This is a genomic window from Cupriavidus taiwanensis LMG 19424 (assembly GCF_000069785.1).
GTDB lineage: Bacteria > Pseudomonadota > Gammaproteobacteria > Burkholderiales > Burkholderiaceae > Cupriavidus > Cupriavidus taiwanensis.
In genome coordinates this window covers 2,154,493-2,604,682 of sequence record NC_010528.1, presented here as the reverse complement: position 1 = coordinate 2,604,682, position 450,190 = coordinate 2,154,493, and the positions used below count along the sequence as shown (strand labels likewise).

Below are 450,190 nucleotides of genomic sequence, written 5' to 3'. Positions count from 1 at the left end.
GATGGCCGAAACGCTGGGCATTTCGCGCACGCCGTTGCGCGAGGCGCTCAAGGTGCTTGCCGCCGAAGGCCTGGTGCGGCTGGAGCCGCGCCGCGGCTGCTTCGTCAATGAACTGTCCGAGCAGGACCTGGACGAAATCTTTCCGCTGATGGCGTTGCTGGAAGGACGTTGCGCGTATGAAGCAGCCCGCAACGCCACGCGCGCCGATCTCGACGCGCTCGACGGCTTGCACGCCGACCTGGCCCGTTATGCGCAGGCCGGCGATATCGATGCCTACTACGAGACCAACGCCCAGATCCACGAAGCGATCCAGCGGCTGGCGGGCAATCGCTGGCTGACCGGGCTGATCAGCGACCTGCGCAAGGTGCTGCGGTTGTCGCGCCACAAGAGCCTGAAGCTGCCGGGGCGGATCCAGGAGTCCTGCACCGAGCACCTGAGCGTGTTCGCCGCGCTCAAGGCCCGCGATCCCGAGGGCGCCGAAGCCATGATGAAGACCCACTTGCTGCGCCAGCGCGCGGCGCTGCAGGCCCTCGATGCCGGCAGCGCCGCGGCGCCGCCGGCGCTGGCCGTGCGCTCCCCGCCGGCCTTGCGCGTGGCGAGCGGCGAAGAGTAGCGCCCGGGCCCGCACCACGCCGGACCGGAGTTTTCCCCCACGTTCAGATCGACGCACCAAGGCAGGTACCGCATGAACTCCTTCGATACGGGTGACCAGAAGATCAGCGCGCCACTGGGCGAGAGCGAGCCGTCGGGCTCCAATATCCTGTCGCGGCTGGGCCGCTGGTGGGGGCGCAAGGGTGAGGCCGACGCCAGGGCCAATGGCGATGCCAGGGCCGCCACGCCTGCCGATGGCGAGACGCCGCTGCCGGCGCGCGTGGTGCGCCGCCAGCGCGAACAGCTGCGCCTGTGCTTCGATGCGCGCCTGACCGACGGCGCCGCCAACGCCGCCGCGCAGGCCTGGCAGGCCGAATACGAGGCCGCCGGCGAGGCCACGCGGCGCGGCATGCTGGCCGTGCTGGCCGAGGTGGCGAGCAGCGGCAGCGAAGAGGCCGCTGCCGACGGCGACAAGTCCGCGCGCGCGAGCCGTGCGCAGGCCAGCCAATCGAACCTGGGCCAGGCGCTGTCCAACGCGCGCATCCGCTTCTTCAAGCGGCTGGCCGCACTGCATGGCCAGCGCGGCAACAGCGCCTGCGGCCTGCACTTCCTGATCCAGCTGCGCGCCGACATGCTGCGCTGGCAGCGCCGCATGCCAGGGCTGCGCCCGCTCGACGAAGACCTGGAGGCCTTGTTCTCCAACTGGTTCGACGTCGGCCTGCTCGAGCTTCAGCCGATTACCTGGGACTCGCCCGCGTCGTTGCTGGAAAAGCTGATTCGCTACGAAGCGGTGCACGAGATTGCCTCGTGGACCGACCTGCGCAACCGGCTCGATTCCGACCGCCGCTGCTACGCCTTCTTCCACCCGCGCATTCCGCGCGAGCCGCTGATCTTCGTCGAGGTAGCCTTTGCCCCCGAGATGGCAGCCGACGTCCATACCCTGCTGGACGAAGCCGCGCCGCTGGAAGACCTGCGCCGCGTCAAGTGGGCGATCTTCTATTCGATCAGCAATACGCAGGCGGGGCTGCGCGGCGTCAGCTTCGGCAACTTCCTGCTCAAGCGCGTGATCGAGGAAGTGCAGCGCGAATTCCCGAAAGTGAAGCAGTTCGCCACCCTGTCGCCGATTCCCGGCTTTGCCGACTGGCTGCGCAAGCAGGACGGCGAGACCGTGGCGCGCGTGCTGGGCGACAAGCGGCTGGCGCGCTGGAACGAGCGGCACGGCAGCGCACCAGCCGACGGCGCGGCCTGGCTGGAGGCGCTGGCGCCGGATGCCGCCGATGCCGTGGTGCGCGACACCGCGCTGACCCTGGCCGCGCACTTCCTGGTGCGCGAACGCAACCAGGCTATGCCGGCCGACCCGGTGGCGCGCTTCCACCTTGGCAACGGTGCCTGCGTGGAGCGGCTCAACTGGGGCGCCGACCTGTCGCGCAAGGGCCGCAGCCAGAGCTGCGGCATGATGGTCAATTACCTTTACGTGCCCGAGGCGCTGGATGACAATCTGGCACGCCTGGGCGCAGGCAACCCGCGCATCAGCCGCAGCGTCGGGAAGCTGCTGTGATCCTGGTCCGGTCACGGGAATCGCCCTCGCACCCGCGGCGCCTGGCGCGCCGCGCCGTTTTGTCGGGAGCCCTGTCGTAGCAGCAACACCGCCGCGCGGCGCCCATGCCGGCGCGCGCGGCCATCAGATTGACTTTCCAGAAGAGAGAGGAGACAAAGATGAATCGTCGTCAGTTCAGCCTGGCCGCCTGCGCGCGCGCCGTCGGCTTGGCCCTGGGCGTTGCCGGCGTCGGTGCCGGCGCCATGCTCGCCGCCCCGGCCGCGCATGCCGATACCTGGCCGTCCAAGCCGGTTACCGTAATCGTGCCGTTCCCCGCAGGCGGCGGCACCGATGCCTTCGCGCGCCCGCTGACAGCGCAGCTGTCCAAGCAGCTCGGCAAGCAGTTCGTGATCGACAACCGCGGCGGCGCCGGCGGCACGGTCGGCGCCAGCCTCGCGTCCAAGGCCGCGCCGGACGGCTACACCGTGTTTATCGGCGGCGCCCACCACGCCATCGCGCCGTCGTTCTACAAGAAGCTGGACTACGACATCGAGAAGGACTTCATTCCCGTCACGGTGATCGCGCAGCCGCCGCAGGTGGTGGTGGTCAATCCCAGCCGCGTCAAGGCCAACACGCTGCAGGAGCTGATTGCCTACGCCCGCGCCAACCCCGGCAAGCTCAACTACGGCTCGGCCGGCAACGGCTCGTCGCACCACCTGGCGGGCGAGCTGTTCAAGATCCAGACCAAGACCTTCATCACCCATATCCCGTACAAGGGCGCGGGCCCGGCACTGTCGGACCTGATCGCGGGCCAGGTCGACCTGATGTTCGACGGGCTGGGCTCGTCGGCGCAGCATATCCGAGCGGGCCGCATCAAGGCGCTGGCGGTGGCGTCGAGCAAGCGCTCGCCGGCCTTCCCCAATGTGCCGACCGCGGCCGAGGCCGGCGTGCCCAACTACGAGGTGTCGACGTGGTATGCGATGTGGGTGCCCAAGGGCACGCCCAAGGACATTGTCGACCGCCTCTATGCCGAAACCGAGAAGGCGCTGAACACGCCGGAGCTGAAGCAGGTCTGGCTGAACAACGGCTCGGAAACGCCGGCGTTCACGCCGGAGCAGTTCGGCCAGTTCCAGCACGCCGAGATTCGCCGCTGGGCCCAGGTGGTGCAGCAGTCCGGCGCCAAGATGGACTGAGACAGCACATGCCAATGCCGATCCGAAGCCAAGGGATGCGCCCATGAGCGGCACCGTGCGTTTTGCCGTGCAGGGCACCACCGCGACCGTGACGCTGGCGCACGCGGGCAAGCTCAACGCCATTTCCGCGCAGATGTGGCGCGAGCTGGCGGCCGGCTTTGCGCGGCTGTCGGCCGATACCTCGCTGCGCTGCGTGGTGGTGCGCGGCGCCGACGGCAACTTTGCCGCCGGCGCCGATATCGCCGAGTTTCCCGCCGAACGCGGCGACGAGGCCGCGGTGCGCCACTACCACATGGCCACGATCGCACCCGCGCTGGCGGCGGTGGCGCAATGCACGCATCCCACCGTGGCGATGATCGAAGGGGTGTGCGTGGGCGGCGGGCTGGAAATCGCCTGCCATTGCGACCTGCGAATCGCCGCCTCGGACAGCCGCTTCGGCGTGCCGATCAACCGGCTGGGCTTCCCGATGGCGCCCGGCGAGCTGCAAGGGCTGCTGGCGCTGGCGGGCCGCGCCGCGACGCTGGAGATCCTGCTCGAGGGCCGCGTCTTCGATGCCGCCGAGGCGCGTGACAAGGGCCTGCTGACCCGCGTGGTCGAGCCCGCCGCGCTGGCCGCCGAGGTCGACGCCACGGTGCGCCGCATCGCTGCCGGAGCGCCCGCCGCAGCGCGCATCAACAAGGCCACCATCCGCCGGCTGGCGCCATCCCCGGCGCCGCTGTCGGCGGCCGAGCTGGACGCGCATTTCGCCTATGCCGAAGGCGCGGACCACGCGGAAGGCGTCGCCGCGTTCCTAGCGCGCCGGCCACCGCAGTTCCACGGGAACTAGGGTGCGCCGCCGGCACTGCTTCCCGCCATCGTATGCTTCGCTTTCCTAGCCTTTCGTTCGCTCCTTACCATGAACGCCAACCTGTTCGCCCTGTTCGCATCCCGCTTCCCCGCTGACCGTACCGCCTGCTGCATCGAGACGCACGACGGCCTGTACTACAGCTGGGACGACCTTGACCGCGCCACCGCCAAGCTGGCCAACCTGCTGGCCTCGCTGCACCTGCCCGAAGGCGCGCGCGTGGCGGTGCAGGTGGAAAAATCGCCCGAAGCGCTGTTCCTGTACCTGGCCACGCTGCGCGCCGGCTACGTCTACCTGCCGCTGAACACCGCCTACCAGGAGGCCGAGATCGATTACTTCGTCGGCAACGCCGAGCCGTCGGTGGTGATCTGCAGCAGCAAGAACTTCGGCTGGGTATCCAAGGTGGCGTTCCGCCACGGCGTGAACCATGTCTTTACGCTCGATGACGACCGCAGCGGCTCGCTGCTGGCTCGCGCGGCGGGCAAGGCCGATAGCTTCGAGACGGTGGCACGCGCCGACGATGACCTCGCCGCCATCCTCTATACCTCCGGCACCACCGGCCGCAGCAAGGGCGCGATGCTGACCCACCGCAACCTGGCCTCCAATGCGCAGACGCTGCACGAATTCTGGGGCTGGCGCAGCGACGACGTGCTGCTGCACATGCTGCCGATCTTCCATGTGCACGGCCTGTTCGTCGCCTCGCATGGCGCGCTGCTGGCCGGCGCCAAGATGATCTGGGCGCCGAAGCTGGACATGGCGCAAGTGCTGAAATTCCTGCCGCGCTGCACGGTGATGATGGGCGTGCCGACCTACTACGTGCGCATGCTGCAGGAGCCGCGCTTCGACGACGACACCTGCCGCCGCATGCGCCTGTTCGTGTCGGGCTCGGCGCCGCTGCTGCTGGAGACCTTCGACGCTTTCCGCGAGCGCACCGGCCATACCATCCTGGAACGCTACGGCATGAGCGAGACCGTGATGCTGGTGTCCAACCCGTATGACCCGGCGCTGGGCGAACGCATCGGCGGCACCGTGGGCATGCCGCTGCCGGGCGTGTCGGTGCGCGTGGTCGACGGCGAAGGCAAGCGCTGCGCGCCGGGCGAGATCGGCAATGTCGAAGTGCGGGGCCCGAACGTCTTCAAGGGCTACTGGCGCATGCCGGAAAAGACCCGCGAAGAGTTCACCGACGATGGCTGGTTCAAGACCGGCGACGTCGGCCGCTTCGGCGGCGCCATCGTCAGCCAGGCCGGCGAGCGCGCCGTGCCGGACCACTACCTGACCATCGTCGGGCGCAGCAAGGACCTGATCATCTCGGGCGGCTACAACGTCTACCCGAAGGAAATCGAGAGCTTTATCGACGAGATGCCGGGCGTGGCCGAGAGCGCCGTGATCGGCGTGCCGCACGCCGATTTCGGCGAGGCGGTGGTGGCGGTGGTGGTGCGCAAGCCCGGTGCGGACATCGACGAAGGCGCGCTGATCGGCACGCTCAAGGGCCGCATCGCCAATTTCAAGGTGCCCAAGCGCGTGCACGTGGTCGACGAGCTGCCGCGCAATACCATGGGCAAGGTGCAGAAGAACGTGCTGCGGGAGAAGTTTGCGGGGCTGTGAGCGACCGCGGAAGGCTGGGGTTTGCTCCCCTCTCCCGCAAGCGGGAGAGGGAGCGCGCCGCCTGGCGGTCAAGCTCCCTTCTTACTTCAGCATCTGCACCGACCCGTTCACCGAGACCGTGACTTGGGTCTTGCCGCCTTCGACCGGCACCGGCACCGCGGCGTCGGCCATCATGGCCTTGGCGGCGCCGTACATGCGCGGCACCGGCGGCACCATGCCGGTCTCATTCACGTTGACTTCACGGATGGTGTAGCTGTTGTAGCCGAACAGCCTGGTGGTGGCCTGCGCCTTGCTGCGGAACGAGGCGATGGCCTGCTCGGCGAGCTTGGTCTCGGCGGCCTCGCGCGCTTCGCGCGACAGCGAGAAGGCGATGTTCTGCACCTGCATCTGGCTGGCCAGCTCGCCCGCGAGTTTCGATACCGCCCCGAAGTCGCGCGACTTCAGGATGACCTCCGAGCGTCCGCGCCAGGTGCTGATGCGCCCGTTGCGGTCGGTGCTGGGGTGGATGGTGAAGCCGCCGGATTCGGCGGTCACGCCCTGCACGCGGCGCGCCTGCGTGATGACGGTCTGGGTCCGGGTCGACAGGGCCGAGGAAATTGCCGACGGTTCCGCGCCTTCCTGTTCCGCTGCCAGCGTCAGGTGCACGATATCGGTCGGCACCTCGGTGACGGCCTGCGCGGTCAGCGACAGCACGCCCGACGGCGTTTCAGTGGGTCCGCCGTGCGCCGAGGCGACGACGGCGGTGGTGCCCAGCAGGGTGGCGGCGAGCCATTGTTTCATGCGGTTCTCCCAATCAAACGTGATGGCTGTCAGACGCGGCCCGGGAGGCAATCGTTCCGCGACATTGCAAACGATTGTTGCGAGGATGCCGGCGTGGGTGTCTCTTCGCCCGTGCGGGTGAGAAGGCGTTCAGAATGCCTGCCAGGCCTTCCACAGCATATAGGTCGCGAGGCACAGCAGCAGCACCGCGAAGACCTTGCGCAGCTGGCCCACATCCATGCGGTGCGCGGTGCGCGCGCCCAGCGGCGCGGTCAGCACGCTGGCCGCGGCGATCACCAGCAGCGCGGGCAGGTAGAGATAGCCGAGCGAGCCCGCCGGCAATCCGGGCGCGTGCCAGCCGCTCCAGATATAGCCCGCCACGCTGGCCGCGGCAATCGGGAAGCCGAGCGCGGCCGAGGTCGCCACCGCATTGTGGATCGGCACATTGCACCAGGTCATGAACGGCACCGAGACAAAGGCGCCGCCCGCGCCCACCAGGCTCGACAGGAAGCCGATCACGCCGCCCGCGCCGGCCATGCCGGCGAAGCCCGGCAACTGGCGCCCGGGCCTGGGCCGCCGGTTGCGCAGCATCTGCAGCGCCGAGAAGCCGACGAAGCCGGCGAACGCCAGCGACAGCCAGCTGGTCTTCAGCGCCGCGAAGACCTTGCCGCCGCCGACCATGCCGCCGATCACGATGCCGGGCGCGAGCGCCAGCACGATGGGCCAGCGCACCGCGCCGCGCTTGTGGTGCGCGCGCACGGACGACAGCGAGGTGAACAGGATGGTGCCCATCGAGGTGGCTATCGCCATATGGACGATGGCTTCGCCGGCAAAGCCCAGGCTGGTGAACAGCAGCGTCAGGAACGGCACCATCATCATGCCGCCGCCCACGCCGAGCAGGCCGGCACAGAAGCCGGTGAAAGCGCCCAGCGCAAGCAGGGCGGGAATCAGCACCGGCAGGTTGTCGAACGGCATCGTGTCTGGAAGGTTGTTGTTATTGTGATGGCCTTGCCGCGCAAGGCCAGGTCCTGCGCACCAGCGCTCAGCCCATCAGCTTGCCGGTGATATAGCGCCATTCGGCCGGCGTCACCGGCGTGATCGAGAGCCGGTTGCCGCGCCGGAGCACCACCATGTCGGCCAGCGCTTCATGTTCGCGCAGCTCGGCCAGCGGGATCAGCCGGCTCTTGCGGTCGAAGCGCACGTCGACCAGCAGCCAGCGCGGCGCCTCCGGCTTCGAGGCGGCGTCGAAGTAGGGGCTCTTGCGATCGAACTGCGTGGGGTCGGGGTAGGGCACGGAGCAGACCTCGGCCAGGCCGGCGATGCCGGGCTCCGGGCACGACGAGTGATAGAACAGCACGCCGTCGCCGATCTGCATGGCGTCGCGCATGAAGTTGCGCGCCTGATAGTTGCGCACGCCGGTCCACGGCAGCGTATGTTCCCGGGCCAGGTCATCGATGCTGGCTTCGTCCGGTTCCGATTTCATCAGCCAGTACTGGCGGGCGCGTTGGTTCTGGTTAGGGCTCACGGCGCTGCTCAGGAAAGGAGGGCCCGCGCGGGAAAACACGGGCAAGCATGCGGGCAACCATGCAGGCAAAAGAAAAGGCGATGGTTCAGAAAACCACCGCCTTTTTCAGGGGGTCCCCGCCTCGGCCGCTGGGTCGGCATCCTGAACCCAAGTGAGGTTCAGAGTGGCTGCGGAAGTCGCATTTCGGGTACATCATCCACTCAGGGAGTCCAGGCCAGGCCCGGACTATGAATGCGACGACGCGCTCGCCCACGCGACATAATCCCGCACCATGCAATGCATATCGGTTCAAGGAGTTTATGACCCTCACGAACCAGGCAGGGAAACTGTCAAACGTCTGACTGTCCACAATGCGGGATGTCAGACGTTTGCCGTTTCTAACTAGGATGGGATGAAAACGGCGGCCAGGCGCGGTAACCTGACCTGTCAGCTGCACTTCTGTGGTGCCTCGTGCAGTCTGGCTACACTATACACCGCGTTGCAGGCCATACCAAGTGCGCTCGCGCGTGTCGTTACATTTTGCGCGGCAGCGCGGCATCCGCAGCACATCCCATCCGGTGCTGCTCAGCCGCGCGTACCGGTGCCCACGTGGGCATACTGTCGCAGGGCCTCGTCGGCGCGGTCGTTCAGTTCGCGGATGCGCGCGCGGATGGCGTCGACCGGGATCGCGCCTTCTTCCTGTTGCTTGCGCTGCAGCGACAGCAGGTCCGAGGCGATGCTGATGGCGGCCATCACCGCCACGCGCTCCACACCCTTGGCCGCGCTGCCGTTGCGCAGCTTGTTCATCTGCGTGTCGACCAGGGCCACCGCCTCGAGCAGCGCGGCCTCGTTCTCGGGCGCGATGGCAAAGCGGTAGGCCTGGCCGGCGATATTGACTTCGACTTGCTTGTTGCTCATGCGTGTTCTCCGGGGGCCTTGTGCGCTTCGGCGCCCTGCGCCACGGCCTCTTCGCCGAGCAGGTCGAGCTGGCGCGTGTCGCTGGCGGTCGGGAGCTTGTCAAGGATGGACTGGATGCGCAGCTGCGCTTCCTCGATCTTGATATTGAGCAGTTCGCGGTCGGCGGCCATGGCCTCGCGCTCGCCGCGCAACTGCGCGGCTTCGCCCTCCAGCCGCGCGATCTCGTCGCGCAGCCGCTGGTTCTCCGCCGCCAGGGTGTCCGCATGATGCAGCACGCGCCCGATCTTGGCGGCCAGTTGTTCGAGTTCGGTGAGCATAGGGCCTGTCATGATGGGAGTAGTGTCAGGTATCGCGATTCTAGCCGATGCGCCGGCGCGCACAATGCGGAGGAAAGGTTTGTGACCGGCCGCCCGCATGGAAGTTGCAGGCTTCTGCACACAAGAGGCCGCGAGAATGTGACAAAACGCTACCGGGCAGGGCCTTCACGCGTTAGGGTCGTCGCGTTGACGCGGGGGGCGAAACGCCCTAGACTCGCGCACGTTCCAGGTGCTCGCCCTTTTCGTCCCTGGCGAAAGGGCAGTTCAACGGGAAACAGGGAGCCGGGCCGGCTGCGCGCCGGACAGGCCAACCTGTGCTGCCCCCGCAACGGTAAGCGACCGCGGTGCGCATGCGCCAGCCACGCCGCTGGCAAGGCCCGATCCGTCATCGGATGCGCGGCCACATGCCCGCAGGACCGGCCACACGCCACTGAACCGCAGGTTCGGGAAGGCGCCGGTTCCGTGTCGCCAGCCCGGATACCGGCCTGAACGCGGGCTGCCGCCCGTGCGCGGCACGCCTCATCGCCATATGGCCCGCGGGGGAACGGGCCTGGCCGTTCCTATCCAGTCCTGCATCATGCGTTCATCGCTTCACAGGTCGACCCGCCCGGCAAGCCCGGCGGTGCGTCCGTTCGTGCCCGCCATCCTGGCGGCCATGGCCTCGTTCACCCTCGTTCCCGGTACGGCATCCGCGCAGGCAGCGGACAGCAATGCCGCGCAGCTCGCGCCGGTGGTGGTCACTTCCACGCGCACCGCGCAAGCCATTACGGAGGCGCTGCCGCATACCACGGTGGTCACGCAGCAGGACATTGCCAATGCGCAGGCACCCGACCTGCGCACGCTGCTGCGCAGCCAGGCGGGCGTGGAGTTCGCGACCAACGGCGGCATGGGCAGCAATACCTCGCTGTTCATGCGCGGCGCCAACTCGAACCAGGCGCTGATCCTGATCGACGGCGTCCGGGTGTCGTCGGCCAGCAGCGGCACCGCGCAGCTGGCCAATATCCTGCCCGACCAGATCGACCGCATCGAGGTGGTGCGCGGCAACGTCTCGGCGCTGTACGGCTCGGACGCGATCGGCGGCGTGGTGCAGATCTTCACCAAGAGCGGCGCGGGGCAGCCGCCTGCGGCCAACGCGGCGGTGGAGTATGGCAGCAACAACACGCGCCAGGGCACGGTCGGCTATGGCGGCCAGGTCGGCGATACCTCGTTCAACCTGACCGGCTCGGCGTTCAAGACCGACGGCTTCTCGTCGATCAATACGAAGCAGGCGCCGCGCGCCAATCCCAACGACAACCCGTACGAGAACCAGAGCGTGTCGGGTCAGGTAAAGCACCGCTTCACACCCAACTGGGATGCGGGCATCACCGGTTATTACTCGAAGAGCAAGCTGTCGTTCGACAGCGCCTTCGGCCGGCCCACCGACGAGAACCGCACCAACAGCGAGCTGTACACGCTGTCGGCCTTCGTCAACGGCAAGCTGGGCGCGGACTGGACCACGCATTTCAAGCTGGCGCAGAGCGAGGACCGCAGCGATACCTTCCTCAACGGCCGGCCCAACGGCACCTTCAATACCCGCAACCGGCAGTTCAACTGGCAGAACGAGTACGCGCTGGCCCCCAGCCATACGCTGCTGTTCGGCACCGACTACCTGCAGCAGGAGCTGGACTCCAGCGCCTACGGCGCACCCACGCGCAATGTGTTCTCGGTGTTTGGCGGCTATGACGGACGCTTCGGCAAGCACCAGCTGCAGCTCAACGCGCGCAACGACCACTATTCCGACTTCGGCAACCAGGGCAGCTTCTTCGCCGGCTATGGCTACAACCTGACCGACGCGTTCAAGCTGATCGCCAACGTCAGCAACGCCTTCCGCGCACCCACCTTCAACGAGCTGTACTACCCCAACTTCGGCCAGCCCAACCTGCAGCCCGAGCGCGCCAGGTCACTCGAGGCCGGCGTGCAGTACACCACCGCCAGCGCCGGCCTGCTGCGCGTGACTGCCTTCGAGACCCGCTACCGCGACCTGATCGTGTCGGCACAGCAGCCCAACGGCATGTTCCTGGCGCAGAATGTCAACGACGCCAAGGTGCAAGGCATCGAGGCGTCGTGGCGAGCACGGGTCTACGGCACCGACATCGGCGCCAGCGTGACCTTCCAGAATCCGGTCGACGAGCAGACCAACACCCAGCTGCTGCGCCGCGCGCGCCGCCATGCCGCGCTGGACGTGGGCCGCGATATCGGCAACTGGCGCTTCGGCGGCGAATGGCTGCTGTCGTCGTCGCGCATGGACGCCGGCTCGCGCCGGCTGGGCGGATACGGTATCGTCAACCTCAACGCCCGCTACAACATCGACAAGCAATGGTTCATCGCCGCCCGCGTCGAAAACCTGTTCGACAAGGACTACCAGCTCGCCTACCCCTACAACACGCAGGGGCGCGCGGGCTTCATCACGCTGGGCTGGCGCCAGCGATGAGCGCGCGGGCGCGCCCTGAGTTCCATGCCTGAGTTCCGGCGCGCGCTGGCGATCTGGCTGGTGCTGGCGCTCGCGGCGCTGCTCGCGTTCGCCTTGTCCTTGGTGCTGGGCAGCGTCGCGCTCGATGCGCGCGAGCTGTGGCGGGCGCTGAGCGGGGCCGACGACGGCACCGCCGGCGCCATCGTGCATGAGCTGCGCCTGCCGCGCGCGGCCGCGGCCTTTGCCTGCGGCGGGCTGCTGGCCCTGTCCGGTGCGCTGATGCAGGTGCTGCTGCGCAACCCGCTGGCCGAGCCCTACGTGCTGGGCGTATCGGGCGGCGCCTCCACCGCCGCGCTGCTGGCGATGCTGGCGCTGGCGCCGTGGTGGGGCGTGCAGGCGGCAGCGGCGATCGGCGCCCTGCTGGCGATGGTGCTGGTGGCATCGCTGGCGCGGCGCGACCTGCTGCACCCGCAGGTGCAGGGCGGGCACCGCGAAGCCGGCGCGCGGCTGCTTCTCACCGGCGTGATCCTCGCCGCCGGCTGGGGCGCGGTGATTACGCTGATCCTCTCCGTCGCGCCGGAGTCGCGCCTGCGCGGCATGCTGTTCTGGCTCACCGGCGACCTGGGCGGCACCGCCAGCTACGGCGGCGCGCTGGCCACGCTGGTCGCGGCGCTGCTGCTGGCCATGCCGCTGGCGCGCGCGCTCAATGTGATGCTGCTGGGCGAGACCGTGGCGCAGTCGCTGGGCGTGCGCGTGGGCCGGGTGCGGCTGGTGACGTTCATGCTGGCGTCGCTGTGCATTGCCGCGGCCATCACCACCGCCGGCTCGATCGGCTTTGTCGGGCTGGTGGTGCCGCACCTGGTGCGGCTGGCCTGGGGCAACGACCAGCGCCTGCTGCTGCCGGCCGCGACGCTGCTGGGCGGGGCGCTGCTGATGGCGGCCGACCTGATCGCGCGCACCGTGGTGGCGCCGGCGCAGTTGCCGGTGGGCGTCATCACCGGGCTGCTGGGCGTGCCGACTTTCCTCTACCTGCTGTTGCGGAGGCCGCGATGAGCGCCGCCGCGCACTGGTCCCTGCCGCTCGCGGCCTGCCCGCGGCTGACGCTGCGCGACCTGCGCTTGCGCACCAGCCAGCGCGTGCTGGTGGACCGGCTGAGCCTGGCCATCGGCGCCGGCGAGCTGTGGTGCATCGCCGGTCCAAACGGTGCCGGCAAGTCCACGCTGATGACGGTGCTGGCCGGATTGCGCCACGCCGACGGTGGCAGCGTGGAGATCGACGGCACGGCGCCGGCCCTGGTCGACCCCGCGGTGCTGGCGCGCCAGCGCGCCTACCTGCCGCAAGCCGTGCACGACACCTTTCCGATGCCGGTGCTCGACGCCGTGCGCGTGGGGCGCCATCCGCACCTGTCGGGCTGGGGCTGGACCGGGCGCGAGGATGACCGCATCGTGCACGACGTGATCCGCGCCATGGATATCGAGCCGCTCGTTGCGCGCGATGTGCTGACGCTCTCCGGCGGCGAGCGGCAGCGCGTCTCGCTGGCCGCGGCGCTGGCGCAGCAGGCGCCGCTGCTGTTGCTCGACGAGCCGGTCTCGCACCTGGACCTGCGCCACCAGATCCTGGTGCTGGAGCAGCTGGCCGCGCTGGCCAGGGCGGGGCGCCATGCCATCGTGGTGATCCTGCACGACCTGACGCTGGCGCTGCGCTACGCCACCCATGCCCTGCTGATGGCCGAAGACGGCACCGCGCTGCACGGCCCCGCCGCGCAGGTGCTGACCCCCGAACACTGCTCGCGCGCGCTGCGTACCGCCATCGTCAGCGTCAGCGACGGCGCGCATACCGCGCTGATTCCCGATGGCGCGCGCCCGACCTTACCCAACTCACACCATGACTGAACACCAGAACCCCGCCGCGCAGGACCCCGACCGCGATGCCCGCCACAAGGCGCGCATGGTGCGCAAGAAGGAAGTCGTCGACGCGAAGATTGCCGCCGCGCAGGACGAGCGCGGCGTGATCGTCATCACCACCGGCAACGGCAAGGGCAAGTCCAGCTCCGGCTTCGGCATGGTGGTGCGCGCGCTCGGCCATGGCATGCGCACGGGCGTAGTCCAGTTCATCAAGGGCGCGCAGCCTACCGGCGAAGAGATGTTCCTGCGCCGCTTTCCAGCCGAATGCGCCTTCCACGTGATGGGCGAGGGCTATACCTGGGAAACCCAGGACCGCGCCCGTGACGTGGCCAAGGCGCAGGCCGCCTGGGAGGTGGCGCGCGGCATGCTGCGCGACCCCGGCATCGGCCTGGTGCTGCTCGACGAACTCAACATCGCGCTCAAGCTGCACTATCTTGATGTGGAACAGGTCATCGCCGACCTGCGCGCGCGCCCGCCGATGCAGCACGTGGTCATCACCGGCCGCGGCGCGCCGCCGGCGCTGGTGGAGGCGGCCGACACCGTTACCGACATGACCCCGGTCAAGCACGCGTTCCAGCAGGGCATCAAGGCCCAGCGCGGCGTGGAAATGTAGCCCTTTTTTCTGAGTACCCGATCCAGGCATCATGCAGTTTCCCGAAATTCCTCCGCTCGACGATGCCCTGCGCCCCGTGCTGCAGGCCGCCATCGACGACAAGACCAAGCCCCTCGGCGCGCTCGGCCGGCTTGAAGCCCTGGCCTTGCAACTGGGCCTGATCCAGGGCACCGCGCGGCCGGTGCTGCGCCGGCCCACGGTGATCGTGTTCGCCGCCGACCATGGCGTGGCCGATGCCGGTGTCAGCGCCTATCCGGCCGAGGTCACGGCGCAGATGGTGCAAAACTTCCTGGCCGGCGGCGCGGCGATCAACGTGTTCTCGCGCCAGCACGGCATTGCGCTGGAGATCGTCGATGCGGGCGTGCGCGTGCCGCTGCCGGCGGCGCCGGGGCTGGTCAACTGCCGCATCGCCGACGGCACCCGCAACTTCGCCAACGAGCCGGCGATGACGCCGGAACAGGCCGCCGCGGCGATGACCGCAGGCATGGCGCGCGTGCTGCGCCATGCGCAGCAGGGCTGCAACGTGATCGGCTTCGGCGAGATGGGCATCGCCAACACTTCGGCCGCGGCCTGCCTGATGCAGCGTCTGACCGGCCTGCCGCTCGAAGACTGCATCGGGCGCGGCACCGGCCTGGACGACGCCGGCCTGGCGCGCAAGCGCGAGGTGCTGGCCGGCGCGCTGGCGCGGCATGCCGATGCGCAGGCGCCGCTGGACGTGCTGGCCACCTTCGGCGGCTTCGAGATCGCGATGATGGCCGGCGCTTTCCTCGCCGCCGCGGCCAGCCGCATGGTGATCCTGGTCGACGGCTTTATCGCCACGGCCGCGCTGCTGGTGGCGCAGCGGCTGGATCCCAACGTGCTGCAGTACTGCGTGTTCACGCACTGCTCGCACGAGCGCGGCCACCGTGCGCTGCTGGCGCAGTTCGACGCCGCGCCGCTGCTGGCGCTGGACCTGCGCCTGGGCGAAGGCACCGGCTGCGCGCTGGCGTGGCCGCTGCTGGCCTCGGCCGCAGCGTTCCTGAACGAGATGGCCACCTTCAGCGGCGCCGGCGTCAGCACCGCATCGCCATGAGCGCGCCGACCGACCCGGTGCCCATTCACGAACCGGCCGGACCACGCAGCCCCGCTGGCGTGGCCGGCGAACTGCGCTATTTCCTGACGGCGCTGGGCTACTTCACGCGCGTGCCGTTGCCCGGCTGGCTGGCGCGCTGGGTCGGATTCGAGCCGCACTACCTGCACGCCGCCGCGCGCTATTTTCCGCTGGTCGGGCTGTTGGTGGGCGGCGTGGGCGCGCTGGCCACCTGGGGCGCGGCGCTGTGGTGGCCGCCCGGCGTGGCCGTGCTGCTGGGCATGGCCGCGACGCTGCTGCTGACCGGCGCCTTCCATGAAGACGGGCTGGCCGATTGCGTCGACGCCTTCGGCGGCGCATGGCGGCGCGAGGACGTGCTGCGCATCATGCACGATTCGCGCATCGGCGCGTTCGGCGCCATCGCGCTGGTGGTGGCGCTGCTGCTGAAGTGGCAACTGCTGGTGGCGATCGCCGGGCGCGGCGGCATGGCGGTGCTGCTAGCCGTGCTGGTTGCCGCCCATGCCGCCAGCCGCGCGATGGCGGTCAGCTATCTCGCCACGCTGACTTACGTGCGCCCCGAGGGCAAGGCCAAGCCGGTGGCGCAGAAGCTGGCCGGCGCTGGGCTGGTGTTCGCGCTGCTGTGCGGGCTGGTGCCGCTGTGGCTGGTGTCGCCAGGGTTCTGCGCGGCGGCGGTGGGGACGCTGCTGGTGCTGCGCCTGCTACTCGGCCGCTACTTCGTGCGCCGCATCGGCGGCTATACCGGCGATTGCCTCGGCATGGCCCAGCAATGCGCCGAGATCGGACTCTACCTGGTGGCCGCCGCATGGACGTGGTCCTGATCCGCCATGCGCAGCCGCAGGTGCCGGCGGGTACCTGCTATGGCTGCCTCGACCTGCCGCTGCTGGCGCCGCTGACGCCGCCCGCGGCACGGATCGTTGCCGGCCTGCCGGCACCCGATCGCATCGTTGCCAGCCCGCTGGCGCGCGCGCTGGGCACGGCGCAGGCACTGGCCCAGGCATGGCCGGGCGGCGTGCCGGCGATCGACACCGAACCCGGCCTGCGCGAAATCGACTTCGGCAGCTGGGAGGGCGTGGCCTGGGATGCGATCGACCGCGGCGCGCTCGATCAATGGGCGGCCGACCTGCTGCATGCGCGTCCGCATGGCGGCGAATCGCCGGCACAGGCGATGGCACGGGTCGTCGGCTGGGCCGCGACGCTGGCCGCGGACCGTACCCGCTGCCTCTGGGTGGTGGGCCACGCCGGGCCGATGCGCATGCTGGCGGCGCACTGGCTGGGCGTGCCGCTGGCGGCCACGGTGGACTGGGAGCTGGGCTTCGGCGCCAGCTGCGGGTTCCGGCTGGGGCAGGGCGCGGCGCGGCTAAGCTGGTGGAACCGCGCCGGCTGATCAGCGCGCGGGCCGCCGGCTGCGCGCGGTGTCGAGGTCCTTGCAGATCTGTGCGGCACCCTGGACCGCGCGCGGGCCGGCACGGTTGATCAGGTCGCCGTCGATCACGAACAGGTTGTTGCGCGCCACTGCCGTGACCTGCTTCCAGCGCCGCCACATCTCGAAATCGGGCAGCGGCTGGTCCGAGCGCGTGGCACCGATCCCCGCCGTCACCATTGCTTCCGGATTGCCCGCGATCACCGCTTCGACCGACACGGTCGGCACCAGCGGCGCCTCGGCGGCGAACAGGTTGCGTCCGCCGCACAGCGTCAGCATGTCGCTGACCAGGTGCTGGCCGTTGAGCGTCATCAGCGGTTGCTGCCAGACCTGGTAGAACACGGTGACCGGCGGGCGCGCCGCATAGGTCTTGCGCAGCGTTTCCACCTGCTGGCGGAAGCCGTCGGCGGCGCGCCGCGCGGTGGCCTCGGTGCCCAGCAGCGTGCCGAGCTTCTCGATGGTGTCGGGGATTGCCGCCAGCCGGCGCGGCTCGCTGTAGAACACCGGGATGCCGAGCGCGCGCAGCCGGTCGGTCTGCTTCTGCGCATTGCCGTGGCGCCACACCACGATCAGGTCCGGCTTGAGCGCGGCAATGCGCTCCAGGTCCAGCGCCTTGTTGTCGCCCACGCGCGCGATCTCGCGCGCCTGCGGTGGGTAGTCGCTGTAGCTGACGGTGCCGGCGATGCGGTCGCCCCCGCCCGCGGCGAACAGCATCTCGGTGACGTGCGGCGCCAGCGAAATCACGCGGCGCGCCGGCTGTGCGAGGGTCACGGTCTGGCCGGTGTCGTCGATGGCGGAGACCGTGGCAGCGGCGGGCAGCGCTGGCAGCAGCAGGGCGGAGGCAATCAGCGGGATCAGGCGGTTCGGCATGGCTTGCGTCAGAGAGTCAGGCAGCGGCCGCCAGCGCCGCGTCCAGCCGCTGCCAGGCGAGAGGCTGGTCCGGCGGCAGGCCAAGGCGCAGGCTCGGGGCGCAGCCGCCGGCGGCATCGAAATAGCGGGTCCAGACCCCGTGCTGCGCCAGGCCGTGGTGCAGCCGCGCGGCGTCGCGATGCGGGACCCAGCAGAACAGCGGGTGCGTCACCGGCGGCAGGCAGTGGCGGTCCAGCATGCTGGCCAGGCGCGCGCCGCAGGCCTGCAGCCGGACCCGGGTGGCCTGCTGCCACGCCGCGTCAGCCAGCGCGCGGCGCGCCACCTCGCGCGCCGGGCCGGCGACGGTCCAGTGGCCCAGGCGCGCGCGCAGCGCGTCCAGCAGTGCCGGCTGCGCCAGCACGAAGCCGCAGCGGATGCCGGCCAGGCCGTAGAACTTGCCGATCGAGCGCAGCACCACCAGCCCGGGGCTTTCACTGTGCGCGGCGACGGAAGCGCCCGGCAGGCAATCGATAAAAGCTTCGTCGACCAGCAGCGTGCCGCCGCGCGCGGCCAGCGCGGCATGCCAGCGCAGCAGCGTCGCGGCGGGCAGCACGCGCGCGGTCGGGTTGTTCGGGTTGACGACGACCAGATGATCGAGCGTGTCGGTCAGCTCGGGCCGCGTGAAGTCCGCTTCGTCCAGCAGCGCCACGGTATGCCCCGCGGCAGCGAACGCCGGCGCGTATTCGCTGTACCCCAGCGCGGCGATGCCGACGCGGCCCGGTCGCAGCAGCGCCGGCAGCGTGCGGATCGCGGCCTGCGAGCCGGCCACCGGCAGCGCATGGGGCGCGCCGCATGCCGCCGCGGCCAGTTCGGCCAGGCCGTCATCGTCCTGCGGCAGCCGCTGCCACGCGTGCGCCGGCAGCGCCGGCACCGGATAGCCATCGGGGTTGATGCCGGTGGAGAGGTCGAGCCAGTCGTCGGCGGGGCGGCCGTAGCGGCGCACCGCGGCCAGCAGGTCGCCGCCATGGCGGATCGGGGGCAGGGTGGTGTTCATGCCGGTGCGGATACCATCAGTGCGGCGAGCGCGCTGGCGCCTGCCAGTGCCAGCCACAGCCACAGCGTGCGTTCGACCAGCCGCAGGCAGGCCATCACATGCGCTGCCTGCGGCGCGGAGCCGGCGCCCAGCGGCGGGCGTGGCTCGATTTCACCGTGATAGCGCGCCGGGCCGCCAAGCCGCACGCCAATGGCGCCGGCACCCGCGGCCATCACCGGGCCGGCATTGGGGCTCGACCATGCCGGGGCCTGCGTGCGCCAGCAGCGCAGTGCCTGCGCGGTGGCGCCGAGCAGCGCATACGACAGCGCGGTCAGCCGTGCCGGCACCAGGTTGAGCGCATCGTCGAGGCGCGCCGCGGCCCAGCCGAAATACACCAGCCGAGGCGTGCGGTAGCCCCACATCGCATCGAGCGTATTGGCCAGCCGGAACACGATCACGGCCGGCGCGCCGCCGACCAGGAACCAGAACAGCGCGCCGAACACTGCGTCGTTGCCGTTTTCCAGCGCCGATTCGCAGGCGGCGCGGGCCAGTGCTTCGGTGTCGGCATCGGCGGTGTCGCGCGAGACGATGCGCGCGGTCAGCGCGCGCGCCGCGGGCAGGTCGGCTACGGCCAGCGCGCCGGCGATCGGGGCGATATGCTGGTGCAGGCTGCGCGCGCCCAGCGCCGCGTACAGCGCCAGCGCATGCAGCGCCAGTGCGGCGCGCGGATGCCAGCTCGCCGCCGCGGCGACCAGCCACCATGCCAGCGCCGCCGGCGCCAGCACCAGCACGCACCAGCCGGCAAGTCCGGCGAGGCGCTGGCGCCATGGCGCGCTACGTTGCGGGGGTGGGTTGAGGCGGCGTTCCAGTGCGGCGGCGATGCGGCCGAAGCCGACCAGCGGATGCCAGCGCCGCGGCTCGCCGAGCCAGCGGTCCAGCAGTGTCCCGATCCATGCCGCTGCCACGCATGCCGGCCAGGCCAGCATCAGCATGCGGGATCGGGGCCCTTTACCGCCACCGGGATGCCCGCCACCAGCAGCCGCACGCAGTCTGCCGCGGCGGCCAGCTTCTGGTTCAGGCGGCCCAGTTCATCGACATAGAAGCGGGTGATGGCACCCATCGGGATCACGCCGAAGCCGATCTCGTTGGAAACCAGGATGACGTGGCCGGGCAGCGTCGGCAGCGCGTTGAGCAGCGCCTCGATTTCTTCGGTGAACGCCGCCGGCGGCGTAATCACGCCGTGCTCGGGGTAGCTGCGGCCATCGGGAAAGAGCAGGTTGTTGATCCACAGCGTCATGCAATCCACCAGGATGCAGCCGTCGTGGCGCGCGTTGGCATAGAGCGCGTCGGCCAGGTGCACCGGCTCTTCCACCAGGCGCCAGTCGGCGGGGCGGCGCGCGCGGTGCAGGGCGATGCGGACTTCCAGTTCCTGGTCGGCATGGGCCGGGTCCTGGCGCGCGGTGGCGATATAGGTGACCGGCCCGCCGGTGATGGTGGCGTGGTCGGTGGCGAGTTGTTCGGCAAAGTGGCTCTTGCCGGAACGGGCGCCGCCCAGCACCAGCGTCAGCTGGCGGCCGCCAGTGCCCCTGGCGGCTGCGCGCGGCTGCGCGGCGGGGGCGGTGCCGGACGCGGTGGCGGGTGCGATGGCCGGGGTTTCCATCCGCGTATTGTAGCCGCCGCATCCGGGCATGGCACGGCCCGCGTGCAGGGCGGTGCGATAATCCGGCGATGCAACCAGACGCTACGCAATTCCAGCCGCCGCGTGCCCTGCGCGGCACGTTGATGGTCCAGGGCACCACCTCCGATGCCGGCAAGAGCACCATCGTCGCCGGCCTGTGCCGGGTGCTGGCCCGTGCCGGCACGCGCGTGGTGCCGTTCAAGCCTCAGAACATGGCGCTGAACAGCGCCGTCACCGCCGACGGCGGCGAGATCGGCCGGGCCCAGGCGCTGCAGGCCCAGGCCGCGCGGCTGGCGCCGCATACCGACATGAACCCGGTGCTGCTCAAGCCCAGCAGCGACACCGGCGCGCAAGTCATCATCCACGGCCGGGCGCGGCTGGACCTGGACGCGCGCGCCTACCACGCCTACAAGCCCGAGGCGATGAAGGCCGTGCTGGCCTCGCACACACGCCTGGCGCAGGCCTATCAGGTAGTGCTGGTGGAGGGCGCCGGCAGCCCGGCGGAAGTGAACCTGCGCGAACGCGACATCGCCAACATGGGGTTTGCCGAGCAGGTCGACTGCCCGGTGGTGCTGGTCGCGGACATCGACCGCGGCGGCGTGTTCGCGCACCTGGTGGGCACGCTCGACTGCCTGTCCGACAGCGAGCGCGCGCGCGTGACCGGCTTCATCATCAACCGCTTCCGCGGCGATATCGGGCTGCTGGAGCCGGGACTGGACTGGCTGGTGGCGCGTACCGGCAAGCCGGTGTTCGGCGTGCTGCCCTACCTGCACGGCCTGCACCTCGATGCCGAGGATGCCATCATCGGCGCGCAGGCCGATGGTGGCCAGGGCGCGCAGCGCCTGCGCGTGATTGTGCCGGTGCTGCCCCGCATCGCCAACCATACCGACTTCGACGCGCTGCGCGCGCATCCGCAGGTGGACCTGCAGTTTGTCGGCCCGGGCCGGCCGATCCCGCCCGCCGACCTGGTGGTGCTGCCCGGCAGCAAGAACGTGCGCGGCGACCTGGAGTTCCTGCGCACCCACGGCTGGGACGTCGCGTTGGCGCGGCACCTGCGCTATGGTGGCAAGCTGGTCGGCATCTGCGGCGGCATGCAGATGCTGGGGCGTCAGGTGCACGACCCCGACGGCCGCGAAGGCCCTGCCGGCAGCAGCGCGGGGCTGGGCTGGCTCGATTACGAAACCACGCTGGCCGCCGACAAGCAGCTGCGCCAGGTGCGCGGCCGGCTGGCGCTGGAAACGGCCGAGGCCGGCGCGCCGGTGCGCGGCTACGAGATCCACCTCGGCGTCACCAGCGGCAAGGGCCTGGAGCAGCCGGCGCTGTGGCTGGACCGCGGCGACGGCACCCTGCGGCCGGACGGGGCACGCTCGGGCGACGGCCAGGTGCTGGCCACCTATGTCCACGGCCTGTTCGACGATCCCGGCGGGTGCCAGGCGCTGCTGCGCTGGGCCGGACTGGACCAGGCCCAGGCCGTCGATCTCGACGCGCTGCGCGAAGCGTCGATCGAGCGCCTGGCCGACACCATGGCGGCGCACCTCGACCTTGCGGCACTGTTGGCGCCATTGCGTCACTAAGGCGGCACTAAGGCGGCACTAAGGCGGCACTAAGGCGGCACTAAGGCGGCACTAAGGCGGCCGCGATGCGTATAGCGGCGTGAAAAGTCCCTGCTAGAATCGCGAATCCTTCGCATTCGCATCATGGCGCTGAGATGGCTTTTCCGCCATATTCCGCGCCTTGCAGCGTCCGCTCAACGTACTCTACCCCGTCATGGTTACCGGCCGCCTGCGCGTCGTCCTCGTCAAGCTCCATCGCTATATCGGCCTCAGTCTTGGCCTGCTGTTCGTCCTGATGGGGCTGACCGGCATGACCATCGCCTGGCGCGATGAACTCGATGCCTGGCTCAATCCCGACCTGCTGGTGGCTTCCGCGCCGATGGCGGCGCCGGTGACTCCGGACACCGTCCAGGCGGTGACCGAGCGGCTGGCGGCGCCGCCCTACGGCAAACCCAACCTGCTGATGCTGCCGACCCATGCCGACGGCGTCTTTATCGCCTGGTATCCGGTCAAGGGGCCCGACGGCGCGGTGCCGGGGCGCTCGCGCCAGGTCATGGTCGACCCGGTCACACTGGCGGTGAAGGGCGAGCGTGTCTGGGGCGAGGCGGGGCTGTCGCGCCGGCTGCTGCTGCCCACGCTGTTCCATCTGCACCGCTACCTGCTGGCGGGCGATACCGGCAAGACCATCACCGGCGTGGCCGGCATGCTGCTGTTGCTGACCACGCTGGTGGGCGTCGCCGCCTGGTGGCCCAAGATGAAGCTGCGCTCGGTGGTGCAGGCGTTTCGCATCACGCATGGCGGCTCATGGTCGCGCTTCAATTACTCGCTGCACCGTGCGGGGGGGATCCTGGCCGCGCCGGTGCTGGCCATCATCGCGTTTTCCGGCTGGTACCTGAACCTGCCGAAGTGGGTGACGCCCATCGTGGCGGGGGTGATGACGGTGACGCCGCCCGTCAAGCACGCCTCGGCACCTGCGCCGGCGGGCGCGAGGCCGCTCGAAGCGGGCGAGATCATGGCCGCGGCGCACGCGCAGTTCCCGCACGCGCAGGTCACCCGCATCGGCTTCCCGCGCAAGCCCGGCGACGCCTTCGAGATCCGGCTGTGCCAGCCCGGCGAAGTGCGCCAGCACACCGGCGCCACGCGGCTCTGGCTCGATGCCTGGACCGGTGCGCCGCTTGGCGTGCGCGACCCGCAGCAGGCGCCCGCCGGCGACACGCTGCTGAACTGGCAGTTTCCGCTGCATACCGGCGAAGCATTCGGCCTGCCGGGGCGGCTCTTCATCACGCTGTTCGGGCTGGCGCCGCTGGCCTTCGCCGTGACCGGCGTGCTGATCTGGTGGAAGCGGCGGCGCGGCCACCAGCGGCATGTCGTGAAGGCGGCGCAGCGCGCCGGCATGCGCCAGGCATGAAAAAGGCAGGCCGCCGGGCCTGCCTTTTTGTTTGGCGGACGCGGATGCGCCGCTCAGATTTCCAGGTTGTCGATCAACCGGGTCGCGCCCAGCTTGGCCGCGGTCAGGATCACCAGCGGCTCGCCGGCGAGGAATTCCTCGCGCGTCGGCGCCTGCAGGTCGACACGCTTGCGGATCGCCACATAATCCGGCTTCCAGCCACGCTGTTCCAGCGCAGCGCGGGCCCTGGCCTCCACCGCCAGCAGGTCGGCCGAGGCGCGGTCGCCGCCCAGCACGGTGTCGCGCACATCGTGCAGGGTGCGGTAGAGCACCGGCGCCTCGGCGCGTTCATCCGGGCTCAGGTAGCGGTTGCGCGACGACAGCGCCAGCCCGTCTTCCGCGCGCACGGTTTCGGCGGGAACGATGTCGATCGGCAGCGCGAACTGCTGCACCATGCGGCGCACGATCATCAGCTGCTGGTAGTCCTTCTTGCCGAACACGGCCACGCGCGGCTGCGCGCACGAGAACAGCTTCATCACCACGGTGCACACGCCCTTGAAGAAGCCGGGGCGGAATTCCCCCTCGAGGATGTCGCCGAGGTCGTGCGGCGGCTCGACGCGGTATTCCTGGGGCTCGGGGTACATGTCGCGTTCGGACGGCGCAAACAGCACGTAGACGCCTTCGCTCTGCAGTTTTTCGATGTCTTCCTGCAGCGTGCGCGGGTACTTGTCGAAATCCTCGTTCGGGCCGAACTGCAGGCGGTTCACGAAGATGGATGCCACCACCGGGTCGCCATGCTGGCGCGCCAGGCGCATCAGCGACAGGTGGCCTTCGTGCAGGTTGCCCATGGTGGGGACGAACGCCGCGCGGTTCTGGCCGCGCAACTGGTCCCGCAGCTCTTGGATGGAGGAAATGACTTTCATCTGCCTTGGTGTGCTGGTCGTGTAGGGGTGACCCGGGCGCCGGTCCGCGGCGCGCGGCGGCTGCCGTGCCGGTCTGGGCCGGCTGTCGGCGGATTGTAGATCAAGTGGGGCGGGGCTGGCCTCGGCGGTTCGGACGGGTCAGCTGGGGCTGTACGCCAATCGCACATAAATCGGCGCGAACGGCTCGGCCTGGGTGATCTCCACCAGGGATTCGCGCGACAGCTCCAGCATGGCGATAAAGTTCACCACCACCACCGGCACGCCCTTGCCGGAGCGCACCGCGTCCTCGAACAGCTCCGAGAACTCCATGAAGCGCGCATGCTGCAGCCGGCGCAGGATCTGGCTCATATGCTCGCGCACCGACAGCTCCTCGCGCGAGATCTTGTGATGCTGGTTGAGCTTGGCGCGCTTGAGCACGTCGGCCCAGGCCGCCTGCAGGTCGACGGTTTCCACGTCGGGAAAGCGCGGCGCCAGGCTCTGCTCGATATAGACCTGCGAGCGCAGGAAATCGCGGCCCAGCTGCGGCACCGTGTCCAGGCGCTGCGCGGCCAGCTTCATCTGCTCATACTCCAGCAGGCGGCGCACCAGCTCGGCGCGCGGGTCCTCGGCTTCCTCGTCGCTGTCGGCCTTCTTGACCGGCAGCAGCATGCGCGACTTGATCTCGATCAGCATCGCCGCCATCAGCAGGTATTCCGCCGCCAGCTCCAGGTTGGTCTTGCGGATCTGCTCGATATACGACAGGTACTGCCGGGTGACCTGCGACATCGGGATGTCGAGGACGTTGAAGTTCTGCTTGCGGATCAGGTACAGCAGCAGGTCCAGCGGGCCCTCGAAGGCTTCGAGGAAGATCTCGAGCGCGTCCGGCGGGATGTACAGGTCCTGCGGCAGCTTGAACAGCGGCTCGCCGTACAGGCGCGCGAACGCCATCCCGTCGACCATGTCGGCGGGGCCGGCCGTGCCCGGGGCGGCGGGCGCCACGGCGGGCAGTTCCACGGGCAGCGGCAGCTTGTCCTGGTCGCCTGCGCTCATGGTGCGGTCGGCTCGGGTTCGGGCTCGGGGGCGGCGGGGATCAGTTGTCCTGCGAGTAGACGTAGGGCTTCTGCGCCACGCGCGAAGCCTGGGCGCGGGCGCGCTCTTCGAGGTCGATCGGTGCCTTGTCCCACAGCAGGGCGCGGCCGTCGCGCTGCTCGGCCTCCAGCGTCGGGCGCTCTTGCTTGAGCTGCTTCAGGAACTGGGTGATATCGGATTCGTAGAGGGCCATGTTCAACCGGGATGCACCCGTGCGGGCGCCAGATAGGTACAGTGGGCCATGATTTTACAGTATCGGCCCCCCGGGATGCACGCCGGACCGCAGGCGGGGGGCTGCAACGGGCGGGAAAGTTCCGGGCACGCGGCCGGGTGTGGTCAAATACCGACTTTGTATGTGTGGACAATCGGGCGATGCCGCAAGACACCGCTATCACCGCTGATTCGGCTGGCCATGCCGCCAGGCGCCTGGCCGCGCGCGCCGCGGGCGTGCTCAGGATCTTGGGCACGGTGCTGGCACTGGCGGCGGGCGGCGCCCAGGCGGCCTACAAGGTCGAGGTCGAAGCGCCCAAGCCGATCCGCGAGATGCTGGAGGAGCACCTCGACCTGGCCCGCTACAAGGACCGCACCGACCTGTCGCAGGACCAGTTCGACTACATGGTCGAGACCGTCGGCGAGCAGGTGCGGGCCTTCACCTCCACCGAAGGCTATTTCGATCCCACCACCACCACCCGCGTCGAGGGCGAGGGCGACAAGCGCGTGGTCCATGTGATGGTGGACCCCGGCGCGCGCACGCTGATCCGCAACGTCGACCTGCAGGTGACCGGTCCGGCCGCGACCCAGTCGCCCGAACAGGTGGCGGAAATGAAGGCCAAGTGGGGCCTGCCCGCGGGCCAGCCGTTCCGCCAGGACGACTGGGACAAGGCCAAGGAAGACGCGCTGGTGACGCTGCAGAGCCACACCTACTACGGCGCGCGGCTGGCCGCGTCGCAGGCGCGGGTCGAGCCGGACGAGCTGCGCGCGGACCTGTCGGCGCACTACGCCAGCGGCCCGGCCTACCGCCTGGGTCCGCTCAAGGTCACCGGCACGCGCCGCTACCCGGAACAGATCATCGTCAACGTCAACCCGCTCAACGAGGGCGAGCCGTACCGGGTCGAGCGGCTGCTGGAGCTGCAGCGCGCGATCCAGAACCAGCCGTATTTCTCCAACGTGCAGGTCGACCTGGAGCCGCCGCCGGATGCCGAGCAGGCGCCGGACGGCGTGGTCACCGCGCCGGTGTCGGTGCGCGTGCGCGAATACCCGGTGCACCGGCTCAACAGCGGCGTCGGCTTTACCACCGATACCGGCGCGCAGGTCGAAGGGCGCTATTCCTACTACAACCTGTTCAACCGCGCCTGGACCTTCGATTCGCAGGCGCGCATCGAACAGAAGCGCTCCTACCTGTTCGCCGAGGCGGCGATGCCGCCGTCGCGCGGCGCCTACCGCAACAGCGTGTACAGCAGCTACGAGCGCACCATCGATCTCGAGAACACCGATACCACCAGCCTGCGCGCGGGCCTGAAGCGCTCGCGCTCGCGCGAGAAGTACGACGTCACCACGTCGCTCGACTTCTACTATGACAAGCTGCTGCCCGAGGGCCAGGCCGCCCAGATCAGCAAGGCCCTGGTGCCGGCCTTCGCCTGGACCCGGCGCGACGTCGACAACCCGGTGTTCCCGCGCCGCGGCAATGTGATCAGCACCCAGGTCGGCGTGGCCGCGCGGGGTTTGCTCAGCGATGCCACCTTCCTGCGCCTGTATGGCCGTATCCGCCAGTACATCCCGGTGGGCAAGCGCGACCTGGTGGTGGCGCGGCTGGAACTGGGCGCCGACCTGACCGGTGACAGTTCGAGCCAGATCCCGGCAACGCTGCGCTTCCGCGCCGGCGGCACCGATTCGATCCGCGGCTACACCTACCAGTCGATCGGCACCCCCAGCGGCTCCAGCATCCTGCCGGCCAAGTACCTCGGCACCGGCAGCCTGGAGTACCAGTACTGGTTCAAGCCGGACTGGGGCGTGGCGGTGTTCTGGGACCTGGGCACGGCCGCCGACAACCTGCGCGGCGTGACGATCTACAACGGCGTGGGCGTGGGCGTGCGCTGGCGCACGCCGGTGGGCCCGCTGCAGCTTGACGTGGGCTACGGCATCCAGGAGCAGCAGTTCCGGCCGCATATCTCGCTGGGGGTGGCGTTCTGATGAACGTGCACGACCTGCCTTCCGTGCCCGGCGGCGGCGACGCCGCACCGCCGCCCTCCGGTCCGGCACCGCGCCAGCGCCGGCGGCTGTGGCGCGCGCTGGGCTGGCTGGCCGGCATCGTGCTGTTGCTGGTGGTGGTGCTGGCGGCCACCGGCGTGGCGGCGCTGCGCACCGAAACCGGCACGCGGCACCTGTGGACGCTGGCCACGCGGCTGTCGGCCGGCATGCTCAGCGGCCAGCTCGAAGGCGGCACCGTGGCGCACGGCCTGCGCCTGCGCGACGTGGTGTTCGCCAGCGGCCAGACGCGCGTCACGGTGGACCGCGTCGACGGCAGCTGGAACCTGAGCTGGCAGCCGCGGCGGCTGCACGTGCAATGGCTGCGCATCGGCAAGGCCGAAGTGCGGCTCGGCCCGTCCGAGCCCAGCACCGAACCGATGCGCAAGCCCGCGTCGCTCGAACTGCCGCTCGCCATCGATGTCGACGCGCTGACGCTCGAGCGCCTGGCGCTGCTGCAGGGCCCGGCGCCCACGGCCGAGCCGATGGTGTTCGCCAACCTCGCCGGCGCGCTGCACAGCGACGGCCAGCGCCATCGCGTCAGCGTGGACAAGCTGGAAACGCCTTACGGCAAGCTGGCCGCCAACGCGCAGCTGGGCGCCGCCGCGCCGTTCGCGCTCAGCGCCGAAGCCTTGCTGGAAAGCAGCTGGCAGGACGAGGCCTTCGCCGTCAATGCCACCGCCAACGGCAATCTCGACGCCTTGCGCGCCGAGGTGCAGGCCAGCGGCGACCGCATCCACCTGCGCGCGGGCGCGGACCTGACGCCCTTCGGCAAGGTCCCGTTCACGCACCTGCTGGTCGATGGCGACCGCATCAACCCGCGCCTGTTCAGTCCGTCGGCGCCGCAGGCCAACCTGACCGTGCATGCCGAGCTGCGGCCGGTGGACGGCGCGGCGGCGGTCCCTGCGCCGTCCGCCACCGCGCCGTCCGCGGCCTCGGCCCCCGCATCCGCGCCGGCCCCCGCATCCGCACCGGCCGCGGTGCCCGCGCCGGCGCAGGCGCCGCTGGCGGTCGCCGGCGAGATCGAGATCCGCAACCTGGAGGCCGGCCCGCTCGACCGGCAGCGGCTGCCGGTGCAGTCGGTGCGCGCCCGGGTCGAGCTGAGCGAGGCCGCGCAGGCGGTGTCGGACCTGCGCGTGGCGCTGCCGGGCAAGGCCGAGATCGCCGGCAGCGGCTCGCTGCGCGGCGGCCGCGGCGGCTTCGACCTGGATGTGCGCAGGCTGGACCCGGCGGCGCTGCATGGCTCGCTGACCAGCGCCAGCCTGTCGGGCCCGGTGGTGGTCCGCATCGAGCCGGGCCGCCAGAGCGTGGCGCTGGACCTGTCCGGCGGCCAGTTCAAGATATTTGCCGACGCCAGCATGGACACCGAGACCGTGACCCTGGCCGCGCTGCGCGCCGTGGTCGGCACTGGCCTGCTGACCGCCGAAGGCAAGCTGGGGCTGAAGGACAAGCAGCCGTACAGCTTCAAGGGCAAGCTGTCGGCGTTCGATCCGTCGCGCGTGGCCAAGGTGGCCGCGGGCCGGATCAACGCCGATTTCACCGCGACCGGCGAACTCGCGCCGCAACTGGGCGTGGCGCTGGACTTCGCCGTGCACGAAAGCGAATACGCGGGCCTGCCGATGACCGGCGGCGGCAAGCTGCGCCTGGCCGGCGAGCGGCTGCTGCCGAGCGAGGCCGCGCTCAGCATGGCCGGCAACCAGGCCAGCCTGCGCGGCAGCTTCGGCGCGCGCGGCGATGCGCTGAAACTGGCGGTCGATGCGCCGCAGCTGGAGCGCCTGAAGTTCGGCGTGGCCGGCAAGCTCAAGCTCGATGCCACCATCACCGGCACGCTGAAGAAGCCCGAAGTCGTGGCCGACTACAACGCGCAGACGCTGGAAGTGGGCCCGCACAAGGTGGCCAGCGCCAGCGGCCGCGCCGAGATCCGCGGCGGTCTGGACGGCCCGCTGTCGGTGCAGCTGGCGGCGCGCGGCTACCGCGGCCCGCAAGCCAGCCTTGCCACGCTCGACGCCACCCTCAACGGCACCCAGGCCAACCACAGCTTCGACGTCAAGGCGGCCGGCAGCCTGAACCAGCGGCCCCTGCAGCTGGCGCTGGCGGGGCAGGGCGCATGGCGCGGCAAGGACGGCTGGAACGGCACCATCCGCACGCTCGAAGAGCGCGGCACCGTCAACCTGCGCCTGGCCGCGCCGGCGCAACTGCTGGTGGCCGACCAGCGCGTGCGCCTGGGCGCCACGCGCCTGCTGCTGGACCGCGCCACGCTGGCGATCGACAGCCTGGACTGGGACCACGGCCGCATCCGCAGCGCGGGCAGCCTCGACGGCCTGCAAGTGGCGCGCGTGCTGGAGCTGATGGAAACCATCACCGGCGAGCGCCCGCCGGTGCGCTCCGACCTGGTCATCGACGGCCGCTGGAACCTGGCGCTGGCCGAGACCGCCACCGGCTTTGCGGAAGTGCGCCGGCGCAGCGGCGACCTGTCGGTCAACGCGGGCCGGGGCTTCACCACGCTGGGCCTGGGCGAGACCAGCCTGCGCGCCGACGCTGGCGGCAACCGCATTGCGCTGCGCGGCGGCATGGTGTCGGGCCGCATCGGCAAGGTGTTGGTCGATGCCTCGGCCGGCCTGGTGCAGGAGCAGGGGCTGCAGACGGTGGGCCCGGCCTCGACGCTGGGCGGTACCGTCACCGTCGACGTGCCGCGGCTGAAGTCGCTGGAGGCGCTGACCGGCCCGCAGTACGCCTTCGACGGCCGGCTGGCCGCGGCGATGCGGCTGGCGGGCACGGTGGCGGCGCCGCTGCTGACCGGCACCATCAATGGCGACAACCTCGCGGTCACGCTGTACGACCAGGGGCTGCGCCTGACCGACGGCACCGTGCGCGTGGTGCTGGACCAGAACACGGTCGAGCTGCGCCAGGTGGAATTCCATGGCGGCGACGGCAAGCTCACCGCCACCGGCAATATCAAGCTGGGCGAGGCCGATCCCAACCTGACCGGCCGCATCGTCGCCGACAAGCTGCAGCTGTTTGCCAGCCCGGAACGCACCCTGGTGGTGTCGGGCGATGCCAGCATCGCCAACGAGAACAAGCAGGTGGTGATCCGTGGCAAGTTCCGCGTCGACCGCGGCCTGTTCGACCTGCCCAAGGCCGGCGCGCCGGTGCTGGGCGACGATGTCGTGGTGATCCGGCGCAAGGACCAGCGCGCGGTCAAGACCGCGGCCACGCCGGTGCCGGAAAGCAAGCCCGCCAGCCGCTTCAGCCCCGTGATCGACCTGACCGTCGACCTGGGCAACAACTTCCGCTTCCGCGGCGCCGGCGCCGACCTGCTGCTGGCCGGGCAGATGGGCGTGAAGAGCGAGCCGCTGGCACCGATGAAGGCCACCGGCACGGTGCGCGTCACCGACGGCACCTACGAGGCCTTCGGGCGCAAGCTGGACATCGAGCGCGGCATCATCAATTTCAACGGCCCGATCGACAATCCGAACATGAACATCCGCGCCATGCGCCGCAACCAGGAGGTCGAGGCCGGCGTGGAGGTCACCGGCACGGTGCGGCTGCCGCGCGTGCGGCTGGTGTCGGAGCCCAACGTGCCCGACGAAGACAAGCTGTCGTGGCTGATGTTCGGCTACGGCGCCGAAAGCGCGGGCGCCGGCCAGCAGCGCCAGCTGAGCGGCTCGGCGCTGGGCGGCGCCGCGCTGGGGCTGATCGGCGGCAAGGCCGGCAAGGGCATCGTCTCGCATTTCGGCATCGACGAATTCTCGATCGGGCCCAGCACCGCGGGCCTGAACGACCAGCAGGTGGTCAGCATGGGCAAGGCCATCACCGACCGCATGTCGGTGGGCTACGAGCAGAGCCTGACCTCGGCCTCGAACGTGGTGAAGCTGACGTGGCAGTTCTCGCGGCGCTGGTCGCTGATTGCCAAGGGCGGCTCCATCAACGGTTTGTCGGTCTTGTTCAACCGCCGCTTCGATACCTGGGCCAACCTGTTCAGCGGGGCCCCGAATCGCGGCACCAGGAGGAGCCAGCAGGATGAAAGCCAGCCACTCGACCCCGACAGCGCAGCGCAGGCAGCCTCGGCCGCCATCGCCGAGCCGGTGCGCCGCTGAATACCCTTCGACCTTTGCCGCGTCGCCGCGACGCCTTGCCGCCATGGGACTGATTGCCTCGATGCTTGCGCTGTTCGGCTGCGACCAGCAGAAGGTCGATGAAGCCATGAAGAAGGCGGGCGAGACCGCCCGCAACACCTGGAATGCGATCAAGCCCGACAGCGAGCTGTTCAAGGGCATCGTGCCGGGCCAGTCGACCGAGGAAGACCTGCGCCGCCAGGCCGGCAAGCCCGAGATCGTGTGGGAAGAGGCCGACGGCGGGCGCCGGCTGGAATACCCGCGCGGCCCCGAGGGCACTACCACGTGGATGGTTACCATCGGCCCCGACGGCAAGGTGGCGAAGATCGAGCAGGTGCTGTCGGCCGAGAACTTCGCGCGCGTGCGCGCCGGCATGAGCAAGGACGACATCCGCCGCCTGCTGGGCAAGCCCACCAAGGTGGAGGCGTTCGCGCTGAAGAAGGAAGAGGTGTGGGGCTACCGCTGGATGGAAACCTCGACCGACAAGGCCTTCTTCAACGTGCATTTCAACAGCGACGGCACCGTCACCACCACCTCGCGCAGCGACGATCCGTCGCGGATGCAGGGCGGTTGACGCATCTGCATAGAGCCGGGGACAGCGAGGGGATTTGCCGCTGTCTTCTGCATTGCAGAATTCAGCCAGCTGTGGCGGGAGAGATGTCGCGCCTGGGAACGGAGCGGCGATTCGCCGCCGAGGGAAACCGCGTCACGGGCGTGCCGCGGGATGGCGCCCTCTCCCGCGCCGCGGAAGAGGGGACCAGGGATAAACAGCGATCAGCCGATGCGCATGCCCGGCACCGCGCCACTGTGCGGCTCGAGGATGTACAGGCCGGGCGCGGTCTTTTCATCCGCGGCCGAGGCCGCCAGCACCATGCCTTCGGAGACGCCGAACTTCATCTTGCGGGGCGCCAGGTTCGCCACCACCACGGTCAGCTTGCCCACCAGCTGCTCGGGCGTGTAGGCCGACTGGATGCCGGAGAACACATTGCGGGTGCGGCCTTCGCCCAGGTCCAGCGTCAGTTGCAGCAGCTTGTTCGAGCCTTCCACCTTCTGGCATTCGACGATCTTCGCCACGCGCAGGTCGATCTTGGCGAAGTCATCGATGGTGATGGTGTCGGCGATCGGCTCGATCGCCGCAGCGGCATCGGCAGCCGCCGGCGCCGCGGTCGCCTGCAGCGACTCGCGGTTGGCGGCCAGCAGCGCATCGACCTGCTTGGCATCGACGCGCGTCATCAGGTGCTGGTAGGGCTGCACCGGGCTGGCGGCCGACAGTTGCTGGTCGATCGCGCGCCAGTCCAGCGGCGCGACGTTGAGGAAGCGCTCGACGCCGGCGGCCACGTTGGGCACCACCGGTTTCAGGTAGATGGTCAGCAGGCGGAACGCCTCCAGCGAGACCGAGCACGCCGCATGCAGCGCGGCGCGCTTGCCGTCGTCCTTGGCCAGCTCCCACGGTTTCTCGGTGTCGACGAAGGCGTTGACGGCATCGGTCAGCTCCATCACCAGGCGCAGCGCCTTGCTGTACTCGCGGCTTTCATAGAGGTGCGCCACCTGTGGCGCGGCCTCGCGCAGCTGCTCCAGCAGCGGATGGGCCAGCGCGGCCTCGTCGACCTTGCCGTCGAAGCGCTTGACCAGGAAGCCGGCGGCGCGGCTGGCGATGTTGACGTACTTGCCGATCAGGTCGCTGTTCACGCGCGCGATGAAGTCATCGAGGTTCAGGTCGAGGTCTTCCATGCTGGCGTTGAGCTTGGCGGCGAAGTAGTAGCGCAGCCACTCCGGGTTCATGCCGGTGTCGATATAGCTCTGCGCGGTGATGAAGGTGCCGCGCGACTTGCTCATCTTGGCGCCGTCCACGGTCAGGAAGCCATGGGCGAACACATTGGTCGGGGTGCGGTAGCCCGAGAAGCGCAGCATCGCAGGCCAGAACAGCGTGTGGAAGTACAGGATGTCCTTGCCGATGAAGTGGTACTGCTCGGCGGTCGAGTGCGGGCCGACCCAGGCGTCGAAGTCGATGCCGCGCTGCTGCGCCAGGTTCTTGAAGCTGGCGTAGTAGCCGATCGGGGCGTCCAGCCACACGTAGAAGTACTTGCCCGGCGCGCCGGGGATCTCGAAGCCGAAGTAGGGCGCATCGCGCGAGATGTCCCAGTCGGACAGGGTCGAGGCCTCGCCCTCGGCGCCCAGCCATTCCTGCATCTTGTTGGCGGCTTCGGGCTGCGCCAGGTCGGCCACCCACTCGCGCAGGAAGCTCTCGCAGCGCGGATCGGACAGCTTGAAGAAGTAATGGGCCGACGACTTGCGCACCGGCGTGGCGCCCGACACCACCGAGTAGGGGTTCTTCAGGTCGGTCGGCACGTAGGTGGTGCCGCATACCTCGCAGGAATCGCCGTACTGGTCCTTGGCGCCGCACTTCGGGCACTCGCCCTTGATGAAGCGGTCGGGCAGGAACATGTTCTTGACCGGGTCGTAGAACTGCTCGACCTCGCGCTCGGCGATCAGGTCCTCGGCCTTCAGGGCCAGGTAGATCTTTTCGCACAGCTCGCGGTTTTCTTCGGCGTCGGTGCTGTAGTAGTTGTCGAACGACACCAGGAAGCTGTCGAAATCGCGCTTGTGCTCGGTCCAGACGCGGTCGATCAGCGCCTTGGGCGTGATGCCTTCCTTCTCGGCGCGCAGCATGACCGGGGTGCCGTGGGTGTCGTCGGCGCCGACGTAATACACCTCGTTGCCCATCATGCGCTGGAACCGCACCCAGATATCGGTCTGGATGTACTCCACCAGGTGGCCGATATGGATCTGGCCGTTGGCATAAGGCAGGGCGGATGTGACGAGGATGCGACGTGCGGTCATAGACGAAGAGCCGGTCAGGAGCGGGGAATATCGGTGGCGACGGGCTGCGCCGGGGGCGGGCGCGTGCCGGGGAGGGGCTATTTTAGCAACCTCGTGCCCCCGGTGCGCCGGTTCCGCATGGCGGAATCGTCTGAAATCGACGGGCCTGTCGCGGCAAGCGGCCAAAAAAAAGCGCCGGTCAGTGCCGGCGCAGCTTTCCACAACGGAAAAGGAGGAGAAATCAGGTACCGCCCGGGAGGTCAGCCACCCATCGCGAGCCAGCAACGGTGGCAAGCGGCACCTGTTTCTATGACAGGGTCACCCTTGAATTGGTTTCAAAAAAATTTCGACGCGGCGATTTTGTGCCCGTCCTGCCTCGGTGCCGTTGTCCGCGACCGGCTGGCTCTGGCCGCGGCCTTCGGCGCTCAGGCGGTTGCGTGCGACGCCGCGATCACCCAGATAGCCCGCCACGCTCTGGGCGCGGCGCTGCGACAACTGCATGTTGTAGTTGGGGTTGCCGGTGCTGTCGGTATGACCCACCACGTTGGCGCTCACGTCCTGGTGCTGGCTCAGCGTCTGCGCGACCTGGTCGAGCACCGAGCGGAACGACGGCTTGATGGTCGCGCTGTCGGTATCGAAGGTGACCTGGCTGGGGATATTGACCTTCAGCGAGCCGTCCGGCTGCTCGGTGATCTGGGTGCCCGTGCCCGCGGTGTCCTTGTTCAGCTTGCCGCGGATTGCGTTCCAGTTGTAGCCGGTCGCGCCGCCGATGGCGCCACCGACGGCCGCGCCCACCAGCGTGCCGGTGGTGTTGCCGCCGATCAGGTTGCCAAGCCCTGCGCCGACCGCGGCACCAACGCCGGTACCGACCGCCGTGTGGGTTTGCTGTTCGGTGGCGCAGCCAGCGGCCAGCAGCGTGGCGGCGGCGAGCGAAACGGTAACGAGCTTGATCTTCATGCGTTCTCCTTCTGATGTTCCCGTAAATGTTCTTGGTACCGCATCGCGATGGTAGCGCCAAGGCAAGCGGCAGGTAACCCATTGTGCGCGTCGGCCAGGCCGGGCGCGGCACCGCGCGCGGTGCCGGCATGCCGGGCCGTCCAACCGCACTACAATATGGATATGGCGGCGCGCGCACAAGTGCAAGCTTGTGAGATTTGTAATTGTCTGTAATCCCCCACCCCACAGAGGGGATTGGGCGCGGATTTCCGGCGTTCATGGCCGGTGCTGCATACTTTGATACATTAGGCGCAGGCCATCATGCGCCCGGTCCCCACATACCAAGCGGAGTTTGTCTTGAGCCTCAGCACTGAGCAGGTTACCGAAGCCCTGCGCACCGTCATCGATCCCAATACGGGCAAGGACCTCGTGTCCACCCGCTCGGCCAGGAACATTCGCGTCGATGGCGGCGAGGTGTCGCTGGAAGTGGAACTCGGCTACCCGGCGAAGAGCCAGTTCGACCCGATCCGCAAGATGGTGGTGGCCGCGGTCCGGCAAGTGCCGGGCGTGACCAATGTCAGCGTGGCCGTGAACATGAAGATCGTCGCCCACGCGGTGCAGCGCGGCGTCAAGCTGCTGCCGGGCGTGAAGAACGTGATCGCGGTGGCGTCGGGCAAGGGCGGGGTGGGCAAGTCGACCACGGCCGTGAACCTGGCCCTGGCGCTGGCCGCCGAAGGCGCGCGCGTGGGCATGCTCGACGCGGACATCTACGGCCCCAGCCTGCCGATGATGCTGGGCATCGACGGTCGCCCCGAGTCGGCCGACGGCCAAACCATGGAGCCGCTGGAAGGCCACGGCCTGCAGGCCAACTCGATCGGCTTCCTGATCGAGCAGGACAACCCCATGGTGTGGCGCGGCCCGATGGTCACCTCCGCGCTGGAGCAGCTGCTGCGCCAGACCAACTGGCACGACCTGGATTACCTGATCGTCGACATGCCGCCGGGCACCGGCGACGTGCAGCTGACGCTGTCGCAGAAGGTGCCGGTCACCGGCGCGGTGATCGTGACCACGCCGCAGGACATCGCGCTGCTGGACGCGAAGAAGGGCCTGAAGATGTTCGAGAAGGTGGGCATCCCCATCCTCGGCATCGTCGAGAACATGGCGGTCTATTGCTGCCCGAACTGCGGCCATGTCGAACATATCTTCGGCCACGGCGGCGGCGAGAAAATGTGCGCCGACTACGGCGTGGACCTGCTCGGCAGCCTGCCGCTGAACCTGAGCATCCGCGAGCAGGCCGATTCCGGCCGCCCGACCGTGGTCGCCGAGCCCGACAGCCCGGTGGCCGAGATGTACCGTGCCATCGCGCGCAAGGTGGCGATCAAGGTCGCCGACAAGGCGCGCGACATGACCAGCAAGTTCCCCAGCATCGTCGTGCAGAACACCTGAGCGCCCGCCTGCCGCCATGGACAGCCAGCCCACCGCCAACCTGCCGCCGCCCGGCGCCCGCCCGGCCGTCACCATGGCCGTGGTGATGCGCAAGGTGGCGCTGGCGAATCGCTGGCAGCCCTGGAAATGGCAACTGGACGCGGTGCTGCCCGACCTGGGCGAGTTCGGCACGCACCCGGTGTGCCTGGAGCACGATGACCATGGCGCGCGCTGGCTGTACCCTGGCTACGAGGTGGCACTGTTCCGCGACCAGGGCGAAGGCTACTACCTGAACCTGACCTCGGCCACGCCATGCTGGTTCGTGCTGTGGCGCATGCCCGAGGACGATGGCGCGGGCGACGCCGAAGCGGCGCATCCGGTGCCGGTGACCGTGACGCTGTCGTACAACGAGGCCGGCCGCTGGCTCGATGCCGGCGAGACTGTCGAGAACGTGCCGCTGGCGCCCGAGCAGCGCGACTGGCTGCACGCCTACGTCAGCGAGTATTACCGGCCCGAGCCCAAGCAGCGGCGCCGGCCCGAATCCTTCAAGGCGCCGGACGAACGCGCCCGTTACTGATTACGGACACCACCGCGAAACGGCCCTGCCCATGAGCGAAACGTCTTTCCTGTCGCGTTGGTCGCGCCGCAAGGCCGCGGTGCGCGAGGGCGTGGCCGTGCCTGCCGAGCCGCCGCAGCCGACGGTGCCCGCCGAGGCGCTGCCCGCGGCTGTCGAAGCCGCTTCCCAGGCTCCGCAGGAGCCGCCGCCGACGCTGGCCGACGTGGCCGCGCTGCGGCCCGGTGACGAGATCGCCCGCTTCGTCGCGCGCGGCGTGGACGAATCGGTCAAACGCGCCGCGCTGAAGACCTTGTTTGCCGATCCGCACTTCAATGTGATGGACGGGCTCGATATCTATATCGACGATTACAGCAAGCCGGACCCGATTCCGCCCGAGATCCTGCGCCAGTTGCGCCAGGCCGAGACACTGGGCCTGTTCGAGCCGACCGACGAGGAGCGCGCCGCGGCCGAAGCCGCGGCCCGGGTGTCGGCGCCGGAACAGGTACCGCCGGCAGCGCAAACGGCCGCGGAGCGGGAACCGCAGGAGGCGGGCGCAACACCAGGTGCCGACGCCGAAACGCCGGCGCTGCACGCCGGTCAAAGCGAACAACAGGGCCGGCAGGACGCGACGCCAGACCCGCCGCCAGACCAGCATAAACGCGCGTAGCCCCCACAGGCAGCGCAGCCTACAATAGGCATCCCCACAATCCGCCGGCCCGCAGACCCCCATCAAGAAGGGACGTCCGGACCGGTCAGCCGCACTCGCCATGCCGACGCTGATCTGCAATTGCAACGACACCATGCCGCTGGACGGGGCGGCATTGTCAGACGCAACCCGCGACGCCAGCCAGGGGCCGCTCAAGGTCCATCGACTGCTGTGCCGGCGCGAAATCGGTGACTTCACCGCCGCGCTGGACGGCACCGAGGACGTGATCGTCGCCTGCACCCAGGAACGCCAGCTCTTTACCGAGGTGGCGGCGCAAGCCGCGCAGGGCCGCGATGGCCGCCCGGTGGTGACCGCGCCGGTGCGTTTCGTCAATATCCGCGAAACCGGCGGCTGGTCGCAGGGCGCCCGGCGCGACCCCGGGACCGCCAACGCCAAGATCGCCGCGCTGCTGGCAGTGGCCGCGCTGCCCGAACCCGAGCCGGTGCCGGTGGTGGACTACCGCAGCGACGGCGCGGTGCTGGTGCTGGGCCCGGCCGCGCGCGCGCTGCCATGGGCCGAGCGGCTGGCCGCGATGCAGCTCGAAGTCACGGTGCTGCTGACGGGCGGCGACCCGCGCGACGGCACCGCCGCGCAGCCGGCGGCGCGCACCTATCCGGTCCACAGCGGCCGGCTGGCCGCGCTGACGGGCTGGCTCGGTGCCTTCGAGGCCAGCTGGGAGACCGGCGCCGGCCGCAGCAACCCGATCGACCTGGACCTGTGCACCCGCTGCAATGCCTGCATCGATGCCTGTCCGGAAGGCGCGATCGACTTCAGCTACCAGATCGACCTGTCGCGCTGCCGCGCGCACCGCGAGTGCGTGCGCGCCTGCGGCGCAGCCGCGGCGATCGACTTCGACCGCCCGCAGGGCACCGCCGAGGGCCGCTTCGACCTGGTCTTCGACTTGTGCGACACGCCCGCCTTCACCATGCACCAGCCGCCGCAGGGCTACCTGCATGCCGGCGCGGATCCGGCCCGCCAGCAGGCCCAGGCGCTGGCGCTGGCCGGGCTGGTGGGCGAGTTCGAGAAGCCCAGGTTCTTCCGCTACAAGGAAAGCCTGTGCGCGCACGGCCGCAACCAGACCACCGGCTGCACCGCCTGCATCGATATCTGCTCGACCGAAGCCATCGCCTCGCGCTGGCATGACGGCAAGGGCCGCATCGAGGTCGCGCCCAACCTGTGCATGGGCTGCGGTGCCTGCACCACGGTCTGCCCGAGCGGCGCCATCAGCTACGCTTACCCCGGCCCCGAGACGACCGGCGCGCGCCTGCGCACGCTCCTGTCCGCCTACCGCCAGGCCGGCGCGCGCGATCCGGTGGTGCTGCTGCACGGCGAGGAATCCGGCACGCCCGCGCTGCTGGCGCTGGGCCGTGCCGCCCGCGGCGGCAAGGCGCACGGCGTGCCCGTGCAGGTCATGCCGCTGTCGCTGTTCCATCCGGCCTCGGTGGGGCTGGAACTGTGGCTGGCCGCGCTGTGCTGGGGCGCCAGCCGCGTCGCCGTGCTGCTGACCGGCGACGAGGCGCCGCAGTACCGCACCGCGCTGCTGGAGCAGATGGCGGTCGGGCGCGCGCTGCTGTTGGGCCTGGGCTACGACGGCGAGGTGCTGTCGCTGGTCGAGGCTGCCGACACGGCCGCGCTGGATGCCGGGCTGGCGGCGCTGCGCCCGGCGCGCAACGCGTTGCCGCCCGCGGCCTTCGGTCCGGTGGCTGCCAAGCGCGAGCTGCTCGACTTTGCGCTCGACCACCTGGTGCGCCATGCGCCGACGCCGGCGCAGAGCGTGCCGCTGCCGGCCGGCGCGCCCATCGGCGCCATTGCCGTCGATACCGGCAAGTGCACCTTGTGCCTGGCCTGTGTGGGCGCGTGCCCGTCGCAGGCGCTGCGCGACAACCCCGAGCGCCCGGTGCTCAGTTTTATCGAGCGCAACTGCGTGCAGTGCGGGCTGTGCCAGAAGACCTGTCCGGAGGACGCCGTGACGCTGGTGCCGCGCCTGCTGGCCGGCGACGCGGCACGGCGCCCGGTGACCCTCAACGAGGCCCAGCCGTTCCATTGCGTGCGCTGCGCCAAGCCGTTTGGCACGGCGCAGATGGTCGAGTCGATGCTGGTGCGCCTGGCCGGCCATCCCGCCTTTGCCGGCGCCGCCGCCGAACGCCTCAGGATGTGCCCCGACTGCCGCGTGGTAGACATGATGGAGCACGACCCCGGTGCGGTCACCGGCGCCACCCTGCGCTGAGGCCCGATCCGGGCTCCGAGGAAAAAATCATCACGACATGACAGATTTTCAGCCGATCCAGCTTACCGCCGCGCCGCCCGCCGACTCCGCCGCGGACAGCGAAGACACCGCCCGCGCCGACCTGTACGGCCTGCTCGCGACGCTGTTCTACCGCGCGCCCGACGCTGCCCTGCTGCATCACATCGCGGCTAACCGCGCCGTGGGCGAAGATGCGCAGACCGTGCTGGGCAAGGCATGGAACGCCTTGTGCGACGCAGCATCCGAGACCACCGCGGCCGAGGCGGAGGAGGAGTACCGGCAACTGTTCGTCGGCGTGGGCCGCCAGGACGTGTTCCTCTATGGCTCGTTCTATATGACGGGCTTCCTCAACGAGCGCCCGCTGGTGGCGCTGCGCGAAGACCTGGCCCGCTACGGCCTGGAGCGCCACGAAGGCGTCAGCGAGACCGAGGACCACATCGCCACGCTGTGCGAGGTGATGCGCTTCCTGGTGGCGGGCGACGACCTGTCGGTGTCCAACCTGGGCGAGCAGCAACGCTTCTATGCCAGGCACCTGCAGCCGTGGATCGAGCCCTTGTGCGAAGCGGTGTCGGCGCACCCGCAGGCCCGCTTCTATCGCAGCGTGGCAGGACTGCTGGGCACCTTCGCCGGGGTCGAGGCGGTGGCGCTCGAGATGACCTGAGCGCAACGAGGCGCAATGGGGCGCACTGGGCGGACCAGGCGGACGGTGAGGGACCTGAGCGCGGGACCGATGCGGCGCAAGGCCGGATGCCTGGCGCACAAGGGAGCGGAAGGTAAGGAAAAACCCGCGCTTGTCATGGTCTTTCCTTTCAGTTGATTCTAGAATATGCATAACAACGCATAACGGCACAACCATCGGGCTTTGACAACCGAGGAGCCCCCACATGAGAGAAAAGCCAACCAGGGTCGCGCGCCGCACGTTTCTCGCGGGCGCCGGAGTTGTGGCCGCCGCCACGGGTGCGGCAGCGCTGAGCGCGCGCGCCCCCGCCATGCCGGGCCAGGCTGCAGCCCTGCCGGAATCCACCGACGCGCCGTCGGACAGCAAGGGTTACCGGGTCTCCGACCACATCCGCAAGTATTACCGGACCACGCTGGTGTAACTGCCAAGGCGGCGTGGTCTTGGCGCGCCGCCTGCAACCGGACGCAATCCAGTCGTCCGTTTCTGAGGTGAGACATGATCTTGACCCGCAAACGCGCGGCGCAGGGCGCATCCGCCCGCCTCGCTGACGGCCACGCCAACCGGCCCGACTCCGCCGGCGCAAGCTCCGGCCGGCTCTCCCAACGACTCGCGGCCAGCCTGGCCGGCGCCATGCCGACCATGGACCGCCGCAGTTTCCTCAAGCGCTCGGGCATTGGCGTCGGCGCCGGCCTCGCGGCCGGGCAGCTGACGCTGCTGCGCAAGGCCGACGCCGCCGACGACAAGAAGGCCGCCGGCGACGGCAAGACCGGCATCGTGGTCAGGCGCACCGTGTGCGGCCACTGCTCGGTCGGCTGCGCGGTCGATGCGGTGGTGCAGAACGGCGTGTGGATCCGCCAGGAGCCGGTGTTCGATTCGCCCCTGAACATGGGCGCGCACTGCGCCAAGGGCGCCGCGCTGCGCGAGCACGGCCACGGCGAATACCGGCTCAAGTACCCGATGAAGCTGGTCAATGGCAAGTACCAGCGCATCGGCTGGGATCAGGCGCTCGACGAGATCACCGCGAAGATGAAGGAGATCCGCCAGCAGAGCGGCCCGGATTCGATGTTCTTCGTCGGGTCTTCCAAGCACAGCAACGAACAGTCCTACCTGCTGCGCAAGTGGGTGTCGTTCTTCGGCACCAACAACACCGACCACCAGGCGCGCATCTGCCACTCCACCACCGTGGCGGGCGTGGCCAACACCTGGGGCTACGGTGCGATGACCAACTCGTACAACGATATGCAGAACGCCAAGGCGGCGCTGTATATCGGTTCGAACGCGGCCGAGGCGCACCCGGTGTCGATGCTGCATCTGCTGCATGCCAAGGAGAACGGCTGCAAGGTGATGGTGGTCGATCCGCGCTTCACGCGCACCGCGGCCAAGGCGCATCACTATGTGCGGATCCGCTCGGGCACCGACATCCCGTTCTTGTTCGGGGTGCTGTACCACATCTTCAAGAATGGCTGGGAAGACCAGAAGTACCTGAACGACCGTGTCTACGGCATGGACAAGGTCAAGGAAGAGGTGCTGGCCAAGTGGACCCCCGACAAGGTCGAGGAGGTCACCGGCGTGCCCGAGGCGCAGGTCTACCTGGTGGCCGAGACCATGGCCAAGAACCGGCCCAGCACGCTGGTGTGGTGCATGGGCCAGACCCAGCACACCATCGGCAACGCGATGGTGCGCGCCTCGTGCATCGTGCAGCTGGCGCTGGGCAATATCGGCGTATCGGGCGGCGGCGCCAATATCTTCCGCGGCCACGACAACGTGCAGGGCGCCACCGACGTGGGCCCGAACCCCGATTCGCTGCCGGGGTACTACGGCCTGGCCACCGGCGCATGGAAGCACTATGCGGCGGTCTGGGGCGTGGACTACGAATGGATCAAGAAGCAGTTCGTGTCGCAGGCGATGATGGAGAAGTCCGGCACCACGGTGTCGCGCTGGATCGATATCGTCACCGAGAAAAACGAACTGATCGACCAGGACAACAACGTGCGCGGCGTGTTCTTCTGGGGCCATGCCCCGAACTCGCAGACGCGCGGCCTGGAAATGAAGAAGGCGCTCGACAAGCTGGACCTGCTGGTCGTGGTGGACCCGTACCCGTCGGCAACCGCGGCCATGGCCAACATGCCGCCGGCCGAAGGCGACAAGGTCAACCCCAACCGCGCGGTGTACCTGCTGCCCGCGGCGACGCAGTTCGAGACCTCGGGCTCGTGCACGGCCTCGAACCGCTCGCTGCAATGGCGCGAGAAGGTCATCGAGCCGCTGTTCGAATCGATGCCCGACCACACGCTGATGCAGGCGTTCGCCGACAAGCTCGGCTTCGGCAAGGAGCTGTCGAAGAACTACAAGATGATCGAGGTCAAGCGGGCCGGCCGGACCTGGATGGAGCCGGAGCCGGAATCGATCCTTCGCGAGATCAACGCCAGCAACTGGACCATCGGCTACACCGGCCAGTCGCCCGAACGCCTGAAGTCGCACATGCGCAATATGCAGATGTTCGACGTCAAGACGCTGCGCTGCAAGTCGGGCAAGGACCCGGTGACCGGCTATGACCTGACCGGCGATTACTTCGGGCTGCCGTGGCCGTGCTATGGCACGCCGGAGCTGAAGCACCCGGGCTCGCCCAACCTGTACGACACCACCAAGCATGTGATGGACGGCGGCGGCAACTTCCGCGCTAACTTCGGCGTGGAGCGCGACGGCGTCAACCTGCTGGCCGAGGACGGCTCGCACTCGCTGGGCGCGGAGATCACCACCGGCTATCCCGAGTTCGACCACGTGCTGCTGAAGAAGCTGGGCTGGTGGGACGACCTGACCGATGCCGAGAAGGCCAAGGCCGAGGGCAAGAACTGGAAGACCGACCTGTCCGGCGGCATCCAGCGCGTGGTGCTGAAGAACCATGGCTGCCATCCGTTCGGCAACGCCAAGGCGCGCGCGGTGGTGTGGAATTTCCCGGACCCGATCCCGCAGCACCGCGAGCCGCTGTACTCCACACGCCCCGACATGGTCGCGAAGTACCCGACCCACGACGACAAGATGGCGTTCTGGCGGCTGCCGACGCTGTACAAGTCGGTGCAGCAGCGCAACCTCGAGAACAAGGTGGCCGAGAAGTTCCCGATCATCCTGACCTCCGGGCGGCTGGTCGAGTACGAAGGCGGTGGCGAGGAAACCCGTTCGAATCCGTGGCTGGCGGAACTGCAGCAGGAGAACTTCGTCGAGATCAACCCGCGCGCAGCGTCCGACCGCGGCATCCGCAACGGCGACTACTGCTGGGTCAAGACGCCGACCGGCGCCAGGCTGAAGGTGCGCGCGCTGGTCACGGAGCGGGTCGGGCCGGATACCGCCTTTGTCCCGTTCCACTTCTCGGGCTGGTGGCAGGGCAAGGACCTGAAGGACTACTACCCCGAGGGCGCGATGCCGGTGGTGCGTGGCGAAGCGGTCAACACCGCCACCACGTATGGTTATGACGCGGTGACGATGATGCAGGAAACCAAGACCACCATTTGCCAGATCGAGCGGTTTGCCTAAGCGCAGAGGAACACCATGGCACGCATGAAATTTATCTGTGACGCCGAGCGCTGCATCGAGTGCAACAGCTGCGTCACTGCCTGCAAGAACGAGCACGAGGTGCCCTGGGGGGTGAACCGGCGCCGCGTGGTCACGGTCAACGATGGCATGGTCGGCGCCGAGAAATCGATCTCGGTGGCCTGCATGCACTGTTCGGACGCCCCCTGCATGGCGGTCTGCCCGGTCGACTGCTTCTACCGCACCGAAGACGGCGTGGTGCTGCACGACAAGGACGTCTGCATCGGCTGCGGCTACTGCTCCTATGCCTGCCCGTTCGGCGCGCCGCAGTTTCCGTCGACCGGCACCTTCGGCGTGCGCGGCAAGATGGACAAGTGCACCTTCTGCGCGGGCGGCCCGGAGAAGAACGGCTCGGAAGCCGAATTCGAGAAATACGGCCGCAACCGCCTGGCCGAAGGCAAGCTGCCGCTGTGCGCCGAGATGTGCTCGACCAAGGCGCTGCTGGGCGGCGACGGCGACGTGATCGCCGACATCCTGCGCAACCGTGTGATCAAGCGCGGCACCGGCGGCGACGTGTTTGGCTGGGGCACGGCCTATGGCAACCAGGCCGGCACGAAGCCCGCGCCACCGGCACCCCAGGCCGCCCCCGCAACAACGGCGCCCGCCGCGCCGACCGCGCCGGCGGCCACGGCACCTGCAGGAGGGAAGGCGTCATGATTCGCATCCGCGTCGTTGCATTGGTGTCGCTGTGCGGCGTGCTGCTGGCCGCGTGCGGCGAGAAGCCGCAGACCATCGGCCCGTCGCACCGCAAGGCCGACGCCCAGGCGTTCCAGGGGGCACCGGACGATCCGTTCGTGGCCAAGGGCTGGACCGCGGGCGACCGCACCAGCTGGAACAACCAGATCCGCCAGCGCAACCAGTTGCAGAACGAGTACAACCGGGTGCAATGAACGCGCCGCTGTGTGGACTTCCCGGTATCCGGGAGCTGAAGGAGGGGCTATGACGCCTTCGCACAATCGATGCCGGGCCGCGGGCTGGCGTGGCTGGCTGGCCGCCGGCGCGCTGGCACTGGCTGCGGTGGCAGGCAATGCCGCCGCGCAGGCCCCGGCGCCCGCGCCCGGGCCGTCGACCGGACCGGCGACCGAATCGGCCAGCGCCGACGCCAACAACCCGGCCACGCATCCTGCGCAGCCGCTGGCCGGCATTGCGTCGGAGAACATCTTCAACATCCCGCCGCGCGACATCGCCGCCGAGGCGAGGTCGCAGCAGCAGCGCAGCATCACGCAGCCCGGCAACAACGCGCCGATGTGGCGCGAGGTCAATTCCGACCAGCGCCACTACAGCAGCCTGCCCGACAAGGAAGCCGGGGTGCTGATCCAGCGCACCGGCCAGTCGTGGCGGTTGTTCCGCAACGGCGTCATCACGGTCTGGGGCGGCTGGCTGCTGCTGATCGTGCCGGTGGCGATCCTCGGCTTCTTCCTGTGGCGCGGCACCATCCCGCTGCGCACGCCGAAGACCGGCCGCATGATCGAGCGCTTTACCCCGCTCGAGCGCATCGTGCACTGGACCATGGCGATTTCCTTCGTGGTGCTGGCGGTGTCGGGCATCGTGATGCTGCTGGGCAAGCATTTCCTGCTGCCGCTGATGGGCCATATGCTGTTCGGCTGGCTCAGCTACATCCTGAAGAACCTGCACAACGTGGTGGGGCCGATCTTCACGCTGTCGGTGATCGTCGGCTTCGTGGTGTTCCTGCGCGACAACCTGCCCAGCCGCGACGACGTCCGCTGGGTCACCAGCCTCGGCGGACTGGCGTCGGGCAAGCACGTGCCGAGCGGGCGCTTCAACGCCGGCGAGAAGATGTGGTTCTGGGCGGGCGTGTTCCTGTTCGGGCTGGTGCTGTCGGCCTCGGGCTGGGTGCTCGACATGATCGTGCCGGGCATGGACTATTACCGCGCCACCATGCAGATCGCCAACGTGATCCACGGGATCTCGGCGGTGCTGATGATTGCGATGGCGTGCGGCCATATCTACATGGGCACCATCGGCATGGAAGGCGCCTACCGTGCCATGCGCGATGGCTGGGTCGACGAGGCCTGGGCCAAGGAGCACCACGAGCTCTGGTACGACGACATCAAGTCCGGCAAGATCCCGGCCCAGCGTTCGGCCAGCCCGGATGCCGCCGCGGCCCGGCCGGCGCGGCAAAGCCCCGGCGAAGCCTGAAGCGGGCCCCACGACAAATAAGAAGGTCTGACGATGACACGCATCCTGACACTGATCGCCGTAGCCGCCGGTGCCGCCGGTGCGGCATTCGCCCCGGACGCGCTGGCCAAGCTGCCGCCGCCGACCGAAGCCCAGCAGGCCAAGGCCGCCGAGACCCGGGCGCGTGCCGCCTGGTCGGACAAGGTTGCGGCCTACCAGCTGTGCCGCGCCCAGGACAAGGTCGCCACGCGCTACCTGGCCGACCGCAAGGCGCACGGACAGCAGGTGCGTGACCCGGTGCAGACCGCCGCCTGCGCCGATCCGGGGCCGTTCGTGGCCTCGGCCCCTGCCATCGCCAGCACCGCCGGTGCCCCCGCGGCAGGCGCGGTACAATCTTCCGCAAAGGCGCCGTAACTTCCGCCCCGTGCATGCCGCTCGGGGCTTCACCCGCAGCCCCGAGTCCCTCGTCATGACCTTGCGTCCCGAGCTTACCCAGGCAGCCGTTCCCCTGATCGAAGAAGTGGAAGTCGTCGACGAGCAAGGACGCGTGCGCGCGGCCTACCTGCCGGGCGAGCGGCCGCTGACGGTCTATCTCGACAAGCGCGAACTGGTTACGCTGATGACGCTGGGCGGCGCGCCCGAGCACCTGGTGCTGGGCTACCTGCGCAACCAGCGCCTGGTGGAATCGATCGAGGACATTGCCGCGGTGCAGGTCGACTGGGAAACCGAGTCGGCCGCGGTGACCACCCGCACCGGCGTCGATCGCATCGAGGAGCGCACCGCGCGCCGCGTGGTGACCACCGGCTGCGGCCAGGGCACCGTGTTCGGCTCGCTGCTGGACGAGGTCGACAACATCCGGCTGCCGGTGGGCGCCACGCTGGACCAGGACACCCTGTACGGCATCATCGACACCATCCGGCTGCAGCAGTCGGTGTACAAGCAGGCCGGCTCGGTGCATGGCTGCGCGTTGTTCCAGGGCACCGAACTGCTGATGTTCGTCGAAGACGTCGGCCGCCACAATGCGGTCGACGCCATCGCCGGACGCATGTGGCTTGAAGGCATGAGCGGCGGCGACAAGATTTTCTACACCACCGGGCGCCTGACTTCCGAAATGGTGATCAAGGGCGCGCAGATGGGCATCCCGTTCCTGCTGTCGCGCTCGGGCGTGACGCAGATGGGCTACCAGATGGCCCGGCGCGTCAACCTGACGCTGTTCGCGCGCTGCACCGGCAAGCACTTCCTGCTCTATACGGGGCGCGAGCGCTTCCGTCACCGCCAGCCCGAAGATATCGTGGCGTAACAGCCACTTGCACGGCGACTTTCACGCTTGAAGGGCGCGCGCCGATTGGTTGTACAATGCGGCGCACTCCGAGCCGTCTATCCTCCCAACCTTATGAGCATCAAATCCGACAAATGGATCCGCCGCATGGCGGAGCAGCACGGCATGATCGAGCCGTTCGAGCCAGGCCAGGTCCGGGAGGCCGACGGGCGCAAGATCGTGTCGTACGGCACTTCGAGCTACGGCTACGACATCCGCTGCGCCGACGAATTCAAGATCTTCACCAATATCAACAGCACCATCGTCGACCCGAAGAACTTCGACGAGAAGTCCTTCGTGGACTTCAAGGGTGATGTCTGCATCATTCCGCCGAATTCCTTCGCGCTGGCGCGGACGATGGAGTATTTCCGCATCCCGCGCAGCGTGCTTACCATCTGCCTGGGCAAGAGCACCTACGCCCGTTGCGGCATCATCGTCAACGTGACGCCGTTCGAGCCGGAGTGGGAAGGCTACGTGACGCTGGAGTTTTCGAACACCACGCCGCTGCCGGCCAAGATCTACGCCGGCGAGGGCTGCGCCCAGGTACTGTTCTTCGAGAGCGACGAGATCTGCGAGACCTCGTACGCCGACCGGGGCGGCAAATACCAGGGCCAGCACGGTGTCACACTGCCGAAGACCTGAGCGCATTACAATCCGGCGTCTGCCGGCACGGCGAGCCCGCCAGGGCCGCCAAACCTGACGTGAGAGCCACATGCCGCCGTCGCAGGGAACCCCTGCCGGCCATGTGGCTCAAGTCCTTTATGTCCTGCTTTCCATCAAGGATGCCCGATGAAATTCCGCTTCCCCGTCATCATCATTGACGAAGACTTCCGCTCCGAGAACATCTCCGGCTCCGGCATCCGCGCGCTGGCCGAGGCGATCGAGAAAGAGGGCATGGAAGTCATGGGGCTGACCAGCTACGGCGACCTGACCTCGTTCGCCCAGCAAGCCAGCCGGGCATCGACCTTCATCGTGTCGATCGACGACGACGAGTTCGCCAGCGACAGCGAGGAACTCGAGGCCGCCGCAATCGAGAAGCTGCGCGCCTTCGTCGCCGAGGTGCGCCGCCGCAACTCGGACCTGCCGATCTTCCTGTACGGCGAGACCCGCACCTCGCGCCATATCCCCAACGATATCCTGCGCGAGCTGCACGGCTTCATCCACATGTTCGAGGACACGCCCGAGTTCGTGGCGCGCCACATCATCCGCGAAGCCAAGGTCTACCTGGACACGCTCGCTCCGCCGTTCTTCAAGGCGCTGATCGACTACGCGCAGGACAGCTCGTATTCGTGGCACTGCCCGGGGCACTCGGGCGGCGTGGCGTTCCTGAAGAGCCCGGTGGGACAGGTGTTCCACCAGTTCTTCGGCGAGAACATGCTGCGCGCCGACGTCTGCAACGCCGTCGACGAACTGGGCCAGCTGCTCGACCACACCGGGCCGGTGGCCGCGTCGGAGCGCAATGCCGCGCGCATCTTCAACTCCGACCACATGTATTTCGTCACCAACGGCACCTCCACCTCGAACAAGATGGTGTGGCACGCCAACGTGGCGCCCGGCGACATCGTGGTGGTGGACCGCAACTGCCACAAGTCGATCCTGCACGCGATCATGATGACGGGCGCGATCCCGGTGTTCCTGATGCCGACGCGCAACCACTACGGCATCATCGGCCCGATCCCGAAGAGCGAGTTCGATCCGCAGACGATCAGGAAAAAGATCGCCAACCACCCGTTCGCCAGCAAGGCCAAGAACCAGAAGCCGCGCATCCTGACCATCACCCAGGGCACCTACGATGGCGTGCTGTACAACGCCGAGCAGATCAAGGAAATGCTGGCGGCCGAGATCGACACGCTGCACTTCGATGAAGCCTGGCTGCCGCACGCCGCGTTCCACGACTTCTATCGCAACATGCACGCGATCGGCAAGGACCGCCCGCGCAGCAAGGACGCGCTGGTGTTCGCCACGCAGTCCACGCACAAGCTGCTGGCTGGCCTGTCGCAGGCCTCGCAGATCCTGGTGCAGGATTCCGAGACGCGCAAGCTGGACCGCTACCGCTTCAATGAAGCGTACCTGATGCATACCTCGACCAGCCCGCAGTACTCGATCATCGCCTCGTGCGACGTGGCCGCGGCGATGATGGAAGCGCCGGGCGGCACCGCGCTGGTGGAAGAGAGCATCCAGGAGGCGATGGATTTCCGCCGCGCCATGCGCAAGGTCGAGGGCGACTACGATGCCGGCAACAACGGCGACTGGTGGTTCAAGGTGTGGGGCCCGGACGCGCTGATCGAAGACGGCATCGGCGACCGCGAGGAATGGATGCTGAAGGCCAACGAGCGCTGGCACGGCTTCGGCGACCTCGCCGACGGCTTCAACCTGCTCGACCCGATCAAGGCCACCATCATCACCCCGGGCCTGGACGTCGACGGCGAGTTCAGCGACCGCGGCATCCCGGCGGCGATCGTCACCAAGTACCTGGCCGAGCACGGCATCATCATCGAGAAGACCGGGCTGTACTCGTTCTTCATCATGTTCACCATCGGCATCACCAAGGGCCGGTGGAATTCGCTGGTGACCGAGCTGCAGCAGTTCAAGGACGACTACGACCAGAACCAGCCGCTGTGGCGCGTGCTGCCGGAATTCGTCGGCAAGTATCCGCAGTACGAGCGCATGGGCCTGCGTGACCTGTGCGATGCGATCCACAGCGTGTACAAGGCCAACGACGTGGCGCGCGTGACCACCGAGATGTACCTGTCGGACATGGAGCCGGCGATGAAGCCGTCGGACGCCTGGGCCATGATGGCCCATCGCGAGATCGAGCGCGTGCCGGTCGACGACCTGGAAGGCCGCGTCACCGCGATCCTGCTGACGCCGTACCCGCCGGGCATTCCGCTGCTGATTCCGGGCGAGCGCTTCAACCGCACCATCGTGCAATACCTGAAGTTCGCGCGCGAGTTCAACAAGCTGTTCCCGGGCTTCGAGACCGACATCCACGGCCTGGTGGAGGACGAGGTCGACGGCAAGAAGGCGTACTTCGTCGACTGCGTGAAGCAGGGCGCCTGAGCGCCAGCCAGCCTCGCGCCGTTGCTGGAAGGGCCCCGCCACGGCGGGGCCCTTTTCTTTTTGCGCTAGCTGAATGGATTCATCACCATCGCGCCGGTGCCGCGGAAGTCCGCGACATTGCGCGTCACGATGGTGAGGCGGTGGATCAGCGCGGTGGCGGCGATGAACTTGTCCAGCGCGTGCTCCGGCCGCGCCGCGCGCAACTGACCCCACACCTGCGCGACCTCGGCATCGACCGGCAGCACGTGCCGGCCGAAATCCTCCAGCACATTGGCCAGCCAGCGCTCCAGCAGCGCCGCCTGCACCGCGTCGCCGCGATGGCGGATCAGGGCCACGCCGCGCTGGAGTTCGCCCACGGTCAGCGCCGACAGGTAGAGCGCGAATTCTTCGCGCGCGGCCTGCCGGAAGAACGCGCGCACGCCAGGGTTGGCGCGCTCGCGCTTGCGCGTCTCGCTGATGACGTTGGTATCAATCAAATACACGCGGCGCCTCGCCCGTATCCTGGATGCGCTCGAAGTCGGCGTCCTGGCCGACGTCCGGTATGCCGGACAGCACCTCGGCAAAGCTGCGCCGCGCCGTGCCGCCCAGCGCCTGGGCCAGGATGGCGCGGTGTTCCGCCTCGGCGCTGCGGCCGTTGGCGACGGCCTGCTCGCGCAGGCGCTGGACCAGCACTTCATCGATGCCACGAACCAGTAGGGTTGCCATCTTGAGCTCCTCACCGTTGGATGGAGCGATGATAGCATTGTTATCATTACGGCGGTCACGCATCGATGGCAGGCAGTAGATCGGTGTTGCGGCGGGTTGCCCCGCGCATTGGGTGCTCGGCTTGGTGCTTGGGATGGTGCTCGGCATGGTGCCTCCTGGGTCATGGGCTGGACACAGGAGCCAGTCTGGGCCGTGCCGGCCCGCTGGTCGATGAGCCGATTCGCAATCGCGCGGATGGCTTCGTCGCGACGCCGCTGCCGTGGGGCGTCAGCGCTGCGCAAGAGGCGGTGCAGCGGCGCGTGGCACCGCGGGCGCGGCCATGCCGCAATGAAAAAGCCCCGCATTGCTGCGGGGCCTGTGGTCGGCGATCAGGCTGCGACCTATTTCTTCTCGAACTCGAACTGCGGCACGGCCGGCTCCGGCGCCGGCGCGGCACCCGGCAGTTCCAGTGAACCCGGCGAGCCCCCGGCCGGCGCCGATGCCGGCTTCTCGGGTTCACCGCCCAGCGGGATACTGACTTCCGCCGCGTTGCTATGCTTGAGCGAGCCCTTGTCGAGCAGACCGGTCACCATGCCGGGCCAGAACATCACGAGCAGCACCATGACCATTTGCAGGCCGACCCAGGGCAGGGCGCCCCAGTAGATGTCGGAACTCCTCACTTCCTTCGGGGCGATGCCGCGCAGGTAGAACAGCGCGAAACCGAAGGGCGGGTGCATGAAGGACGTCTGCATGTTCACGCACAGCATCACGCCAAACCACACCAGCGCTGCCGTTGCCGCGGCTTCCGGGTTGCCGCCCATGGAGTCGGCGACCACCGGTGCCAGCACCTTGACTGCCACCGGCGCCAGCATCGGCACCACGATGAAGGCGATCTCGAAGAAGTCCAGGAAGAAGGCCAGGAAGAAGATGAACAGGTTCACCACGATCAGGAACCCGATCCAGCCGCCCGGCAGCGAGGTGAACAGATGCTCGACCCACGCGCCGCCGTCCACGCCCTGGAATACCACCGAGAAGCAGGTGGAGCCGATCAGGATGAATACCACCATCGCGGTGATCCGTGCGGTGGACTGGTAGGCGTCGACGATAAGCAGGCGCAGGTCCGTCATCTGGCCGGCGCGCAGCAGCAGCCAGACGATCACCAGGTACATCACCGCCAGCGGGATGCGGAAGGCGTGGGAGCCGAAGGCAAAGACGCCCACCGCGGCGGCTACCAGAGCGGCGGCGATGCCGACGCGGTAGATCTGGCGGTCGATGCGGGTAAAGGCCTTGTCGCGGATCACGGCCAGCACCAGCGCGCCAACCGCGCCCATGGCACCGGATTCCGTCGGCGTGGCAATGCCGAGCATGATGGTGCCGAGCACCAGGAAGATCAGCACCGCGCACGGGACGATGCCGCGCAGGCATTTGCGCCACAGCGCCCAGCCGCGCAGGGTACGGGCTTCGGCCGGGACCGGCGGCAGCCAGTCAGGCTTGAAGCGCGTCAGGAAGAAGGTGTATAGCGCGAATAGCGCGATCTGGATGACCGACGGCCCCCAGGCGCCCAGGTACATGCTGCCCACGTCGGCACTGCCCATCGGCGTCTTGAGCTGGTCGGCCAGCACCACCAGCACCAGCGAGGGCGGCACCAGCTGCGTGATGGTGCCCGATGCCGCCAGCACGCCGGTGGCGTACTTCATGTTGTAGCGGTAGCGCATCATCACCGGCAGCGAGATCATCGCCATGGCGATCACCTGTGCGGCCACCGTGCCGGTAATGGCGCCCAGGATAAAGCCCACCAGGATCACGGAGTAACCCAGGCCGCCGCGCACCGGACCGAACAGCTGGCCCATGGAGTCCAGCATGTCCTCGGCCAGCCCGCACTTCTCCAGGATCGCGCCCATGAAGGTGAAGAACGGGATTGCCAGCAACAGTTCGTTGCCCAGCACGCTGCCGAAGATGCGGCTCGGGATGGCCTGCAGGAAGCTGAGCGGGAAATAGCCCCATTCGATCGCCAGGAAGCCGAAGGCCAGCCCCACCGCCGACAGCGAGAATGCGACCGGGAAGCCGATCAGCATGAACAGCACCAGGCCGCCGAACATCATCGGCGGCATATATTCCAGCGGGATCATTGAACCGGCCTCTCGTACTTGGATTCGATGCGCACCAGGCCCTTGAGGGCGGCGAAGCGCTTGATCAGCTCGGACACGCCTTGCAGGGTCAGCAGGGCGAAGCCGACGGGCACCACCAGCTTGATCGGGTAGCGCGGCAGGCCGCCGGAGTTGCCCGATTGCTCGAGGATGCGCCACGAGGGCAGAAACAGCGATTCCCACGACAGCCAGGTGAACAGCACGCACGAGGGCAGCAGGAACACAAGGATGCCGAAGATGTCGATCCAGTGCTGCGCGCGCTCCGAGACGTTGCCGTAGATCAGGTCCACGCGCACGTGTTCATTGCGCTGGAAGGTGTAGGAGGCGCCGAACATCACGGCAATGGCAAACATGTACCACTGCAGTTCGAGTGGCCAGTTGTCGCTCAAGTTGAAGCCATAGCGCAGCAGCGCGTTGCCGGCGCTGATCAGGCACGACAGCAGGATCATGATGTTTGCAAGCCTGCCAGTGTGCTGATTCAACCTGTCGATCTGTCGTGACAGACCAAGCAAGTAATACATGGGTTGTCTCCCCGGTTTTTGCGGCGCTTAGTTTATCTGTAACAAAAAGTGGCGGCGCTAGGGGCTACTACCTACGGGCGATGGCGAGATTGCGCCAAAGCGCCCGGCACCAATGAAAAAAGCCACCGGGCTCGCGCCACGGTGGCTATTTCTTGCTCAGAACTTACGCGAAACTTACAGGGCGCTGCCTTGGCCTTTACAGCGCCGCGCGTGCCGCCGCGATGGCCGCGCGCACCTGGTCCGGCGCGGTGCCGCCGACATGGTTGCGCGCCGCGACCGAGCCTTCCAGCGTCAGCACCGCGTGCACGTCGTCGCCGATCAGCGCGGCCTTGTCGCCCAGGCCCGATACCTCGCGCAGCTCGGCCACGGTCAGGTCGGCCAGGTCGCACTGGCGGCCGTCGCAGGCGCGCACGGCGTGGGCCACGGCTTCATGCGCGTCGCGGAAGGGCAGGCCCTTCTTGACCAGGTAGTCGGCCAGGTCGGTGGCGGTGGCATAGCCCTGCAGCGCGGCGGCGCGCATCGCTTCGGGCTTGACGCTGATGCCCGGCACCATGTCGGCGAAGATGCGCAGCGTGTCGACCACGGTGTCGACCGTATCGAACAGCGGCTCCTTGTCTTCCTGGTTGTCCTTGTTGTACGCCAGCGGCTGGCCCTTCATCAGCGTCAGCAGGCCGATCAGGTGGCCGTTGACGCGGCCGGTCTTGCCGCGCGCCAGCTCGGGCACGTCCGGGTTCTTTTTCTGCGGCATGATCGAGCTGCCGGTGCAGAAGCGGTCGGCGATATCGATAAAGCCTACGCGCGGGCTCATCCACAGCACCAGTTCTTCCGAGAAGCGCGACACATGGGTCATCACCAGCGCGGCGGCGGCGCAGAATTCGATGGCGAAGTCGCGGTCCGAGACAGCATCCAGCGAATTGCGGCAGACGCCGTCGAAGCCCAGCTGCTGCGCGACGAACTCGCGGTCGATCGGGTAGCTGGTGCCGGCCAGCGCGGCGGCGCCCAGCGGCAGGCGGTTGACGCGCTTGCGGCAATCGGCCATGCGCTCGGCATCGCGCGTGAACATCTCGTTGTACGCCAGCAGGTGGTGGCCGAAGGTGACCGGCTGCGCCACCTGCAGGTGGGTGAAGCCCGGCAGGATGGTGTCGGCGTTCTGCTCAGCCAGGTCCAGCAGCGAGGTGCGCAGCGCGCCCAGCAGCGCGATGATGTTGTCGATCTCGCTGCGCAGCCACAGGCGGATGTCGGTCGCGACCTGGTCATTGCGCGAGCGGCCGGTGTGCAGGCGCTTGCCGGCATCGCCCACCAGCGCGGTCAGGCGCGCCTCGATATTCAGGTGGACGTCTTCCAGGTCCAGCTTCCATTCAAAGCTGCCGGCCTCGATCTCGCCGCGGATCTGCGCCATGCCGCGCTCGATCTCGGCGCGGTCGGCCTCGGCGATGATGCCCTGCTTCGCCAGCATGGCCGCGTGGGCCAGCGAGCCCTGGATGTCGAACAGGGCCAGGCGCTTGTCGAAGAACACCGAGGCGGTGTAGCGCTTCACCAGGTCGGACATCGGTTCGGAGAAGCGGGCGGACCAGGCTTCGCCTTTCTTGGCAAGTTGGGAGGTGGACATGGACGTCGGCTGCAGTGGCTCGCGCGGCAGGCGGCCGGCGTGCGGACGGCGGCGGGCGCGAAAAAATTGGGAAACGGCGATTATATCGCCCGGCGGCGGGCTGGCGGTGCGGGCCGCGACGGCGGGGGCGGTGCTTAGGGCCGGCTGTGGATCACAGGCCCCTTGAACACCACCGGGCCGCTGGGCCCGTCCGCACTCGGCGAGCCGCCGGCCGGTTCGATACTGACGGCCAGCACGGGCACCGCCGTTGGCGGCTGCGCCAGCGCCAGCCGCGTTTGCGGCACACGGCCGATCAGGCCCAGGGACTGCGGCTTGCCGGCGTCCGGGAGCGCCCACAACTGCAATACCTGCCGCTCGTTCAGCGTCAGGTGATCGAGCCGGCGCACTACAAGATCGCCGCTGGCTGCATCCCATGACACCAGCATGGCCGGCTGCGCGCGGTCGTCGTTGAGCACGGCGATGACGTCGGCGGGCGCTGCGTCGCGCTGGCCGGCCAGCTGCATGCCGATGGCGATGGCCAGTACCGCCACCACCGCCATCGCCGCCGCGGCGCCGCGCCAGAATACCGGTGCCGACCACAGGCGCTGCCACCAGCTGCCGGCGTCCGGGGTAGGGGCGCGGGCCGCGGCGGGCGGGCTACGGTCCTCGGCTGCCTTCCAGCCCAGCCTTTCCTCGATCCCGCACCAGACCTTGTCGACCGGCACGGCCGCCGCCTGCAATTCGGCCACGCCGGCAAGGCGCGCCTGCCAGCGGTGGATCGCCGCCCGCACCGCCGGCTCTTCATGCGCGAGCCGCTCCAGGCGCCGGCGCGCCCCGCCCCGCAGCACGCCCAGCGCGTACTGGGCGGCGATCCGGTCGAGCAGGTCGGGATGGGTGGCCAGCTTCATGCCGTGCCCTCCATGCAGCTGCGCAGCCGCTCCAGCCCGCGCCGGATCCAGGACTTGACCGTGCCCAGCGGCGCGCGCAGGCGCTCGGCCAGCTCGGCGTGGCTCAGGTCCTGCAGGTAGGCGAGCATGATGGCCTGGCGCTGCGGCTGCTCCAGCCGCTGCAGGCAGCGGTTGAGCGCGCGCGCCTGCTGGCTGGCCTCGGCCAGCTCGGCGGGCCCGGCGGCGTCGTCGGCCAGCCATTCGCCAAGGTCTTCGTCCAGCTCGGCGGTCTGCGGCACGCGCGCTGCCGCCGCACGGCGCAGGCAATCGAGCGCGCGGTTGCGCACGATCGCCGTCATCCACGTCATCGGCGCGGCCAGCTGCGGCCGGTAGTCGCCGGCGTGGTGCCAGATGCTGACAAAGCTCTCCTGCACGACATCCTCCGCCCAATCGCGCCTGCCTGTAATACGCAGCGCAAGGCCAAACAGTTTCGTCGCGGTGAGGTCATAGAGCGCGCGCAGCGCCTGGCGCTCGCCGAAGGCGACGGCCTGCAGCAGTCCCTCCAGCCGGTCGGGGCTGGCGGGCGCGGCATAGGACGGCTGCGGGGAGGGCGGCACCGGGACGGCTCCTGCAAGGAAGCTTTGCCGGATTATAGGTAGCGCTGCATCCAAACGCGCGGTGGCTGCGTAGATATCGACAGGCGCAAGCCAGGCACCCCGTCGCAGGGGCGCCACGTTGTCATCCCTCACAGGAGAACACCATGGACCGCATGTCACAAAGGCCCGCGCGCGAGCCCGGAACCCTCATCACGCCGCCGGACGCGCGCCGGCGCGGGCTGCTCAAGGCGCCCGGCCTGTTCGCGCTCGGCTCGCTGGCCGTGATCACGCTGGGCGAGTCGATGCCGGCGTGGGCGCAGACGCAGTCGGGCAGCACCAAGGACGACATCAATATCCTCAACACCGCGCTGGGGCTGGAATACCAGGCGATCGCGGCCTACCAGGTCGGCGCCGAAAGCGGGCTGCTGCAGAAGCCGGTGCTGGCCACCGCGATCAAGTTCCAGGACCACCACAAGGCCCATGCGCAGGTGCTGGCCGGGACGGTGTCGAAGCTGGGCGGCACGCCGGTGACGGCAAAGAAGGCGTCGGCGTATGAGTTTCCGACCGACAAGCTGAAGACGCAGGCCGACGTGCTGCGCTTTGCCGCCGGGCTGGAGAAGGGCGCCACTTCGGCATACCTTGGCGTGCTGCCGAACTTTTACAACCGCGAGCTGACGCGCGCGGCCGGCAGCATCCTCGGCGATGAGGCGATGCATTGGGCGGTGCTGCTGCACGCGCTGGGTGAGGATCCGGTGCCGGGGGCGTTTGTGGGGTGAGGCGGCTGTCGAATCTTGCCGAGGGTTTGCTTCCCTCTCCCGCTTGCGGAGAGGGGCGGGGGAGAGGGCAGGCGGTGGCAGGGCTGCAGGGTTTCAAATCTCCGCAGCAGCCGGTAGTGGCGATCCGGGCGGCGTCATGCTGGCAAGCGCCTGCCCTCTCCCCCGACCCCTCTCCCACAAATGGGAGAGAGGAGCCAACCGGCAGCCCTCTTGGGCGCAGCAGGGACGCTCAGCCCGTATTGCGCAATCCTGCCGCCACCCCATTGATGGTCAGGTGGATCCCGCGCCGTACGCGGATATCATCGCCGTCCTTGCCCGCCCGGTAGCGCTTGAGCAGCTCCACCTGCAAGTGGTTCAGCGGATCGAGATACGCAAAGCGGTTCTTGATCGAGCGCGCCAGCAGCGGGTTGTCCGCCAGCCGCTCCTGGTGGCCGGTGATCAGCGCCAGCATGTCGCAGGTCAGGTGCCATTCCTTGCTGATGCGGTTGAACACGTTGCGGCGCAGCGCCGCGTCGTCGCACAGCTGGGCGTAGCGCGAGGCTACCGCCAGGTCGGTCTTGGCCAGCACCATGTCCATGTTGGACAGCAGCGTCGAGAAGAACGGCCAGGTCTTGACCATGCGCCGCAGCGTGGTGACGGCCTGCTTGCGCGCCTTGTCATCCGGCGCGCTGTCGAGCAGCGAGCGGACCGCGCTGCCGAAGCCGTACCAGCCCGGCAGCAGCAGGCGGCATTGACCCCACGAGAAACCCCATGGGATCGCGCGCAGGTCTTCGATGCGGCGGTTCTTCTTGTCCATCAGCTTGCGCGAGGCCGGACGCGAACCGAGGTTCAGGTCGGCGATCTCGGTGATCGGCGTGGTGGCGAAGAAGTAGTCCTTGAAGCCGGGGGTCTCGTAGACCAGGTCGCGATAAGCGGTGAAGGCGCGGTCCGACAACTGCTGCATGACGGCCTCGAAGGTGTCCAGGTCCTTCGGCGCGTTCTGCTGCGGCAGCAGCGAGGCCTCTAGCGTGGCGGCGACCACCGTTTCCAGGTTGCGCCGGCCGATCTCGGCGTTGGCGAACTTGCTGTTGATGATCTCGCCCTGCTCGGTCAGGCGGATCTGGCCGTTCACGGTGCCCGGCGGCTGCGACAGGATGGCGTCGTAGGTCGGGCCGCCGCCGCGGCCGACGGTGCCGCCGCGGCCGTGGAACAGGCGCAGCTTGACGTTGCGCTGCTCGAACAGCTGCACCAGCGCCAGCTCGGCCTTGTACAGCTCCCAGTTGGACGTCAGGAAGCCGCCGTCCTTGTTCGAATCCGAGTAGCCGAGCATCACTTCCTGCTCGACCCCATGGTGCGCGAGCACGGCATCGAAGCCCGGCAGGTCCAGCAGCGACTGCATGATGCCGGCGGCGTTGCGCAAGTCTTCGATGGTCTCGAACAGCGGGATCACCATCAGTTCCATGCGCGCCGGGTCGGTCTTGCTGCCCAGCGTGCCCCGCAGCATGCCCGATTCCTTCTGCAGCAGCATCACCTCGACCAGGTCCGACAGCGTCTCGGTGTGCGAGATGATGTAGTTGCGCGCCACGCGCTTGCCATAGCGCGCCCGCAGCTCGCGCGCGGCGGCAAAGATCGCCAGTTCCTTGCGGGTCTGCTCCGAGTACTCGTGCCACGGCAGCGTCAGCAGGCGCGGCTGGCGCAGTTCGGCCAGCAGCAGTTCCAGCTTGCGTTGCTCGGGCAGCGCGGCGTAGTCGGGGGCGATGCCGGCGGCGGCGAACAGTTCGGCGATGACCGCCTCGTGCACGTCCGACACCTGGCGCATGTCGACCGAGGCCAGGTGGAAGCCAAACACGGCGATGGCGCGCGCGAGCGCGTCGATGCGGTGGCTGGCCAGCGCCTGGCCGTGGTGCGCGCGCAGGGAATCGATGACGACCTGGATGTCGGCGCCGAAGGCCTCGGCGCTGTCATAGGGCTCGGCCGGCGCCACCGGGCGGCGGGTCGCGGCATGGCCGCTCAGCGCCTTGCAGGTGGCCGCCAGGCGGGCGTAGATGCCGATCAGCGCGCGCCGGTACGGTTCGTCGGCGCGGTGCTCGGAATGGTCGGGCGAGCGCTCGGCCAGCGCCAGCAGTTCCGGGCTGGCGTCGACCATCAGCATCGACATCGACAGCTCGGCGCCGAGCGCATGCACTTCTTCCAGGTACCAGTCCAGGATGAGCTGCGCCTGCTGGCCGGCGGCGTGCTCCAGCGTTTCGGCGGTCACGTTGGGATTGCCGTCGCGGTCGCCGCCGATCCAGGAACCCATCTGCAGGAACGGCGACAGCGGCGCCGTCTTGGCGTCGCCGGGGGCGCCCTTGCGCCGCCGCGTGGCGGGGAACACCGCGGCGATGTCTTCTTCCAGCTCGCTCATCAGCTGCGGGATGCCGCGCAGGAAGGTGGTGCGGTAGTACGACAGCGCGTTCTCGATCTCGTCGGCCACCGTCAGGCGCGCGTCGCGCAGCATGCGGGTCTGCCACAGCGTGGTGACCTTGGCGCGCAGCTGCGCGGTGTTGTGATCGCGCTCGCGCGCGGTCATCGGCAGGTCGCGCTCGGCCAGCAGGCGGGCGATCTCGCGTTCGGCGTCGAGGATGCTCTTGCGCTGGACTTCGGTCGGGTGCGCGGTCAGCACCGGCACGATCAGCGCCTCGTCCAGGAACTTGCGCAGCTGCTTGCCGGTAACGCCGGCGGCATCGATCTTTTCCAGCGCGTGCTGCAGGCTGCCGGCCTGCGGCGGCGAGCCGGCCAGCGCATGCACGCGGCGGCGGCGGTTGTGGTGCTGGTCCTCGGCAATATTGGCCAGGTGCGAGAAATAGCTGAACGCGCGCACCACCTGGTTGGTCTGGTCGCGCGACAGGCGCTTGAGCAGGCGGTCCAGCTCGGCGCCGGCGGCGCGGTCGTTTTCGCGGCGGAAGCGCACCGCGGTCTGGCGGATGGTCTCGACCACCTCGAAGGCGGCGTCGCCTTCCTGCTCGCGCAGGCAGTCGCCCAGCAGGCGGCCCAGGAAGCGGATGTCCTCGCGCAGCGGCACGTCCTTGTCGGTGGTGCGGCGGGCGGGAGTGGGGGCGATGGTGGTTCCGTTGCTCGACACGATGGAAAGCGTGGGCTTGGTGGAACGCTTGGCTGCGCGGGGGGCGGAGCGGGGCGGTTTGGCGCTGGTTGCGCCGCTTGCGTCACCTTTCGCGGCGGACGAATCCTTGGCGGCGCCGCCGGTCTTCCGACCGTTGGGCCGCGCAGCATGCTGCGTCATGCAATCTCCTCTTGCTTCTCTAAGCTTATCTAATGGTGCGGAGGGGGCGATTGGGGCGCGTGCTACCATTGGCGCATGTCGTCCGCCACCCCGTCTTCCGCTACCGCTGTCGTGTCTCGCAACCTTCCGCAAAAGCTCGTCATTGCCTCCCGAGAGAGCCGTCTGGCGCTGTGGCAGGCAGAACATGTGCGTGCTGCATTGCAACAATACTATCCCGCGTGCGACGTGTCCATTCTCGGCATGACCACGCGCGGAGACCAGATTCTAGACCGTACGCTGTCGAAAGTCGGCGGCAAGGGTCTGTTTGTCAAAGAACTGGAGTTCGCGATGGACGAAGGCCGGGCCGACCTCGCGGTGCATTCGCTCAAGGATGTGCCGATGGAGCTGCCCCCGGGCTTCACCCTGGCCGCGGTAATGGAGCGCGAGGACCCGCGCGATGCGCTGGTGTCGTCGGCTTATGCGTCGCTGGACGAGATGCCGCCCGGCACCGTGGTCGGCACCTCCAGCCTGCGCCGCGAAGCCGCGCTGCGCAGCCGCTACCCGCACCTGGTGGTCAAGCCGCTGCGCGGCAACCTGGACACGCGGCTGGGCAAGCTCGATCGCGGTGAATATGGCGCCATCATCCTGGCCGCCGCGGGCCTGAAACGGCTTGGGCTGGGCGATCGCATCCGCGCGCTGATCCCGCTCGAGGCGTCGTTGCCGGCCGCGGGGCAGGGCGCGCTGGGGATCGAGACCCTTTCCACCCGCCCGGAACTGGCCGAATGGCTGGCGCCGCTGAACCACCAGCCGACCGCGCTGGCGGTGACCGCCGAGCGTGCCGTGTCGCGCCGCCTGGGCGGTTCCTGCCAGGTTCCGCTGGCGGCGCACGCGCGTTGGGACGGCGACCAGCTGCGGCTGGAGGCCTTCGTCGCCTTGCCGGACGGCAGCCGCGCCATCCGCGCCGCGGCCGCCGGGCCGGCCGCCGACCTGGCTGCCGCCGAAGCGCTGGGCCAGGCTTGCGCCGGCGACCTGCTGGCGCAGGGCGCCGAGTCGATCCTCGCCGCGCTGGCCGATTCAGGCGACGCCGCATCGCCATCTCCCGCCTGAGGCTGCCCGATGCCCCGCCCGACCGTCGTTGTCACACGACCCGCCGGGCAGTCCCGGCAACTGACCGAGGCCCTGCAGGGCGCCGGTCTGGATGTACTCAGCTTCCCGCTGCTGGCAATCGGCCCGGCCGCTGACGATGCGCCGCTGCGCGCGGCGCTGGCGCGGCTGGACACCTTTGCGCTGGTGGTGTTCGTCAGCCCCAATGCCATTGCCTTTGCGCTGGACGCGCTCGCCGGCGTGCAGGGCTCGGCCGTGGCGCGCTGGCCGGTGCCGGTCGCGGTGGCGGTGGTCGGCCCCGCCAGTGTCGCCGCGCTGGCCGAGCGCGGCATCGCCGCGCCGGCGTATCGCGTGATCGCGCCGGCGGGCGCCAATGCCAACGGGGCCGGCCATGACGATACGGTGCCCGATGCCGAGGCGCTGCGCTTCGATTCCGAGGCGCTGTGGGCACAGCTCGATCCCGCCGCGCTGGCCGGCAAGCCGGTGCTGATCATCCGTGGCAACGGCGGACGCGACTGGCTGGGCGACCGCCTGCGCGAGGCCGGCGCCCAGGTCGAGGCCGTCGAGGCCTACCAGCGCACGCTGCCCGAACCCGGCGCGATGCAATGGCAGGCGGTGCGCGACCACCTGCGTCCCGGCGCCGCGCCGCACGCCTGGCTGCTAACCAGTTCCGAGGCGGTGCGCAACCTTGACGTGCTGGCACGGCAGCATCTGTCGCCGCAGGAAGACGCTGCGCTGCGGCAGGTGCAGTGCATCGCGCCCCATGCGAGAATCGCCGAACAGGCGCTGGCGCTGGGCTTTGCCCATATCCAGCGTGCCGCGCCCGGCGATGCCGGCCTGCTGGCGGCGTGCCTGCAGTGGGCCGATGCCTATGCCGGTCCTGCGCCATCGAGCCTGCCGGCGCCGTCCGCACCGGCGGCCGCGAAGCCGGCCGAAGTCGCAGCCCCGCCGGCCGCCAGCGCACCTGCCGCAGTCCCTGCCATGTCAACGAAGGTCGAACGCGTGACGCAAGAAACCACGTCCTCCTCCGCTACGCCGCCGCCCGGCGCGGCCTCTGTCCACACGGCGCAGTCCGCGCAAGCGGCCCCGCCGCAAGGCGCCGGTCACACCGGCGCTGCGCGCCCCGCCGCGCGCCGCTCCGCCGCGCTATGGGCGCTGGTCGCCGTGCTGGTGGTGGCGACCGCCGGCGGCTTCTGGTGGCTGCAGCAGCGCGTCGACCACCTGACCGGCGAGCTGGCGCGCCGCCAGCAAAGCAACGACGCCCTGGTGCAGGAGTCGCGCGTGCTGACACGCAACGCCCAGGACACCGTCAAGGAGCTGCAGGCCAAGGTCGGCGCACTGGAGAACCAGGTCGGCGAAACCCGCGACAAGCAGGTGGCGCTGGAGCAGGTCTACCAGGACCTGATGCGCAACCGCGACGACTGGGAAATCGCCGAGATCCAGCAGCTGCTGACCAGCGCCGGCCAGCAGCTGCAGCTGACCGGCAACGTGCAGGTCGCGCTGGCCGCACTGCAAAGCGCCGATGCGCGCCTGGCGCGCGCCGACAAGCCGCAATACAACCTGCTGCGCCGGGCCATCGCCCGCGACGTGGCGCGCATGAAGGCGGTGCCCGACACCGACCTGACCGGCGCCGCGATCAAGCTGGACGAAGCCATCAACCAGGTCGACGCGCTGCCGCTGCTGTCCAGCGAACGCATGCTGGAGCGCAGCGAGGCGGACGCGCGCAAGGGCGCCGCGGCCGGCAGCGGCAATGGCGCCAGCTCGCCGGCCGCCGCCAGCGGCAACGGGCCGGGCTGGTTCACCCGCTTCTGGGACTACCTGCGCGAAGAGCTGGCGCAGGTAATCCGCATCCGCAAGGTCGACGATGCCGAGGCGCTGCTGCTCTCCGGCGACCAGGGCTGGTTCCTGCGCGAGAACGTCAAGCTGCGCCTGCTCAATGCGCGCCTGGCGCTGCTGTCGCGCAACGAGCCCGTGTTCCGCAACGACCTGGCCGCGGCGCAGGCAATGATCGGCCGCTATTTCGATACCAAGTCGCGCCGCGTGCAGGGTGTGCTGACGCTGCTGCGCCAGGCGCAGGCTGGCGCGGTCACGGTGCAGTTGCCGACCATGGCCGAAAGCCTGGGCGCGCTGCAAGCCCTGAAGAAGGAGTAAGCCCATGCGCCTTCTGTTCTGGGTTGCGGTCCTGTTCGGCGGCGCCGTCGGGCTGGCCCTGTTCACGCAGTTCAACCACAGCAATGTGGTGCTGTTCTATCCGCCGTACCGCGTCGAGCTGTCGCTGAACCTGGCGCTGGCGCTGCTGCTGCTGATCTTCTTCGTGGTGTGGACGGTGATGTCCACCATCCGCCATCTGGCCGAGATGCCGCGCCGCGCCGCCGCCTACCGCGAGCGCAGCCGCATGAGCAAGGCCCAGGCGGCGCTGCGCGAGTCGATCGAAAACCTGTTCGCCGGGCGTTTCGCCCGCGCCGAGCGCGCCGCGCGCGAAGCCCAGTCGTGGGACGACCAGGCCCAGACCGCCGCGCTGATCGGCGCGCGCGCCGCCCATCGCATGCAGGAGACCGACCGGCGCGACGCCTGGATGGCGCAGGTGACCGACCCCGAGCGCGAGCAGGCGCGGCTGGTGTCGATGGCCGAGCTGCTGGTCGATGCCCGCGACGCCGACGGCGCGCTGGAGACCATCGCCCAGCTGCAGTCGCAGGGCGCGCGCCAGATCCATGTGCAGCGCATCGCGCTGCGCGCGCACCAGCACCTGAAGAACTGGTCCGAGGTGCTGCGCCTGGCGCGATCGCTGGAGAAGCGCAACGCGCTGCATCCGGTGCTGGCGCTGCGGCTCAAGCAGATGGCGGTCGAAGCCATGCTGGAAGAGCGCCGCCACGATGCCGAGGCGCTGTCCGAGTTCTGGCGCTCGCTGTCCGCCGACGAGCGCCGCGCCACCCGCATCGCCGAACCGGCGGCGCGCTATTTCGCCGCACTGGGCCGGCAGAACGAAGCCCGCCGCATCATCGAAGACGCGCTCAAGGTCAACTGGGACAGCCGCCTGGTGCTGCGCTATGCCGATTGCGCCGTGCCCGGCCATGCCCTGCCGCAGATCCAGCAGGCCGAGAAATGGCTGGCCGCGCATCCCGCCGACGCCGACCTCTACTACACGCTGGGCGTGCTGTGCCTGGGCGAAAAGCTGTGGGGCAAGGCGCAGTCCAGCTTCGAGCGCGCGCTCAAGTATGCCGACCCCGACCAGCAGCGCCGCCTGCGTGTGCGCACGCACCTGGCGCTGGCACGGCTGTTCGAGGAAACCGAGCGCTTCGAAGACGCGCAGCGCCACTATCGCGAAAGCGCGATGCTGGCCGCCTAAGCGGCACGGCGGCCGGCGCGTTCAGTCCTCCGCGCCGGCGTCCTTCACTTCCTGCTTCACCACCTGCTTTACCGCCTCATAGCGCCGCAGCGTTTGCTGGCGCGCCACGTCGTGCTGCACCAGCGGCCGCGGGTAGTTGTCGCCCAGCCGCACGCCGGCCTCGGCCAGCACGGCTTCCGGCGCGGTCCACGGCGCATGCAGGTACTTGTCAGGCAAGGCCGCCAGCTGCGGCAGGTACTTGCGGATAAAACGGCCCTGCGGATCGAACTTCTGTGACTGCGTCACCGGATTGAAGATGCGGAACCACGGCTGCGCGTCGCAGCCGGTGGACGCGGCCCATTGCCAGCCGCCATTGTTGGCGGCGAGGTCGAAGTCATTGAGCTGGTCGGCAAAATACTGCTCGCCGCGGCGCCAGTCGACGCCGAGGTCCTTCACCAGGAAGCTGGCCGTGACCATGCGCAGGCGGTTGTGCATATAGCCGCTTTGCCGGATCTGCAGCATCGCCGCGTCGATCAGCGGATAGCCCGTGGCGGCGTCGCGCCAGGCGTGGAAATAGCGCTCGCCGGTATCGCCGTCCTGCCAGCGGATGGCGTCATAGGCCGGGTGGAACGCCGCGCCGGCCGCCACGCGCGGATGGTGGTGCAGGATCATGAAGTAGAAATCGCGCCAGATCAGCTCCGACAGCCACACTGCGGCGCCCGCGCTGTCGGCGCCACCGCGCAGCATGGCTTCATGCGCGACGCGCGCCAGCGTGCGGATCGAGATGGTGCCGAAGCGCAGGTGCACCGACAGGTAGCTGGGGCCGCGCAGGGCAGGGTAGTCGCGCCGGCGGCCATAGTCGCCCATGCGCCCGGTGAATTCCTCGAACAGGGCCTGCGCCCCGGAGGCACCGGTCGGCATCGCGATTTCGGCAAGGTTGCTGGCGCGAAAGCCGAGCTGCGCGATCGTCGGCACCGGCAGGCGGTACGCGGCGGGCACCGGGGCCAGCGCCGGCAGGTACGGCTCGACCGGATAAGGGCGCAGGTCGAACGGCTCCGCGGCCCTGAGCCAGGCATTCTTGTAGGGCGTGAATACCGAGAATGGCTTGCCCTGGCCGTTCAGGATCTCGTCGCGCTCGAAGATCGCCTGGTCCTTGAAGGTAAACAGCGCGCAAGCCTGCGCCGCCAGCGCCTGGCGCACCGCCTCGTCGCGGGCATTGGCAGCGGGCTCGTAATCGTGGTTGGCAAAGACAGCCTCGGCGTCCAGCGCGCGCGCCAGCGCCGGGATGGCGGTCTGCGCGCGGTCGTGCAGCACGATCAGGCCGCCGCCGGCCGCGGCCAGTGTCCCGGCGAGTTCCACCAGCGATTGCCGGATGAATTCGATCCGCCGGTCTGCCTGCAGCCCGCGCGCAAGCAGCGGCTCGAGGATGTCGCGGTCGAACACGAACACGCACCACACCTGCGCGCAATGGCGCAGGGCATAATGCAGCGCCGCGTGGTCGGTGGCGCGCAGGTCGCGCCGGAACCAGACCAGTCCGCGCGCAAAAGTGTTGCCGATCCGGTACGGTGGCCGGGACGGAGCCGGGCTGGCTGCTGCCTGCATGTTCGCTTGCCTGTCTGACGGGTTTGCCGGCGCTGAACCTGTGGAACGCCGGATCGATCGCGCCGATACCCTAACATAGCGGTACCGCGCCGGCATGCCGCCGGCCGCCAGGCCACAACCCCATTCTCTACAGAAGCTCATGACTCTCGACCGTATTCTTCAATCCCAGGGCTTTGGCACGCGCCGGTACTGCGGCGACCTGATCGCCGCCGGGCTGGTCGAGGTCAACGGCGAACTGTGCGAAGACCCGCGCGCCCAGTTCGAGGTGGACGGCCTGCGCCTGACCGTCGATGGCGAGGAGTGGCTGGCCTGCACCAAGGCCTACCTGATGCTGAACAAGCCCGCCGGCTATGAATGCTCGCAGCGCCCGCGCCATCACCCCAGCGTCTACAACCTACTGCCGGTGCCGCTGCGCCAGCGCGAGGTGCAGGCGGTGGGGCGGCTCGACCACGACACCACCGGCCTGCTGCTGCTGACCGACGATGGGCAGTTCATCCATGCCCAGACCTCGCCCAAGCGCAAGGTGCCCAAGATCTATGAGGTGACCACCGCCGAGCCGGTCACGCCGGAACAGGCCGAGGCGCTGCGCAGCGGCGTGCAGCTGCTGGACGAACCGGCGCCGATCGCGGCGGAAGCCTGCGAGATCACCGGCGAACGCAGCCTGCGGCTGACGCTGGTGCAAGGCAAGTACCATCAGGTCAAGCGGATGGTCGTGGCCGCGGGCAACCACGTCGACGCGTTGCATCGCAGCGCCATCGGCAGCCTGCCGCTCGATCCGGCGCTGGCCGAAGGCGAATGGCGCTGGCTGACGGCGCAGGAACTGGCCGCCCTGACCGGCAAGGAATGAGTCACCAAGGTATCAAACACCACTGTCATTTCCGCGCAGGCGGGAATCCAGTGACTTTTGAAGACGCTGGGTTCCCGCCTGCGCGGGAACGACGGTGGTTAACTGAACTGGCGCGCCGCTTGCTGCACTGCAAGGCCCGCCAATCTTTTCCGGAAGACCCCCGGCGATTTGATAAAATGCAAGGCATGGCGAAGCCCGAAGCACCCATCAATCTGACCAATCAGTTCCTGATTGCCATGCCTGGCATGGCCGATCCGACCTTTTCGGGTTCCGTCGTCTATATCTGCGAACACAACGAGCGTGGCGCGCTAGGGCTGGTGATCAACCGGCCCATCGACATCGACATGGCCACGCTGTTCGACAAGATCGACCTCAAGCTCGAAATCCAGCCTGTGGCGCACCAGCCGGTCTACTTCGGCGGCCCGGTGCAGACCGAGCGCGGTTTCGTGCTGCATGACCCGGTGGGGGTCTATGTCTCGTCGCTGGCCGTGCCCGGCGGTCTGGAGATGACCACCTCGAAGGACGTGCTCGAGGCCGTGGCCAATGGCAGCGGCCCGCACCGCTTCCTGCTGACGCTGGGATATTCCGGCTGGGGCGCTGGCCAACTGGAGGAAGAACTCAGCCGCAACGGCTGGCTTACCGTCCAGGCCGATCCCGAGATCATCTTCAGCGTGCCGCCCGACGAGCGCTTTGCCGCCGCCATCCGGCTGCTGGGCATCGACTTCACCATGCTGTCCGGCGAGGCCGGGCATGCCTGATGCCGTGGGGCGTGAACTGCCCCGCGACGGCACGGTCCTGGCATTCGACTACGGCGAAAAAAAGATCGGCGTTGCGCTGGGCAACTTCATCACGCGCGAGGCGCGTGCCCTGACCATCCTCCCCAATATCACTGTCGAAGGCCGCTTCGAGGCCGTCGCGGCGCTGATCCAGGCGTGGAACCCGGTGCAGCTGATCGTCGGCATGCCGGTCAATCCGGAGGGCGGCGAGCAACCGTCGATGAAGCTGGCGCGGCGCTTCGGCAACCAGCTCAACGGCCGCTTCGGCCTGCCGGTGGAATGGGTGGACGAGCGCTACACCTCGCGCGCCGCGTCGATGGCCGGTGCTCGCCGCGGCGAACTCGATGCCGAGGCTGCCCGCATCATCCTGCAACAGTATTTCGACCAATTCCCGCTATGACGCAGATTTCCGTTCCCGACGCCGAGTCGCTGTACCGCAAGCTGCTGGAGCAGGCGCAGGCACTGATCCCCGAGGCCGAGCGCGCGGGCTGGTCAGTGGCCGGCATCCATTCCGGCGGCGCATGGATCGCCGCGCGGCTGGCGGCGGACCTGCGGTTGCCCGAGCACGGCGTGATCAACGTCGCCTTCCATCGTGACGACTACGCCAAGAAGGGCCTGCACAGCCAGGCCCAGCCGACCACGCTGCCGTTTGCCGTGGACGAGCGCAACATCCTGCTGATCGACGACGTGCTGGCCACTGGCCGCACCATCCGCGCCGCCGTCAACGAGCTGTTCGACTACGGCCGTCCCGCGCGCGTGGCGCTGGGCGTGCTGGTCGACCGCGGCGGGCGCCAGCTGCCGATCGCCGCCGACCTGTGCGCCGGCGAGATGGCGCTGCCGCCCGGCACGACCCTGGTGCTGTCGCGCCAGGGCGAAGGTGCCGCCGCGCAATTCGCCTTCTCCACAGAACCCACCGATTCCGCCCCCGGCTGAACCGGCACCAAGGGGCGCCCGGCGCGCCCCCGACCCCGCTCCGAGACCAGACCACCTCCCGTTTTTTGCCCGCGCCCGACCAGCCATGACCAAGACGTTCCGCAACCCGCAGCTCACCAAGAACGGCGAACTGAAGCACCTGCTGTCGATCGAGGGGTTGTCGCGTGACATGATCACGCACATCCTCGACACCGCCAGCCAGTTCGTCTCGCTGTCCGACTCCGACCGCGATGTCAAGAAGGTGCCGCTGCTGCGCGGCAAGAGCGTGTTCAACCTGTTCTTCGAGAACTCCACCCGCACCCGCACCACCTTCGAGATCGCCGCCAAGCGGCTGTCGGCGGACGTGCTGAACCTGAACATCAACGCCTCGTCGACCAGCAAGGGCGAGTCGCTGCTGGACACCATCAACAACCTGTCGGCAATGTCCGCCGACATGTTCGTGGTGCGCCATGCCAGCTCGGGCGCGCCCTACCTGATCGCCGAGCACGTCGCGCCGCACGTGCACGTGATCAACGCGGGCGATGGCCGCCATGCGCACCCGACGCAGGGCTTGCTGGACATGTACACCATCCGGCATTTCAAGAAGGACTTCACCAACCTGACGGTGGCCATCGTCGGCGACATCCTGCACTCGCGCGTGGCGCGCTCCGACATCCACGCGCTGACCACGCTGGGCGTGCCCGAAGTGCGCGCCATCGGCCCGCGCACGCTGCTGCCGTCCGGGCTGGAGCAGATGGGCGTGCGCGTGTTCCACAGCATGGAAGAGGGCCTCAAGGGCGTCGACGTGGTGATCATGCTGCGGCTGCAGAACGAACGCATGAGCGGCGCGCTGCTCCCGTCCGCGCAGGAGTACTTCAAGGCCTACGGCCTGACCCCGGAACGCCTGGCGCTGGCCAAACCGGACGCCATCGTGATGCACCCCGGGCCGATGAACCGCGGCGTCGAGATCGACTCCGCCGTGGCCGATGGCGCGCAGTCGGTGATCCTGAACCAGGTGACCTTCGGCATCGCCGTGCGCATGGCGGTGATGGGCATCGTCGCCGGGAACAACGACTGATGCCGGCCAGCCCCACCCCGCACATCAGCCCGCACGCCAGCCAGAACACACCGAACCAGCCCAGCGACACGACAAGCCAAGCTATGAAGATTCACATCCAGGGCGGCCGCCTGATCGATCCGGCCAGCAATACCGACGCCGCGCAGGACCTCTATATCGCCGCCGGCAAGATCGTCGGCGTCGGCAGCGCCCCGGCGGACTTCACCGCCAACAAGGTCATCGACGCCAGGGGGCTGATCGTGTGCCCGGGCCTGGTCGACCTGTCCGCGCGCCTGCGCGAGCCCGGCTACGAATACAAGGCCACGCTCGAGTCCGAAGTCGCGGCCGCCACCGCCGGCGGCGTGACCAGCCTGGTCTGCCCGCCCGACACCGACCCGGTGCTCGACGAGCCCGGCCTGGTCGAAATGCTGAAGTTCCGGGCCCGTACCCTGAACCAGACCCACGTCTATCCGCTGGGCGCGCTGACGCTAGGCCTGAAGGGCGAGACCCTGACCGAGATGGGCCAGCTGACCGAAGCCGGCTGCGTCGGCTTCAGCCAGGCCGAGGCGCCGGTGCGCAACACCCAGGTGCTGCTGCGCGCGCTGCAATACGCGCAGACCTTCGGCTTCACCGTCTGGCTGCGTCCGGAAGACCCGTTCCTGGGCGGCGGCGTCGCCGCCAGCGGCGCGGTGGCATCGCGTCTGGGCCTGTCCGGCGTGTCGGTGATCGCCGAGACCGTGCGCCTGCACACCATCTTCGAGCTGATGCGCAGCACCGGCGCCCGCGTCCACCTGTGCCGGCTGTCGTCCGCCGCCGGGCTGGAACTGGTGCGCCAGGCCAAGCGCGAAGGCCTGAAAGTGACCTGCGACGTCAATATCCACCACGTCTCGTTGACCGACATGGATATCGGCTACTTCAACTCGCAGATGCGCTTCTCGCCGCCGCTTCGCAGCCCGCGCGACCGCGACGCCATTGTCGCCGCGCTGGCCGACGGCACCATCGACGCACTGTGCTCGGACCACACGCCGGTCGACGACGACGAGAAGCTGCTGCCCTTCGCCGAAGCCTCGCCGGGCGCAACCGGCCTGGAACTGCTGCTGCCGCTGACCCTGCGCTGGGCCAGCGAGCACAAGGTCCCGCTGGCGCAGGCGCTGGCCCGCATCACCGCCGAACCCGCCCGCGTGATCGGCCTCAAGGCCGGCACCCTGGCCGTCGGCAGCGCCGCCGATGTGTGCGTGTTCGATCCGAAGCAAGTGTGGAAGGTCGAGCGCCGCTCGCTCAAGAGCCAGGGCAAGAACTCGCCGTGGCTCGGCTACGAAATGGAAGGCAAGGTCCGCATGACCCTGGTCGGCGGGCAAGTCGTCTACGGCAACCACGCCCAGGCATGATCTGGCTGCGCAAGACCGCACTGGTCCTGCACCTGCTGCGCGGGCTGCTGACCTGCGCCTTGCTGTTCCCGTGGCTGGGCGTGCGCTCGCGCGAATGGCATATCCGGCGCTGGTCGCGGCGGCTGTTGCGGATTTGCGGGGTGGAAGTGGAGGTGGTCGACGCCACCGGCGCCGCGCACACCGGGGCGGCACGGCAGGGGGCGATGGTGGTGTCCAACCACATCTCGTGGCTGGACATCTACGTGATCCACAGCTGGCAGCCGGTGCGCTTCGTCGCCAAATCCGAGATCCGCAGCTGGCCGCTGATCGGCTGGCTGTGCGACAAGACCGGCACCATCTTCATCGAGCGGGCGCGCAAGCGAGATGCGCATCGCGTGCTGCACGACATTACGGATGTGATGCTGCAGGGCGACCTGGTCGGGGTGTTTCCGGAAGGGACGACGACGGATGGGACCAGCGTGCTGCCGTTTCATGCCAACCTGATGCAGGCGCCGATTTCGGGGGGGCTGCCGGTGCAGCCGCTGGGGTTGAACTACCTCGATGCGGCCACGGGCCAGCCGACGCTGGCCGCCGCCTATATCGGCGACACCACGCTGCTGCAATCGCTGGAGACGGTCCTGCGCGCGCCGCGGATCAAGGCGCGGCTGGTGGTCGGGCCGGCGCTGCTGCCGGCCTCGGGCGACCGCCGCGAACTGGCGGCTTCCGCAAGGGAAGTCGTCGCCCACCTCAGCCAGGGTGCCGCCGAGCACGCCGCCACGGCAGCCCAGCGCCTGAATCGACCGCCCGAACCTGGCACCGCTCCTCAGCCCGCGTCCGCTGCCATCGGCTAGCTGTCCTGTCGTCCCCGCCGACGCGGGATAGCGAGTCAGGCCAGCGGATCGCAATATTGCGGGCAATCCACCTGGATGACGGTCCGCTCGGCCGGGTCCTGTGCCAGGCGCGCCGCCGTCAGCTTGCCACCCCAGACGCAGCCCGTATCGAGCGCCATCAGGTTCGGGCGCATGACCAGGCCGAGCGTCGACCAGTGCCCGCAGACCACCGTCACATCCTCGGTGCGCCGGCCCGGCACGTCGAACCATGGCATGAAGCCGTCCGGCGCCTTGCCCGGGCCATCCTTGGTCTTGAAGTCCATCACCCCGTCGACCGTGCAGTAGCGCAGGCGGGTGAGGGCATTCACCACCACGCGGAGACGGTCGATGCCACGCAGGCCGTCGTGCCAGCGGTCGGGGGTGTTGCCGAAGATGTCGGCGAGGAAACCCTGCCAGTTGGGGCCTTGCAGTTGTTCTTCGACTTCGTGGGCGAGGTCGATTACCTGGGTCGCGGTCCATTGGGGGAGGACGCCGGCATGGACCAGCAGGAAGTTGTTTTCCAGCAGGGCCAGGGGGCGGTGGCGCAGCCAGGTGAGCAGGTCGTCACGGTCGGGGGCGGCGAGGATGTCGTCCAGGGTGTCGTGGCGGCCATTCTTGCGGACGCCGGAGGCTACGGCGAGAAGGTGGATGTCGTGGTTGCCGAGGACGGTTTCGGCACGGGAGCCCATGGCGCGGATCGTGCGAAGGGTCTCAAGCGAGGAGGGGCCGCGGTTGACCAGGTCGCCGACGAAGCGCAAGGGCGGTTCCCCGATGAACTGGCCAAGCAGGGCATCTAGCGACGCGCCGCAGCCCTGCAAGTCACCGATTGCATAAAGTGATGTATGGGTAACGTTATGGTTTGTCATCAGAAAGCAAGGAAAGTATTTCGCTTCTATTTGTAGTTTTGTGACCGATATACCGTGGCGTCGTTACATGAGGCAACAAAAAGAGGTCCGGTGAGTGCCGGTCCACGGTGTCCCTCGGATAGAATACCGCCACTTCTGCAGGCACTTAACGCCCCGCCGTCCCGGAAGAGGACAAGGTGGGCGCTCGGCTTTTGTCGGGTCATCGAAACATATCGAGGCAAGGAGCAAGTTTTGTCCCATATTTTGGTCACTGGGGGCGCCGGTTTCATTGGCGCCAATTTCGTTCTGGCATGGTTGGGCGATAAGTCGGCGGATGGGGTCGTCAACGTCGACAAGCTTACCTATGCCGGCAATCGGAAGACGCTGGCGTCGGTCGAGGATGATCCGCGGCACGTGTTTTCGCAGACGGATATTTGTGACCGTGCCGCGCTGGACAAGCTCTTTGCTACACACAAGCCGCGTGCAGTTGTGCATTTCGCCGCCGAGAGTCACGTAGATCGCTCTATCCATGGGCCGGCTGATTTCATTCAGACAAATATCGTAGGCACTTTTACGCTGCTGGAAGCGGCGCGTGCCTATTGGGCCGGCCTCGAAGAGCCTGCTAAATCCGCTTTCCGCTTCCTTCACGTATCCACGGATGAAGTGTTCGGTTCGCTCAGTGAGACCGATCCGCAGTTCTCCGAGACCACACCCTATGCACCAAACAGTCCGTATTCGGCGTCGAAGGCCGCATCCGACCATCTGGTCCGGGCATATCACCATACTTATGGCCTGCCGGTACTGACGACCAACTGCTCGAACAACTACGGCCCGTATCATTTCCCTGAGAAGCTGATCCCGCTGGTAATCGCCAACGCTCTAGCTGGCAAGCCGCTGCCGATTTATGGCGACGGGCAGAACGTGCGTGACTGGCTATACGTGCGTGATCATTGCTCAGCCATCAGGGAAGTGTTGGCGCGGGGCAAGCTCGGCGAGACCTACAACGTTGGTGGCTGGAACGAGAAGACCAACCTCGACGTGGTGCACACCCTGTGCGACTTGCTGGACGAACTGCAGCCGAAGGAGGTGGGCTCCTATCGCGATCAGATCACGTTTGTGAAAGATCGTCCGGGTCACGACCGCCGCTACGCCATCGATGCGCGCAAGCTGGAGCGCGAATTGGGCTGGAAGCCGGCGGAGACGTTTGAATCCGGCCTGCGCAAGACGGTTCAGTGGTACCTCGACAACCAGGCATGGGTGCAGGACGTGATGTCCGGGGAGTATCGGAACTGGGTGGAAAAGCAATATGCTGCTTAGTGCAGGTGTTCCCACTCTCCTCATAACCGGTAGCAACGGCCAGGTCGGCTTCGAATTGCGCCGCAGCCTGGCACCGCTTGGGCGGGTGGTGGCGCTGGGTCGCGCCGGCTGCGACCTGTCGCGCCCGGATCAGATCCGCAGGGTGGTGCGCGAATGCCGCCCTGACGTGATCATCAATCCGGCGGCCTACACCGCCGTGGACAAGGCCGAGACCGAGGCCGAACTGGCCTTCGCCATCAATGGCACCGCCGCCGGTGTCCTGGCCGAAGAAGCGAAGGCGCTCGGCAGCCTGTTAGTCCATTACTCGACCGACTATGTCTTCGACGGCAGCAAGGACGGCGCCTACGTCGAAACCGACCCCGTCAATCCGCAATCGGTGTACGGCAAGAGCAAGCTTGCCGGCGAGGAGGCTATTGCCGCGGCCGGCGGTCACGCACTGGTCCTGCGGACGTGCTGGGTGGCTGGCGCCCACGGCGGTAACTTTGCCAAGACAATGCTCAAGCTCGGTCGCGAGCGCGATAGCCTGCGGGTGATCGCGGACCAGTTCGGTGCCCCGACCACGGCCTCGCTAATCGCTGACGTGACCGCGCAGATCGTGGCGCGGCACTGGCTCAACGGTGACCGCCGCACCTTCGCCTCGGGCGTCTACCATCTGGCTGCCGCCGGCGAGACAACTTGGCACGCCTACGCTACGGAAGTTCTGCGCTACGCCGCGGCCCAAGGCATCGAGTTGAAGGTAGACCCATCCCACATCGAAGCCATTCCTGCCACGGCGTATCCACTGCCTGCGCCGCGCCCGGCCAATTCTCGCCTGGACACTGGCAAGCTGCGCCAAACTTTCGGCATCCATCTTCCAGATTGGCAGCAAGGTGTGCACCACCTGCTGGACCAGATCTTTTCCTGAGCGAGTCGCTATGCGCAAGGGCATCATCCTAGCCGGAGGCTCCGGCACACGGCTCTATCCGATCACGCGATCGGTCTCCAAGCAGTTGCTGCCGGTGTATGACAAGCCGATGATCTACTATCCGCTGTCCACGCTGATGCTGGCAGGGATTCGGGACATCCTTATCATCTCCACTCCGGAAGATACGCCGCGGTTCGCGGACATGCTTGGCGATGGCAGCAACTGGGGCATCAATCTGCAATACGCTGTACAGGCGTCTCCGGACGGCCTAGCGCAGGCGTTCATCATCGGCAGGAATTTCGTTGGCAATAATTCATCAACGCTGATCCTGGGCGACAACATATTTTTCGGACACGATCTCGTGCGCCAGTTGCAGCGTGCGTCCCAACTGGATCATGGCGCGACGGTGTTCGCCTACCATGTGCACGACCCCGAGCGTTACGGCGTCATCGAGTTTGACGACGATTTCCGGGCGCTGTCGCTCGCCGAAAAACCGGCGAAGCCGCGTTCTAACTATGCGGTGACCGGGCTGTATTTCTACGACAATCAGGTTTGCGACATTGCGGCCGACATTAGGCCGTCGGCGCGCGGCGAACTGGAAATCACCGACGTGAATAAGCACTACTTGACTAAGGGCGAGTTGAATGTAGAGATCATGGGGCGTGGATATGCATGGCTCGATACGGGCACGCACGACTCGCTGCTTGAGGCGGCGAGTTTTATCGCCACGCTGCAGAAGCGGCAGGGTCTGATGGTTGCATGCCCGGAAGAAATTGCTTATCGGAGCAAATGGATCAGTGCCGAACAGGTGGAAGCAATGGCCGGGCCCTTGTCCAAAAACGGCTATGGGCAGTACCTCCGACAGATCGTTGCGGAGGCAATCAAGTGAGTCTGCAAGTCATTCCTACCAGCCTGCCCGAGGTGCTCATCCTCGAGCCCAAGGTATTCGGCGACAGTCGGGGATTCTTCTTCGAATCCTTCAATCAGCGCGACTTCGAAGAGGCCATCGGCCAGCGTTGTACCTTTGTGCAGGACAACCATTCCCGTTCGGCGCGCAATGTGCTGCGCGGCCTGCACTATCAGATCCAGCATAGCCAGGGCAAGCTGGTCCGCGTGGTGGATGGCGAAGTGTTCGACGTGGCCGTGGACATGCGCAAAAGCTCGCCGAACCTTGGCAAATGGGTTGGCGTGACCTTATCAGCAAAAAACAAGCGACAGCTCTGGATCCCAGCGGGTTTTGCGCATGGATTTGTCGTGACGTCTGACGTGGCCGAGTTCTTGTACAAGGTCACGGACTATTGGCATCCGGAGCACGAGCGAAGCTTGGTCTGGAATGATCCCCATGTCGGCATTGAATGGCCCATCGACGGAAGCCCCTTCCTCGCCGCGAAGGACTCCGCAGGCAAGCTGCTGACTGAGGCGGACCTGTTCGAATAGATGCGTTCGCGTCCTTGCCGCGCGAGGCGGTCGATTATGCGCCTGCTAGGTCCAAGAAACGGGCTGAATTTGTCCGGCGGTTATTGATCCGCATGACGGCCAACAGTGGTGGTATAACCCTCTCCATATGCTGACACTTTCGATTGCGTTTGTACTCTCGTTTCTCTTTACGCTGCTGGTGATACGCTATTCAAGCGTACATGCTCACATTACCGCGGATTGGGATCTGAACGGAGTCCAGAAATTCCATGCACGTCCAGTTCCCCGTGTGGGTGGACTTGGCATTTCGCTTGCGCTGGTCGGCGTGAGCATCGCACTGTTTGTTCTGCGTGACTCGGAAGCGCTTGGCTACCCCTATTTCCTGTTGCTTTGCAGCGCGACTCCCGCATTCCTGGCCGGCTTCATTGAAGACTTGACAAAGCGTGTAAGTCCCCGAGAGCGACTCATCGCAACAATGGTCTCGGCCATACTTGCCGCGTATCTTCTCGATGCCCGGATCGTACGCATCGATATCCACTACCTCGACATGGCGCTCGCCCTGCCGTTCCTGGGTGGACTGATCACGGTATTTGCCGTCGCGGGAGTGGCCAATGCCATCAACATCATCGACGGATTCAACGGCCTGGCATCCATGGTGTCGATGCTGATGTTCGTGTCGCTCGCCTATGTGTCATTCCAAGTCAGCGATCCGCTGATTATCACTGTGGCGTTCGCAATGGTTGGTGCTATCCTAGGCTTCTTCATCTGGAATTTTCCCGCCGGACATATTTTCCTTGGTGATGGGGGAGCCTACCTGATCGGCTTCGTCCTGGCCGAGTGCAGCATCCTGCTGGTAATGCGCAATCCTCAGGTTTCGGCTTGGTATCCAGTGCTGATGTTGATCTATCCGATTTTCGAGACCCTATTCTCGATCTATCGACGCCGCGTCCTGAAGGGTGTGCCGGCGGGGTATCCAGACGGTGTGCACCTGCATACCTTGATCTATCAGCGCCTCATGCGCTGGGCGGTAGGCAGTAAGGAAGAACGGCACAGGCTCCGCCGGAATTCGATGACTTCTCCCTATCTCTGGCTATTGAGCCTGATGGCGGTGCTGCCTGCGACATTGTTCTGGAACAATCGAACTATGCTGTTGATTTTTACTGGGTTGTTCATAGTTCTGTACGTGTGGCTGTATTGGCGAATCGTCCGATTCCAGTCGCCGCGTTGGATGATTATTAAGAGATAATATGAATACGAAATCCGCTCCCACTGCAGACAACAAGGAGGAAGGAATCGTTGTCACATTCGAAGATGTGGCTGAGTTTCTACAGCGCCACGCCAAGAAGATTCTGACACTGAGCGTCGTGGGACTTTTCATTGGTATCGCGTTGACGTACGTTCTTCCACGTCAATGGGAAGCCACGGGTGTGCTGCAGATAGGGCAGGTGGCGAATGAGGGGGCGACGGCACCGGCTCCTCCGACCTTGGTCGAGCCCACTGCGCGGGCGCTTGAGCGACTGAGAATTCCTCAGTTTAGCGACGCTGTGTTGAAGCGTCTTGGTCTTGCGGTCGGCACCGAAGAAGGGGCGGATGCCACGCTGCTGCGCGCGTCATTAAGGTCCACCATGCTGGCCGGTAGCGATCTGATTCAGTTTTCCGTACGAGGGTTTTCGCCGGACCGGGCAAGGCGTACGGCGCAGGCTATCAGTGATGAATTGACGCGTATCCATGGCGGTCTTATGCGACCTTCAGTGGATCGGCTTAATGCCGATTTGCAGGAAGTTACGCAGGGTGTAGCCCGTGAAGACAAACGTCGGGAAATGCTGAACGGACTAGTTAGGAATCGCGAGCATGTAAATGTGGCGGGGAAATTCTCCGAGAATGTCTTGCTGAGCGAGATGGTCAATGAAAATGAAAAGGCGCTTCGTTTTCTGCGCCTCCGCAAGAACACGCTCCATGAATTGCTGAGTCAGGAACGCACTTACAATACGCACCTCCTCGGCCCAGTCGAGGTGAGCCGTCGCCATGTCTTTCCGCGCAAGTCGCTTTTTGGCGCTGCTGGGCTGGCAATCGGTCTGCTTGTCAGTGTGTTGCTCGGCATTGCCATCGACGCGAAGCGTCGTCTGGGTTAGCCGATCGGCGCCCCCGATGCTCCGTCAATGGGACACGTGCCGTTCGAGATAAATTGTCCCGGGCCGGCCCGGCGTCGGGGCACCGTGGGGCGGTCAGGTAATGCAGGCATGGGGGTGTTACTGGATGGATCGCGGCTCATCGCCGCGCCAGGCGGCCGCCATGACGAGCATCGACAGATTGCAGGCAACGATGCACCAGTAGGCATATCGAAAATCCACCGATGGCACCGCAACGAGCAGACTTGCGAAGTATCCGAGTGCCGAGAGGTTTAATGCCACCACCTGCATCTTTTCTGGCGATGGACGCATCCTCGTTGCTGCTGCCAGCATCACAACGATAAGAGCCAGCCAACTATAAGGCTTAAACAGTTCGCTGGCGATCCAGCCCTGGCTTACCATCACGTAGTCCTCCAGCGATTGCGCCATTTCTGGATGAAACAGTGCGATTCCCAAGTCGTTCTGCATGATCCGAGGCTGCCATACATAGGCGGGAGCCATTTGCGGTGAGCGCAGGAAGTACAGGAAGGCTTCCCAGCGCATCTTCACGGAAAGCAATGGGTGTGCCAGCACTGTTTCCCTCCAAAGCCTGTGAGTCGCTTCGTAGGATTGGCCGGTCATCAGGCTGCCACTGGGATCGTAGCCGCGATCGATAAAGCACAACGCGCGCTCATAGAGAATAGGCAGAGGCGTACAGGCGTCCAGATCTGACTGCTTTACCCACGGCAGGAGATTCTGTTCGGTCTGGACCGAAATCTTTGCGATTTCATCACCCATCAGAAGGGTTTCATAGTGTTTGCGCTCGGCTTTCAGGAATCCGTAGCTCACAACAGATGAGAGGCCCCAAAATGCGGCGGAACCGACCACTGCAATGAGGATTCCGGAAATGACCCGGGATTTTCGCAAGTGATAAATCGAGGCAAGAAAAAGCAGCGGGGCAGTCGCCAGAATTGCATTGTGGCGAACGGCAAACGCATAGAACAGAAAAGGCAGTCCCAGCAGTGCGAGCCCGCGGCGCCTTTCCCTGTTGAACAGCAGGCCGCTGGCAATCAGGAGTGAGAATGCCATGCCCACGTCCTTCCACAAGACACCCGCAAAGTTAAGAATCCAGGGAAGAAAGAATATGACGGGAACCAGCAGTGACCATCTGGAGCGGCCTAGATTCAATTGCCAGATGAGTATGCCGGCAACCAGCAATGCCAGGTGAAGGACCAGCAGACTTTGCGGGCCCGGAATGAGCGCCAGACAAAGGTGCCACACATACGACATGATCGGCGGATGGCTGTCTGCATAGCTTTGCGCGAGGGCGCTGCGGTACTGGGTGACGGAATCGTAGGACATGAATCCGGGCGCAAAGCACGCCCACACGGTCAGTACCAGCAAAACAGTGATCGCTGCGCCGGCTACCAGCGAGTAAGGGCTCGTCTTTCTGATGGCCAGGGATGAATTGAGGAACATGACTCGCATGCGGGTAATCATGCGTTGGACGTCAGGATGACGCCGATCATGATGAACACAACACCAAATACATACTGGGTCTGAAAGCGTTCGCCAAAGATGAAGTGGCTACCAACGGGTACCAGCAGAAAGGCGAGAGCCATCAGTGGATAGACCTTGCCAAGCTGGGTGCGCTGCAGCACCCATACCCAGGCAAGCGACGTCAGGCCGTACAGACACATCGCACCAAAGAGTGCCGAGAGGGGTTTGACAGCCAGGAAACTGCCGCCCGCGTGTGCGGCATTTGCGCTGATCTTGAACAGAATCTGACCGACTGCCAACCCAATGACGCAAAGAATTGCCACGAGATAGGTCACCATCGTCTAGCCTGCCTTCTTGTTGATTCTTGCGTGGAATGCGAAAAAAAGATTGGCGTCTACCGACGGGATGGCCATTGGCCACCAGGCGCCTTTTCCCTCAGGAAAATAGTGCCGGAGGATGGCAACGAGGTTGACGCAAGAATTCACGTGCTCCCGCGCCATGATGTAGTCATACGCCAAGCCCCGGGCCACTGCATTCCTGCGCGGTCCCAACGTTCTTCCGAGTCGCCACGCCATGCCGGGATCAGTTGGGATCAGGATGGACAGAATTCCGCCGTCCTTGATGACGCGGACCCACTCCTTGACTGCCAGGTGCGGCGGATAGATGTGCTCGAGCACATGGGCCGCGATCACCCTGTCAAACGAATTGTCGGGATGGCTGATGTTGGCGCCAGTTTGCACTTCAACTTCGAGCTTGCCACTGTGCAGGGAGCCGAGTTTTTCCCGGGCAACGGCCAGCGTCTTCGGATTCTGATCCGTAAGGACGTACTTCTCGAATCCATGGCGCACGAACTTTACGTGTTCGCCCGTGCCCGCCCCAATCTCGAGCACATGCCGGAACTCGGTGTTCTCGCCAAATGGTCGTTCAAGCAGCTTGTGGCTGGCGCGCATCATCCACGATTGAAGGGCGCTTGAATAGTTCGAGCTGTCGTACAAGCTGTGGAAATTGTCGAGCCAATCGGTCCAGGCTTTATCCTCGTCCTTCATCTGCTCCCTTTTTAACATCGCTTAATACACTGTGCCTTAATTTGCTTCGATGAAGTGGCCGTCTGGGCACCGAGCCTATATCGTAGGAAAGAAATGCTAGCGTAAACTGCAGGCCCAGAATAACCGGCAGGCCTGCGAGCATGACTGTCCCGGCGGAAGCCGGCGTATGGTCATGGAATGACCGTCCCCACTCTATCGCGCCGAATGCGAAGCCAAACACCAGCATAGCCAGCCCAAGGGGCAATTCGAATGAGGCGATGGACAAATCGCGCAGGTAATAGTTGTAGAACACCCGCTTGATGAAGTTGCGCACGTGCTTCATTAGGAATTCGCCCACAACCTTGCCGATTTTAAGGTTGCTGACTTCGTCGCCATACTTCGCATTCATAGGGATGTCAACCACGACGGCCCGCAGCGTGCTCAAGCGGAACAGCATGTCCGACTCGAAGAAATAGCGTTGGCTAATTTTTGGTTCTTCGCAGAAAACCGTGGCCCGAAAGAGCACATTTTGTATGCTGATGTCTGTTTCTTCAGGTATCAGGGGGATGTGTGCTGGATCGCAAGACGCTGCAAGCACTGGGTTGCTGGAAGGGCTACCGGCTGGAGCGCGTGGAATGGCCGGAGGGAGAGAGCCGTACGCTGTCGTTGTACTTGAAGCCGGTCAGCAAGGTCATGCATTGCGAGGAGTGTGGCGCGCGCTGCCATCAGGTGCATGAGACAGTGGTCAGGCGAGTCCGGGACCTTCCGCTGTTCGAGTATCGGGTCGTACTGCACGTGCCGCGCCGGCGCGTTTGGTGCGACCGTTGCGGCGGTCCGAGGCTGGAGCGGCTGGAATGGCTTGGGCGCTACCAACGCGTGACGGCCCGCTTGGCCCAGGCTTGCGGCCACTTGTTGCGCCACTGTACGGTGCAGGCGGTGGCGGCCTTCTACGATCTGGGCTGGCACACAGTTAAATCGATCGATAAGGCTCGCTTGCGTGAGGCAGTGGCCGAGCCGGACTGGTCCAATATCCGCTACCTGGCCATGGATGAGTTCGCGCTACACAAGGGGCATCGATATGCCACGGTGGTAGTCGACCCCATTGGGCGGCAGGTGCTCTGGATCGGACAGGGGCGCTCACGCGAGACCGCCCGAGCCTTCTTTGAGCAGCTCCCCGCCGGCGTTGCGCAGCGCATCGAGGCCGTCGCCATCGACATGACGACCGCGTATGAGTTGGAGATCCGGGCGCATTGCCCGCAAGCAGAGGTGGTCTTCGACCTGTTCCACGTGGTAGCTAAGTACGGGCGTGAGGTCATCGACCGAGTACGGGTGGATCAGGCCAATCAGCTGCGGCACGATCGGCCGGCCAGACGGGTGCTCAAGTCCACACGCTGGCTACTGCTGCGGAATCGGGAGAACTTGAGCGTCCCCCAGGCGGTTCATCTGGATGAGGTCCTGGAGGCGAACCGGCCATTGCTGACAGTCTATCTGTTGCGCGACGAGCTAAAGCGGCTATGGTTCTACCGCCGCCCGGCGTGGGCGCAAAAAGCTTGGGAGCAATGGTGCGAGCAGGCTCGGCAGAGCCGAATACCTGCCCTGGAGTTGTTTGCGAAGCGCCTGCAAGGCTACTGGCATGGCATCTTGGCCCGCTGCCGCCACCCATTGAACACCAGCGTGGTCGAAGGCATCAACAACACCATCAAGGTCATCAAGCGCCGCGCGTACGGCTATCGCGACGAGGAATACTTCTTCCTCAAAATCCGCGCAGCCTTCCCCGGAATTCCTCGATGAACCTAATTTTTTCCATCGGCAGGTGGCGGGCTACCTCGCAATGAATGGCCGTGTATCCGTTTGTAGGGTCGAACAGGTCCCAGTAGCCCGACGAAAGTTTGCTCATGAACGACAGCGCGGCGTTGCCAAGCAGTCGCACTCGTGGCATCTGCTCAAGGCTGTCGAGATTGAAGAAACGATTGCCTTTGGTGTAGTCAGCTTCACCGGCCAGGATCGGCTCGACGAAGTTGGCGATATCATGAGGGTCCATCTGACCGTCGCCATCGATCTTGACGGCGACATCCATGCCATCCTGGATGGCCGCCCGGTATCCGGCCATGACGGCGCCGCCAACGCCGAGATTCTCGGGCAAGCGGATGACCCGCACCCTCGGGTCGGTGCATTCGCTGGTCACCAATGCGCCGGACCCGTCTGGGCAGCAGTCGTCGACAACATAGATGTTGCTGACCAGGCTGTCGATACTCTCGATGACATCCATGATCTGGCTTCGTACCTTGTACGCAGGAATGACGACTGCGATCCTCGGAGGATGGCTCTTTGTCATGTCAGGGTCAGATTGGGGGCGCTCAGTTGTCAGCGGCTTGCCTGTAGCAAGCGCGCGATAACGCTGTCGTACTCGTCAAGGATCCGACTCCAAAGGAACTGCTCGACGCAGCGCTGGCGGGCCGCGGCGATCATGGATTCGCGAAGCGCTGGCGGCGGCGGATTGTCCAGGTGCATGGCCAGGTCCTCGGCGCCCTTGAAGAACAGCCCGGAGGCGTGGCCGCCCATGACCCAGCGATTGAAGGGGTTGTCGTGAGCTGCAAGCAGCGCGCCGGCGGCCATTGCCTCGATAAGCGACGGATTTGTGCCGCCGACTGAATGGCCGTGGATATAGAGGCTGCTGCGACGACGCAACTCGTTCAGTACGGGAGCGTTGTAGACACCGCCAGCAAAATGGACGTTGGAATGCTTTGCGCGAAGCTGCCGCCCATAATCGTTGATCTCGAAATTGCCGAGCACAACCATGGGGCGCTTCTTCGCGCTTCGCTCGAACGCCTCGAGCGTAACGTGGATCTGGTTTTCAGGTTCAGGTCGTGCCACCACCAGGGAAAAACTCTGGTCAGGGTACTGGTCCAGCAGCGGGTGAGACAGGCTGCTACGGTCCCCGGGCTCCAGCGCGTCGTCATCTACGCCATAGGCAATCATGGTGGATGGCTTGCCGAGCTCATTCTGCAGGTAGCGCTGGATTTCAGGGTGATCGGCAATCAGGATTTCGGCCTGGCGGGCCGCCGAACGCTCGTTCATGCGGAGCCAGATGCGGGCGATGCGGCCCCATTTCTCGCGCCGCCATTCGATGCCGTCCATATTGACCGCATGCGGAATGCCGCGTTGCCTGAGGTAACGCTGGAATATCCCCGTGCCATACCCAAAGATCAATGCGACGGCCCCCGGCGGAACTTCCTTGAACGATCGCCAATCATATTCAATGGTCCCCAGCGGGCCACTGCTGCGCACGGAAATGAACCGGCGCCTGACGCCCATCCACCGGTCTTCTGCGGCCCCGTTTTCGTTGACCGTAGGATCGTCATTGCAGAATACGGTCACGTCGTGACCCTGGTTTGCGAGGTGAGGGGCGAGGACTTCCACCAGCCTCTCGAAGCCGCCGTAGCGATTCGGAATGCCCCGTACACCAATTAAATAAACTCTTGCCATAGTCCCGACTTAACGAAAATATCGTCCGCGCAGGACGTCGCTCATGATTCGAAGGAGCCCCGCCATGCCGCCAAGGCAATAGCGTGGAAGGCCAGAAGGCCAGGGAGATCTCAGGAGTACTCGGCGCGCCGCGAATTCACCCTTGCGCATTTTCCATATCGCACCGGACAAGCCGCCAGTGGTGCCGACAGCGCGATAGACGATAGACAGTTCCTCGGGCAGAAAACGGATTCGCGTGTCGGACTGCACGTAGCGCAGCAGGAAACACCAGTCCTCGCAGTGCCGCAGGCTGACGACGCCGAGTCGCCGCTCACGCCGGATCACAAGCGCCGGCGTGACCACCGGATTCAGGAGGGCGATCCACCAGTCAAATGGCAGCCAGCGGCTTAGCGTCCCCGTCCAGAGGCGGGCCAGCTTACCATACTTGGGCATGCCCTGGACACCGTGGAATAACAGGTCGACGGGGCCACTATCGAGTTGCTGGAGAACGAGGTCGATTTTTTCAGCCGTGAAGGCGTCGTCGGAATCCAGAAACGCAATATGGCTGAAGCGTGCGCGCCTGATACCAAGGTTTCGCGCGGCCTGCGGCCCACGATTTCTTGGAAAACGGTAGCAACGGATCGGCACGCCGTACTCGTTGCTGGCCGGAAGCCGCTGACGCAGGTCATCGACGGAGCCGTCGTCCACGACAACGATCTCAACGCGGTCGAGTTGCTCCGAGCGTACCGACTGGCACGCCCGCAAGACCATATCAAGCCGATTGAGGGTGGGAATCACAACCGATAGGCCGCTCGGTCGTGCGGAAGGAATCGATTGCATGATCATCAGCCGATGAAGGGGAGGTCGCGCATGTATGTCGACCCAGCGGCCCAGACAAGCAGAATGGTGACGTTCATTGCGCAGAGAAGAAGAAACTGCCTTCTGGTATCGACATGGTTCCCAAGCGTGGGGCTGAGCGTGAGGAACAGGATGATGGGGTACATGCCGTAGATAAAGCGGTATCCGAAGTAGGGCAGAGCCAAGAATGGCAGGCAGACGATGGCCATTCGCAACGCCACAGCGTAGTAGCGGTCGGCCATCACCGCCGGTATGGACACTTCAGGGAACCTTGAAAGTTGAGGTGCGAGCAATGCCGCTACCACGCATGCAAACGACAGGATGCGGATCCAGAGCTCGCTGTCCTCGTGTGCCAGATACTTCCTGATTTCATAAAGAAACCGGGATACCAGGGGAAGCTCAATCGAAGCGTTCAGCGAGTGAACGGTCAAGACCAGCAGGCCTACGACCAAAGGCAGAAAGATCTTCCAGCGTTGGCGCGCGAGGAGGTAGCCAAGCAGCACCAGGCCCGCGCTAGGATGGAACGCCATTGCAACTGCGCTGAAAAGCACGGTGAGCAGCGACGTTATCGGCGCCAGGGAGACCGCAAACACGAGCCATCCCGTGGAGAGTCCTTGGCGCAAGGCGTTGGTGGACAGCTCGATGCCGACCAGCGACAGCAGCAGTGCCGAGATGTAGCACAGGCGGACTTGCCACGGTGCCCGGAAAAACAGTGCGGGCAACACGATCAGGAGAACCCACACCGCTGGCAGGAGCTGCGTATCGCAACTGCCCAGCATGGTGAAGTTGAGAACTTCCGTTGCAATCTGGAAGCTTGACTCCCGGTCGGTAATCAGCCCACCCTTGCAGAAATCGGAGAAGATGTTGGCATAGGCCGCCGTATCCACGCCAAACTGAAGACTGCGAAAGCACATCATGACGATGATGAAGGCGGCAGCCGTCACGCCACCTACCACGTGCGGCGAAGGCTGGCGTACCTTGAGCAGGCGCACGCCGATGCCCGAAGATAGCCCTAGCGCGCTCGCCAGCAGGACGATGTCAGTCAGAAACATGAGGTGGCATGGCCCGAATGCGGCAAACGCTTGGGCAGAGTGTTGAATTCCGGCAAAGGCGCTTCATGAACCGCTCTTCGTCAATTCGAGCTTCTTGCCAAATTTGCGAATGTACTGGGACGCAACCTGGAAAGCCTGCTCGGTGTCCAGTACGCCGTGCAGTACAACGGTATTGTCGCGCTTGAAACGGTTCAGCTGTCGTTGCACCAGTGTGCGGCCGATGCGGCGGGCCTCGCGCGCCGTGGCGCCTGCAAACTCAATTGCGGTAGCCATATAGCCGTTCTCACGCGCATGCTGCTTCAGGCAGCCAATCACCATGTCCTTGTACTGCGGATCGCTTATCAGGCACCGCAGGTACAGCATTGAGAAATCCGCCTTGCGCAGCCATTGCGGCTTGTCCTCGACGCCTTTCAGCAGCGAATACCCCCAGACGGTCGGGACGCTGTAATACTCGGGCACTCGGTCGTCCCATACGAGATTCTTGAACGCACCAATATGCGCATTGTCGCGGAGGCCGCCCACGTGTCTACCGCGCGCACTCTTGCCCGATGTGCTGCCAGCGCAAGCGCCCGGAACCACAATCGGGAAGTCGACGCGATAGCTCTTCTGGCTTTCCATCGAGATCAGCGCAGCACTGTAGATGTCGGGGCTGACGCCACCGAACAATGGTCCGTGTGCGGCCTGGATGCGCTCCACCAGCCGGCGCGAGATCATGCCCGCGTAGGCGCGGGGCATGCCCAGTACGCCAGAACCCATATTACGCAATGCGGCAGCAAGCTCGGCCTTGGCGTCGAACGGCGTGAGACGCCCGTCGAAATCGCTGACCACCAGCGTGCTGCCTTCCGCCTTCCAGCGAGTGGTACTGGCAAAGGTCGGCCAGTAATACAGCATCGGAAAGCTGAAGCTGAAGGCATCGACCTCATTCGCAACGCCCCAGTGGGCGATCTCTGCAATTTGCGGCGATATCAGATCATCATCCCCGATAAAGGCGAGGTATTCGCCGCGGGCATGGCTCAGGGCGAAGTTGAAGTTATCGACGACGCTAAGCGGTTCGCCGGGCCGCAGCAGTTTGAGCCGAGCAATGTCCAGCCCGGCGAACGCCGGCGTGATCCGGTCTTCGTCGCTGGTGTCGCTGACCACCACCTCCAACTCGTTTGACGCCGCAAGGACGGCGCGGATGGTCGATACCGCGCACTCGGGGCGGCCGTGGGTGGGAATGATGACCGATACCAGTGGGCGCATCAGCTCTTCACCTCGTCTTGCACGTAGGACAGCGTGAGGAGCAACTTCTTGATCTGTTCGACGTCCAGGCGCTTGGTGTTGTGAGAGGTGTAGTCGTCGACGTCGTTGGCGTCCGGCTGGCCTTCAAGGATGAACTTGTCGTAGTTGAGGTCGCGATTGTCGGCCGGAACCCGGTAGTAGCGTCCCATATCGTCGGCCTTGGCCATTTCCTCGCGCGATACCAGCGTTTCGTAAAGCTTTTCGCCATGGCGCGTGCCGATGATCTCTACCTTTGCGTCGCTCTTGAACAGCTCCTTGATAGCCGTGCCCAGGTCTTCGATCGTCGATGCCGGGGCTTTCTGAACGAAGATGTCGCCCTGGGTGCCATGCTGGAACGCGTGGAGCACGAGGTCGACGGAGTCTTCCAGCGACATCAGGAAGCGGGTCATCTTCGGATCAGTCACGGTCAGGGGCTTGCCGGCCTTGATCTTCTCAATGAACAGCGGGATGACGGATCCACGGGAAGCCATCACGTTGCCATATCTCGTGGCGCAGAGCACCGTGCCGCCTTCGCGAACGGTACGCGACTTTGCCACCATGATCTTCTCGGCCATTGCCTTGGAGATGCCCATGGCATTGATCGGATACACGGCCTTGTCAGTGCTAAGCACCACTACACGCTTGACCTTGTTCGCAATCGCGGCGTTCAGCACGTTTTCTGTGCCGACCACATTGGTCAGCGTCGCTTCCATCGGATAGAACTCGCAGGACGGCACCTGCTTCAAGGCCGCGGCGTGAAAGACATAGTCGACGCCCTCCATGGCACGAGCCACGCTTTCATAGTTGCGAACGTCGCCGATATGGAACTTGACCTTGCGGTTGTTGATGGCAATCCGCATGTCTTCCTGCTTCTTCTCGTCACGGCTGAAGACGATGATTTCCTTGACCGCGGAATGGAGGAAGCGATTGAGAACCGTGTTACCGAACGACCCGGTGCCGCCGGTGATCATCAGAACCTTGTTATCAAACATTGTGCAAATCTCTTAAGAATTTTGAATCAGAAACTGGGCCAGAATCGCAATGGCAACGAGTGGTACAACAAGCTGCAATGTCAGGACGGCCGAATAGCTTGCTGCGTCGCGCACCTTCTCCAGTGCCAGCGCACGTGTCCAGCTGACCAGCGTGGACGTGGTGTGGTATGCCGCGTAGATATAGCAAACGCTATCGACGCTCTGGTGATAGGCCGCCAGCGCCGTGAGCGCTAGCGTCACGATGCTCATGGCAATCGACGCCACGGCCTGAAACCGAAAATCCTTGGCGTAAAGGAGCAATGTGTAGGGGATATAGCCAAATGCGCCTACGACAAAGCCGGGCAAAAGTATCTTTACATAGTGGGATATTATTCCGTTGTCTTGCCCATGGCCAACCCAGAGGCTGATCAATGGGTCGCGAGCCAGCCAGAACACCAGGCAAGGCAGCGAGGTGATGAGGATTGTGCAAAGCACGAATTTCTGAATCGTCGCCTTCGGAAAATCCGGGCCGGAGATGGTCTGGTTTAGGACACGCGGCTGGAAATACTGGCTGACCGGCCCGCCCAGCAACGAGAGCGGCACCATGCAGACAGTGGCGGCCAGAAAATAGGGCGACACACTGTTGGCGGAAATCAGTCCGGATACCAACGGTTTGTCGAGCTGCGTGACGGCAGCGCCGGCCGCCGAGAAGAGCACAAGGGCGCGGCCTTTCTTGACGAGTTCCCAGGCGTCGCGGAACTTCGTGTTTGCTAGTAGCGACCGCCTGGATGAACCATCGGACCAGTATGCAAAGCAGCGGTAGCGCGTGACCAGCGCCTGCACTGTGGCGAATAGGAGTTGTGTCACGATGAATGCCGTCATCGTGCTCGATATCGTGGCCAGGACATAGGCCGTGACGCTAGCACGCGCCGCCACCCCTACGAGCTGGATCGTGCTTGCTGCTGCATATTCTCGCCGGGCCAGCATGGCACCGTAATACATGTTCTGGAGGACGAGGACCCAGAACAGCGCAATCGTTCCAATTATCGTAGTCCATCCGATATACGGGAAGGCACCCACAATCTTCAGGCAGATCGCGAGCGGCAACAGCAGCAGGTAGAAGCCCGTCAGGCTTACCTCCGCTGTTCGAACCAGCGATGCCAGCTCTTCGGCGGTTGAGTCCGCCACGGCGATGTCGCGTCCAACCAGGGTCGACATGCCCAGGTCAAGCATGATCAGGAGGCTCTGGAGGGACAGGATGACGGCAACGATACCGAACTGTTCAGCACCGAGCACGTGTCGGTAAAACGGCAGGAAAATAAACCCGACGAGGACGGCCGACACCTTCCCGGCGTACAGCAATCCCATGTCGAGCGTAGCGGCACGGAGCAGTGTCATTAGGCTCAGGCAGTCAGGGTCTGAATAGATGCCTGGGTGCAGACATTGCCAATGGTGTCGACGTCGGAGTCACCGAGCCACCAGCCGCAGGGCAGGCCGATGATGTGCTGCTGCAGATAGGCCGTTTCGGTGTCGGGCCCCATTGGCACGGCATGGAACCCGCTATAGGTATCGTTCCGGTGGTGCAAGATGGACGCTGATACACCCTGGTCCTTCAGATGCTGAAGCAGCGCGTCGCGATTTTCGGCCAAGCACAGCATGACCCAATAGGCCGGGTTGGCGCCGGCTGCGGCATTCAGCGGCGTGATGCCCTTCGTGTCGGCCAGGCGGCTCCTGAGCCGCTGTACGTTGGCGCGCGCCCGATCCACTCTTTGTGCCGCCGCATCCAGTTGTGCGTGGCCAAGCGCGGCACACAGGTTGTTCATCGTGTACGCCCAGCCGATTTCCGGAATGTCGGCTAGTGGGTTGATTTCGCCCTGCGCTGTGCGGAACTTGACTCCGTCGATGCCAAAACGCCGAAGCTGTCGTGCCCTGGCAGCCATGTCCGCCGATTTGCAGACAAGCGCGCCGCCCTCCGTACAGTTGATCTGGCGATTCGGATAAAACGAGTACACGGCGAAGTCACCATGGCCGCCTACGTGCGCCCCATCCTGCGTGGCGAACAGCGCATTGTCGCAGTCTTCGATTAGCGCAATGCCCCGCGCCTTGCACAATTCGGCCATTTCCCGTGCAGGGCCAGGATAGCCGGCCACGTGATACATGATGATGGCCTTGGTGCGGGGCGTGATCTTTCGGGCGGCGTCGGCAACGCTCATGTCGACGGAACGCGGAAGGACATCGACCCATACTGGTGTGGCGCCCGCATGCGAAACCGCCGAATTGGTGGCCATGCAGGAGAAGGCCGTGGTCAAGACCTCGTCGCCAGCTCGCACGCCCGCAAGATGCAGGGCAAGGAAGACGGCATTGGTCATGTCGTGGGTGGAGACCACGTTCGGATTGCCGACGATCTTCCCGATGCCCTGTTCGAACTTTCCGACGTACTCGCCGCTGGCAATGCGTCCGGAGCGAAGCACTTCCAGAGCGGCGGCTTCCATTTCAGTCGTGTGCACGACACCGAACAAAGGTATCTGCTTCATTTCGCGTCTCCTTATCCCTTGCGGATGACTTCGACAATGCGAGCGCGATCCTCATCGCTGACCCACCAGCCGCAGGGAATATGGAGGAGTCTCTTGTAGAACGTGTCGAGACCGGGCAGTTCGCGTCGTGAGTCAGCGAAGATCGTATGCAGGCTATTCGGACGATGCAGTTTCGACGCAGCGATGCCAGCGGCGTTAAGCGCTTTCTCGACACTGGCGCTGTCATCGCACAGCAATGTATAGATCCAGTAGCTGGGCCGGGCCGCTGCGTCGCAGCGGGCAAAGTCGACGCCGGCGATCGATTCGAACTGCGCGTCGAAATACTGGCCGTTTTCAATATGGCGATCGAGCACGGCGGAAATGTTTTGCAGTTGCACCAGTCCGATCGTCGCGCTGACATTGTTCATGTTGTACTTGTAGCCAACGCTGGTGATATCGACCTCGGTGCGCGGAACACCTTTCAGCATGCCGAACCAGCGGAATTTCTTTGCCGCTTGCAGTTGCGATTCGTCGCTGAGCGTCAGCAGACCACCATCGACAGTGGTCATGTGTTTGATGGCCTGGAAGGAATAGATTCCATAGTGGCCGATCGTGCCGATGGGCCGGCCCTGATAGCGCGCTCCCAGGGCGTGCGCGCAGTCTTCGATGAGAGCGATCCCGCATTCATCGGCGAGTCGTTTCAGCTCGGCAAGACGCACCGGGTAGCCAGCATAATGTACGCAAAGGATGGCCTTGGTCCGGCTCGTGATGCACTGCCGGACCGATTCGGGGCACATATTGCCTGATAGCGGATCGAGGTCGGCCCAGACCACAGTTGCGCCGTTGTAGAGGATCGACGTATTGGTCGGCTCAGCGGTCATTGGCGTGGAAATCACCTCATCGCCGGGGCCGACACCGGCCAACGTCAGGGCCGCGTGAAGCGCACCTGTGCCGCTGCTCATTGCGAGCGAGTGCTTCAAGCCGAATTTTTGATTGAACTCTGACTCGAACCGGTAAACGGCCTCACCTTCGGCGATCATGCCGCTGTACAGAACTTCCTCCAACGCGGGCATAAGAGCCGATTTGGCGGGCATTGCTACCTTGACGATCGGGATCATATAAATTCCACCTAAATGCGGTTGAGCAATGGTATATACGGCAGGTCCGGGAGGCCCTTTCCTGAAAGATTGCTGATCATTCGCTGTGAGCTTGAATGCAGTTCCGAGTTGTAACCTCGCTTGATCAGCTCGCCGTAGATCTCCGAGTCTGCGGGGGCATTCAAATTCCATCTTTCAGGAAGAATCTGTTCGATGATCTGAAAAATGGGATCCCAAGCGCCGGCCCACTCAGCGAGGGTGTATCCTTGCATGGTTGGGAGTATCGTTATGGAGGCGGTGTGGTTGCTGAAAGTCAGCACGCTCTTGGCAAATGCCGGGACGCCCTGAATGGACCTATCTTCTACGGTTATCCCGGCCAGGTTGTGGCAGAAACTGCGGTTTCCCCCGGCTGCCTGTTGCTTCCACACAAGCCCATACCTGTCATGGCTGTCCACCGCAAAACCATGCCCGGCGTAGACATGGGGTTTGTTTGTCCAGAGAATCAGCGAACGGTAGGATTTTTCCTTGCTTACTTCCGTCGCAGCAGAAAGCAGTTTGTGGCTGAGCCCCTGACCGCGGAACGCACCGTGTACACAGACCATTCCAACGAGGCCAACGGTCTCGGCGTTGGTCAATGTTGCCTCTTTGATGACCAGTGCGGCAGCTGTCGACTTCGCACCAGTCCCGGCATCCTGACTAATCAGGACAGAGGTCACGCCAGCCTCGGTATTAATCCATGGGTAATGCGTTTGCAAGTCGATTCCGCGCCCTCTTGAGCTAAAGAATACTTCCCAGATCAACGTCTGGGCAGCCCATGGCACACCTCGATGCACCGAATGCTGAAATGACTGTTCGCTCAATTCACACCTCGTCTCGCTAGTCTCGGCTGGTGAACATCCTGATTGCTGCGCCGGAATCACCTAATCGCTCCGATGCATACCTGACTTAAATCTCTTCTTTCCTTATCGCCTTGAGTCCACCATCTGCAACTTCGGCCCGCAAGGACTCGATCTCCGACTTCAGGAGTTCGTACTCTTCCATCTTGCGTTTCAGGAAACGGCTGGTCAGGGCCGCCTTTTCAACAATGCCGCGTGGCGTGAGAATATAGACATAGCCAAACTTGTTTTTGGATTGGCTAAAGCTCTGGACTTTGATCCAGCCCTTCTCCATCAGAGCCTTGAGGCAGTAATTTAGCCCTCCCACGCTTACGCCTAGTTTCTCCGCAAGCTCGCGCTGAGTGAGGTCCGGATTCTCCTGCAAGATACGCATGATCCGAAAATACGTGTCTTCTTGTATCTTGGCTTGGCGACTGGTCATGGGATGGACACAATACTCGTTTGCTGGATGACAGTCGCAAGCTAGGTAGCTTTCTGCCCTCGGCGCTGTGATGCCATGGGGTAGCGAATCAAAGTGCTTTAGACAGTATGTTTGTTTGAAGTTGAACAATTCTACTTGGTTCCGGCATCAGGGTCCAGTACCGAATCCTGCCGTTGCACCGGGCGGGGACTCGTGAGTGGTTTGACGTCGAACCGCATCCCGCCCGTTCTGTTGCTCGCCATGGGAAATTGGCTAAGCTTCTCTTTTCATATCCGATCAGCCATCTGATTCTCGAATCGACTGGACCTTACAGTGAGAAAGTGCGGTTTTGTCCTCAGTGAGAACCGGAACCGGAATCGGAATCGGAATCGGCTCTGCGGCCGTGCCAAGATAGCGAGTGGCCGGCAACAGGTTGGCTTCCGGAATCCACGTGCGGCGCGCTCGCCCCACTTGCCAGTGTCGAGTAGAGCGTAAGCCAGCGCTGTGCAATAGCTTCGATCGAAAACGAGGACAGCACGCGTTCGCGTCGTTCAGTGACCTGTGCCGATGTCCCACGACCTTCTCGCAACGCGGCGGCGATGGCATCGGCGAGTGCTGTCACATCACCTCGCGGCACTATAGTTCCTTGGTCGCGCAGCACCTCCGTCACGCCCGGAGCACTAGTCGCCACGGCCGCGCATCCGCAGGCGAGTGCCTCGACCAACACCATCGGCAACCCTTCGATATTTGACGACAGCACGAACACATCGGCGGCGTTGAGTAGTGCAGGGATGTCATCGCGCTGGCCGAGTAGGGTGACGCGGGATACTTGGTCTAGTTCAGCGATCCGCGTGGCCAGCGCCTGTTGCAGCACGCCAGTACCCGCGATCATCAGGTGTGCTGTCAATCCGAGGTCTAGTTGCGCGAACCCTCGGATCAGCAGGTCGTGCGCCTTCTCCGGTACCAGTCGCCCGACAGTGAGCACGAGCCGGGAATCGGGACCGATGCCAAGATGTTCGCGCGTAGCCTGGCGCAACGCGGAGTCTGGGTGGAAGCGATCGACGTCGATGCCGTTGGGAATGACCACGATGCGTTTGGCGGGTACGCCCCCCGCACCGATCATCCCATTGCGGCCATCGTTACTGACGTGGGTGGTCAGGTTCGTCCATCGATCGGTCAGGCGGTAGGCCAGCATGCGCAGGGCTCCCCCTTCTCGAAAGCTGTGTGCCGTGCAGACCAGGGGGGGGCAACGCACGATACGCGTGAGCACACGGGAAAACAAATTGGCGTGCACCATGTGGGCGTGGATGACATCGGGTTGCCACGATTTCACTAGCTTGCGTGCCTGCCAGAGCGCCCGGAGCAGCCCGGCAGGTGTCTTGCGCATGTTGAGTTCAATCACGTACGCACCTGCTGGCAGCTTCACTTCCTGGCCTGCCGAAAGGCTCAGGATGGCCACTGTGTGCCCAAACGCAAGGAATGAGCGTGCCAGCGCGGCTACCTGGAGTTCGGCCCCACCGACCTTCAATCCGGTAGTGACCAAGAGAATCCGCATGGGCGCGACTTCGCAGGGAGTGGTCCAGGCCATCACCGCGCCCCAAACCCCGTCACCAACGTACGCACCGTCTTCACCCCAATCAGCAAATCCAGCGCAAACGAGCAATGCTTGACGTAATACAAGTCGTAGCCGAGTTTGGTCACCGTTTCCGCATACGTCCCGACATAGCCCTGTTGCACTTGCGCCCACCCAGACAGGCCCGGCCGCACCAGATGTCGGTACGGATAGTACGGAATCGTCCCGGAAAACTCTTCCACCATCGGCGCTTGCTCCGGCCGTGGTCCGATCAGACTCATATGCCCAACTAGCACATTCCAGAGCTGCGGAATTTCATCGAGGCGGTACTTGCGGATAATGCGGCCGACCCTGGTGATACGCGGGTCCCGGCGCGCGGCGAACTGGGCTGAGGCGTTGGGGTCGACGCTCATGCTGCGGAACTTCAGCATGACGAAAGGCTTGCCAAAGAGGCCAACGCGCTCCTGGCGGAAAACGGTGGGCCCCGGCGTCTCCATTCGGATTGCCATCGCGACCAGCGCGCCGATTGGGACGAGGATTGGCGCGAGGCAAACCACGGCTACGGTGTCGATGGCACGCTTAAGGTAACCATAGAGGTAGTGCGCGGCATAGTCGTCAAGAAAATTCTCGTCGATATGTGCAAGGCCGACCCGGCCGGTCAACATTTCGCCAACGCGTTCGACCGAGTACATGCGCACATGGCTCAGCTTGTACTGGGCAAGCTGCCGAGTGCGCTCGGGATCTGCGGTGGTGCCGCGGTCAACCATCAGGCCATCGCAGTGCCTGGCGTCTTCGAGCGAGCCGATGGGCTCGAAACGGATCCGTGAGGGAGGCGCGGCGCCAGGCATGGTCAGCATGGATTCCAGCTGTTCCAGCGTGTGCGGGTCGGTATATCCGAATACCGGCACATAGTTATGCACGTAACGTCGATAGCCGATCCAGATCCATGCAAGTGTGGTCACATATCCCAGCAGCAGGGCCCCGCGCGAGTACTCGATGTGGAATGCTGCGAACACAAACAGCAAGGCGACGAACGGAAAGGTCGACGCAAGGCCGGCCAGGCTGTTGCCTTCCATGGCAGGCAGGTGCAACGACCGGTGCAGCATCATGAAGGCGAACAGGTAGGGGGCGATGGACCAAAGCAGCGTCCGTGTGAAAACATAGGTCACTGCGCCGGCGTGGTGCGCGATTTCTGCCAGGACGGTGTTGATGCCGAACAGCACCAGGCCCAGACAGGCCCAGCCAAGCATCCGGCTTACGCGCCGCACGGTTTCTGAGCCGCCGATATGCGTGTCGGCGGCATGGCGGCGCAGCGGCTCGCTCTTTAGCATATTGGTCATGTCGGCACCCGTGCTGCGCGGGCTCTGTTCCCGAGTACGTCCTGATATACGGCCCACGTGGCTTGTGTCATCCGATCCAGGCCGTAATGCTGTTGCCAGCGGCGGCGCGCGGCATCGCCCAGGGTAGCGCGCCGGTTGGCATCCCGCGCCAGCCCTGACAGGGCGTCGGCCAAGGCGGACTCGTCGTTCCCCGGCAGCAACTCGCCGCACTGGCCGCTGTCGAGCTGTTCGCGTATCCCGGGAAGGTCCGAGGCAACGACCGGCAATCCGGCACGCATGGCTTCGAGCACTGACAACGGGAAGCCTTCATGATCCGAGGTAAGGACGAAGATCTGCGCCGTCGCCAGCAGCGCCGGAACATTGTCGATGCTGCCCGTGAAGCGAATGCGTCCTGGCGCGAGTTCGTCTGCCAGCCTCTGCAGAGCGGGGCGCTGAGGGCCGTCGCCGGTGATGACAAGTTCGCAATCCGGTATGCCCGCACGCGCGAACGCGCGGATGGTCAGGTCAGGTCGCTTAGGCGGCGCAAGGCGGGCCACCATGATGATCCTGCGCAGGGGTGCTTCCGGTCTGGCGCGCGCGCTGCTGTCGGCGATGCCGTTCGGGATCACGACCAGGCGTTCGGGACGGATCGGCAGCCTGCGGGCCAGGTCCTTCTCCGCTTCGGCCACACAAATGATGCGTGCAGTGAGCGGTGCAAGGATGCTCTCAGCCATGCGTGCCGCAACGCGTTGCCGCACTGGCGCCTGCGGCTTGAAGGCAAAGCCGTGAACGGTATAAACCACTGGAATGCCAAGCAGCAGGCCTGCAATCCTGCCGAGTGCTCCAGCCTTGGCGCTATGGGCATGAATCAGGTCAGGCGCGGCCCGGCGCAACGCTTGCAGCAGCTCGCGCATCGCTGCTAGTGCGCGCACCGGAGAGAGCGCATTGTCCAGTTGCTGCAGCCGGATCACCGGGATGTCGATCCGCTGCGCGACGTCGAGCAAAGGGCCTTGCCCACCGGCCAGTAGTACCATGTCGGCTTGGCCATCTGCCGATTGCAGCAAATCCGCCACATGCGACTGCGCACCGCCGATCTCCGAGTTGGTGATCAGGCAGGCGATGCGCGGCCGGATGGTGGTCTGGATTCGGGATGGCAAGGGTGCATGCGCCTTCGCTGGCGCAGATGAGGGTTGGCAGCGGCGAATGGGACTTGTCTCGAGCGCCGGCTTGTCGGTCCGCCGCATGGCATGAATACATTTGCCCCCGCCAAGGCGCGAAGCGCCGTGCAGATGGCAAGAATAGGGCGCATGGTTACCAAAGCGGCGATTATACCGCCCGCCCGTCGAGCAATCCGGCAAAATACCTCCTCCGGCACCCCGTGATTGGCCCTTGCGGGCCACACGGCTGAGCCACTACTTCAGGAATCTCCATGAGACTCGATCCCTCCATCTTCAAAGCCTATGACATCCGCGGCATCGTCGGTAAGACGCTTACTAGGGATGTGGCCCGCCAGATCGGCCTCTCATTCGGTTCTGCCGCGGCGGAAGCTGGCGAAAAGGCTGTCGTTGTCGGCCGCGACGGCCGGCTCTCTGGCCCTGATCTCATCAGCGGACTGATTGAAGGCCTCCGGGCCTCTGGCATGGACGTCATCGACCTGGGCATGGTGGCCACGCCGATGGTCTACCTTGCTACGAACATCGAACTGGACGGCGTGGCCGCAACCTCGGGCATCATGGTCACCGGGAGCCACAACCCGCCGGACTACAACGGGTTCAAGATGGTTCTGGCGGGCAAGGCTATCTACGGCGAGCAAATCAAGGCGCTGCACCAGCGCATCGAGGCCGGCGCCTTTGCAAGCGGTGCCGGTGCGTATCGCGAGGTGAATGTGCGTCAGAGGTATCTCGACCGTATCCTGAGCGATGTCAAGCTGTCCCGGCCCATGAAGATTGCGCTGGATGCCGGCAATGGCGTCGCCGGTGCCTTCGTGGGCGACCTGTTCCGTGGGCTCGGTTGCGAGGTAACGGAACTGTTTTGCGAAGTCGACGGTAATTTCCCGAACCATCATCCCGACCCCGCTCATGTCGAGAACCTGCAGGATCTGATGCGATGCCTGCGCGAGACGGATTGCGAACTGGGCCTCGCTTTCGATGGCGATGGCGACCGGCTGGGTGTTGTCACCAAGGACGGGCAGGTGATTTTCCCGGACCGCCAGCTGATGCTGTTCGCCGAAGAAATCCTGGCGCGCAATCCGGGGGCGCAGGTGATCTACGACGTCAAGTGCACCGGCAAACTGGCACCGTGGATCCGGCAGCATGGGGGCGAGCCGCTGATGTGGAAGACCGGCCATTCCCTGGTGAAGGCCAAGCTCAAGGAAACCGGCGCGCCAATCGCCGGCGAGATGAGCGGACACGTGTTCTTCAAGGATCGCTGGTATGGCTTTGACGATGGCCTGTACACGGGTGCCCGGCTGCTCGAGATCCTGTCGCGCCACGCCGATCCCAGCGCGGTCCTCAATGCGCTGCCGAACGCCAACAACACGCCCGAGTTGCAGCTGAAGTGCGCAGAGGGTGAGCCGTTCACGCTGCTCGACAAGATCAAGGCCAACGCCAGCTTCGACGGCGCGCGCGAGGTCATCACCATTGATGGAGTTCGGGTCGAGTATGCCGATGGCTTCGGCCTTGCCCGCCCTTCCAATACCACGCCGGTGGTGGTGATGCGCTTCGAGGCCGATAACGATGCCGCGCTGGCACGGATTCAGGCTGAGTTCAAACGTGTGATCCTGGCAGAGAAACCGGATGCTCAGCTCCCGTTCTGAGGGTGTGCCGCAGGAAGCGGAAACGTCCGGCGTGATCCAGGTTAAGCCGCAGGCGGTACCGTTCGCGTTGCCGGAGCGGCCGCGCATCTTGCTGGTCAAGGTCTCGTCGCTGGGCGATGTCGTGCACAACATGCCCTTGGTGCACGACCTGCGCGCACGCTGGCCGCATGCCGAGATCGACTGGGTCGTGGAAGAGGGCTACGTTGACCTGGTGCGCCTGCTGCCGGACGTGCGTCGTGTCATCCCGTTCGCGCTGCGGCGCTGGCGCAAGCGTTTCTACCAGTCTGCCACCTGGCGTCAGGTTGGCGCGCTGCGCGACGCCTTGCGCCAGGACAGCTATGACGCGGTAATCGAAAGCCAGGGGCTGCTCAAGACCGCGGTGGTGGCACGCGCTGCCTGGCGTGCGCCCGCTGCGCCAATCATCGGGCTGGGCAATGCCACGCAGGGCTCGGGCTACGAACCGGCCGCGCGGCTGCTTTATACCGCGCCGGTGCGCGTGCCGCGACAGACCCATTCGGTGCGGCGCTCGCGCCTGCTGGGCGCGGCGCTGACCGGGGTGGAACCGACCGAGCCACCGCGGTTCTTCGGCGACGCGGCGCAGACGCTGCACGTGGATGACCCGATTTGGGCCGGCCTGCCTGCGCGCTATGCGGTGTGTTTTCATGCGACCGCCGGCGCGAAGAAAAAGTGGGCGGTATCGAACTGGCATGCACTTGGCCGGCAGTTGCTGGCTGATGGGTTGGTCATGCTGTTGCCCTGGGGCAATGAGGCGGAGCGCCGTGCCGCCGAAGAGATCGCCGCAGGCGCGCCGCAGGCACGGGTGCTGCCGCGCTTCTCGGTGATGCAGGGGTTTGGCCTGATCAACCGTGCAGAGGTCGTCATCGGCGTCGATACCGGGCTGGTCCATATCGCGGCCGCACTGTGCCGGCCCACCGTCGAGATTTATACCGCGACCTGGCGCTGGAAGACCGAGGGATACTGGTCTGACCGCATCGCCAACGTCGGCGACGATGGCACGGTGCCGTCGGTCCACGAGGTCATCGCGGCGGCCCGGCGCGTCAGCAGGGCAGGGCATTGATGCTGCGGTTCGTCTATAGCATGTTGTGGCTGGTGGCACTGCCCGTCGCGCTGTTGCGCCTGGCCTGGCGCGCGCGCAAGGAGCCGGGATATCTGCAGCACGTGGGAGAGCGATTGGGTGCCTACGGCCATCTGCCGGCGCAGGGGCAATGGCTCTGGGTGCACGCGGTATCGGTTGGAGAAACGCGGGCCGCGCAACCGCTGATCGAAGCGCTGCTGGCGGCCTACCCAGGACATCGTCTGCTGTTGACGCATATGACGCCGACCGGTCGTCAGACCGGTGCGCAGCTGTTCGGCAAGGAGCCGCGCATTCTCCAGTGCTATTTGCCTTATGACTTGCCGTGGCTCGTCGGCCGTTTCCTGCGGTATTTCCGCCCGGTGGCGGGGATGCTGATGGAAACCGAAGTCTGGCCCAACCTCGTGCGGGGTGCGCGCCGGGCCGGCGTGCCGCTGTTCCTGGTCAATGCCCGCCTGTCTCCGCGCAGTTACCGGCGTACCGCCCGCTTTGGTCGCGCCGCAGCGGCGCTGTACGGCGACTTTGCCGGCGTGCTGGCGCAGACCGCTGGTGATGCCGAACGCTTTCAGGGCCTGGGCCTGGCAACCGTGGAGGTCACCGGCAACCTGAAGTTCGACATGCAGCCGTCGAGGACCGGGATGGAGCAGGGCGCACGCCTGCGGCAAGGCTTCGGCGCGCGTACCGTGCTGGCCGCCGCCAGTACCCGCGAAGGCGAGGAGCCGATGCTGCTCGACGCCTTCTCACGCTGGCAGACGTTAGCCGGCGATACGCCGCGGCCCGCGCTGTTGTTGGTGCCGCGGCACCCGCAGCGGTTCGACGAAGTGGCTGCCATGGTTACGCGCGCCGGCTTCAGCATGCAACGGCGCAGCACGCTCGAGGTCGACCAATTGTCTTCCCCGATCACCGCCGACGTGGTGCTGGGCGATTCGATGGGGGAGATGGCGATGTATTTCGCTGCTTCCGACCTCGCCTTCATCGGCGGAAGTCTGATGCCGCTAGGCGGGCAGAACCTTATCGAGGCGTGCGCGGTCGGCACGCCGGTACTGATCGGCCCGCATACCTTCAACTTCGCGCAGGCGACCGAAGATGCCATTGCTGCTGCTGCCTGCATGCGCGTAGCCAATGCGGACGAACTGGTCAGGGCGGCGGCAAAGATCCTGTCCGACCCTGCGGCGCTGGCAGAGATGCGGGCCAACGCGCATACCTTTGCCGGACTGCATCGCGGCGCCACGGTGAGGACGCTGGCGGCGCTGGCGCAGGCGCTCGGCACCTGACAGGCAGGGGTGCCGATGCGGCACGAGCGATAGTCAGAGCGCCGGCGTGGTCGGTGGCGGGCGCTGTCCTTGTTGCGCCGCTTCGCGCGGGCCATCCAGCAAGACTTCCCACCGGCGAGCAATCGGCTCGATCGCATAGGCCGCCGCCTTTTCCCGGGCGGCCGCACCGATGCGGGTGGCCTGCCCCGGGTCCCGGATGACCTTCAGCAGGGCATCGGCAAGCGCGTCGGTATCGTCGACCGGCACTACCACGGCGTCCCGCCCTGGCGTGAGCAATTCGCGCGGCCCGGTCTCGCAAGCGGTCGACACGATCGGCAGCCCGAATGCCATGGCTTCGATCAGCACCACGCCGAAGCCTTCGTAGCGAGAGCTCAGGCAAAAAATCGATGCCTGCGCGTACGTCAATGCCGCGTCATGGGAAATGCCCGGCAGCGTGACGCGGCCGTCCAATCCAAGCTGGTGGATCAGGGCGGTGAGCGCTTCGCGTTCTTCGCCTTCGCCGTGAATCACCAGGTGCCAGTCCGGCGCCTGGGCGGACACTTGTTGCCAGGCCTGCACCAGTACATCGAAGCCCTTGGCCGCGACCAGCCGCCCCATGGCCAGTACGCGCTTGCCGGAGCGCGGCGCAGGGCGTGCCGGCAGGGGGAAAGGCAGCGGATTCGGAATACAGACCACTTCGCTGCGCGGACGCAGCGCTTCCATCCAGCGCCTGCGATCCCGCTCCGTCAGGACCACGACTTGGTCGCACCATCGTGCCGCCAGTCGCCGGGCACCGCGGCGCGCAATCCTGCCGAGGTCCTCGTCGAAGTGGCAATGTTCCCAGGCGATTTGCTGCAGGCCGAGGCCGATGGTGGCAGGCAGCACGAACAGCGCCAGCATGGTATCGACCTGCACCAGTACATCGATATTGCGCACGCGGCAATGGCGCCGGATGCCGGCAATGGTGGCGAGGTACTTGCGCTTGAAGGACGGGCGTCGCGTGAACAGCGCATCGTGATGGATATTTGGATGCAGCGGGAAGCAACTGGCTTGATCGAACAGGCTCAGGATACTGACGCGGTGGCCGCGTTCCGCCAGCGCATTGGCTACGGTAGCGGTCATCCGTTCGGCGCCGGCCATGGCATTAAGGGTGCCGGTCAAAAAACAGATGTTGCGAAGCCCTGTCATGCACTGGCCTCACGCGTCATGGTGGCGCGACGCCCTTCACGTAGCCAAATCCAAAGGCCGAACAAGACCGACAGGAAATTGGCGATGGCGTAGCCGAGGATAGCGCCATGGGCCCCGTACGCCGGAATCGCGATCAGGTCGATGCCGACAGTGACAGCGAACACCAGCGCCCACTTGATGGCTACGAGGCGGGGCTGGCGCAGGTAGATCGGCAGCAAGGTCAGGGCCACATCCGCAAATACCAGCATCGAGGCCAGGGCAGCCAGTCGAAGCAGACCGGCCGCGGAGGCGAAGGCCGAACCGTAGAGCAGGTGCACGATCCAGTCAGCGCCCCAGGCAATGGTCAGCGCGCCCGACGCCCCGACCAGCAGCATCCCGGCGGCAATCTTCAGAATATTGCGCCTGGCCACGGCCAGCGTCGGTTGTGCATAGACATAGATGGGCGCGATGCCGGCGCACAAGATGGTGGCGACCACCACGAAGTTGTCCAAAATCTGCATCGACGCCGCATACGCGCCAAACTCGCTCAGCGGTACCAGGGGCTTGAGCAACAGCTGGTCAATGCGCCGCGAGCTCATCATCAGCACGAAGCTCACCCAGAAGAGAGCGCCATTGCTGAACAGCTCCCGCGCCAGCGCGGTATCCATGGTGATACGCGTGCGTGGCGCGCGGTGCAGATAGTAGTGGCCGAGCAGGGCTGACGCCAGGACGGTTTCCAGCACGATGGCCATGGCATACCAGGGAACGCTTTGCACGCCGGCGCGGAACAGCAGCGCCACGCAAATGGCCTTCAGCGCCAGCGCGACCAGGCTGAAGATCGCATTGGGTCGGGTGCGCGTATGTGCCTGCATCCAGGCCGTGACGATGCCGAACGGTTCGCGCAGCAGCACGGCGAAGCCCAGGATCAGCGTCGGCACCCACAACTCGGGCCCCGGGCGCGACACCAGCATGAATCCGCCGATCAGCACGTAGGCGATCATGCCAGCGGCGAAGCGCAAGCCGAAGCCATGTGCCAGCAAGCGGTGCTGCGCGGCCGGGTCGGGGTTGGCGACCAGCCGAGGAACGATCACCTCGCTCCCGCAGATCAGCACAAACGAAGCGGCAATATAGACCACCGCCTGCGCATACTGGAAATGGGCAAAGCCTTCCGGCCCCATGCCGCGCGCCAGCATGGCCACGATGCCGATGCCGCCTGCCACCTGCAGCCCGCGCTCGCCCAGCATCCAGCCAAGATTGCCGGCAACTTTCCTTCTGGTCACGCCGGTCTCGCGCGCACCTTGGCAGGCGCGGAAGGAACTGCTTGCAGGGCAGTGGAGGAGGCGGCGATCGTGAAGGCAGGCACCATAGCGCAAGGAAGATTTTCGACCGCCACTTTCTCACAATTGGTAGTGCTTGCCAAAGGCGGGAGCGAAGTGCGAAGGCGACCGATCGTTGCCATAGCCTCGGCGACATTCGGCGCCTCCACCGTGGCGCCGGCTTCGTCGCTCAACGGTCGGGCTGCGCCGGCGCTACATTCTTGTGTACAACTACGTAGGAAAAGCAAACGGCTATTACCAAGCTGTAGAAGGCGTTGGTGAGTGTCGTTATGAACATCGCTTCAGTGAGGCCGAAAACCATGAAGCCGAAGCACAGCGCCAGTCCCATGGCACTGGCTACCTGTGTGCCGCGGTTTGCGCTGCGCAGGTGGCGCAGGAAAAACACAATCGGTACGAGATACAAGGCGAGCACCGCCAGCAGGCCTAGAATGCCGAGCGTCGCCGCAGCGTGGAGCACGTCATTGTGCGCGTGCGGCAAGGTGGCGGCGAGCGGTGTAATCACGTGCTGTGCTGCCAGCGACTGCAATATAGCTTCGTAGTTGTCAGGTCCTACGCCAGTCCAAGGATGGGCCTGCAGCATTCTAAGCGAGGCTTGCCAGAGCTGAAGCCGTATTCCGATTGATGTATCCAGTGTTACATGCTGAGAGAATTTGGACAGTTCGGATACAACCGCAGCCGTCCTCTGCTGGACCATCGCGCTGCTGAACCACCCCAGCGCCATCAGCCCGGCCAGCCCCGCCAGCACCCCGGCCTTGTGCAGCCGCGTCAACCTGCGCGAGGCCGCCAGCGCGATCAGCGCTAGCACCGGAATCGCCAGCCAGCCGCCACGGGTGCCGCTCATGTATGAGGCGTACAGGCCCGCGAAACCGCCCAGCAGTTTCAGGCCGGCCAGCCAATGATCGCCGGGGCGGTTCCAGCCGATCGAGATCACGGCCAGCATGCCGGTCAGCAGGGCGAGGTTGCCGAAGGGGATGACATTGGAGAAGCCGACATGGCTTGGACGCCCTGCCGCGGCGACTTCATGCAGCCACAGGGCGGATATCAGCGCACAGGCGACGAAGCCCAACTGGATGTTCTGCATGCCGCGCCGGCCCAGGCGCAGCAGGCCAGGGACCAGAACGATGAACAGCGCAAAACGCAGGTATAGATAGGGCACATGCGGGTCATCGGCACCGGCCAGCAGTTGCTGGAGCAATACGGCCAGCGGCAGCGCCGCCATGGCCAGCATGAACGGCCAGTAGCGGCGCAGGATGCAGCCATATTCGGCCAGCGCAGCGCGGCCGCCGGCAGCCAGGGCGATGACGCTCCACCCCAGCAACAGCCCGAAGCAGGTGTTGCTGAGCGACGGCTTGACAAACATCAGCGTGGGAAACGCAGCCAGGACAACACAGGCGCTCAGGTACAGAGCTTTGTCGATCCCCAACGGTAGGGATCCTTGCAATCTCGTCATCAAGAGCATGGAGAAAGGTTTCCGGAGGAAGGTGGTGCATGCGAGATGCCTGCCGTTCCGTCCGTCTTATTATTGTCGCCGTCTCCTGAGGAGCGGTGCCCTGCGCACGCATTGCGGCTCGGGGCGAAGCGATTATATCGGATGGCCTCGGTGGCATTTCCAGGAGTTCTGCATCCTAGCTGGCTAAGCGTGTCGACCCGTTACAGGATGTATGCGGCGCGCGGGCCGCTTCGAGGCCGCCGTGCCGGAGCGGCTTGCTAAACTGAAGGTCTATGGCCGGGTGCACTTTCCGGCATGCTGGTTGTCAGATCCGTTTGTCAAAGCCACCGATGGCATCGATCCGGGCGCCTCGGCCGCCCCACAACAGGAGTTCTCATGCACAGCCGTCACCGACTGATTCCCCTTGCGCCCGCAGGCCGCGGCGTGGCCGCCTTGCTGGTCGCCGCCGTGCTCGGCGCCTGCACTACCGCGACCGCGCCCAATCTTCCCTCGGCCGGCACCAACCTGAACCAGACCCAGCCCTCCGGCCCCAGCCGCTGGGAACTGGTGCGCTGGCAGCAGCCTGACGGCTCGCTGCGCGAGATCCCGCACGGCGACAATGGCCAGCCGATCATTTTCGAGTTCAACGAGGGCATCGATGCCGCGCAGGGCACGGTCAGCGGCACCAGCGGCTGCAATCGCTTCAGCGGCAGCTATGGCAAGACCGAGACCGGCATCCGCTTCGACCGCATCGCCAGCACGCGCATGGCTTGCCCGCCGCCGCGCATGGCGCTGGAGTCGGCGCTGCTGAAGGCGATGCAGACGCCGTTTGCCACCGTGGGCACGCAGCCGTCGGCGGCCAGTACCGGCCGGCAGATCATCTGGAAGACCGTGGACGGCGACCTGCTGCAGTTCGTCGAGCGCGAAGGCGTAGGCAAGCGCGGCGCGCGCGTGGAGGCCGCGGGCGTGGAGAAGACCGTCTATATCGACTCGCAGCGCGTGGAATGCACGGGGGTGGGCAAGATGACCTGCTACCGCTGGCGCGAGTCGCCGGATGCGCCGTGGCAACTCTGGTACGGGCCGATCGAAGGGCTGGATTTCGAGCCGGGCGTGTCGTACCGGCTGCGCGTGCGCGAATACCAGGTGCCGAACCCGCCGGCGGATGCGTCGGCGATCCGCTGGCAGTTGCTGAACGTTGAGTCGCGGACACGGGCGCAATAGCTGTTGGTTTGCTCCCCTCTCCCATTTATGGGAGAGGGGAGACAGCCGGCGCATCTTCGCCGCACCACACAAAGAAAACGGGCCGCGGTTGCGGCCCGTTGATCAGGAGCGCGGCGTTCCGCCGTCGCGCCGCGTGCCGCGGCGATCCGCTGCGGCAGCCGCTTTTGCCGGCACCTTCGCGCCCGCCTGCGCCGGCATCGGCAGCTTGTACAGGGCCCCCGGCGAAGAAGTCAGCAGGGTATTGATCTGCACCACGTCCTCTTCCTGCAGCACGCCGGTGGAAGCCTTCAGGCGCAGGCCATTCATGATGGTGTCGTAGCGCGCCTTGGCCAGGTCGCGGCGGGTAGAGAACAGCTGGGCTTCGGCGTTGAGCACGTCGATGTTGATGCGCACGCCCACTTCATAGCCGAGCTGGTTGGATTCCACTGCGCTGGTGGCCGAGCGTTCCGCCGCCTCCAGCGCCTTGACCTGGGCCAGGCCGTTGGAGACGCCGGAGTAGGTCTGGCGCGCGGTCTGGGCGGCGGTGCGGCGGGCGAATTCGAGGTCGCTGGCGGCCTTGTCGGCCAGCGCCAGGGTCTCGCGTACGCGCGACTGGATCTGGCCGCCGGCGAAGATCGGCAGGGTCAGCTGCACGCCGATCTGCGAGGCGTTGTAGTGCGTCGAGATCGCCTGCGTGGCGCTGCCGGTCTGGTTGTTGAAGCCGTACGACGCCACCAGGTCCACCGACGGCAGGTGCCCGGCCTTGGCCTTGTTGGTCTCGCGCTGCGCGGTCTCGAGGTTGTAGCTGGCCAGGTTCACCTGCAGGTTGCTGGTTTCGGCCTGCGCGGCCCAGGCGTTGACGTCGGGCGGCTGGGGTCCGGGGATCGGCGCTTCCGCGCGCAGGCCCATCAGTTCGTCGACGGGCTTGCCGGTGATCTGCTGCAGCGTGGCGCGCTTGATCTCCAGGTCGCTCTGCGCGGCGATTTCGGTCGAGGTCGCCAGGTCGAAGCGGGCCTGGGCGTCGTTGGCGTCGACGATGGTGGCGGTGCCGACCTCGAAGTTGCGTTTGGCCTGTTCCAGCTGCTCGGAGATGGCCTTCTTCTGCGCGCGCGCCAGGTAGAGGTTGTCCTGTGCGGCCAGCACGTCGAAGTAGGCCTGCGCGCTGCGCGTGATCAGGTCGAGCTCGGCCTGGTGGAAGGTGACTTCGCCCGCCTGTGCGGCCAGCTCGCCCTGCTTGTAGGTTTCCCAGCGGTCCCAGCGGAACAGCGGCTGGCTCAGTTGCAGTTGCCAGTTGTTGTTGTTGAAGAAACGCGTGCCCGAGGCGCTGGGCGCCCCGCCGATGGGCAGCGACGCGGTCTGGTCGAGCTTGGTGCGGTTGGCGCCGGCGGTACCCACCACCTGCGGCAGCAGGCCGGCGCGGCCCTGCGGCAGCTTCTCGCGCGTGGCCAGCAGCTGCGCGCGCGCGCTGGCGAACTGGGCGTCATTGGCTTGCGCATCGCGATAGACCTGCAGCAGGTCCGCCGCGCCGGCCGGCGCCGCGGGCAGTATGGCCAGCAGCGGGGTCAGCAGGGAAACCGCGATCGCCAGGCGTGTCCGGATCGCTCCGGGCAGGGCGTTGGGCGCAAACGTCATGACACCTCCAGGTGGGCGCGGCGGGTGCCGCGGCCGACAGTCGTTTTCTTCTTCGTGTTGCTGCGCTGGCCTGCCGCGTCAGTACTTCGGCATGGCGGGATCGACCTGGCTGGCCCAGGCGTCGACGCCGCCGGTCAGGTTGTAGACCTTGCCGTAGCCCTGGCGCTCCAGGTAGGCCGCCACCTGCATGCTGCGTGCGCCGTGATGGCAGATGCAGACGATGTCGGCGTCTTCGTCGAGTTCGGCGGCGCGCGCCGGGATGTCGCGCATCGGGATGTGGGTGATGCCGGGCAGGGCGCAGGTCTGCACCTCCCAGCCTTCACGCACGTCGAGCAGGACCGGCCTGGCGCGGCTGGCGTCGGCCAGCCACTGGGCCAGTTCGGTGGCTTGGATGACCTGCATGGCGGTACGTCCTCAGAACTGGAATTGCGACGGCCGGGCCGCGCCCTGCAGGGGCTTGACCGCGGTCTCGAACAGGTTGACGACCTGGTACTCGGTCTCGGACACGCGCGTGATCAGGCGCGCTTCCATCACCGGCAGTTCGCCGACGAAGGCGGCGATGCGCCCGCCCACCTTCACCTGCGCCAGGATCGACGGCGGGACCGCCGGCAGCGAACCCGAGATGCAGATCACGTCGTACGGCGCGGCGGCCGCCCAGCCGTCGGCGGCATTGCCTTCGGCGACGTCGACGTTGGTGACGCCGGCATTGGCCAGGTTGGTGCGGGCCAGTTCGACCAGCTCGGGCACGATGTCGACGGTCAGCACGTGGCGGGCGCGGTGGGCCAGCAGCGCGGCCATGTAGCCGGAGCCGGCGCCGATTTCCAGCACGGTCTCATGCTTGCGCACGGCCAGGTCTTGCAGGATGCGGGCTTCGACGCGCGGCGCCAGCATGTTCTGCCCCGCGGGCAGCGGAATCTCCATGTCGACGAACGCCAGCGAGGCGTAGGCGGACGGGACGAACTGCTCCCGCTTGACCACCGCCAGCAGGTCCAGGATTTCCTGGTCCAGCACGTCCCACGGGCGGATTTGCTGTTCGATCATGTTGAATCGGGCTTTTTCGAGATCCATCTTGCCATTCCTTACCAATGCCAACCGCTGTCGGTCTGTGCGCCGGCCGCGCGGTGCCACGGCCGGACAGTCTTATCAAACCTGCTATTTTAACCTTGCGGGCGCCTGCGGGCTCATTCCGCGCTGGCCTCGGCCGGGGCCGGGCGTCCGCCCGCCGCGGGCTGGCCTGAGCCGGCCTGCGCCGGCGCTGCCGCGGTGGCGCGCGGCTCGCCTTGCCACAGCCGGCGCAGCCATGCCCCGAAATCATCAAGGTACGTATAGATCACCGGCACCACCACCAGCGTCAGGACCGACGAGGTGATGATCCCGCCGATCACCGTCTGCCCCATCGGCGCGCGCTGCTCGGCGCCTTCGCCCAGGCTGAAGGCCAGCGGCACCATGCCGAAGATCATTGCCAGCGTCGTCATCAGGATCGGTCGCAGCCGCACGCGCGCGGCTTCGACCAGCGCGGCCTCGCGCGACAGCGGCTCGCGTCCATAGGCACTGTCAACACCGCCCTGGCGCGCCTGGTTGGCAAAGTCCACCAGCAAGATCGCATTCTTGGTCACCAGCCCCATCAGCATGATGAAACCGATGATCGAGAACATGTTCAGGGTCGAGCCGAACAGCAGCAGCGCCGCGAACACGCCGGCCAGCGTCAGCGGCAGCGAGGTCATGATGGCGATCGGCTGGAAGAAGCTGGCGAACTGCGAGGCCAGGATCATGTAGATGAAGATCACCGCCAGCGCCAGCGCCGACACCGCGTAGCCGAACGACTCGTTCATCGACTTGGTCGAGCCGCCGAAGCGGTACTTGTAGCCGGCCGGCCAGTTCACCCCGTCGAGCGCGGCCTTGATGTCGCGCGCGACTTCGCCGGCCGAGCGCCCGGCCACGTTGGCGGTCAGCTCGACCTCGCGGTTCAGGTCGCGCCGGCTGATCTGGTTGGCGCCGGTGGTCGGCACTAGCTCGGCGATCTGGCGCAGCGGCACCATCTTCGGCGAGCCGTCGGCGTTGGCGTGGCTGCTGGCGATCATCAGCGCGCTGAGGTCGGCCATGCCGGTGCGCGCATCCTTCGGCAGGCGCACGCGCACGTCATAGTTCTCGTCATCGGGCGCGCGCCAGGAGCTGATGGCATCGCCGGCCAGCAGCGGGCGCAGCGCGTTGCCGATCTGCGCCACGCCCACGCCCAGGTCCGAAGCCAGCTCGCGCCGGATGCGGACCTCGATGGTGGGGCGGTCGTCCTTCATGCTCGAATCCAGGTCGGTCAAGCCCGGGATCGCCGCCATGCGCGCGCCGGCTTCGCGCGACAGGCGCCGCAGTTCGTCCAGGTCGTCGCCCTGGATCGACACCTGGATCGCCTTTTGCCCGCCGGCGCCGTCGGGCATGCCGACCATGGTCAGCGTGATGCCGGCAATGCTTGCCAGGCGCTCGCGGATCAGCGGGTTGAGCTGCGCGGTGGTCAGGCTGCGCGCGCGCCGCTCGGTCAGGCGCACCGACACCAGCGCGTTGTTGCGCCCCGAGGCGTTGCCCGAGTTGATGGTGGCATAGGTGTAGGCGACTTCCGGGAAGGATTTCAGCGCCGCTTCCACCTGGCGCACCTTGGCTTCGGTCACTTCGATCGACGTGCCGACCGGCGTGGTGAACCCGACCTGCGTTTCGCCCAGGTCGGCGTTGGGCACGAACTCCGTGCCGATCAGCGGCACCAGTGCAAAGCTGCCGAAGAACGTGGCGGCGGCGATGATGGCGGTGGCCAGCCGGTGCTTCAGCGCCCAGCCCAGCATGCCGGCGTAGCCGTCGCCAAGCCGGTCCATGCTGGCCGAGAACCAGTCCAGCAGCCGCCCGACGGTGCGCCCGTACCAGCTGCGCTTGTTGCCGGTACCGTGCAGGTCCGGGTCGTGCCAGACCGAGGACAGCATCGGGTCCAGCGTGAACGAGACGAACATCGAGATCAGCACCGCGGCCACCACGGTGATGCCGAACTGGTGGAAGAAGCGCCCGATGATCCCGCCCATGAAGCCCACCGGCAGGAACACCGCCACGATCGAGAAGGTGGTGGCCAGCACCGCCAGTCCGATCTCGTTGGTGCCGTCCAGCGCCGCGGTGCGGTGGTCTTTGCCCATCAGGTTGTGGCGCACGATGTTCTCGCGCACCACGATGGCATCGTCGATCAGCAGGCCCACGCACAGCGACAGCGCCATCAGCGTGATCACGTTGAGCGTGAAGCCGCACAGGTACATCACGCCGAAGGTACCGATCAGCGCGATCGGCAGCGTCAGCCCGGTAATCACCGTGCTGCGCCACGAGCCGAGGAACAGGAAAACGATCGCGACCGTCAGGAAGGCCCCCTCCAGCAAGGTCGAGCGCACCTCCTTCACGCTGCTGCGGATGCCGCGCGCGGTGTCGTTGACCACGTTGAGCTGCACGCCCGCGGGCACCAGCTTGCGCACTTCGTCGGTCATGCGCACCAGGCCGTCGACGGTGTCGACGGTGTTCTGGCCCTGCGCCTTCACCACCGACAGGAACAGGGCGCGCTTGCCGTCGAGCAGCGCCAGGCTTTCCTGCTCTTCCTGGCCGTCGCGCACGTCGGCGATCTCCCCCAGCGTCACGGGCTGGCCGGCGCGGCGCGCCACGATGATCTGCCGGAACGCATCCGGCGTGGGCACGCGGCCCTTGATCTGCACCACGGTTTCCGCGGCCGAGGAACGCAGTTCGCCCGCGGGCAGTTCCTGGTTCTCGTTGCGGATCGCGTTCATCACCTGGTCGACGCCGATGCCGAGCGCTTCCAGCTGCGCCGGACGGATGCGGATCTCGACCTCGCGCCTGGTGCCGCCGACGAGATTGATCGCGCCCACGCCGCGCACCGTTTCCAGCCGCTTGCGCACGATCTGGTCGGCGATGGTGGTCAGCTCGCGCTGGCTGCGGCTGGCGCCCGGGGCATTGGACACCGACAGGTAGAAGATCGGCGCGTCGGACGGATCGTAGCGCAGCACGCGCGGGTCCTTGACCTCGTCGCGGAACTGCGGCCGGATCAGCGCGATCTTGTCGCGCACGTCCTGGGCGGCCTGGCCGACATCGACGCTCAGGTCGAACTTGATGACGACGACCGACGTCCCCTGGTAGGAGTGCGAAAAGATCTCGTCGATGCCGGAGATGGTATTGACGATCTCCTCGACCTTGCGCGTCACGTCGGACTCGACCGACTCCGGCGCGGCGCCGGGGTATTCGGTCTGCACCACCACCACCGGGAAGGTGATGTCGGGAAACTGGTCGACCGGCAGCCGCTGGTACGAGAACAGGCCCACCACGATGAAGGCCATCATCATCATGGTGGCCAGCACCGGGTTGCGGATCGACAGGCGGGTGAACCACATGGCGCGCGTCCTCTGCCGTCAGGCCTTGACGCGCCGGACCTGGCTGCCGCTGCGCAGCGTGCCCAGGTTGTTGCGCACGATCTCGGCGCCGGCGTCGAGGCCGGCGACGATTTCCACCATGCCGCCGGCTTCGTCGCGCAGGCCGAGCTGCACCGGGCGTTCGGCCAGCGTGTCGCGCTCGATGGCATAGACGAAGGCGCGTTCGCCCTCGGTGCGCACCGCCGAGACCGGCACCGCCACCACGGCGGCGCGTTGGCCCAGCACCAGGGCGCCGCGCGCGAACATGCCGGCGCGCAGCTGCTGCTCCGGGTTGTCGACGCGGATATAGACCATGATGCTGCGCGTGCCCTCGCTGACAGCGGGGTTGATGCGCACCAGCGTGCCGGCAAAGTGGCCGGCGCCTTCCACTTCCAGTGCCACCGGCTGGCCCACTGCGGCGCGCGCCACGTCGGCCATCGGGATTGGCGCTTCCAGCTCCAGCACGCGCAGGTCGACCACATCGACCAGCCGCGTATCCGGCGACACCTTCTCGCCCGGCTGCACTGCGCGCGCGGCCACCATGCCGTCGAGCGGCGCCTTGACCACGGTATCGGCCAGCGCCTTCTGCGTCACCGCCAGCCCGCCTTCGGCGGCATCGAGGTTGGCGCGTGCCACCGCCAGGTCGGACTGGTACTTGTCGAAGGCGGTCTGCGAGATAAAGCCCTTGTCGACCAGATCGCGGTTGCGCTCCCAGGTCTGGCGCGAGTTCTCGAACTGGCCGCGCGCGGCCAGCATCTGTCCGCGCGCCTGCGCGGCCCGGGCTTCGTATTCGGTCGGGTCGATACGCACGATGACCTGGCCGGCGCGCACCGGTTCACCTTCGCGCACCAGCACCTGCTTCACTTCGCCGGAGACCTTGGCCTTGACCGAGGCCTGGTTCAGCGCGCGCAGGCTGCCCGACAGCGGCAGCGCCAGCTGCAAATCCTGCCGCGCCACGCGCACCAGGTCGGTCTGCAGGAACTCGACGACGTTGGCGGCCGGTGCCGCGGCTTGCGGCTGCCGCGCGCTGCCGGCCTTGCGCACGGCCACCGTGGCGCTCAGCGCCAGGGCCAGGCAGGCGGCGGTGATCAGCAGGGTCTTGCGTTTCATGTGGAGGTGCCGGGTCGCGGCGCGGAAGGGGCGGGCGTGGCGTCGGCGGCCAGCGCGGCGGCGCGTTGCGCCAGCATCTCGTCGCGGATCGCTTCCCAGATAAAGGGGCCGTGCTGCGGCGGCAGCGGCCGGTCGCGGGCCTCGCCCGCGGTCAGCCCGAACAGCAGCGTGTCGAGCAGTCCATCGAGGAAGGCCTCGGGGTCGATGTCTTTTTCGGCGGTGGCGCGCAGCGCGCGCTGCCACATCATCAGAAACACCAGCGGCGCGCAGATCAGCGTGGTGGTCGGGTTGGCCGGCAGCGGGCGGAACTCGCCGCGCGCCACGCCGCGCGCCAGCACCTTGGCGAACAGCTCGTCGCCCGGCACCATCACTTCCTGGTTGTAGAAGCGGGCGATGTCCGGAAAATTGGCCGACTCCGCCATGATCAGCTTGGTCAGCCCCGCCACCGGCGTGGCGCCGATCAGTCCCCACCAGCCGCGCAGCAGTTCGCGCAGCAGCTCGGGCGTGCTGCCCTGGTAGGCATCGACCAGATCGGCGCCGCGCGCCAGTGCCGGCACCAGGTTCTCGCGCACCACCGACTTGAACAGCTCTTCCTTGTTGGCGAAGTACAGGTAGACCGTGCCCTTGGACACGCCGGCCGCGGCGGCCACATCTTCCAGCCGCGTGGCGGCATAGCCGCGCTCGACGAACAGGTCCAGCGCGGCCGCCACCAGCTCCTGCGGCCGCGCCGCCTTGCGCCGGCTCCAGCGCGGGCTGTCGGCGTCCTTGTGCGGGTCGGCGGGTGGCTTGGTCACGGTGGGCTTGCGAAGACTACGGGGCACGAGGGGGCGCGTCGAAAAAGTTAATAACTTGTGGGTCAGTAATGTAGATGAGGGCCTACGGGGGGTCAAGCGCGGGTGTTGAGGGGGGCGCGGGCCAAGGACAAGCCGGCGAAAGCATGTCGACGTCATGTGATTGAAGGAGCACGGATCTGGGTGGCTCTGCGTCGCGCTTACGGTAATACCGTTCAGGTAACCACTGTCATTCCCGCGCAGGCGGAATCCAGCGTCTTTTGAAGTCGCTGGGTTCCCGCCTACGCGGGAACGACAGGCTGACATTCCCGGGCTTACGGCGTTTTCCTTTTCTTACAGGAGGCCCGCCGCCCTTCGGGCACAATGTCGCCTTTGACTTGGCAGCCTCAGCGGCTGCCGCTACCGAACCATCGTCATGAGTTGCCGGTCAGACCTTTCCTGCCGTGCGGGTTGCGGCGCCTGCTGTATCGCGCCGTCGATCGCGTCGCCGCTGCCTGGCATGCCGGGCGGCAAGCCGGCGGGCGTGCCGTGCGCGCAGTTGCTGCCGGACATGCGCTGCGCGGTGTTCGGCAGCCCGGACCGGCCTGCGTTTTGCGGTGGCCTGAAGCCGTCGGCCGAGATGTGCGGCGATTCGCGTGAAGCGGCGCTGCAATGGCTGGCCCGGCTCGAGGTCCTGACCGCGCCCCAAGCGCATGCCTGAGCGGCCCGGCGCGGCATGACGCCTGGCACCCATTCCTGATATCCCGCAATCGGAGGCAATATGATCCGGACTTCCCGACGGCGCTGGCTCGCCGCTGCCGCCGCGGCCACGCTGGCCTTGGGGCTGGCCGCCTGCGGCGCCTTCCGCAGCGAGTACACGTTCTCGCAAAGCCAGTTGCAGGCGGCGCTGGAGCGCAAGTTCCCGTTCAACAAGCGCTACATGGAGCTGTTCGACATCCAGCTGACCAACCCGCAGCTGACGCTGGACTCCGTGCGCAACCGCGTCAACGTGCAGTTCGACGCCACCATCGACAACAAGCTGTTCTTCAGCCAGGCCCTGAGCGGCCGCTTCGCGCTGGACAGCGGGCTGCGCTACGACGAGCCCACCCGCTCGGTGGTGCTGCAGGATCCGGAGGTGAAGCGCTTCGACGTGCAGGGCATGCCCGCGCAGTTCTCGCGCCAGCTCAATGCGCTGGGCGGCATCCTGGCCGAGCAGCTGTTGCAGGGCTATCCGCTCTATACCTTCCGCGAAGACCAGCTGCGCATTGCCGGCACGCACGTCGAGCCCGGTACAATCACCGTTTTGCCTGACGGCATCAACGTCAAGATCAACCGCCCCTGAACGGGGTGCATCGAACAACAATACAGGCGGTCCGGCGCGCATGCCGGACAACGCCCGTGACTACGTCTCTTTCGTTCCGCATGGAAATCGCACTTGCCCTGAAGGCCGTGATCCTCGGCATCGTCGAAGGCCTGACCGAGTTTCTTCCCATTTCCAGCACGGGCCACCTGATCCTGGCCGGCCAGCTGCTCGACTTCAACGACGAGAAGGGCAAGATCTTCGAGATCGTGATCCAGTTCGGCGCCATCCTGGCGGTGTGCTGGGAATTCCGCGCGCGCATCGGCAAGGTGGTGCGTGGGCTGCGCGACGACCCGTTGTCGCAGCGCTTTGCCGCCAACGTGGTGATCGCGTCGGTGCCCGCGATCGTGCTGGCCTTTATCTTCGGCAAATGGATCAAGGCCCACCTGTTCAACCCGATCTCGGTGGCGCTGGCCTTTATCGTCGGCGGCGTGGTGATCCTGCTGGCCGAATGGCGCGATGCGCGCCGCGGCACGGTCTCGCATCCGCAGGGCAATGCATTGCTGGAAGCCGCCAAGGCCGGCGCCCCGCGCATCGAGTCGGTCGACGACCTGAACTGGCGTGATGCGCTCAAGGTCGGGCTGGCGCAGTGCTTCGCGCTGGTGCCGGGCACCTCGCGCTCCGGCGCCACCATTATCGGCGGCATGCTGTTCGGGCTGTCGCGGCAGGTGGCCACCGAGTTCTCGTTCTTCCTGGCGATCCCGGTGATCTTCGGCGCCACGGTCTACGAACTGTACAAGGCGCGCGCGCTGCTGAATGCCGATGACCTCGGCATCTTCGCGGTCGGCTTCGTCTTTGCCTTCCTGTCCGCCTTCCTGTGCGTGCGCTGGCTGCTGCGTTTCGTCGCCACGCACGACTTCAAGCCGTTCGCGTGGTACCGCATCGCCTTCGGCATCGTGGTGTTGCTGACCGCTTACACCGGGCTCGTGTCCTGGCACGCCTGAGCAGCGCGGTGCAGCAGGCAACAAAAAAGCGTGGCAGATGCCACGCTTTTTGTTTGTGCGTTTGCCGCGCTCAGGCGCGCTTGCGGAACACCACGTCCCACACGCCATGCCCGAGCCGCACGCCGCGCCGCTCGAACTTGGTCACGGGGCGGTAATCCGGCCGCTCGGCAAAACCGTCCGGCGCCGCCGAGGTGTTCTCCAGCAGCGGCTCGGCCGACAGCACTTCCACCATCTGGTGCGCGTACTCTTCCCAGTCGGTCGCGCAATGGATGTAGCCGCCCGGCTTCAGGCGCGCGGCCAGCAGCTTCACCAGCGGCGCCTGCACCAGCCGACGCTTGTTGTGGCGCTTCTTGTGCCACGGATCCGGAAAGTAGATATGCACGCCGTCGAGGCTGTTGTCGGTCAGCATATGCGCGATCACTTCCACCGCGTCGTGCTGCAGGATCCGCACATTGGACAAGCCGCGCTCGTCGATCAGCTTGAGCAGCGCGCCCACGCCCGGCTCATGCACCTCGCAGCCCAGGAAGTTGTCCTGCGGCCGCAGTCCGGCGATATGCGCGGTGGTCTCGCCCATGCCGAAGCCGATCTCCAGGATCGACGGCGCCTGCCGGCCGAAGGTCGCCTCCCAGTCCAGCGGCTGCGGCGCGTACGGCACCATCATGCGCGGCCCGACCTCATCGATGGCGCGCTGCTGCCCGGTCGACGTCCGGCCCGCGCGGCGCACGAACGAACGGATGCGGCGCGGGTGCGCAACGCCTTCAGGATCGGCAGGAGAGGGGGCGGGCGCTGGCGCGGCGGCGCTGTCTGCCGGCGCGTCATCGGCGGCCGGTCCGGTGCTGGGATCTTGGGGAAGCATGGCAACAAAAAAGCCGCCGGGCGGATCACCGTAACGGTGGCAAAGGCGGCTTGTCTCGACTGGAAGTGGAGCGGGCGATGGGAATCGAACCCACGTCTTTAGCTTGGGAAGCTAAGGTAATAGCCATTATACGACGCCCGCGAACCCGCGATTCTATGCGGGATCCCGGGGGAGCGCAAGCGAGTGGCCGATGGGGCGCATTCGGCGCTCAGGCCTTGTAGGCGAAGTCCTTGCCGACCTCCTGCTGATATAGCTGCACAGGCCGCGTCCCGCCGTGGCGAGGCGCTTCATCTGTTCGACATGGCGGCGGCCGGGCCTGCGGTAGTCATAGGTGTAGACGTTGCCGTTGTCGAAGCGGATCCGGATGTGCTCCGGACCAAGTTCGTAGGCGACCACACCCGATTCGCCGCTGAGATTCCTGTAGGGCTGCATAACTGGGAATCATAGGCCGGGTTTGGCCTGGCTGCCTGCGGGTCTACCGCGGCAGGCGACGCGCGGCGTATAGTGGCTGGCACGCCGGCGCACACTGCCGCAAGCGCCGGCGCCTCTCCCGCAACGTCAGGACACCCCACCTTGACCACCGACTACTTCGCCCGCTTTGAGGCCGAATGCCTGCCGCGCATCGTCGACGCGATCGGGCAGCAACACCGGCGCGTGCAGCTCCAGCCGCTGCCTGCCGATGCCGCAGGTCAGCCGCCGCGCTTGCGCGTGACCGCGGACGGGCCGACGGAGCTGCGGCGCCATCCTTATCCGCTCGATATCACGCTGGCCTGGGACGGGCTGGAGGTGCAGCGGCTGTTCGCCGCGGGCGGCGAGGCGCGCTTTGCCGGCTACCTGGCGGCGCTGCCGTCCAAGCTGCGGGCGTGGCAGGAGCCGCGCGGCATCGATTTCCGTTCGCTGTCGCAGGCCGACCCGCGGATCCTGATCGGCGGGCTCGATTTCGAGCACTGAGGGGCTGGCGGAAATCAGCCAGTTACGCGCAGCCGGCACACCGCGCTTTCCGATTGCCCTGGCTCGATCCAGCGCAATCCCTGACCGTGGTGGATGGCATCCGGCAGCCCCACCCACGGTTCCACGCAATAGAAGTCCGAGGTTTCGGTCTCGGACCACGTGGTCACCGCATGCCACGGCGCACTGCCCGGCAGGTCGAGTTCGAACCGGATGTGGCGGCCGGGCATGGCCAGTTGCGCCGAGGGGCTGCCGTGGAAAACGTGGAAGGTGTCCTGCAGCCGGGGATCGTCAAGCTGGTAGGTAGACTCGCCGGGCTCTGCCGGTCCGGGGCTGCCATCCGGTAGCTGGCGCCTGCGCTCGGTGTCGGGCAGCGTCAGCGACGCCGCACTGCGCTGCGCGTGGGGCAGGGCGAAATAGAAGTGATGGCCGGGATAACACGGCAGGCGCTGCGTGCCGGGGTTGCTGGTGCGCAGCGAAACTTCCAGGCCGTCGGGCAGCAAGGTATAGACCACGTCGAACACGAAGGCGAACGGATAGCCGGCGCGCGTTGCCTCGCTGTCGCGCAGCGTCATCGTGATGGTAGCCAGCGGGTCGATGGCGCTGACGTCGAAGGGCAGGTCGCGCGCAAAGCCATGTTGCGACAGGGCGTGTACCGTTCCTTGTCCGTCCCGCCACTGCCCCGGGTTGCCCTCGACAAAATGCCGGCCGATAAACGGGAACAGCAGCGGATTGCCGCCCCGGATCTTGGCCGGGCGGCTCCAGTCGGCGGCGTCGGGCCAGTACAGCAGGTCTTGCCCGCGGTGGACCCAGCGGACCAGCCGCGCGCCGTATTGCGGTGCCAGCAGCAGCCAGGAATCGGCCTGGCCGATCCGCACCAGCGGCTGGCCCTGGAAGTCTTCGGTTGGCAGGTTGTGCATGGCCTGGACGATGTGGTGGCGCTCAGGTCGCGGCCGACTCGGCCTGGCGCGCTTGCAGGAAGCGCGCGGCGTAGTCGAAGTACCAGTCGAGCGTGTCGGGGTTGGCCATGGCGTCGCGGTTGGCGATGCTTTGCGGCGCATGGCCCAGCAGCAGCTTCTTGATCGGCACCTCCATCTTCTTGCCCGACAGCGTGCGCGGCACGCCGGGCGCCTGCACGATCTCGTTGGGCACATGGCGCGACGACAGCGCGCTGCGGATGCGTGCGCGCAGGGTGTCGCGCAGCGCTTCGTCCAGCACCATGCCTTCGCGCAGCACCACGAACAGCGGCATATACGATTCGCGGCCGAGGTATTCGAGGTCGACCACCATGCTGTCGAGCACTTCCGGCAGGTCTTCCACCACGCGGTACAGCTCGCTGGTGCCCATGCGGATGCCGTGGCGGTTGATGGTGGCGTCGGAGCGGCCATAGATCACCGCGCCGCCGCGCCGGGTGATCTTGATCCAGTCGCCATGCCGCCAGACGCCGGGGTAGGTGTCGAAATAGCTGTCGCGGTAGCGCTTGCCGTCGGTATCGCCCCACAGGTAGAGCGGCATCGACGGCATCGGCTCGGTGCAGACCAGTTCGCCGACCGCGTCGACCAGCGGCTGGCCCTGGTCGTCGAAGGCTTCCACCTTCGCGCCCAGGCAGCGGCACTGCATCTCGCCGGAATAGACCGGCAGCAGCGGGCAGCCGGCGACGAACGAGCCGGCAAAGTCGGTGCCGCCCGACATCGGCACCAGCCAGATGTCTTCGCGCACATGGCGATAGATCCAGTCGTAGGCCTCGACCGGCAACGGCGAGCCGGTCGATCCAAGCCCGCGCAGGCGCGACACGTCGGCAATGCGCGCCGGCTCGATGCCGGCCTTCATGCAATTGGTGAAGAACGCCGCGCCGGCGCCGAACATCGTTACGCCGGCATCGTCGACGAAGCGCCACAGCACGCCCGCGTCGGGCCAGGCCGGGTTGCCGTCGTAGAGCGCGATGGTGGTGCCGAGCAGCAGCCCCGCCACCTGCGCGTTCCACATGATCCAGCCGCTGCTGCTGTACCAGTGGAACACGTCGTCCGGGCCCAGGTTGTTGTGGAACGCCATCAGCTTGAGCTGCTCGATGACGATGCCGCCGTGGCCGTGCACGATCGGCTTGGGCATGCCGGTGGTGCCGGACGAATAGACGATCCACAGCGGATGGTCGAACGGCACGGGTTCGATGGCCAGCGGCACGTCATGCGCCAGCACGTCCTGCCAGGCGTGGACGCGCACGCCGGCCGGCGCCGCGGCGCCGGCGCCCGCCTGCGGCACCAGCACCAGGTCGGTGAGCGAGGGCAGGGCGGCGACCAGCTCGGCGAGCACGGGGCCGCGGTCATAGACCTTGCCGCCATAGCGGTAGCCGTCCACGGCGATCAGCACCTTGGGCGCGACCTGGCGGAAGCGGTCGGCCACCGCCACCTGGCCCATGTCCGGCGCGCAGCCGGACCAGACCGCGCCCAGGCTGGCGGTGGCCAGGAAGGCAACCACCGTGGCGGGAATATTGGGCAGGTAGCCGGCGACGCGGTCGCCGCGCTGCACGCCCATCCGGCGCAGCGCATGCGCGAGCGACGCGACCTGGGCCTCGAGCGCCTGCCAGCTGATGTCGGCCAGCGGCTGCGCCTCGCCGGCATGGCGGATGGCGGTGCGCTGGCGGGCGCTGCCGCTGCCGGCATGGCGGAACACCTGCTGCACGTAGTTCAGCGTGGCGCCGTCGAACCAGCGCGCGCCCGGCATGGTGTGGCGGTCCAGCACTTGGGTGGCCGGGGTGTCGAAGCGCACGTCGAAGTAGGCGCGCACGGCGTCCCAGAAGGCTTCGAGCTCGGTGACGGACCAGTGCCACAGGCTGTCGTAGTCGTCGAAGGCCAGGCCGCGTTCGGTGCGCAGCCAGCGCATGAACTGCGCAATCTGGCTGCGGTCGCGGAACGCCTGCGACGGCGTCCACATCAGGTTGCCTTCGGCGAGCGGGGCGGCGGTGGTCATGTCTCCTCCTTCGGCCCGTCTGCCGCGGGCATCGGATGGTGCGATGTGGTGGGTGGCGGGCGCCTCGCGCGGGCGCCCGGCATCAGCGTGACATGATAACGGCGGATCGCAGCCGGCGCGTGCCGGCTGCCATCAGCGACCGGCGGGACGTTCGAACAGCGTTTCCCACAGGGTATCGACCTTCGCCTTGACCGCGGCGTCCATGGCGATCGAGGTGCCCCATTCGCGCGTGGTCTCGCCGGGCCACTTGTCGGTGGCGTCGATGCCCATCTTGGAGCCCAGACCCGACACCGGCGAGGCGAAGTCCAGGTAGTCGATCGGGGTGTTGTCGACCAGCACCGTGTCGCGACTGGGGTCGACGCGGGTGGTGATGGCCCAGATCACTTCCTTCCAGTCGCGCACGTCGACATCGTCGTCGACCACCACGATGAACTTCGTATACATGAATTGCCGCAGGAAGCTCCACACGCCGAACATCACGCGCTTGGCATGGCCGGCGTACTGCTTCTTCATGCGCACCAGCGCCATGCGGTAGCTGCAGCCCTCGGGCGGCAGGTAGAAGTCGGTGATCTCCGGGAACTGCTTCTGCAGCAGCGGCACGAACACCTCGTTCAGCGCCACGCCCAGCACCGCCGGCTCGTCAGGCGGCTTGCCGGTGTAGGTGGAGTGGTAGATCGGGTCGCGCCGCATGGTGATGCGGTCGATGGTGAAGACCGGGAACCAGTCCTGCTCGTTGTAATAGCCGGTGTGGTCGCCGAACGGGCCTTCCAGCGCGTGCTGGTAGCCGGACGGGTGGTTGGGATCGGGCTGGATATGGCCTTCCAGCACGATCTCGGCCGACGCCGGCACGCTCAGTTCGGACAGCGTAGGCGTCAGGCAGCCCGCCAGCGCGGTGCGGCTGCCGCGCAGCAGGCCGGCGAACTGGTATTCGGACAGCGTATCCGGCACCGGTGTCACCGCGCCCAGGATGGTGGCCGGGTCGGCGCCCAGCGCCACCGCGATCGGGAAGGGCTTGCCGGGGTTGGCCAGCGCATGCTCGCGAAAGTCGAGCGCGCCGCCGCGGTGCGCCAGCCAGCGCATGATGACCTGGTTGCGGCCGATCACCTGCTGGCGGTAGATGCCCAGGTTCTGGCGCTTCTTGTGCGGGCCCTTGGTCACCACCAGGCCCCAGGTGATCAGCGGGGCGGCGTCGCCCGGCCAGCAGGTCTGGATCGGCAGGCGCGCCAGGTCGACGTCGTTGCCTTCCCACACCACTTCCTGGCAGGCCGGGCCGCTAACACGCTTGGGCGCCATGTCCCACACCGACTTGGCCAGCGTGAACAGCTTGCCGGCCTCGCGCAGACCGCGCGGCGGCTCGGGCTCCTTCAGCGCCGACAGCACCCGGCCGATGTCGCGCAGGTCTTCCATCGATTCGGCGCCCATGCCAAATGCGACTCTGCGTGTCGTGCCGAACAGATTGGCCAGCACCGGCACGCTATAGATGTCGCCATGGGGAGCGCCCGCCGGTTGCTCGAAGACGACCGCGGGGCCGCCGGCGCGCAGCAGGCGGTCGCAGATTTCGGTCATTTCCAGGTTGGGCGACACCGGGCGGGCGATGCGCCGCAGCTCGCCGAGCCCTTCGAGCTGGCCGATGAAATCGCGCAAGTCTTTGTATTGCATGGTGAATTCTGTTGTGGTGCGGGATCCCGCACCGGATCCAGGGAGGCGGCAGTCAGGTCGGTGACGATACACATTCCTCGGGGCGGCGGCAAAAAAATCGTCCAGCCGGTACCGCGGAAATTGTAAGTTTTTTGCCCGCCCCGGGGCGGGCCGTAACGCGGCGAGCCAAGGCCACGCCTGCGTTTGCGGGTGTCCGAGTGATGCCGGACCGACGAAAACCCCCTTGTTACAAATAACTGAAAGTAGTTAATTGTCGATTCGTTATTCTTGACGGGGTATAACACCGTTCCTACAATCCGGTCTGCTCCACGGAGTGTTGCGTCGCAACATGGATTTTCCCCCTGTGTCAAGGGGTGCACATCAAAACAACGTGCCAGAAAGTCCCTCCAGCAAGACCGATGGTCAGTGCCCGCGCATGGCGGGATGACCGGTCGCCTCCGGCGACTTGCCGGAGTGTAGAGAGTTAAGTCGTGGCAGGTAGTGCCCCCCCAGGGCGCGACCTGTTTCCAGTTGGGCGCATGGGGAGCGCCCTGCCAACAGGTGCTTGGTCGTCACTGCTGGACGGCGCGGCATCCTTACTTGAGTACGTTGAGATCGGGCGCATGCCGCAGTCAGGGCAGGCGAAGCGGGCAACGGATGGAGGTAAGCATGAGCGGTTGGAAAACCCTTCATCTTCCCGGCATCGGGCGGGCGCTGCAGGTCCGCCTTCGACAGCCGGTACCCGGAGTGAGTCGGGCATTGCAGGTCCGTCTCGCGCATCCGGTCGCGGGCCGCGCGTTGCGCGGTGGCCGCACGACGCTGAAGTACGCCCTGAACAGCCTGGGCGTGGTGGCGGTGGTTTCGGCCGTGTCGCTGTCGGTGAGCCAGGAATGGCGCACCACGCTGGCCGCCTTGCTGGCCGGTGACGAAGCGCCGGCGGTGCTGGTAAGCGCCGCGATGCCGGCAGCGCCTGCGCACGCTGCCACGGCCGCCGACGCTGGCCACGGCGCTGCCGTCTCCAGCGGCGTGCCGCCGAGCACGGCGGACGTCGCGGCGGCCAAGTTCGGCTATGGCGCCGGCAATGGCCGCGGCGGCAAGCTCGGCCTGCCGACCGTGTCCGGCGTCGACGAATGGAGCCTGGCGGCCAATACCAAGGTGCCGTCGGTCGCACATCTGGCCGCGCAGATCCCGGTGACGCGCGTGGCCGCGGACGCCCGCAGCACTGGCGGCACGCTCGGCACCGCGCGCGAGCAGGCCGCCGTGGCGGACTACATCGCCCGCAAGTACCGCGTGGCGGCACAGGCCACCGCGCAGCTGGTCAAGGCGGCCTACCTGACCGGGCGCGAGGTCGGCATCGATCCGCTGCTGATCCTGGGCGTGATCGCGATCGAGTCCAGCTTCAACCCGTACGCCGAAAGCGGCGTGGGTGCGCAGGGCCTGATGCAGGTCATGACCAAGGTCCACCAGGACAAGTACGAAGCCGTCGGCGGCGTGTCCGCGGCCCTGAACCCGTACGCCAACATCAAGATCGGCGCGCTGGTGCTCAAGGACTGCATCGCCCGCGCCGGCTCGCTCGAGGGCGGCCTGAAGTACTACGTCGGCGCCACCACGGCCACCGACGGCGGCTACGGCGCCAAGGTGCTGGCCGAGCGCGCCCGCCTGCGCCAGCTGATCGGCGTGCGCAGCGCGCCCGCCAACGCCGACAAGCCGGCCGCCGAGGACAAGGCGCCGGTCGAGCACGCGCCCACCGAGAAGCTGGAAGCCAACAACGGGCCGCACAACGCCTGAGCCTGGCCCCGGCATCGCCCAGAAGAAAAGCACCCCGCGGGGTGCTTTTTTGTTGGCCTGCCGCCGCAGCGGCCAGGTACGGTCAGCGGAACAGCTTGTCCAGCCGCGCCATCGCCTCTTCGATATTCTCGCGCGAGGTGGCGTACGAGATCCGGATGTAGTCGCGGGCCGTATGCGGGCCGAAGTCCTGCCCAGGCACCATCACCACGCCCGCATCGTGCAGCATCGCCTGCGTCAGGCGGTCGGCGTCGCCCGCGGCCGGGTGGTTGACGCCCCGGCAGTCCGCATACACATAGAAGGCGCCGTCGGGGCGCACCGGCACGCGCAGCCCCAGCGACTCCAGCGCCGGCACGATCAGGTCGCGGCGGCGGCGAAATTCGGCCTTGCGCTCGTCGTAGACGGCCAGCGCCTCGGGCGTGAAGCACGCCAGCGCGGCGTACTGCGCCACCGCCGACGCGCAGATGAACAGGTTCTGCGCGACCTTCTCGAAGGCCTCGACCAGCGCCTCGGGCACCACCAGCCAGCCCAGGCGCCAGCCGGTCATATTGAAGTACTTCGAGAAGCTGTTCACCGTGACCACGTTCGGGTCCAGGCTCAGCGCCGATACCGGCGGAGCGTCGTAGGACAGGCCCTGGTAGATCTCGTCCAGGATGGCAAAGCCGTTGCGCGCGCGCACCGCCTGCAGGATCCGGGCAAGTTCGTCGGGCAGGATCGAGGTGCCGGTGGGGTTGGACGGCGAGGCCAGCAGCACGCCCCGGGTCTGCTCGCCCCAGTGGGCCTCGACCTGCGCGGCGGTCAGCTGGAAGCGCTCGGCCGGGCCGCTCGGGATCATTCGGGCGACGCCGTCGAAGGCGGCGACGAAGTGGCGGTTGCACGGGTAGCTGGGGTCGGGCATCAGCACCTCGGCGCCGATCTCGACCAGCACCGCGCACGCCAGCAGCAGCGCGCCCGAGGCGCCCGCGGTGACGATCACGCGCCGGGCCGGGATATCCAGGCCGTAGGCGGTCTGGTAATAGCCCGCGATGGCCTCGCGCAGCGGGTGGATGCCGAGCGCGCCGGTGTACTGCGTGACGCCGCGGCGCATGGCGGCTTCGGCGGCGCGCACCACCGGCTCGGCGGCGGTGAAATCCGGCTCGCCGATGCCCATGTGCACGATATGGCGGCCGGCGCGCTCCAGCGCGGCGGCCTGCTTGGCCAGCTCCATCACATGGAAGGCGTCGATGTTGGCGAGTCGGGAGGCGGTGGCCAGGTGCTGCAAGTCCATGGTGTTCCGGGTGGGCAGGCGCCCGTTCAGCAAAAGGGTCGGTGGGAAATGAAAACACCCGCCGCGGCGGGTGTCGTCTTCATCGCCGCCGGCGCCAGGGCCAGCGCGACGGCACGGCGCAGCCGCGAAGGCGCTTCTTCAGCGGCGCGCAGCCACTTCGGCGGCGCGCACCTGGGCCGCAAGCTTGTCCAGCACGCCGTTGACGTACTTGTAGCCCTCGACGCCGCCGAAGGTCTTGGTCAGCTCGACGGCTTCATTGATGACGACCTTGTACGGGATGTCGAGGCAGTGCACCAGTTCATAGCTGCCGACCAGCAGGGCGGCGCGCTCGACCGGCGACAACTCGTCCACGGAACGGTCCAGGAACGGCTCGAACGCGGCGGTCAGGCGCGCCTCTTCGCGCACTGCGCCGTTGAGCAGCGCGTCGAAGTGCTCGCGGTCGGCCTTGTTGAAGCCCTGGGCGTCGTGCAGGTGGGCCTGGATTGCGCCGATGTCGTTGCGGTTCAGCAGCCACTGGTACAGGCCCTGCAGGGCCAGCTCGCGCGAGCGGCGGCGCGCGCTCTTGGGCGGCGCCTTGGCTTCGGTGCGGGCCGCGCCGGACTTGCCGCCGGCGCCCTTGCCGGCGTCTTGGTCCGGCGTGTTCGAGGTATCACTCATCGTCGTCCTCGTCTTCGTCTTCCTGGCCGCGCAGCGAATCGAGCGCCGCCACCAGGTTGGCCATCTCCACCGCGGCGCGCGCGCAGTCGCGGCCCTTTTCGCGGGTGCGGGCATGGGCCTGCTCGTCGGTGTCGACGGTCAGGATGCCGTTGGCGATCGGCACGTTGAAGTCCAGGCCGACGCGGGTGATGCCGGCGCCCGACTCGTTCGACACCAGCTCGAAGTGATAGGTCTCGCCGCGTACCACGGCGCCCAGTGCCACCAGCGCGTCGAACTGGCCGCTCTCGCACATCTTCTGCAGCGCCAGCGGGACTTCCAGCGCGCCGGGGACAGTCACCACCAGGGTGTCTTCGCCCTCGACGCCGAGCTGTTCCAGCTCGGCCACGCAGGCCTCGAGCAGTTCGGCGCAGACCGGCTCGTTGAAGCGCGCCTGGACGATGCCGATGCGCAGGCCTTCACCGTCGAGGTTGCTGGGGTAGAAGCCGTGATCCATTGTTCAGTTCTCCAGTTTTCGGGAGGGCCGCGGCGGCAGGGCCGCGGCCCGGGTATTCGGGGGTGGCTCAGTGCTGGGACCGGCTCAGTCGGCCTGGCCGCTCATCGGCTGGTAGCCGGTCACTTCCAGGTCGAAGCCGGTCATGCTGGGCATGCGCTGCTTGGCGGCCAGCACGCGCATCTTGCCGACGCCGACATCTTTCAGGATCTGCGCGCCCATGCCATAGGTGCGCAGGTCGGGCTTGCGGCGCGGCCGCGACTGCGGCGCATCGAGCGCGCTGAACTGCGTGAACAGCTGCTCGACGGTGTCGCCGCAGTTCAGCAGCACGATCACGCCGTTGTCGGCCTCGGCGATGGCCTGCATCGCCGCCGGGATGCTCCACGAGTGCGTCGTGCATTTCACTTCCAGCAGGTCCAGCACCGAGAACGGCTCGTGCACGCGCACCAGCGTTTCCTGTTCCGGCGTGGGCTTGCCCTTGACCAGCGCCAGGTGGGCCTGGCCGGTCGGCTTGTCGCGGTAGGCGATGCTGTGGAAGGTGCCGTAAGGGGTTTGCATGGCGCGCTCGCCGACGCGCTCGATAATGCTCTCGGTGCGGCTGCGGTAGTGGATCAGGTCGGCGATGGTGCCGATCTTCAGATCATGCTCGCGCGCGAACTCGATCAGGTCCGGCAGGCGCGCCATGGTGCCGTCGTCCTTCATGATCTCGCAGATCACGGCCGCCGGCGTCAGCCCGGCCAGCGCACCCAGGTCGCAGCCGGCCTCGGTATGGCCGGCGCGGATCAGCACGCCGCCTGGCTGCGCCGTCAGCGGGAAGATATGGCCCGGCTGGACCAGGTCGGCCGGCTTGGCGTCGCGGGCGACGGCGGCCTGCACGGTGCGGGCGCGGTCGGCGGCGGAAATGCCGGTGGTCACGCCCTCGGCGGCCTCGATCGATACGGTGAAATTGGTGCCGTGCTGGGTGCCGTTTCGGCTCACCATCGGATGCAGGTTCAGCTGGCGGCAGCGCTCGGCGGTCAGCGTCAGGCAGATCAGGCCGCGGCCATGCTTGGCCATGAAGTTGATCGCCTCCGGTGTGACGAAATCGGCAGCCAGGACCAGATCGCCCTCATTTTCGCGGTCTTCCTCGTCGACAAGAATAACCATGCGGCCGGCGCGAATGTCGGCAATGATGTCTTCGGTACGGGCGATTGTCATGGCGTGCAGAACGGCAGGTTGGGGCGGAAATCAGGCGAAATCGGGCGAAAAAACCGGCGAATAGCTGTGGCAGGAACCATGGCCGCGGTGAAAGCGGCCGGACTGAGGCGGGGCGTCGGGCCGGGCCGGCCGGCCCTATACGCCCGGCAGGTTGCCCAGTCAAGCCGGGTATTGTACGCCAAGGGAGCCCACGCGGGAGGCGCGGGCCACGGAAAGTGCCGCCCTTCCGAGGCCGGGCGGGCGGGGTACGGGTATTGGCGCTGGCCCGGTGTGGCCGTGCTTATGCGGGGGCCTGCGCGGCCGACAGCATCCGTTCCACGTACCGCGCGATCAGGTCGATCTCGAGGTTCACGCGCGCGCCCGGCTTGAGCTCCTGCAGCGTGGTCACTTCGACGGTGTGCGGGATCAGGTTGATCGAGAACACGCAGCCATCGGCTTCGTCGGCGACGCGGTTGACCGTCAGCGACACGCCGTTGACCACCACCGAGCCCTTGTACGCCAGGTAGCGCGCCAGTTCGCGAGGCGCGCGGATGCGCAGCTCGTGCGATTCGCCCACCGGCGCGAAATGCACCACTTCGCCCAGGCCGTCGACATGCCCCGACACCAGGTGGCCGCCCAGCCGGTCGGCCAGGCGCAGCGCCTTTTCCAGGTTGACGCGGCCGGCACGGTCCAGCCCCACGGTCTTGTCGAGCGATTCGCGCGAGACCTCGACCTCGAACGCGTCGGGCGCCATGGCGATCACGGTCATGCAGGCGCCCTGGATGGCGATGCTGTCACCGATGATGACGTCCGACAGGTCCAGCCCGCCCGCGGCGATGCGCAGGCGCACGCCGGCGTCGGCGGCGGCGCCGAGCGGGGTAACGGATTCAATGCGGCCGACCGCCGCGACGATGCCAGTAAACATGGTGGAGTCTTGTGCTTGGGGTTTTCGGAATCTTTGGGATGCGTTGCCGCGGCCTGTGGCGCTACGCGTCGTTGCGCCGGGCGATCAGGCGCAGGTCGTCGCCGATCTGCCGGACTTCATGCCAGCGGAACTGTTCGGCATCCTGCAGCCGCGCCAGCGGCGGCAGGTTGAACATGCCCTGGGCGTCGCCGAGCAGCTTGGGCGCGAGGTAGATCAGCAGTTCATCGGCGCAATGCTCGCGCACCAGCGAGCCGTTGAGCTTGAAGCCCGCCTCGACGTGCAATTCGTTGATGCCGCGGCGGCCGAGTTCTTCCAGCATGCGGCGCAATTCGACCTTGCCGTGCGGGTTGGGCAGCACCACGACTTCGGCGCCGCGGGCTTCCAGCGCGCGCTGGCGTTGCCGGTCTTCGACCGCGCAGAACACCAGCACGGGCCTGGCGAACTCGCCGCTGTCCGGGGTCAGGATGCGCGCGTCGAGCGGCACTTCGAGCCGCGAATCGACCAGCACCCGCTGCGGCTGGCGCGGCGTGGCGAAGGCCCGCACCGTCAGCGCCGGATTGTCGTCGCGCACGGTGCCGATGCCGGTCAGGATGGCGCAGGCGCGGGCGCGCCAGGCGTGCCCGTCGTCGCGGGCGGCCTGGCCGGTGATCCACTGGCTGGTGCCGTCATGCAGCGCGGTGCCGCCATCCATCGACGCGGCCACCTTGACACGCACCCACGGCAGCCCGCGCGTCATGCGCGAGACGAAGCCGATATTCAGGTCGCGCGCCTCTTTTTCCAGCAGGCCGCAGCGCACGTCGATGCCGGCATCGCGCAGGCGCTGCAGGCCGCGCCCGGATACCGACGGATTGGGGTCTTCCATCGCCGCCACCACGCGCGCCACGCCGGCGCGCACCAGCGCATCGGCGCAGGGCGGGGTACGGCCGAAATGGCTGCACGGCTCCAGCGTGACATAGGCGGTGGCGCCGGCCGGGTCGAGCCCGCGCGACAGCGCATCTTTCATCGCCTGGATTTCGGCATGGTCCTGGCCGGCAGGCTGGGTGAAGCCTTGTCCGATCACCTGGCCATCCTTGATGAGCACGCAGCCGACGCGAGGGTTGGGCGTGGTGTTGAACATGCCCCGCGCGGCGAGCGCGAGTGCCTGTTGCATGGCGGCGTGGTCGGTATCGGAAAACATTCGGCGATCGGGTGGGCCTTGGCGCTGCGATTGGGGTGACAGGGCGGCCGGGTCAGGGCGGCTCGGAGGACTCCGTCGCTTCGCAGTCAGCGTCGCGGCCGGGTGTGCAGAGTCGGATACGTCCCTGCGCGCCCAGCCTGACTTGCCGCTGCGCGCCACGGCAGCCAAGCGTGAAGGTGGCGGCCTGAAAACCGCCCTGCTCAGATCGAGAGTATCCCACAGGCAGGAATTTCAGCACATTGGCGCCCCGCGCGGCTTGCCGCAGCGTCACGGACAGGCACGGCATGCCCGGCTCGACCACCGACAGCACCTCCGGCCGCTCCGCGCCTGCGCCAGCCGTTACCAGTTGCCAGCCGGGACTCAGCGTGGCTTCGCCCGGCAGCGGCTGCAGCGTCACCTCGATGCGGCGTGACAGCGCGCTGGCGCGCGCCAGCGCGAGCGACATCGCCAGCCGGTCGGCCGCCAGCATGACCTGCTGGCGCGCGAGCATGCCGCTGAACACCGGGTAGGCCGCTGCCGAGAACAGGCCGAGCATGACCAAGCCCACGACCAGTTCGACCAGCGTCAGGCCATACGGCGGCGCGCCATCCGGGCGGCGATGCCTGCCGGCATTCGACGGCATGTCCATCATGGCCTCAGCAATGGGGCGGCAACGGCTGCGGCACCGTGCCATCGGGTTGTGCCAGCCACTGGCCGGTGCTGCGCAGGATCAGCGTTCCGCATTCGGGATCGGCGGCTTGCGGCGCCGCACGGAGTTCGACGCAGGTTTCCAGCGTGGCTTGCGGGCAGGCGCCGGCACTCACCAGATGGCGCACCGTGCCGCTGGCTGGCACGCGCAGGGGCCAGTCGCCCGCAACCAGGTCAGACCCGGGCGCGACGGCAAAGGTTGTGGCCTCTAGCGCGTGCCGCTCCAGTTGCAGCATCGCGCCGCTCAGCGCGGCGCGGGCTTGCGCGCGCCAGCCTCGCGCCAGATGGCGGTGCCACGCGGGCACGGCGATGGCCGCGAGGATGGCCAGCACGGCCAGTGCGGCGACCAGCTCGATCAGGCTGAAGCCATGCATGCGCCGGCAAGCCGGTGCCAGGGTCATCATGGTGGATCCTCCCTTGCCGGGCCGACGATCTCGCGCCAGCGCAGGCGCCCGGTGCGGCGCGTGGCCAGCGTCTGCGCGACACGCGTGACGGTGTTGCCCGTGGCCGACCATACCGAGAGCGAGAACGCCTGGTGCCCGGTGCCGCCGGCTGGTGCCGGCGTGCCGGGCAATTCAGCGAGCGTCGCGAACACGCTGGCGTCCGGCGGCAGCAACTGGCCGGTTGCCACGGGCAGGCGCTCGCCGGTGCTGAGCCGGGCGATGGATTCCCCGGTTGCGGCCAGCACTAGGTAGCTGCGCTGCGCGCCGTCGGGCGTGCGTGTCACGAACAGCAGGTAACCCGGGAATACCGGCTGGAGCTCGACCACCTGTTCGCCGGCATGGGGCAGGGTCAGGCGCCAGCCGGCATCCTGCGCACCGCCCGCGGTCGCGCGCAGGATATGGCCGTGGCCGGCGACCTCGGTCGCGACCTGCCGCAGCGGGCGCGATGTGGCGCTGCGTGTGGGGCTGCGTGTGGCAAGGTCATCGGGCACCGCTGCCAGTTCGTTGCCGGCGCCGTAGATCACCACGGGCGCGGCCGGCGATCCGAGCAACACGGGGGCTTCTTCCCGGGCCGTTTGCGCGGACACCTGCATCCGGTGCACGCATGCCGCGGCAGGGGCGGCCCCGGCCTGCGGCGTGTCGGCGAGCGGCAAGCGCCAGAGCTGGCCGGCATCGTCGGTGGCGTAGGCAACGAGCGCGGCCCCGGTGACATCGGCTAGCACGCTGACCGCCACGAGCTGACTGGCCGCAGGGGCGCCCAGGCAATCGCGCTCAGGCAACGGCAAGGTGCGGATGGCGTACTGGCCCGCCCAGGCGGCGCCGGCGGGCTTGTCCAGTGGCAGCAAGGCAAGTCCGGCGCGGGCAGCGCCTGCCGCGCCATTGGCACCTGCATCGAGGATCACGACGGCGAACCAGCGCAAGCCGTCCGGACCATGGATACCCGCGGCGCGTACCGGCCCGCGCGCGGCCAGTGGCAGGGCGTCGTTCGCGGGTACCTCCCAGATCGGCAAGAACGGCATCTGCCCGTCGGGATCGGTGACGTCAAGCACGAATGCCGCCGCGGGGTTGCCGGCCCCGGCATCGGCCGGGATGCCGCACAGCAAGACCGTGCGCCATTCGCCGCGGATGGTGACGTCCTGCGTGTCCGGACGCGGGCATGGCGGCGGCACCGTCGGGGCAGCCGGGACCGGCATGACGAGGGCATAGGGCAGCAGCGCGCCCGGCAGGTAGGCGGCGCGCTCCTCGCCGGTCGCGGCATCGAATGCGTGCAGCAGGCCGTCGCGGGTACCCAGCCAGGCCACGTGCGGGCGCAGGCTGTAGCGCAGCCGAAAGCCCGCGTGGCCTGGCTTGCCGGGCGACCATGCGGGCGGAGCCACCACCCGCACGCGCGCGCCGGCCGCGCTGCCCAGGCGCGTATCGCGCGGCCGCCGGCCGGCCTGCGTGCGGTCACCGCGCAGCCAGTCCACCGCGGCGCGGTCTCCAATGCGCAAGGCTTCGGTGGCAGCATCCCACTGCAGCGGCATGGCTCGCGCCGTCTCGCCAGCCGCTGCCGCATAGGTGAATATCCGCCGCGATGGCAGCGTCCGGCGGTCCAGGCGATCGCCGGCCTCCCACAAGTCTGGTGACGGTGCCTGGGCCAGGTCCTGCCAGCCGATGTCAAACAGGCGCCCGGTCCATGGATACGCGCCTGGCGTGGTTCGGTAGGCCAGCGGCAGGCGGCCCGCTTCGGACCCGGCGGCATGGCACGCCGAAGCCAGGATACAGGCAAGGCAGAAGAGCGCGCAGCGCGCGGCGAGGCGCATCATGGCTGGATCACGCTTTGCAACACGGCGCGTATGCCGTGGGTGCGGCCGAAGCCGATGGCGGTTACCCGGAACCGCGGCGCCGGAGCCGTGGCGACAGCGGGGTCCGGCACGCCGTAGCCGGCCGGCGCTTCGTCCAGGATCTCCGCGACATAGCGCGGCGGTTGTGGCGTGGCGGCGGCATCGGCCGGCGACGCCTGCAGGGTAGCGCCGGTAAAGCGCCCCAGTGGCACGCCGATGGCGCCGAGGTCCGCATCGACGCGCAGCCATGGTTGCCACACCGGCGGACCGCCCGCGGCGGGCCGGCAGATCCCGGCCTGCCGGCCGCTGCCGCAGCGGCCCGGCTCCGGCCACAGGGCCAGGCGGTCCTGGGCGTCCGGCGACGCCGCGGCGGCGAGCAGGTCGGCCTCGCCATCGCGCAGGGCGGCTTCGGCGGCGCGGAAGGCCAGTTCACGTTCGCGCTGCATGACGGCAAGCTGCCGGCCGGACAGCAGCATGTGCAGCGTGGCGGCCGCGATCAGCACCACCATCAGCAGCAGGGTGCCGCACAGCAGCAGCGTGACGGCGCCGGTGTGGCGCGAGCGTGCCGGGCAGCGCGCTAGCACAGCGTCTCCTCGCAACGGGGCGCATTGCGCAGCCGTACCGTGGCGGCGAACACGCGGCGCGCCGTGCCGGCCGGCGCCGACGCAGCGGGCGGCAGGTCTGCCGCTGCGGTGCCGGGCAGCGCAGGCGTGTCGGTGCCGCTGACCCGGACCAGCGTGGCCGAGCCCGGCCGGTCGCCCCGCACCGCGATGGCGATCTGGACCGCCACCACGCGTTGCCAGGCGGCTTCGCCCAGCGGCGGCATGGCCGAGGCCGTCTCGAAGCGCTCGGGACGGCCGTCCTGGTCCATATCCAGCCCATAGCGCAATTGCAGCGATTCCACGCCGCGCAGCAGCGCGCCCGAGGTCCAGCCGCTGCCGTCGACGACGCCGTTGCGGCGGGCAGGATACCGGCACAGCAGTTGCGGCACGCCATCGGCGCCAGCCGCCACATACAGCAGGTTCTCCGCGGCGTAGCCGGCGGTGGCGGCGGCGCCCGCCACGCGCGCCGCGAGCGGATAGCCGCTGCAATCGGTCATGGTTTCGTCCGGCTGCGCCGGCGCGGCGGGCCGGCCGCTGCCGCTGAAGCGGACCAGCAGCGCATCGCTTTGGCCGACGGCGGCCCTTGCGCAAGCGGGCACGGCCGCCACGGCGGGTTGCCCGCAGTTGTCCGCGCCGCTGACCGCGGGCAGGGCGGTGCCGGCCATCTCGGACACAGGCTCGCCCGGCCATCCGGACTGGCGCAGCAGCATGGAAAGAATGGCCAGTGCGCGCTGCCCGCGTTCCTCGATCACCACGCGGTCGGTGGTGGCGAGGTAGGCTGCGTGCGTGGCCAGGAAGGCGGCGCCGGCAGCGGCCACGGCGATCAGGCCCAGCGCCATGCCGACCATCAGTTCGACCAGCGAGAAGCCACGCGGAAGGATCCGCCGGCTGCGCGCATCGATGCGCCTGCTCATGGGTGCGCCCATGTTGCCCCGGCCGGCAGGCAGCCGCCGGCGTCAGCCATCGGCACGATGGCGGCGACCGCAATGGCCAGCGGCGCCGCGCAGCGGCCCAGTTCGGCATCGTCGGCCGCGCTGCGCGTGGCCTGTGCCAGGCGTTCCAGCTGGCGCAGCCAGCCCACGCCGGTGGTGCCGGCGAGCGCCATCGGCAGCAGTCCGGCAACGACGATCGACAAGGCGCCAAGCGCTTCGATCAGGGCGTGGGCGCGCTGGAGCCTGGGTTGCGGCGTGGAGTTGGGTGGCGTTCGGCGCCGGTTTGCTGGTGAGGGCATGGCACGGGCTGTGAAGGCGATGGACCAAGGTTAGCCATCCGTCCCCGCGGCGAACGTGCCGAAACGTAAAGCGGGCCCATCCGCACCATTGTGTTAAGCGCCGGCATGCCAAAGCCAAGCGCCACGCTTGCGCCGGACAGTTGCGGCGGACCAACGACTGGCCGGCTGTCCGCCGGTCCCCACCGCGATGCAATTGACAGGAATTATCAAATTCCCCACTATCGCGGGTGTTGCAAAGTCGTAACGATTACGCTATTCGCGGCATCCCGTTGCCAGGCCTTCCAGGCGGCAGCGAGGCACAGAACAAGAATTTCGGGTGCGGGCTGGCCATTCCGCCGTCAGAGCGGAGTGCCTTGCCCGGATAACAAGCCATTCATCGGGGGTCAACATGCATCGGGTCATCCTGGCAGTTCCTTGTCCATTGGCGGCGGCACCTCTGCCCGCGCGCTGACATGCCGGCGACGGTTCGCCTTCGCGACACCGCGCCTCCCCGCCTTCACCTCGATGTGGCCATGCCCGGCCCGGGCATGCCTGTGCGCGTCGTTTGCCGCGGCATTCGCGGCAACCTGCGTCGCTGCCGCGGGCTGACGCTGGTCGAGCTGATGGCGGTGGTGGTCATGGTGGCGATCCTGGCCGCGATCGGCACGCCTTCGTTCGTCTCGCTGCTGCGCACCAGCCGGGTGGACAGCGAAATCCAGTCGATGGTCGGCACCTTGCAGCTCGCGCGCAGCGAGGCCGTCAAGCGCGGCTTGCCGGTCAGCGTGTGCCCGTCCGGCAATGGCACGGCGTGCCTGGGCACCGGCAACTGGGCACGCGGCTGGATCGCGTTCGTCGACCGCAATGGGTCGGGCACGGTCGACGCTGCGCCGCCGGCCGACGAGGTGCTGCACTACCGCGCCGGCTGGTCCGCCACCGACACCTTCACCACGCCCGCCGGCGCGGCCTTCCTGACCTACAACCGCGATGGCTTTGCCGTGCTGCCCGGCGGCGCCCTCACCATGACGCTGCGCACCAGCCCGGTGGCCGCCGATGCCACGCGCTGCATCGCCATCAACATCGCTGGCCGGCAGACCATCCAGCGCGCCGGGGAGGGCGCATGCCTGTGACTGTACGGAGCCGCAGCCTGCGCCGGCGCCGCATGGCGCGCGGACTTTCGCTGATCGAGGTACTGATCACGCTGGTGATCACCTCGGTGGGCCTGCTCGGCCTGGCCAAGATGCAGGCGGCGTCGCTGGCCAATACGCAGATCGCGCGCGGGCGTTCGCTGGTGGCGCTGCAACTGGAAAGCCTGGCCGCGGCGATGCACGGCAACCGCGGCTTCTGGGCGGCCGGCACGGCGCCGCAGACGTTCACGTTGTCCGGCGCGACGGTCACGGACAGCACCGGGGCGCTCAGCGCCCAGGCTCCGGACTGCGCCAGCGCGGCCTGCACGCCGATCCAGATGGCGGCCTACGACGTGCAGCACTGGGCCGCGGAGATGGCGGCGCACTTTCCCACCTACGCAGCCACGGTCAACTGCAGCAACGACATCACGCGCCCGATCCGCTGCAGCCTCACCGCCACCTGGAGCGAGCACTACCTGGCCTACAACCAGACCACCGCGGCGCAGACCTCGGCCATGGCGGCCACGCAAAGCCTGACACTGCACGTCCAGCCATGAGCGTCCTCCTTCGAATCCCGCGCCGCAGGTACCGATGCATGCAGGCCGGTGTCTCGCTGGTCGAGGTGCTGGTGGCCATGGTGATCGCGCTGTTCATGCTGGCGGCGCTGATGACGGTGTTCCTCAACCTGCGCGGCACCGTGCGCGACCAGGAGCGGCTGGCCGCGCTCCAGGACAGCGAGCGCCTGGTGATGACGATGCTGGCCAACACGGTGCAGTCGGCCGGGTACTTTCCCGATCCGTTGAACCAGGTCGCGGCGGACGCGCTGCCGGCGCTGGCGGGCAATGCCTTCGGTGATTTCGTCGCGGGGCAGGCCATCGTCGGCCAGTCCGGCGCCGACGGGGCCAGCGATACGCTGACGGCGCGCTTTGTCACCGCCAGTGGCGACGGCATCATGAACTGCCAGGGCGCGGCCAATACCTCGGGCGCCAGTGCCGCCTACCTCAACACCTTTGCGGTCAATGCCGCCAACGAGCTGACCTGCGCGGTCAATGGCGGCGCGCCGGTGCCGCTGGCCGGCGGCATCACCGCGCTGCGGGTGCGCTACGGCACCGACACCGGCAACGGCGGCAACGTCGACACCTACCTGAGCGCCAGCGCAGTCACCGCCGGCGCGCTGTGGAGCCAGGTGCGCAGCGCGCGCGTGACGCTGACCTTTGCCAATCCCTTTGCCGGTCAGCCCGGGCAGCCGGCGACGCTCGGCTGGACCCAGACCATCAGCCTGATGAACCGACCATGACAAGCGCCCAGCCCGCCCGTTTCCGCGTCGGCTCAGGCGCCGCGCCGCGCGGCTATGTCCTGATCATCGGCCTGCTGTTCCTGCTGATCCTGTCGCTGCTGTCGGTGACGATGTTCCGCGGCTTCGGCCTGCAGGAGAAGATCGCCGGCAACACCCGCGAGAAGCAGCGCGCGTTCGAGGCCGCGCAGGGCGCGCTGCAGTACGGCGAGTGGTGGCTGGGGCAGGGCAACGGCTCCGCCGGCGCCGCCTGCAACACCGTGATCGACGCCAACGACCCGGCCAACCTGCAGGTCTGCGCGAACGCGCTGGCAGACCCGGCCAACCTGCCGTGGACGCCGGCGCGGGCGGATTATCTGCCGCCGTCGATGCGCCTTGCGACGGCCGGCAGCCCCGGCGGCCTGAACGGCACCGACATCAACTATGCGCGCGCGCCCAGCCTCTACATCCACTATCTGGGCCTGTCGCCGGATGGCCTGTCGATGCTGTTCCGCGTGACCGGCGCCGGCTACGGCGGCAGCGACGGCACTGCCGCGGTGGTGCAGAGCACCTACCAGCTTGGCGCCGGCACCAAGGACCTCGGGAAAGAGTGATGAGCCAACCTCCACGCCTCGCTGGCATTCCCGCCGTCGTGAGCGCCGCCGTCAGCGCCCTCGTCAACGCGGTCCTGGCGGGCCAGGCGCATGCGCTGGTGATCCAGGACAACCTCAACGGCGCTGCGTCCTCTTACGACTGGGTGGCGCTGAATGGCGCGTGCCTGACCGCAGGCAACGGCACCGGCTCGATTCCGGGCTGCGCCACATCCAGCTTCACCTACTACCGGGACCGCAATTCGAAGCTGGTGGGGGGCGCCAGCGGCACCGTGCCGGATGCCGCGGGCTACGGCGCGCTGCGGCTTACCAACGGCGACACGGCCGAGGGCGCGAACGGCGACAACCAGACCGGCGCGGTGGTGTCCCGCTTCACCTTCGGCATGCAGGAAGGGCTGCAGGTCACGTTCTCCACCGTCACCTACGGCGGCGACAACCTGCGCGGCACCGGCGCCGACGGCATCAGCTTCTACCTGGCCGACGGCAGCAAGAGCCCGACCGTGGGCGGGCTGGGCGGCAGCCTTGGCTACAGCTGCTCGAACGTCAATGGCGCTTACGACGGCGTGGCGGGGGGCTATATCGGCATCGGCATCGACGAGTTCGGCAACTTCTCGAACAAGGCCGACAACACCGACTCGGGCCCGGCCTTCCAGGCCAACCGCATCAGCGTGCGCGGCTCGGGCGATACCAACTGGGCCGGCCTGCGCGCCGCCTATCCGGCCTATTACCCCGACAGCCTGAGCGCCAGCAAGCGCGCGCAGGCGGTGCAGAACACCTGCGCGCGCGGCTATGTGCAGGACTGGAGCAGCGGCAAGGACGGCGGCGATGTCAAGGGACGGCGGCTGGCCTACAACTACCGCATGCTCGGCATCAGCGACCTGCCCGACAAGATCGCCAACCAGCAGGCGGTGTCGAAGCCGACGCGGGCCAGGGGCATTCCCATCGTCTATTCGCTCAAGCTGACCCAGAACGGGCTGCTGAGCATGTCCTACAGCTACAACGGCGGCGCGGCCACGCCGGTGATCACCGACCAGGACATCACGCAGGCCAACGGGCCGGTGCCGGCGTCGCTGCGCTTCGGCTTTGCCGCGGGGACCGGCAGCGGCAGCAACGTGCACGAGATCACCTGCTTCAAGGCCGAGCCGGTGGGCCAGTCGAGCAGTTCGGCCGGCACCAACGTGCAGCAGTCGGCGCGGGTCGAGGCCGGCTCGCAGGTGTACCTGGCCTACTACCATCCGACCAACTGGTGGGGCGAGCTGAGCGCGCAGAACCTGCTCTACGATCCGGTCACCGACTCGGTGTCGATTGCCACCGTGGCCAACTGGAACGCGCACTGCACGCTGACCGGCGGCCACTGCGCGGCGACCGGCACCCCGGTGGTTGCGCAGGCGCCGGACAGCCGGAAGATCCTGACCTGGAGCGGCAGCGCCGGCATCCCGCTGCGCTGGGACACCAACCTGCCCGCCGCGCTGAAGGCCAGGTTGACCGCGGGCGATGCCACGCCGGGCGGCGACCGCCTCGACTACCTGCGCGGGGACCGCAGCAAGGAGCTGACCGCGGCCGGCGCAGGGCTGTTCCGCAAGCGCACCGGCGTGCTGGGCGACATCATCGATTCCAGCCCGGCCTGGGTCGGCGCGCCGTCATCGCCGTACAGCGGGCCGTGGACCGATGCCTTGTACAAGCGCGCCAGTCCGGCCGAGCCCGCCGGCAGCTATGACGCCTTCCGGCAAGCCAGGGCGCAGCGGCTCAATGTGGTCTATGTCGGCGCCAACGACGGGCTGCTGCACGGCTTCCGCTCCGGCTACTACAACGCGGCGGGCGCCTTCGTCGGCAACGACGCCAACAAGCCCAACGACGGCCGCGAGGTGCTGGCCTACATGCCCGGCGCGGTAATCGACACCATCCATTCGACCAATGCGGCGCTCGCCTACAGTTCGCCGCAATACGTGCACAACCTGTTTGTCGATGCCACGCCAGGCACCGGCGACCTGTACTACGACGGTGCCTGGCATACCTGGCTGGTCGGCGGCCTGGGGCCGGGCGCGAACCGCGGCGGGCCGCTCGCCAGCAAGACCGCGATCGCGACCGGCGGCGCGCTCTACGCGCTCGACGTGACCGATCCGGAGCGTTTCGGCGATACCCCGGCGGCGGCCAGCGCCACGGTGATCGGCGAGTGGAACAACACGCTGCAGTGCACCGGCGACAGCGCTTGCGGCGACAACCTCGGCAGCACCTACGGCACGCCCGTGATCCGCCGCCTGCACAACGGCCAGTGGGCGGTGCTGTTCGGCAACGGGCTTAACAGCAAGAGCGGCTCCGCCGGCCTGTTCATCATGCTGGTCGACCCGGCCGACGGCTCGCGCAGCTTCCGCTATCTCGGCACCGGCTACGGCCCGCAGCAGGACCCGGCCGGCGCCGGCAGCCGCAACGGCATTGCCTATGTCACCCCGGCCGACCTCGACGGCGACCACATTACCGACTACGTCTACGCCGGCGACGTGTTCGGCAACCTGTGGCGCTTCGATCTGACCTCGGACAATCCGGACCACTGGCGCGCCAGCAGCAGCCCGTTGATGCAGACCGGCGGCAAGCCGATCACCACCAGGGTGGCGGTGGGCTCGGTGCCCGGCACAGGAACCGGCGCCGCGGCGATGCCGCGCGTGGTGGTGGCGTTCGGCACGGGGCGCCGGCTGGAGCAGACGCAGGGCAGCGAAGCGGTGTTCGAGCCGGGCGGGCAGGGGCTGTATGGCGTGTGGGACTGGGACATGGCGGCATGGAACGCAGTGGCCGGCGCGCAGGCGCGCTACGCGTCGCTGGCCAGCGCCACGCAGCCGCTGTCCGGCGCCAATCTGACGCAGCAATCGATAACCGCCGAAGGGCGCGCGGCCGGCAGCACGGTGACGGTGCGCACGGTCAGCGCCAACAAGGTGTGCTGGCAAGGCTCGACCGCCTGCGCCAGCGGCAACAACAAATATGGCTGGCAGCTGCCGCTGCCGGCGGCGACGCGCGAGCAGGTGATCTACAACCCCGTGATCGCCTACGGCATGGTGATCGTGAACACCACCATCCCGCCCGGTTCGGCGCTGTCGCAGGCGCTGTCGTGCAATGCCGAGGTGCCGTCGGGCTTCACCATGGGCGTGTCGATGGGCTCGGGCGGCGCGGCCGCGCAGTCGTTCTTCAGCAGCACCAACAGCAGCACCTTCCCGCTGCTGAACAACGGCATTGTCAGCGGCATCGGCCTGAGCGGCACCGGCACGCCGTCGGTGGTGACCGCGAAGAAGCGGCCCTACCTGGTGCAGCAGACCGTGGGCGGCAGCGGCGCCATCACGCAGATCAACCCCGGCGCCAATGGCGCCGGCGCCCGCCTCAACTGGATACGCCTGCGCTGACCACCATGAACCAGACTGCCTTCCCATCGCCGCGCCGCGCCGCCGCGGGCTTCACGCTGATCGAACTGATGATCGCGGTGGCGATCGCCGCGATCCTGGCCGCGATCGCCTATCCGTCCTACACGGAGCATGTGCGCAAGTCGCGCCGCACCGACGCCAGGACCGCTTTGCTCGATCTCGCGGCGCGCCAGGAGCGGCTGTTCAGCACGCAGAACGTCTATGGCGGCACGCCTGCCGCGCTGGGCTATGCCGGCGCGGCTTTCCCGGTGCAGATCCAGTCGGGCGCGCAGGCGTACTACCAGCTGACGGTTGTGGCGGGCAATCCGGCCACCAGCTATACCGCGACGGCAACGCCCGTCGGCGCGCAGGCGGGGGACGACTGCGGCAGCTATACCCTTAACCACCTGGGGCTGCAGGGGAACACCGGGATGCGCGCCGGCGTGGCGTCGGCGCAGTGCTGGTAGCGGAAAACGCGGACGTCAGCGCTTGCCGCTGCCGGCGGTGACTTCCGCCAGCACGTCCGAGAATTCGGACACGTCTTCAAAGCTGCGGTACACCGAGGCAAAGCGGATATAGGCGATCTTGTCGAGCTTGCGCAGCTCGCGCATCACCAGCTCGCCGACCTGGCTGCTGGGGATTTCCTTTTCGCCCAGGGCCAGCAGCTTTTCCTCGATCCGGGTGATGGCTTCGTCGATGGCTTCGGCCGAGACCGGGCGCTTGCGCAACGCCAGCCGCATCGAATCCTTCAGCTTGGCACGGGCGTAGTCCACGCGCGAGCCGTTTTTCTTGACGATGGCGGGGAAGAACAGCTCGATCCGCTCATAGGTGGTGAAGCGGCGGTCGCAGGCCTCGCAGCGGCGGCGCCGGCGCACGGCATCGCCGTCTTCCGACATGCGCGTGTCGAGAACCTGGGTATTGGAATGACCGCAAAAGGGGCATTTCATGCCGGACCACCTTCAGTTGAACCCCATCGCCTTGTCCGTGTTGTCGTTCTGCGGCGGCAGGGCGGGTTGGCGAGGCCCGCGGTCCGCCCCGTGGGGGTGGACCGCGGAGCTGCCGGCCGCCCATGCGTGCGCGCGGGCGGCCTGGTACCGTCAGCCGTAGACCGGGAAACGCTTGGTCAGGGCCGACACCTGCTCGCGCACCGCGGCGATGTTGGCGGCGTCGTGCGGGTTGTCCAGCACGTCGGCGATCAGGTTGCCGACGATGCGGGCTTCTTCTTCCTTGAAGCCGCGCGTGGTCATGGCCGGCGAGCCGACGCGGATGCCCGAGGTGACGAACGGCTTTTCCGGGTCGTTCGGAATCGCGTTCTTGTTCACGGTCAGGTGCGCCTCGCCCAGGATGCGCTCGGCTTCCTTGCCGGTGATGTTCTTGGCGCGCAGGTCGACCAGCATCACGTGGCTCTCGGTGCGGCCCGAGACGATGCGCAGGCCGCGCGCGATCAGGGTCTCGGCCAGCACCGCGGCGTTCTTCACCACCTGCTGCTGGTAGGCCTTGAATTCCGGCGTCAGCGCTTCCTTGAACGCCACCGCCTTGCCGGCGATTACGTGCATCAGCGGGCCGCCCTGGATGCCGGGGAAGATCGACGAGTTGATCGCCTTCTCGTGCTCGGCCTTCATCAGGATCACGCCGCCGCGCGGGCCGCGCAGGCTCTTGTGGGTGGTGGTGGTGACGAAGTCGGCGTGCGGAACCGGGTTCGGGTAGACGCCCGCGGCGATCAGGCCGGCGTAGTGGGCCATGTCGACCATGAAATAGGCGCCGATCGACTTGGCCACCTTGCCGATGCGCTCGAAGTCGATGCGCAGCGCGAAGGCCGAGGCACCGGCGATGATCAGCTTGGGCTTCTTCTCTTGCGCCAGCTTTTCCAGCGCGTCGTAGTCGATGTCTTCCTGGGCGTTCAGGCCGTAGCTGACCACGTTGAACCACTTGCCGCTCATGTTCAGCGCCATGCCGTGGGTCAGGTGGCCGCCTTCGGCCAGGCTCATGCCCATGATGGTGTCGCCCGGCTTGAGCACGGCGAAGTACACGCCCTGGTTGGCCTGCGAGCCCGAGTTGGGCTGCACGTTGGCGGCCTCGGCGCCGAACAGCTGCTTGACGCGATCAATGGCCAGCTGCTCGACGATGTCGACGTACTCGCAACCGCCGTAGTAGCGCTTGCCGGGATAGCCCTCGGCATACTTGTTGGTCAGCTGCGAACCCTGCGCGGCCATCACCGCGGGCGAGGTGTAGTTCTCGGAGGCGATCAGCTCGATGTGGTCTTCCTGGCGCTGGTTTTCCTGCTGGATGGCGGCAAAGACCTCGGGGTCGATCTGGTCGATCGTAAAACGGCTGCGTTCGAACATGGCGAAACTCGTCTGAAAAAAGGGAATCCGATTCAGGCATCGGGGGTAGGGCGCGCGGGGAAGGCTAGCGGCGACCGGCACCGGCGGCGGTTTGGCCGTCGGCGCAGGGCGCACCCTGCTTCCCATTCGCTGCCCAGGCGAGCGGCAGGCATGACTCGCGTCAACGCCATGGCGTTGGAAACTTCACGCCAGAGAACTTGCGCTTCCTCGTGGTAGTGCCCACTGACTTCGCCAGTCGCGCAAGATGGAATGGTTGCGCGCAGTGTAGCGCGAGGCGGCCGCCCGCCGCAAGCCATGGACCCGCCAGCCAAGGGCTGGCAAGGGCTGGCGAGGCCCTGGCCAGCAACTTGCTGTTGCAAAGTCGTCCTGCGGGTTTACACGAAACGGGTATCGCTCTCCGTTACAATCGCGGCCATGACAAACTTTGTCTGGACCCTGCGGGTGTACTGGGAAGACACCGATGCAGGCGGCGTAGTCTTCTACGCCAACTACCTCAAGTTCTTCGAGCGCGCCCGCACTGAGTGGCTGCGCTCGCTCGGCATCGAACAGCAGGCGCTCGCCGACCAGGCGGGCGTGGTCTTCATCGTCCGCAGTACGGCGGTGGACTACAATGCGCCCGCCCGGCTGGACGACCAGCTTGAGATCCGCACGCGCATCGACCGGGTCGGCCCGGCTTCGGTGCAGTTCACCCAGGAAGCCTGGCGTGGCGAGCTGATGCTCGCGACCGGCGCGATCCGCGTTGGCTGCGTCGATAAAAGCACTTTTCGCCCCGCCCCGATCCCCGACCCCGTTCTAGCCACCATCAAGTCAGCACGATGAATCCCGTGACCGTCACGCAAGACATGTCGATCGTAACGCTGGTGCTCCACGCCAGCGTGCTGGCACAGGCCGTCATGGCGCTGTTGCTCGTCATGTCGCTGTTTTCGTGGACCTATATCTTCCGCAAGCACCTGGCGGTGCGTTCGGCGCGCACCCAGACCGAAGGCTTCGAGCGCGACTTCTGGGCCGGCGGCGATCTGCAGGCCCTCTATAACAGCGCCGTCAACAACCGCCACAACACCGGTGCGCTGGAACGGATCTTCGAATCCGGCATGGGCGAGTTCCTGAAAGCGCGCGAGCGCGGCAACGAGGCCGGCGCGCTGCTCGACGCCGCGCGCCGTGCCATGCGTGCGGCCTACCAGCGCGAGATGGACGTGCTCGAATCGCATTTGCCGTTCCTGGCTTCGGTCGGCTCGGTGAGCCCGTATATCGGCCTGTTCGGCACGGTGTGGGGGATCATGAACGCCTTCCGCGGGCTGTCGAACGTGCAGCAGGCGACGCTTGCCTCGGTGGCGCCCGGCATTGCCGAAGCGCTGGTGGCCACCGCGATCGGCCTGTTCGCGGCCATCCCCGCGGTGATCGCCTACAACCGCTATGCGACCGAAATCGATCGGCTGGCGATCCGGTTCGAGAGCTTCATGGAAGAGTTCCTGAACATCCTGCAGCGGCAGACCCGCTAACCGTATTCCCTATCTACGGTCCGGGCCTGACCCCGGGCCGGCGTTTCCAGGAGTCCTGCAATGGCAGCCATTCAGCGCCGCGGCGGCTCGCGCCGCCGGGCCAGCGCCGAGATCAACGTCGTGCCGTATATCGACGTCATGCTCGTGCTGCTGGTCATCTTCATGGTGGCCGCGCCGATCGTCAGCCCCGCCACCGTCGACCTGCCCACCGTGGCCAATGCCACGCCCCAGCAGAAGGCGCCCCCGATCGTCGTCACCGTGCATGAAGACGGCCAGCTCACCGCGCGCGGCAAGGACAACGCCGGCAACGCCTTCGAGCGCAAGCTCGACAAGCAGGGCCTGCTGGACTTCGTTCACCAGCGCCAGAACGAGAACCCCGACCAGCCGGTGGTGATCGCAGCCGACCGCGCGGTCAAGTACGAAGCGGTGCTGGACGTGATGTCCATCCTGAAGGCCGACGGCGTCAAGCGCGTGGGCCTGATGGTCAAGTCCAAGACTTCCTGACGCATTGAAGCGCCTATCCGATTGCCGTTGCGCCTGATGACGACCGCCGCCGCCTATCCCTACCAGCCGGTCAAGGAGCGGGGAACCCTGCGTTCCTTCCTGCTCGCGCTGCTCATGCATCTGCTGCTGGCTGTCGTGCTGTACTACGGCGTGAGCTGGCAGAGCAGCACCCCGGTCGGGGCCGAGGCCGAATTGTGGGAGGAAATTCCCGCCGCCACCGCGCCCCCGCCGCCGCGGCCGCAGCCACAGCCACAGCCCGAACCCGAGCCGGTGGTGCAGCCGCGTCCGGCGCCGCCGCCGCCCCAGGTAAAGAGCAAGGTCGAGGACGACGCCGACATCGCGCTGGAACAGAAGAAGCGCCGCGCCGAGGCGGCCGCGCGCGAAGAAGCCGAGCGCAAGGAAGCGGCCCGCAAGGAGGCCGAGCGCAAGGAAGAAGCACGCAAGGAAGAAGCACGCAAGGAAGAGGCGCGCAAGGAAGCGCTGCGCAAGGAGGCCGACCGCAAGGAAGCCGAGCGGCGCGAGGCCGAGCGCAAGGAAGCGCAGCGCAAGGAAGACGCGAAGAAGAAGGCCGCGCAGCAGGAGCAGGATCGCAAGGAACAGGCCGAGCGCGAGCGCAAGGAAGCCGCCGAGGCCAAGGCAAAAGCCCAGGCGGATGCCAAGGCCAAGGCCCAGGCGGACGCCAAGGCGAAGGCCCAGGCCGACGCCAAGGCCAAGGCGGATGCCGAGGCCAAGGCCAACCGCGAGGCCGCCGCCAATGCCCAGCGCAAGAGCGAACTGGCGCGCCTGCAGGCGCTGGCCGGCGGCTCGGGCGCCGGCGGTGGCGGGGTCGGCAACGCGGCGGGCGCCGGTGCCGGCGGTGGCGGCAAGGCGTCGCCAGGCTATGCCGACCGCGTGCGCCGCCGCGTCAAGCCGAACATCGTCTTTACCGAGGACGTGCCGGGCAACCCGACCGCGGTGGTCTCGGTGCAGCTGGCGCCGGACGGTTCGCTGCTGTCGGCGCGGCTGTCCAAGTCCAGCGGCAACTCCGGCTGGGACAATGCCGTGCTGCGCGCGGTCGAGCGTTCCGATCCGCTGCCGCGCGACGAGAACGGCAAGGCGCCGGCCAGCTTCACCATTACCTTCCGGCCGAAGGACTGAGTGACCGGCACGGCATGATTTGCAACATAATGCAACCTTCATCGCCGGGTTCCGGTCCCAGCGCTAGCATGACAGGTTGCCTGACGCAGCCGACGGTGCGGTATGCACGCAGACGGGGCATGCGCCACGCGCTGCAATGCCGCATTTGCCCGTGTTGCCGATTGCCTGTCGTGCCCGACGAAACTTGAAATCGACTGAGGAGCAGCATGCGAAAGCTTTGGGCCCCCAACTGGCTGTCCGCGAGGCGGCACAACGCAAATTTCCCCGCATCCCGAGTGCCCGGGCGGCCGGCGCCGCTGGCGGGCCGGCGCGCGCTGATGGCGTGGCTGGCCGCGGCCATGACCCTGGCCGCGGGCGCCGCGCACGCACAGCTCAATGTTGAGATCTCCGGGGTTGGCAGCAGCCAGTTCCCGGTGGCCACCGCCAACTTCCAGGGCGAGGCCCAGGCCCCGCAGAACCTGACCGCGATCATCCGTTCGGATCTGGCCCGCAGCGGCCGTTTCCGCAACGTCGACCCGGGCGGCGCCACCGTGGCCGAGTCCGCCAATGTCGACCTGGGCAGCTGGAAGGCGCGCGGCGCCGATGCCTTCGTCGCCGGCAGCGTGACGCCGGCCGCGGGCGGCAAGTACGAAGTGCGCTTCCGCCTGTACGACACCGTCAAGGGCCAGAGCCTCGGCGGGCTGGCCTTCACCGTGAACCAGTCGCAACTGCGCGTGACCGCGCACAAGATCGCCGACTACATCTATGAAAAGCTGCTGGGCGAGCGCGGCGTGTTTGCCACGCGCCTGTCCTACGTGTCGAAGGTGGGCGGCCGCTACCAGCTGCTGATCTCCGACTCCGACGGGCAGAACGCCCAGGTGGCGCTGACCAGCAACGAGCCCATCATCTCGCCGTCGTGGTCGCCGGACGGCGCGCGCGTGGCCTACGTCTCGTTCGAGGCCAAGAAGCCGGTGGTCTATGTGCATGACCTGGCCAGCGGCAAGCGCACGCTGGTGTCGAACCAGAAGGGCAACAACAGCGCGCCGTCGTGGTCGCCGGACGGCCGCCACCTGGCGCTGGCGCTGTCGCGCGACGGCAATACCCAGGTCTACCAGGTCAATGCCGACGGTTCGGGCATCCGCCGCCTGTCGCGCAGCAGCGCCATCGACACCGAGCCGCAGTACTCGCCCGACGGCAAGAGCATCTATTTCACCAGCGATCGCGGCGGTGCGCCGCAGATCTACCGCATGCCCGCCTCCGGCGAGGAGGGCGGCGGGGCGCAGCGCGTCACGTTCAAGGGCAGCTACAACGTCAGCCCGCGCATTTCGCCGGATGGCAAGTACCTGGCGTACATTTCGCGCGCGGGCGGCTTCAAGCTGCAGTTGCAGGACCTGACCAATGGCGACGTGACGTCGCTGACCGATACGGCCAACGACGAGGCGCCCAGCTTCGCCGCCAACGGCAAGTACATCCTTTATGCCACCCGCGTGGGCGGTCGCGCGGTGCTGGCGGCGGTATCCACTGACGGGCGTACCCGGCAGGTTCTGTCCCTCCAGTCCGGCGATGTTCGCGAGCCGTCCTGGGGTCCTTTCATGCAATAACAGGAGTCATTCACCATGCCTCAACTGATGACCAAAACCCTTGCCGTTGCCGCACTGCTGGCCCTGGGCGCCTGCAGCTCGGGCGTCAAGCTCGACGATACCGCCAACGCCGGCGCCGGCACGGCCGGCACGGGCGCCGATCCGCGCGCCGTCACCCCGGTGACCGCGGCCGACCCGCTCAACGACCCGAACAGCCCGCTGGCCAAGCGCAGCGTCTACTTCGACTTCGACAGCTACACCGTCAAGCCGGACTACCAGGGCATGCTGGGCGCGCACGCCAAGTATCTGGGCACCAACCAGGGCCGCAAGATCCTGATCCAGGGCAACACCGACGAACGCGGCACCAGCGAGTACAACCTGGCGCTGGGCCAGAAGCGCGCCGAGGCCGTGCGCCGCTCGCTGGCCTCGATGGGCGTGCCCGACAGCCAGATGGAAGCCGTCAGCCTGGGCAAGGAAAAGCCCAAGGCGACCGGCCACGATGAAGCCTCGTGGGCCGAGAACCGCCGCGCGGACATCAACTACTGATCTGGACCGCCTTCCATGAAAGCACGCGTTTCCACCCTGTTGTGGCTCGCCGCCGTCGCCGGCGGCGGCATGCTGCCGCTGTCGCAGGCGCATGCCGGAGTGTTCGACGATGACGAGGCCCGCAAGGCCGTCATCGGCCTGCGCGACCAGTTCAACGGTTTCCAGGCGACCGCGACGCAGCGCATCGAGCAGAACAGCCGCACCCTGCTCGACATGCAGAACCAGCTCGAAGGCCTGCGCCAGGAAGTGGCGCGGCTGCGCGGCCAGAACGAAGTTCTGCAGAACACGGTGGACACGCTGCAGAAGCAGCAGAAGGACTACTACGCCGACCTGGATGCGCGCCTGAAGAAATTCGAGCCGCAGCAGGTCACGGTCGAAGGCCGCGAAGGCATCGCGCAGCCGGGCGAAAAGCCCGAATACGATGCCGCGCTCAAGCAGTTCCAGGCGGGAGATTTCAAGAGCGCGGGGAATTCGTTCTCGGCGTTCGTGAAGAAGTACCCGCAGAGCCCGTACCTGCCGCTGGCACAGTACTGGCTCGGCAACTCGCTGTACGCGCAGCGCGACTACAAGGGTTCCACCTTCGTGCTGCAGAACATGGTCAACGCCAATCCGACGCATCCCAAGGTGCCGGACGCGATGATCGCCATCGCCAACAACCAGCTCGAGTCCGGCCAGAAGGCGGCCGCGCGCAAGACGCTGGAGCAGGTGGTGGCGAAGTATCCCGGCACCGAGGGCGCGCAGGCGGCGAGCAACCGGCTCAAGACGCTGAAGTAAGCGTCGGCGCCGCCCGCCACCGCAAGGCTCGCTTCGGCGGGCCTTTTTCGTTTGTCGCGCTAGAATATGCGATTCGCCTGAATGTTCTTGCGCGCCGCCCCCGGCGCGAACCGCACCATGACTCAACGCGCCATCGTCCTGCTGTCCGGCGGACTCGACTCCGCCACCGTCCTTGCCATGGCCCGCGCCCAGGGCTTCGAGACCTATGCGCTGTCGATGCGCTATGGCCAGCGCCATTCCTCCGAGCTGGAAGCCGCCAAGCGCGTGGCCGCCGCGCTCGGCGCCGTCCGCCACGAGATCGTCGACCTCGACCTGCGCCGCTTCGGCGGCTCGGCGCTGACCGACGACGCGCTGGAGGTCCCCACCGACGGCGCCAGCGGCGGCATCCCGGTCACTTATGTGCCGGCGCGCAACACCATCATGCTGTCGCTGGCGCTCGGCTGGGCCGAGGCGGTGGGCGGGCGCGACCTGTTCTTCGGCGCCAACGCGGTCGACTATTCCGGCTACCCGGACTGCCGCCCGGAATATGTCGCCGCCTACGAGACCCTGGCCAACCTGGCCACCAAGGCCGGCGTCGAGGGCGACCGCTTCCGCGTGCACGCGCCCATCATCGACATGACCAAGGGCGAGATCATCCGCGCCGGCATCGCGCTGGGCGTCGACTACAGCCTGACGGTGTCGTGCTACCAGGCCGACGACGACGGCCGCGCCTGCGGCGTCTGCGATTCCTGCCGCATCCGCCGCGCCGGCTTCGAGGCCGCCGGCGTGCCCGACCCGACCCGCTACCAGGCCGCCGCCTGACTGATCCCGAGCCTGAGCCTGCCGTTCCCGCCCCATGCCTGAAATCGATCTTGCCGCGCTGTCGCGCTCGGTGCTGCTGAGCACCTTTGTCCTGACCTTCCTGTTTGGCGCGGTGCTGCAGCGCACGCACTTCTGCACCATGGGGGCGGTCTCGGACATCGTCAACATGGGCGACTGGAGCCGCATGCGCATGTGGGCGCTGGCGATCGGCGTGGCCATGATCGGCACCGGCGTACTGGCCTGGAACGGCGCGATCGACCCGACCAAGACCATCTATGCCGCCAGCAAGCTGGCCTGGCTGTCGGCGCTGGCCGGCGGACTGATGTTCGGCTTCGGCATGGTGCTGGCGTCCGGCTGCGGCAGCAAGACGCTGGTGCGCATCGGCGCGGGCAACCTGAAGTCGCTGGTGGTGTTCGTGTTCCTCGGGCTGTCGGCCTACATGACGCTGCGCGGGCTGTTCGGCGTGGTGCGCGTCAATACCGTCGACGCGGTGGCGCTGGCGCTGCCGACCACGCAGGACCTGCCGTCGGTGCTGGCGCAGGGCAGCGGCACGGCGCGCGGCGTGCTGCAGCTGGGCCTGGGCCTGGCGCTGGGCGGCGTGCTGGCGGCATGGGCGCTGGCGGGGCGCGGCTTCCGCACTTTCGACAACCTGCTGGGCGGCATCGGCGTGGGCCTGATCATCGTGGCGATGTGGTACGTGTCGGGCCACCTCGGCTACGTCGCCGAGGACCCCAATACGCTGGAAGAACTGTTCGTCTCGACCAACAGCGGCCGCATGGAAAGCCTGAGCTTCGTCGCGCCGTATGCCTACACGCTCGACTGGCTGATGATGTTCAGCGACAAGAGCAAGGTGCTGACCATCGGCATTGTCAGCGTGTTCGGCGTGATCGCCGGGGCGGCCGCGTATGCGCTGGCCACGCGCACGTTCCGCTGGGAAGGCTTCGGCAATGCCGAGGACGTGGCCAACCATATGGTCGGCGGCATCCTGATGGGCGCGGGCGGGGTCACGGCGCTGGGCTGCACCGTGGGGCAGGGCCTGTCCGGCGTGTCGACGCTGGCGCTGGGCTCGTTCATTGCGCTGGCCGGCATCCTGGCCGGGGCGGTGCTGGCGTTCCGCTACCAGATGTGGCGCCTGGAACGCATGCTGTGAGCGCGATGCCGCGCCACGGTCTTGACACATCGAGAATCGCGTCACTATAATCGCGGTTCTGTTTTTTCGGGTCGTTAGCTCAGTCGGTAGAGCAGCGGACTTTTAATCCGTTGGTCGCGTGTTCGAGTCACGCACGACCCACCAGTATTACGAAGGGCCTGTGGCGCAAGTCACAGGCCCTTTTTGCATTGTTTCCGCCCGGCATGCCCCGACGGTGGGGGGTGCTTTAACTAGTTCGAGGTAGAGACGCGGGCTCGGCGCGCGCCGCACAATGGGCCAACCGCGGCGTGTGGACCGCGGGCCTTTGGAACGGCCGCGAGACACGGCCCCTCGAACAAGACCTATGCGGCGAGCAGGCGTTTCCTTGCCGGCCAGCGGGCATGTGCTGCGCATCATCTGGCCGTTCGTACCGGTGGTGGTCGCGCTGGCGTTGTTCAGCATCGCCAGCCTGGACCTGCTGTCCGCCGCGCGTGCCTTTGTAGCGGGAGAGAGCCAGTGGTCCAAGGGCCAGAAGCACGCCGTGCTGCACCTGCTGCGCTATGGCGAGGACCGCGATCCGGCGGATTTCGACGCCTACCTGGCGTCCATCGCCATCCCGTTCGGCGACCACCGGGCGCGCCTGGAGCTGGACCGTGCCGAGCCCGACCTGGAGCGCGTGCACGAGGGCCTGCTGGCCGGCGGCAACCATCCGGAAGACATCCCGCGGATGGTGCGCCTGTACCGCAATTTCCGCTATATCCATGAGGTCGACGCCGCCATCCGCGTGTGGGCGCAGGGCGATCTCGAGATCTTCGCCCTGCACGAGCAGGCGCTGGCGCTGCGGCGCCTGGTGAGCCAGCCCGGTTGCGACGACGCCTGCGTCGCGCCGGTGCTGCGCAACATTGCGCAGATCGACGCCAGGCTGACCCCGCTGGAACGGGCCTTCTCGGGCCACCTCGGACAGGCCTCGCGCCGGGTCACGCGCCTGCTCACCACCGGCAGCGCGGTGATGGCGGCGGCCCTGCTGATGTCGGCGATCCTGCTGTCGGTGGGGCCGCTGCGGCGCGAGCGCCGGCTGCGCGAGGCGCTGGCGCAGCGCGAAGAGCAACTGCAGTTGGCGGTCGAGGGCAGCAACGACGGCCTGTGGGACTGGCACCTAGGCCACGGTGAACTGTATTTCTCGCCGCGCTGCGCCCAGATGCTGGGCTACAGCGGCGACGAGCTGCCGCATGCGCGCGAAACCGTGCTGGGCCTGCTGCATCCGTCCGAGCTGGCGGCGTTCGAGGCCAAGCTGGCGCATCACCTGCGCAGCGGCGAGCCCTACGATGCCGAGTTCCGCCTGCGCACCCGGGCCGGCGACTACCTCTGGGTACGGGCGCGCGGCCGGCTGGTGCGCGGCGCGGGACGCCGGCGCGCGCGCATGGCCGGCTCGCTCACCGATATCTCCGAGCACAAGCGCTACGAGACCCAGCTGTTTGCCGAAAAGGAGCGCGCGCAGGTCACGCTGCAGGCGATCGGCGACGCGGTGGTGACCGCGGATGTATGGGGCCGCGTGCAGTCGCTCAACCCCGCCGCCGAAGCGCTGACCGGATGGCGCGAAGCCGAGGCCCGCGGGCAGCCGCTCAGCGCGGTCTGCGTGCTGCGCGACGAGGACAGCCTGGCGCCGCTGCCCGATATCGTCACGCTGGCGCTGCGCCAGCGCTGGCACAGCCGCTCAGCCCAGCTGGTGCAGCGCGACGGCGCCGGACAGCCCGGGCCGGTGCTGGCGGTCAAGCCATCGGTTGCGCTGATCCGGGACCGTGCCGCGCAGGCCATCGGCGTGGTGGTGGTGCTGCACGACATCAGCCAGGAACGCGCGCATGCCGCACGCCTGGCGTACGAGGCCAGCCACGACGCGCTGACCGGCCTGGTCAACCGCGCCGAGTTCGAGCGCCGGCTGGCCGCGGCGATCGAGCTCGCGCGCGCGCAAGGCGTTCCCCACACCTTGATGTACCTGGACCTGGACCAGTTCAAGGTGGTCAACGATACCTGCGGCCATGCCGCTGGCGACGAGCTGATCCGGCAGATGGCGGAGATCATGCGCGGCCAGCTGCGTCGCAGCGACATGCTGGCGCGGCTGGGCGGCGACGAGTTCGGCGTGCTGCTCGAGCATTGCGGCAGCGCCGACGGCGAGCGCGTGGCCGAGGGCTTGCGCCATGCCATTGCCAGTTTCCGCTTCGCGCACCGGCAGCGCACCTTCGCGGTCGGGGTCAGTATCGGCCTGGTCACGCTGGACCGGCACACCGGCAGCGTCGCCGAGGCGCTGAGCGCGGCCGACGCCGCCTGCTACGTGGCCAAGGAGGGCGGGCGCAACCGCGTGCAGGTCTACCATCCGCTGGACAGCGTGGTGCAGGCCCGCCATGGCGAGATGGAGTGGGTCAGCCGCGTGCATGCGGCGCTGGCCGCCGGCCGCTTCTGCCTGTTCTCCCAGGAGATCGTGCCGGTGCAGCCCGCTGCGTTGCCCCCTGCGGGGCGCCATGTGGAGCTGTTGCTGCGCCTGGTCGACGAGCGCGGCCGGCTGGTGCCGCCGATGGCCTTCGTGCCGGCCTGCGAGCGCTACAACCTGATGCCGATGATCGACCGCTGGGTGGTCGAGACCGCGTTTGCCACGCTGGCGGGGCGCCAGGCCGAGATCGCGACCTGTGCGATCAATCTGTCAGGCTCGTCGCTGGCCGACATCCAGTTCCCGGATTTCGTGCGCGAGCAGGCGCAGCGCTTCGGCATCGCGCTGGACGGCATCTGCTTCGAGGTCACCGAGACCGCGGCCATTGCCAACCTGGCGCAGGCGGGGGCGTTCATCATGCAGCTGCAGCAGCTTGGCTGCCGTTTCGCGCTCGACGACTTCGGCGCCGGCATGTCGTCGTTCACCTACCTGAAGCACCTGCCCGCGGCCTACCTGAAGATCGACGGCAGCTTCGTGCGCGACATGCTGGCCGACCCGGTCAACCTGGTGATGGTGGAGGTGATCCAGCGCATCGGCCACGCCATGGGCAAGCAGACCATTGCGGAATTCGTTGAGAACGAGGCGATGCTGGCGCGACTGCGCGAGCTGGGCGTGGATCTGGTTCAGGGCTACCACATCGCGCCGCCGGTGCCGTTCGCCCCGGCGGTCCCGGAGGCCGGGGCGCGGCCGGCGCTGGCGCTGGCCGGCTGAGTCGGCAGGACCGTCAGGGGATCAGCGGATCGCGGAAGCCGGTGTCGGCGGCGGGCGGGGTGCCGGCCGGGGCCGGGGTCGGCACGTTGGGCGGCGGCACCGCCTGCCCCTTGGCTTCGCGCCAGGTGTTGTAGGCCCAGTACGCCGCGCCGGCGACCAGGCCGAGCTTGGACAGCTTCCAGGTCCAGCGCAGCACCGGCGCGCGCCTGACCAGCGGCAGCGCCAGCGTCACCGCGGTGCTCAGCAGCGGGTAGTCCTTGGTCAGGCCGACCACCTTCATCCACGAGCCCGGACGCGCGATGCGCGGCAGCCAGGCGCTGACGGTGCCCAGGCGGTGCACGCCCCCGCGCACTGCGTGCAGCGCCTGCCGGCAATCGTGGCGTTCGAGGGCGGCGCGCGTCAGCAGCAGTTCCTTGCGCACCGCCAGCGGCAAGCGCACCTCTTGCGTGAAGCGGGGCGCGCGCGGGTACTCGCCGCGCTCGCGTCCGGGCGTGCTGTCGTCAGGGTCGAGTGTGCTCATCGGCGCAGGATCTCCCGGTCTTTGTCGATTTCGGCAAGCGTGGCTTCCAGCATCGGCGGCGCGTTGCGCAGCACGTTGCGGGCGTACGCCAGGCAGATGGCGCACAGCACCAGGTAGAGCACCGTCAGCGCGCCCAGCGCCTGCCAGCGGTAGGTGTCCCAGAACAGGATCGCGATGAGGGCGGTCAGCGTGACCAGGCCCAGCCCGAAGAACGCCAGCCCGAACAGGGCCAGCAGCGCGACCTTTAGCAAGCGCGTGCGCTCTTCGGCCAACTCCACGCTGGCAAGCTCCAGGCGCGTCTGCGCCATCGCCACGAGCGAGCCGGCCAGGTTGCGGACGGCGTCGAGGAACTTGGGGGAAGGGGTGGCTTCGCTCATGCGGCTCCGGCGTGAAAGAGCGGTGCGCCGGCATGGCCGTACGCACCTATCCAGCTGGCGGGACCGGATGCGGCACCCGGTTGCGTCGACAACGGCCGGTCGACCCTGGCACAGGCCAACCACGACGGCGTTATCGGACAGCGGGCGGACACCGGGCGCCCCGGCCATTGGCAACCCGACTGGCGGGTTGCCGCGATGGCGCGGCCTTGGCGTGCCGCGCCGGATTTTCAGGCTTACTTGCGGTTGAGCAGCAGACCGATCAGCAGGCCCACGCCGGCCGCCACGCCAACGGCGCGCCACGGGTGGTCGTGCACGTAGTCGTCGGTGGCGCGCGCAGCGGCCTTGCTCTTGGTTACGACGGCGTCTTGCAGGTCCTGGGCCTTTTCCTTGGCTTGCTTGAGCAGGCCCATGCCACGCTCGCGCAGTTCGGCGGCCTTTTCCCCGGTGGTCGAGGCGGCTTGCTTCAGCAGTTCCTCGGCGTCGGACAGAACGGTCTTGACATCGCTCATCAGTTTCTCCTGTTTGCGGGCGGTTGGTTCGGTTTGTGCGGATTCTGACATTTTCTACGCTCCGAGGCTAACGGCATTTGTCGGTCTGATACTTAGCATATGTGGCGACACGTCGCCGTTTCAAGGCAACGCGCCCGGAAGCGAGTCGCTGAAGGGGTAGATGCCCAAGTATGGCCAGCATGCCCGAAAGCGGGCGTGATGGATGTCAGAGAATGGCTATATGACTACGAGTGATTTTGTAGTGACTTTATATTCGTTTGGGTTGGATATCAATCCAGTTACTCTGGTTCCACCGCGAAATCAGGAGAACCGAACATGGCATTGCGTCTTGGCGATATCGCCCCGGACTTCGAGCAGGATTCGAGCGAAGGCCGCATCCGCTTCCATGCGTGGCTTGGCGACAGCTGGGGCGTGCTGTTCTCGCACCCGGCCGACTATACCCCGGTGTGCACCACCGAACTGGGCCTGACCGCACGGCTGAAGGACGAATTCGCACGCCGCGGCGTCAAGGCGATCGCGCTGTCGGTGGACACCGTGGACTCGCACCGCGGCTGGATCGCGGACATCAACGAGACCCAGTCGACCGAGGTCAACTTCCCGATCCTGGCCGATGCCGACCGCAAGGTGTCGCAGCTCTACGACATGATCCACCCGAACGCGAACGAGACCCTGACAGTGCGCTCGCTGTTCATCATCGACCCGAACAAGAAGGTGCGCCTGATCATCACCTATCCGGCCAGCACCGGGCGCAACTTCAACGAGGTGCTGCGCGTGATCGACTCGCTGCAGCTGACCGACAGCCACAGTGTGGCCACGCCAGGCAACTGGCAGGACGGCGACGACGTGGTGATCGTGCCGTCGCTGAAGGACGAAGCCGTGCTGCGCGAGAAATTCCCCAAGGGCTATCAGGCGGTGCGTCCGTACCTGCGCCTGACGCCCCAGCCCAATAAATGAACACGGCCCCGCCAGGGCGGGGCCGTGTGCAAGGCAGGTGTTGTATCGACGGGGGCAGCCTCGTCGTCTCCTTGGTAGTGTGCTTGGCCCGGCTTCATCGCCGGGCTTTTTTATGCTGGGCTCAGAAGAAGGCCTGCAGGCCGGTCTGGGCGCGGCCCAGGATCAGCGCGTGGATGTCATGGGTGCCTTCGTAGGTGTTGACCACCTCCAGGTTCACCACATGGCGGATCACGCCGAATTCGTCCGAGATGCCGTTGCCGCCCAGCATGTCGCGCGCCACCCGGGCGATGTCGAGCGACTTGCCGCACGAGTTGCGCTTCATGATCGAGGTGATCTCCACCGCCGCGGTGCCTTCGTCCTTCATGCGGCCCAGGCGCAGGCAGCCTTGCAGGCCCAGCGTGATCTCGGTCTGCATGTCGGCCAGCTTCTTCTGCACCAGCTGCGTCTGTGCCAGGGGGCGGCCGAATTGCTTGCGGTCCAGCGTGTACTGGCGCGCGGTGTGCCAGCAGAACTCGGCGGCGCCGAGCGCGCCCCAGGCGATGCCGTAGCGGGCCGAGTTCAGGCAGGTGAACGGACCCTTCAGGCCTTTCACGCCCGGCATGATGTTCTCTTCCGGCACGAACACCTGGTCGAGCACGATCTCGCCGGTGATCGAGGTGCGCAGGCCGACCTTGCCATGGATGGCCGGTGCCGACAGGCCCTTCCAGCCCTTTTCCAGGATGAAGCCGCGGATGTCTTCCTTGCCGTCGTCGCCGGCCAGCTTGGCCCAGACCACGAACACGTCGGCGATAGGGGAGTTGGTGATCCACATCTTGGCGCCAGTCAGCTCGTAGCCGCCGTCGACCTTCTTCGCGCGGGTGACCATCGAGCCCGGGTCGGAGCCGTGGTTGGGCTCGGTCAGGCCGAAGCAGCCGATCCACTCGCCGGTGGCCAGCTTGGGCAGGTACTTCTGCTTCTGCGCCTCGGTGCCGAATTCATAGATCGGCACCATCACCAGCGACGACTGCACGCTCATCATCGAGCGGTAGCCCGAATCGACGCGCTCGACTTCACGCGCGATCAGGCCGTAGCTGACGTAGTTCAGGCCCGGGCCGCCATATTGCTCGGGGATGGTCGGGCCGAGCAGGCCCAGTTCGCCCATCTCGCGGAAGATCTCGACGTCGGTCTTCTCGTTGCGGAATGACTGCAGCACGCGCGGCATCAGCTTGTCCTGGCAGTACGCCGCGGCAGCGTCGCGCACCATGCGCTCGTCGGCACTCAGTTGCTGGTCCAGCAGCAGGGGGTCGGCCCAGTGGAATTCGGCGTTGGCAGCCATGCAGGTCTCCTTCGGTAGCGCAGGGAAGCGCCGGGCGGGCGGCTGGCGTGCCGCGGTCCGCGCCGGCGGATTCCGTCATTCGTAACGGGTTCGGTGATCGATATGTGATCGGTCGATGGTGGTCGATGGCGATCGTGCGGAGGATTTTTTCGGGATCCTGGAAGTTCCGCATTGCGGAACTGTGTTCCGTTGAATTAGTATATCGCAATGGTCCTGCCACGCAACCGGCAAAACCCTGAACTTCCGCGCCTTTGTGCGATGAACGGACAAGCGCCGACTGGAGCAGCAAACTTGGCCAACCCGAATCCCAATCCGTCACTTTCCGTGGAATCCGCGCCTACGGCACCGGTGCGCGACAGCGACCCTAACTTCGTCACCGCGCTGGCGCGCGGCCTGGAGCTGCTGCGCTGCTTCCGCACCGGCGAGGCGATGCTGGGGAACCAGGAGTTCGTGCGCCGCACCGGGTTTCCCAAGGCCACGGTGAGCCGGCTTGCCGGCACGCTGGTGCAGCTTGGCTACCTGCGCTATGACGAGAGCCTCGGCAAGTACGCGCTCGATGCCGGGGTGCTGGCGCTGGGCTACGCCTACCTGTCGGCATCGGACGTGGTGGCGCTGGCGCGGCCGCATATGCTGGCATTCGCGCAGTCGTACGGGGTCTCGGTGTCGCTCGGCAAGCGCGAGCGCATGGAGGTGATCTACCTGGAGTCGATCCGCAACGACGCCGGCGTGATGCTGGGGCTGGGGGTCGGCTCGCGGCTGTCGCTGGTGTCCAGCTCGATGGGGCGGGCCTACCTGGCCGCCTTGCCGGCGCCGCGCCGCGAGCGCGTGATGGCCGAGTTCAGTCAGGCCTTCCCGGAGCAGTGGAAGCAGCAGGAGGCCGCCACCCGCGCGGCGCTGGCCGAGGCGCAGCAGCGCGGGTATGCGGCGTCGTTCCGCGACTGGCATCCGGCCATCCATGCGTGCGCGGTGGCGTTCCGGCCGGTGGGGGAGAAGGAGCTGCACATGCTCAGTTGCAGCGCTTCCTACGGGGCGGTGGACGAGGCGGTGTTCCACCAGACCCTGGCGCCGGCGTTGCGGGCGCTGGCGTCGAGGCTGTCCGAGCCGGTGGGCTGAGCCGGGCCGCCGTCCCTGCGGTGGTCCATGCGGCCGTCCCTGCGCACAGGGACGGCGCGGATCACAGGTCGGTGCGCAGCTTCCACAACTCCGGAAACAGCACCACGTCCAGCATCTTGCGCAGATAGCTGACGCCTTCGGTGCCGCCGGTGCCGCGCTTAAAGCCGATCACCCGCTCGACCGTGGTCACATGGCGGAAGCGCCATTGCCGGAACGCGTCTTCCAGGTCGACGAACTTCTCGCCCAGCTCATAGAGTTCCCAGTGCGCGCCGGGGTTGCGATAGACCTCCAGCCACGCCGCCTCGACCGAGGCGTTGTACGCGGTCGGCTGGGTCCAGTCGCGCTCGACGCAATCGGCGTCGATGGCAAAGCCGCGCCGCGCCATCAGCCGGATCGCCTCGTCGTACAGCGACGGCGTCCTGAGCGCGGCTTCGACCAGCGCCAGGTGCTCGGGCCGGTGGGCATGCGGCCTGAGCATGGCGGCGTTCTTGTTGCCCAGGATGAACTCGATCTCGCGGTACTGGTACGACTGGAAGCCCGACGACATGCCCAGGTAGGGCCGCATTGCCGAGTATTCCGGCGGCGTCATGGTGGCCAGCACGTTCCACGCCTGCACCAGCTGGTCCATGATGCGCGACACGCGGGTCAGCATCTTGAACGCGGGCGGCAGGCTGTCGGCCTTGACCGACTCGCGCGCGGCGCGCAGCTCGTGCAGCATCAGCTTCATCCACAGCTCGGTGGTCTGGTGCTGCACGATAAACAGCATCTCGTTGTGGTCCGGCGACAGCGGATGCTGCGCGCTCAGGATCTGGTCCAGCCCCAGGTAATCGCCATAGCTCATGTCCCTGGCGAAATCCATCTGCGCGCCATGCCAGCCGTCGCCTTGCGGGGTGGCCGCCGGCGCAGCTGCCGGCGCCGCGCCGGAGAAGGGGCATCCCTTGAATTCGCTCATGATGCGCTCCCGGTCAGGTCACCTGGCCACGCGTCTGGAAACGCGCGTCGCGATAGGCGCCGCTGTCCAGCACGTCGCGCAGGATTTCCACAGCATCCCACACCTCGGCGAAGCTGGTGTAGAGCGGCGTGAAGCCGAAGCGGGCGATGCGCGGTTCGCGGTAGTCGCCGATCACGCCGCGCTCGATCAGGGCCTGGACCACGGCATAGCCTTCGGGGTGCTCCAGGCTGACCTGGCTGCCGCGGCGCGCGTGCTCGCGCGGCGTCACCAGCGTCAGCGGGTGGTGGCCGCAGCGGGCTTCGACCAGGTCGATGAACAGGTCGGTCAGCAGCAACGACTTGGCGCGCAGCACCTGCATGCTGGTCTGCGCGAAGATGTCCAGCCCGCACTCGACCATCGCCAGCGACGTGACCGGCTGCGTGCCGCACAGGAAGCGGCGCACACCCTCGACCGGCCGGTATTGCGGATCCATCGCGAACGGCGCGGCATGGCCCCACCAGCCCGACAGCGGCTGCCAGAAGGCATCGCGCAGCGCGGGCGCGACCCAGACGAAGGCGGGCGAGCCCGGGCCGCCGTTCAGGTACTTGTAGGTGCAGCCGATGGCGTAGTCGGCCCCGGCCGCCTTCAGGTCGACCGGCACGGCGCCGGCCGAATGGCACAGGTCCCACACCGTCAGCGCGCCGCGCGCATGGGCCAGCTCGGTCAGCCCCGCCATGTCCAGCATCTCGCCGGTCTTGTAGTTGACGTGGGTCAGCATCAGCACCGCGGTGTCGGCGCCCACGGCGGTGTCGATCTCCGCCGGCGAGTTCACCAGCCGCAGCGAATAGCCTTGCTGCAGCAGGTCGGCCAGGCCCTGGGCGATATACAGGTCAGTGGGGAAGTTGCTGGCCTCGGAGACGATCACCTTGCGCGCCGGGTCGCGCGTCTGCTGCACGCGCAGCGCCGCGGCCAGCACCTTGAACAGGTTGATCGAGGTGGTGTCGGTAACCACCACTTCATCGTGGCCCGCGCCGACCAGCGGCGCCAGCTTGTTGCCCAGGCGCTGCGGCAGGTCGAACCAGCCGGCGGTGTTCCAGCTGCGGATCAGGCCGTCGCCCCATTCCTCGGCCACCACCTGAGCGGCGCGCGCGGCGGCGGCGCGCGGGCGGGCGCCGAGCGAGTTGCCATCGAGGTAGATCACGCCCTGGGGCAGGGCGAACTGGTCGCGCAGCGGGCGCAGCGGGTCTTGCTGGTCGAGCCGGATACAGTGCTCGCGGTCAATGGTCGTCATGTCGTGCAAAAAGGGCCAGGCGGGTTCGGGAAAAGGTCAGTCGAGGCTGCGCAGCACCGCGCGCACCGGGCTGGCATCCAGCGCGGCAAAGCGCAGCGGCAGCGCGATCAGTTCATAGTCGCCGGCATCGACCTGGTCCAGCACGATGCCTTCCAGGATCGCCAGGCCGTGGCGGCGCACGGCGTTGTGCGCGTCCATGGTCTTGGAGTCCTGCGGATCGAGCGAGGGCGTGTCGATGCCGACCAGCTGCACGCCGTGCGCGGCGAGCAGCGCGATGGTGTCCGGCGACACCGCGCAGAAATCCGGGTCCCACTGCGCCAGCGGCGCCTGCCGGTAGGTGCGCAGCAGCACCCGCGGCGGCAGCGCGTCGAGCGCGTGTTCGACATGGTGCGGCTGCACCAGCGGCGCGGCGCCGATGCAGTGGATCACCCGGCAGCGGCCCAGGTATGGCGCCAGCGGCACGGCGCCAATGGGCGCGCCGTCGGCGGCGTAGTGCAGCGGCGCATCGGCATGCGCGCCGGTGTGCGGCGACAGCGTGATGCGGCCGACATTGACCGGGCACTGCGCGTCGATCTGCCAGGCCGGCTGCTGCTGGAACGGCGTGTCGCCAGGCCACACCGGCGTGGCGGGCGACAGCGGCGGGCTGATGTCCCACAGCCGGCGCGGGTCGGGATTGGGGGCGGTCATAGGTTGCGCGGCGCCGTCTGCGGGCGCCGTTTCGGTGTGCCTCGATGTCGGGAATCATAGTCAAAATCGGCGGCAAGAGGCTTGCTAAATGACCCGTCATTGGCACCATCTTTCGCATAGAATGCGAAAAATCGACGATTTCTCGAAGGAAATTCGAATGAACCTCGATCCCACCGATTTACGCATCCTGACTTGCCTGCAGGAGAACGGCCGCATCAGCAATCAGGACCTGGCCGACCGCGTGGCGCTGTCGCCGTCAGCATGCCTGCGCCGGGTGCGGCTGCTGGAAGAGTCAGGGGTGATCGGCGGCTATCGCGCCTGGTTCGATGCCGAGCAGCTTGGGCTGGAGCTGGAGGCAATCGTGCAGGTGTCGATGCGCCACGACGTGGAGGGCTGGCACGACACCTTTATCGCCGCCGTGCAGTCGTGGCCAGAAGTGCTGTCGGCCTACATCATCACCGGCGACAGCAACTACATCCTGCGCGTGCAGGCGCGCAACCTGAAGCACTACTCGGACTTCATCGTCAACCGGCTGTACCGCACCCCGGGCGTGATGGATATCCGCTCCAACATCGTGCTGCAGCGGATCAAGGTAGACAGTTCGCCGCTGGCGATCCTGAAGTCGGCCGCCGCGCAGCCCTAGCGCCGCGCGTGCAGCGCGATCAGCTGCCGCAGGGTTTCCTTCAGCTGCGCGCCCTGGCGGATGCCGAAGTCGTCCAGCACCGCACGCTCATGCTGCGCGGCGCGCTCCAGCAGCGGCTGCACCACGGCCAGGCCGCGCGGCGTGATCGAGATCAGGGCGTGCCGGCGGTCGGTCTTGCCGGGGCGGCGGCGGACCAGGTCGTCCTGCGCCATGCGGTCGACCAGCTTGGTCAGCGTGGGCTGCTTGGTCAGCGTGATTTCCGCCAGCGCGCCGATGGTGCAGTCGGGTCGGTCCGCGAGCGTCGCCAGCACACGCCATTCCTGCACGGACAGGCCGCTGGCCTCGACCTCGCGATGGAATTCGCCCGAGATCAGATGGCTGGCGCGGGCCAGCAGGTAGGCCAGGTAGCCGTCGACGAAGGGCTGGGACGAGGGGACTGCCGGCAGGTCCGCCATGATGGGGGAGTGGCTGTTCAGAGATCGAGCGGGGCGGTCGTGGTGAACTGGCCGCCCTGGAATATCAGCGGGCCGTCCTTGCCATCGAGCACGCCGCAGCGTTCCACTTCGCCGACGAAGATGACGTGGTCGCCCTCGTCGTAGCGGCTGCGGTTGTGGCATTCGAACCAGGCCAGCGCATTCGACAGGATCGGCAGGCCGGTGGCCGAGAGCCGGTAGTCCACGCCGGCGAAGCGGTCGCCCTTGAGCGTGGCAAAGCGCTGGCACAGGTCCAGCTGCGAGGCCGACAGCACGTTGATGATGTAGTGGGTGCCGTCGCGGAACATCGGCAGGCTGTTGGCGCGCGTGGCCATGCTCCACAGCACCAGTGGCGGATCCAGCGAGACCGAGTTGAACGAGCTGGCGGTGATGCCGATGAACGGCGGCGCGCCGGCAGCAACCGATTCGTTGCTGGCGCGCGTGGTGATCACCGTGACACCGGTCGCGAACTGCGACAGGGTGCGGCGGAAGTGCATCGCATCGAAGTCGGGGGCGGCGGCTACGCTGGCGATCCGTGGCTGGGCCTCAGGCATGCCCATGGGGGCTCCACTGGAGTTCATGAAATTTCATATATATTATTCGCGCCAGGGGCGGCGAGTTCAAGCCCGGCGCCGCGCACGACACGCTGCAGGCGACTGCTGGCGCACAGCGCCAGGGCGGCCCGCCCCGTAGAACAAGAAGACAACAACAAGCAGGAGACAAGCGCATGCTCATTGAGCAGATCGAACACCGCTGGCTGGCGGCGTTCTGCCGCACGCTGGAACTCTGTGCCCTGCGGCACGGGGATGTCGTCGGAATTGTAACGGAGTCCCAATCCCGCCCTGTCAACGTGGCCTTGGCCGAACTGGCCGTGCAGTCGCTGGGCGCGACCCCGGTTCGCATCCAGGTGCCGACCCCCGCACTCAGCGCGCCGGCTCCGGTGCGTTCGACGGGCGCCAGCGATGCGCTGCAGAACCTGGCCCCGGTCGTCGCTGCGCTGTCGCGCTGCCAGCTGGTGCTGGACTGCACGGTCGAAGGCCTGCTGCACGCCCCCGAGTTGCCCCAGATCCTGCGCGGTGCCGACGGCGTGGTGCCGCGCATGCTGATGGTCAGCAACGAGCACCCCGAGATCCTGGAGCGCTGCCAGCCCGACCCATCGCTGGAGAACACCGTGCGCGCGGCGATGAAGCGCCTGCGCGGCGCGCGCGAGATGCGCGTGCATTCCGCCGCCGGCACCGAGCTGCGCATCGGCCTGGCCGAGGCGCGCGTGGGCGGCGTCTGGGGCTTCTGCAACAAGCCCGGCCAGGTCTCGCACTGGCCCGGCGGGTTGTGCCTGGCGTTCCCGGCGGGGCGCCAGGTCAACGGCACCCTGGTGCTGGCGCCGGGCGACGTCAACCTTACCTTCAAGACCTACCTGCGCGACTCCGTGGTGTGCCATATCGAGGACGACTATATCGTCGCCGTCGAGGGGCAGGGTGTCGACGCCGACATGATGCGCGGCTACTACCAGGCCTGGGCCGATCGCGAAGGCACGCGCGACGCCTACGCGGTCTCGCACGTGGGCTGGGGCCTGAACCGGATGGCGCGCTGGGACGCGATGACGTTCTACGACAAGCGCGATTGCAACGGCACCGAACTGCGCGCGTTCGCCGGCAACTTCCTGTTCTCGACCGGCGCCAACGAGGTGGCCGGGCGGCATACGCTGGGCCACTTCGACCTGCCGCTGCGAAACTGCACGGTTGCGCTCGACGGCCGCAACGAGGTCGAGGCGGGCACGCTGGTGGAGGTGGCCGCATGAGCGCCGCGGCGACGACGCACCGCCACGCCAACGGCATCGCCACGCTGGCCTGGGGCGACGGGCCGGTGGCCGTGGTGATGCTGCACGGCATCGGCGGCGGCAAGGCCGCGTGGCCCGCGCAGGGCGAGGCGCTGGCGCAGGCCGGCTACCGCGCCGTGGCGTGGGACATGCCCGGCTATGGCGACAGCGTCCTGATCGATCCTTATGACTTCGACGGGCTGGCGCAGGCGCTGGCGCCCGTGCTCCAGGCCGAGCGCGATGCCGGCCGGCGCGTGGTGCTGCTGGGGCACAGCATGGGCGGCATGGTCGCGCAGCAGGCGTGCGCGGCCACGCCCGCGCTGATCGACGGCATGGTGCTGTCCGGCACCTCGCCCGCCTTCGGCAAGGGCGACGGCCCGTGGCAGCGCGAGTTCATCGCCGCGCGCACCGCACCGCTGGATGCCGGCAAGACCATGGCGCAACTGGCGGCCGGGCTGGTGCGCACCATGGTCGCGCCGGACGCCGACGCGCAGGCCGTGGCCTTCGCCACGGCGGTGATGGCGGCGGTGCCGGCGCCGACCTACCGCGCCGCGCTGGCCGCGCTGGTGCGCTTCAACCAGCGCGACGCCTTGCCCCGCATCGCGGTGCCGGTGCTGGCGCTGGCCGGCCAGCACGATACCAATGCCGCGCCCGAGGTGATGCAGCGCATGGCGCAACGCATTGCCGGCGCGGAGTACCGCTGCCTGCCCGATGTGGGCCACCTGGCCTGCATGGAGCGGCCCGAGCTGTTCAACGACGCGGTGCTGGACTTCCTGCGCCGGCGCTTTCCCTTGCGCTGAAGCGCGCCGCATCCCAACGCCACACAAGAATCGCCGCCGCGCCGCCCCCTTTCCATCCACACGGCGCGAGCGGGCAAAACAGGAGACGCGACATGCCATCCGGCCAGCTCGACTTCATTCCCGCCGTCGGTACGGCGGACTTTTCCCCGGAACAGGTGCAATGGCTGACGCTGGCCAACCGCCTGGGCCGCGAGCGCTTCGCGCCGCGCGCCGCCACCTGGGACCGCGAGGCCAGCTTCCCGTTCGCCAACTATGACGACCTGCGCGAGGCTGGCCTGCTGGCCTTGTGCGTGCCACGCTCGTTCGGCGGCGCGGGCGCGGACTTTGCCACCTACTGCATGGTCGGTGCCGAGATCGGCCGCTTCTGCGGCGCCACCGCGCTCACCTACAACATGCATATCTGCTCGACCATGTGGACCGGCGTGCTGTCCGATGGCATCGACATGACCCCGGCCCAGCGCGACGAACACCAGGCCCGGCGGGAGCTGCACTTCGCGCGGGTGGTGCGCGACGGCGCGGTCTACGCGCAGCCGTTCTCCGAAGGCTCGGCCGCCGCCGCCGGCAAGGCGCCGTTCGGCACCACCGCGCGCAAGGTCGACGGCGGCTGGGTGCTGAACGGGCGCAAGATCTTCGCCTCGCTGTCGGGCGCGGCCGACTACTACGGCATCCTGTGCACCGAGGACCGCGGCGACCAGCATCCGGACATGCGCGACACGCTCTACATTGCGGTGCCCGGAAAGGCGGACGGCCTCACCGTGACCGGCGACTGGGACCCGATGGGCATGCGCGGCACGGTGTCGCGCACGCTGCTGCTCAAGGACGTGTTCGTGCCCGACCACGAACAGCTGATGCCGCGCGGGGTCTACTACCGCGCCGCGCAGACCTGGCCGGCGATGTTCTTCACGCTGTCGCCGACCTACCTCGGCGTGGCGCAGGCGGCGTACGACTTCACCGTGCAGTACCTGCGCGGCGAGGTCCCCGGCCAGCCGCCGGTCAGGCGCCGCATGTACCCCACCAAGCAGATCGCGGTGGCGCAGATGCGCATCCAGCTGGAGACCATGCGCTCGATCTTCTGGCGCGCGATCCACGAAGCGAAGCCCAATCCGTCGAAGGACGAGCGCCTGCGCCTGTACGCCGCGCACTACACGGTGATGGAAGGCGCCAACGATATTGCCCGGCTGGCGATCCGCACCTGCGGCGGCCAGTCGATGCTCAAGGACCTGCCGCTGGAACGGCTCTACCGCGATTCGCGCTGCGGCGCGCTGATGCTGCCCTGGACCGCCGAGCTGATCCTCGACCGCATGGGCCGCGAGACCCTGTACGAATCCGGCGAGCGCGACGAATGAGCGCCCCCCGCGCGATCCGAGCCGGCGCCGCCGGGCTGGGGGCGCTGCCTGCCATGCTGCATGGCCATGCCGACGTGGCGCCGGGCCGGCCGGCGTTGCACTACCTGGGCCGCACCTTCACCTACGGCAAGCTGTGGCGGCGCGTGGAGCGCGCCAGCGCCCACCTGGCCGCCACCTGGGGCATCCGCGCCGGCGACCGCGTCGGCACGCTGTGCCTGAACCACGAGCTGCAGCTGGTGCTGCTGTTCGCCTGCGCCCGCGTCGGCGCCATGTTTGCGCCGCTGAACTACCGGCTGGCGCCGGCTGAGCTGCGGGCCATCTGCGACCACGCGCAGCTCGCCTTGCTGTTCCACGACGCGCCCAATGAAGCGCTGGCGCGCGAGGCCGGCGGCGATTTCCGGCTGGCGCACCTCGACCGGCTGATCGACGAGCCCGCGCCATACGGCGTGGTCCATGCTCCCGTGCCGGACCACGCGCCGCTGCTGCTGGCCTATACCTCCGGCACCACGGGCAAGCCCAAGGGCGCGGTGCATACCCAGGCCGGCGTGCTGGCCAATGCGCGTGCCAGCTGGTGGGCGCATGGCATGCGCGCCGACGACCACGTGCTGTCGGTGCTGCCGCTGTTCCATGTCGGCGGGCTGTGCATCCAGACCCTGCCGGCGCTGCTGGCCGGCGCGCGCGTCACGCTGCATGACCGCTTTGCGGCGCAGGCTTGGCTGGATGCGGTGGCCGCGGCGCGGCCCAGCCTGTCGCTGATGGTGCCGGCGACGCTGCGCGCGGTGCTGGAGCATCCGGGCTGGGCCGATGCCGACCTGGCGGCGCTGCGCGGGGTGATGGCCGGATCGTCGACCATCCCGCGCTCGTATATCGACGCCTTCCACGCTCGCGGCGTGCCGCTCGGGCAGGTCTATGGCGCCACCGAGACCGGGCCGGTGTCGGTGGTGCTGAAGCTGGAACAGGCCATGGCGCGCCCCGGCTACGCGGGCTGGCCGCAGCCCGAGGCCGAGGTGCGCCTGGCCGGCCCTGACGGCGCCGAGGTGCCGCCGGGCGCGGTGGGCGAGCTGTGGGTGCGCGGCGCCAACGTCATGGCGGGCTACTGGAACCAGCCGGAGAGTGGGCTGACCGAGAGTGGTCTAAGCGACAGCGGGCTGCCCGGCGGCTGGTTCCATTCCGGCGACCTGGCGCACCGCGATGCCGACGGCTGCATCGAGGTGGTCGGGCGCAGCAAGGACATGATCATCTCGGGCGGCGAGAACATCTATCCCGCCGAGATCGAGAACGTGCTGGTCGGCCTGCCTGGCGTGCAGGAATGCGCGGTGGTCGGCGTGGCCGATGCGCGCTGGGGCGAAGTGCCGGTGGCCGTGATCGTGCCGGCGCCGGGCACGCCGCCCGGCGCGCTCGCGGCCGAACCGCTGCGCGAGCAGCTGGCCGCGCGCATCGCCCGCTTCAAGCTGCCGCGCGAGGTGGTGCTGATGGACGACCTGCCGCGCAGCGCCCTGGGCAAGGTGCTCAAGCCGCAATTGCGCGCGCAGCTGGAGGCCCGGCGCCAGCCTGGCTGAATCCGCTGCAAGCGCGCCGATCTGCGCTTATGCTTGAGGCCTGGCCAGACAGGACAGACGATTACGCAAGGGAGCGGCGCAAATGGAACATGGATTGGAAACCGCCACGCTGGGCGGCGGGTGCTTCTGGTGCCTGGAGGCGGTCTACCAGCAGGTCGAAGGCGTGGTCGCGGTCGAGTCCGGCTATACCGGCGGACATGTCGACCACCCGACCTACCAGCAGGTCTGCGCAGGCGATACCGGCCATGTCGAAGTGGTGCGCGTCAGCTTCGATCCGTCGGTGATCAATTACCGCGAAATCCTCGAGATCTTCTTCGCCATCCACGACCCCACCACGCCGGACCGGCAGGGCAACGACGTCGGGCCGCAATACCGCTCGGCCATCTTCACGCACTCGGAGGCGCAGCGCGCGACGGCCGAATACGTGATGCGCGAGCTGGCTGCCGCCAAGGTGTTCGATGCGCCGATCGTGACGCAGGTCGAGCCGGAGCAGCCTTACTGGCGCGCCGAGGCCAGCCACCAGAACTACTACCAGGACCATCCCAGCCAGGGGTATTGCGCGTTCGTGATCTCGCCCAAGCTGGCCAAGTTCCGCAAGCAGTTCGGCGCGAAACTGCGCAAGTAAGGCGCGCCTAGCCCTCCAGCCGCGCCACGATGGCTTCGGCCAGCCGCACGCAGCTCAGCGGGGCGCAGCCTTCGGCGTTGTTGCTGACGATGACGATGGCGGGCTGCCCGGCGCGCAGCGTGCGCGCCACCACGTCGGCGATCGCGTCGCGGGTGTCGGGATCGTCGTCGACGATGCGGTCGAACGGCGCATAGCGCTTCTCCGCATAGGCATAGGGGCGGCCCGCATGCAGCATCCAGCGCAGCACCAGCGGGCCTGCCCCGGCTTCGTCCATCAGCGCCTGCGCCGCGGCCTGGCGCGGCACCGGTGGCAGCCGGTCGCGCGCCGACAGGCAGAAGCGCACGCCGTGGCGGCGCAGCAGCCGGATGTAGCGCGGCGTCAGCAGGGCCGGGTCGCGCAGCTCGACGGCATAGGCGGCGTGCGGCGTCAGCGCCGGATCCAGCGCCGGCAGCGCGCCGAGGAAGGCGTCGAGCCGCTCCAGGAATACCGCGCTGTCGGCCAGCGGGCCCATCGGCGACAGCTGGAACAGCAGCGGCCCGCACTTGTGCCCCAGGCCGCTGGTGGCCGGCACGATGAAGTCGCGCGCCGCGATCTCTGCATCCAGGAAGGCGGCGTTGGCCAGCCGGCCGGCACCGTCCGGGCCGCGCAGCCAGGCGTCGCAGACGCTGGCCGGGGCCTTGACCAGGAAGCGGAAACCCTCGGGCACCTGCGCGGCGTACGACAGGTAGTCGGCCAGCGGGATCGGCCCGTAGAAGCCGCGGTCGATGCCGGCAGCGCGCAGCAGCGGGTGCCGCGAATAGGCGGCCAGGCCCTTGCGCGACAGCAGGCTGTCGCCGTACTCGCCGTCGTAGACATGCCCGTTCCAGCCGGGATAGGCCCAGGACGAGGTACCGAAATACAGGTGCGGCGGCAGCCGCGCGGCCAGCGCCTGCAGCGCCGGCGCGGCCGGGAACGGCTGCACGCTCTTGCCACGCGCCGGTTTGCCTGGGGAGTCCGGTTCGGCGGCCGCGCCGGCTGGCGTCGCGGGCCGCCCGGGAGTAGCCGCGGGGGCGGGCAGGGGCAGCCCGCCAAAGAGGTCTTCAGTCAATCGCCTGGGTTGCCTTCAGTCGTTGCCGCCGATGGGCTGGTCGTAGATATAGCGGCGCGACCACGGCAGCGAGTCGGCCTGCAGCCCGGACTTGTGGCACACCACCTGGTAGATCGACATCTTCTCGGTCTCGAAGGCATGCGCGCAGCCGGCCAGGTACACGCGCCAGATGCGGTACTTTTTCTCGCCCACCATGCTGCGGATGGTGTCGCCGCGCGCCTCGAAGTTGTCGGCCCAGTGGTGCAGCGTGCGCGCGTAGTGCCGGCGCAGCAGCTCGACGTCGAAGGCTTCCAGGCCGCCCTGCTGCAGCGTGCGCAGCACCAGCCCGATATGCGGCAGCTCGCCCTGCGGGAACACGTAGCGGTCCATGAACTCGGCACCGTCCATCGGCGTCGCGCCGTTGTCGGGGTCGGGCGAGGTGATGCCGTGGTTCATGGCGAAGCCGTCGTCGGCCAGCAGTTCGCGGATGCGTCCGAAATAGCCGGGCAGGTTGTCCTTGCCCACGTGCTCGAACATGCCGACGCTGGTGATGCGGTCGAAAATGCCGGTGGTGTCGCGGTAGTCCTGCAGCCGGATCTCGATGCGGTCGGACAGGCCCGCGGCCCGTACCCGCTCGGTGGCCAGGTCGAACTGGTTCTGCGACAGCGTGATGCCGACGCAGCGCGCGCCGAACTTCTGCGCCGCGCGCAGCACCAGCGCGCCCCAGCCGCAGCCGATGTCGAGCAGCGTCTGGCCCGGCTGCAGCCGGATCTTGGTCAGGATATGGTCGATCTTCTTGATCTGCGCGGTGGCCAGGTCTTCATCGCCGTTTTCGAAGTAGGCGCAGGAATAGACCATGTTGGGGTCGAGCCAGAGCTGGTAGAAGTCGTTGGAGACGTCGTAGTGGTACTGGATCGACTCCCTGTCTTGCTGCCTGGTATGCGAGAAGTGCTGCGCCACCTTGTACAGCGCCCCGCCGGCGCGCCGCGTCGCCGCGGCCGAGAAGCCGTAGCCCACCTTGATGATGTCCGCCAGCCGGCCCTCGAAATCGATCTTGCCCTGGACGTAGGCCTCGCCCAGGTTGTCCAGGCTCGGGGTCAGCAACAGCGGCAGGGCCGCGGCTTCGCGCACGGTCAGCGTCACCTCCGGCTTGTCGAATTGCCCGAGCGGGTATTCGGCGCCATTCCACAGCCGCAGGCTGACCGGGAGATTGGCGTTCTCTCGCAGGTCGGCGATCCAGTTGTCGAGTTGCTTTTCCAGGGTTTGCTTGAAAAACATGCGCTTTACCTCCCGATGGTTGCGGCACACGCTTCGGCGGACGCATCCGGCAAGGAGAATCACCGCGCAAACCTTGCCCGATCCGTCGCGAGCGCTGCAAGAAAAGAGTAGCCAAGCGACGCCTGTCTCACTTTAGTCCAATTCCGCAGGCCGTGCAGCGCACCGCCGGAAGACCCTGCGGTCGTCCCGGGAGAGGCGTAGAGGCAGCGGACGCGCGCGGCGTCCGCCGGCCGGCTCAGGGCGACAGCCGCACGATCTGCCAGCCCGTGCCCGGCTGGAGCCGGTAGGCGATGCGGTCGTGCAGGCGGGACGGACGGCCCTGCCAGAATTCCAGTGCGGTCGGCACCAGGCGGTAGCCGCCCCAGTAGGGCGGGCGCGGCGGGTTTTCGCCGAATTTGCTGCGGTATTCCTGCTCGCGCTGCTCGAGCACGTCGCGGCCGGGGACCTCGCGGCTCTGCGCGGAAGCCCAGGCGCCCACGCGCGAGCCCAGCGGACGCGTGGCGAAATAGGCGTCGCTTTCATCGTCGGAAACCTTCTCGACGCGGCCTTCGACGCGCACCTGGCGTTCCAGCTGGACCCAGTGGAACAGCAGCGCGGCGCGCGGATTTGCCGCCAGGTCCAGGCCCTTGCGGCTTTCATAGTTGGTGAAGAAGGTGAAGCCGCGGTCATCGATGCCCTTGAGCAGCACGATGCGCGCGGAGGGCTGGCCGTCGGCGTCGACCGTGGCCAGGGACATGGCATTGGGCTCCGGCAGCTTGGCCGTGACCGCTTCGTCGAACCAGCGCTTGAACTGGCTCATGGGGTCGGGGGCCACGTCGGATTCGGACAGCGCGCCCAGCACGTAGGTGCGGCGCAGGTCGGCAAGTTGGGTCATGTCGCAATCATCAGGGAATCGGTCTGGAAGCGCGGTGCGCCCGGGGGCGGGGCCGCAGGTCCGGCTGATTCGAGTATAGCGAATGCATCGGGGGCCGCATTTGCGCGGCGACAAGCGGTATCGGTCTCGCCACCCGTGCGTGTCAGCCGCCCGTGGCGGAGCTGGCCGGCGGCGCCAGCGCCTTGCGTCCCTGGCGCCGCGAATAGTAGCCCGCCGCCCCCATCGCGCCCGCCATCGACAGGAAAATCGGCAGCATGCCCAGCGCCGTGCCGACCACGCCGAAGGTCAGCGGCCAGACCACCTGGCTGGTGTTCAGCACCGCCGAGCGCAGGCCCAGCGCCTCGCCGGCGCGGCCGTGCGGCGACGCGGTGTGCAGGATGTTCATGACATTGGGCTGCGCGCTGCCTAGCGCCAGGCCCAGCACGAAGGCCAGTACGCACATCAGCCAGAAGTGCGCGACGAAGGGGTAGGCCAGGTAGGCCAGCGCTCCCACCAGCAGGGCGGCGCGGATGATTTTCCATTCCGACAGCCGGCGCGACACCGCCGGCATCGCCACGCGGATGGCAAAGGTGGCAATGGCGAACGTGCCCAGCACCCAGCCGATCGACGACGGCGACAGCCCGATGCGCGAGCCCTGGATCGGGATCAGGAACGCGTGCAGGTCCCATGCGGCCGACAGCACCGCGCTGGCGACGAAGACCGCGCGCAGTTCGGGGTGCTGCAGCAGGTCCAGCGTCGAGCGGCGGCTGCCGTCCTCGATGGCGATGCGCCCGGCGTTGCCGCCTTGCGCGGGCAGACGCGGACGCACCCATTGCAGGCCGGCCTGGCCCGCCAGCGCCACTGCCACCAGCACCGCGAACGCGGGGCGGAAGCCCGCATGCTCGATCACGTAGCCCATCGCCACCGGCCCAAGCGTGCCGGACACCGACAGCCCCAGCGCATGCCAGGTGTAGTTGCGCAGCCGGGTGGCATCGGTCGAGACCTGCCCGATCAGGAGCTGCATCGCGACCTGGACCAGCATGAAGCCGACCCCGATCAGCGCGCACGACAGGTACAGCGCGCCCAGTTCGTGCCACAGCGCCGGCAGCAGCGTCCCGCCCACCACCATCAGCGAGCCCGCCATCATCGGCTTGCGCGGGCCGATCTGGTCGATGCGCTTGCCGGCGCGAATCGCCAGCAGCATCGGCAGCACCGCGTACAGCGACATCAGCACGCCCAGCGTGACGGTGGAGGCCTTGAGGGAAATCGCGAACAGCGACACCACCACGCGGCTGGCATTGAAGGCCACGTGGTTGCACACCGTCAGTGCGATCAGCCAGGTGATCGGCGGGACGGCGGCATGCGTCAGCGTCATGGGGCGGGGCGGAGCGTTGGTGACCGTGCCTGGTGTTGGCGGGGAGCCGTACCCGGGGCGGGGAATCGGGAAAAAAGGGCCGCTAGCCGGCAGCAAAACAAAGGGCGGCCGCGGCCGCGCCTTTTCAAGGATGCCACACGGGCGAGCCCGCGTCGCAGCCAATGCTTGCCATGCTTGAGCTTCTTGTAAATGGCCGTTTAATTATGCGCCGGAGCGCGTCGCGGCACAACGACAACTTGTGTCAACTTGCCGCAGCGGCGCCAAGTGTTGCGATTTTGTTTAATGCGCGAGGCGCGCACGGCGCCACCCCGATGGCGCCGTGCCGGGCTCAGCCGCCCTGGTAGAAGGACCGGTCGTTGGCCGGACGCTGGGGCGGGCTGGCGGGCCGGGGCGGATCGCGCGGGGCGGCGGCGGGCTTGCCGGGACGCGCTGCCGTGGCGGCCGGCGCAGCGGGCCGGCTGGCGGTGGCCGCCGCGCCGCCACCGGCGGGCGCTTCCGCTGCCTTCGGGTCCTTGTAGGTCTTGCCGGGCGGCGGCGCGGTGGGGCGCTTGCGCAGTTCGGCCAGCAACCTGGCGCACTGCGTGTCCTCGCCGCCCGGGGAGAGGTCGATCAGCGGCAGTACGGCGGTGGCGACCGGCGCCAGCAGCGCCAGCGACAGCGCGCCGCCGGCGCGCAGCGCCAGCACGCCGATATCGGGGCTGACGCGCGGGTTCTTCATGGTGCCGCCGACATACAGCGGCGAGCGCAGCGAGAAGATGCGCAGGCCCTTGGAGTCGGGGTGGATGGTCAGCGCCAGCCGCTCGCTGCGCAGGTCGATGCCGCCGGTGGTCTCGATCACCGCATCCTGCGTGTCGAGCACGAAGGTGCGCGCGCGGGCCACGCCGTCGGTCATGGCGAAGTCGCTGACGCCGCAGTTGATCTGCACCGGCTTGTCGCCGAACAGCTTCGACACCACCAGGCTGCCGACGTTCAGGCCGATGGCCTCGAGCAGGAACTTGCTGACCGTGCCGTTCTCGACCAGCAGCCGCGCCTCGCCGTTGGACGAGCCCAGCAGCGCCGCCACCGAATTGCCGGTGGCCGACAGCTTGGCGCTGCCGTTGAGTTCGCCGATGCTGGCACGCATCAGGTCGAAGGTCGGGAACAGCTGCTTGAGCTTCATGCGCCGCGCGGTCAGGTCGACCATCGCGCCCATGGGCTCGCGCTTGCCGTCGAGCCGCACCGTCGACACCAGGTTGCCGCCGGCCACGCCGAAGTTGAGCGGGTCGAGCAGCAGTACGCCGTCCTGCAGCTTCAGGTGCGTGACCAGGTCCGTGATCGGCAGCTCGGCATCGCGGATGATGCGCTTGCCGGTGAAGTGCACGTCGGCGTCGATCTCGTCCCAGCGCTCGGTGCGGAACGGCGCCACCGGCAGCGCCTTGTCCGCCGGCTGGGCCACCGGGCTGTCCTTGGCCGGGCGGCCTGGCTTGGCGTCGGCGCCGATCAGCGGGGCCAGGTCGACGAAGCGCAACTGGTTCGACACCAGGTTGCCGGCCAGCAGCGGGCGCGGGTCGCGCTTGGTAAAGGTCAGCGTGCCGGACAGGTCGCTGCCGCCGACGCGGCCGGTGAACTTCTGGTACTCGTAGATCGAACCCTCCTTGCGCAGCGTGGCCATCAGCCGGCCGCGGGTCTGGTAGGGCGGCGTCGATGGCAGCACCACGCCGGTCAGCGCGTAGAGCCTGGCCATGCTGTCGCCGGCCAGGGTCAGGTGCACATCCAGCGCCGCCAGGTGCGCCGGATTGGTGACCGTGCCTTCGATCTGCGCGCGCGTGGTGCCCACGCGCACGTCGGCCTGGATTGGGAAGGGCACGTCGGTATTGCGCAGGCTCAGCACCGTGCCGGCCTTGCCGCTGGCGTTGATGGTGGCCTCGTTGTAGCGCCCGGTCGCTTTCCAGCGCACGCCGTAGCGGCCGTCGCCGCCGTTGGCGGGTGCCGCGGAGGCCGGGCCGCCGGCACGCGGCGCCGAGGCCGCCTGCGCGGCGCTGCCCGGCGGTCCGGGCGGCACGGCCGAGGCCTGCGGCTCGACCAGCGCGCCGTCGCGCGCCTTGTCATAGAGCGGCGCGTTGCCGATGGTGTCGAGTTCCGCTTGCAGCGAGATCTTCTTGAGCTGGTCGGTCAGCGCCAGGTTGCCGCGCGCCAGCACCACCTCGCCGACATCCAGCTGCCATTTCGAGGTGCCCTCTTTCGGGCCGGTATCGAAGGTCCAGTTGTTGCGGCTGTCGGCCAGGCGCTCCAGCCATACCGCCGGGCTGTCGATGACGATGGTCGGCACCGCGATCTCGTTGGCCAGCAGCGGCAGCGGGCGCAGCACGAAGATCAGCTCGCGCACGGTCGCCATATTGGGCTGCGCGGCCCAGTCCGGGTTGCCGACGGTGATATCGCGCGCCGACAGCCGCGGCCACGGCACCAGCGTGCGCCAGCCTTTCTCGCCCTCGCCGCGGCGCCACGTCACGGTCAGGTCGCCATTGATGGCAAAGGGGCGGCCGATGGCTTCGGAGACGCGGTCGTTGAGCCAGGGCTTGATCCGGTTCCAGTCGAAGGTCAGGATCACGACCACCAGCAGCGCGATCAGCGCGACCGGTGTCAGGACACTCCACAGAACGACCTTGCGGCGCACGGGCATGAGGCGGGCTCCTGGCTGGCGGGGGCGAGGGCCCGCGGATCCCGCGCGGCGCGGCGCGGCGAACGGACCACTGCAGGTCTATTGTATAGTTGCGCGCTTCCCGTCCTTGTCGGGGACTGGCTGACATCGCCGCCGGAAAATGCCGGATTTTTTGCCCCGGTATGGCCGCGTCCGGCATCGCCCGCGTCCCGAAATCCGCTCCTTCCTGTATGAATGATGCCGCACACGAGCTGGCTGGCCTGCCCGAGCCGCTGACCCATGAAAGCCCGGCCGACGACGACTACCATCGCCGCTTCGGCGGCGTGGCGCGGCTGTACGGCGCCGCCGGGCTGGCCCGGCTGGAGGCGGCGAACGTGTGCGTGGTCGGCATCGGTGGGGTCGGCAGCTGGGCAGCCGAGGCGCTGGCGCGCAACGCGGTAGGCCGTATCACGCTGATCGACCTGGACCATATCGCGCTGTCCAACACCAACCGCCAGATCCATGCACTGGGCGACGCCTACGGGCGTGCCAAGGTCGAGGCCATGGCCGAGCGCATTGTCGCGATCAACCCGCGTTGCCGCGTGACCCAGGTCGACGACTTCGTCACCGTCGACAACGTGCCGGACGTGCTCGGCGCCGGCTATGACTATGTGATCGACGCCATCGACGCGGTCCGCGTCAAGACCGCCATGCTGGGCTGGGCTCGGCGCCAGGGCGTGCCGGTGATCACCTGCGGCGGCGCCGGCGGCCAGCTCGACCCCACGCGCGTGCGCATCGACGACCTTGCGCGCACGATCCAGGACCCGCTGCTGTCCAAGGTGCGCGCCGGCCTGCGCAAGCAGTGGGGCTTTACCCGCGACCCGAAAAAGAAGTTCGGCATCGCCGCGGTCTATTCCGACGAGCCGCTGCAATACCCGGAGCCCGAGCAGCAGGCCTGCGAGATCGACGAGGCACCGCCGCCGGAGGTTCCGTCCGGCTCGCCCGCCGCGCGCGGGCCGCACGGGCTGGCTTGCGCGGGCTTCGGCTCGTCGGTGGCGGTGACGGCGGTGTTCGGCCTGGTCGCGGCGTCGGCGGTGATCGGCGCGATCGCGCGCGGCTGAGGCCATGCGCCGCCACGGCGTTCATGCGTTCAGGCGCTCAGCGCGCGCAGCAGCGCGTCGATGTCGGCCTGCGCCGGTGCCTGGTTGTCGAAAAAGATCAGTTCCGGATAGTCGGCGGGCGCGGGCATAAAGCGCCGGGTCCGGTACGCGTCCCAGTGCGCCAGCTTGTAGGCGTCGTTGGGATTGCCGCGGCGGACGATGCGCGCGTGGGCCTCGTCCTCCGGCAGGTGGACCCAGACCGTGCGCACGGTGGTGCCGGCCGGCACCTGCAGCCAGTCCGGGTCGTTCAGCAGGTGGGCGCGGACCTCGCGCGACAGCGGGCCGATCACGATCACGCTGATGCCCAGCGCCAGGTTCTCGCGCGCGGTGTCGAGCAGGCCCTGGTATTCGGGGTCGCGCAGGTGGTCCAGGTAGGCCGGGCTGTCGCGGTCGTTGGGGTCGCCGGTGATGGCGGCCATGGCCGCGGCGCTGTAGCGGCCGTACAGCGTGTCCTTGTCGAGCAGGCAGAACGGCTCGCCGGTGGCCTGCATCAGCGGGCCGATCAGGCGGTGGGCGAGGGTGGTCTTGCCGGTGCCGGCATGGCCGCAGAAGAAAATCAGTCGTGGCATGGAGCGAAAGACGGTAGGGGTGACGGACCGGCCGCATTGCCCACAGCATACCCGCTCGCTTGCGCCAGATCAGGCCTGGGTCCCGCTGATTCGGTATCCTTGCCGTTTTTCTCCACGCTTGCCGCCGCCTCCCATGGACGCCAAAGACCAGCTTTCCTCCGCCGGGCTGCCGGACCACCTGCACCTGGGCGAACCGGTCACCGACGCCACCCACGCCGAATTCGTGCAGCTGCTGGCAGCGGTTGCCAGCGCCGACGACAACGCCTTCCTGGCGGCGATGGACGCATGGATCGACCACACCCGCCATCATTTCGCCCAGGAAGAGCAGTGGATGGAAGCCATGGGCTTCGGCCCGCGCCATTGCCACGCGGGCGAGCACCAGCAGGTGCTGGCGGTGGCCGTCGCGGTGCGCGACAAGGTGCACAGCGATGCCGAATTCCAGCTTGGGCGCCGGCTGGTGGCAGAGCTGTCAGGCTGGTTCGACCATCACGTCAAGTCGATGGACGCGATGATGGTCGAGCATATGCGCGAAAACGGCTTCACGCTGATCGAAGGCCCTGCCACGGCGGCGTGATCGCCGCGGATGTGGCGTTCAGACCCGGCGCTCAGGCCTGGCGCGCCGCGTCGCGGTCGATCACCACGAAGTATTTGCGCACCGGGTCCAGCACCTGGAACACGCCGGTAAAGCCGCCCGGGATCACGCAGGCGTCGCCGGGGCCGAATTCGCTGGCCTGGCCGCTGTCGTCGCTGATGCGGATGCGGCCGCTGATGATGTGGAAGAATTCTTCCTTCCCCGCCGGGAAGGCGATGCGCCACGCACCGGGCTCGCACGCCCAGATACCGCAATCGAAATCGCCGTGCTGCGCGCTGTAGTGCGTCCAGGTGGTGCGGTCCGGATTGCCCGACACCAGCCGGTCGGGGCGCGGGCGGTCATGGCTGGGGGCGGGTTCGGTCTTGAAGTCGATCAGGCGGGGCGCGGTCATGGCGGCGGGCGAATCGGGGATACGGCGGAACTGAGAATCCGCCAGTTTACCGCGCCGGGCCCGCATCAGCTTCAGTTCAGCGACGTGCTCAGCTGGCGGCGCCAGCGCGACACCACGTCCGGCCGGTCGGCCAGCATCTCGAACACCGACAGCATGGTCCGGCGGCCGATATCTTCTTCGAAGCCGCGGTCGGTGCGCACGATCGCCAGCAGCTGTTCCAGCGCGGGCTCGTATTGCTGCTGCGCGATCATCAGCCGCGCCAGGTCCATGCGCGCGGCGAGGTCGCGCGGATCGGCGTCGATGCGGCCGGCGAGCGTGGCCGCATCGGGCAGGCCGGCGGCGTTCTCCATCGCCTCGATGCGCGTGCGCAGCGCGCCGTAGCCATCTGCCTGCTCAGCGCGCGGCGACAGCGCCGCGAACTCGGTCCTGGCGCGGTCGATGGCGTTGCCGTCTAGCAGGAAGCCGATATAGGCCAGGCGCGGGGCATCGGATTCCGGATCCGCCGCGATCGCATCGGCGAACAGGGTCTCGGCGCCGTCGCGGTTGCCCGCGGCGGCCAGTTCCATGGCATCGTCCAGCGGCGACCGGCCCTGGCCCGGCGCCAGCCTGGCCAGGAACTCGCGCAGGCCTGACTCTGGCAGCACGCCGGTGAACTGGTCCACCGCCTGGCCGTCGGCAATCGCCACCACATGCGGAATGCTGCGCACGCCGAAGTGCGCGGCCAGCTCCTGGTTCTCGTCGACATTGACCTTGGCCAGCTTCCACTGGCCGTCGGCCTCGGCTTCCAGGCGTTCGAGCATCGGGCCCAGCGTGCGGCAGGGGCCGCACCACGGGGCCCAGAAATCGACCAGCACCGGCATCTGGCGCGAGGCGTCGATCACTTCGGTTTCGAAATTCTGCAGGGTGACGTCGCTCATGGGGGAATCCTGGAGGGGGGAGGTGGGAATGGGGATCGGTACCCCTATTGTGAGGGCGAAGTCGCCGAATGCAACGCCAGACCTCAGCGGCGAGCGCCGCGGTGCGGGTAGTCACCGGTTGAAAATAGAACGATCGTTCGGTTATAGTCCTTGACCATACGACAGACCCGGTCCGCGAGACCGCACAGGAGACCCTTCATGCCGATCCCCGCCCGCCCGCATTTCCAGTTCTGGCCAAAGCGCCTGCCGGCTGCCATCGTGCTGCCGGAAACTTCGCTGTGGGCAAACCTGGAGGTCTCGGCGTTGCGCTATGCCGACAAGGCCGCGATCCGCTACTTCGGCAACGCCATCACCTTCCGTGAACTGGAGGCCCAGGCCACCGCGCTGGCGGGCTGGCTGCAGCAAAAGGCGGGCGTGAAGAAGGGCGACCGGGTGCTGCTGTACATGCAGAACTGCCCGCAGTTCATCGTCAGCTACTACGCCATCCTGCGCGCCGACGCGGTGGTGGTGCCGGTCAATCCGATGAACCGCGCCGAGGAATTCAAGCACTACGTCACCGACGCCCAGGCCCGCGTGGCGATCTTCACCGCCGACCTCGCCGCCGGGGTCGAACAGGCCCAGGCCGAACTGGAGCCGGCGCAACGCCTGCAACACCTGCTGGTGACCCAATATGCCGACGCACTGCCGCCGGCCCATGAACATCCGGAAGACGCGCCGCCGGCCTGGCTGACCACGCCGCATCCGTTGCCCGCCGGCGCGACCAAGTGGGCTGACGCGCTCGGCGCAGGCCTGCAGCCGGGCCCGCATACCGCCGGCCCGGACGACATGGCGGTGATGCCGTACACCTCGGGCACCACCGGCTTCCCCAAGGGCTGCATCCACACCCACCGCTCGGTGATGCACAACATCGTCGGCGGCGCGACCTGGTCCGGGTCGGGCGCGGAATCGGTGGTGCTGTCGGTGCTGCCGCTGTTCCACGTCACCGGCATGCAGTACGGCATGAACGGCCCGATCTACAGCGGCGCCACCGTGGTGATGCTGCCGCGCTGGGACCGCGAAGTGGCGGGGCGGCTGATCTCGCGCTACCAGGTCACGCACTGGACCAATATCCCGACCATGGTGATCGACTTCCTGGCCAGCCCCAACCTGGCCGAGTTCGACCTGTCGAGCCTGCGCTATATCGGCGGGGGCGGCGCGGCCATGCCGCAGGCGGTGGCCGAGCGCCTGCGCGAGCAGTTCGGGCTGAATTACCTGGAAGGCTACGGCCTGTCCGAGACCATGGCGCCGACCCACAGCAACCCGTCGGACCGGCCCAAGCTGCAGTGCCTGGGCGTGCCCACCTTCAACACCGACGCGCGCGTGATCGACCCGGTCACGCTGAAGGAGCTGCCGCCCAACGAGATCGGCGAGATCATCGTCAGCGGGCCGCAGGTGTTCAAGGGCTACTGGGGCAAGGAGGATGCCACCCGCGAGGCCTTCATCGAATTCGAGGGCAAGACCTTCTTCCGCACCGGCGACCTGGGCCGCATGGACGAAGAGGGCTACTACTTCATCACCGACCGGCTCAAGCGCATGATCAATGCGTCGGGCTTCAAGGTGTGGCCGGCCGAGGTCGAGAACCTGCTGTACAAGCACCCCGACGTGCAGGAGGCCTGCATCATCGGCACGCGCGACCCGTACCGCGGCGAGACCGTCAAGGCGGTGGTGGTGCTGCGCGCCCATGCCAGGGGCAAGACCACCCCGGAGCAGATCATCGACTGGGCCAAGGACAACATGGCCGCCTACAAGTACCCGCGCGTGGTGGAATTCGTCGAGGCGCTGCCGAAGTCCGGTACCGGCAAGGTGATGTGGCGGCAATTGCAGGAAAGCGAGAACGCACGCAATCCCGCGGCAAGCGCTGCGCCGTCGGCCTGAGTCCGCTTCGTGGCACGAAAAAGGCTGGTCGCGCGACCAGCCTTTTTCTTTCCTGCGCGTCCCGGTCTCAATGCCCGCGCACCCGCATCAGCATCTTCACCATGGTCTTGTAGCCGCGTTCGCGCGCATGGCGCGTCGGGGTCACGCCTTCGCGGTCGGGCAGGTTGGCGTCCGCACCCGCATCCAGCAGCAGCTGCACCGTATCCTCGTAGCGCGCGCTGCCGTCGCCGAGGATCACCGCCTCCAGCAGCGCGGTCCAGCCCAGGTCATTGACGTGGTCGACGGCAATGCCGGCCTTCAGCAGCAGCTTCACCACTTCCACATGGCCCTGCTGGCTGGCCGCGATCAGCGCGGTGCCATGGTAGCGGTCGGTGCTGGCGAGGTCGGCGCCATGCGCCAGCGCCAGCCGGACCATGTCGGCCTGGCCAGTGGCTGCCGCCAGCAGGAACGGGCTGTTGGCGTCGGCATCCTTCAGGTTGACGTCGGCGCCGGCCAGCAGCAGCGTGCGCGCGACCTCGGTGCGGTGGTTCTGCACGGCCGCCAGCAGCGCGCTGTGGCCCCGTTCGTCGGCGGCGCGGGCCGAGGCGCCGGCTGCCAGCAGGCGCGACACCAGCGCCTGGTCGCCGGCGCTGGCGGCGGTGATCAGGTTGCGGTCGAGCGTGCCGATGGCGTCGCGGCGTGCCGGCGCCTGCGTTGCGGGGCTGCGCGACGGGCCCGCCGCGGTCGGGCTGGAGGCGCCGCCCGCCGGACGTGCCGCCAGGGTCTGGCCGCCCTGCGCCGCCAGCAAGCCGCCGCCCATCAGCAAGCCCACCAGCCCCAGCAACTCATTGAGTGCTTGTCTGCGGGTGCGGGTGGCGGGGCGCGTCATGGCGGCAGCTCCTGGGCTCAGACGGTTTCGCGAGGGCTGGCCGGCAGCGGGGCGTCGTCCGGTGCGTGGGCCGCGGCCCGGCCGGCATGGTCGGCATCGGCGGCATCGCCCGCCTGCAGCTGGCGCCAGAGCCGGCCGAGGTAGGGATCGTCGACGCCGTTGGTGGCCAGTCCCAGCAGGGTTTGCTGCAGGTATTCGCGCGCCGGGCCGTAGAGGCCGGTGGCGTGGCGCAGCCGTTCCACCACGCTGGCGTCCGGCAAGCGGCCGGCGTAGGCCTCGTGGGAACGGTTCATGACGAAGGCCAGCGCGCGCTGCTCCGGCGCGCCGGGGGTGCCGACGCGGATGCGCAGCCAGCGGGGATGGTAGGCGCCGGTCAGCATCTCGCGGCGCCACAGCACGCGGAACTCCTGCTCGACTACCTGGCTGGGCACGCGGAACACCATGCCGTGGCAGCAGCCGCCGCGGTCCAGGCCCAGCACCAGCCCGGGATTGTCCCAGGTGCCGCGGTTGATGCGGGAATAGAGGTAGAAGCCGCGGTGGTAGCCGTGCACCGTGGCGCGCTGGCGCTCGGTGTGCACCACCATCGGGTTCCAGATCAGCGAGCCGTAGCCGAACACCCAGACATCGCCGCCCAGCGCGGGATCGTCGGGGCGGCGCGCCAGCGTATCGGCCAGCGACTGCTCCAGCGCGGCCTCGGGCAACAGCGAGGACGCAACCGGGGTGCTGCACAGCGAGGTGCGCAGCCGGTCGGATTCGAGGTCCTGTCGCGTGATGCCCATGCTGCAAGCATAAATCAAAGCGGCGTCCCGGGCAGGCGCGGGAAATGCCACAAGTGGCACTTTTGCTCGGAATTGTCCGAGTCAGCGGTCCGGGTGTGGGCGCCAGACAACGGTCCGGGCCGCGTGCCGCCGTTGCCACCCGCCATGGCCGCGCTCCGCCGCGCCTTGTCGCGGATCAGGACAGCGCGAATTGCACGCCGCTGGCGCCGCCGAGTCCTTACAATGGGGCCTCCATCCAACCCAGGGAGCCTGCGATGGCACGTACGCTTACGGTGGTGTTCGGCAGCGGCAAGGAATTTGACTTCACGATCGGTCCGGACGAGCTGGCCGCGGTCACCGAGGATGCCGCCTGGCGCTGGTTCGACCGGGAATACACCGAACTCGACTGCCAGGCATCGAGCCCGGTGGGCAAGGTGCTGGTGATCGACAAGATCCTGAATGTCGCCAAGTTTTCAGGAGAAACGCGCTTCTCCGGCGATGCTGCCTGGGCGCAGGACTATGCGCGCCATGCGGCGCGGCTGCTGGACCGCGACAAGGTCCGCGTCGATGTCGGCAATGCCGCCATCGGTTTCTGAGGTCGCCCGGGCAGGGCGCCCGGGCTGAACACTTCGGCCGGGATGCCGCTCCTGCTGGTGCGGGAGCGGCGTGGCGCCGGCTCAATTCGCTAGCTTTAGACCGCCAGCAGTTCCACTTCAAACAGCAGCGTCGCGTTCGGCGGGATCACGCCGCCGGCGCCGCGCGCACCGTAGCCCAGGTCGGCGGGGATCACCAGGCGGCGCACGCCGCCCACCTTCATGCCCTGCACGCCTTCGTCCCAGCCGCGGATCACATGGCCGGCACCCAGCGGGAACACGAAGGGGTCGTTGCGGTCCTTGCTCGAATCGAACTTGCGGCCGGCCTGGCCGTTTTCGTACAGCCAGCCGGTGTAGTGCACGGTGACGTGCTTGCCGGCGGTGGCTTCGGCGCCTGCGCCGACGGTGGTGTCTTCGTATTGCAGGCCAGAGGGCGTAGTTTGCATGGCGTGATTTCCTAGCGATGGGAAAGACGTGGACAGGAAAGATGAGCGCAGCGCCGCTGCGCTCAGGCTTGGGCGCGCTGGAGCACTTCCAGCGTCAGTTGCACGTTGCGGTCGTCGTCGGCCACCCAGATATCGCCGTCCTGGATGGTGACCGACAGGCGCATGGCCCGCTGCGCCAGTGCGGCCAGCGCGTCGACGGCCTCCGCCGGAACATTGTAGACGGTGACGTTGCGCAGCTTGCCGGCCTTGCCCGCCATGCCCTTCCACCACTCGCGCGCGCTCGCGGCATTGTAGGTGTAGACGGTCACGCGCTCGGCGCGGGCCGCGGCGCGTTTCAGGCGGGCTTCGTCGGGCTGGCCCAGTTCGACCCAATGGGCGATGTCGCCGGTCAGGCGCTTGTCCCACAGGTCGGGCTCATCGGGTTCGTCCAGGCCGCGGGTAAAGGCCAGGGTCTCGCTGGCTTCGCAGGCAAAGGCCAGCAGGCGCACCATCATGCGCGCGTCGTTCTCGGACGGGTGCTGGGCGATGGTCAGGCTGTGGCTGCCGTAATAGGGCCGGTCCATGTCCGACACGGACAGTTCGGCCTTGAAGATGGTGGATTTGAGCGCCATGAGGTGAGGTGAGCGGCAGGCGCCCCGGGCTGGGGTGCGTACGACGCAAAAGGCCGCATCATACGCGATTCAACGCACGCCATTCAAAGCCGGCGGCTCAGCGCTTGCGGTATTCCTTCAGGTAGAAGCGCAGCAGCGCCGAGACCAGCAGGGTGCCGAGGAAGGCCGCCGCCACCAGCAGCGCCTGGCCCGGCGGGGTGTCGATCTGGCCGGCCACGCCGAGGCGGAACAGCCAGGTGCCGACCATCATCGCCAGGAACGGCATCAGCAGCGCGCCGCGGCCGTAGGTGCGCACCGCCCACAGCGGAAAGCGGCGCAGGAAGTCGCCCGGAATGCTGCAGGCCAGGCAGGCCCCGGCAGCCGCCAGCGCGGCGGCCACGATGTCGCCGGAATGAATCTCGAACATGGTCTCTGTCTCGCGTCGCCGCTCACGCGCACGAAGCGTGGCAGGGATTTTGCAAAGCGCTGATTCTACAAGAGAAATTTGTGGCGCAGTGGGCGACTAGGGTTAGCGCGGAGCGGTTTCGGCGGGCGATGCCTCGACCGCCACTTGCAGCGTCACGATGTCGCCCACTTCGGGCAGGAAGCGGGTCATGCCGAAGGCACTGCGCGGCACTTCGGCGCGGAAGTCGCCGCCGCAGACCTGCCGCCGCACGCCGAACAGCGTGACCTCGCCGCAGCGGAAACGCTCGGCCATCAGGCGCAAGGGCCGGGTCACGCCATGCAGCGTCAGTTCGCCTTCCACGGCGACCAGGCGGCCGGCTTCCGTCAGGAACTGGTTGGCGCGCAGCCGCGCCACCGGGTGCTCGGCAATATCGAAGAACTGTGCCGAGCGCAGCACGCCGTCCAGCGTGCGGTTGCCGGTGTCGACGGAGCCCAGGTCGACGGTCACGTCGAGCGCGCCCGCGCCGCTGTCGGCGTCATAGCTCAGGCGCCCGTCGATCTTGGCGAAGCGCCCGCGCACCGAACTGCGCTCGAAATGGCTGGCCGAGAAATAGACGGTGGTATGGGCCGGGTCCAGCGTGTACTCGACCGGTGCCGCGTGGGCGCCGGCGATGCCGGTGGCGGCCAGGAGCAGCAGCGCGCGCAGGACCATGGCCTCAGTGGACCAGGACCGGCAGCAGGAAGATCCCCACCACGGTCAGGTAGCCGATGGTCCAGCACAGCGTGCGCAGGGTGGCGCGGTCGGTGATGTAGCACAGGGTGTAGAGCACGCGCACCGCGATGAAGGCCATCGCCAGTTCGTCGATGCGGGCCTGCGGCGCCTGCAGGTAGGTGGCGCTGAGCACCGCCGCGGCGAAGAAGGGGAAGGCCTCGAAATGGTTGCGGTGCGCCAGGTCGGCGCGGCGCGCGCGGCCGGATTGCCGTTCCAGCCAGCCGCGCGGGTCATGGTTGTCGTAGCCCGGCGCGCTGGCCTTGGCGATGGCCACCGTTGCCAGCGGCAGGACGCCGGCCAGCAGCACGCACCAGAAAGCGATCGGCATAGTCATCCTTTCGGTTGCGGTGCCGGCGACGGCCGCACGGGGCGGCGCGCCGGCCGGCCGCGCGGTCAGGCGGCGACCACGCGGATCTCGATGCCCGCCAGGCCCACCACCTGGCCGGCGCGGATCTTCGCAGTCTTGCGCGATTCGGGCGCGCCGTCCACCGAGACCTCGCCGGCCGCGACCAGCGCCTTGCCGGCGCCGCCGCTGTCGCACACGCCCGCCAGCTTGAGCAGGTCATTGAGGGCGATGAACTCGCCCTCGAGCGGGAAGGTGATGGTCTGCACCGCTGCCTTGCCAGGTTTGGCCATCACTTGCCCCAGCTGTCTTTGAGGCCGACGATGCGGTTGAACACCGGCTTGCCCGGCGTCGAATCGCTGCGGTCGGCGACAAAGTAGCCATGGCGCTCGAACTGGAAGCGGTCTTCCGGCTGCGCCTCGCGCAGGCCCGGCTCCAGGTAGGCGGTGATCACCTGCTTGGAATCCGGGTTGAGCGCATCGAGGAAGTTCTTGCCGCCGGCATCCGGGTTGGGGTCGTTGAAGAGCCGGTCGTACAGGCGCACCTCGGCCTCATACGCATGCGCCGCGCTGACCCAGTGGATCACGCCCTTGACCTTGACGCTGTCGGCGCCCGGCGTGCCGCTCTTGGTGTCGGGCAGGTAGCTGGCGTGCACCGCGATCACGTTGCCGTCGGCGTCCTTGTCCACGCCGGTGCACTCGATCACGTAGCCGTACTTCAGGCGCACCTTGTTGCCGGGGAACAGGCGGAAGTAGCCCTTGGGCGGGGTCTCGTTGAAGTCCTCGCGCTCGATCCACAGCTCGCGCGACAGCGGGAATACCCGCTTGCCCAGTTCCGGCTTCTTGGGGTGGACCGGCGCCGAGCATTCCTCGCTCTGCCCTTCGGGGTAGTTGTCGATGATCAGCTTCAGCGGGTCCAGCACGGCAACGCCACGGGCGGCGCGGCCGTCGAGGTCGTCGCGCACCGAGCCTTCGAGCGTGCTCATATCGATCCAGCTGTCGGCCTTGGCCACGCCGACGCGATCACAGAACAGCTGGATCGATTCCGGGGTGTAGCCGCGGCGGCGCACGCCCACCAGCGTCGGCATGCGCGGATCGTCCCAGCCGTCGACGCGCTGTTCGTCGACCAGCTGCTTGAGCTTGCGCTTGCTGGTAATGGCGTAGGTCAGGTTCAGCCGAGCGAACTCATACTGGTGCGGCAGCGGGTCGCGGAACACGCCGCTGTCGCGCAGGTGCTCCAGCACCCAGTCGTACAGCGGGCGGTTGTTCTCGAATTCCAGCGTGCACAGCGAGTGCGTGATGTTCTCCAGCGCGTCCGAGATGCAGTGCGTGAAGTCGTACATCGGGTAGATGCACCACTTGTCGCCGGTGCGGTGGTGATGCGCGTGGCGGATGCGGTAAAGCACCGGGTCGCGCATGACGATGTTGGGCGCGGCCATGTCGATCTTCGCGCGCAGCACGTGCTCGCCGTCGGCGTACTTGCCGGCGCGCATGTCGCGGAACAGCTGCAGGTTTTCCTCGACGCTGCGGTCGCGGAAGGGCGAGGGCTTGCCCGGCTCGGAGAAATTGCCGCGGCTGGCGGCGATCTGCTCGGCCGACTGGCTGTCGACGTAGGCGGCACCGCGCTCGATCAGGGTTTCGGCAAAGGCGTAGAGCTGGTCGAAGTAATCGCTGGCGTAGTACAGGTGCGGCTGCTTCTGGCCGTCCTTGCCTTCGCTGTCCCAGGAGAAGCCGAGCCAGTGCACGGCGTCGATGATGGACTCGACGTATTCGGTGTCTTCCTTGACCGGGTTGGTGTCGTCGAAGCGCAGGTGGCAGCGGCCACCGTAGTCGCGCGCCAGCCCGAAGTTCAGGCAGATGCTCTTGGCGTGGCCGATATGCAGATAGCCGTTGGGCTCCGGCGGGAAGCGGGTGATGACGGTCGGCAGCGGCTCACCCTGCTTGTCCTGGCGGCCGGCGTAGGTGCCGGCGGCGAGATCCTGGTCGATGATGCTGCGCAGGAAGTTGGAGGCGGCGGGGTTGCTGTCGGTAGGCTTGTTGTCGTGGCTCATGATGGCGCCGGTTGGCCGGCCGCAAGCGCCTGCAAGGCGTGGGGCCGGGTCGTCGGATTGCGTGGCGGAATGCCAATAGCGGGATTTTACCGTGCCGGCGGCGCCGCACGCGGTGAGCATCGGCTCATTTGTGGTCGGGTCGGTTGCCGGCGCGTGTCGGACGCACCGAAAGTGATGTGTCGGAGTAGCATGGAGACCCGTGCCGGCCGGCCACGGCCGACAGTCATCCCATCGCAGCAGGAACGCCCAGGAACGACCATGAACGCCCCCACCGCCGCGGCACAAGTGCCGCCCATGCCCCTCGATGTCGTTGGCGCGCTGTGGCGCGATGCCGGCCTGCCCCCCCAGGCGCTAGGCCAGTTGCGCCTGAACGGCGCCGAGCCGGTGCTGCCTTCGAGCTTTGCCGTGGGCACCGCTGCGCAGGCCAGCGTGGCCGCGTCGGCGCTGGCCGCGGCCACGCTGTGGCAAGGCCGCAGCGGCCGCTGGCAGCAAGTCAGCGTCGACATGCGCCACGCCATCACCGAGTTCCGCAGCGAGCGCTACCTGCGCGTCGATGGCGGCCCGGCGCCGGAGCTGTGGGACAAGATCGCCGGCATCTACCGTTGCGGCGACGGCCGCTGGGTCCGCTTGCACACCAATTTCCCGCATCACCGCGACGGCGTGCTGCGCCTGCTGGGCTGCGCCTACGACAAGGACGCGGTGCAGGCGGCGCTGGAAAAATGGGAAGCCGAGGCGTTCGAAACGGCCGCGTCCGACGCCGGCCTGGTCGTGGCCGCGCTGCGCAGCTTCGACGAATGGGACCGCCATGCGCAAGCCGCGGCGCTGCGCGGCCTGCCGCCGGTGACGCTGGAGCGGATCGGCGATGCCCCGCCGCAGCCGCTGCCGGCGCCGGTGTCAGCGGGCGCGCAGCCGCTGTCGGGCGTGCGCGTGCTCGATTTCACCCGCATCATCGCCGGCCCCGTGGCGGGCCGCACGCTGGCCGCGCATGGCGCCGACGTGCTGCTGGTGACCGCGCCGCACCTGCCGTCGATCGCGCCGCTGGTGATCGACACCGGCCGCGGCAAGCGCAGCTGCCAGCTGGACCTGCGCGATGCCGACGACAAGCGCACGCTGCACAAGCTGCTGCATGGCGCCGACGTGCTGGTGCAAGGCTACCGTCCCGGCGGCCTGGACGGACTGGGCGCGGGCCCGGAAGCCGCGGCGCGCGCCCGTCCGGGCATCGTCTATGTGTCGCTGAGCGCGTATGGCCACGTGGGGCCATGGGCCCCCAAGCGCGGCTTCGATTCGCTGGTGCAGACCGCCACCGGCTTCAACCATGCCGAGGCGGAAGCCGCCGGCAGCGACACGCCGCGCCCGTTGCCGGCCCAGGTGCTGGACCATGCCGCGGGCTACCTGCTGGCGTTCGGCGCGATGGCCGCGCTGCACCGGCGCGCGGTGGAAGGCGGCAGCTGGCATGTGCGCGTGTCGCTGGCGCAGGTGGGGCAGTGGCTGCGCGGGCTGGGGCGCGTGCCCGACGGGCTCAAGGCGCCCGAGCAGAAGATCGACGACGTGGCCGACCTGCTCGAAGCGGTGCCGTCCGGCTTCGGCATGCTGACGGTGGTGCGCCACGCCGCGCAGCTGTCCGAGACGCCGGCGCGCTGGGCGCTGCCGTCCGAGCCGCTCGGCACGCATGCGCCGGAGTGGCTGCCGCGCTAGTAGAGCGTGGTGCGCTGCCGCTCGGGCAGCTCGCGGTCATAGGCGGCGCCGTCGATGGCATTGCCGCTCAGCGTGGCCAGGATCTCGCCGTTGCTGGGCAGCGACTGGCGCGCGACCTGGGACTGCGCGGCCCACAGCCGCGAGCGGATCAGCGCGCGGGCGCACTGGAAAAAGACCGCCTGCACCGTGATCACCAGCACCGTGGTCGGGGCCTTGCCCTCGACCACGCAACGCGCGACCAGCGCGGGGTCCACGCTGATCTGCGCGGTGCCGTTGACGCGGATGGTCTCGTTGATGCCGGGAATCACGAACAGCAGGCCCACGCGCGGATCGGCAACGATATTGCGCAGGCTGTCGATGCGGTTGTTGCCGCGCCGGTCCGGCAGCAGCAACGTGCGCTCGTCCAGCACCTGCACGAAACCGGGGGCGTCGCCGCGCGGCGAGCATTCGGCCCAGTCCTGGCCGACCGTCGACAGCAGGCAGAACGGTGCCGCCTCGATAAAGGCGCGGTAATGCGGGTGCAGGTAATCGACTTCCTTGGAGAGCGAGGGCGCCGCCGGTTGCGCGTAGAGCGCTTCCAGTTCGGCCAGCGTGGTGATGGCGTGCGGGGTCATGGCAGGCTGGGCGTTGGGGCGAAAGCGCCAATGTAACGCACAAGCTGACGCAAAAGCGCGGCACGGGGCTTACACGGTCACGGTGCCCCGGCCAATTTCCAGCACGCGGCCGCCCACGCGGATCGTGCCAGCGGCGCCATCCGTGTCGACGGCCAGGCGCAGCCGGCACGGGCGGCCGACCGCCTCGCCCTGGTCGACGACATATTCCGAAAGCCCGGCGGACTGCGCGCTGCCGGTGGCCATCAGCCAGCCGCCAAGGTTGGCGCAGGCCGAGCCCGTGCCCGGATCCTCGGCCACGCCGCCGCCCTGCTTGGTGAAGAAGTAGCGCGACAGCACGCGGCCGGGCCGCTCGGGGTCGAAGGCAAAGACGTAGGCGGTCTTGCGGCCCAGGCTGCTTTGCGGCCACGCCGCCAGGCGCGCGCTGTCCGGGCTGGCGCGGCGCACGGCATCGGTGCTGCGCACCGGCACCAGCAACTGGTCGGCGCCGGTGTCGACCCACATGGCCGACCTCAGCAGGTCGTGTTCGCGCAGGCCCAGCAGGCTGGCCATGTCGGCGTCGGAGAGGCCGGCCGGCGCGGTCCTGGGCTGGCCGCGGTGGGGCGCGGTGAAGGTCCAGACATCGCCCTGCGCGGTCACGGGCACCACGCCCGCGGCGAACTCCAGCGTCAGCGCATCGCCCGTGCCGGCCAGTTCGCGCACCACGTGCGCGGTGCCCAGCGTCGGATGCCCGGCGAAGCGCATCTCATAGCCGGTGGTGAAGATGCGCACCCGCGCGCTGGCCTGGTCCGACGGCAGGATAAAGGTGGTTTCCGACAGGTTGAACTGCAGCGCCAGCGCCTGCATGGTGGCAGCGTCCATGCCGCGCGCGTCCTCGAACACGCACAGGGGATTGCCGCCGAAGGTGGATTCGGCAAAGACGTTGAGCAGGCGGAAGGCGTAGGGGGTCATGGCGGGGCTCCGGATATGTTCCGTCACAGTGTACGGAGAGCGGGCCGGCGGGCCATGGACAATTGGTGGCTTTGCGAGCGGGCCAGTTGGATCGGCCGTTTTCTCGCGCTGCGGTTCGCAGTAAGCGCCCCTCGCCCGCTTGCGGGAGAGGGGCGGGGGAGCCCGGCGCTTAGAACCCCACTGCCTGCCCGTCGCGCCGGCTGTCGCTGGCCGCGACGTAGCCGTGGTCGGCGTCGTCCGACAGGCGCCAGATAAACTGCCCCGAGCCGAAATCCATGTAAGGATCGTCCACCGACTTGAGCTGGTGGCCGCGTGCCTTCAGGCCCTCGACCGTGGCCGGGTCCATGGTGCCTTCCACGTCCAGCGTGAAGTCGCGGTTGACCTTCCAGCGCGGCGCGCAGCAGGCCGCCTGCGGCTGCTGGTTGTAGTCGAGCATGCGCACCACGGTCTGCACGTGGCCCTGCGGCTGCATGTCGCCGCCCATCACGCCGAAGCTCATCACCGGCTGGCCGTCCTTGGTCAGGAAGGCCGGGATGATGGTGTGGAACGGACGCTTGCCGCCCGCGACCACGTTGGCCGACTTGGGGTCCATCGAGAAGCCCACGCCGCGGTTCTGCAGGCTGATGCCGGTGCCCGGCACCACCACGCCCGAGCCGAAGCCCATGTAGTTCGACTGGATGAACGAGATCATCATGCCGTTCTCGTCCGCCGCGGTCAGGTAGATGGTGCCGCCGACCTTGGGCATGCCGAAGTTGAAATGCGTGGCGCGCTGCATGTCGATCAGTTTGGCGCGCGACTTCAGGTAGGCGTCGTCCAGCATCTGTTCGGGCGTGACTTCCATGCTGCGCGGGTCGGCCACGTACTGGTACAGGTCGGCGAAGGCCAGCTTCATGGCCTCGATCTGCAGGTGCTGCGAGTCGACCGAATCCACCGGGATCGAGCCCAGGTCGAACTGGTCGAGGATGCCCAGTGCGATCAGCGCGGCGATGCCCTGGCCATTGGGCGGGATCTCGTGCAGTTCATAGCCGCGGTAGGACTTGCTGATCGGCTTGACCCAGTCGGGCTGGTAGTTGCGCAGGTCGTCGAGCGTCATGGCGCCGCCGCACTGCTTGCTGAAGGCAGCGATTTTCTCGGCGATCGCGCCTTCGTAGTAGGCGCGGCCGCGGCTCGTGCCGATCTGGCGCAGGGTCTCGGCGGCGTCCTTCATGGTGAACTTTTCTCCCACCGCCGGGGCGCGGCCGTTGGGCATGAAGGTGTCGGCGTAGCCGGGCTGGTCCTTCAGTTCCGGCACCGCGGCGGCCCACTTGTGCGCCACCACCGGCGGCACGGCGTAGCCGCGCTCGGCGATCTCGATCGCGGGCTCCATCAGGTCGGCGAACGGCAGCTTGCCGAAACGCTCGTGCAGCGCGGCCCAGCCGGCGACCATGCCGGGCACGGTGACCGAGTCCCAGCCGCGGATCGGCCGCTTGGCGAGGCCGTTGGCGTCGGTGCCGTACTTGGCCTTGAAGTATTCCGGGCTCCATGCCGCCGGGGCCACGCCCGACGAGTTCAGGCCGTGCAGCGACTTGCCGTCCCACAGGATGGCGAAGGCGTCGCTGCCCAGGCCGCACGACACCGGCTCGACGATGGTGATCGCGGCGGCCGCGGCGATGGCGGCATCGACGGCATTGCCGCCCTTGAGCAGCATGCGCAGGCCGGCCTGCGCGGCCAGCGGGTGCGAGGTCGAGACCACGTTGCGCGCAAACAGCGGAATGCGCACGGTCGGATAGGGATTGGTCCAGTTGAAGTTCTGCATGGGTAAGTCCTTTGTTCTCGCTGCGCCCGGGAGCGCTCGATAGCGTATTTATTCTGCCGTGATCTTGCGATCCCGGATCAGCTTGCCCCAGCGCGCGCTGTCCTGCTTCACCATGGCGGCGAACTGGGCAGGCGTGCCGCCGACCGGCTCGGCGCCCAGCTTGGCCAGCCGCTCCTTCACCTCGGGCGACTGGATGGCCTTGTTGAACTCGGCATTGAGGCGATTGACGATATCGGCCGGCATGCCCTTGGGGCCATAGATGCCGAACCACGTATCGGAGACGAAGCCCGGCAGGCCCGACTCGCTGACGGTGGGAATTTCCGGCGCCAGCGGCGAGCGTTTCGCGCTGGTCACCGCCAGCGCCTTGAGCTTGCCGTCCTTCACATGCGGCAGGCCCGAGACGATGCTGTCGAACAGCACCTGCACCTTGCCCGAGATCAGGTCGGGCACCGCCAGCGCGGTGCCCCGGTACGGGATGTGGGTGATGAACACGCCCGCCTGCGCCTTGAAGGCCTCGGCGGTCAGGTGCACCACGGTGCCGTTGCCGCTCGAGGCGTAGTTCAGCTCGCCGGGGTGCTTCTTGGCATAGTCGATCAGCTCGCGCACGTTCTTTACCGGCAGGCTGTTGGGCACCACCAGGAGGTTGGTTGCGATGGCGACCTGGCCCACGGGCGTGAAATCGGTCTCGGTGTTGTATGGCAGCCTGGTGTTGATATACGGCCCGATCGAATGCGTGCTGGTGGTGGCGATCAGCAGCGTATAGCCGTCGGGCGAGGCCTTGGCGGCCATGTCGGAGCCGATCGCGCCGCCCGCGCCGGGACGGTTGTCGACCACGATCTGCTGGCCCATGTTGCTGCCCACCTTCTGCGCGATGGCGCGCGCCAGCAGATCGGTCGCGCCGCTGGCGGGGAAGGGCACGAGCAGCCGGATCGGCTTGCTCGGGTAGCTGTCGGCCAGTGCGGGAGTGGCGGCCAGGCACAGGCCGATGCCGAGGCCGGTGCCGAGGCGACGCAGCCAGGATGTCATGGGTGTCTCCGAGAATCAGGCGCAGGGCTATTGATGATCGGCCTTCATTATTCCGCGCCGCCGGTCACAAAGAAAGCTAATATTTCTTTCCGATGTCCCAAGATTTTTTTAAGTATCGAATGCCGGGGCGACGGGGGCGTTCTTTTCCTGGTGTGCATCATGAGTACTGTCCGTTTCCTTCGCACCTTCGTCGCCGTGGCCGAGCACGGCTCGTTCGCCGCCGCCGCGGCACAGGTGGCGCTGACCCAGGCCGCGGTCAGCCTGCAGATGCGCGCGCTGGAGACCGAGCTGCGCCGCGAGCTGTTCGACCGCAACGGCCGCGTGGCGGTGCTCAATGCGGATGGCCGCGCGCTGCTGCCGCAGGCGCGCAAGCTGCTGGCGCTGTATGACGAGATGCGGCTGCCGCTGGCGTCGGCCGAAGCCATGGCGGGCGCGGTCGCGGTGGGCGCGGTGGTGTCGGTGATGGGCGGCCTGTCGCATGCGGTGGCGAGCATGAAGCGCACCTATCCGGCACTCGATGTGCGCCTGGTCGGGGCCAAGTCGATCGAGCTGGCGGCGCAGGTGGAAGCCGGCGAGCTCGACGCCGCCATCCTGGTGGAAGGCGCGGCGCGCGTGCCCGGCACGCTGCGCTGGACGCCGCTGTACCAGGAACCGCTGGTGGCCATCGCCGCGCGCGGCAGCCCGGGCCGGGACGCGCGCGAGGCGCTGGCGGCCAACCCTTACCTGCGCTTCGACCGCAGCCAGCGCACCGGCGTGCTGGTGGAGCGCGCGCTGCGCCGCGCGCACCTGAAGGTCAACGAGTTCCTGGAACTGAACGCGATCGAGGCGCTGGTCGAGCTGGTGCGGCAGGAGGTGGGGGTGACCGTGGTGCCGCTGTTGCGGCGCGCGCGCTGGCGCGACGACGACGCGCTGCGGGTGCTGCCGCTGCTGGTCAACGGCAAGCCGGTGATGCGCCAGATCGGCATGCTGGAGCGACGCGATCATGGCCGGGGGCAAGTGACGGCGGCGGTGCGGGCGGCCTGCAGCGAGCTGTTCGGGGCCTAGCGGCCACCGCGCCGGACGAAAAAAAGGGCACCATGCGGTGCCCTTCAGGATTGCTGCCGCCGGCGCGAGGCCGGCGATGTTCCCTGCTTATTCTTCCTGGAACGCTTCCTCTCGCTTGGCCTTGATCGACGGCAGCGCCACGATCACGACCAGCACCGCGGCGGCGATCAGCAGGCCCAGCGACAGCGGACGCGTCACGAACACGCTGAAGTCACCGCGCGACAGCAGCAGCGAGCGGCGGAAGTTTTCTTCCATCATCGGCCCCAGCACAAAGCCCAGCAGCAGCGGAGCGGGTTCGCAGCGCAGCTTGATGAACAGGTAGCCGATCACGCCGAAGGCGGCGGTCTGGAACACGTCGAAGGTGGTGTTCTGGACCGAGTACACGCCGATGCAGCAGAACGTCAGGATGGCCGGGTACAGGTAGCGGTAGGGCACCTTCAGCAGCTTCACCCAGATGCCGATCAGCGGCAGGTTCAGCACGATCAGCATCAGGTTGCCGATCCACATCGAGGCGATCAGGCCCCAGAACAGCGCCGGGTTGCTGGTCATCACCTGCGGGCCGGGCTGGATGTTGTGGATGGTCATCGCACCCACCATCAGCGCCATCACCGCATTGGGCGGAATGCCCAGCGTCAGCAGCGGGATGAACGAGGTCTGCGAAGCCGCATTGTTGGCCGATTCCGGGCCAGCCACGCCTTCGATCGCGCCCTTGCCGAATTCGTGCGAAAACTTGGAGGTCTTCTTCTCCAGCGAATACGCCGCGAAAGAGGCCAGCGATGCGCCGCCGCCCGGCAGGATGCCCAGCGCCGAACCCAGCATGGTGCCTCGCAGCACCGCGGGGATCATGCGCTTGAAGTCTTGCTTGGTCGGGAACAGGTTGGTGATGTGGTCGGTGAAGGTCTCGCGGTGTTCCTTCTGCTCCAGGTTGGCGATGATCTCGGCAAAGCCGAACACACCCATTGCCACCGAGACGAAGTTCAGGCCGTCGGTCAGTTCCGGCACGTCGAACGAGAAGCGCGCGGCGCCGGAGTTGACGTCGGTACCCACCAGGCCCAGCAGCAGGCCCAGCACGATCATGGCGATGGCCTTGACCAGCGAGCCCGACGCCAGCACCACGGCGCCGATCAGGCCCAGCACCATCAGCGAGAAATACTCGGCGGGGCCGAACTTGAATGCCAGTTCCGACAGCGGCGCGGCAAACGCGGCCAGGATCATCGTGGCGACGCAGCCGGCGAAGAACGAGCCCAGGCCCGCTGTCGCCAGCGCCACCCCCGCTCGCCCTCGTCTGGCCATCTGGTAGCCATCGATGGTGGTCACCACCGACGACGATTCACCGGGCAGGTTCACCAGGATGGCGGTGGTCGAGCCGCCGTACTGGGCGCCGTAGTAGATGCCGGCCAGCATGATCAGCGCGGCCACCGGCGGCAGCGTGTAGGTCACCGGCAGCAGCATGGCGATGGTGGCCAGCGGCCCCAGGCCCGGCAGCACGCCGATCAGCGTACCCAGCACGCAGCCCAGGAAGGCGTACGCGAGGTTCTGGAAGGTCAGGGCGGTGGAGAAGCCCAGACCCAGGTTGGTGAGTAGTTCCATGTTGGCGGCCTCCTTAGCTTGCCAGGAAAGCCGGCCACACCGGCATCTGCAGGTTGATGCCGTACACGAACGCGCCCAGGCTGATCAGCACCAGGATGATCGCGTTCAGGATGGCGCCCTTCCAGCTGAACTCGTGGCTGGCCATCGACGACACCAGCACCAGCACCAGCACCGACAGCACCATGCCCAGCGGCTTGAGCAGCAGGCCGAACAGCACCACCGAACCGAGGATCCACAGCAGCGTCTTGATGTCCCAGCGGGCCAGGCTGTCTTCTTCCGACTTGGAAGACAGCGAGCCGAACAGCACCAGCGCGCCCAGCAGGGCGAGCACGATGCCGAGCCAGAACGGGAAGTATCCCGGTCCCATTTTGGCGGCGGTTCCCATGGAATAACCGCGCGCGACCCAGGAAAAGCCGAATCCGACCAGGATGAACATCAGGCCGGAGGCAAAGTCCTTTTGGCTACGTATGCGCAAAGTGAATCTCCTCGATAAGACTGCTTGAAATCTGCGGCGGGCCTCTTTCTTGCCTTTGTTGCGTTGCATCAAAGCGGCATGTTCCGGAGGCCTTCCGACGGGCAGGGTGGAAGGTAAGGGGGCGACCTTTCAGCTACCTTTCAGATGTCTGCAATTGGGGTCATGGTTCGGGTATCCCCTAGTGAGAGCGCACTTAAAAGCGCCGCTGCGCCAGGCTCCACGCCGTTTTGCGGGTCGGGGCCCGGGACCGCTGCGCTATCATCCGGAACGGTCTTGCGCGCCGCGGGGGGCCACCGTGGCGGCAGGGGTCTGAAAGGTTGTGAAAGGTTCCGAAAGGTCCTGAAAGCTCCCGCAGCCGAATCCCCGAGGCAATACAAGGAGCATTTTGGAAAGCATCGACCATGTCATCCTGCTCGGCGCCGTCGTGATGTCGCTGGGTATCGTGCTGGGCGCGTTCTCGGCGCGCTTCGGCGTGCCGGTCCTGCTGGTGTTCCTGGCCGTAGGCATGCTGGCCGGCGTGGACGGCCCCGGCGGCATCCGCTTCTCCGACACCTGGCTCAGCTTCCTCGTGGGCAACCTCGCGCTCGCGATCATCCTGCTCGACGGCGGACTGCGCACCCGCTTTGCCACCTTCCGCGTGGCGCTCAAGCCGTCGCTGTCGCTGGCCACGGTCGGGGTGCTGGTGACCGCCGCGCTGGTCGGCATATTCGCCGCCTGGCTGCTCGGCATCGACTGGCGGCTGGGGCTGCTGCTGGGGGCCATCGTCGGCTCGACCGATGCCGCCGCGGTGTTCTCGACGCTCAACAGCAGCGGCATCCGGCTCAAGGACCGGGTCGCCAGCGTGCTGGAGATCGAATCCGGCATCAACGACCCGATGGCCATCTTCCTGACGCTCACGCTGATCGAATGGCTGACGGCGCCCGGCGGCCTGACGCCGCTGGACCTGGTGCTGCGCTTGCTGGTGCAGTTCGGCGTGGGCGGCGCGCTGGGGCTCGGGCTCGGCTATTGCCTGGCCAATGTGCTGGAGCGCACCCGCGTCGCCGAAGGGCTGCAGTCGATCCTGCTGTGCTCCGGCGGCGCGATGGTCTTTGCCATCGTGCAGAGTGCCGGTGGCAGCGGCTTCCTGGCGGTGTACCTGACCGGCATGCTGATCGGCAACCGCGAGCGCGCCGTCACCGCCGACACCATGCGCGCCATGGACGGCATGGCATGGCTGGCGCAGTCCGCCATGTTCCTGCTGCTCGGGCTGCTGGTGGCGCCGCACCGGATCTGGGAAGTGGCCGGCCCCGCGGTGGCGGTGGCGGCCTTCCTGATGCTGGTGGCGCGGCCGGTGGCGGTCTGGCTGGCGTTGCTGCCGTTCCGCTTCAATGCGCGCGAGACCGGCTTTATCGCCTGGATGGGGCTGCGCGGCGCGGTGCCGATCGTGCTGGCGCTGTTCCCGCTGCTGCGCGAGGTGCCGCAGTCAGGCCTGCTGTTCCGCATCGCCTTTGCGGTGGTGCTGGCCAGCCTGCTGTTCCAGGGCACTACCGTGGCGGTAGCCGCGCGGCTGGCGCGGGTGCTGCGCCCCGGCTACCCCGAGCCGCTGGCGCGCTCGCGCCTGCGCGGCACGCGCGCGCCGATCCTGGAAGTGATGCAGTTCGAGGTCGGCCCCAACGCCCCGGTCGAGAACGTGCGCGCCGACCAGCTGGAGCTGCCGCCGCGCTGCCGGCTGATGACGGTGGCCCGCGACGACGCCCTGGCCGAGCCGGGCCAGACCGTATTGCGCGCGGGCGATGCGGTCTGCGTGCTGGGGCCGACCGTCTCGTTGCCGCTGCTGTCGGCGCTGTTCCAGACGCCGGGCCGGGCCCCTACCTGGGAACAGGTCTCGCACGATTTCCTGCTGTCGGGCGACGCGCCGCTGCGTGACGTGGCCGCGCTCTACGGCACCCGCGAACTGACGCCGGACGAAGAGCCCTTGACGCTGGAAAGCGCAATGCAGCGCGCGTTCACGTCGCCGCCGGTGGAAGGCGACAGCGTCGAGATCGCCGGGCTGCCGCTGACGATCACGCGCATGGAGGGCGCGCAGATCGTGCAGGTAGGGTTGCTGCTGCCGCGGCTGGAGGGGGACTCGGGCGGGAAGCTGTGGAGGCGGCGGCGCAAGGCCGAGCAGAGCCGCCAGCGCGCGTGATGTCCCGCTCCCTGTTGGACGTCAGTCGACCTTCGCTCCCGACACCTTCACGATCTGCGCATACTTCTTCAGTTCCTTCTGGATCAGCGCCGCGAACTGCTCCGGCGTGGTCGGTGCCGGCTGGGCGCCGATGCGGGCCAGGCGGGCCTTCATGTCGTCGGTCTTCAGGATCGCCACGATGTCGTGGTTGAGCCGTTCGACGATCTCGCGCGGCGTGTTGGCCGGCGCGAACACGCCGAACCACGTGGAAATGTCGAAGCCTTCCAGACCCAGTCCCTTGCCGGCCTCGGCAATGGTTGGCAGCTCCGGGAAGGATGCGGCGCGCCCGGCGGTGGTGACGGCGAAGGCCTTGAGCTTGCCCGCCTTGATATTGGCCGATGCCGATGCCAGGTTGTCGAAGATCAGGTCGGTCTGGCCCGACAGCACCGACAGCTGCGCGGGCGCGGCGCCGTTGTAGGGGATATGGACCATGCTGACCTTGGCCATGCTCTTGAACAGCTCGCCTGACAGGTGGCCGGCGCTGCCGTTGCCGCCGGAGGCGTAGTCCAGCTTGCCCGGGTTCTTGCGCGCGTACGCGACCAGGTCGCCCACGTTATTGATATGCAGCTCGGCCGCCTTGCCGGGGTGCATCACCAGCACGTTGGGCACGTCGGCGACCAGCGTGATCGGCGCAAAATCCCTGACCGGGTCGTACGGCATCTTGCTGAACAGCGTCGGGTTGATGGCATGCGTGGCCACCGCGCCCATGACGATGGTGTAGCCGTCGGCGGGCTGCTTGGCGACGTAGTCGGCGCCCAGGTTGCCGCCGGCGCCGGGCTTGTTTTCGACGATCACGGGCTGGCCCAGGCTGTCGCGCAGCTTGTCGCCGATGGCGCGCGCCACGGTGTCGAGCGGGCCGCCGGCCGGGTAGGGCACAACGAAGCGCACGGGCTTGGTCGGGTAGGCATTGGTGGCGGCAACGGCGGCGGCCGGCACCAGGGCCGCGGTCAGCGCGGCGGCAAGCAGTTTCTTCAGCATGTTGCGGAGGACAGAGGGATAGGGGGTTCTCAGCGGGCCCCGATGCCGCGCGCCATCATCACGGCGCACAGCGGCAGCAGGATCACCAGGTGCGATTCGATCATGACCCAGCGCCGGGCCGCCTTGATCTCGGACGGCGGCGGCACGTAATCGGGCAGCCTGCGCGCCTGCTTGCGCCAGCGCGCGATGGCAAAGGTCGGAGGCAGAGAGCACAGCGCGATCAGCACGAACACGCCCATCTTCGCGTGGAACCACGGGTTGTGCAGATAGAAGTCCGCGCCCTTGGCGCCGTAGAAAAGGCGCAGCAGGCCGGTGGCCAGCGCCAGCATCGCGGACAGGAAATAGAACAGGTCGTACAGCGACAGGCGCCGCACGGTGGCCGGGGTCAGGTCCGGGCGCAGCGCCACGGCCTCGGCGGCCATCAGCGTGATCAGGACGAAAATCGCCAGGAAATGCAGGAAGGCGAGGATGGCGTCGGTCAGCATGGGTTCTCCTTCGCTTTGCACGGGCGCGCACAAAGGCAGGGGCCCGGGGAAAGTACTTCAGTGGGGACTGAACTTCCGGAAAGCACCCGCGGCCGGCTGGCCCGCCGCGGGCTGGAGGAGAATCTTACAGCACCCCTTTTGCACGAAGTGCGTCGATCTGCGCGGCGCTGTAGCCCAGGGTGTCGGCCAGCACCGTGTCGGTGTGCTCGCCCAGCAGGGGCGGGTGGCGCAGCGCCTGCGGCGGCGTCGCGCTCATCTTGATCGGGCTGCCGACCAGCTTGACCTCGCCCGCGCTCGGGTGCGGCAGGTCCACGCGCAGGCCGCGCGCCTTGACCTGGTCGTCCTCGAACACGTCGTCGAGCGTGTTGATCGGGCCGCACGGCACGCCGGCGGCTTCGAGGTCGCGGATCCATTGGGCGCGGGTGCGCGGGCGCACCATCTCAGCCAGGATCGGCACCAGCACGTCGCGGTTGGCCACGCGCTGAGGGTTGGTGGCAAAGCGCGGGTCGTCGGCCAGTTCGGGCTTGCCGCCGTCGGTGACGAACTTGCGGAACTGCCCGTCGTTGCCGACCGCGACGATGATCCAGCCGTCGGCGGCCTGGAAGGTCTGGTAGGGGACGATGTTCGGATGCGCGTTGCCCCAGCGGCGCGGCGCCTGGCCGCTGGCCAGGTAGTTGGTGTTCATGTTGGCCAGCATCGCCACCTGCACATCGAGCAGCGCCATGTCGATGTACTGGCCCTCGCCGGTACGGTCGCGGTGCGCCAGCGCCGCCAGCACGGCGATGGTGGCGTACTGGCCGGTCATCAGGTCGGAAATCGCCACGCCGGCCTTCTGCGGGCCGCCGCCGGGCAGGTCGTCGCGTTCGCCGGTCAGGCTCATGAAGCCGCCCATGCCCTGGATGATGAAGTCGTAGCCCGGGCGCGCGGCATACGGGCCGGTCTGGCCAAAGCCGGTGACCGAGCAATAGATCAGGTCAGGCTTGACCTGCTTCAGCGAGTCGTAGTCCAGGCCATATTTCTTCAGCTGGCCGACCTTGTAGTTCTCCAGCACCACGTCGCTCTGCGCGGCGAGCTCGCGCACGATCTGCTGGCCTTCCGGCGTGCTGATGTCGCACGTCACCGAGCGCTTGTTGCGGTTGGCGGCCAGGTAGTAGGCGGCCTCGGCGGTGTCGCGGCCGTCTTCGTCCTTGAGCCAGGGCGGGCCCCAGGTGCGGGTGTCGTCGCCGGCGCCGGGGCGCTCGACCTTGATCACGTCGGCGCCGAAGTCGGCAAGGTTCTGTGCGCACCACGGCCCGGCGAGGACGCGGGTCAGGTCGAGGACACGGAGATGGCTTAAGGCTCCCATGGCGGTATTCGAGGCAGAGGTCAGGCGGGGATCGGATCCGGAATGCGGGTGGTCGGCACGCCCCGGAAACGGGGCGGCGCGGGCTGGCTGCACTGTACCACCGGCCAACCGCCGTTGCCGCCATAAGTGATTTATGCGTATCTCCAGGCGGTGGGATTCAGGGCGATAGCCGGCCGCTTCCCGGGCGCCATGCCTGACCTGCCCGGCGGCCTGCCTTGCCCGTATAATCAACGGTTTGCAAATCCCATACTGATTCGTCGCGCCCGGCCACGCCAGGGCAAGCGTTCGCCATCCCATGAAAGTCTCAGACATTCGCAGCAAGTTCCTGCAGTTCTTCGAATCGAAGGGCCATACCGTGGTCCGCTCGTCCAGCCTGGTGCCGGCGAACGACCCGACGCTGCTGTTTACAAATTCCGGCATGGTGCAGTTCAAGGACGTGTTCCTGGGCACCGACAAGCGCCCGTACAGCCGTGCCACCTCGGCCCAGCGCTCGGTGCGCGCCGGCGGCAAGCACAACGACCTCGAGAACGTGGGCTACACCGCGCGCCACCACACCTTCTTCGAGATGCTGGGCAACTTCTCGTTTGGCGACTACTTCAAGCGCGAAGCCATCCAGTACGCATGGGAACTGCTGACCAAGACCTACCAGCTGCCGGCCGAGAAGCTGTGGGTGACGGTCTACGCCGAAGACGACGAAGCCTACGACATCTGGGCGAAGGAAGTGGGCGTGCCGGCCGAGCGTATCGTGCGCATCGGCGACAACAAGGGCGCGCGCTACGCCTCGGACAACTTCTGGCAGATGGCCGACACCGGCCCGTGCGGCCCGTGCTCGGAAATCTTCTATGACCACGGCCCGGACGTGTGGGGCGGCCCGCCGGGATCGCCCGAGGAAGACGGCGACCGCTACATCGAGGTCTGGAACCTGGTGTTCATGCAGTTCAACCGCGACGAGCAGGGCAATATGACGCCGCTGCCCAAGCCTTGCGTCGATACCGGCATGGGCCTGGAGCGCATTGCCGCGGTGCTGCAGCACGTGCACAGCAACTACGAGATCGACCTGTTCCAGGCGCTGATCAAGGCCGCCGCGCGCGAGACCCATATCGACAACCTGAACCAGAACTCGCTGAAGGTCATCGCCGACCATATCCGTGCGTGCGCGTTCCTGATCGTCGACGGCGTGATCCCGGGCAACGAAGGCCGCGGCTACGTGCTGCGCCGGATCATCCGCCGCGCCATCCGCCACGGCTACAAGCTGGGCCAGAAGACCCCGTTCTTCCACAAGCTGGTGCCGGACCTGGTCGAGCAGATGGGCCAGGCCTATCCTGAGCTGGCCGAAGCGCAATCGCGCGTGACCGAGGTGCTGAAGGCCGAGGAAGAGCGCTTCTTCGAGACCATCGAGAACGGCATGGCCATCCTCGACGCCGCGCTGGCCGAGCTCAAGCTCAAGGGCGGCAAGACGCTGGACGGCGAACTCGCCTTCAAGCTGCACGACACCTTCGGCTTCCCGCTGGACCTGACCCAGGACGTGTGCCGCGAGCAGGAAATCGGCGTGGACGAGGCCGCCTTCGACGCCGCCATGAGCCGCCAGCGCGAGCAGGCGCGTGCCGCCGGCAAGTTCAAGATGGCCGCCGGCCTGGAGTACATCGGCGACAAGACCGTGTTCCACGGCTACGAGAAGCTGGAGCTGCCGCAGGCAAAGGTCACGGCGCTGTATGTCGACGGCGCCGCGGTCGATACCATGCAACCCGGCCAGACCGGCGTGGTGGTGCTTGACAACACGCCGTTCTACGCCGAGTCCGGCGGCCAGGCCGGCGACCAGGGCGTGCTGAAGGCGGGCAATGCCGTGTTCGCGGTGGCCGACACCACCAAGATCCAGGCCGACGTGTTCGGCCACCAGGGCACGCTGCAGGGCGGCGCGCTGAAGGTGGGCGATGCCGTGTCGGCGCAGGTCGACGCGCTGCGCCGCGCGCGCACGGTACGGAACCACTCGGCCACCCACCTGATGCACAAGGCGCTGCGCGAGGTGCTGGGCAGCCACGTGCAGCAGAAGGGCTCGCTGGTCGATGCGGACAAGACCCGCTTCGACTTCTCGCACAACGCGGCGCTGACCGACGCGCAGATCCGCCAGGTCGAAGAGATCGTCAACGCCGAGATCCTGCGCAACGAAGACACGCACGCCGAGGTCATGCCGTTCGACGACGCAGTCAAGAGCGGCGCGATGGCACTGTTCGGCGAGAAGTACGCCGACGACGTGCGCGTGCTGTCGATCGGCACCTCGAAGGAACTGTGCGGCGGCACCCACGTGCACCGCACCGGCGATATCGGCCTGTTCAAGATCGTGATGGAAGGCGGCGTCGCCGCCGGCATCCGCCGCGTCGAAGCCATCACGGGCGACAACGCGCTGCACTACCTGCAGGGCCTGGACGCGAAGCTGAACGAGGCCGCCGCCGTGCTGAAGGCGCAGCCGTCCGAGCTGGTGCCGCGCATTGGCCAGGTGCAGGAGCAGGTGCGCGCGCTGGAGAAGGAGCTGGAGCGCCTGAAGAGCAAGCTGGCCGCGTCGCAGGGCGACGAGCTGGCGGCGCAGGCGGTCGACGTCAAGGGCCTGAAGGTGCTGGCCGCGCAGCTGGACGGCGCCGACGTGAAGACCCTGCGCGAGACCATGGACAAGCTCAAGGACAAGCTGCAGAGCGCCGCCATCGTGCTGGGCGCGGTCGCCGACGGCAAGGTCAGCCTGATCGCCGGCGTCACCGCCGATGCCACCGGCAAGGTCAAGGCCGGCGAGCTGGTCAACTTTGTCGCCCAGCAGGTGGGCGGCAAGGGCGGCGGCCGTCCCGACATGGCACAGGCCGGCGGCACCGAGCCGGCCAAGCTGCCGCAGGCGCTGGCGGGAGTCAGCGAGTGGGTGGCTGGCAAGGTCTGATCGCGTAACGACCACCGCTGGTTAGCGCCCCTCTCCCATTTATGGGAGAGGGGAGTCACCCGCCGCAGGCAGTGCGGCAGTCCCTTTCCTACTTCTCCGTGTTCCCCGTGGCGCTCCGCAGCGTCGTCAGCAAATCGATCGGCAGCGGAAACACGATGGTCGAGCTCTTGTCCCCCGCGATCTGCGTCAGGGTCTGCATATAGCGCAGCTGCATCGCCTGCGGCTGCCGCGCCAGCATCTGCGCCGCTTCCAGCAACTTCTCCGAGGCCTGCAGTTCGCCTTCGGCATGGATCACCTTGGCGCGCCGCTCGCGTTCGGCTTCGGCCTGGCGGGCGATGGCGCGGACCATGGTCTCGTTCAGGTCGACGTGCTTGATCTCGACGTTCGAGACCTTGATGCCCCAGCCGTCGGTCTGCGCGTCCAGCGCCTGCTGGATGTCGAGGTTGAGCTTCTCGCGCTCGGCCAGCATCTCGTCCAGCTCATGCTTGCCCAGCACAGAGCGCAGCGTGGTCTGCGCCAGCTGGCTGGTGGCTTCGAGGAAGTTCGCCACCTGGATGATGGCGCGTTCGGGATCGACCACGCGGAAATACACCACCGCATTGACTTTGACCGAGACGTTGTCGCGCGAGATCACGTCCTGCGGCGGCACGTCCATCACCACCGTGCGCAGGTCGACCCTGACCATCTGCTGCACTGCCGGAATCAGCAGCACCAGCCCGGGGCCCTTGACCTTCCAGAATCGCCCGAGCATGAACACCACGCCGCGTTCGTATTCGCGCAGCACGCGGAACGAGGTGATCACCAGCAGTGCCAGCAGGAAGATCACACCGCCGAAACTGAATCCGTAGGCCATGGTCAGGCTCCCTTGTCTGGCTTCGGTTGGGATGAGGGCGAGGGGGCCAGCGCAGCGCCGCCGGCGGCAACCACTTCGAGCACCAGGCCGTGGCGCGCGGTGACCAGCACGGGCGTGCCGCGCGCCAGCGGGGTGGCGCTGCGCACGCGCCAGGTCTCGCCGCGCACGGTGGCCCAGCCTTCCTCGCGCAGGTCGTCGAGCAGCTCGCCGCGGCTGCCCACCAGCGTGTCGGCACCGCTGACCACCGGGCGCTTGCGCGAGCGCACCAGCATGGCGGACATGCCGAACACGAACACCGCGGACAGCGCCGACATCGCCGCCACCATCGGCAGCGGCACGCCGAAGCCCGGCACGTCGGTGTCGATCAGCATCACCGCGCCGAAGGCGAAGGCGATAATGCCGCCGACGCCCAGCGCGCCGAAGGTGGGCAGGAACAGCTCCGCCACCATGCAGCCGATGCCCAGCGCCACCAGCGCCAGCCCGGCGTAGTTGACCGGCAGCATGTGCAGCGCGAACAGCGCCAGCAGCAGGCAGATCGCGCCGACGATGCCGGGCACCACCATGCCCGGCGTGGAGAATTCGAAGATCAGCGCGTAGATGCCGATCATCATCAGCAACAGCGCCACGCTGGGCTCGGTGATCACCGCCAGGAAGCGGTTGCGCCAGTCCGGCTCCAGCGTGACCGAAGGGGCGTTGCGCGTCTGCAGCGTGCTGGCCTTGCCGCCGGCGGTCGTCAGCTTGCGCCCGTCGAGCTGGCGCAGCAGCGCGGGCAGGTCGGCCGCGACCATATCGATCACGCGCTGCGCCAGCGCTTCGTCGGCCGACAGGCTGACCGATTCGCGCACCGCGCGCTCAGCCCATTCGGCGTTGCGCCCGCGCAGCTGCGCCAGGCCGCGGATATAGGCCGAGGCGTCATGCATCTGCTTGCGCGCCATGGTGTCGCCCGCCGGGGGCGCGCTGGCCGGGGCTGAGGCGGGGCTGGCGCCGGGCAGCGCGTCGGGCTTCTGCGGTCCGCCGATGCCGACCTGCACCGGCGTGGCCGCGCCCAGGTTGGTGCCAGGGGCCATCGCCGCGAGATGGCTGGCGTAGAGGATGTAGGTGCCCGCGCTGGCCGCGCGCGCGCCGCCCGGAGAGACATAGCTGGCCACCGGCACCGGCGAGGCCAGGATGGCCTGGATGATGTCGCGCATCGACGCATCGAGCCCGCCGGGCGTGTCCATCTCAAGCACCACCAGCTGCGCGCCGGCTTCGCGGGCGCGCGCCATGCCGCGCACGATAAAGCTGGCGCTGGCCGGGCTGACCGCGCCTTTCAGCGGGATCACGTATACCGGTGCGGTGGCCATGGCCGTGCCCGCCGGCGGGGCCGCGATGCCGCTGCCGCCGAAGGCAAGCGCGCAGCACGCCAGCGCCAGGCTGGACAGCAGCCGGAAGGCCCGCAGCAACGCGGTGGCAGGGTTCATGGCAGGGGCAGGGCACCCGGGGTGCCGTGGTGGCGCCACTTCAAGTGTAGGCCACCGGGCACATCTTGCACGCCGCCGCGCGGGGTCAGGCGGCTGCCAGTTCGGGGCCGGCCGATCCGGGAGACCCGGGCGTGAGCGTGGGCAGGGCTTCGACCAGTGCATGCAGCGCGGCGCTGGCCATCGACGGCTGCCAGGCCAGCAGCGTGCGTACGCGGCCCGCCGCGCCCAGGCTGTGCTGCCGGATGGCGGGCAGGTCGCGGTACAGGCCCAGCACCGAGCGCGGCACGATCGCCGCGCCGATACCGGCCGCGACGCAAGCGACGATGGCGTGGTAGGAGCTGAGCTGCAGCACGCGCGGGGTTGGCGCGGGGCCGCTGCCGTACCAGGTCTCGAGCCGCGCGCGGTAGTTGCAGCCCGGCTCGAACGCCAGCAGCGTCGGCACTTCCAGGTCGGCCGCGCCGTGCACCGGACGGTGGTGCTCGCGCGTGATCACCACCAGTTCTTCCTCGAACACCGGCACCGCGCGCAGCGCCGGGTCGGCCAGCGGTTCGGCGACAAAGGCGCAGTCCACCTCGAAGCGCGCCAGCGCATCGAACGCTTGCCGCGTCGCCAGCGTCACCAGTTCCAGCTGCACCTCGGGCCAGGCCTGGTGGTACGCCGCCAGCACCTGGGGCAGGCGGCTCGCGGCCGTGCTTTCCATCGACGCAATGCGCAGGCGGCCGTGCGGGCGGGCCGGCAGCAACGCCTGGCGCGCCTCCTCGGTCAGGGTCAGGATGCGGCAGGCGTAGTCGAACAGGGTCTGTCCCGACGGGGTCAGCACCATGCGCCGGCCGTCGCGCACGAACAGGTCGACGCCCAGCGTCTGCTCCAGCTGGCGGATGCGGGTGGTGACGTTGGATTGCACCCGATGCAGCCGCTCGGCCGCTCGCGTGATGCCGCCGGCCTCGACGACGGCGCGGAAGATCTCAAGCGCGGCAAGGTCCATGTCCGGCCTCCACGGTAATCCATCAGGTTTCAGAATGGTTGGTATCTTGAGAATTCATGTTTCAAGATGCTGATGGCAGCGTAGCATACAGAAATCGCAATGCAACCGCTGTTCCCACAGCCTCCCTCATGCCGACCCCTCATAGCCTGGAGCCCGAACACCCTGCCGCGCGCGTGGCGGCCGTGACACGGCCGCGCCATGCAGCCGGCCCGTTCGCGGTGGCGCTGGCCGGCCTGGTGTCGCTGGCGGTGGTGATGGGCATCGGCCGCTTCGCCTTCACGCCGCTGTTGCCGATGATGCTGCATGACGGCACCGTCACGCTGGACCAGGGCGGCTGGCTGGCCACGGTGAACTACATCGGCTATTTCGCCGGCGCCGCGGTCTGCATGTTTATCCAGCCCGACGCCGTGCGCATGGTGCGCTGGGGCCTGGTGGCCACCGTGCTGCTGACGCTGGGCATGGCCTTGCCGGGCGGCATGCCGGCGTGGTCGCTGTGGCGCGCTGCCGCGGGCGTGGCCAGCGCCGTCGTGATGGTCTACACCGCCGGCTGGTGCCTGCAGCGGCTGGCCGAGCTGGGCCGGCCCGAGCTGGCCGGGCTGATTTTCTGCGGCCCGGGCCTGGGCATCGTGGTCACCGGACTCGGCGTATCCGGCATGGTCGGGGCGGGCTGGCACGCGGACCACGGCTGGCTGGCCTTCACCGCGCTGGCGGTGGTGCTGGTGGCGGCGGTCTGGCGCGTATTCGCCACGCCATCCGCCGCGCCATCCGCGGCGCCATCCGCCGTGGCGGCAGTGGCGCCGTCGCCGGGCGACTCGGATACCGCGACCGGCCGCGCACGGCTCGACGCCCAGACCTGGGTGCTGACCCTGGCGTACGGCCTGGCCGGCTTTGGCTACATCATCACCGCGACCTTCCTGCCCGTGATCGCGCGCAAAGCGCTGCCCGGCACGGTGTGGGCCGACCTGTTCTGGCCGATCTTCGGCGCGGGCGTGGCGGTGGGCGCGTTCCTGGCGACGCGGGTCGGCATGGCGCACGACAACCGCAAGCTGCTGGCGCTGCTGTACGGCATGCAGGCGCTGGGCGTGGCGATCGCGGTGGCGTTCCCGAGCGTGGCCGGCTTTGCCCTCAGCAGCCTGCTGGCGGGCCTGCCGTTCACCGCGCTGGTGGCGTTTGCGATGCGCGAGGCGCGGCGCCTCTGGGGGCCGCAGGCACCGCGGCTGATGGGCCTGATGACCGCGTCCTACGGCCTCGGCCAGATCGCCGGCCCGCCGCTGGCGACCGCGCTGGTGGCGCGCAGCGGCGGCTTTGCCGGTTCGCTGGCGTGCGCCGCCGCGGCGCTGGCGCTGGGCGCGCTGGTATTCGCCTGGATGCGCCGCGCATGGCCGCTGCCGGCCGCCGGGAGCCGGCCAGGGGCCGCCTGAGCCCGGGCGCCAAGGTGCGCTAAAGTATCGCCTTTGCCGTCCGGCGCGCCGCGCGACAGGCTGCGTCCGGCTCCGCCGGCATCGCGGTCCGCGGCGCGGCACAGAAGGCCGGGCCGTACCCGGCACGCCAGACCGGGCGGCGCAGGAGCGACCCCATGTCTTTTGCCTTGCAGCCCGCGCGCGCCGCGGGCGCTTCCCATCCCGTCTCCGCCGAAGAGCAGCGCGTGCGCGTCGACCTGGCCGCGGCCTATCGCCTGGCTGCGCGCGAGGGCTGGGATGACTTGATCTACACCCATATCTCGGCCACGGTGCCGGGCGAGCCCGACCACTTCCTGATCAATCCCTTCGGCTTTGCCTTCGACGAGATCCGCGCCAGCGACCTGGTCAAGATCAACGGCCGCGGCGAGGTCGTCGGCGAGACGGTGCATCCGGTCAACGTGACTGGCTTCGCGCTGCACGCCGCAGTGCATGCCGCGCGCGCCGATGCGATGTGCGTGATGCACCTGCATAACACCGCCGGCATTGCCGTGTCGGCGCAGGCGGCGGGGCTGCTGCCGCTGTCGCAGCACGCCATGCGCTTCCATGGGCGCATGGCCTATCACGACTACGAGGGCCTGGCCTTTACCCCGGCCGAGGGTGCGCGGCTGACCGCATCGCTGGGCGCGCATCCGGCCATGCTGTTGCGCAACCACGGCACGCTGACGGTGGGCCGCACCGTGGCCGAAGCCTATGTGCTGATGGCGACGCTGATCAAGGCCTGCGAAATCCAGATCGCGGCGCAGGCGGGCGGTGCCCTGGTGCAGCCCGACGCCGCGGTGGCGGACAAGACCTCCGCGCAGCTCCATGACGATGGCGCGATCGAAGGCGTGCTGGAATGGCCCGCGCTGCTGCGCAAACTGGATAGAATCGATCCTTCCTACCGGGACTGAAGGGAAGAATTTTTCCGCCCGGACCACAACAATCAATCAAGCACAGGAGCCTATGTATGCCGACTTTCCACGTCGAAATGTTTGAAGGCCGTACCATCGAGCAGAAGCGCAAGTTTGTCGAGGAAGTGACCCGCGTCAGCTGCGAAACGCTGGGCTGCTCGCCGTCGGCGGTCGACATCATCATTACCGACATCAAGCGCGAGAACTGGGCCACCGGCGGCGAGCTGTGGGCCGACAAGAAGTAAGGCGCCGGGCCGCTTCAGACTGAACACCATGCAGCACTTCGCCTCAGACAATTACGCCGGCTTCTGCCCGGAATCGCTCAAGTATTTCCTGGAAGCCAACGGCAGCGGCCATGAGCAGGCCTACGGCGACGACAGCTGGACGCAGAAGGTCTGCGACCGGATCCGCGACCTGTTCCAGACCGATTGCGAAGTGTTCTTCGTGTTCAACGGCACGGCGGCCAACTCGCTGGCGCTGTCGGCGCTGTGCCAGTCGTACCACTCGGTGATCTGCCACGAACTGGCGCATATCGAGACCGACGAATGCGGCGGGCCGGAATTCTTCTCCAACGGTTCCAAGCTGCTGACCGCGCCGGGCGAGAACGGCAAGCTCACGCCCGATGCTGTCGAGGCGCTGGTCACCCGCCGCGCCGACATCCATTACCCCAAGCCCAAGGTGGTGTCGCTGACGCAGTCGACCGAAGTCGGCACCGTCTACAGCGTCGAAGAGGTGCGCGCGATCGCGGCCATCGCCAAGCGCCGGCAGTTGCGCGTGCACATGGACGGCGCGCGCTTTGCCAATGCGGTGGCGTCGCTGGGCGTGCATCCTTCCGAAATCACCTGGCGCGCGGGCGTCGACGTGCTGTGCTTCGGCGGCACCAAGAACGGGCTGCCGGTGGGCGAGGCGGTGGTGTTTTTCGACCGCCGCCTGGCCGAGGACTTTGCCTACCGCGTCAAGCAGGCCGGACAGCTGGCGTCGAAGATGCGCTTTATTTCCGCGCCGTGGCTGGGTTTGCTCGAGAACGACGTGTGGCTTGCCAACGCGCGCCATGCCAATGCGATGGCGCAACGGCTGCAGCAGCGCATCCGCGACATCCCGGGCGTGCGCATCATGTTCCCGACCCAGTCCAATGCGGTCTTCGCCGAGCTGCCGCTGCCGGCGATCGAGGCGCTGCGTGCAAAGGGCTGGCGCTTCTATACCTTTATCGGCGCGGGCGGCTGCCGTTTCATGTGTTCGTGGGACCTGCAGCCGCAAACCGTGGAGGCGCTGGCCGCCGACATGCGCGCCGCCTGCGGCGCATAGCGGCGCCATATCCCGCCATACTTATAACGACGAGACCCAGGAGCCCCCATGACCTTCCGATTCTGCCCGCAGTGCGGCGCGCCGCTGGAGGTGCTGCCGCTGTCCGGGCGCGAACGCCACGCCTGCGTGCAGCAGGACTGCGGCTTCGTGCACTGGAACAACCCGCTGCCGGTGCTGGCCGCGGTGGTGGAATACCAGGACAAGCTGCTGCTGGCGCGCAACGCGGCCTGGCCGGAGAAGATGTTTGCGCTGGTGACCGGCTTCCTGGAGCGCGACGAGCCGCCCGAACTGGGCGTGGCGCGCGAGCTGAAGGAGGAGACCAACCTCGATACCGAGTCGGTCGCGTTGATCGGGGTCTACGAGTTCATGCGCAAGAACGAGCTGATCATCGCCTATCACGTCAAGGCGACCGGCACCGTCGAACTGTCCGAGGAACTGGCCGAATACAAGCTGGTGGCGCCCGAGGACGTGCGGGTGTGGTCGGCCGGGACCGGCTTCGCGGTGGCCGACTGGCTTGCCGCGCGCGGCTACCCGGTGCGCTTCTTCGATCGCCAGACCGGCGCCGACATTCCGGACCCGCGCCGCCCCCACGACTTCAGCCAGATCGGGGCTTCGCTACAATATCGCTGGTAAGGCGGGTTTCTCAGCCAGCCTCCAGCCCCCAAGCATCAGAGGAAGAGACGAATGGAGTTCCAGAAAGAAGTGGACGCGCGCGGCCTGAACTGCCCGCTGCCGATCCTGCGCACCAAGAAGGCCCTGGCCGACATGGCCAGCGGCGATGTCCTCAAGGTGCTGGCCACCGATCCCGGCGCCACGCGCGATTTCCAGGCCTTTGCCAAGCAGACCGGCAACGAGCTGCTGTCGCACTCGGAAGTGGACAAGGTGTTCGTGTTCTACATGCGCCGGCGCTGATGGATTGCTCCCGTTCCCGCCCGCGGGGCAGGGAGCGTTCATCCGTCCGAAAAGGAAAAAGCCGCTCGAAAGCGGCTTTTTCTTCGTAACCCGTCCGGGGGAGCTCAGCGCCCCAGGCCGTTCAGGTGTTCGCGCGATTCCAGGTAGGCGCTGAAATCGGTACCCACTTCGGGGTGCTTCAGCGCAAACTCGACGGTCGCCTTGAGGTAGCCCAGCTTGCTGCCGCAGTCATAGCGGCGGCCCTGGTAGCGGTACGCCAGCACCTGCTCCTGGCCCAGCAGCGACTGGATCGCGTCGGTCAGCTGCAGTTCGCCGCCCGCGCCGGGCTTGAGCTCGCGAAGGTGGTCGAAGATGCGCGGCGTCAGGATGTAACGGCCGACCACGCCAAGGTTCGACGGTGCATCTTCCGGCGCCGGCTTCTCGACGATGCCCGAGACCTTGATCACGTCGTCGTCCCACTCGCGGCCGTCGATCACGCCGTAGGAGCGGCTCTGCTCGGGCGTGATTTCCTCGACGCCCAGCACCGAGCAGTTGTAGTGGTTGAAGGCATCCACCATCTGCTTCATCACCGGCGGGTTGCCGTCGATCAGGTCATCGGCCAGCATCACCGCGAACGGCGTGTCGCCCACCAGCTTGGCCGCGCACAGCACGGCATGGCCCAGGCCCAGTGCCTCGGGCTGGCGCACGTAGTAGCACTCCACGTTGGCCGGCTTGATCGAGCGCACCACGTCCAGCAGCGCCTGCTTGTTCTTGGCTTCGAGCTCTACCTCCAGTTCGAAGGCCTTGTCGAAATGGTCCTCGATCGCGCGTTTGGAGCGGCCCGTGACGAAGATCATCTCGGTAATGCCGGCGGCCATGGCTTCTTCCACGGCGTACTGGATCAGCGGCTTGTCCACCACCGGAAGCATTTCCTTGGGGCTGGCCTTGGTGGCTGGCAGGAAGCGGGTGCCCAGGCCCGCAACCGGGAACACAGCCTTGGTGACGCGATTTTCCATATCAGGTGTACCTCTCAGATTCCAGTCCATAACCCTGCCAGCCAGCGTGGGCGCCGTCTGTCCGGTTCTGTCCGACGATGCCGCACAGAACCCCCGGCTGGCAGGGGCGTGATGCAGGCCGCCTGGCTGACCCCTCGGTCAGGCCGGCAGCCGCTGCAGCTGGCCCTGCAGCTTGGCCAGCGTCTGCTCGAAATCGGACAGGCGCTGCGTCTCTTGCGCCACCACCGCGGGCGGAGCCTTGGCGACAAAGCTCTCGTTCGACAGCTTGGCGCGGCACTTGCCGATTTCGCCACCGATGCGTTCGACTTCCTTCGACAGGCGCGCGCGCTCGGCGGCGACATCGATCTCGATCTTCAGCAGCAGGTGGTTGCCCCCGGCAATGGCGACCGGCGCACCGGCGCCTTCGGCCTGCAGGGCAGCTTCATCTTCGAAGACGCGCACCTCCGAAAGTTTCGCCAGCGCCTGGATATGTGCGCTGGCCGCCTTCAGGAAGGCGCTGTCGCCCTCGGCATATAGCGGGATGCGCTGGGCCGGCGAGATGTTCATTTCGCCGCGCAGGTTCCGGCAGGCGTCGATCACTTCCTTCAGGCGCGCGACCCACTGTTCGGCATTTTCGTCGATCTTGGCGACGGCGGGCAGCGGATACGGCTGCAATGCGATGGTTTCCGCACCATCGCCGCTGGCACGCCCGGCCAGCGGGGCGACCTTTTGCCACAATTCCTCGGTAATGAACGGGATGATCGGATGCGCCAGGCGCAGCACGGTTTCCAGCACGCGCAGCAGGGTGCGCCGCGTGGCGCGCTGCTGGGCTTCGGTGCCGTTCTGGATCTGCACCTTGGCCAGCTCGAGGTACCAGTCGCAGTACTCGTCCCAGACGAACTTGTAAATGGCGTTGGCGATATTGTCGAAGCGGTACTCGGCAAAGCCTTTTTCGACCTCGGCCTCGACACGCTGCAGCAGCGACACGATCCAGCGGTCCGCCTGCGAGAAATCGAGGTAGCCGTCCGGGCCGCAGTCCTGGTTGCAAGGGCCCATGCCGCAGTCATGGCCCTCGGTGTTCATCAGCACGAAGCGGGTGGCGTTCCACAGCTTGTTGCAGAAGTTGCGGTAGCCCTCGCAGCGGCCGGTGTCAAAGTTGATGTTGCGGCCGAGCGTGGCCAGCGACGCGAAGGTGAAGCGCAGCGCGTCGGCGCCAAAGGCCGGAATGCCCTCGGGGAATTCCTTTTTCGTCTTCTTCTCGATCTTCGGGGCGTCCTTGGGCCGGCGCAGGCCGGTGGTGCGCTTCTTCAGCAGCGTGTCGAGGTCGATGCCGTCGATCAGGTCCACCGGGTCGAGCGTGTTGCCCTCGGACTTGCTCATCTTCTTGCCTTCCGAGTCGCGCACCAGGCCGTGCACGTAGACGGTATGGAAGGGCACCTTGCCGGTGAAGTGCTTGGTCATCATGACCATGCGCGCCACCCAGAAGAAGATGATGTCGTAGCCGGTGACGAGCACCGACGACGGCAGGAAGTGCTTCAGCTCCGGCGTTTCCTCGGGCCAGCCCAGCGAGGAGAACGGCACCAGCGCCGACGAGAACCAGGTGTCGAGCACGTCTTCCTCGCGGCGCAGCGCGCCGGTGCTGCCGGCGGCCTTCGCCTTGGCGAGCGCTTCCTCTTCGGTGCGGCCGACGAAGCAATTGCCGGCATCGTCGTACCATGCCGGGATCTGGTGGCCCCACCACAGCTGGCGCGAGATGCACCAGTCCTGGATATTGCCCAGCCACTGGTTGTAGGTGCTGATCCAGTTCTCGGGCACAAGCTTGATCTCGCCGCTCTGCACGGCCTCGAGCGCAACCTCGGCGATCGAGCGGCCGGGGTAGAAGGTGCCTTCCGGCGCCGGCTTGCTCATGGCGACGAACCACTGGTCGGTCAGCATCGGCTCGATCGCGCTGCCGGTGCGCTCGCTGCGCGGCGTCATCAGCTTGTGCTTCTTGACGTCTTCCAGCAGGCCCTGCTTGTCGAGGTCGTCGACGATGGCCTTGCGCGCGTCGAAGCGGTCCAGGCCGGCATAGGCGGCGGGGGCGTCGGCAACGATCTTCGCATCGAGCGTCAGGATCGACAGCTGCGGCAGGTTGTGGCGCAGGCCCACCGCATAGTCGTTGAAGTCATGGCCCGGGGTGACCTTGACCACGCCGGTGCCGAACTCGCGGTCGACGTATTCGTCGGCGATCACCGGGATCTGGCGACCGGTCAGCGGCAGGTGCACCGACTTGCCGATCAGGTGCGCATAGCGCTCGTCTTCCGGATGCACCATCACGGCGACGTCGCCCAGCATGGTTTCCGGACGCGTGGTGGCGACGGTCAGGTGGGTCAGGCCGCCCTTGGCGTCAGCCTCGACCAGCGGATAGCGGATATGCCACAGCGAGCCTTCTTCCTCGACGCTGTCGACTTCCAGGTCCGACACCGCGGTGCCCAGCACCGGATCCCAGTTGACCAGGCGCTTGCCGCGGTAGATCAGGCCCTGTTCGTACAGCCGCACGAAGACTTCGGTGACGGCCTTCGACATCTCCGGCGACATCGTGAAGTACTCGCGGCTCCAGTCGATCGACGCGCCCATGCGCCGCACCTGGCGGGTGATGGTCGAGCCCGACTCTTCCTTCCAGGCCCACACCTTCTCGGTGAACTTTTCGCGGCCGAGGTCATGGCGCGACACGCCCTGGCCCTCGAGCTGGCGCTCCACCACGATCTGGGTGGCGATGCCGGCGTGGTCGGTGCCCGGCACCCACAGCGTATTGGCGCCCAGCATGCGCGCATGGCGCGCCAGGCCGTCCATGATGGTCTGGTTGAAGGCATGGCCCATGTGCAGCGTGCCGGTCACATTCGGCGGCGGCAGCTGGATCGCGAAGTCCGGGCGGGCAGGGTCGAAGGTCGGCTTGGCGATGCCGCGCTTCTCCCACTCGGGGCCCCATTTCGCCTCGATGGCGGCGGGTTCGAAGCTCTTGGCAAGCGATTGGTCTTGGGCGGTCATGCTGGGATGTCGAGGTTGGCGTCTGGATGCGTGGCAGGTGCGGTGCCCTGCGCCTGGCGGTCGCTGGCGGCCTGCGATGGCCGGCCTGGCGCCAGTGAAACCACAAATTATACGGGGGCGGGCGCCTGGTGCCTATTTCGTGGCCGGCGGCGGCCGGCGCGCGACCCATGCGCTCGCGCTGGCGGGCGGGCCGGATGTGATTTATGGAACAGGGCCCCCCGGTATAATTGCGGGCGATTCCATTAGGCCTTTCCGATGCCCGACCTGCTTGCCAACCTGAACGCCGAACAACTAGCCGCCGTCACCCTGCCCGACGAACCGGCTCTGATCCTGGCGGGCGCGGGCAGCGGCAAGACGCGCGTGCTGACCACGCGCATTGCCTGGCTGATCCAGAACGGCCATGTCTCGCCGGCGGGCATCCTGGCGGTGACCTTCACCAACAAGGCCGCCAAGGAAATGCAGACGCGGCTGTCGTCGATGCTGCCGATCAACACCCGCGGCATGTGGATCGGCACTTTCCACGGCCTGTGCAACCGCATGCTGCGCGCGCATTTCCGCGACGCGGGGCTGCCCCAGACCTTCGCCATCCTGGACAGCCAGGACCAGCTCTCGGCGCTGAAGCGGCTGCTCAAGTCGCTCAACGTCGACGACGAGAAGTACCCGGCCAAGAACCTGCAGTACTTCATCAACAATGCCAAGGAGCAGGGCCTGCGCCCGGCCGACGTCGAGGCCAACGACGATTTCAACAAGCGCTTCGTCGACCTCTACGCCGCCTACGACATGCAATGCCAGCGCGAGGGCGTGGTCGACTTCGCCGAGCTGCTGCTGCGCTGCTACGAACTGCTGCGCTACAACGACGCCATCCGCCAGCACTACCAGCACCGCTTCCGCCACGTGCTGGTCGATGAGTTCCAGGACACCAACGTGCTGCAGTACCAGTGGCTCAAGCTGCTGGCCGGCCACGGCACGCAGAACCCGGCCGCAGTCTTTGCCGTGGGCGACGACGACCAGAGCATCTATGCCTTCCGCGGTGCGAACGTCGGCAACATGCGCGACTTCGAGCATGAGTTCCGCGTGCGCCGGATGATCAAGCTGGAACAGAACTACCGCTCGCACGGGCATATCCTGGATTCGGCCAACCACCTGATCTCGCACAACGCGCGCCGCCTCGGCAAGAACCTGCGCACCGACGCCGGCCACGGCGAGCCGGTACGCGTGTTCCAGGGCGGCTCGGACGGGCAGGAAGCCGCCTGGATCATCGAGGAAATCCGCGACCAGATCGCGCAGGGCGCCAGCCGCGCCGAGATCGCCATCCTGTACCGCAGCAACGCGCAGTCGCGCGTGATCGAGCACGCGCTGTTCTCGGCCGGCATCCCGTACCGCGTGTACGGCGGCCTGCGCTTCTTCGAGCGCGCCGAAATCAAGCACGCGCTGGCGTACATGCAGCTGCTGGAGAACCCGCGCAACGACGCCGCCTTCGGCCGCGTCGTCAACTTCCCGGCGCGCGGCATCGGCGCGCGTTCGCTGGAAGTGCTGCAGGACATGGCGCGCCAGTATGACTGCGCGCTGGCCGAGGCGGTGGCCTACGTGCCCGGCGCGGCCGGCAGCAAGCTGGCCGCGTTCACGCGGCTGATCGACCAGATGCGCGCGGACACGCGCCGCATGACGCTGGCCGAGACCGTGGAATACGTGATCAACCACAGCGGCCTGATCACGCATTACCAGGGCGAGAAAGAAGGGCAGGACCGTATCGAGAACCTGCAGGAACTGGTGACCGCTGCGCAGGCCTTCGTGGTCGAGGAGGGTTACGGCCTGGAAGCGCTGGCCGCGGTGATCCCGGCCGAGCGCGGCCCCGCCACGCCGGTGCTGGCCGACGGCGACCAGTCACAGCAGCTGCTCGACCCCGAGGCGCTGCCGGTGGTGATGACGCCGCTGGTAGCGTTCCTGACCCACGCCTCGCTCGAGGCCGGCGACAACCAGGCGCAGGCTGGCCAGGACGCGGTGCAGATGATGACCGTGCACGCCGCCAAGGGGCTGGAGTTCGACGTGGTCTTCATCAGCGGCCTGGAAGAAGGGCTGTTCCCGCACGAGAACAGCATGATGGATCCCGACGGCCTGGAGGAAGAGCGCCGGCTGATGTACGTGGCGATCACGCGCGCGCGCAAGCGGCTCTACATGTCGTTCGCGCAAAGCCGCATGCTGCACGGCCAGACCCGCTACCACGTGCGCTCGCGCTTCTTCGAGGAGCTACCCGAGGCCTCGCTCAAGTGGCTGACCCCGCCGGCGCAGAGCTACGGCGGCGTGCGCCGCCAGGAACGCGACAATGCCTGGGGCCGCGACTGGTTCCGCAAGCCCGAGGACGTGCCCTATACCGGCACCAGGCCGACCGGCGGCATGGACAACGGCAACGGCTATGCCGATGCCAAACGCGAGGCCGGCACCGGCTTCCGCGTCGGCCAGTCGGTGTTCCACAACAAGTTCGGCGAAGGCGTGATCACCGCGCTGGAAGGCGAGGGCGCCGATGCGCGCGCCAATATCAACTTCAAGCGGCATGGCGCCAAGTGGCTGGCGCTAGCGGTGGCGAAGCTGGATGCGATCGATTGAGGTAGCGAGCGCGGTCTCGGGCCCCGCTGGTTTGCTCCCCTCTCCCGCAAGCGGGAGAGGGAGCACACCATCGCGTAGCGAGCGTTTTTTCAGACGCCCGGCGCAGCCGGCGCCGCCGGCTCGACCCCCGGCGGGGTCACGTTGAAGCAGCCGCGGTACGTCGCATAGAACGAGCAGTACAAGATCGCCAGCATCAGCAGCGAATACGGCGTGACCAGGAACGACAGCACGGTCTCGGCGCCGAAGGCGCTGAACACCGCCTCGAGGAAGAACGGAATCGCCACCAGCAGCATCGCGAACAGCACCGCGTAGGTGAAGAACGCGCCGCGGTTGCGCCAGCACGCGGTCCAGCTGAAGAACAGCGCCTTGACCGGCGGCACGCCGTGCCAGGCGGCCAGCAGCGGCGCGAACCAGAACATCATCGCGATCGGCGTGTACAGCAGCGCGCCGATCAGCATGGCGTAGTACAGCTGGCGCACCGCCTCGGCGGTCGGCGCTTCTTCCTTCAGCACGATCGGCACCAGCGCGCTCATGTCGACCACCGCGCCGGCGATCAGCCCCAGTATGAAGACCAGCCCGGCGTAGATGCCGCCCAGCACCAGCAGGTTGCGCGTGGCTTCCTTGCCGTTGGCCCGAAAGCCCGCCAGCAGCACGGTGGGCAGCACCCGCTTGTTCTGGATCACGTCGCGGCAGGCGGTCATCACGCCGACCGACAGGCCGGGCGTGACCACCAGCAGCGCGATGATGCCGATCAGCGGCACCACGATGGCCAGCTGCGCGGCGATCAGGTAGACGAACAGCAGCATCAGGAAGGTCAGCGGGTTCTTGCGGAACAGCCAGATGCCCTGGCGGAACCAGGTGTAGCCTTCCTTGGCAGGGACTTCCAGTAGTTGCATACGGGTCAGATCCAGGGGAGCGGGGCGCTCTCGGGGTTCGCGGGTTGGGCGTCCAGGCGCCGGCGCAGGATGCGTTCGAAATGGGTCGGATCGTGCGGTTGCAGCATGTCGGCCTCGCGCGGCAGGTAGAAGTCCCACAGTCGCGACACCCAGAAGCGCAGCGCGCCGGCGCGCAGCATGTCCTGCCAGTGCGCGGCCTCGGTCTCGGTCAGCGGCCTGACCGCATGATAAGCCCGCAGCAGCGCCTGCGCGCGCTCGGCGTCGAGTTCGCCGGTGGCCAGGTCGATGCACCAGTCGTTGACGGTGACCGCCACGTCGAACAGCCACTTGTCATTGCCGGCGAAGTAGAAATCGAAGAAGCCGCCCAGCCGGTGGCGGCCGCTGGCGTCTTCCTCGAACAGCGCGTTGTCGCGGAACAGGTCGCAGTGGCACGGGCCTTCGCCCAGGCTGGCGTACGCGGCGCTGGCGAAGAACGCCGCCTGGTGGGCGATTTCACGTTGCAGCAGCGCGCGCTGGCCGGCATCGAGGAAGGGCAGGATCTCGCGTTCGGTCTGCTGCCACCAGGGCAGGCTGCGCAGGTTGGGCTGGCGGCGCGGATAGTCGGCGCCGGCCAGATGCATGCGCGCCAGCATATCGCCGACCTCGGCGCAATGCTGCGCGTCGGGCGCGAGCTGCGATGCGCCCGGCAGGCGCGTGACGATGGTGGCGGGCTTGCCCTTGAGCGGGCGCAGGATCTCGCCGTCGCGCGCCGGGATCGGCGCGGGCACGCGGATGCCGCGCTCGGCCAGGTGCGCCATCAGGTGCAGGTAATAGGGCAGCTGCGTGAACGACAGCCGCTCGAAGATGGTCAGCACATACTGGCGCGTCTGGCCCTCGTGCTCCATGGTGAGGAAGAAATTGCTGTTCTCGATGCCCGAGGCGATGCCGCGCAGCTCGCGCACTTCGCCAAGGTCGAAATCCAGCAGCCAGCGGGCGATCTCGTCCTGCGAGACCGTGGTGAATACGGCCATACTCGTTGTGTGAAGCGAATCGGAAAGCGGCGGCGCCAGTTACGGACAAAATCCGGGCCGCCGCCGCGGCATGACTGCCGGAGGGCCGGCGCGGCCTGGCGTTTGCGGCCAGGCCGTGGGCAAGCGGGTTCAGAACTTCAGGTTGACCGAAGGCACGCGGTTGACGTCATGCTCGCGGATCTTGGGCGAGCTGTCTTCCGGCTTGCTCATCTCGTACCTGGTGCCGAAGCCCGACTTGACCTGGATGTCGGTGGCGCGCCCCTTGTCGCGGTACTCGCGCACCTGGGTGCCATCGCGTTCATTCAGCTGGAAGCTCGGCTGGCGCGGCTGGTTCAGCTGCGACCTGGCGGCCGGGGCGATCGGCTGGTTGTTGATCTGGTTCAGTTCCTGCTGGGTCAGCGCATTGCTTTCCTGCGCGACGGCCCAGCCGGATGCCAGCGCCAGCGCGGCGGCCGCTGCCGCGGCCAGGGCGGGCACGGACCGCCTGGCAGGCGATTCGGGCTCGCCGGCCACGGCGGCTGCGCGCGCGGACCGGACCGGGCGGACGGTAGAAGGGGAGGTCATCAGGTGCTCCTGTGCGGGCTGCGCCACGACAGGCGCGCAGCGCCGCGGCATGCGGCGGTTGGACTGCGACCCGGCGGCACCGGGCTTGGCAGACGGACAGGTTCCATTCTAGCAATTCCTGTCCCGCACAGGCCGCCGCCGTGCCCCGGGGGGCACCTGCGCGACCGCGCCGGGTGGCGCATGCGTTGCCGCCGCGCCCGGGCCGCCGGCAGGGGCGGCCGCCTGCCGGCCTTACAGGTAGAACATTTCTTCCTTTGGCGGAATCGGCTTGTCGCCGCCGCGCTGCTCGTAGTAGTCGTAGACCGCTTCCAGCACTTCGTGCGGCTCGTCGACGATCTTCATCAGGTCCAGGTCGTGCTCGGCGATCAGGCCCATCGGCAGCAGCGTGAAGCGGAACCAGTCGAGCAGGCCCTTCCAGAAGCGGCTGCCGAACATGATCACAGGCACCGAGCGCGACTTGCCGGTCTGCACCAGCGTCAGCACCTCGGCCAGCTCGTCGAGCGTGCCGAAGCCGCCCGGCATCACGATAAAGGCGTCGGAGTTCTTGACGAAGGTGACCTTGCGGGTGAAGAAGTGGCGGAAGCGCATGGCAATGTCCTGGTACGGATTGCCCTGCTGCTCGTGCGGCAGTTCGATGTTCAGGCCGACGCTGGCGGACTTGCCGGCGTGCGCGCCCTTGTTGGCCGCTTCCATGATGCCGGGGCCGCCGCCGGAGATCACGGCAAAGCCGGCGTCCGAGAACAGCCGCGCGATCTCGATGGTGCGCTGGTAGTAGGGCGAGTCCTCGCGCAGGCGCGCGCTGCCGTAGATCGACACCGCCGGGCGGATCTCGGACAGGTACTCGGTGGCCTCGATGAACTCTGCCATAATCGTGAACATTTGCCACGAAGCGCGCGCCTTCTTTGCGGTAGCGCGGTCTTCGTCGGCCAGCGCACGCAGGCTGGGGATCATCTTGCGCGGATTGGCGCGCGCCGCCGCCGCCGCAGCCTTTTCAGCAGCAACTTCCGGCGGATTGCCCGCGGCGGCGGCATCGGCCGCCGCGGCAATGGCCGCGGCGTGTTCGGAGGCAGCCTCCGGCGGGGGTTGTACGGTATCGCCGGAGATATCAGCAACGTCCGGGTCAGCAAGGGGGGCGGTCGAGGCACCGCCTGCAGCGGCACCAGTCAATTTTGAGTCCATGGGAATGTCGGATAGTCCAAAAACACTCTTGCTCGTCGATGGATCGAGCTATCTGTATCGCGCTTATCACGCTTTGCCGGACCTGAGGAATGGGGAGGGTCTGCCCACAGGGGCAATCTACGGCATGATCAACATGCTGCGCAAGTTGCGCAACGACTACCCGGCAGAGTATAGCGCTTGCGTGTTCGACGCCAAGGGCAAGACCTTCCGCGACGACCTGTACCCGGCCTACAAGGAACACCGCCCGTCGATGCCCGAGGACCTGGCGCGCCAGATCGAGCCGATCCACGAGGCCGTGCGCGCGCTGGGCTGGCCGATCGTGGTGGTCGACGGCGTCGAGGCCGACGACGTGATCGGCACATTGTCGCGCCAGGCCATGGAGCAGGGCGTGCGCACGGTGGTGTCCACCGGCGACAAGGACCTGGCGCAGCTGGTCAACGAGCACGTCACGCTGGTCAATACCATGAGCGGCGAAGTGCTCGATCCTCCGGGCGTGCTGGCCAAGTTCGGCGTGCCGCCCGAACGCATCATCGACTATCTGTCGCTGATCGGCGATGCCGTCGACAATGTGCCGGGCGTGCCCAAGGTCGGCCCCAAGACCGCGGTCAAATGGCTGGCCGAGCATGGCTCGCTCGACGGCGTGATGGCGGCCGCTTCCGGCATCAAGGGCGTGGTGGGCGAGAACCTGCGCAACACGCTGGAATGGCTGCCGATGGCGCGCCGGCTGGTAACGGTCAAGACCGACTGCGACCTGAGCAAGTCGGTCGCCGATTTCCACGCGCTGCGCGAGACCGGCGAGGACAAGGAGCAGCTGGTGGCGTTTTTCCAGCGCTATGGCTTCAAGACCTGGCTGCGCGAAGCCACCGGCGAAAGCCTGCCCGACGCGCGCGCCCAGGCCCGCGCCCGTGCCGCGACGAGCGCGCCCGCGCAGGGCGGACTGTTCGATGCGCCTGCGCCGTCGGCCGGCGACGGTGCGCCGCCGGCCGATGACGCGGCGCCCACCGAGATCCGCTACGAGACCGTCACCACCCCGGGCATGCTGGAAGACTGGCTGCGGCGCATCGAATCCGCGCCGCTGGTGGCGATCGATACCGAGACCACCTCGCTCGATCCGATGCAGGCGCAGCTGGTCGGCATCTCGCTGTCGGCGGCGCCGGGCGAGGCCTGCTATATCCCGGTGGCGCACCGCGGCCCCGACGTGGCCGGCCTGCCCGAGCACGGCCAGCTGTCGCGCGAGTTCGTGCTGGAACGCATGCGCGCCTGGCTGGAAGATGCCAGCCGGCCCAAGCTCGGCCAGAACCTGAAATACGACATCCATGTATTCGCCAACCACGGCATCAAGCTGCGCGGCGTGGCGCACGACACCATGCTGCAGAGCTACGTGCTGGCCTCGCACCGCAACCACGGCATGGACAGCCTGGCCGAGCGCCTGCTGAGCCTGAAGACGATCACCTATGAAGAGGTCTGCGGCAAGGGCGCCAGCCAGATCGGCTTCGACCAGATCGACCTGGCCCGCGCCACCGAATACGCCGCCGAGGATGCCGACGTGACGCTGCGCCTGCATCGCAGGATGTTCCCGCAGGTCGAGGCCGCGGCGGGGCTGCGCCGCGTCTACGAAGAGATCGAGATGCCGGTCTCGGTGGTGCTGCAGAAGGTCGAGCGCAACGGCGTGCTGATCGACGCCGAACGGCTGGCCGCGCAGAGCGCCGAGCTGGGCCAGCGCATGCTGGCGCTGGAGCAGTCGGCCTACGAGGCCGCCGGCCAGCCGTTCAACCTGGGGTCGCCCAAGCAGATCGGCGAGATCCTGTTCAACCAGATGAAGCTGCCGGTGGTGAAGAAGACCGCGAGCGGCGCACCGTCGACCGACGAAGAGGTGCTGCAGAAGCTGGCCGAGGACTACCCGCTGCCCAAGCTGCTGCTGGATTACCGCGGCCTGTCCAAGCTCAAGTCCACCTATACCGACAAGCTGCCAAAGATGGTCAACCCGCGCACCGGGCGCGTGCACACCAGCTACGGCCAGGCCACCGCGGTGACCGGGCGGCTGGCGTCGACCGAGCCCAACCTGCAGAACATCCCGGTGCGCACCGACGAAGGCCGCCGCATCCGCGAGGCCTTTATCGCCGAGCCGGGCAGCGTGATCGTGTCGGCTGACTATTCGCAGATCGAGCTGCGCATCATGGCCCATATCTCGGGCGACGAGAACCTGCTGCGCGCCTTTGCCAACGGCGAGGACATCCACCGCGCCACCGCCGCCGAAATCTTCGGCGTCGAGCGCGACGCCGTCAGCAGCGAGCAGCGCCGCTACGCCAAGGTGATCAACTTCGGCCTGATCTACGGCATGAGCGCGTTCGGGCTGGCCAGCAACCTGGGCATCGAGCGCGACGCCGCCAGGCACTATATCGACCGCTACTTCATGCGCTACCCCGGCGTGGCCCACTACATGGAAGAGACGCGCCAGACCGCGCGCGAGCAGGGCTATGTCGAGACCGTGTTCGGCCGCCGGCTGTGGCTGCCGGATATCAACGGCGGCAGCGGCCCGCGCCGCCAGGCCGCCGAGCGCGCCGCCATCAATGCGCCGATGCAGGGCACCGCGGCCGACCTGATCAAGCTGTCGATGATCGCGGTGCAGGACTGGCTGGAGCGCGACGGCCTGCAGACGCGCCAGATCATGCAGGTACACGATGAACTGGTGCTGGAAGTGCCCGAGCACGAGCTGGAGCTGGTCAAGGCGCGCCTGCCGGAACTGATGTGCACGGTGGCCGAGTTGCGCGTGCCGCTGGTGGCCGAAGTGGGCAGCGGCGCCAACTGGGAAGAAGCGCACTGAGGCCGCAGCGGGCCTCCGCTGGCGAGCCGGCACCCCGGCCGGCTCGCTGCCCCCCTGCGTGGTGGTATCGAATGAAGCGACTGCTGAGTCGGCGTGCGGCGCTTGCCAGCCATGCTGCAATGCAGCAGACTGTGGCAAACGCCTCGGCAAATGCCTCAGGCAAAGAATTTATAAAAACGCAGCAGGTAGACCATGACAGAAACAAGGACGCACCGCATCGTCGTCGTCGGCGGCGGAGCAGGGGGGCTGGAACTGGTAACGAAGCTGGGCGACAAGCTCGGCCGCAAGGGCGCGGCGCAGGTGGTGCTGGTGGACCGCCTGCCCACGCATATCTGGAAACCGCTGCTGCATGAAGTCGCCGCCGGCAGCATGGATCCCAACACCCATCAGCTTGAATACGCGGCGCAGGCGCGCTGGCATCATTTCGAGTTCCAGCAGGGCGAGCTGACCGGCATCGACCGCACCCGCAAGACCATCTCGGTATCGGCCTGCGTCGACCAGGACGGCGCCGAGCTGCTGCCCGCGCGCGAACTGCCGTACGACACGCTGGTGCTGGCGATCGGCTGCGTCACGCATTTCTTCGGCGTGCCGGGCGCCGCCGAGCACGCCATCGCGCTGGACACCGTGGCGCAGGCCGAGCGCTTCCGCAAGCGGCTGATCGCGGCCTGCGTGCGTGCCCAGAACGGGCGCGGCCGCGTCGGCGAGGACGGCCGTCCGCGCGTGGACGTGGCCATCATCGGCGCCGGCGCCACCGGCGTGGAACTGTCGGCGGAACTGCGCAACACCGCGCATGTGCTCAGCGCCTATGGCCTGCACCGCCTCGACCCGCGCCGCGACGTGCGCATCCACGTGATCGAGGCCGGTCCGCGCATCCTGCCGGCGCTGTCCGAGCGGGTCTCGGCCGAGACCGCCAAGCTGCTGCGGAAGCTGGATGTCGATGTCTTCACCAGCGAACGCGTGACCGAAGTCACGGCGCAGGCCGTGCTGACCGCCAGCGGCAAGACCATCGATGCCGACCTGACGGTGTGGGCGGCCGGCATCACCGCGCCCGCGGTTCTGGCCAGCCTGGGCCTGCCCGTCAGCCGCCAGGGCCAGATCGTGGTCGGCCCGACGCTGCAGAGCGAGGGCGACCCGGATATCTTCGCCTTCGGCGATTGCGCCAGCTGCCCGTGGCCCGAGAAGCAGACCTCGGTGCCCCCGCGCGCGCAGGCCGCGCACCAGCAGGCCACCTTCCTCTACGAGGCGCTGTGCGCGCGGCTGGCGGGGCGGGCGCTGCCGCAGTTCACCTTCAAGGACTTCGGCTCGCTGGTGTCGCTGGGGCACTTCAGCGCGGTGGGCAGCCTGATGGGCGGGCTGATCGGCGGCTCGATGTTTATCGAAGGGCTGATGGCGCGCTTCATGTACACCTCGCTGTACCGGATGCACGTGATGGCGCTGCACGGCGCGGTCGGGATGGCGCTGGACACCGTCTCGCACTGGCTGCGCAGCAAGACCAGTCCGCGCGTCAAGCTGCACTGACGCATGGCCCGCACCCCCCGCTTCCGGGTGGGGGGCGCCGGCGGGCCTGCGCCGCCATGTTTTCTCCATGTCTGCTTAAAATCGGCGCGGGCGCCGCGTGGCGGCCCAGCCACCAACGATCCTGGAGACAAGCATGCTCAAACCAGAAGTGGACAGCCTGGTCCCCGGCCAGACCTTCGACCGCCGCGGCTTCGTCAAGACCGCGCTGGGTTCCGCCTTCGCGGCCGCGGCCTTGCCGGTGATGGCCCAGCAGGCGATCAAGACCGATTTTGCCGGCCTGAACGCGGGCGAGGTCACGATTCCGTCGGGCGGCTTCAGCATGCCGGCCTACCGGGCCCAGCCGGAAGGGAAAAAAAATCTGCCGGTGGTGCTGGTAATCAGCGAGATCTTCGGCGTGCATGAGCATATTGCCGATGTGTGCCGGCGCTTTGCCAAGCAGGGCTACCTGGCGATCGCGCCCGAGCTGTTCGCGCGCCAGGGCGATCCGCAGAGTTTCGGCACGATCCAGGAATTGCAGCGCGAGGTGATCGCCAAGGTGCCCGACGCGCAGGTGATGGGCGACCTCGATGCCGCGGTGGCCTGGGCCGGCGCCAACGGCGGCGACGTCTCGCGCCTGGCCATCACCGGGTTCTGCTGGGGGGGCCGCATCACCTGGCTGTACGCCGCGCACAGCCAGCGCCTGAAGGCCGGCGTGGCCTGGTATGGCCAGCTGTCGCCCGAGCCGACGCCGATCAAGCCGAAGAACCCCATCGACCTGGTCGGCCAGCTCCATGCGCCGGTGCTGGGCCTGTACGGCGGCAAGGACACCGGCATCCCGCTGGAGCAGGTGGACCGGATGAAGGCGGCGCTGGCGTCGTCGTCCGATCCGGACGCCAGAAAGTCGCGCTTTATCGTCTATCCAGAGTCCGGCCACGCCTTCCATGCCGACTACCGGCCCAGCTACCGCGAAGCCGATGCCCGGGACGGCTGGCAGAAGTGCCTGGACTGGTTCAGGCAGCACGGCGTCGCCTGATCCGTCAGCTGGCCCCGCCCCCGGGTGGGGCTGGCCGGCCGACGGCAGGATTGCAAAGTCCCGGCGGATACGTACAATGCGGCCTTTGAGTTATTGCAACATTGTTGCGTTTGCCGCCCGGCGCGATGCGGGCGGAACGGCGGGGCCGCCCGGCACCGCCACCCCGGGAGCCCATCATCCATTCGACGCTTTTGTATATCCTGCTCGCCGCCACGATTTCGGGGGTGGGCAGCATCTTCGGGGCGGCGCTGCTGTCGCTGACGGTGGCGTCCCGCGTGGTCGAGCGCATGGTGAGCTTTTCGGTGGGCGTGCTGCTCGCCACCGCGCTGCTGCATTCGCTGCCCGAGGCGTTCGAGTCCGGCGCCGATCCGCGCGCGCTGTTCGGCACCTTGCTGGCGGGGCTGCTGGGTTTCTTCCTGCTGGAAAAGCTCTCGCTGCTGCGCCATTCGCACCATCACGAGGGCGACGGGCACCACCACCACCATGGCCATGACCGCGAGGAAGCCGGCCGCAGCGGCCTGACCATCCTGGTCGGCGACACCTTCCACAACTTTGCCGACGGCATCGTGATCGCGGCGGCCTTCCTGGCCGACCCGCATATCGGCGTGGTCACCGCGCTCGCGATCGCCGCGCACGAGATCCCGCAGGAGGTGGGCGACTTTATCGTGCTGCTCAACGCTGGCTTCTCCAAGGCGCGCGCCTTTGCCTTCAACCTGCTGTCGAGCCTGGCGGCGATTGCCGGCGGGGTGGTCGGGTACTTCCTGCTCGACCAGCTGAGCGGGTGGATTCCCTACGTGCTGGTGATCGCCGCCAGCAGCTTTATCTATATCGCCGTCAGCGACCTGATGCCGCAGATGCAGCGCAAGCCGCGCTGGCGTGAATCGGCGATCCAGGTGGTGCTGGTGGCGGCGGGGATCTCGGCCATCGTCTTTATCACCAATGGCGTGCACGAACAGCACAGCCACGGCGGGCACGGCCACGCCGCGCCCGTGGCCGCGTCACACTAGCCGGCTCAGGCCGGCCCGGTCGCCACCGGGCGCGCCGGGTCGGCGCACCATTCGCTCCACGACCCCGGATACAGCGCCGCGCCGCCCAGGCCAGCGGCTTCGAGCGCCAGCAGGTTGTGGCAGGCGGTAACGCCAGAGCCGCACTGCATCACCGCCTGCGCGGGGGCGTGCGTGCCCAGCACCGCGCCGAATTCCGCGCGCAGCGTCTCGGCCGGCTTGAAGCGGCCCTCGGCGTCCAGGTTGTCCTTGAAGAAGCGGTTCACCGCGCCCGGGATATGGCCGCCGACCGGATCCAGCGTCTCGTTCTCGCCGCGGAAGCGGTCGGGCGCGCGCGCATCCACCACCAGCAGCCGGCCCTGGCCGAGATTGCCGAGGAGTACGTCCGCATCGACGGTCGGCACCAGCGACTTGCCGCGGCGGATCGTGCCCGGCACCTCGGGTTCGGCCGCGGCATCGTGCTCCAGCGGCAGGCCGGCCCTGACCCAGGCGTCCTTGCCGCCATCGAGCACGGCCACGGCATCGTGGCCGATCCAGCGCAGCAGCCACCACAGCCGCGCGGCGAACATGCCGCCCTGGGCGTCGTAGGCAACCACCGGGGTATCGTCGTCGATGCCGAGCGCCTGCAGGCGCGCGACCAGGTCGTCGGCATCCGGCAGGGGGTGGCGGCCGTTTCGGCCGGTTTTCGGGCCGGACAGCTCGTTGTCCAGATGCAGGTAGAACGCGCCAGGCAGGTGGCCGGTGCGGTAGGCCTCGCGGCCGGCGGCGGGGTTGGCCAGGTCGAAGCTGCAGTCGATGACGACGCAGCGGCCGGGCCCGGCCAGCAGGGACTGCAGTGCGGTGACGGAAATCAGCGGTTTCTGCATGGGAATCCTGTAGCGATCGGAGAAAAAATACAGGGGTGTTGGGGCTTACCGAATGCTACACCTCGGGGTGCACCTCCGCCTCCGGCGACTTGACCGGCGTGGCAGGCGTGGGCTTGGCGTCGGTGCCCTGGCGCGCGCGCATCAGCGTGGTGGCAATGCCGCTGGCGATGATCAGCCCCATGCCCAGCCACGACAGCCAGTTCAGGCGATCGGACCAGATCAGCATGCCCCACACGCTGGAGAAGACGATGCCGGCGTATTGCAGGTTGGCGGTCAGCAGGGTGTTGCCGCGCTTGTAGGCGCGCGTCATTGCGGTCTGGCCCAGCGTGGCCAGGATGCCGATTGCCAGCAGCAGGCCGGCGCCGTACCAGGTATGCGGGCTGGTGCCCTCCAGCAGCATCCAGGCCAGCCCGGCGATCATGCCGACCAGCGAGAAATAGAACACGATGCGGCCTTCGGGCTCGCCGAGCTGGCCGAGCTGGCGCACCTCGACATAGGCCAGCGCGGTGAACATGCCCGAGATCAGCCCGACCAGGCCGCCAGTCAGCTGATCCTTGCCCACCGACGGCTGCAGCAGGCAGATCACCCCGGCAAACGACAGCAGGATGGCCAGCACCAGCCGGCGGTCGGCGTTGCCGCCGGTGCCGGCCAGCGCCGCGCTCGCGCCCAGGATCAGCGCGATCCACACCGGCGACATGTAGTTCAGCGTCATCGCGGTGGCCAGCGGCAGCAGCGAGATCGAGGTGAACCACAGCATCAGCGAGGTCACGCCGAACACGCTGCGCTTGATGTGCGACAGCATGTACGGCGTGCGCACCGAGACCCCGCGCGAGGACAGCAGCACCCACATGATCACCACGCTGATCAGGCCCCGGTAGAAGACGATCTCGCCGGTGTTGTACAGGTCGGACGCCAGCTTGACGCCAACCCCCATCAGCGAAAAGGCGAAGGCGGCGAACAGCATCCAGAGCGATTGCATGGCGAGGGCGCGGTGAAGCGGGCAGGAGCGAAGGAGAGAGTGCCGGCGCGCGAGCGGGGCTCTGCGGCCTCGCGTCGACCGCGCCGGCTAATGATTCTAGCAGCGCACATCGCCCACCAAAGCAAAACGGACCGCCGTGGCGGTCCGTTTCAGGTTGCGTTGTGCGCTGATCGCACTAGCCGGCGTAGGCCATGGCGCGGCGGTACCACTCATGGAAGTGCTGCATGCCGTCTTCCATCGGCGACTGGTAGGGGCCGACCTCGCTGGTGCCGCGCTTGAGCAGCGCCAGGCGGCCGGCGTCCATGCGTTCGGCGATCTCGTCGTCCTCGATGCAGGTTTCCATGTAGGCGGCGCGCTCGGCCTCGACGAACTCGCGCTCGAACAGCGCGATTTCCTCGGGGTAGTAGAACTCCACCACGTTGCGGGTCTTGCGCGGGCCGACCGGGTGCAGCGTCGAGATCACCAGCACGTTCGGGTACCACTCCACCATGATGTTGGGGTAGTAGGTCAGCCAGATCGCGCCGTGCTTGGGCAGCACGCCGTTGTTGAAGCGCAGCACCGCGTCATGCCATTTCTGGTACGTCGGGCTGCCGGGGCGCTTCAGCCCCGCATGCAGGCCCACGGTCTGCACGCTGTGCCATTCGCCGAACTCCCACTTCAGGTCGTCGCACGAGACGAAGCTGCCCAGCCCCGGGTGGAACGGCACGACGTGGTAGTCTTCGAGGTAGACCTCGATGAAGGTCTTCCAGTTGTAGTCGCACTCGTGCACCTCGACGTGGTCGAGCATGTAGCCGTCGAAGTTCAGGTCCTGCGCCACGCCCAGGCGGGCCAGGTCGGCGCGCACGTCGCGCGGGCCCTCGAACAGCAGGCCGTTCCAGTTCTGCAGTGGCGTGCGCTTCAGGTGCAGGCACGGCTGCTGGTCGAAATGCGGCGCGCCGAGCAGTTCGCCCTTCAGGTCGTAGGTCCAGCGGTGCAGGGGGCAGACGATGTTCTGCTTGTTGCCGCGGCCATTCAGCATGATGGCCTGGCGGTGGCGGCAGACGTTGGACATCAGTTCGACGCCCGCGGCGTTGCGCACCAGCATGCGGCCTTCGTCCTCGGCCTTGAGCGTGTGGTAGTCGCCGGTTTCCGGGACCATCAGCTCGTGGCCGACATAGCCCGGGCCATTCCTGAACAGCAGTTCGAGTTCTTGTTGATGCAGCGCTTCGTCGAAGTAGACGCCGACGGGCAGTTGCGAATCAGCCGGCGCCAGGTTGAGCGCGGTGCTGAGATTGGACATTATCCCCACTCCCAGATGAACAGGTGAAAGCAGTGAACAACCCAACCATCGAAAATGGAATCGATTTGGGAAAGACTGCCGCCCTGCGGGGACACTCTTGCAACCCCTGGCGGCGAACGGGGGATTGTACCCGACCCGAAAAGTTAAGGGACTGATTTTTTTGCCTTTTTAGCGAAAAAGTCGACCCGGGTCGTCATCGGGGTGCCGTACCGGGCGCATTCGGAAAGACGACCCGAGCGCACAAGTCACTTCCGCGTCGGAAGCACCCGGACAGGGCACGGTTTCCCCCTGCAAGATGGGGGCATGCCCGCGCTTTGGCGTAAAATCCGGGCTTCCCCATCCGGGTTTCCCCCGGTTCCAGCTTCCAGGGCCTGATATGCCAAAAACGACGACCGCTCCGGTCCAGACCGACAATACCGCCGACGCCGCCGCGGCGCCGCCCGCCTCCTACGAGGCGGCGATGGCCGAACTGGAAACGCTGGTGGCCAGCATGGAAAGCGGCGAGCTGCCGCTCGAGGCCTCGCTGGCGGCATACCGCCGCGGCGCCGAGCTGGTGCGCTACTGCCAGCAGAAGCTGGAGCGGGTCGAGCAGCAGGTGCGGGTCCTGGAGGGTGACGTGCTCAAGCCGCTGGCGGGCGAAGGCAACGGTGCCAACGGCGGCAATGGCGGCAATGGCGGCAATGGCGCACAGGGGACGGACGAGGCATGAGCGACTTTGCACAATGGATGCAGGCGCAGGGCGCGCGCACCGAGGCCGCCCTGCAGGCCGCGCTGCCCGACGCCGGCACGGTGCCGCACACGCTGCACGAGGCAATGCGCTATGCTGCGCTGAGCGGCGGCAAGCGCGTGCGCCCGCTGCTGGTGCATGCGGCGGGCGAAGTCAGCGGCGCGGCCCCGGCGGCCTGCGACGCGGCCGCCTGCGCGGTGGAGATGATCCACGCCTACTCGCTGGTCCACGACGACATGCCGTGCATGGACGATGACGACCTGCGCCGCGGCCGGCCGACCGTGCACAAGGCCTATGACGAGGCCACCGCATTGCTGGTCGGCGATGCGCTGCAGACCCAGGCGTTCATCGTGCTGGCCGGGGCCGAGCCGATCGCACCCGCGGTGCGGCTGCAACTGGTGGCGGAACTGGCACGGGCGTCGGGCTCGGCCGGCATGGCCGGCGGCCAGGCCATCGACCTGCAGAACGTGGGGCGGGCCATGACGCGCGACGCGCTCGAAGCCATGCACCGCATGAAGACCGGCGCGCTGCTGCGTGCCAGCGTGCGCATGGGCGCCCTGTGTGGCGAGATCGATGCCGCCGGGCTGGCCGCGCTGGACCGCTATGCGGCGGCGGTGGGATTGGCGTTCCAGGTGGTAGACGATATTCTGGACGTCACCGCGGACACCGCGACGCTGGGCAAGACCGCCGGCAAGGACGCCGCCCATGACAAGCCGACCTACGTGTCGCTGATGGGACTGGACGCGGCACGCGAACTGGCCGGGTCGCTGCGCGCCGAGGCGTACGAGGCGCTGGCCGGCTTTGGCGGGCGCGCCGCGCGGCTGCGCGACCTGGCGGACCTGATCGTGCTGCGCACGCATTAAACTGAGAGCCGGCCGAACGGACATCATGACCTACGCACTCCTCAACAAGATTGACGCCCCCGCTGACCTGCGCAAGCTCGACCGGCGCGAGCTCCAGACCCTGGCCGACGAACTGCGCGCCTATGTGCTGGAATCGGTCTCGCAGACCGGCGGCCACCTGTCGTCCAACCTGGGCACGGTCGAACTGACCATTGCGCTGCACTACGTCTTCAACACCCCCGACGACCGGCTGGTGTGGGACGTCGGCCACCAGAGCTATCCGCACAAGATCCTGACGGGACGCCGCGAGCGCATGCGCACGCTGCGCCAGTGGGGCGGCATCTCCGGCTTTCCGCGCCGCAGCGAGAGCGAATACGACACCTTCGGGACCGCGCACTCGTCGACCTCGATCTCGGCCGCGCTGGGCATGGCGCTGGGCGCGCGCACGCTGGGCCAGAAGCGCGTCTCGGTGGCGGTGATCGGCGACGGCGCGATGACCGCGGGCATGGCGTTCGAAGCGCTGAACAACGCCGGTGTCTACAAGGACCTGCCGCTGGTGGTGGTGCTCAACGACAACGACATGTCGATCTCGCCGCCGGTGGGCGCGCTCAACCGCCACCTGGCGCGGCTGCTGAGCGGCCAGTTCTATGCGGCCACCAAGAAGGGCATCGAGAAGGTGCTGTCGGTGGCGCCGCCGGTGCTGGAGTTCGCCAAGCGCTTCGAGGAACATGCCAAGGGCATGATGGTGCCGGCTACGCTGTTCGAGGAGTTCGGCTTCAACTACATCGGCCCGATCGACGGCCACGACCTGAATTCGCTGGTGCCGACGCTGCAGAATATCCGCGAGCGCGCGCTCGAAGGCGGCGGCCCGCAGTTCCTGCACGTGGTCACCAAGAAGGGCCAGGGCTACAAGCTGGCCGAAGCCGACCCGATCCTGTACCACGGCCCCGGCAAGTTCAATCCGGCCGAAGGCATCCGCCCGGCGGCCAAGCCCGCGCGCAAGACCTACACCCAGGTGTTCGGCGACTGGCTGTGCGACATGGCCGCTGCCGACAAGCGCCTGGTCGGCATCACCCCGGCCATGCGCGAGGGTTCGGGCATGGTCGAGTTCGAGAAGCGCTTTCCGGACCGCTATTACGACGTCGGCATCGCCGAGCAGCATGCGGTGACGTTTGCCGGCGGCCTGGCGTGCGAGGGCCTGAAGCCGGTGGTGGCGATCTACTCGACCTTCCTGCAGCGCGGCTACGACCAGCTGATCCACGACGTGGCGCTGCAGAACCTGCCGGTGGTGTTCGCGCTGGACCGCGCCGGCCTGGTCGGCGCCGACGGCGCGACCCACGCGGGCGCCTACGATATCGCCTACCTGCGCTGCATCCCCAACATGATGGTGATGACGCCGTCCGACGAGAACGAATGCCGCCAGCTGCTGACCACGGCATTCCAGCAGGACTGCCCGACCGCGGTGCGCTATCCGCGCGGCTCCGGCCCGGGCGCGGCAATTGCCGCCGACCTGGCCCCGGTGCCGGTGGGCAAGGGCGTGGTGCGCCGCGAGGCCGGCGCGCGCGCCGGGCACCGCGTCGGCTTCCTTGCGTTCGGCTCGATGGTGCAGCCGGCGCTGGGCGCGGCCGAGGCGCTCGACGCCACCGTGGCCGACATGCGCTTCGTCAAGCCGCTCGACGTGGCGCTGGTCAAGCGCCTGGCCGCCGACCACGACTACCTGGTGACGGTGGAAGAGGGCAGCGTGATGGGCGGCGCCGGCAGCGCCGTGCTCGAAGCCCTGGCCGAGGCTGGCATCGACAAGCCGGTGCTGACGCTGGGCCTGCCCGACCGCTTCGTCGACCACGGCGATCCGGCCTTCCTGCTGCAGCAATGCGGCCTCGACGCGGCCGGCATCGAGCGTTCGGTGCGCGAGCGTTTTGGCCTGGACCAGCCCCAGGTCACGGTCGCCCCGCGCGTGGCCTGATCACCTGCCATCCCGAGGGGATTCGGGCCGCCGCGCCACGGGTGCGTCCGAATTCCCTTACACTCCGTTTTTTGTGTTCGCAGCTGCGGGTCGGCACGCCAGTGCCGGGTCCCGTGGTTTCACACTCGTTGCGCGGCATGGAGGGACTGCGAAAATGCCGCGACCGTAAGGGCTTGCGCTTGCCTGGCGCGACCCTGGAGGAAACCGTAGATGAATGACATCAACCCCGCCTTCGTGATGCCCGACGTCCAGTCGAGCCCCGACACCCGCCAGATTCCGATCCAGCGTGTCGGCGTGAAGGGCGTGCGCTATCCGGTGACCCTGAAGACCCCGGCTGGCATCGTGCCGACCGTCGGCACCTTCAACCTCGACGTGCACCTGCCCGCCGACCAGAAGGGCACGCATATGTCGCGCTTCGTCGCGCTGCTGGAAGAAGAGCGCGCGCCGCTGGAGCTGGCCAGCTTCCGGCTGATGCTGGACAAGATGCTGGAGAAGCTCGAAGCCGAGGCCGGCCGCATCGAGGTCACGTTCCCGTACTTCATCAGCAAGATCGCGCCGGTGTCGGGCGTGGAGTCGCTGCTGGACTACGAGGTCACGCTGACCGGCGAAGTGCGCAACGGCGCCACGCGGGTGTTCCTGAAGGCGCTGGTGCCGGTGACCAGCCTGTGCCCGTGCTCGAAGAAGATTTCGCAGTATGGCGCGCACAACCAGCGCTCGCATATCACCATGAACGTGGAGCTGGCCGGCGAACTGCCGGTGGAGGCGCTGGTGCGCATGGCCGAGGAAGAGGCGTCCTGCGAACTGTGGGGCCTGCTCAAGCGTCCCGACGAAAAGTTCGTCACCGAGCGTGCCTACGAGAACCCCAAGTTCGTCGAAGACCTGGTGCGCGACATCGCCATGCGGCTGAATGCGGACGACCGTATCGTGGCCTATGTGCTGGAGGCGGAGAACTTCGAGTCGATCCACAACCACAGCGCGTATGCAGTGATCGAGCGGGACAAGCGCGTCGGTTGATTGCGTCCGTCGCGGTCATGGAAAAAGCCACCATAATTTGGTGGCTTTTTTTGTTGCCGGCGAGCCTTTGGGTGGTGTCGTGGCACACCTCACGCCGCCGACGGCAACCGGATATCCGCCAGATCCCAGCGCGGCGTCACGCCGTAGCCATACTCACGCCGCGCCAGTTCGGGCGCCGCCTGCAGCCGCATCGCGCCAGCGAACGCAATCATCGCGCCGTTGTCGGTGCAGAACGCCAGATCCGGGTAATACACGTCGAGCTTGCGCTGCCGGCCGAGCTGGTCCAGCCGTTCGCGCAGCTGCCGGTTGGCGCCGACGCCGCCGGCCACTACCAGCCGCTTGTGGCCGGTCTGCCTGAGCGCCGCCATCGACTTGGCCACCAGCACGTCGACGATCGCATCGACAAAGGCGCGCGCGAGGTTGGCGCGATCCTGCTCGCAGGTATTGGCCAGCTTGCGGGTTTGCGTCAGCACCGCGGTCTTCAGGCCGGCGAAGGAAAAATCGAGGTTGCCCGAATGCAGCATCGGCCGCGGCAACTCGAATGCGCCCGGCACGCCGAACTCGGCCAGGCGCGACACTTCCGGCCCACCCGGGTAGCCCAGGCCGAGCAGCTTGGCGGTCTTGTCGAACGCTTCGCCGGCGGCATCGTCCAGGGTTTCGCCAAGCAGCGCGTAGTCGCCGATGCCGCGCACTTCCATCAGCTGCGTATGCCCGCCCGATACCAGCAGCGCCACGAACGGGAACGGCGGCGGCTCGCGCGTCAGCAGCGGCGACAGCAGGTGGCCTTCCAGGTGATGCACGCCCACCATCGGCACGTTCAGCGCAAAGCCCAGCGCATTGGCCACCGAGGCGCCGACCAGCAGCGCGCCGGCCAGCCCCGGGCCCTGGGTGAAGGCGATGGCGTCGATGTCCTGGCGGGTGCGGCCAGCGTCGGCCAGCACCTGCTCCAGCAGCGGCAGCACCCGGCGGATATGGTCGCGCGACGCCAGCTCGGGGACCACGCCGCCGTAGTCGCGGTGCATGGCGATCTGCGAGTGCAGCGCATGCGCGAGCAGGCCGGCGCCGGTGTCATAGAGCGCGAGGCCGGTTTCGTCGCAGGAAGATTCAATGCCGAGGACAAGCATGGGAGCCATGACGCCGTCTCCGGTCAGGGAAACAGCTGTCGAAACAAGGGTTTGCGGGAAGGGCGCAGGGTAGCACAGCGGCGCGCGGCGCGCTTTTCGCTACAATCTGCCCTTTCTCAGGCGGTGGCAAGACACATGGATTCGCGAGGCGTGCAATGAGCGGGACGGCCCAGTCCCGGACCGGCCGGTATGACGTGGCCGTACTGGGCGCCGGCGCCGCGGGCATGATGTGCGCCGCCGTGGCGGGGCAGAACGGCGCGCGCGTGGTGCTGATCGACCATGCCACCCGGCTCGCCGAGAAGATCCGCATCTCGGGCGGCGGCCGCTGCAATTTCACCAACCTGCAGGCCGGCCCCGCCAACTACCTGTCGTCCAATCCGCACTTCTGCCGCTCGGCGCTGGCGCGCTACACGCCGCAGGATTTCCTGGCGCTGATGCGCCGCCATGGCATCGCCTGGCACGAGAAGCACCGCGGCCAGCTGTTCTGCAACGATAGCGCCGAAGACGTGATCGCCATGCTGCGCGCCGAATGCGACATGGGCCAGGTGCGCTGGCAGACCGGCTGCACGGTGACGGAGATCCGGCGCGAAGGCGACGATTTCCTGCTGCTGACCGCCGCGGGCACGGTCCGGGCCGGCGCCCTGGTGGTGGCCACCGGCGGCCTGTCGATCCCCAAGATCGGCGCCACCGACTTCGGCTACCGCATTGCCCGTCAGTTCGGGCTGGGCATCGTCGAGACCCGGCCAGCGCTGGTGCCGCTGACCTTCGATGGCAAGGACTGGGCCCCCTTTGTGCCGCTGGCGGGGGTCTCGCTGGAGGTCGATATCGCCACTGGCAGCGGCAAGGCCGCGGGCGCGTTCCGCGAAGACCTGCTGTGGACGCACCGCGGCCTGTCCGGCCCCGCGGTGCTGCAGATTTCCAGCTACTGGCGTCCCGGCACGCCGATCGCCATCGACCTCTTCGATGGCGAGGACGCCGCCGCCTGGCTGCTGGCGCAGAAGGCGGGCAGCCGCAAGCACCTGGGCAACCTGCTGGCCCAGCGGCTGCCGTCGCGGCTGGCGGATGCGTGGTGCGCGGCCGCGGGCGTGGCGGCGACGATGCCGCTGCATGACGTGACCGACAAGGTCCTGCGCAAGCTCGGCGCCGCGCTCAACGACTGGCGCATCGTGCCGTCCGGCACAGAGGGCTATCGCAAGGCCGAGGTCACGCTGGGCGGGGTCGATACCCAGGGACTGTCGTCGAGCACCATGATGGCCCGCGACGTGCCGGGCCTGTATTTCATTGGCGAAGTGGTCGACGTGACCGGCTGGCTGGGCGGCTACAACTTCCAGTGGGCCTGGGCGTCGGCGGTGGCGGCCGGCCAGGCCGCCGCCGAGGCGGCACGGCAGGCGCGGGCAGGCCAGTCGGCGGCCTGAGCCCGGCTTGCTGAATGTGCTGCCTGAGGCGCGCATTGCGGGCCCATTGCGCGCCACTTTCGCGCCGGGTCGATGGTGCTACAATCCAGAACTTCGTAACGCCGCCATCCCGAAAATACCTTCATTTTCCGGCCAAATGACTACGATCCGACTCAAGGAAAACGAGCCTTTTGAAGTTGCCTTGCGCCGTTTCAAGCGCACCATCGAGAAAAACGGGCTGCTCCCGGAGCTACGGGCCCGCGAGTTTTACGAGAAACCCACCGCCGCGCGCAAGCGCAAGAAGGCTGCCGCAGAAAAGCGCCATTACAAGCGCATCCGCAGCCAGATGCTGCCGAAGAAGCTGTACTGACACCGCTTCGCGCTTGCCTATCACCCGCTGTGGCGCAGGCTCGGCGGGTTTTTGCGTTGTGGGCCTTGCATAGGGCGGTAATCGCCGCAATATGTAAGTGCCTGCCCACTTTCTGGAAGATCACGATGTCCCTCAAAGCCCGTATCAGCGAAGACATGAAGACAGCCATGCGCGCCCGTGAAACGGAACGCCTTGGCACCATCCGCTTGCTGCTGGCGGCGATCAAGCAGCGCGAAGTCGACGAGCGCGTGGAACTGGACGATACCGCCGTGCTGGCCGTGGTCGAAAAGCTGATCAAGCAGCGCAAGGACTCGATCGCGCAGTTCCAGCAGGCCGGCCGCAACGACCTCGCCGACAAGGAATTGGCCGAAGTCGAGGTGCTGAAGGTCTACATGCCGGCGGCGCTGTCGGACGAGGAAGTGGCCGCCGAGGTCCAGCAGGCGGTCGCCGCCACCGGCGCCGCGGGGCCGCAGGACATGGGCAAGGTCATGGGGGTGCTGAAGGGCAAGCTGGCCGGCCGTGCCGACATGACCGCCGTATCGGCGCTGGTCAAGGCCGCGCTTGCACCAAAGTAAATACTGATTTAATAGGTTGCAAGCATGATGCGCGCACTATCGCCGCCAATGGCGGACGTTGCGCGCAGATGTGAAGCAATCCGGGCAGCCGTGCCGCGCTGCACTACAATATTCCGATAGCAGCCGGGCGCCGCACCGGTCACGCATTCCTAAAAAGGGCCGCCCGCCGGGGACGGCCAAGCCTCAGGACGGTCAGTCGGGTGATTCCGCAATCCTTTATTCAGGACCTGCTCAACCGTGTCGACATTGTCGATGTGGTGGGCAAGTATGTGCAGCTGAAGAAGGGCGGCGCCAATTTCATGGGACTGTGCCCGTTCCATAACGAGAAATCCCCGTCGTTCACGGTTTCGCCCACCAAGCAGTTTTACCACTGCTTCGGCTGCGGGGCCCATGGCTCGGCCATTGGCTTCCTGATGGAGTTTTCCGGCCAGTCTTACCCTGAGGCAGTACGCGAGCTGGCCCAGTCGGTCGGCATGACCGTGCCCGAGGAGCGGGACCGCCTCCCGCCCGGCCAGCGTGCCGAGCAGCAGGCGCGCTCGGTGGCGCTGTCCGACGCCATGACCCGTGCCACCGATTTCTACCGCCGCCAGCTGCGTGGTGCCCCGCAGGCCATCCAGTACCTGAAGGGCCGGGGGCTCACGGGCGAGATCGCCGGGCAGTTCGGCCTGGGCTATGCCCCGGATGACTGGCAGGGGCTGGAGACCGTTTTCGGCAGCTATCGCGACGACAATGTGGCGGCGCCGCTGGTCGAGGCCGGCCTGCTGATCGAAAGCGACAAGCGCGACGCGGACGGCAAGCCGCGGCGCTACGACCGCTTCCGCGACCGCATCATGTTCCCGATCCGCAACACCAAGGGCGCGGTGATCGGCTTCGGCGGCCGGGTCATGGGGCAGGGCGAGCCCAAGTACCTGAACTCGCCCGAGACCCCCCTGTTCAGCAAGGGCACCGAGCTGTATGGCTTGTTCGAGGCTCGCCATGCGATCCGGGAAACCGGCTATGTGCTGGTGGTCGAAGGGTATATGGACGTCGTGGCGCTGGCCCAGCTCGGTTTTGCCAATGCCGTCGCCACCCTGGGCACGGCGTGCACGCCCGTGCACGTGCAAAAGCTGCTGCGGCAGACTGACGCGGTGGTGTTCTCGTTCGACGGCGACTCGGCGGGGCGGCGCGCCGCCAGGCGGGCGCTGGAAGCCTGCCTGCCGCACGTGGCCGACAACAAGACCATCCGCTTCCTGTTCCTGCCGGCCGAGCACGACCCCGACAGCTATGTGCGCGAAGAGGGCAGGGAAGCCTTTGCCGCGCAGGTGCGCAATGCGATGCCGCTGTCGCGCTTCCTGCTGCAGTCGGTCACCGAGGAGCTGGACCTGCGCCAGCCCGAGGGCCGCGCCCGCGCCCAGTATGAGGCCAAGCCGCTGCTTCAGGCGATGCCGGCGGGCGGGCTGCGGCTACAGATCGTGCGCGAACTTGCCGATGCCACGGGTACGACACCCGCGGAGATCGAGGCCATCTGCGGCCTGCGCAGCGATCCGGCACGGGTCGGGCGCTTCGCCCAGCCGCGCCCGCGCGCGCGCCGCCAGGCCCCGACCGGGCTGGAGCAGCGGGTGATCCAGTTGCTGATGTGCTACCCGGCACTGTCGGCACGGCTCGACGAAGACGCCCGTGCGTTGCTGCTGGACGGCGAAGGCGGGGACAGCGAAGTGCTGGCGCACCTGGTCAGCGCGTGCGACGGCGTCCAGGGCGAAGTGAATTTCGCTGCCTTCAGCGAGCACCTGGCCCAGTCGCCATATGCCGAGGTCTATGCCGCGGCGCGCACGGCGGTATTGCGCGAAGAGATCGAAGAGGCACCTGCAACACAGGAATTCGATGCGGCCATCACCAAGCTGCTGGCCGAACCGCTGCGGCGCGAGCTGGACAGCCTGCAGGCGGAGGTGATCGCCGGCACGGCCGATGAGGCGGCCAAGCAGCGCATGCGCTGGCTGGTGGGCGAAATCCACCGCCGGCGCCAACTTGGCTGAGGCGCCGGCGGGCGCCCTGGCCTTCAACCGGGAGGCGGCAACACGCGTTGGACAAGCATTGGATCAGGGACCGGGCCCGGCTGCGCCGAGCTTAAGCCTTGATTTTTCAGGTGAAAACCTCACCTGACAGGGAGCCGGCTATGCGTGGCGTGCTACAATAGCCGGTTTGGATTGCGAAATCTTTCTCTCCAGTTCTGGTGAAAGTGAGCGTGCCAATGGCAAAGGCCAAAGCAACCGAAAGGGTTACCTCTAAAGCTCCCCAATCAGGGAGCGGCAAGGCGTCTGTGAAAACCACGGCGGCGAAGACATCGACCGCGACCGTCAAGACGCCAGCCCGGTCTGCGCCATCAAAGTCCGTGCGCAGCGCGCAAGCGCCCGCCGTGACGACTCCCACCAGAACCCGCACATCCGAAAAGACAAAGGCCTCGACTTCGGCACGCGAGAGCGGCAAGAGCGCCAGTACGAGCGGCAAGGTTGCCGCGTCTGCAGCAGCATCTGCACCAGTGAAAGGCAAGAGTATCACCGTGGCGAAACAGCAGAATACCGAAGTCGAGAGCAAGCGAGCGGCAGCCGCCGGCGCCAAGAGCGGAGGCGCCAAGCAAGGCGTGGCCGCGACGGCAGCCAAGGCACGTGCCGCGACACCTGCATCCGTTGCATCCGAGCGTCCCGCTGCGCCGGCAATCAAGCCGGAGCCGAAAAAGCGTGGCCGCAAGCCCAAGGCCGAGATGCAGCACGACGACAGCACAACAGACGACGTGACTGAAGAGTTTTACGAGAACGATACGCGCGCGGCGGCAACACCGGCGGCGCCGAAGACCGAAAAGCAGAAAGCCAAGGACCGCAAGGCCAAGGAAAAGGCCCTGCTCAAGGAGTTCGCCTCGACCCAGCAAGGCACCGAGGAAGAGCTCGAGCTGCGTCGCCAGAAGCTCAAGGCGCTGATCAAGCTGGGCAAGTCGCGCGGCTACCTGACCTACGCGGAAATCAACGATCACCTGCCGGACGACATGGTCGATTCGGAAACGATCGACACGCTGGTCGCCACGCTGAACGACATCGGCATCGCCGTCTATGAACAGGCGCCGGATGCCGAGACGCTGCTGCTCAACGACAACGCCCCGTCCGCCACCAGCGAGGAAGAAGCCGAGGAAGAGGCCGAGGCGGCCCTGTCCACGGTGGACTCCGAGTTCGGCCGCACCACCGACCCGGTGCGCATGTACATGCGCGAGATGGGCACGGTCGAGCTGCTGACGCGCGAAGGCGAGATCGAGATCGCCAAGCGCATCGAGGCCGGCCTGAAGGACATGGTCATGGCGATCTCGGCGTGCCCGGTCACCATCTCCGAGATCCTGGCCCATGCCGAGCGCGTGGCCAACGACGAGATCAAGATCGACGAATTCGTCGACGGCCTGATCGACCCGAACGCCGAAGAAGCGCCGGAAGCCCCGTCGGCCCCGGCCGCCGCGGCCGACGACGAGGACCTCGAGTCCGACGACGACGAGGAAGGCGATGAGGACGAGGACGACGAAGGCGGCGCCGGCGCCGGCGCGTCCGCGCGCCAGCTGGAAGAACTGAAGCAGAACGCGCTGGAGAAATTCCGCGTGATCGCCGAGCAGTTCGACAAGATGCGCCGTGCGTTCGAGAAGGAAGGCTACAAGTCCAAGCCCTACGTCAAGGCGCAGGAAGCCATCCAGGCCGAACTGATGGGCATCCGCTTCACCGCTCGCAACGTCGAGCGCCTGTGCGACACGCTGCGTGGCCAGGTGGACGAAGTGCGCAAGCTCGAGCGTGCCATCCTGAACATCGTCGTCGACAAGTGCGGCATGCCGCGCGCTGACTTCGTCGCCCGCTTCCCGGGCAACGAGACCAACCTCGAGTGGATCCACACCGTGGTCGCCGACGGCAAGGGCTACAGCACCATCGTCGAGCGCAACGTGCCGGCAGTGCATGAGCTGCAGCAGAAGCTGATCGACCTGCAGGCGCGCGTGGTGCTGCCGCTGAAGGAACTGAAGGACGTCAACCGCAAGATGTCGGAAGGCGAACGCCGCGCGCGCGAAGCCAAGCGCGAGATGACCGAGGCCAACCTGCGCCTGGTGATCTCGATCGCCAAGAAGTACACCAACCGCGGCCTGCAGTTCCTCGACCTGATCCAGGAAGGCAACATCGGCCTGATGAAGGCGGTGGACAAGTTCGAATACCGCCGCGGCTACAAGTTCTCGACCTACGCCACGTGGTGGATCCGCCAGGCCATCACGCGCTCGATCGCCGACCAGGCGCGCACCATCCGCATCCCGGTGCACATGATCGAGACCATCAACAAGATGAACCGCATCTCGCGCCAGATCCTGCAGGAAACCGGCAACGAGCCGGATCCGGCAACGCTGGCCGAGAAGATGGAGATGCCGGAAGACAAGATCCGCAAGATCATGAAGATCGCGAAGGAACCGATCTCCATGGAAACGCCGATCGGTGACGACGACGACTCCCATCTGGGCGACTTCATCGAGGACACCAACACGCTGGCCCCGGCCGAAGCGGCGCTCCACGGCTCCATGCGCGACGTCGTCAAGGACGTGCTGGACTCGCTGACGCCGCGCGAAGCCAAGGTGCTGCGCATGCGCTTCGGCATCGAAATGAGCACCGACCACACGCTGGAAGAGGTCGGCAAGCAGTTCGACGTCACGCGTGAACGGATCCGCCAGATCGAGGCCAAGGCACTGCGCAAGCTGCGCCACCCGAGCCGCTCCGACAAGCTGAAGAGTTTCCTGGAAGGCAACTAAACGCTTCCAAGGGCCTCTAGCTCATGCCTGGTTAGAGCAGCGGACTCATAATCCGTTGGTGCCGTGTTCGACTCACGGGAGGCCCACCAATGCAGTGAAAAAGGGGTTACGGTACGCCGTAACCCCTTTTTTTGTTTGCCGAGTACGAGAAACCTCATGCCAGCGCCGCAGTCGCAACCTTCCACCGCCGCAACCGATCTTCGAGCCCATTGGTCCCGCCGTTGATGCGCCGCGTCAGCCCGATAAAGTCACCACTGTCGGCCAGCGCATTGCAACCATGCGTGCGCCACCACCATGCCGCCGAGCGCGCGGCCCACGCATCCTGCTCGAGCAGTTCCGGCGTGGCGGTCAGGTCGGCGCCGAGCGCGGCCCCGCACGCCGCGTAGTTGGCGCGACCGGTAATCTGGATCAGCCCCCGGCCGCGGAAGCGCTTGCCATCGCCGGGGCGAACATTGCCGAGCGCCATGGCCTTGCGCGACGGCGGCTCGTACAGCGCCTGCGCCGGCGTCGGCCCCCACAGCTCATGCGTGAACTGGTAGCCGAGCGACTCGTGCCCGGTCTGCGCCAGGAATGCGGCGATGCGCGCCGCGCCGGTGATGTCGTACGCCTGCATCGCTTCGCACAGGCGCGGGAACCAGCGCTCGCATTGCGGCTCGCTCAGTCCGGTGGCGGCGCGGAATTGTTCCGGTGTCATCTGCATATTGCGTCTCCTTGTCGTATTGGCGGCCGCTGCCGCGTTGCCGCTTATGGCGCGGCGGATGGGACTGGCTGGGGTGGTGGCTGCGGCGGCGCCCATGTGCCGTTGGCCACCAGCGTGTCGATGGTGTGCTGCAGCGGGTCGGCGCTGACGCTGAATTCGCCGGCGAAGGGCCGGTCGACCGCCAGCAGGAAAAAGAACGCCAGGCCGATGGTGATGGCCCACGCGGTGATCAGCGCCAGGTTGAAGGGCGTTGCCGGCAGCACGTACAGCAGCGCGAACGACAGCGCGCTGACAATCAGGATCACGCCCCACAAGGTGTTCGGCATGGCCGCGTGCAGCGTCAGGATCCGTTGCTGCCGGTACTTGACCATCTCGTTGACGCGCATCAGCACCTCCCCCAGCAGCACGGTCTGGCGGCTGTCGAGCGGACGGATCCGGTTGGCCAGGTCGAACATCTGGTCGAAGCGCTGTTCGGTGTGCGCATCCGGCTTGCCCACGCGTTGCATGCGCGGCCATTCCTCGTGCACCACCATCACCAGGTAGGTGTGCAATGCCGCCGCGGCGGCATCGGCGGCGCTGCTGTCGAACGCGGCCAGGTCGCGCGCCAGTTCGCCCGCGGCGGTGGCTTCGGCGGCGACGGTGCGGTCGGCGGCGTTGTAGGTGTCCCAGACGTTGATCGCGGCAAAGGCGACCAGCAGCGAGTTGATGGTGGTGATGATCGAGACCATCGACACCGCCATCGCGCGTTGCTCGGCATCGAGCTCGATCAGCGCGAAGCGGCGCGCCACGGCATAGCCGGCCAGCACCACGGTCACGATGGCGCCGACCACGATGGCGGCCATGCCGGTGCTGGGCAGGCTGTAGAGGAACAGCATGGCGCTATGCCTTGTTCGGCTCGCGCGGCGTGGTGCCGCGCACCGCGGTTTCGACGATCTCCACGATGCGCTGCAGCAGGCGATGCACCGCGGTTGCCGAGAACCCGCCCAGCATCGACAAGGCCGGCTTGCCGAAGCTGCGCATGCCGGCCGAGTCGAACAGCTGCGGCGGCAGCATCTCGACCAGGATCAGCCCGGACATGATGCCAAGGATCAGCTGCGCGGCGTAGGCGGAGTCGTACTTGGGATCATAAGTACCCTTGGCGATGTAGCCATGCACCTGGAACAGCGACGCAAACGAGGCCCCCAGCCCGGCGCAGAACAGCAGGAACAGCATGTTGAACAGCAGCGTGCGGCCCGACGAGGCCAGGATGCCGGCGCGCATGTTTTCCATCGACACCTCCGCCGGCAGGCCGGTCAGCACCACCGCCAGCAGGCAGCACACCGCGGTGCCGGTCAGTGCGCGCACCAGCGGCACCGGTCCCAGGCAGGCCAGCGGATGCGCGCGGCGGCGTTCGTCGTCGAGCAGCGTGATGCATTGCGGCGTCGCGGGCACGATGGCACGGGCCAGGTCCTGGTGCAGTTGCGCGAGCTGCTGCACGGCAGGGCCCGTCCCGGCTTGCGGCTGCAACGTAGCCGACGGTGCCGCGGCCGCTTCGTGATCTCTGCCGAGTAGCACGGTCCAGCCGGCCGGCATCGCGATGCCGAGCCGCAGCGCATGGCTGGCCATGGCCTCGCATTCGCGTCGCAACTGGCCATCGAGCGGTAACGGCGCAGCCGTCGCCGCGGCAAGTCGGGGCGGTGCCGCGACGGGATCGGCGGCAGCGGCGCGCCGCAACGGCGCGGCGGTGAAGTCGAGCGTGCGCATGATCTATGGAAGGAAGAGGGCGGCCCGGTGGCCCGGGCCGCGTGTTTGCCCGCGCGGCGGGAGGCTGGTGCTACTGCGGCCGGCCCAGCAGGCGCTGCAGGTTCTGCAACTGCGGCAGCCCGCCGCCGAAGCGGTTCTCCGGGTCGTGCGCGACGATCGGCGAACTGATGGCGCGGATCAGCTGGAACAGCGCCGCGACGCGGCGCGGTCCGCGCGGACCCATCCACGCCGCCAGTTGGGGGTCGGACAGCAGCAGCGCGGCGAGCCCCGCGATATGCGGTGCGGCCATCGAGGTGCCGGAGTCAGGCATGAAGGCGGCGCCTGGCACCGTCGAGATGATCCCCACCCCCGGGCCGCACACCGCGATCTGCGGGCCGAAGCACGAGAACGTCGGCGCGAACAGCCCCGCGCGCGTGGCCGCGTGCTGCACCACCTGGGTACGCTCCCACACGTCGTGCGGCAGCTCGCCCTGCAGGCCCAGCGCCGAAACCGCCAGCACGGAAGCCGATGCCGCCGGATACTGCACCGGGCCGCCCGAGTTGCCGGCCGCGACGATGCACGCCACGCCGCTGTGCACGGCCTCGAGCAGCTTCTGCTCCACCGCCTGCGAAGGCTGCGGCGCGCCCAGGCTCAGGTTGACCACGTCGATGTCGTGATCGATGCAGTAGTCGAGCGCCCGCAGCAGCGTGCTGAACTGCCCGCCGGGGAAGATCTTGAGCGCGTGCATCTCCGCTTCCGGCGCAAAACCCAGCATGGTGGCCTGGGCCGCGGTGGCGGCGGCCGGCTCGCCGGGCTGCGGCCGCGCGCCGATCACGCCGGCGCAGTGCGAACCATGGCCGATGGTGTCGAGGCGCCAGGTGTCGCCGGCGTCGGGGCCGCTGCCGGTCAGGTCCATGCCGTGACGGATATGTGCCAGCAGCGGATGGGCGGCGTCGGCGCCGGAATCGACCACCGCGACGCGCACGCCGCGGCCGCCGAAGCTGCGCGTCAGCCGGTCCAGTCCCATCAGCCGCTGGCCCCAGCCGAAGCGCCCGTGCGGCGGCACGTCCGGATTCGGCTGCGACAGCGGCGTCACGCGTATCACGTTGGGCTGTCCGGACACGACATTGGGCGACAGCAGGTACTTGTTCCAGTAGCCGCTGAGCGGCCGCACGAACAGCGAGCGCGCCGGCCCGGGTTGCTGCTGCACCAGCGTCAGCGTTGCTTCGCCGCTGGCATCGGTGGTCGCCGTCGCGGGGAAGCCATCGCCCGCCAGTGTGATGGCCACGCCCGGCAGCGGCGTGTCGCCGGTGCCCAGCACGCGCACCAGTACCTCGCGCGACACCGGAGCGTCGAATGCCGATTGCGGATGCAGCCGGTCCGAGGTCTCGAGCTCGGCCTTGCGGCCATAGCCCAGCGGATGGTCTTCCTCGACGATCATGTGCGGCGGCGCGGTGGCCTGCAGCATCTGCGCGTGCGCAGCGTCGAGCTTGACCACATAGGTGTGGGCGGCTTCGTCGGGCCGCACGGAATGCAGGTGCGTGTTCTTGTGGCCCTCGACCACATGCACGACTTCAACGCCGGGCAATTGCGTGACCGTACTGTGCAGTTCAGCGGCCGACATCGGCGTCACGCCGGCCTGCTGGGCCAGTGCGTGGCGCCGCGGCGCGATCAGGTATTGCTTGCGGCCGGCGTCCAGCGCCACGGCCTCGCGGCTGCCCGCGCCGGGCGCGGCGGCACGGTCGTCGCCGGCGCGCGCGGCCTCGCCTTTCTTGTCTCGTTCCATTTGCTTTCTCCACCGCGGCGCCAGGCGGCGACGCATCGATTCGGGCAGGCCCGGCGCGTTGGCGCCGGCCAGCGGGGGGGCGCCGTCTGGCGTCCCCGTTCATGCGCATGAAGCCCTGCGCCGACCCGATGCGCGGGACTTCATGCGCAGCGCTTCAGGCATAGACCACTTGCGGCTGGGCCGAGAACGGCAGCAGGCCGCCGAGATGGCCGGCAACGGTGCCGATCTGCTGGCCCACGTTGGCGTTGCCCAGCAGGCCGCCGACGGCATGGCCAAGGGTCGGTGCCACCGCGCCGATCAGCGAGCCGAACACGCCCTGCGGCGCCAGAGCGACCTGGGGCTGGGCCGAGAATGGCAGCAGGCCGCCGAGATGGCCGGCCACGGTGCCGATCTGCTGCCCCACGTTGGCATTGCCCAGCAGGCCGCCGACGGCATGGCCCAGGGTCGGCGCCACCGCGCCGATCAGCGAGCCGAATACGCCCTGCGGCGCCAGCGTGACCGCGGGCATGGCGGAGAACGGCAGATAGCGTGCGCCTTCGCGAACGATGTTGGCACCATGCATGGCGGCGTTCGGATAGCCCGCGGCGGTGCCGGCCGCCTGGATGAATCCCGGTGCGTGCGTCGCGATGGCGGTGCCGATCGGGCCGGTATGCCCGGGGTCGGGGAACGGAAGATGCTGGGCCAGCGCGCCGGCGGCGGCGCCGGCCGCATGGCCGATCACCGGGTTCACATAGTGCGTGACCACGGCCTGCACGCCGTCTCGCACCGCCGGAGCGACCGCGTCGGTCATCGCGCTTTGCGGCACCAGCATCGGCTGTGCGGCGAACGGCAGCAGGCTGCCGATACCGCTGACGAGATTGCCGAGTACACCTTGCGGCGCCAGGACGGCGGCGTGGATGGGGTAGGTCATGACGACTCCTTTGAATGACTGCGTAGAGGGAGGAACAAGGCGGCGGGCTGCGCATGGCTGGCCCGATCTCCGCGCCTGCCGCGTTGCCGTGCATCGGAGCGGCACCCGGACAGGTGGAATCATTCTTGGTTTTCGGCCCGCGCCGCCGCCATTGGGCAAATGCGGTATTGGCAGTGGATAATGCCTGGCAACAATCAGAATTAAATATCGCGCAGCATGAATTGGCTTTTAAATATAAAAACCAGCACCTAGAATTCGCCTCTGCTGCCGGCATCCGGAAATTCCGTATCGCACCGTCGGGTAGTGCGCAATCCCATGCCGGCGCAACAGCGCAAGACATCGAAAACAAAAGCAGTGATCTGGAGCCCGACCGGGCTGTCCCCGGTTCCGCTCGTAGGTCCGCACTAGCCTTGCACGAAGGGTCCTGTGATGCATTGATGCACAGATAGACGCGCGGCTGCCGCTCCTGCGACGGAACCCATCCGTTCCATCGCATGGAGTCCTCCGCATGAACCTCACCACTCGGGAAGAGACGGTGCTCGCCTGCATTGCCCGCGGCATGAGCGATCGCGAGATCGCCGCACGTCTTTCATTTTCCGTTTCCACGGCGCGAAAGCACCGTGAGCATCTGCTCGCGAAAATGCAATTGCGAAAATCATCGCAATTGACCATGTACTATCTCGCGCGCCAGCACGGGCTGTTTAAAAAAGCGGGACGGCAGCCGCGGATAATCCATTCTCGGAACGCGAGCGCGAATATCTGGAATGGCTCGGGCGCGGCCTGAGCGACAAGGAAATCGCGCGGGCGCTGGGCATCAGCGACCAGACCGCGCGCACGCATCGGGCCCGGCTGCTGCAGAAGGCGGGCGCGGGCAATGTCTGCGCCTTGCTGTTCCAGTGCGTGCACAACGGATGGCTGGCGCTGCCGCAGGACCAGGCCTGCGATGCGTAGCGGGTGCGGGGCACTGTGGCGCGCTACCGCATTTGCCCAATGGCACGGCGCGGGGGCGCCTCCGGAAAATGGTCCACGCAGCCGCCGCATGGCGACCGGCGTGCTGCCTGCCGCGACCCGTCCGGCCTTTCGATTCCTGTCGCCGTGCTGGAGCCATCATGATTCGATGCAAGCCAATCGCCCGCCTGCGGGCACTTGCCGCGGCCTGCGCGCTTTGCGCCAGCGCAGGCGTCGTCGCGCAGGCGCTGCCCGCGCTGGGTGCGGACCTGGGGCAGACCTCGGTGTCGGGGCTGTCTTCCGGCGCGTTCATGGCCACGCAATTCCACGTCGCGTACTCCGGCACCATGGCCGGCGTCGGCGTGGTCGCGGGCGGGCCGTTCTACTGCGCCGGCCTGTTCGTGCCCACGCCGCCCGCTACCGCGGCCGCGACCCAATGCATGCAGCCGGTCGGCGATACCGGCCCGGACGCGCAGGCGGCGCTGGACGCGGCGCGCACCTTTGCCCGCGACGGCCGCATCGACGCGGTGCAGAACCTGGCGCGCCAGCGCGTCTACGTGTTTGCCGGCACGCGCGACCAGACCGTGCTGCCGCGCGTCGCCGCGCAGGTGGGGCGCTTCTACGCGCTGGCCGGCGTGCCGGCATCGCAGCTGCAGTACGTGTCCGATGTCGCGGCCGGACATGCCTTCATCACCAGCCAGTCGGGCGATGCCGCCTGCGCGGTCAGCGCGTCGCCTTTCATCAACAACTGCGGGCTCGAGCAGGCACGGCAGATCCTGCAGTGGATCTACGGAACGCTGCAGCCGGCGGCACGGCCGGCGGGCGAGCTGCTGCGCTTTGACCAGCGTGCCTTCGATCCCGGCGGCAAGGCGCTGCTTGCCGACAGCGGTTATGTCTACGTGCCGCGCGAGTGCGGCGCCGATGGCGGTGGGGCGGCTTGCCGCGTGCACGTGGCCTTCCATGGCTGCCTGCAGGGCGCGGGCGCTATCGGCGAACGCTTCGTGCGCGGCGCCGGCTACCTGGAGAGTGCCGAGGCCAACCGCATCGTGGTGCTGTTCCCGCAGGTCGGCGCGTCGCGGCATAACCCGCTGGGCTGCTGGGACTTCTGGGGCTATACCAGCGACGACCCGGCCCAGCCTGACTTTTTCTCGCGCGAGGCGCCGCAGATGGCCGCGGTCATGCGCATGGTCCGCCGACTCGGCGCCGCACCCCAGTGAGCGCCGCGCGTTCGCTCCCATCCGATGCACTTTCCGCAAGGAGATCCGCCATGCTTTCCATCCTGCAAGCCCAATGGGAAAGCGCCATCCGTACGGCGCTGGACCTGACCCTGTGCCACCTGCATGCCGCCACCGCGCTCGCGCAGGCGCCCTTCAGCGCTGCCGATCCTGGCGCGGCGCGGGCGCCGGCGCGCCAGGCGCTGGCCGTGCTGAACCGATATGCCGAGGAACGTGCCGCGCAGCAGGCGCAATGGTGGCGCGCGCAGCGCGACCGCCTCGACCTTGCCGGCGTCGCGCAGGCGTGGCGTGGCCTGGATGCGATCGAGGCCGACCTCGCCGCGCGCGCGGCGCAGGCCAGGGCCGGCTACAACGATGCCGTGCGCGAGGCCCTGGCGCGCTATCTCGAAGACCTGGGCGAGGCGCGCGACGGCAACGACATCGGCCTGGCGCTGCTGCGCGCGCTGACGGACTGGCAGGAGGCTGGCAAGACCTGCGCGGGGCAAGCGGCGGCAATGGGTGCCGCGATGATGCCGGCATGGACGCAGTGGCTGCAGTCGGCGCTGGCGGAACCCGGCGCGTCGCGAGCCGTCGCGGGCGCGGCGGGACAGCGCGCGGCGCAGGACGGTTGAACCACGCGCGGCGGTGCGGGCCCGCTGCCTCAGCCCTGCGCCGCCATCCCCATCGCCGGATCGCTCACCGTATGCCGGCCGGTTTCCACGCGGCCGGCGAAGCGGCGGTAGAAGGCCGGATCGGTGTCGCAGGTCACCGCGAAGTCATACCATTGCCCGCTCTGCTCCAGCTGCCAGTGCTGCGACTTGCTGCCGTTGGCGCCGACGGTGGCTTTCCACGGGCCGTCGCCGCGGTAGGCCAGCGGCTCGATGTGGAAGTGGCAGGCGCGGCCGCCGGCGTTGATCAGGTCGACATAGACATCGCCGTTGGCAATGTCGTAGCAGACGCGGATCTCGGGGGCGATGCCGGTCTCGCCGATGCGGCGGGTGTCGCCGCGGAAATGGCGATGGAAGCCGTTGGGCCCGAGCACCCACAGGTCGTATTGGCCGCCATTGTCCTGGAAGGCGTTCCAGCTATCGCTGAGCCACTTGCCGGCCTCGACCACATAGCGGCGCGGAATGCGTTCCAGGTGGTGGCGGTCGTAGACGTGGAACACCGCGGCCTGCGTGCCGGTGTTGGCGAACACCAGTTCGACCTGGCCCACGGCGCTGCAGCGCGCGCTGGTGTGCAGTTCGTACGGCAACGCGCGCGACGGGCGCGTGCCGGCCGCTTGCTGCGGCAGTTGCATGTCGGCGGGCAGCGGCACGGCCGGCAGGGCCTGCTGCGCGCGGCGCAGCTGGTCGGCGTCGCTGCGCGTGGTGCGGCCGCCCAGCGTGGGCAGCGCCTCGTTATTGGGCGTCTTGAAATTGAAGGCGCTGGTCAGGTCGCCGCACACGGCGCGGCGGAACGGGCTGATATGGGGCTCGGCCACGCCGAAGCGCGCTTCCAGGAAGCGCAGCACGGAAGTGTGGTCGAACACCTGAGAGTTGACCCAGCCGCCGCGGCTCCACGGCGAGATCACGTACAACGGCACGCGCGGTCCCGGGCCGAAGACGCGGCCGTCCGCCGCGGGCTGGGTCCGGCTGCCCGGCGGCGCCGGCTGCTTGAAGTACTCGGCCTGCATCTCGGCATCGCTCAGCGTCGACTTGCCGGCGAGCGTCTTGTCCGGATTGACCGACGGTGCCGAGGGCGAGGGGACGTGATCGAAATAGCCATCGTTCTCGTCGAAGTTGACCAGCAGCACGGTCTTGCTCCAGACCTCGGGCACCGCGGTCAGGGCGTCAAGCACCTCCTGCAGGAACCAGGCACCCTGCACCGGGCTCGACGGGCCGGGATGCTCGCAATAGATCGATGGCGCGTTGATCCACGACACCTGCGGCAGCCTGCCTTCGCGGATGTCGCGGCGGAAGGCATCGAGATACTCGTCGGGCCGGCTGCCGGGCAGGGTGTTGGCCACGCCCTTGTAAAGCGGGTTGCCGGGGTTGTCGGTGGCGGCATCGTAGGCGTGGTACGGCAACGGCTGCCCGGTGTTGGCATAGGGCGCGCCCGGCGCGCCGCCGCTGGAGACCGGATAGCCCGATGCCAGGTTGGCCTTGCGGAACTGCTGGAACGCGCCCAGCATGTTGTCGCCCCATTCGTCGGGCATGTTCTGGTAGCAGATCCAGCTGATGCCGGCGTCTTCCAGGCGCTCGGCATAGGTCTTCCAGGTGTAGCCGGTGTTGGCCGAGGCCGGCAGGCCGTCGATCGCGTCCCACTCGTTGTTGACGAAGGCGACGTTGGCGGCGGTGGGGCCATTGGTGCCGGTCAGGTGGAACGCGCGGTTCGCGTCGGTGCCGGTGTGCATCGAGCAGTGGTACGCATCGCACAGCGTGAAGGCGTTGGCCAGCGCGAACTGGAACGGGATCTCCTGCTCCCGGAAGTAGCCCATCGACGTGCTGGTCTTGTACGTCGGCCAGTTGGCCATGCGGCCGTGGTCCCAGGCCTGCTGGCTGTCCAGCCATGCGTGCGGGGTGCCGGCGGCGCGCTGGGCGTTGTTGCTGGTGCCGTCGAGGTGGTACGGCGTCAGCACCGCGCCGTTGGCGCGCTGTTGCTGCCATACCTGGCGCGCACCGGGCAGCGGGATGCCAAAGCGGTCGCCGAAGCCGCGCACGCCGCGCAGCGTGCCGAAATAGTGGTCGAAGGAACGGTTCTCCTGCATCAGGATCACCACGTGCTCGACATCCTGGATGGTGCCGGTGGCATTGTTGGCCGGGATGGCCAGGGCCTTGCGGATGCTGGGCGGAAACGCGGCCAGCGCGGCAGCGGCGAAACCGGTGCCGGCTGCTGCCTGCAGGAATTTGCGGCGAGAGACCATGGTCTTGTCGGAAGTGGGCGTGGAGACTGGCGGAAGCTTCAGGGCGCGCAGCGGATCACCGGATCGGGCCGCTGGTCGGGCTTGCCTGGCTGTCCGGGCTTGACCGGCTGGGCGCTCGGCGCAAGCGTTGCACTGGGGGACAGGGTGGGGCCGCCGTCGCCGCCGCAGGCGGACAGCAAGGCCGCCGCGATCAGCATCGCGGCCAGGGTGGTGGGCAGTCTGCGGGGAAGCATGGAATCACCTGGCTGGTTGTGGTGGCGGCTGCTGCGAGCCGGAGCCAGGCGAGTGTAGGAAGGGGTGGTGACGTGCCGATGACAGAACTTTGATCCCCGCGGGTGCCCGTCAACGCCATGCCGTCCGGGAAGAATCGCGGCGATGCACTATGGTAGTCAGATGCATTCGCGTCCGGCCGGACGCGACCGATCTACCCTGAACAGGAGTGATGCCCATGTCCTATATCGACGGATTCGTGCTCGCCGTTTCCCAGGCCAATCGCGACCGCTATCGCCAGGTGGCGCAACGGGCCGCCGCGGTGTTCAAGGAACACGGTGCACTGCAGGTGGTGGAGTGCTGGGGAGACGATGTGCCGGAAGGCAAGGTCACGTCCTTTACGATGGCGGTGCAACGCAAGGACGATGAAGCCGTGGTGTTCTCGTGGATCCTGTGGCCGTCACGCGAAAAGCGCGACAGCGGCATGAAGGCGGCGATGGCAGACCCGCGGCTGAAGGAGGGCATGGACCCGATGCCGTTCGACGGGCAGCGGATGATCTTTGGCGGCTTCGAGGTGATTGTCGACGAATGATCCGGCCCGGCGCCGGCCGGGCGCCGGACCCGTGCTTCAGATCAGGTGGAAGACCATGCTCAGGGCGATGGCGCCGCCCACGGTTTCCACCGCGGCAAGGGCGAGAAGGTTCTTCAGTACGAAAGCCTCTTCTTTTTTCGTCACCATGGTCTGTCTCCCGGTCATTGGACTAGTGTTGCAGCACCATCGGCGGTGGCAATCCGGCGTTGGCGGTGCCAGGGGCGTCGATGTGAGACCAGTAGACCGCATCCGGGCGCCCGCCGGAAGCTGGCGAAAACCCGCTCGGCGAAAACCCGGATTCCTGCCAGCGTGTGACAAGGCCATGATTGACTGGCTTTGCCGGGCGCGTCTGCGGCCTGCCAGCCACGGCGCATGCAATGGCCCACATTTGGGGGATGCCCGGGCCGGCACGATGCGCCAAGATCGATGCGTGGGTGGTCGAACCGATTGCCCCGCTACCGCTTGAGCCCCGCTGCCTCCCCGGCACGCGGGGCTTTTCTACATGGGCCGGGCGCGGCTCAGCGCGCCTGCAGGATGGCTTCGATGCGGGCGGCGGCCTCGCGCAGCGGCGCCAGGAAGCGCGCTTCCAGGTAGGCCCGGTCGCGGCTGCCCAGCACCATGCTGAAGCCCAGCCCGGCCACCACCTTGCCGGCCTGGTCGCGCAGCGGCACCGAGATCCCGGCATAGCCATCGACCAGTTCGCTGACCAGCACGCAATAGCCGTCGGCGCGCACCTGGCGCAGCGTGCGTGCCAGCGTGGTGCGCGAGCTGACCGTGAACGGCGTCAGCTTGCGCAGCGTCGCGCCGGCCAGGTAAGCCTCCAGCGCGGTGTCATCCAGGCCGGCCAGCAGCACCCGTCCCAGCGAGTGCGCGTACGCCGGCATGCGCCGCCCCAGCGCCATGTCCACCCGCAGCAGCTGGCGCGGCTCCTCGCGCGCCACCAGCACCACTGATTCGGCATCGAGCACGCCCAGCGAGCAGCTTTCGCCCTGGGTCTCGCACAACTGCTGCAGGTAAGGCCGCGCCATCTGCGGCAGGCTCATCGAGGCAAAGTAGGCGTAGCCCAGCTCCATCACCCGCGGCGTCAGCGCGAAGTGGCGGCCGTCCTGGGCCACGTAGCCGTTGTGCTCGAGCGTGAGCAGCAGCCGGCGCGCGGCGGCGCGGGTCACGTCGAGCTGGTCGGCAACCTCCTGCATGGTCAGGCGCTCCGCGCCGGCGCCCAGCAGGCGCAGCAGCGCCAGGCCCTTGCTCAGCGATTCCAGCAGTTCGTCCTTCTTGGCGGTTTCGGCTTGCGGCATGGGGCGTTGGCAGGGAATGGCGTGAAATGGACGATGGGGCACGTGTTGTCGAGGCCGTCGCGGAGGGCTTGCGCCGACCGGCAGCCTCTCCGTATGATAGCGTTTTCCGAACAAATGTTCGCAAAACGAATTCACGGAAAGCGTGCCGCCAGCGATGCGGGACGGTACGACCAGAACCGGAGACAGCGATGAAGGTAATCACCGCGCGTGAAGCGGCGGCACTCGTGCAGGATGGCTGGACCGTGGCCAGCGCGGGCTTTGTCGGCGCTGGCCACGCCGAGGCCGTGACCGAGGCGCTGGAGCAGCGCTTCCTGCACAGCGGCCTGCCGCGCGACCTGACGCTGGTGTATTCGGCCGGACAGGGCGACCGCGGCGCGCGCGGGGTGAACCATTTCGGCAACGCCGGCATGACGGCCACCGTGGTCGGCGGCCACTGGCGCTCGGCCACGCGGCTGGCCTCGCTGGCGATGGCCGAGCAGTGCGAAGGCTACAACCTGCCGCAGGGCGTGCTGACCCACCTGTACCGCGCCATTGCCGGCGGCAAGCCCGGCGTGATGACGAAAATCGGCCTGCACACCTTTGTCGATCCGCGCACCGCGCAGGACGCGCGCTACCACGGCGGCGCGGTCAACCAGCGCGCGCGCCGGGCCATTGCCGAAGGGCGGGCCTGCTGGGTCGATGCGGTCGAGTTCCGCGGCGACGAATACCTGTTCTATCCCAGCTTCCCGATCGACTGCGCGCTGATCCGCTGCACCGCCGCCGATGCCCGCGGCAACCTCAGCACCCATCGCGAAGCCTTCCACCATGAGCTGCTGGCACTGGCGCAGGCCGCGCACAACTCGGGCGGCATCGTGATCGCGCAGGTCGAAAGCCTGGTCGATCACCACGAGATCCTGCAAGCCATCCACGTGCCCGGCATCCTGGTCGACTACGTGGTGGTCTGCGACAACCCGGCCAACCACCAGATGACCTTCGCCGAGGCCTTCAACCCCGCCTACGTGACGCCGTGGCAGGGCGAGGGCGCCGTGGACGAGGCTGCCGCCCCGTCGCCCGAGGCCGGGCCCCTCGACGCGCGCACCATCGTGCAGCGCCGCGCGGTGATGGAACTGGCGCGGCGCGCGCCGCGGGTGGTCAACCTGGGGGTGGGCATGCCGGCGGCGGTGGGGATGCTGGCGCACCAGGCGGGGCTGCACGGCTTCACCCTGACCGTCGAAGCCGGCCCCATCGGCGGCACGCCCGCGGATGGCCTCAGCTTCGGCGCCTCGGCCTACCCGGAAGCGGTGGTGGACCAGCCCGCGCAATTCGACTTCTACGAGGGCGGCGGCATCGACCTCGCGATCCTGGGCCTGGCCGAACTGGACGGCCAGGGCAACGTCAACGTCAGCAAGTTCGGCGAAGGCGAGGGCGCGCTGATTGCCGGTGTCGGCGGCTTTATCAACATCACCCAGAGCGCGCGCGCCGTGGTCTTCATGGGCACGCTGACGGCGGGCGGGCTGGAGGTGCGCGCCGGCGACGGCAGCTTGCGGATCGTGCGCGAAGGCCGCGTGAAGAAGGTCGTCCCAGAGGTGTCGCACCTGAGCTTCAACGGCCCCTACGTGGCATCGCTGGGCATCCCGGTGGTGTACATCACCGAGCGCGCGGTGTTCGAGATGCGCGCCGGCGAGCGCGGTGAAGCGTGTCTCACGCTGGTCGAGATCGCCCCCGGGGTCGACCTGCAGCGCGATGTGCTCGACCAGTGCGCCGCGCCGGTGGCCGTGGCGCCGGACCTGCGCGAGATGGATGCACGGCTGTTCCAGGCCGGCACCATGCGCCTGTAACCGCCGCCGCACCACCACACCATTCCATCGGACGGGCCGGCCATGACCGGTTCGCAAGGAGGCACGCCAGATCTGTCATGACGTCACGCCACCGCAGTCGCTTCATCCCGGCACGGCCACCGGCCGCGCATCGATTCCGATTTATCGCGATTTACCGCAGGACACCGCTACACCATGCAGAACACTAGCCGCCGTACCTTCCAGCGCCGCCTGGGCGCCGTCCTCCTGAGCGCCACGCTGCCGCTCGCCGCCGCGCCGGCCCTGGCCGAGACCTACCCGAGCAAGCCGATCCGGCTGGTGGTGCCGTTCCCGCCGGGCGGCCCGACCGACACCGCCGCGCGCATCATCGGCCAGAAGATGAGCGAAACGCTGAAGCAGCCGGTGGTGGTCGACAACCGCCCCGGCGCCTCCGGCACCATCGGCGCCGAGAACGTCGCCAAGAGCCCCGCCGACGGCTATACGCTGCTGGTGCTGGCCACGCCCACGCTGCTGGCGCCGCACCTGATCCACCGCAAGGGCTATGACATCTTCAAGGACTTCACGCCGATCGGCGCCGCCTATGACCTGCCCATCGTGATGGTGGTCAATCCGCAGGCGATGCCGGACGTGACCAGCCTGCAGCAGTACATCGCCAAGGCCAAGGCCAGGCCCGGCGCGCTCAACTACACCAGCGCCGGCAATGGCAGCTTCGGCCACCTGTCGACCGAGCTGCTGAAGAACCTGGGCGACTTCGACGTCCAGCACGTGCCCTACAAGGGCAGCGCCCCGGCCATCTCCGACCTGCTGGCCGGCCAGGTGCCGATGATGTTCTCGGACATGATCGCGGCGCTGCCGCATATCAAGGCCGGCAAGCTGCGCCCGATCGCGGTCGGATCCGCCAAGCGGGTCAGCTTTACGCCGGAAGTGAAGACGGTAGCCGAGCAGGGCTTCCCGGGCTTCGACGCCACCGCGTGGGGCGGGCTGCTGGCGCCGGCCGGCACGCCCAAAGAGGTGGTGGCCACCTTGTCGGCCGAGCTGAAGAAGGCGCTGGCCGACCCGACCGTGCAGCAGAAGATGCTGGGCGCCGGCACCGTGGCCGCCTATCTGCCGCCGGAGCAGCTGGCCGCGCGCATGAAGGCCGACTACAGCAAGTGGGGCAAGGTGATCCAGGACAACGGCATCCGCGGCGACTGAGCGGCGCGCCAGCCGGTGTGGCGGCCCGGGACGCAGCCCGGGCGCGGCTCAGGCGGGCTGCCGGCCCTGCGGCTGGCTGGCCGGCAGCGGGGGCAGGGGCAGCGCCTGCTGGCGGCCGGCCGTGGCCAGTCCCAGGAACTGGCTGGAGGTGCGCAGGAATTGCTGGCAGGTCAGGCGAAACAGCTCGAAGTCCATGTCAGTCTCGATGTGAAGAGGCGGCACGGTCCGGCAGGGCCGCCGCGCCGCCGGCATCTTGCTCGGCCGATATGACAATGTCTTGACAATGCCGCGCGCCGGTCCGCCGCTGGCGGCGGTTGTCGCGGCCGCCGCACGGCGGCGCCGGAATGCCCATTGCGTGGGCAGAGATGCTAAAATCTAAGTCTTTGATTCTCTTGGCCAAATGCTGTAGCCAGCAGGGCCGCGCCGGAACCGTCCCGGCGCCAGGCGAGATTCAGGGCGAGATGAGTTCCAGACGCGTATCCGTTTGTGCCGGGTTCGCCTCCCGCCAATACCGATACCCATGACCACTACGAACGCACCAGAACCTACCACCGCGGTTCCGACCGCCGTGCAGACCTTCGACAGCTTTGGCCTGGACGCGCGCATCCTGCGGGCCTTGTCCGAGCAGGGCTATACCTCTCCCACGCCGATCCAGGCGCAGGCCATTCCGGTCGTGCTGCTGGGCAAGGACGTGATGGGCGCCGCGCAGACCGGCACCGGCAAGACCGCGGGCTTCGCGCTGCCGATCATCCAGCGCCTGCTGCCGCTGGCCAATGCCAGCGCCTCTCCGGCACGCCACCCGGTGCGCGCGCTGATGCTGACCCCGACGCGCGAGCTGGCCGACCAGGTCTACGACAACGTTGCCCGCTACGCCAAGCACACCGACCTGCGCAGCACCGTGGTGTTCGGCGGCGTCGACATGAACCCGCAGACCGACGCGCTGCGCCGCGGCGTCGAGATCCTGGTGGCCACGCCCGGCCGCCTGCTCGACCACGTGCAGCAGAAGTCGGTGAACCTGTCGCAGGTGCAGATGCTGGTGCTGGACGAAGCCGACCGCATGCTCGACATGGGCTTCCTGCCGGACCTGCAGCGCATCATCAACCTGCTGCCGGCGCAGCGCCAGACGCTGCTGTTCTCGGCGACGTTCTCGCCCGAGATCAAGCGCCTGGCTTCCAGCTACCTGAAGCAGCCGGTCACCATCGAAGTGGCGCGCAGCAACTCGACCAACGAGAACGTGCGCCAGGCGGTGTACCAGGTCGAGGACGGCCACAAGCAGGCGGCGGTGGTGCACCTGCTCAAGCAGCGCGCCGAGCAATCGCAGTCGCGCCAGTGCATCGTCTTCGTCAACAGCAAGATCGGCTGCTCGCGGCTGGCGCGCCACCTGGAGCGCGAGGGCATCAACGCCGCCGCGATCCACGGCGACAAGACCCAGACCGAGCGCATGCAGACGCTGGACGGCTTCAAGAGCGGCACCATCGATGCGCTGGTCGCCACCGACGTGGCCGCGCGCGGGCTCGACATCCCCGACATGCCGTGCGTGATCAACTTCGACCTGCCGTACAGCGCCGAAGACTACGTGCACCGCATCGGCCGTACCGGCCGCGCGGGCGCCAGCGGCGACGCGCTGTCGATCTACGTGCCCGGCAATGACGAGCGCCTGCTGTCCGATATCGAAAAGCTGATCAAGCGCAGCATCCCGCGCGGCAAGCTGGAGGGCTTCGACCCCACCGGTGAGCGCGCCCGCCAGGCCGACAGCGAGCGCCGCCGCGAGCGCAACGACCTGCGCCGCGCGCGCGGCGCCGATAGCGAAGACCGTCCGCGCCGCCACGACCACGGTGCCAGCCGCCAGGCCTTCCGCGCTTCGGACGACCCGTTCTTCTCGCGCCCGTATGAGCCGAGCCCCTCGAGCGCGGCGCAGGCCAAGGCCGCCGACGAAGTCGCCGCGGCGCTCACGCGCGGACGCCAGGCGCCCAAGCGGCCGGTGGCGGCCCTGCTGGGCGGGGTGCCGCGCAAGTCCTGAACGGATCGTGGTTCCAATGAATGGCCCGCCTGCGCGGGCCATTTGTTTTTGTGGCGCCTAGACCGATGCCGGCAGCGTGGACAGCCGCTCGCGCCAGCCGTCGGTGGCCCGCGCCAGCCAGTCCTGGGCCGTGCCGGCCCGGTTCGATAGTCCCAGGTGCGCGCCGGCCTCGCGCAGCGCGTCCAGCGGGGCGCTGGTGTCGATCGGCTGCGCGCCGCTCTGCTTGCTGAGCTTTTCGCCAAGCGGGTTCACCACCACCGGCACGTGCAGGTAGGCCGGCGTGGGCAAGCCCAGCAGATGCTGCAGGTGGATCTGCCGCGGCGTGGAGTCGAGCAGGTCGGCGCCGCGCACGATATGCGTGATGCCCTGCAGGCCATCGTCGACCACCACCGCCAGCTGGTAGGCCCACAGGCCATCGGCACGGCGCAGCACGAAGTCGCCCAGCTCGGTTTCGAGGTTCTGGCACTGGCGTCCCTGCCAGCGGTCGTCGAAGCACACCAAGGCGGCAGGGCCGTCCGGCACGCGCACGCGCCATGCGCGCGGCAGCTTGCCGTTCAGGCCGTGGCGGCAGGTGCCGGGGTAGCCCAGGGTCTGGTGCCGCTCGCGCACATGCACCAGCGAATCGGCGATCTCCTTGCGCGAGCAGCCGCACGGGTAGAGCTGCCCGGCGGCATCGAGCCGGCGCAGCGCTTCGGCATAGTGCGGTTCGCGCCGGCTCTGCCACACCGGCGGCTCGTCGGGCGTCATGCCGACGCGCTCCAGCGTGTGCAGGATGTCGTGGTCCGCGCCGCGCACGCAGCGCGGCGTGTCGATGTCTTCGATGCGCACCAGCCATTGCCCGCCATGCGCGCGCGCATCCAGCCAGCTGGCCAGCGCGGTGACCAGCGAGCCCAGGTGCAGCGGCCCGGTGGGCGAGGGCGCGAAGCGGCCGCGATAGCCGCCTGCGGCGCTCTTGCGCACTGCCATTGCAGCCCTCTCCGACATCAGCCTGCCCTCATCCCGCGAAATCGGGCTGCTGCAGCAGCGCCTGCGCCAGGCGCGGGTCTTCCAGCTTGCCGGCCCACCACTGCAGCGCCTTGCCGCGGTTGCTGGTGCGCCAGGCCACCTTGAAGTTGCCCGGCGCGCGCACCTCGACGGTCTCGCGCGCCTGCAGCACGCCGCTCTCGATGTGCGGTTGCGCCATCGGCGCCGGCAGCCAGCCACAGCCCAGCCCGCGGATCTGCGCTTCGAGCTTGTCGCGCATGGTCGGCACCACCAGCACGTCCTGCCCGGCCAGCACGCCATGGGTGCGGGCCGGCAGATTGCGCGAGGTATCGCCCACCGCGACGATGCGGTGTTTGGCGATCTGGATGGTGGTGAGCGGGCCTTCCTCGGTGGCGAGCGGGTGGTGCGCGGCCACGGCGAACACGAACGGCATCGACCCCAGCGGCCGGATCTGGAAGCCCTGCGTGCTGGGCGCATCGTAGGCGCCGCCGATCACCAGGTCGGCGCGGTTGCTGACCAGTGCGTCCCACGCACCGCCCAGCACTTCCTTGGAAAAGCGCAGCCGGGTGGCGGAGTTCTCGGCATAGAAGTCGTGGATCACCGGCAGCAGCGCGCGGAAGTTGATCAGGTCGTCGACCACGATGGTGAGGGTGGCCTCCCAGCCGGTGGCCAGGCGCTTGACGCGCCGGGCCAGGTCATCGGCAGCGTGCAGCAGATGGCGGCCCTCGTCCAGCAGCGCGCGGCCCGCGGGCGTGAGTTCGGCGCGGTGGCGGCGCCGGTCGAACAGCAGCACGTCCAGGTCTTCTTCCAGCTTGCGCACCACATAGGTCAGCGCGGAGGGGACCTTGCCCATTTCGTGCGCGGCGGCGGCAAAGCTGCCCTTGCGTTCGATGGCGTCGAGGACTTCGAGGGATTCTAGCGAGAGGGCCATGTTCAGAAATTCTGAATGACTGCTTCTAAGGCGATCCCCGTAAATATACGCCTGAAGGCCTAAACTGCCTAGCATCCAAAGCGAAAACGTATGCCGCCACACGGTTCTCCAGACAGTGCTGTCGGCGAAAAGGCTCAAGGAGGGCCATCAAAATGATTGAAATCAGAAAGTCTGCAGAGCGTGGGTACGCCGATCACGGCTGGCTGAAGTCCTATCATTCGTTCTCGTTCGCCGACTATTACGACCCTCAGCATGTGCAGTTCGGGCCGCTGCGCGTGATCAATGAAGACCGCGTCGCGCCGGGCATGGGCTTTGGCACCCATGGCCACCGCGACATGGAAATCATCAGCTACGTGCTGGAAGGCGAGCTGGCGCACAAGGACAGCATGGGCAACGGCAGCGTCATCCGCCCGGGCGACGTGCAGCGCATGAGCGCCGGCACCGGCGTGCGGCATTCGGAGTACAACCATGCCGCGCACGACACCACGCACTTCCTGCAGATCTGGATCATGCCGGCCGAGAACGGCATCGATCCCGGCTACGAGGAAAAGCACTTCGAGGCGGCCGACAAGCGCGGCAAGCTGCGCCTGGTGGCCAGTGCCGACGGTGCCGATGGCTCGGTGCTGGTGCACCAGGACATCCGGCTCTATGCCGGCCTGTTCGACGGCGACGAGGCTGCCACGCTGGCGCTGGCGCCGGGACGCCGCGCCTATGTCCACGTGGCGCGCGGGCGGGTGACGGTCAACGGCAAGGCGCTGGAGGCCGGCGACGCGGCCCGGCTGGAAGAGGTGGCCGAGGTCGCGCTGTCCGGCGGCGATGGCGCCGAAGTGCTGGTGTTCGACCTGCCCTGACCGCGTTCCACGGCCCGATGCGAGAGCCCGCCCCATGGCGGGCTTTTGCTTTTGGGCGGTGCACCGGGGTGCCCGTGCGTAGCGCTGTGCTATCTTCTCGCTATGCATTGCGCCTGTGCCGGCACTTCGCCGGCGAGCCCGCGCCGGCAGCCAGCAGGGGCCGGCGTGCCCTTGGAACACCCCGTACCAAGATGACCTTTGTTTCCATTCTCCTGGCGCTAATTGCCGAGCAGTTCCGCGCCCTGGGCCGCAACAACCCGATCTACGAGATCGTGCGCGCCCTCGGCGACCGCGCCGAGCACGCCTTCGACACCGGCCGCCCGCGCGACGCCGCGCTGGCGTGGCTGACCGTGGTGCTGCCGCTGACCCTGGCGGTGATCGTGGTGCACTACCTGTTGGCGTCGATCAGCGTGGCGCTGACGCTCGCGTGGAATGTGCTGGTGCTGTACATGACGCTGGGCTTCCGCCAGTTCAGCCACTACTTCACCGATATCCACGAGGCGCTCAACCGCGACGACGTCCATACCGCGCGCACGCTGCTGCACGAGTGGACCGGGCTCGACACCGTCGAGATGCCGGTGTCCGAAATCGTGCGGCATACGCTGGAAGCGGCGATCATCGCCGTGCACCGGCACGTGTTCGGCGTGTTCTTCTGGTTCCTGGTGCCGGTCGGCCCCGGCGGCGTGGTGCTGTACCGCACGGCCGAATACCTGGGCCGGCACTGGAACCTGCCGTCGACCGAGCGCAGCCCCGCGCTGGGCCGTTTCGCCGCGCGCGCCTTCTACCTGCTGGACTGGATCCCGTCGCGGCTGACCTCGATCGGCTTTGCCATCGTCGGCAACTTCGAGGACGCGGTCTACGCCTGGCGCAACCATGCGCGCAAGTGGAACGATGCCGTCAACGGCATCCTGCTGGCGAGCGGAGGCGGGGCTTTGGGCGTGCGGCTGGGCACGCCGCTGGCCGAGGACGATTCCACGGTGGTGCTGCGCACCAGCGTGGCTGGCCCGGCGGTGGACTATGCGCCCGGCATGGAAGATGCCGACGGCGCCAACGGCGGCCCGGAACCGGCGCCGCCCGAGTTCGGCACCGAGCCCGGCGTGCGCACGCTGCAGTCGGCGGTGGGGCTGGTGTGGCGCGCGGTGGTGTTGTGGATGCTGCTGCTGGCGATGGTGTCGCTGGCGCTGTGGGTGGGTTGAGCAAGTCAGGTTAGTCGCGCGCCGCGCCGCAGCGCCAGCATGCGCCGAACTGCGCCTCGTGCCATTCGCCGCAACGGTCGCATTGCCAGTTGGGCCCCGGCACGGGGTTGGCCGCGGCATTGAGCACCGCCCACGCCTGTGCCTCCATCTCGTCGTCCACCAGCCACACCTGCGGCGCGCTCTCGCGGAACGGGATCTCGCCGGTCGCGCCGGCCAGCCAGGTATTGCGCAGCTCCGCCCGGATGCCGGCCGCGCGCAGCACGTTGCGGCAATGGGCGGCGTGGACGAGCGACGTGGCGGACAGCAGCAGTTTCATGACAGCGCACCGGGAACCCAGGTGCGCTTACCTTACCACGGCTTCTGCTGGCTGGATTCGTGCAGCAGCTGCGTGTAAAGCTGGTGCCGGCGTTCCGAGATATCACCCGATGCCACCGCCGCCAGCACGCCACAGCCGGGCTCGTTGACGTGATGGCAGTTGTAGAAGCGGCACGCCGTCAGCAGCGGGCGGAACTCGGGGAAGGCGCGTTCCAGCATCCCTTCGCTGAGATGGTAAAGGCCGAATTCCTGGAACCCGGGCGAATCAATCAGCGCCCCCTGGCGGCCATCAACGGTACCCCAGTCCTGCGGCAGGTGGTAGAGCCGGGTGAAGGTGGTGGTGTGCTTGCCGGAATCCAGCTTGGCCGAGATCTCGCGCGTCTGTGCGTCGACGCCGGGGATCAGCAGGTTCAGCAGCGAGGACTTGCCCATGCCCGATTGCCCGATCAGGATGCTCGCCAGTCCCGCCACGCGCGGTTGCAGCGCGGCCAGTGCCTGCGCCGGGTCGGCGCGCACCGACAGCTCAAGCGTCTCGTAGCCTAGCCCGCGGTACAGCGCCAGGCGGCCGCGCGCCTCTTCCAGGCGTTCGGGCAGGTCGGTCTTGTTGAGCACCACCAGCGGCCGGATCCCGAGCGCCTCGGCCGAGACCAGCGCGCGCCCGAGCAGGTCTTCGGAAAAGCCGGGCTCGGTGGCCAGCACGATGATGACCTGGTCGATGTTGGCGGCCAGCAGCTTGGACTTGAACTGGTCCGAGCGGTGCAGCAGGTTCTTGCGCGGCGCGACCCCGGTGATCACGCACTGGTCGGCGGCGGCGCGTTCTACGCTGACGTGGTCGCCCACCGCGCAGTCGCTTTTCTTGCCGCGCGGGAAGGCGTGCATGCGCGCGCCGTCCGCCAGCTCGACCACGTAGTGGCGGCCATGGGCGGCGACGATCAGCGCGGATTCGGTGAGGGTGCCGGCGTGGGTGCCGCCGCCGGCGTTGCGGTGACGCGTGGCGCGGCTCATGCGTGCGCCAGCAGGCGGTCGATCCGCTGTGCCGCGGGCGGATGCGAGTAGTAGAAGGCGCTGTAGAGCGGGTCGGGCGTCAGCGTGGAGGCGTTGTCCTTGTACAGCTTCACCAGCGCCGACACCAGGTGGCCGGCATCGGTCTGGTCGGCGGCGAAGGCATCGGCCTCGAATTCATGGCGGCGCGACGACTGGCTCGACAGCGGCCCCAGCAGGAAGGTGAAGACCGGCAGCGTCAGGAAGAACAGCACCAGCGCCAGCGCGCTGTTGGACACGCCCAGGTTGGGCGCCACCCCCAGCCCGGTGTAGAACCAGCTGCGCGTCGCCAGCCAGCCCAGCAGTGCCAGGAACACCAGGCTCAGCGCGAAGGTCACGGCGATGCGCTTGGCCACGTGACGGCGCTTGAAGTGGCCCAGCTCGTGCGCCAGCACCGCCTCGATCTCGTCGCCCGACAGGCGCGACAGCAGCGTGTCGAAGAAGACGATGCGCTTGGCGGCGCCGAAGCCGGTGAAGTACGCATTGCCGTGCGCACTGCGCTTGCTGCCGTCCATCACGAACAGCCCCTTGCTGGCAAAGCCGCAGCGCTGCATCAGGCTCTCGATGCGCTGGCGCAGCGACGCGTCGTCGAGCGGCTCGAACTTGTTGAACAGCGGCGCGATAAAGGTGGGGAACACCACCAGCAGGAACAGGTTGAACGCCATCCACACCAGCCAGGTCCACACCCACCACAGCGAGCCGGCGCGATCCATCAGCCACAGCACCGCCAGCAGCAGCGGCAGGCCCAGCGCGCTGGCCACCAGCAGCATCTTGACCAGGTCGGCCAGCCACAGCCCGAACGTCATCTTGTTGAAGCCGAAGCGCTGCTCGATGCCGAACTGGCCATACAGCGAGAACGGCAGGTCGACCAGTCCGCCGATCAGCGCCACGCTGGCGACCAGCGCCACGCCGTAGGCATAGCCAGGGCCGAACACACCCAGCCAGAACTGGTTGAGCCACTGCAACCCGCCCAGCATGGTGAAGGCGATTAGCACCGCGGCGCCGGCCAGCACCTCCAGCATCGACAGCCGCGTGCGCGCGATGGTGTAGTCGGCGGCCTTCTGGTGCGAGGCCAGGCTGATGGTGTCGGCAAAGCGCGCCGGCACGGCATGGCGGTGCTGCGCGACATGGCGCACCTGGCGCGCGGCCAGCCACAGCTTGGTCAGCACCATCAGCACCAGGGCGGCGAGAAAGACAATCGTGAACATCGGCAAGCGCCTTGTGGGTGCGGGCGCCCGCCGTTGCAGTCGACGAGTGCCCGTGGGGACCGTCCCGCGGGGTGGGCAGGCAGCGGTCCGGGAATTCCGGAAACGGCGCCGCGCTGGTGCGCAGGCAGCCGTCCCGGACGGATATGCGAGAATTATAAATTGTTCGTGCCCGGCCCCGCCGTGGCCGCTTTTCCCAAAATCTCTCTCTGCCGCAGTCCCGATGACAAGCCAAGCCGCCGCCAAATCCGTCAAAAGCGAAAACAACCTGATCTGGCTGGACATGGAAATGACCGGCCTGCAGCCGGATACCGACCGCATCATCGAAGTGGCGGTGGTGATTACCGACTCCGAGCTCAATATCCTGGCCGAAGGCCCGGTGCTGGTGATCCACCAGAGCGATGCCGTGCTCGACGGCATGGACAACTGGAACAAGGGCACCCACGGCCGCTCGGGCCTGATCGACAAGGTCAAGGCCTCGACCCTGACCGAAGAGCAGGCCGAGGCCGAGCTGCTTGCCTTCCTCAAGCGCTGGGTGCCGGCGGGCAAGTCGCCGATGTGCGGCAACTCGATCTGCCAGGACCGCCGCTTCATGGCGCGCTACATGCCCAAGCTGGAAGCGTTCTTCCACTACCGCAACCTGGACGTGTCCACGCTCAAGGAACTGTGCAAGCGCTGGGAGCCGGCCATCCACAAGGGCTTCGTCAAGCGCCAGCTGCACACGGCGCTGGCCGACATCCTGGAGTCGGTCGAAGAGCTGCGCTACTACCGCACGCACTTTATCCGCCACGCCGCGCCCGGCGCGACCCCTTCCGCCGCCTCCCCCGAGGCCCCGGCCCCCGGCACGCCGGCGCAATAAGCGGAGCGCGGCTCCCGCAAGCACTCCACCATTCCCGGCGCGCCTTCCCTTGCTGGCGGCGCGTTGCCCGTTCGCCTGCCCATGTTCGAGCGCATCGTCTCCATCATCACGCCGGTCATCCTGATCATCCTGGTCGGGTGGCTGTACGGGCGCAAGGCCCATCCGGACATGGCGGGCATCAACCGCGCCACGCTGGACGTGATCGCGCCGCTGCTGGTGGTGTCGGCCTTCGTCAGCAAGGACTTCGTGCTGGCCGACCAGCTGGTGCTGCTGGGTTGCGCGGTGGCGGTGGTGCTGGGCTCGGGGGTGCTGGCGTGGGGGCTGGCGCGGTGGATGAAGGTCGATCCGCGCACCTTCGTGCCGCCGATGATGTTCAACAACTGCGGCAATATGGGCTTGCCGCTGTCCGTGTTCGCCTTCGGCCCGGCCGGGCTGGCGCCCGCCGTGGCGCTGTTCGCGGCGTCGAACCTGATGCACTTCACCATCGGCATGAAGATCGTCAACCGGCATGCGTCGCTGGCGCAGATCGCACGCAACCCCATGGTGCTGGCAACCGTGGCGGGCGTGGCGCTGGCGCTGGCGCGGCCGTGGTTCACGCTGCCGGACCCGGTCTACCAGTCGGTCAAGCTGCTGGGCGATGCCACCGTGCCGCTGATGCTGTTTGCGCTGGGCGTGCGCATGAAGGACGTGAGCCTGCGCAACTGGGGCATGGGGCTGGTTGGCGCGGCGGTGTGTCCGCTGACGGGCATCGCCGTGGCGCTGGGGCTGGCGCACTGGGTGCCGCTGACCGAACTGCAGCGCGGCCTGCTGTTCGTGTTCGCGGCGTTGCCGCCGGCGGTGCTGAATTTCCTGGTGGCGGACCATTTCCGGCAGGAGCCGGACCAGGTGGCGTCGATCGTGCTGCTGGGCAATATCGCCGCGGTGGCGTTCGTGCCGGTGGGGCTGTACCTGGGCTTGCGCTGAGGCGGCAGGCCCGCGCGGCGCTTGCCGGCGGGCATGGAGTTGTCCGTCAGGCCGCGGGCTTGGCCCGCACGGCGTTCTTGGGACGCCAGGCCTTGACGATGGCCTCGTCGGTTTCCATGTAGGGGCCACCGATCAGGTCGATGCAATACGGCACCGCGGCAAAGATGCCTTGCACCACCGGCTTGCCGTCGGCGTCACGCAGGCCTTCCAGCGTTTCGCGGATCGCGCGCGGCTGGCCGGGCAGGTTGATGATCAGCGCGGCGCGGCTGGCGGTCTCGCGGATCACCGCCACCTGGCGCGACAGGATCGCGGTCGGCACGAAATGCAGGCTGACCTGGCGCATCTGCTCGCCAAAGCCCGGCATCTCCTTGGTGCCCACGGCCAGCGTGGCCTCGGGCGTCACGTCGCGGCGCGCGGGGCCGGTGCCGCCGGTGGTCAGCACCAGGTCGCAGCCGGCCACGTCGACCAGCTCGATCAGCGTGCGCGAGATCTGCGCCGGCTCGTCGGGGATCAGCCGCTCCACCGCCTGCCAGGGCGAGGTCAGCGTGCGCCCGAACCACTCGCGCAGCGCCGGGATGCCCTCGTCCTGGTAGGTGCCGGCCGAGGCGCGGTCCGAGATCGAAACGAAGCCGACGACGAGTTCGTCGGGATGGTGGCGGACAACCGGCTGGGTGGTCTGGGTCATGCCTCGGGCTCCGGATGGTCGGGGTTTGTTTCCTCGGCGGCGCGGCCCTTGCCGTCCTTCAGGTCCAGCGCCGTCTTGATCGCCTGGAACAGCTCGCGGAAATAGCGCGGGGGCTTGCCCAGCTCTTTTTCCTTGCGCGCGTTGCGGATGGTGTTGCGCAGCGCCTGCACGTCGATGCCGGGATGCTCGCCGAGGAAGCGCGTCAGCGCCGCGTCTTCGGCCAGCAGCAGCTCGCGCCAGCGCTCGATCAGATGCATGCGGGCGGTTTCGGCCTTGCTGGTGCCCTTGAAGCCTTCCAGCGCTTGCCGGATCACCTCGACCTCTTCATCCTCGAGGCCGCGCATGATCTTGCCGACGTACTGCATCTGGCGGCGCTTGCCTTCGTGGCTGGTGATGCGGCGCGCCTGATGGATGGCATCGGCGAGCGCCTCGGGCATCGGCACGCGTGCCAGGCGGTCCTTGGCCAGCGCCTCGAGTTCTGCGCCAAGGTCTTGCAGGGCGGTCATGTCGCGCTTGCGCTGCGACTTGCTTTTCGGTTCGTCGTCTTCCGGCTCGGGGGCAAAGCCTCCGGGAAAGCGCGCGCCTTGGGAGTTACGGGAATTTCGCGTCATGCCCGGCATTTTATCTTGCTATGATTGCCGCTTGGACTTTTGATGACACCCGCCCAGCATGGACCAGATCGCCGAACAGACCGCGCATTTCACCTACACCCAGGCCCAGCTCAGCGAGATGGCCGCCGATGTGCTGCGGGTGGCACGCGAGCTGGGGGCGACCGACGCCGCCACCGAGATCTCCGAAGGCAGCGGCCTGTCGGTGTCGGTGCGCAAGGGCCAGGTCGAGACCATCGAGCAGAACCGCGACAAGGTGGTCGGGGTCACGGTGATGATCGGCAAGCGCCGCGGCAACGCCAGCACCTCGGACTTCTCGCCGGCCGCGCTGCGCGCCACTGCCGAGGCGGCCTACAACATCGCCCGCTTCACCGCCGAGGATGACTGCGCCGGCCTGGCCGAAGAGGAACTGCTGGAGCGCGCGCCGCAGGACCTGGACCTGTTCCACCCGTGGGCGCTCGACGCCGAAGCCGCGATCGACATCGCCACCCGCGCCGAGGCCGCCGCCTTCGCGGTATCGCCGCGCATCCGCAACAGCGACGGCGCCAGCGTCTCGGCCCAGCATTCGCAGTTCGTGCTGGCGACCACGCGCGGCTTCAGCGGCGGCTATCCGTATTCGCGCCATTTCATCTCGTGCGCGCCGATCGCCGGCAGCGGCAGCGGCATGCAGCGCGACGACTGGTATTCGTCCAAGCGCTCGCCGCTGGCGCTGGCCGCGCCCGAGGACATCGGCCGCTACGCCGCCGAGCGCGCGCTGGCGCGGCTGCAGGCGCGCAAGCTGACCACGCGCCGCTGCCCGGTGCTGTTCGAGGCGCCGCTGGCCGCGGGGCTGCTGGGCGCCTTCGTGCAGGCCGTCTCGGGCGGGGCGCTGTACCGCAAGTCCACCTTCCTGTGCGATTCGCTGGGCCAGACCGTGTTCGCCCCGCATGTCCAGATCCATGAACAGCCGCATGTGCCGGGTGCCATGGGCAGCGCCCCGTTCGACGAAGAGGGCGTACGCACGCGCGAGCGCGACGTGGTCAAGGATGGCGTGGTGCAGGGCTATTTCCTCTCCACCTATTCGGCGCGCAAGCTCGGCATGCAGACCACCGGCAATGCCGGCGGCTCGCACAACCTGACGCTGTCGAGCAGCCTGACCCAGCCCGGTGACGATTTCCCGGCCATGCTGCGCAAGCTGGGCACTGGCCTGCTGGTGACCGAACTGATGGGGCAGGGCGTCAATTACGTGACCGGCGACTATTCGCGCGGCGCATCGGGCTACTGGGTCGAGAACGGCGTGATCCAGTACCCGGTCGAGGAAATCACCATCGCCGGCAACATGGCGGAGATGTTCAAGCAGATCGTCGCGATCGGCGCCGATGCGCTGGTGCGCGGCACCAAGGAAACCGGCTCGATCCTGCTCGAACAGATGACGATCGCGGGGAACTGAGCGGCATCGGCTCCCAGAAAAAAAGCGGGCCAAAGCCCGCTTTTTTTATTTCATGCGCCGCTCACGATTCTTGCGAAGGCGGCCGCTCGTACGTGACGAAGGCGTAGTCGAAGCCGTTCGCTGCCGAATGATGGGTCTCGCGCGCGGTTTCGATCCACTGGGTGCGGTCGATCTCGGGGAAAAACGCGTCGCCCTCCACGTCCGCATCGATCTCGGTCACCACCAGCCGGTCCGCGCTCGGCATGGCTTCGGCATACAACTGTGCGCCGCCGATCAGGAAGATCTGCTCGGCGCCCACGCACAGGCGCTGGGCGTCTTCCAGCGACGGTGCCACCTCGGCGCCCTCGAGGCGCAGGTCGGGGTTGCGGCTGACCACGATATTGCGGCGCCCCGGCAGCGGGCGGCCGATCGAATCCCAGGTCTTGCGCCCCATGATCACGGGCGCGCCCATGGTGGTGCGCTTGAAGTGCGCCAGGTCTTCGGGCAGGCGCCACGGCAGCGTGTTGTCGCGGCCGATGGTGCCGTTGCGGGCGCGGGCTACAACCAGGGTCAGCAGCGTCATACGGCCACCGGTGCCTTGATGGCGGGATGCGACTGGTAGCCGGCCAGTTCGAAGTCTTCGTAGCGGTAGTCGAAGATGCTGTCGGGCCGGCGCAGGATCTTCAGTTGCGGCAGCGCCAGCGGCTCGCGCGCCAGCTGCGTCTGCACCTGCTCGAAATGGTTGTTGTACAGGTGGCAGTCGCCGCCGGTCCAGATAAAGTCGCCCACTTCCAGCCCGGTCTGCTGCGCCATCATGTGGGTCAGCAGCGCATAGCTGGCGATATTGAACGGCACCCCCAGGAAGATGTCGGCGCTGCGCTGGTACAGCTGGCACGAGAGCCGGCCGTCGGCCACGTAGAACTGGAAGAACGCGTGGCAGGGCGGCAGCTTCATGCGCGGGATGTCGGCCACGTTCCAGGCCGACACGATCAGCCGGCGCGAATCCGGGTTGGCGCGGATCTGCGCCACCAGCTCGGTGATCTGGTCGATATGGCGGCCGTCCGGCGCGGGCCACGAGCGCCATTGCGAGCCGTAGACCGGGCCCAGTTCGCCGTGCTCGTCGGCCCACTCGTCCCAGATCGTGACGCCGTGCTCCTGCAGCCAGCGCACGTTGGTCGAGCCCTGCAGGAACCACAGCAGTTCATAGATGATCGACTTCAGGTGCAGCTTCTTGGTGGTGACCACCGGGAAGCCTTCGCGCAGGTCGAAGCGCATCTGGTAGCCGAACACCGAGCGCGTGCCTGTGCCGGTGCGGTCGGCCTTGTCGGTGCCATGCTCGTAAACATGGCGCATGAAGTCGAGGTACTGTTTCATCGGCGCGGGGCGGGATGGAAGAGGTGGCGCGGGCGCCTGGGCCCGCAAAGCTGGCATTTTAAAGCAAGACGGGCCGCCCCTCCGGGCGGCCCGTCCTTTGCGGCAGGGCCAGGGCACGGGGCCCTGGCGCCGGAGGCAGGCTTAGTGGCTGCCAGCCGGCTCCTGCTGCTGCTCGCGGCGCTTCTGCACCAGGTAGCCGGCGCCCAGCACGCCGCCGACGATCAGCACGTACAGGCCCCAGTTGATCACCGGGTTGGCTTCGAAGAACGCCTTGATCATCGGCTCGTGCACGATCATCTTGACCGCCGTGAAGGCCAGCACGCCGGCGCCCAGGTAGATGATGACCGGGAAGCGGGCCATCAGCTTGAGCACCAGGCTCGAGCCCCACACCACGATGGGGATGCTGATCAGCAGGCCCAGCACCACCAGCAGGAAGCTGCCGTGCGCGGCGCCGGCCACGGCCAGCACGTTGTCAACGCCCATCACCGCATCGGCGATGATGATGGTCTTCATCGCGCCCCACAGCGTCGAGGCACCGGTGCCATGCTCGTCGCCGTCGCCTTCGTCGGACAGCAGCTTGTAGGCAATCCACACCAGCGCCAGGCCGCCCACCAGCATCAGGCCCGGAATCTTCAGCAGCCAGACCACGCCGATCGTCATGGCCGAGCGGACCACCACGGCACCCACGGTACCCCAGATAATGGCCTTCTTCTGCAGGTGGGGCGGCAGGTTGCGTGCCGCCAGCGCGATCACGATGGCATTGTCCCCGGCCAGCACCAGGTCGATGACGACGATGGACAGCAGCGCCGTCAGGAATTGCATCGTGAACAGATCGGTAAACCACTCCATGAACTCTCCTCAGGTACGAATCAGCGCAAGCGCGCGCATTGGGTTCGCCTGGATTCACGTGCACGGAGCATGGGGGCGCCTTTGCAAACCATGAAGTCCAGGTTGCAAAGGTCTTGCTCGACCACTGGCGCGGTATGCGCGCCGGTAGTCAGCACAACCGGGGACTGCTGTCCCGGAATGACGATTGTGCTAAGGGCATCGGCCCCGGAGCTACTCCCCTTTGAGGGACACGGCCGTTCAGGGCCGCGTTGGGCGGGATTATAAACGAACTGCAAGGGACATGCCGAATTAGGAAAGATACTGACTCAAGTTCGTTGAGGTGCCGTAGTCGTCGCGTCATGCCGCCTGTGCCGCCACCCTGCTGCGCCGGCAGCGATGACGGCGATGACGACGATTTCGCGCCCGTTCCGGCATTGGGGTGCGCGATCGGCCGGATCGGCCTATCCTTTAGGTTCGGCTCCGACCGATGCGCCGCGGACAGCACAGGCACGCATTGCGGAGACCGGCGCGCACGACATGCACAGCGCGGCCTTGGGGAATACGCAGTGAAGCAGTGCCCATTTGCGACCACACAAGGAAAACGACATGCCGGCTGTCCCGAACCCGCCGAACCCGCCCGCACACCATAAAGCCTCGCAGACGCCTCTTCCGCCCCTGAACCACCATAACGGCCACGCCGTGGCCCCGCCCGCGCTGGTGGCGCTGGCCGGTGGCCGCGCGCCGCGCCCTGCGCAACCGGAGTTCGTGCAGCAGTACCGCGAAGACAGCGGCGCGCTGCGCGACCAGGTACTGTCGGGCCTGCGCGCCGCGCAGGCGGCCATCAGTCCCAAGTTCTTCTACGATGTGCTGGGCTCGCGCCTGTTCGAGGCCATCACCGACCTGCCCGAGTACTACCCCACCCGCACCGAGGCTGCGATCTTTGCCAGCGCGGCACCCGCCATCGCGGCGCGCGCCGGCAGCGGCTGCGTGCTGGTGGACCTGGGCGCGGGCAACTGCGAGAAGGCGGCGCGGCTGTTCGGCAGCCTGCGCCCGGCGCAGTACGTGGCGGTCGATATCTCGGTCGAGTTCCTGCGCGCGACGCTGTCGTCGCTGCAGCAGCAGCATCCCGACATTCCCATGCTGGGTCTGGGCGCAGACCTGTGCGCGCCGTTCGACCTGCCGGCCAAGGTCAGGCGCGGCAGGCGCCTGTTCTTCTATCCGGGCTCGAGCATCGGCAATTTTGCCCCGGTGGAGGCGCTCGCGCTGTTGCAGCGCCTGCGCGGCGCGGCCGGGCGCGGCGACGGCGTGCTGATCGGCGTGGACCTGCACAAGGACGAAGCCACGCTGGTATCGGCCTATGACGATGCGCTGGGCGTCACCGCGGCGTTCAACCGCAACGTGCTGCGCAACGTGAACCGCATCGTCGGCACCGATTTCGCGCTGGACGACTGGCGCCACCAGGCCAGCTTCGACCGCGAGGCCTCGCGCATCCAGATGCACCTGCAGGCGTGCCGCGACGTGCGCGTGCAATGGGACGGCGGCGCGCGCGAGTTCGCCGCCGGCGAGCGCATCCATACCGAGGATTCGTACAAGTACCGCCCGGAGGACTTCGCGCTGCTGCTTGAAGCGGCCGGCTTCGAGGACCCGGTGTACTGGTCCGACCCGCGCGGCTGGTTCGCGGTGTTCCACGCGCGCGGCTGACCAGCCTGCCGCACGGGTAGTGTCATAATGGCCGCAGTCCGGCGTGGCGTGCCGCGCCCGGACGCGGCTTGCCCGGACTCCTGTCTGTCCACCCCATCCCCTGCGCGGACTTTCCCGATGAGCGGCTTTCCCATGCTTCCCGATCTTTACTTCACCGGCGGCAAGGCGACCTGGTCGGACCCGCGCCGGCTGCCGCGCGAAGGGCTGGCGCAGGCACTGGTCGACGCGCGCAGCCGCACGCTGGCGTGGCTGGCGCCGTTCGGGCAGACGCGCCGCGCCTGGGATGTGCCGCGCCAGTACGATGCCGATCCGCCGCTGTGGACGCTCGGCCACGTCGCCTGGCATGCGGAGTGGTGGTGCCTGCGCGGCGTGCGCCAGGTCGACCGTGGCGGCGTGCCGGTGCCGGTGGCGTCGGAGCCGTCGCTGCTGGACGGCGCCGACGAATGGTTCGACCCCGATCGCATCGGGCCCCACGAGCGCTGGGAGATCGCGTTGCCCGACGTCGCCGTGGTCAAGCGCTATGCCGCCGACGTGCTCGACGGCGTGCTGCGCCGGATCGCATTGCTGCCCGACGACGCCGACCTGACCCTGTACCCGTACCGCCGCGCGCTGCTGCATGAAGACGCGCAGGGCGAAGGCGTGGCCGCGCTGCTGCAGGCGCTTGGCATGGCCCCCGCGGAGAGCGCCGGCGCGGCTGCCGCATCGGCCGCGGGACATGGCGGCACGCTGCATTTCCCGGGCGGGCGCTTCACCCTCGGCTGGAGCGATGCCGACGGCTTTGCCTGGCCCGACGAGCTGCCGCCCCAGCCGACCTACGTGCCGGCGTTTGAAATCGATATGGCACTGGTCAGCAACGCGCAGTTCCTGGAGTTCGTCGAGGACGGTGGCTACGAGCATCCGGCATGGTGGTCGTCGGCGGGACGGCAGTGGCTGATGACGCAGGAGCGCTCCGCGCCGCGCTACTGGTCGCGCCATCCGGAATCGCGCACCTGGATGCTGGAGCGCTTCGGCACGCAGCGCACGCTCAATCCCGACGAGGCGGTGCGCCATGTCACGCTGTACGAGGCGCAGGCATGGTGTGTCTGGGCCGGCCGGCGCCTGCCCGCGGAATCGGAGTGGGAACTCGCCGCGACCCAGAACCGGGGCCTGCAGTGGGGCGCGCTGCGCGAGTGGACGGCGACGCCGTACGAGCCGTACAGCGGTTTTGTCGCCGCGCCGTCCGACGGCGCGATGGTGGGGCGCTTCGGCACGCACCAGGCGGTGCGCGGCGTGTCGTTCGCCAGCCCGGCGCGATTGCGCCATGTCCGCGCGCGCTGGGCGCGGCTGCCCGAGGACGACCTGTCCTTCATCGGCTTTCGCACCTGCGCGATGTAGCAACGGCGCCAGCCAGAAAAAAACAGGGCACCCGCGGGTGCCCTGTTTTGTCATGCGGCAGGTGCGCTCAGCGCACCGCGCGCTCAACGCTCGTAGCGCGAGCGGCTGTTGCGGTTGCTGCCGTTGCCGGCGTTTCCGCCGAAGCCACCGCCAAAGCCGCGGTTGCCGTCGCGGTTGCCGAAGCTGCGGCCTTCGCCGTTGCCGCCATTGCCACGGTAGCCGCCGCCATTGCCGCGGTTCTCGCCGAAGCCGCGGTTGCCGTCACGGTTGCCGAAGCCGCCGCGCGGATCGTCGCCGAACGGACGGCCGCCGTCGCGGTTGCCGAAGCCACGGGCACCGTCGCCGGCGCCGCGGTAGCCGCCGCCCTGGCCACGGTAGCCGCCTTCACGGTTGCCGAAGCCGCCACGGTTGTCGTCGCCGAACGGGCGCGCGCCTTCCGTGCGGTTGCCGAAGCCGCGGCTCTCGCCGCTGAACTTGCGCTCGCCGAAGCCGGTACGGCTGTCGCCGCCGAACTTGCGGTCGCCGAAGCTGCGCTCGCCGCCGCGGTAGCCGCCGCCGTTGCCGCGGAAATCACTGCGGCCGCCGCCGGGCTTGCCGCCGAAGCCGGAGCGCGGCTTGGGCGCGCGGCGCGGCTCCAGGCCCTCGATCACCGACGCGTCGACACGCTGGTTGGTGAAGCGCTCGATGCGGCGCCACTGGAACATGTCGTTGTGGTTGACCAGGTTGATGGCGATGCCCGAGCGGCCCGCGCGGCCGGTACGGCCGATGCGGTGCACGTAGTCCTCGGCCTGCTTGGGCAGGTCGAAGTTCACCACGTGGGTGATATCGGGCACGTCGATGCCGCGCGCGGCCACGTCGGTGGCCACCAGCACGCGCAGGTTGCCACGGCGCAGCGCGGTCAGGGTGCGGTTGCGCGCGCCCTGGGTCATGTCGCCGTGCAGCGCGCCGGCCGAGAAGCCGGTGTCCGACAGGCGCTCGGCCAGCGAATCGGCATCGCGCTTGGTCGCGGTGAAGACGATCGCCTGCTTGAGCGACGCGTCGCGCAGCAGGTGGTCCAGCAGGCGCTCCTTGTGCGACATGTCGTCGGTGAAGTGCAGGCGCTGCTCGATATGGCTCTGGTCGGCGCGGGCCGCGGCGATCTCGATGCGCTGCGGATCCTTCAGCTGGCGCGACGCCAGTTGGGCGATGCGCGCGTCCAGCGTGGCCGAGAACATCAGCGTCTGGCGGGAAGCCGGGGTGGCGTTGACGATGGCGTCGATGTCGTCGGCAAAGCCCATGTCGAGCATGCGGTCGGCTTCGTCGAACACCAGCATCTGCAGCGCCGACAGGTCGATGCGGCCGGCATCGATATGGTCGAGCAGGCGGCCCGGCGTGGCTACCAGGATGTCAGGCATCTTGGCCAGCATGGCCAGCTGCTTGGGGTAGGGCATGCCGCCCAGGATGCTGGCGCAGACGATGCGGCGCAGGTTGCGGCCGTACTTGGCGGCGGCCTCGGTCACCTGCAGCGCCAGTTCGCGCGTCGGCGTCAGCACCAGCAGCGCCGGCTGGGCCGGGGCCGGACGGGGGCGCTTGCCCTTCATGCGCTTGGCCGGCTCGGTGGCGCGCTGCGGCGCGGGCATTTCGCTGATGCGCTGGATCGCGGGCAGCATGAACGCCGCGGTCTTGCCCGAACCGGTCTGGCTCGAGACCAGCAGGTCGCGGCCGGCCAGGAAGGCCGGAATGGCCTGGGCCTGCACCGGCGTGGGCGTGTTGTAGTTCAGGTCGGAGAGCGCGCGCAGGATGGCCGCGTCGAGGCCGAGCGCGGCAAAACCGCTTGCCGCGGCCGGGGCTTCCACTGCCGGGCTGGGGTTGAGCAGGGCGTCGAGCTTGTCGAGCGGGCTCTGGGCAGCGTCGGAAGTGATCGAAGCGTCGGTCGCGGAGGCAATAGCTTGCTCCGCACGAATGTCGTGCTGGGTCATGTCGAAAGGTCAAATAAATGCATGGCACCCCGGAATGCACAATGGGGTGGGCGCAGTGCAAAGTCTTAAAAAGGCTTCGGCGCCAATCGGTGAGGCCGTTACGACAGACACAGCTGGCAGTACGGCGGCAGGCAGGGCGGTGGCTGGTACCGCGGGGCGGTCCGGCCATGTCCCTGGCAGGCAAACAGCTCAGTTCAGGCTGTTCAACAGGATCGGAGACGAGGCGACGTCAGGTGAGCGGTGCGTTCTGCTGGGCGGCTGGGGCACATGGTGATGAGGCGTCCGGCAGCGAGGAAACAGAGCTTGGGAGGGCAGCGGATTCGCCCAGGCAGGAAGCCGGGCGCTTGGCGGATCTCACAGTTGCGAAACTCACGGCGCGGATTATAGCAGAGTGCCAGAATTTTGTTGCACTGCGAAAACGTAACCGGATATGTCAGCGATTCGTCACCCGCGTGCCGGGCGCTGGCCTGCTGGTTGCAAGCGGGTGCGCCCCGCCTATACTGGAGTCGCGAGCACACAGGATGCCCGCACGGGGCGGACGAAAACGCTCCCGCTTGACCTCCTGCAGCGTCATTGGGACGCTGTTCGCGGCAAGCAATGCGGTCATTGACTCCAGTCGCCAGTCTTCCTGCGACTCTCCGGGTGGTCCGGATGGGCGTCCGCGTCATGGGCGGAATCATGGGAAGCCTGCATGGATACAGAATGACCGAACTGCTGACCGCGTGACCGAGGTGGTCCGGGCCCGTCCGCATCCAAAGCCCGCCAGCGATGGCGGGCTTTTCATTTGGGCGGGCCGCTCGCTTCAGCCCTCGGCATCCTTGCCCGCGGCCTTGCGCGGCAGGCGGCCGAGCGGAGCCTCGCGCGGCATCACCTGGCGGTTGCCGGGCAGGCCGCCCCGGTAGTCGAAGATGCGCGCGGCGCCCTGGTGGCGCCAGCCATGCCATGCCTGGCCGCCGGCGGTGCGCCCGCCACCGAGGATGGTGGTCATGGCCTGCCGGTCGAGATCCATGCTGTCGGGCAAATCCTTGATGACGATCACTGCCATGGCGGTCTCCGGTCAAGCGGGGCCGCGGCCCTGCGGCCGCGGGACCGCTTCAGTATAGGCAAGGCGGCCCCACGCTCCTGCGCGGGCCCGCCTGCGTTTCGCTCAGACTGCGGCAAAGTTGCCGGCCCATTGCGACGGGTTGACGTTGACCCGCACCGGGCCGACGCCGGGGCCGACGAAGCTGTTGTTGAGCGTGTTGACGTTGATGCTTTGCAGCTGGGCGATGTTCTGGTTGACGTTGACGGTCACGTTGGCGAGCGGGCCGACCTCGCCGACGCCGCGGGAGAGCCACGAATTACCGCCGCGTACGGTACACAGCGAGGCACGGTCCAGTTCTTTGCTCAGGGCCAGGTCGCGGACGATGATGCTTGACATGATGATGCTCCTTTGAATGGGGCTTGGGGGCGGGCGCGGCGATGGCTGCGTTCGGCAGCGCGCGCGCCCGGCACCTCGGGTATCAGCCGAAGATGTTGTTGGTGGCGTTCTGGTTGGTATGCACGTCGGACTTGACGTGGTCCAGGAAGGCCGAGCCATTGCCGTTCAGGTTGGTCACGGACTGCATCTGCGCGATGCTCTGCACGGCGCTGATGCTCTTGTCGACCGACACCTTGATCGGCGTATAGACGGCGGCGAAGGGCAGGTACGACATGCCGCCGCGCACGGCGTGCATGCGCTTGCTGTCGAGGGTTTCGGCGGCGGACAGGTCCTGGATGGTCAGCGAGGTCATGATGGTCTCCGGTATCGGTGGTCAGTGCTGGGTTGGGTCAGCGGGGCAACGGGGCTCAGCCGAAGATGTTGTTGGTGGCGTTCTGGTTGGTGTGCACGTTCGACTTGACGTGGTCCAGGAAGGCCGAGCCGTTGCCGTTCAGGTTGGTCACGGACTGCATCTGCGCAATCTCCTGCACGGCGGTGATGCTCTTGTCGAGCGACAGCTTTACCGGGCTGTAGACGGCGGCGAACGGCAGGTACGACATGCCGCCGCGCACGGCGTGCATGCGCTTGCTGTCGAGGGTTGCGGCGGAGGACAGGTCCTTGATGGTCAGCGTGGTCATGATGGTCTCCAGTAGAGGAAGGTGTTGCCTTGGGTTTGGGTTCGAGCATCGGGTTGGTGTCGCGCTCGGGAGGGACAATCGCAGGGACTGTGCCAGGCCCGCGGCCACGCCCGCAGCGCCCGCGCAAGTCCCTGAAAACATGAGAAATTCATCGTCGATGCCGGTCCGCGGGCATGCCGCTGGCGGCGCCATCGCGGCCCGGTGTGACGGGCCGCGCCCAACAGGCCCGGCGCCGGTGTTGGCGTCGCCGCGACAGTGCAGCACCCCGGCGGCCCGGGCGCATGCGGGCCGCGCGAACCCGCCGTCGCATGACGGCCCCGCACGGTTTGCGCATGCCTTGGGTGCGCACTAGTATCCAGCGAGGAAAGGGCATATTCGCAGCGTGCGACAGGCCCTGCCGCAACCATGTCGGGGCATCCCGTGGCCAGTCTCAAGGACCTGATCCGCAAGTTCCAGAACGGTGGTCTCTCCGACGACGAGTTCGTGGCGTCGTTCGAAACGGCGCTGGCGCAAGACCCCACCACGCCGAGCCAGGCCGCGCGCGTGGTGATCGAGGAAAACACGCGCTTTCCGTTTCCGCCAGCGGTCTATGCCGAAGTCATGCGGCGCATCGAGCGCCGCGGCGCCACGCAGTACGATGGGGCCAACGACGCCACGCGCCTGGCCGGGACGGAAACCGGCTCGATGTATGCCGCCTCGCCCGAACCCGGCACGGTGCCGCAGACGCCGGCCACCAAGGGCGTGGGCGATACGCTCAATGGCCGCTTCGTGCTGGAGGAATGCCTGGGGGTCGGCGGCATGGGGACGGTCTACAAGGCGCTCGACCTGCGCAAGCTCGAAGCCTCGGACCGCAGGCCGTATATCGCTATCAAGGTGCTGAACCTGCAATTCAGCGGCCATCCCAAGTCACTGATGGCGCTGCAGCGCGAGGCGCGCAAGGCGCAGACGCTGGCGCACCGGAACATCGTCACGGTCTACGACTTCGACCGCGACGGGCCGGTGGTCTTCCTGACCATGGAGTACCTGTCGGGCTCGTCGCTCAACCACGTGCTCAAGGCACCGGGGTTTGCCGGCATGCCGATGGCACGCGCCATGCCCATCATCCAGGGCATGGGCAATGCGCTGGCGTATGCGCACGAGCGCGGCTTCGTGCACTGCGACTTCAAGCCCGCCAACGTCTTCCTGACCGCAAACGGCGAGATCAAGGTGATCGACTTCGGCATCGCGCGCGGCTTCCTGCCGCCGGCCGACGAATCCGACCGCACCGTATTCGATCCCGGTTCGCTGGGCGGCATGACGCCGGCCTATGCGAGCCCGGAGATGTTCGAGCATCGCGAGCCCGACCCCCGCGACGACATCTACGCGCTGGCCTGCGTGACCTACGAGCTGCTGAGCGGCAAACATCCCTACCAGCGGCTCTCGGCCAACCAGGCGCGCGAGGCCGGGCTCAAGCCGGCGCCGCTGCCGCAGCTGGGCCGCACGCAATGGAAGACCCTGCGCGAAGCGCTGTCACTGGACCGCGAGACCCGCACGCCGACGGTCGCACGCTTCCTGCAGGGCATGAGCGCGGTGCCGGCAGCGCCTGCCCGCCGCGCCGAGCCGCTGATGGCGGGCGGCGTGCTGGTGGCGCTGGCAGGCGTGGCGGCACTGGGCTACTACGCCTGGCAGTCGCAGCGCGATGCCGAAGCCCCGGCCGAGGAGGTGCGCGCGGCAGCGCCGGTCACCGCCGGCAAGCCGGCCCCGGAGCCTCCCGCCGCGCCCACGCCCGCGCCCGCAGCCGTCCCCACACCCGCGCCGGCCCCGGCAATGCCCGCGCCAGCCCCGCCGGCGGAATTGTCGATGGCCGAGGTCGGCAAGCTGCTGGCCGCGGTGCCGTGCTCGCTGCTGGCGGCGGCGCGGCAGGACCAGACCCTGCATGTGCGCGGCTACCTGGCCGAGAGCGTCGGCGCCGCGCGCCTGCGTGAACAGCTCGGTGGCCTGCCGGGTGCCAGGGCGCTGCGCGAGGTGGTGGTCGACGCCCAGCCGCTGGCCGCCGACAAGTGCGAGGTGGCGGCGATGATCGCGCCGTACTGGTCGGGCCACCGGCAAGGCGCGACGGCGTCGTCGCTGCAGTTGCGCGGCAAGGGCACGCAACTGACCGAGGGCTCGCCGATGGTGCTGGACCTGCGCACGCCGGGGCAGGACTCCTACGTCTACGTCGACTACTTTGCCGCGGACGGCAAGGTGGCGCATATGGTGCCGAGCCAGCGCGTGCCGGCCCACCAGGCGCCGCCGGCGCATCACGCCACCATCGGCGACAGCGGCGACTGGATCGTCTCGCCGCCCTTCGGCAACGAACTGGTGGTGCTGCTGACCACGCCGGCGCCGCTGTTCGCGTCGCGCCGTGCCGAAGTAGAGTCGCGGCAGGAATACCTGCGCGCGCTGGAAAAGCCGCTGGCGCAGATGGCGCGCACGTATGGCCGGGACCGCATCAGCGCGGACCTGGTGCAGATTTCCACGCGGGCGCGCTGACCGCGCGACTACCCTCTCGCGGGGCTGGCCGGCTTGCCTTTCGCGCCGGCCGCGCCACGCTTACTTCATGTCCCGCGCCACGCGAAAGCCGTTCTGCGACTGCCGCACGCTCGGGCTGTACTTGAAGCGCGTCGACGACACCATGTAGCTCGCGCCTTCGCGCCACGAGCCGCCGCGGATGACACGCGCACCGCAGGCGTTCTCGTTCCATGCGCGCCCGTCGGCGGGCGCGCCCTTGTACGAGCTGTGCCAGCAATCGGCCACCCACTCCCACACGCTGCCGTTGACGTCATGCAGGCCGTACGGGTTGGCGGCGAACGAGCCCACCGGGGCGGGCGCATCCTGGCTCCATGGATCGCCGCATTCCTTGCAGTTGGCATTGCCCTTGCGCATCTGGTCACCCCACCAGTAAGCGGTGGCGCTGCCGCCGCGCGCCGCGTATTCCCATTCCGCCTCGGTGGGCAGCCGGTAGGTCTTGCCGGTGGTCTTGCTGAGCCAGGCCACGTACTGCTGCGCATCGTCCCAGCTGACGTCGCGTACCGGTGCGTTCTTCGCGCTGTCGGCGATGGTGGGGATGCGCTGACAGCCGCCGGCGTCGGCGCAGGCGTTCCATTGCTCGACGGTGACTTCATAGCGGCCGATGGCGAACGGCTGCGCGATGGAGACCTGATGGGGCGGCTTCTCGGCCGGGTCGCTGGCGCTGCTGCCCATGGTGAAGCTGCCGGCCGGCACCGTGACCAGCGCCGGGCAGGCCGGGCAATCTCGGATCTCGGCGGTGCGCAGCGTGGTACTGACCACGCCGCCGTCTGCCGCGCCGGCGCGCGGTGGTGCTGCGGCCGCTGGCGGTGACGGTCGTGCGGCCGCGGGTGCGGGGGGCGCGGCTTTGGCCGGGGGAGCCGATGCCGCAGCAGGTGCCGGGGGGCGCGTGGCTTGTGCGCCGGCGGTGGCGCCGGCGCGTGGCGCCGGCGCGGGCGACTGGGCCTTCGGCGCTGGCGCGCCGGACCCGAGGCGCTCCAGCCGCGCCCTGGCCAGCCCCGCGAAACGGCCGTTGGGGTACTGCTTCAGGTAGGCCTCGTAGTCGGCGGCGTAGTTGCTGTTCTTGATCGATTCCCAGAAGCTCAGCTCATACTGCTCGTCGGTGTTCTTGGGCAGGATGCCGGCCAGCAGCAGCGGCCGCGCTTGCGCCGCGTCGCCGGCCGCCGCCGCGGGCGCCGCAGTGGCGAGGAGCGCTGCCGTGGCTGCCATCGGGATCATCGCAGCCACGCGCAAGACTGGTAGGTTGCGCCACATCTTCACACCTCGCTGGAGCCGCCGCGATTCCATTGCATGCCGTAGCCGCCGGCATGCGCTGGGCGCATTGTGGTGTTGCCAGGACGTCGACCGGCTTGCTTCAAGATAGCACAGCGCGTGTGTCTGCGGCGGGGCATCGAGGTGCCGCCGCGGCACGCCGGGGTCGCATTTTCCGGGCTTGCGTTCTAACCTGAATGACGAATCGCCGAGCGCTGACCAACAAGCAACAACAAGGGGCTTTCGGGACAACGTGATCGGGTTTCGGGATAGCTCTCGGGGAGGCGACGCGTATGTCCGCACGATTTCTGCTCCGCCTGCTGGCGGCAGCCACGCTTGCCGCCGCGCCTTCGCTGTCGTTGTCGACGGCAGCGCCGCCCAATGCCGAGGTCTACATCATCTGGCCGTACGACGGCGCCGTTATCAGCGGCGGCAAGTTCTGGGTGCGCATGGGCCTGCGCAATATGGGCGTCTGCCCCAAGGGCGTCGAATCGCCGCGCTGCGGACATCATCACCTGCTGGTCGATACCGAGCTGCCACCGCTCGACAAGGAAATCCCTTCGGACAAGAACCACCTGCACTTCGGCGCGGGCGAGACCGATGCGCGCATTGAACTGCCCCCGGGCAAGCACACGCTGCAATTGCTGATGGGCGACGCCAAGCATGTTCCGTTCGAGCCGCCGATCTATTCGAAGAAGATCACGATCACGGTGAAATAGCGTCGCAGCGTGCGCCGCGCACGCCGGCCGAGGCCGATCATCAAACAGGGGAGAGCGCCATGTCCCGACTACTTGCCGCGGCTGTCTTCGCCGTCAGCCTGTTGCTGTCCGCGTGGGTCCAGGGCGGCCCCACTGCCGCGCCGCCCAATGCCTACCTGTACATCGGCTGGCCCAACGACGGCCAGACCCTGCCCGCCGGCAAGCCATTCAAGGTCTGGTTCGGGCTGCGCAACATGGGGGTCGCGCCCAAGGATGTGAAGTATCCCAATACCGGGCACCATCACCTGCTGATCGATGTGGACCTGCCGCCGATGGACAAGGAAATTCCCAACGACCGCAACCATCTGCATTTCGGCGCCGGAGAGACCGAGGCCATGATCGAACTGGCGCCGGGCAAGCATACGCTGCAGTTGCTGATGGGCGACGACAAGCACATCCCGACCAACCCGCCGGTGTATTCGAAGCGGATCACGATCTACGTGAAGTAGGGTCCGAAGCGCGCTGGCAGGCGCTATCGCTACGGGGTCGCGCCGGTCGTGGAACCGGCTGTTGGTCCGGCCCCGACATCGCGACTTCCATCTGTTGGCCGCCCCCCGCCACCACGCGCGGCCCTGAGCTCTCCGCCCGCGCCGCCGGCCACCCGCCGGAAGCGAAAAACCCCCGTGTTTACAGGCACTTCGGCCATCCAGCCAGGCCTCGCCGGCCCGCTGGCACAGTCCCTGCGTTTGTTCCTCCCGAGCGCGACACCAACCCGATGCTCGAACCCAACCCAAGGCAACACCTTCCTCTATCCGGAGACCATCATGACCAAGCTGACCCTCACCGACCTGACCACCGCCGAAACCCTGGACCGCAAGGGCATGCAAGCCGTTAGCGGCGGCCGCGCGCTGATGCCCTACGTGGCGGTGTTCCAGCCGCTGGACCTGTCGTTCGACAAGAGCATCACCGCCGTGCAGGAGATTGCGCAGATGCAGTCCGTGACCAACCTGAACGGCAACGGCTCGGCCTTCCTGGACCACGTCAAGTCGAACGTGCACACCAACCAGAACGCCACCAACAACATCTACCGCTGAGCCCCGTTGCCCGCTCACGCACCCCAGCACTGACTACCGATACCGGAGACCATCATGACCACGCTGACTATCCAGGACCTGCCCGCCGCCGAAACCCTTGACAGCAAGCGCATGCACGCCGTGCGCGGCGGCACGACGTACCTGCCCTTCGCCGCGGTGTATGCGCCGATCAAGCTCGCCTTTGACGGCAGCATCAACGCCCGGCAGGAGATCGCGCAGATGCAGTCCGTGACCAATATGAACGGCAATGGCTCGGCCTTCCTCGACCATGTCCGTTCGCATGTGGATACCAACCAGAACGCCAGCAACAATATCTATCGTTGAGAGGATGGTTGAGATGGCGCTGCGCCGCGGGGGCGTCCCCGCGGCGCTTTTTCTGACCCCGTGCCGATCGGGGTTGGAGCGCGCGCCCGCGCGCACCACAATACAGACAGACGCGGCGGCCAGGCGGGACCGGCGAACCGTTGCAGCCCCGCCGGCCGCCGCCGTCGCACGCAGGAAGACATCGTGCCCCAGTTCCCCATTGCCCCGTCCGTGCATGCGGTGATCCGCGCGCCGCGTCGTGCTGCCTGGCTTGCCGCGCTGACAGCGGGCCTGGCACTGCTGTCGGGTTGCGCCGATTTCCGCCCGCCGGTGTACCAGCGCCCCGAGACGCCGGCCAAGGCCGAATGGTCACGGCAGGAATCGATCACGGTATCGCCGGCCGAAGCGGTACAGCCCAACTGGTGGCTGGGCTTCAAGGACCCGTACCTGAACCAGCTGATCGAACGCGCGCTGTCCGGCAACTACGACATCAAGGTGCTGGCTGCGCGTATCCGCGTGGCCAATGCGCAGATCGGCGAGGCCCGCGCCGGCGGGCTGCCGGTGATCGACATCGGCGCGGGCGCGAGCTTCGAAAAAAGCACCGGGCAGAAGTCCACATGGACTTATAGCGCCGGCGCCCAGCTGAACTGGGACATCGACATCTGGGGCAAGGTCGAGAAGGGCGTGCAGGCGCAGACTGCCGAGTTCCGTGCCACCGAGGCGGACTGGCGCGCCGGCTACCTGACGCTGGTGGCCAATGTCTCCACCACGTATTTCCAGATCCTGCAGTTCGACGAGCAGATCGAGCAGCAGTCGCGCACCGTGGCCAAGAACCAGCAGATCCTGTCTACCTACCAGGCCATGTACCAGAACGGGCTGGTGCCAAAGATCCGCGTGATGCAGCAACAGGCGGAGATCAATCGCCTGAACAAGGACCTGCTCGAGCTGCGCCGTTCGCGCGATGTGGCGGAGAACGCGCTGGCGACGCTGGTCGGCGTGCCCGCCGGCAACCTCAAGGTGCCGGCCGGGCGCCTGCAGGATCGCGTGCAGCCGCCCGCGGTGCCGGCGGGCCTGCCGTCGCAGCTGCTGGCGCGGCGCCCGGACGTGGTGGCGGCGGAGTACCGCGTGCTGGCCGCCTACAACATCGTCGGCCAGGCGCGCCTGGCGCAGCTGCCCAGCATCAGCCTGACCGCGCGCGGCGGCACCGCCAGCTTCGCCCTGAGCGACCTGCTCAAGTCCTTCACCTTCGGCTTCATGCCGAGCATCAACCTGCCGATGCTGGACCCCAACGTGCGTGCGCGGGTCAAGACCACCGAGGCGCAGGTCGGCGTGGCGGAAAACGAATATGGCCGCACGGTGATGACCGCATTCGAGGAAGTCGAGACCGCGCTGGTCAACGTCGACGCCCACAAGAAGCAGCGCATCGAACTGCAGCAGCAGGTGGAGCAGCTGCGCGTGGTGTCCGCGCAGATCGAGGCGCAATTGAAGGAAGGCGTGGTCTCGCAGCTCGAAGTGTTCGAAACCGAGCGTTCGCTGCTGGCCGCGCAGCTGCAGTTGTTGGCGGTCCACCAACAAATCCTGGGCGACACCGTCACGCTCTACAAGGCGCTGGGTGGCGGCTGGCCCGAGGCGGATGTGCGCAACACCGCGCTGAATCCACCGCAATAAGTGGTGCCGGGGATGCCGCTGCACGGTACAGGTGATGCCGGCGCAAGCAACGCGTTGCGCAACGCCTGCGCGGCATGCGCAGCCGCGCAGCCTGCCGGTCTTGCGGCGCTGCCGCTGCCGGCCCAACCACGCATGCCGTGGCCGATTGACTAGCCTAAGCCGTCGCCTACTATGTTCTTAGTCGCTTCATCCCCCTGGCCTGCGGCCGCGGCAGCCGCGCTGTTGGCTCGCTGGAAACATGGCTCCTGACGAAGCACTGATCATGGAAATGCCGGTGAAAATGGCCCAGGGATCCGCACGAGACCTCGCGCAGGATGTGGCGCAGGGTGTGGCGCAAGATGTGGCGCAAACCGCGGCGCAGGAATTCGATGTGTTCCTGACGCCGGTGGCGCGCCCGGAGCTCGGCGAGATCCGCATCGATGAAGCGCTCTTTGCGGTCGGCCGCAGCGAGCTGCCGTTCGCCGCCTACCCGGAAGCACTGGCCGCGCCGCTGTCGCGGCGCCATGCGCGCATTTTTGCGGAGCATGGCACGGTCTACGTGGCTGACCTCGGCAGCAAGAACGGCACGCGCGTGAACGGCGCGGCCGTGGCGCGCCAGCCGGCGCAGCTCAGCGATGGCGATGAAGTCGCCTTCGGGCCGGCGCTGTCCTTCCGCGTGCGGCTGTCGCCGCGCGCGCCGCAGCCGCAGCCGCCGCGCGTGGCGCTGACGCTGGTGCCGGAACGCCATGACGTGGGGCTGCAGCCGCTGCATGTGGAGCAGTTCCCGTACCTGGTCAGCAAGGGCGACGACGCCTTCGCGCGCTTTCGCGACAGCTATCCGCACCAGGTCAACTACCTGTCGCGGCGCCATGCGCATGTGTACCTCAAGGGGGGCATCCCCTTCATCGAGGACCTGGGCAGCACCAATGGCACCTTCGTCAACGGCAAGCGCCTGGCCGACCACGGCGTGCCGCTGGACGACGGGGACCTGATTGCGTTTGGCGGCAACCACTTCGTCTACAAGGCACACGTGCGGTACACCAGCGCCGGCGATGCCACCGCGACGCGCTCGGTATTGCAGCCCGCGGACGCGCCCGATGCGCCGGCCACGTCCGCGGTGCCTGCCGCCGGGTCTGACGGAGGTTCGGCCATTGCCGCCGCCACGCCGGCCGCCCGCGACGACGCCGACCGCACCACCTTTGTCGGCGCGCCAGATTCCTTCCTCGACATCTTCTGCGTCGACTACGCCGCCCATCAGGAGGACGAGGTCAATGCCGAGGCCGAGGCCCTGGCCGCGGCGGCCACTGCCGCCGGCGCCGGCGCAACGGGGCGCCGACAGCGGGGCCGTGCCGCGTTGCTGGCGGCGGAAGGGGCGCGGCTGTTCGGGCTCGGCCACCCGGCCCGCGTGCGGCGCGCGGCGCGCTGGGGCGGGGCCTTGCTGCTGCTCGCGCTCGTGGCGGGCGTTGCGGTCTACTGGCGTGGCGCGCCCGAGCGCGCGGTGCAGTCCCGCTTTGCCGCCGGCGACCACGCGGGCGCGGCGCAGGCGGCCGACAGCTACCTGGCGCGGCATCCCGACGATATCGCGGTCCAGGCGGTCGGGACCGAAGCGCTGTTGCGCGCGTACGTGCCCGACTTCGCCGCCAGGCTGAAGGCCCGAGACATGGCTGGCGCCGATACCGTGCTGGCACGCTTGCGCCAGCTCAGCACGCACAACGCCGAGGCGCGTCCGCTGGTGGCCGAACTCGACTGGATCGGCCGGCTCGAACGCTTCACCGCGCCGCGCGGCGCCGATGCCCCGATTCGCCTCTACACCGACGAAGCGCCGATGCGCCAGTTGCTGGCGTACTGGAACCAGGACACCGCCGCGCATCAGCGTGCGCTCGGGCGCGTCGCGGCCGACGTGCCGGCGTTCCGCGACCTGTATGCCGATGCGCTCAGCGATGTGCGCCGGCTGCAGAACGATGCCTCGGTCTATCTGGCCGCAATCGACCGGCTCAATGCCACGATCGCTGCCGAACTGGGCCGTGACCGGCCGGAGGCCTTGCAGCCGGTGCTTGCGGAATACCGCGAGAAATATCCGCGCCTGGCTGGCCTGGACCGGGTGCAGTCGGACCTGGATCGCTACACCGGCCTGCTGCAGGCCTTGCGCGCGCGCCGGCCGGGGCCGCTGGTGACGCGGCTGGCCGACAGCCGGTTCGCCACGCCGCCGTTCCAGGCGCAGCTTGCCAGCCTGGCGCCGCGCCTGCCGTCGCCCGAGCTGGCACGGCAGTATGCCGATGCGGCCAGGGCGTGGCAGCAGGGCGACAGCGCCGCCGCGCTGGCCGCGCTCAGCCAGATCCGAGGCGGTCCGTGGGCCGACGACCTGGCGCGCGACGTGGCGCACAAGCAGAAGGTTGCGGCGCAGTACGCCGCGTTGCAGTCGGCGCGCGGCAGCCGCGGCTACGAGGACCGCCTGCTGGACTTCTACGCGATGCTCGATGCGGAAGAAGACAGCCATTTCGCCAGGGCTGTCGAGGGCGATGTCAACGGCGTGCGCGACAGCGCCCTGCGTCGCGCGCGCGAGCTGATGGCCAGCGCGGTCGCGGCGTGGAAGCAGTATCGCGCCAACGGCGTGATCGGCGGCGAGCAGCGGCTCGAGCCCGGCATCTCGCCGAAGTTTCGCGCGCAGGCGCGGCTGCTGTCACAGGCGCAGGACGACGCGCGCCAGGGCATGCGCATCTTCACGCAACTGCGCGCGGGCGAAAGCGCCGACCTCGCACAACTGGCCAAGGTCGAGCAAGAGATCCGCGCCGAGGCGGAGCAGCAGCGCCACGCGCTGCGCGAACTGGGCACGGTGCTCGATCCCGCCGTGCTCAAGGCCAAGCTCGGGCTGATCGGCGGCGAAGACCCCGGCAACGCGCCGGCATCGGCCGCGGCGGCCGCAGCCCCTCCATCACCCGGTCCGGCGGGGAAGCCATGAAGGACGATGCCCGCCACGCCGGCCTCAAGCCGCTTGCCGAGGCGCTGGAAGACCACGGCGCCGAAGGCATCGGCCTGCTCAGCGCCGAGCCGTCGCGCCTGGGCATGCTGACCATCGTCACCACTTTTGCGCTGGTGCTATGCGGGCTGGTCTGGTCGTTCGTCGGCCACGCCGATGTCATCGTTACCGCGCAGGGCACGCTCGCGCCCGAATCCGAGGTGCGGCGCTTCTATGCCCCCGTGGACGGCGAGCTTGCCGACCTGTACGTGGCGGAAGGGCAGCCCGTGTCCAAGGACGATGTGCTGGCGCGCCTGAACGCGCGCGGCGCGATCGAGGCCGCCGCCAACGCGCTGGAGGCACAGCTCAAGCTGGAAGACTCCGAACGCGAGTGGAAGCAGTTCCCCGACAAGAAGGCCTTGATGGAACGGCGCGCGGCGGCGCTCAAGCAGCAGATCGACGTGGCGACGCGCCAGCACGAGACCCGCATTGCCGAAGGCACCACGCGGCTGGCCGAGCAGCAACGCGCGCAGCTGCAGGAAGCGCGCAGCAACCTGGAGAATGCGCGGCGCGCGCGCGAGTTCGCGCGCCAGGAGCAGGATCGCTATGCGCGCCTGCTGGCGCTGCCCGGCGGCGGGGGCGTGTCGCAATCGCAGGTCGACGCCAAGCGCGCCGCGGCGCAGGATGCCGAGAACACCCTGCGCGTGGCGCAGTCGCGGCTGACCGAACTGGAGGCGCGCCTGGGCCGCGAGCTGACCCAGGCCAGCTCCGAGCTGGAGAGCAGCGGCCAGGATCTCGCCGGCCTGCGCGTGCAATATGACGCGGCGCTGCGCGAGATCGCCAACACCGAGGACAAGCTGCGCCTGCAGGTGCAGACCGCCCGCCTGGTGGCGGACGCCGCCGCGCGCATCCGCTTCGAGAATATCGACAAGGACAACTTCCTGCTGATCCTGGCGCCGGTGTCCGGCGTGATCACCGATGTCACCTCGACCCAGCGCGGCGACAAGGTGCAGGCCAATACGCCGCTGGGCGGCATCGCGCCCAAGGATGCCCGCCCGGTGGTGAAGATCGTGATAGCCGAACGCGACCGGGCCTTCCTGCGCGAGGGCCTGCCGGTCAAGCTGAAGTTCAATGCCTTCCCGTACCAGCGCTACGGGATCATCGATGGCACGCTCGAGTTCATCTCGCCCGCGACCAAGCCGGGCGGGCCTGACAAGCAGCCGGTCTACGAGGGCCGCGTGCGCCTGGCGCGCGACTACTACACCGTGGCCGACAACAAGTATCCGCTGCGCTATGGCATGACCGCGACGGCGGAGATCGTGGTGCGCGAGCGCCGCCTGATCGACCTCGGTCTCGACCCCTTCCGCGAGGTGGCGGGCTAAGCGTCGCGGTGGCACACAGGAACAGGATCTGGACAGCTGGGCGCGCCGCCGCGCCGGGCCGCCAAAGGAGTCGGAAAAATGACTGGCATCGTGCGTATCGACGATGAAGTGCTCGGCGTGGAGGAATTCGTGCGCCTGCTCAAGCTGACCGGGCAGTTCGAAGGGCTGGTCGAGCAGATCGTGCGCGACAAGCTGACCGTGCACGCCGCGAAGCGGCAGGGCATGGTGGTCACGCCCGAGGAAATCCAGGAACGCGCCGACCAGTTCCGCCGCGTGCAGGGCCTGCATCGTGCCGCCGACATGAACCACTACCTGGATGCGCTCAACGTCAGCCTCGACGAGTTCGAGGCCTTCATCACCGACAGCCTCTACCAGGAGCGGATGATGGCGCAGGTATGCAGCGAGGCCGCGGTGCAGGAGTACTTCGCGCTGAACTCGCCGCGCTTCGACAGCATCGAGGTCAGCCACATCGTGGTCGACAGCGAGGGCAAGGCCAGGGAGCTGATCTCGTACCTGCAGGACGACCCCGAGGCCTTTGCCGAGATGGCGCGCGAGCACTCCATCGCCGACACGCGCGAGCGCGGCGGCGAGATCGGCAAGGTGCTGCGCGGCTCGCTCAAGACCGAGATCGAGGCCAAGGTCTTCAACGCCGAGCCGGGCGACCTGCTGGGACCGTTCCCGGCCGCCGACCGCTCGTTCTTCGAGGTCTTCCTGGTGCGCGCCAAGCACCCGGCCACGCTCGACAGCGAGGTCGCGGTCGAAGTGCGCCGCCTGCTGCGCGAGGACTGGCTGATGGCCAGGGCGCAGGAACATGTCATCGAAGCCCGCTAGCGAGGCCGGCCAGGCCGACGCCGCCACCCCCGCGCCGCAGCCGTCGGAGACAGGCCCGGCGCTGGCCGCTTTCCTGGCGTCGGTCGAAATCCTGTCGGTGCTGACGCCGGAAGAACTGGCGCGCCTGGCCGATGCCGCGCAGGTGCTGAGCTTCGGCTTCGGCGACACCGTCTGCAATGCCGGCGAAGCCGCGCCGGGCCTGTTTATCGTCAAATCCGGCTCGGTGCGCGTGTTCAACGAGGAGCACGGCAAGGAAATCAGCATGGGGGTGCGCAAGACCGGCGAGGTCTTTGCCGATCTTGCGCTGCTGCGCGAATACCGGCACGAGTCGTCGGTGCGCGCCTCGGGCAAGACCGAGCTGCTGATGATCCCGCGCAGCGTGAGCGAGCCCGTGGTAGCGGGCAACCCTGCGGCGCTGGCCTTCATCACCAGCTATGTCGCGATCAGTTCGGCCGGCGGCTTTGTCGCGCGGCTGTTCGACCTGCGCGGCAAGCTCGACAAGCAGGAACTGGAAGACGCGGTGCGCAGCGTCGGCGTGAAGCGCGTGGCGGCCGGCCGGGAGATCCTGAAGCAGGACGGACGCGAGGACCGGCGCCTGTACGTGGTACGCCAGGGCACCGTGCGCATCGTGCGCAGCGAAGAGGGCAGCGAGTTTCCGCTGGCGACGCTGGGCCAGGGCGATATCTTCGGCGAGCGCGCCTGCGTGATGCGGCAGGAGCAGCTGGCCTCGGCCATTGCCGAGACCGACGTGCGCCTGCTGGTGATTCCCGAGAAAACGGTGCAGCTGATCCTCGAGCGCAATCCGCGCCTGCGCGAGGTGCTGGAGGAGCGCATCCGGGTGCTGGACCGCGAGCTGCACCGGCAAAAGAAGCTGGCCGAGCGGCGCAAGCGTCCGGTACTGCTGGACCTGGCCTCGCGGCCCGAGCTGGGCGAGAAGCTGATCCGCCGCTTCGCGCTGGTGGAGCAGGCCGAGGAAATGGATTGCGGCGCGGCGTGCCTGGCGATGATCTGCCGGCATTACGGCATCCCGATGACGCTGGGCAAGCTGCGCGAACTGGCCAACGTGACCACGCAGGGCGCCACGCTCGACAGCCTGGCGCGGGCGGGTGAATCGCTGGGGTTCACCACGCGTGGGGTGCAATGCACGCGCGACTCGCTGATGGGCTTCGAGCTGCCGTTCATCGTCCACTGGGAGGGCTACCACTACGTGGTGGTGTACGGCATCTCCTCGCGCTGGGTGTGGGTGGCCGACCCGGCCATCGGCTTCCGCAAGATGAGCGCCGAGGAGTTCGAGCGCGGCTGGAGCGGCACCTGCCTGCTGTTCACGCCGGGCGAGAGCATGACTCAGCTGTCGGTGCAGCGCTCGCCATGGCTGCGCTTCATCGGCTATCTGGCGCCGTACAAGAAGATCCTGGCGCACCTGTTCCTGGCGACCTTCGTGATCCAGATGCTGGGGGTGGTGCCGCCGCTAATCATCCAGAACATCCTCGACGGCGTGGTGGTGCACCAGAACGTCGGGCTGCTGCACCTGCTGATCGCGGGGCTGATCATTTCCAGCGTGTTCTCGCAGCTGATGGCGACGATCCGCGCCTACCTCGCCAACTTCATGGTGCGCAACATGGACTTCGCCATGATGTCGCACTTCTTCCGGCACACGCTGTCGCTGCCGCTGTCGTTCTTCGCCAGGCGCAAGACCGGCGACATCTTCGCGCGCTTCCAGGAGAACCAGACCATCCGCGCCTTCCTGACCGAATCGACGGTGACCACGGCGCTGAATTTGCTGATGGTGTTTATCTACTTCACCATCATGTTTCTCTACAACGTCAAGCTGACGCTGCTGCTGATCGCCTTCGTGATCCCGATCGCGGCGCTGACGGTGGTGGTGACGCCGCGGGTCAAGGGCTATGCACGGGAGGTCTTCGCTACCTCGACCGACGCCAAGGCCTACCTGATGGAGACGCTGGGCGGCGCCGAGACCGTCAAGGGCATGGGCATCGAGCGCCCGGTGCGGCTGCGCTGGGAGCGCAAGTACACCAAGGCGCTGGAGTCGCAGTACAAGGCGCAGCAGTTCCATATCCTGGTGGGGCTGGCGAGCCAGTTGCTCAATGCCGCCACCACCATCGCCGTGCTGTGGGTGGGTGCGACGCTGGTGCTGGAGCGCGAGCTGACCATCGGCCAGCTGATGGCCTTCAACGCGTTCATGGGCAGCGTGCTGGGGCCGCTGATGGGACTGGTGGCACTGTGGGGCCAGTTGAACGACGCCGGCGTGGCGATGGAGCGGCTGGGCGACGTGCTCGACCTCGAGCCGGAGCAGAAACCGCAGGACGTGCTGTCGCGCGTGATGCTGCCCGACCTGCAGGGCGAGATCGTGATGAAGGACCTGTACTTCCGCTACGGCGGCGACGACACGCCCTATGTGCTGGAGAACATCAGCTTTGCCATCCGGCCCGGCGAAATGGTCGCCATCGTCGGCCGCAGCGGCTCGGGCAAGACCACGCTGGCCAAGCTGCTGGTGGGCTTCTACAAGCCCACCGAGGGCTCGATGACGGTCGACGGCTACGACCTCAACGTGATCGACGCGGCGTTCTACCGGGCCCAGGTGGGTTACGTGATGCAGTCCAACCTGCTGTTCTCGGGCACCATCGCGGAGAACATCGCCTGCGGCGACGACAGCCCTGACCGGCGCCGCATCGAGGAGGTGGCGCGCATGGCCGACGCGCATGCCTTTATCAGCAAGCTGCCGCTGGGCTACGAGCAGGTCGTCGGCGAACGCGGCATCGGGCTCTCGGGCGGGCAGATCCAGCGGCTGTGCATCGCGCGCGCGCTGTACCACGACCCGCGCCTGCTGGTGTTCGACGAAGCCACCTCGGCACTGGACACGCAGTCGGAGAGCAATATCCTGGCCAATATGCAGGAAATCCTGCGCGGGCGCACCGCCGTCATCATCGCGCACCGGCTCAGCACCATCATGCAGGCCGACAAGATCCTGGTGCTGTACGAGGGCGCGATCGTCGAGCAGGGCCGGCATGAAGAGCTGCTGGAGCGCAAGGGCATGTATTACCAACTGGTGCAGAAGCAACTGAGCGCAGCATGAAGCTATACAACCAGGGTGCCACCCCCGCCTCGGTGACTTCGCCGGTATCGTTCGCCGGCCTGATCGAGAAGATCGAGATCCTTCGCTCGACCCTGCGCTGGGCGTCGAAGCTCGACCGCCCCGAGATCGAGAAGCTGCTCAAGCAGGCCACCACGCTGCGCGACGAGGTGATGGGGCTGTCGCACAAGGAGCGCTTCGTGCAGGCGGCAGCTTCGACGGAAACCGAGGCCGCGCCGCAGCAGCCGGAAGTCGAACGCCTGCCGCGCGAGCGCCGCCAGGCGCTGATGGAGCGCAGCTTTATCTTCGAAGGGACCTTCGGCGACAATCCCAGGCTGCTCGAAGCGCTGGAGATTGCAGAGAAGGCCGCGCCGACCGACCTGCCGGTGCTGATCGACGGCGAAAGCGGCACCGGCAAGGAACTGATGGCCAAGGTGATCCACGCCAACGGCGCGCGCACCGACAAGCCGTTTATCTCCGTCAACTGCGGCGCCATTCCCGACAGCCTGCTCGAATCGGAACTGTTCGGCCACAAGAAGGGCGCCTTCACCGGCGCCAGCAACGACCGCCGCGGCAAGTTCGAGAGCGCGCATACCGGCACCATCTTCCTGGACGAGATCGGCGAACTGCCGCTGACCGGCCAGGTCAAGCTGCTGCGCGTGCTGGAGGCGCACGAGATCCAGCGGGTCGGCTCGGACGAGATCATTTCCGTCGATGCGCGCATCGTCGCCGCGACCAACAAGGACCTGCGCCGCATGAGCCAGGCCGGCACCTTCCGCGAGGACCTGTTCTATCGCCTGAGCGTGATCCACGTCAGCCTGCCGGCCCTGCGCGAACGGCGCGACGAGATCCCGCTGCTGGTGTCGTATTTCAGCGACGAGGCCGCCGGCATGCTCAGGCGCGCGCCGGTGCGGCTCACGCCGCGGCTGCGCGACTTCCTGCTGCACTACGACTACCCGGGCAATATCCGCGAACTGCGCAACCTGCTGTACCGGCTAAGCTGCCTCGCCGGCGATACCGCCGACCTGCCGCACCTGCCGCAGGACATCCGGCCCAGGCCAGCCGCGCTGGCGGTGGTCGGCACCGGCGCGGCGGGGGCGGACATCGCCATGGCGACATCGCTGAGCGAGGCCAAGCGCGCGGCCAGCGACGAGGCCGAGCGCGCCTTCCTCGAGCGCGGCCTGCAGGAGGTGGGCGGCACCGTCGCCGAACTGGCGCGGCGCTTCGACATGAACCGCTCGCACCTGCAGATGCTGCTGAAGAAGCACGGCATCCATTCGAAGGACTTCCGCGCCAGCCGGCAGGCCGAAGGCGGCAAGCGGTAGGGTGGCGCAGGCCTCAGGCGTCGAGCTCGGGATTGACCAGGGTCCGGTCCGATCCGCAAGGATCGGCCGCGCGCAGTACCACCACCGAGATGTTGTCGCGCCCGCCCGCGGCGAGCGCCCGCTGCACCAGGGTCTGCGCGGCCTGCGCCACGTCCTGCTGCGCCAGCACCGCGGCGATCTCGTCATCGCTGACTTCGTTGCTCAGGCCGTCGCTGCACAACAGGTAGATGTCGCCGTCGGCCACGTCGGTCAGCAGCTGCTCCGGCGCCAGCGTCGGGGCCGCGCCGACCGCGCGCGTGATGGTGTTCTGCGCGGGATGGTGGCGCGCCTGCTCCGGCGTGATCAGGCCGCGCGCGAGCAGGCGCTCGACCTGGTTGTGATCGCGCGTGAGTCGCGCCAGCTGGCCGCCGCGCAGCCGGTAGAGGCGGCTGTCCCCGGCCCACAGGCAGGCACAGCGGCTGTCGCCCGCAAGCAGCACCACCACCGTGCTGCCGATGCAGCGCACGCCCAGGCGCGCGGCTTCGTCGACCAGCGCCAGGTTAACGCCTTGCAAGGCCGCGCGCGTGGCGTCGATCCGGTCCTCCAGCCGCGCTTGCGGCGGCAGCGCCGCCAGCGCCCGCACCACCGCCTGGCTGGCGAAATCCCCCACGGCATGGCCGCCCATGCCGTCGGCGACGGCCCACAATTCCTGTCCGGGCAGGTCCAGGCACGCGTCCTCGTTGCGCTCGCGCACGCGCCCGACGTCCGTGCACGCCGCCGATGTCCACCGGAAATGCGAGTCGAAACCCAATCTCGTCTCCGCTCCGCATCCGCCCGTTCCGCGCCAGCGCACGGGGTGCGCCCGCGGCATTGCCAAGGGCGCACCAGGGCCCGGCCGCGCCGGATCAGACCAGCCGGCCGTCGTTCCTGGCCGCCTGGTCGCCCCGGACATTGATGTTGGCATTGGGGGCGTTGTTGCGGATATCGATGTTCTGGAACTGGTTGTTTATCTGATCAGCATAGAAGCTGTAGTTGATCTCGTAAAAGTTGATCACCGTGCCGAGCGGCGCCGGCGACGACGGCACGAACGGGCGGATCCAGCCGAACACCCACTGCCCACCCGCGCCGCGCACGCGCGCCATGGCGGCGGGAGCGAGGTCACTGCAGCGGGCAAGGTCACGGATCGAAAGGTTGGCCATGATGCGGTCTCCGGTGGAAGGCGGCGTTTTGCGCCGGGGCGGTACCGACCTTTGAGCAAGCCGTGTGCCACCGCGGCAAACCGGACCGGCACCGGCCGCAGCCCCAGGCGTGCCGCGGCTTGCGGGGCAGTGCGAGAACCAGGCGCCACCCGCCGCGAGCGCCGCCCCGTTGGCAGCCTGCCGACACCCTGGCATGCCAGTGTCGGCCGGCACCCACCACCGCGGGCGCGCCGGGCCCCAGGCGTGCGGATTTTGATATACTCCGGCCCGTCTCCAGGATCACCGCGCCCGCGGCTTCCCGTCCTGGCAGTCCTGTCCCTCGCCGTAGTTCAATGGATAGAACGAGCGCCTCCTAAGCGCTAGATACAGGTTCGATTCCTGTCGGCGGGACCACCGTGCCTTGGCAGTGCTCGCCAACTGCACCGGCTTTCCCCGCCATTCCAGTTCCAAGCATGCAGCGCAACCCATCGTGCGCCGCCTCCAGCCTTTGGCGCCGTAGCGGCCGACGATCGAAGCCGCAGCCATGCCCGGTCCCGTCAAGTGTCGCCTTGTCGGACAAAATCCGATACCGGCGGCGTTGCCGTCTACAGATACTCACTCCCGTCAGCTTTGGAGCAGCCATGTCGGACGTTCACGTTTTGCGGATCGAGGGACTTCAGTGGGTGGTGGAACGCGCGTGCGGCGGCGAGGGCCGTCTGTTCTTCCCCAGCCGCGAAGCGGCCATTGCGGCCGGCACGGCCAAGGCGGAGCAGGAGCGGGTCGACCTGATCGTCCACACGCGCGACGGCCGTATCGGCCGGCGCATTTCCTTTGGCCAGCAGGGGAAGAATCAGCGCGCGATGCTGGTCAATGCGCGCTCGTCTTCGAAAACAGCTGGATCACCGCCACGCCGGCAATAATCAGTCCGATCTGATCAGAGCTATCGCGGCTTTCCAGCCGTAGCTGCCGTCGGCCACGCCCGGCCGGCGGTTCCCGTCCCGCGACCACCTTCGCTTCCCGGCCTGGCATCGTTCCGTTATGCGACGGCGAGACCAGTTTCCATGCGCGTCGTGACGGCACGGAATCCATCATCCGCTTGATAAGAAAAGCCAGCTGCCCACCCAGCGGGCCGTCAACGAGAGCGGATCTCAAAACGTTACGAAATCTTACGTATGTGCGGCAGACGGCCCGGCGCCCCCTGCATGGCGGCCGTCTACTTGTTCGTGGATATCGGGTATTTCCCGTGTATTCGTGCCCCGGAGCGGCGTTATCCGTTCTGACGCGGGGACACCCCTATGGGCTGCCATGTAATTCTTTGTAATGATTTGAGGAAACTCTTGCCATAAAAGAGTGCGGCGGTGGAGGAGAAATTGCGAGTGCTGTTCACGAACTTCCATCGCGGAAACGGTGGAGGTCACGATACCTATGTCATGAACCTGGTGACGGGGCTCAAGCCCGCACATCAGGTGGCGATCGCGGCACCCAAGACCAGCCGGTTGTTCCGGCTTGCCAGCGGCCATGCCGGCGTAGCCGTGACACCGGTGGATTTTGCGCCACGTGGCTTGGGCTGGCTGCGCGAGATCTGGATCCTCTGGCGGTTGATCAGCCTTGGCCGGTTCGACGTTATCCACGTCAACGGTTCAGCCGACCACAAGCTTGTCATGCTGGTGCGCATGATTGCGCTGCGCCGGCCACGCATTGTTTACACCAAGCACAACGATCACCGCTGCCGCAGCTTCGGAAACTGGCTGCGCGCGCAGTTTGGGACCGACCATGTGATTGCGGTGAGCGACTACGTCGCCGCCAAGCTGCGCAACTCCACGTATCGCCGCGTACCGGTGAGCACCGTGCCCCATGGCCTCGACACCGCTTATTTCGCGCCGCCGGCGCGGACCGAGGTCCATGCGCTGCGGGAACGGTATTTCGGCATGGACCGCGCGTGCACGGTCTTTGTCAGCAGCGCGGGCACGCGTTACGAGAAGGGCTGGACCGACTTGCTGGAAGCCATCGCACAATTGCCCGGCCGCTTGCGCAGTGGCGTAAGAGTGGTGCTGGCCGGCGAAGCGCCCTTGCCCTGCATGACCGCGAAAGTCGCGGAACTGGGGCTCAGCGAGCAAGTACTTTTCACCGGGCTGCTGGACGATGTGCGTCCTGTCCTTGCGGCGGGGCATGCCGCCTTTGTGCTGTCGCGCAGCGAAACCTTGTCCTTTGCCTGCCGCGAGGCGATGGCAATGGGCCTGCCGGTGCTGGTGTCGGACGCCGGCGGCCTGCCGGAGAATGTGACCGACGGTCAGGACGGATGGGTGATGCCCTGCGCCGACGTCGGTGCACTGGGCCGACGCCTGGCGCAGATTCTGGCAGCGCCTGACCGGCTGGTCGCGATGGGTGCGGCTGCCCGGGTCAAGAGCGAGGCCTGTTTTGGCATGGCTGCATTCATCGGCGGCACGCTTGCCGTCTACCAGGCGGTGCTTGAGCCAGACACATACAAGCCGTTGCCCGCTGCGCTGGCGGAGACTTCCGGCAGGTAACCCGCGCTCGACGCGCGCAGTTTGCACTTCATGTCGATTCCGATCCTGACCTATCACCAGATTGATGACGTGCCGCCGCATGGCACGCCGTTTCGTGGGCTGACTGTCAGCCCCACCCAGTTTCGCCTGCAGCTTGCCTGGATGCGGCGGCTCGGTTATCGCGGCCTGTCGATGCGCGAGTTGATGCCGTATGTCCGGGGCCAGGCTGCCGGCAAGGTGTTCGGGATTACGTTTGATGACGGCTTCCGCAATGTCCACCGGCATGCCCTTCCAGTCCTGGCGGAGTTCGGCTTCAGTGCCACCAATTACTTCGTGTCCGGGCAGATCGACGGCAGCAATATCTGGGATGCCGGTCATGGCGTGCCGCCCGCGCCGCTGATGAATGCTGCCGAGGTACGGGAATGGGCGCGGCTTGGCAATGAAGTCGGCGCCCATACGGTGGACCATGTACACCTGCCCGCAATGCCGGCGCCTGAGGCCCGACGGCAGATCGAAAGCTCCAGGGCGGCATTGGAAGACCTGGTGGCGATGCCGGTTACCGCGTTTTGCTATCCCTATGGCGAGCAGCAGGCGGTGCACCGTGAAATGGTGCGCGAGGCCGGCTACGACAATGCCACGCTGACGCAGCGTGGATTGGCGCGTGCCGACGACGACCCTTTTGGGCTGCCGCGCGTGCATGTGCATTGCGGCACGAACCTGTTGCGGTTCCTGCAGAAATGCCTGACGCGGCATGAAGACAGGCGGCGGGCCTGAGGTGAAGCAATAAGTCTGGCGCGCGACGGCAGTGATATCCGGTTAGTCGCTTACGCGGAGTATCCGTCTCAATGCGCGCTCGTCTTCGAAAACAGCTGGATCACCGCCACGCCGGCAATAATCAGCCCGATCCCGACACACGCCGCCAGGTCCGGTACCTGCCGGTACAACACCACCGCGATCAGCGAGACCAGCACGATGCCGGCGCCGCTCCAGATCGCATAGGCGATGCCGACCGGGACCGTGCGCATCACCAGCATCAGCAGATAAAAAGCGGCGACGTAGCCGGTGACCACCAGCACGCTGGGCAGCAGCCGGGTAAATCCCTGCGAGGCTTTCAGGCTGCTGGTGGCGATGACTTCGGCAACGATGGCGAGGGCGAGAAGCAGGTATCCGTTCATGGCAGTGCAGATGGCTGGCCGGCATGGGCCTGATCCGGCATCTTAGCGTCCCGCGCATGTTGCGCCAAAGCCGCGTCCCTCCCTCGCGGTGGTTGTGCGAAGCGCCAACGCGCGATTGAATGTGCCGATCAAGACCGCAGCAGGCGGGCGCAGGCCGGCCCGCGGCAAGACGGTCATTCCAGGCAGTCGCGGCAGTTTTGCCTGACCAGGCCGGCACATTCACGAGGCCGGCGGCGGGCATGGGGTAAAGGGGAGCGGTAATGCAACACACTGGCATCGACGGCGCGCCCGTCCCGGCGTCCTTGGCATCATCGACGCCCGGGGACACGGCCATGGCGCCGGACGGCAATCCTTGGCAGGACACCATCGCGGCGGCCGACCAGGCGCTGGAGGAGGCCGCGCGCATCCAGCGCGGCGTGCAGCAGAACCTGAAGCTGATGCAGGACCTGCGCGCGCTGCGCGAGGAACTGCGCAAGGCTCATGCGGAGACCGACCGCTACCGCGGCATGCACGCCCGCGTGGTCGTGAGCATGCGCCAGCTTGAAGAAGACAACACCAGCGCCATGAGCCAGCTGCATGCCGGGAACGAGATGCTGCGGGTGCGGCACCGGGTCTACCGGCTGCTGGCCGAGCACTACGCGCGCGTGGCGCTGCGGCTGGATCCCGAGCGTTTCGCCGGGGATCGCGACCGCGTGCTGCAGCACATCCTGTTCCAGCGCCGCAAGGGCGTGCCGCCGGAGGACATCGGCCTGTCCGATCTGGCTTTCCTGCTGCTGTAGCCGAGGGCGCCGGCCGTGTCGGTCAGGCCCTCCGGGGCCGCAGCACATGGTAGGCCAGCATGCCGCCCACCACGCCCCAGAAGGCCGAGCCGATGCCGGCCAGGGTCATGCCCGAGGCCGTGATCATGAAGGTCAGCAGGGCGGCTTCGCGCTCGGCCGGGGTTTGCATGGCGACCGTCAGGCCGTTGGCGATCGAGCCCAGCAGCGCGAAGGCGGTCACGCCCACCACCAGTGCCTGCGGGAAGGCGGCGAACAGCGCGGCGATGCTGGCGGCCAGCGTGCCCGCGACCAGGTAGCCGACGCCGCAGACCACCGCCGCGGTATAGCGGCGATGGCGGTCGGGATCGGCCTGCGGGCCGGTGCAGATCGCCGCGGTGATGGCGGCCAGGTTGATGCCGTGCGAGCCGAACGGCGCCAGCGCGGCCGAGGCCAGTCCGGTGACGGTGATCAGCCGCGAGGCCGGCACGTGGTAGCCATCGGCCTGCAGCACGGCCAGCCCGGGGATGTTCTGCGACGCCAGCGCGACGATGAACAAGGGGATGGCCAGGCTGATGAAGGCCGGCATCGAGAACGCCGGGGTGGTCCACACCGGCACCGCCAGTTCCAGCCGCACGCCCGAGAAATCGAGCTGCCCGAGCACCCCTGCCACCACCACGCCGGCCAGCAGCACGCCCGGCACCGCATAGGCGGGCCACAGCCGCCGCCCCAGCAGGAAGGCGGCGAACATGGCCAGCAGCAGCACGGTCTGGTGCTGCGCCTGCACGAACACGTCCACGCTGATGCGGAACAGGATCCCGGCCAGCAGCGCCGAGGCAATGCTGGCGGGCAGGGCGCGCATCAGCTTGTCGAACCAGCCGGTCATGCCGGCCGCCGTCATCAGCAACGCGGCCAGCAGGAAGGCGCCGATGGCCTCGGCATAGGGCACGCCGGGCAGGCTGGCGATCAGCAGCGCCGCGCCGGGCGTGGACCATGCCACCACGATGGGCACGCGCAATGCCAGCGACAGGCCGATGGTGGTGATCCCCATGCCGATCGACAGCGCCCAGATCCACGACGAGATCTGCGCATCGGTCAGGTGGGCCGCGTGCCCCGCCTGGATCATCAGCACCAGTGAACTGGTGTAGCCGGTCAGCGTGGCGACCAGCCCGGCGACAAGCGCCGACACGGACAGGTCGGAAAATTTGAGGGAAGCGGTGGTCATGGGACGGGCAGCAGGCGCTTGGGGTACGGCCGCCATCTTCGCATGAGTGCCTTGGCCGTACCAATTTGGCCTGGTCCGGCCAGGCCGCGGCGCGAAGACCGTCGTTGACGGGGCTTTCCCTTACGGACTTGTCCGACTGGAGCGGGCGGTGGGCCGTTGTTATGCTGGTTCCGTGCCTTGCGAGCAGGGCACCGAGGAGAGACTCTTGGGCCCGCAGTGCGCGGGCCCTTCTTTTTTGCCCGGCCGGCTCACGTTGCTGGTCGTCTACAATGCGGGCTGCCGCCGGGTGGCCCCGCGCCGCCGGCCCGTCCCTCTTTCCTCGCTGTCTGGTCTCCCTTCCCATGGCCCTGTTTTCCATTACCGACGCCCAGCTTGCCTTCGGGCACGTGGCCCTGCTCGATCACACCGACTTTTCGCTGGAGGCTGGCGAGCGCGTGGGGCTGATCGGGCGCAACGGTTCGGGCAAGTCGTCGCTGCTGAAGATCGTGGCCGGGCTGGCTGCGCCGGATGACGGGCTGATCGCACGCCAGAGCGGCGTGACCAGTGCCTACGTGCCGCAGGAGCCGCAGTTCGCGCCCGGCATCACCGTATTCGACGCGGTGTCGCAGGGCATGGGCGACGCGCACGACCTGCTGGTTCGCTACGAGGCCGCCGCCGACCGCGTCGCCGAGCACCACGACGACGAAGCGGCGCTGGCCGAACTGCACCTGCTGCAGTCCGAACTGGACGCCGCCGGCGCCTGGCAGCTGCGCACCCGCGTGGAAACCACGCTGGCCCGGCTGGGACTGGATTCGCACACGCGCGTCGACGCGCTCTCCGGCGGCCTGCAGAAGCGCGTGGCGCTGGCGCAGGCGCTGGTGGCCGAGCCCGACATCCTGCTGCTGGACGAACCCACCAACCACCTCGACGTGGAAGCGATCCGCTGGCTGGAAGACCTGCTGCTGCAGTTCCGCGGCAGCGTGCTGCTGATCACCCACGACCGCGCCTTCCTCGATCGCGTCGCCACCCGCATCGTCGAGCTGGACCGCGGGCGGCTGGTGTCTTTTCCCGGCAACTTCGCCGCCTACCAGGCGCGCAAGGAGGAAATGCTGGCCGCCGAGCAGGTCGAGCAGGCCAAGTTCGACAAGCTGCTGGCGCAGGAAGAGGTGTGGATCCGCAAGGGCGTGGAAGCGCGCCGCACCCGCAGCGTGTCGCGCATCCAGCGGCTGGTGGCGATGCGCAACGAGCGCGCCGCGCGCCGCGAGGTGCAGGGCAATGTCAGGCTGGAGGTGTCGCAGGCCGACCGCTCCGGCAAGATCGTGGCCGAACTGACCGACGTGAGCAAGGCATATGGCGACAAGGTGGTGGTGCGCGACTTCACCGCGACCATCATGCGCGGCGACAAGGTCGGCCTGATCGGCCCCAACGGCGCCGGCAAGACCACGCTGCTGCGGCTGATCCTGGGCGAACTGGCGCCGGACAGCGGCACCGTGCGCAACGGCAGCAACCTGCAGGTGGCGTATTTCGACCAGATGCGCACCGCGCTGGACCTGGAGAAGTCGCTGGCCGACACCATCAGCCCTGGCAGCGACTGGGTCGAAGTCAACGGCCAGCGCAAGCATGTGATGAGCTACCTGGGCGACTTTCTGTTCGCGCCTGAGCGCGCGCGCTCGCCGGTCAAGTCGCTGTCGGGCGGCGAGCGCAACCGGCTGCTGCTGGCACGGCTGTTCGCGCGCCCGGCCAATGTGCTGGTGCTGGACGAGCCCACCAACGATCTCGACATCGACACGCTGGAGCTGCTGGAGGAACTGCTGCAGGACTACGGCGGCACCGTGTTCCTGGTGTCGCACGACCGCGCCTTCCTCGACAACGTGGTGACCTCGACGCTGGCCGCCGAAGGCGACGGGGTCTGGCGCGAGTCGGTGGGCGGGTATTCCGACTGGGTCGAGCAGTCGGCACGCAGCGCCGCGCTGCAGGCGGCGCGCAAGCCGGCGGAGCAGAAGGTGGCGGAGCCGGCCCGGGGCAAGGATACCCGCGAGGCGCGCGGGGCCAACCGGACGGTCAAGCTGTCGTACAAGGAACAGCGGGAGCTGGATGGGCTGCCCGAGCGCATCGCTGCGCTGGAGACCGAGCAGAAAACGATTTCGGCGCAGCTGGCGGACGGCTCGCTCTATGTCAGCGATGCGGCCAAGGCCGCGCAGCTGGGCACGCGGCACGACGAGATCGAGATGGAACTGCTCGAAGCGCTGGAGCGCTGGGAAGTGCTGGAGGCGAAGTCGAAGGGCGAAGGCACCTGAGGCCTGAAGGTCCGGCAAGCGCCGGACCTTACCCGCACCACGCCAGCACCATATTGGTCAGGTCGACCATGAACCCCGGCCGCAGGTAACCGACGAACCCAAGCGCCAGCACCCCGGCCAGCATCGCCAGCCCGGCTGCCTTCGCCATGCGCGCCTGGGTTGTGCTCATCACGCCGCCGCCGGTTGCGCCCGCACCACCGCCTGCTCGCGGATCGGCAGGTTGACCAGCGCCGCCAGCACGCCCAGCCCGATCGCGATCATCCACACCGTGTTGTAGCCGCCGGTGCGGTCATACAGGTAGCCCCCGAGCCACGCGCCGAGGAAACTGCCGATCTGGTGAGAGAAGAACACCACGCCCGACAGCATCGACAGGTATTTCACCCCGAACACCTGCGCGATGATGCCGTTGGTCAGCGGCACCGTAGACAGCCACAGGAAACCCATCACTGCCGCGAACACCCAGGTGCTGGCGACCGTCAGCGGCAGTAGCAGGTAGGCGGCGATCACCACCGAGCGCGCCAGGTAGATCGCCGCGAGAAGGTAGCGCTTGGGCAGGCGCTGGCCCATTGCGCCGGCGGTATAGGTGCCGAAGACATTGAACAGGCCGATCAGCGCCAGCGCCACCACGGCCACCTTGGGATCGGTCAGGCCCTGGTCCTTCAGGTACGGCGCCAGGTGCACGCCGATAAAGACCACCTGGAAGCCGCACACGAAGTAGCCCAGCGTCAGCAGCTGGAAGTTGCGGTTGCCGAAGGCTTCGTGGATGGCCTGGCCGATGGTCTGGTGATGGCCGCCGCTGTGCGCGGCCTCGCGCGGCTCGCGCAGGGTCAGCGCCAGCGGCAGCATCACGCAGGCCATCAGCGCCATCACGTACAGCGCGTTCTGCCAGCCCAGCCCGGAGATCAGCCCCTGTTCCACCGGGATCATCAGGAACTGGCCGAACGAACCCGCCGCGGCGGCGATGCCCATGGCCCAGACCCGCTTTTCCGGACTGGCCACGCGGCCGATCACGCCATAGACGATGCTGTAGGTGGTGCCGGACTGGGCGATGCCGATCATCACCCCGGCGCCGGTGGCGAAGGCGGTGCCGCTGGTCGCCAGCGCCATCACCACCAGACCGGCGACGTACAGCGCCACCCCCACCAGCATGATGCGCAGCGCGCCGAACTTGTCGGCCAGCGCCCCGGCGAAGGGCTGGCTGGCGCCCCACATCAGGTTCTGCAGCGCCAGCGCAAAGGCGAAGGTCTCGCGGTTCCAGCCGTGGGCCTGGGTGATCGGCAGGTTGAACAGGCCGAAGCCGTGCCGGATGCCCATCGAAAGCGTGACCAGCAGGCCACCGCACACAAGCACGGTGGTCAGGGAGAGTTGTCGGTTCTGCATGTCTTGGCTCGGTGTGCGGCGGCCGCGCCGGGTGAGGCGGCGCCGACAGGATTGTCTGTGCTTGTTGTTTTACCGCGCCGGAACGGCAATCAGGCTTGCCGGGGCCGGGTGGTGGGGAGTTTACTCTGCCTCGGGAAAACGCGTACGGCGCCGCCCGCAGCCGCGGCGCCCCGGCAAAAAGTGCCGGCGGCCCGGCAAGCCGGACCGGCCCGGGCCGCGGGGCAGGCGCGCTTTTTCTGCGGGATTGGCGTCGCGCGCTTCCATTACAATGCAGTGCCCGGTGCCCCGGCGCGTGCACAGTTGTGCGCCTCGCGGCAGCCGGGACCATCACTTTCGTAGCGACTCCATGGCGAGCAAAACCAGTCAGTACAGCGAATCTTCCATCCGGGTCCTGAAGGGCCTGGAGCCGGTCAAGCAGCGCCCCGGCATGTACACCCGGACCGACAACCCCCTGCATATCGTGCAGGAGGTGATCGACAATGCCTCGGACGAGGCCCTCGGCGGCCACGGCTCCGAGATCCTGGTGACCCTGCATCGCGACGGCAGCCTCAGCGTGGAAGACGACGGCCGCGGCATCCCGGTGGGGATCCACCCGGAAGAGGGCGTGCCCGTGGTCGAGATCGTCTTTACCCGGCTGCATGCCGGCGGCAAGTTCGACAAGGGCAAGGGCGGCGCCTATGCCTTCTCCGGCGGCCTGCACGGCGTCGGCGTGTCCGTAACCAACGCACTGTCGACGCAGCTGGACGTGACCGTGTGGCGCGACGGCATGTGCTCGACGCTGACCTTCTCGGGCGGCGACGTGACCGTGCCGCTGGCCTCGCGCAAGCTCGAGCGCGGCGAGAAGAAGAACGGCACGCGCGTGCAGGTGTGGCCGGACGCCAGGTATTTCGATTCGGCCGCGATCCCGCTGGCCGAGCTGCAGCGCCTGCTGCGCAGCAAGGCGGTGCTGCTGCCGGGCGTCAAGGTCACGCTGGTGACCGAGAAGACCGGCGAGCGCCAGACCTGGCAGTACGACCAGGGCCTGAAGGGCTACCTGGTCGAGGCGCTGGCGCAGGGCAGCGGCGCCGAGCTGGTGATCCCGATGTTCGAGGGTGAGCACTTTGCCGACCCCGACGCCAACCCCGGCGAGGAAGGCTTTGCCGACGGCGAGGGCGCGTCGTGGGTGGTGGCCTGGACCGAGGACGGCGCCCCGGTGCGCGAGTCCTACGTCAACCTGATCCCCACGCCGGCCGGCGGCACGCATGAATCTGGCCTGCGCGAAGGCCTGTTCCAGGCGGTCAAGAGCTTTATCGAGATGCACGCGCTGCAGCCCAAGGGCGTCAAGCTGATGAGCGAGGACGTGTTCGCGCGCGCCTCGTTCGTGCTGTCGGCCAAGGTGCTGGACCCGCAGTTCCAGGGCCAGATCAAGGAGCGCCTGAACAGCCGCGACGCGGTGCGGCTGGTGTCCACCTTCAGCCGCCCGGCGCTGGAGCTGTGGCTGAACCACCATGTCGAGTACGGCAAGAAGCTGGCCGAGCTGGTGATCCGCCAGGCCCAGGCGCGCACGCGCGCGGCGCAGAAGGTCGAGAAGAAGAAGGGCTCCGGCGTGGCCGTGCTGCCCGGCAAGCTGACCGACTGCGAGTCCACCGACGTGACCCGCAACGAGCTGTTCCTGGTCGAGGGCGACTCCGCCGGCGGCTCGGCCAAGATGGGCCGCGACAAGGAATTCCAGGCCATCCTGCCGCTGCGCGGCAAGGTGCTCAACACCTGGGAGACCGAGCGCGACCGCCTCTTCGCCAACAACGAGGTGCACGATATCGCCGTGGCGATCGGCGTCGACCCGCACGGCGCCAACGACGAGCCGGACCTGTCCAACCTGCGCTACGGCAAGATCTGCATCCTGTCCGACGCCGACGTCGACGGCGCGCATATCCAGGTGCTGCTGCTGACGCTGTTCTTCCGGCATTTCCCCAAGCTGATCGAGACCGGCAACGTCTATGTGGCGCGTCCGCCGCTGTTCCGCGTCGATGCCCCGGCGCGCGGCAAGAAGCCGGCGCAGAAGCTGTACGCGCTGGACGAAGGCGAGCTCGAAGCCATCCAGGACAAGCTGCTCAAGGACGGCGTCAAGGAAAATTCGTGGCAGATCTCGCGCTTCAAGGGCCTGGGCGAGATGAGCGCCGAGCAGCTGTGGGAAACCACCATGAACCCCGACACGCGGCGCCTGCTGCCCGTGACGCTGGGCGAATACGACCTGCCGCAGACCGTCGAGATGATGAACATGCTGATGGGCAAGGGCGAAGCCGCCCAGCGCCGCAGCTGGCTGGAAGAGAAGGGCAACGAGGTCGAGGCCGATATCTGATTGGGGAGCGCCGGCCGGCGATTGGGTAGATAATCGCCCAGTTCGCTTGCACGCCGTCCCCGCGGAAGCGGGGACCCAGCGACTTTGAAGACGCTGGATTCCCGCCTGCGCGGGAATGACAGTAGATTTTGGCAAGGTGCTCACCAGAAGGAACCCACGATGACGATGAGACCCTCCGGCAAACTCAGGCGCAACCTGGCAGCCACGCTGCTGGCGCTGGCCGGGCTCGCCTGCGTGCCGGCGGCGCATGCCGAGCTGTGGGGCTTTATCGATGCCGACGGCGTGGCGCACTTCGCCGACAAGAAGCTCGACGCGCGCTACCAGCTGTTCATGAAGGACGGCGGCAGGCTCGACACCGGGCGCCTGGCCGCGCGGCAGGCGCAGGCGGTTGGCGGCGACATCGACCTCGAGCAGCACAAGCTGTACCGCTACGTGCTCAACCATCCCAATATCAAGACCGTCGAGCCGCTGATCCACCAGATCGCCGGCAAGCAGGATGTCGATCCCGCGCTGGTCAAGGCGGTGATGGCGGTCGAGTCCGGCTTCAACCCGGCGGCGGTGTCGCCCAAGGGCGCGATCGGCCTGATGCAGGTGATTCCCGATACCGGCGCGCGCTTTGGCGTCAGCGCCGATGCGCGCCGCACCATCGAGCAGAAGCTGGCCGATCCGCGCACCAACATCACCGCCGGGGTGCGCTACCTGAGCTGGCTGATGCAGCAGTTCCCCGACAACCTCGAGCTGGTGCTGGCGGCGTACAACGCAGGCGAGGGCGCGGTGCAGCGCTACAACAACCGCATCCCGCCCTATCCGGAGACGCGGCAGTATGTCAGCACCGTGCTGCAGTTCTACCGGCTGTACCAGCCGCAGCAGGGCGTGGTGCTCAAGCGCGCCAGCGCCGGTGGCGACGACGGCCCGCGCGTGAAGATGGTGATCGGCGCGCGCCGGCCCATGCCCTGACCGGCACCAAGAATCACAAGCAACCGGTGCGCCGGCCGTCGTGGTCCGACGCGCGGCGCGCCGAATCCTTGCCTATCCATGGAACAACAAGACATCACGTTTCAACCTGAAGAGCCGGCCGATTCGCTGACGCTGGCCCGCTACGCCGAGCGCGCCTACCTCGACTACGCCGTCAGCGTGGTCAAGGGCCGCGCGCTGCCCGAGGTGGCCGACGGCCAGAAGCCGGTGCAGCGGCGCATCCTGTTCGCGATGCACGAGATGGGCCTGCGCGCCGACGCCAAGCCGGTCAAGTCCGCGCGCGTGGTCGGCGACGTGCTGGGCAAGTTCCACCCGCACGGCGACCAGTCCGCCTATGACGCGCTGGTGCGGCTGGCGCAGGACTTTTCGCTGCGCTACCCGCTGATCGACGGCCAGGGCAACTTCGGCTCGCGCGATGGCGACGGCGCCGCGGCGATGCGCTACACCGAAGCGCGCCTGACGCCGATCTCGCGGCTGCTGCTCGACGAGATCGACGAAGGCACGGTCGACTTCATCCCCAACTACGACGGCTCGATGCAGGAGCCGAAGCTGTTGCCGGCGCGGCTGCCGTTCGTGCTGCTCAACGGCGCCTCGGGCATCGCGGTGGGCATGGCCACCGAGATCCCGCCGCACAACCTGCGCGAGGTCGCCGCCGCCACCGTGGCGATGATCCGCAACCCGAACATCGCGCTGGCCGAGCTGCTGGCGCTGATGCCGGGGCCGGACTATCCCGGCGGCGGCCAGATCATCTCGCCGGCGGCGGACATTGCCCAGATCTACGAGAACGGCCGCGGCAGCCTGAAGGTGCGCGCGCGCTGGACCATCGAGGAAATGGCGCGCGGCCAGTGGCAGCTGGTGGTGACCGAGCTGCCGCCGAATACCTCGGCGCAGAAGGTGCTGGAAGAGATCGAGGAAATCACCAACCCCAAGATCAAGACCGGCAAGAAGGCGCTGACGCCGGACCAGCAGCAGCTCAAGGCCACCGTGCTGGCCGTGCTCGACGCGGTGCGCGACGAGTCCGGCAAGGACGCGCCGGTGCGGCTGGTGTTCGAGCCCAAGAGCAAGAACATCGACCAGCAGGAGTTCATCCAGACGCTGCTGGCGCATACCAGCCTGGAATCCGGTGCACCGATCAACCTGGTGATGATCGGCACCGATGGCCGTCCGCGCCAGAAGGGCCTGCGCGAGATCCTGGGCGAGTGGATCGCGTTCCGCTTCGATACCGTCACGCGCCGCACCCGCCATCGCCTGGGCAAGGTCGAGGACCGCATCCACATCCTCGAAGGCCGGATGCTGGTGCTGCTCAATATCGATGAGGTGATCCGCATCATCCGCGAGAGCGACGAGCCCAAGCCGGCGCTGGTCGAGGCCTTCGGCCTGAGCGACCGCCAGGCCGAAGACATCCTGGAAATCCGGCTGCGCCAGCTGGCGCGCCTGGAAGCGATCCGGATCGAGAAGGAACTGAAGGAGCTGCGCGAAGAGCAGGCCGACCTGGACGTGCTGCTCAAGTCCGAGACCATGATGCGCCGTCGCATCATCAAGGAGATCGAGACCGACGCCAAGCAGTACAGCCCGGAAGACAAGGACCCGCGCCGCACGCTGATCCAGGAAGAGCGCCGCGCCGCGGCCGAGGTGCGCGTGATCGACGAGCCGGTGACGGTAGTGATGTCGCAGAAGGGCTGGGTGCGCACGCGCCAGGGCCACGGCCACGACCCGCAGCAGTTCACCTTCAAGGCAGGCGATGCGCTCTACAACACCTTCGACTGCCGCACCGTCGACGTGCTGCTGGTGTTCGGCACCAACGGCCGCGTCTATTCCGTGCCGGTCTCCAGCCTGCCGGGCGGGCGCGGCGACGGGGTGCCCATCACCACGCTGATCGAGCTGCAGTCCGGCAGCCAGGTGGCGCACACCTTTGCCGGCAACGCCAGCCAGCGCGTGCTGATTGCCACCGCGAACGGTAACGGCTTCCAGACCACGGTGGGTGACATGACCGGCCGGCAGAAGGGCGGCAAGTCGTTCCTGACGCTGGACGACGGCGATGCTCCGCTGGCGCCGGCACCGATCGGCGAAGAGGCCACCCATGCGGCCTGCCTGTCCGGCAACGGCCGCCTGCTGTTGGTGGCGCTGGAGGAAGTCAAGGTGCTGTCCGCCGGCGGCCGCGGCGTGATCCTGATGGAGCTTGAGCCCAAGGAGAAACTGCTGCAAGCGGTTGCCGTGGGTGCGCCGGGGCTGGTGCTGTCCGGCGCTGGCCGCGGCGGCAAGCCGTCGTCGCAGAAGCTGGCCGGGCAGTCGCTGCTGCCGTACGTCGGCAAGCGTGCGCGCAAGGGCAAGCAGCTCGAGGCGAAACTGAAGGAGCCGAGGATCGATCCGGTGCGGGTGGAGCCGGCCGGCGGCGGCAACTGAGTTTCGCCGTAGCCAGTGTTTGCTTCCCTCTTCCGCAAGCGGGAGAGGGAATCAAACAAGCGGGTCAGTCGACCCCCACGAACCCTCCCGTCTGATGCGCCCACAGTCGCGCATACAGCCCCCCATGCGCGAGCAATTCCGCATGCGTGCCGCTCTCCACGATATGCCCGTTGTCCAGCACCACCAGCCGGTCCATGCGCGCGATCGTTGACAGGCGGTGCGCGATGGCGATCACCGTCTTGCCCTGCATCAGCGTTTCCAGGCTGTCCTGGATCGCGGCTTCCACTTCGGAGTCCAGCGCCGACGTGGCCTCGTCCAGGATCAGGATCGGCGCGTTCTTGAGCAGCACCCGCGCGATCGCGATGCGCTGGCGCTGGCCGCCTGACAGCTTTACGCCGCGTTCGCCGACCTGCGCCTCCAGGCCGGTATTGCCATGGGCATCGACCAGGTTGGGAATGAACTCGTCCGCGCGGGCGCCGTGCAGCGCTGCGGCGAGGTCCGCCTCGGTGCTGGAGGGTTTGCCGTACAGCAGGTTCTCGCGTATCGAGCGGTGCAGCAGCGAGGTGTCCTGCGTCACCATGCCGATCTGCGCGCGCAGGCTCTCTTGCGTGACACCGGCGATGTCCTGCCCGTCGATCAGGATGCGGCCGCTTTCCACGTCATAGAGCCGCAGCAGCAGGTTGACAAGCGTCGACTTGCCGGCGCCGGACGGGCCGACCAGGCCGATCTTCTCGCCGGGGTGCACGGTCAGGTTGACGCCCTCGATCACGCCCGAGCCCTTGCCGTAGTGGAACCCGACCCCTTCGAAGCGCACTTCGCCCTGCGTCACGCGCAGCGGCTGGGCATTGGCGCGGTCGGTGACCTGGCGCGGCACCGCGATGGTCTTCATGCCGTCCTGCACCTGCCCGACGTTCTCGAAGATGCCGTTGACCACCCACATGATCCAGCCCGACATATTGTTGATGCGGATCACCAGCCCGGTGGTCAGCGCGATCGCGCCGGTGGTGACATGGCCGGTGCTCCACAGCCACACCGCCAGCCCCGTGGTGCCGGCGATCAGCGCGCCGTTCATCGCGGTGATGGTGACGTCCATGCCGCTGACCATGCGCCCGGCCTGCCGCGTCTTCTCGGTCTGCTCGGCCATGGCGTCGCGCGCGTAGTCTTCTTCCTGCCGGGTATGTGCGAACAGCTTGAGCGTGGTGATATTGGTGTAGCCGTCGACGATGCGCCCCATCAGCCGCGAGCGCGATTCGGTGGCGATCACCGAGCGCTGCTTCACGCGCGGCACGAAGTACAGCAGCGCGGCCACGTAGCAGACGATCCACAGCAGCAGCGGGATCATCAGGCGCCAGTCGGCCTGCGCGAACAGCACCAGCGAGCTGACCGCGTAGATCGCCACGTGCCACAGCGCGTCGACCGCCTGCACCGCGGAGTCGCGCAGCGAGAAGCCGGTTTGCATAATGCGCTGGGCGATGCGCCCGGCAAAGTCGTTCTGGAAGAACGACAGGCTCTGCTTGAGCACGTAGCGGTGGTTCTGCCAGCGGATCAGGTTGGACAGGCTGGGGCTGATCACCTGGTGCACCAGCACATCGTGCAGGCCGAAGAAGATGGGCCGCAGCAGCACCGCCACCACTGCCATCCACACCAGTTCGTTGCGGTGCCGGCTGAAGAACTCGGCACCGGGCGTGGTCTGCGCCATGTCGACCAGCCGGCCGAGAAAGCTGAACAGCGCCACCTCGATCAGCGCGCCGACCAGGCCCACCAGCAACAGCAGCACGAACACGCCCCAGACTTCGCGCAGGTACCACGTGTAGAAGCGCAGCACCTGGCCCGGCGGCTCGCGGTCGGGCATGTGACGGAAGGGGTCGATCAGTCTTTCCAGGCGACGCAACATGGCGGGGTTCCCGTTGTGTGCCACGGCACGCCTGCTCGTCCTGGTGGGATGCCGGGCGCTTGCGGCGGATCAGACGCAACATGATACGCGCCTTGCCCAACGGAAAAGCCCCGCCAGGGGCGGGGCCTTGTCTGATACGCGCTGCGAAAACCGCCGCGGCGTCAGGGGTGATGGATCACCATATGCGTGAACGGCGGCACATAGGCCTGCAGCGTCACGAACAGGCCCACCAGGATCGCCAGCACGATCGAGTGGAAGAACACGTAGCGCAGGATGTCGCCTTCGTGGCCGTACCACTTGGTCGCCGTCGAGGCGACCACGATGGACTGCGCGTCGATCATCTTGCCCATCACGCCGCCCGAGCTGTTGGCCGATGCCATCAGCACCGGCGACAGGCCCAGCTGCTCGGCGGTGGTCTTCTGCAGGCCGCCGAACAGCACGTTCGAGGCGGTGTCCGAGCCGGTCAGCGCCACGCCCAGCCAGCCCAGCATGGTGCCGAACAGCGGGTAGAACACGCCGGTGTGCGCAAAGGCCAGGCCCAGCGTGGCATCGAGGCCCGAGTAGCGGGTCAGGTAGCCGACGCCGAACATCGCGCAGATGGTCAGCAGCGAGTAGCGCACCAGCTTGATGGTTTCCCAGTACTCCTTGAACAGCCGCGGCACCGAGTAGCCCATCAGCAGGCCGCCGGCGATGGCCGAGACGAAGATGCCGGTGCCGGCCATCGACAGCACATTGAAGTTGAACACGGCGCCTTCGATGACTTCCTTGGGCACCACCGGCGGCACCTTGACGATGGCCTTGTCGAGGCCCGGCACCGGGAATTTCCAGGCCCACAGGCTATCCATCAGCTTCTTGAACTCGGGGATGCCCCAGACGAAGACGAACACCGTCAGGATCACCCACGGCATCCACGCCTTGGCCACCGAGATGCCGGCCGAGGCGGCGCTGGCGCGGGCGTCGGCTTCCAGCGCTTCCGGGTGGTCGACCTTGGAGTCGTCGTGGCGGCCGAGGATCTTGGTCGAGGTCCAGATCTCCTTCGGATGCCAGACCTTCAGGAACAGCGTCAGCGCGCCCATCGACACCAGCGCGGCGATCACGTCCACCAGCCAGGGACCGTGGAAGTTCGACACCAGGTATTGCGGGACGGCGAAGCTCACGCCCGCCACCAGGATCGCCGGCCAGATCGCCAGCATGCCGCGGAAGCCGGCGAAGGCCCAGATCAGCCAGAACGGCACGATCACCGAGAAGAACGGCAGCTGGCGCCCGATCATCGCCGACAGGTCGAGCAGGTCCAGCCCGGTCACCGACGCGAGGCCAATGATCGGTGCGCCCAGCGCGCCGTACGCCACCGGCGCGGTGTTGGCGATCAGCGCCAGGCCCGAGGCCGCCAGCGGCGAGAAGCCCAAACCGATCAGGATCGCGCCGGTCACGGCCACCGGCGTGCCGAAGCCGGCCGCGCCCTCGAAGAAGGCGCCGAAGCTGAACGCCACCAGCAGCAGCTGCAGGCGGCGGTCTTCGGTGATCCCCGAGATCGAGTTCTGCAAGACCTTGAACGATCCGTTCAGCGTCGTGAGCCGGTGCAGGAAGATGATGTTCAGCACGATCCAGCCGATCGGGAACAGTCCCGACACGATGCCAAGGCCCGCCGCCTTGCCGGCCATTGCCGCCGGCATGCCGAACACGGTCGAGGCCACCACGATGCCGATCAGCAGCGCCAGGCCCGCCGCCAGGTGCGCCTGCATATGAAAGAACGCCAGCGCTGCCAGCAGCACGGCGACGGGAATGCCCGCGGCAATGGTCGACAGCGCCATATTGCCTAGCGGGTCATAGACTTGACTCCACACGATCGAAATCCTCCTCTGGTTTTGGCTCGGGCGCCCGGGCGATCTGCGTGCCCTGGAACTCCCGCCTGCGCTTTGCACCGGCGTGCGGCATCCGCCGCGCCGGCAAAGAACAAGGATTTTAAAAAAGCGCCCGCCCGCAGCTGCCGTACATCGCGTCATGATCGCGATGAGCCACATTCAGGGATCAGGGTTTGCCCCGAGGAGCATGACGGCGCACATGGGGCCCTTGCGGCACACCGGCCAGAGTACTCTAAACGGCGCCCGTTGCAAAAGTCTGCAAGCCAGCCACGTTCACGCATGACTGGGGCTGGCGACGATTGCTGTGCCGCTGGCGCGGGCGGGGCCATGGCGCCATACTGGCGGCCAGCGCGCCGGCACACCGCCGGCGCCATCCCACTTCGAGGCGAGGTTCCCATGACTGAATTGCTCCCGCCGTGGCCGCTGCTGACGGCATTCGTGGTGGCCAGCCTGGCGCTGGCGATCACGCCAGGTCCGGCCGTGGTCTATATCGTCACCCGCACGCTGGCGCAGGGACGGCAGGCCGGCCTGGCGTCGATCGGCGCGGTGGCGCTGGGCAACCTCGGCAATGCCATCGGGGCCTCGCTGGGGCTGGCGGTGCTGTTCTCGGTGTCGGCGCTGGCCTTTACGGTGGTCAAGTACGCCGGGGCGGCGTACTTGATCTGGCTCGGTGTGCGAGCCTTGCGCGGCGGTGGCGGGGCCGATGGCGGCGCCCCCGAGGTGTCGCCGCGCAGCCTGCGCCAGGTGGTGCGCGACGGCTTCGTGGTGGCGCTGCTCAACCCCAAGACCGCGATCTTCTTCGCGGCCTTCCTGCCGCAGTTCATGAACCCGGCGGGCTCGGCGCTGGCGCAGAGCCTGGCGCTGGGCGTGGCCTTCGTGCTGATTGCCGCGACCACGGACGCGTGCTACGTGATGGCCGCCGCCGCGGTGATGCCGGCGCTGCGCCGCGCCGGCCGGGCGCGCGCGCTGGGCCGCTACCTGACCGGCGCGGCCTTTATCGGGCTGGGGGTATTCACGGCCGCGTCGGGTTCGCGCGCGCCGAAGTAGGAGGGCGGGTAAAGAAACTGCCGCGGCTCAGCGCAGCGGCAGTTCCAGGATGCCGCCCGCGGCGGGGCGGGCGCGCATGGCGCTGAGCCAGCGCTCCAGCTCGGGGCGCGGCTGGTGCTGGCGCGGCAGCCCCATCCAGCGGTGCGCGGCGCAGGCCAGCGAGATGTCGGCCATGGTGAAGCGGTCGCCGCCGATGAACTCGCGCCCGGCCAGCGCCTTGTCCAGCAGCGCGGCCAGCGGCTCGGTGCGCTCGCAAGAGGCCTCGATGGCGGCCGGGTCGCGCTCGGCTTCGGGCTTGCGCACCAGGTTCAGGAACGCCGTCACCATCGCCGGGCTGAAGGCGGTGGTCTGCCAGTCCATCCAGCGGTCAGCCGAGGCCCGCGCCTTGACGTCCTCCGGCCACAGCGTGCCTTCGCCGTAGCGCGCGCACAGGTAGCGCACGATCGCATTGGACTCCCACAGCACGAACGGCTCGCCGCCGACATCCGTGCCGCGGAAATCCTCGATCACCGGGATCTGGCGGTTAGGGTTCAGGCGCACGTAGGCCTCGGTGTCGAGGTCGCCCTTGGTCACGCCGATATCGACGCGCTCATGGTCCAGGTGCAGCTCGCGCGCGCACCAGACCACCTTCTGCACGTTGATGGAGGAAAGCCGGCCCCAGATACGCAACATGTCGTCTCCCAAGTCAGGTGCGCCCGCGTTTATCCGTTTATCCGTGGCTTCAGGCCGCGCGCGGCTGGCGCGCCGCGGCGATGGCTTCGCGGAACAGCTCGCCGAGGATGGCCACGCCCTGTTCGATGCGCTCCGCCGGCACCGTGACAAAGGCCAGGCGCAGCGCGTTGCGCTTCGGGTTGTTGGCGTAGAACGGCGCGCCCGGCACGTAGGCGACGTTGCGCCTGACCGCTTCTTCCAGGATCACCATGCTGTCCAGCCCCTCGGGCAGCTCCATCCAGATGAACATGCCGCCTTCGGGCGTGTTCCAGCTGACGCCTTCGGGCATGTGGCGCGCGAGCGCGTCCAGCATGGTCTGGCACTGCTTGCCGTAGAGCTCGCGGATGGTCGGGATGTGGGTGTCGAGCAGGCCGTCGCGCACGGTCTCGTAGGCCACGCGCTGGGTGAAGGTGGGCGTGTGCAGGTCCGAGGCCTGCTTGGCCTGGCACAGCTTGAAGTGCAGCTCGGGCGGGGCGATCACGTAGCCCAGGCGCATGCCGGGGGCCAGCACCTTCGAGAACGAGCCCATGTAGATCACGCCGTCGGGGTTCATCGACAGCAGGCTCGGCAGCTGGTCGCCGGTGTAGCTGAGCGCGCCGTACGGATCGTCCTCGACCAGCAGCACGCCCAGTTCCTGCGCGCGCGCCACCAGCGCCTGGCGGCGCTCCAGCGGCAGGCGGCGCCCGGTCGGGTTCTGGAAGTTGGGCAGCGCGTACAGGAAGCGCGCGCCGGCGGTCAGCGCGGGCGTCAGCGCCTCGGGCAGCAGGCCCTTGTCGTCGCTGGGGATCGAGACGAATTCCGGCTCGAACAGCGAGAACGCCTGCAGCGCGCCGAGGTAGCTGGGGGTTTCCACCATCACCTTGCTGCCCGGGTCGATCATCACCTTGGCGATCAGGTCCAGCGCCTGCTGCGAGCCGGTGGTGATCAGCACGCGCTCGACCGCCACGTCATGGCGCCGGGCGACGAACTCGCGCAGCGGCAGGTAGCCTTCGGTCGCGGCGTATTGCAGCGCCGCCTGCGGGTTGTCGGCGAAGACGCGGGCCGTTGCGGCTTCCATCGCCGCTACCGGGAACGACGCCGGCGACGGCAGGCCGCCGGCGAACGAAATGACCTCCGGACGCTCGGTGACCTTCAGGATTTCGCGGATGGCCGAGCTGGTGAGTTGCTGCGCCCGGCGGGAAATGGCCCATTTCATGATGTGTCTCTTGTCTGCGGTGATTCTTGGGAGAGCGGCACGGCAACGGCCGCTCAGTCAACGATAACGCTTCAGCCCTGCACTTCGGCGATCAGTTCGATCTCGACGCACGCGCCCAGCGGCACCTGCGCCACGCCGAACGCGCTGCGCGCGTGCTTGCCCTTGTCGCCGAAGACTTCGGCCAGCAGCTCGGAGGCGCCGTTGGTGACCAGGTGCTGCTCGGTGAAGTCGGTAGTCGAATTGACCAGGCTCATCACCTTGACGATGCGGGTGACGCGGTTCAGGTCGCCGACATGCGCATGCAGCGTCGCCAGCAGGTCGATGGCGACGGCGCGGGCGGCCGCCTTGCCGGTGTCGGTGTCGATGTCCTGGCCCAGCTTGCCGGTCCATACCTTGCCGTCCTTGCGCGCGATATGGCCGGACAGGAACACGGTGTTGCCGGTCTGCGCGGCCATCACGTAGGCGGCGGCGGGGGCGCTGACGGCCGGCAGTTCGATGCCGAGGCGGGCAAGGGTGTCGTAGACCGAGGTTTGGGACATGTAGGCTCCAGTCAGTGAATGCGTCCGGGAAGGATCGGTGAGGGTTCCGGCGCAGGTGCGGCAGGTGCGGATTGCTGCACGGCGGCGCGGCGGCCCAGGGCCACGACGGCAATCACCGCCACCGCGAAGGCGATGGTGGCAGCGTCGAGCGGCTCGGACAGGATCAGCGCGCCGCCCGCCAGCGTCAGGAACGGCTGCAGCAATTGTATCTGGCCGACGCGGGCCACGCCGCCTTTTGCCAGGCCGGCGTACCAGAAAAGGAAGCCCACGAACATCGAGAACACCGAAACATAGGCCATGCCACCCCAGGCCCGCGGCGATGCCGCGGCAATCGCCGGCAGGTCGCGCAGCGTCAGCCAGGCCACCACCGGCACCAGCACCGGCAGCGATACCACCAGCGCCCAACTGATGGTTTCCAGCCCGCCCAGCTCGCGCGACAGCTTGCCGCCCTCGGCATAGCCCAGTGCCCCCAGCAGCACCGCACCGAACAGGAACCAGTCGGCATGCTGCAGGCCGCCGGCGCCCTGCCACACCGCAAAGCCGACCACCAGCGCGCTGCCGGCCAGCGCCGACAGCCAGAACGCCGGCGACGGCCGCTCGCGCCCGAACCACGCGGCGAACACCGCGGTCGCCAGCGGCAGCAGCCCGATCACGATGGCGCCGTGGCTGGCCGGCACCTCGCGCATGGCCAGCGAAGAAAACAGCGGGAAGCCGGCCACCACGCCCAGCGCGGTCACGGCCAGCCGCGGCCATTGTCGGCCGCGCGGGCGCCGGCCCGCGCGCAGCGCGCCGCGCCAGGCCAGCAGTGCCAGCGCCAGCAGCGCGGCCAGCACCGCCCGCGCCAGCGCGACGAAGATGGGGTCCAGTTCCGCCACCGCCATGCGCGTGAACGGCAGCGTCTGGCTGAAGATCGCCACGCCGATCAGGCCCAGCAGCATGCCGCCGGAGGCAGGCGCGGCAGGAGCCGGACGGGTCGAGTGGATGGGCGTTGGCGGAGCGGGGCGGCTGGCGGGCATGGTTGGCGTCTGTGTCGTAGGGGGTGTCGAGCGCGTGGTCACGCTGCGGCGGGCACGCCGGGACGGGCGCCAAGCGCAATCCACAGCGCCGTCAGGGCCAGCGCCGCGCCCATGACCCGGTTGAACCAGCGCACGCGCTGGCCGTGCTGCAGCCATTGCCGCAGCGATGCGCCCACCGCGCCATAGACGCCGTTGCTGACGAAGCCCAGCACGCCGAACACGCCGCACACCAGCAGCACGCGCTGCACCGGCGACGCCGCGCCGGCCATGTACGACGCCGCCACCGCCAGCGCCAGCATCCACGCCTTGATGTTGGCGTACTGCAGCGCCGCCGACTGCCACACGCTGAGCGGGCGCAGCACCTGCCTTTCGGCCAGCGCCGTGCTGCGCGCGATCTTCCACGCCAGCCACAGCAGGTAGGCGACGCCGGCCGCATGCACCGCGGCGGCCAGCGCGGGCTGGCCCAGCACCAGCGCGCCCACGCCCAGCGCGCACAGCGCCAGGATGCTGGCAAAGCCGAAGGCGACGCCGACGCAATGCGGCAGCGTCGCGCGCAGGCCGAAGTTGGCCCCGCTTACCGCGGCAATGGTCGTGTTGGGGCCCGGCGTGAACAGGCCGACCGTGAGCAAGGTCAGCAGCGCCGCGAATTGCGCCGCGCTCAGGCCGGTGAGCAGGCCCGTGAGCAGTCCGCTGGCCGTCATGCGAACGCCACCGCCACGCGCCGGTTGGTGCGGCTCTTCTTTTCGATTTTGGTCACCACCACCGCGCCGATCTCGCCGGTGTTGGCCACGTGCGTGCCGCCGCACGGCTGGCGGTCCACGCCGGGGATCTCGATGATGCGGATACTGGCCGTGCCCGCGGGCGGGGCGGCGCCGATGGTGCGCACCAGGTCGGGCTGCGCGGCCAGTTCCTGCGGCGTGATCAGGGTGGTGCGCACCGCGGTGTTGGCGCGGATCAGCGCATTCAGGCGCTCGGTCAGATCGGCCTTGTCGAGCGTCGATTCCGGCAGGTCGAAGTCGATGCGCGCGGCATCCGGCGAGATGCCGCAGCCGGTCACCGGCACCGGGATCAGCGAGCCCAGCAGGTGCAGGCAGGTGTGCAGGCGCATCAGCCGGTGGCGGCGGTCCCAGTCGATCGCCACGGTGACGCGCTCGCCGACGCGCGGCAGCGGCGCCCCGGCCGCCGGCACGTGCAGGATGCGGGTGCGGTCGTCGGCGTAGACCGTGTCGTCGATGGCCACGGTGCGCCCGTCGGCCAGCGCCAGCGTGGCGGTGTCGCCGGCCTGGCCGCCGCTGCGCGCATAGCACACGGTCTCGTCGAGCTCGATGCCCTCGGCGCTGGCGGCCACCACGGTGGCGGTGCAGTGGTCGAGATACGGGTCTTCGTCGAAACGCTTGCGGGTGGCGGACATCGGGGGCTCCTTGGGCTTGTTGTGGGGACGGCTAGCGCAGGGTTCGGATGCCCTGCGCGGTTTCGATCTCTGCAATCAGTTCGGGCGGGCCGTCGTCCTGCTCCACCGCGAGCAGATGGCCGGCGCCCAGCCAGGCCAGCCCCTGGCGCAGCAGCTCGGCGCGTGGATGGCGCGCGCGCAGCGTGCGCAGCGCCAGGTCCTGCCGCGGCAGGCTGGCGCCGGGGTGGGCCGCCACGTCCCACTGGATCAGGCTCGGCAGCGCGCCGTCGCCGGCGCTGCCGGCTTCGCCGGGCCAGGCGGGCAGGCTGCCGTCGGCCGGCACGGTGATGCGCCAGTGCAGGCTGCCGCGGCTCATGGGGATGACCGGGGCGATGCGGTCGGGATACTGCGCCTGCCAGCGGCTCAGGTCGGCGGGCCGCTCCACGCGCGCGGCCCAGTGCAGCAGGCACGGGCCATCGCGCAGCCGCTGCCGGACGGCTTCGCTGTCCAGGCCGAACCAGCGCGGCCGTGCCGGCGCGGCGGCGTCCGGATCGATCGCGATCACTTCCAGGTAGATGCCGCCGAACAGGCCCAGCACGCGGTTGTGCGTGCCCATGGCCGCATGCGCGCCGCCGCCCTGGGGCGCAATGCCCAGCACGCCGGCAACGTAGTCGGTGCCGGTGTCCAGGTCGGGGGCGGCAACGACGAGGTGATCGAGGGCTAGCTTCATCTTGGCTTGATGGTAGACAAGGTACTCGGTACAGTACCGGTACAGTTGCACGGATCGTCTTCAGTACAGTTGCAGGAGCAGCACATGGATGCCCAATCCAGCAAGGGCGACGCCGGCGGCGACATCGCCGCCGCGGCCCGCCAGAAGGATAGCCGAGGCGGCGCGCAAGCCCCAGCCGGCGCCGCGCCGACGCGCGCGCTGCAGCTGGTACTGCCGTCCACCGCGCGCTTGCCGGACCCGGTGCCGTCGGCGCAGATGACGCTGGTCGAGCAGCTGACCGAATGGGCGCGCATGCGCATCGACGAGCGCGTGTTCCGCGCCGGCATGCGCATGCCGTCGATCCGCCAGTTGGCGCAGGAGAAGGGCATCTCGCGCTTCACCGTGGTCGAGGCCTACGAGCGGCTGGTGGCACTGGGCTACCTGGAATCGCGCCGGGGCTCGGGCTTCTACGTGCGCGAGCGGGCCCCGGCCGCGCCGGCGGCGCCGGTCCCGCGCGACGCGGCGACGGCGCGCAATATCGACGTGACCTGGCTGCTGCGCAGCATGTTCCATACCGCCGAGGCGCACAAGGCGCCGGGGCTGGGCTTCCTGCCCAACGACTGGCTCGACGGCGAGCTGATCGCCAGCGCGCTGCGCGGGCTCGGCCGCCAGCCCGGCAATCATTTCCTTGCCAGCGGCACGCCGCAGGGCTTCCTGCCGCTGCGCCAGCAGCTGCGTACCCGGCTGGAAGAACTGGAGATCCGCGCCGGCGCCGAGCAGATCGTGCTGACCTCGGGCATTACGCAGGCGCTCGACCTGATCGCCCGGCTTTACCTGCAGCCCGGCGACGCGGTGCTGGTGGGCGACCCGGCGTGGTTCGTGATGTTCGGCCGCTTTGCCGCGCAGGGGGCGCAGGTGATCGGCGTGCCCTACACCGGCGAAGGCCCGGACCTGGAGGCGCTGGAGCGCATCGTGCAGGCGCACCGGCCCAGGCTGTTCGTGATCAACTCGGTGCTGCACAACCCGACCGGCACCTCGCTGTCGGCCGCCAAGGCGTTCCAGCTGCTGCGCCTGGCCGAGCAGTACGACTTCCTGATCGTCGAGGACGACATCTACTGCGACCTGTGCCCGCCCGGCCACGCCGCCACCCGGCTGGCCAGCCTGGACCAGCTGCGCCGGGTGATCTACCTGGGCAGCTTCTCCAAGACGCTGGCGGCCAACCTGCGGGTCGGCTTTGTCGCGGCGCATCCGGAGACGGCCGCGGCGCTGACAGACAGCAAGCTGCTGGCCGGGCTGGCCACGCCTGAGATCAACGAACGGGTTCTGTACAAGGTGCTGACCGAAGGGCACTACCGCAAGCACGTCGAGCGCGTGCGCACCCGGCTCGACCGCGCCCGCGACCAGACCCGGCGCGAGCTGGAACGGCTGGGCCTGCGCCTGTTCCCGGGCCAGCACGCGGGCATGTACCTGTGGGCCGACACCGGGCGCGATTCCAACGCCATTACCACCGCCGGCCACGAAGAGGGCTACCTGTTTGCCCCGGGCAGCCTGTTTTCGCCGTCGCAGATGCCGTCGGGCTGGATGCGCTTCAACGTCGCCAGCAGCAGCGATCCCGACATGCTGCGCTTCCTGGCGCGGCAGCTCGAACGGCTGTAACCGGCGTGCCCGCCGCAGCTCCGGGTCTTGAAAATGGCCCGGGCGTCCCTATTTTTGCCGGCACGGCCCCGTCGGCCACCAAACCCATCCCGATTCGCCTGTTTTCAAGAGGAGAACCATGACCGCACCGCACGAGACGATGAGCTTCCAGGCGGAAGTGAAGCAGCTGCTGCACCTGATGATCCACTCGCTGTACAGCAACAAGGAAATCTTCCTGCGCGAGCTGGTCTCGAATGCTTCGGACGCCACTGACAAGCTGCGCTTCGAGGCGATCGCGAATCCGTCCCTGCTCGAGAACGACGCCGACCTGGCCATTCGCATCGAAGCCGATGCGAAGGCGCGCACGCTGAAGATCACCGACAACGGCATCGGCATGAGCCGCGACGAGGCCATCCGCAACCTCGGCACCATCGCCCGCTCGGGCACCAAGGAGTTCTTCCAGCAGCTGTCCGGCGACCAGCAGAAGGACGCCGCGCTGATCGGCCAGTTCGGCGTGGGCTTTTACTCGGCCTTTATCGTCGCCGACAAGGTCACCGTGGAAACCCGCCGCGCCGGCCTGGGCGCCGAGGAAGCGGTGCGCTGGGAAAGCACCGGCGACGGCGAGTTCACCGTCGATGCCATCGCGCGCGCCGAGCGCGGCACCACCATCACCCTGCACCTGCGCGAGGGCGAGGACGATTTCCTGTCGGCGTGGCGCCTGAAGAGCATCATCCAGAAGTATTCGGACCACATCTCGCTGCCGATCCGCATGCCCAAGGAAGTGTGGGACGCCGAGGCCAGCACCTACAAGCGCACCGACGAATGGGAGAGCGTGAACCAGGCCAGCGCGCTGTGGACCCGCGCCAAGTCCGACATCACCGACGAGCAGTACACCGCCTTCTACCAGCACATCGCGCATGACAACGAAGCGCCGCTGGCGTGGACCCACAACCGCGTCGAAGGCCGCAGCGAATACACCCAGCTGCTGTACATCCCCGCGCGTGCGCCGTTCGACCTGTGGGACCGCAACCACAAGGCCGGCCTGAAACTGTACGTCAAGCGCGTCTTCATCATGGACGACGCCGAGCAACTGCTGCCGGGCTACCTGCGCTGGGTCAAGGGCGTGGTCGATTCCGCCGACCTGCCGCTGAACGTGTCGCGCGAACTGCTGCAGGAGAGCCGCGATGTGAAGGCGATCCGCGAGGGCTGCACCAAGCGCGTGCTGTCGATGCTGGAAACGCTGGCCGACAGCGAGGACGAAGCCGAGCGCGCCAAGTACGCCACCTTCTGGCAGCAATTTGGCCAGGCACTCAAGGAAGGCGTCGGCGAAGACCAGGCCAACCAGGAACGCGTGGCGAAGCTGCTGCGCTTTGCCTCGACGCACAACGACACCGCCGAGCAGAACGTGGCGCTGGCCGCCTATGTCGGCCGCATGAAGGAAGGGCAGGACAAGATCTACTACGTGACGGCCGACACCTGGTCCGCCGCGAAGAACAGCCCGCACCTGGAGGTGTTCCGCAAGAAGGGCATCGAAGTGCTGCTGCTGACCGACCGCGTCGACGAATGGATGCTGTCGTACCTGCGCGAATTCGACGGCAAGGAGCTGGTCTCGGTGGCGCGCGGCGACCTCGACCTGGGCAAGCTGGCCGACGAAGCCGAGAAGGCCGAGCAGGAGAAGGCCGAGGCCGACTGGAAGGACGTCATCGAGCGCGCCAGGGCCGTGCTGGCCGGCAAGGCCAAGGACGTGCGCGTGACGCTGCGCCTGACCGAATCGGCATCGTGCCTGGTCTCGGACGAAGGCGACATGAGCGGCTACCTGCAGCGCCTGCTCAAGCAGGCCGGCCAGAAGGCGCCGGACGCCCAGCCCATCCTCGAACTGAACCCGGAACATGCGCTGGTGAAGAAGCTGCGCGACCTTCCCGAAGGTGAGGCCTTCAGCGACCGCCTGCAGGTGCTGTTCGACCAGGCGCTGCTGGCCGAGGGCGGGATGCTGGAAGACCCGGCGGCCTACGTGCAGCGCGTGAACAAGCTGCTGGCCTGAGCGGACGCGATTCGGCCTTGCGCACCGCGGGTTTGCTCCCCTCTCCCGCGCCCCTCTCCCATAAATGGGAGAGGGGAGACAACAATCGCAGTTTTTGCACTGTCAGCAGCCCGAGCGAGGCCCTGCGTTCTTGCCATGCCCGACACCTCCCCGCCTCAACCCGACCTCCACCAGGGCTTGCCCCCCGTCATCGATGCCCACACCCGCGTGCTGGTGCTGGGCAGCTTCCCCGGTGCCGCGTCGCTGGCCGCGCGCCAGTATTACGCGCATCCCCGCAACCAGTTCTGGCCGCTGCTGGGCGCGCTGACCGGCGAGCCGCTGCCGCAGCTGCCCTATGCCGAACGGCTGGTGCGGCTGCTGGCGCATCGCATCGGCGTGTGGGACGTGCTGGGCGCGTGCCAGCGCGAGGGCAGCCTGGACAGCAATATCCGCTATCCCCAGGCCAATGATTTCACGCGCCTGCGCGCGCTCGCGCCGGCGCTGCGGCGCATCGGCTTCAATGGCGGCACCTCCGGCCGCTTCGCGCCGCAGTTTGCCGCGCAGGGCTACGAGACCGTGGTGCTGCCATCATCCAGCCCGGCGCATGCCGCGCGCAGCTTCGAACAGAAGCTGGCGCTATGGCGCGGCCTGCTGGACTGAAGCGCCTGCCGGCGGCATTGCGGGGTCGGATCGGCCTGACCGGAAGTGACGCCTTCCGGATTGCCGTGAGCCATCGCGCACCTATACTGGAATCGGGCCGGTCCATATTCCCAACCGGGAGTAACGGCCGCTCCTTGTGCGCCTTGCGGGCTCGCACTTTCGGACGCTTGGCGCGAATGCACCGGAAGTGAATGCCAGGGCCGGCAAGTTTTCCGGCAAGGAGGCAATCATGTTCAAGCATCTCCTGCTGGCGGTCGATGGATCCGACCTGTCTGAATCGGCGTTCCGCAAGGCGCTCGCGCTGGCGCGGGACATGGGGGCGCGTACCACCGCGGTGCGCGTCTGTCCGAACTACCACGTGCTGACTTACCAGGTCGAGATGCTGGAGGACACCCGCGAAACGTTCGTCAGGGAAGCCGCGGCGGGCGCTTCGCAATACCTGCGCGAGCGGGCCGAGGAGGCGAGCGCGGCGGGTGTGCCGTGCGACACCGCCTACGCCGTCAATGACCATCCGTACGAGGCCATCATCAAGACTGCCGAGGACAAGGGCTGCGACCTGATCGTGATGGCGTCGCACGGGCGGCGCGGCATCCAGGGCATGCTGATCGGCAGCGAAACGCTGAAGGTGCTGACGCACAGCAAGATTCCCGTGCTGGTCTACCGCTAGCACGGCGGCGCGCGGCAAGAAGCGGGCCCCGGCGGCACCGGTTGCGAAACCGGCGCCGCCGGGGCCGCTTTTTTTGCCGGCGCGAGATGCTTCTGGCATCCTGAGGCCTGTCCGCGGCTGGCTGGCCATGTCCAAGGCCGGCGCCGGGACCGCCGCCGCGCCTTTCTGTCACAATGCCGGCGGCTGGCGCGCCCGCCATGGTTTCAAAGGTGATCTCCCTATGCGTATCTTCGGCATCAGCATCCATATCATCGTCGCACTGTTCTTTGCCGTGCATGCGGTACGCACGCACCAGAACATGTACTGGCTGCTGATCCTGTTCCTGTTCCCCGGCCTGGGCAGCGTGGTCTATTTCTTCGCGGTCTACCTGCCCGAGTTGCGCCAGTCGCGTGGCGCGCGCGCGGCCACGCGCGCCATCACGCAGCTGGTCGATCCCAATCGCGCGGTGCGCGAGGCCCGCTCGGATTTCGACCGGGCCCCGACGGTCGCGCACCGCATGCGCCTGGGCGCGGCGCTGCTGGCCGCCGGCGAGCCGGCCGAGGCGCTGCAGCACTACCAGGCGGCGGCCAATGGCCCGTTCGCGACCGATCCCGCGCTGCTGCAGGGCCTGGCGCAGGCGCAGTTCGCCACCGGCGACGCGCCCGCCGCGCTGGCGACGCTGGAGAAACTGTTCGCGGCCAATCCGCACGCGCGCCAGCAGCCGGAGCCGGCCCTCCTGTACGCCCGCGCGCTGGCCGCGACCGGCGCGCCCGGCACCCGGGCCGCCTTCGAGCAGGCACTGACCAGCGCCAGCGACGCCGCGCCGCGCTGCCTGTTCGCCGACTGGCTGGCGGCCCAGCCCGACGCGGCCGACCGCGAGCGCGCGCAACAGCTCTATGCCGATATCATCCACGACGCCCGCCACTGGCCCCGCCACGCCCGCGACCACAACCGCGAGTGGCTGCAGCGCGCGCAGGCGGCGCTGGGCAAGTAAATCCGCGTTCGTTCCCCGATGCTGTCCACGCGGGACGAACGCCTTCCTCGACGACATGACCCTACTGAAACGCAAATCGATTGAAGCCGTGGCCTCGCGCCGTCCGGCACGCGGCACCCGCACCCGTGGCGAGGCGCCGGCCCGTGAAGAAAAACGCATGACGCCGCGCTTCGCGCCGGTGACGTTCTCGGAAATGGAAGGGGTGCGCTACCTGCACTTCGGCACCGAGTGGGTGCAGGGCGCGATGCGGCTGCGCAAGCCGGACGCGATCGAGCTGGAGTACGCCCAGCAGATGATGGCCTGGCTGCTGTTCCTGTCGCCGTCGGTCGATGAATTCCACGTGGTGCAGCTGGGCCTGGGTGCCGCGGCGCTGACCAAGTTCTGCCATCGCCAGTTCAGCCGTGCGCGCGTGACCGCGGTCGAGCTCAATCCCGCCGTGATCGTCGCCGGGCGCAGCATGTTCGGCCTGCGCGAAGACGACGCGCGCCTGACCGTGCGCGAGCAGGACGCCTGGGACTACGTGATGGATGGCGCCCACGCCGGCGCCATCGACGTGCTGCAAGTCGACCTGTACGACGCCACCGCGCGCGGCCCGGTGCTGGACACCACCGCGTTCTACCGCGCCTGCCGCCGCACGCTGAAGGCACCGGGCGTGATGACGATCAACCTGTTCGGCGACCACGACAGCTTTCCGAAGAACATCGAACGCATCTGCGATGCCTTCGACAACCGCGTGCTGGTGTTCCCGGAAGTGCATGACGGCAACATCATCGCGCTGGCCTTCAACGGGCCGGAAATCGATGTGTCGTGGGCAGTGCTCGAAGCGCGCGCCGACGTGGTAGAGGACACCACCGGGCTGCCGGCGCGGGACTGGGTGCAGAAGCTGCGCGCGGCGAATGCGCGGCAGGAAGAGCGGTTGAGGATTTAAGCGTCTCTCTTCCGCAGGCGGGAGAGAGGCGCAAGGCCCCGGCGCGCGGACGCCTTCACTCCTTGTGAAAGAACTGCGCCAGCGACCACTCGTCGGTGCGCGCCTCGTACTTCAGTCCTTTCTTCATCGCCCACATCGCCAGCTGGCTGTGCGACGGAATGATCGCGTGGTCGGCCAGCGCGAATCTTGCCGCGGCGCGGGCATTTTCCTCGCGCGCCTTCTCGCTGCTGACGGTGGTCAGCGATTTCTCGATCAGCTGGTCCAGTTGCGGGTTGCTGTACTTGCCCCAGTTCCAGGTGCCGTAGCCGGTCTTGGGATTGGGCGTGCCGGTGATCGAGCGCAGCGCCACGTCGGCGGCGGCCGAGCCCCAGCCCAGCATCTGGAAGGCGAACTCGCCCTGGCGCCCGCGCGTGAAGTAGGCGGCCACCGGCATGGTCTCGACCCTGGTCTGGATGCCGATGCGGGTCAGCATGCTGGCCGTGGCCTGCGCCACCGCGGCGTCGTTCAGGTAGCGGTTGTTGGTGGCATGCAGCGTCAGGCCGAAACCGTCGGGGTAGCCCGCCGCGGCCAGCAGCTTCTTCGCGCCTTCCGGGTCGTAGGCTTCGGGTTTGGTGCCGGGATGGCCGAAGATCTGCGGCGACACGATCGACGAGGCCGGCACCGCCAGGCCCTCCATGATGCGGCTGACGATGGCGTCGCGATTGAGCGCCTTGCTCACGGCGGCGCGCACGCGCGCGTCCTTGAACGGATTCTTGCCCAGCGGCTTGCCAGCCTTGTCGGTGACGAAGGGCGGGTTGTCGCGCGACTGGTCCATCTGCCAGAACACGGTGCGCCACGACACCTGCTGTTCGATCCTGAACTTCGGGTTCTGCCTGAGCTTGGCCACGTCGGCCGAGGGCACGCTCTCGATCACGTCGACATCGCCCGCCAGCAGCGCGGCGCTGCGCGCGCCGTTGTCGGTGATGATGCGGAATACCGCGCGGTCCCACTCGGGCTTCGGGCCCCAGTAGTCGGGGTTGCGCTCCATCACGATTTCCTGGCCGCGCGCAAAACGCACGAACCTGAACGGGCCGGTGCCGATCATGGCCTTGCCCGAGTCGAAATCGTTCTGCGTCAGCGTGGCGGCGATCTTCTTCGGCATGATCGGCACGCTGTTCAGGTCATTGGCCAGGTTGGCGTAGTTCGGCACGCTCATGGTCAGGCGCACGGTGAGCGGGTCGGGCGTGTCGATGCGCGCGATCGGCTTGGTGTAGCTGGTGAACGAGCCCGGGCTGTTGACCAGCTTCTCGGGACGCTCCAGCGAGGCCTTGACGTCTTCGCTGGTAAAGGGCGAGCCGTCGTGCCACTTCACGTTGGGGCGCAGCTTGATTTCCCAGGTGATGGCGTTGACGGGCTTCCACGACAGCGCCAGGCCGGGGATGTAGCGGGCGTTCTTGTCCATGAACACCAGCGACTCGAACACATGCAGGGCGATGGCGTTGTTGGGGCCGGCATTGTTCCAGTGCGGATCCATCGACGTGACGTCGGCCGCCAGGCCGATGCGCAAGTCTTCGGCATGCGCGGCGCCGGCCGGCAGCAGGGTGAAGGCGGCGCTGCCGAAGACAAGCGCCGCGGCGGCACGGAGTACCGTGCGGCGCCCAGGGGTGGCACGGCGGCGCGGCGTACGTTGCGGCGGCAGGGCGTGGATCATGGTCATCGGGCAGGCTCCTCGTACGGGTCCGCGCTGTCGCGGACGGGTTCTCAGGCGGGTTCGTCCCGCATTGTGCCGCTAAAGTGGCATGGTTGCAGCCTCGCGGTGAGGGCCGCCCGGTAAAATGGCGGCCATGTTCGCCAATTCCCGCACCATCGTCTCGGCGCAGTCCGATGTCCATGAACACCTGGCCGCGCGCGTCGCGCGCCACCTCGCCGAGCCGTTCCGCAAGCCTATCGGCGAGCCCAGCCGGCGCGAGCTGGCCGCGGCGCTGCAGCGCTGGCAGCAGGCCGGCGGCGCGCCGCTGATCCTCGATGCCGGTTGCGGCGTCGGCGAAAGCACGCTGCGCCTGGCCACGCAGTTCCCGGACCATTTCGTCATCGGCGTCGACCAGTCCGAAAAGCGCCTCGCCGCCGGCAAGGACTGGTGGGGCGACGCGCCGATGCCGGCCAATTTCTGCTGGGCCCGCGCCGACCTCGTCGATGTCTGGCGGCTGCTGCAGGCGGATGCGGTGCCGGTGGCGCGCCACTACGTGCTGTACCCGAACCCTTGGCCGAAAATCGGCCACCTGGGGCGGCGCTGGCAGGGGCACGCGGTATTCCCGGCGCTGGCGGCATGCGGCGATTACGTGGAGTGCCGCAGCAACTGGCACATCTATATCGACGAGTTCGCGCAGGCGCTGAAAATGGTGGGACGGCCGGCGCGGGTCGAGGCCTGGGCGCCGGCGCAGCCGATGACGCCGTTCGAGCGCAAGTACGCGGCCTCGGGCCATGGCTTGTGGCGCTGCGTCAGCGAGCGCCAGCCCGGCTGAACGCGCAAAGAAAACGGCCCGCAACGCGGGCCGTTTCGCGGTCTGGCGCGCCCAGCGCGCGTCAGTGGAACAGCGGCTGCTGCGTGGGCGCGTCTTCCGGCAGTTCGGCGTGCACGATCTCGCCATTGCGGTCGGCGTACAGCGGCGTGCCGCAGTCTTCGCAGTATTCCGGATCGAACAGCGCGGCGTGGCGGAAGATGTCCTCGACGCCGGCGTTGCGCAGTTCCTCGCAGATCTGCTCGAGCGGATTGCCCTTTTCATCGGCATCGACCTCGCCGGCCTCGCGGCCGTAGACCGGCCAGACGATGCCATAGATCACATCCTTCTCGCCGCGCATGGTGAAGCCGACCCGGTATTCCTCGACCACTTCCTCGCCGAAGGCTGCCACCACCGCGGCCAGCTGACCCGCGGAGATATCCAGCGTGCCGCACAGGTAGTTGACGGCGGCACGCACGGTCAGCGGGCGGATGCTCTTGTCGGATTCGCGGCAGGACAGGAAGAATGCATCGGGCAGCAGCAACTCGAACTCGCAGCCTGGCAGCAGCAGCGCCACCGAGGGCTGCACCTGGCTGCGCCATTGTTCCAGGCAGGTCGAGCGCTCGGCGTGGTGCTCCTTGGCATCTTCCTGCCAACGGAACAGCGCCTGCTCGCGCGGCGCCACCACCACCGCCAGCAGGTAGCGCGGGTCGGCCAGGATCGGCGCGGTCTCGGGCAGGTCGCGCAGGTCGACCTTGGGCACCACGCCCGCCAGGGCCGCGGCGGCCAGCTTGTGGGTCAGCGCGAAGGTGTCGCTGTGCGTGCGCGGCAGCTGGTCGATGCTGTACAGGTACGGCGACAGCGATACCCGGGTGCCAGTCGCCAGCACATGTGCCTGAAGGTGCACCGCCAGCGTCTGTGCCAGTTCCGGCTTGAGCGCGCCGGACGGAATGGCGTAGCGCGTGTGCGCGAGGATCGGCGCGGCGATCAGCAGGGCGTCGTAGTGCTGGCCGTCGACCTCGATCGTGGCGGACTCCGCCAGCGTCTCGGCCTGCTCGGCCAGCACGTCCGAGGCGTCGGCATTGTGCTTGAACAGATGCTCCAGCGCCGCGTCGAGCGCGGTCTGGCTACCGTTCTTCAGCAGGCGGCCAAGGCGCTGCGAAAGCCGCCGCTCCCAGTATCCGTCCTCCATGCGGCTGCCCGATGCGTCGAGGGCGAGCGCATCGGCCACCAGACGCTCGGCGTCGGGAGAGAGTCGCGGGGAAGCCTTGGGGCGAAAACCTGCCATAGAAAGAAACCGTCCGTTTTTTGCGTAAAACGGTATTCTACTCGCTGCGTTGACAGGGAGATCGCTATATGCGGGCGGGCGCTGTAGACGCTACCTCCCGCAGGGCCTTATTTTTCGGCCGCGGCGGAAGCCGGGGCGGCGGCGGGCGCGTGGCTCTCGACGCTGTGCGACTCGCCGGAGATGGAAACGTCGCTGCCGCCCTTGGTCAGCAGGTAGAGGGCCGCGCCGGCGACCACGACGAATGCGATAAGGATCTTGACCATGGTGTCTCCTGGTTCTGGGTGATGCCGGGGTCCGGCTTGCGGTGATGCCACCGCGTTGTTGTGCGACACAGTTTGGCAGCGATGGCTTGCGTGGAGCTTACACGCGCCGGGCGCTGCATCAGGTGATGCACGGGTCGCAGGCGCCAATGAAAAAAAAATGCCGCCTGGCCTTACCCCCGACGGGGCAGGGCAGGCGGCGTCCATGACGCGCCGGTCGCTCAGGCGGCCAGCAGCTGGCGCAGCACGAACGGCAGGATGCCGCCGTGGTTGTAGTAGTCGACCTCGATCGGCGTATCGATGCGCAGCAGCACCGGCACGCGCTGCACGTCGCCGTTGGCGCGCTTGATCACCAGCACCACGTCTTGCTGCGGCTTCAGGTCACCCTCGATGCCTTCGATGTCGAAGGTCTCATTGCCGGTGATGCCTAGCGTCTGGGCGCTGTCGGTGCCCTTGAACTGCAGCGGCAGCACACCCATGCCGACCAGGTTGGAGCGGTGGATGCGCTCGAAGCTGCGCGCAATCACGGCCTTCACGCCCAGCAGCTGCGTGCCCTTGGCCGCCCAGTCGCGCGACGAGCCCGTGCCGTACTCTTCGCCGCCGAACACCACCGTGGGCGTGCCTTCGGCGACATACTTCATCGCCGCGTCATAGATCGACATCTGCTCGCCGGTGGGCTGGTGGATGGTGATGCCGCCTTCCACGCGCGCGCCGTCCGCCGTCGGCGGGATCATCAGGTTCTTGATGCGCACGTTGGCGAAGGTGCCGCGCATCATCACCTCGTGGTTGCCGCGGCGCGAGCCGTAGCTGTTGAAGTCCGCCTTGAGCACGCCGTGCGACAGCAGGTACTTGCCCGCCGGCGAGGTGTCCTTGATCGAACCGGCCGGCGAGATGTGGTCGGTCGTCACCGAATCGCCGAAGATGCCCAGCGCGCGCGCGCCGCGCACGCTGGCCGAGGCCGCCGACGGCTCCATGCTGAAGTCCTGGAAGAACGGCGGCTCGGCGATATAGGTGGAACGGGGCCAGTCGTAGACCTGGCCCTTGGTGCCCTGGATCGCGCCCCACAGCTTGCTCGGCTTCTTGACCTGCTCGTAGTTGCCCTTGAAGGTCTTGGCGTCCATCGCGTACTTCATCAGCGCGTGGATCTCGTCGGAGCTTGGCCAGATGTCGCCCAGCCAGATGTCGCGGCCGTCCTTGCCCTTGCCGACCGGCTCGGTCATCAGGTCGCGCGTGACGTTGCCGGCGATGGCATAGGCCACCACCAGCGGCGGCGAGGCCAGGAAGTTGGCGCGGATGTTCGGGTGGATGCGCGCCTCGAAATTGCGGTTGCCCGACAGCACCGCGGCGGCGACCAGGTCGTTGCTGGTGATGGCCTCGTTCAGTTCCGGCGTCAGGTCGCCGGCATTGCCGATGCAGGTGGTGCAGCCGTAGGCGGTCACGCCGAAGCCCAGCTTTTCCAGGTACGGCAGCAGGCCGGCCGCCTTCAGGTATTCGGTGACCACGCGGCTGCCCGGCGCCAGCGAGGTCTTGATGTGCGGGGCCACGCTCAGGCCGGCTTCCACCGCCTTCTTGGCCAGCAGGCCGGCGCCCAGCAGCACGCTGGGGTTGGAGGTGTTGGTGCAGGAGGTGATGGCGGCGATCAGCACGTCGCCGTTGCGCACTTCGATGCCGTCGGCGGTGGTGTAGCTGCGGTTCAGGTCGGCGGCATCCTTGTTGAAGCCGTTTTCGGCCACCGGCTTGCTGAACAGCGAGGCGAAGGTGCTCTTGACGTTGCCGATTTCGATGCGGTCCTGCGGGCGCTTCGGCCCCGCCAGCGACGGCGCCACGGTGCCCAGGTCCAGCGTCACCACCTTGCTGTAGTCGATCTCGCCGGCGCCGGGAATGCCGAACATGTTCTGGGCGCGGTAATAGCCTTCGAACGCGGCGATTTCCTCGTCGGTACGGCCGGTGCCCCGGAAGTACTCGATGGTCTTCTCGTCGACCGGGAAGAAGCCCATGGTGGCGCCGTATTCGGGCGCCATGTTGCCGATGGTGGCGCGGTCGGGCAGGGCCAGGCTGGCGGTGCCTTCGCCGAAGAACTCGACGAACTTGCCCACCACCTTTTCCTTGCGCAGCATCTCGGTGATGGTCAGCACCAGGTCGGTGGCGGTGACGCCTTCGCGCAGGCGGCCCTTGAGTTCGACGCCGACCACGTCCGGCGTCAGGAAGTACACCGGCTGGCCCAGCATGCCGGCCTCGGCCTCGATGCCGCCGACGCCCCAGCCGACCACGCCGATGCCGTTGATCATGGTAGTGTGCGAATCGGTGCCGACCAGCGTGTCAGGGTAGTAGACGCCGTCCTTCTTGTGCACGCCGCGCGCCAGGTATTCCAGGTTGACCTGGTGCACGATGCCGAAGCCCGGCTGCACCACGCCGAAGGTGTCGAAGGCCTGCATGCCCCACTTCATGAACTGGTAGCGCTCGTTGTTGCGCTGGAATTCCAGCTGCATGTTCAGGTCCAGCGCCTTCTTTTCACGGAAGTGGTCGATCTGCACCGAGTGGTCGACCACCAGGTCCACCGGCACCAGCGGCTCGATCTTCTTGGGATTCTTGCCCATCTTCTCGGCGACATTGCGCATCGCCGCCAGGTCTGCCAGCAGCGGCACGCCGGTGAAATCCTGCAAGACCACGCGCGCCACCACGAAGGGGATCTCGTCGACCCGCTCGGCGTTCGGCTTCCAGTTGGCCAGCTGCCGGACGTGTTCCTCGGTGACCTTCTTGCCGTCGCAGTTGCGCAGCACCGATTCCAGCACCACGCGGATCGACACCGGCAGGCGGCCGATGTCCAGGTCCAGCGCCTGGCCCAGCTGGGGCAGGGAGTAATACTGGCCCTTGCCGGAAGAGCCGATCCTGAATTCTTTTAGCGTGTTCTTGAGGTTGTGGGGCATTGCCGTACTCCGATCGAAGGATGATGCGATGGCATTTGGCTCGGACCTGACTCGGGACCCCGATGCGCTGCCGCGGTGTTGACCGCGGTCCGAGGCCGGCAGCGCACTGCAACTGCATACTCTAACCGGGGTGCGGCTTCGCCGCCACCCGGCACGGCAAGGCAAAAAAGGGCGCTGGCGGCCGCCATGCAGCGGCCGCCAGCGCCCCGTCATGGCTTACTGCCTGGGCGCGGCGGATTGCTGGGGGCTTCCCGGCTGAACCGTCTGGCCGTCCGGCGGAGTGACCAGCAGCGGGGTCGTGGCCGGCGCGCGCAGGCCGCCGGCCTGGGTCGGGGCCGCGGCGCCGGCCTGCATGGCGGCGCTCTGGCAGTCATCGGCCAGGCGCTGCCCCAGGTTCTTGTTGAACAGCATGGCCTTGCTCGGGATCACCACCAGGTCCAGGCCGGTGCGGGCGTCATAGTAGCGGTCGGCGCCGGTCACGGTGGCCTGGCGCGGCAGCTTGTAGTCGCGGCCTTGCCAGTGCACGGTCAGGACCTCGTCGCGCAGCATGTCGCCGGCGATATACAGGCTGTTGCCCAGCTCGCACTGCCACTTCTCGCCGCTCGGGGCCACCGCCGCGGCGGTGCCGGCCGCGGCGGCCGCGCCCGCGGCGGCCTTCTTGGTCGACGACTTCTTCTTGGTGGTGGTCTTCTTGGCCGGCTCCTGCGCCATCACGGCGGTGGCGGTGGTCAGGCTGAAGGCGCCGATGCAGGCGGCAAGGACAAGATGTTTCATTTTGTGAGTGCCTTTCGGATACTGAAATCGATTTATGGTGATGTGCCGCCGGCAGGCGGGCGGCGCTGGGATCATTGCCGCCGCTATTCTCTACGATTTGGCCTGGGCGGCGTAGTGCTCTGGGCTTTGGTTACATAATCGGCGCGGCTGTTGGGCCGGCTTCACTTGGGCCGGTTTCACTTGCGCTTGCCGATCGGCACGAACTTCAGGTTCTCCGGCCCGGTGTAGTTGGCGCTGGGGCGGATGATCTTGTTGTCGATGCGCTGCTCGATGATGTGCGCGGCCCAGCCCGAGGTGCGCGAGATCACGAACAGCGGCGTGAACATCGCCGTGGGCACGCCCATCATGTGGTAGCTGACCGCGCTGAACCAGTCCAGGTTGGGGAACATCTTCTTGATGTCCCACATCACGGTTTCCAGCCGCTCGGCGATGTCGAACATCTTCATCGAGCCGGCGTCCTTCGACAGCTTCTTCGCCACTTCCTTGATCACCTGGTTGCGCGGGTCGCCGGTGGTGTACACCGGGTGGCCGAAGCCGATCACGACCTCCTTGTTCTCGACGCGGCGGGTGATGTCGGCCTGGGCCTCGTCCGGGTTGTCGTAGCGCTCCTGGATCTCGAACGCGACCTCGTTGGCGCCGCCGTGCTTGGGGCCGCGCAGCGCGCCGATCGCGCCGGCGATCGACGAATACATGTCGGAACCCGTGCCGGCGATCACGCGCGCGGTAAAGGTCGACGCGTTGAACTCGTGCTCGGCGTACAGGTTGAGCGAGGTGTTCATGGCGCGCTCCCACAGCGCCGACGGCTTCTCGCCGTGCAGCAGGTGCAGGAAGTGGCCGCCGATGGAATCATCGTCGGTCTCCACCTCGATGCGGCGGCCGTTGTGGCTGTAGTGGTACCAGTACAGCAGCATCGAGCCGAGGCTGGCCATCAGGTGGTCGGCGATGTCGCGCGCGCCCGGGGTGTTGTGGTCTTCCTTCTCCGGCAGCACCGCGCCCAGCACCGACACGCCGGTGCGCATCACGTCCATCGGGTGGGCGCTGGCCGGCACCCATTCCAGCGCCGCCTTGACGTTGGCGGGCAGGCCGCGCAGCGACTTCAGCTTGGCCTTGTAGGCGGCCAGCTCGGACTTGGTCGGCAGCTTGCCGTGCACCAGCAGGTGGGCGATTTCCTCGAATTCGCAGGTCTCGGCGATATCGAGGATGTCGTAGCCGCGGTAGTGCAGGTCGTTGCCGGTGCGGCCGACGGTGCACAGCGCGGTATTGCCGGCGGTCACGCCCGACAGCGCGACGGATTTCTTGGCCCGTGGCGCGGCCGGCGTGCTGGCGCCGGCGTCAGTTGCGGCATCGAGCGCAGGGTCGGGTGCAGCGAGCTTCGAGGCAGGCATCCGTGTCTCCTTGGGCACTACGGATTGTGTTGGGAATGGATTCGGGGACCGGCTTCAGCCGAAGAACAGCGTTTCCACGTTGGCCGGCAGCGGCGTGCCGGTGGCCTGCGCGCGCTGCAGCAGCGACCAGTAATAGCGGTAGCTGGCGCGGTCGTGCAGCTGCCCCTCATGGCGGATCGGTGCCCAGTTGTTCTCGTGCGCGGCCAGCAGGATCTCGCTGGCCGCGCCGATCTCTTCCGCGCCGGGGCGGAACGCCGCCACGATCGGAGCGATCTGGCCCGGATGGATGCTCCACTTGCGCAGGTAGCCGAATTCGCTGCGCGCGCGCAGCGCATCGTCGCCGGCGCGCTGCGGCGTCTGCACGTCGGTGCTGACATTGTGCGAGGGCACCTTGCCGTGGCGGTGGCAAGCGGCGGAGATTTCCAGCATGGCACGGCGCACCAGCGGGTGTTCGAACTGCTGCGGCGAGCGCATCGCCTCGCCGGGAATCGCGCCATGGTGGGCCGAGACAAAATCCATCAGGCCGAAGCTCAGGCATTCCACCTGCACCAGCGCGGCGATATCGAAGGCCTGCTCCAGCGCGGCATGGGTTTCGATCAGCACATGGATCGGGATGTGGCGGGCAATGCCGGCACTGCGGGCCACCTGGTTGACATGGTCGGTCACGCGCGCCACCTCGACCACGTCGGTGACCTTGGGCACCACCACATAGGCCAGCCGCGCGCCGGCGCCGCGCACCAGCACGTCGACGTCCTCGCGCCAGCTGGGATGGGCCGGGTCATGGATGCGCACGCCCACGCGGTTGTGGGCATTGAGCGGGCCGTTGACCAGCTGCGCGCACAGCTCGGCGTGCTCGCGCTCGTGGCCCACGGCGGCGCCGTCCTCGCAGTCGAAGGTGATGTCGAAGACGGGGCCAAGCTCTTGTTGCAGGGCCAGCGATTTGCGCATCAGCTTTTCGCTGCCCGCGTAATGGTCACACACCGGCAACTGGACCGGGATGGCTTCGCCCTGGAACAAGACCTCGGAAGGATGCACTTGGATTCGGGAAATTGAAGTTGGCAAACGGGGCAGGGCGCCTGGCCGCTGCCTATGAAAAAACCGGGGTCCGCGCCGATTCTTGAATCGTTGCGGAACCCCGGTCTTTCGTCGAGCGTTGGGAAGATCAGCCCAGCAGATGCTGCACGCCGGCCTTCTCTTCTTCCAGTTCCTTCAGGGTGATGTTGATCTTTTCCTGGCTGTAGGCGTCGATCTCCAGACCCTTGACGATTTCGTACTTGCCGTTGGCGGTGGTCACCGGGTAGCCGAACATGGTGTCGGCCGGGATGCCGTACTCACCGTTGGACGGGATGCCCATGGTGACGACCTTGCCGTTGCTGCCCAGCACCCAGTCGCGCACGTGGTCGATGGCGGCATTGGCGGCCGAGGCGGCCGACGACAGCCCGCGCGCCTCGATGATGGCGGCGCCGCGCTTGCCGACGGTCGGCAGGAACACGTCGTTGTTCCACACCGGGTCGTTGATCAGGTCCTTGACGCTCTGGCCGTCGACGGTCGCGTAGCGGTAGTCGGCGTACATGGTCGGGCTGTGGTTGCCCCACACGAACAGCTTCTCGATCGACGACACCGGCTTGCCGGTCTTGGCGGCGATCTGCGACAGCGCGCGGTTGTGGTCCAGGCGCAGCATCGCGGTGAAGTTCTCGCGCGGCAGGTTCGGCGCCGACTTCATGGCGATATAGGCGTTGGTGTTGGCCGGGTTGCCGACCACCAGCACCTTGACATTGCGGCTGGCGACTTCGTCCAGCGCCTTGCCCTGCACGGTGAAGATCTGGGCGTTGGCTTCGAGCAGGTCCTTGCGCTCCATGCCCTTGCTGCGCGGACGGGCGCCCACCAGCAGGGCCACGTCGGCGTCCTTGAAGGCGACCTTGGGGTCATCGGTGATGACCACGCCGGCCAGCAGCGGGAACGCGCAGTCTTCCAGTTCCATCACCACGCCCTTGACGGCCTGCTGGGCTTGCGGGAGGTCGAGCAGTTGGAGGATGACCGGCTGGTCTTTGCCCAGCATGTCGCCGTTGGCGATGCGGAACAGCAGGGAGTAGCCGATCTGGCCAGCGGCGCCGGTCACTGCGACGCGCATTGGGGCTTTAGCCATGAGTAAATCTCCAAACGATAGAAGGGGGGATGCCGGTCGGTGGCGCGCCGGCGCCATGCGAAGGCGCGCGGTGTGTCACCGGGTGCTGGTTGTCGCCACAGCGGGGAGCGGCTGTCCGCCGGAGCCAGGTGGCGGGGCCGGTGGGTGGAGAGCCACAACGGGTCATGGTGATGCAACAAAGCGTTAGTCTACTGCGAAGCGAGGCGCCATTTCCAGACCGGGCCGCCGCCGGCGCGGTACATTTGCGCCATGGGCGGCAGCCGGCGTGCCTGAGGGCGGGCCATCGCGGGCGTGGACCAGCGCGAGTGTAGGCCTGGCCTCTCTGCCTGTCAATTCATATGTCTTATATAAGACATAAGACAATTAACGTAAGGCTGGACGTTGCTTGCCCTTTTGTGGTGAAATCGCGCTATGTCCTCCCTGCCTACGTCCCTGACCGGCGCGGCCGCACCCGGCGCGCAGGAATCTGGCGCCGCCACGCCTGGCGCCGGGACGCAGCCGCTTTCGCCGCCGGCCGCCGCGCCGCAGGCCCCCTCAACTGGTGCCGCCGCTGGCGCCGCTTCCGGTCCCGCTCCAGGTCTGCAGTCAGTGCCCTCGCCAACGTTCAGCCCGCTTTACCAGCAGATCAAGGCGCTGATCACGCGCAGCCTGCAATCCGGCGAATGGAAGCCGGGCGAGATGATCCCCAGCGAAATGGAGCTGGCCTCGCGCTACAAGGTCAGCCAGGGCACGGTGCGCAAGGCCATCGACGAACTCGCCGCCGAAAATCTCGTGGCGCGCCGCCAGGGCAAGGGCACTTTCGTGACCACGCACCATGAAGACGTGGTCAAGTTCCGCTTCCTGCGCCTCGTCCCGGACGAGGGCGAACCCCATTATGGCGCCAGCCGCGTGCTCGAATGCAAGCGCCTGCGGGCGCCGGCCGAGATCGCGCGGCTGCTCGACATCCGCACCGGCGACAGCGTGGTGCAGATCCGCCGCGTGCTGACGTTCTCGGGCGAATCGACCGTGCTGGACGAAATCTGGCTGCTCGGCGCCAACTTCAAGGGCCTGACCGCGGAAAAGCTGACCGAGTGGAAGGGGCCCATGTATGCATTGTTCGAGGCCGAATTCGGTACGCGCATGATTCGCGCCTCGGAAAAAATCCGTGCCGTGCCCGCCGACGAGACCGCGGCCGAGCTGCTGTCCGTGCCGGCAGGCTCGCCGCTGCTGTCGGTCGAGCGTGTTTCCTACACCTACGGCGACCGCCCCGTGGAAGTGCGCCGTGGTCTGTACGTCACCACCCGGCATTATTACCAGAACGACCTGAGCTGAAATCCCGGCGCGCGCCCGGTCGGCGTGTGCCGGTCATGGCGGGTTCGACATGGGCATGGCGGCTGTTGCGCGACGTGGCGGTTGTCGCGTGGCGCGCGTCGGCGAATGGGCGGAGTGTGCGATTGTCGGGCGGCGCTTGTCGGGCCGTGATAGCAGAAAATTATTGGTGCAGCGCGCAACAAAGGCGCTAAAATCTCATGGATTTGCCCTAATGCATCCCGTTGCATGCAGGCAATGGCAGTTTCGTTTCTTTGTTTACCGCTAATGGGGTCTCGCATGGCTGAAGCCGTCAAACAAGCCAGGCCGGAGTTCCGGAATATCGGTATTTCGCAGATTGCGAAATACCGGTTGCCCTGGGCCGGCAAGGTATCCATCCTGCATCGCGTGAGCGGTGCACTGATGTTCCTCCTCCTTCCCTTCGTCCTGTATCTGTTTGAGCAGAGCATCACCTCCGAACTGAGCTTCGCAAAGTTCTCGGCCCTTCTGTCCGGCGGCTTTGTCAAGCTGGTTGTGCTGGCCCTGATCTGGGGTTATCTGCATCACTTCTGCGCCGGGATCCGCTTCCTGCTGCTGGATGTGCACGTTGGTGTCTCCAAGCCCGCCTCGGCCAAGTCTGCCATCAGCGTGCTGGTTGTCAGCCTGCTGCTTACCCTGATTTTCGGCCTGAAGCTGTTCGGCCTGTTCTGAGGAGAATCAAGGTGGCAAATAACAATATCGGTCCCAAGCGTCTTGTCGTCGGTGCGCACTACGGCCTGAAAGACTGGCTCGCGCAACGCGTCACCGCCGTGGTCATGGTGGTCTTCACCGTGATCCTGGCGATTGCCTTCCTGCTGTCGAACGGCGCTTCGTATGAAGCGTGGGCAGGGCTCTTCGCCAACCAGTGGATGAAGATCATCACGTTCCTGACCATCCTGTCGCTGCTGTATCACGCCTGGATCGGCGTGCGCGATATCTGGATGGACTATGTGAAGCCGATGGCGGTGCGCCTCGTGCTGCAAGTTCTTACGATTCTGTGGCTCGTCGGTTGCGCGGGCTACGCTGCTCAGATTCTCTGGAGGGTGTAATAAATGGTCGCAGTCAAGACTGGATTGCCGCGTCGCCGCTTTGACGTGGTCATCGTCGGTGCTGGCGGCGCCGGGATGCGCGCATCCCTCCAGCTCGCGGAAGCCGGCCTGAACGTGGCCGTGCTGTCCAAGGTGTTCCCGACCCGCTCGCACACCGTGGCGGCGCAGGGCGGCATCGGTGCCTCGCTCGGCAACATGAGCGAGGACAACTGGCACTATCACTTCTACGACACCATCAAGGGCTCGGACTGGCTGGGTGACCAGGACGCGATCGAGTTCATGTGCCGGGAAGCCCCGAAGGTCGTGTACGAGCTCGAGCACTTCGGCATGCCGTTCGACCGCAACCCCGACGGCACCATCTACCAGCGTCCGTTCGGCGGCCATACCGCCAACTACGGCGAGAAGCCGGTGCAGCGTGCCTGCGCCGCGGCTGACCGTACCGGCCACGCGCTGCTGCACACGCTGTACCAGCGCAACGTGCGCGCCAAGACCCACTTCTTCGTCGAATGGATGGCGCTGGACCTGATCCGCGACCAGGACGGCGACGTGCTGGGCGTGACCGCGCTGGAAATGGAAACCGGCGAGGTCTACATCCTTGAGGCCAAGACCACGCTGTTCGCGACCGGCGGTGCCGGCCGCATCTACGCCGCTTCCACCAACGCCTTCATCAACACCGGTGACGGCCTGGGCATGGCTGCGCGTGCTGGCGTGCCGCTCGAAGACATGGAGTTCTGGCAGTTCCACCCGACCGGCGTGGCCGGCGCTGGCGTGCTGATCACCGAAGGCGTGCGCGGCGAGGGCGGTATCCTGCGCAACAAGGACGGCGAGCGCTTCATGGAGCGCTACGCGCCGACGCTGAAGGACCTGGCGCCGCGCGACTTCGTCTCGCGCTCGATGGACCAGGAAATCAAGGAAGGCCGCGGCTGCGGCCCGAACGGCGACTACGTGCTGCTCGACCTGACCCACGTCGGCGCCGAGACCATCATGAAGCGCCTGCCGTCGATCCGCGAGATTGGCCTGAAGTTCGCCAACGTCGATGCGATCAAGGAACCGATCCCGGTGGTCCCGACCATCCACTACCAGATGGGCGGCATCCCGACCAACTACCATGGCCAGGTCGTGGTGCCCAAGAACGGCAACCCGAACGAAGTGCTCAACGGCTTCTACGCGATCGGCGAATGCTCGTGCGTGTCGGTGCACGGCGCCAACCGCCTGGGCACCAACTCGCTGCTCGACCTGGTGGTGTTCGGCCGCGCCGCCGGCAACCACATCATCGCGCAGAACCTGAAGCAGAAGGAACACAAGCCGCTGCCGGCCGATGCCGCCGACCTGGCGCTGTCGCGCCTGGCCAAGCTGCAGTCGTCGTCGTCGGGCGAGTACACGCAGGACGTCGCCAACGACATCCGCAAGAACATGCAGTCGCATGCCGGCGTGTTCCGTACCCAGAAGCTGATGGACGAAGGCGTCGAGCGCATCCTGGAAGTGACCGAGCGTGCCGCCAACATCCACCTGAAGGACAAGTCCAAGGTCTTCAACACCGCGCTGGTGGAAGCCCTGGAAGTGGCCAACCTGGTGGAAGTGGCCAAGGCCACCATGATCTCGGCCGCGGCCCGCAAGGAATCGCGCGGTGCCCACGCGCACAGCGACTTCCCCAACCGCGACGACCAGAACTGGCTCAAGCACACGCTGTTCTACAGCGAAGGCAACCGCCTCGACTACAAGCCGGTGAAGATGGAACCGCTGACGGTGGAAAGCGTGCCGCCGAAGGCCCGCACGTTCTGAGCACCGCATCGTAGAGACAACAGGACCCACAGAAATGAAGCGTATTTTCGAAGTCTACCGCTACGATCCGGACAAGGATGCGGCGCCGCGCATGCAGACCTACGAGGTCGAGCTGGACGGCCACGAGCGCATGCTGCTGGACGCGCTGGTGAAGCTGAAGAAGCTGGACGAGACCATCTCGTTCCGCCGTTCGTGCCGCGAAGGCGTGTGCGGCTCGGACGCGATGAACATCAACGGCAAGAACGGCCTGGCCTGCCTGACCAACATGCGCGAGCTGCCGGACCGCATCGTGCTGCGTCCGCTGCCCGGCCTGCCGGTGGTGCGCGACCTGATCGTCGACATGACGAACTTCTTCAAGCAGTACAACTCGATCAAGCCGTTCCTGATCAACGACGAGCCGCCGCCCGAGAAAGAGCGCCTGCAGTCGCCGGAAGAGCGAGACGAGCTGGACGGCCTGTACGAGTGCATTCTCTGCGCCAGCTGCTCGACCTCGTGCCCGTCGTTCTGGTGGAACCCGGACAAGTTCGTCGGCCCGGCCGGCCTGCTGCAGGCTTACCGCTTCATCGCGGACAGCCGCGACCAGGCCACCAATGAGCGCCTGGACAACCTGAACGACCCGTACCGCCTGTTCCGCTGCCACAGCATCATGAACTGTGTCGACGTGTGCCCGAAGGGTCTTAACCCGACCAAGGCCATCGGCAAGATCAAGGAGCTGATGGTCCGCCGCGCGGTCTGACCCTGCGGCCGTCCAAGTAGTAAGCGGCGCGTCAGCCAGAGCGGCTATATCTGGCGGGCGCGCCGAAAGTAGGAAGCCATGACTGAGAGTCCTGCCACCACCTTCTCCCATCAGGCCGACCCGCACAAGCGCGCCCGGTTGCGCTGGCGTGCCCGACGCGGCCTCCTGGAGAACGACATCATCGTCGAACGTTTCTTCAACCGTTACGAGGAGAGCCTGTCCGACGAGGATGTGGCTGCGCTGAGCCAGCTGTTCGAGCTCAGCGACAACGAGTTGATGGACCTGCTCCTTGCGCGCAAGGAACTGGACGGTGAGCTCGACACGCCCCCGATGCAGCGAGTCATCGCCCTGCTGCGTACGGTCTGAGTTTTGGTCAACATTATTATTCACAGCATTTGAAGGATCCGACATGACGCCGTCCGATGTGAAAGCCACGCTATCGTTCTCCGATGGTTCCCCCAGCGTTGAGCTGCCGATCTACAAGGGTACGGTTGGCCCGGACGTGATCGACATTCGCAAGCTGTACGGACAAACCGGTAAGTTCACCTACGACCCCGGTTTCATGTCGACGGCTTCGTGCAATTCCAAGATCACCTATATCGACGGCGACAAGGGCGAGCTGCTGTACCGCGGCTACCCGATCGAGCAGCTGGCGCAGAAGTGCGACCACCTCGAGACCTGCTACCTGCTGCTGAAGGGCGAGCTGCCCAACGCCAAGCAGAAGGAAGAATTCGTCGGCCATGTGATGAACCACACCATGGTCCACGAGCAGATGCAGTTCTTCATGCGCGGCTTCCGCCGCGATGCGCACCCGATGGCCGTGCTGACCGGCATGGTCGGCGCCATGAGCGCGTTCTACCACGACGCCATGGACATCGACGATCCGCACCAGCGCGAGATCTCGGCGATCCGCCTGATCGCCAAGATGCCGACCCTGGTTGCGATGGCGTACAAGTACAACATCGGCCAGCCGTACATCTACCCGCAGAACGACCTGTCCTACTCGGGCAACTTCATGCGCATGATGTTCGCCACGCCGTGCGCCCCGTACACCGTGAACCCGGTGCTGGAGCGCGCGCTGGACCGCATCTTCATCTTGCACGCCGACCACGAGCAGAACGCGTCGACCTCGACCGTGCGCCTGGCCGGTTCGTCGGGCACCAACCCGTTCGCCGCCATTGCCGCCGGCGTGGCCTGCCTGTGGGGCCCGGCCCACGGCGGTGCCAACGAAGCCGCGCTGAAGATGCTGGAAGAAATCGGCAGCGTCGACAACATCAACGAGTTCATCAAGCAGGTCAAGGACAAGAACTCGGGCGTGCGCCTGATGGGCTTCGGCCACCGCGTGTACAAGAACTACGATCCGCGCGCCAAGCTGATGCGCGAAACCTGCCATGAAGTGCTGAACGAGCTGGGCCTGCACAACGACCCGCTGTTCAAGCTGGCCATGGAACTGGAAAAGATCGCGCTGGAAGACGAGTACTTCGTCAGCCGCAAGCTGTACCCGAACGTCGACTTCTACTCGGGCATCGTGCAGCGCGCGCTGGGCATCCCGACCTCGCTGTTCACCTGCATCTTCGCGCTGGCCCGTACCCCGGGCTGGATCTCGCAGTGGGAAGAGATGATCACCGATCCGGAATACAAGATCGGCCGTCCGCGCCAGCTGTTCGTCGGCGCCGCCACCCGCGACGTGCCGGACGTGGCCAAGCGCTAAGCTGGTCCCGCCGCTGCGCAGTGCAGCAATTCCAGACGCCCCGGCCCGCCGGGGCGTTTGTCTTTGTGGGCCGGGCGCGGTTGTGCAGCGCGGCGCCGGCAAGGGCAGGAAATTGCACCCCGAATGGTCCCGGGCGCAATTCGTGGAGGATTGTGTCGCGTTTTCCCAAATCTGTTCCGCATAAATTGTGCGATAGTCGCGTGCGGCAGGAAATTTGACCCTATAATGCGGGCTGCTTTGCCGACGGCAGCCGGGCCACCCTTCCGGCGTGCGGTGCGGCAAGCGGGGCAGGCGAATCGCTTGCGCAATAGAGAACGCATCAAACGTTGTCTTTCCGAACCTTGGTCCCCATACCTCAGCGGGACTGACACTTGCCGGGCCCCGCATACGCTGTCTCTTCCTTGCAGGCCCGACTTCCGCGTCTCGGGCCGCGCTTGTCGCAAGTCCCGATCCCAGTCGTCCGCGGGTGTTGTTCGATTGCGCAGGTCATACCGTTTCTGCCCGGTTGACCCAAACATAAATCGAGGAGCTCCTGATGACGCTGTCCCGTCTTTCCACCATTTCGCTGGCTGCCATGCTGGCTACCTTTGGCGCAGCCGCCAACGCCGAAACCGTGAAGATCGCCATTGCCGGCCCGATGAGCGGCTCGGTGGCGCAGTATGGCGACATGGTCAAGGCCGGTGCGCTGACCGCCGTCGAACAGATCAATGCGGCCGGCGGCGCCGGCGGCAACAAGTTCGAGGTGGTGCTGATGGACGACGCCTGCGAGCCGAAGCAGGCCGTGGCGGTGGCCAACAAGATCGTCAGCCAGAACATCAAGTACGTGATCGGCCACGTGTGCTCGGGCTCGACCATTCCCGCCTCGGACATCTACGAGAACGAAGGCATCGTGATGGTCACGCCGTCGGCCACCGCGCCGCAGCTGACCGAGACCAAGAAGCGCAACTTCATCTTCCGCACCATCGGCCGCGACGACCAGCAGGGCCCGGCCGCCGCCCAGTACATCATCGGCAAGATCAAGCCGAAGAAGGTCGCCGTGCTGCACGACAAGCAGTCGTACGGCCAGGGCATCGCCAGCTCGGTGAAGAAGGACCTGGAAGCCGCCAAGATCCCGGTGGCCGTGTTCGAAGGCATCAACGCCGGCGACTCGGACTACTCGGCGGTGATCACCAAGCTGAAGTCGCAGGGCGTGGACTTCGTCTACTTCGGCGGCTATCACCCGGAAATGGGCCTGCTGCTGCGCCAGGCGCGCGAGCAGGGCGTGAAGGCCACCTTCATGGGCCCCGAGGGCGTGGGCAACAAGGACGTGACCGCGATCGCCGGCCCGTCGTCCGAAGGCATGCTGGTGACGCTGCCGGCCGACTTCTCGGCCGATCCGGCCAACGCCGGCCTGGTCAAGGCCTTTGCCGACAAGAAGCGTGACGCCAACGGTCCGTTCCAGATGCCGGCCTATGCCGCCGTCAAGATCATCGGCGACGCCATCGCCGGCGCCAAGAGCACCGATCCCGCCAAGGTCGCGGCGTACATGCACAAGAACGCCTTCACCACCCCGATCGGCAAGGTCGAGTACGACGCCAAGGGCGACCTGAAGTCCTTCAAGTTCGTGGTTTACACCTGGCACAAGGACGCCAGCAAGACGGCCGCGAACTAAGCAGGCGCTCCCTCCCGCACACGCCCCGCCCGTACCCCGGGCGGGGCGTTCTGGTATCGGGCTTCAAGTTCCTGAGGCTTCCCCAATGAATGAATTCCTTCCACAGTTCACCCAGCAGCTGGTCAACGGCCTGACGCTGGGTGCGATCTATGCGCTGATCGCCATCGGCTACACAATGGTCTACGGCATCATCGGCATGATCAATTTCGCGCACGGCGAGATTTACATGATCGGCGCCTATGTCGGGCTGGTCACGCTCACCGCCATCGGCGCCCAGGCAGGCTACCCTCTGCCGCTGGTGCTCGGCGCCGCCCTGCTGGTGTCGGTGATGGTCACCGGTGTCTACGGCTATGCGGTCGAGCGGGTGGCATACCGCCCCTTGCGCGGCGGGCCGCGGCTGGTGCCGCTGATTTCGGCCATCGGCATGTCGATCTTCCTGCAGAACTATGTCCAGATCGGGCAGGGCGCGCGCGATGTGTCGGTGCCGGTGCTGATCTCGGGCGCCATCGAGTTCCAGATGGGCGGCGACTTCACCGTCACGGTGCCGTACTCGCGCCTGCTGATCGTGGGCGTGACGCTGGCGCTGATGGTCGCGCTGACGCTGTTCATCGGCCGCTCGCGCATGGGCCGTGCCTGCCGCGCCTGCGCCGAGGACATGCGCATGGCCAACCTGCTTGGCATCGATACCAACAAGGTGATCTCGTTCACCTTCGTGCTGGGCGCGATGCTGGCGGCGGTGGGCGGCGTGCTGATCGGGCTGACCATCGGCAAGCTCAATCCCTTCATCGGCTTCATTGCCGGCATCAAGGCCTTTACCGCGGCGGTGCTGGGCGGCATCGGCAGCATTCCGGGCGCGATGCTCGGCGGCGTGCTGCTGGGCCTGGCGGAAACCTTCGCCTCGGGCTACATGCCGGCCGAATACAAGGACGTGGTCGCCTTCAGCCTGCTGGTGCTGGTGCTGCTGTTCCGTCCGACCGGGCTGCTGGGCAAGCCTGATGTCGAAAAGGTCTGAGGGGGGCGAAACCATGACCAATAACGTATCTGCGATGCCGGCGGCGAAGGCCGCCGCGCGCGGCGCCACGCCGGGCCAGTCGCTGAAGAACGCAATCACGGCGGCCGTGATGACCGCCATCCTGACCATCCCCATCCTGGGCCTGCAGCTCAAGCTGGAAGGCTACAAGGTGGTGCTGGAACCGCACTGGCGGCCGGTGTGGCTGGCCGTGGCCGCGGTGTTCCTGTTCCAGTTGTTCAAGCCGGTGCTGACGCGCGCCGGCAGCGCGGTGCGCCTGCCGGCGCTGCCGCAGCTGGGCGCGCAGCAGCAGCGCGTGGCGGTGTGGGTGCTGCTGGCGGTGGGGCTGGTGTGGCCGTTCTTCGGCTCGCGCGGCGCGGTCGACGTGGCCACGCTGGCGCTGATCTACGTAATCCTGGGCCTGGGCCTGAATATCGTGGTGGGTTATGCCGGCCTGCTCGACCTGGGCTATGTCGGCTTCTATGCCGTGGGCGGCTACACCTACGCGCTGCTGAACCAGTACTTCGGCCTGACCTTCTGGGAATGCCTGCCGATCGCGGCGGCGATGTCGGCGGGATTCGGTTTCCTGCTCGGCTTCCCGGTGCTGCGCCTGCGCGGCGACTACCTGGCCATCGTCACGCTCGGCTTCGGCGAGATCATCCGCCTGCTGCTGAACAACCTGACCAGCCTGACCGGCGGCCCGGACGGCGTCTCGGGCATCCCCAAGCCCAGCGTGTTCGGCATCGAAATGGCGCGCAGCGCCAGCGTCGAGGGCACGCGCACCTTCCACGAGCTGATCGGCCTGGACTATGCCAGCCAGCACATGGTGATCTTCCTCTACCTGATCGCGCTGCTGCTGGTCGGCTTCACGCTGTTCGTCACCAGCCGCCTGATCCGCATGCCGATGGGCCGCGCCTGGGAGGCGCTGCGCGAGGATGAGATCGCCTGCCGCTCGCTGGGCCTGAACCCGACCCGCATCAAGCTGTCGGCGTTCACGCTGGGGGCATCGTTCGCCGGCCTGGGCGGTGCCTTCTTCGCCGCGCGCCAGGGCCTGGTCAATCCCGAATCGTTCACCTTCATCGAATCGGCGCTGGTGCTGGCCGTGGTGGTGCTGGGCGGCATGGGCTCGCAGCTGGGCGTGATCCTGGCGGCGATCCTGCTGACCGTGCTGCCCGAGGTGGCACGCGGCTTCGCCGAATATCGCATGCTGATCTTCGGCCTGGTGATGGTGCTGATGATGATGTGGCGACCGCAGGGCCTTCTGCCCGCGAGCCGCCCGCACGTGGAGCTTCCCCGATGAATGCGCCGATGAATACAACGGCACAACTGCTGAAGGTGTCGGGCCTGCAGATGCGCTTCGGCGGCCTGCTGGCCGTCGACGGCATCGATTTCGATGTGCGCAAGGACGAGGTCTTCGCCATCATCGGCCCCAACGGCGCCGGCAAGACCACGGTGTTCAACTGCGTCGGCGGCTTCTACAAGCCGACCGCGGGCGACGTCACGCTCGACGGCCATGCCATCGCCGGGCTGCCGAGCCACATGGTGGCGCGCAAGGGCCTGGTGCGCACGTTCCAGAACATCCGCCTGTTCAAGAACCTGACCGTGGTCGAGAACCTGATGGTGGCGCAACACCTGCAGGTGCAGTCCGGCATCCTGCGCGGCCTGTTCGCGACGCCGGCCTACCGCCGCGCCGAGCGCGAAGCGCTGCAGCGCGCCGCGCAGTGGCTGGAGCGCATGGGCCTGACCAGCGTCGCCAACCGCGAGGCGGGCACGCTCTCGTACGGCCACCAGCGCCGGCTCGAGATCGCGCGCTGCATGATCACGCAGCCGCGCCTGCTGATGCTCGACGAGCCCGCCGCCGGCCTGAACCCGCAGGAGAAGATCGAACTGCAGCAGCTGATCGACCAGCTGCGGCGCGAGTTCGGCATTGCCGTGCTGCTGATCGAGCACGACATGAGCCTGGTGATGGGCGTGTCCGACCGCATCCTGGTGATGGAGCACGGCAAGCCCATCGTGATCGGCAAGCCCGAAGACGTGCGCAACGACCCCCGCGTGATCAAGGCCTACCTGGGAGAGGACTGATGCTGAAGCTGGAACAGGTCCATACCCACTACGGCGCCGTCGAGGCGCTGTCGGGCGTGTCGATCGAAGTCAACAAGGGGGAGATCGTCACCCTGATCGGCAGCAACGGCGCCGGCAAGACGACGCTGATGATGACCGTGTGCGGCACGCCGCGCGCCTCGAGCGGGCGCGTGCTGTTCGAAGGGCAGGACATCACCCATCGCTCGACCCACGAGATCATGCGCCTGGGCATGGCGATCTCGCCCGAGGGCCGGCGCGTGTTCCCCAGCCTGACGGTGCTGGAAAACCTGAAGATGGGCGCGTTCTTCGCCAAACGCGACGAAATCGAGGCGGGCATCGAGCACGTGTTCAAGCTGTTCCCGCGCCTGAACCAGCGCGCGGGCCAGCGTGCCGGCACCATGTCGGGCGGCGAGCAGCAGATGCTGGCGATCGGCCGCGCGCTGATGAGCCGGCCACGCCTGCTGCTGCTGGACGAGCCCACGCTCGGCCTGGCGCCGCTGATCATCGCGCAGATCTTCGACATCATCCGCACCATTCGTGACGAGGGCGTCACCGTGTTCCTGGTCGAGCAGAACGCCAACAAGGCGCTGCAGGTGGCGGACCGGGGCTATGTGCTGGAGACCGGCAAGGTGGTGCTGGCCGATACCGGTGCCAACCTGCTCGCCAACGACCGGATCAAGGCCGCCTACCTGGGCGGCTGACGCCGGCCGGCCGCCGCGCCTCGAGCGCGGCGGCCGCTTCCTTCTGCCATCCCGCGTTTTCGCCATCCGCGAAATCCCCCTTTCGCCAATCACATTACATTTCCACGCCGACCCGGCCCGGCCCGGGGCCCGAGCGGTGGCATAATCGATTGCCAAGTCAAGCATTGCGGCAACGCTTGAGATAACGCACGCTTTTCGGCGGCTTCCGGTGGCTTTCGGCGGTTTTTCAGCCGGTTCGCCCGCCGTGACGAAGCGGAAAACTACCCCTGCAAACTACTACGCGGTCCCCGCGGTCCGGCCTGCCAGGGCACGGTCATCGGTCCCGCCATCGCATCATGGCCAAGACGCTCTACGACAAACTCTGGGATGACCACACCGTCCACGTCGAGGAAGACGGCACCACGCTGCTCTACATCGACCGCCACCTGCTGCATGAAGTGACCAGCCCGCAGGCGTTCGAGGGCCTGAAGATGGCAGAACGTCCGGTGTGGCGCATCAGCGCCAACCTGGCGGTGTCGGACCACAACGTGCCGACCACGGACCGCAGCCAGGGCATTGCCGATCCGGTGTCGAAGCTGCAGGTCGATACGCTCGATGCGAACTGCGACAGCTATGGCATTACCCAGTTCAAGATGAACGACCACCGCCAGGGCATCGTGCACGTGATCGGGCCGGAGCAGGGCGCGACGCTGCCGGGCATGACCGTGGTGTGCGGCGACTCGCATACCAGCACGCACGGCGCCTTCGGCGCGCTGGCGCACGGCATCGGCACCTCCGAAGTGGAGCACGTGCTGGCCACGCAGACGCTGCTGGGCAAGAAGGCCAAGAACATGCTGGTCAAGGTCGAGGGCAAGCTGCCGCGCGGCTGCACCGCCAAGGACATCGTGCTGGCCGTGATCGGCAAGATCGGCACCGCGGGCGGCACCGGCTACACCATCGAGTTCGCCGGCTCGGCCATCCGCGACCTGACCATGGAAGGCCGCATGACGGTCTGCAACATGGCGATCGAGGCGGGCGCGCGCGCCGGCCTGGTGGCGGTTGACGATGTCACGCTGGAATACGTCAAGGGCCGCCCGTACGCGCCGCAGGGCGTGGAGTGGGAGCAGGCCGTGGCCTACTGGCGCACGCTGCATTCGGATGCCGGCGCCAAGTTCGACCAGGTGGTCGAGCTGCGCGCCGAGGATGTGCGCCCGCAGGTGACCTGGGGCACGTCGCCGGAAATGGTGATCAGCATCGAAGACCGCGTGCCGGATCCGGAGAAGGAAAAGGACCCGAACAAGCGCAACGCGATGGAGCGCGCGCTCGAATACATGGGACTGCGGCCCAACGTGCCGGTCGAGAGCATCAGCATCGACAAGGTCTTCATCGGCTCCTGCACCAACAGCCGCATCGAAGACATGCGCGCCGCCGCCTGGGTGGTGCAGAAGCTGGGTCGCAAGATTGCATCGAACGTAAAGCTGGCGATGGTGGTGCCGGGTTCGGGCCTGGTCAAGGAACAGGCCGAGCGCGAAGGCCTGGACCAGATCTTCAAGGCCGCCGGCTTTGAATGGCGCGAGCCGGGCTGCTCGATGTGCCTGGCGATGAATGCCGACCGCCTCGATGCCGGCGAGCGCTGCGCCTCGACCTCGAACCGCAACTTCGAGGGCCGCCAGGGCGCGGGTGGGCGCACCCACCTGGTGAGCCCGGCGATGGCCGCCGCGGCCGCTATCGAAGGCCACTTCGTCGATATCCGCAAGCTGGGCTGAACAAGCAAGGAAAGAACCCATGGAAAAGTTCACCGTACACAGCGGCCTGGTCGCGCCGCTCGACCGCGAGAACGTCGATACCGACGCCATCATCCCGAAGCAGTTCCTGAAGTCCATCAAGCGCACCGGCTTCGGCCCCAACCTGTTCGACGAGTGGCGCTACAAGGATGTGGGCGAGCCCGGCATGGACAACAGCAAGCGTCCGCTGAACCCGGACTTCGTGCTGAACCAGCCGCGTTACCAGGGCGCGTCGATCCTGCTGGCGCGCCGCAACTTCGGCTGCGGCAGCTCGCGCGAGCACGCGCCGTGGGCGCTGACGCAATACGGCTTCCGCGCCGTGATCGCGCCCAGCTTCGCCGACATCTTCTTCAACAACTGCTACAAGAACGGCCTGCTGCCGGTGGTGCTGAGCGAGCAGCAGGTCGACCACCTGTTCAACGAGACCAACGCGTTCAACGGCTACCAGCTCACCATCGACCTCGACAAGCAGGTGGTGCTGACGCCGTCGGGCCAGGGCTATGAATTCGACATCGCCCCGTTCCGCAAGTACTGCATGCTGAACGGCTTCGACGATATCGGCCTGACCCTGCGCCATGCCGACAAGATCAAGGCCTTCGAGGCCGAGCGCGTGGCGAAGATGCCGTGGCTGAACAACCGCCTGGTCGGATAAGGCTCTACGAGGAAAGACAACAATGAAGATCGCAGTCCTGCCGGGTGACGGCATCGGTCCCGAAATCGTTGCGGAGGCCGTCAAGGTCCTGAACGCGCTCGACGAGAAGTTCGAACTGGAAACCGCGCCCGTGGGCGGCGCCGGCTACGAGGCCGAAGGCCATCCGCTGCCGGAGAACACGCTCAAGCTGGCCAGGGAGGCCGATGCCATCCTGTTCGGCGCCGTCGGCGACTGGAAGTACGACAGCCTGGAGCGCGCGCTGCGCCCCGAGCAGGCCATCCTGGGCCTGCGCAAGCATCTGCAGCTGTTCGCCAACTTCCGCCCGGCGATCTGCTATCCGGAGCTGACCGGCGCCTCGAGCCTGAAGCCCGAGCTGGTGGCCGGCCTCGACATCCTGATCGTGCGCGAGCTGAACGGCGACATCTACTTCGGCCAGCCGCGCGGCCTGCGCGAAGCGCCGGACGGCCTGTTCCAGGGCGCGCGCGAAGCTTTCGACACCATGCGCTACAGCGAGCCGGAAATCCGCCGCATCGCGCACGTGGCGTTCCAGGCCGCGGCCAAGCGCGGCAAGAAGCTGTGCAGCGTCGACAAGGCCAACGTGCTCGAGACGTTCCAGTTCTGGAAGGACATCGTGATCGATGTCAGCAAGGAATACCCGGACGTCGAGCTGTCGCACATGTACGTCGACAACGCCGCGATGCAGCTGGTCAAGGCGCCCAAGAGCTTCGACGTGATCGTCACCGGCAATATGTTCGGCGACATCCTGTCGGACGAGGCGGCGATGCTGACCGGCTCGATCGGCATGCTGCCGTCGGCGTCGCTGGATGCCAACAACAAGGGCCTGTACGAGCCGTCGCACGGCTCGGCGCCGGACATCGCCGGCAAGGGCATCGCCAACCCGCTGGCCACCATCCTGTCGGCGGCGATGATGCTGCGCTATTCGCTGAACAAGGCCGAGCAGGCCGACCGCATCGAGAATGCCGTCAAGAAGGTGCTGGCCCAGGGCTACCGCACCGGCGACATCCTGACGCCGGGCTGCAAGCAGGTGGGCACCCGCGAGATGGGCGAGGCCGTGCTGGCGGCACTGTAAGTCAGGCGCGCCGCCTCAGTTATCTACCGTCATTCCCGCGCAGGCGGGAATCCAGCGTCTTTAAAGTCACTGGGTTCCCGCCTGCGCGGGAACGACGGCGATCCAGCGCTGCGGCGGCGCCGCAAAATCGTGTAGACTCTGCCGATGGCCCGATTTTCCCAGTCCACCCTGACTGCTGTTGTCGCCCTGACCGCTACCCGCGGCCCGGTTGGCACGATTTCGCTCGGCCAGACCGCAACGACGATTAAAACCATTATTAAAACCGCGATCGCCTAGATCCGTTCGTCGTGCCTGCCCGTCTTCCCCGCGCAGCCACGCCGGGCGAGGAAAATGGCGGGGAAGTAAAAATCACATCCGAGGTAAATCATGATTGTAGGTCTCGTCGGTTGGCGGGGAATGGTCGGCAGCGTCCTGATGCAGCGCATGCAGGAAGAGCGTGATTTCGACCATATCGAGCCCGTCTTCTTCAGCACGTCCAACGCCGGCGGCAAGGCGCCCGCCATGGCGAAGAACGAAACCACGCTCAAGGATGCCAACGACATCGACGCACTGAAGAAGTGCGACGTGGTGCTGACCGCCCAGGGCGGCGACTACACCAACGAGGTCTTCCCCAAGCTGCGCGCGGCGGGCTGGAAGGGCTACTGGATCGACGCGGCGTCGTCGCTGCGGATGAAGGACGATGCCATCATCGTGCTCGATCCGGTGAACCAGGGTGTGATCAAGGACGCGCTGTCCAAGGGCGTCAAGAATTTCATCGGCGGCAACTGCACGGTCAGCTGCATGCTGATGGGCCTGGGCGGCCTGTTCCAGGCCGACCTGATCGAGTGGATGACCTCGATGACGTACCAGGCCGCCTCGGGCGGCGGCGCGCAGCACATGCGCGAACTGCTGACCCAGTTCGGCACGCTGAACGCGTCGGTCAAGCCGCTGCTGGACAACCCGGCGTCGGCCATCCTGGAAATCGACCGCCAGATCCTGTCGACCCAGCACGGCCTGTCGGCGGAAGAAACCAAGCAGTTCGGCGTGCCGCTGGCCGGCAACCTGATTCCCTGGATCGACAAGGACTTGGGCAACGGCCAGTCGAAGGAAGAGTGGAAGGGCGGCGCCGAGACCAACAAGATCCTGGGTCGTGGCGAGGGCTTCCTGGGCGCGACCGGCGCCACGCCGATCGCCGTCGACGGCCTGTGCGTGCGCATCGGCGCGATGCGCTGCCATTCGCAGGCACTGACCATCAAGCTGCGCAAGGACGTGCCGCTGGACGAGATCGAAGGCATGCTCGCCGCGCACAACCCGTGGGCCAAGGTGGTGCCGAATACGCGCGAAGCCAGCATGACCGACCTGACCCCGGCGGCCGTGACCGGCACGCTGACCATCCCGGTCGGCCGCCTGCGCAAGATGCAGATGGGCGGCGAGTACCTGTCGGCCTTCACCGTGGGCGACCAGCTGCTGTGGGGCGCGGCCGAGCCGCTGCGCCGCATGCTGCGTATCCTGATCGAGTCCTGATCGCAGGCCGCCGCCTGTGGCCTGGTTGCGCCCGTTGCAGCCAGGCAACAGAATGCAGCGCTTTGCTGACGACGCCGCGCCCGTGCGCGGCGTTGTTGTATCCGGACGCCTATTTTCCTGTGCGATGCGTCACAATACGCCGGCATGCGCCCGGCGCCGGCAGGAGCTGGCGCCTGCGCGCGGGCCGGCAAAGGGATCGTTCAGAATGTCCCGCCGGCCGGGCGGACCTGGTTTATGGGGTCGGTATGTCGGGGTCGGGTTTGTCGATTCCTATCGCTACTAAAACATAACGGAGCACAAGGTGAGTGTGAGCCAACATCGCCGGAAAGATGCGCCTACTGCCCGTCAGCGCTGGTCAACGCTGGCCGTCACGGCACTGGGCCTGCTGCTTGCGCAGCCGGCCGCGTATGCCGCGGGGTTCGGGCAATTGCGGGTTCAGTCGAATCTGGGGCAGCCGCTGCAGGCTGAGATCGACATCAGCGGAGTCACCGCCGAGGAGGCCGCGGGGCTCAGCGTCAAGCTGGCGCCGCCGGGCGCCTATGCCGCGGCCGGCTTGACCTATCTGCCAAGCGTCGGCAGCCTGCGGCTGGAGGTGGAGCGCCGCGCCAACGGCAGCTACGTGGCACGGGTCCGTTCCAGCCAGCCAATCAGCGAGCCCTTCGTCGATATCCTGGTCGACATGAGCTGGGCCAGCGGCAAGGTCTCGCGCGCCTACACCTTCCTGCTCGACCCCGCCGGGGCCAGGGCTTCCAGCCAGACGTTCTCGCCGGCACCGGTGGTGCAGGCCGCCACGCCTGACGCGCCGGCCGCGCCGGCGCCTGCCGCCGCGCCACCTGCGCCACCTGCGCCGGCGCAGCAGGCCGCGCCCGCCGCCGAGGCAGAGCCGGCCCGGCCCGCCGCACCGGCCCGCCCGGCGCGCCAGAGCGCCAGGCGCGCCGCGGCGCCGGCCGCCGGTGCCGACATGGCCCCCGGCGGCGGCTACACCGTGCAGCGCGGCGACACCCTCTATGGCATTGCCGGCGAGGCCGTGCAGGGCCAGGAGTCGGTCTCGCTCGACCAGATGCTGGTGGCGCTCTATCGCAACAATCCCAACGCCTTCATCGGCGGCAACATGAACCGCCTGCGCAGCGGCGCGGTGCTGCAGGTGCCGACCCCGCAGCAGGCACAGGCGGTGACACCCAAGGCCGCGCGCCGCGAAGTGGTGGCCCGCACGCAGGGCTTCGACGCCTATCGCAGCCGGCTGGCCAGCGCCGCCGCGGCCAAATCCGTCGAGCCCGACAGCGGCCGCCAGCAATCCGGCAACGTGACCGCCCGCGTGCAGGAGCAGGCCGCGCCAGGCGACGGCCCGCGCGATGAACTGAAGCTCAGCAAGGCGGCGCGTGGCGCGCAGGCCGACGCCGCGGCCAAGGCCGAAGCCGACGTGGCGCGCGAGCGCCAGCTGAAGGAAGCCGAGGCGCGACTGGCGCAGCTGCAAAAGAACGTGGGCGACATGCAGAAGCTGCTCGAGCTGAAGAACACCGAGATCGCCAAACTGAGCCAGGCCAACCAGACCGCGTTGGCTGACAAGGAAAAGGCTGACGCCGCCGCCAGGGCGGCTGCGGCGGCACCGGTCGTGGTACCGGCAGCGCCGCCGAAGGCCGATGCGGTGGCGACCACCGCCGCGGACGCGGCCGTCCCGGCGGCGGTCGCGAGTGCGGCCAGCGCGCCTGCCGCGCCCGCGGCCGGCGCCAGTGCCGCGGCCGCCGTGGCGCCCGTGGCAGCGTCCGCCGTGGCCGCCGCTCCCGCCTCGCAGCCCGCCGCGGAGGTGGTCGCAAACGCCGCCCAGGGTGCCGCATCGACGCCTGCGGCCAAACCGGTGCCGCCGGTGGTCGCGCAGCCCGCGCCGGTGCCCGAACCGTCGTTCCTCGATGGCCTGCTGGCCAACCCCATGCTGCTGCCGGGCGGTGGCCTGGTGGTGGCACTGCTGGGCGTGTACGCGATCTATCGCCGCCGCCAGAAGCAGAAGGAAGGCGAGGCCACCGGCTTCGGCGACAGCATCCTGTCGCAGGAAAGCACGGTGATGGCGGGCGCCAACTCGCTGTTCGGCACCGCCGGCGGCCAGAGCGTCGACACCTCGCAGCACAGCGTGTTCGGCGCCGACTTCCGCATCGGCAACAACACCCCGGAAGCCAACGAGGTCGACCCGATCGCCGAGGCCGAGGTCTATATCGCCTACGGGCGCGATGTGCAGGCAGAGGAAATCCTGCGCGAAGCCCTGGAAAAACACCCGGAGCAGCAGCCGGTACGGCTCAAGCTCCTGGAGATTTACAGCAACAGACAGGATGTGGAAGGGTTCCGCGTGATTGCAGAGGAAATGTTCGCCCAGACCGGCGGACACGGAGCGGAATGGCTGAAGGCCGCGGAAATGGGGCGCGCGCTGGAGCCCGGCAATGCGCTGTTCATGGTGGTGACGCCGGAGGCTCCGGGCCCGGATACGGCATCGCCGGCAACCGACCAGTGGCGCACGCAGGATCCGTCGCAGAATCCCGCCTCGATCGCGCGGCTGGAGCCGTCGCTGGGCGACCTGTCGCTGCCGCTGGATGCCTTCCCGGCGCCGGCCGCCGGCGACCCGATCGTCGCGCCGGCCTCGGCGGCGATGGTGTTCGGCGCCGAGACGCCGCAGCCGGGCGATGCGGTGCGCCTCGACATGGGCCTGCCGGGCGCCGATCCGCTCGCCGATGACGACGTGCCCACGCTCGACACGCCGACCCGCGGCCGCCCGCTGGAGTTCGACATGTCCGGGCTGTCGCTGGACCTGGGCAGCGCGCCGCAAGGCAACGCCAGCGCCACGCCCGCCGCGCCCGACGAGGCCTCGGTGCCGCTTCCCGCCACCACCATGCTGCGCGACGGCAAGCTGGCCGAGCCGATCGACCTGTCGCGCGTGGCGCCGGACACCGCCGGCAGCCTCGGCCAGAGCGTGTCGCCGAGCACGCTGTCGGCCGACGGCATGGACGGCGGGCGCGACATGCAGATCAAGCTGGACCTGGCACGCGCCTATATCGAGATCGGCGACAAGGAGGGCGCGCGCGAACTGCTGCAGGAAGTGGTCGAACAGTCGCAGGACGCGCTGCAGGCCGAGGCCCGCTCGCTGCTGCTGGAAGTGGCCTGAGCTATCATTGGCGGTCCGCCGCGGCACGCGCTGCCGCGGCCTGAAGCGATGCGCCGGAAGCGTCCCTTCCGGCGCATTTGCTTTTCCGGCTCGCATCGCCCGCGCGCCGCCATGCTTTTTCCCCTGACATGAACCGCATCGCCCTTGGCCTGCACTACGACGGCGCCGCCTTTTCCGGGTGGCAGTCGCAGCCGCACCGCAATACCGTCCAGGACCACCTCGAAGACGCCATCGAGCGTTTTGCCGGCGTGCGCCTGCTGACCACCGTGGCGGGGCGCACCGATGCCGGCGTGCACGCGCTGGGGCAGGTCATCCACCTGGATACCGAGCTGGTGCGCGAGCCCTTTTCGTGGGTGCGGGGCGTCAACGCCTTCCTGCCGCCGTCGATCGCGCTGCAATGGGCGCTGCCGGTGGACGTTGGCTTCCATGCCCGCTTCCTGGCCTATGAGCGCATGTACTACTACGCGCTTTACACCGGTCCGCACCGCGTGCCGATGGTGCATGGGCGCGCCGGCTACCAGATGCTGCCGCCCGGACAACGGCTCGATGTGGAGGCCATGCGCGCAGCCGCGGCGCACCTGATCGGCGAGCATGACTTCTCCGCCTTCCGCGCCGCCGAATGCCAGGCCAAGTCGCCGGTCAAGACGATGTACGACGTCACCATCCGCGACGACGGCAACTGGGTGTTTCTGCGCTTCCGTGCCAGCGCCTTCCTGCACCACATGGTGCGCAACCTGATGGGTTGCCTGGTGGCGGTGGGGCGGCGCCGCTATCCGCCGGACTGGATGGCGCAGGTGCTGGCCGGGCGCGACCGCAAGCTGGCGGCGCCCACGTTCATGCCGGATGGCCTCTACCTGGTCGGCGTCAAGTATCCTGATGCTTATCCGATCCCCGCGGCCGACCCGTCCGCGAGCCTGTTCCATGGAGTGTTCGATGACGCAGCCTGAGGGCAGTGCGGCGCACCTGCCGCAGCGCACCCGCATCAAGATCTGCGGGCTGACCCGCGAGGACGACGTCCGCGCCGCCGTCGATGCCGGGGCGGATGCGATCGGGCTGGTGTTCTACCCGAAGAGCCCGCGCTACGTCGACGTGGCGCGCGCCGCGGCGCTGGCCGAGGCCGCCGGGCCGTTCGTCACGGTGACGGGCCTGTTCGTCAACGCCGACCTGGAAGACATCGCGCACGTCGCGGAGCGTGTGCCGCTGACCCTGCTGCAGCTGCACGGCGACGAAACGCCGCAGTTCTGCACCCAGGCCGCCCAGCGCTGCGCGTTGCCGTTCCTGCGCGCCGCCCGTGTCCGCCCGGGCCTCGATTTGATAGAATTCGCCGATCAATACCGTGATGCCGCTGCCTTGCTGCTCGATGCCTTCGTTGAAGGCTATGGCGGTGGCGGCCACGTCTTCGACTGGACCCTGATTCCTCCGGCATGGCTTCCGCCCAATCCCCCGGTCATGGCAACCGGCAACCCGAACGCAAGCGGCGCTCCTCGCATCGTTTTGAGTGGTGGGTTGAACGCGCAAAACGTCGCTGGCGCGATTGAACGCGTGCGCCCCTACGCCGTCGATGTCAGCAGCGGGGTAGAGGCCGCCAAGGGCGTGAAGGACCACGCCCGCATTGCCGAGTTCGTGCGCGCTGTCCGCAGCGCCAGCGCAGGATGAGCCGGGTCGAAGCCCGATCCCTTCCGCACACCGCGCCCGCCGCTCCTGAGCGGGCATCGCGCACCCAGTCAACCAGGCGAGCCCTGCCGAGCGAGGCAAGGCCGCTGTTCCGAAGAGCCTAGACATGTACGACCTGCCCGATTCCCGTGGCCATTTCGGCCCCTATGGCGGCACCTTCGTTTCCGAGACGCTGGTCCACGCGCTTGATGAGCTGCGCGAAGCCTATGCGCACTACCAGAAGGACCCGGAGTTCGACGCCGAATTCCGCCGCGAGCTGAAGCACTTCGTCGGCCGCCCGTCGCCGATCTATCACGCGCAGCGCTGGAGCGAGACGCTCGGCGGCGCGCAGATCTACTTCAAGCGCGAAGACCTGAACCACACCGGCGCGCACAAGATCAACAATGTCATCGGCCAGGCGCTGCTGGCCAGGCGCATGGGCAAGCCGCGCGTGATCGCCGAGACCGGGGCAGGGCAGCACGGCGTGGCCACCGCCACCATCGCCGCGCGCTTCGGCATGGAGTGCGTGGTCTACATGGGCGCCGAGGACGTCAAGCGCCAGGCCGCCAACGTCTACCGCATGAAGCTGCTGGGCGCGACCGTGGTGCCGGTGGAAAGCGGCTCGCGCACGCTCAAGGACGCGCTCAACGAAGCCATGCGCGACTGGGTCACCAACGTCGAGAACACCTTTTACATCATCGGCACCGTGGCCGGCCCGCACCCGTATCCGATGATGGTGCGCGACTTCCAGTGCGTGATCGGCGAGGAGGCCAAGGTGCAGATGCCCGAGCTGGCCGGGCGCCAGCCGGATGCCGTGATCGCGTGCGTGGGCGGTGGCTCCAATGCCATGGGCATCTTCTATCCGTATATCGAGCACCAGGATGTGCAGCTGATCGGCGTCGAAGCCGCCGGCGACGGGCTGGACACCGGCCGCCACGCGGCGTCGCTGACCGGCGGCACGCCCGGCGTGCTGCACGGCAACCGCACTTACCTGCTGCAGGACGACAACGGCCAGATCATCGAGACGCATTCGGTCTCGGCCGGCCTGGACTACCCCGGCGTCGGCCCCGAGCATGCCTGGCTCAAGGACAGCGGCCGCGCGCAGTACGTGCCGATCACCGACGAGGAAGCGCTCAAGGCCTTCCACGACTGCTGCCGCATCGAGGGCATCATCCCGGCGCTGGAATCGAGCCATGCGATCGCCTACGCCTGCAAGCTGGCGCCGACGCTGCCCAAGGACAAGCTGCTGCTGGTGAACCTGTCCGGCCGCGGTGACAAGGACATGCACACCGTGGCCGAGCGCGCGGGGCTCAAGCTCTGATGCGCGCGCTGCCTCCGACCGGACTTGCCGTGGGCGGCGCCGGCGCGCCGGATGCTGCCGGCGCGCCCGACTCCGCCCAGTTGCGCCTGTTCCAGGAAGACATGTTCGAGGGCATTGCCCGCCTGCCGGACGGCTCGGTCGACCTGATCGTCGCCGATCCGCCGTACGGGCTGGGCAAGGACTACGGCAACGATTCCGACCTGCTGTCGGGCCAGGCCTACCTGGACTGGTCCGAGCGCTGGATGGACGCGGTCGTGCCCAAGCTCGCGCCCAAGGGCACGCTCTACCTGTTCTGCACCTGGCAGTACTCGCCGGAGCTGTTCGTGATGCTCAAGCGGCGCCTCACCATGATCAACGAGATTATCTGGGACCGCCGCGTGCCCAGCATGGGCGGCACCACGCGCAAGTTCTCGTCGGTGCACGACAACATCGGCTTCTTCGCCAGGGCGCGCGACTACTACTTCGATCTCGACCCGGTGCGCATCCCGTACGACCCCGAGACCAAGAAGGCGCGCAGCCGGCCGCGTTTCGAAGGCAAGAAGTGGCTGGAGGTGGGCTACAACCCGAAGGACCTGTGGAGCGTCTCGCGCATCCACCGCCAGGACCCGGAGCGTGCCAACCACCCCACGCAGAAGCCGCTGGAGATCGTCGAGCGCATGGTGCTGTCGAGCTGCCCGCCGGGCGGCCTGGTGCTGGATCCGTTCGCCGGCAGCGGCACCACCGCGGTGGCGTGCCTGCGCCACGGCCGGCGCTTTGCCGGTTTCGAGATCAATCCGGAATATGTGCAGGTGGCGTGCGCGCGCGTGGCCGCGGCTGCGCAAGCCATGCCCGCGATCGAGCCCGACGGTGCCCCCAGTCTGGCCACCCCAACCCTGGCCGCCGCCAACGACGATGTCTCGCCGGCGTCGCGGCCTCACCTGATTCCCTGATATGTCCCGTATCCAGAAGACGTTCGCGGCACTGGCCGCGCAGCAGAAGAAGGGCCTGATTCCGTTCATCACCGCCGGCGATCCGGAGCCCGGCCTGACCGTGGCGCTGATGCACGCGCTGGTGGCCGGCGGCGCCGACGTGATCGAGCTGGGCGTGCCGTTCTCCGACCCGATGGCCGACGGCCCGGTGATCCAGCGCGCCTCCGAGCGTGCGCTGGCGCAGGGCGTGTCGCTCACGCAGGTGCTGCAGTGGGTGCGCGAGTTCCGCCAGACCAATACGGATACGCCGGTGGTGCTGATGGGCTACGCCAACCCGATCGAGCGCATGGGCGAAGCGGCATTCGCCGCGGCCGCGAGCGCCGCCGGCGTCGACGGCGTGCTGGTGGTCGACTATCCGCCCGAGGAGTGCGAGTCGTTCGCCGGGCTGATGCGCGACCATGGCATGGACCCGATCTTCCTGCTGGCGCCCACCTCGACCGATGCGCGCATCGAGGCCGTGGCCAAGGTCGCCAGCGGCTATCTTTACTATGTCTCGCTCAAGGGCGTGACCGGTTCCGCATCGATCGACCTCGACAGCGTGGCGGCGCGCCTGCCGCTGATCAAGCAGCACGCCAACCTGCCGGTAGGGGTGGGCTTCGGCATTCGCGACGCGCAGACCGCGCGCGCGATCGGCAGCGTGGCCGATGCCGTGGTGATCGGCAGCCGGCTGGTGCAGCTGCTGGAAGACACGCCGCGCGAGCAGGCCGTGACGGCGTTGCAATCGTTTATCGCCGAGATTCGCCAGGCGCTGGACGCTTGAAGTGATGCATTGCCCGCTTGAGTGGGTCCGAGAGGTGCAGGATTATGCGCAATTCGCGCGTTGCGCTTCGGGCTCACCGGGCCGTCATGGTAAATTCGCGGGTTGATTCCCTGCCTTCCGCCAGCCGGCGCCCCGATCACGGGCCTGCCGGCGGACCGCAGTCATCCGAAAGGAGCTTTCATGAGCTGGTTGGATAAACTCCTGCCCCCCAAGATTCAACAGACCGACCCCAGCACCCGCAAGGGCATCCCCGAGGGGTTGTGGGTCAAGTGCCCGTCGTGCGAGTCCACCCTGTACCGGACCGACGTCGAGGCCAACCTGCACGTCTGCCCCAAGTGCGACCACCATATGCGCATCAGCGCGCGTGCGCGCCTGGACGCGCTGCTGGACGCCGAAGGCCGCTATGAAATCGGCCAGGAGATCGTGCCGGTCGACGCGCTCAAGTTCAAGGATTCCAAGAAGTACCCGGACCGCATCAAGGCCGCCATGGAAGACACCGGCGAGACCGATGCGATGGTGGTGATGGGCGGTGCCATCCACACCATCCCGGTGGTGGCGAGCTGCTTCGAGTTCGAGTTCATGGGCGGCTCGATGGGCTCGGTGGTGGGCGAGCGCTTCGTGCGCGGCGCGCAGGCCGCGCTGGAGCAGAAGGTGCCCTTCATCTGCTTTACCGCCACCGGCGGCGCGCGCATGCAGGAAAGCCTGCTGTCGCTGCTGCAGATGGCCAAGACCACGGCCATGCTGAACCAGCTGAGCGCGAGCAAGCTGCCGTTCATCAGCGTGCTGACCGACCCGACCATGGGCGGCGTGTCGGCCTCGTTCGCCTTCCTGGGCGACGTGGTGATCGCCGAGCCCAAGGCGCTGATCGGCTTTGCCGGCCCGCGCGTGATCGAGCAGACCGTGCGCGAGAAGCTCCCGGAAGGCTTCCAGCGCTCGGAATTCCTGCTGCAGAAGGGCGCCATCGACATGATCGTCGACCGCCGCAAGATGCGCGCCGAACTGGCGCAGCTGCTGGCACTGCTGCAGAAGCAGCCGGCTGACGCGGTGGCATAACGCCGCCAATATCGCGGTACCGAAGGCGCGGGCGGTTGACGCGCCTTTCGCATTTCTTGTTTGTCGTTCCCGCGCAGGCAGGAACCCAGTGACTTTTCTAAGACGCTGGATTCCCGCCTGCGCGGGAATGACGGTAGAGATTTGCTACGTTTTCTCAGCGCGCTATCCTCACCCTTGACTTTGTGAGGGGCTGACCGAATCTGGTAGCAAACATTTCCTCGTACGCCCAATGCCTGTCTTCCACACGCTCCCCGAATGGCTCGCCCATCTCGAAACCGCCCATCCCGTGGGCATCGACATGGGCCTGACGCGCATCACGCGCGTGAAGGAAGCCCTCGGGCTGCGCATCGACGCCGCGGTCTTTACCGTGGGCGGCACCAACGGCAAGGGCTCGACCTGCGCCATGCTCGAGCGCATCCTGCTGGAAGCCGGCTACAAGGTGGGCTGCCATACCTCGCCGCACCTGATCTCTTTCAACGAGCGCGCGCGCCTGAACGGCGAAATCGCCACCGACGCCCAGCTACTGCCGCACTTCGAAGCGGTCGAGCGCGCGCGCAACAGCTTTGCCGACCCGGTCAGCCTGACGTATTTCGAATTCACCACGCTGGCGATCATCCATTTCTTCGCGGCTTCCGGCCTGGACGCGATCATCCTCGAGGTCGGGCTGGGTGGCCGCCTCGATGCAACCAATGTGATCGATACCGACTGCGCCATCATCACCAGCGTCGACATCGACCATACCCAGTACCTGGGCAACACCCGCGAGGAAATCGGCTTCGAGAAGGCCGGCATCTTCCGTCCGGGCGTGCCGGCGATCTGCGGCGACCCGGTGCCGCCCAAGTCGCTGGTGGCGCACGCCGAGGCGGTCGGCGCCGAGCTGTGGCTGGTGGGGCGCGACTATCATTTCCAGGCCGCCAAGGGCCAGGAGCGCCAGCAATGGGACTGGAGCGGCGGCGGGCGCAAGCTCAACGGGCTGGGCTATCCGGCGCTGCGCGGCGCCAACCAGCTGCTGAATGCATCGGCTGCGCTGGCGGCGCTGCAGGCGCTGCGCGAGCGCCTGCCGGTGAGCGCGCAGGAGGTGCGCAACGGCCTGGCCTTCGTCGAGCTGCCGGGGCGGTTCCAGGTGCTGCCGGGCCGTCCGGCCGTGATCCTCGACGTGGCGCACAATCCGCACGCGGCGGCGACGCTGGGGCAGAACCTCGAGAACATGGGCTTCTTCCGCTACACCTATGCGGTGTTCGGCGCAATGCAGGACAAGGACATCGCCGGCGTGCTGCAGCACGTGGCCGACAAGGTCGACCACTGGTGCCTGTGCGACCTGCCGACCGAACGCGCTGCCAGCGCCGCGGACCTGCTCGGCAAGCTCGAAGCAGGGGGCTTCCAGCCCGGCCCGGATGCGACCGCGGCCTGCTTTTCCAGCCCCGAGGCGGCATTCCGCGACGCCATCGAGCGAGCCACCGAGAATGATAGAATTCTGGTCTTCGGATCGTTCTATACCGTCGCCGGCGTGATGGCCTACCGTGCCACGCAAGCAAACTGAAGCGGGCGTCCCGGCGCGCGCTGACCTGACCAAACCGGCGGCCTTGGCCGATCACTGAGCGGCAAACGCAACGAGCGGCCCCACGAGGCCGTATCACCGAACCAATCTATGGGCCTGCTTTCGCTGTTTTCTTCCCGCAAGGGCAACGACCCGGCACCCGAGCGTGCGCGGCGCCAGCGCACCGACACGGGTGCAGGCATCGCCTCGTCGCGCCGCCTGGCCGACGAGTATGCCGACGACACGCTGGACCCTGAATTTCCGCAGAAGCAGCGCGCGCGCCGCCGGCTGATCGGCGCCGTGGTGCTGATGGTGGCCGCCGTGATCGTGCTGCCGATCGTGTTCGAGACCAAGCCGCGGCCGGTGTCCGACGACGTCTCGGTCAAGGTTGCCAATGGTGTGACCAGCTCGCAGAAGCCGCGCGTCGAGCCGCGCAAGGCCGATCCGCTGCCGCCCGCGCCGGCCGCGCCGGCGTCGCGCAATGATGCCGCCGCGCTGGATGCCGGCGAGGAGATCGTCAGTGCGCCGAAGCCCTCGGCGGCCGCCGCCGACAAGCCCGCGCAGCGCACCGAAGCCAAGCCCGAGGCGAAGCCTGAAACCAAGGCCGAGGCCAGGACCGGCAGCGGCAAGTACCTGATCCTGATCGGCGCGTTTTCTTCGGAAGAGCGCGCCAAGGGCTGGCTGGCCAAGCTCAAGGCGAGCAAGGTGCCGGCGTATGTCGAAAAGAAAGTGCTGGCCGACGGCGAGCGCATCCTGCTGCGTGCCGGTCCCTTCAACGATCGCGACGCCGCCGATGCGGCCGACAAGCGCGTGCGGGCGGTGGGGCTGACCTCGAAGGTCGTGGAACAGTAAGGGGCGCCGCGGCCGGCACGCGTGCCTGGCCGCCAGCAACGATGCAGCCGACTTTCTTCGACTATGCCGTGGTCTTCATCCTGCTGGCCTCGGGCCTGCTGGGCGTGCTGCGCGGCCTGGTGCGCGAGGTGCTGTCGCTGATCGGCTGGGTGGTGGCGTTCTGGGTGGCGTTCCGCTACGGCGCGGTCGCCGCGGGCTGGATGCCCGAGTCGCTGCCGGGCGGCGAGCTGGCTCGCCATGCGCTGGGCTTCGTGGTGCTGCTGATCGGCACCGTGCTGGGCGCCTCGCTGGCCGGCATGGTGGTCGGGCAGTTGCTGGAGAGCACCGGCCTCAAGCCCGCCGACCGTGGCCTCGGACTGGTGTTCGGCGTGCTGCGCGGCGTGCTGCTGGTGATGGTGATGGTGACGCTGGCCAGCCTGACGAAATTGCCGGAAGAACCGTTCTGGCGCGATGCGGTGAGCCGCCCGTATGTGATGCAGGCCATGGAGTCGATCAAGCCATGGCTGCCGCCGGAGCTGGCGAAGTACGTGAAGACATAAGGCCGGGCACGTTGCGCGGCTGGTAGTAACGCAGGCCTTCGGGCCCGGAGGATCCCGGGCCGGGCTGCGCCCCCCTGAATCAAAGCCTTTCCTGGGAGCTTGGCATGTGCGGTATCGTCGGTGTGGTGTCATCCACGCCTGTCAACCAACTGATTTACGACAGCCTGCTGTTGTTGCAACACCGCGGACAGGATGCTGCCGGCATCGCCACCGCCAACGGCAGTACCTTCCACATGCACAAGGCCAACGGCCTGGTGCGCGATGTCTTCCGCACGCGCAATATGCGCGGCCTGCCCGGCAACGCGGGCATCGGCCAGGTGCGCTACCCGACCGCCGGCTCGGCCTCGAGCGAGGAAGAGGCGCAGCCGTTCTACGTCAACGCCCCCTACGGCATCATCCTGGCGCATAACGGCAACCTGACCAACTGGCAGCAGCTGCGCGAGGAGATGTTCCGCCGCGACCGCCGCCATATCAACACGCATTCGGATACCGAAGTGCTGCTGAACGTGCTGGCCGACGAGCTGCAGCGCGCCAGCAACGGCATGGCGCTCGATCCGGAAACCATCTTCAAGGCCGTGGCGGGCATGCACCGCCGCGTGCGCGGCTCGTACGCGATCTCGGCGCAGATCGCCGGCTACGGCATGCTGGCGGTGCGCGATCCGTTCGGCATCCGGCCGCTGTGCCTGGGCAGCGTCGAGACGCCCACCGGCAAGGAATGGATGGTCGCCTCGGAATCGGTGGCGCTGGAAGGCATCGGCTACAAGTTCGAGCGCGACGTGGCAGCGGGCGAGGCCATCTTCATCGACCTCGACGGCAAGCTCTACAGCAAGCAATGCGCCGACAACCCGGTGCTGACGCCCTGCATTTTCGAGTACGTCTACCTGGCGCGTCCGGATTCGTGCATCGATGGCGTGCCGGTCTACGACGCGCGCCTGCGCATGGGCGACTACCTGGCCGAGAAGATCCGCCAGGAAGTGTCGGCCGGCGATATCGACGTGGTCATGCCGATTCCCGATTCCAGCCGTCCGGCCGCGATGCAGGTTGCCAACCGTCTGGGAGTGAACTACCGCGAAGGCTTCTTCAAGAACCGCTACGTCGGCCGCACCTTCATCATGCCTGGCCAGGCGGTGCGCAAGAAGTCCGTGCGCCAGAAGCTCAACGCCATGGGCGTGGAGTTCAAGGGCAAGAACGTGCTGATCGTCGACGACTCGATCGTGCGCGGCACCACCTCGTTCGAGATCGTGCAGATGGCGCGCGACGCCGGCGCCAACAAGGTGATCTTCGCCTCGGCCGCGCCGCCGGTGAAGTTCCCCAACGTGTACGGCATCGACATGCCGACCCGCAGCGAACTGGTAGCGCATGGCCGCACGCACGAAGAGATCGCCAAGATCATCGGCGCGGACAAGCTGGTGTACCAGGACGTGGAAGCGATGAAGCAGGCGGTGCGCGACATCAACCCGGCGCTGAACGACTTCGACGCCTCGTGCTTCGACGGCCGCTACATCACCGGCGATATCGACGAGGCCTACCTGGATCGCCTGGAAACCGCGCGCAGCCAGGCCGACCGCGACGGCACCGGCGCTGACACCGAGCGCTCGCAACTGCACCTGCAGCGCTCCGGCGGCAACGAGTAAGCCGCGCCGCGCGCGTTGACGAATGCGGGGCCCGGCCGTAACATGGCCGGGCGTCGATTTGATAGTCAGCTTGCGGACGCGGGTACAGCCCGAAACAGCTAAAGAGATGGTGGCCAGCAACGATTCCCGATGCGCAGCGCCTTGCCGGCGCCGCGAGGCCCGGAAGCCGGCCGCCACAGCCTGAAGCCCACGGCCATTCGCAGAACAGCAAGCCCGTCGATCCGACCATCCGATCGCACGGGCTTTTTTCATGGCCGCGCGCCGTCCACCGGGCCGGTGCGCAGCTTGTCGAAACCATCGCATTCGCGCGGGTACGACCGCGCCACCAGCATGAACCAACCGCTCAATCCTGAATCGCTCGGCATCGATACTCTTGGCGTGCGCGCCGGCACGCTGCGCAGCGAGTTCATGGAGCACTCCGAGGCCATGTACCTGACCTCAAGCTTCTGCTTCAACAGCGCCGCCGAGGCCGCCGAGCGCTTTGCCAACTCGGAAGAGGGCTACACCTATTCGCGTTTCACCAACCCGACCGTGTCGATGTTCCAGTCGCGCCTGGCCGCGCTGGAAGGGGCGCAGGCCTGCATGGCCACGGCGTCGGGCATGAGCGCGATCCTGTCGGTGGTGCTGTCGTCGATGCAGGCCGGCGACCACCTGGTCAGCTCGCGCGCGATCTTCGGCTCGACCATGACGCTGTTCAACAATATCTTCGGGAAGTTCGGCGTGGAGACGACCTTTGTCGACCCGACCGACCTAGAAGCGTGGCGTGCGGCAGTGCGGCCGAACACGAAGCTGTTCTTCCTGGAGACGCCGTCGAACCCGTTGACCGAGGTGGCTGACATCGCGGCGGCGGCCGACATCGCCCACGACGCCAACGCGCTGCTGGTGGTCGACAACTGCTTCTGCTCGCCCGCGCTGCAGCAGCCGATGAAATTCGGCGCCGATATCGTGGTGCACTCCGCCACCAAGCATATCGATGGCCAGGGCCGCGTGCTGGGCGGCGCGGTGCTGGGCTCGCAAGACTTCATCATGGGCAAGGTGTTCCCGTTCGTGCGCACCGCCGGGCCGACGCTGTCGGCCTTCAATGCCTGGGTGCTGCTCAAGGGCATGGAGACACTGGCAATCCGCATGGAGCGCCATTCCTCCAGCGCGCTGGCGCTGGCGCAGTTCCTCGAATCGCACCCGGCGGTGGCGCGCGTGTTCCACCCGGCGCTGGCGTCGCACCCGCAGCACGAGATTGCCATGCGCCAGCAGAGCGGCGGCGGCGCGATCGTTTCGTTCGAGCTGAAGGGCGCCACGCCCGAGCAGCAGCGCGCCAACGCCTGGCGCGTGATCGACAACACGCGGCTGTGCTCGATCACCGGCAACCTGGGCGACACCCGCACCACCATCACGCACCCGTACACCACCACGCACGCGCGCGTCAGCCCCGAGGCCAAGGCGGCCGCGGGCGTGGGCGAAGGGCTGATCCGCCTGGCGGTGGGGCTGGAGTCCGTCGAAGACCTGAAGGCCGACCTGCTGCGCGGCCTGGGCGACTGAGGCGCTACTCTGTCGCCGCGACCACCGGGGCCGGTTCTTGCAGGGCAGGCGCTTGCGGTGCCGGCTCATCGCTGCCGGCCATCGCCTTCACGCCGGCGGCGGTGACGTCGTAGGTGGCGCCGACCGCGGTGGAGGCCACGCTGACCGCTGCCGACCCGACCGTCGCCACGGTCGACACCGCGGCGCTGCCGACGGCCACGGTGGCGCCGACCACCATGCAGCCGGACAGCGACACGGTGGCGCAGGCGGCCGCCAGCATCAGGGCAATGCGCTGCAGATTGGCGGAGGTTTCGCTATCGTTGCGCAGGTTGCGACGCAAGCGGGGAAATAAAGACTGCATGGAACACGTAGTAATGGTTGAGCCTGGCATGGGACGGAATCAGCGCAGCAGCCGGCGGCGCAGCAGCACCAGGCATACCACCAGCGCGGCCACTGCATAAACGGCCAGCACCGCAAGATGCAGGCCGGCGCCGTCGACCGGGCGGCCCAGCATCAGCGGGCGGATCAGCGCCACGGCGTGCGCCAGCGGCAGCACCTTGGTCGCTGCCTGCACGCCTTCGGGCAGTTGTTCCAGCGGGAAGAATACGCCCGACAACAGCAGCATCGGCGTCATCACCAGGGTCTGGTAGAACATGAAGAAGTCGTAGCTGGGCGCCAGCGCGGTCACGATCATCGCCAGCGCGGCGAAGGCAATCCCGGCCAGCACGATGACCGGCAGCGCCAGCAGCGCCCCCGGCATCTGCGCATAGCCGAGCGCGCCCGCCACCAGCATGATCGCCAGCCCAGACAGCACGGCCTTGCTGGCGGCCCAGGCGATTTCCCCCAGCACCACGTCGCCCAGCGTCAGCGGCGCATGCATGATCGCTTCCCAGGTGCGCTGCACATGCATGCGCGAGAACGCCGAATACATCGACTCGAAGCTGGCCGACATCATCACGCTGGACGCGGTGGTGCCGGCCGCCAGGAAGGCGATATACGACACGCCATTGACCTGGCCGACCATCAGCCCCAGTCCGAGCCCCAGCCCGAACAGGTAGATCATCGGATCGGCCAGGTTGCCGATCATCGACGGAATGGCCAGCTTCTTCCACACCATGTAGTTGCGGTACCAGACCATCATCCAGTTGCGCAGGTTGCGCGGCAGCAGCGGCTGCGGATAGGTCTGTCGCGCCGCCATGGCGGTGGCGGGGGAGGCATCGGTGGCGTCCGCGCGGGGATCCTGTTCGCTCATGTCGTCCCTTGGTTCAGTCCCGCATCTCGCGGCCGGTCAGCTTGAGGAACACGTCCTCGAGGTTGGCCGGGCGGTGCAGGTAGCGCACGCCGCTCCTGCCGTGCAGCGCCGCCAGCAGCGGGGCGGGCTCGCGCACGTAGCAGAACAGTGTCTCGCCGCTCATCTCGGTGCGCTGCGCCAGCGGCGTCAGCGTGCCGCGCAGCGTGTCCAGTTCATCGCCATAGACCTCGACCACGTCGCAGCCGATCTGGCTGTCGATCAGCTCGTGCGGCTTGCCTTCGGCGATCTTGCGGCCGCCGTCGATCACGCACAGGTAGTTGCACAGCCGTTCGGCCTCTTCCATGAAGTGCGTGGTCAGCAGGATGGTCTTGCCGCTGGCCATCAGCGACTTCAGCCGCTCCCAGATCAGGTGGCGCGCCTGCGGGTCCAGGCCGGTGGTGGGCTCGTCCATGACCAGCAGGTCCGGGTCGTTGATCAGCGCGCGGGCCACGGTCAGGCGCCGGCGCATGCCGCCGGAGAGGTCGCGCACCTGCGCGTCGGCGCGGTTTTCCAGCCGCGCGAATTCCAGCAGCCTCGGCACGCGCCGCTCGATCTCGGCCGACGACAGCCCGAAGTAGCGCCCGAAGATGCGCAGGTTCTCGATCACCGAGAAGTCCGGGTCGAGATTGTCGAACTGCGGCACCACGCCCACGCGCATGCGCGCCTGCGGCGCGCGCTCGGGAATGGGCTCGCCGCACAGTGTCAGCGTGCCCGCCATGGGCGTGGTCAGTCCCAGCAGCAGCCGCAGCGTGGTGGTCTTGCCGGCGCCGTTGGGGCCCAGCAGGCCGAAGCACTGGCCGCGGAAAACCTGGAGGTCGAGGTTGTCGACCACGACCGTGTCGCCGTATTGCTTGCGCACCTTGCGCAACTCGAGGATGGCAGTCAAGGCAGGGTCCGGTGTGGCGCCGCAACGGCGCAATATCCGCCATTATGCCGGTCATCCGCGCGGCGCTCAGGTGGCGCACCGCAGCAGAGCCCGTGGGCGCGCAGGCGGCACGCCCTGCGCGCGGGCATAAAAAAACCGCCAGCGAACTGGCGGTTTTTCTTGCCCCGCGATGCCGGGCAGCGAAGCGTACCGGAATCAGTACATCTTCTTCGGCAGCATCTGCATGCGCAGGCGCTTGCGCAGGCGTGCTTCGGCGGCCTTCTTCTTGCGCTTGCGCTCGGTCGTCGGCTTCTCGTAAGCGGTACGGCTCTTGAGTTCAACGATCAGGCCAGTCTGCAGAATGGCACGACGGAAACGCCGCATTGCAACTTCAACGGGCTCACCGGGTTTCAAGACGATCTTAGTCAATTCAGTCCTTTAGGGGATTGCCGCCGGGGCGGCTGGTTCACACGGGGGGAAACTGCGGTCGCCGGAGCGACTGGTATTGCACGCCGGGCCGATGCCCGGGTGCGCCCCCGCGAACCTGAAAGATGTGGACGTTTCAGTCCGTGCAACCAGTGTCAGGGGTGATAGCGCCAGGTCCGAACACAACTGGAGCCTGACAGTACCGGTTTCCATGAATGCTATACGCCCGTAACTATCGCATGTATACGACAGCACTGTCAAGAATGCAGTGCAACGAGGGCCGGCGGACGGGCCGGAGTCACGGGCGTGCGCGCTTGGCTGGGCGCGATCTGCGAATGATAACGCGGTTGTTGCCGACGTGCCCCCCCGTGCCTCCCGGTAAACCCGCACTCACGCCAAAAATCGTTTGACGAATAAATTCATGGATATAAACTATTTTTCATAAACATGAATTGAAGCAGGAGACCCGCATGCCGGATCAACCCGTCTACTTCGTCTCGACCATGGACGTCGCGGGCTACCACCCCGCCAACCATGTCGGCACGCTCAACCGCCGCCTGATCGCGCCCGAGACGGTCGGCTCGCGCCATCTGGAAGTGATCCACGGCACCATCGAAAAAGGCAAGGGCGCGCTGCCGCACGCGCATCCCGGTATCGAACAGGTCTGCTACGTGCTGGAAGGCCGCGCCGTCGCCGAGGTCGGCGGGCAGCGCCGGGAGCTGGGCCCCGGCGATTGCTGCTTCTTTCCCCCCGACCAGATGCACGTCTTCACCGTGGTCAGCGACGAGCCGGCGAAGATTCTGGTGATCTATTCCCCGCCTTACGAGGAATCCCCTGAGCGCGTGATCCGGCCCGCCTGAGGCGCGACGGGTCACGGCAGGGCGCAAAACGACAGGAGACAACCACCGTGAAGTCCTTCAAAAACACTTTTGCCGGCCTGGTGCTGGGTTGCAGCGCGGCACTGGCCGCGACTCCGGCGCTGGCCGGCGATGAATTCCCCAACAAGCCGTTGCGCCTGGTGGTGCCGTTTGCAGCGGGCAGCGGTACCGACGCGGTGGCGCGCCTGACCGCGAAGTACCTGGGCGAGTCGCTGCAGCAGCCGGTGGTGGTGGACAACAAGCCCGGCGCCAACGGCACCATCGCCGCCGAGTTCGTGGCCAAGGCCCCCGCCGACGGCTATACGCTGTTCATGACCACCAACACCACGCATTCGGCCAACCCGTCGCTGATGAAGCAGCTGCGCTATGACCCGGTCAAGGATTTCACGCCGATCTCGCGCATGGGCAATCTGCCATTCATGCTGGTGGTCAACCCGGCGCTGCCGGTCAAGACGCTGCGCGAGTTCGTCGACTACGCCAAGGCGCATCCGGGCCTGACCTATGCCAGCGGCAACAGCACCGGCATCGTCTCGGGCGCGACGCTGTCGAAGATGGCGGGGCTGAAGATGCTGCATGTGCCGTACAAGAGCACGCCGCCCGCCATGACCGATGTGATGGGCGGCCAGGTGCAGGCCATGTTCGTCGACTTTGCCGCCGGCATCGCCAACGTGCGCGCCGGCAAGTTGCGCGCGCTGGCGGTGACCACCGCGCAGCGCAGCGCACTGCTGCCGGACCTGCCGCCGCTGGCGAGCGTGCCGGAACTGAAGGGCTTCGACGTGACCTCGTGGAACGGCGTGTTCGCGCCGGCCGGGGTGCCGGCCCCGGTGGTCGAGCGCCTGAACCGCGAACTGGTCGCGATCGCCACCAGCAAGCAGCATGCGGCGCAGTTCCACGCGCTGGGCTTCGAGCCGTTCGGCAGCACGCCGGCCGAGCTCAACCAGTTTGTCGTGGCCGAGCTGCAGAAGTGGGCGCGGCTGGTGAAGGACGCGGGCATCCAGCCGGAATAAGACACATCGAACAGACAACGACAGCAAGCAGGTAACGCGATGAATTTCGATCTCTCCGAAGAACAGGCCTCCATCGTCGAGGCGGTGCAGCAGGTCTGCGCGCAATTCGACATGGAATACTGGGACCGCCTCGACAAGTCCGGCACTTATCCTCATGAGTTCTACAAGACGCTGTGCGAAGGCGGCTGGCTCGGCGTGGCCATGCCCGAGGCCTTCGGCGGCGCGGGGCTGGGCATCCTGGAGGCGGCGCTGGTGATGCAGACCATCTCGCAGTCGGGCGCGGGCATGACCGGCGCCTCGGCGGTGCACATGAACGTGTTCGGCCTGAACCCGGTGGTGGTGTTCGGCACCGACGCGCAGAAGGGCCGCTTCCTGCCGCCGCTGATCGCCGGGCAGGAGAAGGCCTGCTTCGGCGTGACCGAGCCCGACGCGGGGCTCGACACCACCAAGCTCAAGACCTTTGCGCGCAAGGTGCCGGGCGGCTATTCGGTGAGCGGGCGCAAGATCTGGATCTCGACCGCGCAGGTGGCCGACCGCATGCTGCTGCTGGCGCGCACTACGCCGCTGGAATCGGTCAAGAAATCGACCGAGGGGCTGTCGCTGTTCTATACCAAAGTCGACCGCAGCAAGATCGAGATCCGCGAGATCGACAAGATGGGCCGCGCCGCCGTCGACACCAACATGCTGTTCATCGACGACCTGTTCATTCCCGACGAAGACCGCATCGGCGAAGAGGGCAAGGGTTTCGAGTACATCCTGCACGGGCTCAACCCGGAGCGCATCCTGATCGCGGCCGAGGCCATCGGGCTGGGGCGCGCGGCGCTGGCCATCGCCACGCAATACGCCAAGGAGCGCGTGGTATTCGGCCGCCCCATCGGCATGAACCAGGGCGTGCAGCATCCGCTGGCGCAGGCGTGGATGCAGCTGGAGTCGGCCAACCTGATGATGCTCAAGGCCGCGGCGCGCTACGACGCGGGCCAGTCCTGCGGGGCCGAGGCCAATGCCGCCAAGTACCTCGCCGCCGAGGCCGGCCACAATGCCTGCCAGACCGCGATCCTGACGCTGGGCGGCATGGGCTATTCGCGCGAGTACCGGGTCGAGCGGCTGCTGCGCGAATCGTATATCCCGCGCATCGCGCCGGTCAGCCCGCAGCTGATCCTTTGCTTTATCGCCGAGCGGGTGCTGGGCCTGCCCAAGTCGTACTGAGCGGGAGCGGCGATGCAAGACAGTCCAGCCCAAGCCAATGCGCCCACCGGGCCGCTCGCCGGGATCCGCGTGATCGACATGACCTCGGTGGCGATGGGGCCGTACGCCACGCAGATCCTCGGCGACATGGGCGCCGAGGTGATCAAGGTCGAGCCGCCCGCCGGCGACGTGTTCCGCCACGCCGAGCCGGCGCGGCACGCCGCCATGGGCGCGAGCTTCCTCAACCTGAACCGCAACAAGCAGTTCGTGGTGCTGGACGTGAAGCAGCCCGACGACCTGGCGGCGCTGAAGGCGCTGATCGCCGGCGCCGATGTCTTTGTCTCGAACGTGCGGCCGCAGTCGCTGCGCAAGCTAGGGCTCGACTATGCCTCGCTGTGCGCGGACCATCCACGGCTGATCTACTGCGGCGCCTATGGCTATTCGGAGGCGGGGCCCTACGCCGGCGCGCCGGCGTTCGACGACATCATCCAGGCGCGCAGCGGCATGGCGCAGTTCCAGGGTGCCAACGCGAACGACGGGCCGCAGTACGTCAACACCATCCTCGCCGACAAGGTCGCCGGGCTGACGGTGGCTTATGCGATTCCGATGGCGCTGTACGAACGCGAGCGCTCGGGCCGGGGCCAGGCCATCGAGGTGCCGATGTTCGAGACGCTGGTGTCGTTCCTGGCCACGGAGCAGCTGGCCGGGCAGACCTTCGTGCCGCCGCTCGGGCCGGCCGGCTATCCGCGCGTGATGTCGATGCACCGAAAGCCGTACCGCACGCGCGACGGCCATATTGCGCTGCTGCCGTACACCAGTGCGCAGTGGCAGCGGTTCTTCGATGTCTCGGGCCATGCGCCGCTGGCCAGCGATCCGCGCTATGCGACCCCGGCCGCGCGCAGCGCCAATATCGACGCGCTCTATGCCACGCTGGCCGAGATCGTCGCGCAGCGCACCACCGCCGAATGGCTGGCGCTGCTGCGCGATGCCGACATCCCGCACAGCGAGGTGCCGCATTTCGACAGCCTCGCCGACGACCCGCACCTGCGCGCCACCGGCATGATGTTCGAGTACGACCATCCGAGCGAAGGGCGCCTGCGCGGCGTAGGCATTCCCACGCGCTTCTCGCGTACGCCCGGCAACATCCGCAGCTGGCCGCAGGCCTTGCCGCCCGCCCACGGACCGGAGGACTGATCCGCGCTGCCGCCGCGTACAATCCCGGCCAACGGATACTGAAGTCGAGGAAGCCAACGATGGCAGCACACGAAGCCGCGGAAAAGTCCGGCTACGGCAGCGTCAAGACGGCGCTGCGCGTGATCGAGATCATGGAAATCTATGCGCGCGAAGGGCGCTCGCTGACGCTGACCGAGCTGGCCAGGCAGCTCGGTGCGCCGATGTCGAGCTGCCTCGGGCTGATCCGCACGCTGGCCTCGCTCGGCTATCTCTACGAGACCGGCCGCCGGCAGGGCTACTACCCGACGCGCCGGCTGCTCGACATCGCGCAGCGCATCGCCCGCAACGACCCGCTGCTGGAGCGCGTGCAGCCGGTGCTGGAGTCGCTGCGCGACACCACCGGCGAGACCGTGGTCTTCGGCAAGCTGCAGGACGATGGCCGCGTGCTGTATCTGGAGGTGCGCGAATCCCCGAACCCGGTGCGCTACATTGCCGCGCCGGGCGAGCTGCGTGACGCGCATGTCAACTCCATCGGCCGCGCCATCCTCGGCACCATGACGATGGAAAGCCGCGCGGAATTGCTGGCCGGTGCTTCCTTTGCCTCGCGCACCGGCCGCACGGTGGACTCGCTGCGGGTATTCGAGGCGGCGATGCAGCAGTGGCAGGCGCAGGGGTGGTATCCGAATTTCGGCGAGTCGTTCCCCGACCTGGGGGCCATCGCGATGCCGGTATCGCTCGGTGGCGTTGCCTACGGGATGTCGGTGGCTGGGCCGCTGCATCGGGTCGAAGCCAATGCAGAAGCTATTGTCGTGGCGCTGAAGGCCGCAGGCGCTACGCTGCAAGGGTAGAGCGAAGGGCGGGGCGCCGCGGCAGCCCCGAACCACAGCTATTTGCGACCCACAAACGCGACGCGCAAACGAAAAAGCCCGGTGCGTTTGCACCGGGCTTCCGTATCGGTTGGCTCCCCGACCTGGGCTCGAACCAGGGACCTGCGGATTAACAGTCCGTCGCTCTACCGACTGAGCTATCGGGGAACAGCTGAGAAAGAAATTATAGCCAGTTTCTCTTTTCTTCGTCAACACCCTTTCGACATTTACTTCTTGTCAGGCGGGGCGCGGCGAAGGCTGGCTTGCTGGCGCGTGGCGCAGGGGCGGCTGGTTGCCGGCCCCGGACCGTGGCGCTGAACAGCGAGGCCGCATTATAGCGACGGTTCCGGCGTTGTGCCAGAAAAAAACCGCCTCGCGGCGGTTTTTTCTGCGAGGCCTGGGCCCGTCAGTCGAACACCGGCGATTCCACGCCCAGCACCTTGTGCAGCTTGGGCGAGGTGGTGGTGTACTGCATGTGGATCTTCTTTTCCGGGAAGATATACGGTGCGGCTCCGAACGCGGCCAGCGCGGCCTCATGGAAGCCCGACAGGATCAGCTTCTTCTTGCCGGGGTAGGTGTTGATATCGCCGACCGCGAAGATGCCGGGGATATTGGTCTGGAATTTCTCCGTGTCCACCTTGATCTGCTTGCGCTCCAGGTCCAGGCCCCATTCGGCGATCGGGCCGAGCTTGGGCGACAGCCCGAAGAACACCAGCAGGTCGTCCAGCGGCAGGCGGCGGGTCACGCCGTCGGCGCCGCTCACCTTGATCTCGGTGAGCACGCCATCCTTCTCTTCGTAGCCGCTGATCTGGCCGACCAGGAACTGCATTTCCATCTGCTCGCACAGTTCCTTCATCTTGGCGACCGACGCGGGCGCGGCGCGGAAGCCGTCGCGGCGGTGGATCATCACCACCGACTCGGCCTTGCCGACCAGGTCCAGGGTCCAGTCCAGCGCCGAGTCGCCGCCGCCGACGATCACCAGGTTGCGGCCGTGGAAGCGGCTCGGATCCTTGACGCGGTAGAACAGCTGCTTGCCGTCGAACTTGTCGATGCCATCGACCTTCAGCGTGCGCGGCTGGAACGAGCCCACGCCGGCGGCGATGAAAATGGTCTTGGTGATAAAGCGCGTGCCGAGCGAGGTCTCGACGAAGAAGCGGCCATCGTCACGGCGCTCGACCACGGAGACTTCCTGGCCCAGGTGGAAGGTGGGCTCGAACGGTTCGATCTGCTTGAGCAGGTTGTCGGTCAGTTCCTGGCCGGTGCAGCTCGGCACGGCCGGGATGTCGTAGATGGGCTTGTCCGGATACAGCTCCACGCACTGGCCGCCAACGACCTTCAGGGAATCGATGACGTGGGCCTTGATTTCGAGCAGGCCCAGTTCGAACACCTGGAACAGACCCACCGGGCCGGCACCGACGATCAGCGCGTCGATTTCCAGCGGCTGGCCGCCTGCGGGGCTGCCGCCCTCGACCTGCCTGGTCGCGTCGGCAACGGGATTTGGAATGCTCAAGTCCATATTCGTCCTGATACGTTGGTTGGGCACGCGGGTGCCCGGCATTGCGGAAAGCGCGTGGGGACGGCTTTCTATGCTGCCCGGTGCGCTCAGCGCTCCAGGTACTGCAGCTTGTCGGTGGCGTCCTTCCACTCCTCGGCCTCGGCCAGCGGGGCCTTGGTCTTGGTGATGGAAGGCCAGGCGCGCGCCAGTTCGGCATTCAGCTCGATGAACTGCTGCTGGTCGCCCGGGACGTCTTCCTCGGCATAAATGGCGTTCACCGGGCATTCGGCCACGCACACGGCGCAGTCGATGCACTCATCCGGGTCGATGGCCAGGAAGTTGGGGCCCTCGCGGAAACAATCGACCGGACACACGTCAACGCAGTCTGTGTAGCGGCAACGGATGCAGGATTCGGTGACAACGTGAGTCATTTCGGTTCCAGGAAAACGGGTCGGCTTTGAATGGGAAACTGTGGGGCCGCTTCTTGCCGGCATGACGCGCCGCATCCATCACATGGAGGCGCCCCGCTTGCCGCTGGGCAGCATGGGCTGGGCGAGCGCCGGCCGAGGCCTTTCGGAAACCGATATTGTAGCCGAGCCTTCTGGCAAGGATAGCGGGTCTATATAGCCGGATCAGATAGTTTTCTTATTTCTTTATGTACTTTTGATTTAACGCATGGTGGCCGGTGGGCGGGTTTGCCTGTCTTCGGACAGGCTGCGCGGTACCAGTCCGTCAGCCGGCAGTGGGCAGACTTCAGGTAGCATGGCGTTCTGACCCGGCATCGCCGTCTGGCTCGCTATGATCATCCAGTCCCTGCTCGACACCGACCTGTACAAATTCACGATGATGCAGGTGGTGCTGCATCAGTTCCCGCAAGCGCAAGTGGAATACCGCTTCAAATGCCGCAACGCGGGCATCGATCTCACGCCGTATATCGACGAAATCCGCGACGAGGTGGCGCACCTGTGCCAGCTGCGCTTCACCGACGACGAACTGGCTTACCTGCGTGGCCTGCGCTTTATCAAGAGCGATTTCGTCGATTTTCTCGGGCTGTTCCACCTGAACCAGAAATATGTCTCGGTGCGCCCGTCGCCGCAGGGCAATGACGAGATCGAGATTGCCATTACCGGCCCCTGGCTGCATACCATCCTGTTCGAAGTGCCGGTGCTGGCCATCGTCAATGAAGTCTACTTCCGCCGCACCCAGCCGCGGCCGGACCTGGCCGAAGGCCGCCGCCGGCTGGAGACCAAGCTGGCGCTGCTGAAGGCGCCCGAACTGAACGATTGCGTGATCGCCGACTACGGCACGCGCCGGCGTTTCTCGCGCGACTGGCAGGAAGAGGTGCTGCTGACCATGCGGCGCCTGCTGGGGCCGCAACTGGCCGGCACCAGCAATGTCCACTTCGCGCGCCTGCACAACATGGTGCCGCTGGGCACGATGGCGCACGAGTACCTGCAGGCCTGCCAGGCGCTGGGGCCGCGGCTGCGCGATTCGCAGGTGTTTGCGCTGGAGCGCTGGGCGCGCGAGTATCGCGGCGACCTGGGCATCGCGCTGTCGGATACCTATGGCTTCGACGCCTTCCTGCGCGACTTCGACCTCTATTTCTGCAAGCTCTTCGACGGCGTGCGCCACGATTCCGGCGATCCGGTGCTGTGGGGCGAGCGCATGGTGGCCCACTATGCCGCCAACCGCGTCGATCCGCGCACCAAGACGCTGATCTTCAGCGACAGCCTGGACATCCCGCGCGTCATCGAGCTGTATCAGCGCTTCCATGGCCGCTGCCGGCTGGCCTTCGGCGTCGGCACCAACCTCACCAACGACCTGGGCTACACGCCGCTGCAGATCGTGCTGAAGATGGTGCGCTGTAACGGGCAGCCGGTGGCCAAGCTCTCGGACACGCCGGAAAAGACCATGTGCGACGACCCCGGCTACCTGGCCTACCTGCGCCAGGTGTATTCGGTGCAGCCTGCCGCGTAGCAGGGCCTTAACAATAGCGCGCGCTGTATCGACCCTATAATCGCCGCATCGCGCCTTTGCGCATTGCCACGCCAGCCAGACCCCATGGAAACCAACGACGCCCGTGACCGCATCTTTGCCCGCATCCGTGCCGCCCAGGGCAGGCCGGCCAGGCCGAGCGCGGGGGAGCGGGGCGCCGTCGCCGATTACCTGGCCCGCCACCCGCAGGGCCCGCGTCCGCCCGCCGCGCCCGAACTGGCCGAAGCCTTCCTGGCACAGGCGCAGCGCATGGCCTCGACCGTGGACCGCGTCGCGACCCTGGCCGACGTGCCGGCCGCCGCGGCGCGCTATCTCGACAGCCTGCAGCTGGTGCGCCGCGCGGTCGCGTGGGAGGAACTGGGCCCGCTGCCGTGGCAGGCCGCGGGGCTGGCGGTGGAATGCCGCCCGCCGGTACGCGACGCCGCGGCCGACCGCGAGCATGGCGACCTGGTCGGCATCACCGGCTGTTTTTGCGCAATTGCCGAGACCGGCTCGCTGATGCTGCTGTCCGGCCCCACCACCTTCGCCTCGGCCGCGCTGCTGCCCGAGACCCATCTGGCGGTAGTGCCGCGCTCGCGCATCGTTGCGGGGCTGGAGGATGCGTTTGCCCTGGTGCGCAGCGAACGCGGCGAACTGCCGCGCGCCACCAATATCATCAGCGGGCCCTCGCGCACGGGCGATATCGAGCAGACCATCGTGCTTGGCGCCCACGGACCGTACCGCGTGCATGTGATCCTGGTCGACGGGGCCTGAACCAGGCGGCGCGCAGACAGCGCGCCGCAATCCGAAAATGCATGCCGCAAGGGCAATCGCGGCAGGGCCTTGCATTACACTTGCAGGCTTGCCCGCGCGCCTTGGCATCGCGCCGCGCGCGCCCATGACCGCTGCATTTCCGAGGAGATCCTGCCTGATGCGACGTGCCTCCGTGCTGTTGCCACTGCTGGCCGCGTTCCCTGCCGCCGGCCATGCCGCCGACCTGGACGGGGCATCGCTGTCGCCGCTGTGGGGGCTGCCTTTTGCCGGCATCCTGCTGTCGATTGCGCTGTGGCCGCTGCTGGGGCCGAAGTTCTGGCATCACCATTACGGCAAGATCGCCGCCGGCTGGGGCCTGCTGTTCCTGCTGCCGTTCGCGGTCGTGTTCGGCCCGCATGCCGCCGCGGTCAGCACCGTGCACGCGCTGCTGGCAGAGTACATTCCCTTCATCGCGCTGATCACCACGCTGTATATCGTTGCCGGCGGCATCTGCGTGCGCGGCAACCTGCACGGCACGCCGGGGCTCAACACCGGCATCCTCGCGCTGGGCACGTTCCTGGCCAGCTTCATGGGCACCACCGGCGCGGCCATGCTGCTGATCCGGCCGCTGTTGCGCGCCAATGACAACCGCCGCCACGTGGCGCACGTGGTGGTGTTCTTTATCTTCCTGGTGGCTAACGCCGGCGGCGCGCTGACGCCGCTGGGAGACCCGCCGCTGTTTCTCGGCTTCCTGAAGGGCGTCGATTTCTTCTGGACCCTGCAGAACATTTTTCCGGAAACGCTCTTCGTCTGCGCTGCGCTGCTGCTGCTGTTCTACCTGGTCGACCGGTACTACTACCGCAACAAGGAAGAGGAGCTGCCGCCGCGCAACGATCCCACCCCGGATTCGGGCGGCATCGCCATCGAAGGCAAGTTCAACTTCGTGCTGCTGCTGGCCGTGGTCAGTCTGGTGCTGATGAGCGGGCTGTGGAAGCCCGGGACCTCGTTCGATATCCTCGGCACCGAGGTGCCGTTGCAGGCCGCGGTGCGCGACGGCTTGCTGGTGGTGGTGGCGGTGGTGTCGCTGCTGGTCACGCCGCGCTCGGCGCGCGTCGGCAATGAATTCAACTGGGAGCCCATCCTCGAGGTCGGCAAGCTGTTCGCCGGCATCTTCCTGACCATCATCCCGGTCATCGCCATGCTGAAGGCCGGCACCGACGGCGCGTTCGCGGGAGTAATCCGCGCGGTCAGCGACGCCAACGGGCAGCCCGTCGACGGCATGTATTTCTGGGCGACCGGCGTACTGTCCTCCTTCCTGGACAATGCGCCGACCTACCTGGTGTTCTTCAATACCGCCGGTGGCGACCCCGCCACGCTGATGACGCGCGATGCCTCGACGCTGGCCGCGATTTCGGCCGGCGCGGTGTTCATGGGCGCCAACACCTATATTGGCAATGCGCCCAACCTGATGGTCAAGGCCATCGCCGAGAACCGGGGCGTGCGCATGCCGAGCTTCTTCGGCTACATGCTGTACTCGGGCATCTTCCTGGTGCCGCTGTTCGTCGTCATGACCTTCCTCTTCTTCCATATCTGATGCCATGAAGCCGTCCGTCCTGGTCACCCGCGCCATCTATCCCGAAGTCATCGCGCACCTGGCGCAGTATTTCGATGTCGACGACAACCAGCAGGACGCGGTGCTCGACGCCGCGGCGCTGAAGGCACGGCTGGCCGGCAAGGCCGGCGTGCTGGCCAACGCCGCCGACCGCATCGACGCCGGCGTCATTGCGGGGCTGCCGGCATTGCGCGCGGTGTGCAACATGGCGGTCGGCTACAACAACCTGGACCTGCCGGCGCTGACGGCCGCGGGCATCGTCGCCACCAATACGCCGGACGTGCTGACGGAGACCACCGCCGACTTCGGCTGGGCCCTGCTGATGGCGACCGCGCGCCGCGTCACAGAGGCCGAGCACTACCTGCGCGCCGGCAAGTGGCAGCGCTGGAGCTACGACATGCTGGTCGGCATGGACCTGCACGGCAGCACGCTGGGCATCCTCGGCATGGGCCGTATCGGCCAGGCGCTGGCGCGGCGTGCGGGCGGGTTTGGCATGAACGTGCTGTACCACAACCGCAGCCAGCTGCCGGCCGAAACCGAGCGCGCGCTCAACGCCCGCTATGTCAGCAAGGAAGACCTGCTGCGCCAGTCCGACCACCTGCTGCTGGTGCTGCCCTATGGCCCGCAAAGCCACCATGCCATCGGCGCCGCCGAACTGGCGCTGATGAAGCCCACCGCGACGCTGGTGAACCTGGCGCGCGGCGGCATCGTCGACGACGCCGCGCTGGCGCGGGCGCTGCGCGACAAGCGCATCTTCGGCGCCGGGCTGGATGTGTTCGAGGGCGAGCCTTCGGTCCATCCGGACCTGCTGACGGTGCCCAACGTCGTGCTGACGCCGCATATCGCCAGCGCGTCCGAGAAAACCCGCCGCGCCATGGCCATGCTCGCGGCCGACAACCTGATCGCGGCGCTCGACCAGGGCCCGCAGGCCGGCCATCCGCCCACCGTGATCAACCCTGAAGTGATGGCGCATCGCCGCTGAGGTTTTCGCATGACCCTGATTCCGTTCCTGACGCTGGCCGCGGCGCTGCTCGCGGTTGTGCTGCTGGTCATCGTGTTGCTGCGCCAGCAGGCCGGGTCATCCGGCGCCGGCACGGCGCGGCAGCTCGACGAAATGCGGCTGGAGTATGCGCGCGGCATGGAGCGGCTGGAGCGCGAGGTGCGCACCGAAGTGGCCGAGGCCGCGCGCGGCAGCCGCGGCGAGTCGGCGCAGCAGATGCTGCGCTTCCAGCAGGCGCTGTCGTCGCAGCTGACCGGCATCGCCACGCTGCAGAACAACCAGATCGATACCTTCGCGCAGCAGCTGGCCAAGCTGACCGAGACCAACACCCAGCAACTGGAGCAGGTGCGCCAGCACCTGATGCTGCAGGCCCAGCAGGCGCGCGACGAGCAGGCCGGCACGCTGCGCCGCTTCGGCGACGGCCTGCAGCAGCAGCTGGCGCAACTGTCCGAGGCCAACGAGCGGCGCCTGGCGGAGGTGCGTGCCACGCTGGAGCAGAAGCTGCAGGATATCGAGGCCAACAATGCCGCCAAGCTCGAGGAAATGCGCCGCACCGTCGACGAGAAGCTGCACGCCACGCTGGAGCAGCGGCTGGGCGAATCGTTCCGGCTGGTGTCGGACCGCCTCGAGCAGGTGCATCGCGGCCTGGGCGAAATGCAGGTGCTGGCGCAGGGCGTGGGCGACCTGAAGAAGGTGCTGACCAACGTGAAGTCGCGCGGCACCTGGGGCGAGGTGCAGCTGGAGATGCTGCTGGAGCAGATGCTGACGCCGGAGCAGTACGGCAAGAATGTCGAGACCGTGCGCAATTCGGGCGCGCGCGTGGAGTTTGCCATCCGCCTGCCCGGCAAGGCCGCGGGCGCGGACCCTGCGCCGGTATGGCTGCCGGTCGACGCCAAGTTTCCCAAGGAACAGTACGAGCGCCTGGTGGACGCGCAGGAACGCGGCGATCCCGATGGCGTGCTCGCGTTCGGCCGCGAACTGGAAATGGCACTGCGGCGCGAGGCCCAGACCATCGCCGAAAAATACCTGGCGCCGCCGCAGACTACGGACTTTGCCATCCTGTTCCTGCCGACCGAAGGGCTTTATGCCGAGGTGCTGCGCCGTCCCGGCCTGACCGACCAGCTGCAGCGCGACTATCGCGTGACCGTAGCCGGTCCCACCACGCTGACCGCGCTGCTGAACAGCCTGCAGATGGGGTTCCGCACGCTGGCGCTGGAAAAGCGCTCGAGCGAGGTGTGGGAAGTGCTCGGCGCGGTCAAGACCGAATTCGGCAAGTTCGGCGACGTGCTGGCCAAGACCCGGGATACCCTCGAGCGTGCCGCGCGCAATATCGAACAGGCGGAAGTGCGCACGCGGCAGATGGCGCGCAAGCTGCGCACGGTGGAAGCGCTGCCGGGCGAAGCCGCGCAGCAGCTGCTGGGACTCGGGCTCGAAACGCCGGCGGACGGCATGCCGGAAAGCCCTGAAAACGCGGAAAAGAGCCAGGCCTGAGCGTGCCGTGCGTCAGGTGTCGGAAGGACGCGGGTGAGGCGGGTGGGGCAGGTAAGGCGGCCGGCCTGGCGGTGCGCCGTTCAGCGGTCGTCTTCGGGGGACAGCTCGCGCACGTGGACTTCGATGCCGCCGAAGCGGGCGGCGACCCAGTTGTAGGCCTTGCAGGCCAGCCACAGCAGGCCGAAGCCGATCAGCGCATTGAGGATGATCGCGCTGAACACCGTGATCGCCGGCAGGTCACCATAGCGGATGAAGGTGACGAACAGGCCCAGCGACACGATCGGCAGGGAGAAGCAGAGGTAGACCAGCACCAGCGCGCGGGCGGTCTTGACGGGGTGGAGGTACGCAATCTCCTGATTCATGACGGGGGATACTCGAATGTTTCTGAATCGTGCGCCAAGTGTAGCGATTGGCCGATGCCAAGCATAGCCCGCCGGCCGCGGGGCAGCCGAAAGCCCGGCGACAACCGTGCCGCGGCGGCAAATGTGCAGCACAAAAACGACACATTGCTACGGTCGTGTAGCGAATGGTTGCGCGCAGGGCCCGCCGTACCGCTCAAACCAGCCCGTCGAACAGCATCACCTCGACCGCGTCGCCGGCCTTGACCGAGTCCTGTTCATGGCCAAGCACGATAAAGCAGTTGGCCTCGCTCATCGAGCGCAGCACGCCGGAGCCCTGCTGGCCGGTGATGCGCACCTCCCACTCGCCGTCGCCGGCGCGCGCCAGGATGCCGCGCTGGTACTCGGTGCGCCCGGGCTTCTTGCGGATCGCCTGCGCGCTGCGCACGCGCAGCAGCGGCAGCGGCGGTACGGTCGCGCCCATCAGCCGGTGCAGCGCGGCGCGCACGAAATGGTAGAAGGTGACCATCACCGCCACCGGGTTGCCCGGCAGGCCGAACAGCAGGGCCGAGTGCGCGCCCGCGCCGTCGGCCTGGATGCGGCCGAAGGCCATCGGCCGGCCCGGACGCATGGCGATTTTCCAGAACGTGACATCGCCCAGCCGCGCCATGATCTGCTTGGTGTAGTCGGCCTCGCCGACCGAGACGCCGCCCGAGGTGATGACCGCATCAGCGCTTTCGCACGCGGTGCGGAAAGCGGCTTCGAGCGCTTCGGGGTTGTCGCGCACCACGCCCATGTCGAGCAGGTCAACGTTCATCCGCCGCAGCATCCCGTGCAGCGTGTAGCGGTTGGAGTCGTAGACGCAGCCGGGGTCGAGCGGCTCGCCGATCGAGCGCAGTTCGTCGCCGGTGGAGAAGAACGCCACGCGCAGGCGCCTGCGCACCCGTACCTCGGCCACGCCCAGTGACGCCAGCAGGCCAAGGTCGGCCGGCTGCAGGATGCGCCCGGCCTGCAGCGCGGCCTGGCCGCGGGCCAGGTCCTCGCCGCGCAGGCGCCGGTTGTCGCCAATGCGGACGCAGTCGGCGGCAAAGCGGATGCGCGCGCCGCCGGCCACGGTTTCCACAAACTCCTGCGGCACCACGGTATCGCAGCCGGCCGGCATGACGGCGCCGGTCATGATGCGCACGGCCTGCACGGCGCTGGGAGCCAGCGCACCGGTGCCGCCGGCCAGGGCGCTGCCGATGACCTCGAGTTCTACCGTGGGAGTCTGCGCCGCCGCCAGTGCCGCGCCCTGGAAGGCATAACCGTCCATCGCCGAGTTGTCATGGGCCGGCACGTCGATGGTCGAGACAATGTCCTCGGCCAGCACGCGGTCCAGCGCACTGCGGATCGGCAACTGCTCGATGCCCCGCACCGGCTCGACCACCTCGCCGATGATGCGGTTGGCATGCTCCACCGGCAGCGCCGTGGGATCGTAGTCGGACAGGCAGGAAATGACGGATTGCAAGGAGGGCATGGCGGCTCGGCGGTCGACGGTGGCTGGGGCGGGAATTCAGCGCGCTTCGTGCGCGCGCAGTTCGTCCAGGGTGTTGATATTGGCAAAGGCCGCGGCGTCGTCGAACAGTACCTCGGCCAGCCGGTGCGAGGCGGCCCAGGTCTCGATCTTGCGGCCGCCCCCGGAAAGATAAGCCACCAGGCTGTCGAGCGCACTGACCGGCATCAGGCAGAACACCGGCTGGGTCTGGCGCCGGCCATCCGGGTCCAGCGTGACCGGAATCGCCAGCTCGGCGCCTTCGGCCTCGATCGCCTGCGCGAGGCGCGCCACCAGGTCGGTCGGCAGGAACGGCGAATCGCACGGCGCCGTCACCATCCAGGGGGTCGCGCATTGTTCCAGGCCGGCGAGCATCCCGGCCAGCGGGCCGGCGAAGTCGGGCACGCTGTCGGTGTAGACCGGCACGCCGAAGGACTCATAGGCGGCCAGGTTGCGGTTGGCGTTGATCATCAGTCCGCCCACCTGCGGCGTCAGCCGCATCATCGTGTGCATGGCCATCGGCGTGCCATGCAGCGGCTGCAGGCCTTTGTCGGTGCCGCCCATGCGGCTGCCCCTGCCGCCTGCGAGGATCAGGCCGGTGACGTCGTCGCGTGCAATCATGGAGTAGGTGTGGGGCGGGTTCAGCCGCCGATATAGGACATCTCGATCTTGCGCTCGGCGCGTTTGGCACGCACGGCCGGGTCGCTGCGCTGCTCGGAATAGTTGTCGGTGCGGCCCTGCCATACCTGCGCGATCGCGTTGGAGATTTCCAGGTCGCTGTAGCCGCCGCGCAGCAGCGCGCGCAGGTCGAAGCCCTCGGTGGCGAACAGGCACAGGTAGAGCCGGCCTTCGGTGGACAGCCGGATGCGGCTGCAGTCGCCGCAGAAGGCATGGGTGACGCTGGAGATGACGCCGATCTCGCCGGCGCCGTCGCGGTAGCGCCAGCGTTCGGCGGTTTCGCCGGAATAGTTGGCCTGCACCGGTTCGAGCGGGAATTCGGCATCGATGCGTTTCACCACTTCGGCAGACGGCAGCACCTCGTCCATCTGCCAGTGGTTGCTGGCGCCTACGTCCATGAACTCGATGAAGCGCAGGATGATGCCGCTGTGGCGGAAGTGGCGCGCCATCGGCACGATTTCCTGGTCGTTGGTGCCGCGCTTGACCACCATGTTGACCTTGATCGGCGCCAGTCCCACGGCCTGCGCGGTCTCGATGCCATGCAGCACGTCGGCCACCGCGAAGTCCACGTCGTTCATGCGGCGGAAGGTGGCGTCGTCGATCGCGTCCAGGCTGACGCTGACCCGCGTCAGGCCCGCGTCGCGCAGCGCGCGCGCCTTGCGCGCCAGCAGCGAGGCGTTGGTGGTGAGCGTCAGGTCCAGTGGCTTGCCCGACACGGTCTCGATCTTCGCCAGCATCTCGACCAGGTGCTCGATGTTCTTGCGCAGCAGCGGCTCGCCGCCGGTCAGGCGGATCTTCTCGACGCCGTGGGCCACGAACAGGCGCGCGGTGCGCTCGATCTCCTCGAAGCTGAGCAGTTCGGAATGCGGCAGGAAGGTGTAGTCCTTGTCGAACACTTCCTTGGGCATGCAGTAGACGCAGCGGAAGTTGCAGCGGTCGGTCACCGAGATGCGCAGGTCATGCAGCGGCCGGCCGCGGCGGTCGGCCACCAGGCCGGTCGGCGCAACCAGGTTGCCGGGAATGCTGGGCGTCATCGAGCGGTAGCGATGGTCGCGCAGGTCGAAAATCGGGATGACGGATTCGGTCATGGCCTGTGGGTGGCACGGCGTCCGGGGAGCGGGACGGCCACGCATAAAGCGATGTGGCGCGGGCGCTCGGGGGGCCGGATGCGTTCTGCTGCCATTCTAGCCGAGGCGGGGGCGGGGCATCCGCATCCAGCGGTGACGGCGAGGATTCACCGGGTGCGCCGCCGATGAAAAAAGGGGACGGCGTGGCCGTCCCCTTCTTGCCTTGGCTGCAGCGCAGCGGCGTCGCTTACTGCTGCGATGCCATCTGCACTTCGCGGCTGCCGGTCTCCACCAGGATCATCGGACCCTGGGGCAGCGGGGGCAGCGGCTTGCGCTCGCGCGGCACGCGCGGGGCGGGCACGATGCGGGCGGCGGCTTCCTGCGCCGAGCGCAGCTTGTCGCTGTCGGTATGGACCCATTGCAGGCCGGCGCTGGCCAGCATCGGCTCCAGGTTTTCCAGCACCGCCGGCGCGGCGGCGGCCGGTGCCGGTGCCGCGGGCTCGGCCGCCGGAGCGGCTTCCGCCTGCGGCGCCAGCACGGGCGCCTGTGCCGGTGCCGGGGCTGCGGCCGGCACGACCGGCGCGGCGGTCTCGACCGCCGCGCTGATGGCCGGCTCGGCGATGGCTTCGGCGGCAACGGCTTCGGTCACCGCCACGGCCACCGGAGCGACAGTCTCGGCGGCTGGCGCGGCCACCGGCTCGGCCACCGGAGCGGCTTCGGCCGCCGGAGCCGGCGTCACGTCTGCCGGCACGGCGATGCGGATGGCTTCGACGGCTTCCGCCGCGACCGGCGCGGCCACGGCCGCTTGCGGCGCGGGCTCGGCGGTCACGCCGGCTTCGACGCTGGCCGGGGCGAAGCCTTCGGCCGCGGCGCCTTCACCTTCACCTTCACCCGATGCGCCCTGCACCGACTCGTCGCGTTCGCGGCGATAGCGGTTGCGGCCACGGCGGTTGCGGCGGCGGCGTTCCTCGCCTTCGGCAGTCTCGGCAGCGGCTTCGGCACCTTCCGGCAGCTCGGCACGCGGCTGGGTCTCTTCGGTCACGGCCTGGGGCAGCACGCCCAGGGCCTGGGCGGCAGCGATGGCTTCCGGCTGCGGCGCTTCACCGGCTTCGGCTTCGCGCAGTTCGCTGCGCTCGCGCTGGCGTTCGCGCTGGCGCTCGCGGCGTTCCTGGTTGCGGTCGCGGCGGCCTTCCTGGCGTGCTTCGGCGCGTTCACCCTGGGCGCGCTCGGCTGGCACGGCCTCGGCCTGGCGGGCTACCGCCGGCGTGGCCTGGCCTTCACCTTGCTGGCGCGGCTGGCGGCCCGGGCGTTCGCCACGGCCTTCGCGCTGCTCGCCACGCTCACCGGCCTGGCGGTCGCCACGCTCGGCGCGTTCGGTGCGTTCGCCGCGCTCGGCACGTTCACCGCGCTGGCCACGGCCCTGGCGCTCGCCACGTTCGGTGCGCTCGCCACGCTCGCCGCGTTCGGCGCGCTCGCCACGCTGGCCGCGCCCTTCGCCACGCGGACCGCGCTCACGGCGGCCCTCGGCGCTGCGGGTTTCCGCGGCGGCGGCGGGCTTGGCCGGCTCCACCACCGGCGGGGTGGCCGGGCGGGCACCGAACAGGCCCTTCAGCCAGGCGATAAAGCCACCGGCTTCCACGGGCTTGGTGGCCGGCACGGGCGGGGCCACGGGCGCGGCTTCCGGACGCGGGGCGCGCTCGGGGCGCGGCACCGAGACCGGGGCAGGCTGTTCCGGCGTGATGCCCTTGACCGCGGCTTCCTGGCGCGGCTTGGCTTCTTCCTTGCGGCGGCTGCTGTAGCTGGTGTCGGCTTCCAGTTCCTTGGCGGCAGCCTCGGCCATCTTGTAGCTGGCGGTGCTGTCTTCCAGGCGCGGGTCGTCGTGGCGCAGGCGCTCCAGCTTGTAGTGCGGCGTTTCCAGGTGCTTGTTGGGAATCAGCAGCACGTTGACCTTGAAGCGCAGCTCGATCAGGTTGATTTCCTGGCGCTTCTCGTTCAGCAGGAAGGCAGCGACCTCCACCGGCACCTGGCAGTGGATGGCGGCGGTGTTTTCCTTCATCGCCTCTTCCTGGATGATGCGCAGCACCTGCAGGGCGGACGATTCGGTATCGCGGATATGGCCGGTGCCATTGCAGCGCGGGCAAGTGATGTGCGAGCCCTCCGACAGCGACGGGCGCAGGCGCTGGCGCGACAGCTCCATCAGGCCGAAGCGGCTGATCTTGCCCATCTGTACGCGCGCGCGGTCGTGGCGCAGCGCGTCCTTCAGGCGCGTTTCCACGTCCTTCTGGGCCTTGCCCGACTCCATGTCGATGAAGTCGATCACGATCAGGCCGCCCAGGTCGCGCAGGCGCAGCTGGCGGGCGATCTCGTCGGCGGCCTCGAGGTTCGTGCGCAGCGCGGTTTCCTCGATGTCGGCGCCCTTGGTGGCGCGCGCCGAGTTGACGTCCACGGAGACCAGTGCCTCGGTGTGGTCGATCACGATGGCGCCGCCCGACGGCAGCATGACCATGCGCGAGTAGGCGGATTCGATCTGGTGCTCGATCTGGAAACGCGAGAAGAGGGGCACGTCGTCCCGGTACTTCTTCACGCGGTTCATGTTGTCGGGCATCACCACGCTCATGAAGGCGCGGGCCTGTTCGTAGATCTCGTCGGTGTCGATCAGGATCTCGCCGATATCCGGCTGGAAGTAGTCGCGGATCGCGCGGATCACCAGGCTGGATTCGAGGTAGATCAGCAGCGGGGCCTTGTTGTCGCCGGCGGCGCCGTCGATGGCCTTCCACAGTTGCAGCAGGTAGTTCAGGTCCCACTGCAGTTCCTCGGCCGAGCGGCCGATGCCCGCGGTCCGGGCGATGATGCTCATGCCTTCCGGCACGGTCAGCTGCGCCATGGTCTCGCGCAGTTCCTGGCGGTCTTCGCCCTCGATGCGGCGCGACACGCCGCCGCCGCGCGGGTTGTTCGGCATCAGCACCAGGTAGCGGCCGGCCAGCGAGATGAAGGTGGTCAGGGCCGCGCCCTTGTTGCCGCGCTCTTCCTTCTCGACCTGGACGATCAGTTCCTGGCCTTCATGCAGGGCATCCTGGATGCGCGCGTTGCGCACGTCGATGCCTTCCTTGAAGAAGGCGCGCGCGACTTCCTTGAACGGCAGGAAGCCGTGGCGCTCTTCGCCGTAGTTGACGAAGCAGGCTTCCAGCGAGGGTTCGATACGGGTGATGACACCCTTGTAGATGTTGCCCTTGCGCTGTTCGCGCCCGGCAGTCTCGATGTCGATGTCGATCAGCTTCTGACCGTCGACGATGGCGACGCGCAATTCCTCCTGTTGCGTCGCGTTGAACAGCATGCGTTTCATCGCAATACCTCACTCCAGTGTCGCGGGTGGCACCGTCTGGGCGGTGTCCGCGGCGATCCATGGAGCACGCGAGGGAGCGAGCGAGGCGCGAGAATTGCCGGAAAGCGCCGCTGCGCAGGACATGCGGGCGGCTGGGCGCGGGTGAAAGAGAGCGATGACGTCGGGGTAACGACCGCAGGGCAGGAGAGAACGCCGGAGGCTGCTCTTGCGCAGACATCCGGCGCATTCCCGTGCCGGAGGCGATGCTGGGCGCCGGCGCAACCAGCACCGGCGGCATCGCGGCCGGCCGCGGAAGGCCTAGACGCGTCAAAGAGCAAATTTTTCGGACACGGCAAGGTTGCCGTTGCTGCCTGACTTCTCCTGGCGGGCGCACCTACTACTTCTTGGAGTTCTGCGACCGGGCGCCGGTAACTTCCAGTCAGGCGGCAGGTCAACCTGCCGGCCGGCACCGTTTCCCGGTGCGGGCGGGACTTCTCTCACCGAAGCGGATGCCGGCTGCGGCATCCGCCTTTAAATTCTGTTTTACCTGAACACTCAGTTCCCACGTCACCGCCTGCCGTGCCGAAGCCTCCTTTGGGCGACTTCCTGCATGCCGGCGGCACCGTGCGTGCTGCTTTTGCTGCCATTTGCCCGTCTGGCGCTTGGCGTAACGCGAATTGCGGGAGACGGGCGGGGTCGGCGGCAACCCCAAGTGTAGAATGCGAAAAATCGAAGAAAACTCGAAGATCCATCGCTTACACAGGTCTTACGCTGCCGGCCACGAGCCGGAACAGCGAGGAAATTATATTGAAAATGAATGAGTTACGCCATCAAATTGAAAAGGCTGCCGAAGCTGCGCCGGCCAGCCCGCAGGTGGCGTATGTCACGATTGACGAAGGCTCCGAAGGCCAGCGCATTGACAACTTCCTGCTGAAGGTGGCCAAGGGGGTACCGAAGAGTCACATTTACCGGGTGCTGCGCTCGGGCGAGGTGCGGGTCAACAAGGGCCGGATCGACGCCACCTATCGTCTCCAGTCCGGCGATGTGGTGCGCATTCCGCCGATGCGGGTGGCAAGTGCTGCCCAGTCCGGCGCGGCGCCCGTGCCCGCGGGCGAATTCCCGGTGTTGTTCGAGGACGCCCACCTGCTCGTCATCAACAAGCCGGCCGGCGTCGCCGTCCATGGCGGCTCGGGCGTCGCCTTCGGGGTCATCGAGCAGCTGCGCCGGTCGCGCCCGCAGGCCAAGTTCCTGGAACTGGTGCACCGGCTGGACCGGGAGACCTCCGGCATCCTGGTGCTGGCGAAGAAGCGCTCGGCGCTGGTCCACCTGCACGAGCAGATTCGCGGCAACACCATGGACAAGCGTTATTACGCCTGCGTCGCCGGCGAATTCCTGAACGCCCGCCAGCACGTGAAGCTGCCGCTATATAAATACAGCACGCCGGACGGCGAGCGCCGGGTGCGGGTCCAGGCCGACGGGCTGGCGTCGCATACCGTGTTCAACCGGGTCGAGGCCTTCCCCGGTTTCACCCTGCTCGAGGCCGAACTGAAGACCGGCCGCACGCACCAGATCCGAGTCCACCTGGCACACTCCGGCTTCCCGATTGTCGGCGACGAAAAATATGGCGATTTCACGCTGAACAAGTCGCTGGCGCGTTCCGGGGCCAAGCCCGGCATCAAGCGAATGTTCCTGCATGCGCACCGCCTGGTGTTCATCCACCCGGCCACCGGCGAGCCGCTGTCCGTGGAGGCGCCGCTGCCCGACGAATGCGTCGGATTCCTGCAACAATTGCGTGAACTGCACGCCCCGGAGTAGGGTAGTGCCTCAAACGCCACAAGGACTTCCATGGCCAGGCAACAATTTGACCTGATCGTTTTTGACTGGGACGGGACGCTGATGGACTCGACCCCGACCATCGCCAAGTGCATCCAGCTCGCCAGCCGGGACCTTGGCCTGCCGGTGCCCGACGACAGCGCCGCCAGCCACGTGATCGGGCTGGGGCTGAAGGACGCGCTGTCGTATGCGGTCCCGACACTCGACCCGGCCGACTACCCGCGGCTGGCCGAGCGCTACCGCTACCATTTCCTGACCCGCGACGCCGATCTGGTGCTCTTCGACGGCGTGCGCGAAATGCTCGAGACGCTGCGCGCGGAACACTATTTTCTTGGCGTGGCCACCGGCAAGACGCGCGTCGGCCTGCAGCGCGCGCTGGCCGCCAGCGGCCTGACCGCGCTGTTCGACGCCACGCGCTGCGCCGACGAGACCTTCTCCAAGCCGCACCCGGCCATGCTGCATGAGCTGACGCGCGAGCTGGGCCAGGATGTGGAGCGTACGGTGATGATCGGCGACACCACCCATGACCTGCAAATGGCGGCCAACGCGGGCGCCAAGGGCCTGGGCGTCTGCTACGGGGCCCACCCGGCCGAGTCGCTGCGCGCGATGGCGCCGGTGCACTGCGCCAGTTCGATCGCCGACCTGACCGAGTGGCTGCTGGCCCATGCCTGACGCCGTCTCCGGCCAGGCGCCGGTGCGGCTGTGCGCCGCCGATGCGTTGCAAGAGGGCGGTCTTGGCGTGCGCTTCTCGGTGGTGGTCGACCGGCGCGAGATCGGCGCCTTTGTGGTGCGATTCGATGGTGTGGCCCACGCCTACCTGAACCAGTGCGCGCACGTACCCATGGAGCTGGACTGGCAGGAGGGGCGGTTCTTCGATGCCTCGGGCCTATACTTGATGTGCGCCACTCATGGCGCGGTGTACGCGCCGGATAGCGGCGAGTGCGTCGGCGGTCCCTGTCGGGGGGCCGCGCTGGCGAAGCTGCAGGTCGAAGAACGCGATGGCCAGGTCTACTGGCTGCCCCAGGCCCCGTACCGCGCGGCCGAGCCTTGTGGCGGCGCCTGAATGGATTTCCACGAGCGATTTGCATGACAGAACAACAGAAACCGCCTTCGGATGAGTCGAATCAGCCGGCCCAGCCGGAAGAAAAGCCCACCGGAGCAGCCGGACCGTCTGAGGCAGCGCCCGTGCCGGAGTCCGAGCGCCTGGTGACCGCCAAGCGTGCCGACTTCCCGCTGGAAGACGAGCTGCGCGCGGGCGATGACGCCGCGCGGCGCGAGGCGCGCGAGCGCAAGGCGCGCCTGTCCGGCGCCACCGCCGGCGGGCAGGTGGGCGGACAGGCGAGCGGAGGCTGGGAACGCGATGTGCTGGAAAAAGTGCTCACCGCATCGCTGCGCGAGCAACGCGCGGCGCGGCGCTGGCGAATCTTCTTCCGCCTGGTGACCCTGGGCCTGCTGGTGCTGATCCTGTTCGCGGTGTTCGACTTCAAGGGCGACGGCACCATCACCGCCTCGGGCCGCCACACCGCGATGGTCACGCTCGAAGGGGAAATTGCCGCCGGCACGCCGGCAAGCGCCGAAGCCATCAATGCCTCCCTGCAGGCGGCCTTTGCCGACAGCAATGCCGCCGGCGTGATCCTTAAGATCAATTCACCTGGCGGTTCGCCGGTGCAGGCAGGCATCATCAACGACGAGATCCACCGCCTGCGCGGTCTCTACCCGTCCAAGCCGCTGTATGTGGTGGTCGAGGAAATCTGTGCTTCCGGCGGTTATTACGTGGCGGCGGCGGCCGACAAGATCTATGTCGACAAGGCCAGCATCGTCGGCTCGATCGGCGTGCTGATGGACGGCTTTGGCTTTACCGGGCTGATGGACAAGCTGGGGGTGGAGCGCCGGCTCTATACCTCGGGCGCCAACAAGGGCATGCTCGACCCGTTCTCGCCGCAGGTGCCGAAGCAGAAGGCCTTTGCCGAAGCCATGCTCAAGCAGATCCACCAGCAGTTTATCGACGTGGTCAAGGAAGGCCGCGGCGACCGGCTCAAGGACGACCCGGAACTGTTCTCCGGCCTGTTCTGGTCGGGCGAGCGCAGCGTTGCGCTGGGACTGGCCGACGGGCTGGGCAGTGCGGAGTACGTGGCGCGCGACCTGTTCAAGGCCGAGGACATCGTCGACTACACGGTCAAGGAGAACATCGCCGAGCGCGTGGCCAAGCGCTTTGGCGCGGCCGTGGGCACCGCGGCGATGAAGACCATGCTGTGGAGCACCGGCATGCAGGGCATGCGCTGAAGCCTGGCGCGGCAGCGTGTGAACAAAGGGGGCGCAAGCGCCCCCTTTGTCATTTCCGTGCCGTTGTTTGCCTAAAGGGCGAGCAGCGAGAAGATCGCCGGGCGCTTGTGCAGCGCGATCCGCTCGGGGCGCCAGTCCGACAGCGGCAGCGTCACGATGGTCTCGCCGGGCAGGGTCAGGTCCACCGCCACCGACAGCAGCGTGGTGCCGGCGCAGTGCTGGCGCATGGCTTCCAGCAGCGCGCCGTTGCGGTACGGCGTTTCGATAAAGACCTGGGTCTGGCTGGCCTTGCGCGAGCGCTGTTCCAGTTCGCGCAGCCGCTGCGCGCGCTCGTTGGCATCGACCGGCAGGTAGCCGTTGAAGGCAAAGCTCTGGCCGTTCAGGCCCGAGCCCATCACCGCCAGCAGGATCGAGCTGGGGCCCACCAGCGGCCGCACGCGGATGCCGCGCGCATGCGCCAGCCGCACCAGGTCGGCGCCCGGGTCGGCCACCGCCGGCACGCCGGCTTCTGACAGCAGGCCGCCGTCGCGGCCGGCCTGCAGCGGCGCCAGCAGGGCCGCCAGCGCATCGGCGCGCGTATTGACATTCAGTTCCTGGATCTCGATCTGCTGGATCGGGCGCGCCAGCGGCGTGGTTTCGCCCAGTTTCTTCAGGAAGGCGCGCGCGGTCTTGGCGTTCTCGGCGACGAGGTAGTCGAGCCCGGCCGCGATCTGCTGCACGCCCGCCGGGATCACCTCGGCCAGCGGGTCGGCTTCGTCGCGCTTGCCGAGGGTATTGGGGATCAGGTAAAGGGTGCCGCTCATCGTGGGTAGGTGCGGTGGATGCGGATCATGCGGTAAGGAGAGGGTAGCCGGCCTGGCGCAGCATGCCGGTCAGCGCGATCAGCGGCAGGCCGACCAGCGCGGTGGGATCGTCGGACTCGACACGCGCCAGCAGCGTGATGCCCAGTCCCTCTGATTTGGCGCTGCCTGCTACGTCGTAGGGGCGCTCCAGCAACAGATAGGTCTCGATTTCGGCGTCGGTCAGGTCGCGCAGTGTCACGCGGGTCTGCACGTCGGCCAGTTGCGCGGTGCCCGAGCGGGAATCCAGCAGGCACAGCGCCGAATGGAAGGTGGCGGTGCGGCCGCGCATGCGGCGCAGCTGCGCCACGGCATTGTCGTGCGTGCCCGGCTTGCCCATCTGGGCGCCGTCCAGCGTCAGCACCTGGTCGGAGCCGATCACCAGCGCGCCAGGGTAGCGTGCCGCGATGGCCTCGGCCTTGCGCTGCGACAGCCGCAGCGCCGTGGCCTCGGGCGCTTCGCCGGCCAGCGGGGTTTCGTCGATGTCCGGCACGGCGACTTCAAAGGGAATGCGCAGCCGCTCCAGCAGTTCGCGGCGGTAGGGCGAGCCGGAGCCGAGGATCAGCCGGGGGCGGGAGTCAGGAGACATAAGTAATTAGAATCGGAGCCGGAAGCCAGGTGGCTTCCGGAGCAAGGCCTTTGACCTCGAAAAGGTTTACACCGTATAATCGCGCGTTTAGCCGCATCCGCACCCGGGCGCAGTGCCGCCAATGTGCGCGGCCCGCAATCCGTCAGGTGAGGCATGTGGCGAACCCGTCATTGATTTGCGACAGGAGCCACGCACATGACCCAGCCGATCGACCTGCGCGCGCTTGACCTCTTCGCCTTGTGCCGAAAGGGTGAAAGCCTGGCCGGCGACGTGGCGGTGCGGGATTTGCCGCGCATCTTAGCCGAGACCGCCGCGCAAGCGCCAGCCTCGGCACCCGATGAGACGTTCGCCTACACGGCCACCGGCTTCGTGCGCGAAGAGGCTGCCGAGCCCGGCGCCGCGGTGGCGCAGCGGCTGTTCCTCGACGTGACCGTGCGGGGCCGGATGTGGCTGGATTGCCAGCGCTGCCTGACGCCCTATGCCCAGCCGATCGAGACGTCAACGCGTTTCGAAGTGGTGGAAAGCGAGGAAGCGGCCGACGCGGCGCCGATGGACGATGACGAAGTCGACGTGATCGCCGGCTCGAAGCGGTTCTCGCTGCTGGAACTGATAGAAGATGAAGTGCTGCTGGCGTTGCCGGTGGCACCCAAGCATGACGTCTGCCCGACCGTGCACGAAAGCCTCGTGACGGGATCGGACGGCGAGGCCCGGCCTGAAGCCGAGCCTGAGGAAGAAAAGCGGCCTTCGCCCTTCGCGGTGCTGGCCGGCCTGAAGACCCGGCACTGAAGCCGCAGCGCGGCCTGCAGGGTCTTGCAGGTGAATCTGAAGCATCCGGCCGGGCCCCGGCTACGCCTTGGGCGGGATGCGTGTGTTAATATTGAAAAATTCTCGAAGGAGTCATCATGGCTGTTCAACAGAACAAGAAGTCGCCGTCCAAGCGCGGCATGCACCGTTCGCACGACCACCTGTCGGCCGCGCCGCTGGCCGTCGAGCCGACCACCGGCGAAACCCACCTGCGCCACCACGTGAGCCCGAACGGCTACTACCGTGGTCGCAAGGTCATCAAGACCAAGAACGACTGATAGCTTCGCTAGGCGTGACGTTGCGTCTCGCTCGCGCATGCCTGTGGGTCGGACAATAATCGGTCAGACACAAAAAAGCGGCAAGATCGTTGCCGCTTTTTTGTTGGGCGCTCGGGATTCCCGCCGGGCGTGGCGTGCGCCGCCGCGCTATCCGTACCAGGAACAATGACGATCAAAATCGCTATCGACTGCATGGGCGGCGATCACGGTGTGTCCGTGACGGTGCCCGCGGCGATCAGTTTTCTTTCCCGCCACGACGATGCCGAGATGGTGCTGGTCGGCTTGCCCGACGCCATCCGGGCGCAGCTGAAGAAGCTGCACGCGCTGGATCATCCGCGCGTCAGCATCGTCGAGGCCACCGAGGTCATCACCATGGATGACCCGGTCGAAGTGGCACTGCGCAAGAAGCGCGACTCCTCGATGCGCGTTGCCGTCACCCAGGTCAAGGAAGGCTTGGCCGGCGCCTGCATTTCCGCCGGCAACACCGGCGCGCTGATGGCGGTATCGCGCTATGTGCTGAAGACGCTCGAAGGCATCGAGCGCCCCGCCATCGCCACCACCATCCCCAACGAACAGGGGTGGGGCACCACGGTGCTGGACCTCGGCGCCAATGCCGATTGCGAGCCCGAGCACCTGTTGCAGTTCGCGCGCATGGCCGAGGCCATGGTGGCGGTCGTCGACCACAAGGAACACCCCACGGTGGGCCTGCTGAACATCGGCGAGGAAGTCATCAAGGGCAACGAGGTGGTCAAGCGCGCCGGCGAACTGCTGCGCGCCTCGGAGCTGAATTTCTACGGCAACGTGGAAGGCAACGACATCTTCAAGGGTACGACCGACATCGTGGTTTGCGACGGCTTCGTCGGCAATGTGGCGCTCAAGAGCACCGAGGGCCTGGCCAAGATGATCGGCAGCATGATCAAGGAAGAATTCACCCGCTCGTGGTTCACCAAGCTGCTGGCCGCGGTCGCCATGCCGGTGCTGTCGCGCCTGGCCAGGCGGCTCGACCCGGCGCGCTACAACGGCGCGTCGCTGCTGGGCCTGCGCGGGCTGGTGATCAAGAGCCACGGCTCGGCCGATGCCCATTCTTTTGAGTGGGCCATCAAACGCGGGTATGATGCCGCCAAGAATGGCGTGATCGCCCGTATCACCCGGGCCTTTGCCGATAAATCCAGCGCCGCAGGCGGCGTCCAGTCCGCCCCGGAGACAGAGGCGCCTGGCGCGCATCCCAGCCCCCACGTCGCCTGAGCGCCACCGCGCGCCGGTCGAGCGTGCCGGCGGGCCATACGATCCGACAATACATGACCAAGTACGCAAAAATCATCGGTACCGGGAGCTACCTGCCTCCGCGGCGCGTGACCAACCATGAGCTGGCGGCGCAGCTTGCCGAGAAAGGCATCGAGACCAGCGACGAGTGGATCGTCTCGCGCAGCGGCATCTCGGCGCGGCACTGGGCCGAGCCCGATGTGACCAGCAGCACGCTGGCGGTCAAGGCCGCCGAGCAGGCCATTGAGGCCGCCGGCATCGACCGCCAGGACATCGACCTGATCATCGTCGCCACCTCGACGCCGGACTTCGTGTTCCCCAGCACCGCCTGCATCGTGCAGGAAAAGCTTGGCATCACCAACCATTGCCCGGCCTTCGACCTGCAGGCGGTGTGCTCCGGCTTTGTGTACGCGCTGGCCACCGCCGACAAGTTCATTCGCAGCGGCTCGCACCGCAATGTGCTGGTGATCGGTACCGAAGTGTTCTCGCGCATCCTCGACTTCAACGACCGCACCACCTGCGTGCTGTTCGGCGACGGCGCCGGGGCGGTGGTGCTGTCGGCGTCCGACGAGCCGGGCATCCTGTCCAGCGCCATGCATTCGGACGGCAGCCATGTCGACATCCTGTGCGTGCCGGGCAACGTCGCCGGCGGCAATATCACCGGCAACCCGTTCCTGCACATGGACGGCCAGGCGGTGTTCAAGCTCGCCGTGAACGTGCTCGACAAGGTGGCGCGCGAAGCCATGGAAGCCGCCAGCGTGTCGCCCGATCAGGTCGACTGGCTGATTCCGCACCAGGCCAACATCCGCATCATGCAGGGCACCGCGAAGAAACTGGGCCTGCCGGCCGAACGCATGGTCGCCACCGTGCACGAGCACGGCAACACCTCGGCGGCATCGATCCCGCTGGCGCTGGACGTCGCCGTGCGCGACGGCCGCATCCGCCCGGGCCACACCGTGCTGATGGAAGGCGTGGGCGGCGGCTTCACCTGGGGTGCGGTGCTGCTGCGCATGTGATACGCGGCCGGCGCCAGGTCGTGCCGCGCAGGCATGCTCCGCCGCGGCGCCGGCTCCCGATTTCTTGTTAGGGTTTCCATCCGATGAAATTCGCTTTCGTATTTCCCGGCCAGGGTTCGCAGTCGGTCGGCATGCTCAATGCCTTCGCCGACAATGCCGTGGTGCGCGCCACCGTGGAAGAAGCCTCGGCCGCGCTCGGCCAGGATCTCGGTCGCCTGATCGCCGAAGGCCCTGCCGAAGAACTGAACCTGACCACCAATACGCAGCCGGTGATGCTGACCGCCGCGGTGGCGATCTACCGGGCCTGGCTCGATGCCGGCGGCCCGGCACCGGCGCTGGTCGCCGGCCACAGCCTGGGCGAATACTCCGCGCTGGTGGCCGCGGGCGTGATTCCGTTTGCCGATGCCGTACCGCTGGTGCGGTTCCGTGCGCAGGCCATGCAGGAAGCCGTGCCGGTGGGCGAGGGCGGCATGGCCGCGATCCTCGGCCTGTCGGATGACGACGTGCGCGCCGCGTGCGCCGAAGCGTCCGCCACGGGCGTGGTCGAGGCCGTCAACTTCAACGCGCCGTCGCAGGTGGTGATCGCCGGCCACAAGGGCGCGGTCGAGAAGGCCTGCGAAATCGCCAAGGCCAAGGGCGCCAAGCGTGCGCTGCCGCTGCCGGTGTCGGCGCCGTTCCACTCGTCGCTGCTCAAGCCCGCCTCCGACCGCCTGCGCGAGCGCATGGCCGGCCTGGCTTTCTCGGCGCCGTCGATCCCGCTGGTGAATAACGTCGACGTCGCCATCGTCAACGATCCCGAAGGGATCAAGGATGCGCTGGTGCGCCAGGCCGCCGCGCCGGTGCGCTGGGTAGAGTGCGTGCAGAAGATGGCCGCCGAAGGCATCACCCACGTGATCGAATGCGGTCCGGGCAAGGTGCTGGCCGGCATGACCAAGCGCATCGACGGCAACCTCAGCGGCGGCGCGATCTTCGATCCGGCTTCGCTGCAAGACACGCTGGCACTGCTGAAGTAAGCAACAGGACAACCGCATGACCAAACTTCTCGACAACCAGGTTGCGCTGGTCACCGGCGCCTCGCGTGGCATCGGCCGCGCCATTGCGCTGGAACTGGCCCGGCAGGGCGCCACCGTGATCGGCACCGCCACCAGCGAAGCCGGCGCGGCCGGCATCACCGACTACCTCGGCGCCGAAGGCCTGAAGGGCAAGGGCGCCATGCTCAACGTCAATGATGCCGCTGCCTGCGAGGCGCTCATCGACGAGATCGTCAAGAGCCACGGCGGCATCGGCGTGCTGGTCAACAATGCCGGCATCACGCAGGACCAGCTGGCGATGCGCATGAAGGACGAGGACTGGCTGGCCGTGATCCAGACCAACCTGACTTCTGTGTTCCGCCTGTCGCGCGCGGTGCTGCGCCCGATGATGAAGGCGCGCCAGGGCCGCATCATCAATATCACTTCGGTGGTGGGCTCGGTCGGCAATCCCGGCCAGATGAACTACTCCGCGGCCAAGGCCGGCGTGGCCGGCATGACCCGTTCGCTGGCTGCCGAGATTGGCAGCCGCAACGTGACCGTCAACTGCGTCGCGCCGGGCTTTATCGATACCGACATGACCAAGGCGCTGTCCGAAGAGCAGCATGCTTCGCTCAAGAAACAGATCCCGCTGGGCCGCCTGGGCCAGCCCGAGGATATTGCCAATGCGGTGGCCTTCCTGGCTGGCCCGCAGGCTGCCTACATCACCGGCACCACCCTGCATGTGAACGGCGGGATGTACATGAATTAATGGTGTTTTTCGGTGGCTTTTTAGGCAAAGAAGCCGGGAGAAGCTGCCGGAAGTCGTAGTTTTCCGAACCAATCGGGCGCGATTCTTGCAAAGCTTGGCAGGCAGCATTTCTGTTGTCCCAAACCTGCTAAAATGCGCCCACTTTTTGTCGAACTTCCCTGGAGGGTTACATGGACAATATCGAACAACGCGTCAAGAAAATCGTGGCAGAACAGCTTGGCGTGGCCGAGGCAGACATCAAGAACGAATCGTCGTTCGTGAACGATCTCGGTGCGGACTCGCTGGACACGGTTGAACTCGTGATGGCGTTGGAAGATGAATTCGGCATGGAAATTCCCGATGAGGAAGCCGAAAAGATCACGACCGTGCAACAGGCTATCGACTACGCTACCGCGCACGTCAAGGCCTAAGCCCGTCGTCTCTGCATTCCGAGCCACAGAAGGCAGGTGGGCGGGCCGTTGCGGCCGCGCCTTGCTGTTTTCTGTGGCTTTCGTCTGTTCGAAGAAGCAGAATGGAATGGGCTTCGCCGTGCGGCCTTCAGCGCCGGCGGCGGGCAACTCCGCGTTCCGTTCCCGTTTCACGCACCCGTAGGAAAACATAGTGAGCCGTCGTCGCGTCGTCGTCACTGGGCTTGGCCTTGTGTCTCCGGTCGGAAACACGGTTGCCGAAGGCTGGGCCAACCTGGTAGCCGGCAAGTCCGGCATCGCCACCATCACCAAATTCGATCACTCCGCGCTGTCCGTGCACTTCGCCGGCGAAGTGAAGGGTTTCAATGCCGAGGATTACATCCCGGCCAAGGAAGCCCGCAATATGGATACGTTTATCCATTACGGCATCGCGGCCGGAACGCAGGCGCTGAAGGATAGCGGCCTGGAAGTGACCGAGGCCAATGCCGAGCGCATCGGCGTGCTGGTCGGCTCGGGCATCGGCGGCCTGCCGATGATCGAGGATACCCATGCCGTGCTGAGCGAGCGTGGTCCGCGCCGGATTTCGCCGTTCTTCGTGCCCGGCTCGATCATCAACATGATCGCCGGCCACCTGTCGATCATCCACGGCATCAAGGGCCCGAACCTGGCGGCCGTGACGGCGTGCACCACCGGCCTGCACAGCATTGGCCTGGCCGCCCGCCTGATCCAGGCCGGCGATGCCGACGCCATGCTGGCGGGCGGCGCGGAATCGACCGTGTCGCCGCTGGGCATTGGTGGTTTCGCCGCCGCGCGCGCGCTGTCGACGCGCAACGACGATCCGGCAGCGGCCTCGCGTCCGTGGGACAAGGACCGCGACGGCTTCGTGCTGGGCGAAGGCGCGGGCGTGATGATGCTGGAAGAGTATGAGTCGGCCAAGGCCCGCGGTGCGCGCATCTATGCCGAGCTGATCGGCTTCGGCATGAGTGGCGACGCCTACCACATGACCGCGCCGAACATGGACGGCCCGCGCCGCTGCATGGTCAATGCGCTCAAGGATGCCGGCATCAACACCGACCAGGTGCATTACCTGAACGCGCACGGCACCTCCACGCCGCTGGGCGACAAGAACGAATCCGATGCGATCAAGGCAGCATTCGGCGACCAGGCCTACAAGATGGTGGTGAACTCGACCAAGTCGATGACCGGCCACCTGCTGGGCGGCGCCGGTGGCCTGGAGTCGGTCTTCACCGTGCTGGCGCTGCACCACCAGGTCTCGCCGCCGACGATCAACCTCGACAACCAGGACCCCGAGTGCGACCTGGACTACGTGGCCAACACGGCGCGCGAGATGAAGATCGACGTGGCAGTGAAGAACAACTTCGGTTTCGGCGGCACCAACGGCACGCTTGTTTTCCGCCGCGCCTGATCCGTGGTTGAGGCGGGCCCTTGAGGGGCTGCGCCATGGCAGGGTCCACCCGCTGGGGTGGGCCCTGTTCGTGTTTTGTGCCGGCGAATTGCTGGCGCTCGCGCTGCTGGCGCGGACGCTGGCCGATGCCATTGCCGGCAGCCAGGCGGGCTTGCTGTGGTGGCACCTCGCAGCGGGTGCCGGCCTGGCACTGGCCGCCGTAGCGGCCCTGCGTGCCTGGCCGGCATGGTGGCGCGGCCTGCGCTGGGTCTGCACGGCCGTGCAGGACGCCGACGCCGAAGGCCCCCTGCGCATCTGGCTGGAAGCGCCCGGCGGCGCGCGGCGCGAAGCCGTCGTGCGGCAGTGCTGGCAGCTCGGAGACGCAGCGGTAGTGTGCCTGGCCCCCGGTGATCCGGCGATGCCCGGCGCCATTCTTCTTCCCTGGCAGGCAGCTGGTCCGGAACTGGCGCGGTGGCTGCAACGGTCCGCGCGAGTTGCACTGCGGGTGCAACCCGATGCCAGCCCAGGGAACGATTTTGTTAGCTTGCGGTCACAGGATGCGCGTTGCTTCACCGGGCGGGCTGAGAATCGTAGGTAAAATACAACGTTTGTCGTGACGACCAAACCAAGAGATACACTGCAGGTGAGCCATACGTGAGCGAACGCGAAGCCGATCAGCTCCTAGTTGAACGCGTCCAGCAGGGCGACAAGCGGGCCTTTGAACTTCTGGTGACCAAATACCATCGGAAGATCATTCGCCTGATTTCGCGCCTGGTCAGGGATCCCGCTGAAGTCGAGGATGTGGCGCAGGATGCCTTCATCAAGGCATACCGCGCCTTGCCCCAGTTCCGCGGGGAGTCGGCCTTCTACACGTGGCTGTACCGGATCGCCGTCAACACCGCCAAGAACTACCTGGCTACCCAGGGCCGCCGCCCGGAAGCGTCCAGCGATATCGATGCGGAAGAGGCTGAAACTTTTGCGGACGGTGAACAACTAAGGGATATCAATACGCCGGAGTCGATGCTTCACACGCGCCAAGTTGCCGAGACGGTGAACCGCGCGATGGAAGCACTTCCGGAAGAATTGCGGACCGCCATCACGCTGCGCGAGATCGAGGGCCTCAGCTACGAGGAAATCGCCGAAGCGATGGGGTGCCCGATCGGCACGGTGCGCTCGCGCATCTTCCGCGCACGCGAGGCGATTGCCGAGCGGTTGCGCCCGCTGCTGGGAACGGCAGAGGGCAAGCGGTGGTAAGTGGCGGTCCAGGTGGTAGAGAAGAATGTCGTGCGGCCAGCGTTGCAGCCTATTCCTGCATCGATAAGCGACAGCAGTAACGGGATTATCGGTGTTCAATGGAATGTCTTGGGGTGGGAAATGGGTCAGGCTCATAAGCAGTCGGTTCATGTAGTGGAAGCAGCGGAGCAGATCTCCGTATTGATGGATGGCGAACTGGCGCCGCACGAAGTCGATGCCGTGCTCGATCTCGCGAAGAGCGAAGCCGGCCTTTCCGACTGGACCACATACCAGTTGATCGGCGACGCCTTGCGTTCCGAAGACCTGACGCAGGCGGGTTCCACCGCCGATTTCCTCTCGCGTTTCTCCGCGCGCCTCGAAGCCGAGCCGCACGTGCTGGTGCCGGCGGTAGCGCAGGCTGGCGCCCGCCATCGCCTGCTGGTCAGGCCGTCGTGGGTGCGCCGCGTGATGCCCGGCACCGCCATCGCCGCCGCCGTGGCCGCGGTCAGCTGGGTGGTGGTGCCGCAGATGCGCGGTCCCGCCACGGTAGGAACGCCGGATGCCGTGGTCGCCCGTGCCGAACAGCCGGCCTCCGGCCAGGCCGCCGGCATCGTCACGGTCGCCGCGGACGCCCCGCAGATGATCCGCGACCCGCGCCTGGACGAATACCTGCGTGCGCATCGCACTTCAGTGGCAACGGATGCTTTCGTGCCGACCATGCGCACGGTTGCCAACGGTGCAAACTTCACTCAGGAAAATACGCAGGAATAATGCCGGACATGCACAAAGGAGGTTCGCCCGCCCATGTAGCGGGCGCGCAGAGAATTAGGGCCCTGCGTAGGTCCTTTTTTCTGGCCTTGTGTCTGAGCGCTGCGGCGGCCACCGCGCAGCCTTTGGACAATACGCTGACCCGACGCGACGCAACTGCCTGGCTCAACAAGATCCACAAAGCCGCACAGCGCGAGAACTATGTCGGCACGCTGATCTATCAGCGCGGCAGCGTCATGCACGCCTCGCGTATCCAGCATTACAGCGATCTCGTCCACAACGAATACGAACGGCTCGAGACCCTCGACGGCAAGCCGCGCGAAGTGCTGCGGCAGAACGACGTCGTGCACAGCCTGATCCCCGAAGCCAAGCTGGTGGTGGTGGAAAAGCAGGACGCCAAGGACCGCTTCCCGGCGCTGCTCGCCACCAACAAGAACGATGTGCTGGACCTGTACGACATGCGCAAGATGCCCGCCGAGCGCGTGGCCGGCATGGAGTGCGAGGTCTTTGCGCTGGAGCCGCACGATGCCGCGCGCTACGCGGTGCGCTTGTGGGCGGAAAAGAATTCCGGCCTGCTGATGCGCGCGCAGACCATCGGCGACGGCGGCAAGGTGCTGGAGCAGGTGTCGTTCTCGCAGGTGCAGATCGGCGTGCCGTCAGAGAAGCAGCGTATCCTTGCCGCGATCAAGAATTCCAGCAGCTGGAATCACTATGAGGTGACCTACCAGCCCACCAGCATCGCCGACGAGGGCTGGTCGATCGCGGTGCCGCTCAAGGGATTCCAGAAGATCCGCGAGGTCCGCCGCCCCCTCGGCGAGTTGCGCGCGCCGCCTCCGGGCAATGCCCGCGGGCAGGTGTTCGAAGTGCTGCAGATCGTCTACAGCGACGGGCTCACCGGCCTGTCGGTCTTCATTGAGCCGGTTTCCGAGCAACGTGCGCGCCGCGAAGGCGTGGCCGCGCTCGGCGCGACCCAGGTCGTGGTGCGCCGGGTTGCCGATTTCTGGATCACCGTGGTGGGCGAGGTGCCGGCGAGCACCGTGCGCCAGTTTGCGACGGCCGTAGAGTACCGTCCGCCCAAGACGGTACACTGAGCGTGAGCAGGTGCGGCTGGCGCCCGGGTTTCGTCCGGGGCCGGCTCCATGAAACCTGCGAAGGGTCCCCGCCACGGGATCACATCCAGTCGGTTTTTCTTCTTTTCGCTGAATCCCGGGAGTTGTCGATGATGTTCAGATCTCCAGCCCTGGCGCGGGCCGTGGTCATGGCTGCCATGATGCTGCTCGGCCCGACCGTTGCCGAAGTCAGCCACGCCCAGGCCGCTGCCTCCAATTACAACCTGCCCGACTTCACTGACCTGGTGGAGAAAGCCAGCCCGGCCGTGGTCAACATTCGCACCACCGAGCTGGTCCGACAGCGCGGCGCGCCAGGCAGCGACGACGAGATGGCGGAATTCTTCCGCCGCTTCTTCGGCGTGCCGATGCCGGGGGCGCCGGCGCCCGGCACGCCGCCGCGCCGCGGGCAGCCGCCGCAGCAGGAAGAGCAGAGCCGCGGCGTGGGTTCGGGCTTCATCATCAGCCAGGATGGTTATGTGATGACCAACGCGCACGTGGTGGCCGACGCCGAAACCATCTACGTGACCCTGCCGGACAAGCGCGAATTCAAGGCCAAGCTGATCGGCTCGGACAAGCGCACCGACGTCGCGCTGCTCAAGGTCGAGGCCACCGGCCTGCCGCGCCTGCCGCTGGGCGATTCCAACAAGGTCCGCGCCGGTGAGTGGGTGCTGGCCATCGGCTCGCCGTTCGGGCTGGACAACAGTGTGACCGCCGGCATCGTCTCGGCCAAGGGCCGCGATACCGGCGACTACCTGCCGTTCATCCAGACCGACGTGGCGGTCAACCCCGGCAACTCCGGCGGGCCGCTGATCAACCTGCGCGGCGAAGTGATCGGTATCAACTCGCAGATCTACAGCCGCAGCGGCGGCTACATGGGGATTTCGTTCGCAATCCCGATCGACGAGGCGATGCGGGTGTCGGAGCAGCTCAAGTCCTCCGGGCGCGTGACGCGCGGCCGCATTGCCGTGGCGATCGGCGACGTCACCAAGGAGGTCGCCGATTCGCTGGGCCTGGGCCGTGCGCGCGGCGCGCTGGTGGGCAGCGTCGAGCCGGGCGGTCCCGCGGAGAAGGCGGGCATCGAGGCGGGCGACATCATCCTGAAGTTCAACGGCCGCGATATCGAGCGCGCTTCGGACCTGCCGCGCATGGTCGGCGAGACCAAGCCCGGCACGCGCGTGCCGTTGCAACTGTGGCGCAAGGGCGCGACCCGCGAGGTCAGCATCACCGTTGCCGAACTGGAGCCGGAGGGCAAGGCGCGCGCGCGCAGCGGCGCGGCGCCCAAGGACGACAGCGCGGCCCAGGCCGGCAAGCCCAATGCGCTGGGCCTGGTGGTCAGCGACCTGCCCGAGGCGCGCCTGAAAGAGCTCAAGCTCAAGTCCGGCGTCGAGGTCGAGGTGGCCGATGGCCCGGCGTTGCGCGCCGGCATCCGTCCGGGCGATATCATCCTGCGGCTGGGCGACACCGACGTGACCAATGCACGCCAGTTCAACGACCTGGTGCGTGGCCTGGACAAGAGCCGGATCGCCGCGGTGTTCGTGCGGCGCGGCGATGCCACCCAGGTGCTGACGCTGCGACCGGGCGCTGCCTCGTCCCGCTGATCCGCCATGGCTGCCACGCCCGCGCTGACGCTGTTGGGCCGGGCGTACTGCCATCTTTGCGAAGACATGAAAGTCGCGCTGGAGCCGCTCCGGCGCGATTTTTCTTTTACCCTGCATGAGGTCGATGTCGACGCCGATGCCGCGCTGGAGGCGCGCTTTGGCGAACTGGTGCCGGTGCTGATGCCCGGCAAGCCGGCGGACTTGCGGGCGGACTCGTCGGCGAATGCTGCGCCCCTTTGTCACTATTTCCTCGACGAAGCGGCAACAAGGGTATGGCTGGCCGCACATGGCGCCACGCGCACCGCCCGCTGAGCCGCGCCGGCATCCGCGCCACGCCACCATATGACGACCCGGAAGTCATTGAAAATCCGGTAAAATTGCGGATTGGCGCAAAAATTGCACCCCCGAACCCGCGGTACGCCCGCGCACGCCTTGCGGCGCGCGGCGCCGGGCCGCTCCACTGCTTGTTGCCGCCCGGGCTCTCAGCCGGCGCTTCCCTGAACATTAGATGGACCATATCCGTAATTTCTCGATCATTGCCCACATCGACCATGGGAAGTCCACCCTGGCCGACCGGATCATTCAGCTTTGCGGAGGGCTGTCGGATCGGGAGATGGAAGCGCAGGTTCTCGATTCGATGGATATCGAAAAAGAGCGCGGCATCACCATCAAGGCGCAGACCGCGGCGCTGAGCTACAAGGCCCGCGACGGCCAGGTCTACAACCTGAACCTGATCGACACCCCCGGACACGTCGACTTCAGCTATGAGGTCAGCCGGTCGCTGTCCGCCTGCGAAGGCGCGCTGCTGGTGGTCGATGCCTCGCAGGGCGTCGAAGCCCAGACCGTGGCCAACTGCTACACCGCGATCGAACTGGGCGTGGAAGTGGTGCCGGTGCTGAACAAGATCGACCTGCCGCAGGCCGATCCCGACAACGCGATCCAGGAAATCGAGGACGTCATCGGCATCGACGCGCAGGACGCCACGCCGTGCTCGGCCAAGACCGGCCAGGGCGTGCAGGACGTGATCGAGGCCCTGATTGCCAAGGTGCCGCCGCCCAAGGGCGATGCCGACGCGCCGCTGCAGGCGCTGATCATCGACTCCTGGTTCGACAACTACGTTGGCGTGGTGATGCTGGTGCGGGTGGTCAACGGCACGCTGCGCACCAAGGACAAGGTCCTGCTGATGGCCACCGGCTCGCAGCACCTGGTCGAGCAGGTGGGCGTGTTTACGCCCAAGTCGATCCAGCGCGACGCGCTGACCGCGGGGCAGGTGGGCTTTGTCATCGCCGGCATCAAGGAACTGAAGGCTGCCAAGGTCGGCGACACCATCACCACCGTGCAGCGCAAGGCCGAAGCGCCGCTGCCGGGCTTCAAGGAAGTCAAGCCGCAGGTGTTCGCTGGCCTGTACCCGGTCGAAGCCAACCAGTACGAGGCGCTGCGTGAATCGCTGGAAAAGCTGCGCCTGAACGACGCCTCGCTGATGTTCGAGCCGGAAGTGTCGCAGGCGCTGGGCTTTGGCTTCCGCTGCGGCTTCCTCGGGCTGCTGCACATGGAGATCGTGCAGGAGCGCCTGGAGCGCGAGTTCGACATGGACCTGATCACCACCGCGCCGACGGTGGTGTACCAGGTCGAGATGCGCGACGGCACCACGGTCACTGTGGAAAATCCGGCGAAGATGCCCGATCCGGGCAAGATCGAGGCGATCCTGGAGCCGATCGTCACCGTCAATTTGTACATGCCGCAGGAATATGTCGGCTCGGTGATCACGCTGTGCACGCAGAAGCGCGGCACGCAGGTCAACATGAGCTACCACGGCAAGCAGGTGCAGCTGACCTACGAGATCCCCATGGCGGAAATCGTGATGGATTTCTTCGACCGCCTGAAGTCGGTGTCGCGCGGCTACGCGTCGATGGATTATGAGTTCAAGGAATATCGGCCGTCCGACGTGGTCAAGGTCGACATCCTGATCAACAGCGACAAGGTCGACGCGCTGTCGGTGATCGTGCACCGCTCCAATTCGCAATACCGCGGGCGCGAAGTCGCGGCCAAGATGCGCGAGATCATTCCGCGCCAGATGTACGACGTGGCGATCCAGGCCGCCATCGGCTCCAATATCATCGCGCGTGAAAACGTCAAGGCGCTGCGCAAGAACGTGCTGGCCAAGTGCTACGGCGGCGATATCTCGCGCAAGAAGAAGCTGCTGGAAAAGCAGAAGGCGGGCAAGAAGCGGATGAAGCAGGTCGGTACCGTCGAGATTCCGCAGGAGGCCTTCCTGGCCATCCTGCAAGTCGACGACAAGTAAATTGCCGCGGGCGGGGCAGTGGCCGGGCCACGCCCGGCAGCCTTGCCGGCGTGGCGACAGAACAGGCTGTACCAGGATTTCCAAGAACCAGAAGCCGTCATGAATTTTGCACTGATCCTTTTTGTGCTGGTGGTGATCACGGGCGTGGCGTGGGTGGCCGACAAGCTCGTGTTCGAGCGGCAGCGCCGCTCTTCGGCGCGACTCGCGCTGGCCGAGTTCGATTCGCAGCAGGGCCGTCTGCAAGGCAGTTTCGGCGCGGCCGACGCCGAAGCCACGCGCAAGCGCCTGGCCGAGGAAAAGCTGCGCCAGCCGTGGTGGCTGGAGTATTCGGCCAGTTTCTTCCCGGTCATTCTGGCGGTGTTCGTGCTGCGCTCGTTCGTGGTCGAGCCGTTCAAGATCCCGTCCGGCTCGATGATTCCGACGCTGCTGATCGGCGATTTCATCCTCGTCAACAAGTACGAGTACGGCATCCGGCTGCCGGTGGTGAACAAGAAGATCATGGACATGGGCGAGCCCCAGCGCGGCGACGTGATGGTGTTCCGGTACCCGAAAGACCCGTCGCTCGACTACATCAAGCGCGTGATCGGCGTGCCGGGCGATGTGGTGCAGTACGCCAACAAGCGCCTGACCATCAACGGCAAGCCGGCCGAGTACACCGCGCTGCCGGACTTCCTCGACGAGGAGCGCCTGGCCTATTCGCGTCATTTCCGCGAAAAGCTCCCGGGCGGCGTCGAGCATGGCATCCTGAACGACGCCGACCGGCCGGCGTTTATCGCGGGTGCGGATCCGGATTTTCCGTACCGGGACAACTGCACCTACAATCAACAGGGTGTGACTTGCAAGGTACCTGCGGGTCACTATTTCGTCATGGGCGACAACCGCGACAACAGCCTCGATTCCCGTTACTGGGGGTTCGTGCCTGACCAGAATATTGTCGGCAAGGCGTTCGTGATCTGGATGAACCTGGGCAATTTCGGACGCGTGGGATCGTTTAAATAAGCATCTCCGCGGCGCAAGAACACTCAACAAAACGAGGGCAGGCGCGATGGGTCGATTTGGGAAGGTGGGGGCAGGAAACCATCCGGCAGGGCGCCGGGGCGGCGCTGGCGGGTTTTCCGTGTGGACGCTGCTGGTGATCGTGGTGTTCGTGGTCGGCGTGGCCTTGCCGACCCTGCGCGCGATCCCGAGCCTGGTGGAATATTTTTCGGTCAAGCGCGCCGCCGGCTATGCCAAGCAGCGCGCCGCCAACAAGCGTGAAGTGGTCGAATTCTTCGAGAAGCAGGCCGCCATCGACCGCATTACCGCGGTCAAGGGCGAAGACCTGCTGATCCGGGAAGACGATAACGGCACCATCCAGTCGGTCGATTTCTCGTACCGCACCGAGGTGCCTGTCTACGGACCCCTGAGCCTGTTGATTACCTATTCAGGAACGCAGCACTGATATGAACCTCGACGCCTTGCAGCAACGACTCGGCTACCGATTCAGCAAGCCCGAATTGCTGCAACAGGCGCTGACGCACCGCAGCCACAGCGCCCAGCACAATGAACGCCTGGAGTTCCTCGGCGACTCCGTGCTCAACTGCGCCGTGGCCGACATGCTCTATGGCATGTTCGGCAAGCTCGACGAGGGCGATCTCTCGCGGGTGCGGGCCAACCTGGTCAAGCAGCAGGCGCTGTACGAAATCGCGCAGATGCTGCAGTTGTCCGACACCCTGCGCCTGGGCGAGGGCGAGCTGAAGAGCGGCGGCTTTCGCCGGCCCTCGATCCTGGCCGATGCCCTCGAAGCCATCGTCGGCGCGGTGTTTCTCGACGCCGGCTTCGATGCCGCGCGGGCGCTGATCCGCAAGCTCTATATCCCGATCCTGGAGCAGGTCGATCCGCGCACGCTGGGCAAGGACGCCAAGACCCTGCTGCAGGAATACCTGCAGGGCCACAAGATTGCCCTGCCGCAATATAACGTAATCGCCACACACGGCGCCGCGCACAGCCAGCAGTTTGAAGTCGAGTGCACCGTGCCTAAACTGGAAGTCCGGGTGTTCGGCACCGGCGCGTCGCGCCGCGCGGCAGAGCAGGCCGCCGCCAAGCTGGCGCTCGATGAAGTCCAGAAGCTGGTGCCGCAGCTGCTCAAGCGCAGCCGCGCCGAGCGTACCGGCAAGACCCGCAAGCAACCCCAGCCGCAGGACCCGCAGCTGTCTCTCAGGTTGAAGGAATGACCGAATCTACCCATCCGCAGCAAGACGCGGCGGATACCCCGGCCGCGGCGTTCCGCTGCGGCACCGTGGCCATCGTCGGCCGCCCCAACGTGGGCAAGTCCACGCTGATGAACGCGCTGGTCGGCCAGAAGATCAGCATCACCTCGCGCAAGGCGCAGACCACGCGGCATCGCATCGTCGGCATCCAGACCACCGATGACGCGCAGTATGTGTTCGTCGATACGCCTGGCTTCCAGACCCGCCACGCCAGCGCGCTGAACCGTTCGCTGAACCGCGCGGTCACCTCGACGCTGTCGTCGGTGGATCTGATCCTGTTTGTGGTCGAGGCCGGCTATTACGGCGCCGACGACGAGAAGGTGCTGTCGCTGCTGCCGAAGAACACGCCGGTGCTGCTGGTGGCCAACAAGCTCGACCGCATCGGCGAGAACCGCTCGGAAGTGATGATGCCCTTCCTGGAGAAGATGGGGCAGCTGTTCCCGTTCCGCGAAGTGGTGCCGATGTCGGCCAAGACCCGCGACCATATCGCGCGGCTGTTCGAGATCATCCGGCCTTACCTGCCGGAAGGCGAGCCGATGTACGACGCGGACGCCATGACCGATCGCAGCGAACGCTTCCTGGCCTCGGAGATCATCCGCGAGAAGGTGTTCCGCTGGACCGGCGACGAGCTGCCGTACACCAGCACCGTGGTCATCGACAAGTTCGAGACCGAGGGGCGCCTGCGCCGCGTCTTTGCCACCATCCTGGTCGAGCGCGACGCGCACAAGGCCATGATCATCGGCAACAAGGGCAGCAAGCTCAAGCAGATCTCCACCGAGGCGCGCCTGGACATGGAAAAGCTGTTCGACGGCAAGGTCTACCTGGAAATGTGGATCAAGGTGAAGAGCGGCTGGGCCGACAACGAAGCCGGCCTGCGCGCGTACGGCTACGAGTGAGCCCTGCAGCGATCCCGACGCCCCCAACCCGACAGCGAGCCCCCAGCGAGCGCCCCGTGAGCAAGACCGCTGACATCGCGCGCGCGCCCGCGCCCAAGGCCCGGCGCGCCGACCCCGTGGTCGACGAGGCCGCGGAACTGCTCGACAGCGGCGCGCTGCCCGGCATGGCCGATGCCGCCGCGCGCGCGATGATGGACCGCGCCATGCGCATCGTGCCGGCGCGCCCCGAGTCGCGCGTGGGCGAGCAGCCCGGCTTCGTGCTGCACGCCTGGCCGTACCGCGAGACCAGCCTGATCCTGGACGTCTTCACGCGCGACTACGGCCGTCTCTCGATGGTGGCCAAGGGCGCCAAGCGCCCGCACTCGGCGCTGCGCGCGGTGCTGCAGCACTTCCATCCGGTCTCGGTGTCATGGAGCGGCCGTGGCGAGGTCAAGACCCTGACCAAGGCCGAGTGGGTGGGGGGCATGCCGCCGCTGGCCGGCGACGCGCTGCTGTCGGCGTTCTACCTGAACGAGCTGCTGATGCGCTTTTGCCCGCGCGAGGACGCGCATCCGGTGCTGTTCCGCCATTACCTGTCGACGCTGACGCGGCTGGCGCACGGCGAGCCGGCCGGACTGGTGCTGCGCAGCTTCGAGCGCGTGCTGCTGCAGGAAACCGGTTTCGCGGTGGCGTTCGACCAGTGCCTGAGCACCGGCGAGCGGGTGCAGGCGGGGCTCGATTATGTCTACCAGCCCGAGCGCGGCGTGCGCCGGGCCCAGCCGAGCGACCCGTCGACGTGGCCGGTGGTGTCGGGCCAGACGCTGCTGGACATGGCGCAGGACGACTACAGCCGCGCGCAGACCGCCGCGCAAAGCCGCGCGCTGATGCGGTTCCTGCTGCATTATTATCTGCAAGGCGCGCCGCTGAAGACGCGCCAGATACTGATCGACCTGCAGTATCTCTGACCGACAAGAATCTCCGACTTACTCCTGCACCTGCTCGCATGATCTTCCACGCAAATCCGGGCGTCATCGACCTTGGCGTCAACATCGACCACGTGGCCACGCTGCGCAACGCGCGCGGCACCGTGTACCCCGATCCCATTCGCGCCGCGCTGCTGGCGGAGCAGGCCGGCGCCGACCTGATCACGCTGCACCTGCGCGAAGACCGGCGCCACATTCGCGATGCCGACGTGCGCGCGCTGCGCCCGCAGCTGGCCACGCGCATGAACCTCGAATGCGCAATCACGCAGGAGATGCTCGACATCGCCTGCGAGATCCGCCCGCAGGACGTGTGCCTGGTGCCGGAGCGCCGCGAGGAAGTGACCACCGAGGGCGGGCTGGACGTGGCCGGCCGCTTCGAGCTGGTGAAGGCCGCGTGCGCCCAGCTGGCCGGCGCCGGCATCCGCGTGTCGCTGTTCATCGATCCGGACGCTGACCAGATCGCCGCGGCCGCGGCCTGCGGCGCGCCCGTGATCGAGCTGCATACCGGGCGCTATGCCGATGCGCATACCCCCGCGGAGCAGGCGGCCGAGTTCCGCCGCATCGCCGACGGCGCCGATGCCGGCCAGAAGCATGGCCTGGTGGTCAATGCCGGCCACGGGCTGCACTACACCAACGTGCAGCCGATCGCGGCGCTGCCCGGCATCAAGGAGCTGAACATCGGCCACGCCATCGTCGCGCACGCCGTATTCACCGGCTGGGAGAACGCGGTACGCGAGATGAAGGCCATCATGGTGGCCGCGCGCCTGGGCACGCAGTATCCTGCCGCGAGCACCCCGGCGTGATTTACGGCATCGGCACCGACATCATCCAGATCGCGCGCGTGCAGGGCGTGATGACGCGCACCAACGGCCGTTTCGCCGAAAAGGTGCTAGGCCCGGACGAACTGGCCAAGTACCACGCCCGCAAGGCGCGTTCGGAAAAGCGCGGCCTGGCGTTCCTGGCGACGCGCTTCGCCGCCAAGGAGGCGTTTTCCAAGGCGATCGGCCTGGGCATGCGCTGGCCGATGACATGGCGCGCGATGGAACTGATGAACCTGCCGTCCGGCGAGCCCACCGCGGTGTGCCATGGCGAGCTGGCCGCGTGGCTGGCGGAACGCGGGCTGGTCGTGCGGGTCAGTGTCAGTGACGAACATGATTACGCAGTCGCCTTCGCCATTGCCGAGCGCAGCGGCGCGGCGGTGTCTCAACCTACAGCCTTGTGAACCCAACCCCTTCCATGTCCAAGAAGAATTCCGGCAAGCGGCCGGGCCCGGTGGTCCTCGATGTCGTCGGCAAGCAGCTCGACGCGGAAGACGCGCGCCGCATCGCGCATCCGCTCACCGGCGGCGTGATCCTGTTCGCGCGCAATTTCGAGTCGCGCGCGCAGCTGGAGGCGCTGACGCGTGCCATCCGCGCGGTGCGCGACGACGTGCTGATCTGCATCGACCATGAAGGCGGTCGCGTGCAGCGCTGCAAGACCGATGGCTTCACCCACCTGCCGGCGATGCACCGCCTGGGCGAGCTGTGGGAACGCGACGTGCTGGCCGCGACCAAGGCGGCGGTTGCCTGTGGCTATGTGCTGGCCGCCGAGCTGCGCGCCTGCGATATCGACCTGAGCTTCACCCCGGTGCTGGACCTCGACTACGGCCGCAGCGCCGTGATCGGCGATCGCGCCTTCCACGCCGATCCGCGCGTGGTGTCGATGCTGGCCGGCCACCTGAACCACGGCCTGCTGCTGGCCGGCATGAGCAACTGCGGCAAGCACTTTCCCGGCCACGGCTACGTCGAGGCGGATTCGCACGTGGCGATCCCGGTCGACGAGCGCACGCTGGACGAGATCCTCGGCCAGGACGCGCGCCCGTATGAATGGCTGGGCCTGTCGCTGGCGTCGGTGATGCCGGCGCACGTGATCTACCCCAAGGTCGATCCCAGCCCGGCGGGCTTCTCGCGCTACTGGCTGCAGGACGTGCTGCGCGCACAACTGGGCTTCGAGGGTGTGATCTTCAGCGACGACCTGAGCATGGAAGGTGCCAGCGTCGCCGGCAACGTCACCGAGGCCGCGCGTGCCGCGCTGACCGCCGGCTGCGACATGGTGCTGATCTGCAACCACCCGGACCGTGCCGACCAGCTCCTGAGCGAGCTCGACGTGGATATCGACAAGATGTCGCGTCGCCGCATCCGCAAGCTGTTCGCGCGACGCAAGCCGCTGGACTGGAACAAGCTGCACCAGCAGGGCGAGTACCGCGCCGCGCTGCGCACGCTGCAGGAACACGACCTGATCGCCTGAACCCCGGGGCGGCGGGTCGTGCGCAAACAAAAATGGCAGCCGAGGCTGCCATTTTTGTTGACCGCCCCGCGCAGAAGCGGGGCGAGACCAGCGCCTTAGTTGGCGCGGCTGCGGTATTCGCCGGTGCGGGTGTCGATTTCGATCTTGTCGCCGATGTTGCAGAACAGCGGCACTTGCAGCTCGAAGCCGGTGTTGATCTTGGCGCCCTTGAGCACCTTGCCCGACGAGGTGTCGCCCTTGACGGCCGGCTCGGTGTAGACGATTTCGCGGACCAGCGTGGTCGGCATTTCGACCGAGATGGCCTTGTCGTTGTAGAACACGACTTCGACGTTCATGCCGTCCTCGAGGTAGTTCAGCGAGTCACCCATGCTGTCCTTCTCGACTTCGTACTGGTTGTAGTCGGCGTCCATGAACACGTACATCGGGTCAGCGAAGTACGAGTAGGTGCATTCGCGGCGCTCGAGCACCACCACTTCGAACTTGTCGTCGGCCTTGAACACCGACTCGCCCGGTGCGTCCGTCAGCAGGTTCTTGTACTTCATCTTGACCACAGCGGCGTTGCGGCCCGACTTGTTGTACTCGGCCTTCTGCACGACCATCGGATCGCCGCCGATCATGAACACGTTACCGACGCGGAGTTCCTGTGCGATTTTCATCTGAACTGATTTCCTGAAAAATAAAGTCTAGGAATTTGGAATGGCGAAGGCGCGCTGCCGGCGTGCCCGCGGTAAGCCCGCGAGAGCCAGGATCCACGCGCTCGCGACCCCGTGCCCAGCTTGCTTTAGGCCATTGCCCCGCGTGGTGGTTCACGCCCGGCAAGACCCTGGTTCTCCGGCCCGGTCGCCATTTGGATCAACCGGTTATTTTACCTGATTTTCGCAAAACGCCACCAGGTTCGCGGCAAGGTCGCCGGGATGCTGCAAGCGCCGCTCCCAGCGCGGCGCGGTCGCCGCAAGTGCCGGCAGGTGCGCACGCAAACGCGGCCAGTCCGGCGCGTTGCCGTAGCCGTTCCAGGCGTGCCAGAAATCGGCCAGCGCGGCGGCTGCTTCCGGCGCTACGCCGCTCTTTGCGAAGAGCTCCAGCCAGGCATCGAGCTTGACCCGGTGGGCCGCGTCGTCCTGCGGGTAGATGTGCCAGACCAGCGGGCGCGCCGCCCATTGGGCGCGCACGAAGGAGTCCTCGCCGCGCACGAAATTGAGGTCGCAGGCCCACAGCAATTCGTCATAGTGCTCCTGCCGCACGAAGGGCGTGGCCTGCACGCGCAAGCTGCCGCGCGCGACCGGCCGGCTCGGCTCCAGCGGGGCGCCCAGCCACTGCGCCGCCTGGCTCGCCGCCAGGCCGGCCGGCACCAGGCAATGGATGGCCTCGGTGCCGTCGCGCCATTGTTCCAGCAGCGCCGGCAGCACCGGGTTGGGATAGGCGAACAGGCTTACGCGCAGCGCATCGGTCAGCGGCGTCACGCCCAGCCGGTGCCACAGTGACGCCTGGGCCGCCGCGCCGTCGAGGAAGGCGGCACGCTGCGCGCCCAGCATCGATTCGCGCAGCAGGCCGCCGGTGCCGGGCTCGAAGCCGGGAAAGAAGAAGTGCTTCACCAGCGGCAGGCGCGGATGGGGGGAGGGCATCGCGTGGTGTTCGCGCACCCATGGTTCGGCGCTCAGGTACTCCAGGTTGATCCACGCGGGTTTGGGCGCGCGCGCCGCCATGCGGTCGAGGAACGCTGGCGGCAGGTGGCAGGCGAAGGCTTCGATCACGGCATCGTGCGGAACGGCGCCGGCGGTGCCGTCGGTTGCGCCGGGCGCGGCTGCCGGATGCCACGGGCGGATCTCCACGCCGGCAAGGTGCTGGACCACTGCGGCGGGATCCAGTTCCGGCGCCAGCCGGGCGAAGCTGGCCAGGTCATCGACCCACAGCCGCACCGCGTGACCGTGCTCCTGCGCGAGCTGGCGGGCCAGCCGCCAGCAGACGCCGATGTCGCCGAAGTTGTCGATCACAGTGCAGAAAATGTCCCAGGAGCGGATAGGCATGAGAGGTGGTGGTCGGCGGGGCGCGCGGTTGAATTGCTCTAAACTTGCGATTTTAGAGGCCGCGCGGCGATGACGCGCGCCGGCCCGCAGCGGTCACCGTCCCCACATGTCAGACCAGCAACCCGATTCTCCGAAACCCGCAGACGAGGTACCGGCCGAGGCGCACGCCGAGGTGCCGTCCGCGGTGCCAGCGGAAGCGCCGCCTCAAGGCGCTGAAGCGCAAGCCGATGCTCCGGCAGAGCCCTTCGATGCCCGCCCGATCATCTCGCGCCTGCCCGGCCTGCCGGGCGTCTACCGCTATTTCGACGCCAACGGCAACGTGCTGTACGTGGGCAAGGCCCGCGACCTGAAGAAGCGGGTGGCGAGCTATTTCAACAAGACCCAGCTGTCGCCGCGCATCGCGATGATGGTGTCGCGCATCGCCCGCATCGAGACCACGGTGGTGCGCACCGAGGCCGAGGCGCTGCTGCTCGAGAACAACCTGATCAAGGCGCTGGCGCCGCGCTACAACATCCTGTTCCGCGACGACAAGTCCTACCCGTTCCTGAAGCTGACCGGGCACCGCTTCCCGCGCATGGCGTACTACCGCGGCGCCACCGACCGCAAGCACCAGTACTTCGGCCCGTTCCCGAGCGCCTATGCGGTGCGCGAGAGCATGCAGATCCTGCAGAAGGTGTTCCAGCTGCGCACCTGCGAGGACACCGTCTTCAACAACCGCACGCGGCCGTGCTTGCTGCACCAGATCCACCGCTGCACCGGGCCGTGCGTCAACGCCATCAGCGAAGACGACTACGCGCGCGATGTCGCCAACGCGGCGCGCTTCCTGCAAGGCCGCCAGAGCGAGGTGCTGGAAGGCCTGCAGGGCAAGATGGAACAGCATGCGGAGCGGCTGGAATTCGAGCAGGCGGCGGCGGTGCGCGACCAGATCGCGGCGTTGTCGACCGTGCTCAAACGCCAGGCAGTGGAAGAGGTCGGTGGGCAGGCACGCGACATCGACGTGCTGGCCGTCGCGGTCGAGGGTGGCCGCGCCTGCGTCAACCTGGCCATGGTGCGCGGCGGGCGCCATCTGGGCGACAAGGCCTACTTCCCGGCCCATGCGGACGAGGCGGCGATGATCGTCGAGGACGCGGATGAGCGCGCCGAGGGAAGCGCCGAGGAGGCTGGCGCCGCGGACGCAGCGGACGCCGCGCTGCCGCTGACCGTGGACCGCATCGCCACGCGCGTGCTGTCGGCCTTCATGGTGCAGCACTACCTGGAGCAGCCGGCGCCGCCCATCGTCGTGGTCAGCCATGTGCCGGACGATGCCGCGGTGCTCGAGGCGCTGGCGCTGCACGCCGGACGCAAGGTTGCGCTGGTGCGCCAGCCGCAGGGCCAGCGCAAGATCTGGCTCGAGATGGCGCAGCAGGGCGCGGCGCTGGCGCTGTCGCGCCACCTGGCCGAGCAGGGCAGCCAGGAAGCGCGCACGCGCGCGCTGGCAGAAACCATCGGGCTGGACCTGGAAGACCTGGCGCTGCTGCGCGTCGAGTGCTTCGACATCAGCCATACCGCCGGCGAGGCTACGCAGGCGTCGTGCGTGGTGTACCACCACCACGACATGCAGAACAGCGAGTACCGCCGCTATAACATCCAGGACATCGTCCCTGGCGACGACTACGCGGCCATGCGGCAGGTGCTGACGCGGCGCTACCAGAAGCTGGTCGAACAGATCCAGGAAGACGGCGGCGCCGAAGGCGGCAGCGAAGCCGCGGCGCTGGTGCCGCAGATCGTGCTGATCGACGGCGGCAAGGGCCAGGTCGAGGTGGCTCGGCAGGTGTTCGAGGAGCTGGGGCTGGATATCGGGCTGCTGGTCGGCGTGGCCAAGGGCGAGGGCCGCAAGGTCGGCCTGGAGACGCTGGTGTTCGCCGATGGCCGCCCGGCGCTGGAACTGGGCCAGGGCAGTGCCGCGCTGATGCTGGTGGCGCAGATCCGCGACGAGGCGCACCGTTTTGCCATCACCGGCATGCGCGCGCGCCGCGCCAAGACGCGCACCACCTCGCGGCTGGAAGAGATCGAAGGCATCGGCGCGCGCCGGCGCCAAAAGCTGCTGACCCGCTTCGGCGGACTGCGCGGCGTGATGGCCGCGAGCATCGATGAACTGGCCAGCGTCGAGGGCATTTCGCGCGGGCTGGCCGAGGAAATCTACCGGCAGCTGCACTGACCGCGGCCGCCGCGACAGGCGGCGGGCCGGCACGCGTATCGCCAAGAATGCTCGATTGGCCCGGAAATCGGCGACAATCGCAGGATTGGCTACCGTCCCCCCGCCGTCCGAGTTCCATGCCCTTCAATATCCCGATCCTGCTGACCTGGCTTCGCGTCGCCATGATTCCTCTGGTGGTAGGGGTCTTCTACCTGCCCGACGCCTGGCTGCCGATGCATACCAAGAACGTAACCGCGGCGGCGTTCTTCATCATCGCCGCGGTGACCGACTGGCTGGACGGCTTCCTGGCGCGGCGCTGGAACCAGACCTCGTCGTTCGGCGCCTTCCTGGACCCCGTCGCCGACAAGCTGATGGTGACGGCGGCGCTGCTGTCGCTGCTGGCGCTGGACCGGGTTGCCGACCTGATCGCGCTGGTCATCATCGGGCGGGAGATCACCATCTCGGCGCTGCGCGAATGGATGGCGCAGATCGGCGCCTCAAAGAGTGTCGCGGTCAATTTCCTTGGCAAGCTCAAGACCACTGTGCAGATGGTGGCGATTCCGCTGTTGCTGTTCAGCGACCGGCTGTTCGGCTTCGACGCCCATCTGCTGGGCACCTGGATGATCTACGTGGCGGCGGTGCTGACGCTGTGGTCGATGATTTACTACATGAAGCTGGCGTGGCCGCAGATCCGCGAACGCAGCAGTGTGGTCGCGCGAGCCGGCGCGCCGAAGTGAAAAGAAAATTCGAGAAAGTGGTTGACGGGGAGGGCAGTTCTTTGCATAATCTCATTCTCGTTGCTGACGACGCAAGCGAAAGCAGCGAGATAAGGTGGGTTTGGCGCAAGATGTTGTGAGATATCGGCGTATTGCAGCATAAAACACCTTTATTTGATTTCGGTAGTGCCCTGCGGGAGTAGCTCAGTTGGTAGAGCGCAACCTTGCCAAGGTTGAGGTCGCGAGTTCGAGACTCGTCTCCCGCTCCAGGTCAAAAGAAGTCCGGCAGCGCGATCATCGCGGTGCGGGGCTGGCAGTCAAAGTTGTATGCGGGAGTAGCTCAGTTGGTAGAGCGCAACCTTGCCAAGGTTGAGGTCGCGAGTTCGAGACTCGTCTCCCGCTCCAATCCCCAAAGGGAAGCAACGCTTCCCTTTTTGTTTGGGTTGAATCGCCGCGCCGCGGCATGCTGCATCCATGTGCTGCGGCAGCCTGGGCGGAATGCGGATACAATCCAGCAGCACGTCACCTGGCGGGGTGGCAGAGTGGTTATGCAGCGGCCTGCAAAGCCGTGTACGCCGGTTCGATTCCGACCTCCGCCTCCAGTTGCAAGCAGAACGGCGCCTTAAGGCGCCGTTTTTGTTTTCCCCGGACCGGCTGCCCCGCCCATGCGTGGCGGGCATGTTACATTACTCCTGTCGTACGCTTTTCGGGGGGCTCCGCGGCCGGGTTCGCGGGGCAGCAAGTCAATCGCCATCCCCGATCCGTGACGCGCCGCCGGCGTGTCCGGGGCCGCTGCGGCACTTCCCGTTCTTCCCCGTTCCGATGCTGCTGCCCAGGGTTGCGGCGACTGTCCCGCGCTGACCGCTGGTGCGCGCCGGATGCGCTGTGCCACTTGCCAGGCAAGGGAGCGGGTTAGCGTTCAGCCCCTGACACGAGGAATCCCGCACGCATGCATCACGCCACCCCGCTTATCAGTACCATCGTCGGCGGTATCGTCCTGGCCTTTATCCTTGGCGCGGTCGCCAGTCGGCTGCGCTTGCCGCCGTTGATCGGCTACCTGTGCGCGGGCATCGTGGTGGGACCGCATACGCCCGGCTACACCGCCGACCAGGCACTGGCGCCCGAACTCGCCGAACTGGGCGTGATCCTGCTGATGTTCGGCGTGGGCCTGCATTTCTCGATCAAGGACCTGATGGCGGTCAAGCGCATCGCCATTCCGGGCGCTGTGGTGCAGATCGGCATCGCCACGCTGATGGGGATGCTGGTGTCCTGGGGCTTCGGCTGGTCGTGGGGCCAGGGGCTGGTGTACGGGCTGGCCCTGTCGGTGGCCAGCACCGTGGTGCTGCTCAAGGCCCTGCAGGAGCGCAACCTGGTCGAGTCGCCGCAAGGGCGGATTGCCGTCGGCTGGCTGATCGTCGAAGACCTGGCGATGGTGCTGGCGCTGGTGCTGCTGCCGGCGATGGCGGGCCTGCTGGCCGGCGCCGGCGCGGCTTCCGGCGATGCCGGCCCGGGCACGGGCGAGGTGGTGCTGGCGATCTTCGCCACGCTCGGCAAGGTGGCGGCGTTCGTCGCGGTGATGCTGGTGATCGGCCGCCGCTTTATCCCGTGGATGCTCGAACGCATCGTCTGGACCGGCAATCGCGAGATGTTCCGCCTGGGCGTGCTGGCGACCGCGCTGGGCGTGGCCTATGGCGCTTACGCACTGTTCGGCGTGTCGTTCGCGCTGGGCGCGTTTTTTGCCGGCATGGTGCTGGCGGAGTCCGAGTTCAGCCATCGCGCGGCCGAGGAATCTCTGCCGCTGCGCGACGCGTTCGCGGTGCTGTTCTTCGTTTCCGTCGGCATGCTGTTCGACCCGATGGTGCTGGTCAACGACCCCTGGGGCGTGCTGGCGACCGTGTTTATCATCGTGGTCGGCAAGTCGCTGGCGGCGCTGGGGATCGTGCGTGCCTTCGGGCATTCGGGGCAGACCGGCATGACCATTGCCGTCAGCCTGGCGCAGATCGGCGAGTTCTCGTTCATCCTTGCCAGCCTGGGCGTCTATCTGAAGATCCTGCCCGAACGGGGCCAGGCGCTGATCCTGGCCGGCGCGCTGCTGTCGATCATGCTCAATCCCGTGCTGTTCCACATGCTGGACCTGTACACCGCGCGCCGCAGCCGCGGCGCGGATCCCCAGCCGGCCTGACCCGCGGGGCGCGGTGAAGACGCCGGGCACCCTCCCGGCGCCGCCCGGTTCAGGCGCCAATACGCGGCGCCATGGTGCGCAGGTATTCGGTGAACGCCAGCAGCCCCTGGGTCGGAAATTTGTCCTGGTGGACGACCAGCTGCAACGGACGCACGATGCGCGGCAGGCCGTCGCGGATCGCCACCAGCGTGCCGCGCTCCAGTTCGTCGCGCACCACATGCAGCGACAGGCAGCTGACGCCGAAGCCGCTCATCACCGCGCGCTTGATGGCCTCGGCATTGCCCAGTTCCAGTGCGAAGCGCAATTCGCCCAGCAGCGGCACCAGCCGCTCTTCGATGACCTCGCGCGTGCCCGATCCAGGCTCGCGCACGATCCACTCGGCATCGCGCAGCGCCACCAGGTCATGGGGTGCCGCCGCAAGCGGGTGGGAGGGGCCGACGATCACGACCATCTCGTCGTCGCACCAGCGCACGCTGCGCAGGTCGCGCTCATGGCTGGCACCCTCGACCAGACCGATATCGGCTTCGAACTGAAGCAGCGACTGCAGCACTTCGCGGGTATTGCCGATGCGCAGGTCCAGCGTGCATGGGCCGCTGCGCGAATGGCGGAATCCCGCCAGCAGGGGCGGAAGCATATAGCTGCCGATGGTGTTGCTGGCAGCGATGCGCAGCTGGACGCCAGTCTGGCCGGCAAAGCGCTCCAGTTCCTGGGCCTGATCCAGCAGCGACAGCGCGCGCGGAAAAAACTGTCGCCCGGTTTCATTGATGCTGAGACGGCGGGCGATGCGGTCGAACAGCGGGCTGTCCAGTGCGCGCTCCAGCTCCGCCAGCGACGCGCTGACCGCTGACTGCGACATCGCCAGCGCCTGAGCCGCCGCCATGGTGCTGCCATGCTGGGCTACCGCGACAAAGACGGACAACTGGCGCAGCGTCAGGCGCAGCGGGCGCTGCTCTGGCCGAGGGGTGGCTGGCGGGTGGGGGTGGTGGTCCATATCGAAAATATCAATAACGCATAACGATATTACCCGTTTTACGGGTTAGGCGGGCGCCATTACGCTGGAGTCACTAAAGCACACCACCCGAGCCTGCCATGTCTTCCGTCTCCAGCCCCCGCACCACTCCGGTCACCGCGCCAGCCGCCGCGCCGGCCTTGCCGCCGCCCTGGTCGCAGCGCCTGCTGACGCTGCTCCCGCTGGGCGGCATCGCGTGGCTGGCGATCGCGCTGGCCGAGCATCCGGCGGTTTCGCGCTACGGGCTCAGCGCGCTGACGCTGGCCATGTGCGCCGGCATGGTCGCGGCCAATACGCTGCCGCGCCATTGGCTGGCGCCGCTGGCGCCGGGCATGCAGGTTGCACGGCATTACCTGCTGCGTCTGGGCGTGGCACTGTACGGGCTGCGCCTGACCTTCGCCTCCATCGTTGCGCTGGGGCTGCCCGGCATCGCCGTGCCCCTGACCATGCTGGTGGCCACGCTGCTGTTCGGCACCTGGGTCGGCACAAGTTTCTTCGGCCTGAGCCGCCGCGAGGCGATCCTGGTCAGTTCCGGCAGTGCCATCTGCGGCGCGGCCGCGGCGATTGCGGTGTCGTCGGTGGTGCGCACCGACGACAAGCAGACCGCCGTGGCGGTGGCGACCGTGGTGCTGTTCGGCACCGTCGGCATGCTGCTCTATCCCTACCTGTACGAACTGGCCACCGGCCACTGGCACTGGGCCGTGAGCGAGCGCATGTTCGGCATCTTTACCGGGGCGACGCTGCACGAGGTGGCGCAGGTGATCGCCGCCGGCAAGATGATCAGCGAGCCGACCGCCGATGCCGCCGTGGTCGCCAAGATGGTGCGCGTGCTGGCCCTGGGCCCGCTGCTGCTGGTGATGGCGCTGTGGCCGCAGGGCGGCTCGCAAGCGGGCGCGTCCGGCGCCGGAACCGGACGCCTGCGTGGCATCATGAAGTCGGTGCCGTGGTTTGCGGTGGGCTTTGTCGCGGTGATGGCGGTCAACTCGGCCGGCGCCGTGCCGGCTGCCTGGAAGGCGCCGCTGATTGCGCTGGACAACTGGCTGCTCGCCTGCGCCATGCTGGCGATCGGCCTGCATACCCGCATCGGCGATCTGGTGCGTGCCGGGCGCAAGCCGCTGGCGCTGGCCGGGGTGCTGTTCGTGTTCCTGATGGGGGTCGGTGCGCTGATGTGTTACGCGATGGCGTAACGGTACGGTCGGAAGTCAGCGAAAAAGGGGGCAATCGCCCCCTTTAGTTTTTGCAGCACCGCTGGCAGCGGTCATCAGCACTGGCCGGCGGCCGGCCGGATGTCGCCGCCATGCCAATGGCGGCAGCCGGGAATTGGTGCCCGAGGCCGGAATCGAACCGGCACGCCTTGCGGCGAGGGATTTTCTTCCCACTTCGGCTTTCGCCGCCAGCGCGGGGCTGTTCGTGGGCTGGAGCACGCCTTCACCATAGCCTTGCGGCCGTAGGTGCCCGCCGTCTGCTCTCTACACCTTCCCGGCCATGGCGGTCGGGCTTGGCTCGGCGTTGGCTCGGATGCCGTGGCATCCAGGGCGTTCGCCGACTTTGACGGGCGTCACTTCGGGCGTTTCCCCCCGAAGGCTCAAATTTTCAAGTCCCTTGTGTCTACCGATTTCACCACTCGGGCGCGAGCGCTGCAGAGGTTTTTCGATCGGCGCCAGGCCGGCTCCGGTCACCGCAGCGCGCGGCAAGCCCGATATTGTGGTGGCTCCGCATCCCGGATGCAAGCTGCGGCTGAGGCGGCAGCACGGGACGCCGGCACTTCGGGTCCCGAAAAGTGACGACACTGTTACGGCTGGTAACAATGTCGTGTGCGCCGTTGCACCTTGAAATTTCCGAACCCCTACAATACCAGTTACGAGACATCCCACTTTGAGAGGCGGATATGAAACGTTGGTGGCTTGCAGCATTCGGTATTGCCGCCGGGTTGGCGTCTGGCGCCGCCATGGCCCATGTGAGTGTCGGCGTATCCGTCGGCGTTCCGGGCGTGGTGATCGGTGCGCCGGCGTATTATCCGCCCGCTCCGGCTTATTACGGCCCGCCGCCGGTGGTGGTGGCACCCGCTCCGGTCTATTACGGCCCGCCGCCGGTGGTAGTTCGCCCCCGTCCGGTCTACTACGGTCCCGGCTATTACGGCCCGCCGCGCTATTACGGTGGTCACCGCGGCTACTATGGCCCGCCCGGCTATCACCGTGGCCATGGGCATGGCCACGGGCACGGCAGGTGGCGCGACTAAGCGCGGTCCTCGATCCGGCTTTCCCCTGAAAGGGCCCCATCGCGGGCCCTTTCGCTTTGGGGCTGCGATGCGACATGACCGGGCGTGGCTGGTTCCGGACGACGTGGCGTAATTTGACGGGGGTCAAAATATTTGAACAGACTGCTCAAAGCGTCACCTGCAACTGAATAAGGGTTTTCCCTAAACTACTTGTGTGACATCGCGATGACGCCGGCCTGCCTGGCTTTGCGATGCCGTGACCAACCAAGAAGCAAGGGGAATCTCATGAAGATCAAACAAGCCGTGATTGCCGCCGCCGCGCTGGCGCTGCTGGGCACCGCGTCCACCGCCTCGTTCGCCGCGGTCGGCAAGGTCGACCCTTATCTGGACGGCGCCAAGATCGGCGCAGTGGACCCGTACACCGATGGCGCCAAGGTCGGCAAGCCGGATCCGTTCACGGATGGCGCGCGTGTCGGCAAGACCGACCCGTTCACCGACGGTGCCCGCGTGGGCAAGCCCGATCCGTTCACCGACGGCGCCTGATCGCACCGCCGCAGTCCATCGCATCGACAATGGCCCGCTCGCGGGCCATTTTGTCGTGGTGAGCATCGCCGGGCGGGGGCACGGGGCAGTCCCCCTTGCCATGACGGTGGCGCAGGTGCGGCGCTATACTTCGGCCTCTATCCAAATCAATGACCAGGAGAGTGGCATGCAGCAAAAGACGGTTCTGACGGCAGACGACGTGAAGAAGATCATGGCCGCAGCGGAAACCGAGGCAAAGAACCATCACTGGGCCGTGTCGATCGTCGTGGTCGACGACGGCGGCCATATGCTGGCCATGCAGCGCCTGGACGGCGCCGCGCCGATCTCGGCCTATATCGCCGGCGAGAAGGCACGTACCTCGGCGCTGGGCCGCCGTGAGTCGAAGATCTACGAAGACATGATCAACAACGGCCGCTACTCGTTCATGACGGCCCCCGTGCTGCAGGGCATGCTGGAGGGCGGCGTGCCCATCGTCTGCAACGAGCAGGTGGTGGGCGCCGTCGGCGTGTCGGGCGTGAAGTCGACCGAAGACGCGCAGGTTGCGCGTGCCGGCATCGCCGCGCTGGGCCTGTAAGGCGATCGCGCCGGCGCTGCGCCGGTGCATCAAAACATGCCCCGCAGGCACGGCCTGCGGGGCGGCATAAAAGAGGGCATGGCTGGGTACGGCCGGCATGGCGTGGGGTCTGACTCCCGCCTGCGGCATGCTTACCTGGCTACTGCCCAACACCTCGTTCCGAGGTGGTCCCCACAAAAGTCATTGCCGCCACGTTCGTGGTATCCGCGCCTGGCGCGGATTTCGAATCGCTTCCCCCGGCTGCCTTCCTGCGGAATCGCCGCGGGGCCGCATTATTTCGTCAGAATCAGCTTGCCGTAGCGCGTCACGCGCAGTGTGTAGACCTCGCCGTTGTGCAGGATCGGCAGCGTGCTGGCCCCGCGCATGATGGCATCCAGCGCCACCGGCTCGCCGGCAGGCGCCGAGCTCAGGCTGTCGCGCACCAGCGCTTCCAGGCGCGCGGGCAGGGCGGCCACGGCCGACTTGACCGAAGCGATCGCCGACGGGGTGGTCTTCGCGCTGGCGTCCCGGCGCGGCTGCCCGGCCACGTCGACGCGGCGCAGCGACAGGCGGCGGCGGGTGACTTCACGGGGTTGCGACAGCGGCAGGGAAAGTGTGCTCATGATCTGGCTCCGTTCAGCGATAGGAGAGTAAGGGGAGTGCGATCCGGGGCGGCCGTGCCGCGCCTGGCGCAGTCAATGGAACGATCTTAAATGAGAATTGTTATCATTACAATAGTCTCTCGCTAAGATTGGGACAACGACTACGCACGCTGCGATGGTGCGAGCGGGCAGCCATGTGCACGCGCGAGGGCACCATGAAATAAGGGCACCCGAAGGTGCCCTGTGTCGTGCCGCGAGCGCTGCAGGCGCGCAGTCTACTGCTTGGGTTCGGTGATGAAACCGATCTTGCCCAGGCCGCCGTGCTGCGCGGCGGCCATGACCTCGGCCACGCGCTCGTAGCGTACTTCGCGGTCCGCGCGCAGATGCAGTTCCGGCTGCGGCTGCTGCTGCGCGGCCAGCGCGATATTGCTTTCCAGCGTGGCCTGGTCCACTTCCACCTGGTTCCAGAAGACCTTGCCGCTTGCATCGATGGACACGTTGATGTTCTGCGGCTTCGGGTCGTTCGGCGTGTTGGTGGCGCGCGGCAGGTCGATCTTTACCGCGTGGTTGATCACCGGGATGGTGATGATGAAGATGATCAGCAGCACCAGCATGACGTCGACCAGCGGCGTCATGTTGATCTCGCTCATCACCTCGTCGTCGTCCCCTTCGAGAGTGCCGAATGCCATGATGACTTCCTTGCTAGCGGTTTAGCGCTGTGCCGTGGCCAGGCGCACGGTGCCGTCCTCGGCGCGGGCACCGGTGGGGCGCACGCGCGCGCCGGTGACGAAGTAGGCGTGCAGGTCGTGGGCAAAGCGGTTGAGTTTCGAGATCACCGACTTGTTGCCGCGGGTGAGGGCGTTATAGCCCAGCACGGCGGGAATTGCCACGGCCAGGCCGAAGGCGGTCATGATCAGCGCCTCGCCCACCGGGCCGGCAACCTTGTCGATGGTCGGCACGCCCGAGGCGCCGATGCCGATCAGCGCGTGGTAGATGCCCCACACGGTGCCGAACAGGCCGACGAACGGCGCGGTCGAGCCCACCGATGCCAGCACGGCCAGGCCCGACTGCATGCGCGCCACCGATTCATCGATGGAGCTCTTCAGCGAGCGGGTCAGCCAGTCGGAGATATCCATCACGTCGTGCAGCTGCGGCTGGCTGGCGCGGTGGTGCTGGGCGGCTTCCTTGCCGGCGATGGCCAGCGTGCGGAAGGGGTTGGAATCGCCGGCGCCCAGCGTTTCCAGGGCGTGGTCGAAATCGTCCGAGTGCCAGAAGCGCTTTTCCGCGCCCTGCGCCATCTTCTTCAGGCGCACCAGATCCCACGCCTTGGTCAGGATCACGATCCATGAGGCGAGCGACATGATCAGCAGAATGATGGCGGTCGCACGCATGACGAAGTCGCCTTGCGACCAGAGGTGGGTGAGTCCGAGGTCCTGCATGTGTTGGTTTCCTGGTGAGTTCGCTTGGTTTAGGTCAGATCAAGATCAGAGATCGGAAATCCGGGGCGGTCAGTTCAGCTCGAAGCCGATCGGCTGCTGCGCCGTGACGGCGACGGCGCGGCCGTTGTCCATATAGGGTTTGCAGCGCATGGCCTGCACGGCTTCCACCGCGGCCTGGTCAAGCCGCGACGAGCCGCTCGACGACACCACGGCAGTCTTCACGACCTTGCCGCTTTCGTCGGTGGTCAGCCGCACCACGGCCTTGCCGGTCTCGCCCATGCGGCGCGACTGGGAAGGATACTTCGGTTGCGGCGGCGTGCACTGGATCTCGCCGATGCCGACGGCACGCGGCGCGGCCGATACCGGTGCCGGCGCGGGCTCAGGCGGTGCCGGAGGCGCTGGCGGGGCCGCCGGCGCTTCGGGCGCCGAAGGCGTCGGCGGCAGGTCGGCCACCGGCTGCGGCGCCGGCTTGGGCTGCGGCGGCGTGGGCTTGGGCGTGGTCACCTTGACCTGCTTGGGCGGGGTCTCCTGCTTGGGCTTCGGCTTGGGCGGCTCGGGCGGGGCTTCCTGCCTGGGAGGCTCGAGCGGAATGATGCGCGCGATGATTTCCGGCGCGATCACGGCCTCGGTGAGCTTGCGGGCCAGGCCGCTCTGGATCAGGTAAAGCAGGCCGGCGTGGAACAGCAGGACGGCGAGCGTAATCTTTAAGAAGCGTTGGTCGAACATGTGTCAACAACAAAAGTCTGCCGGCGGCGACACCTTGGCGGCCGTGCGCCGTCACTTGCGGTAGAACAGGATCAGCGAGATGCCGCAACCGACCAGCAGGCTAAGCAGCAATTCCATGATAAACGCTCCTTCAACTGGGTTGCCGTGGGAGCGCCACTCTGGGGTAGCGTGTCAGCTGCCGAGTATAAACGATAATGATTCTTATTTGTTGTGATTTGTGCGCCGCAGCTGGAATTTTCTGCCCTCTCGCGTTATACCGGCAAGTCCTGGCAGCAAACCGGGAGGGGCAATACGGTTGAATCATGCGCGCTGGCACGCCGTCGCACGGTGCCGCGCTACGGTGCCCCAGGCCACCATGGCGGGCGCCGGAAGCGCACGGGTGCGCCCGCACGGCGGGAAAGCGCGCTAGCATAGAAAGACACTGCAGACGTGGCGTGCGCCGGTCGCGGCCCGCCATTGCGCATCGCGCGCTCGGGGACCCGTCCATGGACTTCACACGTTTTCCTGAAGAAGACCGATCGACGCTGCTGCGCTCCATGCCTGGCGCATCGTCCAGCTCGGCGCTGGACTGGATGTGCGCGCAGTTTGCGTTGCGCGTGGTCTGCGCGCTCGGGCCGCGCTTCAACCTGCGCAGCAATATCAACGATGTCCTGACCGTCAGCGCGCAAGAGATGGTGTGGCCCTACGGCGTGGTGCTGCGCGTGCAGCGCTTCCTGGCCGCGCGCTGCGCCGACATGCCCGCCTGGAAGGGCGCGGCGCGCCTGACGCCGGAGGAATTCCTCGACCGCCACGGCCAGTGGAACAGCGCCTTCGACGAAAGCGCGCTGTTCTACTACCTCGACGAGTACGTCAAGCACCACGCCAAGGACATGTTCGCCGTGTTCGACGCGTCGGCGGCGGCGATCGCGCAGCGGCTCGAAGGCGAGCGCGTGCTGCTGGTGCGCAATATCGACATGCTCAGCCACGTGCTGGACCTGCCCGACCACGAGCGCAAGCTGCTGCTGTACGCGGCGCTGGCCAAGTACAAGCGCGACCTGCGCGCGGTGATGGTCGACTGCAAGGTGGCGCACAGCCAGGAGGCCTTCCAGATCCTGGCCGGCCTGACCGGCGCCGGCGCGGCCGACGTGGCGGCGTCGCTGCGGCCCGGCTCGCGGCTGGAGACGCTGAACCTGATCGAGCAGCCGCTGCCGGAAAACAGCGTGACCGACCTGGGCGACCTGATGCGGCTGTCGGACCGGCTGCTGCACGTGCTGCTCGGCAACTACGCCAACGAGGCCGAGATGATGGCGGTCTTCACGCGACCGGCCGCGCCGCCGACGCTGACCACCGCCGACTATCCGCATGTTGAGACCGACGCGCGCTACCTGCGCGCGCTGCTGGCCAATGCCACGCGCCAGCACGCCAGCGGCGTCAATGTGCTGATCTACGGCCCGCCCGGCACCGGCAAGACGGAATTCGCGCGGCTGCTGGCGCGCGAGGCCGGCTGCGAACTGTATGAGGTCGATTGTCTGGATCGCGACGGCAACAGCCTGTCGGGCAAGGACCGCTACCGCTCGCTGCAGGTGTCGCAGGCGTTCCTGCGCGGGCGCGCCCATACCGCGCTGCTGTTCGATGAAGTCGAAGACGTCTTTCCGGGCAGCGCGCGCGAGCTGATGAGCCTGTTCGGCCAGGAGGACACGCGCGCCTCGGTCAACGGCAAGGCCTGGGTCAACCAGACGCTGGAGCAGAACCCGGTGCCGGTGATCTGGATTTCCAATTCGATCCGGCAGATCGACCCGGCCTACCTGCGCCGCTTCCAGTTCCACCTCGAACTGAAGATCCCGCCGCCGCTGGTGCGCGAGAACATCATCCGCAAGCACCTGGGCGGGCTGGATGTCAGCGATGCCTTTATCACCGGGCTGGCCGGGCGCAAGACGCTGACGCCGGCGCAGGTGCAGTCGGCGGCGCGCTTTGTCGAACTGGCGCGGCCGAATCTGGAAGACCCGGTGAAAGAACCGGTGGAGGCGCTGATCCTGCGCCAGCTCGAACATGCCGACCGCGCCATGGGCCTGCGCCCCGAGGCCGAGGCGCGCCCGGTGGTCACGCACTACCGGCTGGAGAACCTGCACCTAGAGACCCGCTACGACGTGGTCAAGATTGTCGACGCGCTGCGCGTGCGCCAGCGCGGCACGCTGTGCTTCTATGGCCCGCCCGGCACCGGGAAAACCGCGCTGGCCGAGCACATCGCTGCCGAGCTGGACCTGCCGCTGATGATCCGGCGCGCGTCCGACCTGATGAGCAAGTATGTGGGCGAGACCGAGCAGCAGATCGCCGCGATGTTCGCGCGCGCCGAAGAGGACGGCGCGGTGCTGCTGCTGGACGAGGCCGACAGCTTTATGCAGAGCCGTCAGCAGGCGGTGCGCAATTACGAGATCTCCGAGGTCAACGAGATGCTGCAGGGGATGGAGCGCTTCAACGGCATCTTTATCTGCACCACCAACCTGTTCGACCGCATCGACGAGGCCGCGCTGCGCCGCTTCTCGTTCAAGATCCGTTTCCTCGCGCTCAAGCCGGCGCAACGCGTGGCGATGTTCGTCGACGAGGCGCTCGACGGCGATCCCGCCGGCCTGACCGACGCCATGCGCGCTGACCTGGATGCGATGGATTGCCTGACGCCCGGCGACTTTGCCACGGTCAAGCGGCAGTGCGTGCTGTTGGGCGAGGCGTTGACGCCGGATGAATTCCTGGCCCAGTTGCGGCAGGAACACGCGATCAAGCCCGAGGTGCGCGAGCACCGGCCGCTGGGCTTCCTGCGCTGACCGAAGGGGTGACCGAGGGCGCCGGTCAGAACGCCGGCGCCGGCTCGATCACCACGGTCTCCGCATCGGCTTGCCGCTGCAGCAGCGCGGCCACCATCGCGCGCAGGTGCGCGGCGTCCTTGGTCGAGAGAAAGCGATCATGCCCCGCGGCACCGGGCAGCGCGGCCAGCGCATGCTCGTCGAGCTTGCGCGCCAGCTGGCGCGCGACCGCAATGCCGGTATCGACCAGCGCCAGCCGATCGCCGGCGATGGCGCGGATCGCGCCTTCCAGGAAAGGGTAGTGGGTGCAGCCCAGCACCAGGGTATCGGCGCCGGCGTCGAGCATCGGCTTGAGATAGGCCTCCAGGCGCTCGCGCACGGCGGGTCCGTCGAGCTGGCCTTGTTCGACCAGCGTCACCAGTCCCAGCCCCGCCTGGCACAGGAAGCGGCTTTCGCCGTCCAGCGATGCCAGCAGCCGCGCGAATTTCGCACTCTTGAGCGTATTGGCGGTCGCCAGCACGCCCACCACCTTGCTGATGCTGGCCGCGGCGGCGGGCTTCAGGCCGGGTTCGACCCCGATGATCGGCACCGGCAGGCGCTCACGCAGCAACGCCACGGCATGGCCGGTGGCGGTATTGCAGGCGATCACCAGCGCCTTGCAGCCCTGGCCGATCATCCACTCGCAGGCCTGCAGCGTGCGGGCTTCGACGAAGTGCTCAGGTTTTTCGCCGTAGGGCGCGTACTTCGAGTCGGCCAGGTACAGCAGCGGCTCGTGCGGCAGCAGGGCGCGGATCTCGCGCAGCACCGACAGGCCGCCGAGGCCGGAATCGAAGACGCCGATGGGTGCGAGGTTCACGGGGTGGAGGATAGGAGGGTTTGCTCCGCTCTCCCGCTAGGCGGGAGAGGGGCCGGGGGAGAGGGCGGGAGCCTCGACGAAGTCAAGGCCGTCGCCTCTGCCTGCGCCGGCCCTCTCCCCCAACCCCTCTCCCGCAAGCGGGAGAGGGGAGTACTGCTTGCGGTCGGTTAAAGCGGTGAATTACAGCGCGGCGACCGGAATCTTGCCGATCTTGGCCTGCCATTCCGCCGGGCCGGTCTTGTGCACCGAGGTGCCTTCGCTGTCCACGGCCACCGTCACCGGCATGTCCTTGACCTCGAACTCGTAGATCGCTTCCATGCCGAGGTCTTCGAAGCCGACCACCCTGGCTTGCTTGATCGCCTTGGCCACGAGGTAGGCGGCGCCGCCCACGGCCATCAGGTAGGCCGACTTGTGCTTCTTGATGGCCTCGATGGCCACCGGGCCGCGCTCGGCCTTGCCGATCATCGAGATCAGGCCGGTCTCGGCCAGCATCATCTCGGTGAACTTGTCCATGCGGGTGGCGGTGGTGGGGCCGGCGGGGCCGACGGCTTCGTCGCGCACCGGATCGACCGGGCCGACGTAGTAGATCACGCGGTTCTTGAAGTCCACCGGCAGCTTCTCGCCCTTGGCCAGCATGTCGGCGATGCGCTTGTGCGCGGCGTCGCGGCCGGTCAGCATCTTGCCGTTGAGCAGCAGGGTCTGGCCCGGCTTCCACGAGGCGACTTCTTCCGGCGTCAGCGTGTCCAGGTCGACGCGCTTGGAGGTCTCGGTGTTCGGCGCCCACTCGACCTTCGGCCATTGCGACAGGTCCGGCGCCTCCAGCTTGGCCGGGCCGCTGCCGTCCAGCGTGAAATGCACGTGGCGGGTGGCGGCGCAGTTCGGGATCATCGCGACCGGCTTGGACGCGGCGTGCGTCGGGCAGGCCATGATCTTGACGTCCAGCACGGTGGCCAGGCCGCCCAGGCCCTGGGCGCCGATTCCGAGCGCGTTGACCTTCTCGTACAGCTCGACGCGCAGTTCCTCGACCCAGCCCTTCGGGCCGCGGGCGATGATGTCCTGGATGTCGATGGATTCCATCAGCGATTCCTTGGCCATCACCATCGCCTTCTCGGCGGTGCCGCCGATGCCGATGCCCAGCATGCCCGGCGGGCACCAGCCGGCGCCCATGGTCGGCACGGTCTTCAGCACCCAGTCGACGATCGAGTCCGACGGGTTCAGCATCACGAACTTGGACTTGTTCTCCGAGCCGCCGCCCTTGGCCGCGACCTGGATGTCGACGGTGTTGCCCGGCACCACTTCATAGTGGATCACGGCCGGGGTGTTGTCCTTGGTGTTCTTGCGGCCGCCTTCGGGCGGGCTGACGATCGAGGCGCGCAGCACGTTGTCGGGGTGCGTGTAGCCGCGGCGCACACCCTCGTTGATCATGTCGGTCAGGCCCATGGTGGCGCCGTCCCAGCGCACGTCCATGCCCACCTTGACGAAGACCGTGACGATGCCGGTGTCCTGGCAGATCGGGCGCTTGCCTTCCGCGCACATGCGGCTGTTGGTCAGGATCTGCGCGATCGCGTCCTTGGCCGCCGGGCTCTGCTCCAGCTCATAGGCGCGGCCCAGGCTGGTGATGTAGTCCATCGGATGGTAGTAGCTGATGTACTGCAGGGAGTCGGCGACGCTCTGGATGAGGTCTTCTTGCTTGATGACGGTCATTTTGTGGGGGTGGGCAGCGGTGAAACACAGCCCGAAATCATACACTGAGCGGCGGCGCTCTGCCCGGCTGCATACAGCCGTCCACAGCCGTTAATGTGCGGCAAACGCCGCTGTCAGCGACTGCGCCGGACTAAAAGCAAAAACCGCGGCACATGGCCGCGGTCAGATCGAAGCAGGCGGGTTGGCCATGCAAGCCGCTGTCAATGCTTGGCGGGGGCGCCGGCGGGGTGGGTCACCATGCGGTCGACCCATGCCATTGCCACGGCCGACAGCAGAAACGCCAGGTGGATCGCCACCTGCCACATGATGGTGTGGGTGGTGCGCTGCTCGGCGTCGATAAAGGTCTTGAGCAGGTGGATCGAAGAAATCCCGATCAATGCCATCGACAGCTTGACCTTCAGCACGCCTGCGTTGACATGGTCGAGCCATTCGGGCTCGTCGGGATGGTTGTCGATGCCAAGCCGCGAGACGAAGGTCTCGTAGCCGCCGACGATCACCATGATCAGCAGGTTGGAGATCATCACCACGTCGATCAGACCCAGCACCACCAGCATGATCTTGTTCTCGTCGAACTCGGTCACATGCGCGAGCAGGTGCCAGACCTCGATCAGGAAGTGGTAGACGTAGACACCCTGGGCGACTATCAGGCCCAGGTACAGCGGCAGTTGCAGCCAGCGCGACGCAAAGATGATGCTCGGGATCGGCCGCAGGGTCTGGGGCTGCTGCTCGGGAATCGGGTTGGAAGCCATGGCGGGGCGGGTCGGCGAGTTGAAAATCGGCGTGGATTGTACCAAGCAGCCATGGCACCGCTGTGTTACCAGCGGTAACCGCCGTAACGCCAGGTCGCTCAGGCCCGCGCCCCCGGCTCGGCCTTGGCGCGCCACGCGCGGCGCGTGATCTGCCCCGGCCAGCTGGCCAGCACGATCCCCGCCAGCACGCAGGCCAGCGCCACGCCGTGCGGCCAGCCCGGCTGTTCGCCCAGGAAGACGATGCCGTAGGTGGCCGCGGCCACCGGCAGCACCGAGGTGAAGACCCCGGCCAGCTGCGCCGGCACATGGCGGATGCCCTTCATCCACAGCCAGAACGAGAACACGCTGGCCGACAGCGCATACCACAGCACCATCAGCCAGGTCTGCCCCGGCACCGCGGCGGCGTCGAAGTTCAGCAGCGGGACCAGTCCCAGCGGCAGCATCAGCAGTCCGCCGATCAGGTGCGTGTAGGCGCAGATCTCGATCGCTGCCAGCGTCTGCGTGAGCCGGCGCGACAGGATCACGTAGATCGACTCGCACACTACC

General features: G+C 67.6%; 416 protein-coding genes, 8 tRNA genes, 1 other RNA gene, 1 pseudogene and 2 riboswitches (2 of these 428 running past the window's edge). Of the genes and pseudogenes, 233 read left to right on the top strand and 193 right to left on the bottom strand.

Annotated features, from left to right (window positions below; genetic code table 11):
* From RALTA_RS11945 to RALTA_RS11925, 5 genes are all read left to right on the top strand, one after another.
* Positions 1-613, top strand: the 3' portion of a protein-coding gene (locus RALTA_RS11945) for a GntR family transcriptional regulator (RefSeq protein ID WP_012353690.1). The gene continues 104 nt to the left of window position 1, outside the view; the window shows 613 of its 717 coding nt (coding positions 105-717); its start codon lies beyond the left edge, outside the window; its stop codon occupies positions 611-613.
* Positions 614-685: 72 nt separating this feature from the next.
* Positions 686-2,149: a malonyl-CoA decarboxylase domain-containing protein gene (locus tag RALTA_RS11940; RefSeq protein ID WP_012353689.1), complete on the top strand. Its 1,464-nt coding sequence runs from the start codon at positions 686-688 to the stop codon at positions 2,147-2,149.
* A gap of 158 nt (positions 2,150-2,307) precedes the next feature.
* Positions 2,308-3,321: a Bug family tripartite tricarboxylate transporter substrate binding protein gene (locus tag RALTA_RS11935; protein WP_012353688.1), complete on the top strand. Its 1,014-nt coding sequence runs from the start codon at positions 2,308-2,310 to the stop codon at positions 3,319-3,321.
* Between the two features lie 43 nt (positions 3,322-3,364).
* Positions 3,365-4,147 carry an enoyl-CoA hydratase/isomerase family protein gene (locus RALTA_RS11930; protein WP_012353687.1) on the top strand — a complete coding sequence of 261 codons (783 nt, stop codon included), beginning with the start codon at positions 3,365-3,367 and terminating at the stop codon, positions 4,145-4,147.
* Between the two features lie 69 nt (positions 4,148-4,216).
* Positions 4,217-5,770, top strand: coding sequence for a malonate--CoA ligase (locus RALTA_RS11925; protein WP_012353686.1), 1,554 nt, complete (start codon positions 4,217-4,219; stop codon positions 5,768-5,770).
* A gap of 81 nt (positions 5,771-5,851) precedes the next feature.
* On the opposite strand, the gene RALTA_RS11920 is transcribed toward RALTA_RS11925, so the two are convergent.
* The 6 genes from RALTA_RS11920 to RALTA_RS11900 form a co-directional block, all read right to left on the bottom strand.
* Positions 5,852-6,550 (bottom strand): SIMPL domain-containing protein, encoded by a 699-nt coding sequence (locus RALTA_RS11920; RefSeq protein ID WP_012353685.1) that lies wholly within the window; start codon positions 6,548-6,550, stop codon positions 5,852-5,854.
* A gap of 129 nt (positions 6,551-6,679) precedes the next feature.
* On the bottom strand, positions 6,680-7,504 hold the full coding sequence (locus RALTA_RS11915; RefSeq protein ID WP_012353684.1) for a sulfite exporter TauE/SafE family protein: 825 nt from the start codon (positions 7,502-7,504) through the stop codon (positions 6,680-6,682).
* A gap of 67 nt (positions 7,505-7,571) precedes the next feature.
* Positions 7,572-8,054 carry an EVE domain-containing protein gene (locus RALTA_RS11910; RefSeq protein WP_025583946.1) on the bottom strand — a complete coding sequence of 161 codons (483 nt, stop codon included), beginning with the start codon at positions 8,052-8,054 and terminating at the stop codon, positions 7,572-7,574.
* 109 nt (positions 8,055-8,163) lie between these two features.
* Positions 8,164-8,381: non-coding RNA, 6S RNA (gene ssrS / locus RALTA_RS29055), on the bottom strand.
* A gap of 237 nt (positions 8,382-8,618) precedes the next feature.
* Positions 8,619-8,951 (bottom strand): cell division protein ZapA, encoded by a 333-nt coding sequence (locus tag RALTA_RS11905; RefSeq protein WP_012353682.1) that lies wholly within the window; start codon positions 8,949-8,951, stop codon positions 8,619-8,621.
* On the bottom strand, positions 8,948-9,268 hold the full coding sequence (locus tag RALTA_RS11900; RefSeq protein ID WP_012353681.1) for a hypothetical protein: 321 nt from the start codon (positions 9,266-9,268) through the stop codon (positions 8,948-8,950). Before RALTA_RS11900 ends, RALTA_RS11905 begins: the two co-directional genes overlap by 4 nt.
* Positions 9,269-9,478: 210 nt before the next feature.
* A riboswitch (cobalamin riboswitch) is annotated at positions 9,479-9,771 on the top strand.
* A gap of 74 nt (positions 9,772-9,845) precedes the next feature.
* On the opposite strand from RALTA_RS11900, the gene RALTA_RS11895 reads away from it, so the two are divergent.
* The 7 genes from RALTA_RS11895 to RALTA_RS11865 are packed head-to-tail and all read left to right on the top strand — an operon-like array spanning position 9,846 to position 16,708.
* Positions 9,846-11,738 (top strand): TonB-dependent receptor domain-containing protein, encoded by a 1,893-nt coding sequence (locus RALTA_RS11895; protein ID WP_012353680.1) that lies wholly within the window; start codon positions 9,846-9,848, stop codon positions 11,736-11,738.
* Between the two features lie 24 nt (positions 11,739-11,762).
* Positions 11,763-12,770 (top strand): FecCD family ABC transporter permease, encoded by a 1,008-nt coding sequence (locus RALTA_RS11890; protein WP_012353679.1) that lies wholly within the window; start codon positions 11,763-11,765, stop codon positions 12,768-12,770.
* Positions 12,767-13,609 carry an ABC transporter ATP-binding protein gene (locus RALTA_RS11885; protein ID WP_012353678.1) on the top strand — a complete coding sequence of 281 codons (843 nt, stop codon included), beginning with the start codon at positions 12,767-12,769 and terminating at the stop codon, positions 13,607-13,609. The genes RALTA_RS11890 and RALTA_RS11885 overlap by 4 nt, the downstream gene beginning before the upstream one ends.
* Positions 13,602-14,234 (top strand): cob(I)yrinic acid a,c-diamide adenosyltransferase, encoded by a 633-nt coding sequence (gene cobO / locus RALTA_RS11880; RefSeq protein WP_012353677.1) that lies wholly within the window; start codon positions 13,602-13,604, stop codon positions 14,232-14,234. Before RALTA_RS11885 ends, cobO begins: the two co-directional genes overlap by 8 nt.
* A gap of 31 nt (positions 14,235-14,265) precedes the next feature.
* The gene (gene cobT, locus RALTA_RS11875) at positions 14,266-15,306 is read left to right on the top strand and encodes a nicotinate-nucleotide--dimethylbenzimidazole phosphoribosyltransferase (RefSeq protein ID WP_012353676.1); all 1,041 of its coding nucleotides are present in this window, start codon (positions 14,266-14,268) and stop codon (positions 15,304-15,306) included.
* On the top strand, positions 15,303-16,142 hold the full coding sequence (locus tag RALTA_RS11870; protein ID WP_012353675.1) for an adenosylcobinamide-GDP ribazoletransferase: 840 nt from the start codon (positions 15,303-15,305) through the stop codon (positions 16,140-16,142). Before cobT ends, RALTA_RS11870 begins: the two co-directional genes overlap by 4 nt.
* On the top strand, positions 16,127-16,708 hold the full coding sequence (locus RALTA_RS11865) for a histidine phosphatase family protein (RefSeq protein WP_012353674.1): 582 nt from the start codon (positions 16,127-16,129) through the stop codon (positions 16,706-16,708). Before RALTA_RS11870 ends, RALTA_RS11865 begins: the two co-directional genes overlap by 16 nt.
* On the opposite strand, the gene RALTA_RS11860 is transcribed toward RALTA_RS11865, so the two are convergent.
* Genes RALTA_RS11860 through cobU form a run of 4 tightly spaced genes read right to left on the bottom strand, consistent with a single transcriptional unit; the run spans position 16,709 to position 20,316 of the window.
* Complete coding sequence (locus RALTA_RS11860; RefSeq protein ID WP_012353673.1) at positions 16,709-17,614, bottom strand: cobalamin-binding protein; 906 nt, start codon at positions 17,612-17,614, stop codon at positions 16,709-16,711.
* A gap of 16 nt (positions 17,615-17,630) precedes the next feature.
* A complete protein-coding gene (gene cobD, locus RALTA_RS11855; protein ID WP_012353672.1) occupies positions 17,631-18,647 on the bottom strand; it encodes a threonine-phosphate decarboxylase CobD in 1,017 nt (338 codons plus the stop codon).
* On the bottom strand, positions 18,644-19,618 hold the full coding sequence (locus RALTA_RS11850; RefSeq protein ID WP_012353671.1) for a CobD/CbiB family cobalamin biosynthesis protein: 975 nt from the start codon (positions 19,616-19,618) through the stop codon (positions 18,644-18,646). The genes cobD and RALTA_RS11850 overlap by 4 nt, the downstream gene beginning before the upstream one ends.
* Positions 19,612-20,316 (bottom strand): bifunctional adenosylcobinamide kinase/adenosylcobinamide-phosphate guanylyltransferase, encoded by a 705-nt coding sequence (gene cobU / locus RALTA_RS11845; RefSeq protein ID WP_012353670.1) that lies wholly within the window; start codon positions 20,314-20,316, stop codon positions 19,612-19,614. Before cobU ends, RALTA_RS11850 begins: the two co-directional genes overlap by 7 nt.
* 38 nt (positions 20,317-20,354) lie before the next feature.
* On the opposite strand from cobU, the gene RALTA_RS11840 reads away from it, so the two are divergent.
* Positions 20,355-21,878 (top strand): cobyric acid synthase, encoded by a 1,524-nt coding sequence (locus RALTA_RS11840; RefSeq protein WP_012353669.1) that lies wholly within the window; start codon positions 20,355-20,357, stop codon positions 21,876-21,878.
* A gap of 193 nt (positions 21,879-22,071) precedes the next feature.
* Positions 22,072-23,265 (top strand): PepSY-associated TM helix domain-containing protein, encoded by a 1,194-nt coding sequence (locus tag RALTA_RS11835; protein ID WP_012353668.1) that lies wholly within the window; start codon positions 22,072-22,074, stop codon positions 23,263-23,265.
* Between the two features lie 53 nt (positions 23,266-23,318).
* On the opposite strand, the gene panC is transcribed toward RALTA_RS11835, so the two are convergent.
* The 3 genes from panC to RALTA_RS11820 all read right to left on the bottom strand — a co-directional run bounded on the left by panC (position 23,319) and on the right by RALTA_RS11820 (position 25,428).
* Complete coding sequence (panC, locus tag RALTA_RS11830) at positions 23,319-24,167, bottom strand: pantoate--beta-alanine ligase (RefSeq protein WP_012353667.1); 849 nt, start codon at positions 24,165-24,167, stop codon at positions 23,319-23,321.
* A 138-nt stretch (positions 24,168-24,305) separates the two neighbouring features.
* Entirely contained in the window at positions 24,306-25,196 is an 891-nt protein-coding gene (locus tag RALTA_RS11825; protein WP_012353666.1) for a segregation and condensation protein A, read from the bottom strand.
* Between the two features lie 40 nt (positions 25,197-25,236).
* The gene (locus RALTA_RS11820) at positions 25,237-25,428 is read right to left on the bottom strand and encodes a DUF3460 family protein (protein WP_018008060.1); all 192 of its coding nucleotides are present in this window, start codon (positions 25,426-25,428) and stop codon (positions 25,237-25,239) included.
* Between the two features lie 179 nt (positions 25,429-25,607).
* Between RALTA_RS11820 and RALTA_RS11815 the strand changes: the two genes are divergently transcribed.
* The 3 genes from RALTA_RS11815 to bamE are packed head-to-tail and all read left to right on the top strand — an operon-like array spanning position 25,608 to position 32,168.
* Complete coding sequence (locus RALTA_RS11815) at positions 25,608-27,425, top strand: autotransporter assembly complex protein TamA (RefSeq protein WP_012353664.1); 1,818 nt, start codon at positions 25,608-25,610, stop codon at positions 27,423-27,425.
* Positions 27,425-31,576, top strand: coding sequence for a translocation/assembly module TamB domain-containing protein (locus RALTA_RS11810; protein WP_012353663.1), 4,152 nt, complete (start codon positions 27,425-27,427; stop codon positions 31,574-31,576). Before RALTA_RS11815 ends, RALTA_RS11810 begins: the two co-directional genes overlap by 1 nt.
* A 43-nt stretch (positions 31,577-31,619) precedes the next feature.
* Positions 31,620-32,168, top strand: a complete 549-nt coding sequence (bamE, locus tag RALTA_RS11805; protein WP_012353662.1) for an outer membrane protein assembly factor BamE domain-containing protein — start codon at positions 31,620-31,622, stop codon at positions 32,166-32,168.
* A 200-nt stretch (positions 32,169-32,368) separates the two neighbouring features.
* Here bamE and metG read toward each other — a convergent pair whose 3' ends face one another.
* A complete protein-coding gene (gene metG / locus RALTA_RS11800; RefSeq protein WP_012353661.1) occupies positions 32,369-34,435 on the bottom strand; it encodes a methionine--tRNA ligase in 2,067 nt (688 codons plus the stop codon).
* Between the two features lie 297 nt (positions 34,436-34,732).
* Positions 34,733-35,371, bottom strand: coding sequence for an OmpA family protein (locus RALTA_RS11795; RefSeq protein ID WP_012353660.1), 639 nt, complete (start codon positions 35,369-35,371; stop codon positions 34,733-34,735).
* 336 nt (positions 35,372-35,707) lie between these two features.
* On the opposite strand from RALTA_RS11795, the gene apbC reads away from it, so the two are divergent.
* The 14 genes from apbC to RALTA_RS11725 all read left to right on the top strand — a co-directional run bounded on the left by apbC (position 35,708) and on the right by RALTA_RS11725 (position 51,063).
* A complete protein-coding gene (apbC, locus tag RALTA_RS11790; RefSeq protein WP_041232190.1) occupies positions 35,708-36,796 on the top strand; it encodes an iron-sulfur cluster carrier protein ApbC in 1,089 nt (362 codons plus the stop codon).
* Between the two features lie 16 nt (positions 36,797-36,812).
* Positions 36,813-37,352 (top strand): DUF3305 domain-containing protein, encoded by a 540-nt coding sequence (locus tag RALTA_RS11785; RefSeq protein ID WP_012353658.1) that lies wholly within the window; start codon positions 36,813-36,815, stop codon positions 37,350-37,352.
* Between the two features lie 31 nt (positions 37,353-37,383).
* The gene (locus RALTA_RS11780; RefSeq protein WP_012353657.1) at positions 37,384-37,998 is read left to right on the top strand and encodes a DUF3306 domain-containing protein; all 615 of its coding nucleotides are present in this window, start codon (positions 37,384-37,386) and stop codon (positions 37,996-37,998) included.
* Positions 37,999-38,098: 100 nt separating this feature from the next.
* Positions 38,099-40,264, top strand: coding sequence for a 4Fe-4S binding protein (locus RALTA_RS11775; RefSeq protein WP_012353656.1), 2,166 nt, complete (start codon positions 38,099-38,101; stop codon positions 40,262-40,264).
* 37 nt (positions 40,265-40,301) lie between these two features.
* Positions 40,302-40,943 carry a TorD/DmsD family molecular chaperone gene (locus RALTA_RS11770; protein WP_012353655.1) on the top strand — a complete coding sequence of 214 codons (642 nt, stop codon included), beginning with the start codon at positions 40,302-40,304 and terminating at the stop codon, positions 40,941-40,943.
* 223 nt (positions 40,944-41,166) lie between these two features.
* Complete coding sequence (locus RALTA_RS11765) at positions 41,167-41,382, top strand: hypothetical protein (RefSeq protein WP_012353654.1); 216 nt, start codon at positions 41,167-41,169, stop codon at positions 41,380-41,382.
* Positions 41,383-41,456: 74 nt separating this feature from the next.
* A complete protein-coding gene (locus tag RALTA_RS11760) occupies positions 41,457-44,489 on the top strand; it encodes a molybdopterin-dependent oxidoreductase (protein ID WP_012353653.1) in 3,033 nt (1,010 codons plus the stop codon).
* Between the two features lie 15 nt (positions 44,490-44,504).
* Positions 44,505-45,203, top strand: a complete 699-nt coding sequence (fdh3B, locus tag RALTA_RS11755; protein WP_012353652.1) for a formate dehydrogenase FDH3 subunit beta — start codon at positions 44,505-44,507, stop codon at positions 45,201-45,203.
* Positions 45,200-45,436, top strand: a complete 237-nt coding sequence (locus RALTA_RS11750) for a hypothetical protein (RefSeq protein ID WP_012353651.1) — start codon at positions 45,200-45,202, stop codon at positions 45,434-45,436. Before fdh3B ends, RALTA_RS11750 begins: the two co-directional genes overlap by 4 nt.
* Before the next feature lie 49 nt (positions 45,437-45,485).
* A complete protein-coding gene (locus tag RALTA_RS11745; protein WP_012353650.1) occupies positions 45,486-46,706 on the top strand; it encodes a formate dehydrogenase subunit gamma in 1,221 nt (406 codons plus the stop codon).
* A gap of 33 nt (positions 46,707-46,739) precedes the next feature.
* On the top strand, positions 46,740-47,099 hold the full coding sequence (locus RALTA_RS11740) for a hypothetical protein (RefSeq protein WP_012353649.1): 360 nt from the start codon (positions 46,740-46,742) through the stop codon (positions 47,097-47,099).
* Between the two features lie 55 nt (positions 47,100-47,154).
* Positions 47,155-47,985 carry a formate dehydrogenase accessory sulfurtransferase FdhD gene (locus tag RALTA_RS11735; protein WP_012353648.1) on the top strand — a complete coding sequence of 277 codons (831 nt, stop codon included), beginning with the start codon at positions 47,155-47,157 and terminating at the stop codon, positions 47,983-47,985.
* A 93-nt stretch (positions 47,986-48,078) separates the two neighbouring features.
* Positions 48,079-48,645, top strand: coding sequence for a dCTP deaminase (dcd, locus tag RALTA_RS11730; RefSeq protein WP_012353647.1), 567 nt, complete (start codon positions 48,079-48,081; stop codon positions 48,643-48,645).
* Positions 48,646-48,792: 147 nt separating this feature from the next.
* Positions 48,793-51,063 carry an arginine/lysine/ornithine decarboxylase gene (locus RALTA_RS11725; RefSeq protein WP_012353646.1) on the top strand — a complete coding sequence of 757 codons (2,271 nt, stop codon included), beginning with the start codon at positions 48,793-48,795 and terminating at the stop codon, positions 51,061-51,063.
* Between the two features lie 65 nt (positions 51,064-51,128).
* Here RALTA_RS11725 and RALTA_RS11720 read toward each other — a convergent pair whose 3' ends face one another.
* The 7 genes from RALTA_RS11720 to RALTA_RS11690 all read right to left on the bottom strand — a co-directional run bounded on the left by RALTA_RS11720 (position 51,129) and on the right by RALTA_RS11690 (position 57,507).
* Entirely contained in the window at positions 51,129-51,545 is a 417-nt protein-coding gene (locus tag RALTA_RS11720) for a type II toxin-antitoxin system VapC family toxin (RefSeq protein WP_012353645.1), read from the bottom strand.
* Entirely contained in the window at positions 51,532-51,768 is a 237-nt protein-coding gene (locus RALTA_RS11715; RefSeq protein WP_041232189.1) for a FitA-like ribbon-helix-helix domain-containing protein, read from the bottom strand. Before RALTA_RS11715 ends, RALTA_RS11720 begins: the two co-directional genes overlap by 14 nt.
* A 380-nt stretch (positions 51,769-52,148) precedes the next feature.
* Positions 52,149-53,876 (bottom strand): TRAP transporter large permease, encoded by a 1,728-nt coding sequence (locus tag RALTA_RS11710; protein ID WP_012353643.1) that lies wholly within the window; start codon positions 53,874-53,876, stop codon positions 52,149-52,151.
* Complete coding sequence (locus RALTA_RS11705) at positions 53,873-54,415, bottom strand: TRAP transporter small permease subunit (RefSeq protein ID WP_012353642.1); 543 nt, start codon at positions 54,413-54,415, stop codon at positions 53,873-53,875. Before RALTA_RS11705 ends, RALTA_RS11710 begins: the two co-directional genes overlap by 4 nt.
* Positions 54,416-54,611: 196 nt before the next feature.
* Positions 54,612-56,024 (bottom strand): argininosuccinate lyase, encoded by a 1,413-nt coding sequence (gene argH, locus RALTA_RS11700; RefSeq protein ID WP_012353641.1) that lies wholly within the window; start codon positions 56,022-56,024, stop codon positions 54,612-54,614.
* A 134-nt stretch (positions 56,025-56,158) separates the two neighbouring features.
* Positions 56,159-56,911, bottom strand: a complete 753-nt coding sequence (locus tag RALTA_RS11695; RefSeq protein WP_012353640.1) for an anti-sigma factor — start codon at positions 56,909-56,911, stop codon at positions 56,159-56,161.
* Complete coding sequence (locus RALTA_RS11690) at positions 56,908-57,507, bottom strand: sigma-70 family RNA polymerase sigma factor (RefSeq protein WP_012353639.1); 600 nt, start codon at positions 57,505-57,507, stop codon at positions 56,908-56,910. The genes RALTA_RS11695 and RALTA_RS11690 overlap by 4 nt, the downstream gene beginning before the upstream one ends.
* 143 nt (positions 57,508-57,650) lie before the next feature.
* Between RALTA_RS11690 and RALTA_RS11685 the strand changes: the two genes are divergently transcribed.
* Positions 57,651-58,262, top strand: a complete 612-nt coding sequence (locus RALTA_RS11685; RefSeq protein ID WP_012353638.1) for a ferritin-like domain-containing protein — start codon at positions 57,651-57,653, stop codon at positions 58,260-58,262.
* Positions 58,263-58,491: 229 nt separating this feature from the next.
* Here the strand turns inward: RALTA_RS11685 and ppc are convergent, their stop codons facing one another.
* On the bottom strand, positions 58,492-61,521 hold the full coding sequence (gene ppc / locus RALTA_RS11680) for a phosphoenolpyruvate carboxylase (protein WP_012353637.1): 3,030 nt from the start codon (positions 61,519-61,521) through the stop codon (positions 58,492-58,494).
* A 75-nt stretch (positions 61,522-61,596) separates the two neighbouring features.
* Here ppc and hemC point away from each other — a divergent pair, with 75 nt between their 5' ends.
* From hemC to RALTA_RS11665, 3 genes are read left to right on the top strand one after another with little or no spacing between them, the layout of a single operon-like run.
* Entirely contained in the window at positions 61,597-62,607 is a 1,011-nt protein-coding gene (gene hemC, locus RALTA_RS11675; protein ID WP_012353636.1) for a hydroxymethylbilane synthase, read from the top strand.
* A 9-nt stretch (positions 62,608-62,616) separates the two neighbouring features.
* Complete coding sequence (hemDX, locus tag RALTA_RS11670) at positions 62,617-64,755, top strand: fused uroporphyrinogen-III synthase HemD/membrane protein HemX (protein WP_012353635.1); 2,139 nt, start codon at positions 62,617-62,619, stop codon at positions 64,753-64,755.
* A 4-nt stretch (positions 64,756-64,759) separates the two neighbouring features.
* The gene (locus RALTA_RS11665) at positions 64,760-65,950 is read left to right on the top strand and encodes a heme biosynthesis protein HemY (RefSeq protein WP_012353634.1); all 1,191 of its coding nucleotides are present in this window, start codon (positions 64,760-64,762) and stop codon (positions 65,948-65,950) included.
* A 21-nt stretch (positions 65,951-65,971) separates the two neighbouring features.
* Here RALTA_RS11665 and RALTA_RS11660 read toward each other — a convergent pair whose 3' ends face one another.
* Entirely contained in the window at positions 65,972-67,531 is a 1,560-nt protein-coding gene (locus tag RALTA_RS11660) for a cryptochrome/photolyase family protein (protein ID WP_012353633.1), read from the bottom strand.
* Between the two features lie 139 nt (positions 67,532-67,670).
* Between RALTA_RS11660 and RALTA_RS11655 the strand changes: the two genes are divergently transcribed.
* From RALTA_RS11655 to RALTA_RS11625, 7 genes are all read left to right on the top strand, one after another.
* Positions 67,671-68,378 (top strand): pseudouridine synthase, encoded by a 708-nt coding sequence (locus RALTA_RS11655; protein ID WP_012353632.1) that lies wholly within the window; start codon positions 67,671-67,673, stop codon positions 68,376-68,378.
* Positions 68,379-68,563: 185 nt separating this feature from the next.
* Complete coding sequence (locus tag RALTA_RS11650) at positions 68,564-69,136, top strand: YqgE/AlgH family protein (protein WP_025583981.1); 573 nt, start codon at positions 68,564-68,566, stop codon at positions 69,134-69,136.
* The gene (ruvX, locus tag RALTA_RS11645; RefSeq protein ID WP_012353630.1) at positions 69,129-69,554 is read left to right on the top strand and encodes a Holliday junction resolvase RuvX; all 426 of its coding nucleotides are present in this window, start codon (positions 69,129-69,131) and stop codon (positions 69,552-69,554) included. Before RALTA_RS11650 ends, ruvX begins: the two co-directional genes overlap by 8 nt.
* Positions 69,551-70,087, top strand: coding sequence for a bifunctional pyr operon transcriptional regulator/uracil phosphoribosyltransferase PyrR (pyrR, locus tag RALTA_RS11640; RefSeq protein WP_012353629.1), 537 nt, complete (start codon positions 69,551-69,553; stop codon positions 70,085-70,087). Before ruvX ends, pyrR begins: the two co-directional genes overlap by 4 nt.
* Positions 70,088-70,172: 85 nt before the next feature.
* A complete protein-coding gene (locus tag RALTA_RS11635; RefSeq protein ID WP_012353628.1) occupies positions 70,173-71,144 on the top strand; it encodes an aspartate carbamoyltransferase catalytic subunit in 972 nt (323 codons plus the stop codon).
* A gap of 83 nt (positions 71,145-71,227) precedes the next feature.
* Positions 71,228-72,511 carry a dihydroorotase gene (locus RALTA_RS11630; RefSeq protein WP_012353627.1) on the top strand — a complete coding sequence of 428 codons (1,284 nt, stop codon included), beginning with the start codon at positions 71,228-71,230 and terminating at the stop codon, positions 72,509-72,511.
* Positions 72,508-73,341: a lysophospholipid acyltransferase family protein gene (locus tag RALTA_RS11625; RefSeq protein ID WP_012353626.1), complete on the top strand. Its 834-nt coding sequence runs from the start codon at positions 72,508-72,510 to the stop codon at positions 73,339-73,341. The genes RALTA_RS11630 and RALTA_RS11625 overlap by 4 nt, the downstream gene beginning before the upstream one ends.
* A 35-nt stretch (positions 73,342-73,376) precedes the next feature.
* Here the strand turns inward: RALTA_RS11625 and RALTA_RS11620 are convergent, their stop codons facing one another.
* Positions 73,377-74,225: a symmetrical bis(5'-nucleosyl)-tetraphosphatase gene (locus tag RALTA_RS11620; protein ID WP_012353625.1), complete on the bottom strand. Its 849-nt coding sequence runs from the start codon at positions 74,223-74,225 to the stop codon at positions 73,377-73,379.
* 231 nt (positions 74,226-74,456) lie between these two features.
* Here RALTA_RS11620 and rfbB point away from each other — a divergent pair, with 231 nt between their 5' ends.
* The 6 genes from rfbB (at position 74,457) to RALTA_RS30260 (ending at position 79,973) form a co-directional block, all read left to right on the top strand.
* Complete coding sequence (gene rfbB / locus RALTA_RS11615) at positions 74,457-75,521, top strand: dTDP-glucose 4,6-dehydratase (RefSeq protein ID WP_012353624.1); 1,065 nt, start codon at positions 74,457-74,459, stop codon at positions 75,519-75,521.
* The gene (rfbD, locus tag RALTA_RS11610; protein WP_041232188.1) at positions 75,511-76,425 is read left to right on the top strand and encodes a dTDP-4-dehydrorhamnose reductase; all 915 of its coding nucleotides are present in this window, start codon (positions 75,511-75,513) and stop codon (positions 76,423-76,425) included. Before rfbB ends, rfbD begins: the two co-directional genes overlap by 11 nt.
* A gap of 10 nt (positions 76,426-76,435) precedes the next feature.
* Positions 76,436-77,314, top strand: coding sequence for a glucose-1-phosphate thymidylyltransferase RfbA (gene rfbA / locus RALTA_RS11605; protein WP_012353622.1), 879 nt, complete (start codon positions 76,436-76,438; stop codon positions 77,312-77,314).
* A complete protein-coding gene (gene rfbC, locus RALTA_RS11600; RefSeq protein WP_012353621.1) occupies positions 77,311-77,862 on the top strand; it encodes a dTDP-4-dehydrorhamnose 3,5-epimerase in 552 nt (183 codons plus the stop codon). Before rfbA ends, rfbC begins: the two co-directional genes overlap by 4 nt.
* A 127-nt stretch (positions 77,863-77,989) precedes the next feature.
* Positions 77,990-79,087: an MraY family glycosyltransferase gene (locus RALTA_RS11595; protein ID WP_012353620.1), complete on the top strand. Its 1,098-nt coding sequence runs from the start codon at positions 77,990-77,992 to the stop codon at positions 79,085-79,087.
* A gap of 1 nt (position 79,088) precedes the next feature.
* Positions 79,089-79,973, top strand: coding sequence for a GumC domain-containing protein (locus RALTA_RS30260; RefSeq protein WP_012353619.1), 885 nt, complete (start codon positions 79,089-79,091; stop codon positions 79,971-79,973).
* A 117-nt stretch (positions 79,974-80,090) separates the two neighbouring features.
* Here RALTA_RS30260 and RALTA_RS11585 read toward each other — a convergent pair whose 3' ends face one another.
* From RALTA_RS11585 to RALTA_RS11570, 4 genes are read right to left on the bottom strand one after another with little or no spacing between them, the layout of a single operon-like run.
* Positions 80,091-81,449, bottom strand: a complete 1,359-nt coding sequence (locus RALTA_RS11585) for a hypothetical protein (RefSeq protein ID WP_012353618.1) — start codon at positions 81,447-81,449, stop codon at positions 80,091-80,093.
* Positions 81,446-81,787 (bottom strand): DMT family transporter, encoded by a 342-nt coding sequence (locus RALTA_RS11580; protein WP_012353617.1) that lies wholly within the window; start codon positions 81,785-81,787, stop codon positions 81,446-81,448. The genes RALTA_RS11585 and RALTA_RS11580 overlap by 4 nt, the downstream gene beginning before the upstream one ends.
* A gap of 3 nt (positions 81,788-81,790) precedes the next feature.
* Positions 81,791-82,495 (bottom strand): class I SAM-dependent methyltransferase, encoded by a 705-nt coding sequence (locus tag RALTA_RS11575; protein ID WP_012353616.1) that lies wholly within the window; start codon positions 82,493-82,495, stop codon positions 81,791-81,793.
* A complete protein-coding gene (locus RALTA_RS11570; RefSeq protein WP_050976457.1) occupies positions 82,479-83,000 on the bottom strand; it encodes a hypothetical protein in 522 nt (173 codons plus the stop codon). Before RALTA_RS11570 ends, RALTA_RS11575 begins: the two co-directional genes overlap by 17 nt.
* A 44-nt stretch (positions 83,001-83,044) precedes the next feature.
* Here RALTA_RS11570 and RALTA_RS11565 point away from each other — a divergent pair, with 44 nt between their 5' ends.
* Complete coding sequence (locus RALTA_RS11565) at positions 83,045-84,265, top strand: ISL3-like element ISRta1 family transposase (RefSeq protein WP_012353615.1); 1,221 nt, start codon at positions 83,045-83,047, stop codon at positions 84,263-84,265.
* A gap of 4 nt (positions 84,266-84,269) precedes the next feature.
* Here RALTA_RS11565 and RALTA_RS11560 read toward each other — a convergent pair.
* The 14 genes and pseudogenes from RALTA_RS11560 to RALTA_RS11495 all read right to left on the bottom strand — a co-directional run.
* Positions 84,270-84,809: pseudogene (locus RALTA_RS11560) on the bottom strand (glycosyltransferase family 2 protein); the annotation flags it as partial.
* A gap of 29 nt (positions 84,810-84,838) precedes the next feature.
* Positions 84,839-85,960, bottom strand: a complete 1,122-nt coding sequence (locus RALTA_RS11555) for a DUF1972 domain-containing protein (RefSeq protein ID WP_012353614.1) — start codon at positions 85,958-85,960, stop codon at positions 84,839-84,841.
* 9 nt (positions 85,961-85,969) lie between these two features.
* Complete coding sequence (locus tag RALTA_RS28875; RefSeq protein WP_157877128.1) at positions 85,970-86,779, bottom strand: glycosyltransferase family 2 protein; 810 nt, start codon at positions 86,777-86,779, stop codon at positions 85,970-85,972.
* Between the two features lie 5 nt (positions 86,780-86,784).
* Positions 86,785-87,849: an EpsG family protein gene (locus RALTA_RS11545; protein ID WP_012353612.1), complete on the bottom strand. Its 1,065-nt coding sequence runs from the start codon at positions 87,847-87,849 to the stop codon at positions 86,785-86,787.
* A gap of 63 nt (positions 87,850-87,912) precedes the next feature.
* Positions 87,913-89,091, bottom strand: a complete 1,179-nt coding sequence (locus RALTA_RS11540; RefSeq protein WP_050976453.1) for a glycosyltransferase — start codon at positions 89,089-89,091, stop codon at positions 87,913-87,915.
* Positions 89,091-90,101 (bottom strand): polysaccharide biosynthesis protein, encoded by a 1,011-nt coding sequence (locus RALTA_RS11535; protein WP_012353610.1) that lies wholly within the window; start codon positions 90,099-90,101, stop codon positions 89,091-89,093. The genes RALTA_RS11540 and RALTA_RS11535 overlap by 1 nt, the downstream gene beginning before the upstream one ends.
* Positions 90,102-90,113: 12 nt before the next feature.
* Positions 90,114-91,478, bottom strand: coding sequence for a lipopolysaccharide biosynthesis protein (locus RALTA_RS11530; RefSeq protein WP_012353609.1), 1,365 nt, complete (start codon positions 91,476-91,478; stop codon positions 90,114-90,116).
* Between the two features lie 5 nt (positions 91,479-91,483).
* On the bottom strand, positions 91,484-92,614 hold the full coding sequence (locus RALTA_RS11525; RefSeq protein WP_012353608.1) for a DegT/DnrJ/EryC1/StrS family aminotransferase: 1,131 nt from the start codon (positions 92,612-92,614) through the stop codon (positions 91,484-91,486).
* A gap of 11 nt (positions 92,615-92,625) precedes the next feature.
* Positions 92,626-93,711: a DegT/DnrJ/EryC1/StrS family aminotransferase gene (locus tag RALTA_RS11520; RefSeq protein WP_012353607.1), complete on the bottom strand. Its 1,086-nt coding sequence runs from the start codon at positions 93,709-93,711 to the stop codon at positions 92,626-92,628.
* An 11-nt stretch (positions 93,712-93,722) separates the two neighbouring features.
* Positions 93,723-94,550 (bottom strand): GNAT family N-acetyltransferase, encoded by an 828-nt coding sequence (locus RALTA_RS11515; RefSeq protein WP_157877127.1) that lies wholly within the window; start codon positions 94,548-94,550, stop codon positions 93,723-93,725.
* A gap of 85 nt (positions 94,551-94,635) precedes the next feature.
* A complete protein-coding gene (locus RALTA_RS11510) occupies positions 94,636-95,007 on the bottom strand; it encodes a MarR family EPS-associated transcriptional regulator (protein WP_012353605.1) in 372 nt (123 codons plus the stop codon).
* A 334-nt stretch (positions 95,008-95,341) separates the two neighbouring features.
* Positions 95,342-96,574, bottom strand: coding sequence for a glycosyltransferase (locus RALTA_RS11505; protein WP_041232185.1), 1,233 nt, complete (start codon positions 96,572-96,574; stop codon positions 95,342-95,344).
* Positions 96,574-97,890, bottom strand: a complete 1,317-nt coding sequence (locus RALTA_RS11500) for a sugar transferase (protein ID WP_012353603.1) — start codon at positions 97,888-97,890, stop codon at positions 96,574-96,576. Before RALTA_RS11500 ends, RALTA_RS11505 begins: the two co-directional genes overlap by 1 nt.
* Positions 97,891-97,895: 5 nt before the next feature.
* Complete coding sequence (locus tag RALTA_RS11495) at positions 97,896-99,035, bottom strand: glycosyltransferase family 4 protein (RefSeq protein ID WP_012353602.1); 1,140 nt, start codon at positions 99,033-99,035, stop codon at positions 97,896-97,898.
* Between the two features lie 272 nt (positions 99,036-99,307).
* Between RALTA_RS11495 and RALTA_RS11490 the strand changes: the two genes are divergently transcribed.
* The 3 genes from RALTA_RS11490 to waaA are packed head-to-tail and all read left to right on the top strand — an operon-like array spanning position 99,308 to position 103,060.
* A complete protein-coding gene (locus RALTA_RS11490; protein WP_012353601.1) occupies positions 99,308-100,693 on the top strand; it encodes a phosphomannomutase/phosphoglucomutase in 1,386 nt (461 codons plus the stop codon).
* Positions 100,674-101,771 (top strand): lipopolysaccharide heptosyltransferase I, encoded by a 1,098-nt coding sequence (gene waaC / locus RALTA_RS11485; protein ID WP_041232183.1) that lies wholly within the window; start codon positions 100,674-100,676, stop codon positions 101,769-101,771. The genes RALTA_RS11490 and waaC overlap by 20 nt, the downstream gene beginning before the upstream one ends.
* Positions 101,771-103,060 carry a lipid IV(A) 3-deoxy-D-manno-octulosonic acid transferase gene (waaA, locus tag RALTA_RS11480; RefSeq protein ID WP_041232182.1) on the top strand — a complete coding sequence of 430 codons (1,290 nt, stop codon included), beginning with the start codon at positions 101,771-101,773 and terminating at the stop codon, positions 103,058-103,060. The genes waaC and waaA overlap by 1 nt, the downstream gene beginning before the upstream one ends.
* A 33-nt stretch (positions 103,061-103,093) precedes the next feature.
* Here the strand turns inward: waaA and RALTA_RS11475 are convergent, their stop codons facing one another.
* The 3 genes from RALTA_RS11475 to RALTA_RS11465 form a co-directional block, all read right to left on the bottom strand.
* Entirely contained in the window at positions 103,094-104,227 is a 1,134-nt protein-coding gene (locus RALTA_RS11475; protein ID WP_012353598.1) for a glycosyltransferase family 4 protein, read from the bottom strand.
* On the bottom strand, positions 104,224-105,450 hold the full coding sequence (locus tag RALTA_RS11470) for an oligosaccharide flippase family protein (RefSeq protein WP_041232181.1): 1,227 nt from the start codon (positions 105,448-105,450) through the stop codon (positions 104,224-104,226). Before RALTA_RS11470 ends, RALTA_RS11475 begins: the two co-directional genes overlap by 4 nt.
* Positions 105,451-105,712: 262 nt before the next feature.
* Positions 105,713-107,002, bottom strand: a complete 1,290-nt coding sequence (locus RALTA_RS11465) for an O-antigen ligase family protein (RefSeq protein ID WP_012353596.1) — start codon at positions 107,000-107,002, stop codon at positions 105,713-105,715.
* A 366-nt stretch (positions 107,003-107,368) separates the two neighbouring features.
* On the opposite strand from RALTA_RS11465, the gene RALTA_RS11460 reads away from it, so the two are divergent.
* A complete protein-coding gene (locus RALTA_RS11460) occupies positions 107,369-108,193 on the top strand; it encodes an META and DUF4377 domain-containing protein (protein WP_041232180.1) in 825 nt (274 codons plus the stop codon).
* Between the two features lie 102 nt (positions 108,194-108,295).
* Here RALTA_RS11460 and RALTA_RS11455 read toward each other — a convergent pair whose 3' ends face one another.
* From RALTA_RS11455 to RALTA_RS11430, 6 genes are all read right to left on the bottom strand, one after another.
* Positions 108,296-109,804, bottom strand: a complete 1,509-nt coding sequence (locus tag RALTA_RS11455) for a TolC family outer membrane protein (RefSeq protein ID WP_012353594.1) — start codon at positions 109,802-109,804, stop codon at positions 108,296-108,298.
* 78 nt (positions 109,805-109,882) lie between these two features.
* Positions 109,883-110,206 (bottom strand): rhodanese-like domain-containing protein, encoded by a 324-nt coding sequence (locus RALTA_RS11450; RefSeq protein ID WP_012353593.1) that lies wholly within the window; start codon positions 110,204-110,206, stop codon positions 109,883-109,885.
* Between the two features lie 12 nt (positions 110,207-110,218).
* Positions 110,219-110,872 carry a protein-L-isoaspartate O-methyltransferase family protein gene (locus RALTA_RS11445; RefSeq protein WP_025583999.1) on the bottom strand — a complete coding sequence of 218 codons (654 nt, stop codon included), beginning with the start codon at positions 110,870-110,872 and terminating at the stop codon, positions 110,219-110,221.
* A 113-nt stretch (positions 110,873-110,985) separates the two neighbouring features.
* A complete protein-coding gene (locus tag RALTA_RS11440) occupies positions 110,986-114,222 on the bottom strand; it encodes an efflux RND transporter permease subunit (RefSeq protein WP_012353591.1) in 3,237 nt (1,078 codons plus the stop codon).
* A gap of 18 nt (positions 114,223-114,240) precedes the next feature.
* Positions 114,241-115,350: an efflux RND transporter periplasmic adaptor subunit gene (locus RALTA_RS11435; RefSeq protein WP_012353590.1), complete on the bottom strand. Its 1,110-nt coding sequence runs from the start codon at positions 115,348-115,350 to the stop codon at positions 114,241-114,243.
* Positions 115,347-116,171 (bottom strand): TetR/AcrR family transcriptional regulator, encoded by an 825-nt coding sequence (locus RALTA_RS11430; RefSeq protein WP_012353589.1) that lies wholly within the window; start codon positions 116,169-116,171, stop codon positions 115,347-115,349. The genes RALTA_RS11435 and RALTA_RS11430 overlap by 4 nt, the downstream gene beginning before the upstream one ends.
* Before the next feature lie 385 nt (positions 116,172-116,556).
* On the opposite strand from RALTA_RS11430, the gene RALTA_RS11425 reads away from it, so the two are divergent.
* The 3 genes from RALTA_RS11425 (at position 116,557) to RALTA_RS11415 (ending at position 118,424) form a co-directional block, all read left to right on the top strand.
* Entirely contained in the window at positions 116,557-116,841 is a 285-nt protein-coding gene (locus RALTA_RS11425; RefSeq protein WP_012353588.1) for a hypothetical protein, read from the top strand.
* 60 nt (positions 116,842-116,901) lie between these two features.
* Complete coding sequence (locus tag RALTA_RS11420) at positions 116,902-117,462, top strand: DUF1439 domain-containing protein (protein WP_012353587.1); 561 nt, start codon at positions 116,902-116,904, stop codon at positions 117,460-117,462.
* Between the two features lie 80 nt (positions 117,463-117,542).
* Positions 117,543-118,424, top strand: coding sequence for an undecaprenyl-diphosphate phosphatase (locus RALTA_RS11415; protein ID WP_012353586.1), 882 nt, complete (start codon positions 117,543-117,545; stop codon positions 118,422-118,424).
* Between the two features lie 70 nt (positions 118,425-118,494).
* Here RALTA_RS11415 and trmB (RALTA_RS11410) read toward each other — a convergent pair whose 3' ends face one another.
* Complete coding sequence (gene trmB / locus RALTA_RS11410) at positions 118,495-119,280, bottom strand: tRNA (guanosine(46)-N7)-methyltransferase TrmB (RefSeq protein ID WP_012353585.1); 786 nt, start codon at positions 119,278-119,280, stop codon at positions 118,495-118,497.
* Between the two features lie 66 nt (positions 119,281-119,346).
* Positions 119,347-119,421: transfer RNA gene (locus RALTA_RS11405), tRNA-Gly, on the bottom strand.
* Between the two features lie 432 nt (positions 119,422-119,853).
* Here RALTA_RS11405 and RALTA_RS11395 point away from each other — a divergent pair.
* Positions 119,854-120,231: a DUF5594 family protein gene (locus RALTA_RS11395; protein ID WP_012353583.1), complete on the top strand. Its 378-nt coding sequence runs from the start codon at positions 119,854-119,856 to the stop codon at positions 120,229-120,231.
* Between the two features lie 14 nt (positions 120,232-120,245).
* Here RALTA_RS11395 and RALTA_RS11390 read toward each other — a convergent pair whose 3' ends face one another.
* From RALTA_RS11390 to ubiD, 3 genes are all read right to left on the bottom strand, one after another.
* The gene (locus tag RALTA_RS11390; RefSeq protein WP_012353582.1) at positions 120,246-121,148 is read right to left on the bottom strand and encodes an aldose epimerase family protein; all 903 of its coding nucleotides are present in this window, start codon (positions 121,146-121,148) and stop codon (positions 120,246-120,248) included.
* Between the two features lie 22 nt (positions 121,149-121,170).
* Complete coding sequence (locus RALTA_RS11385; protein WP_012353581.1) at positions 121,171-123,195, bottom strand: acetoacetate--CoA ligase; 2,025 nt, start codon at positions 123,193-123,195, stop codon at positions 121,171-121,173.
* Between the two features lie 132 nt (positions 123,196-123,327).
* On the bottom strand, positions 123,328-124,854 hold the full coding sequence (ubiD, locus tag RALTA_RS11380; protein WP_012353580.1) for a 4-hydroxy-3-polyprenylbenzoate decarboxylase: 1,527 nt from the start codon (positions 124,852-124,854) through the stop codon (positions 123,328-123,330).
* 648 nt (positions 124,855-125,502) lie between these two features.
* Between ubiD and RALTA_RS11375 the strand changes: the two genes are divergently transcribed.
* Positions 125,503-126,621: a lytic transglycosylase domain-containing protein gene (locus RALTA_RS11375; protein WP_012353579.1), complete on the top strand. Its 1,119-nt coding sequence runs from the start codon at positions 125,503-125,505 to the stop codon at positions 126,619-126,621.
* Between the two features lie 82 nt (positions 126,622-126,703).
* On the opposite strand, the gene RALTA_RS11370 is transcribed toward RALTA_RS11375, so the two are convergent.
* The 12 genes from RALTA_RS11370 to RALTA_RS11315 form a co-directional block, all read right to left on the bottom strand.
* Positions 126,704-127,885, bottom strand: a complete 1,182-nt coding sequence (locus RALTA_RS11370) for a pyridoxal phosphate-dependent aminotransferase (RefSeq protein WP_012353578.1) — start codon at positions 127,883-127,885, stop codon at positions 126,704-126,706.
* A 138-nt stretch (positions 127,886-128,023) separates the two neighbouring features.
* Entirely contained in the window at positions 128,024-128,542 is a 519-nt protein-coding gene (gene nusB / locus RALTA_RS11365) for a transcription antitermination factor NusB (protein ID WP_012353577.1), read from the bottom strand.
* On the bottom strand, positions 128,535-129,035 hold the full coding sequence (ribH, locus tag RALTA_RS11360; RefSeq protein WP_012353576.1) for a 6,7-dimethyl-8-ribityllumazine synthase: 501 nt from the start codon (positions 129,033-129,035) through the stop codon (positions 128,535-128,537). The genes nusB and ribH overlap by 8 nt, the downstream gene beginning before the upstream one ends.
* Before the next feature lie 84 nt (positions 129,036-129,119).
* A complete protein-coding gene (gene ribBA / locus RALTA_RS11355; protein WP_012353575.1) occupies positions 129,120-130,229 on the bottom strand; it encodes a bifunctional 3,4-dihydroxy-2-butanone-4-phosphate synthase/GTP cyclohydrolase II in 1,110 nt (369 codons plus the stop codon).
* 280 nt (positions 130,230-130,509) lie between these two features.
* Complete coding sequence (locus tag RALTA_RS11350) at positions 130,510-131,133, bottom strand: riboflavin synthase (protein ID WP_012353574.1); 624 nt, start codon at positions 131,131-131,133, stop codon at positions 130,510-130,512.
* A gap of 61 nt (positions 131,134-131,194) precedes the next feature.
* On the bottom strand, positions 131,195-132,310 hold the full coding sequence (gene ribD, locus RALTA_RS11345) for a bifunctional diaminohydroxyphosphoribosylaminopyrimidine deaminase/5-amino-6-(5-phosphoribosylamino)uracil reductase RibD (protein ID WP_012353573.1): 1,116 nt from the start codon (positions 132,308-132,310) through the stop codon (positions 131,195-131,197).
* Between the two features lie 52 nt (positions 132,311-132,362).
* Complete coding sequence (locus RALTA_RS11340) at positions 132,363-132,932, bottom strand: GspH/FimT family pseudopilin (RefSeq protein WP_012353572.1); 570 nt, start codon at positions 132,930-132,932, stop codon at positions 132,363-132,365.
* A gap of 13 nt (positions 132,933-132,945) precedes the next feature.
* Positions 132,946-133,398 (bottom strand): type IV pilin protein, encoded by a 453-nt coding sequence (locus RALTA_RS11335; protein ID WP_012353571.1) that lies wholly within the window; start codon positions 133,396-133,398, stop codon positions 132,946-132,948.
* Positions 133,398-135,245, bottom strand: coding sequence for a pilus assembly protein (locus RALTA_RS11330; protein ID WP_242405232.1), 1,848 nt, complete (start codon positions 135,243-135,245; stop codon positions 133,398-133,400). The genes RALTA_RS11335 and RALTA_RS11330 overlap by 1 nt, the downstream gene beginning before the upstream one ends.
* Positions 135,242-135,847 (bottom strand): pilus assembly PilX family protein, encoded by a 606-nt coding sequence (locus tag RALTA_RS11325; protein ID WP_041232179.1) that lies wholly within the window; start codon positions 135,845-135,847, stop codon positions 135,242-135,244. The genes RALTA_RS11330 and RALTA_RS11325 overlap by 4 nt, the downstream gene beginning before the upstream one ends.
* Positions 135,841-136,779 (bottom strand): PilW family protein, encoded by a 939-nt coding sequence (locus RALTA_RS11320; RefSeq protein WP_012353568.1) that lies wholly within the window; start codon positions 136,777-136,779, stop codon positions 135,841-135,843. Before RALTA_RS11320 ends, RALTA_RS11325 begins: the two co-directional genes overlap by 7 nt.
* On the bottom strand, positions 136,776-137,096 hold the full coding sequence (locus tag RALTA_RS11315) for a hypothetical protein (protein WP_012353567.1): 321 nt from the start codon (positions 137,094-137,096) through the stop codon (positions 136,776-136,778). The genes RALTA_RS11320 and RALTA_RS11315 overlap by 4 nt, the downstream gene beginning before the upstream one ends.
* A gap of 527 nt (positions 137,097-137,623) precedes the next feature.
* Here RALTA_RS11315 and RALTA_RS11310 point away from each other — a divergent pair.
* The 6 genes from RALTA_RS11310 to RALTA_RS11285 are packed head-to-tail and all read left to right on the top strand — an operon-like array spanning position 137,624 to position 143,936.
* Positions 137,624-138,202, top strand: coding sequence for a GspH/FimT family pseudopilin (locus tag RALTA_RS11310; RefSeq protein WP_242405231.1), 579 nt, complete (start codon positions 137,624-137,626; stop codon positions 138,200-138,202).
* The gene (gene pilV, locus RALTA_RS11305; RefSeq protein ID WP_167330447.1) at positions 138,193-138,756 is read left to right on the top strand and encodes a type IV pilus modification protein PilV; all 564 of its coding nucleotides are present in this window, start codon (positions 138,193-138,195) and stop codon (positions 138,754-138,756) included. The genes RALTA_RS11310 and pilV overlap by 10 nt, the downstream gene beginning before the upstream one ends.
* 38 nt (positions 138,757-138,794) lie before the next feature.
* Positions 138,795-139,496, top strand: coding sequence for a PilW family protein (locus RALTA_RS11300; RefSeq protein WP_232347994.1), 702 nt, complete (start codon positions 138,795-138,797; stop codon positions 139,494-139,496).
* The gene (locus tag RALTA_RS11295; RefSeq protein WP_012353562.1) at positions 139,493-140,086 is read left to right on the top strand and encodes a pilus assembly PilX family protein; all 594 of its coding nucleotides are present in this window, start codon (positions 139,493-139,495) and stop codon (positions 140,084-140,086) included. The genes RALTA_RS11300 and RALTA_RS11295 overlap by 4 nt, the downstream gene beginning before the upstream one ends.
* Complete coding sequence (locus tag RALTA_RS11290; protein WP_081479475.1) at positions 140,086-143,472, top strand: pilus assembly protein; 3,387 nt, start codon at positions 140,086-140,088, stop codon at positions 143,470-143,472. Before RALTA_RS11295 ends, RALTA_RS11290 begins: the two co-directional genes overlap by 1 nt.
* A 5-nt stretch (positions 143,473-143,477) precedes the next feature.
* Positions 143,478-143,936, top strand: a complete 459-nt coding sequence (locus RALTA_RS11285) for a type IV pilin protein (protein WP_012353560.1) — start codon at positions 143,478-143,480, stop codon at positions 143,934-143,936.
* A 15-nt stretch (positions 143,937-143,951) separates the two neighbouring features.
* On the opposite strand, the gene nrdR is transcribed toward RALTA_RS11285, so the two are convergent.
* Both nrdR and glyA read right to left on the bottom strand, forming a co-directional pair.
* A complete protein-coding gene (nrdR, locus tag RALTA_RS11280; protein WP_012353559.1) occupies positions 143,952-144,416 on the bottom strand; it encodes a transcriptional regulator NrdR in 465 nt (154 codons plus the stop codon).
* Positions 144,417-144,566: 150 nt separating this feature from the next.
* Positions 144,567-145,814 (bottom strand): serine hydroxymethyltransferase, encoded by a 1,248-nt coding sequence (gene glyA / locus RALTA_RS11275; protein ID WP_012353558.1) that lies wholly within the window; start codon positions 145,812-145,814, stop codon positions 144,567-144,569.
* Between the two features lie 124 nt (positions 145,815-145,938).
* A riboswitch (ZMP/ZTP riboswitch) is annotated at positions 145,939-146,063 on the bottom strand.
* 165 nt (positions 146,064-146,228) lie between these two features.
* Here glyA and ybgC point away from each other — a divergent pair.
* The 11 genes from ybgC (at position 146,229) to RALTA_RS11220 (ending at position 156,956) form a co-directional block, all read left to right on the top strand.
* Positions 146,229-146,633 carry a tol-pal system-associated acyl-CoA thioesterase gene (ybgC, locus tag RALTA_RS11270; RefSeq protein ID WP_012353557.1) on the top strand — a complete coding sequence of 135 codons (405 nt, stop codon included), beginning with the start codon at positions 146,229-146,231 and terminating at the stop codon, positions 146,631-146,633.
* Complete coding sequence (gene tolQ, locus RALTA_RS11265) at positions 146,630-147,313, top strand: protein TolQ (RefSeq protein ID WP_012353556.1); 684 nt, start codon at positions 146,630-146,632, stop codon at positions 147,311-147,313. The genes ybgC and tolQ overlap by 4 nt, the downstream gene beginning before the upstream one ends.
* Before the next feature lie 60 nt (positions 147,314-147,373).
* Entirely contained in the window at positions 147,374-147,817 is a 444-nt protein-coding gene (tolR, locus tag RALTA_RS11260) for a protein TolR (protein ID WP_012353555.1), read from the top strand.
* 36 nt (positions 147,818-147,853) lie between these two features.
* Positions 147,854-148,954: a cell envelope integrity protein TolA gene (tolA, locus tag RALTA_RS11255; protein WP_050976483.1), complete on the top strand. Its 1,101-nt coding sequence runs from the start codon at positions 147,854-147,856 to the stop codon at positions 148,952-148,954.
* Between the two features lie 206 nt (positions 148,955-149,160).
* Positions 149,161-150,534: a Tol-Pal system beta propeller repeat protein TolB gene (gene tolB / locus RALTA_RS11250; RefSeq protein ID WP_012353553.1), complete on the top strand. Its 1,374-nt coding sequence runs from the start codon at positions 149,161-149,163 to the stop codon at positions 150,532-150,534.
* A gap of 15 nt (positions 150,535-150,549) precedes the next feature.
* A complete protein-coding gene (pal, locus tag RALTA_RS11245; protein WP_012353552.1) occupies positions 150,550-151,059 on the top strand; it encodes a peptidoglycan-associated lipoprotein Pal in 510 nt (169 codons plus the stop codon).
* 15 nt (positions 151,060-151,074) lie between these two features.
* Positions 151,075-151,833: a tol-pal system protein YbgF gene (ybgF, locus tag RALTA_RS11240; protein WP_012353551.1), complete on the top strand. Its 759-nt coding sequence runs from the start codon at positions 151,075-151,077 to the stop codon at positions 151,831-151,833.
* 117 nt (positions 151,834-151,950) lie between these two features.
* Complete coding sequence (gene queC, locus RALTA_RS11235; protein WP_012353550.1) at positions 151,951-152,634, top strand: 7-cyano-7-deazaguanine synthase QueC; 684 nt, start codon at positions 151,951-151,953, stop codon at positions 152,632-152,634.
* Positions 152,635-152,668: 34 nt separating this feature from the next.
* Positions 152,669-153,784: a YeeE/YedE family protein gene (locus RALTA_RS11230; protein WP_012353549.1), complete on the top strand. Its 1,116-nt coding sequence runs from the start codon at positions 152,669-152,671 to the stop codon at positions 153,782-153,784.
* 68 nt (positions 153,785-153,852) lie between these two features.
* Positions 153,853-153,928 (top strand) — tRNA-Lys (locus tag RALTA_RS11225).
* A gap of 127 nt (positions 153,929-154,055) precedes the next feature.
* A complete protein-coding gene (locus RALTA_RS11220) occupies positions 154,056-156,956 on the top strand; it encodes an EAL domain-containing protein (protein WP_012353548.1) in 2,901 nt (966 codons plus the stop codon).
* Positions 156,957-156,969: 13 nt separating this feature from the next.
* Here RALTA_RS11220 and RALTA_RS11215 read toward each other — a convergent pair whose 3' ends face one another.
* The 3 genes from RALTA_RS11215 to RALTA_RS11205 form a co-directional block, all read right to left on the bottom strand.
* Positions 156,970-157,476, bottom strand: a complete 507-nt coding sequence (locus RALTA_RS11215; RefSeq protein WP_012353547.1) for a DUF3318 domain-containing protein — start codon at positions 157,474-157,476, stop codon at positions 156,970-156,972.
* Positions 157,473-157,853, bottom strand: a complete 381-nt coding sequence (locus RALTA_RS11210; protein ID WP_012353546.1) for a phage holin family protein — start codon at positions 157,851-157,853, stop codon at positions 157,473-157,475. The genes RALTA_RS11215 and RALTA_RS11210 overlap by 4 nt, the downstream gene beginning before the upstream one ends.
* Before the next feature lie 233 nt (positions 157,854-158,086).
* Complete coding sequence (locus RALTA_RS11205; protein WP_010813729.1) at positions 158,087-158,413, bottom strand: DUF883 family protein; 327 nt, start codon at positions 158,411-158,413, stop codon at positions 158,087-158,089.
* A 264-nt stretch (positions 158,414-158,677) separates the two neighbouring features.
* Here RALTA_RS11205 and RALTA_RS11200 point away from each other — a divergent pair, with 264 nt between their 5' ends.
* Positions 158,678-159,316, top strand: a complete 639-nt coding sequence (locus RALTA_RS11200; RefSeq protein ID WP_012353545.1) for a peroxiredoxin — start codon at positions 158,678-158,680, stop codon at positions 159,314-159,316.
* 121 nt (positions 159,317-159,437) lie between these two features.
* On the opposite strand, the gene RALTA_RS11195 is transcribed toward RALTA_RS11200, so the two are convergent.
* On the bottom strand, positions 159,438-160,631 hold the full coding sequence (locus RALTA_RS11195) for an acyl-CoA dehydrogenase (RefSeq protein WP_012353544.1): 1,194 nt from the start codon (positions 160,629-160,631) through the stop codon (positions 159,438-159,440).
* A 291-nt stretch (positions 160,632-160,922) separates the two neighbouring features.
* Here RALTA_RS11195 and RALTA_RS11190 point away from each other — a divergent pair, with 291 nt between their 5' ends.
* Positions 160,923-161,744, top strand: a complete 822-nt coding sequence (locus RALTA_RS11190; RefSeq protein WP_012353543.1) for an IclR family transcriptional regulator — start codon at positions 160,923-160,925, stop codon at positions 161,742-161,744.
* A 61-nt stretch (positions 161,745-161,805) separates the two neighbouring features.
* On the opposite strand, the gene kynA is transcribed toward RALTA_RS11190, so the two are convergent.
* The 3 genes from kynA to kynB are packed head-to-tail and all read right to left on the bottom strand — an operon-like array spanning position 161,806 to position 164,653.
* Positions 161,806-162,696, bottom strand: coding sequence for a tryptophan 2,3-dioxygenase (kynA, locus tag RALTA_RS11185; RefSeq protein ID WP_012353542.1), 891 nt, complete (start codon positions 162,694-162,696; stop codon positions 161,806-161,808).
* Between the two features lie 13 nt (positions 162,697-162,709).
* Positions 162,710-163,966, bottom strand: coding sequence for a kynureninase (kynU, locus tag RALTA_RS11180; RefSeq protein ID WP_012353541.1), 1,257 nt, complete (start codon positions 163,964-163,966; stop codon positions 162,710-162,712).
* 36 nt (positions 163,967-164,002) lie between these two features.
* A complete protein-coding gene (gene kynB / locus RALTA_RS11175) occupies positions 164,003-164,653 on the bottom strand; it encodes an arylformamidase (RefSeq protein WP_012353540.1) in 651 nt (216 codons plus the stop codon).
* 157 nt (positions 164,654-164,810) lie between these two features.
* On the opposite strand from kynB, the gene RALTA_RS11170 reads away from it, so the two are divergent.
* On the top strand, positions 164,811-165,296 hold the full coding sequence (locus RALTA_RS11170) for an Lrp/AsnC family transcriptional regulator (RefSeq protein ID WP_012353539.1): 486 nt from the start codon (positions 164,811-164,813) through the stop codon (positions 165,294-165,296).
* Here the strand turns inward: RALTA_RS11170 and RALTA_RS11165 are convergent.
* Positions 165,293-165,751 (bottom strand): MarR family winged helix-turn-helix transcriptional regulator, encoded by a 459-nt coding sequence (locus tag RALTA_RS11165; RefSeq protein WP_012353538.1) that lies wholly within the window; start codon positions 165,749-165,751, stop codon positions 165,293-165,295. The two genes, RALTA_RS11170 and RALTA_RS11165, sit on opposite strands and share 4 nt — an antisense overlap.
* 17 nt (positions 165,752-165,768) lie before the next feature.
* Positions 165,769-166,329 carry a flavin reductase family protein gene (locus RALTA_RS11160; protein WP_012353537.1) on the bottom strand — a complete coding sequence of 187 codons (561 nt, stop codon included), beginning with the start codon at positions 166,327-166,329 and terminating at the stop codon, positions 165,769-165,771.
* A gap of 167 nt (positions 166,330-166,496) precedes the next feature.
* Here RALTA_RS11160 and RALTA_RS11155 point away from each other — a divergent pair, with 167 nt between their 5' ends.
* The 5 genes from RALTA_RS11155 to msrA all read left to right on the top strand — a co-directional run bounded on the left by RALTA_RS11155 (position 166,497) and on the right by msrA (position 171,915).
* Complete coding sequence (locus RALTA_RS11155; RefSeq protein WP_012353536.1) at positions 166,497-167,567, top strand: hypothetical protein; 1,071 nt, start codon at positions 166,497-166,499, stop codon at positions 167,565-167,567.
* On the top strand, positions 167,564-168,385 hold the full coding sequence (locus RALTA_RS11150; RefSeq protein ID WP_012353535.1) for an alpha/beta fold hydrolase: 822 nt from the start codon (positions 167,564-167,566) through the stop codon (positions 168,383-168,385). Before RALTA_RS11155 ends, RALTA_RS11150 begins: the two co-directional genes overlap by 4 nt.
* Before the next feature lie 92 nt (positions 168,386-168,477).
* Complete coding sequence (locus tag RALTA_RS11145; RefSeq protein WP_012353534.1) at positions 168,478-169,731, top strand: acyl-CoA dehydrogenase family protein; 1,254 nt, start codon at positions 168,478-168,480, stop codon at positions 169,729-169,731.
* Positions 169,728-171,290, top strand: a complete 1,563-nt coding sequence (locus RALTA_RS11140) for a class I adenylate-forming enzyme family protein (protein ID WP_012353533.1) — start codon at positions 169,728-169,730, stop codon at positions 171,288-171,290. Before RALTA_RS11145 ends, RALTA_RS11140 begins: the two co-directional genes overlap by 4 nt.
* Before the next feature lie 82 nt (positions 171,291-171,372).
* Positions 171,373-171,915, top strand: coding sequence for a peptide-methionine (S)-S-oxide reductase MsrA (gene msrA, locus RALTA_RS11135; RefSeq protein ID WP_012353532.1), 543 nt, complete (start codon positions 171,373-171,375; stop codon positions 171,913-171,915).
* A gap of 7 nt (positions 171,916-171,922) precedes the next feature.
* Here the strand turns inward: msrA and RALTA_RS11130 are convergent, their stop codons facing one another.
* From RALTA_RS11130 to RALTA_RS11110, 5 genes are all read right to left on the bottom strand, one after another.
* Positions 171,923-173,002 (bottom strand): DUF72 domain-containing protein, encoded by a 1,080-nt coding sequence (locus tag RALTA_RS11130; RefSeq protein WP_012353531.1) that lies wholly within the window; start codon positions 173,000-173,002, stop codon positions 171,923-171,925.
* A 15-nt stretch (positions 173,003-173,017) separates the two neighbouring features.
* A complete protein-coding gene (locus tag RALTA_RS11125; RefSeq protein ID WP_012353530.1) occupies positions 173,018-174,259 on the bottom strand; it encodes an SAM-dependent methyltransferase in 1,242 nt (413 codons plus the stop codon).
* 235 nt (positions 174,260-174,494) lie between these two features.
* Positions 174,495-175,133, bottom strand: a complete 639-nt coding sequence (gene pdxH / locus RALTA_RS11120) for a pyridoxamine 5'-phosphate oxidase (RefSeq protein ID WP_012353529.1) — start codon at positions 175,131-175,133, stop codon at positions 174,495-174,497.
* Positions 175,134-175,275: 142 nt separating this feature from the next.
* On the bottom strand, positions 175,276-176,487 hold the full coding sequence (locus RALTA_RS11115; protein ID WP_012353528.1) for an MFS transporter: 1,212 nt from the start codon (positions 176,485-176,487) through the stop codon (positions 175,276-175,278).
* Positions 176,488-176,815: 328 nt separating this feature from the next.
* Entirely contained in the window at positions 176,816-179,146 is a 2,331-nt protein-coding gene (locus RALTA_RS11110) for an AsmA family protein (RefSeq protein ID WP_012353527.1), read from the bottom strand.
* 209 nt (positions 179,147-179,355) lie between these two features.
* Here RALTA_RS11110 and tcdA point away from each other — a divergent pair, with 209 nt between their 5' ends.
* Entirely contained in the window at positions 179,356-180,225 is an 870-nt protein-coding gene (gene tcdA / locus RALTA_RS11105; protein ID WP_012353526.1) for a tRNA cyclic N6-threonylcarbamoyladenosine(37) synthase TcdA, read from the top strand.
* Between the two features lie 29 nt (positions 180,226-180,254).
* Here the strand turns inward: tcdA and RALTA_RS11100 are convergent, their stop codons facing one another.
* Positions 180,255-180,833, bottom strand: coding sequence for an AAA family ATPase (locus RALTA_RS11100; RefSeq protein ID WP_012353525.1), 579 nt, complete (start codon positions 180,831-180,833; stop codon positions 180,255-180,257).
* A gap of 133 nt (positions 180,834-180,966) precedes the next feature.
* On the opposite strand from RALTA_RS11100, the gene RALTA_RS11095 reads away from it, so the two are divergent.
* Positions 180,967-181,407: a bacteriohemerythrin gene (locus tag RALTA_RS11095; protein ID WP_012353524.1), complete on the top strand. Its 441-nt coding sequence runs from the start codon at positions 180,967-180,969 to the stop codon at positions 181,405-181,407.
* A gap of 31 nt (positions 181,408-181,438) precedes the next feature.
* On the opposite strand, the gene RALTA_RS11090 is transcribed toward RALTA_RS11095, so the two are convergent.
* Both RALTA_RS11090 and trxA read right to left on the bottom strand, forming a co-directional pair.
* On the bottom strand, positions 181,439-181,816 hold the full coding sequence (locus RALTA_RS11090) for a cupin domain-containing protein (RefSeq protein ID WP_012353523.1): 378 nt from the start codon (positions 181,814-181,816) through the stop codon (positions 181,439-181,441).
* 71 nt (positions 181,817-181,887) lie between these two features.
* Entirely contained in the window at positions 181,888-182,733 is an 846-nt protein-coding gene (gene trxA, locus RALTA_RS11085; protein ID WP_012353522.1) for a thioredoxin, read from the bottom strand.
* Between the two features lie 198 nt (positions 182,734-182,931).
* Between trxA and RALTA_RS11080 the strand changes: the two genes are divergently transcribed.
* Complete coding sequence (locus RALTA_RS11080) at positions 182,932-184,647, top strand: long-chain fatty acid--CoA ligase (protein ID WP_012353521.1); 1,716 nt, start codon at positions 182,932-182,934, stop codon at positions 184,645-184,647.
* A gap of 67 nt (positions 184,648-184,714) precedes the next feature.
* Here RALTA_RS11080 and RALTA_RS11075 read toward each other — a convergent pair whose 3' ends face one another.
* Complete coding sequence (locus RALTA_RS11075; RefSeq protein ID WP_012353520.1) at positions 184,715-185,515, bottom strand: ankyrin repeat domain-containing protein; 801 nt, start codon at positions 185,513-185,515, stop codon at positions 184,715-184,717.
* Positions 185,516-185,532: 17 nt separating this feature from the next.
* Positions 185,533-186,294, bottom strand: coding sequence for a gamma-glutamylcyclotransferase (locus RALTA_RS11070; protein ID WP_041232174.1), 762 nt, complete (start codon positions 186,292-186,294; stop codon positions 185,533-185,535).
* A 254-nt stretch (positions 186,295-186,548) separates the two neighbouring features.
* Here RALTA_RS11070 and RALTA_RS11065 point away from each other — a divergent pair, with 254 nt between their 5' ends.
* On the top strand, positions 186,549-186,869 hold the full coding sequence (locus tag RALTA_RS11065) for a hypothetical protein (RefSeq protein WP_012353518.1): 321 nt from the start codon (positions 186,549-186,551) through the stop codon (positions 186,867-186,869).
* 95 nt (positions 186,870-186,964) lie between these two features.
* On the opposite strand, the gene RALTA_RS11060 is transcribed toward RALTA_RS11065, so the two are convergent.
* The 7 genes from RALTA_RS11060 to RALTA_RS11030 all read right to left on the bottom strand — a co-directional run bounded on the left by RALTA_RS11060 (position 186,965) and on the right by RALTA_RS11030 (position 191,472).
* Complete coding sequence (locus tag RALTA_RS11060) at positions 186,965-187,312, bottom strand: FKBP-type peptidyl-prolyl cis-trans isomerase (RefSeq protein WP_010813699.1); 348 nt, start codon at positions 187,310-187,312, stop codon at positions 186,965-186,967.
* A gap of 62 nt (positions 187,313-187,374) precedes the next feature.
* Positions 187,375-187,923: a YaeQ family protein gene (locus RALTA_RS11055; RefSeq protein WP_012353517.1), complete on the bottom strand. Its 549-nt coding sequence runs from the start codon at positions 187,921-187,923 to the stop codon at positions 187,375-187,377.
* A gap of 97 nt (positions 187,924-188,020) precedes the next feature.
* The gene (locus RALTA_RS11050; RefSeq protein ID WP_012353516.1) at positions 188,021-188,329 is read right to left on the bottom strand and encodes a hypothetical protein; all 309 of its coding nucleotides are present in this window, start codon (positions 188,327-188,329) and stop codon (positions 188,021-188,023) included.
* A gap of 102 nt (positions 188,330-188,431) precedes the next feature.
* Positions 188,432-189,019 carry a YceI family protein gene (locus tag RALTA_RS11045; RefSeq protein WP_012353515.1) on the bottom strand — a complete coding sequence of 196 codons (588 nt, stop codon included), beginning with the start codon at positions 189,017-189,019 and terminating at the stop codon, positions 188,432-188,434.
* Positions 189,020-189,023: 4 nt separating this feature from the next.
* Positions 189,024-189,407, bottom strand: coding sequence for an MAPEG family protein (locus tag RALTA_RS11040; protein ID WP_012353514.1), 384 nt, complete (start codon positions 189,405-189,407; stop codon positions 189,024-189,026).
* 65 nt (positions 189,408-189,472) lie between these two features.
* Entirely contained in the window at positions 189,473-189,715 is a 243-nt protein-coding gene (locus tag RALTA_RS11035) for an RNA-binding S4 domain-containing protein (protein WP_010813694.1), read from the bottom strand.
* Entirely contained in the window at positions 189,715-191,472 is a 1,758-nt protein-coding gene (locus RALTA_RS11030; RefSeq protein ID WP_012353512.1) for a glutamine--tRNA ligase/YqeY domain fusion protein, read from the bottom strand. The genes RALTA_RS11035 and RALTA_RS11030 overlap by 1 nt, the downstream gene beginning before the upstream one ends.
* A 258-nt stretch (positions 191,473-191,730) precedes the next feature.
* On the opposite strand from RALTA_RS11030, the gene RALTA_RS11025 reads away from it, so the two are divergent.
* Positions 191,731-193,167, top strand: coding sequence for a CoA transferase (locus tag RALTA_RS11025; RefSeq protein ID WP_012353511.1), 1,437 nt, complete (start codon positions 191,731-191,733; stop codon positions 193,165-193,167).
* On the opposite strand, the gene RALTA_RS11020 is transcribed toward RALTA_RS11025, so the two are convergent.
* From RALTA_RS11020 to RALTA_RS11005, 4 genes are all read right to left on the bottom strand, one after another.
* Positions 193,164-193,781, bottom strand: a complete 618-nt coding sequence (locus RALTA_RS11020) for a pyridoxamine 5'-phosphate oxidase family protein (RefSeq protein WP_012353510.1) — start codon at positions 193,779-193,781, stop codon at positions 193,164-193,166. The genes RALTA_RS11025 and RALTA_RS11020 overlap by 4 nt on opposite strands.
* Before the next feature lie 69 nt (positions 193,782-193,850).
* Positions 193,851-194,729 (bottom strand): PhzF family phenazine biosynthesis protein, encoded by an 879-nt coding sequence (locus RALTA_RS11015; RefSeq protein WP_012353509.1) that lies wholly within the window; start codon positions 194,727-194,729, stop codon positions 193,851-193,853.
* Between the two features lie 169 nt (positions 194,730-194,898).
* Complete coding sequence (ggt, locus tag RALTA_RS11010; RefSeq protein WP_012353508.1) at positions 194,899-196,524, bottom strand: gamma-glutamyltransferase; 1,626 nt, start codon at positions 196,522-196,524, stop codon at positions 194,899-194,901.
* A 48-nt stretch (positions 196,525-196,572) separates the two neighbouring features.
* Positions 196,573-197,550 (bottom strand): Bug family tripartite tricarboxylate transporter substrate binding protein, encoded by a 978-nt coding sequence (locus RALTA_RS11005; protein ID WP_012353507.1) that lies wholly within the window; start codon positions 197,548-197,550, stop codon positions 196,573-196,575.
* 159 nt (positions 197,551-197,709) lie between these two features.
* Here RALTA_RS11005 and RALTA_RS11000 point away from each other — a divergent pair, with 159 nt between their 5' ends.
* A complete protein-coding gene (locus tag RALTA_RS11000) occupies positions 197,710-198,594 on the top strand; it encodes a LysR substrate-binding domain-containing protein (RefSeq protein WP_012353506.1) in 885 nt (294 codons plus the stop codon).
* A gap of 87 nt (positions 198,595-198,681) precedes the next feature.
* Here RALTA_RS11000 and RALTA_RS10995 read toward each other — a convergent pair whose 3' ends face one another.
* Together RALTA_RS10995 and RALTA_RS10990 are read right to left on the bottom strand one after the other, a co-directional pair.
* On the bottom strand, positions 198,682-200,184 hold the full coding sequence (locus RALTA_RS10995) for a tripartite tricarboxylate transporter permease (protein ID WP_012353505.1): 1,503 nt from the start codon (positions 200,182-200,184) through the stop codon (positions 198,682-198,684).
* Positions 200,185-200,197: 13 nt separating this feature from the next.
* Positions 200,198-200,659, bottom strand: coding sequence for a tripartite tricarboxylate transporter TctB family protein (locus tag RALTA_RS10990; protein ID WP_012353504.1), 462 nt, complete (start codon positions 200,657-200,659; stop codon positions 200,198-200,200).
* A 385-nt stretch (positions 200,660-201,044) separates the two neighbouring features.
* Between RALTA_RS10990 and RALTA_RS10985 the strand changes: the two genes are divergently transcribed.
* On the top strand, positions 201,045-202,826 hold the full coding sequence (locus tag RALTA_RS10985; protein ID WP_012353503.1) for a potassium/proton antiporter: 1,782 nt from the start codon (positions 201,045-201,047) through the stop codon (positions 202,824-202,826).
* A 21-nt stretch (positions 202,827-202,847) separates the two neighbouring features.
* Here RALTA_RS10985 and RALTA_RS10980 read toward each other — a convergent pair whose 3' ends face one another.
* From RALTA_RS10980 to RALTA_RS10970, 3 genes are all read right to left on the bottom strand, one after another.
* A complete protein-coding gene (locus tag RALTA_RS10980) occupies positions 202,848-203,843 on the bottom strand; it encodes a tripartite tricarboxylate transporter substrate binding protein (RefSeq protein WP_012353502.1) in 996 nt (331 codons plus the stop codon).
* A 29-nt stretch (positions 203,844-203,872) separates the two neighbouring features.
* Positions 203,873-204,328 (bottom strand): DUF2214 family protein, encoded by a 456-nt coding sequence (locus tag RALTA_RS10975; RefSeq protein WP_012353501.1) that lies wholly within the window; start codon positions 204,326-204,328, stop codon positions 203,873-203,875.
* Between the two features lie 124 nt (positions 204,329-204,452).
* Positions 204,453-205,673: a CaiB/BaiF CoA transferase family protein gene (locus RALTA_RS10970; RefSeq protein ID WP_012353500.1), complete on the bottom strand. Its 1,221-nt coding sequence runs from the start codon at positions 205,671-205,673 to the stop codon at positions 204,453-204,455.
* Between the two features lie 295 nt (positions 205,674-205,968).
* Between RALTA_RS10970 and alaS the strand changes: the two genes are divergently transcribed.
* Entirely contained in the window at positions 205,969-208,593 is a 2,625-nt protein-coding gene (gene alaS, locus RALTA_RS10965; protein ID WP_012353499.1) for an alanine--tRNA ligase, read from the top strand.
* A gap of 88 nt (positions 208,594-208,681) precedes the next feature.
* On the opposite strand, the gene RALTA_RS10960 is transcribed toward alaS, so the two are convergent.
* The 3 genes from RALTA_RS10960 to RALTA_RS10950 form a co-directional block, all read right to left on the bottom strand.
* Entirely contained in the window at positions 208,682-209,446 is a 765-nt protein-coding gene (locus RALTA_RS10960) for a slipin family protein (RefSeq protein ID WP_012353498.1), read from the bottom strand.
* A gap of 2 nt (positions 209,447-209,448) precedes the next feature.
* Complete coding sequence (locus tag RALTA_RS10955) at positions 209,449-210,906, bottom strand: NfeD family protein (protein ID WP_041232173.1); 1,458 nt, start codon at positions 210,904-210,906, stop codon at positions 209,449-209,451.
* Between the two features lie 85 nt (positions 210,907-210,991).
* Positions 210,992-211,891 carry a LysR family transcriptional regulator gene (locus RALTA_RS10950; protein WP_012353496.1) on the bottom strand — a complete coding sequence of 300 codons (900 nt, stop codon included), beginning with the start codon at positions 211,889-211,891 and terminating at the stop codon, positions 210,992-210,994.
* 128 nt (positions 211,892-212,019) lie between these two features.
* Here RALTA_RS10950 and RALTA_RS10945 point away from each other — a divergent pair, with 128 nt between their 5' ends.
* From RALTA_RS10945 to RALTA_RS10920, 6 genes are all read left to right on the top strand, one after another.
* Positions 212,020-213,312, top strand: coding sequence for a YbfB/YjiJ family MFS transporter (locus tag RALTA_RS10945; RefSeq protein WP_012353495.1), 1,293 nt, complete (start codon positions 212,020-212,022; stop codon positions 213,310-213,312).
* Positions 213,313-213,467: 155 nt separating this feature from the next.
* A complete protein-coding gene (locus RALTA_RS10940) occupies positions 213,468-214,241 on the top strand; it encodes a class II aldolase/adducin family protein (RefSeq protein WP_012353494.1) in 774 nt (257 codons plus the stop codon).
* 56 nt (positions 214,242-214,297) lie between these two features.
* A complete protein-coding gene (locus RALTA_RS10935) occupies positions 214,298-214,486 on the top strand; it encodes a 4-oxalocrotonate tautomerase (protein WP_012353493.1) in 189 nt (62 codons plus the stop codon).
* Positions 214,487-214,514: 28 nt separating this feature from the next.
* Complete coding sequence (locus tag RALTA_RS10930; protein WP_012353492.1) at positions 214,515-215,546, top strand: threonine aldolase family protein; 1,032 nt, start codon at positions 214,515-214,517, stop codon at positions 215,544-215,546.
* 48 nt (positions 215,547-215,594) lie between these two features.
* On the top strand, positions 215,595-216,179 hold the full coding sequence (locus tag RALTA_RS10925) for an NUDIX domain-containing protein (RefSeq protein ID WP_012353491.1): 585 nt from the start codon (positions 215,595-215,597) through the stop codon (positions 216,177-216,179).
* 51 nt (positions 216,180-216,230) lie between these two features.
* Positions 216,231-216,458 (top strand): sulfurtransferase TusA family protein, encoded by a 228-nt coding sequence (locus RALTA_RS10920; protein WP_010813669.1) that lies wholly within the window; start codon positions 216,231-216,233, stop codon positions 216,456-216,458.
* A gap of 104 nt (positions 216,459-216,562) precedes the next feature.
* Here the strand turns inward: RALTA_RS10920 and galU are convergent, their stop codons facing one another.
* Positions 216,563-217,453: a UTP--glucose-1-phosphate uridylyltransferase GalU gene (gene galU, locus RALTA_RS10915; protein ID WP_025585208.1), complete on the bottom strand. Its 891-nt coding sequence runs from the start codon at positions 217,451-217,453 to the stop codon at positions 216,563-216,565.
* A gap of 138 nt (positions 217,454-217,591) precedes the next feature.
* The gene (locus RALTA_RS10910) at positions 217,592-220,459 is read right to left on the bottom strand and encodes a valine--tRNA ligase (RefSeq protein WP_012353489.1); all 2,868 of its coding nucleotides are present in this window, start codon (positions 220,457-220,459) and stop codon (positions 217,592-217,594) included.
* A 255-nt stretch (positions 220,460-220,714) separates the two neighbouring features.
* On the opposite strand from RALTA_RS10910, the gene RALTA_RS10905 reads away from it, so the two are divergent.
* Positions 220,715-223,063: a UvrD-helicase domain-containing protein gene (locus RALTA_RS10905; RefSeq protein WP_012353488.1), complete on the top strand. Its 2,349-nt coding sequence runs from the start codon at positions 220,715-220,717 to the stop codon at positions 223,061-223,063.
* Between the two features lie 89 nt (positions 223,064-223,152).
* On the opposite strand, the gene RALTA_RS10900 is transcribed toward RALTA_RS10905, so the two are convergent.
* The 4 genes from RALTA_RS10900 to RALTA_RS10885 all read right to left on the bottom strand — a co-directional run bounded on the left by RALTA_RS10900 (position 223,153) and on the right by RALTA_RS10885 (position 226,712).
* Positions 223,153-223,959, bottom strand: a complete 807-nt coding sequence (locus RALTA_RS10900; protein ID WP_012353487.1) for a BPSS1780 family membrane protein — start codon at positions 223,957-223,959, stop codon at positions 223,153-223,155.
* A 5-nt stretch (positions 223,960-223,964) separates the two neighbouring features.
* The gene (locus RALTA_RS10895; RefSeq protein ID WP_012353486.1) at positions 223,965-224,969 is read right to left on the bottom strand and encodes a homoserine kinase; all 1,005 of its coding nucleotides are present in this window, start codon (positions 224,967-224,969) and stop codon (positions 223,965-223,967) included.
* Positions 224,970-225,098: 129 nt separating this feature from the next.
* Complete coding sequence (locus RALTA_RS10890; RefSeq protein ID WP_012353485.1) at positions 225,099-225,533, bottom strand: membrane protein; 435 nt, start codon at positions 225,531-225,533, stop codon at positions 225,099-225,101.
* Positions 225,534-225,764: 231 nt separating this feature from the next.
* A complete protein-coding gene (locus RALTA_RS10885; RefSeq protein ID WP_012353484.1) occupies positions 225,765-226,712 on the bottom strand; it encodes an LOG family protein in 948 nt (315 codons plus the stop codon).
* 4 nt (positions 226,713-226,716) lie between these two features.
* Here RALTA_RS10885 and polA point away from each other — a divergent pair, with 4 nt between their 5' ends.
* The 4 genes from polA to RALTA_RS10865 all read left to right on the top strand — a co-directional run bounded on the left by polA (position 226,717) and on the right by RALTA_RS10865 (position 233,073).
* Entirely contained in the window at positions 226,717-229,536 is a 2,820-nt protein-coding gene (gene polA, locus RALTA_RS10880) for a DNA polymerase I (RefSeq protein WP_012353483.1), read from the top strand.
* Positions 229,537-229,728: 192 nt separating this feature from the next.
* Positions 229,729-231,054 (top strand): NAD(P)/FAD-dependent oxidoreductase, encoded by a 1,326-nt coding sequence (locus RALTA_RS10875; protein ID WP_012353482.1) that lies wholly within the window; start codon positions 229,729-229,731, stop codon positions 231,052-231,054.
* A 133-nt stretch (positions 231,055-231,187) separates the two neighbouring features.
* Positions 231,188-232,066, top strand: a complete 879-nt coding sequence (locus tag RALTA_RS10870; RefSeq protein ID WP_012353481.1) for a dienelactone hydrolase family protein — start codon at positions 231,188-231,190, stop codon at positions 232,064-232,066.
* Positions 232,067-232,191: 125 nt separating this feature from the next.
* Positions 232,192-233,073 (top strand): ZIP family metal transporter, encoded by an 882-nt coding sequence (locus tag RALTA_RS10865; protein WP_012353480.1) that lies wholly within the window; start codon positions 232,192-232,194, stop codon positions 233,071-233,073.
* 5 nt (positions 233,074-233,078) lie between these two features.
* Here the strand turns inward: RALTA_RS10865 and RALTA_RS10860 are convergent, their stop codons facing one another.
* The 3 genes from RALTA_RS10860 to RALTA_RS10850 form a co-directional block, all read right to left on the bottom strand.
* On the bottom strand, positions 233,079-233,936 hold the full coding sequence (locus RALTA_RS10860; protein ID WP_012353479.1) for a sulfurtransferase: 858 nt from the start codon (positions 233,934-233,936) through the stop codon (positions 233,079-233,081).
* Positions 233,937-233,991: 55 nt separating this feature from the next.
* Positions 233,992-234,915, bottom strand: coding sequence for a DMT family transporter (locus tag RALTA_RS10855; RefSeq protein ID WP_012353478.1), 924 nt, complete (start codon positions 234,913-234,915; stop codon positions 233,992-233,994).
* 175 nt (positions 234,916-235,090) lie between these two features.
* A complete protein-coding gene (locus tag RALTA_RS10850; protein ID WP_041232172.1) occupies positions 235,091-236,194 on the bottom strand; it encodes an aromatic ring-hydroxylating oxygenase subunit alpha in 1,104 nt (367 codons plus the stop codon).
* Between the two features lie 376 nt (positions 236,195-236,570).
* On the opposite strand from RALTA_RS10850, the gene RALTA_RS10845 reads away from it, so the two are divergent.
* The 4 genes from RALTA_RS10845 (at position 236,571) to folE2 (ending at position 240,740) form a co-directional block, all read left to right on the top strand.
* Complete coding sequence (locus RALTA_RS10845; RefSeq protein ID WP_012353476.1) at positions 236,571-236,903, top strand: exodeoxyribonuclease VII small subunit; 333 nt, start codon at positions 236,571-236,573, stop codon at positions 236,901-236,903.
* A complete protein-coding gene (locus RALTA_RS10840) occupies positions 236,900-237,784 on the top strand; it encodes a polyprenyl synthetase family protein (protein WP_012353475.1) in 885 nt (294 codons plus the stop codon). The genes RALTA_RS10845 and RALTA_RS10840 overlap by 4 nt, the downstream gene beginning before the upstream one ends.
* Before the next feature lie 25 nt (positions 237,785-237,809).
* Entirely contained in the window at positions 237,810-239,726 is a 1,917-nt protein-coding gene (gene dxs / locus RALTA_RS10835; RefSeq protein ID WP_012353474.1) for a 1-deoxy-D-xylulose-5-phosphate synthase, read from the top strand.
* Positions 239,727-239,936: 210 nt separating this feature from the next.
* Positions 239,937-240,740 (top strand): GTP cyclohydrolase FolE2, encoded by an 804-nt coding sequence (gene folE2 / locus RALTA_RS10830; RefSeq protein ID WP_012353473.1) that lies wholly within the window; start codon positions 239,937-239,939, stop codon positions 240,738-240,740.
* Between the two features lie 89 nt (positions 240,741-240,829).
* On the opposite strand, the gene tsaD is transcribed toward folE2, so the two are convergent.
* Positions 240,830-241,864, bottom strand: coding sequence for a tRNA (adenosine(37)-N6)-threonylcarbamoyltransferase complex transferase subunit TsaD (tsaD, locus tag RALTA_RS10825; RefSeq protein WP_012353472.1), 1,035 nt, complete (start codon positions 241,862-241,864; stop codon positions 240,830-240,832).
* Positions 241,865-242,019: 155 nt separating this feature from the next.
* On the opposite strand from tsaD, the gene RALTA_RS10820 reads away from it, so the two are divergent.
* The 4 genes from RALTA_RS10820 (at position 242,020) to dnaG (ending at position 246,215) form a co-directional block, all read left to right on the top strand.
* On the top strand, positions 242,020-243,279 hold the full coding sequence (locus RALTA_RS10820) for a BaiN/RdsA family NAD(P)/FAD-dependent oxidoreductase (protein ID WP_012353471.1): 1,260 nt from the start codon (positions 242,020-242,022) through the stop codon (positions 243,277-243,279).
* Between the two features lie 136 nt (positions 243,280-243,415).
* On the top strand, positions 243,416-243,628 hold the full coding sequence (gene rpsU / locus RALTA_RS10815) for a 30S ribosomal protein S21 (protein ID WP_012353470.1): 213 nt from the start codon (positions 243,416-243,418) through the stop codon (positions 243,626-243,628).
* Between the two features lie 125 nt (positions 243,629-243,753).
* Positions 243,754-244,203 carry a GatB/YqeY domain-containing protein gene (locus RALTA_RS10810; protein ID WP_012353469.1) on the top strand — a complete coding sequence of 150 codons (450 nt, stop codon included), beginning with the start codon at positions 243,754-243,756 and terminating at the stop codon, positions 244,201-244,203.
* 200 nt (positions 244,204-244,403) lie between these two features.
* Positions 244,404-246,215 (top strand): DNA primase, encoded by a 1,812-nt coding sequence (dnaG, locus tag RALTA_RS10805; protein WP_012353468.1) that lies wholly within the window; start codon positions 244,404-244,406, stop codon positions 246,213-246,215.
* A 106-nt stretch (positions 246,216-246,321) separates the two neighbouring features.
* Here the strand turns inward: dnaG and RALTA_RS30695 are convergent, their stop codons facing one another.
* Positions 246,322-246,729 carry a hypothetical protein gene (locus RALTA_RS30695; RefSeq protein ID WP_232347993.1) on the bottom strand — a complete coding sequence of 136 codons (408 nt, stop codon included), beginning with the start codon at positions 246,727-246,729 and terminating at the stop codon, positions 246,322-246,324.
* Between RALTA_RS30695 and rpoD the strand changes: the two genes are divergently transcribed.
* Both rpoD and RALTA_RS10790 read left to right on the top strand, forming a co-directional pair.
* Positions 246,719-248,992, top strand: coding sequence for an RNA polymerase sigma factor RpoD (gene rpoD, locus RALTA_RS10795; RefSeq protein WP_025585222.1), 2,274 nt, complete (start codon positions 246,719-246,721; stop codon positions 248,990-248,992). The two genes, RALTA_RS30695 and rpoD, sit on opposite strands and share 11 nt — an antisense overlap.
* 10 nt (positions 248,993-249,002) lie before the next feature.
* Positions 249,003-249,081, top strand: a tRNA-Ile gene (locus RALTA_RS10790).
* A gap of 65 nt (positions 249,082-249,146) precedes the next feature.
* On the opposite strand, the gene RALTA_RS10785 is transcribed toward RALTA_RS10790, so the two are convergent.
* The 5 genes from RALTA_RS10785 to RALTA_RS10765 form a co-directional block, all read right to left on the bottom strand.
* Positions 249,147-249,686 (bottom strand): glycoside hydrolase family 19 protein, encoded by a 540-nt coding sequence (locus tag RALTA_RS10785; RefSeq protein ID WP_012353466.1) that lies wholly within the window; start codon positions 249,684-249,686, stop codon positions 249,147-249,149.
* A 50-nt stretch (positions 249,687-249,736) separates the two neighbouring features.
* On the bottom strand, positions 249,737-250,567 hold the full coding sequence (locus RALTA_RS10780; RefSeq protein ID WP_012353465.1) for a bestrophin-like domain: 831 nt from the start codon (positions 250,565-250,567) through the stop codon (positions 249,737-249,739).
* Positions 250,568-250,571: 4 nt separating this feature from the next.
* The gene (locus RALTA_RS10775; protein WP_041232171.1) at positions 250,572-251,435 is read right to left on the bottom strand and encodes a hypothetical protein; all 864 of its coding nucleotides are present in this window, start codon (positions 251,433-251,435) and stop codon (positions 250,572-250,574) included.
* 70 nt (positions 251,436-251,505) lie between these two features.
* Positions 251,506-253,200, bottom strand: a complete 1,695-nt coding sequence (locus RALTA_RS10770; protein WP_050976451.1) for a S8 family serine peptidase — start codon at positions 253,198-253,200, stop codon at positions 251,506-251,508.
* A 154-nt stretch (positions 253,201-253,354) separates the two neighbouring features.
* Positions 253,355-254,110, bottom strand: coding sequence for a hypothetical protein (locus RALTA_RS10765; RefSeq protein WP_012353462.1), 756 nt, complete (start codon positions 254,108-254,110; stop codon positions 253,355-253,357).
* Between the two features lie 53 nt (positions 254,111-254,163).
* Between RALTA_RS10765 and RALTA_RS30255 the strand changes: the two genes are divergently transcribed.
* From RALTA_RS30255 to RALTA_RS10750, 5 genes are all read left to right on the top strand, one after another.
* Positions 254,164-254,559 carry a hypothetical protein gene (locus RALTA_RS30255; protein WP_012353461.1) on the top strand — a complete coding sequence of 132 codons (396 nt, stop codon included), beginning with the start codon at positions 254,164-254,166 and terminating at the stop codon, positions 254,557-254,559.
* Positions 254,560-254,618: 59 nt separating this feature from the next.
* Complete coding sequence (locus tag RALTA_RS10760) at positions 254,619-254,894, top strand: response regulator transcription factor (RefSeq protein ID WP_012353460.1); 276 nt, start codon at positions 254,619-254,621, stop codon at positions 254,892-254,894.
* Positions 254,870-255,061, top strand: coding sequence for a response regulator transcription factor (locus tag RALTA_RS31080; protein ID WP_081479492.1), 192 nt, complete (start codon positions 254,870-254,872; stop codon positions 255,059-255,061). The genes RALTA_RS10760 and RALTA_RS31080 overlap by 25 nt, the downstream gene beginning before the upstream one ends.
* Positions 255,062-255,219: 158 nt before the next feature.
* Positions 255,220-256,275, top strand: coding sequence for an extracellular catalytic domain type 2 short-chain-length polyhydroxyalkanoate depolymerase (locus RALTA_RS10755; protein WP_012353458.1), 1,056 nt, complete (start codon positions 255,220-255,222; stop codon positions 256,273-256,275).
* A 50-nt stretch (positions 256,276-256,325) separates the two neighbouring features.
* Positions 256,326-256,904: a hypothetical protein gene (locus RALTA_RS10750; protein WP_012353457.1), complete on the top strand. Its 579-nt coding sequence runs from the start codon at positions 256,326-256,328 to the stop codon at positions 256,902-256,904.
* Positions 256,905-256,933: 29 nt separating this feature from the next.
* Here the strand turns inward: RALTA_RS10750 and RALTA_RS10745 are convergent, their stop codons facing one another.
* Complete coding sequence (locus RALTA_RS10745) at positions 256,934-259,177, bottom strand: phosphocholine-specific phospholipase C (protein ID WP_041232170.1); 2,244 nt, start codon at positions 259,175-259,177, stop codon at positions 256,934-256,936.
* Between the two features lie 38 nt (positions 259,178-259,215).
* Positions 259,216-259,410, bottom strand: a complete 195-nt coding sequence (locus RALTA_RS10740) for a hypothetical protein (protein WP_012353455.1) — start codon at positions 259,408-259,410, stop codon at positions 259,216-259,218.
* A 215-nt stretch (positions 259,411-259,625) separates the two neighbouring features.
* Between RALTA_RS10740 and RALTA_RS10735 the strand changes: the two genes are divergently transcribed.
* On the top strand, positions 259,626-259,979 hold the full coding sequence (locus RALTA_RS10735; protein WP_012353454.1) for a DUF1428 domain-containing protein: 354 nt from the start codon (positions 259,626-259,628) through the stop codon (positions 259,977-259,979).
* Positions 259,980-260,497: 518 nt separating this feature from the next.
* Here the strand turns inward: RALTA_RS10735 and RALTA_RS10730 are convergent.
* The gene (locus RALTA_RS10730; protein ID WP_012353452.1) at positions 260,498-261,277 is read right to left on the bottom strand and encodes an IclR family transcriptional regulator domain-containing protein; all 780 of its coding nucleotides are present in this window, start codon (positions 261,275-261,277) and stop codon (positions 260,498-260,500) included.
* Positions 261,278-261,465: 188 nt separating this feature from the next.
* Between RALTA_RS10730 and RALTA_RS10725 the strand changes: the two genes are divergently transcribed.
* Positions 261,466-263,094, top strand: coding sequence for an acyl CoA:acetate/3-ketoacid CoA transferase (locus RALTA_RS10725; protein ID WP_012353451.1), 1,629 nt, complete (start codon positions 261,466-261,468; stop codon positions 263,092-263,094).
* A 174-nt stretch (positions 263,095-263,268) separates the two neighbouring features.
* Positions 263,269-264,267, top strand: coding sequence for a Bug family tripartite tricarboxylate transporter substrate binding protein (locus RALTA_RS10720; RefSeq protein ID WP_012353450.1), 999 nt, complete (start codon positions 263,269-263,271; stop codon positions 264,265-264,267).
* Positions 264,268-264,315: 48 nt separating this feature from the next.
* On the opposite strand, the gene RALTA_RS30640 is transcribed toward RALTA_RS10720, so the two are convergent.
* Entirely contained in the window at positions 264,316-264,462 is a 147-nt protein-coding gene (locus tag RALTA_RS30640; RefSeq protein ID WP_012353449.1) for a hypothetical protein, read from the bottom strand.
* Positions 264,463-264,787: 325 nt separating this feature from the next.
* Here RALTA_RS30640 and RALTA_RS10715 point away from each other — a divergent pair, with 325 nt between their 5' ends.
* Positions 264,788-266,287 (top strand): DEAD/DEAH box helicase, encoded by a 1,500-nt coding sequence (locus tag RALTA_RS10715; RefSeq protein WP_050976450.1) that lies wholly within the window; start codon positions 264,788-264,790, stop codon positions 266,285-266,287.
* 57 nt (positions 266,288-266,344) lie between these two features.
* Here RALTA_RS10715 and gluQRS read toward each other — a convergent pair whose 3' ends face one another.
* Entirely contained in the window at positions 266,345-267,253 is a 909-nt protein-coding gene (gene gluQRS / locus RALTA_RS10710) for a tRNA glutamyl-Q(34) synthetase GluQRS (RefSeq protein ID WP_012353447.1), read from the bottom strand.
* 28 nt (positions 267,254-267,281) lie between these two features.
* Positions 267,282-268,202, bottom strand: a complete 921-nt coding sequence (locus RALTA_RS10705) for a LysR family transcriptional regulator (RefSeq protein ID WP_025585240.1) — start codon at positions 268,200-268,202, stop codon at positions 267,282-267,284.
* A gap of 152 nt (positions 268,203-268,354) precedes the next feature.
* Here RALTA_RS10705 and RALTA_RS10700 point away from each other — a divergent pair, with 152 nt between their 5' ends.
* The gene (locus RALTA_RS10700; RefSeq protein WP_012353445.1) at positions 268,355-269,053 is read left to right on the top strand and encodes a pirin family protein; all 699 of its coding nucleotides are present in this window, start codon (positions 268,355-268,357) and stop codon (positions 269,051-269,053) included.
* Positions 269,054-269,244: 191 nt separating this feature from the next.
* Positions 269,245-270,249 carry a CobD/CbiB family protein gene (locus RALTA_RS10695; protein WP_012353444.1) on the top strand — a complete coding sequence of 335 codons (1,005 nt, stop codon included), beginning with the start codon at positions 269,245-269,247 and terminating at the stop codon, positions 270,247-270,249.
* 10 nt (positions 270,250-270,259) lie between these two features.
* Here the strand turns inward: RALTA_RS10695 and RALTA_RS10690 are convergent, their stop codons facing one another.
* Genes RALTA_RS10690 through RALTA_RS10680 form a run of 3 tightly spaced genes read right to left on the bottom strand, consistent with a single transcriptional unit; the run spans position 270,260 to position 272,813 of the window.
* The gene (locus RALTA_RS10690; protein WP_012353443.1) at positions 270,260-270,565 is read right to left on the bottom strand and encodes a putative signal transducing protein; all 306 of its coding nucleotides are present in this window, start codon (positions 270,563-270,565) and stop codon (positions 270,260-270,262) included.
* 32 nt (positions 270,566-270,597) lie between these two features.
* Positions 270,598-271,569: a ribosome small subunit-dependent GTPase A gene (rsgA, locus tag RALTA_RS10685; protein WP_012353442.1), complete on the bottom strand. Its 972-nt coding sequence runs from the start codon at positions 271,567-271,569 to the stop codon at positions 270,598-270,600.
* On the bottom strand, positions 271,566-272,813 hold the full coding sequence (locus RALTA_RS10680) for a M48 family metallopeptidase (protein ID WP_012353441.1): 1,248 nt from the start codon (positions 272,811-272,813) through the stop codon (positions 271,566-271,568). Before RALTA_RS10680 ends, rsgA begins: the two co-directional genes overlap by 4 nt.
* A 220-nt stretch (positions 272,814-273,033) precedes the next feature.
* Between RALTA_RS10680 and orn the strand changes: the two genes are divergently transcribed.
* Both orn and RALTA_RS10670 read left to right on the top strand, forming a co-directional pair.
* The gene (orn, locus tag RALTA_RS10675; RefSeq protein WP_012353440.1) at positions 273,034-273,669 is read left to right on the top strand and encodes an oligoribonuclease; all 636 of its coding nucleotides are present in this window, start codon (positions 273,034-273,036) and stop codon (positions 273,667-273,669) included.
* A gap of 81 nt (positions 273,670-273,750) precedes the next feature.
* Positions 273,751-274,632: an AEC family transporter gene (locus RALTA_RS10670; RefSeq protein WP_025585246.1), complete on the top strand. Its 882-nt coding sequence runs from the start codon at positions 273,751-273,753 to the stop codon at positions 274,630-274,632.
* Between the two features lie 46 nt (positions 274,633-274,678).
* On the opposite strand, the gene mog is transcribed toward RALTA_RS10670, so the two are convergent.
* Positions 274,679-275,317, bottom strand: coding sequence for a molybdopterin adenylyltransferase (gene mog / locus RALTA_RS10665; RefSeq protein ID WP_012353438.1), 639 nt, complete (start codon positions 275,315-275,317; stop codon positions 274,679-274,681).
* Positions 275,314-275,928, bottom strand: coding sequence for a ribosome biogenesis factor YjgA (gene yjgA / locus RALTA_RS10660; protein ID WP_277915475.1), 615 nt, complete (start codon positions 275,926-275,928; stop codon positions 275,314-275,316). Before yjgA ends, mog begins: the two co-directional genes overlap by 4 nt.
* Positions 275,929-275,986: 58 nt before the next feature.
* On the opposite strand from yjgA, the gene pmbA reads away from it, so the two are divergent.
* Positions 275,987-277,354 (top strand): metalloprotease PmbA, encoded by a 1,368-nt coding sequence (gene pmbA / locus RALTA_RS10655; protein ID WP_012353436.1) that lies wholly within the window; start codon positions 275,987-275,989, stop codon positions 277,352-277,354.
* Between the two features lie 61 nt (positions 277,355-277,415).
* On the opposite strand, the gene RALTA_RS10650 is transcribed toward pmbA, so the two are convergent.
* From RALTA_RS10650 to RALTA_RS10640, 3 genes are all read right to left on the bottom strand, one after another.
* The gene (locus RALTA_RS10650; RefSeq protein WP_012353435.1) at positions 277,416-277,916 is read right to left on the bottom strand and encodes a dihydrofolate reductase; all 501 of its coding nucleotides are present in this window, start codon (positions 277,914-277,916) and stop codon (positions 277,416-277,418) included.
* Positions 277,913-278,707 carry a thymidylate synthase gene (locus tag RALTA_RS10645; protein ID WP_025585250.1) on the bottom strand — a complete coding sequence of 265 codons (795 nt, stop codon included), beginning with the start codon at positions 278,705-278,707 and terminating at the stop codon, positions 277,913-277,915. Before RALTA_RS10645 ends, RALTA_RS10650 begins: the two co-directional genes overlap by 4 nt.
* 141 nt (positions 278,708-278,848) lie before the next feature.
* Positions 278,849-279,556 carry a TerC family protein gene (locus RALTA_RS10640; RefSeq protein WP_012353433.1) on the bottom strand — a complete coding sequence of 236 codons (708 nt, stop codon included), beginning with the start codon at positions 279,554-279,556 and terminating at the stop codon, positions 278,849-278,851.
* Between the two features lie 585 nt (positions 279,557-280,141).
* Here RALTA_RS10640 and egtD point away from each other — a divergent pair.
* Both egtD and RALTA_RS10630 read left to right on the top strand, forming a co-directional pair.
* The gene (gene egtD / locus RALTA_RS10635; protein ID WP_041232168.1) at positions 280,142-281,236 is read left to right on the top strand and encodes an L-histidine N(alpha)-methyltransferase; all 1,095 of its coding nucleotides are present in this window, start codon (positions 280,142-280,144) and stop codon (positions 281,234-281,236) included.
* A gap of 117 nt (positions 281,237-281,353) precedes the next feature.
* Positions 281,354-282,610, top strand: coding sequence for an SUMF1/EgtB/PvdO family nonheme iron enzyme (locus RALTA_RS10630; protein ID WP_041232167.1), 1,257 nt, complete (start codon positions 281,354-281,356; stop codon positions 282,608-282,610).
* Between the two features lie 83 nt (positions 282,611-282,693).
* Here the strand turns inward: RALTA_RS10630 and RALTA_RS10625 are convergent, their stop codons facing one another.
* From RALTA_RS10625 to RALTA_RS10605, 5 genes are all read right to left on the bottom strand, one after another.
* Positions 282,694-284,568, bottom strand: a complete 1,875-nt coding sequence (locus tag RALTA_RS10625) for a DEAD/DEAH box helicase (RefSeq protein WP_012353430.1) — start codon at positions 284,566-284,568, stop codon at positions 282,694-282,696.
* 802 nt (positions 284,569-285,370) lie between these two features.
* The gene (locus RALTA_RS10620; RefSeq protein WP_012353429.1) at positions 285,371-285,613 is read right to left on the bottom strand and encodes a hypothetical protein; all 243 of its coding nucleotides are present in this window, start codon (positions 285,611-285,613) and stop codon (positions 285,371-285,373) included.
* A gap of 102 nt (positions 285,614-285,715) precedes the next feature.
* Positions 285,716-285,988, bottom strand: coding sequence for a hypothetical protein (locus RALTA_RS10615; RefSeq protein WP_012353428.1), 273 nt, complete (start codon positions 285,986-285,988; stop codon positions 285,716-285,718).
* An 82-nt stretch (positions 285,989-286,070) separates the two neighbouring features.
* Positions 286,071-286,340 carry a hypothetical protein gene (locus tag RALTA_RS10610; protein WP_012353427.1) on the bottom strand — a complete coding sequence of 90 codons (270 nt, stop codon included), beginning with the start codon at positions 286,338-286,340 and terminating at the stop codon, positions 286,071-286,073.
* Positions 286,341-286,395: 55 nt separating this feature from the next.
* Positions 286,396-286,665, bottom strand: coding sequence for a hypothetical protein (locus RALTA_RS10605; RefSeq protein WP_012353426.1), 270 nt, complete (start codon positions 286,663-286,665; stop codon positions 286,396-286,398).
* 405 nt (positions 286,666-287,070) lie between these two features.
* Here RALTA_RS10605 and RALTA_RS10600 point away from each other — a divergent pair, with 405 nt between their 5' ends.
* Complete coding sequence (locus RALTA_RS10600) at positions 287,071-289,176, top strand: serine/threonine protein kinase (protein WP_012353425.1); 2,106 nt, start codon at positions 287,071-287,073, stop codon at positions 289,174-289,176.
* A 60-nt stretch (positions 289,177-289,236) separates the two neighbouring features.
* Here RALTA_RS10600 and RALTA_RS10595 read toward each other — a convergent pair whose 3' ends face one another.
* Entirely contained in the window at positions 289,237-290,421 is a 1,185-nt protein-coding gene (locus RALTA_RS10595) for a formylglycine-generating enzyme family protein (RefSeq protein WP_012353424.1), read from the bottom strand.
* A gap of 335 nt (positions 290,422-290,756) precedes the next feature.
* Between RALTA_RS10595 and RALTA_RS10590 the strand changes: the two genes are divergently transcribed.
* The 10 genes from RALTA_RS10590 to RALTA_RS10545 all read left to right on the top strand — a co-directional run bounded on the left by RALTA_RS10590 (position 290,757) and on the right by RALTA_RS10545 (position 303,790).
* Positions 290,757-291,182, top strand: coding sequence for a DUF4399 domain-containing protein (locus RALTA_RS10590; RefSeq protein ID WP_012353423.1), 426 nt, complete (start codon positions 290,757-290,759; stop codon positions 291,180-291,182).
* Between the two features lie 59 nt (positions 291,183-291,241).
* On the top strand, positions 291,242-291,670 hold the full coding sequence (locus RALTA_RS10585) for a DUF4399 domain-containing protein (protein WP_012353422.1): 429 nt from the start codon (positions 291,242-291,244) through the stop codon (positions 291,668-291,670).
* A gap of 315 nt (positions 291,671-291,985) precedes the next feature.
* On the top strand, positions 291,986-292,255 hold the full coding sequence (locus RALTA_RS10580) for a hypothetical protein (protein WP_012353421.1): 270 nt from the start codon (positions 291,986-291,988) through the stop codon (positions 292,253-292,255).
* Positions 292,256-292,309: 54 nt separating this feature from the next.
* Positions 292,310-292,579, top strand: coding sequence for a hypothetical protein (locus RALTA_RS10575; RefSeq protein WP_012353420.1), 270 nt, complete (start codon positions 292,310-292,312; stop codon positions 292,577-292,579).
* Between the two features lie 183 nt (positions 292,580-292,762).
* Positions 292,763-294,226, top strand: a complete 1,464-nt coding sequence (locus RALTA_RS10570; RefSeq protein ID WP_012353419.1) for an efflux transporter outer membrane subunit — start codon at positions 292,763-292,765, stop codon at positions 294,224-294,226.
* A gap of 238 nt (positions 294,227-294,464) precedes the next feature.
* Positions 294,465-297,164, top strand: a complete 2,700-nt coding sequence (locus RALTA_RS10565) for an FHA domain-containing protein (protein WP_012353418.1) — start codon at positions 294,465-294,467, stop codon at positions 297,162-297,164.
* Complete coding sequence (locus RALTA_RS10560; protein WP_012353417.1) at positions 297,161-298,543, top strand: HlyD family efflux transporter periplasmic adaptor subunit; 1,383 nt, start codon at positions 297,161-297,163, stop codon at positions 298,541-298,543. The genes RALTA_RS10565 and RALTA_RS10560 overlap by 4 nt, the downstream gene beginning before the upstream one ends.
* A gap of 78 nt (positions 298,544-298,621) precedes the next feature.
* Positions 298,622-299,374, top strand: coding sequence for a peptidylprolyl isomerase (locus RALTA_RS10555; RefSeq protein ID WP_012353416.1), 753 nt, complete (start codon positions 298,622-298,624; stop codon positions 299,372-299,374).
* Positions 299,355-302,468, top strand: coding sequence for a peptidase domain-containing ABC transporter (locus RALTA_RS10550; RefSeq protein ID WP_012353415.1), 3,114 nt, complete (start codon positions 299,355-299,357; stop codon positions 302,466-302,468). Before RALTA_RS10555 ends, RALTA_RS10550 begins: the two co-directional genes overlap by 20 nt.
* The gene (locus RALTA_RS10545) at positions 302,465-303,790 is read left to right on the top strand and encodes a sigma-54 interaction domain-containing protein (protein ID WP_012353414.1); all 1,326 of its coding nucleotides are present in this window, start codon (positions 302,465-302,467) and stop codon (positions 303,788-303,790) included. The genes RALTA_RS10550 and RALTA_RS10545 overlap by 4 nt, the downstream gene beginning before the upstream one ends.
* Positions 303,791-303,803: 13 nt before the next feature.
* On the opposite strand, the gene RALTA_RS10540 is transcribed toward RALTA_RS10545, so the two are convergent.
* Both RALTA_RS10540 and RALTA_RS10535 read right to left on the bottom strand, forming a co-directional pair.
* Complete coding sequence (locus tag RALTA_RS10540; RefSeq protein ID WP_012353413.1) at positions 303,804-304,580, bottom strand: PP2C family protein-serine/threonine phosphatase; 777 nt, start codon at positions 304,578-304,580, stop codon at positions 303,804-303,806.
* A 94-nt stretch (positions 304,581-304,674) separates the two neighbouring features.
* The gene (locus tag RALTA_RS10535; RefSeq protein WP_012353412.1) at positions 304,675-304,968 is read right to left on the bottom strand and encodes a hypothetical protein; all 294 of its coding nucleotides are present in this window, start codon (positions 304,966-304,968) and stop codon (positions 304,675-304,677) included.
* 318 nt (positions 304,969-305,286) lie between these two features.
* On the opposite strand from RALTA_RS10535, the gene RALTA_RS10530 reads away from it, so the two are divergent.
* From RALTA_RS10530 to RALTA_RS10515, 4 genes are all read left to right on the top strand, one after another.
* Positions 305,287-305,361 (top strand) — tRNA-Arg (locus RALTA_RS10530).
* A gap of 227 nt (positions 305,362-305,588) precedes the next feature.
* On the top strand, positions 305,589-305,867 hold the full coding sequence (locus tag RALTA_RS10525) for a DUF2188 domain-containing protein (protein ID WP_012353411.1): 279 nt from the start codon (positions 305,589-305,591) through the stop codon (positions 305,865-305,867).
* Between the two features lie 450 nt (positions 305,868-306,317).
* On the top strand, positions 306,318-307,475 hold the full coding sequence (locus RALTA_RS10520) for a glycosyltransferase family 4 protein (RefSeq protein WP_041232165.1): 1,158 nt from the start codon (positions 306,318-306,320) through the stop codon (positions 307,473-307,475).
* 30 nt (positions 307,476-307,505) lie between these two features.
* Positions 307,506-308,228, top strand: a complete 723-nt coding sequence (locus RALTA_RS10515) for a polysaccharide deacetylase family protein (RefSeq protein WP_012353409.1) — start codon at positions 307,506-307,508, stop codon at positions 308,226-308,228.
* 68 nt (positions 308,229-308,296) lie between these two features.
* On the opposite strand, the gene RALTA_RS10510 is transcribed toward RALTA_RS10515, so the two are convergent.
* On the bottom strand, positions 308,297-308,629 hold the full coding sequence (locus RALTA_RS10510) for a DMT family transporter (protein WP_012353408.1): 333 nt from the start codon (positions 308,627-308,629) through the stop codon (positions 308,297-308,299).
* Between the two features lie 260 nt (positions 308,630-308,889).
* Between RALTA_RS10510 and RALTA_RS10505 the strand changes: the two genes are divergently transcribed.
* Positions 308,890-309,408 (top strand): hypothetical protein, encoded by a 519-nt coding sequence (locus RALTA_RS10505; protein ID WP_012353407.1) that lies wholly within the window; start codon positions 308,890-308,892, stop codon positions 309,406-309,408.
* A gap of 22 nt (positions 309,409-309,430) precedes the next feature.
* On the opposite strand, the gene RALTA_RS10500 is transcribed toward RALTA_RS10505, so the two are convergent.
* Entirely contained in the window at positions 309,431-310,609 is a 1,179-nt protein-coding gene (locus RALTA_RS10500) for a benzoate/H(+) symporter BenE family transporter (protein ID WP_025585270.1), read from the bottom strand.
* A 341-nt stretch (positions 310,610-310,950) separates the two neighbouring features.
* On the opposite strand from RALTA_RS10500, the gene RALTA_RS10495 reads away from it, so the two are divergent.
* Positions 310,951-312,885 (top strand): ATP-binding cassette domain-containing protein, encoded by a 1,935-nt coding sequence (locus tag RALTA_RS10495; RefSeq protein WP_012353405.1) that lies wholly within the window; start codon positions 310,951-310,953, stop codon positions 312,883-312,885.
* A 28-nt stretch (positions 312,886-312,913) separates the two neighbouring features.
* Here the strand turns inward: RALTA_RS10495 and RALTA_RS30635 are convergent, their stop codons facing one another.
* Positions 312,914-313,054, bottom strand: coding sequence for a hypothetical protein (locus tag RALTA_RS30635; protein ID WP_012353404.1), 141 nt, complete (start codon positions 313,052-313,054; stop codon positions 312,914-312,916).
* Complete coding sequence (locus RALTA_RS10490; RefSeq protein WP_012353403.1) at positions 313,054-314,265, bottom strand: MFS transporter; 1,212 nt, start codon at positions 314,263-314,265, stop codon at positions 313,054-313,056. The genes RALTA_RS30635 and RALTA_RS10490 overlap by 1 nt, the downstream gene beginning before the upstream one ends.
* Before the next feature lie 346 nt (positions 314,266-314,611).
* Between RALTA_RS10490 and RALTA_RS10485 the strand changes: the two genes are divergently transcribed.
* From RALTA_RS10485 to parC, 3 genes are all read left to right on the top strand, one after another.
* Positions 314,612-316,603 (top strand): DNA topoisomerase IV subunit B, encoded by a 1,992-nt coding sequence (locus RALTA_RS10485; RefSeq protein ID WP_012353402.1) that lies wholly within the window; start codon positions 314,612-314,614, stop codon positions 316,601-316,603.
* Positions 316,604-316,762: 159 nt separating this feature from the next.
* On the top strand, positions 316,763-317,560 hold the full coding sequence (locus tag RALTA_RS10480; protein WP_041232164.1) for a lytic transglycosylase domain-containing protein: 798 nt from the start codon (positions 316,763-316,765) through the stop codon (positions 317,558-317,560).
* Between the two features lie 78 nt (positions 317,561-317,638).
* Positions 317,639-319,981: a DNA topoisomerase IV subunit A gene (gene parC, locus RALTA_RS10475; protein ID WP_012353400.1), complete on the top strand. Its 2,343-nt coding sequence runs from the start codon at positions 317,639-317,641 to the stop codon at positions 319,979-319,981.
* 64 nt (positions 319,982-320,045) lie between these two features.
* Here parC and RALTA_RS10470 read toward each other — a convergent pair whose 3' ends face one another.
* Positions 320,046-321,875: an ABC transporter ATP-binding protein gene (locus RALTA_RS10470; protein ID WP_012353399.1), complete on the bottom strand. Its 1,830-nt coding sequence runs from the start codon at positions 321,873-321,875 to the stop codon at positions 320,046-320,048.
* Between the two features lie 161 nt (positions 321,876-322,036).
* The gene (locus RALTA_RS10465) at positions 322,037-323,719 is read right to left on the bottom strand and encodes an L-lactate permease (RefSeq protein WP_012353398.1); all 1,683 of its coding nucleotides are present in this window, start codon (positions 323,717-323,719) and stop codon (positions 322,037-322,039) included.
* A 414-nt stretch (positions 323,720-324,133) separates the two neighbouring features.
* Between RALTA_RS10465 and RALTA_RS10460 the strand changes: the two genes are divergently transcribed.
* The gene (locus RALTA_RS10460; RefSeq protein ID WP_012353397.1) at positions 324,134-324,784 is read left to right on the top strand and encodes a LysE family translocator; all 651 of its coding nucleotides are present in this window, start codon (positions 324,134-324,136) and stop codon (positions 324,782-324,784) included.
* Positions 324,785-324,811: 27 nt separating this feature from the next.
* Here RALTA_RS10460 and RALTA_RS10455 read toward each other — a convergent pair whose 3' ends face one another.
* The 7 genes from RALTA_RS10455 to RALTA_RS10425 all read right to left on the bottom strand — a co-directional run bounded on the left by RALTA_RS10455 (position 324,812) and on the right by RALTA_RS10425 (position 330,365).
* Complete coding sequence (locus tag RALTA_RS10455) at positions 324,812-325,456, bottom strand: glutathione S-transferase family protein (protein ID WP_012353396.1); 645 nt, start codon at positions 325,454-325,456, stop codon at positions 324,812-324,814.
* Between the two features lie 49 nt (positions 325,457-325,505).
* On the bottom strand, positions 325,506-326,690 hold the full coding sequence (locus RALTA_RS10450; protein ID WP_012353395.1) for an aminotransferase-like domain-containing protein: 1,185 nt from the start codon (positions 326,688-326,690) through the stop codon (positions 325,506-325,508).
* Between the two features lie 71 nt (positions 326,691-326,761).
* Positions 326,762-327,229 (bottom strand): RidA family protein, encoded by a 468-nt coding sequence (locus tag RALTA_RS10445; RefSeq protein WP_012353394.1) that lies wholly within the window; start codon positions 327,227-327,229, stop codon positions 326,762-326,764.
* 11 nt (positions 327,230-327,240) lie between these two features.
* Complete coding sequence (locus tag RALTA_RS10440) at positions 327,241-328,245, bottom strand: DMT family transporter (protein WP_012353393.1); 1,005 nt, start codon at positions 328,243-328,245, stop codon at positions 327,241-327,243.
* 38 nt (positions 328,246-328,283) lie between these two features.
* Positions 328,284-328,946, bottom strand: a complete 663-nt coding sequence (locus tag RALTA_RS10435) for a LysE family translocator (RefSeq protein ID WP_012353392.1) — start codon at positions 328,944-328,946, stop codon at positions 328,284-328,286.
* Complete coding sequence (locus RALTA_RS10430; protein ID WP_012353391.1) at positions 328,943-329,656, bottom strand: alanyl-tRNA editing protein; 714 nt, start codon at positions 329,654-329,656, stop codon at positions 328,943-328,945. Before RALTA_RS10430 ends, RALTA_RS10435 begins: the two co-directional genes overlap by 4 nt.
* A gap of 31 nt (positions 329,657-329,687) precedes the next feature.
* Positions 329,688-330,365 carry a VOC family protein gene (locus tag RALTA_RS10425; RefSeq protein WP_012353390.1) on the bottom strand — a complete coding sequence of 226 codons (678 nt, stop codon included), beginning with the start codon at positions 330,363-330,365 and terminating at the stop codon, positions 329,688-329,690.
* Between the two features lie 84 nt (positions 330,366-330,449).
* Here RALTA_RS10425 and RALTA_RS10420 point away from each other — a divergent pair, with 84 nt between their 5' ends.
* The 6 genes from RALTA_RS10420 (at position 330,450) to RALTA_RS10395 (ending at position 337,227) form a co-directional block, all read left to right on the top strand.
* Positions 330,450-332,000 carry an aminotransferase-like domain-containing protein gene (locus RALTA_RS10420; RefSeq protein ID WP_012353389.1) on the top strand — a complete coding sequence of 517 codons (1,551 nt, stop codon included), beginning with the start codon at positions 330,450-330,452 and terminating at the stop codon, positions 331,998-332,000.
* A 118-nt stretch (positions 332,001-332,118) separates the two neighbouring features.
* A complete protein-coding gene (gene htpG, locus RALTA_RS10415; RefSeq protein ID WP_012353388.1) occupies positions 332,119-334,020 on the top strand; it encodes a molecular chaperone HtpG in 1,902 nt (633 codons plus the stop codon).
* A gap of 135 nt (positions 334,021-334,155) precedes the next feature.
* A complete protein-coding gene (locus tag RALTA_RS10410) occupies positions 334,156-334,659 on the top strand; it encodes a DNA-deoxyinosine glycosylase (protein ID WP_012353387.1) in 504 nt (167 codons plus the stop codon).
* Between the two features lie 229 nt (positions 334,660-334,888).
* Positions 334,889-335,326 (top strand): universal stress protein, encoded by a 438-nt coding sequence (locus RALTA_RS10405; RefSeq protein ID WP_012353386.1) that lies wholly within the window; start codon positions 334,889-334,891, stop codon positions 335,324-335,326.
* 220 nt (positions 335,327-335,546) lie between these two features.
* Positions 335,547-336,299: a tetratricopeptide repeat protein gene (locus RALTA_RS10400; protein WP_012353385.1), complete on the top strand. Its 753-nt coding sequence runs from the start codon at positions 335,547-335,549 to the stop codon at positions 336,297-336,299.
* Between the two features lie 55 nt (positions 336,300-336,354).
* Entirely contained in the window at positions 336,355-337,227 is an 873-nt protein-coding gene (locus tag RALTA_RS10395; protein WP_012353384.1) for a class I SAM-dependent methyltransferase, read from the top strand.
* A gap of 55 nt (positions 337,228-337,282) precedes the next feature.
* Here the strand turns inward: RALTA_RS10395 and RALTA_RS10390 are convergent, their stop codons facing one another.
* A complete protein-coding gene (locus tag RALTA_RS10390; RefSeq protein WP_012353383.1) occupies positions 337,283-338,923 on the bottom strand; it encodes an ABC transporter substrate-binding protein in 1,641 nt (546 codons plus the stop codon).
* 118 nt (positions 338,924-339,041) lie between these two features.
* Here RALTA_RS10390 and trmB (RALTA_RS10385) point away from each other — a divergent pair, with 118 nt between their 5' ends.
* The gene (gene trmB, locus RALTA_RS10385) at positions 339,042-339,728 is read left to right on the top strand and encodes a tRNA (guanine(46)-N(7))-methyltransferase TrmB (protein WP_012353382.1); all 687 of its coding nucleotides are present in this window, start codon (positions 339,042-339,044) and stop codon (positions 339,726-339,728) included.
* A gap of 61 nt (positions 339,729-339,789) precedes the next feature.
* Here the strand turns inward: trmB (RALTA_RS10385) and RALTA_RS10380 are convergent, their stop codons facing one another.
* The 7 genes from RALTA_RS10380 to RALTA_RS10355 form a co-directional block, all read right to left on the bottom strand.
* A complete protein-coding gene (locus RALTA_RS10380; RefSeq protein WP_012353381.1) occupies positions 339,790-340,992 on the bottom strand; it encodes a DUF2863 family protein in 1,203 nt (400 codons plus the stop codon).
* 107 nt (positions 340,993-341,099) lie between these two features.
* Positions 341,100-341,255, bottom strand: a complete 156-nt coding sequence (locus RALTA_RS30630) for a hypothetical protein (protein WP_012353380.1) — start codon at positions 341,253-341,255, stop codon at positions 341,100-341,102.
* A 218-nt stretch (positions 341,256-341,473) separates the two neighbouring features.
* Positions 341,474-344,179 carry an aconitate hydratase AcnA gene (acnA, locus tag RALTA_RS10375; RefSeq protein ID WP_012353379.1) on the bottom strand — a complete coding sequence of 902 codons (2,706 nt, stop codon included), beginning with the start codon at positions 344,177-344,179 and terminating at the stop codon, positions 341,474-341,476.
* Between the two features lie 216 nt (positions 344,180-344,395).
* Complete coding sequence (locus RALTA_RS10370) at positions 344,396-344,953, bottom strand: hypothetical protein (RefSeq protein ID WP_012353378.1); 558 nt, start codon at positions 344,951-344,953, stop codon at positions 344,396-344,398.
* Positions 344,954-345,129: 176 nt separating this feature from the next.
* The gene (gene prpC, locus RALTA_RS10365; protein ID WP_012353377.1) at positions 345,130-346,338 is read right to left on the bottom strand and encodes a bifunctional 2-methylcitrate synthase/citrate synthase; all 1,209 of its coding nucleotides are present in this window, start codon (positions 346,336-346,338) and stop codon (positions 345,130-345,132) included.
* 54 nt (positions 346,339-346,392) lie between these two features.
* Complete coding sequence (locus tag RALTA_RS10360) at positions 346,393-347,373, bottom strand: HpcH/HpaI aldolase/citrate lyase family protein (RefSeq protein ID WP_025585729.1); 981 nt, start codon at positions 347,371-347,373, stop codon at positions 346,393-346,395.
* Between the two features lie 127 nt (positions 347,374-347,500).
* Positions 347,501-348,484 (bottom strand): malate dehydrogenase, encoded by a 984-nt coding sequence (locus RALTA_RS10355; protein ID WP_012353375.1) that lies wholly within the window; start codon positions 348,482-348,484, stop codon positions 347,501-347,503.
* 411 nt (positions 348,485-348,895) lie between these two features.
* On the opposite strand from RALTA_RS10355, the gene RALTA_RS10350 reads away from it, so the two are divergent.
* The 29 genes from RALTA_RS10350 to RALTA_RS10215 all read left to right on the top strand — a co-directional run bounded on the left by RALTA_RS10350 (position 348,896) and on the right by RALTA_RS10215 (position 380,540).
* Positions 348,896-349,795 carry a GntR family transcriptional regulator gene (locus tag RALTA_RS10350; RefSeq protein WP_025585727.1) on the top strand — a complete coding sequence of 300 codons (900 nt, stop codon included), beginning with the start codon at positions 348,896-348,898 and terminating at the stop codon, positions 349,793-349,795.
* Positions 349,796-350,071: 276 nt separating this feature from the next.
* Positions 350,072-350,482, top strand: a complete 411-nt coding sequence (gene sdhC / locus RALTA_RS10345) for a succinate dehydrogenase, cytochrome b556 subunit (protein ID WP_012353373.1) — start codon at positions 350,072-350,074, stop codon at positions 350,480-350,482.
* Between the two features lie 11 nt (positions 350,483-350,493).
* Entirely contained in the window at positions 350,494-350,859 is a 366-nt protein-coding gene (gene sdhD, locus RALTA_RS10340; RefSeq protein WP_012353372.1) for a succinate dehydrogenase, hydrophobic membrane anchor protein, read from the top strand.
* Between the two features lie 3 nt (positions 350,860-350,862).
* Complete coding sequence (gene sdhA, locus RALTA_RS10335) at positions 350,863-352,641, top strand: succinate dehydrogenase flavoprotein subunit (RefSeq protein WP_012353371.1); 1,779 nt, start codon at positions 350,863-350,865, stop codon at positions 352,639-352,641.
* A 34-nt stretch (positions 352,642-352,675) separates the two neighbouring features.
* Positions 352,676-353,377: a succinate dehydrogenase iron-sulfur subunit gene (locus tag RALTA_RS10330; RefSeq protein ID WP_010814619.1), complete on the top strand. Its 702-nt coding sequence runs from the start codon at positions 352,676-352,678 to the stop codon at positions 353,375-353,377.
* 78 nt (positions 353,378-353,455) lie between these two features.
* Positions 353,456-353,743, top strand: coding sequence for an FAD assembly factor SdhE (locus tag RALTA_RS10325; protein WP_012353370.1), 288 nt, complete (start codon positions 353,456-353,458; stop codon positions 353,741-353,743).
* Between the two features lie 43 nt (positions 353,744-353,786).
* Positions 353,787-355,088 (top strand): citrate synthase, encoded by a 1,302-nt coding sequence (gene gltA, locus RALTA_RS10320; RefSeq protein ID WP_012353369.1) that lies wholly within the window; start codon positions 353,787-353,789, stop codon positions 355,086-355,088.
* A gap of 535 nt (positions 355,089-355,623) precedes the next feature.
* Positions 355,624-356,739, top strand: coding sequence for a branched-chain amino acid ABC transporter substrate-binding protein (locus RALTA_RS10315; RefSeq protein ID WP_012353368.1), 1,116 nt, complete (start codon positions 355,624-355,626; stop codon positions 356,737-356,739).
* 85 nt (positions 356,740-356,824) lie between these two features.
* The gene (gene livH, locus RALTA_RS10310) at positions 356,825-357,751 is read left to right on the top strand and encodes a high-affinity branched-chain amino acid ABC transporter permease LivH (protein WP_012353367.1); all 927 of its coding nucleotides are present in this window, start codon (positions 356,825-356,827) and stop codon (positions 357,749-357,751) included.
* Positions 357,752-357,785: 34 nt separating this feature from the next.
* Positions 357,786-359,048, top strand: a complete 1,263-nt coding sequence (locus RALTA_RS10305) for a high-affinity branched-chain amino acid ABC transporter permease LivM (RefSeq protein WP_041232163.1) — start codon at positions 357,786-357,788, stop codon at positions 359,046-359,048.
* Positions 359,049-359,056: 8 nt separating this feature from the next.
* The gene (gene livG / locus RALTA_RS10300; protein WP_025585725.1) at positions 359,057-359,830 is read left to right on the top strand and encodes a high-affinity branched-chain amino acid ABC transporter ATP-binding protein LivG; all 774 of its coding nucleotides are present in this window, start codon (positions 359,057-359,059) and stop codon (positions 359,828-359,830) included.
* Positions 359,830-360,531 carry an ABC transporter ATP-binding protein gene (locus RALTA_RS10295; protein ID WP_012353364.1) on the top strand — a complete coding sequence of 234 codons (702 nt, stop codon included), beginning with the start codon at positions 359,830-359,832 and terminating at the stop codon, positions 360,529-360,531. Before livG ends, RALTA_RS10295 begins: the two co-directional genes overlap by 1 nt.
* A gap of 335 nt (positions 360,532-360,866) precedes the next feature.
* The gene (gene leuC, locus RALTA_RS10290) at positions 360,867-362,276 is read left to right on the top strand and encodes a 3-isopropylmalate dehydratase large subunit (protein WP_012353363.1); all 1,410 of its coding nucleotides are present in this window, start codon (positions 360,867-360,869) and stop codon (positions 362,274-362,276) included.
* Between the two features lie 19 nt (positions 362,277-362,295).
* Complete coding sequence (gene leuD, locus RALTA_RS10285; protein ID WP_012353362.1) at positions 362,296-362,946, top strand: 3-isopropylmalate dehydratase small subunit; 651 nt, start codon at positions 362,296-362,298, stop codon at positions 362,944-362,946.
* 22 nt (positions 362,947-362,968) lie between these two features.
* The gene (leuB, locus tag RALTA_RS10280) at positions 362,969-364,036 is read left to right on the top strand and encodes a 3-isopropylmalate dehydrogenase (RefSeq protein ID WP_012353361.1); all 1,068 of its coding nucleotides are present in this window, start codon (positions 362,969-362,971) and stop codon (positions 364,034-364,036) included.
* A 144-nt stretch (positions 364,037-364,180) separates the two neighbouring features.
* Positions 364,181-364,312, top strand: coding sequence for a hypothetical protein (locus RALTA_RS30965; RefSeq protein WP_012353360.1), 132 nt, complete (start codon positions 364,181-364,183; stop codon positions 364,310-364,312).
* 90 nt (positions 364,313-364,402) lie between these two features.
* A complete protein-coding gene (asd, locus tag RALTA_RS10275; protein ID WP_012353359.1) occupies positions 364,403-365,539 on the top strand; it encodes an aspartate-semialdehyde dehydrogenase in 1,137 nt (378 codons plus the stop codon).
* Between the two features lie 301 nt (positions 365,540-365,840).
* The gene (locus RALTA_RS10270) at positions 365,841-368,687 is read left to right on the top strand and encodes a FimV/HubP family polar landmark protein (RefSeq protein ID WP_012353358.1); all 2,847 of its coding nucleotides are present in this window, start codon (positions 365,841-365,843) and stop codon (positions 368,685-368,687) included.
* 128 nt (positions 368,688-368,815) lie between these two features.
* Entirely contained in the window at positions 368,816-369,634 is an 819-nt protein-coding gene (gene truA / locus RALTA_RS10265; RefSeq protein WP_012353357.1) for a tRNA pseudouridine(38-40) synthase TruA, read from the top strand.
* Complete coding sequence (locus tag RALTA_RS10260; RefSeq protein WP_012353356.1) at positions 369,621-370,343, top strand: phosphoribosylanthranilate isomerase; 723 nt, start codon at positions 369,621-369,623, stop codon at positions 370,341-370,343. The genes truA and RALTA_RS10260 overlap by 14 nt, the downstream gene beginning before the upstream one ends.
* 124 nt (positions 370,344-370,467) lie before the next feature.
* On the top strand, positions 370,468-371,661 hold the full coding sequence (gene trpB, locus RALTA_RS10255; protein ID WP_012353355.1) for a tryptophan synthase subunit beta: 1,194 nt from the start codon (positions 370,468-370,470) through the stop codon (positions 371,659-371,661).
* Positions 371,661-372,590: a DNA-methyltransferase gene (locus tag RALTA_RS10250; RefSeq protein ID WP_012353354.1), complete on the top strand. Its 930-nt coding sequence runs from the start codon at positions 371,661-371,663 to the stop codon at positions 372,588-372,590. The genes trpB and RALTA_RS10250 overlap by 1 nt, the downstream gene beginning before the upstream one ends.
* A gap of 1 nt (position 372,591) precedes the next feature.
* The gene (gene trpA / locus RALTA_RS10245) at positions 372,592-373,389 is read left to right on the top strand and encodes a tryptophan synthase subunit alpha (protein WP_012353353.1); all 798 of its coding nucleotides are present in this window, start codon (positions 372,592-372,594) and stop codon (positions 373,387-373,389) included.
* 180 nt (positions 373,390-373,569) lie between these two features.
* Positions 373,570-374,442, top strand: coding sequence for an acetyl-CoA carboxylase, carboxyltransferase subunit beta (accD, locus tag RALTA_RS10240; protein ID WP_012353352.1), 873 nt, complete (start codon positions 373,570-373,572; stop codon positions 374,440-374,442).
* 229 nt (positions 374,443-374,671) lie between these two features.
* Positions 374,672-375,982: a bifunctional tetrahydrofolate synthase/dihydrofolate synthase gene (folC, locus tag RALTA_RS10235; RefSeq protein ID WP_012353351.1), complete on the top strand. Its 1,311-nt coding sequence runs from the start codon at positions 374,672-374,674 to the stop codon at positions 375,980-375,982.
* A gap of 108 nt (positions 375,983-376,090) precedes the next feature.
* Positions 376,091-376,831, top strand: coding sequence for an SPOR domain-containing protein (locus RALTA_RS10230; protein ID WP_012353350.1), 741 nt, complete (start codon positions 376,091-376,093; stop codon positions 376,829-376,831).
* Positions 376,832-376,872: 41 nt separating this feature from the next.
* Positions 376,873-377,370 carry a CvpA family protein gene (locus tag RALTA_RS10225; protein ID WP_012353349.1) on the top strand — a complete coding sequence of 166 codons (498 nt, stop codon included), beginning with the start codon at positions 376,873-376,875 and terminating at the stop codon, positions 377,368-377,370.
* A 104-nt stretch (positions 377,371-377,474) separates the two neighbouring features.
* Entirely contained in the window at positions 377,475-379,004 is a 1,530-nt protein-coding gene (gene purF, locus RALTA_RS10220; protein WP_012353348.1) for an amidophosphoribosyltransferase, read from the top strand.
* Between the two features lie 330 nt (positions 379,005-379,334).
* Complete coding sequence (locus RALTA_RS10215) at positions 379,335-380,540, top strand: O-succinylhomoserine sulfhydrylase (protein WP_012353347.1); 1,206 nt, start codon at positions 379,335-379,337, stop codon at positions 380,538-380,540.
* Between the two features lie 4 nt (positions 380,541-380,544).
* Here the strand turns inward: RALTA_RS10215 and RALTA_RS10210 are convergent, their stop codons facing one another.
* The 4 genes from RALTA_RS10210 to rpsU (RALTA_RS10195) all read right to left on the bottom strand — a co-directional run bounded on the left by RALTA_RS10210 (position 380,545) and on the right by rpsU (RALTA_RS10195) (position 383,104).
* Positions 380,545-380,880, bottom strand: a complete 336-nt coding sequence (locus tag RALTA_RS10210; protein WP_012353346.1) for a hypothetical protein — start codon at positions 380,878-380,880, stop codon at positions 380,545-380,547.
* A 39-nt stretch (positions 380,881-380,919) separates the two neighbouring features.
* On the bottom strand, positions 380,920-381,771 hold the full coding sequence (locus RALTA_RS10205; RefSeq protein ID WP_012353345.1) for an ABC transporter permease: 852 nt from the start codon (positions 381,769-381,771) through the stop codon (positions 380,920-380,922).
* Between the two features lie 13 nt (positions 381,772-381,784).
* Positions 381,785-382,696 carry a nodulation factor ABC transporter ATP-binding protein NodI gene (gene nodI, locus RALTA_RS10200; protein ID WP_012353344.1) on the bottom strand — a complete coding sequence of 304 codons (912 nt, stop codon included), beginning with the start codon at positions 382,694-382,696 and terminating at the stop codon, positions 381,785-381,787.
* Between the two features lie 195 nt (positions 382,697-382,891).
* Positions 382,892-383,104: a 30S ribosomal protein S21 gene (gene rpsU / locus RALTA_RS10195; RefSeq protein WP_010814647.1), complete on the bottom strand. Its 213-nt coding sequence runs from the start codon at positions 383,102-383,104 to the stop codon at positions 382,892-382,894.
* Positions 383,105-383,571: 467 nt separating this feature from the next.
* Between rpsU (RALTA_RS10195) and RALTA_RS10190 the strand changes: the two genes are divergently transcribed.
* The 5 genes from RALTA_RS10190 to RALTA_RS10170 are packed head-to-tail and all read left to right on the top strand — an operon-like array spanning position 383,572 to position 388,192.
* Positions 383,572-383,961 (top strand): cupin domain-containing protein, encoded by a 390-nt coding sequence (locus RALTA_RS10190; protein WP_012353343.1) that lies wholly within the window; start codon positions 383,572-383,574, stop codon positions 383,959-383,961.
* Positions 383,962-384,008: 47 nt separating this feature from the next.
* Positions 384,009-384,986: a Bug family tripartite tricarboxylate transporter substrate binding protein gene (locus RALTA_RS10185; protein WP_012353342.1), complete on the top strand. Its 978-nt coding sequence runs from the start codon at positions 384,009-384,011 to the stop codon at positions 384,984-384,986.
* 39 nt (positions 384,987-385,025) lie between these two features.
* Positions 385,026-386,192, top strand: coding sequence for an acyl-CoA dehydrogenase family protein (locus RALTA_RS10180; RefSeq protein ID WP_012353341.1), 1,167 nt, complete (start codon positions 385,026-385,028; stop codon positions 386,190-386,192).
* A 12-nt stretch (positions 386,193-386,204) separates the two neighbouring features.
* Positions 386,205-387,365: a CaiB/BaiF CoA transferase family protein gene (locus RALTA_RS10175; RefSeq protein ID WP_012353340.1), complete on the top strand. Its 1,161-nt coding sequence runs from the start codon at positions 386,205-386,207 to the stop codon at positions 387,363-387,365.
* A 59-nt stretch (positions 387,366-387,424) separates the two neighbouring features.
* Positions 387,425-388,192, top strand: coding sequence for an IclR family transcriptional regulator (locus RALTA_RS10170; protein ID WP_012353339.1), 768 nt, complete (start codon positions 387,425-387,427; stop codon positions 388,190-388,192).
* Between the two features lie 110 nt (positions 388,193-388,302).
* Here RALTA_RS10170 and RALTA_RS10165 read toward each other — a convergent pair.
* The 3 genes from RALTA_RS10165 to fdxA form a co-directional block, all read right to left on the bottom strand.
* Positions 388,303-388,378, bottom strand: a tRNA-Asn gene (locus tag RALTA_RS10165).
* Positions 388,379-388,616: 238 nt separating this feature from the next.
* A complete protein-coding gene (locus RALTA_RS10160) occupies positions 388,617-389,726 on the bottom strand; it encodes an NAD(P)/FAD-dependent oxidoreductase (RefSeq protein WP_012353338.1) in 1,110 nt (369 codons plus the stop codon).
* A gap of 86 nt (positions 389,727-389,812) precedes the next feature.
* Complete coding sequence (gene fdxA, locus RALTA_RS10155) at positions 389,813-390,136, bottom strand: ferredoxin FdxA (protein ID WP_012353337.1); 324 nt, start codon at positions 390,134-390,136, stop codon at positions 389,813-389,815.
* A gap of 367 nt (positions 390,137-390,503) precedes the next feature.
* Between fdxA and pncB the strand changes: the two genes are divergently transcribed.
* The 5 genes from pncB to rmuC all read left to right on the top strand — a co-directional run bounded on the left by pncB (position 390,504) and on the right by rmuC (position 396,535).
* Positions 390,504-391,682 carry a nicotinate phosphoribosyltransferase gene (gene pncB, locus RALTA_RS10150; RefSeq protein WP_012353336.1) on the top strand — a complete coding sequence of 393 codons (1,179 nt, stop codon included), beginning with the start codon at positions 390,504-390,506 and terminating at the stop codon, positions 391,680-391,682.
* Positions 391,683-391,766: 84 nt separating this feature from the next.
* Complete coding sequence (locus RALTA_RS10145) at positions 391,767-392,453, top strand: LutC/YkgG family protein (protein WP_012353335.1); 687 nt, start codon at positions 391,767-391,769, stop codon at positions 392,451-392,453.
* Between the two features lie 157 nt (positions 392,454-392,610).
* On the top strand, positions 392,611-394,026 hold the full coding sequence (locus RALTA_RS10140; protein ID WP_012353334.1) for a sodium:proton antiporter: 1,416 nt from the start codon (positions 392,611-392,613) through the stop codon (positions 394,024-394,026).
* 4 nt (positions 394,027-394,030) lie between these two features.
* Entirely contained in the window at positions 394,031-395,026 is a 996-nt protein-coding gene (locus RALTA_RS10135; RefSeq protein ID WP_012353333.1) for a 2-hydroxyacid dehydrogenase, read from the top strand.
* Between the two features lie 9 nt (positions 395,027-395,035).
* The gene (rmuC, locus tag RALTA_RS10130) at positions 395,036-396,535 is read left to right on the top strand and encodes a DNA recombination protein RmuC (RefSeq protein ID WP_012353332.1); all 1,500 of its coding nucleotides are present in this window, start codon (positions 395,036-395,038) and stop codon (positions 396,533-396,535) included.
* 80 nt (positions 396,536-396,615) lie between these two features.
* Here the strand turns inward: rmuC and RALTA_RS10125 are convergent, their stop codons facing one another.
* The 5 genes from RALTA_RS10125 to RALTA_RS10105 form a co-directional block, all read right to left on the bottom strand.
* A complete protein-coding gene (locus tag RALTA_RS10125) occupies positions 396,616-396,897 on the bottom strand; it encodes a hypothetical protein (RefSeq protein WP_012353331.1) in 282 nt (93 codons plus the stop codon).
* A gap of 193 nt (positions 396,898-397,090) precedes the next feature.
* Complete coding sequence (moeA, locus tag RALTA_RS10120) at positions 397,091-398,389, bottom strand: molybdopterin molybdotransferase MoeA (protein ID WP_012353330.1); 1,299 nt, start codon at positions 398,387-398,389, stop codon at positions 397,091-397,093.
* A 36-nt stretch (positions 398,390-398,425) separates the two neighbouring features.
* On the bottom strand, positions 398,426-399,025 hold the full coding sequence (gene mobA, locus RALTA_RS10115; RefSeq protein ID WP_012353329.1) for a molybdenum cofactor guanylyltransferase MobA: 600 nt from the start codon (positions 399,023-399,025) through the stop codon (positions 398,426-398,428).
* A 20-nt stretch (positions 399,026-399,045) separates the two neighbouring features.
* Positions 399,046-400,170 carry a GTP 3',8-cyclase MoaA gene (gene moaA / locus RALTA_RS10110; protein WP_041232162.1) on the bottom strand — a complete coding sequence of 375 codons (1,125 nt, stop codon included), beginning with the start codon at positions 400,168-400,170 and terminating at the stop codon, positions 399,046-399,048.
* 226 nt (positions 400,171-400,396) lie between these two features.
* The gene (locus RALTA_RS10105; RefSeq protein WP_012353327.1) at positions 400,397-403,492 is read right to left on the bottom strand and encodes an Rne/Rng family ribonuclease; all 3,096 of its coding nucleotides are present in this window, start codon (positions 403,490-403,492) and stop codon (positions 400,397-400,399) included.
* A gap of 792 nt (positions 403,493-404,284) precedes the next feature.
* Here RALTA_RS10105 and RALTA_RS10100 point away from each other — a divergent pair.
* Genes RALTA_RS10100 through RALTA_RS10085 form a run of 4 tightly spaced genes read left to right on the top strand, consistent with a single transcriptional unit; the run spans position 404,285 to position 407,587 of the window.
* Positions 404,285-405,286 (top strand): RluA family pseudouridine synthase, encoded by a 1,002-nt coding sequence (locus RALTA_RS10100; RefSeq protein ID WP_012353326.1) that lies wholly within the window; start codon positions 404,285-404,287, stop codon positions 405,284-405,286.
* A 30-nt stretch (positions 405,287-405,316) separates the two neighbouring features.
* Complete coding sequence (locus tag RALTA_RS10095) at positions 405,317-405,976, top strand: HAD-IA family hydrolase (protein WP_012353325.1); 660 nt, start codon at positions 405,317-405,319, stop codon at positions 405,974-405,976.
* Positions 405,969-406,367 (top strand): Rieske (2Fe-2S) protein, encoded by a 399-nt coding sequence (locus RALTA_RS10090; RefSeq protein ID WP_012353324.1) that lies wholly within the window; start codon positions 405,969-405,971, stop codon positions 406,365-406,367. The genes RALTA_RS10095 and RALTA_RS10090 overlap by 8 nt, the downstream gene beginning before the upstream one ends.
* A gap of 23 nt (positions 406,368-406,390) precedes the next feature.
* Positions 406,391-407,587 carry a S49 family peptidase gene (locus RALTA_RS10085; RefSeq protein WP_012353323.1) on the top strand — a complete coding sequence of 399 codons (1,197 nt, stop codon included), beginning with the start codon at positions 406,391-406,393 and terminating at the stop codon, positions 407,585-407,587.
* A 71-nt stretch (positions 407,588-407,658) separates the two neighbouring features.
* Here the strand turns inward: RALTA_RS10085 and RALTA_RS10080 are convergent, their stop codons facing one another.
* Complete coding sequence (locus RALTA_RS10080; RefSeq protein WP_012353322.1) at positions 407,659-408,390, bottom strand: SAM-dependent methyltransferase; 732 nt, start codon at positions 408,388-408,390, stop codon at positions 407,659-407,661.
* Positions 408,391-408,415: 25 nt separating this feature from the next.
* The gene (locus tag RALTA_RS10075) at positions 408,416-409,015 is read right to left on the bottom strand and encodes a Maf-like protein (protein WP_012353321.1); all 600 of its coding nucleotides are present in this window, start codon (positions 409,013-409,015) and stop codon (positions 408,416-408,418) included.
* A 195-nt stretch (positions 409,016-409,210) separates the two neighbouring features.
* Between RALTA_RS10075 and RALTA_RS10070 the strand changes: the two genes are divergently transcribed.
* The 23 genes from RALTA_RS10070 (at position 409,211) to nagZ (ending at position 429,370) form a co-directional block, all read left to right on the top strand.
* Positions 409,211-409,801 (top strand): DUF177 domain-containing protein, encoded by a 591-nt coding sequence (locus RALTA_RS10070; RefSeq protein WP_012353320.1) that lies wholly within the window; start codon positions 409,211-409,213, stop codon positions 409,799-409,801.
* Positions 409,802-409,917: 116 nt separating this feature from the next.
* Positions 409,918-410,097: a 50S ribosomal protein L32 gene (gene rpmF / locus RALTA_RS10065; protein WP_010814675.1), complete on the top strand. Its 180-nt coding sequence runs from the start codon at positions 409,918-409,920 to the stop codon at positions 410,095-410,097.
* 165 nt (positions 410,098-410,262) lie between these two features.
* Positions 410,263-411,342, top strand: a complete 1,080-nt coding sequence (gene plsX / locus RALTA_RS10060; protein WP_012353319.1) for a phosphate acyltransferase PlsX — start codon at positions 410,263-410,265, stop codon at positions 411,340-411,342.
* A 53-nt stretch (positions 411,343-411,395) separates the two neighbouring features.
* On the top strand, positions 411,396-412,376 hold the full coding sequence (locus RALTA_RS10055) for a beta-ketoacyl-ACP synthase III (protein WP_012353318.1): 981 nt from the start codon (positions 411,396-411,398) through the stop codon (positions 412,374-412,376).
* Positions 412,377-412,459: 83 nt separating this feature from the next.
* Positions 412,460-413,389, top strand: a complete 930-nt coding sequence (fabD, locus tag RALTA_RS10050; protein ID WP_012353317.1) for an ACP S-malonyltransferase — start codon at positions 412,460-412,462, stop codon at positions 413,387-413,389.
* A 16-nt stretch (positions 413,390-413,405) separates the two neighbouring features.
* Complete coding sequence (gene fabG, locus RALTA_RS10045; RefSeq protein WP_012353316.1) at positions 413,406-414,155, top strand: 3-oxoacyl-ACP reductase FabG; 750 nt, start codon at positions 413,406-413,408, stop codon at positions 414,153-414,155.
* A 170-nt stretch (positions 414,156-414,325) separates the two neighbouring features.
* Positions 414,326-414,565, top strand: a complete 240-nt coding sequence (gene acpP / locus RALTA_RS10040; protein ID WP_008644813.1) for an acyl carrier protein — start codon at positions 414,326-414,328, stop codon at positions 414,563-414,565.
* Between the two features lie 190 nt (positions 414,566-414,755).
* Positions 414,756-415,988 carry a beta-ketoacyl-ACP synthase II gene (gene fabF, locus RALTA_RS10035; protein WP_012353315.1) on the top strand — a complete coding sequence of 411 codons (1,233 nt, stop codon included), beginning with the start codon at positions 414,756-414,758 and terminating at the stop codon, positions 415,986-415,988.
* Positions 415,969-416,565 carry a hypothetical protein gene (locus tag RALTA_RS10030; protein WP_012353314.1) on the top strand — a complete coding sequence of 199 codons (597 nt, stop codon included), beginning with the start codon at positions 415,969-415,971 and terminating at the stop codon, positions 416,563-416,565. Before fabF ends, RALTA_RS10030 begins: the two co-directional genes overlap by 20 nt.
* A 56-nt stretch (positions 416,566-416,621) precedes the next feature.
* Entirely contained in the window at positions 416,622-417,221 is a 600-nt protein-coding gene (rpoE, locus tag RALTA_RS10025; RefSeq protein WP_012353313.1) for an RNA polymerase sigma factor RpoE, read from the top strand.
* A 120-nt stretch (positions 417,222-417,341) separates the two neighbouring features.
* Entirely contained in the window at positions 417,342-417,971 is a 630-nt protein-coding gene (locus RALTA_RS10020; RefSeq protein WP_012353312.1) for a sigma-E factor negative regulatory protein, read from the top strand.
* A gap of 8 nt (positions 417,972-417,979) precedes the next feature.
* Positions 417,980-419,059 (top strand): MucB/RseB C-terminal domain-containing protein, encoded by a 1,080-nt coding sequence (locus tag RALTA_RS10015; protein WP_012353311.1) that lies wholly within the window; start codon positions 417,980-417,982, stop codon positions 419,057-419,059.
* Between the two features lie 128 nt (positions 419,060-419,187).
* Positions 419,188-420,675: a DegQ family serine endoprotease gene (locus RALTA_RS10010; RefSeq protein ID WP_012353310.1), complete on the top strand. Its 1,488-nt coding sequence runs from the start codon at positions 419,188-419,190 to the stop codon at positions 420,673-420,675.
* A gap of 6 nt (positions 420,676-420,681) precedes the next feature.
* Positions 420,682-420,987 (top strand): glutaredoxin family protein, encoded by a 306-nt coding sequence (locus RALTA_RS10005; protein WP_012353309.1) that lies wholly within the window; start codon positions 420,682-420,684, stop codon positions 420,985-420,987.
* A 196-nt stretch (positions 420,988-421,183) separates the two neighbouring features.
* Positions 421,184-422,977 (top strand): translation elongation factor 4, encoded by a 1,794-nt coding sequence (gene lepA, locus RALTA_RS10000; RefSeq protein WP_012353308.1) that lies wholly within the window; start codon positions 421,184-421,186, stop codon positions 422,975-422,977.
* A 99-nt stretch (positions 422,978-423,076) separates the two neighbouring features.
* The gene (lepB, locus tag RALTA_RS09995) at positions 423,077-423,976 is read left to right on the top strand and encodes a signal peptidase I (RefSeq protein ID WP_012353307.1); all 900 of its coding nucleotides are present in this window, start codon (positions 423,077-423,079) and stop codon (positions 423,974-423,976) included.
* A gap of 46 nt (positions 423,977-424,022) precedes the next feature.
* Entirely contained in the window at positions 424,023-424,418 is a 396-nt protein-coding gene (locus RALTA_RS09990; RefSeq protein WP_012353306.1) for a DUF4845 domain-containing protein, read from the top strand.
* Position 424,419: 1 nt separating this feature from the next.
* On the top strand, positions 424,420-425,190 hold the full coding sequence (rnc, locus tag RALTA_RS09985; protein ID WP_012353305.1) for a ribonuclease III: 771 nt from the start codon (positions 424,420-424,422) through the stop codon (positions 425,188-425,190).
* On the top strand, positions 425,187-426,122 hold the full coding sequence (gene era, locus RALTA_RS09980) for a GTPase Era (protein ID WP_012353304.1): 936 nt from the start codon (positions 425,187-425,189) through the stop codon (positions 426,120-426,122). The genes rnc and era overlap by 4 nt, the downstream gene beginning before the upstream one ends.
* 56 nt (positions 426,123-426,178) lie before the next feature.
* Complete coding sequence (gene recO / locus RALTA_RS09975) at positions 426,179-427,066, top strand: DNA repair protein RecO (protein WP_012353303.1); 888 nt, start codon at positions 426,179-426,181, stop codon at positions 427,064-427,066.
* 38 nt (positions 427,067-427,104) lie between these two features.
* Entirely contained in the window at positions 427,105-427,887 is a 783-nt protein-coding gene (gene pdxJ / locus RALTA_RS09970) for a pyridoxine 5'-phosphate synthase (protein WP_012353302.1), read from the top strand.
* Positions 427,884-428,306 carry a holo-ACP synthase gene (gene acpS / locus RALTA_RS09965; protein WP_012353301.1) on the top strand — a complete coding sequence of 141 codons (423 nt, stop codon included), beginning with the start codon at positions 427,884-427,886 and terminating at the stop codon, positions 428,304-428,306. The genes pdxJ and acpS overlap by 4 nt, the downstream gene beginning before the upstream one ends.
* 14 nt (positions 428,307-428,320) lie before the next feature.
* Positions 428,321-429,370 carry a beta-N-acetylhexosaminidase gene (gene nagZ, locus RALTA_RS09960; protein WP_041232161.1) on the top strand — a complete coding sequence of 350 codons (1,050 nt, stop codon included), beginning with the start codon at positions 428,321-428,323 and terminating at the stop codon, positions 429,368-429,370.
* Between the two features lie 95 nt (positions 429,371-429,465).
* Here the strand turns inward: nagZ and efp are convergent, their stop codons facing one another.
* Positions 429,466-430,026, bottom strand: coding sequence for an elongation factor P (gene efp / locus RALTA_RS09955; protein ID WP_010814696.1), 561 nt, complete (start codon positions 430,024-430,026; stop codon positions 429,466-429,468).
* Between the two features lie 204 nt (positions 430,027-430,230).
* Complete coding sequence (gene earP, locus RALTA_RS09950) at positions 430,231-431,394, bottom strand: elongation factor P maturation arginine rhamnosyltransferase EarP (RefSeq protein WP_012353299.1); 1,164 nt, start codon at positions 431,392-431,394, stop codon at positions 430,231-430,233.
* 106 nt (positions 431,395-431,500) lie between these two features.
* Between earP and uvrC the strand changes: the two genes are divergently transcribed.
* From uvrC to RALTA_RS09920, 6 genes are all read left to right on the top strand, one after another.
* Complete coding sequence (gene uvrC / locus RALTA_RS09945) at positions 431,501-433,591, top strand: excinuclease ABC subunit UvrC (protein ID WP_157877126.1); 2,091 nt, start codon at positions 431,501-431,503, stop codon at positions 433,589-433,591.
* A gap of 116 nt (positions 433,592-433,707) precedes the next feature.
* Positions 433,708-434,307 carry a CDP-diacylglycerol--glycerol-3-phosphate 3-phosphatidyltransferase gene (gene pgsA, locus RALTA_RS09940; RefSeq protein WP_012353297.1) on the top strand — a complete coding sequence of 200 codons (600 nt, stop codon included), beginning with the start codon at positions 433,708-433,710 and terminating at the stop codon, positions 434,305-434,307.
* A gap of 172 nt (positions 434,308-434,479) precedes the next feature.
* Positions 434,480-434,555: transfer RNA gene (locus RALTA_RS09935), tRNA-Gly, on the top strand.
* Positions 434,556-434,615: 60 nt separating this feature from the next.
* Positions 434,616-434,691: transfer RNA gene (locus RALTA_RS09930), tRNA-Gly, on the top strand.
* 123 nt (positions 434,692-434,814) lie between these two features.
* A tRNA-Cys gene (locus tag RALTA_RS09925) sits at positions 434,815-434,888 on the top strand.
* Between the two features lie 347 nt (positions 434,889-435,235).
* Positions 435,236-436,468 (top strand): cation:proton antiporter domain-containing protein, encoded by a 1,233-nt coding sequence (locus tag RALTA_RS09920; RefSeq protein WP_012353296.1) that lies wholly within the window; start codon positions 435,236-435,238, stop codon positions 436,466-436,468.
* Between the two features lie 49 nt (positions 436,469-436,517).
* Here the strand turns inward: RALTA_RS09920 and RALTA_RS09915 are convergent, their stop codons facing one another.
* A complete protein-coding gene (locus RALTA_RS09915) occupies positions 436,518-437,459 on the bottom strand; it encodes a LysR family transcriptional regulator (protein WP_012353295.1) in 942 nt (313 codons plus the stop codon).
* A 98-nt stretch (positions 437,460-437,557) separates the two neighbouring features.
* Here RALTA_RS09915 and RALTA_RS09910 point away from each other — a divergent pair, with 98 nt between their 5' ends.
* From RALTA_RS09910 to RALTA_RS09895, 4 genes are all read left to right on the top strand, one after another.
* Complete coding sequence (locus tag RALTA_RS09910; RefSeq protein WP_012353294.1) at positions 437,558-438,664, top strand: YeiH family protein; 1,107 nt, start codon at positions 437,558-437,560, stop codon at positions 438,662-438,664.
* 701 nt (positions 438,665-439,365) lie between these two features.
* On the top strand, positions 439,366-439,716 hold the full coding sequence (locus RALTA_RS09905; RefSeq protein WP_012353293.1) for a hypothetical protein: 351 nt from the start codon (positions 439,366-439,368) through the stop codon (positions 439,714-439,716).
* A gap of 264 nt (positions 439,717-439,980) precedes the next feature.
* The gene (locus RALTA_RS09900) at positions 439,981-440,238 is read left to right on the top strand and encodes a hypothetical protein (protein ID WP_012353292.1); all 258 of its coding nucleotides are present in this window, start codon (positions 439,981-439,983) and stop codon (positions 440,236-440,238) included.
* 166 nt (positions 440,239-440,404) lie between these two features.
* On the top strand, positions 440,405-440,812 hold the full coding sequence (locus RALTA_RS09895) for a heme-binding protein (RefSeq protein WP_012353291.1): 408 nt from the start codon (positions 440,405-440,407) through the stop codon (positions 440,810-440,812).
* Positions 440,813-441,084: 272 nt separating this feature from the next.
* On the opposite strand, the gene RALTA_RS09890 is transcribed toward RALTA_RS09895, so the two are convergent.
* The 4 genes from RALTA_RS09890 to RALTA_RS09875 all read right to left on the bottom strand — a co-directional run bounded on the left by RALTA_RS09890 (position 441,085) and on the right by RALTA_RS09875 (position 443,558).
* Positions 441,085-441,414: a hemin uptake protein HemP gene (locus RALTA_RS09890; RefSeq protein WP_012353290.1), complete on the bottom strand. Its 330-nt coding sequence runs from the start codon at positions 441,412-441,414 to the stop codon at positions 441,085-441,087.
* 254 nt (positions 441,415-441,668) lie between these two features.
* Positions 441,669-442,082: an ExbD/TolR family protein gene (locus RALTA_RS09885; protein ID WP_012353289.1), complete on the bottom strand. Its 414-nt coding sequence runs from the start codon at positions 442,080-442,082 to the stop codon at positions 441,669-441,671.
* Between the two features lie 21 nt (positions 442,083-442,103).
* Positions 442,104-442,832 carry a MotA/TolQ/ExbB proton channel family protein gene (locus RALTA_RS09880; RefSeq protein ID WP_012353288.1) on the bottom strand — a complete coding sequence of 243 codons (729 nt, stop codon included), beginning with the start codon at positions 442,830-442,832 and terminating at the stop codon, positions 442,104-442,106.
* Positions 442,833-442,901: 69 nt separating this feature from the next.
* Positions 442,902-443,558, bottom strand: a complete 657-nt coding sequence (locus RALTA_RS09875; protein WP_012353287.1) for an energy transducer TonB — start codon at positions 443,556-443,558, stop codon at positions 442,902-442,904.
* 485 nt (positions 443,559-444,043) lie between these two features.
* Here RALTA_RS09875 and RALTA_RS09870 point away from each other — a divergent pair, with 485 nt between their 5' ends.
* Positions 444,044-446,356, top strand: coding sequence for an AAA family ATPase (locus RALTA_RS09870; protein WP_012353284.1), 2,313 nt, complete (start codon positions 444,044-444,046; stop codon positions 446,354-446,356).
* A 25-nt stretch (positions 446,357-446,381) separates the two neighbouring features.
* Here the strand turns inward: RALTA_RS09870 and murI are convergent, their stop codons facing one another.
* The 4 genes from murI to RALTA_RS09850 all read right to left on the bottom strand — a co-directional run.
* Positions 446,382-447,191 carry a glutamate racemase gene (gene murI / locus RALTA_RS09865; protein ID WP_012353283.1) on the bottom strand — a complete coding sequence of 270 codons (810 nt, stop codon included), beginning with the start codon at positions 447,189-447,191 and terminating at the stop codon, positions 446,382-446,384.
* 180 nt (positions 447,192-447,371) lie between these two features.
* Entirely contained in the window at positions 447,372-448,895 is a 1,524-nt protein-coding gene (locus RALTA_RS09860; RefSeq protein ID WP_012353282.1) for a fumarate hydratase, read from the bottom strand.
* Between the two features lie 200 nt (positions 448,896-449,095).
* Positions 449,096-449,644, bottom strand: a complete 549-nt coding sequence (locus tag RALTA_RS09855; RefSeq protein WP_012353281.1) for a TIGR00645 family protein — start codon at positions 449,642-449,644, stop codon at positions 449,096-449,098.
* A gap of 98 nt (positions 449,645-449,742) precedes the next feature.
* Positions 449,743-450,190 carry the end of a DMT family transporter gene (locus tag RALTA_RS09850; protein ID WP_012353280.1) on the bottom strand. It continues 503 nt past the right edge of the window, so the window shows 448 of its 951 coding nt (coding positions 504-951); its start codon lies off the right edge, out of view — the gene reads right to left on this strand; it ends in the stop codon at positions 449,743-449,745.

Bases quoted from the DNA above. Each gene is read 5' to 3' on its own strand.
- RALTA_RS09885 (WP_012353289.1), bottom strand. From the start codon at position 442,082: ATGGCATTCGGCACTCTCGAAGGGGACGACGACGAGGTGATGAGCGAG.
- trpA (WP_012353353.1), top strand. From the start codon at position 372,592: ATGTCCCGTATCCAGAAGACGTTCGCGGCACTGGCCGCGCAGCAGAAG.
- sdhA (WP_012353371.1), top strand. From the start codon at position 350,863: ATGGTCGCAGTCAAGACTGGATTGCCGCGTCGCCGCTTTGACGTGGTC.
- RALTA_RS11090 (WP_012353523.1), bottom strand. From the start codon at position 181,816: ATGACCGCGCCCCGCCTGATCGACTTCAAGACCGAACCCGCCCCCAGC.
- sdhC (WP_012353373.1), top strand. From the start codon at position 350,072: ATGGCTGAAGCCGTCAAACAAGCCAGGCCGGAGTTCCGGAATATCGGT.
- RALTA_RS10455 (WP_012353396.1), bottom strand. From the start codon at position 325,456: ATGTTGCGTATCTGGGGCCGGCTTTCCTCCATCAACGTGCAGAAGGTG.
- RALTA_RS10230 (WP_012353350.1), top strand. From the start codon at position 376,091: ATGGGCCTGCTTTCGCTGTTTTCTTCCCGCAAGGGCAACGACCCGGCA.
- RALTA_RS11340 (WP_012353572.1), bottom strand. From the start codon at position 132,932: ATGCCGTCGAATGCCGGCAGGCATCGCCGCCCGGATGGCGCGCCGCCG.
- RALTA_RS11140 (WP_012353533.1), top strand. From the start codon at position 169,728: ATGAGCGCCCCCCGCGCGATCCGAGCCGGCGCCGCCGGGCTGGGGGCG.
- RALTA_RS10960 (WP_012353498.1), bottom strand. From the start codon at position 209,446: ATGGCCTACGGATTCAGTTTCGGCGGTGTGATCTTCCTGCTGGCACTG.
- RALTA_RS11045 (WP_012353515.1), bottom strand. From the start codon at position 189,019: ATGGTCCTGCGCGCGCTGCTGCTCCTGGCCGCCACCGGCATCGCCGGC.
- RALTA_RS11810 (WP_012353663.1), top strand. From the start codon at position 27,425: ATGAACGTGCACGACCTGCCTTCCGTGCCCGGCGGCGGCGACGCCGCA.
- RALTA_RS10070 (WP_012353320.1), top strand. From the start codon at position 409,211: ATGACCCAGCCGATCGACCTGCGCGCGCTTGACCTCTTCGCCTTGTGC.
- RALTA_RS10630 (WP_041232167.1), top strand. From the start codon at position 281,354: ATGAGCGGCTTTCCCATGCTTCCCGATCTTTACTTCACCGGCGGCAAG.
- RALTA_RS10885 (WP_012353484.1), bottom strand. From the start codon at position 226,712: ATGGACTCAAAATTGACTGGTGCCGCTGCAGGCGGTGCCTCGACCGCC.
- RALTA_RS10450 (WP_012353395.1), bottom strand. From the start codon at position 326,690: ATGAAATGGGCCATTTCCCGCCGGGCGCAGCAACTCACCAGCTCGGCC.
- RALTA_RS10425 (WP_012353390.1), bottom strand. From the start codon at position 330,365: ATGAAGCTAGCCCTCGATCACCTCGTCGTTGCCGCCCCCGACCTGGAC.
- RALTA_RS10085 (WP_012353323.1), top strand. From the start codon at position 406,391: ATGACAGAACAACAGAAACCGCCTTCGGATGAGTCGAATCAGCCGGCC.
- tolB (WP_012353553.1), top strand. From the start codon at position 149,161: ATGCGAAAGCTTTGGGCCCCCAACTGGCTGTCCGCGAGGCGGCACAAC.
- htpG (WP_012353388.1), top strand. From the start codon at position 332,119: ATGACCGCACCGCACGAGACGATGAGCTTCCAGGCGGAAGTGAAGCAG.
- uvrC (WP_157877126.1), top strand. From the start codon at position 431,501: ATGTCAGACCAGCAACCCGATTCTCCGAAACCCGCAGACGAGGTACCG.
- RALTA_RS10680 (WP_012353441.1), bottom strand. From the start codon at position 272,813: ATGTTCACGATTGTCTTTCTCGCCGCCCTGGTGCTGATGGTGCTGACC.
- RALTA_RS10435 (WP_012353392.1), bottom strand. From the start codon at position 328,946: ATGACGGCCAGCGGACTGCTCACGGGCCTGCTCACCGGCCTGAGCGCG.
- RALTA_RS11625 (WP_012353626.1), top strand. From the start codon at position 72,508: ATGATCTGGCTGCGCAAGACCGCACTGGTCCTGCACCTGCTGCGCGGG.
- RALTA_RS11585 (WP_012353618.1), bottom strand. From the start codon at position 81,449: ATGATTACCCGCATGCGAGTCATGTTCCTCAATTCATCCCTGGCCATC.
- truA (WP_012353357.1), top strand. From the start codon at position 368,816: ATGAACCGCATCGCCCTTGGCCTGCACTACGACGGCGCCGCCTTTTCC.
- folE2 (WP_012353473.1), top strand. From the start codon at position 239,937: ATGAATGACATCAACCCCGCCTTCGTGATGCCCGACGTCCAGTCGAGC.
- RALTA_RS11375 (WP_012353579.1), top strand. From the start codon at position 125,503: ATGAGCGGTTGGAAAACCCTTCATCTTCCCGGCATCGGGCGGGCGCTG.
- RALTA_RS11860 (WP_012353673.1), bottom strand. From the start codon at position 17,614: ATGCCGAACCGCCTGATCCCGCTGATTGCCTCCGCCCTGCTGCTGCCA.
- RALTA_RS10590 (WP_012353423.1), top strand. From the start codon at position 290,757: ATGTCCGCACGATTTCTGCTCCGCCTGCTGGCGGCAGCCACGCTTGCC.
- moeA (WP_012353330.1), bottom strand. From the start codon at position 398,389: ATGCCCTCCTTGCAATCCGTCATTTCCTGCCTGTCCGACTACGATCCC.
- RALTA_RS10535 (WP_012353412.1), bottom strand. From the start codon at position 304,968: ATGGCCAACCTTTCGATCCGTGACCTTGCCCGCTGCAGTGACCTCGCT.
- moaA (WP_041232162.1), bottom strand. From the start codon at position 400,170: ATGACCGAATCCGTCATCCCGATTTTCGACCTGCGCGACCATCGCTAC.
- rpmF (WP_010814675.1), top strand. From the start codon at position 409,918: ATGGCTGTTCAACAGAACAAGAAGTCGCCGTCCAAGCGCGGCATGCAC.
- RALTA_RS09870 (WP_012353284.1), top strand. From the start codon at position 444,044: ATGGACTTCACACGTTTTCCTGAAGAAGACCGATCGACGCTGCTGCGC.
- RALTA_RS11320 (WP_012353568.1), bottom strand. From the start codon at position 136,779: ATGAGCAGGCGCATCGATGCGCGCAGCCGGCGGATCCTTCCGCGTGGC.
- fabG (WP_012353316.1), top strand. From the start codon at position 413,406: ATGACCAAACTTCTCGACAACCAGGTTGCGCTGGTCACCGGCGCCTCG.
- pyrR (WP_012353629.1), top strand. From the start codon at position 69,551: ATGACGCAGATTTCCGTTCCCGACGCCGAGTCGCTGTACCGCAAGCTG.
- RALTA_RS10640 (WP_012353433.1), bottom strand. From the start codon at position 279,556: ATGGAGTGGTTTACCGATCTGTTCACGATGCAATTCCTGACGGCGCTG.
- RALTA_RS10500 (WP_025585270.1), bottom strand. From the start codon at position 310,609: ATGACCACCGCTTCCCTCAAATTTTCCGACCTGTCCGTGTCGGCGCTT.
- RALTA_RS10745 (WP_041232170.1), bottom strand. From the start codon at position 259,177: ATGGTCTCTCGCCGCAAATTCCTGCAGGCAGCAGCCGGCACCGGTTTC.
- livH (WP_012353367.1), top strand. From the start codon at position 356,825: ATGAATGAATTCCTTCCACAGTTCACCCAGCAGCTGGTCAACGGCCTG.
- RALTA_RS30635 (WP_012353404.1), bottom strand. From the start codon at position 313,054: ATGAGCACAACCCAGGCGCGCATGGCGAAGGCAGCCGGGCTGGCGATG.
- RALTA_RS10430 (WP_012353391.1), bottom strand. From the start codon at position 329,656: ATGTCCGCCACCCGCAAGCGTTTCGACGAAGACCCGTATCTCGACCAC.
- RALTA_RS11905 (WP_012353682.1), bottom strand. From the start codon at position 8,951: ATGAGCAACAAGCAAGTCGAAGTCAATATCGCCGGCCAGGCCTACCGC.
- RALTA_RS11065 (WP_012353518.1), top strand. From the start codon at position 186,549: ATGGCACGTACGCTTACGGTGGTGTTCGGCAGCGGCAAGGAATTTGAC.
- parC (WP_012353400.1), top strand. From the start codon at position 317,639: ATGGAACAACAAGACATCACGTTTCAACCTGAAGAGCCGGCCGATTCG.
- RALTA_RS11735 (WP_012353648.1), top strand. From the start codon at position 47,155: ATGACCTTGCGTCCCGAGCTTACCCAGGCAGCCGTTCCCCTGATCGAA.
- RALTA_RS11460 (WP_041232180.1), top strand. From the start codon at position 107,369: ATGCACAGCCGTCACCGACTGATTCCCCTTGCGCCCGCAGGCCGCGGC.
- RALTA_RS11595 (WP_012353620.1), top strand. From the start codon at position 77,990: ATGCTGACACTTTCGATTGCGTTTGTACTCTCGTTTCTCTTTACGCTG.
- RALTA_RS10785 (WP_012353466.1), bottom strand. From the start codon at position 249,686: ATGACACCGGAACAATTCCGCGCCGCCACCGGACTGAGCGAGCCGCAA.
- RALTA_RS10740 (WP_012353455.1), bottom strand. From the start codon at position 259,410: ATGCTTCCCCGCAGACTGCCCACCACCCTGGCCGCGATGCTGATCGCG.
- trxA (WP_012353522.1), bottom strand. From the start codon at position 182,733: ATGAGCGACGTCACCCTGCAGAATTTCGAAACCGAAGTGATCGACGCC.
- acpP (WP_008644813.1), top strand. From the start codon at position 414,326: ATGGACAATATCGAACAACGCGTCAAGAAAATCGTGGCAGAACAGCTT.
- RALTA_RS11210 (WP_012353546.1), bottom strand. From the start codon at position 157,853: ATGAGCGAAGCCACCCCTTCCCCCAAGTTCCTCGACGCCGTCCGCAAC.
- dxs (WP_012353474.1), top strand. From the start codon at position 237,810: ATGACCTACGCACTCCTCAACAAGATTGACGCCCCCGCTGACCTGCGC.
- era (WP_012353304.1), top strand. From the start codon at position 425,187: ATGACCGAATCTACCCATCCGCAGCAAGACGCGGCGGATACCCCGGCC.
- RALTA_RS10575 (WP_012353420.1), top strand. From the start codon at position 292,310: ATGACCACGCTGACTATCCAGGACCTGCCCGCCGCCGAAACCCTTGAC.
- rsgA (WP_012353442.1), bottom strand. From the start codon at position 271,569: ATGAGCCGCGCCACGCGTCACCGCAACGCCGGCGGCGGCACCCACGCC.
- RALTA_RS11890 (WP_012353679.1), top strand. From the start codon at position 11,763: ATGCCTGAGTTCCGGCGCGCGCTGGCGATCTGGCTGGTGCTGGCGCTC.
- prpC (WP_012353377.1), bottom strand. From the start codon at position 346,338: ATGCCTGCCTCGAAGCTCGCTGCACCCGACCCTGCGCTCGATGCCGCA.
- RALTA_RS11940 (WP_012353689.1), top strand. From the start codon at position 686: ATGAACTCCTTCGATACGGGTGACCAGAAGATCAGCGCGCCACTGGGC.
- RALTA_RS10955 (WP_041232173.1), bottom strand. From the start codon at position 210,906: ATGAACCCTGCCACCGCGTTGCTGCGGGCCTTCCGGCTGCTGTCCAGC.
- RALTA_RS11725 (WP_012353646.1), top strand. From the start codon at position 48,793: ATGAAATTCCGCTTCCCCGTCATCATCATTGACGAAGACTTCCGCTCC.
- RALTA_RS11025 (WP_012353511.1), top strand. From the start codon at position 191,731: ATGAACGCCCCCACCGCCGCGGCACAAGTGCCGCCCATGCCCCTCGAT.
- nagZ (WP_041232161.1), top strand. From the start codon at position 428,321: ATGTCCAAGAAGAATTCCGGCAAGCGGCCGGGCCCGGTGGTCCTCGAT.
- RALTA_RS10945 (WP_012353495.1), top strand. From the start codon at position 212,020: ATGCCGACCCCTCATAGCCTGGAGCCCGAACACCCTGCCGCGCGCGTG.
- RALTA_RS10405 (WP_012353386.1), top strand. From the start codon at position 334,889: ATGTTCAAGCATCTCCTGCTGGCGGTCGATGGATCCGACCTGTCTGAA.
- leuD (WP_012353362.1), top strand. From the start codon at position 362,296: ATGGAAAAGTTCACCGTACACAGCGGCCTGGTCGCGCCGCTCGACCGC.
- fdxA (WP_012353337.1), bottom strand. From the start codon at position 390,136: ATGACTCACGTTGTCACCGAATCCTGCATCCGTTGCCGCTACACAGAC.
- RALTA_RS11110 (WP_012353527.1), bottom strand. From the start codon at position 179,146: ATGCCCGTGCGCCGCAAGGTCGTTCTGTGGAGTGTCCTGACACCGGTC.
- RALTA_RS11785 (WP_012353658.1), top strand. From the start codon at position 36,813: ATGGACAGCCAGCCCACCGCCAACCTGCCGCCGCCCGGCGCCCGCCCG.
- acnA (WP_012353379.1), bottom strand. From the start codon at position 344,179: ATGCCCCACAACCTCAAGAACACGCTAAAAGAATTCAGGATCGGCTCT.
- RALTA_RS11390 (WP_012353582.1), bottom strand. From the start codon at position 121,148: ATGCACAACCTGCCAACCGAAGACTTCCAGGGCCAGCCGCTGGTGCGG.
- RALTA_RS10580 (WP_012353421.1), top strand. From the start codon at position 291,986: ATGACCAAGCTGACCCTCACCGACCTGACCACCGCCGAAACCCTGGAC.
- RALTA_RS11780 (WP_012353657.1), top strand. From the start codon at position 37,384: ATGAGCGAAACGTCTTTCCTGTCGCGTTGGTCGCGCCGCAAGGCCGCG.
- RALTA_RS10205 (WP_012353345.1), bottom strand. From the start codon at position 381,771: ATGAGCGAACAGGATCCCCGCGCGGACGCCACCGATGCCTCCCCCGCC.
- RALTA_RS11795 (WP_012353660.1), bottom strand. From the start codon at position 35,371: ATGAAGATCAAGCTCGTTACCGTTTCGCTCGCCGCCGCCACGCTGCTG.
- RALTA_RS10325 (WP_012353370.1), top strand. From the start codon at position 353,456: ATGACTGAGAGTCCTGCCACCACCTTCTCCCATCAGGCCGACCCGCAC.
- RALTA_RS11005 (WP_012353507.1), bottom strand. From the start codon at position 197,550: ATGACATCCTGGCTGCGTCGCCTCGGCACCGGCCTCGGCATCGGCCTG.
- galU (WP_025585208.1), bottom strand. From the start codon at position 217,453: ATGGAAAATCGCGTCACCAAGGCTGTGTTCCCGGTTGCGGGCCTGGGC.
- RALTA_RS10445 (WP_012353394.1), bottom strand. From the start codon at position 327,229: ATGTCCCAAACCTCGGTCTACGACACCCTTGCCCGCCTCGGCATCGAA.
- RALTA_RS10930 (WP_012353492.1), top strand. From the start codon at position 214,515: ATGCAGCACTTCGCCTCAGACAATTACGCCGGCTTCTGCCCGGAATCG.
- RALTA_RS10175 (WP_012353340.1), top strand. From the start codon at position 386,205: ATGCAAGACAGTCCAGCCCAAGCCAATGCGCCCACCGGGCCGCTCGCC.
- RALTA_RS11535 (WP_012353610.1), bottom strand. From the start codon at position 90,101: ATGTTTGATAACAAGGTTCTGATGATCACCGGCGGCACCGGGTCGTTC.
- RALTA_RS10900 (WP_012353487.1), bottom strand. From the start codon at position 223,959: ATGCAACTACTGGAAGTCCCTGCCAAGGAAGGCTACACCTGGTTCCGC.
- ybgF (WP_012353551.1), top strand. From the start codon at position 151,075: ATGAAAGCACGCGTTTCCACCCTGTTGTGGCTCGCCGCCGTCGCCGGC.
- RALTA_RS10925 (WP_012353491.1), top strand. From the start codon at position 215,595: ATGACCTTCCGATTCTGCCCGCAGTGCGGCGCGCCGCTGGAGGTGCTG.
- RALTA_RS10760 (WP_012353460.1), top strand. From the start codon at position 254,619: ATGAACCTCACCACTCGGGAAGAGACGGTGCTCGCCTGCATTGCCCGC.
- RALTA_RS10170 (WP_012353339.1), top strand. From the start codon at position 387,425: ATGGCAGCACACGAAGCCGCGGAAAAGTCCGGCTACGGCAGCGTCAAG.
- RALTA_RS10670 (WP_025585246.1), top strand. From the start codon at position 273,751: ATGTTCGAGCGCATCGTCTCCATCATCACGCCGGTCATCCTGATCATC.
- RALTA_RS11750 (WP_012353651.1), top strand. From the start codon at position 45,200: ATGATTCGCATCCGCGTCGTTGCATTGGTGTCGCTGTGCGGCGTGCTG.
- RALTA_RS11070 (WP_041232174.1), bottom strand. From the start codon at position 186,294: ATGGGCATCACGCGACAGGACCTCGAATCCGACCGGCTGCGCACCTCG.
- RALTA_RS10105 (WP_012353327.1), bottom strand. From the start codon at position 403,492: ATGAAACGCATGCTGTTCAACGCGACGCAACAGGAGGAATTGCGCGTC.
- RALTA_RS10180 (WP_012353341.1), top strand. From the start codon at position 385,026: ATGAATTTCGATCTCTCCGAAGAACAGGCCTCCATCGTCGAGGCGGTG.
- RALTA_RS10380 (WP_012353381.1), bottom strand. From the start codon at position 340,992: ATGGCAGGTTTTCGCCCCAAGGCTTCCCCGCGACTCTCTCCCGACGCC.
- RALTA_RS10935 (WP_012353493.1), top strand. From the start codon at position 214,298: ATGCCGACTTTCCACGTCGAAATGTTTGAAGGCCGTACCATCGAGCAG.
- RALTA_RS11520 (WP_012353607.1), bottom strand. From the start codon at position 93,711: ATGATCCCGATCGTCAAGGTAGCAATGCCCGCCAAATCGGCTCTTATG.
- RALTA_RS10810 (WP_012353469.1), top strand. From the start codon at position 243,754: ATGTCCCTCAAAGCCCGTATCAGCGAAGACATGAAGACAGCCATGCGC.
- RALTA_RS11705 (WP_012353642.1), bottom strand. From the start codon at position 54,415: ATGTATTACTTGCTTGGTCTGTCACGACAGATCGACAGGTTGAATCAG.
- pmbA (WP_012353436.1), top strand. From the start codon at position 275,987: ATGGACCAGATCGCCGAACAGACCGCGCATTTCACCTACACCCAGGCC.
- gltA (WP_012353369.1), top strand. From the start codon at position 353,787: ATGACGCCGTCCGATGTGAAAGCCACGCTATCGTTCTCCGATGGTTCC.
- RALTA_RS11425 (WP_012353588.1), top strand. From the start codon at position 116,557: ATGAGTTGCCGGTCAGACCTTTCCTGCCGTGCGGGTTGCGGCGCCTGC.
- RALTA_RS10890 (WP_012353485.1), bottom strand. From the start codon at position 225,533: ATGACCTCCCCTTCTACCGTCCGCCCGGTCCGGTCCGCGCGCGCAGCC.
- RALTA_RS10210 (WP_012353346.1), bottom strand. From the start codon at position 380,880: ATGCAGTCTTTATTTCCCCGCTTGCGTCGCAACCTGCGCAACGATAGC.
- RALTA_RS11420 (WP_012353587.1), top strand. From the start codon at position 116,902: ATGATCCGGACTTCCCGACGGCGCTGGCTCGCCGCTGCCGCCGCGGCC.
- RALTA_RS09915 (WP_012353295.1), bottom strand. From the start codon at position 437,459: ATGGACCACCACCCCCACCCGCCAGCCACCCCTCGGCCAGAGCAGCGC.
- RALTA_RS11100 (WP_012353525.1), bottom strand. From the start codon at position 180,833: ATGCCACGACTGATTTTCTTCTGCGGCCATGCCGGCACCGGCAAGACC.
- ribBA (WP_012353575.1), bottom strand. From the start codon at position 130,229: ATGACAATCGCCCGTACCGAAGACATCATTGCCGACATTCGCGCCGGC.
- asd (WP_012353359.1), top strand. From the start codon at position 364,403: ATGATTGTAGGTCTCGTCGGTTGGCGGGGAATGGTCGGCAGCGTCCTG.
- RALTA_RS11195 (WP_012353544.1), bottom strand. From the start codon at position 160,631: ATGGCTGCCAACGCCGAATTCCACTGGGCCGACCCCCTGCTGCTGGAC.
- RALTA_RS10695 (WP_012353444.1), top strand. From the start codon at position 269,245: ATGACCTTTGTTTCCATTCTCCTGGCGCTAATTGCCGAGCAGTTCCGC.
- RALTA_RS09905 (WP_012353293.1), top strand. From the start codon at position 439,366: ATGAAACGTTGGTGGCTTGCAGCATTCGGTATTGCCGCCGGGTTGGCG.
- fdh3B (WP_012353652.1), top strand. From the start codon at position 44,505: ATGGCACGCATGAAATTTATCTGTGACGCCGAGCGCTGCATCGAGTGC.
- RALTA_RS09880 (WP_012353288.1), bottom strand. From the start codon at position 442,832: ATGCAGGACCTCGGACTCACCCACCTCTGGTCGCAAGGCGACTTCGTC.
- RALTA_RS09860 (WP_012353282.1), bottom strand. From the start codon at position 448,895: ATGACCGTCATCAAGCAAGAAGACCTCATCCAGAGCGTCGCCGACTCC.
- RALTA_RS11555 (WP_012353614.1), bottom strand. From the start codon at position 85,960: ATGGCAAGAGTTTATTTAATTGGTGTACGGGGCATTCCGAATCGCTAC.
- RALTA_RS10860 (WP_012353479.1), bottom strand. From the start codon at position 233,936: ATGCAGAAACCGCTGATTTCCGTCACCGCACTGCAGTCCCTGCTGGCC.
- trmB (WP_012353585.1), bottom strand. From the start codon at position 119,280: ATGCTTCCCCAAGATCCCAGCACCGGACCGGCCGCCGATGACGCGCCG.
- RALTA_RS10905 (WP_012353488.1), top strand. From the start codon at position 220,715: ATGCCCGACCTGCTTGCCAACCTGAACGCCGAACAACTAGCCGCCGTC.
- RALTA_RS10075 (WP_012353321.1), bottom strand. From the start codon at position 409,015: ATGTCTCCTGACTCCCGCCCCCGGCTGATCCTCGGCTCCGGCTCGCCC.
- purF (WP_012353348.1), top strand. From the start codon at position 377,475: ATGTGCGGTATCGTCGGTGTGGTGTCATCCACGCCTGTCAACCAACTG.
- RALTA_RS10975 (WP_012353501.1), bottom strand. From the start codon at position 204,328: ATGCTGACCGACGCCATCCTCGCCTTCCTGCATTTCCTGGCGATTTTC.
- RALTA_RS30260 (WP_012353619.1), top strand. From the start codon at position 79,089: ATGAATACGAAATCCGCTCCCACTGCAGACAACAAGGAGGAAGGAATC.
- RALTA_RS11840 (WP_012353669.1), top strand. From the start codon at position 20,355: ATGCAACCAGACGCTACGCAATTCCAGCCGCCGCGTGCCCTGCGCGGC.
- orn (WP_012353440.1), top strand. From the start codon at position 273,034: ATGACAAGCCAAGCCGCCGCCAAATCCGTCAAAAGCGAAAACAACCTG.
- RALTA_RS30640 (WP_012353449.1), bottom strand. From the start codon at position 264,462: ATGGACTTCGAGCTGTTTCGCCTGACCTGCCAGCAATTCCTGCGCACC.
- RALTA_RS30965 (WP_012353360.1), top strand. From the start codon at position 364,181: ATGGCCCGATTTTCCCAGTCCACCCTGACTGCTGTTGTCGCCCTGACC.
- RALTA_RS30255 (WP_012353461.1), top strand. From the start codon at position 254,164: ATGGCTGGCCCGATCTCCGCGCCTGCCGCGTTGCCGTGCATCGGAGCG.
- ribD (WP_012353573.1), bottom strand. From the start codon at position 132,310: ATGTTTTCCGATACCGACCACGCCGCCATGCAACAGGCACTCGCGCTC.
- RALTA_RS10160 (WP_012353338.1), bottom strand. From the start codon at position 389,726: ATGGACTTGAGCATTCCAAATCCCGTTGCCGACGCGACCAGGCAGGTC.
- RALTA_RS11710 (WP_012353643.1), bottom strand. From the start codon at position 53,876: ATGATCCCGCTGGAATATATGCCGCCGATGATGTTCGGCGGCCTGGTG.
- RALTA_RS10820 (WP_012353471.1), top strand. From the start codon at position 242,020: ATGAGCGGGACGGCCCAGTCCCGGACCGGCCGGTATGACGTGGCCGTA.
- RALTA_RS10870 (WP_012353481.1), top strand. From the start codon at position 231,188: ATGCTCAAACCAGAAGTGGACAGCCTGGTCCCCGGCCAGACCTTCGAC.
- RALTA_RS11000 (WP_012353506.1), top strand. From the start codon at position 197,710: ATGAGTACTGTCCGTTTCCTTCGCACCTTCGTCGCCGTGGCCGAGCAC.
- RALTA_RS10625 (WP_012353430.1), bottom strand. From the start codon at position 284,568: ATGACCCAGCACGACATTCGTGCGGAGCAAGCTATTGCCTCCGCGACC.
- RALTA_RS10720 (WP_012353450.1), top strand. From the start codon at position 263,269: ATGCAGAACACTAGCCGCCGTACCTTCCAGCGCCGCCTGGGCGCCGTC.
- kynA (WP_012353542.1), bottom strand. From the start codon at position 162,696: ATGAGCGAATTCAAGGGATGCCCCTTCTCCGGCGCGGCGCCGGCAGCT.
- ruvX (WP_012353630.1), top strand. From the start codon at position 69,129: ATGCCTGATGCCGTGGGGCGTGAACTGCCCCGCGACGGCACGGTCCTG.
- cobU (WP_012353670.1), bottom strand. From the start codon at position 20,316: ATGCCCGGATGCGGCGGCTACAATACGCGGATGGAAACCCCGGCCATC.
- RALTA_RS09990 (WP_012353306.1), top strand. From the start codon at position 424,023: ATGGGTCGATTTGGGAAGGTGGGGGCAGGAAACCATCCGGCAGGGCGC.
- yjgA (WP_277915475.1), bottom strand. From the start codon at position 275,928: ATGACGCGAAATTCCCGTAACTCCCAAGGCGCGCGCTTTCCCGGAGGC.
- RALTA_RS11370 (WP_012353578.1), bottom strand. From the start codon at position 127,885: ATGGACTTGCAGCACCTGGCCACCGCCTCCCGACTCGCCAACATCGAC.
- trpB (WP_012353355.1), top strand. From the start codon at position 370,468: ATGTACGACCTGCCCGATTCCCGTGGCCATTTCGGCCCCTATGGCGGC.
- RALTA_RS11330 (WP_242405232.1), bottom strand. From the start codon at position 135,245: ATGATGCGCCTCGCCGCGCGCTGCGCGCTCTTCTGCCTTGCCTGTATC.
- RALTA_RS11040 (WP_012353514.1), bottom strand. From the start codon at position 189,407: ATGCCGATCGCTTTCTGGTGCGTGCTGCTGGCCGGCGTCCTGCCGCTG.
- plsX (WP_012353319.1), top strand. From the start codon at position 410,263: ATGACGATCAAAATCGCTATCGACTGCATGGGCGGCGATCACGGTGTG.
- RALTA_RS11230 (WP_012353549.1), top strand. From the start codon at position 152,669: ATGCCTGAAATCGATCTTGCCGCGCTGTCGCGCTCGGTGCTGCTGAGC.
- RALTA_RS10940 (WP_012353494.1), top strand. From the start codon at position 213,468: ATGTCTTTTGCCTTGCAGCCCGCGCGCGCCGCGGGCGCTTCCCATCCC.
- RALTA_RS09900 (WP_012353292.1), top strand. From the start codon at position 439,981: ATGAAGATCAAACAAGCCGTGATTGCCGCCGCCGCGCTGGCGCTGCTG.
- panC (WP_012353667.1), bottom strand. From the start codon at position 24,167: ATGAAAGTCATTTCCTCCATCCAAGAGCTGCGGGACCAGTTGCGCGGC.
- RALTA_RS10565 (WP_012353418.1), top strand. From the start codon at position 294,465: ATGGCTCCTGACGAAGCACTGATCATGGAAATGCCGGTGAAAATGGCC.
- RALTA_RS11885 (WP_012353678.1), top strand. From the start codon at position 12,767: ATGAGCGCCGCCGCGCACTGGTCCCTGCCGCTCGCGGCCTGCCCGCGG.
- RALTA_RS10595 (WP_012353424.1), bottom strand. From the start codon at position 290,421: ATGGCAGCCACGGCAGCGCTCCTCGCCACTGCGGCGCCCGCGGCGGCG.
- RALTA_RS11310 (WP_242405231.1), top strand. From the start codon at position 137,624: ATGCCTGTGCGCGTCGTTTGCCGCGGCATTCGCGGCAACCTGCGTCGC.
- RALTA_RS10090 (WP_012353324.1), top strand. From the start codon at position 405,969: ATGCCTGACGCCGTCTCCGGCCAGGCGCCGGTGCGGCTGTGCGCCGCC.
- RALTA_RS10690 (WP_012353443.1), bottom strand. From the start codon at position 270,565: ATGAAACTGCTGCTGTCCGCCACGTCGCTCGTCCACGCCGCCCATTGC.
- RALTA_RS10460 (WP_012353397.1), top strand. From the start codon at position 324,134: ATGACTGAATTGCTCCCGCCGTGGCCGCTGCTGACGGCATTCGTGGTG.
- RALTA_RS10995 (WP_012353505.1), bottom strand. From the start codon at position 200,184: ATGGAACTACTCACCAACCTGGGTCTGGGCTTCTCCACCGCCCTGACC.
- RALTA_RS11660 (WP_012353633.1), bottom strand. From the start codon at position 67,531: ATGCAGGCAGCAGCCAGCCCGGCTCCGTCCCGGCCACCGTACCGGATC.
- leuC (WP_012353363.1), top strand. From the start codon at position 360,867: ATGGCCAAGACGCTCTACGACAAACTCTGGGATGACCACACCGTCCAC.
- RALTA_RS11850 (WP_012353671.1), bottom strand. From the start codon at position 19,618: ATGCTGATGCTGGCCTGGCCGGCATGCGTGGCAGCGGCATGGATCGGG.
- RALTA_RS10250 (WP_012353354.1), top strand. From the start codon at position 371,661: ATGCGCGCGCTGCCTCCGACCGGACTTGCCGTGGGCGGCGCCGGCGCG.
- RALTA_RS11825 (WP_012353666.1), bottom strand. From the start codon at position 25,196: ATGAGCGCAGGCGACCAGGACAAGCTGCCGCTGCCCGTGGAACTGCCC.
- RALTA_RS10620 (WP_012353429.1), bottom strand. From the start codon at position 285,613: ATGGCAGTGATCGTCATCAAGGATTTGCCCGACAGCATGGATCTCGAC.
- RALTA_RS11465 (WP_012353596.1), bottom strand. From the start codon at position 107,002: ATGCTCTTGATGACGAGATTGCAAGGATCCCTACCGTTGGGGATCGAC.
- RALTA_RS10615 (WP_012353428.1), bottom strand. From the start codon at position 285,988: ATGTCAAGCATCATCGTCCGCGACCTGGCCCTGAGCAAAGAACTGGAC.
- RALTA_RS11740 (WP_012353649.1), top strand. From the start codon at position 46,740: ATGACACGCATCCTGACACTGATCGCCGTAGCCGCCGGTGCCGCCGGT.
- RALTA_RS10730 (WP_012353452.1), bottom strand. From the start codon at position 261,277: ATGCCGCAAGCCGAAACCGCCAAGAAGGACGAACTGCTGGAATCGCTG.
- RALTA_RS10485 (WP_012353402.1), top strand. From the start codon at position 314,612: ATGGCGAGCAAAACCAGTCAGTACAGCGAATCTTCCATCCGGGTCCTG.
- RALTA_RS11350 (WP_012353574.1), bottom strand. From the start codon at position 131,133: ATGTTTACTGGCATCGTCGCGGCGGTCGGCCGCATTGAATCCGTTACC.
- RALTA_RS10080 (WP_012353322.1), bottom strand. From the start codon at position 408,390: ATGAGCGGCACCCTTTACCTGATCCCCAATACCCTCGGCAAGCGCGAC.
- RALTA_RS11620 (WP_012353625.1), bottom strand. From the start codon at position 74,225: ATGACAAACCATAACGTTACCCATACATCACTTTATGCAATCGGTGAC.
- RALTA_RS11075 (WP_012353520.1), bottom strand. From the start codon at position 185,515: ATGACGCGCCCCGCCACCCGCACCCGCAGACAAGCACTCAATGAGTTG.
- alaS (WP_012353499.1), top strand. From the start codon at position 205,969: ATGAAAGTCTCAGACATTCGCAGCAAGTTCCTGCAGTTCTTCGAATCG.
- lepB (WP_012353307.1), top strand. From the start codon at position 423,077: ATGAATTTTGCACTGATCCTTTTTGTGCTGGTGGTGATCACGGGCGTG.
- nusB (WP_012353577.1), bottom strand. From the start codon at position 128,542: ATGAGTGATACCTCGAACACGCCGGACCAAGACGCCGGCAAGGGCGCC.
- bamE (WP_012353662.1), top strand. From the start codon at position 31,620: ATGGGACTGATTGCCTCGATGCTTGCGCTGTTCGGCTGCGACCAGCAG.
- cobO (WP_012353677.1), top strand. From the start codon at position 13,602: ATGACTGAACACCAGAACCCCGCCGCGCAGGACCCCGACCGCGATGCC.
- RALTA_RS10350 (WP_025585727.1), top strand. From the start codon at position 348,896: ATGTCCTCCCTGCCTACGTCCCTGACCGGCGCGGCCGCACCCGGCGCG.
- RALTA_RS11760 (WP_012353653.1), top strand. From the start codon at position 41,457: ATGATCTTGACCCGCAAACGCGCGGCGCAGGGCGCATCCGCCCGCCTC.
- RALTA_RS11935 (WP_012353688.1), top strand. From the start codon at position 2,308: ATGAATCGTCGTCAGTTCAGCCTGGCCGCCTGCGCGCGCGCCGTCGGC.
- RALTA_RS10750 (WP_012353457.1), top strand. From the start codon at position 256,326: ATGCTTTCCATCCTGCAAGCCCAATGGGAAAGCGCCATCCGTACGGCG.
- RALTA_RS11115 (WP_012353528.1), bottom strand. From the start codon at position 176,487: ATGACGCTGACGCATGCCGCCGTCCCGCCGATCACCTGGCTGATCGCA.
- rmuC (WP_012353332.1), top strand. From the start codon at position 395,036: ATGACCCTGATTCCGTTCCTGACGCTGGCCGCGGCGCTGCTCGCGGTT.
- RALTA_RS10395 (WP_012353384.1), top strand. From the start codon at position 336,355: ATGACCCTACTGAAACGCAAATCGATTGAAGCCGTGGCCTCGCGCCGT.
- RALTA_RS10390 (WP_012353383.1), bottom strand. From the start codon at position 338,923: ATGACCATGATCCACGCCCTGCCGCCGCAACGTACGCCGCGCCGCCGT.
- RALTA_RS11155 (WP_012353536.1), top strand. From the start codon at position 166,497: ATGCTCATTGAGCAGATCGAACACCGCTGGCTGGCGGCGTTCTGCCGC.
- RALTA_RS11050 (WP_012353516.1), bottom strand. From the start codon at position 188,329: ATGTTCGAGATTCATTCCGGCGACATCGTGGCCGCCGCGCTGGCGGCT.
- kynU (WP_012353541.1), bottom strand. From the start codon at position 163,966: ATGACGACCATTGACCGCGAGCACTGTATCCGGCTCGACCAGCAAGAC.
- RALTA_RS10855 (WP_012353478.1), bottom strand. From the start codon at position 234,915: ATGCAATCGCTCTGGATGCTGTTCGCCGCCTTCGCCTTTTCGCTGATG.
- RALTA_RS11290 (WP_081479475.1), top strand. From the start codon at position 140,086: ATGAGCCAACCTCCACGCCTCGCTGGCATTCCCGCCGTCGTGAGCGCC.
- RALTA_RS10605 (WP_012353426.1), bottom strand. From the start codon at position 286,665: ATGACCACGCTGACCATCAAGGACCTGTCCTCCGCCGCAACCCTCGAC.
- RALTA_RS10735 (WP_012353454.1), top strand. From the start codon at position 259,626: ATGTCCTATATCGACGGATTCGTGCTCGCCGTTTCCCAGGCCAATCGC.
- RALTA_RS10190 (WP_012353343.1), top strand. From the start codon at position 383,572: ATGCCGGATCAACCCGTCTACTTCGTCTCGACCATGGACGTCGCGGGC.
- tolR (WP_012353555.1), top strand. From the start codon at position 147,374: ATGGCAGCCATTCAGCGCCGCGGCGGCTCGCGCCGCCGGGCCAGCGCC.
- RALTA_RS11870 (WP_012353675.1), top strand. From the start codon at position 15,303: ATGAGCGCGCCGACCGACCCGGTGCCCATTCACGAACCGGCCGGACCA.
- ybgC (WP_012353557.1), top strand. From the start codon at position 146,229: ATGACAAACTTTGTCTGGACCCTGCGGGTGTACTGGGAAGACACCGAT.
- RALTA_RS11765 (WP_012353654.1), top strand. From the start codon at position 41,167: ATGAGAGAAAAGCCAACCAGGGTCGCGCGCCGCACGTTTCTCGCGGGC.
- RALTA_RS11165 (WP_012353538.1), bottom strand. From the start codon at position 165,751: ATGGCGGACCTGCCGGCAGTCCCCTCGTCCCAGCCCTTCGTCGACGGC.
- RALTA_RS11505 (WP_041232185.1), bottom strand. From the start codon at position 96,574: ATGGCCTGGACCACTCCCTGCGAAGTCGCGCCCATGCGGATTCTCTTG.
- tcdA (WP_012353526.1), top strand. From the start codon at position 179,356: ATGAATGATGCCGCACACGAGCTGGCTGGCCTGCCCGAGCCGCTGACC.
- RALTA_RS11930 (WP_012353687.1), top strand. From the start codon at position 3,365: ATGAGCGGCACCGTGCGTTTTGCCGTGCAGGGCACCACCGCGACCGTG.
- RALTA_RS11385 (WP_012353581.1), bottom strand. From the start codon at position 123,195: ATGACCACCGCCGCCCCGCTCGCCGAAGGCAACCTGATGTGGACGCCG.
- pdxJ (WP_012353302.1), top strand. From the start codon at position 427,105: ATGATCTTCCACGCAAATCCGGGCGTCATCGACCTTGGCGTCAACATC.
- RALTA_RS10330 (WP_010814619.1), top strand. From the start codon at position 352,676: ATGAAGCGTATTTTCGAAGTCTACCGCTACGATCCGGACAAGGATGCG.
- RALTA_RS11435 (WP_012353590.1), bottom strand. From the start codon at position 115,350: ATGAAACGCAAGACCCTGCTGATCACCGCCGCCTGCCTGGCCCTGGCG.
- livG (WP_025585725.1), top strand. From the start codon at position 359,057: ATGAATACAACGGCACAACTGCTGAAGGTGTCGGGCCTGCAGATGCGC.
- hemDX (WP_012353635.1), top strand. From the start codon at position 62,617: ATGCCCCGCCCGACCGTCGTTGTCACACGACCCGCCGGGCAGTCCCGG.
- polA (WP_012353483.1), top strand. From the start codon at position 226,717: ATGTCGGATAGTCCAAAAACACTCTTGCTCGTCGATGGATCGAGCTAT.
- RALTA_RS11545 (WP_012353612.1), bottom strand. From the start codon at position 87,849: ATGTTTCTGACTGACATCGTCCTGCTGGCGAGCGCGCTAGGGCTATCT.
- RALTA_RS10440 (WP_012353393.1), bottom strand. From the start codon at position 328,245: ATGCCCGCCAGCCGCCCCGCTCCGCCAACGCCCATCCACTCGACCCGT.
- RALTA_RS11530 (WP_012353609.1), bottom strand. From the start codon at position 91,478: ATGACACTGCTCCGTGCCGCTACGCTCGACATGGGATTGCTGTACGCC.
- RALTA_RS10010 (WP_012353310.1), top strand. From the start codon at position 419,188: ATGATGTTCAGATCTCCAGCCCTGGCGCGGGCCGTGGTCATGGCTGCC.
- fabD (WP_012353317.1), top strand. From the start codon at position 412,460: ATGAAATTCGCTTTCGTATTTCCCGGCCAGGGTTCGCAGTCGGTCGGC.
- RALTA_RS11215 (WP_012353547.1), bottom strand. From the start codon at position 157,476: ATGAGCACACTCGACCCTGACGACAGCACGCCCGGACGCGAGCGCGGC.
- msrA (WP_012353532.1), top strand. From the start codon at position 171,373: ATGGAACATGGATTGGAAACCGCCACGCTGGGCGGCGGGTGCTTCTGG.
- RALTA_RS28875 (WP_157877128.1), bottom strand. From the start codon at position 86,779: ATGCAATCGATTCCTTCCGCACGACCGAGCGGCCTATCGGTTGTGATT.
- RALTA_RS10610 (WP_012353427.1), bottom strand. From the start codon at position 286,340: ATGACCTCGCTGACCATCCAGGACCTGTCCGCCGCCGAAACCCTCGAC.
- RALTA_RS10875 (WP_012353482.1), top strand. From the start codon at position 229,729: ATGACAGAAACAAGGACGCACCGCATCGTCGTCGTCGGCGGCGGAGCA.
- tolQ (WP_012353556.1), top strand. From the start codon at position 146,630: ATGAATCCCGTGACCGTCACGCAAGACATGTCGATCGTAACGCTGGTG.
- gluQRS (WP_012353447.1), bottom strand. From the start codon at position 267,253: ATGGCAGTGCGCAAGAGCGCCGCAGGCGGCTATCGCGGCCGCTTCGCG.
- pal (WP_012353552.1), top strand. From the start codon at position 150,550: ATGCCTCAACTGATGACCAAAACCCTTGCCGTTGCCGCACTGCTGGCC.
- RALTA_RS11490 (WP_012353601.1), top strand. From the start codon at position 99,308: ATGAGACTCGATCCCTCCATCTTCAAAGCCTATGACATCCGCGGCATC.
- RALTA_RS10725 (WP_012353451.1), top strand. From the start codon at position 261,466: ATGAAGGTAATCACCGCGCGTGAAGCGGCGGCACTCGTGCAGGATGGC.
- RALTA_RS10215 (WP_012353347.1), top strand. From the start codon at position 379,335: ATGAACCAACCGCTCAATCCTGAATCGCTCGGCATCGATACTCTTGGC.
- RALTA_RS11315 (WP_012353567.1), bottom strand. From the start codon at position 137,096: ATGCCCTCACCAGCAAACCGGCGCCGAACGCCACCCAACTCCACGCCG.
- RALTA_RS11145 (WP_012353534.1), top strand. From the start codon at position 168,478: ATGCCATCCGGCCAGCTCGACTTCATTCCCGCCGTCGGTACGGCGGAC.
- RALTA_RS10715 (WP_050976450.1), top strand. From the start codon at position 264,788: ATGACCACTACGAACGCACCAGAACCTACCACCGCGGTTCCGACCGCC.
- RALTA_RS11815 (WP_012353664.1), top strand. From the start codon at position 25,608: ATGCCGCAAGACACCGCTATCACCGCTGATTCGGCTGGCCATGCCGCC.
- RALTA_RS11055 (WP_012353517.1), bottom strand. From the start codon at position 187,923: ATGGCGCTCAAATCCACCATCTTCAAGGCCGAACTGTCCGTGTCGGAC.
- ppc (WP_012353637.1), bottom strand. From the start codon at position 61,521: ATGACGCAGCATGCTGCGCGGCCCAACGGTCGGAAGACCGGCGGCGCC.
- RALTA_RS11470 (WP_041232181.1), bottom strand. From the start codon at position 105,450: ATGCTGGGCGAGCGCGGGCTGCAGGTGGCAGGCGGCATCGGCATCGTG.
- mobA (WP_012353329.1), bottom strand. From the start codon at position 399,025: ATGATTGCACGCGACGACGTCACCGGCCTGATCCTCGCAGGCGGCAGG.
- RALTA_RS10125 (WP_012353331.1), bottom strand. From the start codon at position 396,897: ATGAATCAGGAGATTGCGTACCTCCACCCCGTCAAGACCGCCCGCGCG.
- accD (WP_012353352.1), top strand. From the start codon at position 373,570: ATGAGCTGGTTGGATAAACTCCTGCCCCCCAAGATTCAACAGACCGAC.
- RALTA_RS11125 (WP_012353530.1), bottom strand. From the start codon at position 174,259: ATGTTTTTCAAGCAAACCCTGGAAAAGCAACTCGACAACTGGATCGCC.
- RALTA_RS10765 (WP_012353462.1), bottom strand. From the start codon at position 254,110: ATGACCTACCCCATCCACGCCGCCGTCCTGGCGCCGCAAGGTGTACTC.
- argH (WP_012353641.1), bottom strand. From the start codon at position 56,024: ATGTCCACCTCCCAACTTGCCAAGAAAGGCGAAGCCTGGTCCGCCCGC.
- glyA (WP_012353558.1), bottom strand. From the start codon at position 145,814: ATGTTCGAACGCAGCCGTTTTACGATCGACCAGATCGACCCCGAGGTC.
- RALTA_RS10015 (WP_012353311.1), top strand. From the start codon at position 417,980: ATGCACAAAGGAGGTTCGCCCGCCCATGTAGCGGGCGCGCAGAGAATT.
- RALTA_RS11300 (WP_232347994.1), top strand. From the start codon at position 138,795: ATGCAGGCCGGTGTCTCGCTGGTCGAGGTGCTGGTGGCCATGGTGATC.
- RALTA_RS11655 (WP_012353632.1), top strand. From the start codon at position 67,671: ATGACTCTCGACCGTATTCTTCAATCCCAGGGCTTTGGCACGCGCCGG.
- RALTA_RS11415 (WP_012353586.1), top strand. From the start codon at position 117,543: ATGGAAATCGCACTTGCCCTGAAGGCCGTGATCCTCGGCATCGTCGAA.
- metG (WP_012353661.1), bottom strand. From the start codon at position 34,435: ATGACCGCACGTCGCATCCTCGTCACATCCGCCCTGCCTTATGCCAAC.
- RALTA_RS11770 (WP_012353655.1), top strand. From the start codon at position 40,302: ATGACAGATTTTCAGCCGATCCAGCTTACCGCCGCGCCGCCCGCCGAC.
- rnc (WP_012353305.1), top strand. From the start codon at position 424,420: ATGAACCTCGACGCCTTGCAGCAACGACTCGGCTACCGATTCAGCAAG.
- RALTA_RS11580 (WP_012353617.1), bottom strand. From the start codon at position 81,787: ATGGTGACCTATCTCGTGGCAATTCTTTGCGTCATTGGGTTGGCAGTC.
- RALTA_RS10770 (WP_050976451.1), bottom strand. From the start codon at position 253,200: ATGGAACGAGACAAGAAAGGCGAGGCCGCGCGCGCCGGCGACGACCGT.
- RALTA_RS10420 (WP_012353389.1), top strand. From the start codon at position 330,450: ATGGATGCCCAATCCAGCAAGGGCGACGCCGGCGGCGACATCGCCGCC.
- RALTA_RS11895 (WP_012353680.1), top strand. From the start codon at position 9,846: ATGCGTTCATCGCTTCACAGGTCGACCCGCCCGGCAAGCCCGGCGGTG.
- RALTA_RS11030 (WP_012353512.1), bottom strand. From the start codon at position 191,472: ATGAGCCACGACAACAAGCCTACCGACAGCAACCCCGCCGCCTCCAAC.
- pilV (WP_167330447.1), top strand. From the start codon at position 138,193: ATGCCTGTGACTGTACGGAGCCGCAGCCTGCGCCGGCGCCGCATGGCG.
- RALTA_RS11745 (WP_012353650.1), top strand. From the start codon at position 45,486: ATGACGCCTTCGCACAATCGATGCCGGGCCGCGGGCTGGCGTGGCTGG.
- RALTA_RS10095 (WP_012353325.1), top strand. From the start codon at position 405,317: ATGGCCAGGCAACAATTTGACCTGATCGTTTTTGACTGGGACGGGACG.
- RALTA_RS10295 (WP_012353364.1), top strand. From the start codon at position 359,830: ATGCTGAAGCTGGAACAGGTCCATACCCACTACGGCGCCGTCGAGGCG.
- RALTA_RS10140 (WP_012353334.1), top strand. From the start codon at position 392,611: ATGCGACGTGCCTCCGTGCTGTTGCCACTGCTGGCCGCGTTCCCTGCC.
- RALTA_RS10100 (WP_012353326.1), top strand. From the start codon at position 404,285: ATGAATGAGTTACGCCATCAAATTGAAAAGGCTGCCGAAGCTGCGCCG.
- RALTA_RS10780 (WP_012353465.1), bottom strand. From the start codon at position 250,567: ATGCTGTTCCTCTACAGCCTGCCCAGCACCGGCATGGCCGCCATCGTG.
- RALTA_RS11170 (WP_012353539.1), top strand. From the start codon at position 164,811: ATGAACCTCGATCCCACCGATTTACGCATCCTGACTTGCCTGCAGGAG.
- RALTA_RS11095 (WP_012353524.1), top strand. From the start codon at position 180,967: ATGGACGCCAAAGACCAGCTTTCCTCCGCCGGGCTGCCGGACCACCTG.
- RALTA_RS11475 (WP_012353598.1), bottom strand. From the start codon at position 104,227: ATGACAGGGCTTCGCAACATCTGTTTTTTGACCGGCACCCTTAATGCC.
- pdxH (WP_012353529.1), bottom strand. From the start codon at position 175,133: ATGACCCAACTTGCCGACCTGCGCCGCACCTACGTGCTGGGCGCGCTG.
- lepA (WP_012353308.1), top strand. From the start codon at position 421,184: ATGGACCATATCCGTAATTTCTCGATCATTGCCCACATCGACCATGGG.
- RALTA_RS11820 (WP_018008060.1), bottom strand. From the start codon at position 25,428: ATGGCCCTCTACGAATCCGATATCACCCAGTTCCTGAAGCAGCTCAAG.
- RALTA_RS10895 (WP_012353486.1), bottom strand. From the start codon at position 224,969: ATGGCCGTATTCACCACGGTCTCGCAGGACGAGATCGCCCGCTGGCTG.
- RALTA_RS10495 (WP_012353405.1), top strand. From the start codon at position 310,951: ATGGCCCTGTTTTCCATTACCGACGCCCAGCTTGCCTTCGGGCACGTG.
- RALTA_RS10410 (WP_012353387.1), top strand. From the start codon at position 334,156: ATGCCCGACACCTCCCCGCCTCAACCCGACCTCCACCAGGGCTTGCCC.
- RALTA_RS11285 (WP_012353560.1), top strand. From the start codon at position 143,478: ATGAACCAGACTGCCTTCCCATCGCCGCGCCGCGCCGCCGCGGGCTTC.
- RALTA_RS10470 (WP_012353399.1), bottom strand. From the start codon at position 321,875: ATGTTGCGTCGCCTGGAAAGACTGATCGACCCCTTCCGTCACATGCCC.
- RALTA_RS10305 (WP_041232163.1), top strand. From the start codon at position 357,786: ATGCCGGCGGCGAAGGCCGCCGCGCGCGGCGCCACGCCGGGCCAGTCG.
- folC (WP_012353351.1), top strand. From the start codon at position 374,672: ATGCCTGTCTTCCACACGCTCCCCGAATGGCTCGCCCATCTCGAAACC.
- RALTA_RS10600 (WP_012353425.1), top strand. From the start codon at position 287,071: ATGTCGGGGCATCCCGTGGCCAGTCTCAAGGACCTGATCCGCAAGTTC.
- queC (WP_012353550.1), top strand. From the start codon at position 151,951: ATGACTCAACGCGCCATCGTCCTGCTGTCCGGCGGACTCGACTCCGCC.
- RALTA_RS10225 (WP_012353349.1), top strand. From the start codon at position 376,873: ATGCAGCCGACTTTCTTCGACTATGCCGTGGTCTTCATCCTGCTGGCC.
- RALTA_RS11835 (WP_012353668.1), top strand. From the start codon at position 22,072: ATGGTTACCGGCCGCCTGCGCGTCGTCCTCGTCAAGCTCCATCGCTAT.
- RALTA_RS11020 (WP_012353510.1), bottom strand. From the start codon at position 193,781: ATGACCCCGCACGCCATCACCACGCTGGCCGAACTGGAAGCGCTCTAC.
- RALTA_RS09910 (WP_012353294.1), top strand. From the start codon at position 437,558: ATGTCTTCCGTCTCCAGCCCCCGCACCACTCCGGTCACCGCGCCAGCC.
- RALTA_RS10135 (WP_012353333.1), top strand. From the start codon at position 394,031: ATGAAGCCGTCCGTCCTGGTCACCCGCGCCATCTATCCCGAAGTCATC.
- RALTA_RS10910 (WP_012353489.1), bottom strand. From the start codon at position 220,459: ATGACCGCCCAAGACCAATCGCTTGCCAAGAGCTTCGAACCCGCCGCC.
- RALTA_RS10645 (WP_025585250.1), bottom strand. From the start codon at position 278,707: ATGAAACAGTACCTCGACTTCATGCGCCATGTTTACGAGCATGGCACC.
- ubiD (WP_012353580.1), bottom strand. From the start codon at position 124,854: ATGCAATACAAAGACTTGCGCGATTTCATCGGCCAGCTCGAAGGGCTC.
- RALTA_RS11510 (WP_012353605.1), bottom strand. From the start codon at position 95,007: ATGACCAGTCGCCAAGCCAAGATACAAGAAGACACGTATTTTCGGATC.
- RALTA_RS10950 (WP_012353496.1), bottom strand. From the start codon at position 211,891: ATGGACCTTGCCGCGCTTGAGATCTTCCGCGCCGTCGTCGAGGCCGGC.
- RALTA_RS10370 (WP_012353378.1), bottom strand. From the start codon at position 344,953: ATGAAACATCTTGTCCTTGCCGCCTGCATCGGCGCCTTCAGCCTGACC.
- RALTA_RS10850 (WP_041232172.1), bottom strand. From the start codon at position 236,194: ATGTCCAATCTCAGCACCGCGCTCAACCTGGCGCCGGCTGATTCGCAA.
- RALTA_RS10775 (WP_041232171.1), bottom strand. From the start codon at position 251,435: ATGCGCACGCTCGACTTCACCGCCGCGCCGTTGCGGCGCGCCGCTGCC.
- RALTA_RS10970 (WP_012353500.1), bottom strand. From the start codon at position 205,673: ATGGGAGCCTTAAGCCATCTCCGTGTCCTCGACCTGACCCGCGTCCTC.
- mog (WP_012353438.1), bottom strand. From the start codon at position 275,317: ATGACCCAGACCACCCAGCCGGTTGTCCGCCACCATCCCGACGAACTC.
- RALTA_RS10865 (WP_012353480.1), top strand. From the start codon at position 232,192: ATGCGGGCGGAACGGCGGGGCCGCCCGGCACCGCCACCCCGGGAGCCC.
- RALTA_RS11575 (WP_012353616.1), bottom strand. From the start codon at position 82,495: ATGAAGGACGAGGATAAAGCCTGGACCGATTGGCTCGACAATTTCCAC.
- RALTA_RS11775 (WP_012353656.1), top strand. From the start codon at position 38,099: ATGCCGACGCTGATCTGCAATTGCAACGACACCATGCCGCTGGACGGG.
- leuB (WP_012353361.1), top strand. From the start codon at position 362,969: ATGAAGATCGCAGTCCTGCCGGGTGACGGCATCGGTCCCGAAATCGTT.
- waaA (WP_041232182.1), top strand. From the start codon at position 101,771: ATGCTGCGGTTCGTCTATAGCATGTTGTGGCTGGTGGCACTGCCCGTC.
- RALTA_RS10055 (WP_012353318.1), top strand. From the start codon at position 411,396: ATGACCAAGTACGCAAAAATCATCGGTACCGGGAGCTACCTGCCTCCG.
- kynB (WP_012353540.1), bottom strand. From the start codon at position 164,653: ATGACCGCCCCCAATCCCGACCCGCGCCGGCTGTGGGACATCAGCCCG.
- RALTA_RS09895 (WP_012353291.1), top strand. From the start codon at position 440,405: ATGCAGCAAAAGACGGTTCTGACGGCAGACGACGTGAAGAAGATCATG.
- RALTA_RS10505 (WP_012353407.1), top strand. From the start codon at position 308,890: ATGCAACACACTGGCATCGACGGCGCGCCCGTCCCGGCGTCCTTGGCA.
- RALTA_RS10650 (WP_012353435.1), bottom strand. From the start codon at position 277,916: ATGACGCTGCTGACCCTGGTTGTAGCCCGCGCCCGCAACGGCACCATC.
- tolA (WP_050976483.1), top strand. From the start codon at position 147,854: ATGACGACCGCCGCCGCCTATCCCTACCAGCCGGTCAAGGAGCGGGGA.
- RALTA_RS09875 (WP_012353287.1), bottom strand. From the start codon at position 443,558: ATGTTCGACCAACGCTTCTTAAAGATTACGCTCGCCGTCCTGCTGTTC.
- RALTA_RS09890 (WP_012353290.1), bottom strand. From the start codon at position 441,414: ATGAGCACACTTTCCCTGCCGCTGTCGCAACCCCGTGAAGTCACCCGC.
- RALTA_RS11540 (WP_050976453.1), bottom strand. From the start codon at position 89,091: ATGCGCCCACTGGTATCGGTCATCATTCCCACCCACGGCCGCCCCGAG.
- RALTA_RS10550 (WP_012353415.1), top strand. From the start codon at position 299,355: ATGTCATCGAAGCCCGCTAGCGAGGCCGGCCAGGCCGACGCCGCCACC.
- RALTA_RS11920 (WP_012353685.1), bottom strand. From the start codon at position 6,550: ATGAAACAATGGCTCGCCGCCACCCTGCTGGGCACCACCGCCGTCGTC.
- rfbA (WP_012353622.1), top strand. From the start codon at position 76,436: ATGCGCAAGGGCATCATCCTAGCCGGAGGCTCCGGCACACGGCTCTAT.
- RALTA_RS11630 (WP_012353627.1), top strand. From the start codon at position 71,228: ATGAAGATTCACATCCAGGGCGGCCGCCTGATCGATCCGGCCAGCAAT.
- earP (WP_012353299.1), bottom strand. From the start codon at position 431,394: ATGCCTATCCGCTCCTGGGACATTTTCTGCACTGTGATCGACAACTTC.
- RALTA_RS10560 (WP_012353417.1), top strand. From the start codon at position 297,161: ATGAAGGACGATGCCCGCCACGCCGGCCTCAAGCCGCTTGCCGAGGCG.
- RALTA_RS10260 (WP_012353356.1), top strand. From the start codon at position 369,621: ATGACGCAGCCTGAGGGCAGTGCGGCGCACCTGCCGCAGCGCACCCGC.
- RALTA_RS11160 (WP_012353537.1), bottom strand. From the start codon at position 166,329: ATGGGCATGCCTGAGGCCCAGCCACGGATCGCCAGCGTAGCCGCCGCC.
- RALTA_RS11925 (WP_012353686.1), top strand. From the start codon at position 4,217: ATGAACGCCAACCTGTTCGCCCTGTTCGCATCCCGCTTCCCCGCTGAC.
- RALTA_RS11525 (WP_012353608.1), bottom strand. From the start codon at position 92,614: ATGAAGCAGATACCTTTGTTCGGTGTCGTGCACACGACTGAAATGGAA.
- RALTA_RS11205 (WP_010813729.1), bottom strand. From the start codon at position 158,413: ATGTCAGAATCCGCACAAACCGAACCAACCGCCCGCAAACAGGAGAAA.
- RALTA_RS11500 (WP_012353603.1), bottom strand. From the start codon at position 97,890: ATGCTAAAGAGCGAGCCGCTGCGCCGCCATGCCGCCGACACGCATATC.
- RALTA_RS11035 (WP_010813694.1), bottom strand. From the start codon at position 189,715: ATGGCCAAACCTGGCAAGGCAGCGGTGCAGACCATCACCTTCCCGCTC.
- RALTA_RS11445 (WP_025583999.1), bottom strand. From the start codon at position 110,872: ATGGATCTCGAAAAAGCCCGATTCAACATGATCGAACAGCAAATCCGC.
- RALTA_RS11015 (WP_012353509.1), bottom strand. From the start codon at position 194,729: ATGACCCCCTACGCCTTCCGCCTGCTCAACGTCTTTGCCGAATCCACC.
- rfbD (WP_041232188.1), top strand. From the start codon at position 75,511: ATGCTGCTTAGTGCAGGTGTTCCCACTCTCCTCATAACCGGTAGCAAC.
- RALTA_RS11900 (WP_012353681.1), bottom strand. From the start codon at position 9,268: ATGCTCACCGAACTCGAACAACTGGCCGCCAAGATCGGGCGCGTGCTG.
- RALTA_RS11455 (WP_012353594.1), bottom strand. From the start codon at position 109,804: ATGACGTTTGCGCCCAACGCCCTGCCCGGAGCGATCCGGACACGCCTG.
- rpsU (WP_012353470.1), top strand. From the start codon at position 243,416: ATGACTACGATCCGACTCAAGGAAAACGAGCCTTTTGAAGTTGCCTTG.
- RALTA_RS11650 (WP_025583981.1), top strand. From the start codon at position 68,564: ATGGCGAAGCCCGAAGCACCCATCAATCTGACCAATCAGTTCCTGATT.
- waaC (WP_041232183.1), top strand. From the start codon at position 100,674: ATGCTCAGCTCCCGTTCTGAGGGTGTGCCGCAGGAAGCGGAAACGTCC.
- RALTA_RS09920 (WP_012353296.1), top strand. From the start codon at position 435,236: ATGCATCACGCCACCCCGCTTATCAGTACCATCGTCGGCGGTATCGTC.
- RALTA_RS10525 (WP_012353411.1), top strand. From the start codon at position 305,589: ATGTCGGACGTTCACGTTTTGCGGATCGAGGGACTTCAGTGGGTGGTG.
- RALTA_RS11865 (WP_012353674.1), top strand. From the start codon at position 16,127: ATGGACGTGGTCCTGATCCGCCATGCGCAGCCGCAGGTGCCGGCGGGT.
- RALTA_RS11715 (WP_041232189.1), bottom strand. From the start codon at position 51,768: ATGGCAACCCTACTGGTTCGTGGCATCGATGAAGTGCTGGTCCAGCGC.
- RALTA_RS10980 (WP_012353502.1), bottom strand. From the start codon at position 203,843: ATGCTGAAGAAACTGCTTGCCGCCGCGCTGACCGCGGCCCTGGTGCCG.
- efp (WP_010814696.1), bottom strand. From the start codon at position 430,026: ATGAAAATCGCACAGGAACTCCGCGTCGGTAACGTGTTCATGATCGGC.
- RALTA_RS30630 (WP_012353380.1), bottom strand. From the start codon at position 341,255: ATGGTCAAGATCCTTATCGCATTCGTCGTGGTCGCCGGCGCGGCCCTC.
- RALTA_RS10020 (WP_012353312.1), top strand. From the start codon at position 417,342: ATGGGTCAGGCTCATAAGCAGTCGGTTCATGTAGTGGAAGCAGCGGAG.
- RALTA_RS11080 (WP_012353521.1), top strand. From the start codon at position 182,932: ATGCCGATCCCCGCCCGCCCGCATTTCCAGTTCTGGCCAAAGCGCCTG.
- ggt (WP_012353508.1), bottom strand. From the start codon at position 196,524: ATGCAGAACTTCAACTGGACCAATCCCTATCCGACCGTGCGCATTCCG.
- RALTA_RS11665 (WP_012353634.1), top strand. From the start codon at position 64,760: ATGCGCCTTCTGTTCTGGGTTGCGGTCCTGTTCGGCGGCGCCGTCGGG.
- RALTA_RS10555 (WP_012353416.1), top strand. From the start codon at position 298,622: ATGACTGGCATCGTGCGTATCGACGATGAAGTGCTCGGCGTGGAGGAA.
- RALTA_RS09855 (WP_012353281.1), bottom strand. From the start codon at position 449,644: ATGGCTTCCAACCCGATTCCCGAGCAGCAGCCCCAGACCCTGCGGCCG.
- pgsA (WP_012353297.1), top strand. From the start codon at position 433,708: ATGCCCTTCAATATCCCGATCCTGCTGACCTGGCTTCGCGTCGCCATG.
- RALTA_RS10510 (WP_012353408.1), bottom strand. From the start codon at position 308,629: ATGAACGGATACCTGCTTCTCGCCCTCGCCATCGTTGCCGAAGTCATC.
- dcd (WP_012353647.1), top strand. From the start codon at position 48,079: ATGAGCATCAAATCCGACAAATGGATCCGCCGCATGGCGGAGCAGCAC.
- RALTA_RS10920 (WP_010813669.1), top strand. From the start codon at position 216,231: ATGGAGTTCCAGAAAGAAGTGGACGCGCGCGGCCTGAACTGCCCGCTG.
- RALTA_RS11295 (WP_012353562.1), top strand. From the start codon at position 139,493: ATGACAAGCGCCCAGCCCGCCCGTTTCCGCGTCGGCTCAGGCGCCGCG.
- RALTA_RS11915 (WP_012353684.1), bottom strand. From the start codon at position 7,504: ATGCCGTTCGACAACCTGCCGGTGCTGATTCCCGCCCTGCTTGCGCTG.
- hemC (WP_012353636.1), top strand. From the start codon at position 61,597: ATGTCGTCCGCCACCCCGTCTTCCGCTACCGCTGTCGTGTCTCGCAAC.
- RALTA_RS10705 (WP_025585240.1), bottom strand. From the start codon at position 268,202: ATGGCCCTCTCGCTAGAATCCCTCGAAGTCCTCGACGCCATCGAACGC.
- RALTA_RS10840 (WP_012353475.1), top strand. From the start codon at position 236,900: ATGAGCGACTTTGCACAATGGATGCAGGCGCAGGGCGCGCGCACCGAG.
- RALTA_RS10145 (WP_012353335.1), top strand. From the start codon at position 391,767: ATGGAAACCAACGACGCCCGTGACCGCATCTTTGCCCGCATCCGTGCC.
- RALTA_RS10005 (WP_012353309.1), top strand. From the start codon at position 420,682: ATGGCTGCCACGCCCGCGCTGACGCTGTTGGGCCGGGCGTACTGCCAT.
- RALTA_RS10355 (WP_012353375.1), bottom strand. From the start codon at position 348,484: ATGGCTAAAGCCCCAATGCGCGTCGCAGTGACCGGCGCCGCTGGCCAG.
- cobD (WP_012353672.1), bottom strand. From the start codon at position 18,647: ATGAACACCACCCTGCCCCCGATCCGCCATGGCGGCGACCTGCTGGCC.
- RALTA_RS11060 (WP_010813699.1), bottom strand. From the start codon at position 187,312: ATGCAAACTACGCCCTCTGGCCTGCAATACGAAGACACCACCGTCGGC.
- RALTA_RS11440 (WP_012353591.1), bottom strand. From the start codon at position 114,222: ATGTGGTTCACCCGCCTGTCGATCCGCAACCCGGTGCTGGCCACCATG.
- RALTA_RS10480 (WP_041232164.1), top strand. From the start codon at position 316,763: ATGACGATGAGACCCTCCGGCAAACTCAGGCGCAACCTGGCAGCCACG.
- egtD (WP_041232168.1), top strand. From the start codon at position 280,142: ATGCCGGCTGTCCCGAACCCGCCGAACCCGCCCGCACACCATAAAGCC.
- RALTA_RS11695 (WP_012353640.1), bottom strand. From the start codon at position 56,911: ATGAAGCTGGCCACCCATCCCGACCTGCTCGACCGGATCGCCGCCCAG.
- RALTA_RS10700 (WP_012353445.1), top strand. From the start codon at position 268,355: ATGATTGAAATCAGAAAGTCTGCAGAGCGTGGGTACGCCGATCACGGC.
- RALTA_RS10585 (WP_012353422.1), top strand. From the start codon at position 291,242: ATGTCCCGACTACTTGCCGCGGCTGTCTTCGCCGTCAGCCTGTTGCTG.
- RALTA_RS10545 (WP_012353414.1), top strand. From the start codon at position 302,465: ATGAAGCTATACAACCAGGGTGCCACCCCCGCCTCGGTGACTTCGCCG.
- RALTA_RS10515 (WP_012353409.1), top strand. From the start codon at position 307,506: ATGTCGATTCCGATCCTGACCTATCACCAGATTGATGACGTGCCGCCG.
- RALTA_RS10490 (WP_012353403.1), bottom strand. From the start codon at position 314,265: ATGCAGAACCGACAACTCTCCCTGACCACCGTGCTTGTGTGCGGTGGC.
- RALTA_RS11450 (WP_012353593.1), bottom strand. From the start codon at position 110,206: ATGCAGGTCATCCAAGCCACCGAACTGGCCCAGTGGCTGGCCGACGCC.
- RALTA_RS10315 (WP_012353368.1), top strand. From the start codon at position 355,624: ATGACGCTGTCCCGTCTTTCCACCATTTCGCTGGCTGCCATGCTGGCT.
- ribH (WP_012353576.1), bottom strand. From the start codon at position 129,035: ATGGATCACGGCTTCTACCCCAGCAACCTCGACGGTGAAGGCCTGCGC.
- RALTA_RS10400 (WP_012353385.1), top strand. From the start codon at position 335,547: ATGCGTATCTTCGGCATCAGCATCCATATCATCGTCGCACTGTTCTTT.
- RALTA_RS11220 (WP_012353548.1), top strand. From the start codon at position 154,056: ATGGGCCAACCGCGGCGTGTGGACCGCGGGCCTTTGGAACGGCCGCGA.
- RALTA_RS10845 (WP_012353476.1), top strand. From the start codon at position 236,571: ATGCCAAAAACGACGACCGCTCCGGTCCAGACCGACAATACCGCCGAC.
- tsaD (WP_012353472.1), bottom strand. From the start codon at position 241,864: ATGCTTGTCCTCGGCATTGAATCTTCCTGCGACGAAACCGGCCTCGCG.
- trmB (WP_012353382.1), top strand. From the start codon at position 339,042: ATGGCGGCCATGTTCGCCAATTCCCGCACCATCGTCTCGGCGCAGTCC.
- RALTA_RS11200 (WP_012353545.1), top strand. From the start codon at position 158,678: ATGGCATTGCGTCTTGGCGATATCGCCCCGGACTTCGAGCAGGATTCG.
- RALTA_RS10755 (WP_012353458.1), top strand. From the start codon at position 255,220: ATGATTCGATGCAAGCCAATCGCCCGCCTGCGGGCACTTGCCGCGGCC.
- RALTA_RS11150 (WP_012353535.1), top strand. From the start codon at position 167,564: ATGAGCGCCGCGGCGACGACGCACCGCCACGCCAACGGCATCGCCACG.
- RALTA_RS11635 (WP_012353628.1), top strand. From the start codon at position 70,173: ATGACCAAGACGTTCCGCAACCCGCAGCTCACCAAGAACGGCGAACTG.
- pncB (WP_012353336.1), top strand. From the start codon at position 390,504: ATGATCATCCAGTCCCTGCTCGACACCGACCTGTACAAATTCACGATG.
- RALTA_RS11685 (WP_012353638.1), top strand. From the start codon at position 57,651: ATGGACCGCATGTCACAAAGGCCCGCGCGCGAGCCCGGAACCCTCATC.
- nrdR (WP_012353559.1), bottom strand. From the start codon at position 144,416: ATGAAATGCCCCTTTTGCGGTCATTCCAATACCCAGGTTCTCGACACG.
- RALTA_RS11335 (WP_012353571.1), bottom strand. From the start codon at position 133,398: ATGACCCTGGCACCGGCTTGCCGGCGCATGCATGGCTTCAGCCTGATC.
- cobT (WP_012353676.1), top strand. From the start codon at position 14,266: ATGCAGTTTCCCGAAATTCCTCCGCTCGACGATGCCCTGCGCCCCGTG.